Source organism: Bradyrhizobium sp. USDA 4474 (assembly GCF_054057515.1).
Map to the genome: position 1 here is coordinate 1,357,162 of NZ_JBSRZJ010000002.1, position 449,899 is coordinate 1,807,060.

At 63.9% G+C, this 449,899-nt stretch carries 420 protein-coding genes, 1 tRNA gene, 2 other RNA genes, 14 pseudogenes and 1 riboswitch (1 of these 438 cut by a window edge); of the genes and pseudogenes, 197 read left to right on the forward strand and 240 right to left on the reverse strand.

Annotated features, from left to right (window positions below; translation table 11 throughout):
* A protein-coding gene (locus tag ACVW16_RS08180) for a substrate-binding domain-containing protein (protein ID WP_456738202.1) crosses the window boundary here: on the reverse strand, positions 1-318 show its 5' portion. 519 nt of this gene lie to the left of the window's left edge; only the first 318 of its 837 coding nucleotides appear in the window; the start codon lies at positions 316-318; its stop codon lies off the left edge, out of view.
* Positions 319-413: 95 nt separating this feature from the next.
* On the opposite strand from ACVW16_RS08180, the gene ACVW16_RS08185 reads away from it, so the two are divergent.
* Both ACVW16_RS08185 and ACVW16_RS08190 read left to right on the forward strand, forming a co-directional pair.
* Positions 414-734, forward strand: a complete 321-nt coding sequence (locus ACVW16_RS08185) for a hypothetical protein (RefSeq protein ID WP_456738336.1) — start codon at positions 414-416, stop codon at positions 732-734.
* Positions 730-846, forward strand: a pseudogene (locus ACVW16_RS08190) (quinoprotein dehydrogenase-associated SoxYZ-like carrier); the annotation flags it as partial. The gene ACVW16_RS08185 and the pseudogene ACVW16_RS08190, both read left to right, overlap by 5 nt.
* A 65-nt stretch (positions 847-911) precedes the next feature.
* Here the strand turns inward: ACVW16_RS08190 and ACVW16_RS08195 are convergent.
* Complete coding sequence (locus ACVW16_RS08195) at positions 912-1,271, reverse strand: hypothetical protein (protein ID WP_456735861.1); 360 nt, start codon at positions 1,269-1,271, stop codon at positions 912-914.
* A gap of 120 nt (positions 1,272-1,391) precedes the next feature.
* Here ACVW16_RS08195 and ACVW16_RS08200 point away from each other — a divergent pair, with 120 nt between their 5' ends.
* Genes ACVW16_RS08200 through ACVW16_RS08215 form a run of 4 tightly spaced genes read left to right on the forward strand, consistent with a single transcriptional unit; the run spans position 1,392 to position 4,177 of the window.
* Positions 1,392-2,339, forward strand: coding sequence for an ABC transporter substrate-binding protein (locus tag ACVW16_RS08200; RefSeq protein WP_456738203.1), 948 nt, complete (start codon positions 1,392-1,394; stop codon positions 2,337-2,339).
* 1 nt (position 2,340) lies between these two features.
* Entirely contained in the window at positions 2,341-3,078 is a 738-nt protein-coding gene (locus ACVW16_RS08205) for an ABC transporter permease (protein ID WP_456735862.1), read from the forward strand.
* Complete coding sequence (locus tag ACVW16_RS08210) at positions 3,068-3,778, forward strand: ABC transporter ATP-binding protein (RefSeq protein ID WP_456735863.1); 711 nt, start codon at positions 3,068-3,070, stop codon at positions 3,776-3,778. The genes ACVW16_RS08205 and ACVW16_RS08210 overlap by 11 nt, the downstream gene beginning before the upstream one ends.
* Positions 3,779-3,826: 48 nt before the next feature.
* Positions 3,827-4,177 (forward strand): hypothetical protein, encoded by a 351-nt coding sequence (locus ACVW16_RS08215; RefSeq protein ID WP_456735864.1) that lies wholly within the window; start codon positions 3,827-3,829, stop codon positions 4,175-4,177.
* A 10-nt stretch (positions 4,178-4,187) separates the two neighbouring features.
* Here the strand turns inward: ACVW16_RS08215 and ACVW16_RS08220 are convergent, their stop codons facing one another.
* The 4 genes and pseudogenes from ACVW16_RS08220 to ACVW16_RS08235 form a co-directional block, all read right to left on the reverse strand.
* Positions 4,188-4,397 carry a hypothetical protein gene (locus ACVW16_RS08220; RefSeq protein WP_456704816.1) on the reverse strand — a complete coding sequence of 70 codons (210 nt, stop codon included), beginning with the start codon at positions 4,395-4,397 and terminating at the stop codon, positions 4,188-4,190.
* A gap of 102 nt (positions 4,398-4,499) precedes the next feature.
* A complete protein-coding gene (locus ACVW16_RS08225; RefSeq protein ID WP_456735865.1) occupies positions 4,500-5,402 on the reverse strand; it encodes a hypothetical protein in 903 nt (300 codons plus the stop codon).
* A 24-nt stretch (positions 5,403-5,426) separates the two neighbouring features.
* Entirely contained in the window at positions 5,427-5,507 is an 81-nt protein-coding gene (pqqA, locus tag ACVW16_RS08230; protein WP_012029362.1) for a pyrroloquinoline quinone precursor peptide PqqA, read from the reverse strand.
* A gap of 171 nt (positions 5,508-5,678) precedes the next feature.
* Positions 5,679-5,888, reverse strand: a pseudogene (locus tag ACVW16_RS08235) (calcium-binding protein); the annotation flags it as partial.
* 400 nt (positions 5,889-6,288) lie between these two features.
* On the opposite strand from ACVW16_RS08235, the gene ACVW16_RS08240 reads away from it, so the two are divergent.
* The 3 genes from ACVW16_RS08240 to ACVW16_RS08250 are packed head-to-tail and all read left to right on the forward strand — an operon-like array spanning position 6,289 to position 9,242.
* Entirely contained in the window at positions 6,289-7,953 is a 1,665-nt protein-coding gene (locus tag ACVW16_RS08240) for a methanol/ethanol family PQQ-dependent dehydrogenase (protein WP_456802336.1), read from the forward strand.
* A gap of 12 nt (positions 7,954-7,965) precedes the next feature.
* Complete coding sequence (locus ACVW16_RS08245; RefSeq protein WP_092237969.1) at positions 7,966-8,319, forward strand: c-type cytochrome; 354 nt, start codon at positions 7,966-7,968, stop codon at positions 8,317-8,319.
* A complete protein-coding gene (locus ACVW16_RS08250; protein WP_456704819.1) occupies positions 8,316-9,242 on the forward strand; it encodes a substrate-binding periplasmic protein in 927 nt (308 codons plus the stop codon). Before ACVW16_RS08245 ends, ACVW16_RS08250 begins: the two co-directional genes overlap by 4 nt.
* Before the next feature lie 175 nt (positions 9,243-9,417).
* On the opposite strand, the pseudogene ACVW16_RS08255 reads toward ACVW16_RS08250, so the two are convergent.
* A pseudogene (locus tag ACVW16_RS08255) lies at positions 9,418-10,386 on the reverse strand (helix-turn-helix domain-containing protein).
* 506 nt (positions 10,387-10,892) lie between these two features.
* Between ACVW16_RS08255 and xoxF5 the strand changes: the two are divergent.
* The 7 genes from xoxF5 (at position 10,893) to ACVW16_RS08290 (ending at position 18,717) form a co-directional block, all read left to right on the forward strand.
* Positions 10,893-12,698 carry a lanthanide-dependent methanol dehydrogenase XoxF5 gene (xoxF5, locus tag ACVW16_RS08260; RefSeq protein ID WP_456704821.1) on the forward strand — a complete coding sequence of 602 codons (1,806 nt, stop codon included), beginning with the start codon at positions 10,893-10,895 and terminating at the stop codon, positions 12,696-12,698.
* 106 nt (positions 12,699-12,804) lie between these two features.
* A complete protein-coding gene (locus ACVW16_RS08265) occupies positions 12,805-13,293 on the forward strand; it encodes a c-type cytochrome, methanol metabolism-related (protein WP_456705342.1) in 489 nt (162 codons plus the stop codon).
* A 61-nt stretch (positions 13,294-13,354) separates the two neighbouring features.
* Positions 13,355-14,464, forward strand: coding sequence for an S-(hydroxymethyl)glutathione dehydrogenase/class III alcohol dehydrogenase (locus ACVW16_RS08270; RefSeq protein WP_456735867.1), 1,110 nt, complete (start codon positions 13,355-13,357; stop codon positions 14,462-14,464).
* A gap of 32 nt (positions 14,465-14,496) precedes the next feature.
* The gene (gfa, locus tag ACVW16_RS08275) at positions 14,497-15,057 is read left to right on the forward strand and encodes an S-(hydroxymethyl)glutathione synthase (protein WP_456735868.1); all 561 of its coding nucleotides are present in this window, start codon (positions 14,497-14,499) and stop codon (positions 15,055-15,057) included.
* Between the two features lie 573 nt (positions 15,058-15,630).
* Positions 15,631-16,083 (forward strand): (2Fe-2S)-binding protein, encoded by a 453-nt coding sequence (locus ACVW16_RS08280; RefSeq protein WP_456704824.1) that lies wholly within the window; start codon positions 15,631-15,633, stop codon positions 16,081-16,083.
* Position 16,084: 1 nt separating this feature from the next.
* On the forward strand, positions 16,085-18,397 hold the full coding sequence (locus ACVW16_RS08285; RefSeq protein ID WP_456738774.1) for a molybdopterin cofactor-binding domain-containing protein: 2,313 nt from the start codon (positions 16,085-16,087) through the stop codon (positions 18,395-18,397).
* Between the two features lie 56 nt (positions 18,398-18,453).
* Positions 18,454-18,717, forward strand: a complete 264-nt coding sequence (locus tag ACVW16_RS08290) for a hypothetical protein (protein ID WP_456735869.1) — start codon at positions 18,454-18,456, stop codon at positions 18,715-18,717.
* Positions 18,718-18,806: 89 nt separating this feature from the next.
* On the opposite strand, the pseudogene ACVW16_RS08295 reads toward ACVW16_RS08290, so the two are convergent.
* The 3 genes and pseudogenes from ACVW16_RS08295 to ACVW16_RS08305 form a co-directional block, all read right to left on the reverse strand.
* Positions 18,807-19,053, reverse strand: a pseudogene (locus ACVW16_RS08295) (PQQ-dependent dehydrogenase, methanol/ethanol family); the annotation flags it as partial.
* 38 nt (positions 19,054-19,091) lie between these two features.
* Positions 19,092-19,556 carry a group III truncated hemoglobin gene (locus ACVW16_RS08300; RefSeq protein ID WP_456704827.1) on the reverse strand — a complete coding sequence of 155 codons (465 nt, stop codon included), beginning with the start codon at positions 19,554-19,556 and terminating at the stop codon, positions 19,092-19,094.
* Between the two features lie 135 nt (positions 19,557-19,691).
* Entirely contained in the window at positions 19,692-20,543 is an 852-nt protein-coding gene (locus tag ACVW16_RS08305; RefSeq protein WP_456735870.1) for a 3-hydroxybutyryl-CoA dehydrogenase, read from the reverse strand.
* A gap of 809 nt (positions 20,544-21,352) precedes the next feature.
* Here ACVW16_RS08305 and ACVW16_RS08310 point away from each other — a divergent pair.
* The 5 genes from ACVW16_RS08310 to ACVW16_RS08330 all read left to right on the forward strand — a co-directional run bounded on the left by ACVW16_RS08310 (position 21,353) and on the right by ACVW16_RS08330 (position 24,135).
* Positions 21,353-21,697, forward strand: coding sequence for an ArsR/SmtB family transcription factor (locus ACVW16_RS08310; RefSeq protein ID WP_456704829.1), 345 nt, complete (start codon positions 21,353-21,355; stop codon positions 21,695-21,697).
* An 11-nt stretch (positions 21,698-21,708) separates the two neighbouring features.
* Positions 21,709-22,173 (forward strand): ArsI/CadI family heavy metal resistance metalloenzyme, encoded by a 465-nt coding sequence (locus ACVW16_RS08315; protein ID WP_456735871.1) that lies wholly within the window; start codon positions 21,709-21,711, stop codon positions 22,171-22,173.
* Positions 22,174-22,184: 11 nt separating this feature from the next.
* Entirely contained in the window at positions 22,185-22,598 is a 414-nt protein-coding gene (gene arsC / locus ACVW16_RS08320; RefSeq protein ID WP_456704831.1) for an arsenate reductase (glutaredoxin), read from the forward strand.
* Complete coding sequence (locus ACVW16_RS08325; protein ID WP_456735872.1) at positions 22,595-23,299, forward strand: aquaporin; 705 nt, start codon at positions 22,595-22,597, stop codon at positions 23,297-23,299. The genes arsC and ACVW16_RS08325 overlap by 4 nt, the downstream gene beginning before the upstream one ends.
* 137 nt (positions 23,300-23,436) lie before the next feature.
* Entirely contained in the window at positions 23,437-24,135 is a 699-nt protein-coding gene (locus ACVW16_RS08330; RefSeq protein WP_456704833.1) for an ABC transporter permease, read from the forward strand.
* Here the strand turns inward: ACVW16_RS08330 and ACVW16_RS08335 are convergent.
* Positions 24,109-24,918, reverse strand: coding sequence for a substrate-binding domain-containing protein (locus ACVW16_RS08335; protein ID WP_456735873.1), 810 nt, complete (start codon positions 24,916-24,918; stop codon positions 24,109-24,111). The genes ACVW16_RS08330 and ACVW16_RS08335 overlap by 27 nt on opposite strands.
* A gap of 275 nt (positions 24,919-25,193) precedes the next feature.
* On the opposite strand from ACVW16_RS08335, the gene ACVW16_RS08340 reads away from it, so the two are divergent.
* The 4 genes from ACVW16_RS08340 (at position 25,194) to ACVW16_RS08355 (ending at position 30,151) form a co-directional block, all read left to right on the forward strand.
* On the forward strand, positions 25,194-25,457 hold the full coding sequence (locus ACVW16_RS08340; protein ID WP_456735874.1) for a hypothetical protein: 264 nt from the start codon (positions 25,194-25,196) through the stop codon (positions 25,455-25,457).
* Positions 25,458-25,599: 142 nt separating this feature from the next.
* On the forward strand, positions 25,600-26,751 hold the full coding sequence (locus ACVW16_RS08345; RefSeq protein WP_456802337.1) for a hypothetical protein: 1,152 nt from the start codon (positions 25,600-25,602) through the stop codon (positions 26,749-26,751).
* A gap of 206 nt (positions 26,752-26,957) precedes the next feature.
* Positions 26,958-27,848: a BJP family subclass B3 metallo-beta-lactamase gene (gene blaBJP, locus ACVW16_RS08350; protein WP_456704837.1), complete on the forward strand. Its 891-nt coding sequence runs from the start codon at positions 26,958-26,960 to the stop codon at positions 27,846-27,848.
* A 296-nt stretch (positions 27,849-28,144) separates the two neighbouring features.
* Positions 28,145-30,151 (forward strand): putative bifunctional diguanylate cyclase/phosphodiesterase, encoded by a 2,007-nt coding sequence (locus ACVW16_RS08355; RefSeq protein WP_456735877.1) that lies wholly within the window; start codon positions 28,145-28,147, stop codon positions 30,149-30,151.
* 7 nt (positions 30,152-30,158) lie between these two features.
* Here ACVW16_RS08355 and hutU read toward each other — a convergent pair whose 3' ends face one another.
* The 3 genes from hutU to hutI are packed head-to-tail and all read right to left on the reverse strand — an operon-like array spanning position 30,159 to position 34,610.
* Complete coding sequence (gene hutU / locus ACVW16_RS08360) at positions 30,159-31,829, reverse strand: urocanate hydratase (RefSeq protein ID WP_456802338.1); 1,671 nt, start codon at positions 31,827-31,829, stop codon at positions 30,159-30,161.
* A gap of 10 nt (positions 31,830-31,839) precedes the next feature.
* Positions 31,840-33,399 (reverse strand): histidine ammonia-lyase, encoded by a 1,560-nt coding sequence (gene hutH, locus ACVW16_RS08365; protein ID WP_456704840.1) that lies wholly within the window; start codon positions 33,397-33,399, stop codon positions 31,840-31,842.
* Positions 33,396-34,610 carry an imidazolonepropionase gene (hutI, locus tag ACVW16_RS08370; RefSeq protein WP_456735879.1) on the reverse strand — a complete coding sequence of 405 codons (1,215 nt, stop codon included), beginning with the start codon at positions 34,608-34,610 and terminating at the stop codon, positions 33,396-33,398. Before hutI ends, hutH begins: the two co-directional genes overlap by 4 nt.
* 82 nt (positions 34,611-34,692) lie before the next feature.
* On the opposite strand from hutI, the gene ACVW16_RS08375 reads away from it, so the two are divergent.
* The 6 genes from ACVW16_RS08375 to ACVW16_RS08400 all read left to right on the forward strand — a co-directional run bounded on the left by ACVW16_RS08375 (position 34,693) and on the right by ACVW16_RS08400 (position 40,689).
* On the forward strand, positions 34,693-36,051 hold the full coding sequence (locus ACVW16_RS08375) for a formimidoylglutamate deiminase (RefSeq protein ID WP_456735880.1): 1,359 nt from the start codon (positions 34,693-34,695) through the stop codon (positions 36,049-36,051).
* On the forward strand, positions 36,048-36,776 hold the full coding sequence (hutC, locus tag ACVW16_RS08380) for a histidine utilization repressor (RefSeq protein WP_456735881.1): 729 nt from the start codon (positions 36,048-36,050) through the stop codon (positions 36,774-36,776). Before ACVW16_RS08375 ends, hutC begins: the two co-directional genes overlap by 4 nt.
* Before the next feature lie 104 nt (positions 36,777-36,880).
* Positions 36,881-37,825, forward strand: a complete 945-nt coding sequence (locus ACVW16_RS08385; RefSeq protein ID WP_456735882.1) for an ABC transporter substrate-binding protein — start codon at positions 36,881-36,883, stop codon at positions 37,823-37,825.
* Between the two features lie 71 nt (positions 37,826-37,896).
* A complete protein-coding gene (locus ACVW16_RS08390) occupies positions 37,897-38,670 on the forward strand; it encodes an ABC transporter permease (protein WP_092238048.1) in 774 nt (257 codons plus the stop codon).
* Entirely contained in the window at positions 38,667-39,452 is a 786-nt protein-coding gene (locus tag ACVW16_RS08395) for an ABC transporter ATP-binding protein (protein ID WP_456704845.1), read from the forward strand. The genes ACVW16_RS08390 and ACVW16_RS08395 overlap by 4 nt, the downstream gene beginning before the upstream one ends.
* The gene (locus tag ACVW16_RS08400; protein WP_456704846.1) at positions 39,445-40,689 is read left to right on the forward strand and encodes a hydantoinase/carbamoylase family amidase; all 1,245 of its coding nucleotides are present in this window, start codon (positions 39,445-39,447) and stop codon (positions 40,687-40,689) included. The genes ACVW16_RS08395 and ACVW16_RS08400 overlap by 8 nt, the downstream gene beginning before the upstream one ends.
* 9 nt (positions 40,690-40,698) lie before the next feature.
* On the opposite strand, the gene iolE is transcribed toward ACVW16_RS08400, so the two are convergent.
* The gene (gene iolE / locus ACVW16_RS08405; RefSeq protein ID WP_456704847.1) at positions 40,699-41,598 is read right to left on the reverse strand and encodes a myo-inosose-2 dehydratase; all 900 of its coding nucleotides are present in this window, start codon (positions 41,596-41,598) and stop codon (positions 40,699-40,701) included.
* Positions 41,599-41,613: 15 nt separating this feature from the next.
* Positions 41,614-43,455 carry a 3D-(3,5/4)-trihydroxycyclohexane-1,2-dione acylhydrolase (decyclizing) gene (gene iolD / locus ACVW16_RS08410; protein WP_456704848.1) on the reverse strand — a complete coding sequence of 614 codons (1,842 nt, stop codon included), beginning with the start codon at positions 43,453-43,455 and terminating at the stop codon, positions 41,614-41,616.
* Positions 43,456-43,667: 212 nt separating this feature from the next.
* Between iolD and iolG the strand changes: the two genes are divergently transcribed.
* The gene (gene iolG / locus ACVW16_RS08415; RefSeq protein ID WP_456704849.1) at positions 43,668-44,660 is read left to right on the forward strand and encodes an inositol 2-dehydrogenase; all 993 of its coding nucleotides are present in this window, start codon (positions 43,668-43,670) and stop codon (positions 44,658-44,660) included.
* Positions 44,661-44,662: 2 nt separating this feature from the next.
* Positions 44,663-45,445, forward strand: coding sequence for an inositol monophosphatase family protein (locus ACVW16_RS08420; protein WP_456704850.1), 783 nt, complete (start codon positions 44,663-44,665; stop codon positions 45,443-45,445).
* A gap of 49 nt (positions 45,446-45,494) precedes the next feature.
* On the opposite strand, the gene ACVW16_RS08425 is transcribed toward ACVW16_RS08420, so the two are convergent.
* Both ACVW16_RS08425 and ACVW16_RS08430 read right to left on the reverse strand, forming a co-directional pair.
* Complete coding sequence (locus tag ACVW16_RS08425; RefSeq protein ID WP_456735883.1) at positions 45,495-46,385, reverse strand: RNA polymerase sigma factor; 891 nt, start codon at positions 46,383-46,385, stop codon at positions 45,495-45,497.
* 20 nt (positions 46,386-46,405) lie between these two features.
* Positions 46,406-46,714, reverse strand: coding sequence for a hypothetical protein (locus ACVW16_RS08430; RefSeq protein WP_456704852.1), 309 nt, complete (start codon positions 46,712-46,714; stop codon positions 46,406-46,408).
* A gap of 166 nt (positions 46,715-46,880) precedes the next feature.
* Between ACVW16_RS08430 and ACVW16_RS08435 the strand changes: the two genes are divergently transcribed.
* Positions 46,881-47,063, forward strand: coding sequence for a hypothetical protein (locus ACVW16_RS08435; protein WP_456704853.1), 183 nt, complete (start codon positions 46,881-46,883; stop codon positions 47,061-47,063).
* 10 nt (positions 47,064-47,073) lie between these two features.
* Positions 47,074-47,634, forward strand: coding sequence for an MFS transporter (locus ACVW16_RS08440; protein WP_456735884.1), 561 nt, complete (start codon positions 47,074-47,076; stop codon positions 47,632-47,634).
* 20 nt (positions 47,635-47,654) lie between these two features.
* Here ACVW16_RS08440 and rhaI read toward each other — a convergent pair whose 3' ends face one another.
* Both rhaI and ACVW16_RS08450 read right to left on the reverse strand, forming a co-directional pair.
* Positions 47,655-48,953, reverse strand: coding sequence for an L-rhamnose catabolism isomerase (gene rhaI, locus ACVW16_RS08445; RefSeq protein WP_456735885.1), 1,299 nt, complete (start codon positions 48,951-48,953; stop codon positions 47,655-47,657).
* Positions 48,950-51,046, reverse strand: coding sequence for a bifunctional rhamnulose-1-phosphate aldolase/short-chain dehydrogenase (locus tag ACVW16_RS08450; RefSeq protein WP_456735886.1), 2,097 nt, complete (start codon positions 51,044-51,046; stop codon positions 48,950-48,952). The genes rhaI and ACVW16_RS08450 overlap by 4 nt, the downstream gene beginning before the upstream one ends.
* A 182-nt stretch (positions 51,047-51,228) precedes the next feature.
* On the opposite strand from ACVW16_RS08450, the gene ACVW16_RS08455 reads away from it, so the two are divergent.
* The 6 genes from ACVW16_RS08455 to ACVW16_RS08480 all read left to right on the forward strand — a co-directional run bounded on the left by ACVW16_RS08455 (position 51,229) and on the right by ACVW16_RS08480 (position 58,207).
* Entirely contained in the window at positions 51,229-52,041 is an 813-nt protein-coding gene (locus ACVW16_RS08455; protein ID WP_456704857.1) for a DeoR/GlpR family DNA-binding transcription regulator, read from the forward strand.
* A 2-nt stretch (positions 52,042-52,043) separates the two neighbouring features.
* On the forward strand, positions 52,044-53,585 hold the full coding sequence (locus tag ACVW16_RS08460) for a sugar ABC transporter ATP-binding protein (RefSeq protein ID WP_456735887.1): 1,542 nt from the start codon (positions 52,044-52,046) through the stop codon (positions 53,583-53,585).
* Complete coding sequence (locus tag ACVW16_RS08465) at positions 53,582-54,568, forward strand: ABC transporter permease (RefSeq protein WP_456704859.1); 987 nt, start codon at positions 53,582-53,584, stop codon at positions 54,566-54,568. Before ACVW16_RS08460 ends, ACVW16_RS08465 begins: the two co-directional genes overlap by 4 nt.
* On the forward strand, positions 54,565-55,557 hold the full coding sequence (locus ACVW16_RS08470) for an ABC transporter permease (protein ID WP_456704860.1): 993 nt from the start codon (positions 54,565-54,567) through the stop codon (positions 55,555-55,557). Before ACVW16_RS08465 ends, ACVW16_RS08470 begins: the two co-directional genes overlap by 4 nt.
* A gap of 50 nt (positions 55,558-55,607) precedes the next feature.
* The gene (locus ACVW16_RS08475) at positions 55,608-56,723 is read left to right on the forward strand and encodes an autoinducer 2 ABC transporter substrate-binding protein (RefSeq protein WP_456735888.1); all 1,116 of its coding nucleotides are present in this window, start codon (positions 55,608-55,610) and stop codon (positions 56,721-56,723) included.
* Positions 56,724-56,842: 119 nt separating this feature from the next.
* A complete protein-coding gene (locus ACVW16_RS08480) occupies positions 56,843-58,207 on the forward strand; it encodes an FGGY-family carbohydrate kinase (protein ID WP_456735889.1) in 1,365 nt (454 codons plus the stop codon).
* 59 nt (positions 58,208-58,266) lie between these two features.
* Here ACVW16_RS08480 and ACVW16_RS08485 read toward each other — a convergent pair whose 3' ends face one another.
* The 14 genes from ACVW16_RS08485 to ACVW16_RS08550 all read right to left on the reverse strand — a co-directional run bounded on the left by ACVW16_RS08485 (position 58,267) and on the right by ACVW16_RS08550 (position 71,472).
* The gene (locus tag ACVW16_RS08485) at positions 58,267-59,442 is read right to left on the reverse strand and encodes a Gfo/Idh/MocA family protein (protein ID WP_456735890.1); all 1,176 of its coding nucleotides are present in this window, start codon (positions 59,440-59,442) and stop codon (positions 58,267-58,269) included.
* 14 nt (positions 59,443-59,456) lie between these two features.
* Positions 59,457-60,512 (reverse strand): sugar phosphate isomerase/epimerase family protein, encoded by a 1,056-nt coding sequence (locus ACVW16_RS08490; RefSeq protein WP_456735891.1) that lies wholly within the window; start codon positions 60,510-60,512, stop codon positions 59,457-59,459.
* 277 nt (positions 60,513-60,789) lie between these two features.
* Positions 60,790-62,301 (reverse strand): porin, encoded by a 1,512-nt coding sequence (locus ACVW16_RS08495; protein ID WP_456735359.1) that lies wholly within the window; start codon positions 62,299-62,301, stop codon positions 60,790-60,792.
* An 889-nt stretch (positions 62,302-63,190) separates the two neighbouring features.
* On the reverse strand, positions 63,191-63,640 hold the full coding sequence (aroQ, locus tag ACVW16_RS08500) for a type II 3-dehydroquinate dehydratase (RefSeq protein WP_456735892.1): 450 nt from the start codon (positions 63,638-63,640) through the stop codon (positions 63,191-63,193).
* Between the two features lie 13 nt (positions 63,641-63,653).
* Positions 63,654-64,400, reverse strand: a complete 747-nt coding sequence (locus tag ACVW16_RS08505; RefSeq protein ID WP_456735893.1) for an amino acid ABC transporter ATP-binding protein — start codon at positions 64,398-64,400, stop codon at positions 63,654-63,656.
* Positions 64,401-64,462: 62 nt separating this feature from the next.
* Positions 64,463-65,290, reverse strand: a complete 828-nt coding sequence (locus ACVW16_RS08510) for a transporter substrate-binding domain-containing protein (RefSeq protein WP_456704866.1) — start codon at positions 65,288-65,290, stop codon at positions 64,463-64,465.
* Positions 65,291-65,342: 52 nt separating this feature from the next.
* Entirely contained in the window at positions 65,343-65,999 is a 657-nt protein-coding gene (locus ACVW16_RS08515; RefSeq protein WP_456704867.1) for an amino acid ABC transporter permease, read from the reverse strand.
* A 10-nt stretch (positions 66,000-66,009) separates the two neighbouring features.
* Positions 66,010-66,678: an amino acid ABC transporter permease gene (locus ACVW16_RS08520; protein ID WP_456704868.1), complete on the reverse strand. Its 669-nt coding sequence runs from the start codon at positions 66,676-66,678 to the stop codon at positions 66,010-66,012.
* Positions 66,679-66,729: 51 nt separating this feature from the next.
* Positions 66,730-67,584, reverse strand: coding sequence for a shikimate dehydrogenase (locus ACVW16_RS08525; RefSeq protein ID WP_456735894.1), 855 nt, complete (start codon positions 67,582-67,584; stop codon positions 66,730-66,732).
* 15 nt (positions 67,585-67,599) lie between these two features.
* Positions 67,600-68,427, reverse strand: coding sequence for a shikimate dehydrogenase (gene aroE / locus ACVW16_RS08530; protein ID WP_456735895.1), 828 nt, complete (start codon positions 68,425-68,427; stop codon positions 67,600-67,602).
* 3 nt (positions 68,428-68,430) lie between these two features.
* Positions 68,431-69,657, reverse strand: coding sequence for a CaiB/BaiF CoA transferase family protein (locus ACVW16_RS08535; RefSeq protein WP_456704871.1), 1,227 nt, complete (start codon positions 69,655-69,657; stop codon positions 68,431-68,433).
* Positions 69,654-70,124: a MaoC family dehydratase gene (locus ACVW16_RS08540; RefSeq protein ID WP_456704872.1), complete on the reverse strand. Its 471-nt coding sequence runs from the start codon at positions 70,122-70,124 to the stop codon at positions 69,654-69,656. Before ACVW16_RS08540 ends, ACVW16_RS08535 begins: the two co-directional genes overlap by 4 nt.
* 12 nt (positions 70,125-70,136) lie before the next feature.
* The gene (locus ACVW16_RS08545; protein ID WP_456735896.1) at positions 70,137-70,523 is read right to left on the reverse strand and encodes a VOC family protein; all 387 of its coding nucleotides are present in this window, start codon (positions 70,521-70,523) and stop codon (positions 70,137-70,139) included.
* Between the two features lie 4 nt (positions 70,524-70,527).
* Entirely contained in the window at positions 70,528-71,472 is a 945-nt protein-coding gene (locus ACVW16_RS08550; RefSeq protein WP_456738777.1) for a ketopantoate reductase family protein, read from the reverse strand.
* A 102-nt stretch (positions 71,473-71,574) separates the two neighbouring features.
* On the opposite strand from ACVW16_RS08550, the gene ACVW16_RS08555 reads away from it, so the two are divergent.
* The gene (locus tag ACVW16_RS08555) at positions 71,575-72,555 is read left to right on the forward strand and encodes a LysR family transcriptional regulator (protein WP_456704875.1); all 981 of its coding nucleotides are present in this window, start codon (positions 71,575-71,577) and stop codon (positions 72,553-72,555) included.
* A 91-nt stretch (positions 72,556-72,646) separates the two neighbouring features.
* Here the strand turns inward: ACVW16_RS08555 and ACVW16_RS08560 are convergent, their stop codons facing one another.
* The 8 genes and pseudogenes from ACVW16_RS08560 to urtA form a co-directional block, all read right to left on the reverse strand.
* Positions 72,647-73,687, reverse strand: coding sequence for an aliphatic amidase (locus ACVW16_RS08560; RefSeq protein ID WP_456704876.1), 1,041 nt, complete (start codon positions 73,685-73,687; stop codon positions 72,647-72,649).
* 52 nt (positions 73,688-73,739) lie between these two features.
* The gene (locus ACVW16_RS08565) at positions 73,740-74,090 is read right to left on the reverse strand and encodes an FmdB family zinc ribbon protein (RefSeq protein ID WP_456735897.1); all 351 of its coding nucleotides are present in this window, start codon (positions 74,088-74,090) and stop codon (positions 73,740-73,742) included.
* Between the two features lie 67 nt (positions 74,091-74,157).
* Positions 74,158-75,388, reverse strand: a pseudogene (gene fmdA / locus ACVW16_RS08570) (formamidase).
* A 26-nt stretch (positions 75,389-75,414) separates the two neighbouring features.
* Complete coding sequence (gene urtE / locus ACVW16_RS08575; protein WP_456704878.1) at positions 75,415-76,104, reverse strand: urea ABC transporter ATP-binding subunit UrtE; 690 nt, start codon at positions 76,102-76,104, stop codon at positions 75,415-75,417.
* Between the two features lie 12 nt (positions 76,105-76,116).
* Positions 76,117-76,872, reverse strand: coding sequence for an urea ABC transporter ATP-binding protein UrtD (gene urtD, locus ACVW16_RS08580; RefSeq protein WP_456735899.1), 756 nt, complete (start codon positions 76,870-76,872; stop codon positions 76,117-76,119).
* 10 nt (positions 76,873-76,882) lie between these two features.
* A complete protein-coding gene (gene urtC / locus ACVW16_RS08585) occupies positions 76,883-78,022 on the reverse strand; it encodes an urea ABC transporter permease subunit UrtC (RefSeq protein WP_456704880.1) in 1,140 nt (379 codons plus the stop codon).
* 23 nt (positions 78,023-78,045) lie between these two features.
* Positions 78,046-78,972 carry an urea ABC transporter permease subunit UrtB gene (gene urtB / locus ACVW16_RS08590; RefSeq protein ID WP_092239710.1) on the reverse strand — a complete coding sequence of 309 codons (927 nt, stop codon included), beginning with the start codon at positions 78,970-78,972 and terminating at the stop codon, positions 78,046-78,048.
* A 120-nt stretch (positions 78,973-79,092) separates the two neighbouring features.
* The gene (urtA, locus tag ACVW16_RS08595) at positions 79,093-80,352 is read right to left on the reverse strand and encodes an urea ABC transporter substrate-binding protein (RefSeq protein ID WP_456704881.1); all 1,260 of its coding nucleotides are present in this window, start codon (positions 80,350-80,352) and stop codon (positions 79,093-79,095) included.
* 174 nt (positions 80,353-80,526) lie between these two features.
* On the opposite strand from urtA, the gene ACVW16_RS08600 reads away from it, so the two are divergent.
* From ACVW16_RS08600 to ACVW16_RS08610, 3 genes are all read left to right on the forward strand, one after another.
* Positions 80,527-83,895, forward strand: coding sequence for a hybrid sensor histidine kinase/response regulator (locus ACVW16_RS08600; protein ID WP_456802339.1), 3,369 nt, complete (start codon positions 80,527-80,529; stop codon positions 83,893-83,895).
* Positions 83,885-84,823, forward strand: a complete 939-nt coding sequence (locus ACVW16_RS08605; RefSeq protein WP_456735902.1) for a response regulator — start codon at positions 83,885-83,887, stop codon at positions 84,821-84,823. Before ACVW16_RS08600 ends, ACVW16_RS08605 begins: the two co-directional genes overlap by 11 nt.
* A 231-nt stretch (positions 84,824-85,054) precedes the next feature.
* Complete coding sequence (locus ACVW16_RS08610) at positions 85,055-85,408, forward strand: hypothetical protein (protein WP_456738778.1); 354 nt, start codon at positions 85,055-85,057, stop codon at positions 85,406-85,408.
* A gap of 429 nt (positions 85,409-85,837) precedes the next feature.
* Here ACVW16_RS08610 and ACVW16_RS08615 read toward each other — a convergent pair whose 3' ends face one another.
* Positions 85,838-86,110: a hypothetical protein gene (locus tag ACVW16_RS08615; protein WP_456738337.1), complete on the reverse strand. Its 273-nt coding sequence runs from the start codon at positions 86,108-86,110 to the stop codon at positions 85,838-85,840.
* On the opposite strand from ACVW16_RS08615, the gene ACVW16_RS08620 reads away from it, so the two are divergent.
* Positions 86,100-86,969 (forward strand): catalase, encoded by an 870-nt coding sequence (locus ACVW16_RS08620; protein ID WP_456738204.1) that lies wholly within the window; start codon positions 86,100-86,102, stop codon positions 86,967-86,969. The two genes, ACVW16_RS08615 and ACVW16_RS08620, sit on opposite strands and share 11 nt — an antisense overlap.
* Positions 86,970-86,977: 8 nt before the next feature.
* On the opposite strand, the gene ACVW16_RS08625 is transcribed toward ACVW16_RS08620, so the two are convergent.
* Positions 86,978-87,907 (reverse strand): helix-turn-helix domain-containing protein, encoded by a 930-nt coding sequence (locus ACVW16_RS08625; RefSeq protein WP_456735904.1) that lies wholly within the window; start codon positions 87,905-87,907, stop codon positions 86,978-86,980.
* Positions 87,908-88,359: 452 nt separating this feature from the next.
* Between ACVW16_RS08625 and ACVW16_RS08630 the strand changes: the two genes are divergently transcribed.
* The 12 genes from ACVW16_RS08630 to ACVW16_RS08685 all read left to right on the forward strand — a co-directional run bounded on the left by ACVW16_RS08630 (position 88,360) and on the right by ACVW16_RS08685 (position 102,959).
* Positions 88,360-89,313: a helix-turn-helix transcriptional regulator gene (locus ACVW16_RS08630; protein ID WP_456735905.1), complete on the forward strand. Its 954-nt coding sequence runs from the start codon at positions 88,360-88,362 to the stop codon at positions 89,311-89,313.
* Positions 89,314-89,363: 50 nt separating this feature from the next.
* The gene (locus tag ACVW16_RS08635) at positions 89,364-90,314 is read left to right on the forward strand and encodes a helix-turn-helix domain-containing protein (protein ID WP_456704887.1); all 951 of its coding nucleotides are present in this window, start codon (positions 89,364-89,366) and stop codon (positions 90,312-90,314) included.
* A gap of 530 nt (positions 90,315-90,844) precedes the next feature.
* The gene (locus tag ACVW16_RS08640; protein WP_456735906.1) at positions 90,845-92,050 is read left to right on the forward strand and encodes an NAD(P)/FAD-dependent oxidoreductase; all 1,206 of its coding nucleotides are present in this window, start codon (positions 90,845-90,847) and stop codon (positions 92,048-92,050) included.
* A 70-nt stretch (positions 92,051-92,120) separates the two neighbouring features.
* Complete coding sequence (locus ACVW16_RS08645; protein ID WP_456704889.1) at positions 92,121-92,915, forward strand: acetoacetate decarboxylase; 795 nt, start codon at positions 92,121-92,123, stop codon at positions 92,913-92,915.
* A gap of 32 nt (positions 92,916-92,947) precedes the next feature.
* Complete coding sequence (locus tag ACVW16_RS08650; RefSeq protein WP_456704890.1) at positions 92,948-94,123, forward strand: patatin-like phospholipase family protein; 1,176 nt, start codon at positions 92,948-92,950, stop codon at positions 94,121-94,123.
* A gap of 34 nt (positions 94,124-94,157) precedes the next feature.
* Positions 94,158-95,306 (forward strand): HlyD family secretion protein, encoded by a 1,149-nt coding sequence (locus ACVW16_RS08655; RefSeq protein WP_456735907.1) that lies wholly within the window; start codon positions 94,158-94,160, stop codon positions 95,304-95,306.
* A 35-nt stretch (positions 95,307-95,341) separates the two neighbouring features.
* Entirely contained in the window at positions 95,342-96,949 is a 1,608-nt protein-coding gene (locus ACVW16_RS08660; protein ID WP_456735908.1) for an MDR family MFS transporter, read from the forward strand.
* 25 nt (positions 96,950-96,974) lie between these two features.
* On the forward strand, positions 96,975-97,757 hold the full coding sequence (locus ACVW16_RS08665) for a 3-hydroxybutyrate dehydrogenase (protein ID WP_456735909.1): 783 nt from the start codon (positions 96,975-96,977) through the stop codon (positions 97,755-97,757).
* Positions 97,758-97,812: 55 nt separating this feature from the next.
* The gene (locus ACVW16_RS08670; protein WP_456738205.1) at positions 97,813-98,523 is read left to right on the forward strand and encodes an SDR family NAD(P)-dependent oxidoreductase; all 711 of its coding nucleotides are present in this window, start codon (positions 97,813-97,815) and stop codon (positions 98,521-98,523) included.
* Positions 98,524-99,007: 484 nt separating this feature from the next.
* Positions 99,008-100,666 (forward strand): sugar ABC transporter substrate-binding protein, encoded by a 1,659-nt coding sequence (locus ACVW16_RS08675; protein ID WP_456738206.1) that lies wholly within the window; start codon positions 99,008-99,010, stop codon positions 100,664-100,666.
* Positions 100,667-100,906: 240 nt separating this feature from the next.
* The gene (locus ACVW16_RS08680; RefSeq protein ID WP_456735910.1) at positions 100,907-102,025 is read left to right on the forward strand and encodes a carbohydrate ABC transporter permease; all 1,119 of its coding nucleotides are present in this window, start codon (positions 100,907-100,909) and stop codon (positions 102,023-102,025) included.
* Between the two features lie 73 nt (positions 102,026-102,098).
* A complete protein-coding gene (locus ACVW16_RS08685) occupies positions 102,099-102,959 on the forward strand; it encodes a carbohydrate ABC transporter permease (protein WP_456705346.1) in 861 nt (286 codons plus the stop codon).
* 43 nt (positions 102,960-103,002) lie between these two features.
* Here ACVW16_RS08685 and ACVW16_RS08690 read toward each other — a convergent pair.
* From ACVW16_RS08690 to ACVW16_RS08765, 16 genes and pseudogenes are all read right to left on the reverse strand, one after another.
* Positions 103,003-103,128 (reverse strand): annotated as a pseudogene (locus ACVW16_RS08690) (hypothetical protein); the annotation flags it as partial.
* Between the two features lie 65 nt (positions 103,129-103,193).
* Positions 103,194-103,412: pseudogene (locus ACVW16_RS08695) on the reverse strand (inorganic diphosphatase); the annotation flags it as partial.
* Positions 103,413-103,504: 92 nt separating this feature from the next.
* A pseudogene (adh, locus tag ACVW16_RS08700) lies at positions 103,505-105,023 on the reverse strand (aldehyde dehydrogenase).
* A gap of 176 nt (positions 105,024-105,199) precedes the next feature.
* Positions 105,200-106,168 (reverse strand): GAF domain-containing protein, encoded by a 969-nt coding sequence (locus ACVW16_RS08705; protein WP_456704896.1) that lies wholly within the window; start codon positions 106,166-106,168, stop codon positions 105,200-105,202.
* A 240-nt stretch (positions 106,169-106,408) separates the two neighbouring features.
* Positions 106,409-106,861, reverse strand: a complete 453-nt coding sequence (locus tag ACVW16_RS08710) for a DUF6455 family protein (RefSeq protein ID WP_456735912.1) — start codon at positions 106,859-106,861, stop codon at positions 106,409-106,411.
* 112 nt (positions 106,862-106,973) lie between these two features.
* On the reverse strand, positions 106,974-107,762 hold the full coding sequence (locus tag ACVW16_RS08715) for a DUF2189 domain-containing protein (RefSeq protein WP_456704898.1): 789 nt from the start codon (positions 107,760-107,762) through the stop codon (positions 106,974-106,976).
* Between the two features lie 25 nt (positions 107,763-107,787).
* Positions 107,788-108,000, reverse strand: coding sequence for a cbb3-type cytochrome oxidase assembly protein CcoS (ccoS, locus tag ACVW16_RS08720; RefSeq protein ID WP_456704899.1), 213 nt, complete (start codon positions 107,998-108,000; stop codon positions 107,788-107,790).
* Positions 108,000-110,189, reverse strand: coding sequence for a cation-translocating P-type ATPase (locus tag ACVW16_RS08725; protein ID WP_456802340.1), 2,190 nt, complete (start codon positions 110,187-110,189; stop codon positions 108,000-108,002). The genes ccoS and ACVW16_RS08725 overlap by 1 nt, the downstream gene beginning before the upstream one ends.
* 9 nt (positions 110,190-110,198) lie before the next feature.
* A complete protein-coding gene (locus ACVW16_RS08730) occupies positions 110,199-110,684 on the reverse strand; it encodes a FixH family protein (protein ID WP_456704901.1) in 486 nt (161 codons plus the stop codon).
* A gap of 15 nt (positions 110,685-110,699) precedes the next feature.
* On the reverse strand, positions 110,700-112,166 hold the full coding sequence (ccoG, locus tag ACVW16_RS08735) for a cytochrome c oxidase accessory protein CcoG (RefSeq protein ID WP_456735914.1): 1,467 nt from the start codon (positions 112,164-112,166) through the stop codon (positions 110,700-110,702).
* 111 nt (positions 112,167-112,277) lie between these two features.
* A complete protein-coding gene (gene ccoP / locus ACVW16_RS08740) occupies positions 112,278-113,153 on the reverse strand; it encodes a cytochrome-c oxidase, cbb3-type subunit III (RefSeq protein ID WP_456735915.1) in 876 nt (291 codons plus the stop codon).
* Between the two features lie 2 nt (positions 113,154-113,155).
* The gene (locus ACVW16_RS08745; protein ID WP_014497064.1) at positions 113,156-113,320 is read right to left on the reverse strand and encodes a CcoQ/FixQ family Cbb3-type cytochrome c oxidase assembly chaperone; all 165 of its coding nucleotides are present in this window, start codon (positions 113,318-113,320) and stop codon (positions 113,156-113,158) included.
* 13 nt (positions 113,321-113,333) lie between these two features.
* The gene (ccoO, locus tag ACVW16_RS08750) at positions 113,334-114,068 is read right to left on the reverse strand and encodes a cytochrome-c oxidase, cbb3-type subunit II (protein ID WP_456704904.1); all 735 of its coding nucleotides are present in this window, start codon (positions 114,066-114,068) and stop codon (positions 113,334-113,336) included.
* Positions 114,069-114,078: 10 nt separating this feature from the next.
* A complete protein-coding gene (gene ccoN / locus ACVW16_RS08755; protein ID WP_456735916.1) occupies positions 114,079-115,728 on the reverse strand; it encodes a cytochrome-c oxidase, cbb3-type subunit I in 1,650 nt (549 codons plus the stop codon).
* A gap of 210 nt (positions 115,729-115,938) precedes the next feature.
* The gene (locus ACVW16_RS08760) at positions 115,939-116,364 is read right to left on the reverse strand and encodes a CBS domain-containing protein (protein WP_456704906.1); all 426 of its coding nucleotides are present in this window, start codon (positions 116,362-116,364) and stop codon (positions 115,939-115,941) included.
* Positions 116,365-116,400: 36 nt separating this feature from the next.
* Entirely contained in the window at positions 116,401-117,231 is an 831-nt protein-coding gene (locus ACVW16_RS08765; RefSeq protein ID WP_456735917.1) for a universal stress protein, read from the reverse strand.
* Between the two features lie 207 nt (positions 117,232-117,438).
* On the opposite strand from ACVW16_RS08765, the gene fixL reads away from it, so the two are divergent.
* The 5 genes from fixL (at position 117,439) to ACVW16_RS08790 (ending at position 122,206) form a co-directional block, all read left to right on the forward strand.
* Entirely contained in the window at positions 117,439-118,956 is a 1,518-nt protein-coding gene (gene fixL, locus ACVW16_RS08770; RefSeq protein ID WP_456735918.1) for a sensor protein FixL, read from the forward strand.
* Positions 118,957-118,959: 3 nt separating this feature from the next.
* A complete protein-coding gene (fixJ, locus tag ACVW16_RS08775; protein ID WP_456735919.1) occupies positions 118,960-119,577 on the forward strand; it encodes a response regulator FixJ in 618 nt (205 codons plus the stop codon).
* 58 nt (positions 119,578-119,635) lie between these two features.
* Complete coding sequence (locus ACVW16_RS08780) at positions 119,636-120,058, forward strand: response regulator (RefSeq protein WP_456735920.1); 423 nt, start codon at positions 119,636-119,638, stop codon at positions 120,056-120,058.
* 102 nt (positions 120,059-120,160) lie between these two features.
* Complete coding sequence (locus tag ACVW16_RS08785; RefSeq protein WP_456705347.1) at positions 120,161-120,859, forward strand: helix-turn-helix domain-containing protein; 699 nt, start codon at positions 120,161-120,163, stop codon at positions 120,857-120,859.
* A 141-nt stretch (positions 120,860-121,000) separates the two neighbouring features.
* Entirely contained in the window at positions 121,001-122,206 is a 1,206-nt protein-coding gene (locus ACVW16_RS08790) for a cyclic nucleotide-gated ion channel (protein WP_456735921.1), read from the forward strand.
* Positions 122,207-122,333: 127 nt separating this feature from the next.
* Here ACVW16_RS08790 and ACVW16_RS08795 read toward each other — a convergent pair whose 3' ends face one another.
* The gene (locus tag ACVW16_RS08795; protein WP_456704912.1) at positions 122,334-122,606 is read right to left on the reverse strand and encodes a helix-turn-helix domain-containing protein; all 273 of its coding nucleotides are present in this window, start codon (positions 122,604-122,606) and stop codon (positions 122,334-122,336) included.
* 310 nt (positions 122,607-122,916) lie between these two features.
* Between ACVW16_RS08795 and hemN the strand changes: the two genes are divergently transcribed.
* Positions 122,917-124,269, forward strand: a complete 1,353-nt coding sequence (gene hemN, locus ACVW16_RS08800) for an oxygen-independent coproporphyrinogen III oxidase (protein ID WP_456735922.1) — start codon at positions 122,917-122,919, stop codon at positions 124,267-124,269.
* Between the two features lie 192 nt (positions 124,270-124,461).
* Here the strand turns inward: hemN and ACVW16_RS08805 are convergent, their stop codons facing one another.
* Genes ACVW16_RS08805 through ACVW16_RS08815 form a run of 3 tightly spaced genes read right to left on the reverse strand, consistent with a single transcriptional unit; the run spans position 124,462 to position 129,805 of the window.
* The gene (locus ACVW16_RS08805) at positions 124,462-127,611 is read right to left on the reverse strand and encodes an efflux RND transporter permease subunit (RefSeq protein ID WP_456738779.1); all 3,150 of its coding nucleotides are present in this window, start codon (positions 127,609-127,611) and stop codon (positions 124,462-124,464) included.
* Positions 127,608-128,684 (reverse strand): efflux RND transporter periplasmic adaptor subunit, encoded by a 1,077-nt coding sequence (locus ACVW16_RS08810; RefSeq protein ID WP_456735924.1) that lies wholly within the window; start codon positions 128,682-128,684, stop codon positions 127,608-127,610. The genes ACVW16_RS08805 and ACVW16_RS08810 overlap by 4 nt, the downstream gene beginning before the upstream one ends.
* Positions 128,681-129,805 (reverse strand): efflux RND transporter periplasmic adaptor subunit, encoded by a 1,125-nt coding sequence (locus tag ACVW16_RS08815; RefSeq protein ID WP_456735925.1) that lies wholly within the window; start codon positions 129,803-129,805, stop codon positions 128,681-128,683. The genes ACVW16_RS08810 and ACVW16_RS08815 overlap by 4 nt, the downstream gene beginning before the upstream one ends.
* A gap of 988 nt (positions 129,806-130,793) precedes the next feature.
* Between ACVW16_RS08815 and ACVW16_RS08820 the strand changes: the two genes are divergently transcribed.
* Entirely contained in the window at positions 130,794-131,444 is a 651-nt protein-coding gene (locus ACVW16_RS08820) for a TetR/AcrR family transcriptional regulator (RefSeq protein WP_456704919.1), read from the forward strand.
* A 47-nt stretch (positions 131,445-131,491) separates the two neighbouring features.
* Here the strand turns inward: ACVW16_RS08820 and ACVW16_RS08825 are convergent, their stop codons facing one another.
* The 3 genes from ACVW16_RS08825 to ACVW16_RS08835 are packed head-to-tail and all read right to left on the reverse strand — an operon-like array spanning position 131,492 to position 132,478.
* The gene (locus ACVW16_RS08825; protein WP_456735927.1) at positions 131,492-131,704 is read right to left on the reverse strand and encodes a TetR/AcrR family transcriptional regulator; all 213 of its coding nucleotides are present in this window, start codon (positions 131,702-131,704) and stop codon (positions 131,492-131,494) included.
* A gap of 4 nt (positions 131,705-131,708) precedes the next feature.
* Entirely contained in the window at positions 131,709-132,146 is a 438-nt protein-coding gene (locus ACVW16_RS08830) for a hypothetical protein (protein ID WP_456704921.1), read from the reverse strand.
* Positions 132,147-132,193: 47 nt separating this feature from the next.
* Complete coding sequence (locus ACVW16_RS08835; RefSeq protein WP_456735928.1) at positions 132,194-132,478, reverse strand: hypothetical protein; 285 nt, start codon at positions 132,476-132,478, stop codon at positions 132,194-132,196.
* A gap of 148 nt (positions 132,479-132,626) precedes the next feature.
* Between ACVW16_RS08835 and ACVW16_RS08840 the strand changes: the two genes are divergently transcribed.
* The 10 genes and pseudogenes from ACVW16_RS08840 (at position 132,627) to ACVW16_RS08885 (ending at position 137,958) form a co-directional block, all read left to right on the forward strand.
* Positions 132,627-132,827, forward strand: a complete 201-nt coding sequence (locus ACVW16_RS08840) for a hypothetical protein (protein WP_456735929.1) — start codon at positions 132,627-132,629, stop codon at positions 132,825-132,827.
* Positions 132,824-133,129 carry a hypothetical protein gene (locus tag ACVW16_RS08845; protein ID WP_456735930.1) on the forward strand — a complete coding sequence of 102 codons (306 nt, stop codon included), beginning with the start codon at positions 132,824-132,826 and terminating at the stop codon, positions 133,127-133,129. The genes ACVW16_RS08840 and ACVW16_RS08845 overlap by 4 nt, the downstream gene beginning before the upstream one ends.
* A gap of 40 nt (positions 133,130-133,169) precedes the next feature.
* Positions 133,170-133,487, forward strand: a complete 318-nt coding sequence (locus ACVW16_RS08850; RefSeq protein ID WP_456735931.1) for a hypothetical protein — start codon at positions 133,170-133,172, stop codon at positions 133,485-133,487.
* 4 nt (positions 133,488-133,491) lie between these two features.
* The gene (locus ACVW16_RS08855) at positions 133,492-134,091 is read left to right on the forward strand and encodes a PepSY domain-containing protein (RefSeq protein WP_456704926.1); all 600 of its coding nucleotides are present in this window, start codon (positions 133,492-133,494) and stop codon (positions 134,089-134,091) included.
* Positions 134,092-134,133: 42 nt separating this feature from the next.
* Positions 134,134-135,300: a DUF3734 domain-containing protein gene (locus tag ACVW16_RS08860; RefSeq protein WP_456704927.1), complete on the forward strand. Its 1,167-nt coding sequence runs from the start codon at positions 134,134-134,136 to the stop codon at positions 135,298-135,300.
* Positions 135,301-135,328: 28 nt separating this feature from the next.
* Positions 135,329-136,120, forward strand: coding sequence for an acetoacetate decarboxylase (locus ACVW16_RS08865; protein WP_456704928.1), 792 nt, complete (start codon positions 135,329-135,331; stop codon positions 136,118-136,120).
* Positions 136,121-136,250: 130 nt separating this feature from the next.
* Positions 136,251-136,448 (forward strand): annotated as a pseudogene (locus tag ACVW16_RS08870) (SDR family oxidoreductase); the annotation flags it as partial.
* Between the two features lie 28 nt (positions 136,449-136,476).
* Entirely contained in the window at positions 136,477-136,728 is a 252-nt protein-coding gene (locus ACVW16_RS08875; RefSeq protein WP_456704929.1) for a hypothetical protein, read from the forward strand.
* A gap of 100 nt (positions 136,729-136,828) precedes the next feature.
* Positions 136,829-137,437 (forward strand): sll1863 family stress response protein, encoded by a 609-nt coding sequence (locus tag ACVW16_RS08880; RefSeq protein WP_456704930.1) that lies wholly within the window; start codon positions 136,829-136,831, stop codon positions 137,435-137,437.
* A 323-nt stretch (positions 137,438-137,760) separates the two neighbouring features.
* A complete protein-coding gene (locus tag ACVW16_RS08885) occupies positions 137,761-137,958 on the forward strand; it encodes a hypothetical protein (RefSeq protein WP_456704931.1) in 198 nt (65 codons plus the stop codon).
* A gap of 320 nt (positions 137,959-138,278) precedes the next feature.
* Here the strand turns inward: ACVW16_RS08885 and ACVW16_RS08890 are convergent, their stop codons facing one another.
* The 3 genes from ACVW16_RS08890 to ACVW16_RS08900 all read right to left on the reverse strand — a co-directional run bounded on the left by ACVW16_RS08890 (position 138,279) and on the right by ACVW16_RS08900 (position 140,247).
* Positions 138,279-138,440, reverse strand: a complete 162-nt coding sequence (locus tag ACVW16_RS08890) for a hypothetical protein (RefSeq protein WP_456704932.1) — start codon at positions 138,438-138,440, stop codon at positions 138,279-138,281.
* Between the two features lie 429 nt (positions 138,441-138,869).
* Positions 138,870-139,349, reverse strand: coding sequence for a Crp/Fnr family transcriptional regulator (locus ACVW16_RS08895; RefSeq protein ID WP_456705348.1), 480 nt, complete (start codon positions 139,347-139,349; stop codon positions 138,870-138,872).
* A gap of 370 nt (positions 139,350-139,719) precedes the next feature.
* Positions 139,720-140,247 carry a hypothetical protein gene (locus ACVW16_RS08900; protein WP_456704933.1) on the reverse strand — a complete coding sequence of 176 codons (528 nt, stop codon included), beginning with the start codon at positions 140,245-140,247 and terminating at the stop codon, positions 139,720-139,722.
* A 142-nt stretch (positions 140,248-140,389) separates the two neighbouring features.
* Here ACVW16_RS08900 and ACVW16_RS08905 point away from each other — a divergent pair, with 142 nt between their 5' ends.
* From ACVW16_RS08905 to ACVW16_RS08915, 3 genes are read left to right on the forward strand one after another with little or no spacing between them, the layout of a single operon-like run.
* Positions 140,390-141,658, forward strand: a complete 1,269-nt coding sequence (locus ACVW16_RS08905; RefSeq protein ID WP_456735932.1) for an NHLP bacteriocin system secretion protein — start codon at positions 140,390-140,392, stop codon at positions 141,656-141,658.
* Positions 141,651-143,873, forward strand: a complete 2,223-nt coding sequence (locus ACVW16_RS08910) for an NHLP family bacteriocin export ABC transporter peptidase/permease/ATPase subunit (protein ID WP_456704935.1) — start codon at positions 141,651-141,653, stop codon at positions 143,871-143,873. Before ACVW16_RS08905 ends, ACVW16_RS08910 begins: the two co-directional genes overlap by 8 nt.
* A complete protein-coding gene (locus ACVW16_RS08915; protein WP_456735933.1) occupies positions 143,870-146,773 on the forward strand; it encodes an NHLP bacteriocin export ABC transporter permease/ATPase subunit in 2,904 nt (967 codons plus the stop codon). Before ACVW16_RS08910 ends, ACVW16_RS08915 begins: the two co-directional genes overlap by 4 nt.
* A 233-nt stretch (positions 146,774-147,006) precedes the next feature.
* Here ACVW16_RS08915 and ACVW16_RS08920 read toward each other — a convergent pair whose 3' ends face one another.
* From ACVW16_RS08920 to ACVW16_RS08950, 7 genes are all read right to left on the reverse strand, one after another.
* Positions 147,007-147,219 carry a hypothetical protein gene (locus tag ACVW16_RS08920; protein ID WP_456704937.1) on the reverse strand — a complete coding sequence of 71 codons (213 nt, stop codon included), beginning with the start codon at positions 147,217-147,219 and terminating at the stop codon, positions 147,007-147,009.
* A gap of 26 nt (positions 147,220-147,245) precedes the next feature.
* Complete coding sequence (locus ACVW16_RS08925) at positions 147,246-147,458, reverse strand: hypothetical protein (protein WP_456704938.1); 213 nt, start codon at positions 147,456-147,458, stop codon at positions 147,246-147,248.
* Positions 147,459-147,484: 26 nt separating this feature from the next.
* Complete coding sequence (locus tag ACVW16_RS08930; RefSeq protein WP_456704939.1) at positions 147,485-147,697, reverse strand: hypothetical protein; 213 nt, start codon at positions 147,695-147,697, stop codon at positions 147,485-147,487.
* A gap of 1,147 nt (positions 147,698-148,844) precedes the next feature.
* On the reverse strand, positions 148,845-149,060 hold the full coding sequence (locus tag ACVW16_RS08935) for a hypothetical protein (protein ID WP_456704940.1): 216 nt from the start codon (positions 149,058-149,060) through the stop codon (positions 148,845-148,847).
* A gap of 295 nt (positions 149,061-149,355) precedes the next feature.
* Positions 149,356-149,568 (reverse strand): hypothetical protein, encoded by a 213-nt coding sequence (locus ACVW16_RS08940; RefSeq protein WP_456735934.1) that lies wholly within the window; start codon positions 149,566-149,568, stop codon positions 149,356-149,358.
* A 618-nt stretch (positions 149,569-150,186) separates the two neighbouring features.
* Positions 150,187-150,402 carry a hypothetical protein gene (locus tag ACVW16_RS08945; protein ID WP_209296633.1) on the reverse strand — a complete coding sequence of 72 codons (216 nt, stop codon included), beginning with the start codon at positions 150,400-150,402 and terminating at the stop codon, positions 150,187-150,189.
* Positions 150,403-151,344: 942 nt separating this feature from the next.
* Positions 151,345-151,569, reverse strand: a complete 225-nt coding sequence (locus ACVW16_RS08950; RefSeq protein WP_456704942.1) for a hypothetical protein — start codon at positions 151,567-151,569, stop codon at positions 151,345-151,347.
* A gap of 881 nt (positions 151,570-152,450) precedes the next feature.
* Here ACVW16_RS08950 and ACVW16_RS08955 point away from each other — a divergent pair.
* Positions 152,451-152,684: a DUF6894 family protein gene (locus tag ACVW16_RS08955; protein ID WP_212488974.1), complete on the forward strand. Its 234-nt coding sequence runs from the start codon at positions 152,451-152,453 to the stop codon at positions 152,682-152,684.
* 363 nt (positions 152,685-153,047) lie between these two features.
* Here the strand turns inward: ACVW16_RS08955 and ACVW16_RS08960 are convergent, their stop codons facing one another.
* Both ACVW16_RS08960 and ACVW16_RS08965 read right to left on the reverse strand, forming a co-directional pair.
* Positions 153,048-153,461 carry a hypothetical protein gene (locus tag ACVW16_RS08960; RefSeq protein WP_456704943.1) on the reverse strand — a complete coding sequence of 138 codons (414 nt, stop codon included), beginning with the start codon at positions 153,459-153,461 and terminating at the stop codon, positions 153,048-153,050.
* A 20-nt stretch (positions 153,462-153,481) separates the two neighbouring features.
* Positions 153,482-154,354 carry a formylglycine-generating enzyme family protein gene (locus tag ACVW16_RS08965; protein WP_456704944.1) on the reverse strand — a complete coding sequence of 291 codons (873 nt, stop codon included), beginning with the start codon at positions 154,352-154,354 and terminating at the stop codon, positions 153,482-153,484.
* 260 nt (positions 154,355-154,614) lie between these two features.
* On the opposite strand from ACVW16_RS08965, the gene ACVW16_RS08970 reads away from it, so the two are divergent.
* Positions 154,615-155,523, forward strand: coding sequence for a DUF4399 domain-containing protein (locus ACVW16_RS08970; RefSeq protein ID WP_456735935.1), 909 nt, complete (start codon positions 154,615-154,617; stop codon positions 155,521-155,523).
* A gap of 7 nt (positions 155,524-155,530) precedes the next feature.
* Positions 155,531-156,838 carry a caspase family protein gene (locus tag ACVW16_RS08975; RefSeq protein ID WP_456735936.1) on the forward strand — a complete coding sequence of 436 codons (1,308 nt, stop codon included), beginning with the start codon at positions 155,531-155,533 and terminating at the stop codon, positions 156,836-156,838.
* Between the two features lie 1,830 nt (positions 156,839-158,668).
* Here the strand turns inward: ACVW16_RS08975 and ACVW16_RS08980 are convergent.
* From ACVW16_RS08980 to ACVW16_RS09055, 16 genes and pseudogenes are all read right to left on the reverse strand, one after another.
* Positions 158,669-158,965 carry a transposase gene (locus ACVW16_RS08980; protein ID WP_456735937.1) on the reverse strand — a complete coding sequence of 99 codons (297 nt, stop codon included), beginning with the start codon at positions 158,963-158,965 and terminating at the stop codon, positions 158,669-158,671.
* Entirely contained in the window at positions 158,896-159,912 is a 1,017-nt protein-coding gene (locus ACVW16_RS08985) for a patatin-like phospholipase family protein (protein WP_456735938.1), read from the reverse strand. Before ACVW16_RS08985 ends, ACVW16_RS08980 begins: the two co-directional genes overlap by 70 nt.
* Positions 159,912-160,301 carry a hypothetical protein gene (locus tag ACVW16_RS08990; RefSeq protein WP_456735939.1) on the reverse strand — a complete coding sequence of 130 codons (390 nt, stop codon included), beginning with the start codon at positions 160,299-160,301 and terminating at the stop codon, positions 159,912-159,914. Before ACVW16_RS08990 ends, ACVW16_RS08985 begins: the two co-directional genes overlap by 1 nt.
* Before the next feature lie 189 nt (positions 160,302-160,490).
* A complete protein-coding gene (locus ACVW16_RS08995; RefSeq protein ID WP_456735940.1) occupies positions 160,491-161,063 on the reverse strand; it encodes an adenylate kinase in 573 nt (190 codons plus the stop codon).
* Between the two features lie 12 nt (positions 161,064-161,075).
* Positions 161,076-161,614 (reverse strand): annotated as a pseudogene (ppa, locus tag ACVW16_RS09000) (inorganic diphosphatase).
* A 13-nt stretch (positions 161,615-161,627) separates the two neighbouring features.
* The gene (gene acs / locus ACVW16_RS09005; protein ID WP_456738207.1) at positions 161,628-163,574 is read right to left on the reverse strand and encodes an acetate--CoA ligase; all 1,947 of its coding nucleotides are present in this window, start codon (positions 163,572-163,574) and stop codon (positions 161,628-161,630) included.
* Positions 163,575-163,622: 48 nt separating this feature from the next.
* Complete coding sequence (locus ACVW16_RS09010) at positions 163,623-164,540, reverse strand: alpha/beta fold hydrolase (RefSeq protein ID WP_456735941.1); 918 nt, start codon at positions 164,538-164,540, stop codon at positions 163,623-163,625.
* A gap of 290 nt (positions 164,541-164,830) precedes the next feature.
* Entirely contained in the window at positions 164,831-166,783 is a 1,953-nt protein-coding gene (locus ACVW16_RS09015) for an acyl CoA:acetate/3-ketoacid CoA transferase (RefSeq protein WP_456704954.1), read from the reverse strand.
* A gap of 4 nt (positions 166,784-166,787) precedes the next feature.
* Entirely contained in the window at positions 166,788-167,876 is a 1,089-nt protein-coding gene (phaC, locus tag ACVW16_RS09020) for a class III poly(R)-hydroxyalkanoic acid synthase subunit PhaC (RefSeq protein ID WP_456735942.1), read from the reverse strand.
* Positions 167,873-168,523 carry a poly(R)-hydroxyalkanoic acid synthase subunit PhaE gene (locus tag ACVW16_RS09025; RefSeq protein ID WP_456704956.1) on the reverse strand — a complete coding sequence of 217 codons (651 nt, stop codon included), beginning with the start codon at positions 168,521-168,523 and terminating at the stop codon, positions 167,873-167,875. The genes phaC and ACVW16_RS09025 overlap by 4 nt, the downstream gene beginning before the upstream one ends.
* A complete protein-coding gene (locus tag ACVW16_RS09030) occupies positions 168,516-169,706 on the reverse strand; it encodes an iron-containing alcohol dehydrogenase (RefSeq protein ID WP_456738208.1) in 1,191 nt (396 codons plus the stop codon). Before ACVW16_RS09030 ends, ACVW16_RS09025 begins: the two co-directional genes overlap by 8 nt.
* Before the next feature lie 98 nt (positions 169,707-169,804).
* Positions 169,805-171,457 carry an acetolactate synthase large subunit gene (locus tag ACVW16_RS09035; protein ID WP_456802341.1) on the reverse strand — a complete coding sequence of 551 codons (1,653 nt, stop codon included), beginning with the start codon at positions 171,455-171,457 and terminating at the stop codon, positions 169,805-169,807.
* Between the two features lie 26 nt (positions 171,458-171,483).
* Positions 171,484-172,506 carry an isocitrate/isopropylmalate dehydrogenase family protein gene (locus ACVW16_RS09040; RefSeq protein WP_456704958.1) on the reverse strand — a complete coding sequence of 341 codons (1,023 nt, stop codon included), beginning with the start codon at positions 172,504-172,506 and terminating at the stop codon, positions 171,484-171,486.
* Positions 172,507-172,539: 33 nt separating this feature from the next.
* Positions 172,540-175,235: pseudogene (gene acnA, locus ACVW16_RS09045) on the reverse strand (aconitate hydratase AcnA).
* A gap of 265 nt (positions 175,236-175,500) precedes the next feature.
* Positions 175,501-176,895, reverse strand: coding sequence for a sensor histidine kinase (locus ACVW16_RS09050; RefSeq protein WP_456735945.1), 1,395 nt, complete (start codon positions 176,893-176,895; stop codon positions 175,501-175,503).
* Entirely contained in the window at positions 176,895-177,560 is a 666-nt protein-coding gene (locus ACVW16_RS09055; RefSeq protein WP_456704961.1) for a response regulator, read from the reverse strand. Before ACVW16_RS09055 ends, ACVW16_RS09050 begins: the two co-directional genes overlap by 1 nt.
* 351 nt (positions 177,561-177,911) lie before the next feature.
* On the opposite strand from ACVW16_RS09055, the gene tcuC reads away from it, so the two are divergent.
* The 3 genes from tcuC (at position 177,912) to ACVW16_RS09070 (ending at position 181,267) form a co-directional block, all read left to right on the forward strand.
* Positions 177,912-179,216, forward strand: coding sequence for a tricarballylate/proton symporter TcuC (tcuC, locus tag ACVW16_RS09060; RefSeq protein WP_456704962.1), 1,305 nt, complete (start codon positions 177,912-177,914; stop codon positions 179,214-179,216).
* 15 nt (positions 179,217-179,231) lie between these two features.
* Positions 179,232-180,047 carry a substrate-binding domain-containing protein gene (locus ACVW16_RS09065; protein ID WP_456735946.1) on the forward strand — a complete coding sequence of 272 codons (816 nt, stop codon included), beginning with the start codon at positions 179,232-179,234 and terminating at the stop codon, positions 180,045-180,047.
* A gap of 308 nt (positions 180,048-180,355) precedes the next feature.
* Positions 180,356-181,267 (forward strand): ABC transporter substrate-binding protein, encoded by a 912-nt coding sequence (locus tag ACVW16_RS09070; protein ID WP_456704964.1) that lies wholly within the window; start codon positions 180,356-180,358, stop codon positions 181,265-181,267.
* A 171-nt stretch (positions 181,268-181,438) separates the two neighbouring features.
* On the opposite strand, the gene ACVW16_RS09075 is transcribed toward ACVW16_RS09070, so the two are convergent.
* From ACVW16_RS09075 to ACVW16_RS09095, 5 genes are all read right to left on the reverse strand, one after another.
* Positions 181,439-181,514, reverse strand: a tRNA-Lys gene (locus ACVW16_RS09075).
* Positions 181,515-181,682: 168 nt separating this feature from the next.
* Positions 181,683-182,288: a Spy/CpxP family protein refolding chaperone gene (locus tag ACVW16_RS09080; RefSeq protein ID WP_456698909.1), complete on the reverse strand. Its 606-nt coding sequence runs from the start codon at positions 182,286-182,288 to the stop codon at positions 181,683-181,685.
* A gap of 192 nt (positions 182,289-182,480) precedes the next feature.
* Positions 182,481-183,482: a TRAP transporter substrate-binding protein gene (locus tag ACVW16_RS09085; protein WP_456698910.1), complete on the reverse strand. Its 1,002-nt coding sequence runs from the start codon at positions 183,480-183,482 to the stop codon at positions 182,481-182,483.
* A gap of 182 nt (positions 183,483-183,664) precedes the next feature.
* Complete coding sequence (locus ACVW16_RS09090; protein ID WP_456698911.1) at positions 183,665-185,227, reverse strand: 2-isopropylmalate synthase; 1,563 nt, start codon at positions 185,225-185,227, stop codon at positions 183,665-183,667.
* A gap of 1,117 nt (positions 185,228-186,344) precedes the next feature.
* The gene (locus tag ACVW16_RS09095) at positions 186,345-186,593 is read right to left on the reverse strand and encodes a hypothetical protein (RefSeq protein WP_456735947.1); all 249 of its coding nucleotides are present in this window, start codon (positions 186,591-186,593) and stop codon (positions 186,345-186,347) included.
* A gap of 245 nt (positions 186,594-186,838) precedes the next feature.
* On the opposite strand from ACVW16_RS09095, the gene ACVW16_RS09100 reads away from it, so the two are divergent.
* From ACVW16_RS09100 to ACVW16_RS09135, 8 genes are all read left to right on the forward strand, one after another.
* On the forward strand, positions 186,839-187,618 hold the full coding sequence (locus tag ACVW16_RS09100) for an NAD(P)/FAD-dependent oxidoreductase (RefSeq protein WP_456735948.1): 780 nt from the start codon (positions 186,839-186,841) through the stop codon (positions 187,616-187,618).
* Positions 187,530-187,934 carry an NAD(P)/FAD-dependent oxidoreductase gene (locus ACVW16_RS09105; protein ID WP_456735949.1) on the forward strand — a complete coding sequence of 135 codons (405 nt, stop codon included), beginning with the start codon at positions 187,530-187,532 and terminating at the stop codon, positions 187,932-187,934. Before ACVW16_RS09100 ends, ACVW16_RS09105 begins: the two co-directional genes overlap by 89 nt.
* A 226-nt stretch (positions 187,935-188,160) precedes the next feature.
* Positions 188,161-189,405 carry an ABC transporter substrate-binding protein gene (locus ACVW16_RS09110; protein ID WP_456698914.1) on the forward strand — a complete coding sequence of 415 codons (1,245 nt, stop codon included), beginning with the start codon at positions 188,161-188,163 and terminating at the stop codon, positions 189,403-189,405.
* Between the two features lie 104 nt (positions 189,406-189,509).
* A complete protein-coding gene (locus ACVW16_RS09115) occupies positions 189,510-190,385 on the forward strand; it encodes a branched-chain amino acid ABC transporter permease (protein WP_456698915.1) in 876 nt (291 codons plus the stop codon).
* A 1-nt stretch (position 190,386) separates the two neighbouring features.
* Positions 190,387-191,313, forward strand: coding sequence for a branched-chain amino acid ABC transporter permease (locus ACVW16_RS09120; protein ID WP_456698916.1), 927 nt, complete (start codon positions 190,387-190,389; stop codon positions 191,311-191,313).
* Complete coding sequence (locus ACVW16_RS09125) at positions 191,313-192,794, forward strand: ATP-binding cassette domain-containing protein (protein WP_456735950.1); 1,482 nt, start codon at positions 191,313-191,315, stop codon at positions 192,792-192,794. Before ACVW16_RS09120 ends, ACVW16_RS09125 begins: the two co-directional genes overlap by 1 nt.
* 70 nt (positions 192,795-192,864) lie before the next feature.
* Positions 192,865-194,103 carry an ABC transporter substrate-binding protein gene (locus ACVW16_RS09130; RefSeq protein ID WP_456698918.1) on the forward strand — a complete coding sequence of 413 codons (1,239 nt, stop codon included), beginning with the start codon at positions 192,865-192,867 and terminating at the stop codon, positions 194,101-194,103.
* Positions 194,104-194,264: 161 nt separating this feature from the next.
* On the forward strand, positions 194,265-195,164 hold the full coding sequence (locus tag ACVW16_RS09135) for an SMP-30/gluconolactonase/LRE family protein (protein WP_456735951.1): 900 nt from the start codon (positions 194,265-194,267) through the stop codon (positions 195,162-195,164).
* A gap of 21 nt (positions 195,165-195,185) precedes the next feature.
* On the opposite strand, the gene ACVW16_RS09140 is transcribed toward ACVW16_RS09135, so the two are convergent.
* The 4 genes from ACVW16_RS09140 to ACVW16_RS09155 all read right to left on the reverse strand — a co-directional run bounded on the left by ACVW16_RS09140 (position 195,186) and on the right by ACVW16_RS09155 (position 199,989).
* Complete coding sequence (locus ACVW16_RS09140) at positions 195,186-196,145, reverse strand: ABC transporter permease (protein WP_456698920.1); 960 nt, start codon at positions 196,143-196,145, stop codon at positions 195,186-195,188.
* A complete protein-coding gene (locus ACVW16_RS09145) occupies positions 196,142-197,254 on the reverse strand; it encodes an ABC transporter permease (protein WP_456698921.1) in 1,113 nt (370 codons plus the stop codon). Before ACVW16_RS09145 ends, ACVW16_RS09140 begins: the two co-directional genes overlap by 4 nt.
* Positions 197,247-198,794, reverse strand: a complete 1,548-nt coding sequence (locus ACVW16_RS09150) for a sugar ABC transporter ATP-binding protein (protein ID WP_456735952.1) — start codon at positions 198,792-198,794, stop codon at positions 197,247-197,249. The genes ACVW16_RS09145 and ACVW16_RS09150 overlap by 8 nt, the downstream gene beginning before the upstream one ends.
* 64 nt (positions 198,795-198,858) lie before the next feature.
* On the reverse strand, positions 198,859-199,989 hold the full coding sequence (locus ACVW16_RS09155) for a sugar ABC transporter substrate-binding protein (RefSeq protein WP_456698923.1): 1,131 nt from the start codon (positions 199,987-199,989) through the stop codon (positions 198,859-198,861).
* Positions 199,990-200,432: 443 nt separating this feature from the next.
* On the opposite strand from ACVW16_RS09155, the gene ACVW16_RS09160 reads away from it, so the two are divergent.
* Together ACVW16_RS09160 and ACVW16_RS09165 are read left to right on the forward strand one after the other, a co-directional pair.
* Positions 200,433-201,743 (forward strand): ABC transporter substrate-binding protein, encoded by a 1,311-nt coding sequence (locus tag ACVW16_RS09160; protein WP_456698924.1) that lies wholly within the window; start codon positions 200,433-200,435, stop codon positions 201,741-201,743.
* A gap of 522 nt (positions 201,744-202,265) precedes the next feature.
* The gene (locus ACVW16_RS09165; RefSeq protein ID WP_456735953.1) at positions 202,266-202,445 is read left to right on the forward strand and encodes a hypothetical protein; all 180 of its coding nucleotides are present in this window, start codon (positions 202,266-202,268) and stop codon (positions 202,443-202,445) included.
* Between the two features lie 205 nt (positions 202,446-202,650).
* Here the strand turns inward: ACVW16_RS09165 and ACVW16_RS09170 are convergent, their stop codons facing one another.
* The 4 genes from ACVW16_RS09170 to ACVW16_RS09185 form a co-directional block, all read right to left on the reverse strand.
* On the reverse strand, positions 202,651-203,820 hold the full coding sequence (locus tag ACVW16_RS09170; RefSeq protein WP_456735954.1) for a Gfo/Idh/MocA family protein: 1,170 nt from the start codon (positions 203,818-203,820) through the stop codon (positions 202,651-202,653).
* 43 nt (positions 203,821-203,863) lie between these two features.
* Positions 203,864-204,178 (reverse strand): septal ring lytic transglycosylase RlpA family protein, encoded by a 315-nt coding sequence (locus ACVW16_RS09175; RefSeq protein ID WP_456705049.1) that lies wholly within the window; start codon positions 204,176-204,178, stop codon positions 203,864-203,866.
* A gap of 102 nt (positions 204,179-204,280) precedes the next feature.
* The gene (locus ACVW16_RS09180) at positions 204,281-205,126 is read right to left on the reverse strand and encodes a CmcJ/NvfI family oxidoreductase (RefSeq protein ID WP_456735955.1); all 846 of its coding nucleotides are present in this window, start codon (positions 205,124-205,126) and stop codon (positions 204,281-204,283) included.
* Positions 205,127-205,343: 217 nt separating this feature from the next.
* Positions 205,344-205,748 (reverse strand): hypothetical protein, encoded by a 405-nt coding sequence (locus tag ACVW16_RS09185; RefSeq protein ID WP_456735956.1) that lies wholly within the window; start codon positions 205,746-205,748, stop codon positions 205,344-205,346.
* Positions 205,749-206,086: 338 nt separating this feature from the next.
* Between ACVW16_RS09185 and glgC the strand changes: the two genes are divergently transcribed.
* Positions 206,087-207,382 (forward strand): glucose-1-phosphate adenylyltransferase, encoded by a 1,296-nt coding sequence (glgC, locus tag ACVW16_RS09190; RefSeq protein WP_456802342.1) that lies wholly within the window; start codon positions 206,087-206,089, stop codon positions 207,380-207,382.
* Complete coding sequence (glgA, locus tag ACVW16_RS09195) at positions 207,348-208,799, forward strand: glycogen synthase GlgA (protein WP_456698929.1); 1,452 nt, start codon at positions 207,348-207,350, stop codon at positions 208,797-208,799. The genes glgC and glgA overlap by 35 nt, the downstream gene beginning before the upstream one ends.
* Before the next feature lie 95 nt (positions 208,800-208,894).
* Here the strand turns inward: glgA and ACVW16_RS09200 are convergent, their stop codons facing one another.
* Positions 208,895-209,689 carry a DODA-type extradiol aromatic ring-opening family dioxygenase gene (locus ACVW16_RS09200; protein WP_456738781.1) on the reverse strand — a complete coding sequence of 265 codons (795 nt, stop codon included), beginning with the start codon at positions 209,687-209,689 and terminating at the stop codon, positions 208,895-208,897.
* 161 nt (positions 209,690-209,850) lie between these two features.
* Between ACVW16_RS09200 and ACVW16_RS09205 the strand changes: the two genes are divergently transcribed.
* The gene (locus ACVW16_RS09205; RefSeq protein ID WP_456698931.1) at positions 209,851-210,030 is read left to right on the forward strand and encodes a hypothetical protein; all 180 of its coding nucleotides are present in this window, start codon (positions 209,851-209,853) and stop codon (positions 210,028-210,030) included.
* A 7-nt stretch (positions 210,031-210,037) separates the two neighbouring features.
* Here the strand turns inward: ACVW16_RS09205 and ACVW16_RS09210 are convergent, their stop codons facing one another.
* Together ACVW16_RS09210 and ACVW16_RS09215 are read right to left on the reverse strand one after the other, a co-directional pair.
* On the reverse strand, positions 210,038-211,507 hold the full coding sequence (locus ACVW16_RS09210; protein ID WP_456735958.1) for a carboxylesterase/lipase family protein: 1,470 nt from the start codon (positions 211,505-211,507) through the stop codon (positions 210,038-210,040).
* Positions 211,508-211,590: 83 nt separating this feature from the next.
* Positions 211,591-211,800 carry a hypothetical protein gene (locus ACVW16_RS09215; RefSeq protein ID WP_456698933.1) on the reverse strand — a complete coding sequence of 70 codons (210 nt, stop codon included), beginning with the start codon at positions 211,798-211,800 and terminating at the stop codon, positions 211,591-211,593.
* Positions 211,801-212,029: 229 nt separating this feature from the next.
* Between ACVW16_RS09215 and ACVW16_RS09220 the strand changes: the two genes are divergently transcribed.
* From ACVW16_RS09220 to ACVW16_RS09230, 3 genes are all read left to right on the forward strand, one after another.
* The gene (locus tag ACVW16_RS09220; protein ID WP_456735959.1) at positions 212,030-214,720 is read left to right on the forward strand and encodes a flavin-containing monooxygenase; all 2,691 of its coding nucleotides are present in this window, start codon (positions 212,030-212,032) and stop codon (positions 214,718-214,720) included.
* Positions 214,721-214,812: 92 nt separating this feature from the next.
* Positions 214,813-215,121, forward strand: coding sequence for a hypothetical protein (locus tag ACVW16_RS09225; RefSeq protein WP_456698935.1), 309 nt, complete (start codon positions 214,813-214,815; stop codon positions 215,119-215,121).
* Between the two features lie 136 nt (positions 215,122-215,257).
* Positions 215,258-215,563: a hypothetical protein gene (locus ACVW16_RS09230; protein ID WP_456735960.1), complete on the forward strand. Its 306-nt coding sequence runs from the start codon at positions 215,258-215,260 to the stop codon at positions 215,561-215,563.
* Between the two features lie 279 nt (positions 215,564-215,842).
* On the opposite strand, the gene ACVW16_RS09235 is transcribed toward ACVW16_RS09230, so the two are convergent.
* The 4 genes from ACVW16_RS09235 to ACVW16_RS09250 form a co-directional block, all read right to left on the reverse strand.
* On the reverse strand, positions 215,843-215,995 hold the full coding sequence (locus ACVW16_RS09235) for a hypothetical protein (RefSeq protein ID WP_456698937.1): 153 nt from the start codon (positions 215,993-215,995) through the stop codon (positions 215,843-215,845).
* Between the two features lie 90 nt (positions 215,996-216,085).
* Positions 216,086-216,610, reverse strand: a complete 525-nt coding sequence (locus ACVW16_RS09240) for a septal ring lytic transglycosylase RlpA family protein (RefSeq protein ID WP_456698938.1) — start codon at positions 216,608-216,610, stop codon at positions 216,086-216,088.
* A 310-nt stretch (positions 216,611-216,920) separates the two neighbouring features.
* Positions 216,921-218,573 (reverse strand): NAD-dependent malic enzyme, encoded by a 1,653-nt coding sequence (locus tag ACVW16_RS09245; RefSeq protein ID WP_456802343.1) that lies wholly within the window; start codon positions 218,571-218,573, stop codon positions 216,921-216,923.
* A 257-nt stretch (positions 218,574-218,830) separates the two neighbouring features.
* Positions 218,831-221,164, reverse strand: a complete 2,334-nt coding sequence (locus ACVW16_RS09250) for a mechanosensitive ion channel domain-containing protein (protein WP_456735961.1) — start codon at positions 221,162-221,164, stop codon at positions 218,831-218,833.
* A gap of 543 nt (positions 221,165-221,707) precedes the next feature.
* Here ACVW16_RS09250 and ACVW16_RS09255 point away from each other — a divergent pair.
* Positions 221,708-222,592, forward strand: a complete 885-nt coding sequence (locus ACVW16_RS09255; RefSeq protein ID WP_456698941.1) for an MBL fold metallo-hydrolase — start codon at positions 221,708-221,710, stop codon at positions 222,590-222,592.
* A 48-nt stretch (positions 222,593-222,640) separates the two neighbouring features.
* Here ACVW16_RS09255 and ACVW16_RS09260 read toward each other — a convergent pair whose 3' ends face one another.
* The 7 genes from ACVW16_RS09260 to ACVW16_RS09290 form a co-directional block, all read right to left on the reverse strand.
* Positions 222,641-223,600: a polyphosphate kinase 2 family protein gene (locus tag ACVW16_RS09260; RefSeq protein ID WP_456735962.1), complete on the reverse strand. Its 960-nt coding sequence runs from the start codon at positions 223,598-223,600 to the stop codon at positions 222,641-222,643.
* Positions 223,560-224,573 carry a branched-chain amino acid ABC transporter permease gene (locus ACVW16_RS09265; RefSeq protein WP_456698943.1) on the reverse strand — a complete coding sequence of 338 codons (1,014 nt, stop codon included), beginning with the start codon at positions 224,571-224,573 and terminating at the stop codon, positions 223,560-223,562. The genes ACVW16_RS09260 and ACVW16_RS09265 overlap by 41 nt, the downstream gene beginning before the upstream one ends.
* Positions 224,570-225,451, reverse strand: coding sequence for a branched-chain amino acid ABC transporter permease (locus ACVW16_RS09270; RefSeq protein WP_456698944.1), 882 nt, complete (start codon positions 225,449-225,451; stop codon positions 224,570-224,572). The genes ACVW16_RS09265 and ACVW16_RS09270 overlap by 4 nt, the downstream gene beginning before the upstream one ends.
* A 7-nt stretch (positions 225,452-225,458) precedes the next feature.
* Positions 225,459-226,163 (reverse strand): ABC transporter ATP-binding protein, encoded by a 705-nt coding sequence (locus ACVW16_RS09275; protein ID WP_456738209.1) that lies wholly within the window; start codon positions 226,161-226,163, stop codon positions 225,459-225,461.
* Positions 226,163-226,933 (reverse strand): ABC transporter ATP-binding protein, encoded by a 771-nt coding sequence (locus ACVW16_RS09280; RefSeq protein WP_456735963.1) that lies wholly within the window; start codon positions 226,931-226,933, stop codon positions 226,163-226,165. Before ACVW16_RS09280 ends, ACVW16_RS09275 begins: the two co-directional genes overlap by 1 nt.
* A gap of 91 nt (positions 226,934-227,024) precedes the next feature.
* Positions 227,025-227,729 (reverse strand): NUDIX hydrolase, encoded by a 705-nt coding sequence (locus tag ACVW16_RS09285; protein WP_456735964.1) that lies wholly within the window; start codon positions 227,727-227,729, stop codon positions 227,025-227,027.
* A 28-nt stretch (positions 227,730-227,757) separates the two neighbouring features.
* The gene (locus ACVW16_RS09290; protein ID WP_456698948.1) at positions 227,758-228,783 is read right to left on the reverse strand and encodes an ABC transporter substrate-binding protein; all 1,026 of its coding nucleotides are present in this window, start codon (positions 228,781-228,783) and stop codon (positions 227,758-227,760) included.
* Positions 228,784-228,920: 137 nt separating this feature from the next.
* Here ACVW16_RS09290 and ACVW16_RS09295 point away from each other — a divergent pair, with 137 nt between their 5' ends.
* Positions 228,921-229,370: a cupin domain-containing protein gene (locus ACVW16_RS09295; protein WP_456698949.1), complete on the forward strand. Its 450-nt coding sequence runs from the start codon at positions 228,921-228,923 to the stop codon at positions 229,368-229,370.
* Positions 229,371-229,414: 44 nt separating this feature from the next.
* Here the strand turns inward: ACVW16_RS09295 and ACVW16_RS09300 are convergent, their stop codons facing one another.
* Both ACVW16_RS09300 and ACVW16_RS09305 read right to left on the reverse strand, forming a co-directional pair.
* Entirely contained in the window at positions 229,415-230,200 is a 786-nt protein-coding gene (locus tag ACVW16_RS09300) for an ABC transporter permease (protein ID WP_456698950.1), read from the reverse strand.
* On the reverse strand, positions 230,200-231,018 hold the full coding sequence (locus tag ACVW16_RS09305) for an ABC transporter ATP-binding protein (RefSeq protein WP_456735965.1): 819 nt from the start codon (positions 231,016-231,018) through the stop codon (positions 230,200-230,202). The genes ACVW16_RS09300 and ACVW16_RS09305 overlap by 1 nt, the downstream gene beginning before the upstream one ends.
* Positions 231,019-231,149: 131 nt before the next feature.
* Between ACVW16_RS09305 and ACVW16_RS09310 the strand changes: the two genes are divergently transcribed.
* Both ACVW16_RS09310 and ACVW16_RS09315 read left to right on the forward strand, forming a co-directional pair.
* Positions 231,150-231,932, forward strand: a complete 783-nt coding sequence (locus ACVW16_RS09310) for an ATP-binding cassette domain-containing protein (RefSeq protein ID WP_456735966.1) — start codon at positions 231,150-231,152, stop codon at positions 231,930-231,932.
* Positions 231,929-233,488: an ABC transporter permease/substrate-binding protein gene (locus ACVW16_RS09315; RefSeq protein WP_456738784.1), complete on the forward strand. Its 1,560-nt coding sequence runs from the start codon at positions 231,929-231,931 to the stop codon at positions 233,486-233,488. Before ACVW16_RS09310 ends, ACVW16_RS09315 begins: the two co-directional genes overlap by 4 nt.
* A gap of 86 nt (positions 233,489-233,574) precedes the next feature.
* Here the strand turns inward: ACVW16_RS09315 and ACVW16_RS09320 are convergent, their stop codons facing one another.
* From ACVW16_RS09320 to ACVW16_RS09340, 5 genes are all read right to left on the reverse strand, one after another.
* Positions 233,575-234,537: an ABC transporter permease gene (locus ACVW16_RS09320; RefSeq protein WP_456698954.1), complete on the reverse strand. Its 963-nt coding sequence runs from the start codon at positions 234,535-234,537 to the stop codon at positions 233,575-233,577.
* A complete protein-coding gene (locus ACVW16_RS09325) occupies positions 234,527-235,513 on the reverse strand; it encodes an ABC transporter ATP-binding protein (protein WP_456738785.1) in 987 nt (328 codons plus the stop codon). The genes ACVW16_RS09320 and ACVW16_RS09325 overlap by 11 nt, the downstream gene beginning before the upstream one ends.
* Positions 235,510-236,676, reverse strand: a complete 1,167-nt coding sequence (locus tag ACVW16_RS09330) for a COG1470 family protein (RefSeq protein WP_456735969.1) — start codon at positions 236,674-236,676, stop codon at positions 235,510-235,512. The genes ACVW16_RS09325 and ACVW16_RS09330 overlap by 4 nt, the downstream gene beginning before the upstream one ends.
* 255 nt (positions 236,677-236,931) lie before the next feature.
* Entirely contained in the window at positions 236,932-238,644 is a 1,713-nt protein-coding gene (locus ACVW16_RS09335; protein ID WP_456738210.1) for a sulfatase-like hydrolase/transferase, read from the reverse strand.
* Between the two features lie 198 nt (positions 238,645-238,842).
* Positions 238,843-239,496: a TetR/AcrR family transcriptional regulator gene (locus ACVW16_RS09340; protein ID WP_456802344.1), complete on the reverse strand. Its 654-nt coding sequence runs from the start codon at positions 239,494-239,496 to the stop codon at positions 238,843-238,845.
* A gap of 105 nt (positions 239,497-239,601) precedes the next feature.
* Between ACVW16_RS09340 and ACVW16_RS09345 the strand changes: the two genes are divergently transcribed.
* Positions 239,602-240,222 carry a hypothetical protein gene (locus ACVW16_RS09345; protein WP_456735970.1) on the forward strand — a complete coding sequence of 207 codons (621 nt, stop codon included), beginning with the start codon at positions 239,602-239,604 and terminating at the stop codon, positions 240,220-240,222.
* 564 nt (positions 240,223-240,786) lie between these two features.
* Here ACVW16_RS09345 and ilvC read toward each other — a convergent pair.
* The 7 genes from ilvC to miaA all read right to left on the reverse strand — a co-directional run bounded on the left by ilvC (position 240,787) and on the right by miaA (position 247,786).
* A complete protein-coding gene (gene ilvC / locus ACVW16_RS09350) occupies positions 240,787-241,806 on the reverse strand; it encodes a ketol-acid reductoisomerase (protein WP_456698959.1) in 1,020 nt (339 codons plus the stop codon).
* Between the two features lie 133 nt (positions 241,807-241,939).
* Complete coding sequence (locus tag ACVW16_RS09355) at positions 241,940-242,542, reverse strand: LysE family translocator (RefSeq protein WP_456735971.1); 603 nt, start codon at positions 242,540-242,542, stop codon at positions 241,940-241,942.
* Between the two features lie 7 nt (positions 242,543-242,549).
* A complete protein-coding gene (locus ACVW16_RS09360; RefSeq protein ID WP_456735972.1) occupies positions 242,550-243,422 on the reverse strand; it encodes an EamA family transporter in 873 nt (290 codons plus the stop codon).
* Positions 243,423-243,472: 50 nt separating this feature from the next.
* Positions 243,473-244,168 carry a class I SAM-dependent methyltransferase gene (locus tag ACVW16_RS09365; RefSeq protein ID WP_456698962.1) on the reverse strand — a complete coding sequence of 232 codons (696 nt, stop codon included), beginning with the start codon at positions 244,166-244,168 and terminating at the stop codon, positions 243,473-243,475.
* A gap of 3 nt (positions 244,169-244,171) precedes the next feature.
* Complete coding sequence (gene ilvN / locus ACVW16_RS09370; RefSeq protein WP_298885075.1) at positions 244,172-244,714, reverse strand: acetolactate synthase small subunit; 543 nt, start codon at positions 244,712-244,714, stop codon at positions 244,172-244,174.
* A 27-nt stretch (positions 244,715-244,741) separates the two neighbouring features.
* The gene (locus ACVW16_RS09375) at positions 244,742-246,517 is read right to left on the reverse strand and encodes an acetolactate synthase 3 large subunit (protein WP_456698963.1); all 1,776 of its coding nucleotides are present in this window, start codon (positions 246,515-246,517) and stop codon (positions 244,742-244,744) included.
* A 330-nt stretch (positions 246,518-246,847) separates the two neighbouring features.
* Positions 246,848-247,786: a tRNA (adenosine(37)-N6)-dimethylallyltransferase MiaA gene (gene miaA, locus ACVW16_RS09380; protein WP_456735973.1), complete on the reverse strand. Its 939-nt coding sequence runs from the start codon at positions 247,784-247,786 to the stop codon at positions 246,848-246,850.
* 11 nt (positions 247,787-247,797) lie between these two features.
* Between miaA and serB the strand changes: the two genes are divergently transcribed.
* Positions 247,798-248,703, forward strand: coding sequence for a phosphoserine phosphatase SerB (gene serB, locus ACVW16_RS09385; protein WP_456735974.1), 906 nt, complete (start codon positions 247,798-247,800; stop codon positions 248,701-248,703).
* A 121-nt stretch (positions 248,704-248,824) separates the two neighbouring features.
* Here serB and ACVW16_RS09390 read toward each other — a convergent pair.
* From ACVW16_RS09390 to ACVW16_RS09440, 11 genes and pseudogenes are all read right to left on the reverse strand, one after another.
* Positions 248,825-250,334, reverse strand: a pseudogene (locus tag ACVW16_RS09390) (Do family serine endopeptidase).
* A gap of 142 nt (positions 250,335-250,476) precedes the next feature.
* On the reverse strand, positions 250,477-250,683 hold the full coding sequence (locus ACVW16_RS09395) for a DUF2065 domain-containing protein (RefSeq protein WP_456698967.1): 207 nt from the start codon (positions 250,681-250,683) through the stop codon (positions 250,477-250,479).
* A gap of 70 nt (positions 250,684-250,753) precedes the next feature.
* Positions 250,754-251,650 carry a protease modulator HflC gene (hflC, locus tag ACVW16_RS09400; RefSeq protein WP_092228362.1) on the reverse strand — a complete coding sequence of 299 codons (897 nt, stop codon included), beginning with the start codon at positions 251,648-251,650 and terminating at the stop codon, positions 250,754-250,756.
* On the reverse strand, positions 251,647-252,783 hold the full coding sequence (gene hflK, locus ACVW16_RS09405) for an FtsH protease activity modulator HflK (RefSeq protein WP_456698968.1): 1,137 nt from the start codon (positions 252,781-252,783) through the stop codon (positions 251,647-251,649). Before hflK ends, hflC begins: the two co-directional genes overlap by 4 nt.
* 159 nt (positions 252,784-252,942) lie before the next feature.
* A complete protein-coding gene (locus ACVW16_RS09410; protein WP_456735975.1) occupies positions 252,943-253,458 on the reverse strand; it encodes a dihydrofolate reductase in 516 nt (171 codons plus the stop codon).
* On the reverse strand, positions 253,458-253,943 hold the full coding sequence (locus ACVW16_RS09415; RefSeq protein WP_456698970.1) for an N-acetyltransferase family protein: 486 nt from the start codon (positions 253,941-253,943) through the stop codon (positions 253,458-253,460). The genes ACVW16_RS09410 and ACVW16_RS09415 overlap by 1 nt, the downstream gene beginning before the upstream one ends.
* Positions 253,944-253,948: 5 nt before the next feature.
* The gene (locus ACVW16_RS09420) at positions 253,949-254,743 is read right to left on the reverse strand and encodes a thymidylate synthase (protein ID WP_456735976.1); all 795 of its coding nucleotides are present in this window, start codon (positions 254,741-254,743) and stop codon (positions 253,949-253,951) included.
* 193 nt (positions 254,744-254,936) lie between these two features.
* Positions 254,937-256,451 carry a tripartite tricarboxylate transporter permease gene (locus ACVW16_RS09425; RefSeq protein ID WP_456698972.1) on the reverse strand — a complete coding sequence of 505 codons (1,515 nt, stop codon included), beginning with the start codon at positions 256,449-256,451 and terminating at the stop codon, positions 254,937-254,939.
* Between the two features lie 7 nt (positions 256,452-256,458).
* Positions 256,459-257,220: a tripartite tricarboxylate transporter TctB family protein gene (locus tag ACVW16_RS09430; RefSeq protein ID WP_456735977.1), complete on the reverse strand. Its 762-nt coding sequence runs from the start codon at positions 257,218-257,220 to the stop codon at positions 256,459-256,461.
* Between the two features lie 95 nt (positions 257,221-257,315).
* Positions 257,316-257,846, reverse strand: a complete 531-nt coding sequence (locus ACVW16_RS09435) for a chromate transporter (protein WP_456735978.1) — start codon at positions 257,844-257,846, stop codon at positions 257,316-257,318.
* On the reverse strand, positions 257,843-258,448 hold the full coding sequence (locus tag ACVW16_RS09440; RefSeq protein ID WP_456735979.1) for a chromate transporter: 606 nt from the start codon (positions 258,446-258,448) through the stop codon (positions 257,843-257,845). The genes ACVW16_RS09435 and ACVW16_RS09440 overlap by 4 nt, the downstream gene beginning before the upstream one ends.
* A 96-nt stretch (positions 258,449-258,544) precedes the next feature.
* On the opposite strand from ACVW16_RS09440, the gene ssrA reads away from it, so the two are divergent.
* The 7 genes from ssrA to feoB all read left to right on the forward strand — a co-directional run bounded on the left by ssrA (position 258,545) and on the right by feoB (position 264,066).
* Positions 258,545-258,915, forward strand: a transfer-messenger RNA (tmRNA) gene (gene ssrA / locus ACVW16_RS09445).
* 111 nt (positions 258,916-259,026) lie between these two features.
* Positions 259,027-259,545 carry an SspB family protein gene (locus tag ACVW16_RS09450; protein WP_456698976.1) on the forward strand — a complete coding sequence of 173 codons (519 nt, stop codon included), beginning with the start codon at positions 259,027-259,029 and terminating at the stop codon, positions 259,543-259,545.
* A gap of 89 nt (positions 259,546-259,634) precedes the next feature.
* Entirely contained in the window at positions 259,635-261,062 is a 1,428-nt protein-coding gene (gene fumC / locus ACVW16_RS09455; RefSeq protein ID WP_456698977.1) for a class II fumarate hydratase, read from the forward strand.
* 279 nt (positions 261,063-261,341) lie between these two features.
* The gene (locus tag ACVW16_RS09460; protein ID WP_456698978.1) at positions 261,342-261,530 is read left to right on the forward strand and encodes a DUF4169 family protein; all 189 of its coding nucleotides are present in this window, start codon (positions 261,342-261,344) and stop codon (positions 261,528-261,530) included.
* Positions 261,527-261,781, forward strand: a complete 255-nt coding sequence (locus ACVW16_RS09465) for a ribbon-helix-helix domain-containing protein (protein WP_092228351.1) — start codon at positions 261,527-261,529, stop codon at positions 261,779-261,781. Before ACVW16_RS09460 ends, ACVW16_RS09465 begins: the two co-directional genes overlap by 4 nt.
* A 113-nt stretch (positions 261,782-261,894) precedes the next feature.
* Positions 261,895-262,170 carry a FeoA family protein gene (locus tag ACVW16_RS09470; protein ID WP_092228350.1) on the forward strand — a complete coding sequence of 92 codons (276 nt, stop codon included), beginning with the start codon at positions 261,895-261,897 and terminating at the stop codon, positions 262,168-262,170.
* 24 nt (positions 262,171-262,194) lie between these two features.
* Positions 262,195-264,066 (forward strand): ferrous iron transporter B, encoded by a 1,872-nt coding sequence (feoB, locus tag ACVW16_RS09475; RefSeq protein ID WP_456735980.1) that lies wholly within the window; start codon positions 262,195-262,197, stop codon positions 264,064-264,066.
* A 276-nt stretch (positions 264,067-264,342) separates the two neighbouring features.
* Here the strand turns inward: feoB and ACVW16_RS09480 are convergent, their stop codons facing one another.
* Positions 264,343-264,465 (reverse strand): hypothetical protein, encoded by a 123-nt coding sequence (locus ACVW16_RS09480; protein ID WP_456698983.1) that lies wholly within the window; start codon positions 264,463-264,465, stop codon positions 264,343-264,345.
* On the opposite strand from ACVW16_RS09480, the gene ACVW16_RS09485 reads away from it, so the two are divergent.
* Positions 264,464-264,694 carry a hypothetical protein gene (locus ACVW16_RS09485; protein WP_456698984.1) on the forward strand — a complete coding sequence of 77 codons (231 nt, stop codon included), beginning with the start codon at positions 264,464-264,466 and terminating at the stop codon, positions 264,692-264,694. The genes ACVW16_RS09480 and ACVW16_RS09485 overlap by 2 nt on opposite strands.
* A gap of 179 nt (positions 264,695-264,873) precedes the next feature.
* On the forward strand, positions 264,874-265,293 hold the full coding sequence (locus ACVW16_RS09490) for a hypothetical protein (protein WP_456735981.1): 420 nt from the start codon (positions 264,874-264,876) through the stop codon (positions 265,291-265,293).
* A 223-nt stretch (positions 265,294-265,516) separates the two neighbouring features.
* Here the strand turns inward: ACVW16_RS09490 and ACVW16_RS09495 are convergent, their stop codons facing one another.
* Together ACVW16_RS09495 and ACVW16_RS09500 are read right to left on the reverse strand one after the other, a co-directional pair.
* Positions 265,517-266,275 carry an outer membrane protein gene (locus ACVW16_RS09495; protein ID WP_456698986.1) on the reverse strand — a complete coding sequence of 253 codons (759 nt, stop codon included), beginning with the start codon at positions 266,273-266,275 and terminating at the stop codon, positions 265,517-265,519.
* 167 nt (positions 266,276-266,442) lie between these two features.
* Positions 266,443-266,709 carry a hypothetical protein gene (locus ACVW16_RS09500; RefSeq protein WP_456705051.1) on the reverse strand — a complete coding sequence of 89 codons (267 nt, stop codon included), beginning with the start codon at positions 266,707-266,709 and terminating at the stop codon, positions 266,443-266,445.
* Positions 266,710-267,240: 531 nt separating this feature from the next.
* On the opposite strand from ACVW16_RS09500, the gene ACVW16_RS09505 reads away from it, so the two are divergent.
* The 6 genes from ACVW16_RS09505 to ACVW16_RS09530 all read left to right on the forward strand — a co-directional run bounded on the left by ACVW16_RS09505 (position 267,241) and on the right by ACVW16_RS09530 (position 272,214).
* On the forward strand, positions 267,241-267,423 hold the full coding sequence (locus ACVW16_RS09505) for a hypothetical protein (RefSeq protein ID WP_456705052.1): 183 nt from the start codon (positions 267,241-267,243) through the stop codon (positions 267,421-267,423).
* 145 nt (positions 267,424-267,568) lie between these two features.
* A complete protein-coding gene (locus tag ACVW16_RS09510) occupies positions 267,569-269,083 on the forward strand; it encodes an ATPase domain-containing protein (RefSeq protein ID WP_456735982.1) in 1,515 nt (504 codons plus the stop codon).
* Complete coding sequence (locus tag ACVW16_RS09515; protein WP_456735983.1) at positions 269,080-270,786, forward strand: response regulator; 1,707 nt, start codon at positions 269,080-269,082, stop codon at positions 270,784-270,786. Before ACVW16_RS09510 ends, ACVW16_RS09515 begins: the two co-directional genes overlap by 4 nt.
* Before the next feature lie 109 nt (positions 270,787-270,895).
* Positions 270,896-271,243 (forward strand): response regulator, encoded by a 348-nt coding sequence (locus ACVW16_RS09520; RefSeq protein ID WP_456698989.1) that lies wholly within the window; start codon positions 270,896-270,898, stop codon positions 271,241-271,243.
* 240 nt (positions 271,244-271,483) lie between these two features.
* Positions 271,484-271,714, forward strand: a complete 231-nt coding sequence (locus ACVW16_RS09525) for a hypothetical protein (RefSeq protein ID WP_456698990.1) — start codon at positions 271,484-271,486, stop codon at positions 271,712-271,714.
* 143 nt (positions 271,715-271,857) lie between these two features.
* On the forward strand, positions 271,858-272,214 hold the full coding sequence (locus ACVW16_RS09530) for a hypothetical protein (RefSeq protein ID WP_456698991.1): 357 nt from the start codon (positions 271,858-271,860) through the stop codon (positions 272,212-272,214).
* Positions 272,215-272,291: 77 nt separating this feature from the next.
* Here ACVW16_RS09530 and ACVW16_RS09535 read toward each other — a convergent pair whose 3' ends face one another.
* The 4 genes from ACVW16_RS09535 to ACVW16_RS09550 form a co-directional block, all read right to left on the reverse strand.
* The gene (locus ACVW16_RS09535) at positions 272,292-272,534 is read right to left on the reverse strand and encodes a hypothetical protein (protein WP_456698992.1); all 243 of its coding nucleotides are present in this window, start codon (positions 272,532-272,534) and stop codon (positions 272,292-272,294) included.
* Positions 272,535-272,559: 25 nt separating this feature from the next.
* The gene (locus tag ACVW16_RS09540) at positions 272,560-273,687 is read right to left on the reverse strand and encodes a DUF2336 domain-containing protein (protein ID WP_456698993.1); all 1,128 of its coding nucleotides are present in this window, start codon (positions 273,685-273,687) and stop codon (positions 272,560-272,562) included.
* A gap of 220 nt (positions 273,688-273,907) precedes the next feature.
* Positions 273,908-277,540, reverse strand: a complete 3,633-nt coding sequence (locus ACVW16_RS09545; protein WP_456802345.1) for an AsmA family protein — start codon at positions 277,538-277,540, stop codon at positions 273,908-273,910.
* Positions 277,541-277,683: 143 nt separating this feature from the next.
* Positions 277,684-278,916: a cytochrome P450 gene (locus ACVW16_RS09550; protein ID WP_456735985.1), complete on the reverse strand. Its 1,233-nt coding sequence runs from the start codon at positions 278,914-278,916 to the stop codon at positions 277,684-277,686.
* A 148-nt stretch (positions 278,917-279,064) separates the two neighbouring features.
* On the opposite strand from ACVW16_RS09550, the gene ACVW16_RS09555 reads away from it, so the two are divergent.
* From ACVW16_RS09555 to ACVW16_RS09565, 3 genes are all read left to right on the forward strand, one after another.
* A complete protein-coding gene (locus tag ACVW16_RS09555; RefSeq protein ID WP_456698996.1) occupies positions 279,065-279,676 on the forward strand; it encodes a TetR/AcrR family transcriptional regulator in 612 nt (203 codons plus the stop codon).
* A gap of 250 nt (positions 279,677-279,926) precedes the next feature.
* Positions 279,927-280,340, forward strand: coding sequence for a hypothetical protein (locus ACVW16_RS09560; protein ID WP_456802346.1), 414 nt, complete (start codon positions 279,927-279,929; stop codon positions 280,338-280,340).
* 159 nt (positions 280,341-280,499) lie between these two features.
* Entirely contained in the window at positions 280,500-282,257 is a 1,758-nt protein-coding gene (locus ACVW16_RS09565) for a peptidoglycan-binding protein (protein ID WP_456738788.1), read from the forward strand.
* A 51-nt stretch (positions 282,258-282,308) separates the two neighbouring features.
* Here the strand turns inward: ACVW16_RS09565 and ACVW16_RS09570 are convergent, their stop codons facing one another.
* From ACVW16_RS09570 to ACVW16_RS09595, 6 genes are all read right to left on the reverse strand, one after another.
* Entirely contained in the window at positions 282,309-283,523 is a 1,215-nt protein-coding gene (locus ACVW16_RS09570; RefSeq protein ID WP_456698999.1) for an ABC transporter substrate-binding protein, read from the reverse strand.
* A gap of 104 nt (positions 283,524-283,627) precedes the next feature.
* Positions 283,628-286,213 (reverse strand): EAL domain-containing protein, encoded by a 2,586-nt coding sequence (locus ACVW16_RS09575; RefSeq protein WP_456738789.1) that lies wholly within the window; start codon positions 286,211-286,213, stop codon positions 283,628-283,630.
* Between the two features lie 224 nt (positions 286,214-286,437).
* A complete protein-coding gene (locus ACVW16_RS09580; RefSeq protein ID WP_456735989.1) occupies positions 286,438-287,415 on the reverse strand; it encodes an NAD(P)-dependent oxidoreductase in 978 nt (325 codons plus the stop codon).
* A 12-nt stretch (positions 287,416-287,427) separates the two neighbouring features.
* Entirely contained in the window at positions 287,428-289,287 is a 1,860-nt protein-coding gene (locus ACVW16_RS09585; protein ID WP_456735990.1) for a TRAP transporter large permease, read from the reverse strand.
* 1 nt (position 289,288) lies between these two features.
* Positions 289,289-290,320: a TRAP transporter substrate-binding protein DctP gene (dctP, locus tag ACVW16_RS09590; RefSeq protein WP_456699003.1), complete on the reverse strand. Its 1,032-nt coding sequence runs from the start codon at positions 290,318-290,320 to the stop codon at positions 289,289-289,291.
* A gap of 337 nt (positions 290,321-290,657) precedes the next feature.
* Positions 290,658-291,101: a DoxX family protein gene (locus ACVW16_RS09595; protein WP_456699004.1), complete on the reverse strand. Its 444-nt coding sequence runs from the start codon at positions 291,099-291,101 to the stop codon at positions 290,658-290,660.
* Between the two features lie 95 nt (positions 291,102-291,196).
* Between ACVW16_RS09595 and ACVW16_RS09600 the strand changes: the two genes are divergently transcribed.
* The 3 genes from ACVW16_RS09600 to ACVW16_RS09610 all read left to right on the forward strand — a co-directional run bounded on the left by ACVW16_RS09600 (position 291,197) and on the right by ACVW16_RS09610 (position 295,607).
* Complete coding sequence (locus ACVW16_RS09600) at positions 291,197-292,117, forward strand: LysR substrate-binding domain-containing protein (RefSeq protein WP_456699005.1); 921 nt, start codon at positions 291,197-291,199, stop codon at positions 292,115-292,117.
* A 134-nt stretch (positions 292,118-292,251) separates the two neighbouring features.
* On the forward strand, positions 292,252-293,742 hold the full coding sequence (locus ACVW16_RS09605) for a caspase family protein (RefSeq protein ID WP_456738790.1): 1,491 nt from the start codon (positions 292,252-292,254) through the stop codon (positions 293,740-293,742).
* 197 nt (positions 293,743-293,939) lie between these two features.
* Positions 293,940-295,607 (forward strand): SulP family inorganic anion transporter, encoded by a 1,668-nt coding sequence (locus ACVW16_RS09610; RefSeq protein WP_456735991.1) that lies wholly within the window; start codon positions 293,940-293,942, stop codon positions 295,605-295,607.
* Here ACVW16_RS09610 and ACVW16_RS09615 read toward each other — a convergent pair whose 3' ends face one another.
* The 3 genes from ACVW16_RS09615 to ACVW16_RS09625 all read right to left on the reverse strand — a co-directional run bounded on the left by ACVW16_RS09615 (position 295,608) and on the right by ACVW16_RS09625 (position 298,903).
* On the reverse strand, positions 295,608-295,970 hold the full coding sequence (locus ACVW16_RS09615; RefSeq protein WP_456699008.1) for a hypothetical protein: 363 nt from the start codon (positions 295,968-295,970) through the stop codon (positions 295,608-295,610).
* A gap of 87 nt (positions 295,971-296,057) precedes the next feature.
* Positions 296,058-297,380 (reverse strand): Spy/CpxP family protein refolding chaperone, encoded by a 1,323-nt coding sequence (locus tag ACVW16_RS09620; RefSeq protein WP_456735992.1) that lies wholly within the window; start codon positions 297,378-297,380, stop codon positions 296,058-296,060.
* 98 nt (positions 297,381-297,478) lie between these two features.
* Complete coding sequence (locus ACVW16_RS09625) at positions 297,479-298,903, reverse strand: FAD-binding oxidoreductase (RefSeq protein ID WP_456735993.1); 1,425 nt, start codon at positions 298,901-298,903, stop codon at positions 297,479-297,481.
* 86 nt (positions 298,904-298,989) lie between these two features.
* Here ACVW16_RS09625 and ACVW16_RS09630 point away from each other — a divergent pair, with 86 nt between their 5' ends.
* Positions 298,990-299,490: a thioesterase family protein gene (locus ACVW16_RS09630; protein WP_456699011.1), complete on the forward strand. Its 501-nt coding sequence runs from the start codon at positions 298,990-298,992 to the stop codon at positions 299,488-299,490.
* A gap of 53 nt (positions 299,491-299,543) precedes the next feature.
* Here the strand turns inward: ACVW16_RS09630 and ACVW16_RS09635 are convergent, their stop codons facing one another.
* Positions 299,544-299,714: a DUF1328 domain-containing protein gene (locus ACVW16_RS09635; RefSeq protein WP_045006173.1), complete on the reverse strand. Its 171-nt coding sequence runs from the start codon at positions 299,712-299,714 to the stop codon at positions 299,544-299,546.
* 241 nt (positions 299,715-299,955) lie between these two features.
* Between ACVW16_RS09635 and ACVW16_RS09640 the strand changes: the two genes are divergently transcribed.
* Positions 299,956-302,559: an ATP-dependent helicase gene (locus tag ACVW16_RS09640; protein ID WP_456735994.1), complete on the forward strand. Its 2,604-nt coding sequence runs from the start codon at positions 299,956-299,958 to the stop codon at positions 302,557-302,559.
* Positions 302,560-302,586: 27 nt separating this feature from the next.
* Here the strand turns inward: ACVW16_RS09640 and ACVW16_RS09645 are convergent, their stop codons facing one another.
* Entirely contained in the window at positions 302,587-303,414 is an 828-nt protein-coding gene (locus tag ACVW16_RS09645) for a hypothetical protein (RefSeq protein ID WP_456735995.1), read from the reverse strand.
* Between the two features lie 76 nt (positions 303,415-303,490).
* Between ACVW16_RS09645 and ACVW16_RS09650 the strand changes: the two genes are divergently transcribed.
* The 7 genes from ACVW16_RS09650 (at position 303,491) to ACVW16_RS09680 (ending at position 309,000) form a co-directional block, all read left to right on the forward strand.
* The gene (locus ACVW16_RS09650) at positions 303,491-303,778 is read left to right on the forward strand and encodes a type II toxin-antitoxin system HicB family antitoxin (protein ID WP_456699014.1); all 288 of its coding nucleotides are present in this window, start codon (positions 303,491-303,493) and stop codon (positions 303,776-303,778) included.
* Positions 303,779-303,866: 88 nt separating this feature from the next.
* Positions 303,867-304,283 carry a hypothetical protein gene (locus ACVW16_RS09655; RefSeq protein ID WP_456735996.1) on the forward strand — a complete coding sequence of 139 codons (417 nt, stop codon included), beginning with the start codon at positions 303,867-303,869 and terminating at the stop codon, positions 304,281-304,283.
* Positions 304,283-304,951: an OmpA family protein gene (locus tag ACVW16_RS09660; RefSeq protein ID WP_456738211.1), complete on the forward strand. Its 669-nt coding sequence runs from the start codon at positions 304,283-304,285 to the stop codon at positions 304,949-304,951. The genes ACVW16_RS09655 and ACVW16_RS09660 overlap by 1 nt, the downstream gene beginning before the upstream one ends.
* A 167-nt stretch (positions 304,952-305,118) precedes the next feature.
* Complete coding sequence (locus ACVW16_RS09665; RefSeq protein WP_456699015.1) at positions 305,119-305,637, forward strand: Mpo1 family 2-hydroxy fatty acid dioxygenase; 519 nt, start codon at positions 305,119-305,121, stop codon at positions 305,635-305,637.
* A 32-nt stretch (positions 305,638-305,669) separates the two neighbouring features.
* Positions 305,670-306,701, forward strand: a complete 1,032-nt coding sequence (locus ACVW16_RS09670; protein WP_456735997.1) for an NAD-dependent epimerase/dehydratase family protein — start codon at positions 305,670-305,672, stop codon at positions 306,699-306,701.
* Positions 306,702-306,732: 31 nt separating this feature from the next.
* Positions 306,733-307,359, forward strand: a complete 627-nt coding sequence (locus ACVW16_RS09675; RefSeq protein ID WP_456735998.1) for a methyltransferase family protein — start codon at positions 306,733-306,735, stop codon at positions 307,357-307,359.
* 336 nt (positions 307,360-307,695) lie between these two features.
* Positions 307,696-309,000, forward strand: a complete 1,305-nt coding sequence (locus ACVW16_RS09680) for a PQQ-dependent sugar dehydrogenase (RefSeq protein ID WP_456735999.1) — start codon at positions 307,696-307,698, stop codon at positions 308,998-309,000.
* Positions 309,001-309,066: 66 nt separating this feature from the next.
* Here ACVW16_RS09680 and ACVW16_RS09685 read toward each other — a convergent pair whose 3' ends face one another.
* Entirely contained in the window at positions 309,067-309,891 is an 825-nt protein-coding gene (locus tag ACVW16_RS09685; RefSeq protein ID WP_456736000.1) for an aspartate dehydrogenase, read from the reverse strand.
* A 38-nt stretch (positions 309,892-309,929) separates the two neighbouring features.
* Positions 309,930-310,847, reverse strand: coding sequence for a LysR family transcriptional regulator (locus ACVW16_RS09690; RefSeq protein WP_456699019.1), 918 nt, complete (start codon positions 310,845-310,847; stop codon positions 309,930-309,932).
* Between the two features lie 149 nt (positions 310,848-310,996).
* Here ACVW16_RS09690 and ACVW16_RS09695 point away from each other — a divergent pair, with 149 nt between their 5' ends.
* Positions 310,997-312,070: a tartrate dehydrogenase gene (locus ACVW16_RS09695; protein WP_456699020.1), complete on the forward strand. Its 1,074-nt coding sequence runs from the start codon at positions 310,997-310,999 to the stop codon at positions 312,068-312,070.
* 7 nt (positions 312,071-312,077) lie between these two features.
* On the opposite strand, the gene ACVW16_RS09700 is transcribed toward ACVW16_RS09695, so the two are convergent.
* Together ACVW16_RS09700 and ACVW16_RS09705 are read right to left on the reverse strand one after the other, a co-directional pair.
* Entirely contained in the window at positions 312,078-313,031 is a 954-nt protein-coding gene (locus tag ACVW16_RS09700) for a LysM peptidoglycan-binding domain-containing protein (protein WP_456736001.1), read from the reverse strand.
* 175 nt (positions 313,032-313,206) lie between these two features.
* Positions 313,207-313,923 carry a hypothetical protein gene (locus tag ACVW16_RS09705; protein ID WP_456699022.1) on the reverse strand — a complete coding sequence of 239 codons (717 nt, stop codon included), beginning with the start codon at positions 313,921-313,923 and terminating at the stop codon, positions 313,207-313,209.
* A gap of 283 nt (positions 313,924-314,206) precedes the next feature.
* On the opposite strand from ACVW16_RS09705, the gene ACVW16_RS09710 reads away from it, so the two are divergent.
* Both ACVW16_RS09710 and ACVW16_RS09715 read left to right on the forward strand, forming a co-directional pair.
* Positions 314,207-315,130 (forward strand): ABC transporter ATP-binding protein, encoded by a 924-nt coding sequence (locus tag ACVW16_RS09710; protein ID WP_456736002.1) that lies wholly within the window; start codon positions 314,207-314,209, stop codon positions 315,128-315,130.
* A complete protein-coding gene (locus tag ACVW16_RS09715; protein ID WP_456699024.1) occupies positions 315,127-315,888 on the forward strand; it encodes an ABC transporter permease in 762 nt (253 codons plus the stop codon). The genes ACVW16_RS09710 and ACVW16_RS09715 overlap by 4 nt, the downstream gene beginning before the upstream one ends.
* Positions 315,889-315,916: 28 nt before the next feature.
* Here ACVW16_RS09715 and ACVW16_RS09720 read toward each other — a convergent pair whose 3' ends face one another.
* Complete coding sequence (locus ACVW16_RS09720) at positions 315,917-316,240, reverse strand: hypothetical protein (RefSeq protein WP_456699025.1); 324 nt, start codon at positions 316,238-316,240, stop codon at positions 315,917-315,919.
* A gap of 361 nt (positions 316,241-316,601) precedes the next feature.
* Between ACVW16_RS09720 and ACVW16_RS09725 the strand changes: the two genes are divergently transcribed.
* Positions 316,602-317,384 (forward strand): L,D-transpeptidase family protein, encoded by a 783-nt coding sequence (locus ACVW16_RS09725; RefSeq protein ID WP_456699026.1) that lies wholly within the window; start codon positions 316,602-316,604, stop codon positions 317,382-317,384.
* A gap of 295 nt (positions 317,385-317,679) precedes the next feature.
* Positions 317,680-318,618, forward strand: coding sequence for a glycerophosphodiester phosphodiesterase (locus ACVW16_RS09730; RefSeq protein WP_456736003.1), 939 nt, complete (start codon positions 317,680-317,682; stop codon positions 318,616-318,618).
* A gap of 9 nt (positions 318,619-318,627) precedes the next feature.
* Here ACVW16_RS09730 and ACVW16_RS09735 read toward each other — a convergent pair whose 3' ends face one another.
* Positions 318,628-320,910 carry a spermidine synthase gene (locus ACVW16_RS09735; protein WP_456736004.1) on the reverse strand — a complete coding sequence of 761 codons (2,283 nt, stop codon included), beginning with the start codon at positions 320,908-320,910 and terminating at the stop codon, positions 318,628-318,630.
* A 241-nt stretch (positions 320,911-321,151) separates the two neighbouring features.
* Between ACVW16_RS09735 and ACVW16_RS09740 the strand changes: the two genes are divergently transcribed.
* On the forward strand, positions 321,152-322,795 hold the full coding sequence (locus tag ACVW16_RS09740; RefSeq protein ID WP_456736005.1) for a phytoene desaturase family protein: 1,644 nt from the start codon (positions 321,152-321,154) through the stop codon (positions 322,793-322,795).
* 276 nt (positions 322,796-323,071) lie between these two features.
* Here the strand turns inward: ACVW16_RS09740 and ACVW16_RS09745 are convergent, their stop codons facing one another.
* A complete protein-coding gene (locus ACVW16_RS09745) occupies positions 323,072-323,227 on the reverse strand; it encodes a Flp family type IVb pilin (RefSeq protein WP_092228302.1) in 156 nt (51 codons plus the stop codon).
* Positions 323,228-323,389: 162 nt separating this feature from the next.
* On the opposite strand from ACVW16_RS09745, the gene ACVW16_RS09750 reads away from it, so the two are divergent.
* The gene (locus ACVW16_RS09750; protein ID WP_456699030.1) at positions 323,390-324,277 is read left to right on the forward strand and encodes a 50S ribosomal protein L11 methyltransferase; all 888 of its coding nucleotides are present in this window, start codon (positions 323,390-323,392) and stop codon (positions 324,275-324,277) included.
* A gap of 34 nt (positions 324,278-324,311) precedes the next feature.
* Here ACVW16_RS09750 and ACVW16_RS09755 read toward each other — a convergent pair whose 3' ends face one another.
* Entirely contained in the window at positions 324,312-324,491 is a 180-nt protein-coding gene (locus ACVW16_RS09755) for a hypothetical protein (protein WP_456699031.1), read from the reverse strand.
* Positions 324,492-324,675: 184 nt separating this feature from the next.
* Between ACVW16_RS09755 and ACVW16_RS09760 the strand changes: the two genes are divergently transcribed.
* Entirely contained in the window at positions 324,676-326,505 is a 1,830-nt protein-coding gene (locus ACVW16_RS09760; protein ID WP_456736006.1) for an aminopeptidase P family protein, read from the forward strand.
* Positions 326,506-326,614: 109 nt separating this feature from the next.
* A complete protein-coding gene (locus ACVW16_RS09765; RefSeq protein ID WP_456736007.1) occupies positions 326,615-327,892 on the forward strand; it encodes a multidrug effflux MFS transporter in 1,278 nt (425 codons plus the stop codon).
* A 118-nt stretch (positions 327,893-328,010) separates the two neighbouring features.
* Here the strand turns inward: ACVW16_RS09765 and ligA are convergent, their stop codons facing one another.
* The 21 genes and pseudogenes from ligA to rsmH all read right to left on the reverse strand — a co-directional run bounded on the left by ligA (position 328,011) and on the right by rsmH (position 354,414).
* Positions 328,011-330,164, reverse strand: coding sequence for an NAD-dependent DNA ligase LigA (gene ligA, locus ACVW16_RS09770; RefSeq protein WP_456736008.1), 2,154 nt, complete (start codon positions 330,162-330,164; stop codon positions 328,011-328,013).
* 154 nt (positions 330,165-330,318) lie between these two features.
* Positions 330,319-331,992, reverse strand: coding sequence for a DNA repair protein RecN (gene recN / locus ACVW16_RS09775; protein WP_456736009.1), 1,674 nt, complete (start codon positions 331,990-331,992; stop codon positions 330,319-330,321).
* 24 nt (positions 331,993-332,016) lie between these two features.
* On the reverse strand, positions 332,017-332,904 hold the full coding sequence (locus ACVW16_RS09780; RefSeq protein WP_456699036.1) for an outer membrane protein assembly factor BamD: 888 nt from the start codon (positions 332,902-332,904) through the stop codon (positions 332,017-332,019).
* Between the two features lie 240 nt (positions 332,905-333,144).
* The gene (lpxC, locus tag ACVW16_RS09785; RefSeq protein ID WP_456736010.1) at positions 333,145-334,107 is read right to left on the reverse strand and encodes a UDP-3-O-acyl-N-acetylglucosamine deacetylase; all 963 of its coding nucleotides are present in this window, start codon (positions 334,105-334,107) and stop codon (positions 333,145-333,147) included.
* Between the two features lie 363 nt (positions 334,108-334,470).
* Complete coding sequence (gene ftsZ / locus ACVW16_RS09790; protein ID WP_456736011.1) at positions 334,471-336,264, reverse strand: cell division protein FtsZ; 1,794 nt, start codon at positions 336,262-336,264, stop codon at positions 334,471-334,473.
* A gap of 87 nt (positions 336,265-336,351) precedes the next feature.
* Entirely contained in the window at positions 336,352-337,674 is a 1,323-nt protein-coding gene (ftsA, locus tag ACVW16_RS09795; protein WP_092228292.1) for a cell division protein FtsA, read from the reverse strand.
* Complete coding sequence (locus tag ACVW16_RS09800) at positions 337,671-338,711, reverse strand: cell division protein FtsQ/DivIB (protein ID WP_456699040.1); 1,041 nt, start codon at positions 338,709-338,711, stop codon at positions 337,671-337,673. Before ACVW16_RS09800 ends, ftsA begins: the two co-directional genes overlap by 4 nt.
* A pseudogene (locus ACVW16_RS09805) lies at positions 338,675-338,792 on the reverse strand (D-alanine--D-alanine ligase); the annotation flags it as partial. The pseudogene ACVW16_RS09805 and the gene ACVW16_RS09800, both read right to left, overlap by 37 nt.
* Positions 338,793-339,059: 267 nt before the next feature.
* A complete protein-coding gene (locus ACVW16_RS09810) occupies positions 339,060-340,046 on the reverse strand; it encodes a D-alanine--D-alanine ligase family protein (RefSeq protein WP_456738792.1) in 987 nt (328 codons plus the stop codon).
* A 19-nt stretch (positions 340,047-340,065) separates the two neighbouring features.
* Complete coding sequence (murB, locus tag ACVW16_RS09815; protein ID WP_456736012.1) at positions 340,066-340,986, reverse strand: UDP-N-acetylmuramate dehydrogenase; 921 nt, start codon at positions 340,984-340,986, stop codon at positions 340,066-340,068.
* A 186-nt stretch (positions 340,987-341,172) separates the two neighbouring features.
* Positions 341,173-342,576: a UDP-N-acetylmuramate--L-alanine ligase gene (gene murC / locus ACVW16_RS09820; RefSeq protein WP_456699043.1), complete on the reverse strand. Its 1,404-nt coding sequence runs from the start codon at positions 342,574-342,576 to the stop codon at positions 341,173-341,175.
* Positions 342,577-342,742: 166 nt separating this feature from the next.
* Positions 342,743-343,843, reverse strand: coding sequence for an undecaprenyldiphospho-muramoylpentapeptide beta-N-acetylglucosaminyltransferase (gene murG / locus ACVW16_RS09825; protein WP_456699044.1), 1,101 nt, complete (start codon positions 343,841-343,843; stop codon positions 342,743-342,745).
* Positions 343,844-343,949: 106 nt separating this feature from the next.
* Positions 343,950-345,101 (reverse strand): putative lipid II flippase FtsW, encoded by a 1,152-nt coding sequence (gene ftsW / locus ACVW16_RS09830; RefSeq protein WP_456736013.1) that lies wholly within the window; start codon positions 345,099-345,101, stop codon positions 343,950-343,952.
* Positions 345,102-345,264: 163 nt separating this feature from the next.
* The gene (locus ACVW16_RS09835) at positions 345,265-345,660 is read right to left on the reverse strand and encodes a hypothetical protein (RefSeq protein ID WP_456699046.1); all 396 of its coding nucleotides are present in this window, start codon (positions 345,658-345,660) and stop codon (positions 345,265-345,267) included.
* Between the two features lie 2 nt (positions 345,661-345,662).
* A complete protein-coding gene (murD, locus tag ACVW16_RS09840; protein WP_456699047.1) occupies positions 345,663-347,060 on the reverse strand; it encodes a UDP-N-acetylmuramoyl-L-alanine--D-glutamate ligase in 1,398 nt (465 codons plus the stop codon).
* A gap of 10 nt (positions 347,061-347,070) precedes the next feature.
* Entirely contained in the window at positions 347,071-348,174 is a 1,104-nt protein-coding gene (gene mraY / locus ACVW16_RS09845) for a phospho-N-acetylmuramoyl-pentapeptide-transferase (protein WP_456699048.1), read from the reverse strand.
* A gap of 163 nt (positions 348,175-348,337) precedes the next feature.
* Positions 348,338-349,717, reverse strand: coding sequence for a UDP-N-acetylmuramoyl-tripeptide--D-alanyl-D-alanine ligase (locus ACVW16_RS09850; RefSeq protein WP_456736014.1), 1,380 nt, complete (start codon positions 349,715-349,717; stop codon positions 348,338-348,340).
* Positions 349,714-351,186: a UDP-N-acetylmuramoyl-L-alanyl-D-glutamate--2,6-diaminopimelate ligase gene (locus ACVW16_RS09855; RefSeq protein WP_456736015.1), complete on the reverse strand. Its 1,473-nt coding sequence runs from the start codon at positions 351,184-351,186 to the stop codon at positions 349,714-349,716. The genes ACVW16_RS09850 and ACVW16_RS09855 overlap by 4 nt, the downstream gene beginning before the upstream one ends.
* 82 nt (positions 351,187-351,268) lie before the next feature.
* Positions 351,269-353,032 (reverse strand): peptidoglycan D,D-transpeptidase FtsI family protein, encoded by a 1,764-nt coding sequence (locus ACVW16_RS09860; protein ID WP_456736016.1) that lies wholly within the window; start codon positions 353,030-353,032, stop codon positions 351,269-351,271.
* Positions 353,029-353,421, reverse strand: coding sequence for a cell division protein FtsL (gene ftsL / locus ACVW16_RS09865; RefSeq protein WP_456699052.1), 393 nt, complete (start codon positions 353,419-353,421; stop codon positions 353,029-353,031). Before ftsL ends, ACVW16_RS09860 begins: the two co-directional genes overlap by 4 nt.
* A gap of 3 nt (positions 353,422-353,424) precedes the next feature.
* Entirely contained in the window at positions 353,425-354,414 is a 990-nt protein-coding gene (gene rsmH, locus ACVW16_RS09870; RefSeq protein ID WP_456736017.1) for a 16S rRNA (cytosine(1402)-N(4))-methyltransferase RsmH, read from the reverse strand.
* 534 nt (positions 354,415-354,948) lie between these two features.
* Here rsmH and ACVW16_RS09875 point away from each other — a divergent pair.
* A complete protein-coding gene (locus ACVW16_RS09875; protein WP_456699054.1) occupies positions 354,949-355,731 on the forward strand; it encodes an N-acetylmuramoyl-L-alanine amidase in 783 nt (260 codons plus the stop codon).
* 109 nt (positions 355,732-355,840) lie between these two features.
* Here the strand turns inward: ACVW16_RS09875 and ACVW16_RS09880 are convergent, their stop codons facing one another.
* The 3 genes from ACVW16_RS09880 to ACVW16_RS09890 all read right to left on the reverse strand — a co-directional run bounded on the left by ACVW16_RS09880 (position 355,841) and on the right by ACVW16_RS09890 (position 357,862).
* The gene (locus tag ACVW16_RS09880) at positions 355,841-357,073 is read right to left on the reverse strand and encodes an RNA polymerase sigma factor (RefSeq protein WP_456705055.1); all 1,233 of its coding nucleotides are present in this window, start codon (positions 357,071-357,073) and stop codon (positions 355,841-355,843) included.
* On the reverse strand, positions 357,073-357,423 hold the full coding sequence (locus ACVW16_RS09885) for a YciI family protein (protein ID WP_456736018.1): 351 nt from the start codon (positions 357,421-357,423) through the stop codon (positions 357,073-357,075). The genes ACVW16_RS09880 and ACVW16_RS09885 overlap by 1 nt, the downstream gene beginning before the upstream one ends.
* A gap of 88 nt (positions 357,424-357,511) precedes the next feature.
* Positions 357,512-357,862: a YciI family protein gene (locus ACVW16_RS09890; RefSeq protein ID WP_456699056.1), complete on the reverse strand. Its 351-nt coding sequence runs from the start codon at positions 357,860-357,862 to the stop codon at positions 357,512-357,514.
* Between the two features lie 150 nt (positions 357,863-358,012).
* Here ACVW16_RS09890 and rnpB point away from each other — a divergent pair.
* Positions 358,013-358,429: RNase P RNA component class A (gene rnpB, locus ACVW16_RS09895), an RNA gene on the forward strand.
* Between the two features lie 164 nt (positions 358,430-358,593).
* Here rnpB and ACVW16_RS09900 read toward each other — a convergent pair.
* Both ACVW16_RS09900 and ACVW16_RS09905 read right to left on the reverse strand, forming a co-directional pair.
* Positions 358,594-359,307, reverse strand: a complete 714-nt coding sequence (locus tag ACVW16_RS09900; protein ID WP_456736019.1) for an alpha/beta fold hydrolase — start codon at positions 359,305-359,307, stop codon at positions 358,594-358,596.
* Positions 359,308-359,382: 75 nt separating this feature from the next.
* Positions 359,383-359,844, reverse strand: a complete 462-nt coding sequence (locus tag ACVW16_RS09905) for a DUF983 domain-containing protein (RefSeq protein ID WP_456736020.1) — start codon at positions 359,842-359,844, stop codon at positions 359,383-359,385.
* A gap of 49 nt (positions 359,845-359,893) precedes the next feature.
* On the opposite strand from ACVW16_RS09905, the gene ACVW16_RS09910 reads away from it, so the two are divergent.
* The 3 genes from ACVW16_RS09910 (at position 359,894) to ACVW16_RS09920 (ending at position 363,133) form a co-directional block, all read left to right on the forward strand.
* Entirely contained in the window at positions 359,894-361,264 is a 1,371-nt protein-coding gene (locus tag ACVW16_RS09910; RefSeq protein ID WP_456736021.1) for an aminotransferase-like domain-containing protein, read from the forward strand.
* An 86-nt stretch (positions 361,265-361,350) separates the two neighbouring features.
* Positions 361,351-362,094 carry a sulfite exporter TauE/SafE family protein gene (locus tag ACVW16_RS09915; RefSeq protein ID WP_456699060.1) on the forward strand — a complete coding sequence of 248 codons (744 nt, stop codon included), beginning with the start codon at positions 361,351-361,353 and terminating at the stop codon, positions 362,092-362,094.
* A 90-nt stretch (positions 362,095-362,184) separates the two neighbouring features.
* Positions 362,185-363,133, forward strand: a protein-coding gene (locus tag ACVW16_RS09920; protein ID WP_456738136.1) for an IS630 family transposase whose coding sequence is annotated in 2 segments (ribosomal slippage) — positions 362,185-362,520 and positions 362,522-363,133 — 948 coding nt in all. Because the reading frame shifts where the segments join, the coding sequence is not laid out codon by codon here.
* Positions 363,134-363,210: 77 nt separating this feature from the next.
* On the opposite strand, the gene ACVW16_RS09925 is transcribed toward ACVW16_RS09920, so the two are convergent.
* From ACVW16_RS09925 to ACVW16_RS09940, 4 genes are all read right to left on the reverse strand, one after another.
* Entirely contained in the window at positions 363,211-364,608 is a 1,398-nt protein-coding gene (locus tag ACVW16_RS09925) for an MATE family efflux transporter (RefSeq protein ID WP_456736022.1), read from the reverse strand.
* Between the two features lie 55 nt (positions 364,609-364,663).
* Positions 364,664-366,463: an ABC transporter ATP-binding protein gene (locus ACVW16_RS09930; protein ID WP_456736023.1), complete on the reverse strand. Its 1,800-nt coding sequence runs from the start codon at positions 366,461-366,463 to the stop codon at positions 364,664-364,666.
* Positions 366,464-366,824: 361 nt separating this feature from the next.
* Positions 366,825-368,411, reverse strand: a complete 1,587-nt coding sequence (locus ACVW16_RS09935; RefSeq protein ID WP_456736024.1) for a DHA2 family efflux MFS transporter permease subunit — start codon at positions 368,409-368,411, stop codon at positions 366,825-366,827.
* A 28-nt stretch (positions 368,412-368,439) separates the two neighbouring features.
* Positions 368,440-369,744, reverse strand: a complete 1,305-nt coding sequence (locus tag ACVW16_RS09940; protein WP_456736025.1) for an HlyD family efflux transporter periplasmic adaptor subunit — start codon at positions 369,742-369,744, stop codon at positions 368,440-368,442.
* A 190-nt stretch (positions 369,745-369,934) separates the two neighbouring features.
* Between ACVW16_RS09940 and ACVW16_RS09945 the strand changes: the two genes are divergently transcribed.
* Both ACVW16_RS09945 and ACVW16_RS09950 read left to right on the forward strand, forming a co-directional pair.
* Positions 369,935-370,570 carry a TetR/AcrR family transcriptional regulator gene (locus tag ACVW16_RS09945; RefSeq protein WP_456736026.1) on the forward strand — a complete coding sequence of 212 codons (636 nt, stop codon included), beginning with the start codon at positions 369,935-369,937 and terminating at the stop codon, positions 370,568-370,570.
* Positions 370,571-370,621: 51 nt separating this feature from the next.
* Positions 370,622-370,960: a DUF6665 family protein gene (locus ACVW16_RS09950; protein WP_456736027.1), complete on the forward strand. Its 339-nt coding sequence runs from the start codon at positions 370,622-370,624 to the stop codon at positions 370,958-370,960.
* Positions 370,961-370,970: 10 nt separating this feature from the next.
* Here ACVW16_RS09950 and ACVW16_RS09955 read toward each other — a convergent pair whose 3' ends face one another.
* Entirely contained in the window at positions 370,971-372,164 is a 1,194-nt protein-coding gene (locus ACVW16_RS09955) for an extensin family protein (RefSeq protein ID WP_456736028.1), read from the reverse strand.
* Positions 372,165-372,453: 289 nt separating this feature from the next.
* On the opposite strand from ACVW16_RS09955, the gene ACVW16_RS09960 reads away from it, so the two are divergent.
* Positions 372,454-373,242, forward strand: coding sequence for a DUF2147 domain-containing protein (locus tag ACVW16_RS09960; protein ID WP_456736029.1), 789 nt, complete (start codon positions 372,454-372,456; stop codon positions 373,240-373,242).
* 176 nt (positions 373,243-373,418) lie between these two features.
* Positions 373,419-374,840: a FecR domain-containing protein gene (locus tag ACVW16_RS09965; RefSeq protein ID WP_456738212.1), complete on the forward strand. Its 1,422-nt coding sequence runs from the start codon at positions 373,419-373,421 to the stop codon at positions 374,838-374,840.
* A 122-nt stretch (positions 374,841-374,962) separates the two neighbouring features.
* On the opposite strand, the gene ACVW16_RS09970 is transcribed toward ACVW16_RS09965, so the two are convergent.
* Together ACVW16_RS09970 and asd are read right to left on the reverse strand one after the other, a co-directional pair.
* Positions 374,963-375,535 carry an NUDIX hydrolase gene (locus ACVW16_RS09970; protein ID WP_456699069.1) on the reverse strand — a complete coding sequence of 191 codons (573 nt, stop codon included), beginning with the start codon at positions 375,533-375,535 and terminating at the stop codon, positions 374,963-374,965.
* Positions 375,536-375,602: 67 nt separating this feature from the next.
* Positions 375,603-376,466, reverse strand: a complete 864-nt coding sequence (gene asd, locus ACVW16_RS09975; RefSeq protein ID WP_456736030.1) for an archaetidylserine decarboxylase — start codon at positions 376,464-376,466, stop codon at positions 375,603-375,605.
* A 35-nt stretch (positions 376,467-376,501) separates the two neighbouring features.
* Between asd and ACVW16_RS09980 the strand changes: the two genes are divergently transcribed.
* On the forward strand, positions 376,502-378,166 hold the full coding sequence (locus ACVW16_RS09980; RefSeq protein ID WP_456736031.1) for an aminotransferase class III-fold pyridoxal phosphate-dependent enzyme: 1,665 nt from the start codon (positions 376,502-376,504) through the stop codon (positions 378,164-378,166).
* A 179-nt stretch (positions 378,167-378,345) separates the two neighbouring features.
* Here the strand turns inward: ACVW16_RS09980 and ACVW16_RS09985 are convergent, their stop codons facing one another.
* The 3 genes from ACVW16_RS09985 to ACVW16_RS09995 form a co-directional block, all read right to left on the reverse strand.
* Positions 378,346-379,005 carry a hypothetical protein gene (locus ACVW16_RS09985; protein ID WP_456736032.1) on the reverse strand — a complete coding sequence of 220 codons (660 nt, stop codon included), beginning with the start codon at positions 379,003-379,005 and terminating at the stop codon, positions 378,346-378,348.
* 136 nt (positions 379,006-379,141) lie between these two features.
* Complete coding sequence (locus tag ACVW16_RS09990) at positions 379,142-379,831, reverse strand: methyltransferase domain-containing protein (RefSeq protein ID WP_456699073.1); 690 nt, start codon at positions 379,829-379,831, stop codon at positions 379,142-379,144.
* Between the two features lie 34 nt (positions 379,832-379,865).
* Positions 379,866-380,918, reverse strand: a complete 1,053-nt coding sequence (locus ACVW16_RS09995) for a glycosyltransferase family 4 protein (protein ID WP_456736033.1) — start codon at positions 380,916-380,918, stop codon at positions 379,866-379,868.
* 274 nt (positions 380,919-381,192) lie between these two features.
* Between ACVW16_RS09995 and ACVW16_RS10000 the strand changes: the two genes are divergently transcribed.
* Positions 381,193-381,897, forward strand: a complete 705-nt coding sequence (locus tag ACVW16_RS10000) for a L,D-transpeptidase (RefSeq protein ID WP_456736034.1) — start codon at positions 381,193-381,195, stop codon at positions 381,895-381,897.
* A 79-nt stretch (positions 381,898-381,976) separates the two neighbouring features.
* Here ACVW16_RS10000 and ACVW16_RS10005 read toward each other — a convergent pair whose 3' ends face one another.
* Positions 381,977-382,234 carry a hypothetical protein gene (locus ACVW16_RS10005; protein ID WP_456699076.1) on the reverse strand — a complete coding sequence of 86 codons (258 nt, stop codon included), beginning with the start codon at positions 382,232-382,234 and terminating at the stop codon, positions 381,977-381,979.
* Complete coding sequence (locus ACVW16_RS10010) at positions 382,231-383,016, reverse strand: DUF899 domain-containing protein (protein WP_456699077.1); 786 nt, start codon at positions 383,014-383,016, stop codon at positions 382,231-382,233. Before ACVW16_RS10010 ends, ACVW16_RS10005 begins: the two co-directional genes overlap by 4 nt.
* 99 nt (positions 383,017-383,115) lie before the next feature.
* Between ACVW16_RS10010 and ACVW16_RS10015 the strand changes: the two genes are divergently transcribed.
* The 8 genes from ACVW16_RS10015 to ACVW16_RS10050 all read left to right on the forward strand — a co-directional run bounded on the left by ACVW16_RS10015 (position 383,116) and on the right by ACVW16_RS10050 (position 392,773).
* On the forward strand, positions 383,116-384,336 hold the full coding sequence (locus ACVW16_RS10015; RefSeq protein ID WP_456736035.1) for a helix-turn-helix domain-containing protein: 1,221 nt from the start codon (positions 383,116-383,118) through the stop codon (positions 384,334-384,336).
* Between the two features lie 29 nt (positions 384,337-384,365).
* Positions 384,366-385,004 carry a Vgb family protein gene (locus tag ACVW16_RS10020; protein WP_456699079.1) on the forward strand — a complete coding sequence of 213 codons (639 nt, stop codon included), beginning with the start codon at positions 384,366-384,368 and terminating at the stop codon, positions 385,002-385,004.
* Between the two features lie 303 nt (positions 385,005-385,307).
* On the forward strand, positions 385,308-386,876 hold the full coding sequence (locus ACVW16_RS10025; RefSeq protein ID WP_456736036.1) for a DUF4403 family protein: 1,569 nt from the start codon (positions 385,308-385,310) through the stop codon (positions 386,874-386,876).
* Between the two features lie 131 nt (positions 386,877-387,007).
* Positions 387,008-388,117, forward strand: a complete 1,110-nt coding sequence (locus ACVW16_RS10030; RefSeq protein WP_456736037.1) for an ABC transporter ATP-binding protein — start codon at positions 387,008-387,010, stop codon at positions 388,115-388,117.
* Positions 388,118-388,170: 53 nt separating this feature from the next.
* The gene (locus ACVW16_RS10035; RefSeq protein WP_456736038.1) at positions 388,171-389,229 is read left to right on the forward strand and encodes an ABC transporter substrate-binding protein; all 1,059 of its coding nucleotides are present in this window, start codon (positions 388,171-388,173) and stop codon (positions 389,227-389,229) included.
* Between the two features lie 69 nt (positions 389,230-389,298).
* Positions 389,299-390,561 carry an ABC transporter permease gene (locus ACVW16_RS10040; RefSeq protein ID WP_456699083.1) on the forward strand — a complete coding sequence of 421 codons (1,263 nt, stop codon included), beginning with the start codon at positions 389,299-389,301 and terminating at the stop codon, positions 390,559-390,561.
* Entirely contained in the window at positions 390,558-391,388 is an 831-nt protein-coding gene (locus ACVW16_RS10045; RefSeq protein WP_456699084.1) for an ABC transporter permease, read from the forward strand. The genes ACVW16_RS10040 and ACVW16_RS10045 overlap by 4 nt, the downstream gene beginning before the upstream one ends.
* A gap of 176 nt (positions 391,389-391,564) precedes the next feature.
* Positions 391,565-392,773 carry an ABC transporter substrate-binding protein gene (locus ACVW16_RS10050; RefSeq protein ID WP_456699085.1) on the forward strand — a complete coding sequence of 403 codons (1,209 nt, stop codon included), beginning with the start codon at positions 391,565-391,567 and terminating at the stop codon, positions 392,771-392,773.
* A gap of 70 nt (positions 392,774-392,843) precedes the next feature.
* On the opposite strand, the gene ACVW16_RS10055 is transcribed toward ACVW16_RS10050, so the two are convergent.
* Entirely contained in the window at positions 392,844-393,371 is a 528-nt protein-coding gene (locus ACVW16_RS10055) for a PRC-barrel domain-containing protein (RefSeq protein WP_456699086.1), read from the reverse strand.
* 181 nt (positions 393,372-393,552) lie between these two features.
* Between ACVW16_RS10055 and ACVW16_RS10060 the strand changes: the two genes are divergently transcribed.
* Both ACVW16_RS10060 and ACVW16_RS10065 read left to right on the forward strand, forming a co-directional pair.
* Entirely contained in the window at positions 393,553-393,678 is a 126-nt protein-coding gene (locus ACVW16_RS10060) for a hypothetical protein (protein ID WP_456736039.1), read from the forward strand.
* Between the two features lie 17 nt (positions 393,679-393,695).
* Positions 393,696-394,307 (forward strand): annotated as a pseudogene (locus tag ACVW16_RS10065) (sensor histidine kinase); the annotation flags it as partial.
* Between the two features lie 58 nt (positions 394,308-394,365).
* On the opposite strand, the gene ACVW16_RS10070 reads toward ACVW16_RS10065, so the two are convergent.
* Positions 394,366-394,566 carry a hypothetical protein gene (locus ACVW16_RS10070; RefSeq protein ID WP_456699090.1) on the reverse strand — a complete coding sequence of 67 codons (201 nt, stop codon included), beginning with the start codon at positions 394,564-394,566 and terminating at the stop codon, positions 394,366-394,368.
* Between the two features lie 224 nt (positions 394,567-394,790).
* Here ACVW16_RS10070 and ACVW16_RS10075 point away from each other — a divergent pair, with 224 nt between their 5' ends.
* The 6 genes from ACVW16_RS10075 (at position 394,791) to thiC (ending at position 400,409) form a co-directional block, all read left to right on the forward strand.
* Positions 394,791-395,336: a transglycosylase SLT domain-containing protein gene (locus ACVW16_RS10075; RefSeq protein ID WP_456736040.1), complete on the forward strand. Its 546-nt coding sequence runs from the start codon at positions 394,791-394,793 to the stop codon at positions 395,334-395,336.
* A gap of 77 nt (positions 395,337-395,413) precedes the next feature.
* Positions 395,414-395,557, forward strand: a riboswitch (TPP riboswitch).
* A complete protein-coding gene (locus ACVW16_RS10080) occupies positions 395,546-396,571 on the forward strand; it encodes an FAD-dependent oxidoreductase (RefSeq protein WP_456736041.1) in 1,026 nt (341 codons plus the stop codon). Its footprint overlaps the riboswitch before it by 12 nt.
* The gene (thiS, locus tag ACVW16_RS10085; protein ID WP_092228243.1) at positions 396,562-396,759 is read left to right on the forward strand and encodes a sulfur carrier protein ThiS; all 198 of its coding nucleotides are present in this window, start codon (positions 396,562-396,564) and stop codon (positions 396,757-396,759) included. Before ACVW16_RS10080 ends, thiS begins: the two co-directional genes overlap by 10 nt.
* Positions 396,760-396,916: 157 nt before the next feature.
* Positions 396,917-397,699, forward strand: a complete 783-nt coding sequence (locus ACVW16_RS10090; RefSeq protein WP_456736042.1) for a thiazole synthase — start codon at positions 396,917-396,919, stop codon at positions 397,697-397,699.
* The gene (locus ACVW16_RS10095; protein WP_456736043.1) at positions 397,686-398,348 is read left to right on the forward strand and encodes a thiamine phosphate synthase; all 663 of its coding nucleotides are present in this window, start codon (positions 397,686-397,688) and stop codon (positions 398,346-398,348) included. The genes ACVW16_RS10090 and ACVW16_RS10095 overlap by 14 nt, the downstream gene beginning before the upstream one ends.
* A gap of 162 nt (positions 398,349-398,510) precedes the next feature.
* Positions 398,511-400,409 carry a phosphomethylpyrimidine synthase ThiC gene (gene thiC / locus ACVW16_RS10100; protein ID WP_456699095.1) on the forward strand — a complete coding sequence of 633 codons (1,899 nt, stop codon included), beginning with the start codon at positions 398,511-398,513 and terminating at the stop codon, positions 400,407-400,409.
* A gap of 109 nt (positions 400,410-400,518) precedes the next feature.
* On the opposite strand, the gene ACVW16_RS10105 is transcribed toward thiC, so the two are convergent.
* From ACVW16_RS10105 to ACVW16_RS10115, 3 genes are all read right to left on the reverse strand, one after another.
* Positions 400,519-400,719 carry a hypothetical protein gene (locus tag ACVW16_RS10105; protein WP_456736044.1) on the reverse strand — a complete coding sequence of 67 codons (201 nt, stop codon included), beginning with the start codon at positions 400,717-400,719 and terminating at the stop codon, positions 400,519-400,521.
* Positions 400,720-401,107: 388 nt separating this feature from the next.
* Positions 401,108-401,308, reverse strand: coding sequence for a hypothetical protein (locus ACVW16_RS10110; RefSeq protein ID WP_456736045.1), 201 nt, complete (start codon positions 401,306-401,308; stop codon positions 401,108-401,110).
* A 380-nt stretch (positions 401,309-401,688) separates the two neighbouring features.
* Positions 401,689-402,234: an HD domain-containing protein gene (locus tag ACVW16_RS10115; protein WP_456736046.1), complete on the reverse strand. Its 546-nt coding sequence runs from the start codon at positions 402,232-402,234 to the stop codon at positions 401,689-401,691.
* 48 nt (positions 402,235-402,282) lie between these two features.
* On the opposite strand from ACVW16_RS10115, the gene ACVW16_RS10120 reads away from it, so the two are divergent.
* Positions 402,283-402,801, forward strand: coding sequence for a mismatch-specific DNA-glycosylase (locus ACVW16_RS10120; protein WP_456699099.1), 519 nt, complete (start codon positions 402,283-402,285; stop codon positions 402,799-402,801).
* Between the two features lie 156 nt (positions 402,802-402,957).
* On the opposite strand, the gene ACVW16_RS10125 is transcribed toward ACVW16_RS10120, so the two are convergent.
* Positions 402,958-403,686 carry an SDR family oxidoreductase gene (locus ACVW16_RS10125; protein ID WP_456736047.1) on the reverse strand — a complete coding sequence of 243 codons (729 nt, stop codon included), beginning with the start codon at positions 403,684-403,686 and terminating at the stop codon, positions 402,958-402,960.
* Between the two features lie 220 nt (positions 403,687-403,906).
* Here ACVW16_RS10125 and ACVW16_RS10130 point away from each other — a divergent pair, with 220 nt between their 5' ends.
* Positions 403,907-404,299: a hypothetical protein gene (locus ACVW16_RS10130; RefSeq protein ID WP_456699101.1), complete on the forward strand. Its 393-nt coding sequence runs from the start codon at positions 403,907-403,909 to the stop codon at positions 404,297-404,299.
* Positions 404,300-404,415: 116 nt separating this feature from the next.
* Positions 404,416-405,111: a glutathione S-transferase family protein gene (locus tag ACVW16_RS10135; RefSeq protein WP_456736048.1), complete on the forward strand. Its 696-nt coding sequence runs from the start codon at positions 404,416-404,418 to the stop codon at positions 405,109-405,111.
* 97 nt (positions 405,112-405,208) lie between these two features.
* On the opposite strand, the gene ACVW16_RS10140 is transcribed toward ACVW16_RS10135, so the two are convergent.
* Positions 405,209-405,643, reverse strand: coding sequence for a hypothetical protein (locus tag ACVW16_RS10140; RefSeq protein WP_456736049.1), 435 nt, complete (start codon positions 405,641-405,643; stop codon positions 405,209-405,211).
* 334 nt (positions 405,644-405,977) lie between these two features.
* Between ACVW16_RS10140 and ACVW16_RS10145 the strand changes: the two genes are divergently transcribed.
* Together ACVW16_RS10145 and ACVW16_RS10150 are read left to right on the forward strand one after the other, a co-directional pair.
* Positions 405,978-406,238, forward strand: coding sequence for a hypothetical protein (locus tag ACVW16_RS10145; RefSeq protein WP_456699104.1), 261 nt, complete (start codon positions 405,978-405,980; stop codon positions 406,236-406,238).
* 194 nt (positions 406,239-406,432) lie between these two features.
* Complete coding sequence (locus ACVW16_RS10150) at positions 406,433-406,684, forward strand: hypothetical protein (protein WP_456699105.1); 252 nt, start codon at positions 406,433-406,435, stop codon at positions 406,682-406,684.
* Between the two features lie 93 nt (positions 406,685-406,777).
* Here ACVW16_RS10150 and ACVW16_RS10155 read toward each other — a convergent pair whose 3' ends face one another.
* Positions 406,778-407,263, reverse strand: coding sequence for a J domain-containing protein (locus ACVW16_RS10155; RefSeq protein ID WP_456699106.1), 486 nt, complete (start codon positions 407,261-407,263; stop codon positions 406,778-406,780).
* Between the two features lie 111 nt (positions 407,264-407,374).
* Between ACVW16_RS10155 and ACVW16_RS10160 the strand changes: the two genes are divergently transcribed.
* The 3 genes from ACVW16_RS10160 (at position 407,375) to ACVW16_RS10170 (ending at position 409,222) form a co-directional block, all read left to right on the forward strand.
* Positions 407,375-408,142 carry an SDR family NAD(P)-dependent oxidoreductase gene (locus tag ACVW16_RS10160; RefSeq protein WP_456736050.1) on the forward strand — a complete coding sequence of 256 codons (768 nt, stop codon included), beginning with the start codon at positions 407,375-407,377 and terminating at the stop codon, positions 408,140-408,142.
* Positions 408,143-408,340: 198 nt separating this feature from the next.
* A complete protein-coding gene (locus ACVW16_RS10165; RefSeq protein WP_456699108.1) occupies positions 408,341-408,589 on the forward strand; it encodes a helix-turn-helix domain-containing protein in 249 nt (82 codons plus the stop codon).
* Positions 408,590-408,712: 123 nt separating this feature from the next.
* Positions 408,713-409,222, forward strand: coding sequence for a collagen-like protein (locus tag ACVW16_RS10170; protein WP_456738794.1), 510 nt, complete (start codon positions 408,713-408,715; stop codon positions 409,220-409,222).
* Positions 409,223-409,230: 8 nt separating this feature from the next.
* On the opposite strand, the gene ACVW16_RS10175 is transcribed toward ACVW16_RS10170, so the two are convergent.
* Both ACVW16_RS10175 and ACVW16_RS10180 read right to left on the reverse strand, forming a co-directional pair.
* Positions 409,231-409,446, reverse strand: a complete 216-nt coding sequence (locus ACVW16_RS10175) for a hypothetical protein (protein ID WP_456699109.1) — start codon at positions 409,444-409,446, stop codon at positions 409,231-409,233.
* Between the two features lie 83 nt (positions 409,447-409,529).
* On the reverse strand, positions 409,530-409,796 hold the full coding sequence (locus ACVW16_RS10180) for a DUF2277 domain-containing protein (RefSeq protein ID WP_456736053.1): 267 nt from the start codon (positions 409,794-409,796) through the stop codon (positions 409,530-409,532).
* 133 nt (positions 409,797-409,929) lie between these two features.
* On the opposite strand from ACVW16_RS10180, the gene ACVW16_RS10185 reads away from it, so the two are divergent.
* Complete coding sequence (locus tag ACVW16_RS10185) at positions 409,930-410,991, forward strand: alpha/beta fold hydrolase (protein WP_456699111.1); 1,062 nt, start codon at positions 409,930-409,932, stop codon at positions 410,989-410,991.
* A 126-nt stretch (positions 410,992-411,117) separates the two neighbouring features.
* Positions 411,118-411,720, forward strand: coding sequence for a pyridoxamine 5'-phosphate oxidase family protein (locus tag ACVW16_RS10190; protein WP_456699112.1), 603 nt, complete (start codon positions 411,118-411,120; stop codon positions 411,718-411,720).
* Between the two features lie 75 nt (positions 411,721-411,795).
* On the opposite strand, the gene bfr is transcribed toward ACVW16_RS10190, so the two are convergent.
* Entirely contained in the window at positions 411,796-412,284 is a 489-nt protein-coding gene (gene bfr, locus ACVW16_RS10195) for a bacterioferritin (protein ID WP_011089420.1), read from the reverse strand.
* Positions 412,285-412,417: 133 nt separating this feature from the next.
* The gene (locus ACVW16_RS10200) at positions 412,418-412,690 is read right to left on the reverse strand and encodes a (2Fe-2S)-binding protein (protein ID WP_456699113.1); all 273 of its coding nucleotides are present in this window, start codon (positions 412,688-412,690) and stop codon (positions 412,418-412,420) included.
* Positions 412,691-413,227: 537 nt separating this feature from the next.
* Here ACVW16_RS10200 and ACVW16_RS10205 point away from each other — a divergent pair.
* Together ACVW16_RS10205 and ACVW16_RS10210 are read left to right on the forward strand one after the other, a co-directional pair.
* Positions 413,228-413,566 (forward strand): hypothetical protein, encoded by a 339-nt coding sequence (locus tag ACVW16_RS10205; RefSeq protein WP_456699115.1) that lies wholly within the window; start codon positions 413,228-413,230, stop codon positions 413,564-413,566.
* A gap of 238 nt (positions 413,567-413,804) precedes the next feature.
* Positions 413,805-414,089, forward strand: a complete 285-nt coding sequence (locus ACVW16_RS10210; RefSeq protein WP_456699116.1) for a hypothetical protein — start codon at positions 413,805-413,807, stop codon at positions 414,087-414,089.
* A gap of 82 nt (positions 414,090-414,171) precedes the next feature.
* Here ACVW16_RS10210 and ACVW16_RS10215 read toward each other — a convergent pair whose 3' ends face one another.
* Together ACVW16_RS10215 and ettA are read right to left on the reverse strand one after the other, a co-directional pair.
* A complete protein-coding gene (locus ACVW16_RS10215) occupies positions 414,172-415,398 on the reverse strand; it encodes a lytic murein transglycosylase (RefSeq protein ID WP_456699117.1) in 1,227 nt (408 codons plus the stop codon).
* Positions 415,399-415,402: 4 nt separating this feature from the next.
* A complete protein-coding gene (ettA, locus tag ACVW16_RS10220) occupies positions 415,403-417,052 on the reverse strand; it encodes an energy-dependent translational throttle protein EttA (RefSeq protein ID WP_456699118.1) in 1,650 nt (549 codons plus the stop codon).
* 233 nt (positions 417,053-417,285) lie between these two features.
* Here ettA and ACVW16_RS10225 point away from each other — a divergent pair, with 233 nt between their 5' ends.
* Together ACVW16_RS10225 and ACVW16_RS10230 are read left to right on the forward strand one after the other, a co-directional pair.
* Complete coding sequence (locus ACVW16_RS10225; protein ID WP_456699119.1) at positions 417,286-417,501, forward strand: hypothetical protein; 216 nt, start codon at positions 417,286-417,288, stop codon at positions 417,499-417,501.
* 131 nt (positions 417,502-417,632) lie between these two features.
* Complete coding sequence (locus ACVW16_RS10230) at positions 417,633-418,595, forward strand: D-2-hydroxyacid dehydrogenase family protein (protein ID WP_456738213.1); 963 nt, start codon at positions 417,633-417,635, stop codon at positions 418,593-418,595.
* Here ACVW16_RS10230 and ACVW16_RS10235 read toward each other — a convergent pair.
* Together ACVW16_RS10235 and ACVW16_RS10240 are read right to left on the reverse strand one after the other, a co-directional pair.
* Positions 418,558-418,743, reverse strand: a complete 186-nt coding sequence (locus ACVW16_RS10235) for an NAD-dependent epimerase/dehydratase family protein (protein ID WP_456699120.1) — start codon at positions 418,741-418,743, stop codon at positions 418,558-418,560. The two genes, ACVW16_RS10230 and ACVW16_RS10235, sit on opposite strands and share 38 nt — an antisense overlap.
* Before the next feature lie 156 nt (positions 418,744-418,899).
* On the reverse strand, positions 418,900-420,075 hold the full coding sequence (locus ACVW16_RS10240; RefSeq protein WP_456738214.1) for a L,D-transpeptidase family protein: 1,176 nt from the start codon (positions 420,073-420,075) through the stop codon (positions 418,900-418,902).
* Between the two features lie 369 nt (positions 420,076-420,444).
* On the opposite strand from ACVW16_RS10240, the gene ACVW16_RS10245 reads away from it, so the two are divergent.
* Entirely contained in the window at positions 420,445-421,233 is a 789-nt protein-coding gene (locus ACVW16_RS10245) for a hypothetical protein (RefSeq protein ID WP_456736054.1), read from the forward strand.
* A gap of 2 nt (positions 421,234-421,235) precedes the next feature.
* Here ACVW16_RS10245 and sseA read toward each other — a convergent pair whose 3' ends face one another.
* From sseA to ACVW16_RS10260, 3 genes are all read right to left on the reverse strand, one after another.
* A complete protein-coding gene (gene sseA, locus ACVW16_RS10250; protein WP_456736055.1) occupies positions 421,236-422,093 on the reverse strand; it encodes a 3-mercaptopyruvate sulfurtransferase in 858 nt (285 codons plus the stop codon).
* Between the two features lie 134 nt (positions 422,094-422,227).
* Positions 422,228-422,641: a rhodanese-like domain-containing protein gene (locus ACVW16_RS10255; RefSeq protein WP_456736056.1), complete on the reverse strand. Its 414-nt coding sequence runs from the start codon at positions 422,639-422,641 to the stop codon at positions 422,228-422,230.
* Between the two features lie 38 nt (positions 422,642-422,679).
* On the reverse strand, positions 422,680-423,855 hold the full coding sequence (locus tag ACVW16_RS10260) for a vWA domain-containing protein (protein ID WP_456699125.1): 1,176 nt from the start codon (positions 423,853-423,855) through the stop codon (positions 422,680-422,682).
* A gap of 123 nt (positions 423,856-423,978) precedes the next feature.
* Here ACVW16_RS10260 and ACVW16_RS10265 point away from each other — a divergent pair, with 123 nt between their 5' ends.
* Both ACVW16_RS10265 and ACVW16_RS10270 read left to right on the forward strand, forming a co-directional pair.
* Positions 423,979-424,224: a GlsB/YeaQ/YmgE family stress response membrane protein gene (locus ACVW16_RS10265; protein ID WP_092239638.1), complete on the forward strand. Its 246-nt coding sequence runs from the start codon at positions 423,979-423,981 to the stop codon at positions 424,222-424,224.
* 103 nt (positions 424,225-424,327) lie between these two features.
* A complete protein-coding gene (locus tag ACVW16_RS10270; RefSeq protein ID WP_063201884.1) occupies positions 424,328-425,170 on the forward strand; it encodes an AAA family ATPase in 843 nt (280 codons plus the stop codon).
* Positions 425,171-425,529: 359 nt separating this feature from the next.
* Here ACVW16_RS10270 and ACVW16_RS10275 read toward each other — a convergent pair whose 3' ends face one another.
* The 5 genes from ACVW16_RS10275 to ACVW16_RS10295 all read right to left on the reverse strand — a co-directional run bounded on the left by ACVW16_RS10275 (position 425,530) and on the right by ACVW16_RS10295 (position 430,248).
* Positions 425,530-427,176, reverse strand: coding sequence for a GMC family oxidoreductase (locus tag ACVW16_RS10275; protein WP_456699126.1), 1,647 nt, complete (start codon positions 427,174-427,176; stop codon positions 425,530-425,532).
* A 16-nt stretch (positions 427,177-427,192) separates the two neighbouring features.
* Complete coding sequence (locus ACVW16_RS10280) at positions 427,193-427,786, reverse strand: GNAT family N-acetyltransferase (protein WP_456699127.1); 594 nt, start codon at positions 427,784-427,786, stop codon at positions 427,193-427,195.
* 114 nt (positions 427,787-427,900) lie between these two features.
* A complete protein-coding gene (locus ACVW16_RS10285; protein ID WP_456699128.1) occupies positions 427,901-428,827 on the reverse strand; it encodes an SMP-30/gluconolactonase/LRE family protein in 927 nt (308 codons plus the stop codon).
* A gap of 136 nt (positions 428,828-428,963) precedes the next feature.
* On the reverse strand, positions 428,964-429,809 hold the full coding sequence (locus ACVW16_RS10290) for an AraC family transcriptional regulator (RefSeq protein ID WP_456699129.1): 846 nt from the start codon (positions 429,807-429,809) through the stop codon (positions 428,964-428,966).
* A gap of 85 nt (positions 429,810-429,894) precedes the next feature.
* Positions 429,895-430,248 (reverse strand): hypothetical protein, encoded by a 354-nt coding sequence (locus ACVW16_RS10295; protein WP_456699130.1) that lies wholly within the window; start codon positions 430,246-430,248, stop codon positions 429,895-429,897.
* Positions 430,249-430,432: 184 nt separating this feature from the next.
* Between ACVW16_RS10295 and ACVW16_RS10300 the strand changes: the two genes are divergently transcribed.
* Entirely contained in the window at positions 430,433-430,657 is a 225-nt protein-coding gene (locus tag ACVW16_RS10300; protein WP_092239630.1) for a hypothetical protein, read from the forward strand.
* Between the two features lie 281 nt (positions 430,658-430,938).
* Here the strand turns inward: ACVW16_RS10300 and ACVW16_RS10305 are convergent, their stop codons facing one another.
* On the reverse strand, positions 430,939-431,595 hold the full coding sequence (locus ACVW16_RS10305) for a glutathione S-transferase family protein (RefSeq protein ID WP_456699131.1): 657 nt from the start codon (positions 431,593-431,595) through the stop codon (positions 430,939-430,941).
* A 120-nt stretch (positions 431,596-431,715) separates the two neighbouring features.
* Here ACVW16_RS10305 and ACVW16_RS10310 point away from each other — a divergent pair, with 120 nt between their 5' ends.
* A complete protein-coding gene (locus ACVW16_RS10310; RefSeq protein ID WP_456736057.1) occupies positions 431,716-432,939 on the forward strand; it encodes a polyhydroxyalkanoate depolymerase in 1,224 nt (407 codons plus the stop codon).
* A 50-nt stretch (positions 432,940-432,989) separates the two neighbouring features.
* Here the strand turns inward: ACVW16_RS10310 and ACVW16_RS10315 are convergent, their stop codons facing one another.
* On the reverse strand, positions 432,990-434,318 hold the full coding sequence (locus ACVW16_RS10315; protein ID WP_456736058.1) for an NAD(P)/FAD-dependent oxidoreductase: 1,329 nt from the start codon (positions 434,316-434,318) through the stop codon (positions 432,990-432,992).
* Positions 434,319-434,494: 176 nt separating this feature from the next.
* Here ACVW16_RS10315 and ACVW16_RS10320 point away from each other — a divergent pair, with 176 nt between their 5' ends.
* On the forward strand, positions 434,495-436,348 hold the full coding sequence (locus ACVW16_RS10320) for an ATP-binding protein (protein WP_456736059.1): 1,854 nt from the start codon (positions 434,495-434,497) through the stop codon (positions 436,346-436,348).
* On the opposite strand, the gene ACVW16_RS10325 is transcribed toward ACVW16_RS10320, so the two are convergent.
* Positions 436,337-437,377, reverse strand: a complete 1,041-nt coding sequence (locus ACVW16_RS10325) for an AraC family transcriptional regulator (RefSeq protein ID WP_456738215.1) — start codon at positions 437,375-437,377, stop codon at positions 436,337-436,339. The genes ACVW16_RS10320 and ACVW16_RS10325 overlap by 12 nt on opposite strands.
* Before the next feature lie 185 nt (positions 437,378-437,562).
* On the opposite strand from ACVW16_RS10325, the gene ACVW16_RS10330 reads away from it, so the two are divergent.
* The 5 genes from ACVW16_RS10330 (at position 437,563) to ACVW16_RS10350 (ending at position 445,263) form a co-directional block, all read left to right on the forward strand.
* Positions 437,563-438,012 carry a cupin domain-containing protein gene (locus ACVW16_RS10330; protein WP_456699135.1) on the forward strand — a complete coding sequence of 150 codons (450 nt, stop codon included), beginning with the start codon at positions 437,563-437,565 and terminating at the stop codon, positions 438,010-438,012.
* A 102-nt stretch (positions 438,013-438,114) separates the two neighbouring features.
* Positions 438,115-439,608, forward strand: coding sequence for a flavin-containing monooxygenase (locus ACVW16_RS10335; protein WP_456738795.1), 1,494 nt, complete (start codon positions 438,115-438,117; stop codon positions 439,606-439,608).
* Between the two features lie 90 nt (positions 439,609-439,698).
* Positions 439,699-440,772: a hypothetical protein gene (locus ACVW16_RS10340; RefSeq protein ID WP_456736061.1), complete on the forward strand. Its 1,074-nt coding sequence runs from the start codon at positions 439,699-439,701 to the stop codon at positions 440,770-440,772.
* 130 nt (positions 440,773-440,902) lie between these two features.
* Positions 440,903-442,096 (forward strand): efflux RND transporter periplasmic adaptor subunit, encoded by a 1,194-nt coding sequence (locus ACVW16_RS10345; RefSeq protein ID WP_456736062.1) that lies wholly within the window; start codon positions 440,903-440,905, stop codon positions 442,094-442,096.
* An 11-nt stretch (positions 442,097-442,107) separates the two neighbouring features.
* Entirely contained in the window at positions 442,108-445,263 is a 3,156-nt protein-coding gene (locus ACVW16_RS10350; RefSeq protein WP_456736063.1) for an efflux RND transporter permease subunit, read from the forward strand.
* Positions 445,264-445,427: 164 nt separating this feature from the next.
* On the opposite strand, the gene ACVW16_RS10355 is transcribed toward ACVW16_RS10350, so the two are convergent.
* Positions 445,428-447,677, reverse strand: coding sequence for a cation:proton antiporter domain-containing protein (locus ACVW16_RS10355; protein WP_456738216.1), 2,250 nt, complete (start codon positions 447,675-447,677; stop codon positions 445,428-445,430).
* A gap of 149 nt (positions 447,678-447,826) precedes the next feature.
* Entirely contained in the window at positions 447,827-449,521 is a 1,695-nt protein-coding gene (locus ACVW16_RS10360) for a methyl-accepting chemotaxis protein (protein WP_456738797.1), read from the reverse strand.
* Between the last annotated feature and the right edge of the window lie 378 nt (positions 449,522-449,899).

Sequence of the window (449,899 nt, forward strand, 5' to 3'; positions counted from 1 at the left end):
GGGATTGGTGCCCTGCACGACGTCGTCGCCTTGCGGGAAGCCCATGATGACGTCGCAGCGGTGCGCGCCCAGGGTCATGCGGACGAAGCCTGTCGCCTGCGGGAAGAACACGTAGTCCAGCTTCTTGTGCAGCTTGTTCGCGAACAGCTCCGCAAGCTTGTTCTCGATGCCCTCACCCTTCTCGTTGGAGAACGGCATGTTGCGCGGATCGGCACAGACACGCAGCACCTTGGGATCGACCAGCTCGAACGAAAGGTCACCACCGTCAGTCGTCTGCGCGCTGGCGACATCGCCCATCCCACAAGCCGCCACCATCATACACACTGAAATCAACCAGCGACGATGCCGATCGGCTTCCATCGCGCTTCCTCCTCATTCCATTCGAATGCAATCCATGCAACGCGGGATGCGCCATGTCCGCCAAGCCTTGTGTTGGCTTCGTCGTGTTGCAGCGCAGTGCGGCAAGCCCTGAAACTGAGGCGAAAACGTGTCTCGTCTCGCGTCAAGGATCGCAGTCCTGTGCCTGCTGGGAGTTAGCACGCGCCGGGACTGCCGAATTGCCTGTAAGCGAAGTCGCGCCGGGAATCTTCGTGCACTCGGGGACAATCACCCTGATGACGCGCGAAAACGAGGGCGATATTGCCCATGTCGGCTTCATCGTCGGGACGGAAGCGGTGGCCGTCATCGACACCGGCGGCAGCTTGCGCGAGGGCGAGGAATTGCTGGCATCCTAATTTGCGCTTCACCTGTGTCTCCAACGGCGCCAAGCGTTTTCGCGCGGAGGCCAAGGACACGGATGGTCACGTGTTCCGCAATGAATGGGACGTGGACAAGCCGGGGACGTAGGTCTCCCAACCGTCATGGCCGGGCTTGTCCCTGCCATGACGAATGCGGTTGGCACGGCGCCTTGATCAGAAGCACCTCACCTCGGCCTCGGCCTGCGCGCGGCGCAAATCACTCACCGCCGAATTCGCCTGCTCTGACGTCCGGAACTGGGCGCCGAGATTGCCGCGGACCTGGGACATGCTGAGCGCAGTCTCGGCGGTGACGTAACGGTCATAGGGGACGATCGAGGCGACGACATCGACCGAGCAAGAACATTGCTCGATCGCCTGCCGCGTCTCGCCATTGGCCTTCATGCAGCCATAGACATATTCCGCGCGCGCCGAGGTCGGATAATCATTGGCCTCCTCGGCCCGGGAGGCATAGGCGGTCGCCGCAAGCACGACCACGGCGGCGACGATCGGTCGTACCTGTCCCGCAAGACTCATGAGCGTCCTCCCGCTGGTTGCGATGGAAGCTATGCTATGCGTATTGTCCTGAAAAGCACTCTGTCAGAGGAAGCGGCTCACAAGGTGATGAGAGTTTTGGCACGAATATTGGCGCTCGCGATGATGCTGGCACTGACGCCGGGCCTGCGGGCCCAGGCAGCTGATGTCATCCGCCTGGCGGTCCAGAAGACCGGAACGTTCGCCTGGGAACTGGCGACGATCCGCGAGGCCGGGCTGGATAAGGAGGCCGATCTGTCGCTGGAAGTGACCGAGCTTGCGAGCCCGGAGGCCGGCAAGATCGCGCTCCGCGCCGGCAATGCCGATATCATGCTGTCGGACTGGCTGTGGGTTTCGCGCGAGCGCGCGCTCGGCGCCAAGCTCACCTTTTATCCCTATTCGAGCGCGCTCGGCGCGGTGATGGTGCCCGCTTCCTCCCCGATCAAGACGCTTGCCGACCTCAGAGGCCGCAAGCTCGCCGTCGGTGGCGGTCCGATCGACAAGAGCTGGCTGCTGCTGCAAGCACGTATGAAGCAGGACGGCATCGACCTGAAATCGGATGCGACCATCGTCTATGGCGCGCCGCCGCTGATCGCCGCCAAGGCGCTCGAAGGCGAGACGGATGCGACCCTGAATTTCTGGAATTTCTGCGCCCAGCTCGAGGCCAAGGGCTTTCGCCGCCTCGCCGGCATCGAGGAGATTCTGCCGAAGCTGGGCGTCGAGGGCGCTGTCTCTGCCGTCGGCTACGTCTTCGACGAGAGCTGGGCCGCGAGCCATCGCGACGCCGTGGCGCGCTTCGTCGCCATGACGCGCAAGGCCAAGCAGTTGCTCGTCACCTCGGACGCAGCCTGGGACAAGATTGCGCCGCTCACCGGCGCGACCGGTCCGGCTATGCTGAAGACTTACCGCGATCGCTATCGCGACGGCATTCCGCGCCGGACCATCAATGATGAGGAGGCGGATGCGCGCGTGCTGTACCGCGTGCTGGCCGGGATCGGCGGCCGTGACCTTGTCGGGCCGGCGGCCGAGCTCGATCCCGGCACGTTCTATCATGCAGCTCCCGGAGATTGAGGTGCTGCGCCTTCTCTCGTTCGTCCTCTTCGTTGCGATCTGGTGGACCGCCGCATTGTTCGTCGGCGGTGCCAAGCTGCCCTCTCCGCCTGCGGTACTCAACGTCATCATCGCGGACGCCGCGAGCGGCGCGCTGTTCCTGCATCTCGGCGCCACGCTGGCGCGCGTCGCATTGTCTTTCGTGCTCGCGATGTCCGTCGGCAGCGCCATCGGTTATCTGATGGGCCGGGTGAAGCTCGCGGACCGGCTCGGCGATCCCTGGCTGATCCTGCTGCTCAACCTGCCGGCGCTGGTGGTGATCGTGCTGGCCTATATCTGGGCCGGCCTCACCGAGGCCGCGGCGATCGGGGCGATCGCCATCAACAAGCTGCCGACCGCGGTCGTCACGTTGCGCGAGGGGGCGCGCGCGCTCGACCGTTCGCTCGATGAGATGGCGACCGTGTTCGCAATGCCCCGCTGGCGCGCCTTCCGCCACGTCGTGCTACCGCAGCTTGCGCCCTATCTCGCGGCCTCCGCCCGCTCCGGCCTCTCGCTGGTGTGGAAGATCGTTCTGGTCGCCGAGCTGCTCGGACGGCCGAACGGCGTCGGATTCGAGATCGGTGTCGCCTTCCAGCTGTTCGACACGCCGCGGCTGCTCGCCTATTCCCTGACCTTCGCGGCCGTCGTGCTCGTGATCGAGACCGCGCTGGTGCAGCCGTTCGAGGCCCGCGCAACGCGGTGGCGGCCCCGTGCGGCTTGAGGTCGAGATCACCGGCAAGACTTACAGAAGTGCCGCGGGCGGAACGCACGAGGTGCTTTCGCCCCTGAAATTTGGCTTGCAATCCGGCGAAGTCGGCGTGCTGATCGGTCCGTCCGGCTGCGGCAAGAGCACGATGCTGCGCATCATCCTCGGGATCGACCGCGATTTCGGCGGCCGTGTCAGGCGCCCCGCGGAAGCGCGAATCGGCATGGTGTTTCAGGAGCCGCGGCTATTGCCGTGGCGCACCGTCGAGCAGAACGTACGGCTGGCGGCGCCTGATGTTTCCGATGCCAGGCTTGCCGAGCTGTTCAGGATACTGGAGCTCGAGGCGCATCGCAGCCACTTCCCCGGCGAATTGTCGCTCGGCCTCGCCCGGCGTGTTGCGCTGGCGCGCGCTTTTGCAGTCGAGCCCGATCTGCTCGTGCTGGACGAGCCCCTCGCCTCGCTCGACGACGCGCTCGCCGGCCGCCTGCGCGACGAGATCGCGACGCTCGTCGCGAGTCGCTCGGTGATGACGCTGCTGGTGACCCACAGCCTCGAGGATGCGATCCGTCTCGGCGACCGCCTGTTCTTTCTCTCGCTGCGCCCGGCGCGCATCGTGCAGGACGTGCCGATCTCGATTCCGCGCGCCGAACGCAGCGAAGCCGAGCTTGCGAGGATCAAGGCGGAGCTCGCGGCGTTGCCGCTTGAATCGACATGAGAACTCGTGGTCAACTGCATCAATGAGATCGTCCCGAGGAGGTCACCAATGCGCCGTCAGCTGATCGCGATTGGCATTTTGTTGGCTATGCCAGGCACAGCGCTCGCGCAGACCAAGGGCAAAGGCATCCGTCTCTGGAATCTCACGAGCGAGACGATCTCCGGCTTCCAGCTTGCGCCATCAGGCAAGACCGACTGGGGCCCGAACCAGTGCCTGAACGACAAGGACAAGGAGGTCGATCACGACGAGCGGCTGCGCATTACCGGCGTCGAACCCGGCCGCTACGACGCCAAGGTCACCTATCCCAATTCCCGGCAATGCGTCGTCCGCGACATCGAGATCAAGGCCGATGCGGTGTTCTCGATCGCGGACAAAGATCTGAAGGACTGCACGAAGTAGCAGGCGCGCCTCACGCCTTGTCATGTGTGTGCGGATATTCGCAACGCCAGCGCACCGCCCGCCATTTCGGATGCTCGCCGATCCATTGCGCGATATGGGGCGGCGCCGCCATCGAGCATTGCGCCGGTGAGCCGCCGAAGTCGAACACCAGATGCAGCTCCTCGCAGGTCGCAGGCGAGAGCACCACACACACAGTCACCACCAGGTCGATCGGGTTCATGCCGGGATCCTCGCGCGGGAGCGATTGAGACGAGCACAATAGGCTACGCTCCGGGCTGCGGGTAGTTTCATTCGGTGCGAGACGGGCCGGCAAGCCGCGTAGCTAGAAGTTGATCCCGAACACCAGCCGCGCCTGATGGCGCTCGAAATTGACCAGGTCGAGATTGGCCGCTGATCCCGCGGGACGGCCCCAGGCCTGCATGCTCCAGCTCAAGGTGAGCCGCGATTGCTCCGAGAGCTGGAAATAAGCAGTCGGTCCGACGAACAGCGCCTGCCCCGAGAGCGCGCCGAGACCGATGCCGTCATATTGGCGGAAGTAACGCATCTCACCGCCGAGCAGCATGGTTGGGCTCACGCGCACCATGCCGGCGAACGCGGCGCCAACCGTCGAGCTCTTCTCGGACAGCCGCGACACCTCGAAGCGCGCCCATTCCGGCTGGTAGACCAGATTGAGCGCGCCGACGACAAAGTTCGGGATCAGCTCGCGGTCAAAGGCCAGCGTGAAGTCGGTGCCGTACATCCGCCCTTTCGCGCCGCTGACCTCGTCGATGCGATCGCCATGGGTCTCCGAGGCGATCGTGAAGCCGAACGGCGCGGTCACGTGATCCAGCAAGCGATAACGCAGGTCGAGCGAGAAACCCTGGAAGTTGAACTGGCGGCGGTCGTCGACATCAGGGACGCCGGTGATGTCGTGCATCGTCGCCGTGCCGCCGGCCTCGATGCGAAAGTTCGGCAGCGGCACGATCTCGATCTCGACCTCCTCGCCGAGCGCGCGATAGGTGCCGCTGCCCTTGCCGAAGCGTCCTGTCGTCTGAGTCTGGAATTCGCGCTCGCCGGGATTACCGACGTCACTGCCGATCATGAAGCCGAAGATGTGCTCGGTATCGAAGCCCTCTTCGGCGCTCGCACATGCCGGCGCGAGCGCAGCCGTGCAGGCCAGGGTCCAGAGGATGTGGGCTCTCGTGCGCATCCCTGACACTACCACGGCTTCGACGGCATCTGCCATCGAAGCCGCGGCAGGTCGTCAGTCCTACTTGCGCGCAGCGCAGGCGTACATGTTGATTTCCATGCCGACCGGCACTTCCACGATCTTCGGAGCTTTCCAAGCCATTCGGGGTCTCCCCAAGTATTGAGCGCGACATCGCGCCGGCCAAAACCTAGGGCTGGGTCAGGCACGGCGCAAGTCTGGAATTGGACCGCAGACACAGCGAACCATCGCGCAACACACGCAAATTTCGCTCTCGGGCAAATCGCCTTCGCTCCCAGTCAAACGTGGTGGCTCTCAACGCAACAGCCGGAGAAGCGCGCGACCTGCGCGCGAATTCAACTCCTTCGCATCCAGCGTTCCATCCCCGTCGGGATTGGCCGCGTTGAAACGCTGCTCGACCACGGCCAGGTATTCGTCGAGCGTGAGCGTGCCGTCGTGATCGGGGTCGTCGGCAGCGGCGAGCTCTTTCGCCGTTAACCGTCCGCGGGGTTCGCGCAAGCGCAAGCGCAATTGAGCGACGCGCCATCATTTGGACCTCCCTGATCGTGAGCCGATTCGCGCGGGCATGGAATGACATAAGTCCACAAGGATGCCGCGGTTCAAGTCCGGAACCGCTGGCCGTTCAGTGCACGACTGGCGAACCCCTACGGCTCCAGCGCGCGCCCGTCGCAAGCCCTGCATCACGCCACGGAATTTTTTCAGCGCCTGCACACAAGTGGGAGTTGCAAGTGGGGGGCCAAGTGAGAGTTGCAAGTGAGGGTTGATCGTCAGGTTTCCGTCAGGTGACCGGCTTCCGGCGCCAAAATATCGGCAGTGCACTCTCGACTTTCGTATTGACGTGTTTTGCTTTCCAACGGAGTGTTGTTCCTGCAGCGCCAAAAGGCGCGCCTATTGGGAGGAACGGATGAAACGTTTTGCGATGGCCGCGAGCCTCGTCATATCCGCATGCTCGGTTGCGAGCGCACAGACGACCGATCAACTGGTCAAGGGCGCAACCGATACATCGAACGTTCTCAACTACGGGATGGGTTACAATCTCCAGCGGTTCTCGACGCTGAACCAGATCAACAAAGACACCGTCAAGAACCTCGTCCCGGTCTGGAACTACTCCTTCAACGACGATCGCAGCGAGGAATCGCAGCCGCTGGTGTACCAGGGCGTGATCTACGTGACCTCACACAATGCGACCATGGCGGTCGATGCCAAGACCGGCAAGCAGATCTGGAAATCCAAGATCGAATATCCGGCCGAGACTCCACGCATCGTCTGCTGCGGTATCATCAATCGCGGCGGCGCGCTCTACGAAGGCAAGCTGTTTCGCACCACGCTCGACGCCAACGTGATCGCGATCGACACCAAGAACGGCAAGGAGCTGTGGCGGCAGAAGGCGGCCGACATCAAGGAAGGCTATTCGATGACGGTGGCGCCTCTGGTCGCCGACGGCGTCGTCATCACCGGCATCTCGGGCGCCGAGTTCGGCACCCGCGGCTTCATCGACGGCTGGGATCCGGCCACCGGCAAGCATCTCTGGCGCACCCATTCGATCCCCTCGCCGGACGAGCCCGGCGGCGACACCTGGAAGGGCGATACCTGGAAGCTCGGCGGCGGCTCGACCTGGATCACGGGGTCTTATGATCCCGAGCTGAACACGGTGTATTGGGGCATCGGCAATCCCGGCCCGTTCAACGCGGCCGTGCGCCCCGGCGATAACCTCTACACCTGCTCCGTGCTGGCGATGGATCCCAAGACCGGCAAGATCAAGTGGCACTACCAGTTCTCGCCGAACAATCCGTTCGACTATGACGCGGTGGCCGAGATGGTCCTCGCCGACATGAACGTCGAGGGCAAGCCGACCAAGGTGCTGATGGACGCCAACCGCAACGGCTTCTTCTACGTGCTCGACCGCACCAACGGAAAGGTGCTCGCCGCCAATCCTTACGTGAAGGTGAATTGGGCGAGCGGCGTCGACCTGAAGACGGGCAAGCCGATCGAGACCGACGTCGTCAAGGACGCGCGCGACGGCAAGAAGGTCACGGTCTATCCGTCGATCCTCGGCGGCAAGAACTGGGAGCCGATGTCGTTCAATCCTCAAACCGGCCTCGCCTACGCCAACACGCTCGCCTTTGGCGGCAGGTACAAGTCGGAACCGGTCACATTCAAGCAGGGTGAATGGTATCTCGGCATGGACCTGACCGATCCCTGGGAATGGGGTGACGGTGCGCGCGGCCATCTGAAGGCGATCGACCCGATGACCGGCAAGGCGAAGTGGGAAGCGGCAAGCGACATTCCGCGCTTCTCCGGCGTGTTGTCGACCGCCGGCGGCGTCGTGTTCACGGGTTCGCTGACCGGCGAGTTCGAGGCCTTCGACGCCGACAGCGGCAAGAAGCTCTGGCAGTTCCAGACCGGCTCCGGCATCGAGGGCCAGCCGGTGACCTGGCAGCAGGATGGCGTGCAGTACGTGGCCGTCACCTCCGGTTACGGCGGCGTCTACTCGCTGTTCTCCGGCGACGAGCGGTTGGCCAAGGTGCCACCCGGCGGCTCGCTCTGGGTCTTTGCGGTGAAGCAGTAACGGCAAGATACGTTGAGAGACACATCTCACAAGACGGTGGCGATCCTCGCCACCGTCGCGGTGCTGACGGTCGCGCTTGCGGCGACCGCTCGTGCCGCGGATGATTCAAATGGCAATCCGCTGCAGGCGCAGATCGACCATGGCAAATCGACCTATGCCGAAAAGTGCTCGCACTGCCACGGCCCCAACATGATGAATTCCGGCACCATCACGCCGGACCTGCGCGCCTTCCCTGATGACAAGACGCGCTTCGTCACCACCGTAAAGAATGGCAAGAACAACAAGATGCCGCCCTGGGGCGACATTCTGAGCGATGATGATATCGGAAATCTCTGGGCCTTCATTTCAAGTCGGAGGAAGCCATGAGGAGCCGATTGGCGGCGCTTGGTCTCGTTGCGATGCTTGCAGCGCCAGCGACGGCGGCCCGGGCGGCTGATCCCCTCAGCGTCTGCCTCGACGAGGATCGCCCGCCGCTCTCGGCGCATCACAAGGGCAAGCCCGACTCGGGCTTCGACGTGCTGCTGGCGCACGCGATCGCGGACCGCTTGGGGCGACCGCTCAGGATACAATGGTTCGAGAGCAAGCTGGATGAGGATTCCAGCCCCCAGCTCGAGGCCAACGCCCTGTTGTCCGACGGGCGCTGCTCGCTGATCGGCGGCTACGCGCTGACCACGGATTCCCTGGTCAAGCCCGGCATGAAGACGGCTCGCTTGCCGGATTTTTCCGGCGCCACGCGCGACGACCGGCGCCGCCGCGTCGCACTCGGGGTGCTCGCGCCCAGCCAGCCTTATGTCTATTCGCCCATGACGGTCGTGCTTGGGCCGAAGGCGCGCGACCGCAAGATCGGCGATATCGGCGATCTCGCCGGTCTTCGCCTTGCGATCGAAAGCGGATCTTTGGGTGACGCCATCCTGATGACCTTCGACAAGGGACGGCTGATCGACAACATTACTCATCTCGTCCCCGGCCGCGACAATCTCATGGGTGCGCTCGATCGCGGCGACTATGACGCGAGCCTGATCGACCTCGCTCGCTTCGACGCGTATCGCGCCGGGCATGCTGACACGGCCATCACCGCCTCCGGTTACTACTATCCGATCGGCGCCAATCGCGGCTATGTCGGGCTTGGCAGCGATCCGGCATTGATCGAGTCCGTCGACAAGGCACTGACGGATCTTGCCGCCGAGGGCAAGATTGCCGAGTTCGGCCGGCAGGCCGGCCTGACTTATTTGCCGCCGCATGAGCCTGCGATCCTCGGCGACGTCTGGACCAGGATCATTCAGCGATGAGCGGAAACGCTCTTCGGTCCGGGACGAGCCGACGCGCTGGCGCGATCGGCGCATTCGTCGGCGTGCCCCTGGGCTTCCTCGCCGGCCTAGCCCTGACGCAAAACCGCGTCTGTCATGCGCTCGCGGTTCTCCCCGCCACGCTGGAGCGGAATGCCGTGAGCGACTCGAGTGCGGCCTAGGTCTCGTCCGCCGCGACCACGCCATGCTGTCCCTTGTGGATCGATGACGGCACCACGCCAAATTATTTCCGGAACACGCGGCTGAAATGCGATGAGCTGGAGAAGCCCCAGGAGAACGCGACGTCGGTGATGGTTTTGCCGCCGTGAGCCTCGAGCTCCTGGCGGCAGTTCTGCAGGCGCGCCTGCCAGATGTAGTCGCTCACCGTCGTACCGCGCTGGGAGAACAGCATGTGCAGATAGCGCTTGGAGCAGCCGAGCTCGGCGGAGATCTGGTCGATGCACAGATCGGCATCGCGCAGATGCTCGCGGATGAAAAATTGGGCGCGCACATACATCGCTTCTGGCCCGACCCGATCGAACATCGTGTCGGCTTCGCGCAGCGGCAGCAGCAACAGATCGATCAACGAATCGGCAACACCGGCTGCGCTGTTGGCCGACAGCTTCGCCGCCTCGTCGAACGTGGCATGGACGAAATCATGGGCGATTCGTCCCGTCCCCGTCTTCGCCGTCAGCTTGCAAGCCGGCATGCGCTGCGACGGGAAACCTCGATCGCGCAACAACGCCTTCGGCACGATCACCACGTCGTGGCGCGTGAAGGCGGGGCTGACGATCAAGTGCGGGCAGGAGACGTCATAGGCGATGATGTCGCCCGGATTCAGCTCGATCTGGCGGCCCTCCTGCTCGAAATAGGACACGCCGTAGGTCTGGAAGTGGATCTTGATGTAAGGGTGTTCGTTGGCCTTGGCGCGCGCCAATGTGTGCGCGATGCGATGCTGGCTCACTTCGATCTGGCAGAGCTTCAGGCGCGAGACCGTGGTGTAGTCGATACGGCCTTCGAGCGATGAGGCTTCCAGCGGATCGACATCGAAGTGACCACACAGACTCGTCAGTCCGTCGATCCAGCTCTGGACCTGTCGCTTCGGCGTCAACCCGGTCGTCGAGAGCGTGTGAATTGTGTCGGACATCGACCCAGCCACTGGCGTTACCCGGAGATTCGACGCCAATCGCGGCCTGAGCCTGCTGGAGCCCTCAGCCATGACCGCGTGACGTTTACCTCGAATTTGTGTGGTCTTTGAAACGAGCGCCATCGTTCCTTTGCCACCCCTGAATGTTATTCCTCCGCCTTAGTTGCAGCGTCGTCAAGGGAAACCTGATCGTTGAGCGCCGCGCCGCACCGAAGCCGCTGAATTCGCTGCCGCAAAACCAAAAACTTCGCCTTCGTGCGCTGTCGAGCAAAGCGGGTTCACTCTTGGGCAAGTCTCTCGTTGACGAAGTCGTTAGGGATTGCGGCAGGAACAAAAAGAACGGGCCGCTCCTGCACGCGCCCATGGCTCTCATTACGAGGAGGAAACAGCACAGCATCGTTTCCGGTCCCCAACGTGACCGCCCTGCACGAGCAGACGCCGGACGCAATGCCCGGTGACTAAACAATGCTTCGCAAACAATAAACGCGACCAACGGAGGAATGACTATGCGCAAGGTGCTACTGGCGACCTTTCTTGGCTCCGCGGCGGCTCTCGCCGTCGGGAGTGCGTCAGCCAATGACGAGCTGATCAAGATGTCGCAGAACCCGAAAGACTGGGTGATGCCGACGGGCGACTATTCCAACAACCGCTACTCCAAGCTGAACCAGATCAACGCGCAAAATGTCGGCAAGCTCCAGGTCGCCTGGACCTTCTCGACCGGCGTGCTGCGCGGCCACGAAGGCGGCCCGCTGATCATCGGCAACATGATGTACGTCCATACGCCGTTCCCGAACAAGGTCTATGCCATTGACCTTTCGCAGGACAACAAGATCGTCTGGAAGTACGAGCCGAAGCAGGACCCGAACGTGATCCCGGTGATGTGCTGCGACACGGTTAACCGCGGCCTGGCCTACGGCGATGGCAAGATCTTCCTGCATCAGGCCGACACGACCTTGGTCGCACTCGACGCCAACGACGGTCAGGTTGCGTGGACCGCCAAGAACGGCGATGCCAGCAAGGGCGAGACCGGAACCTCGGCGCCGATGGTCATCAAGGACAAGGTGCTGATCGGCATCTCCGGTGGTGAGTTCGGCGTTCAGGCCCATATGAGCGCCTACGACATCAAGACCGGAAAGCTGGCCTGGCGCGGCTATTCGGAAGGCCCGGATGACCAGATCCTGGTCGACGACAAGACCACCGCCCTCGGCAAGCCGATCGGTAAGGACTCCAGCTTGAAGACCTGGCAAGGCGATCAGTGGAAGATCGGCGGCGGCGCCACCTGGGGCTGGATCTCCTACGATCCGGAGCTGAACCTCGTCTATTACGGATCGGGCAATCCCTCGACCTGGAATCCGAAGCAGCGTCCCGGCGACAACAAATGGTCGATGACGATCTGGGCGCGTAACCCGGACACCGGCGTCGCCAAATGGGTCTATCAGATGACGCCCCACGATGAATGGGACTATGACGGCGTCAACGAGATGATTCTCTCGGATCAGTCGATCAACGGCCAGTCCCGCAAGCTGCTGACGCATTTCGATCGTAATGGCCTCGGCTATACGCTCGATCGCGCCACAGGTGAGCTCCTGGTCGCCGAAAAGTACGATCCGAAGGTGAACTGGACCTCCGGCGTCGACATGGACAAGAACTCGGCCACCTATGGTCGTCCGAAGGTGCTCGACGCGGCTTCGACCGACAAGGCGGGTGAAGACCACAACGTGAAGGGCATCTGCCCGGCCGCGCTCGGCACCAAGGACGAGCAGCCGGCAGCCTACTCGCCGGACACGCAGCTATTCTACGTCCCGACCAACCACGTCTGCATGGACTATGAGCCGTTCAAGGTGAGCTACACCGCCGGCCAGCCCTATGTGGGTGCGACGCTCTCGATGTATCCGCCGCAGGGCGATACCAACATGGGCAATTTCATCGCCTGGGACGGCAAGACCGGCAAGATCGTCTGGTCGAACAAGGAACAGTTCTCGGTCTGGTCGGGTGCACTCGCAACCGCCGGCGGCGTGGTGTTCTACGGCACGCTCGAAGGCTACCTGAAAGCTGTCGACGCCAAGACCGGCAAGGAGCTCTACAGGTTCAAGACTCCTTCCGGCATCATCGGCAACGTCACCACCTATGAGAACGCCGGCAAGCAGTACGTGGCCGTTCTCTCCGGCGTTGGGGGCTGGGCCGGCATCGGTCTGGCAGCGGGTCTGACCGATCCGAACGCGGGCCTGGGCGCGGTCGGCGGCTATGCGGCGCTCAGCAACTATACCGCGCTCGGCGGTACACTGACCGTGTTCTCGCTGCCGTCGAACTAGCCTCACGTTCTCATCGCTCCGGCGCGTGGATCAACTCCACGCGCCGGCTCGTCAGATGCCTTTCGAGGAACACCCCTTGCGTAAAATCTGCTCTGTCATTGCCGCCATCATCTGCGTTGCATCCGGGGGAATTGCCGTTGCCGACGGCTCGGGGGATCCGGCTGCCGTAAAGCAGAACGAAACCGGCGAATGGCTCGATAAGGACGGCAATCCGACCTACAAGATCAACGGGGACACCGTGGACTGGTACACATATTCGGGATATCGCCGCTACCATTCGGATTGTCACGTCTGCCATGGCCCGGATGGCATGGGCTCGACCTATGCGCCCGCATTGAAGGATTCGCTCAAGACCATGAGCTACGCCGACTTTTTGGGCACCGTCGCCTCCGGCCGCAAGAACATCTCGACCGCCGCAGAGAATGTGATGCCAGCCTTCGGCGATAATCCGAACGTCGCCTGCTACATGGACGATCTCTACGTCTATCTGCGTGCCCGCTCCAACGACGCCTGGGGCCGCGCACGTCCGGGCAAGCATGAGGACAAGAACGACGCCTATACCAGGGATGAAGACTCGTGCATGGGCAAGAAGTGAACGTTTGCAGCCTGCCAGAGACTTAAGACTTGGCATCCAGAGAGAATCTGAGGAGTTACCGATGAAGACACGTGCCGCCGTCGCTTTCGAAGCCAAGAAGCCGCTCGAGATCGTCGAGGTCGAACTGGACGGGCCGAAGGCCGGCGAAGTTCTGGTCGAGATCAAGGCGACGGGCATCTGCCATACCGATGCCTACACACTCGATGGTCTCGACAGCGAAGGCATCTTCCCGTCGATCCTCGGCCATGAGGGCGCCGGCATCATCCGTGAGATCGGTGCAGGCGTGACCTCTGTGAAGCCGGGTGATCATGTCATTCCGCTCTACACGCCGGAATGCCGTCAGTGCAAAAGCTGCCTGAGCCAGAAGACCAATCTCTGCACCGCGATCCGCGCGACGCAGGGCAAGGGGGTGATGCCTGACGGCACCAGCCGCTTCTCCTACAAGGGCAAGCCTATCTATCACTACATGGGCTGCTCGACCTTCTCGAACTTCACCGTGCTGCCGGAGATCGCGGTGGCGAAAATCCGCGAGGACGCCCCCTTCGACAAGAGCTGCTACATCGGCTGCGGCGTCACCACCGGCGTCGGCGCCGTCGTCAACACTGCGAAAGTGACGCCGGGCTCCAACGTCGTCGTGTTCGGCCTCGGCGGTATTGGCCTGAACGTGATCCAGGGCGCCAAGATGGCCGGCGCCGACAAGATCATCGGCGTCGACATCAACGACTCCAAGGAAGAATGGGGCCGCCGGTTCGGCATGACCGACTTCGTCAACCCGAACAAGATCACCGGCGATATCGTCCCGCATCTGGTGACCCTGACCGACGGCGGCGCCGATTACACGTTCGACTGCACCGGCAATACCAATGTGATGCGCCAGGCGCTGGAAGCCTGCCATCGCGGCTGGGGCACCTCGATCATCATCGGCGTTGCCGAAGCCGGCAAGGAGATCGCCACCCGTCCGTTCCAGCTCGTCACCGGCCGCAATTGGCGCGGCACCGCCTTCGGCGGCGCGCGCGGCCGCACCGACGTACCAAAGATCGTCGATTGGTACATGAACGGAAAAATCCAGATCGATCCGATGATCACCCATACGTTCAAGCTCGAAGACATCAACAAGGGCTTCGACCTGATGCACGAGGGAAAATCGATTCGTTCAGTCGTCGTGTTCTAGCTCGCAAGCGTAACACCAAGGAGGATCGACCTATGGCTTCACTGCATCCCTCGATCGACAATGGCCTCAAACAAGGCACCGGCCACTTTGCCGGCGGCACGCTCGCCTGCAAATGCGGGGACCATCAGGTCAAGGTCGGCATCAAGGGCGACGTGGCGCACAACCACGCCTGCGGCTGCACCAAGTGCTGGAAGCCGCAGGGCGCGACCTTCTCGGTCGTCGCGGTCGTGCCGCGCCAGAACGTCACCGTGCTCGAGAACGGCGACAAGCTCCAGATCGTAGACGCGTCCGCGGTGATCCAGCGGCACGCCTGCAAGGCCTGCGGCACCCACATGTTCGGCCGCATCGAAAACCAGAATCATCCGTTCCATGGCCTCGATTTCGTCCATCCGGAGCTGTTCCAGGAGCAGGGCTCGCAAGCGCCGCAATTCGCCGCCTTCGTCTCCTCGGTGATCGAGTCGGGCGTGAAGCCGGAGCAGATGGCCGGCATCCGGTCGCGGCTGAAGGAGATCGGTCTCGAGCCTTATGACTGCCTGTCGCCGGCGCTGATGGATGCGATCGCGACCCACGTCGCGAGTGCCAAGGCTGCCTGAGCTGGACCTTCTGAACAAGGCCGTCCCAAGATGCCTCGAGCTCGAACGATCTCGGCATATCGACGCCTGTGCACGTTGCGTATGCGATCGCTTTCCGCTCCCTCAGTCCTGGTCTCTGAATGACTGCGCAGTGCCGCCTTCTTCCTCCTTGAAGTCAGCGTGCCCCTGCGATTCTCCCTCCCTCGACTGAGGACAACTGCTTCGTCCGCACAGTCCCTCTGGCGGACGAAGCTTTTTTCGTTGCATCTTCGCTCTTGACGCCACGAGTTGGCGCGCCCTGCTTTTGACAAACCCGGATGCAATCTGTTCACGTTGAGAACACTCGGCTGTGAATGCCGATGCGGCTCGATCTCTGCTACGGTCTCGTCGTCACGATGCCGCGAGTTCAATCAATCAAGAACAAGACGAGAGGTATCGAGCACATCCGGACATTGCGATTCGCTTTCCAGCCCCTGCCGGGACCTGCTTGCGTGGGACGACGGGCTGGAGCGCGGTCACACGACCCTACCGACATTGCGCCGACCGAGATCGGCGATGTTGAAATCAGCAAGCTTATGAAGAGCGAGGACGATCATGATCAAGGTGAAGATCAACGGGCAGGAACAGAGCTGGGACGGTGACCCGGATCTCCCGCTACTCTGGTTCCTGCGCGACGAAGCCGGCCTGACCGGCACGAAATTCGGCTGCGGCCAGGCCCTGTGCGGCGCCTGCACCGTCATCGTCGACAAAGAGGCGGTGCGCTCCTGCATCACCTCGATCAGCGACGTCGCCGGACGCGAGGTCACCACGATCGAGGGGCTGCATCCGGATGGCGATCATCCCGTGCAGAAGGCCTGGCGCCAGGTCAATGTCCCCCAATGCGGCTTCTGCCAGGCCGGCCAGATCATGCAGGCGGCTGCACTGCTGACGGAGAATCCCAAGCCGTCGCACGACCAGATTCGCGAGGCGATGTCAGGCAATATCTGCCGCTGCGGCTGCTACCAGCGCATCGAGAACGCCATCCATCTCGCGTCGATGGAGGTGTGACATGAATTTCATCGACAATCCGGGGAAGCTTCGAGGCTTTGAAAAGAATCTGAAGGTCGAGAAAATCTCACGCCGAAGCATCCTGAAGGGGCTCGGCGTTACCGGCGGTTTCGTGCTCTCCGCCCCCGTCATGTCGCGCCAGGCCTTTGCCTACGAGACCGGCGCCGGCAAGATGCCGCATGGCGTCGTGGTCGATCCGCGCGTCTTTGTCGCGGTCGCACCTGACGGCACCGTCACCATCCTCGCTCATCGCTCCGAGATGGGGACCGGCGTACGCACCAGCCTGCCGCTCATCGTCGCCGAGGAGATGGAGGCCGAATGGTCCAAGGTGAAGGTCGAGCAGGCCCACGGCGACGAGGTCAAGTACGGCAACCAGGACACTGATGGCTCGCGCAGCACGCGGCACTATCTGATCCCAATGCGCCAGATCGGCGCCTCGGCCCGCACCATGCTGGAGCAGGCTGCGGCAAAGCGCTGGAACGTGCCGGCGACTGAAGTGAAGGCCGCCAATCACGAGATCGTCCATAGCGCGAGCGGACGCAAGCTCGGCTTCGGCGAACTCGCGGCCGACGCTGCCAAGGAATCGGTGCCTGCGATCGAAGGCCTCAAGCTGAAGGACCCCAAGGATTTCCGCTATCTCGGCAAGGGCCAGGTCAGCATCGTCGATCTGCACGACATCACCACCGGCAAAGCGCGCTACGGTGCCGACGTGCGCCTGCCCGGGATGAAATACGCCGTGATCGCGCGTCCGCCAGTGACCGGCGGCAAGCTCAGTTCGTTTGAATTCGACGCGGCACTGAAGGTACCCGGCGTCGAGAAGGTGATGAAGGTTCAAGGCTGGCCGTGGCCGTCCAAATTCCAGCCGCTCGGCGGTGTCGCGGTGATCGCACGCAACACCGGCGCTGCAATCAAGGGCCGCGACGCACTGAAGCTCGTCTGGGACGACGGCGCGAACGGCAAATACGACTCGGTCGCCTATCGCAAGGAGCTCGAGGAGGCCGCGCGCAAGCCCGGCCTTGTCGTGCGCCAGGAGGGCGACGCCGACTCAGCGCTGAAGGCCGCCGACAAGGTCGTGATCGGCGAATATTATCTGCCTCACCTCGCCCATGTCAGCATGGAGCCGCCGGTCGCGGTCGCCGACGTCAAGGGCGACAAGGCCGAGATCTGGGCGCCGGTGCAAAGCCCCGGCGGCACTCGCGAGGACGTCGCCAGGACGCTCGGCATCCCCGAGGGCAATGTCACCGTCAATGTCACGCTGCTCGGCGGCGGTTTCGGCCGCAAGTCGAAATGCGACTTCGCGCTCGAGGCCGCGCTGCTGTCGAAGGAGCTCGGCGTGCCCGTGAAGGTGCAGTGGACGCGCGAGGACGATCTCCATCACGACTTCCTGCACACGGTTTCGGTGGAACGGATCGAGGCGGGGCTCGACAAGGACGGCAAGGTGATCGCCTGGCGTCACCGTAGCGTGGCGCCGACGATCGGCTCGACCTTTGCGGCCGGTGCCAATCATGCGGCCCCGTTCGAGCTCGGCATGGGCCTCGTCGACATGCCGTTCGAGATCGCCAACGTCTCCTGCGAGAACCCGGAAGCCGCCGCGTTCACCCGCATCGGCTGGTTCCGCTCGGTCTCGAACATCCCGCGCGCCTTCGCGGTGCAGTCAATGGTCGGCGAGATCGCGAACGCGACCGGCCGCGACCAGAAGGACACGCTGCTGGCGCTGATCGGCACGCCCCGCATCGTCAAGCCCAACGTCAAGGACCTCTGGAACTACGGCGAGCCCTATGACAGCTACCCGATCGACACCGCGCGCCTGCGCAAGGTGGTCGAGCTGGTGGCCGAGAAGGGCGAATGGGGGCGGACGGTGCCGAAGGGCCACGGCCTCGGCATCGCCGTGCACCGCAGCTTCGTCAGCTATATCGCGACCATCGTCGAGGTCGCCGTCGACGAAAAAGGCAAGCTTACGGTGCCACGGGTCGACACCGCAATCGACTGCGGCACCTATGTCAACCCGGAGCGCATCGCCTCGCAGATCGAGGGCGCGGCGATCATGGGCCTGAGCCTCGCCAAATATGGCGAGGTCAGCTTCAAGGACGGCAAGGTGGAGCAGAAGAACTTTGACGACTTCCAGGTGGTCAGAATCGACGAGGCTCCGCTGGTGACGAATGTCCACATCGTACCACCCGCACCAGACACGCCGCCGAGCGGCGTCGGCGAACCCGGAGTGCCGCCGTTCGCACCGGCGCTGATGAACGCCATTTTCTCGGCGACCGGCAAGCGCATCCGGGCGCTGCCGATCGGCAAGCAATTGGAGGCATAGAGGCGGAACATCCGGCGGCCCCGCGCCGTTTGCATCGATCTGACAGGAGCAGATCGATGACCAATATCCCAAGGGCGCTCGCAGTCTCGCTGCTGTCGAGCGCCTTTCTCTTGACCACCGCAGCCGCGTTCGCCCAGAGCAGCAACACCACGGTGCCAACGACAGCGACGCGCCCCACCGCACCGGACCAGAGTTCGCTTCCCAACGCCAGCGCCCCGCCCGCCTCGACCACCCAGACCACGGGCCAGAGCAGCACCGATCCGAACATCCGGGAGATGAATCAGAAGGCGAAGGACAAGGTCGAACGCGAGGGGAAGTAAGCCCCGGTCGCACACGAAGATGCGGCGGACGTTGCCGTCCGCCGCATTTGCCCCCTGTCGCTCCGCGTCTCTCGATCCGCCTGCGGAGCCTATTTCTTCGGCGCGAACACCCAGATCACGCCGCCTTGCGACACGTTGGACTCGATGCCGATATTGTTGGTCGCGAGCGCGTCCCGGGTGCGCTGCGCGTCCACGCCCCGCCCGGACCCGATCGCGATGTATCGGCTGGCGTCGATCTCATAGGACGTCGGCATGCCCATGATGCCGGAGTTGGTCTTCTGCTCCCACAACAGCTCGCCGACCCCTGGCGTTGAAGGCACGGAAGTTGCGGTCGTTGGCGAGGATGAGGATGCAGCGTTGGTTGATGTGCGCCATCAGGGCCTGAGCAGGTGGCGTGGCGCGGCGATGCGGCCGGCAATGCCGGCGGACGCCATTTCAAAGCTGTCGGCGATACGACGCGCCTTGTCGATAAAGAGCGCGGCTGCCGGCGGCGGGCAGACCTCGCGCGCGGTCTGTTCGAACAAATCGAGCCAGCGGTCGAAATGATCTCCGACCAGGCTGAGCGGCATATGCGCTCGCATCGGCGAGCCATGATAACGGCCGCTCATCAGCACGACCGACGACCAGAAGTCTTTGAGCTTGGCGAGATGTTCGTCCCAATTCTGCACGATCGCGAAAACAGGCCCGAGCAGGGCATCCTCGCGGACACGCCCGTAGAAGCGGGTGACGAGTTCCCCGATCATCTCCTCGGTAATCCCGGTGCGCTCGATCGCATCCTGGGTCAGCAGGTTCCGCCGCGTCGCCGCCGCTTCGCGCTCGGCCTTCAGTCGATCTGACATATCCTTGGTTTTCCGTTCGTTGTTCCCGCGAGCCGCCCGTTCGACATTGTCGGGCCAAAGCGCCGCGACAGCTTTGTCGTAGCGCAAATGGCGGGATTGAGCGGCGGGCATTGAAGTCCGCCGCCCGCGCCAGGATCAGGCGCCGTAGCTGTAAAAGCCCTGCCCGGTCTTGCGGCCGAGATGGCCGGCATCGACCATTTCCTTGAGCAAGGGGGCTGGACGATATTTAGGGTCGTTGAAGCCTTTATAAAAGACCTCCATCACCGAGAGCATGGTGTCGAGTCCTACGAGATCGGCGAGCGCCAGCGGCCCGATCGGATGGTTGCAGCCGAGCTTCATGCCGGCGTCGATTTCTTCCGCCGTCGCGATGCCCTCCTGGAGCGCGAAGATCGCCTCGTTGATCATCGGGCACAGGATGCGGTTGACGGCAAAGCCCGGGCTGTTCTTGGCCGTGATTGCCACCTTGCCGACGCGCTGGGCGAAATCGAGCGCCTTGGCGTGGGTATCGTCCGAGGTCTGAAGGCCGCGGATGAGTTCCAGCAATTGCATCACCGGAACCGGATTGAAGAAGTGCATGCCGATGAAGCGGTCGGGACGATCGGTCGCAGCCGCAAGCTTGGTGATCGAGATCGACGATGTGTTGGTCGCAACCAGTGTGCGCGGCGACAGCGTGGCGCAGAGATCCCTGAGGATCTTGACCTTGAGTTCCTCATTCTCCGTCGCGGCCTCGATGACGAGATCGCAATCGGACAGCTTGGTGCGATCAGTCGTGCCGGTGATGCGCTTGAGCGTCGCGTCGCGATCGGCCGGCGACATCTTCTCCTTCTTGACCAGGCGCTCGAGGCTGCCGCCGACGGTCGAAATGCCGCGGTTCACAGCCGCATCGGAGATGTCGACCATCACGACCGACAGCCCGGCGGCAGCGCATATCTGGGCGATGCCATTGCCCATGGTCCCTGCTCCGATGATGCCAACGGTATTGATCATGGAATGACGTCCTTCTCGTTGAGCGGGCCGGCCTTGCGGCAGCGTCCCGGTTTGACCTGAATTTCGAGCCGCGGGCGCCAAGAGTGCTGCACCGCATCCAGGTCCTTCCTTAGCGCATCCGTGGCGAGAATAAAGTCGCCTTTCCGCTGGCAGAGGGCATGATTTCACGCTCTCGCGGCCTGATCGGCCCGAGTTTTGCGGCTCGTTCCGCCCTGGGGAATGCCGAGGGCGCAGGGAAGGCCGGGCGCCGGCTGGCACCCGCGGTTCGCTGTGCGTGTGTAGCGCAATAGGAAGCTGCACAGCGACGTACAGGGCAGCCAGGACATCCCGACCTTCCCTGCGCGAGTGGTTTGACGGCTTATGCCGTGCCCTCCCCGGAGCCGAATTCCTTTGGCCTCCGTTGCCTTGCGAAAAGTTGGCGGTAAGGGCCGGTTGGCCTCAAGCCGCCTCCGCAAGGCGTGACTGTGGCGACGACAGCCAGGACCACACGGTTTTGCCGTACGCCGCTTGCGCGTTCGTCGCACGCGGCCGGGTGCTCACGAGGTTCGGCTCAATCCTCCGCTCGCCCTGCTCCCGAACCTTTGCGTGCCGACGCAAGCCAGCGTCCACCGCGGCTCACCCACGTACCGGACGACTCGCGATCCGTCCCTCGTGCCGGGTGAGGTGACGAGATACATACGCCGTTTCCGAATTTCGGTAAAGGAGAATGTTTTTGCAGGCCGGGCTTGACAGCTCGTCCGGGTGTGTCGCCGGGCGGGCCGGCCAAATTTCTGTTGACGCACCGCCATCATTTCAATAATCGTTGAAATATGGAAAAGACAGATGCCGTCACGGCGCTCGCCGCGCTGGCGCAGGACAATCGTCTCGACGTGTTCCGCCTGCTGGTGCAGGCCGGCCCCGACGGGATGGCCGCGGGCGCGATCGCGGAAGCGCTGGATCTCGCCCCCAACACGCTGACGTTTCACTTCGACCGGCTGCGCATGGCCGGCCTTGCCACGGTCCGGCGCGAAGGGCGCTCGATGATCTATGCGGCGCGGTTCGAGACCATGAATGCGCTGATCGGCTTCCTCACCGAAAACTGCTGCGGCGGGGTGTCCTGCTCGCCCACCCCGCCTTCAAAACCTGCGCGAAAACGCAGCAAAGTCTTGACCTGAAAGGACAGAGCATGAAGCGCCTGCACGTTCACGTGTCCGTCGACGATCTCTCCCGCTCCATCGGGTTCTACTCAGCGCTGTTCGCAAGCGAGCCATCGACAGTGAAATCCGACTACGCCAAATGGATGCTCGAAGACCCCTGCGTGAATTTCGCGATCTCGACGCGCGGGCGCACGCCCGGCCTCGACCATCTCGGCATCCAGGTCGAGACCGGCGATGAGCTGCAAGAGGTCTATGGGCGGATCCGTCAGGCCGGCGGCGACATCATCGAGCAGGGGCAAACGACCTGCTGCTACGCCAAATCGGAGAAATCCTGGATCAATGATCCCGCCGGCATCGCCTGGGAGACGTTCCACACCACCGGCGAGAGCACCGATTACGGCAACGGCACCGGCGAGAACCGTGCTCGTGTTGCCAATGAAAAACAATCCGCCTGTTGCGCGTCGCAGGCGAAGCCGTCCCAGGCCTGCTGCTGAAGGTGCCAGCGATGGACGCGATCATCTACCACAATCCGGCCTGCGGCACCTCGCGCAACACGCTCGCCATGATCCGCAACGCCGGCATCGAGCCGCACGTGATCGAATATCTCAAGACACCGCCGTCGCGCGCCCTGTTGCAGCAACTTGCCGTACGCATGGGACTCTCGGTGCGCGAGCTGCTGCGCGAGAAAGGCACGCCCTATGCCGAGCTCGGGCTCGGCAACCCTGATCTGACCGACCACCAGCTTCTCGACGCCATGATGGCGCATCCGATCCTGATCAACCGTCCGATCGTGGTCACACCGAAAGGCGCAAGACTTTGCCGTCCCTCCGAGCTGGTGCTTGATCTCCTGCCTGCGCAGCAGGGCGAGTTCGTCAAGGAGGACGGCGAGCGTATCAGATTGGACCGTGGCGCCCGATGATGCCGGGCCTTGTGATCCCGAACATCGCGCCGCGAGCCATTGCCGAATGGCTGGGAACGGCCTTCCTGCTCGCCGCAGTGGTCGGCTCCGGGATCATGGCCCAAAAGCTCGCGGGCGGGAACGTCGCGCTGGCGCTGTTGTGCAACGCGATCGCCACCGGTTCGATCCTCGTCGTGCTGATTTTGATGTTTGCTCCCGTCTCGGGGGCGCACTTCAATCCGGCGGTGACGCTGGCCTATGCATTGCGCGGAGAGACGGCCTGGAGTGATGCGGCGGTCTACACCGCTGCGCAGATATCAGGCGCCATCATCGGCGTATGGATCGCGCATCTGATGTTCGGGCTTCCTGTCATCCAGATTTCGCTGACGGAACGTGGCGGCGCCGGACAATGGCTCGCCGAGGCGGTGGCAACCTTCGGCCTGTTGCTGACGATTTTGGGCGTCGCCTCCCGAGCCTCGACTGCCGTTCCTTACGCAGTCGGCCTGTACATCACATCGGCCTATTGGTTCACGGCCTCGACGTCGTTTGCCAATCCCGCCGTCACCCTCGCCCGATCGCTGACCGACACGTTTGCAGGCATCGCCCCGCAGGGCGCGCCTGCCTTCATCGCCGCGCAGCTCATCGGAGCGGTCGCCGCCATTCCGCTTGCAGGCTGGCTGTGGGGCGCAGCGAATGTAAAGCATGCTGCTGCTTACAAATGAATGGAGTTTCCAAACTGCCCGTCCGCTGTATTCTTTGAATTCCCCGACGGATGGCAGGAAACCAGTGTGAAGCAAGTTCGCGGCTTCGGCATCGATAATTCCGGCAGGTTTGCCCCGGCTCTGAGGCATCAGGCCGGATGAGCGACTTCGCACGATCCCTCGTCGCCGCGTTCACGTTGATTGGCGAAGCCGACCCCGAACTGCTCGGCATCGTGGGCTTGTCGGTGCGGGTGAGCCTGACGGCCGGCATCGTCGCGCTGCTGATCGGCGCGCCGTTCGGCGCCCTGCTTGCGATCACGCGCTTTCGCGGGCGGCAGGTCATCATCGTGTTGACCAACGCGCTGCTCGGGCTGCCGCCGGTCGTGGTCGGGCTTGCGCTCTATCTTCTGCTGTCGCGCTCCGGCCCGCTCGGCGCGGCTGGCCTGTTGTTCACGCCGACCGCCATGGTGATCGCACAGACGCTGCTCGCGACCCCGATCGTGGTCGCGCTGGTACATAGGCCGGCGAGCCTGCTGTGGGCCGAATACGGCGACCTCGCGCGGATCGACGGGCTGTCGACGCTGCGCAGCATCGGCCTGCTGTTTGCGCTCGGCCGCACCTCCTTGCTGACGGCCTTTCTCGCAGCCTTCGGGCGAGCCATCGCCGAGGTCGGCGCCATCATCATCGTCGGCGGCAACATCAGCGGCTTCACCCGCACGATGACGACGGCCATTGCGCTCGAGACCAGCAAGGGCGATCTGCCGCTGGCGCTGGGGCTCGGGCTGATCCTGCTCGCGCTCAGCGTCGCCGTCTCGACCGTCGCCTTCCTGCTAGTGGGACGCGTTGGGGAAAAATAGCTGCTCACCGCCGACCTTGTAGCCGGCGATCGCATCCTGCCCCTTCGGTGAGATCAGCCAGTCGATGAACGCCTGCCCATCCTTCGCCTTCACATTGGGATGCTTGTCCGGATTGACCAGCATGACGCCGTACTGGTTGAACAGCCGCTTGTCGCCCTCGGTCAGGATGGCAAGCTCGCCTCGGTTCTTGAACGACAGCCAGGTGCCGCGGTCCGACAGCAGATAGGCTGATGACGCCGAGGCCATGTTCAGCGCCGGGCCCATGCCCTGCCCGATCTCGCGATACCAGCCGGCCCTGCCGTCAGCGGGATCGACGCCCGCCTCTTTCCACAATCTCAGCTCGGCCGCATGCGTGCCGGACTTGTCGCCGCGCGAGATGAACGGCGCCTTTGCCGCTGCGATCTTGCGCAGGGCATCGGCGACGTCCTTGTCGCCGGCGATTTTCGCGGGATCGCTCTTCGGGCCGACGATGATGAAATCATTGTACATGACGTCGAACCGCTTCACGCCCTGCCCTTCGGACATGAACTTGTCTTCGGCGACCCTGTCGTGGACGAACACCACGTCGGCATCGCCGCGCCGTCCGATGTCCAATGCCTGGCCGGTGCCGACCGCTACGATCTTCACCGCGATGCCCTCGGCCTGGGTGAACAGCGGCAGCAGATAGCCGAACAGGCCGGACTGTTCGGTCGACGTCGTCGATGCCACGGTGATGCTGCGGTCCTGAGCCATCACGCAAGTCGACCAGAACAGAATCGCTGCGATGGCGGCAAGCTTCTTCATTGCGAGGTCCTCATCCCCTGGGTGGTGCAAACTAGGCGGGGCGAATGACGCGGGGAAGCCCGACGTTGGACGTGCTCGCCCTGTGGGTGCCATCGCTCTCGCGTATCAGGGCGGCTTCCGCGGCATCCTTCGCCTGAAGAGGCCTCTCACGCCTGCCTCACGTCTGTTGAACCCCGCGTGAGTTGCCGCCTGATCCCGGGAGGCGACGGAATATCGTGAGCGCCGGGCCGATCCCTTGGGGATGGAACGTTTTGGAGCATCCCATGACGAAGACTATGATCATCATCACCGCCCTGCGGCTCATGCTGTCGCCTGCCATCGCCGGGCCGGCGCAGGCCTGGCCCGGACAATGCTCAAGCACCGCCTGCGCGTGGGGCAGTGGGCCCGCCGCAGGCGAAGCGCTCACGTTGGTCCTCGTCCAGAGGCATGCGCTGCCGCATCCGCATGTTCGCAAGACCGAGCATGCTGCGATGCCCCCCGCGCCGACGCGCTTGCCTACACGCGACGAAGATCCGCTCGCATCGTTGCATTGGGAATGAATGCTCGGGACGCGTGAGGCTGTGCAGATGTTCTGCAATTGGTCTCGCCCAGATTGACAGAGATGTGACGGGCGGGGCAGTTTTTCACATTGCTGGCGAATCAGCGATTGCCTACGGCAGCCTACCTCTTGGACAACTCCTGGTGCTTTCGAGACTGATATCGTTGCTGAGCCGCATTCCCGCGGTGAAATGGGCGTTCAACCGGCTTCGGCCCCTGCCGCACGGCAGCAGCATCGACGCGGCGCGCAGCGCCGCAGATGAACAGCCGGCCGTCGCCGCGGAAGCCACTCCAGCACGTGACACAATCAGCGCCGAGCCGCCTTGCGTGGCCGACCTTGAAGCCGGGACGTCTGAGGTCGGGGAGCATTCTGCCGTCGCCGTGATCGCGGTGATCGCGGATGGCCCGTCAGAAGCGCCTGCTGGTGTCAGCGTTGCCGAAGATTCCACCGCCGAGGTGCCGGCAGTCATCGAGGCGGTCGTGGACGAGGCACCGGTCTTGTCTGCCGCAATCGAAGTCGTCGACGCCGATGAGCCCGTCAGCAGTGATCCACCTGCGGAACTGCCGGCCGAGGTTGAGCCAGTCCTCGCGGAGCAGGTTTTGAATACGCCTGTCGAGATGGAGGAGACTCCATTCGAGGCGTCCGATCTCGTCACGGACGATGAGCCGCTATCGACCGTTGCCGTGGAGATCGAGCCGGACGCCTTCGAGGAGACCTCCCTCGTCGCGGACGACATTGACGGTTCCGAGATGGCCGCACCCGTCGTGATCGAAGCCAGCATCGACAGCGAGCCCGCTCCCGGCGTCGCGGCGGAGATCGAGCCGGTGGTCTCAAACGATCTCCCGCTCATCGCAGCCGAGAACGCGGCCGCCGGCGCGCCAGATGTCGTCATGCATGGCGAGCCGGAGCCGGCTCCTGCGTTGCCCACTCCGAAGACTTCCAGCGCGCCAAAGGGGCGCGCAAAGATCGTGGAGCCCGCCGATCGCGCCGCGCTGATCCGCCAGCGCTGGACCGAGACCGGGATCAGGATGTGGAATCCGCGGCTTCACGGCACCGGCGAAGCGACGCTGAACATCCAGGGACGCATCGGGCTGCTGCCGCCCGAGCCCGGCGAGAGCATGCCGCGCTACGACAAGCTCGAATTCAGGATGTTGGGCGGACAGATCGTCTGCGAGGGCGTCATCGTCGAGGCCCCCGTACATGCCGGCCAGCGCAGCTTTACCCGGCTCGCCGAGCCGCGCGGCACGGATCGCACCCGCGAGCCGGTGCGGGAACGCCAGGCCGCTCTCGCCTGATTCTTTCAACGGCGCGATGGTCGAAGCTCGGGCCGGGCGCCAACAGCTGTCATGCTCACATCGGGCAGCGACCGTTATTCCGCGCATGACGCGGAATTTTTCGAACGCGAGGCGGTTGCTGCCGCGCCACGCAACAACTAGCGTGCTGCCGGTCGATCAGCGGAGCTCGGCCGCGGTCGCAACGACATGACATCGGGAGGCAATCCATGAAAAAGCTCGCGGCGGCGCTGTGTGCGCTGGCGCTCCTCGCACCAGCTGCGCAGGCGCAATCGATCAAGGACTTCATGGCGGTCGTCATGAAGAAATGGACCGCGCCGTTCGACCCGTTCCAGCTGATCGACAACATCTATTACGTCGGCACCGACGGCATCGCCGTCTACATCATCAAGACCTCGCAGGGCCTGATCCTGATGGACACCGCGATGCCGCAGTCAACAGGCATGATCAAGGACAACATCGCCAAGCTGGGCTTCAAGGTTGCCGACATCAAATACATCCTGAACAGCCACGCCCATCTCGACCACACCGGCGGCTTCGCCGAGATCAAGCAGGAGAGCGGCGCACAGCTGGTGGCTGGCGAGCGCGACAAGCCGCTGCTCGAAGGCGGCTACTATCCGGGCGACGAGAGGAACGCCGATCTCAGCTTTCCGCCCGTCAAGGTCGATCGCACGGTGAAGGAAGGCGACAAGGTCACGCTCGGCGAGACTACGCTGACGGCACACGCGACACCAGGCCACTCGCCCGGCTGCACGAGCTGGGAGATGACGGTGAAAGACGGCGGCCAGGACCGCGAGGTGCTGTTCTTCTGCAGCGGCACCGTCGCGCTGAACCGGCTGGTGGGACAGCCGACCTATCCCGGCATCGTCGACGACTATCGCGCAACCTTCGCGAAGGCCAAGGCCATGAAGATCGACGTGCTGCTCGGGCCGCACCCGGAGGTCTATGGCATGCAGGACAAGCGCGCGCAGCAGATCAAGAGCGAGACGCCGAATCCGTTCGTCAAGCCGGGTGAGCTTGCGACGTATGCCAGCGGCCTGTCGAAGGATTTCGACAAGCAGCTCGCCAAGCAGACGGCGGCGCTGGAGATTGCGAAGTAGCAGTGCGCAGCTCGGCAAGATGCGAGGGGCGGCGATCGTCGGAGGCGATCGCCGCTACGACCGTCCGGACGCTTATGGTGAGCAAAACGTAACTGGAATGCGGGATCATTCGTGACAATCCCCGCCGCTCCCGTCTTCCATCCTTAACAGGCCCTCACCGATGCGCGCCGATTGAGGAACCCGCCGCAATTTGCAACCAGCGCTGGTGTTCCCCGGTGGAACCAATCTAACGCGGTCTTTACCCCAACCGTGCAAGATCGCCTTCGTTTTTGAAGGGATTTGGGGCGCGTATTGCAATGCCTGCCGTCGATTTGAAAGCCCAGTTCACCGCCGCGAAGCAGCTGTTCCGCGTGTCTGATGACCCGGACCTGATGCGTGCGCAATTCGATGCCTTCTCCAAGCAGATCCCGCTGCTGTACCTGGTCCTGATCAGCAACACGATCGCGGTCGCCTACAGCTACGTCAACGTCGCACCGAACTGGCTGACGATGATCGTGCCGAGCGCGCTGACGCTGCTCGCGGCGCTTCGGACATTCTGGTGGCTGCGCCAGCGCCACCTGGTGCGCAGCGATGCCGACATCCTGCGCAATCTGCGCGCCACGAACTGGATGACGCTGCCGATCGGCGCCGGATTCACCGCCTGGTCATTCGCGCTCTACCCGTACGGAGATCCCTTCGGCAAGAGTCAGATCGCCTTCTACATGGCGGTGACCGTGATCGGCTGCATCTTCTCGCTGATGCATCTGCGTTCGGCGGCCCTGATCGTGACTCTGGTCGTCGACGTTCCCTATGTGCTGTTCTTCTGGGCCACGGGCGAACCGACGTTGAAGGCGATCGCAGTCAACAACCTGCTGGTCTCCGGCGCGATGGTGATGGTGCTGTTCATCTATTATCGCGACTTCGCCGATCTCGTCGCCAGTCGCAAATCGCTGCTGACGCAGCAGGCGGCGACGCAGGCCCTGTCGGACGAGAACTTCCGCCTCGCCAACCTGGATTCCCTCACCGAACTGCCGAACCGCCGCCGCTTCTTCGCCGAGTTGTCGAGCGCGTTTGCTGATGCCGAGCGCAGGCACGTCGGCATCGCCGTCGGCATCATCGACCTCGACGACTTCAAGCCGATCAACGACAATTACGGCCATTCCGTCGGCGACCGCGTGTTGATCGAGGCCGGCCGCCGCATCCGCGAGGTCTGCGAGGGCTTTGGGCCGCAAAGGGTCGAGTTTGCGCGGCTCGGCGGCGACGAGTTCGGTGTCGTCGTATGCGGCGATCCCGAGGACGCCGATCTGGCGCGGCTCGGCGAGCGCATCGGCGAGCAGGTCAAGCTGCCCTACCAGCTCGGCACGGCGCATACCGGCCTGTCCTGCTCGATCGGCTTTGCGCTGTACCCGCGCTCGGCCTCGACGGCGGAGGCTCTGTATGAATGCGCCGATTATTCGCTGTATCATGCCAAGCGCCGTCTGGGCGGCCGCACCGTCACCTTCTCGAGCGAGCTGGAGGCGGAGATCCGCAGCCGCGGCGTGATCGAAAACCTGCTGCGCACCCTGGACTTCGACACCGAGATGGAGCTGGCGTTCCAGCCGATCGTCGACGCCATGAGCGAGCATACTGCAGGCTTCGAAGCGCTGGCTCGCTGGCAGAGCCCCCGCCTCGGCTGGGTTTCGCCAGCCGATTTCATCCCGGCCGCCGAGCGCATCGGCCTGATCCGCCCCCTGACCCAGTCGCTGCTGGTGCGCGCGCTCGGGGCCGCCAAGGCCTGGCCTGAGCACACCTGCCTCTCGTTCAACCTATCGGCCCACGACATCTGCTCGCCTGACGGAATCCTCGCGCTGATCGGCATCATCGAGAAGAGCGGCGTGGCTCCGCGCCGGCTCGATTTCGAGATCACCGAGACCGCCGTCACCTTCGATTTCGTGCGCGCCCAGCAGTCGATCGCCGCGCTCAAGGCGATGGGTTGCGGCATCTCGCTGGACGATTTCGGCACCGGCTATTCGTCGCTGAGCCATGTGCACCGCCTGCCGCTGGACAAGCTCAAGATCGATCGCAGCTTCGTCGCCGACATCAACGACAATCCCGTCAGCCACAAGATCGTCAAATCGCTCACCGGCCTGTGTGACGACATGGAGATCGCCTGCGTCGTCGAGGGCGTCGAGACCCGCGCCCAGCTCGACAGCCTGCGCCGTCTCGGCTGCGATTTCGTGCAGGGCTATTATTTCTCAAAGCCGATGCCCGGCGCGGCGATCGAGCAGTATCTCGCGAAGGAACGCGAGCGGTTCGACGGCGCCGACGCCAAGGTCGTCGCGTGAGGCGGCGCTACTTCGAAAGGCTCGGCAGATCGAGGCCCTTGTCGCGGGCGCAGTCGATCGCGATGTCGTAGCCTGCATCGGCGTGGCGCATGACGCCGGAGGCCGGATCGTTCCAGAGCACGCGCTCGATGCGCCTGGCCGCATCCGGCGTGCCGTCCGCGACGATCACCATGCCGGCGTGCTGGGAATAGCCGATGCCGACGCCGCCGCCATGATGCAGCGAGACCCAGGTCGCGCCGCTGGCGCAATTCAGGAGCGCGTTGAGCAGCGGCCAGTCGGACACGGCGTCCGAGCCGTCCTTCATCGCCTCGGTTTCCCGGTTCGGGCTTGCCACCGAGCCAGAGTCGAGATGATCGCGGCCGATCACGACAGGCGCCTTCAACTCGCCGCGCGCGACCATCTCGTTGAAGGCGAGGCCGAGGCGATGGCGATCGCCGAGACCAACCCAGCAGATCCGCGCCGGCAGGCCCTGGAACTTGATCCGCTCTCTCGCCATGTCGAGCCAGTTGTGCAGATGCTTGTCGTCGGGCATCAGCTCCTTGACCCTGGCGTCTGTCTTGAAGATGTCCTCGGGATCGCCCGAGAGCGCAGCCCAGCGGAACGGACCGATGCCGCGGCAGAACAGCGGACGGATATAGGCGGGCACGAAGCCGGGGAACACGAAGGCGTTTGTCAGGCCCATGTCCTGCGCCATCTGGCGGATGTTGTTGCCGTAGTCGAGCGTCGGGATTCCCTGCGCGTGGAAATCGAGCATGGCCTGGACGTGTTCGACCATCGAGCTCTTCGACGCACGCTCCACCGCTTTCGGATCGGAGGCGCGTTTTGCTTCCCAATCGGCGAGCGTCCAGCCCTTCGGCAAATAGCCGTTGATCGGATCGTGCGCGCTGGTCTGGTCGGTGACGATGTCGGGCCTGACGCCACGGCGCACGAGCTCCGGGAAAATCTCGGCGGCGTTGCCGAGCAGGCCGACCGAGACCGGCTTCTTCGTCTCCGCGGCCTCCGCCAGGATCGCGAGCGCTTCATCGAGCGTTGCGGACTGGCGGTCGAGATAGCCGGTGCGCAACCGCATCTCGATGCGGCTCGGCTGGCATTCGACCGCGAGCATCGAGGCGCCGGCCATCGTCGCCGCCAGCGGCTGCGCGCCGCCCATACCGCCGAGGCCGGCGGTGAGAATCCATCTGCCGGCGAGGCTGCCGCCATAGTGCCGACGGCCGACCTCGACGAAGGTCTCGTAAGTGCCCTGCACGATGCCCTGGCTGCCGATATAGATCCAGGAACCCGCCGTCATCTGCCCGTACATCATCAGGCCCTGGCGATCGAGCTCGTTGAAATGATCGAGCGTCGCCCAATGCGGCACGATGTTGGAGTTGGCGATCAGCACGCGCGGCGCATCGGCATGGGTGCGGAAGATGCCGACCGGCTTGCCTGATTGCACCAGCAGCGTCTGGTCGTTCTCGAGCTTGCGCAACGCCGCGGTGATCCGGTCGAAGCTCTCCCAGTCGCGCGCGGCGCGCCCGATGCCGCCGTAGACGACGAGCTCGCTCGGGCGTTCCGCGACGTCGGGATCGAGATTGTTCATGAGCATGCGCAGCGGCGCTTCCGTCAGCCAGCTCTTGGCGCTGATCTCGCTGCCTCGAGGGGCGCGGATGGTGCGGTCATTGTCCAGTCGGCGGTTCATGCGGACCTCTTCAGCTCAGTCTCGGAAACGGATCGGTTGAAAGCCTGGCGAGCGCCGCCGACGGCAATGCATCGGCTTCGATCAGCGCGGCGGCTTCGGCGAGATCGCCGGCCATGTATCGATCGGCGCCAAGCGCAGGCACCTGCTCGCGGAGCGCGGCGATGACGGCTGCGAGCGGCCCGCTGGTCGCATGCGGCGCGCGCAGCGTGATACCTTGGGCAGCGACCAGCAGCTCGATGCCCAAAATGGCGGCGAGATTGTCGGCCATGTCGGACAGCCGCCGCGCGGCATGCGCCGCCATGGAGACATGGTCTTCCTGGTTGGCGCTGGTCGGCGTCGAGTCGATCGAGCAGGCCGCGGCGCGCTGCTTGTTCTCGGCATAGAGTGCAGCCGCCGTCACCTCGGCGATCATGAAGCCGGAATTGATGCCGGGATCCGGCGTCAGGAACGGCGGCAGGCCAAAGTTCAGCGCCGGATCGACCAGCGTCGCGATACGCCGCTCGCTGATCGCGCCGATCTCCGACAGCGCCAGCGCGATCGTGTCGGCGGCAAAGGCCACCGGCTCCGCATGGAAATTGCCCCCGGAGACGATCTCGCCGGTCTCGACCAGAACCAGCGGATTGTCGGTGACGGCATTGGCCTCGACGATCAGCGTGCGCGCAGCCTGCGTGATCAGATCCAGCGCGGCCCCCGCGACCTGCGGCTGGCAGCGCAGGCAATAGGGATCCTGCACGCGCTCGTCGCCTTCGAGATGCGACAACCTGATGTCGCTGCCATCGAGCAGCGCGGTCAGCGTCGCGGCCGCGGCGATCTGGCCGGGATGACCGCGCAGCGCCTGGATCTCGGGACGGAACGGCGCGGTCGAGGCCATCGCGGCATCGACCGACAGCGCACCGGTGACGAGCGCCGCGCGGGCGAGGCGAAATGCGCGCAGCACGCCTGATATGGCGTAGGCGGTCGAGAACTGCGTGCCGTTGATCAGCGCGAGCCCCTCCTTGGGGCCAAGCGTCAGCGGTGCGAGACCGGCTGCAGCGAGTGCTTCGCGGCCGGACACCGTCTTGCCATCGACGATCGCCTGCCCCTCGCCGATCATCACCGCGGTCATATGCGCGAGCGGGGCGAGATCGCCGGAGGCGCCGACCGAACCCTGCTGAGGTACCAGCGGATACACGCGTTGCGCCAGCATGGCCTGCAGTTGCTCGATCACGTCGCGGCGCACGCCGGAGGCGCCGCGCCCGAGCGAGATGATTTTCAGCGCGATCATCAGCCGGACGATCGGCTCGGGCGTCGCCGGGCCGACGCCGCAGCAATGCGAGACGATGAGATTGCGTTGGAGCAGCGCGGTCTGCTCGGGGGGAATGCGCTTCGAGGCCAGCTTCCCGAAGCCGGTGTTGATGCCATAGACGGGGGCAGCCGCCTGAGCAGCGTTCGCGACGATCGCCGCAGCCGCCTCGACACGCGGCCAGAATGCGACATCGAGCACGACGGGCGCGCCTTCCAGCACGCGCGCGAGATCGTCGAGGCTGACCGTTCCCTTGATGGTGACCATCGCGGCGCCCGGCTCCGTCACTGGCCCCTCCAGACGCGGCGGTGCAGCGGATTGAAGCCGATGCGATAGACCAGCTCGGCGGGACGCTCGATGTCCCAGATTGCGAGATCGCACCATTTGCCGGCCTCGAGCGTGCCGGTCTCGTCGAGCACGCCGAGCGCCCGCGCGCCTTCGCGGGTGACGCCCGTGAGGCATTCGGCGACATTCATCCGGAACAACGTCGCGCCCATGTTCATCGCAAGCAGCAGCGAGGTCAGCGGCGAGCTGCCGGGATTGCAGTCGGTCGCCAGCGCCATGTGCACGCCATGCTTGCGGAAGACCTCGACCGGCGGCTTTTGCGTCTCGCGAATGAAGTAGTAGGCGCCAGGCAGCAGCACGGCGACCGTGCCGGCCTTCGCCATTGCCGCGGCGCCGGCTTCGTCGGTATGCTCGAGATGATCGGCCGAGAGCGCGGAGAATCTTGCAGCGAGTGCCGCGCCGCCGAGATTCGAGAGCTGATCGGCATGAAGCTTCACGGGCAGACCGAGCGACCTTGCCGCCTCGAACACAAGCGCGGTCTGCTCGGCCGAGAATGCGATGCCTTCCATGAAGGCATCGACGGCATCGGCAAGCCCCGCCTGTGCCACCGCAGGCAGCATCGCCTTGCAGACGAGATCGATGTAGCGATCCTTGTCGCCATCGGCTTCCACCGGCAGCGCGTGCGCGCCGAGGAAGGAGGTGCGGATCGCGACCTTCCGTTGACGGCCGAGGCTGCGCGCGGCAGAAAGCTGCCGCATCTCGGTCTCGACGTCGAGGCCGTAGCCGGACTTGATCTCGATCGTCGTGACGCCCTCGCCGATCAGCGCATCAAGCCGCGGCAGCGCGCTTGCGACGAGTTCGGCCTCGCTGGCCTTGCGTGTCGCGGCGACCGTGGAGACGATGCCGCCGCCGGCGCGCGCGATCTCCTCGTAGCTCGCGCCCTTCAGGCGCAACTCGAATTCCTGGGCCCGGTTGCCGCCATAGACGAGATGGGTGTGGCAGTCGACGAGCCCCGGTGTGATCCAGCGCCCCTCGCAATCGATCCGCTGGATGGCGTCGGCATTGTCAGGGAAATCCGCCGCCGCGCCGGCATAGACGATGTAGCCGCCGCGCACGGCAATCACGCCATGCTCGATCTCGCCGAGATCGGGACGATCGGCCCGCATCGTGGCCAGCCGGGCGTTATGCCAGATCCGGTCGAAGCGCTGTGTCATGCGACGGTCCCTTCGTGGGATGCTTGACTTATATGTCTAGACATATAATCGTAAGACGGTTCTGTCCAGCCGGCGTGTCATCATGTCCCGACTGCATTTCGCCTCCGCGCTCCTGCCTTCGGGCTGGGCCACTGACGTGCAGGTGGTGATCACCGCTGGCGCGATTGCGGACGTGACGCCTGATGTGGCGCCTGATAGCGGCGACGAGCGCCACGACATCGCGCTGCCGGGGCTTGCGAGCCTGCACAGCCACGCCTTTCAGCGCGGCATGGCGGGACTTGCCGAGTTGCGCGGCAACTCGACCGACACCTTCTGGACCTGGCGCGAGACGATGTATCGTTTCGCACTGGCGGTGACGCCCGATGACGTGACGGCCGTTGCGACGCTGCTTTACGTCGAGATGCTGGAGCAGGGTTTTACCCGCGTCGGCGAATTCCATTATCTCCACCACGACCGCGACGGCTCGCCCTACACCGATCCCGCCGAGATGGCCGCGCGGATTGCGCAAGCGGCCGAATCCTCCGGCATTGGCCTCACGTTGTTGCCGAGCTTCTATGCGCATGGGTCCTTCGGCGGCACCGCGCCGCATGACGGCCAGCGCCGTTTCATCTGTTCGGTCGATCAGTTCGCCAAGCTCATGGCTGCGTCACGCAAGACCATCGCAAAACTGCCCGGCGCCAATATCGGCGTCGCCCCGCACAGCCTGCGCGCCGTGGCGCCGGACGAACTCTCGGCGATCATTCCGCTCGCCAATGGCGGCCCTGTGCATATTCATGCCGCGGAACAGGTGAAGGAAGTCGAGGATTGCCTGGCCTGGTCGGGGCGGCGTCCGGTGCAATGGCTGCTGGAGCACGCGCCGGTCGATCGGCACTGGTGCGTCATTCACGCGACGCACATGACGGAGCAGGAAGTCAGCGCATTGGCGAAGACCGGCGCGGTGGCGGGCCTCTGCCCCATCACCGAAGCGAGCCTCGGCGACGGCATCTTTCCCGCGCGCGAATTTCTCGACGCCGGCGGATCGTTCGGCATCGGCACCGATTCCAACGTGCTGGTCGGCGCCGCCGATGAACTGCGCCAGCTTGAATACGGCCAGCGGCTCAAGCATCGCGCGCGCAACGTGTTGTCGGGCGGCGCGGGCCGTTCGACCGGTCGCACGCTGTTCGACGCTGCCGTCGCAGGCGGCGCGCAGGCGATGGCGCAGCCAGCAGTCGGTCTCTCCCCTGGTGCACGTGCTGACATCGTCACGCTCGACGGCTCGCACCCGTCGCTGGCAGGACGGGCGCGCGACGCCGTGATTGACGGCTGGATCTTCGCCGCTGGCAGCACCGCGATCGATTGCGTCTGGGCCGGCGGCAACAAGGTCGTCGAGGGCGGCCGGCATAAATGGCGCCAAGCTGCGCGCGAGCGCTTCAAGGCGGCAGTGCGGAGGCTCGTCGCATGAGCCTTTCGACCGAGACGGCCGATAAGCCGACGCTCTACAAGCGCATTCGCGCCGACATCGAGAAGCGCATCCTGACCGGCGAATGGCCGCCGGGCCATCGCATTCCGTTCGAGCATGAGCTCGTTGCCCGCTACGGCTGCTCGCGCATGACCGTGAACAAGGCGCTGTCCGAGCTCGCGCAGGCCGACCTGATCGAGCGGCGGCGCCGGGCCGGCTCCTTCGTGCGAAGGCCGCAGCATCAGTCGGCAGTGCTCAAGATTGCCGACATCCGCGCCGAGATCACCGCGCTCGGCCGCAGCTATGGCTACGAGTTGATCAGCCGCAAGCAGCGCACCGCGACTGCTGCTGACTGCGAACGTCTCGGCGTCAAGAAGGCCGGCAAGGTCGTCGCGATCTCCTGCCGCCACAGTGCCGACCAGGTGCCGTTCGCCGTCGAGGATCGGCTGATCGATCTGTCATCCGTGCCTTCTGCGGCGACCGCGGATTTTTCCCAGGAACCGCCCGGCTCCTGGCTGCTTCATCATGTCCCCTGGACGGAGGCCGAGCACACGATCAGCGCCATCGTCGCGGATGATCGCACGGCGGAGGCGCTCGACATCGCGATCGGCGCGCCATGCCTCGTGATCGACCGCTATACCTGGCGCAGCGCGCGCACCATCACCGCGGTGCGCCTGCTCTATCCCGGCGATTCTCACCGACTTGTCGCGCGATTCAAGGGAGGCTGAGGGAACGATGTCGGCACAAATCGTGCAATGCTTCCGGCAACGGTCCATGGGGACCGACAGAGATCAACAGGACGTCAATCCATCTGGGCAAGAGGACGACAATCATGCGTAGTTCGACAATTTTTGCGACCATCATTGCGCTCGCGGCCACGCCGCCCGCGCTCGCCGACGACGTCAAGGTCGGAATCGGCATCTCCGGCTGGACCGGCTTCGCGCCGCTGACGCTGGCGAAGGAAGCCGGCATCTTCAAGAAGAACGGCCTCGACGTCACCATCAAGAAGATCCCGCAGAAGGACCGCCACCTCGCCATCGCTTCGGGCGACGTCCAGTGCGCGGCGACCACGGTCGAGACCTGGATCTCCTGGAACGCCAACGGCGTCGCGACCAAGCAGATCTTCCAGCTCGACAAGAGTTTTGGTGCCGATGGCATGGCCGTGCGCAACGACATCACGTCGATCAAGGAGCTGAAAGGCAAGACGGTCGCGGCCTCCGCGCCCGGCACCTCGCCCTATTTCGCGCTGGCCTGGATGCTGAAGAAGAATGGCCTCACGGTGAAGGACGTCACCGTCGTGAACCTCGAACCGGCTGCGGCTGCGCAGGCCTTCGTCTCCGGTCAGAACGACGCCGCGATGACTTACGAACCGTATCTGTCGACCGTGCGCGCCGCCCCTGACAAGGGCAAGATCATCGCGACCACGCTCGACTATCCGATCGTGATGGACACGTTCGGCTGCACGCCGAAATTCCTCAGCGAGAACCCGAAGGCGGCGCAGGCACTGGCCAACAGCTATTTCGAAGCGCTCGACATGATCGCCAAGGACCAGGCCAAGTCCTACGAGATCATGGGCGCCGACGTGAAGCAGACCGGCGAGCAGTTCGGCAACTCGGCAAAGTACCTGCGCTGGCAGGACAAGGCCGCGAACCAGAAGTTCTTTGCAGGCGATTTCCTCGCCTTCAACAAGGATGCGACCGAGCTGCTGCTCGAAATGGGCATCATCAAATCGGCGCCGAAGGTCGAAGACCTCTTCGACGCCAGCTTCATCAAGTAGGCCCCGACAAGCCGCTTGGTCCCGCCGTGCGGCGGGACCAGCCTATGTTCGACCACTCGGATAGACCAACGATGCGTCCTCTGGATTCCGTGACATCGAGGCAGCGCGTGGCCTACGGCCTCGCGTTCTTCGTGCTGTTCGTCGCCCTCTGGTCCTGGGCGACCTTCGGCGGTCATGTGTCGAAGACATTCCTCGCCAATCCGCTGACCATGGTGCAGGAGGGCTATGACCTCCTGGCCAAGCAGGGCTTCCTGCTCGACATCGGCATGACGGTCTGGCGCGTCGTCGGCGGCTTTGCGCTGGCCGCGGTCATCGCGGTGCCGCTCGGCGTGCTCATGGGCGCCTACAAGCCGATCGAAGCGTTCCTCGAGCCGTTCGTGTCCTTTGCGCGCTATTTGCCGGCATCGGCTTTCATTCCCCTGTTGATCCTGTGGGCCGGCATCGGCGAGTTGCAGAAGCTGCTGGTCATCTTCATCGGCTCGGTGTTCCAGGTCATTCTGATGGTCGCCGTGACCGTCGGCGCGACGCGACGCGATCTGGTGGAAGCCGCCTATACTTTGGGGGCCAGCGACCGCGGCATCATCCGCAGGGTGCTGCTGCCCTCCTCCGCGCCTGAGATCGCGGAAATCCTGCGGCTGGTGCTGGGCTGGGCCTGGACCTATGTCATTGTCGCCGAGCTGATCGGCTCGTCCTCCGGCATCGGCCATATGATCACCGACAGCCAGGCGTTGCTCAACACCGGGCAGATCATCTTCGGCATCATCGTGATCGGATTGATCGGCCTGCTCTCGGATTTCATGTTCAAGGCGTTCAATGCCTGGCTGTTTCCGTGGAGGCTCGCATGACCACGCTCAAGATCGAGCAGGTCTCGCGCACCTTCCCGGCCCGTCACGGCAATGCGCCGACCAAGGCGCTGGAGCCGACCGATCTGGTCATCGGCAACAACGACTTCGTCACCATCCTCGGTCCGTCCGGCTGCGGCAAGTCCACGCTGCTGCGCATCGTCGCCGGCCTCGACCGTCCGAGCAGCGGCCGCGTCACGCTCGATGGCCGCGAAGTCACCGGCCCCGGCGCCGATCGCGGCATGGTGTTCCAGTCCTACACGCTGTTTCCCTGGCTGACCGTGCGCGAGAACATCGCCTTCGGCCTGCGTGAGCGCGGCTTGCCGGAAGCGGAGCGCAACAAAGTCGCCGACGCGTTCATCCGCCAGGTGGGACTATCAGGCTTCGAGAACCATTGGCCCAAGCAGCTTTCCGGCGGCATGCAGCAGCGCACGGCGATTGCGCGTGCACTCGCCAATGATCCGAAGATCCTCTTGCTGGACGAGCCCTTCGGCGCGCTTGATAACCAGACCCGCGCCCTGATGCAGGAAATGCTGCTGGGCATCTGGGAGCGCGATCAGAAGACCGTGCTGTTCGTGACCCACGACATCGAAGAAGCGATCTTCCTCGGCAGCCGCGTCATCGTGATGAGCGCGCGCCCCGGCCGGATCAAGGCCGAGATCGCCGTCGACCTGCCGCATCCACGCTCCTACAAGATCAAGACCACCCCCGAGTTCGTCCAGCTCAAGGAACGCCTGGTCGAGGAGATCCGCACCGAGGCGCTGAAGGTTGCCGAACATGCCTGACACCAATCCGCACGCCGACGGTCAGCGTGTCCTCGCCGATCTCAATGCGCTCCGCGCCTTCGGCACCTACAAGACCGGCGTGCACAAGCCGACCTTTTCGGAGCCGCACAGGCAGTCGCTCGATTGGCTGGTGCGCAAGCTGCCGGAGGCCGGCCTCACGGGTGCGATCGACGGCATCGGCAACATCGTGGGCACCAGCGCGAAGCCCGGGCGAAAGCTGCTCGCCGGATCGCACCTCGAAAGCCAGAACTACGCCGGCTGGCTGGATGGCCCGCTCGGCGTCGTGTATGCGCTGGAGGCCGCACGGGTGCTCAATGCCGATCCTTCCGTGCAGGGCGCGGTCGAAGTCGCCGCGTGGTGCGACGAGGAGGGGCATTTCGGCAGCTTCCTCGGCTCACGCTCCTATGTCGGGCAGGTAAGCGAGGCCGAGATCGACGCCGCGCGCGATCGCACCAATGGACGCACCATGCGCGACGCGCTTCTCGACATGGGGCTCGCCGGACGTCCGCGTGTCAGCGCCGAGCCGGGACGGCACGTCGGCTATCTCGAGGCGCATATCGAGCAGGGCGACACGCTCGAAAGCGGCAACCTCGCGATCGGTGTCGTGACCTCCATCGTCGGCATCTGGCAGTACCGCATCAGCTTCACCGGCGAGCAGAACCATGCCGGAACCACGCGCATGGCGGTGCGCAAGGATGCCGGCCTGGCCCTGGCCAAGTTCTGCGTCGCGATCGACGAGCGTTTCCCGGCTGCGTGTGGGACGCGCACGGTCTGGACCACGGGCCGCATCACGCTCGATCCGGGCGCACCGAGCATCATTCCCGGCACTGCCGAGATGCTGTTCCAGATCCGCGACGACAATCCGGCCGTGATCGCGCGGCTGGAGCAGTTGCTGCAAACGATGGCGGCTGAGGTCACCGCGAAAGGCCCCTGCTCCGTCGCCGTGGTGAAAATCCGCACCGGCGCGCCTGCCATGATGAACGCGGGCATTCAGGACGCCATCGAAGCTGCGAGCAAGGCGCTTGCCGGCGGACGATCGCTGCGCATGCCGAGCGGCGCCGGCCATGATGCCCAGATGCTCGCGACCATCATGCCCGCAGGCATGCTGTTCGTGCCCTCAATCGGCGGCATCAGCCATCACTGGACCGAGAACACCGCGGATGCCGATATCGTCACCGGCGCGCAGGTGTTTGTCGATGCCTGCCGGCGGATTCTGACCAGCCAGCTTCGTGCCTAACGTCCGGACTCAGGCGAGCCCAGCCTCCTTCAGGCTCTGCTTGAGATGGGCGACGCCCTTCCTGGCGTAGGTCAGCGGGTGCGCCTTCTCGGGGTCCTGCTCCGCCTCGACCACGACCCAACCGGAATAGCCCGGCAGTTCGCGGAAGACCGCCGGATAATCGACCATTCCATCGCCGGGGACGGTGTAGACACCCAGCTCGCTGCCTTGCCCCAGCACCGCATCGAGGAAGCTCCAGTCCTCGCGCCGCGCCTGCTCCATGACGGCCTGACGCACGTCCTTGGCGTGAACATGGCTGATGCGGGCGCGATATTGTCGGGCCAGCGCGGCTGGATCGGCGCCGCCCCACGTGGCGTGGCCGGTGTCGAGCAGGAGATGAGCGGCCTCGCCGGTCGCCGCCATGAAGGCGTCGATGTCGTCAGCGCTCTCCACGATGGTGCCGATGTGATGATGATAGACCAGCCTGACGCCCTCGGCGAGCGTACGCTCGGCGACCCCAGTGATACGGCGGCCGAACTCAGCCCAGTCGCCGGCCTTCATGATTGGCCGCTGCGATAGCGGCTTGCTGCGATCGCCATGGATCGCATTCGAGGTCTCAGCGAACACAAGCACTGATGATCCCATTGCCTTCAGGAGATCGAGATGCGGGCGCAGATGCCGCATCTCCTCATCGGCATCGCGCTTCAGAAGCTCCGCCGAATACCAGCCGGAGATGCAGGCCATGCCGAAGGGCGCGAGCGCGGCCTTCAGCGCCTGCGGCTCGCGCGGAAATTTGTGGCCGAGCTCCATGCCCTCGAAGCCCGCCTCGCGCGCCTCCGCCAGGCAGGTCTCGAGCGGTGTCGCACCGCCGATCTCCTGGAGATCGTCGTTCGACCAGCCGATAGGATTGGCGCCGATACGGATAGGCATGTCGTCCTCGCTTGATTAATATTTGCGGCGCACGAGCGCCTCGACATAGCCGCGCCTCGCGGCCTCGACCTCGGTGCGCTCCGAGACCTCCGGCACCGCCACATCCCACCAATGGCCGCCGGCATCGGTCGAGGGCAGCGGGTCGGTGTCGATCACGATGACGCTGGTTCGATCGTGGCGCCGAGCCTCGTCGAACGCCGCTTCCAGCTCGGCGATGCCAGCGACCTTGCGCGCGATCGCCCCCATCGCGGCGGCGTGGGCTGCGAAGTCGATCTCAGGCAGGGTCTCGTGGCGAGCGTCGCGGAGCAGGTTGTTGAAAGGTGCGCCGCCGGTCGCCTTCTGGAGCCGGTTGATGCAGCCGAAGCCGCGGTTATCGAGCACGACGATGATGAGTTTCGCACCTGACATCACCGACGTGGCGATCTCGGAATTCATCATCAGATAGGAGCCGTCGCCGACCATCACGACGACTTCGCGCGTAGGATCGGCGAGCTTGACGCCCAGCCCGCCGGCGATCTCGTAGCCCATGCAGGAATAGCCGTATTCCATGTGGTAGCCGCCGGGCGCACCCGGCTGCCAGAGCTTGTGCAACTCGCCGGGCAAGCCACCGGCTGCGCAAAGCACGACATCGCTTGGCTGGCTGCGGCGCTGAACCGCGCCGATGACCTGAGCATCGCTCGGCAAGGTTTCGTTGCCGGCAGCGGTGTAGCGCGCAGCCGTTTCCAGCCACGCCGTGCGGCCGGTCCTTGCCTGCTCGGTCCAGCTGGCAGGGGCCGCCCAGCCCTGAAGCGCGGCGCCGAGTTCGGCCAAGCCGACCTTGGCATCGCCGACGAGTGGCTGCGCACGATGCTTGCCGGCATCAAAGGCCTGCGTATTGAGGCCGACGATCCGGCACGCGGGATCGGCAAAGAGCGAGCGTGAGCCGGTGGTGAAATCCTGCAAGCGCGTGCCGATCGCGAGCACGAGATCGGCTCGCCGCGCCGCATCGTTGGCCGCGCCGGTGCCGGTGACGCCGACCGCGCCGAGATTGAGCTTGTGGTCGTGAGGCAGCGCACTCTTGCCGGCTTGCGTTTCCGCAACCGGGATGCCGTGCGCCGTGCAGAAGGCGGCAAGGTCACCTTCCGCCTCGCTATAAAGGACCCCGCCGCCGGCAATGATGAGCGGGCGCTTCGCTGCCTTGAGCAGGGCTGCGGCCTGCGCCAGCTGCTTCTCGTCGGCCCGCGCCCGGCGCGGCTGCCAGACGCGCTCGGCGAAGAACCAGTCGGGATAGTCGAAGGCTTCCGTCTGCACGTCCTGGCAGAGCGCGAGCGTCACGGGTCCGCATTCGGCCGGATCGTCAAGAACCTGCATCGCGCGCTCGAAGGCGGGCATGATCTGCTCGGGCCTGGTGATGCGGTCGAAATAGCGCGAGACAGGCCGGAAGCAATCATTGGCCGAGACGGTGCCGTCGCCGAAATCCTCGATCTGCTGCAGCACCGGATCGGGGCGGCGTCCGGCGAAGACATCGCCCGGCAGCAGCAACACCGGCAGGCGATTGACGTGAGCAACGGCTGCCGCCGTCACCATATTGGTCGCGCCGGGGCCGATCGAGCTCGTCACCGCCATCATGCGCCGGCGCCGCGAGGCCTTGGCGAAAGCGATCGCGGCATGCGCCATCGCCTGCTCATTATGCGCGCGCAAGGTTGGCAGACGATCGCGAACGGCATACAGCGCTTCGCCGAGACCCGCGACATTGCCATGCCCGAAGATCGCCCAAACACCGGCGAAAAGTGGTTGATCCCGCCCGTCGATCACCGTCCTCTGCGCCGCCATCGCGGCGACGAGCGCCTGCGCCATGGTCAGCCTGATCGTCGCCATCACTCGCTCCCACTCAACCGCGCCGTTTCGGCCCGCATCCGCCGGCCGAAATGTTCCATCATCGGCCGACTGCGCCTTGTCGTCGTCCGATCTGGCACGATGCCGTGATGCGGCTGATGGCATCGAGAAGGGCACGCGTCCGACCTTGACTAGGCGGCGCAGAGAATGGAATGCTTATCCGAATAGTCAAGCAAGACGAAGAAAATATGCCAATGCGGTTTGGACTTCTCGGCGCCGGCAGAATCGGGCGTATTCACGGCCTCAATGTCGCGGCGCGCGCCGATGCACGGCTCGTCGCGGTGGCCGACGCCTCGCGCGAGGCTGCGTCCTCGCTGGCGCAGGCTACAGGTGCGAAAGCGGCCGATGCGGATGCGATCCTGAACGATTCCGGCATCGACGCCATCCTGATCTGTACGCCGACCGACACGCATGCCGACCTGATCGAAGCTGCCGTCTCGGGCGGCAAGGCGGTGTTCTGCGAAAAGCCGGTCGATCTCGATTCGGACCGCATTCGCCGTTGCCTGGCGACGGTCGAGACATCCGGCAAGCCTCTGATGATCGGCTTCAACCGCCGCTTCGATCCGAACTTCGCTGCGCTGGAGAAACGGCTGCGCAGCGGCGAGGCCGGCGAAATCGAGATCGTCAGCGTCATCTCGCGCGATCCCGGACCGCCGCCGGTCGACTATGTGAAGCGCTCGGGCGGTCTGTTCCGCGACATGATGATCCATGATTTCGACATGGCGCGCTTCCTGCTCGCCGAGGAGCCGGTCGAGGTTTTCGCGCTCGGCTCGGCGCTGGTGGACAAGGCCATCGGCGAAGCCGGCGACGTCGATACCGCCGCCGTGCTGATGAAGACGGCGAGCGGACGGATCGCGCAGATCTCGAATTCGCGCCGCGCCACTTACGGCTACGACCAGCGCATCGAGGTGCATGGCTCGAAGGGAATGCTGAGAGCCGGCAACATCCACGAGACGACCGTCGAAATCGCAACCGGCCAGGGCTTTCGCGCCGATCCGGTGCAGAACTTCTTCCTCGAACGCTATGCCGCCGCTTATCGCGCCGAGCTCGCGGCCTTCATCGATGCCTGCGCTGGCAAGGCCGCGCCCTCTCCGACTGGTCGCGATGGGCTGCGCGCCCAGATGCTCGCCGACGCGGCGACCGAGTCGGCGCGCACCGGCCGCCCCGTCGCCATCAAGGCCGCCTGACGATGATTCCGGCCGAACTGCTGCTGCGCCGCTACGCGGTCCAGGGCCTCGTCGCCGAGGCGGGGCGCATTGCACTCGACTATTTCAGCCGCAAGGAAAGTCTCGGCGTCACGATGAAGGGGGCGCAGGATTGGCTCACCGTGGCCGACGGCGCGGTGGAGGAGTTCCTGCGTGCGCGGCTGGCTGCACTTTTTCCCGACGATACGGTGATCGGCGAGGAAGGCGGCGGCGATGCCAGCGATGCGGTCTGGATCATCGATCCGATCGACGGCACCGCGAACTTCGCCCGTGGCGATCGCAACTGGTGCATCTCAGTAGGCTTCCTGCTTGACTACAAGCCGACGATCGGAATTGTCGCCGCGCCGGCGCTCGACGAGCTCTATGTCGCACAGCGCGGACATGGCGCGACGCTGAACGGACAGAAGATTGCCGTCTCCGGTGCCGATGACATCCGACGCGCTTCTATCGAGCTGGGCTGGTCGGCCCGTACACCGTCGCAGCGCTATCTCGAGGTGATCGGCCGCGCTAATGCCTCCGGCTGCTCGATCAAGCGTTCGGGCTCGGGCACGCTGGGTCTCTGCAATGTCGCGAACGGGCGCACCGACGCTTATGCCGAGCCGCACATCAATGCCTGGGACGTCGCCGCCGGCATTGTGATCGTTGCCGAGGCCGGCGGCTTTGTGAACGATTTCTTCGCGGGCGACGGTATCAGCAAGGGCAATGCGATCCTGTGCTGCACGCCGTCGCTAGCGTCGCAGCTCAGCGACATCACCGGGATTGCCTAGCAGCCATTCCGCCGAACAACAGTCATTGCGTGACCTTTGCCGGATCCACTCACCCTCTGTCCACTGCGCATTCTGCACCATCGATCACATACGCCGCGTGACGAAAATCCCTGATGGTGGCGAGTTTGTCGGCGGACCAGTTCAGCAGCATGAAATATTTCGGCCGTCCGTTCGGCTCGTTCGGATCGAAGACCAGGATCGCCGGACGTCCCTCCACCTGTCCCGTCACCAGGCGCCAGTCGCTGACCCTGGCGTAATTGCCGAAATAGTTCGACACCTCGGTCTTGCCGTTCATCTTCTTGCGGTTGACCAGATCGAGCCTGACGTCGTCTGCGATCATGGCGCGGATGGCTTCGAAGTTGCGGGCATTGAAATGGCCGACATAGCTGTTGAGCCTGGTGCGATCGGCTTCCGACAGGCCCGACTGCGGCGCATCGTCCGGCTCCTCGGCCAACTCGCGCAGCTGCGTACGCCCGCGATGCAGCGCGGCCTTCACCGCCGGCAGACTGAAATCCATGATGTCGCAGACCTCCGCAAGCGAGCAGCCGAGGACGTCCATCAGGATCACGCTGGAGCGCTGCGCCACCGGCAGCCGCATGAAGGTTCGCAGGCTGGTCGCGGCGGTCTGGCGGCTTTCAACGTCATCGAGCTGATCGGCAACCATCTCCACCTCCTCAGCCGAATGCAGCGCCTCCTGCCGGTTGCGGCGGCGCAGGAAATCCAGTGCGGTGTTGTGTGCGATACGGAATAGCCACCCCTCCGGATTGACGACGGGCGCGACCGATTGCAGCGCTTCCATCGCCTTGATCAGCGCGTCCTGCAACACATCCTCGCCATCGACGACCGAGCCGACCATGCGCGCGCAGTAGCGATGCAGCCGCGGCCGCATCCGTGCCAGCAGGTCCTCGATGTCGATGCCAGCCAGTAGCTCTGGCGCCATTGAACCTCCGCCTCGCCTGTTCAGGACTCGTCCAGCATACGGTAGTTGCCGACGACTTTCACATCACGAACCAGCGGCGGCTCGGCGCAGCGGTCGCGGATGCCGTCCTGGAATGCCTGAAAGGCCCTAAGTTTCGGGATCGGGCTCGAGCCATCCTCGGCGGAGGTCTCGACGAAATGGATGAAGGTGTCGTCCTCCAGCCGCAGCGTCAGATAGCGTGTCCCGTCCGGACTGGCCGCCTTCAATTCCGCAAACACTGCCGCAACCAGTTCGGCGTTCCTGTCCGCCAGCTCAGGCTTGGTCTTGTATCTGATCAAGGTCCTTCTCATCGCGTGCTCCTTGGCTGAATGACCGCGTCAGCCCCTAGGACGTTGGCCGGCCGCCGAAGGATTCGCCCTGGTAGAAATTATTTCCGGGCGCATCCTTTGCGCCTCCGACCTCGTCTAGCCCGCAGAACGCGCTGCGACCGGTGGCGCGACACACGGAGAGAGGGCGATGCAGACCCCGACCATTCGCGCCGAGCAGAACCGGGGGCTTGGCGTCACCGCGCTGGCATCCTTCATGACGGCGCTGGACGCCATGATCATGACGACGGCATTGGCGGCCATCCGCTCCGAATTCGCCAGCCCGGTCGAGACGCTGCAATGGACGCCCTGGCGGGCAATGCGACCGCGCTGATCGTGGCGTCTTGTTCCTGCTGCCGCAGTTCCTGCAGGCGACGCTGGGCTTCGACGCCTTCGGCGCCGGTCTTCGCGTGCTGCCCTGGACCGCGACGCTGTTCGTCACCGCCCCGGTCGCAGGCGCGGTCGTCAACAGATTCGGCGAGCGGCCGCTCGTGGTGACCGGATTGCTGATGCAGGCGGTCGGCCTTGGCTGGATCGCGGAGATCGTGAGCCCCGCGGTGCCCTACTCCGCCCTGGTCGCGCCGCTGGTGTTATCAGGCGTTGGCGTATCGATGGCGATGCCGGCAGCGCAGAACGCCATCCTGAGCTCCGTCGCGGTTGCCGAAATGGGCAAGGCGTCCGGCCTCTTCAACATGGGCCGGTTCCTGGGCGGCATGTTCGGGATCGCCGCGCTGATGGCGAAGTTCTCGGCCAACGGTGCGATCGATTCGGCCACGCATTTCGCGAGCGGATTCGCCGCTGCGATGAGCCTCGCCGCAATGCTCTCGCTGGCCGGCGCGCTCGCAGGTCTTTTCCTGCCGGCACGGCGACGCATGGCCGGCACAGCCGCGCCGCAGGATGCATGAGACAGTGTCCGGGCCCTCGTCTAGACAATGCCCGCCGAAGTCCCTCCAACCACGGGACGCTCCTTGGCCTTTTGCGCCCTGTAACCGGACCGGCGGTAGGCCGCAATCGGCGCGATCGCGCCGCCGGCGCGCATGCGGGCAACGGCGAGCAACGGCGAGACGTCGGTCGTAAAGGCGCGCTTCAACTCGAGATGCGCGCCCAGCGCGTCGTTGGCCTTCTGCGCTGCTTCGAGCGCCGCGCGATCGACGATCAGAGCCTGTGCATAGGCGCGCTGCAACTCGATCGCCGATTGCATCAGGCTTTCGATCGGATCGGTCACGTTATGCGACTGGTCAATCATATAGGCCGGCGCGAAGCCTTCCGCCTTGCGGCGCTCGGCATCGATGAGCTCGTTGAAGACCAGAAACAGCCGGAACGGCTCGACCGAGCCGCTGTCGAGATCGTCGTCGCCATATTTCGAGTCGTTGAAATGGAAGCCCGCGAGCTTCCCGAAGCGAACGAGCCGGGCGACGATCTGCTCGATATTCACGTTCGGCGCATGATGGCCGAGATCGACGAGACAATGCGCCTTGGGGCCGAGTTCCTGCGCGACCGCGAAACTCGTGCCCCAATCCGAGATCACGGTCGAGTAGAACGCCGGCTCGTACAGCTTGTGCTCGAGGAACACCCGCCAGTCGGCGGGCAGCGCCGCGACGATCTCACGCATCGCGCCGATATAGCGGTCGAGCGCCCTGGTCAGATTCGATTGACCGGCAAAGTTCGCGCCGTCGGCGATCCAGACCGTCAACGCCTTCGAGCCGAGCTTGCGGCCGATCTCGATGCATTCGACATTGTGGGCGATGCCCTGCGCGCGAACACGCGCATCGGTGTGCGAAAGCGAACCGAACTTGTACGAGAACTCTTGCCCCGGCTGATCCTGAAATGTGTTGGAGTTGACCGCGTCGAAGGAAAGGCCGTGACTCGCGGCCTGTTCGCGCAAGGCGGCATAGTCGTCGACCTTGTCCCACGGAATATGTGGCGAGATCGTCGGGGTTGCCCGCGCCATCTGCTGGATCACGGCGCAGTCGTCGATCTTCTCGACGACATTGCGCGGCTCCCCCGGTCCTGGAAATCGCGCGAACCGCGTCCCTCCCGTGCCGACACCCCAGGTCGGAATGGCGACGCCGAACGCCATGACCTTCTGCAGCAGCGCGTCGGCGTCGATCCCGCGCCGGCCCAGTGCGCGCTTCAGGGCGTCGTAATCTTCAGTGGTCGCGTCTTGCAGCGGCGCGTTGTGCTCGGCGATGAAATCCGCGCTGATCGAGAATGGCGTGCTCATCGCGTAAAGGCCTGGGCATTGCCGGCGTCGACATTGAGAATGTTGCCGGTCGATTTGGCCGAAAGGTCGGACGCGAAGAAGTAGATGCCCTCGGCAATGTCCTCGGGGAAAACCGACAGTTTCAGCATCGAGCGCTGGCGGTAGACCTCCTCGAGCTGGTCTTCCGCAACCTTGTTGGATGCCGCACGTTGCTGGCGCCACTCGCCTTCCCAGATCTTCGAGCCGCGCAGCACCGCGTCCGGATTGACCGTGTTGACGCGGATGCCATGCACCGCACCTTCCAGCGCAAGGCAGCGGGCGAGATGGATCTCCGACGCCTTGGCGGCGCAATAGGCCGAAGCGCCGGCCGAAGCCGCCAGGCCGTTTTTCGAGGCGACGAAGATGATGGCACCGCCGATATCCTGACGCTGCATCAGCCGGAACGCCTCGCGCGAGACGAGGAAATAGCCTGTGGCGAGAATGTCCATGTTCTTCTGCCAGAGCCCAAGACTCGTGTCCTCGACCGGCGATGCCGAGGCAATCCCGGCATTCGAAACGACGATATCGACGCCGCCAAAGGCGCGCGCAGTCTCTTCGAACGAGGCGATCACCGCCGCCTCGTCGGTCACATCGAGCTTCACGCCAATCGCCGCGTCCCGGCCATGGCGCTTCGTGATCGCCGCGACGCGCTCACTCAATGCCTGCTCGTCGATATCGGCAATGACGAGGCAAGCGCCCTCGCTGAGCAACCGCTGCGCCGTCGCCCCACCGATGCCGCCGGCGCCTCCGGTCACATAGGCGATCCGCCCGGCGAGCGATTTCGGCTTGGGCATGCGCTGGAGCTTGGCCTCTTCCAACAGCCAGTATTCGATATTGAAGGCCTCCTGCTCGGCGAGACCCACATAGGCGCTTACGCCCGAGGCGCCGCGCATGACGTTGATGGCGTTGACGTAGAACTCGGCCGCAACGCGGGCGGTCGCCTTGTCCTTGGCAAAGGTGAACATGCCGATTCCCGGAACGAGATACACGACCGCGTTGGGATCGCGCATGGCCGGCGAGTCAGGATGCTTGCAGCGCTCGTAATAGGCGGCGTAATCGCGGCGGTATGCGGCGAGAACGTCGTCGAGGCCGGCGATCACCTGGTCGAGATTGTCGCGGGCGGGATCGTAAGGCAGCAGCAGCGGACGGATCTTGGTGCGAAGAAAGTGATCCGGACAGGAGGTGCCCAGCGGCGCCAGCTTCGCCAACGCGCTGGAGTTGACGAACTCCAGGACCTCAGGGGCGTCGGTGAAATGGCCGATCTTGCGCTCGTCCGCGGAGATCTTGCCGCGGATCAGCGGCATCAGCCTGGCCGCGACCGCGCGGCGTTTTTCCGGCGAGGCCGCTTCGACCTTGGCGCCGCCGAACGCCGGCTTTCTTTCATGCGCGGCAAGCCAATCGGCGGCCTGCTGAATCACGCGCAAGGTCATCTCGTAGCAGGATTTCGACGTCTCGGCCCAGGTGAAGAGACCGTGCCCGCCAAGCACGACGCCGACATAGTCGGGATGGCGCGCGGCCATCTCGCCGAGCTTCAGGCCGAGATCAAAGCCGGGCCGCTGCCACGGCAGGAACCCGAGCTTGCCGCCGAATACCTCGCGGGTCAGACGCTCGGCGTCTTCAGAGGCGGCAATGGCGATGACCGCGTCGGCATGAACGTGATCGACATGCCGGTGCGGCACGAAGGCGTGCAAGGGCGTATCGATCGACGTCGCGCGCGGATTGAGATCGAAGGTGCAGTGATTGAACATGGCGACCATCTCGTCCTCATGAGCGAGGCCGCGATAGAGGCCTTTCAGGCTCTCGAGCTTGTCGAGATACAGCGTCGAAAAGCCGTCGCGCTTCATCGAGCCGATGTCGCCCCCCGAGCCCTTGACCCAGAGCACGCGCACGTTCTCGCGCGTCAGCGGATCTTTCATCTCGATCTTGGCCGAGGTGTTGCCGCCGCCGAAATTGGTGATGCGCAGATCGGCCCCGAGCAGGTTCGAGCGGTAAAGCAATTGACCTGCCTCATCGAGCCCGGCGGCGAGCGCGTCGTCCCATAGGTTTGGCAGGGGCTTGGCCGCGACCTCGCTCATGAGCATCCTCCCTGTGTTGATCTCTGGCCAGATTAGGCCACGGATTCAATCAAGGTCAATCAAAGACAGTCAACGCTGCGACGCGATATGATTGACGCAGCGCGATATTGAGCGAATTTGACGGTTTGCAGTTGACCGCTGGCAAAGAGCGTGACCTATTTACGGGCAAAAGGGAGGGCGACGTGCACGAGCGGGAACGCTGGCAGGTCATCAAGGCACTCTTGCGGGAGCGGCCATTGGTACGCATCGCGGACGCTTGTCGCGCAACCGGCGTCTCCGAGGCCTCGATACGGCGCGATTTCGCCAGGCTCGCCGAGCAAGGCGTCGCGATCAGGGTGCATGGCGGACTCGAAGCCCTGCCGGAAACCGCCAGCATGCCGGGCGATGTCGTCTCGCTTGCCACCCGCTCCTTCGACGTCAGCCAGACCCTCAATATCGGCGCCAAGCGCGCCATTGCCAAAGCGGCCGTCGCCCTCTGCGCCGACGGCGAGACGATCATCATCAATGGCGGCACGACCACGTACCAGATGGGCGAATATTTGCGCGAGCGGCGCCTGAAGGTGTTGACCAATTCCTATCTGCTCGCCGACGCGCTGATCCACACGTCGAAATGCCGCGTCGCCTTGCCGGGCGGCGAGGTCTATCGTGAGCAGGGCATGATCGTTTCGCCTTTTGAAGAGGACGCGATCCAGCACTATTCGGCGACGCGGATGTTCATGAGTGCGATCTCGATCGGGCCGCTCGGTGTCATCGAAGGCGACCCCCTGCTCGCCCGTGCCGAAACGAAGCTGCTGAAGCGCGCCGACAAGCTGATCGTGCTCGCCGATTCCTCGAAATTCGTTTCGCGTGGCAGCCTCGTCGTCTGCCCGCTCTCGCGTATCGATACGATGATCACGGATACCGATGCACCTGACGACGCACTCGACATGCTGCGCGCGCAAGGTGTCCGGGTCCTGGTCGTCGACGCAGGCACTCAAACCAATGCGGCGGCGTGACCATGACAACGGACCCGCGCAGTGCAACTCCCGGCGCCCCGCTTCTGACGGTGCGCGCGATCGAAAAGTCCTTTCCGGGCGTTCGGGCGCTGTCCGGCGTCTCCTTCGACGCCGCCAGAGGCGAAGTCCACGCCTTGCTCGGCGAGAACGGCGCCGGCAAGTCGACGCTGATCAAGATCGTCTCCGGCGTATTCCCGCCCGATCGCGGCGAGGTTGTCGTCGACGGCAGGCCGGTCGATCTCGCGCGGCCGGACGATGCAAGGCGCGCCGGCATCGCCACGATCTATCAGGAGCTGCTGCTGTTTCCGGAGCTCACGGTTGCCGAGAACATATTCATGGGCCATGCGCCACGCGCCGGCCTCGGCCGGCTCGACTGGCGTGCCATGCGGGAACGGACAAAAGCGTTGCTCGCGTCGCTCGAGATTCATGACCTGGAGGCGGAGCGCATCGTCGGCTCGCTCAGCATCGGCAATCGCCAGCGCGTCGAAATCCTGCGCGCGCTGTCGCAGGATGCGCGCATCCTGATCATGGACGAGCCGACCGCAGCCCTGACCGAGTACGACGTGACACGGCTATTCGACATCGTGCGCAAGCTGAAGGCCCGCGGGGTCGCCGTGATCTATATCAGTCATCGGCTCGACGAGATTTTCGCGATCGCCGATCGTGTCACGGTGCTGCGCGACGGCGCACATGTCGCCACCAAGCACGTCACCGAGACGGACGCGACCGAGCTCGTGCAATTGATGGTTGGCCGCAGGATCGAAAGCCTGTTTCCGAAGATCACGGCGCCGATCGGCAAGCCGGTGCTGGAGGTGAAGGACCTCGAACGACGGCCGCTGACGAAGACCATCTCGCTCACGGTGCGCGCGGGCGAGATCGTCGGCCTTTCCGGCCTTGTCGGCTCCGGCCGCAGCGAGCTGGCGCAAACCATCTTCGGCGTCACACCGGCCGAGAATGGCGAAATCCGGATCGCCGGGCGACAAGTCGACATTCGCTCGCCGGCCCAGGCGCGGTCCCTGGGCGTCGCCTACGTTCCCGAGGACCGCGGCACGCAGGGCCTGGTGCGGCCGATGACGGTCCGCGAGAACTTCAGCCTCGCCGCACTTGGCAAAGTCGCATTCGGCGGCTTCATCGATCGCGGCGCCGAGCGCAAGCTGGCCGGCGACGGCGTCCGGCGCTTTGCGGTCAAGGCCAGCTCGCTCGAGCAGATCGCGGGCAAGCTCTCCGGCGGCAATCAACAGAAGATCGTGCTCGGGAAATGGCTCGCCAACGGGCCGAAGCTGTTGATCCTCGACGAGCCGACGCGCGGCATCGACGTGGGCGCCAAGGCGGAGATCCATCGGCTGATGGGCGAGCTTGCGGCGCAGGGGCTCGCCATCCTGATGATATCGAGCGAGCTGCCGGAGGTGCTCGGCATGAGTGACCGCGTTCTCGTGATGCGCGAGGGTCGTATCGTTGCGGAATTCTCGCGCGAAGAAGCAACCCAGGAGTCGATCGGCGCGGCGATGATGGGCAGTCATGACAACGCGGAGAAAGCGGCATGACGACGGTGACGTTGACCGGTACCGAAGCGGATCCGCGACGATGGCTGAAGGCGTTTGCCTCGCAGGAGGCTTTGCTCGCGATCGCGGTGATCGGGCTCGCCATCGCGGTCGGACTTTACAATCCGCGCTTCCTGGCGGCGCGCAATCTGTCCGACGTGCTGCTCGGCAACGCCTATATCGCCGTCGCCGCGGTCGGCATGTCGATGGTGATCATTTCCGGCAACATCGATATTTCCGTCGGCGCGCTGATCGGCGTCCTGGCGACGATCAGCGGCACCCTGGCCGTCAACGGCGCACCCATCGCGGTCGCCTGGTCGGCAGCGCTTGTCGCGGGCGTTCTCGTGATGGCCTTGCAGGGCGTCATCATCGCCTATCTGCGCATTCCGGCGATCGTGGTCACGCTGGGCATGCTGTCGATCCTCAAAGGCGGCCTGATCAGCGTGACCGGCGGCAAATGGATCACCGACCTGCCCGACGACTTCCATCTCGCCGACGTCGAGATCCTGGGTATGCTGCCGTTTCCGGTTTTTCTCATGATCCTGGCGACGATCCTGGCAGCGTTGTGGATGCGTTATTCGGCCTCGGGACGCGCGATCTACGCGGTCGGCGGCAACGCCGAAGCGGCGCGGCTCTGCGGCATTTCGCAGCCGCGCACGATCGTCATGGTCTTCGCGCTGCACGGCCTGTTCGCAGGGGCGGCCGCCCTGCTCTACGCGACGCAGCTGCGCGTCATCCAGTCGACCGTGCCGCCCAATCTCGAGCTGACGATCATTACCGCCTCTGTGGTCGGAGGCGTCAGCATCCTCGGCGGCGTCGGCACGGTGGTCGGCTCGACCCTTGCCGCCGTACTCATCGCCGAGATCGCCAGCGCGCTGGTCTTCATCGACGTCTCGCCCTACTGGATCCGCGCGGTCCAGGGCGTGCTCATCCTCGTGACCGTGATCGCCGACATTCTGCGGCGCCGGCGCATGGCCGGAGCATGAGCGCGATGAGCGAAATTCCTCTTCCCCAGACCGCAAAGCGCATCATGCCCTGGTGGCTGCTGCGTCACGAGACCATGCTCGCGGTGATCCTGCTCGTTGCGTTGATCGTGCTCGGGAGCTTGAACAGCCGCTTCCTCACGATCGACAATCTGCTCAATCAAGGCAGGCTGACGACGGAGGTCGGGCTGATCGCGCTGCCGATGACCTTCATCATCATTACCGGCGGCATCGATCTCTCGGTCGGCTCGATTGTCGGACTCTGCGCCATCCTGCTGGGCTATTCCTGGAAGAGTTTCGGCTTTCCGCTGCCGCTGGCGATCTGCTTCTCGCTGCTGGTCGGTGCCGCGGCGGGCTTTCTCAACGGCATCGTCATCACCAGGGTGAAAGTCCCGCCGCTGATCATGACAATCGCGACGCTCGCACTTTATCGCGGCCTCGCCGAGGGAATCAGCCAGGCGCGTTCGGTGCGCGGCTATCCGGAATGGTTCTACTTCGTCGGGCAGGAAAACCTCTTCGGCGTGCCGGCGCAACTCTGGCTCTTGCTGATCGCGATCGTGGTGTCGGCAATCGTTCTCGACCGCACGACCTTCGGCCGGACACTCTATGCGATGGGCAACAACGAGACCGCCGCGCGCTTTTCCGGTTTGCCGGTCGATCGCGCAAAGCTGATCATCTACACGCTGTCGGGCCTCATGGCCGGCCTCTCGGCGTGCGTTCTCGTCTCGCGCGTGACCACGACCCGCTCGGACATGGGGATTGGCTATGAGCTCGACGTGATTGCGGCCGTGGTGCTCGGCGGCACCAGCATCTTCGGAGGCGTCGGCACGATATGGGGCACGCTGGTCGGCCTGGCGATGATCCAGCTCTTGAAAAACGGGCTGGCCCTGACCGGCGTCAAGGGCGACGCGACGATCGTGGTGATCGGGGCGGTGCTCATCCTTTCAACTCTTGTGGCGAGTTCGCTCCAGCGGCGCCGCGACGGCGTTTGATGGAGTGTCTGACGGCGAAAAAAGCGGCTTAAACATGGGAGGACAACAAGATGAAGCTCGGATTAGCCTTTGTGTTTCTCGGCGCGACGCTGCTGGCCGGAACGGCCTCTGCGGCGGACAAGAGATGGGACGGCGCGGACGACCTGCCGGTCAATCCGCTCGCCTGTTCGGCCGGTGAGGCCAATACCGCGCCCGCAGCCAAGCCTTACGACGGCGGTCAGGCAACCAACCCCCCCGACAAGGCCGGCAAACCGATCACGCTGGTCGACGTGCCGAAGCTGATCGGCATCGGTTATTTCAACGCGACGTCGAAAGGCATGCAGGAGGCCGCCAAGGAACTCGGCAACGTCACGGTCAAGACCGACGGCCCGACCGAGGCCAAGATCGACGAGCAGATCAAGTTCATCGACAATTACATCACCAGCGGCGTCGACGGCATCCTCTTCGCCGCCAACGATCCGGTGGCGATCGCACCGGTCCTGAAGAAGGCTCTGTCAAAGGGCATCCATGTCGTCGGCTACGACGCCAACTCGACGCCCGATGCCCGCGAATGGTTCGTCAACCAGGCCGAGTTCAACGGCATCGCCAAGTCGATGATCGACTCGATGGCCAAGGAGGCCGGCGAGGACAAGAGCTTTGCGATCGTCACATCGACCTTCACGACGCCGAACCAGGCGCGCTGGATCGCCGAAATGTGGGCCTATGCGCAGAAATGCCATCCCAAGCTGAACTGGCTCGAGACGGTCGAGGCGCAGGAGGACAATAACCTGTCCTTCAACCAGGCAACGACGCTGATCAACAAGTATGGCGACAAGCTCGCCGGCCTGTTCGGCATGACTTCGGTCGCGACCCCCGCCTCGGCGGAAGCCGTGACCAAGGCCAAGCTCTGCGGCAAGGTGGCCGTGGTCGGCCTCGCCACGCCGAATGCGATGAAGCCGTATGTCAACGCGGACTGCGTCAAGTCGGTCGTGCTGTGGAATCCGGTCGATCTCGGCTATGCCGCGACCTATGTGATGCGTGCCGTCGTCGACGGCAAGCTCAAGTCCGGCGCGACGTCGGTGGAGGCCGGCAAGCTCGGCAAGCTGAACGTGGTCAATGGCAGTGAAGTCCTGCTCGGCTCGCCCTTCATCTTCACGAAGCAGAACATCAAGGATTTCGATTTCTGACCCGGACTCGTCGCCCGGCCGCAGAACGCGGCCGGGCGCACAATTTGGCCCTTCATTGTCATCGCCATGGCAAGCCGGCCATGACGCGCATGACGTTGCTTGTTGAGATGTAGCTGACGATGAGCCAGACGGTTGCAGTGCTCGACATCGGCAAGACAAACGTAAAGCTTGCCTTGTTCAGCGATGGCCGGCTTCTCTGGGAAAAGTCGGCGCCCAACCGCGTCCTGGCGGGACCGCCCTATCCGCATGAAGATGTCGAGAGCGCATGGACCTTCTTCCTCGATGCCCTTCGTGAGGCCGCACGCACGCATCAGATCAGTGCGATCGTTCCGACCGCACATGGCGCAGCCGGCGCCTTGATCGGCGAGAGCGAACTCGCCGCGCCGGTCATGGACTACGAATTCGCGGGCGTGGAGGCCATCGAACCGGACTATGCCGGGCTGCGGCCCTCTTTCTCGGAAAGCCTATCGCCGAAGGTACCCGCCGGCCTCAATCTCGGCCGGCAACTCGCCTATCAGAAGTGGCGCTGTCCGGACCTGTTTGCCGACGCGAGGTATTTCGTTGGCTATCCGCAATACTGGACCTGGCGCCTGAGCGGCGTGGCGGTCTCGGAAGTCACCTCGCTCGGCGCCCATACCGACCTCTGGGCTCCGCGACGGGGACAAGTCTCCAGCCTCGTCAAAGCTCTCGGCGTCGATCACTTGCTGCCGCCGCTGCGCCGCGCGTTCGATCCGCTCGGTCCGATTCGGCCTGAAATCGCCGCGCTGACCGGGCTTGCGCCTGAAACGCAGGTCTTTTGCGGGATCCACGATTCCAACGCTTCACTTCTGCCCTACCTCGTCTCGCGTCAAGCGCCGTTCACCGTGCTGTCGACCGGCACCTGGGTGATCCTGATGTGCGTGGGTCTTTCGCTCGATCAGCTCGATCCCCGCGACGACACGCTCGCCAACGTCGACGCGCTGGGCCGCCCGATCGCCTGCGGGCGCTTCATGGGCGGACGCGAATACGCCACCATCGCGGGCAGCGCCGGCAATCCGGACCTTGGCGCGATCGAGCGCGTCATCGCCTCGGGCGCCATGGCCCTCCCCTGCTTCTCCGGGCAGGGCGGCCCCTATGCGAGGACGAATGGCGTCATTCGCGGCGACGTCGCAACGCGCGATCGGGCGGCACTCGCAACGCTCTATTGCGCGCTGGTCGCCGACCTGATGCTGACGCGCATGGGCGCCAGCAGCGGCGATCTCATCGTCGAAGGAACCTTCGCCGGCAATCTTCCCTTCTGTCAGACACTGGGCGCGCTGCGGACGCGGCAGCGCATCTTCGCTGCGCGCGACGCCGCAGGCACGGCGCGCGGTGCCGCGATGCTTGCGCATTGGCCGCCATCCTATTCCATCACGGCTCCGACCCCCGTCCAAACGATCTCGATCGCAGGCCTCGATGCCTATCGTGAGGGCTGGACGGCCGCGCTCCCCTCACGAACGCTATGACAGCCCAAGCGCTCTGCTCCACCTTGCGCACCAATGCCTCGCGACGGACTTCGCGCCAGTTAGGTCATCCGAATCCAGGTGCCGTTGCCTGCCGAGGACTTCACCGCAGCATCGATGAACTTCACACCTGCCAGGCCATCCTCGACGGTTGGGAAAATCACCTCAGGATCCGGCTTCACGTTCGCTCTTGCCGCGTGGATGGCGCGCGCGGCCTCGGCGTAGATTGTTGCGAAACCTTCGAGGTAGCCCTCGGGGTGGCCCGAAGGGACGCGGGTGACACGAGCCGCCTCACCCATGGCGCCGGCGCCGCCGCGGGTCAGAAGCTGCTTGGGCTGGCCGTACGGCGTGAACCAGAGTTGGTTCGGATTCTCCTGCGCCCATTCGAGCCCGGCTTTGCTGCCGTAGACGCGCAGCGTGAGGCCGTTCTCATTGCCGACCGCGACCTGACTAGCCCACAGCATCCCCTTCGCCCCGCCCTTCCACTTCAGGAGGATCTGGACATCGTCATCGAGACGCCGCCCCTCGACAAAGGTCGACAGCTCCGCGAGCAGTTCGTCGAGCTCGAGCCCCGTGACGAAGCAGGCGAGATTATAGGCGTGGGTGCCGATGTCTCCGATGCAGCCGCCGGCGCCGGACCGGGCCGGGTCCGTCCGCCACGTCGCCTGCTTGTGGCTGCTTGCTTCCAGTCGCTCGGTCAGCCAATCCTGGAGATATTCGGCCCGGACCAGCCTGACTTCACCGAGGTCGCCATTCGCGATCATGGCGCGCGCCTGGCGAACCATGGGATAGCCCGTGTAATTGTGCGTCACCACGAAGACCCTGCCCGTCTTCCGGACCAACGCCACCAGCTCCTCGGCCTCGGCGACCGTCGTCGTCAGTGGCTTGTCGCAGATGACGTGGATTCCGGCTTCAAGGAACGCCTTCGCGACCGGACTGTGCATGTGGTTGGGGGTTACGATCGAGACCGCCTCGATGCCGTCCGCCCGCGCAGCTTCAGCCTTCGCCATCTCCTCGAATGAGCCATAGGCACGATCATCAGCGATGCCGAGCTCCTTCGCTGAGGCCTTGGCTCGAACCGGATCGGACGCGAGCGCGCCGGCAACCAGCTCGAACCGGTCGTCGATGCGAGCGGCAATACGGTGGACGGCACCGATGAAGGCGCCCTGACCGCCGCCGACCATGCCAAGCCGGATACGACCGCGATCGCCGGCTTCCTTGCTTGCTTCGATGGTCATTCTCTTCTCCTCGCTCAGGAGATGCCGAGCATCTTGCGGTTCGCCGCGTCGTCGGTGCCGGAGCCTGCGAAATCGTCGAAGGCTTGCTCGGTGACGCGGATGATATGGCTCTTGATGAAGTCGGCGCCCTCGCGCGCCCCCTGTTCGGGATGCTTCAGCGCACACTCCCACTCGAGCACCGCCCAGCTGCCATAGTCGTTCTGCGTGAGCTTCGAGAAGATGGCGCCGAAATCGACTTGGCCATCGCCCAGAGAACGGAAGCGGCCGGCACGGTCGACCCAGCTCTGAAACCCGCCATAGACACCCTGGCGACCGGTTGGGTTGAACTCGGCGTCCTTGACGTGGAAGGCCCTGATGCGCTGGTGGTAGATGTCGATGTAGTCGAGGTAGTCGAGCTGCTGCAGAACGAAGTGTGACGGGTCGTAGAGCAGATTCGCGCGCACATGATTCTCGACCCGCTCCAGGAACATCTCGTAGGAGACGCCGTCGTGAAGGTCCTCGCCGGGGTGGATCTCATAGGCGAGATCGACGCCGTGCTCGTCGGCATAGTCGAGGATCGGCCGCCAACGCCTGGCAAGCTCGTCGAAGGCGGCTTCGACGAGGCCGGCCGGTCGCTGCGGCCACGGATAGACGTAGGGCCAGGCAAGCGCACCGGAGAACGTCGCCTGCGCGGTGAGTCCGAGCCGCCTGGAGGCCAGGATCGCGCGCTTGACCTGATCGATGGCCCACTCCGTGCGGGCCTTGGCGTCGCCACGCACTTCCGGCACGGCAAAGCCGTCGAATGCCGCGTCATAGGCCGGGTGAACGGCGACGAGCTGCCCCTGGAGATGGGTCGAGAGCTCGGTGATCGCCAACCCATGGCGCGCCGCGATCCCCTTCACCTCATCAGCGTAGTCCTGCGACTCCGATGCCCGCGTGAGGTCGAAGAGCCGTCGATCCCAAGTCGGAATCTGAACCCCCTCGTAGCCGAGCGAGGCCGCCCATCCGCAGATCGCGTCGAAGGAGTTGAACGGCGCCACGTCGCCGGCAAACTGAGCGAGGAATATCGCCGGTCCCTTGATCATCTTCATCGAATGCTCCCTTCATGCCCCGCCCCTTACTGGCTTCCGGGAGAGGTCATCGGACATCATCATCACATAGGAAGGCCTCGTCCCGCCTCACAATTCCCTTCGGATAAGCGACATCAGACAAGGCCCGCGCCTCGCGGCGCCCCCTCCTGCTTTGATATCGAATGGAAGCCCGGATGCACCACAGGTGGCATCTTCGCTGAGGCCATGACAGACCATCAACAAAGAAAAACCCCGGCAGTTTCCTGCCGGGGCTCTCCAATCAATCGGATGATTGATCTTAGAAGTTGCGCTGAGCGCGGAGCATCATGGTCAGCGAGTTCTGATCCTTCAGCTCGTAGGTCGCAGCCGGCTTCGCGAAGGCGGCAACTGCAGTGGCCGGGCCAGTGACGGCGCCCGAGTACTTCTGGTCGAGCATCGTGTAGCTCAGGTCAGCCGTGAACGCCAGGTTCTTGACCGGAGTCCAGACGGTGTTGACACCGATCACGCCGATGTTGAAGTCCGGGTTGCAGGTCGAACCAGCCACGGCAATCGTGGCGAAGTTCGCGCAGATCAGGCCCTTGCTCGTGTTGCCGTAGCCCATATGAGCATAGCCACCGTAGATGGCGCTCGCCCAGTTCGGGGTCCAGTTGTGGGTGTAACCACCGCGGAAGCCCCAAGCCTTGGTCGTCTCGATACCGGTGCCAGCGCCGAAGACGCCGTCGGTAATGCCAGCGAAACCAACGCTCTGGTAAGCACCGATGCCGCTGCCGCTGTACATCGAGAAGTTCTGCGGCCACGAGATGTTGCCGAAGACGTAGTGAGCCGCACCGTCGGCGTAGACGGCCTGCATGTTGATCGAGTCACCCGCACCGGTCGGGATGTTCTTGATCGACAAGGCGCCCTGCACAGCCCAGCCCCACTTATCGGCGGGGTGATCGCTGGTCTCAAACGTACCGTAGTACGCACTGTGGATCTCATGTGCGACAGCCGCGATTTGGAACAGGCCCCAAGCCTGGTCAACACGAACCTGACCGACGATGTCGGGAGAACGGTTCGCACCCCAATCGTACGTGCCGTAGTTGCCCTGGATGAGGGCAGTACCAGCCGCTGCGGCCGTTGCAAAGCCGGTCGCATTCCACAGGTTCGATTGACCGCCGCCATTGCCCGTCGTCTGATCCTGGATCGACACTGCGGCGGTGATGCCCTGGCCGAAGTCAGCCGTGTAGGTGGCCTGGTTCACACCGGTGACGAAGTTCGAGCCGCCCGGAATGGTATCGGGACCGCCAGCCGGATAGCCCGTCCACGGTGCATCGAAGATCGAGACGGTGCGACCGAAGGTGAAGCCAGCGAACTGGATGAAGGCGTGGTAGAGGCCGAGACCAGCAGTGCCGCCCGCGGCGGCTGACGGGTTGCTCGCGGAGACCGTTTGGGAGTCAACGCTGAACACCATGTCGGCGAAGGTGCGGACCACGCCGTACTCGGTTGCGGTGCGGGTATCGACCGTGAGGTCCATACGAGCGCGGCTGTAATAGTAGTTCGTCAGACGGTTGTTCGAGCCGCCGTTGAAGGTGCCCGAGCTAAACCGGAAGCCATAGTCGTTAGCGCCGCCGAGGATCATGTCCGCGCGGACGTAACCACCCAGCTTGATGCAGGTGTCGGTGCCGGGGATGTAGTAGAAACCCGCACCGTACAGCGAGCAGATCTTCACGTATTCGACGGCCTTTGCCTTCAACGGAAGGTCGGCTGCCTGGGCTCCGCCAACGGCGAGCAGACCCGCCACTGAGCCGAGCAAAAGGCTCTTAAAGTTCATGTTAAACCTCCAAGTTGCTCTTCAGGGAAGGTCACTGACCCGGACGGCCAATTCCCCAACCCCCTCTAAATCACCGCCCTGGCCACCTTCGCGTCTTCGGACACACCCGCATGAACGCGAGGGACTTAAGCGAAAGACCTAAACGGGACGACCTTGGGATGCCCCCCTCCGTCGCCTGATCACCATGATCGATGGCCATTGCACACGCAACAACCGAACGGGCGCGAACAGCCTCGAATATCCCGAATCTGATCATGTGTTGCACAAAAATCACGCACCGACCGAAGCGCGAAAAATATCGCAACCTATTGATTCACTAGTGGAAAAAATTCATTCACAGCCTCGTTACAGCCTAGGGCGCAAACCGACCGTTCCGATGTGCATGCGGCCTGGATGGGTTGCGCGGGGCCCCTCCACGGCGTGGAAAAGCGAATCGAGCAGACCTGAAGAACCACTGCGATGCATCGCAACGGGCGAGCCAAATATCGAACGAAGAAACAGGATTTCGGGGCGACGATCGCTGCAGAATCGCCAGTCGTGCAGGTTCCGCGCCGGGCAAGATCTCGCAGCCAGTGGCGGAAGGGCAACAATCGGGGCCCCTAAATGCGACGGCGGGGTCGTGTCCGGCGTCGATCACTCCGAAGGCTTTCAGCCCCTCGCGTCCACTCACCGCCGGCCGGCCGGGTTCTCACCCGCGGTGAATTCCGAGATCCAAGCGACTGGATGGCATCGGAAACCTTGCCGGTTCCCCGCGCGTCCAAGGCGAAGTGCAGGACGATCGTCTGATCTCTTCAACTTTTCCGCGCAGGCGCTTGGATCGGCCATGCCATGCACCGCCACAATCTGCCCGAGCCGGCCGCGGCCAGGCGGGCGGTACAATCATACGATGCTATTCCTTCTTCTCATCAAGCAGCTTGGCCACGCGCCGCAAGCCGAGCAGATAACCCTGATTGCCGAAGCCGGCGATAACCCCGTCAGCCCGTTTGGAGATGAACGAGTGGTGGCGGAATTCCTCGCGTTTGTGCACGTTGGAAATGTGCACCTCGATCACGACCCCCTCGAACATGTTGAGAGCATCCAGGATGGCGACCGACGTATGGGTGAAAGCTGCCGGGTTCATCACGATGCCGGCAGCCGTCTCGCGCGCCTCATGAATCCAGTCGATCAGCTCGTATTCCCTGTTGGATTGATGGAAGCGAATCTCAAGGCCGAGCTCCTTGGCTAGCGCCCGGCAATCCCGCTCCACGTCCGCAAGCGTCTCGTGACCGTAGATGTGGGGCTGACGCTTTCCGAGCAAGTTGAGATTCGGCCCGTTCAGGACGTAGACAAGACGGCTCATGGAAGTACTCCGTTCAGTGATGGGCGAGGATTTCGCCAAGGAACTGCCTGGTGCGGGCGTGCTGCGGATTGCGGAAGAAGGCGTCGGGTGCGCCTTCTTCGATGATCTGTCCTTCAGCCATGAAGATGACCCGGTCGGCAACCTGGCGGGCAAAGCCCATCTCGTGGGTGACGCAAATCATGGTCATTCCGTCGTTGGCGAGGCCGATCATCGTATCGAGCACCTCCTTGACCATCTCAGGGTCGAGAGCCGAGGTCGGTTCATCAAACAGCATCACCTTCGGCTGCATGCAGAGCGCACGCGCGATCGCAACGCGCTGTTGCTGCCCGCCCGAAAGTTGCGCCGGATACTTCTCGGCCTGATCACCGATGCGGACGCGCTCCAGGTATCTTCGCGCGGTCGCCTCCGCCTCGGACTTGCTGATGCGGCGCGCGCGGATAGGCGCGAGCATGCAGTTCTGCAAGACCGTCATATGCGGAAAAAGATTGAAGCTCTGAAAGACCATGCCGACGTCCTGGCGAACCACATCAATAGCCTTGATGCTGTCGTCCAAACGATGCCCGTTCACCACGATACGGCCCTGCTGGATCGGCTCGAGGCGGTTGATGCAGCGGATGAGAGTCGATTTGCCCGAGCCGGACGGACCGCAGAGCACGATCTTTTCGCCCTTCCGCACCGTGAGATCGACATCGCGAAGCGCCTGGTACTCGCCATACCACTTCTGCACGCCTTTCATTTCGATCAGGATCTGATCCTGCATGGATTCCGCCTCCACCATCGAACGACGGCCGACGCGCACAGCGCGCCGGCCGCTCGCATTGCCTATTGAACCGTGAACGGAACGCCGGGGACTGAGTCCGGGAAGATCGGAACGGGCGCCTTCATCCATTTGGCGTAGAAGCTGGCCAACTTGCCGTTGGTCTTGATCTGGTCGATGAACTTGTTGACCGTCTCGTTCCACTCCTTGTCACCCAGGCGGGTACAGGCGCCGTTGTACAGAGCCGTGAAGTGAAGCTTCGGCTCGAACCCAAGTTCGGGCTTTGCGGCGTTCAGACGCTGCGGGTAGAAGCTGTTTGCGCCGACGGCCTGGACCTGACCGGACAGCAGCGCCTGGATCGTGGCCGCGTCATCATCGAACCTGCGGATTTCGGTGCCCGCTGGCGCATTGTTGGTGACCTGGGTGTCCTGCGTGGAGGACCTCGGAACGCCGATCACGAACTTGGCCATGTCGGCATTGCTGTTGATCGGGGTCGCCTGGGCCGCGACAAGCGTGATCTCATTGGCAACATACGGCTTGGAATACTGCACCGCCTTTGCGCGTTCGGGCAGCATGGCCATGGTCGCGAACAGAATGTCTACGCGGCCTGTGGTGAGCGACGGAATGCGATTGGCTACCGCCAGGGGGACGAACTCGGCCTTCACGCCGAGATATTCAGCGAAGGCGCGGCCCATGTCGGCATCGATGCCATCCTGCTTTCCCGAACTATCGACATAGCCCCACGGAGGATTGTCGCCCTGAATGCCGATAACGACGACGCCCTTCTTCTTCACGTCTTCCAACGTGCCGGCCTGCGATTTGCCTGCGGCCCCGATGGCCATCAGCATCAGCAGCGCGATGCCGAGCCGGCGACGATTGAGTGAAAGCAACATGAATTTTCTCCTCCTGGTGATGGCTTTATATGATTGGGCAGGTGCGCCGTTCCTACCTTTGACTGGCCAAGGCGAGCCTGGCCTCCATCCGGCTGCCCCACCACGAGAGTGGCCAGCAGAGGACGAAATACATTGCGCCGACCACGCCGAAGACGAGCAACGGCTGGAAAGTCTGGTTCGAAACGATTTGACCGGCGCGGGCGAGCTCGATGAAGCCGACGATGGCGGCGAGCGAGGTACCCTTGATCAATTGCACGAGATAGCCGATGGTTGCCGGCAGCGAGATGCGGATCGCTTGCGGCAGCACGATGTCGCGCATGCGGGACGAATAGTGCAGCCCAAGCGCCATCGCCGCCTCGGTCTGCCCGCGCGGCACCGCCTGGATCGCTCCGCGCCAGATCTCGCCAAGGAAGGCGGAGGCGTTCACGGTGAACCCGATCGCCACCGCGACGAACGCGTCGAGCTTCAGCCCGGTCAACGCCAATCCGTAGTACACGACGAAGAGCTGCAGCAGCAGCGGCGTGCCCTGGAATATCCCGATGTAGACGCGGACGGTCCATTCGACCCACTTATGACCACAAGTGCGCAAAAGCGCGACGGCAAGGCCCGCGGTGCAGCCACCTGCGAAAGCGACGAGCGTCAGCAGCACTGTCCATTGCAGCCCACGCAACAGGAAGCCAAACTCGGGAAGACCAAAATGCGGTGCCATGATCTCCCCGTCAGCGTGTCGGATAGGAGAAGAAGCGGTGGGAGATGGCCGCAAAGCCCAGCATCAGTAGCCACGAGATCGCGAGATAGAGGAAGGTGACGGAAAAATAGACCTCGAAGCTGCGGAACGTGTCGCTTTCGATGCGCTGCGCAACCGACGTCAATTCGTAGGCCGATACCGCCGAACAGATCGATGAGGTCAGCGTCAGCATGATGAATTGCCCTGTGAGCGAGGGGTAGATCGCACGAAGCGCGGGCTTGAGCACGATGAAACGGAACACTTGCCCTTTGTGCAGTCCGAGCGCGTAGCCGGCCTCTATTTGCCCCTTGTGAATGGATTGCACCCCGCCGCGGATGATCTCGATGGCGTACGCGCCGCCATTGACGCCGAGTGCGATAATGGCAGTAGCGGTTGGATTGAGCTTCAACCCGATGAGCGGCAAGGCGAAGAACAGAAAGAATATCTGCACCAGGAAAGGCGTATTGCGCACCATCTCGACGAAGCCGATCACGAGGGCACGTAGCCAGGCCGCTTTCGAATCGCGCGCCGCGACGCCCGCGACACCGATCATCATCGCGAGCGTCATGCCGGCAAGTGCCAGGCCCAACGTACCCGCACAGCCCCACAGCAGCGCGGGCATCGCATGCCAAACCACCGAGAAATCGAGCGTGTAGCCCATCTTGCGTTTCCTCTCGGGCGTTGTTCGTGCCGCTCGCCCATCGGCCTGACGTCATCCTCCCAGTGATGCGAACGTTGCGAAGAAGACGTCTGGATCAGGTGCGATGTCCGTGAACAGGCGGAATGCTTCGGTGCCCTGGTAGATCGCCATGCCGGCGCCATCGAGCGTGCGGCAGCCGAGGGTGCGGGCCGCGCGCAGCAGCGCGGTTTCCAGCGGGAAGTAGACGATCTCAGCGACCCACAGATCGGGACGCAGCAGGGCCGTCGGCAGCGGCGTCCCTGGATATTTGTCCATGCCGATCGGCGTCGCGTTGACGATTCCGTCTGCAGCAGCCACAGCCGCCTCGACATCCTGGCCAACCTTTAAGCGCCCTTCTTCAAATCGGGGGGACAATCCGTCGACCACACTCTGCGCCTTGACCGGGTCGATGTCTATGAGGGTCAGTTCCTGCACGCCGAGCTTCATGAGCGCGAAAGCGACCGCCGAGCCTGCGCCCCCCGCACCGAACTGAACGACGCGACGAAGCGACGCACCTTGCATGTTGCGACGAAAGTTCTCGGCGAAGCCGAACCAGTCGGTGTTGTGGCCAGTCATTCGACCGTTCCTGATGACCACGGTGTTCACGGCACCAAGCGCCTTTGCGTCGGGCGAGAGCTCGTCCAGGAGTGGAAGGATCGCCTGCTTGCACGGATGGGTCACGTTCAACCCGTCAAAGCCCATCCGCTTTGCGGCCCTGAGCAATTCCGGCAAGGTCTTCACGCCGAGCTTCAACTCGGACAGATCGATCTTCTTGTAGAGATAGCGGATGCCGGCGGCGTCAGCGGCGGCTTCGTGCATGGGCGGCGTGCGGGACGCAGCAATGCCGCTGCCGATCAGACCAACGAGAAAGCTGGATTTGGGAGGCATGTTCGGGATCGCTCGTCAGCTCAAAGGGACAGTCAACTCGGCGATGACCTGAGCCGTGCCGGGTCGAACCCCCCGCCACCAGGCAAAAGCTTCCGCCGCCTGCTCCACCAACATTCCGACGCCATCGGCCAGCTTGGCTACGCCTTCGACATGGGCCGCTTGCAGAAAGGAAGTCAATCCCTTGCCATAGGCAAGCTCGTAGGCCAGCTCCGCACCGCGGAAGACATTGCCCGGCAGTGGCGGCATCTCACCGCGCAGGCTGGCCGACGTCGCGTTGACCACGACGTCATACCCCTTGGTAAGATCGGCCAGTTCAGCATAACCGCTGACGATCAGGGGACCATAACCGGCAAACTCTTCGGCCAAAGCCACAGCCTTTGATAAGGTACGATTGACGAGCACCAACTCGGACGGCTCCTGGCGCAGGAACGGCAGCAGCGCGCCACGCGCCGCGCCGCCGGCACCGAGAATCAGGACGCGGCGTCCGGCCATTCTTACGCCGAGATTGACCGTGATGTCACGCACCAGGCCGACACCGTCGAAATTCTCGCCAATGATCCGATCGCCGACGAACTTCAGGCAGTTTACGGCGCCAGCTCGGTCGGCGCTCTCGGATAGCTCGTTTGCGTAGGCGAAGGCATCGAGCTTGAACGGAGCGGTGATGTTCAGCCCCTTGGCCCCCTCTGCCCGGAATTGATCAACCCGCTCGCTGAAGCCGTTGAGGGGCCCCTCGATCGCCTCATAGACAAGGTCCTGTCCCGTCATTCTGGCGAAAGTGCCATGGATGAGAGGTGATTTGCTGAAGCCGATCGGATTGCCGATCACCGCATAACGGTCGCTCATCGCTCACTCCTGCACTGCGACTTCGTTGAAGAGGACGCCGTCGCGCACCATCGCCTCGATGGTTTCGGCCGCCACTCCCAGCGAGGCGGCAATGCGGCGATTGTCCTGGCCGAGCAGCGGCGCTGGGGTCCGCACGGTGGTGTCGCAATCGGAGAAGCGGAAGGGCAGGTTCGGCAGCGTCACCTTGCCGAGCACAGGATGCTCCTGCTCGACCAGCATGCCACGCGCGTGGATCTGCGGATCCTTCACCACCTCTTCGATGGTCTGCACGGGAGCCGACGGCACACCTGCTTCCTCAAGTGCCGCAAGACAGGCGTCCCGGGAGGGCTGCGACAGCGTCCAGTTGCGCACAATCTCCATCGCTTCAGCGTAGTGGGCGTTGCGCGCGGCAGGGGTGGTGAAGCGTTGGTCGGAGGCCAGATTGTCTCCCCCGATCAGGCTCGCCAATCGTCTCCACGCATCATCGACTTGCGCGGCGACGACGAGATTGCCGTCCTTTGCCGGAAAGACGCCATAGACGGTCGAGTCCGGCTGTCCGCTTCCGGTCTGCTTCGGCAGATCCGTCCCGCCAGAGAAGAAGTAACGCTGCACCGCATAATCGTGCATCGAGACCATGCAGTCGTATAGCGCGAGATCGATGTGCTGGCCGCGCCCGGACGACGCGCGGCCGACCAGCGCGGCATTGACGGCGGCCACACCGTGAATGCCGGTGTACATGTCCGCCAACGGCATGCGAAGCAGCGGGGGCGCTTCGCCGGGGGTGCCGAGTTGTGCCAAGGCACCCGACATCGCCTCTGCGATCAGGCCGAAGCCCGGACGATCGGCATAGGGACCGGTGTGGCCATAAGCCGAGACCGAGCAGTAGATCAGTCTGGGATTGCGCGCCGACAACGCCTTGTAACCGAGCCCGAGGCGCTCGAGTGCGCCGGGGCGGTAGTTCTCGATGAAGACGTCGGCCGTGTCGACGAGCTTCATCATCATGTCGAGACCGCGCGAATCGCGCAGATCGATGCACAATCCCTGCTTCCCCATGTTCTGCTGCAGGAAGTAGCCGGATTGTCCGTCCTTGAAATACCCGTGAGCGCGGCCCGCATCGCCTTCCTTCGGACGCTCCACCTTGATGACCTCAGCGCCCATCGCAGCGAGGCAACGGCCCATGAACGGACCTGCCAGGAAATGGCTGTAGTCGATGACGCGAATGCCTTTGAGCGGCAGATCTTGCGCGGTCATGCCTGTGCTCCTGCGGCTTCGGTCTTCGGGCGCATCGGAATCATCAACCTGTGTTCGCCAAGTTGCACCACTTCGCCGCGCTGATTGATCAGCTCCGATGGCAGCACCACGATGCCCCACCCTTCCCGCTTTGTTGCGCGCATCGAGCCGACGCGGAACTTCACGTGCACGGTGTCGCCGAGCTTGATCGGCAGCTTGAAATCCCAGGTCCAACCCAATGACATTCCCGGGAGGAAGCGATAGTCGGCGCGGGTCTTCAAACCATCGGCGAGCGACAGACCAAACAGCCCGTGCGCGACGCGCGTGCCGAATGGCGTGGTCTTGGCGTACTCCTCGTCGACATGAACAGGCGTGAAATCACCCGTCAGTTCGGCATAGGCATTCACCATCGCTTCGGTCACCGTCACTGCGGGGGTGACGCATTCGTCACCGACCTTGGCATCGTCCCAGTAGCGTTCGTCGGTCATATCGCTTCTTCCTCATGCCCGTGGATTGATCGCCAGCGCCGCTTCCACCGCGCCCGCACTGGCTTGCAAGATTTCGACGTTCAGCCCGCCCGGCAGTTCGAGCCAGTTCGGTCCGGCGGGCAGTGCTTTGGCACCCCACGCGGCGGCGCGGGCGAGCACACCTTCGTAATCGTCGACCATGATGCCGAGATGGGCGAGACGCCCCTCCGGTCCGACGAAGTGCGGATCCTCGATCAGTTGCACGCTTCCGAGCACCCAGACCTGACGCGGGCGCGCACCATCAGCCGGTTGCTCATCGCGAATAGCGAGACCAAGGACCTCACGAAAGAAGTCGACGTGACGATCAACGTCAGGCACCCGGATCGCGACGTGTTCGACGTAGGCGCGGGGCAACGACATCGTCTCAGGCCTTTCCCGGATAGTCGCTGCGGGCGTATTCGAGCCCTTTGACCAATGCGACGAGGGTAGAATTGACGGGGGTCGGTACGTTGAGCTTGGCACCCCAACGCACGACCGAGCCGTGAATGTAATCGATCTCGGTCAGGTTGCCGGACTGCAAGCTCTGCAACATCGACGTCTTGAACTCGGGCGGAAGTCCGGCAGACGCCATCGTCCAGGCCTGCCGCGGATCCGCAATCGAGATCTTCACGCCGGCCGCCTGCGCCACCGCGATACCCTCCGAGATTGCGGCCAGTGCGCAATCTTCCAGGATCGGCAACGAATAGAGGCCGCCATAGGTCAGCCCGGTAACGGCGGTGATTCCTCCTCCGGCGACGTTGATGAACAACTTGTCCCACATCGTGCCCAAGATGTTGTCGCTGAGCAGCGTGAGAATGCCGGCACGATTGAACGTTTCGGAGATTCGTCGTGCGCGTTCCGTCAAACGACCATCGAGCTCGCCGATGATGGTTTCCTTGCCGATCACGCCCGAGCGAACATGACCAGGGCCGAGCAACACGCCGCCAACATAGGTCTTGCCTGCCATGACACGGTCGGGACCGACTTCCTCCGACAGAATGTCCTCGTGACCAAGCCCGTTTTGAAGCGACATCACGACAGTCTGCGGCCCAATGATCGGCGCAGCTGCGCGAATGGCATCTCGCGTGTGGTAGGATTTGACGAGTACGATGACGAGGTCCGCCTCGACCCCCACCTGGGTCGCGGAGGTGCACGCAGTAACCTTCACGACGGTCTCGATGCCAGCTTCGAGCAACCTGAGGCCACCGGCATTGATCGCGTCGATATGCGCCTGGAACGGATCGATGAGCCAGACCTCGGCCCCGCCACGTGCCAGCGTGCCGCCGATGGTGGAGCCCAAGGCCCCCGCTCCGATAAAGCAGATCCTCATCTGAACGCTTCTCCCGCGCCTTGCCTGGCGTTGGAAGCGAGGTAGCAGGCTGACCTATATTTGGATATACTATGATCCTTATAATCGTTATTGTGATTTGCAATGAAGCTTCAGGATCACGCCGAGACCAATCTGCTGGACCCGCGCCTGCTCAGGCTGTTCGACGCATTGTTCACCACGGGCAGCGTCACCAAGGCAGCCGAGAAGCTCGGTCAAAGTCAGCCGACCATTTCGATCTGGCTGGCGCGCTTGCGAAAGGAATTGGACGATCCGCTCTTCATCCGGTCGGCGGAGGGGATGCTGCCGACGCCGCGCGCCGAGGCTCTCATCGGCACGGCCAGACAGGCGCTGGAAATGCTGCGTCGCCTGGCGGAGCTTCGCATCGACTTTGATCCGGCGATCGCAAAGCGCCGTTTTACCATCTGCATGACGGATGGAAGCCACGTCACGCTGCTTCCGGCCATCCTCGCTCACGTTCGCAGCGTCGCGCCGGGCATCCGCATCGAGGCGGCACAGATCGGCGCGGACACCCCACGGATGCTACAATCCGGCGAAGCCGATCTGGCGCTCGGCTACATCTCGGATCTCGACGCGGGACACTTCCAGCAGGCACTCTTTCCGCAGGATTGGGTCTGTCTGGCGAATGCGAGACATGCCCGGATCCGGGACCGCATCACCGCAAAGGACTTCAGGCGCGAGGCGCACGTCCTCATACACTCCGGCACTGGACATCAGTTGCTGGCGGACGCACTAAAGGAGCAGCGGATGGTCCTTGACGTTGTGCTCGAGCTCCCCGGTTTTTTGGGGCTTCCCACAATCGTCGGGACGACTGATCTGATCGCCACCCTTCCAAGGCACATCGGTGAAACGTTGGCTCATTATTACGGACTGCGCGTGTTCGACTGCCCACTGCCGATCGCCGGGTTTACGGTGAAGCAATATTGGCACGCCCGCTTCCATCACGACCCGGCAAGCCAATGGCTGCGTGGCGTGTGCGGGGAGCTTTTCCAGCAGCAGGACGTGCGGGGTCTGCATCGTTCAGGTCGGCCGAAGAAACGAAAGCCACGCGATTTGCAGCCGTAGTGGAGCGCTTGATGAGGGCGGAAGCTAAGCAGCCAAATGCTGCTGCTACCGCCGTCGCATCAGATCAACCGGCAACTTGCCGCGCAATGAACTAGTAGTTCGTGGCGTTCTTCTCGTTGGGAATGCCTTCGATCGGGCATTCAGCGGTTCCTACGGTCGGGCGGGTCATTGCCTCGACCATATCCCGGGTGCCTTCGGGGTCGGCGATCCACTTCGAATAGAAGTCATAAGGACAGGCTGCGAGGCCCTTCGCGCTTTCGCCCGAATTGATCGTTCCGGTGTAGCCACGATGCAGCAGCTTGAAGAGATGGTTCTGCGACTGGTTGTTGCGGCGGGCATCGCGGATAAGGCTCTTCGACAGGCCGGCGTACTGGATGCCATACTCCTCCTCGCCGGTCTCACCAAGCGTCCGGCCATCGAAGCCGACGATCGCCGAGTGACCGAAATAGGAGTAGACGCCATCGAAGCCCGCGGCGTTGGCCACCGCGACATAAACATTGTTGGCCCAGGCCATCGCCTTCGAGATCATCACCTGCTGCTCCTTGGCCGGATACATATAGCCTTGGCAACGCACGATCAGCTCTGCGCCCTTCATCGCGCAGTCGCGCCAGATCTCCGGATAATTGCCGTCGTCGCAGATGATCAGACTGATCTTCAGCCCCTTTGGGCCTTCCGAGACATAAGTGCATTTGCCCGGATACCAGCCCTCGATCGGCACCCACGGCATGATCTTGCGATACTTCTGCACGATCTCGCCGTTGTCGTTCATCAGGATCAGCGTGTTGTAGGGCGCCTTGTGCGGATGCTCCTCATGGCGCTCGCCGGTCAAGGAGAACACGCCCCATACCTTCGCCTTGCGGCAAGCTTCGGCAAAGATCGCAGTCTCTTCGCCCGGCACCTGCGAGGCGGTCTCGTACATCTCCTTGGCGTCGTACATGATGCCGTGGGTCGAGTATTCCGGAAAGATCACGAGATCCATGCCGGGCAGACCGAGCTTCATGCCCACGACCATGTCGGCAATCTTGCGGGCGTTGTCGAGCACCTCGGCCTTGGTATGCAGCCGCGGCATTTTGTAGTTGACGACGGCAACGCCGACCACGTCATTGCTGGAAGAAATGTCACCATGAAGCATTTGAAAACGCCCTTCGGTTCTGGTTCGAGCTTCTGATCCGTTGCGGTCCGCGTCAGTGGCTGATCATCCAGGGCCGCGCGGTCGGGAAGCCGACAGCGCCGCTCTTGCTCTTCGTCACGAGCCGTCCCGGTTTCTTCTTGCTGCCGGTCCCGCAGCAGCCGCAGCCCGGACCATGGGCGGCCTTGTACTGGTCGAGCGTCTTCGGCGCGTGCTTGCTGCGCTCATTGGTGGCGTGCGCCTTGCGCTTGTCACCGGGCATGCAGAAGAACGCCGGCGCGGTGAGGATCACGCGCGGCGATTCCATCTCGCAGCGCGGACAATCCTGCGGCGCGTCGCATTCGGCCATCGGACGCATATCGGTGAACGGGCCGCAATCATTGCAGAGATATTCATAGACGGGCATCGTCGCTCTCTTCGCTGTAGCACGTCGGACGCGGGACGCATCGCCCCGCATCCGTTTCGCATGGGGGCTACTTGTCAGGTGAGATCGGCATCTGCACATCGCCCGTGATGTGCTTCACCGGCCCGGCGGAGGACGGCATCACGTCGAAGTCGAATATCTCGGTCGGCAGCCATAGCGTGGCGCAGGCGTTGGGCACGTCGACCACGCCCGAGATGTGACCCTGGCACGGCGCCGTGCCGAGGATCGAATAGGCCTGCGCGCCGGAGTAGCCGAATTTCTTCAGATACTCGATCGCGTTCAGGCAAGCCTGGCGATAAGCGATGTGAACGTCGAGGTAATGCTGCTTGCCAGCCTCGTCGACCGAGATGCCTTCGAAGATCAGATAGTCCTTGTAGTTCGGCGTGATCGGCGACGGCTTGAACACGGGATTCCTGATGCCGTATTTCGCGACGCCGTCCTTGATGATGTCGACCTTGATGTGCAGCCATCCGGCCATCTCGATCGCGCCGCAGAAGGTGATCTCGCCGTCGCCCTGGCTGAAATGCAGATCGCCCATCGAGAGGCCGCCGCCGGGAACGTAGACCGGGAAGTAGATCTTCGAGCCGCGCGACAAATCCTTGATGTCGCAATTGCCGCCATGCTCACGCGGCGGCACGGTACGGGCGCCCTCGAGACCGATCTTGGCCTTGACGTCACCCTTGGCCTGGCCGGCATGCGCGGTCGGCGCGAACGGCGGGTTGGCAAGGCCCCGGCACACGGGTCGGGTTGGTCGCGATCAGTTCGGCTTCTCGCGCGTTCCAGGCCGCGAGCATCTTGGCGTCGGGCAGACAGCCAATCAGGCCAGGATGGATCAGACCGGCGAAATTCACGCCGGGCACATGACGTGACGAGGTGTAGAGACCCTTGATGTCCCAGATCGACTTCTGCGCCAACGGGAAGTGATCGGTCAGGAAGCCCCCACCATTCTGTTTGGAGAAGAAGCCGTTGAAGCCCCACAGGCTCTCCTTCAGCGGACCAACGTCGAGCAGATCGACGACGAGAAGGTCGCCGGGCTCAGCCCCCTTGACGCCGATCGGACCGGACAGGAAGTGCACGATCGACAGGTCGATATCGCGAACGTCGTCGGCCGAGTCGTTGTTCTTGATGAAGCCGCCGGTCCAGTCGACGGTTTCGATGATGAAATCGTCGCCCGGGCTGACCCACTCGACGATCGGAACCTCCGGATGCCAGCGGTTGTGGATCTTGTCGTTTTCATAGGCCGATTTGGTGAGATCGACCTTGATCAGTGTCTCTGGCATCGAGATGTTCCCCTTGGTTCTACTGGTCAGACAGACAGGAATTTCGAGATCTGCGCGGCATCGACGCCGTCGCGCGGATCGTCACGCACAATCTCGCCGTTCTCGATCACGAGCACGCGGTCGGCGATGTCCAATGCGAAGCTCAGGACCTGCTCGGAGACGACGATCGACAGGCCCCGCTCATCGCGGATGCGCTTCAACGTGCGCGCCATCTCCTTGATGATCGACGGCTGGATGCCTTCGGTCGGCTCGTCCAGCAGCAACACTTTCGGCTTGGTGGCGAGCGCGCGGGCGATCGCCAGTTGCTGTTGTTGGCCGCCGGAGAGATTGCCGCCGCGGCGGCCCTTCATCTCCAGGAGCACGGGAAACAGCTCGTAGATATCTTCCGGCACTTCCGAGCCGCCGGAGACGACGAGGCCGGTCTCGATGTTTTCCTTCACCGTCATGGTGGAGAAGATCATGCGGCCCTGCGGCACATAGGCGAGACCCTTGGCGACCCGGTCGTAGCTCGGCAGCGATCCGAGCTCGGCGCCGTCCATGGTCACCGAGCCGCTCTTGGTCGGCACGATCCCCATCAGCGACTTCATCAGAGTGGTCTTGCCCATGCCGTTGCGGCCCATGATCGCGACGATCTCGTTAGGCGCGACCGAGACGTTGAGGCCGTGCAGCACCTCGCTCTGGCCGTAGGCGACGTGAAGATCATTGATTGCCAGCATTGATGTCGCTCCTTAATGGCCGAGGTAAACTTCGATCACTTTCGGATCGTTCTTCACCTTCTCCATGGTGCCCTCGGAGAGAATCTGACCCTGGTGCAGCACCGTAACCTTGTGAGCGATGTCCTCGACGAATTTCATGTCGTGCTCGATGACGAGCACCGAGCGATCCTTGATGAGGCGGTTGAGCAGTTCGGCGGTCTTGGCCCGCTCGGAGACGCTCATGCCGGCGACAGGCTCGTCGAGCATCAGCAGGTCCGGATCCTGGATCAGCAGCATGCCGATCTCGAGCCACTGCTTCTGGCCGTGGCTGAGCAGCGCCGCGCTCATGTTGAGCCGGTCCTTCAGGAAGATCATCTCCGCGACTTCATGGACGCGATCGCGGACGGCGGCATCGCGGGTGAAGGTCAGCGCGCCGAAGACGGTGCGGCCGCGCGGATAGGAGATCTCCAGATTCTCGAACACCGTGAGATCGTCATAGATCGACGGCGTCTGGAACTTGCGGCCCACGCCGGCCTTGACGATCTGGTTCTCCTTCAGCTTGGTCAGGTCCTTGCCGCGAAACTCGATCGAGCCCGACGTTGCTTTGGTCTTGCCGCAGATCAGGTCGAGCACGGTGGTCTTGCCGGCGCCGTTTGGACCGATGATGACCCGGATCTCGTTTTCCTCGACATAGAAGGAGAGATCGTTGACCGCCTTGAAGCCGTCGAAGGAGACGGTCAGGCCGGAGACCGCGAGCAGGAATTCCTTGGGCTGATGACCGACGAGCATAAGATCCTCCTCACTCTGCGGGTGCGCCGTCGGCGACCGAATTCTCGGTCCAGCCGGCCTTCGGCTTGCGCACACCGACCAGTCTGCTGATCCGCGGCTGGACGTAATCTCCCCAGATGCCCGCGAGACCGTTCGGGAATGCGAGCACCACTGCGATGAACAGGCCACCGAGGCCGAACAGCCAGAGCTCGGGGAACGACTCGGAAAGGCTGGTCTTGGCGAAGTTCACCAAGATCGTTCCGTAGACCGCGCCCAGGATCGAGAGGCGGCCGCCGACCGCGGTGTAGATCACCATCTCGATCGAGGGCACGATGCCGACAAAGGACGGCGACATGAACCCGACATTGAGCGCGAACATCGCGCCTCCGATCGCGGCGAAGATCGCGGCGATGCAGAAGGCAAAAATCTTGAAGTTGGCGACGCTGTAGCCCGAGAACCTGACACGGTCTTCCTGATCGCGCATCGCCACCAGGATGCGGCCGAGCTTGGAGTGGCGGACGAACTGCGCGATGAAGATGCAGGCGAACAGCAGGCCAACTTCGAAGAAATAGAGTACGATCTTGGCGTGGTCGGGACGGATGTCCCAGCCTTTCAGCGTGCGCAGATCGGTCATGCCGTTGATGCCGCCGGTGTAGCCCTGCTGCCCTACGATCAGGATGGTCAGGATCGCCGCGACCGCCTGCGTGATGATCGCGAAATAGGTGCCGCCGACGCGGCGCTTGAACATCGCAGCACCGATGACGAGGGCGAAGATGCCCGGCACCAGGATCACGGCGGCGATGGTGAAGGTCAGACTGTGGAAGGGCTTCCAGAAGAACGGCAGCGCGGTGATCTGGTTCCAGTCCATGAAATCGGGAATGCCCGGCGTCGACTGGATCTTGGTGTTCTCGACACTCGACGCCTCGAGCTTGAGAAACATCGCCATGCAGTAGCCACCGAGACCGAAGAATACGCCCTGGCCCAGACTGAGAATGCCGCCATAGCCCCAGCAGATCACGAGCCCGAGCGCGACGAAGGCATAGGTCAGGTATTTGGCGACCAAGTTGAGACGGAAGACGTCGAGGCAGAGCGGCAGGATCACGACAAGAAAGACGCCGAGCACCAGGATGCCGATCAGCTCCGAACGCGAGGTAAAGCGACTGTCGTTCATGGGTTCAGCCCCCTGCACTTTCGTTATTTGCGGACCTTGAGGGCGAACAGACCCTGCGGCCTCAGCATCAGAATTCCGACCACTGCGAGCAGCGTCAGCACCTTCGCCATCGAACCCGACATGAAAAACTCGAGCGTCGACTGGGTCTGCGAGATCGAGAAGGCCGAGGCGATGGTGCCAAGCAGGCTGGCGGCGCCGCCGAACACGACGACGAGGAAGGTGTCGACGATGTAGAGCTGGCCTGACGTCGGGCCGGTCGAGCCGATCATGGTGAAGGCGCTGCCGGCGACGCCGGCGATGCCGCAACCGAGTGCGAAGGTGTAGCGGTCGACCTTGGCGGTGTTGATACCGACGGCCCCGGCCATAATGCGGTTCTGCACGACGGCACGCACCTGGCGCCCCCAGCGCGACATGAACATGACATAGGCGACGCCGATCGTAATAAGCACCGTCAGGCCCATCACGAAAACGCCGTTGATCGGCACCTCGATGGAGTCCGTGACTCGCAGCGAGCCCAGCATCCACTGCGGCAGCTCGACACCGACCTCGCGCGCGCCGAAGATCGAGCGATAGGCCTGCTGCAACATCAGACTGAGGCCCCAGGTCGCGAGCAACGTGTCGAGCGGACGCTTGTAGAGATGCCTGATCAGCACCCATTCGACCAGCATCCCGAGCGCGCCGGAGGCGAAGAAGGCCAATATCATGGCGAGAAAGAAGTAGCCGCTGAACAGGCCGGGCAAATAGGTCTGGAAGAGATTCGACGTCATCCAGGTGACGTAGGCGCCGAGGATCATGAACTCGCCATGGGCCATGTTGATGACGCCCATCTGGCCAAAGATGATCGCAAGCCCCAGCGCCATCAGCACGTAGACGGAAAACAGGATCAGGCCGGCAAAGCCCTGCATGACGAAGATCGAGCCGAGGTCGCCAATCGAGTAGTCGCCGAACATCTGATTTCTCCATCGAGGGACAAGGTCCCGCGTCGCGAGCAAATTCGCGACGCGGGGTCGTGAGACGCGGATTGACGGTCCGCGTCAGGGAGCTGTTGCTCGGGGGAAAAATCGCCGGGCTTATTGGTAGCCCTTCGGGAACGGATCGGGCTCGACCAGATCGGCGGTCTCGTAGATCAGCTCGAACTGACCATCGAGCTTGGCGCGGCCCACGCGGGTCTTGGACCAGAGATGATGATTCTCATGGATGCGTACGTAGCCTTCCGGCGCGCCCTTGAACTCGACGCCGGGCGATGCCGCCGCGATTTTGTCGATGTCGAACGAGCCGGCCTTCTCGACCGTCAACTTCCATAACCACGGGCCGAGATAGGCAGCCTGGGTGACGTCTCCGATCACCGTCTTCTCGCCCCACATCTTCTTGAACGCCGGGACGAACGCCTTGTTGTTGGGATTGTCGAGCGACTGGAAATACTTCATGCAGGCGTAGGCGCCTGCGATGTTCTCGCCGCCGATGCCGTCGATCTCGTCCTCGGTCACCGAGATCGTGAGCAGCGCCTGCTTGGACAAATCGATGCCGGCCGCCTTGAGTTGCTTGTAGAAGGCGACGTTGGAGCCGCCGACCACGTCCGTGAAGATGACGTCGGGTTTGGTCAGCTTGATCTTGTTGATCACCGAATTGAACTGGGTGTTGCCGAGCGGGTAATATTCCTCGCCGACGACCTTGCCCTTCAGCACGTTCTCGACGTGCTTGCGCGCAATCTTGTTCGAGGTGCGCGGCCAGATATAGTCCGAGCCGATGAAGAAGAACGATTTGGCGCCCTTCTCCTTGGCGATCCAGTTCAGGCCGGCGAGAATCTGCTGGGTGGCTTCCTGCCCGGTGTAGATCACGTTCTTCGACTGCTCGAGACCCTCATAGAAGGTCGGGTAATAGAGCATGCCGTTATACTGCTCCATGACCGGCAGCACCGCCTTGCGCGAGGCCGAGGTCCAGCAGCCCATGATCGCTGCGACCTTGTCGTTGACCAGCAGCTTCTTGGCTTTCTCCGCAAACGTGGGCCAGTCGCTGGCGCCATCTTCCTGGATGAACTTGATCTTGCGGCCGAGCACGCCACCGGCAGCGTTGATCTGCTCGATCGCGAGCTTCTCGGCTTCGATCGAGCCGGTCTCCGATATCGCCATCGTGCCGGTGGCCGAGTGCAAGATGCCGACCGTCACCTCGCTATCGGTGACTGCGAGGCCCGTGGTGTTGACCGCGGAAGTTGCAGGCGCCTGCGCATAGGACGATCGCGGAAGCATGGTTATCGCGGGAACCGCCGCCATTCCCATCAGCAGCTTGCGGCGGAATGCCGACTGCAGGCCCTTATTTGTTTCGTCTGACATGAGCACCCCATTGGTTTGACAACGCGCTTATTGGTGAGGCGAGGATTGCTCAAAATTGTGCAACGCACAGATACGTGGGATTGCGTATACTGCACCGCAAAATAGCGACGTAGGTTTTTGGTACGGACTTTGCTGACGATCAACGCCGGCAACCGGGTCAGGAGTTTTGCGCAAGTGGCAGGGCGGCAGCGGATTGACCGCGTCAGGCGACAATACAATCAATGGGTCGCCAACCAGACGCTGGAAGACTATGCGCTGCGCTTTACCGCCAAAAGCGCACGGCGCTGGTCCGCCGCCCGCGTCGCCAACACCGCCCTCGGCGCAATCTCGTTCCTGGCGCTGGAAGCGATCGGCGGCACCATCACGCTGAACTACGGCGCCAGCAACGCGACAGCAGCAATTCTGGTCGTCAGCGTCATCATCTTCCTGTGCGGCCTGCCGATTGCCTATTATGCCGCAAAATGCGGCATCGACATCGATCTGCTGACCCGTGGCGCCGGCTTCGGCTATATCGGCTCGACAATCACCTCGCTGATCTACGCCTCCTTCACCTTCATCTTCTTCGCCTTCGAGGCCGTGATCCTGGCCGCCGCGCTCGAGATGTGCTTCGGCATTCCCCGCCCGCTCGGCTATCTCATCGGCGCCATCGTCATCATCCCGCTGGTGATCTACGGCATCACGCTGATCAGCCGATTCCAGCTGTGGACGCAACCGCTGTGGGTGATCCTGCATCTGCTCCCGTTCGCGGCGATCGCCTGGGCCAATCCGCATTCCTTCGCGGAGTGGCGGGGATTTGCGGGCGACCACGGCGATCCCAACGGCCATGTTGATCTGCTGCTGTTCGGCACTGCCGCCTCGGTGGTGTTCTCGCTGGTCGCGCAGATCGGCGAACAGGTCGACTTCCTGCGCTTCCTGCCGCGCGACCGCCGCACGTCGAAGACGTCATGGTGGATTGCGCTACTCTGCGCCGGTCCAGGCTGGATCATGTTCGGAGCGCTGAAACTCCTGCTCGGCTCGTTCCTCGCCTACTTCGCTCTGAGCCATGGCGTCGGCCTCGAACAGGCGGCCGAGCCGGCCAACATGTATCTCGAAGCGTTTCGCTATGTGCTGTCGCAACCCGAACTCGCACTGGCGCTGACCGGCACGTTCGTGATCCTGTCGCAAGTCAAGATCAACGTCACCAACGCCTATGCCGGCTCGATCGCCTGGTCGAACTTCTTCTCGCGCCTGACCCATAGCCATCCCGGCCGCGTGGTCTGGCTGGTCTTCAACGTCATCGTGGCGCTGCTGCTGATGGAGATCGGTGTTTACAAGGCGCTTGAGCAGACGCTCGCACTGTATTCCAACGTCGCGATCGCCTGGGTCGGTGCGCTGGTCGCCGATCTCGTCATCAACAAGCCACTCGGTTTGCGCCCGGCGCAGATCGAGTTCAAGCGCGCGCATCTCTACGACATCAATCCGGTCGGCGTAGGCGCCATGACGATCGCGACCATCGTCTCGATCTCGGCGTTCTACGGATTGTTTGGTCCGAGCGCGAAGGCTCTGTCGGCCTTCGTGGCGCTCGTCGCCGCCTTCGTTTCAGCGCCCCTGATCGCATGGGCAACCGACGGCAAATACTACATCGCTCGCAAGCCGAAGCGGAGCTGGCAGAACGTCGAGGCGATCCGGTGCTGCATCTGCGAGCATTCGTTCGAGCCGGAGGACATGGCGTCCTGCCCCGCCTACGCCGGGCCGATCTGCTCGCTGTGCTGCTCGCTCGACGCCCGCTGCCATGATCTCTGCAAGCCGCACGCACGGGCCGGTGCGCAGATATCGGGGGCGCTCGGCAAGTTGCTGCCCGAAACGATATATGCGCGGATCAACTCGCAGTTCGGCCAATACATCGGCGTGTTCGCCGTCTCGGCCGGCCTGGTCGGGCTGACGCTGGGGCTGATTTACCTGCAGACCTCGGCCACCCTACACGCCGACGCATTGCTGGCTGATGTGCTGTGGAAGGTGTTCTTCGCACTGATTATCATCATCGGCGTGGTCGTCTGGCTGTTCGTGCTGGCGCAGCAGAGCAGGCGCGCCGCTGAGGAAGAGACACGGCGGCAGACCGCGTTGCTGATCCAGGAGATCGACGCGCACAAGCGTACCGATGCCGAATTGCAGCGTGCCAAGGAGGTCGCAGAATCCGCCAACCTCGCCAAGAGCCGCTATGTGGTCGGCCTCAGCCACGAGCTACGCTCGCCGCTGAATGCGATCTCCGGCTACGCGCAACTCCTCGAGCAGGACAACAGCTTGCAGGCGCGGCCTCGCGACCAGGTCCGCGTGGTCCGTCGCAGCGCCGATCATCTCTCGGGCCTGATCGACGGAATCCTGGACATCTCCAAGATCGAAGCGGGACGGCTCTATCTCTCGCGCGACGAGGTGCGCCTCAACGACTTCCTCGATCAGCTCGTCGGCATGTTCCGCCTTCAGGCCGCCGCCAAGGGCATCGACTTCGTGTTCAAGCGGCCGGCGGTGCTGCCGGTTGTGGTCTATGCGGATGAAAAGAGGCTGCGGCAGATCCTGATTAACCTGCTGTCCAACGCGATCAAATTCACGCAAACAGGCAGCGTGAAGTTCGTCGTGCATTATCGCAGCCCGGTTGCGGAGTTCGAGGTCGTCGATACCGGACCCGGCATCCAGCCGGACGATCTGGAACGCATTTTCGCACCTTTCGAACGCGGCGCGCTCGGCGTGGCGCAGCCGCAAACCGGCACCGGCCTCGGATTGACCATCAGCCGCCTGCTCGCAGGTGTGATGGGCGGCGACATCAAGGTGACGAGCACGGTCGGCGCCGGCGCGACCTTCCGCGTCAAACTCCTGCTTTCCGAAGTGACGAACCCCCGGCGCGACGCCCCGGTGGAGGCCCCGATCCACGGCTATCTCGGCCCGCGCAAGACCATCCTGATCACCGACGACGATCCGACCCATCGCGATCTCCTGCGCGAGGTGCTGGCGCCGCTCGGCTTCATCCTGCTCAGCGCGCCCGATGGGGCCGGCTGCCTCGCGTTGGCGCAACACTGCCGGCCCGATCTGTTCCTGCTCGACATCTCCATGGCCGGCATGGACGGCTGGACCGTGGCGGAAACCCTGCGCGCCAAGGGTCATCACAGCGCGCGCATCCTGATGGTGTCGGCGAGCGCGCTGGAAGCGCACGGTGCGCCGCTGGCGCAGCCGTTCCATGACGGCTATCTGATGAAGCCGATCGACATCCCGCGGCTGCTGGAGACCATCGGCCAATTGCTCAAGCTCGAATGGCAGTACGAGGCCGACCGGGCACCGGTGCCGCTGTGGAAGCCGGAGAGCGGCTCGTGGCCGCCGGAGAAATATGTCGAGGAACTGATCGGACTTGGTCGGCTCGGCTTCGTCAGGGCGATCCAGCTCAAGCTCGACGAGATCGGCACGGAGCTGCCGGAACACGCCGATTTCGTCACCCATATGCGCGCGTTGGTCGATCGCTTCGATCTCGACCAGTACATGGCGACGCTGAAAACCTTGCACGGCTATGATCACTGATCCCAAGATCGCAGATCCCAAGAAGCGCGACGTCGCCCTGGTCGTCGACGATTCGCCCGAGACCTTGCGGCTCCTGACCGATGCGCTCGACAGCGCCGGCATGACGGTCATGGTCGCGCTCGACGGCTCTTCTGCGATGCGGATCGTCGACCAGATCACGCCCGACATCGTGCTGCTCGATGCGGTGATGCCCGGCATGGACGGTTTCGAGACCTGCCAGCGGTTGAAGCGCGGTGCCGGCCTGGACGGCGTGCCGATCATCTTCATGACGGGGCTGGCCGAGACCGAGCATATCGTGCGCGGACTTGAAGCCGGCGGCGTCGACTACGTGACGAAACCGATCGTGATCGAGGAAATGCTGGCGCGGATCCGCGTCCACCTTGCCAACGCGCGGATGACGCAGAGCGCGCGCGCCGCCCTGGACGTTTCCGGGCGCTATCTGCTCGCGGTAAACAGCACGGGCAAGCTGCTGTGGGCGACACCGCAGGCGCAGAAGCTGCTGTCAGACAGGCTCGCCGACACCGGAGGCTTCACCCTGCCCGAACCGATGCCGCAATGGCTCGATCAGGTGCAGAAGGGCAAAGCGGCGGCGAAAACCGCGACCATGGCTGCGTTCCCCGGCAATGAGCAACTGCGGCTGCAATTCATGGGCAAGCTCGGTCCCAACGAATTCCTGCTGCGGCTGGCCAAGGACACCAGCGGCGACATGCCCGCCGAATTCGCCAGCGAGCTCGGCCTCACCACGCGGGAGGGCGAGGTGCTGTCCTGGCTCTCCAAGGGCAAAACCAACCGCGACATCGCGCAGATTTTGGGATTGAGCCCCCGCACCGTCGACAAGCATCTCGAGCAGATCTATTCCAAGCTCGGCGTCGAAAACCGCACCGCGGCGGCCGCGATCGCAACCCGTGCAAACCGGCGCAGTCAGTAAAGCGCATCCTTTAGCGAAGCATCGCTCCCCATCGGCAAGACTGCCGTAGTCCGAAAGCCGCCGATCCAGGGCGAAACGAATCGCCGATTTTGCGCCGCATCATTGGCAGTGTCACGGAACGCTCAATTTTTGAGCGTGCAACCCCGGCAAACCTCGGGCTTAATCGGGCGAACGTCGAATCGTGCTCACGAATGGTGGGTGAGAAAACGAAGACATCTGGCGGAGGATCGGATGCGGCGGCTCGCGGAGGTAGCTCTACTGGCGATCGTCTCCACGTTGACCGGCACGGCGCTGGCTTTCGACAACGGGCAATACGACAACGTTGCGCCTGACATCCGCGCGTGGTTCAAGGCCGTGACGGCACCGAATGGCGTGCCCTGCTGCGACATCGCCGACGGACATCGCACCGATTATGATTTTCGTGCCGGCGCTTATTGGGTTCCAATCGAAGGGCAGTGGATGGCAGTACCCGAGCGGGCCGTGATCCGCGATCGCGGCAATCCGATCGGTCAGGCCGTGGTGTGGTACGTGCATCACCGCGGCAACATCATCATCAGCTGTTTTGTGCCGGCAGATGCGGTGTGAATTCACCGCGCGCCTTGACCCTCTCGGTGACACGACGGGTATGAAAGCTCAAGGGCCGGCCAGCTCACCCCGTTTGCTCGACGCCCTATCAGCGACGTCTTGTTCGGCGAGAAGATTTGCCTCCGTGAAAGCCTAGGCATCGGCAAGAATCGCGAAAGATACCGATCTGGCAAGTCGAGCGGATGCCGGGGGCAGCACCTACCATCTGGCGATCAAGCGCAAACTCTCCGTCCCTCTCATCTGACCGCAATCACTCTGCAATGGGATCAATCCCTCTGGGGCAGCGCCGCGCCCGCTGACTACCATCCATGTGTCGACGCCAATCAACGAGCGGGGAGACAAGTGATGGTTTGGAACATTCTGGTCAGCCAATCTGCGACACTCGCGTCGCGGCCTAGAGTCCTCAGAACAACCTTCATGTGCGCCCTTTCAGCGGCGGTTCGCTTTGCTTCGACAATCGAGGCAGGACAGAAGATCACGGCGCCGCCGGTCAATGCGCACAATCCCACGGTCTCGATCACGACCGGGGACAGCGTTCCGCTCTTTTGCAGGAACTTGCGGCGGAAGCGCTCCCAGCCGACCGTCTTTCTGCACCAGAAAAATTGCCGCGCATGGCCACTTTAGCAAGTCGATCGGATAAATCGCCATGATCCGGTCCCAAGCCGTCAAGCATGCGTCGATCGTCGGCGCGATGAGAGCCATCACCGGGACCTCCTCGGCACGCGCGTGCTTTGCCGCGGGACTCTGCGTCCGGGGAACCTACATCCCCTCGGATCGAGCCGACGAGGTCACCAGATCCCGGAGCTTCACAAGGCCATCACGCGTGCTTGCGCGCTTCTCTGTTGACGGCAAGCTCAACCGATCGGAGGGCGGCAATCTCGTCCTGCGCGGCTTCAGCTTCAGACTCGGAGACGCTGATCATTGCTCGCAAATTCTTACGCAAAGCGCCCCGGTTCATTATGCGAGGACGCTCGACCAGATGCTGGCGTTCCTCGAAGTGCGGACGCCGCGAGGGAGCGGGAGGCCGGATCCGGCGAAAATCAAGGCATTCTCCGCTGCCAATCCCGAAACGCGGCACCAGGCCGACTACATCGCCGCCCATCCGCTGCCCCCGAGCTTCGCCGACACGACCTACTGGGCGGTCCACGCTTTCCCGGCGATCAATGTGCGCGGCGAGAGGCAGATGATCAAATTCAAGGTTGCTCCTGTCGGCGGCGGCACTGCGCGGCCTGAACGTGAGGGCAATCCGATGTCGACGGACGCCCTCGAGGCCGATCTCCAAAAACGGATCGCGACGAGCGATATCCGGTTCAGCCTGATGGCACTGCTCGGGCGGCCCGATGACCCTGCGCTCGACGTCACGATCCGATGGCCCGATGAGGACAGCCGCGAAGCCGTGCGGCTCGGAACGATCGTTGTCACTGCACTTGAAGCGAACGAGACGTGCGACGCGACTGTATTCGACCCGGCAAACCTGGCCGAGGGCATCGGCCATCCGCCGGACGAGATCTTTGCAGCTCGCCGCGCGACCTACGCAATCCCCCTGGCTCGGCGCCGTTGATCAGCCGATCACGCCTCGCCGTCCCGGATCCCAAGCGCTTCCCGGCGCCATGCCGCCGGGCTCACGCCGACCTGCGCCGAGAACACCTTTGTAAAATGGCTCTGGTTGGCGAACCCGGCCGATATCGCAATCTCGGAGAGTGGCAGGTCGCGCACGCTCATCAATTGCTTGGCCGCCTTCACGCGCTGGCGCAGCAGCCATTGGTGCGGCGGTAGCCCGGTGGAGATACGAAATGCCCGCGAGAAATGGCTGACCGACAGACCAAGTTCGGTCGCGACCTGTTGCAGTGAAAACTGTCCGCCGAGATCGGAGTCGAGCCTCTCGCAGGATCGCTTCACCTGCCATGGGGCAAGGCCGCCGCGGGCCGATTCGGTGGTGCGCTGCCATCCGCCATAGGTCTGGGCAATATGCGCAGTGAACGCGAGCATCATATGATCGATAAAGAGCTGATTGGCCTCGGCCGGCCGGCGCAGCGCTTCCATCATCGAGGCGCCGATATGGCGCATGATCTCGTCCTCGTGGCCGACGCCGAACTGACAGGCGAGATCGCCGATGCGGGGCGCCCGGGATTCGCGGGCGAACCCATCAAGTGCCGAACGCGGAAGATAGAAATGCAGGGAGTGGAACGGCTTGTCGATGATAAATCCCGGATCGCTCCTGAGGTCGTACAGATATGTCGTACCGGCTTTGACATCGACCTTCGCGAAACACTTGCCGCGGTCCCAGAGCTCGCAATCCGGGTAGTTGTGAAGCTTCAAGCTGACGAAATAGGCCTCATCGGCCACCGAGCCGGAACGGCCTGGCACGGGGTTATCATTCCGGGTTTCGGTGACCGCGAGTTCGATCCCCCGCCGTGAACGCGTGATCAAGGAAGGCGGCGCATCCCTCAGATGCATCTGCTGCCTGACCCTCTGTCCGAAGGTGCTTGCGTACGCCATTGATCGACCCGTTCGTGGAGTTTCGACCGGCAGCTTGTCCTTGTTTCGCCGCCGGAATTTGACACGCAGTATCCGGTATTCGAGTGCGGTCGTCTAGGTCGACGGCGGCCTGCATCGCGACTGCAAGGACCGGCTGTCTCAACTGTCACAAGGCGATTTTCGGAAGCGATTTCATTGATATTCGCGCTTGGTCGCGGCTCTTGGCCGTTCGTCGATCTGGCAACACGTCTGCCGCAGCTGATCACGAAATCTCGAACATGGGCGCATTGAGCAGAATCGGGAAAGCCAGCGCCGATTTGGGAAAGACCCCGTCGTTGTCCGAGCTTAGAACACGCGCCCACCGGCCACGGCGTCTGGCGCATCAGTACGGCCCACAAGAAGCGATGGCTTCACGCCGTTCCGCGATCACGCCTGGCGGCGCAAGTGTGACGCCCCTGAAGCGAGCACCTCCAATGAGCGAACCGATCTCCCACGATTCTGCGCTTGAAAATCCAGTGACCGTTTCCGAGCGGAGCCGGGACCAACCGGCGACTGCGGGGCGGCGTACCGCCGATGCAGAGATGGCGCGCGTGCTCCACACCACACCGTTTCGCATGGCGTTGGACGCCTCCGGCGCGGGGATCGCCCACTGGAAACATGAGCCACTGCACGACATCGTAGAGCCCATGAGCCACCACGTTATCATGGCTTATAATGGCACGACGCAGCACATGGAGCGGCGGTCAGGAAGGTCGGTTGCGACGGGCACGTTTCGTCGCGGGGTCGTGATCCTCATTCCCGAGGGATCAAGCTCCCGATGGGATATTCCGAAGCCCGTCGACGTCGTTCAACTCTATCTGCCGCACGCGACGCTGAAGCGCGTTGCCGACGAAGCGGTAACCGGCACACTGACCGATCTCCTGGAGCGGACGGCGCACCCGGATCCCATTACTTCCCGATTGCTCCTGAGCACGGTGACCGCCCTGGAGAACAATGGCGCCCTGGATAATCTGTTCAGACATCAGCTCATAGACCTCTTGGCCATGCGCCTCCTGGCTGCGCACACCGGCTCGCCAACGACATTCCAGCCGATCGTCGGCGGGCTTGCGCCGAAGGTCCTGGGCCGCGCCATCGAACGCTTGCGCTCGGACAGCGACACGGACGTCTCGCTCGACGCCCTCGCCTCCGATGCCGGCCTGTCGCGCTCCCATTTTTGTCGCGCGTTCAAGGAGAGCACTGGGCTTTCACCCCACGGTTGGCTGCGCCAACACCGGCTCCAGCAGGCCATGAACATGCTTCGCGACACCGACGCATCGATCGCCATGGTGGCAGCAGAGCTTGGCTATGCTTCGCAAACGGCTTTCGCCGCAGCGTTCAGGCGATTGAGCGGCGAAACGCCCAGCGATTGGCGGCGGAAGATGCGCTAGCAACAATCGCTTTGGACAGCGAAGTGCCTTCCGGCTGCGAGGACAGCTCCATGAACAAACCGGTCACGCACGATCCTTTGGGAGCTCTGCTTGCCGAACCAACCGCGCGCCCGGGCACCTCGCCGGCCGTCGACAGACGGCCTGCGGATGCGGAGATGGCCCGCATCCTCAAGACCACCCCGCTCCAGATTGCCTCGGACCCATCCAATGGCGGCATCGCACATTGGAAGCACGGGGCTCTGCACGACGTTGTCGAGCCCATGACCGACCATGTCATCATGGCTTACCCCACAGGCGTTCAGCGCCTGGAGCGACGCACCGGGAAATCGGTCGCGGTTGGAACGGCGCGCTCCGGAGTTATGACCATCATTCCCGCGGGCTCAAGCGCGAGATGGGATATTCCCGGACCCGTCGATGTCGTCCAACTGTATCTTCCGCATACGACGCTTGAACGCATTGCCCGCGAAGCCGAGGCGCCAGCTCCCGGAGATCTTCTAGAGCGCACCGGGCATCCCGACCTCGTCACATCCGGTTTGCTGATGAGTGCGGCCGATGCCTTGGAGGGCAATGCCGTGCTGGACGCCCTGTTCAGGCAGCGACTGACTGATCTCCTTGCGACGCGCATCCTGGCTGAGCACTCGGGCGTACCAACCGTCTTCGCACCGATCTCGGGCGGACTGGCACCCCATGCTCTGCGACGCGCGATCGAACGATTGCGTTCGGACAGCGACGCTGACGTCTCTCTGGCGGCACTGGCCTCGGATGCCAATCTGTCACGTTTCCATTTTTGTCGCGCCTTCAAGGAAAGCACCGGTCTTTCGCCTCATGCCTGGCTACGCCAGCAGCGGCTCGAGCGTGCCATGAACCTGCTCAAGGAGTCGGATGCGCCTATCGACTCGGTGGCAAAGGAGCTCGGTTACGCGTCCCAAACCGCGTTCACCGCGGCATTCAGGAAGCTGACGGGCGAGACTCCGAGCGATTGGCGCAGGCGCATGCGCTGACAGCAATCTCTCTGCAACCGCATCAATCGCTCTGGCGCAGCAAAAGCAGCAATCCGGTAGACGTACGGCATCGAACACCGATAACGGATGGAGACGAACAATGGCTTGGAAGCACTGTGTCGCCCTCCTTGCGAGCGTCCCGCCACGGAGGGTCATCGCGACAGCGATGGTCTATGGACTGTCACTCAGCGTCCGCTTCACATCGGCAACGGGCGAGGAAGTGGACATTTCGCCAGGTGCTACGGCGTCGGTCGTCAGCAGAGACGAAGCCCTCACCTTCCACGACGGCTGGCCGCTGCGTAGCAATGAGCCGATCGCGCTTCAGCTCGGCCGGCCCATGGCGTCGCGAGACTGTCACGCAGCATGCGAGCGCTCGACGACCCCAACACCGGACTGCGGCGCTCCGTAAGCACCCGGCAAATCTTCGCTTTACATCTACGCGCCGTCGCTGATCGCGGCAAACTCTCCCTTATCCGGGAGCGGCGGTGGTGACGCGCGTGTCCGAGAATCAAACCAGAGGAGTAGATCAAATGCGACTTGTCATCATTGGCGCCGGCTTCGCCGGCATGTATGCCGCGCTTTCCGCAGCCCGCCTACGCGACATCAGGGGCACCACGCCCAAGGAGCTCGAGATCGCGCTGGTTGCGCCCGAGCCGACCCTGGTGGTCCGTCCGCGGCTCTATGAAGCCAAACCCGAAACCCTGACCGCACCTCTTGCGGCGGTTCTCAACGCCATCGACGTCATCTACGTACAAGGCAGCGCCGAGACGATTGACACCAAGTCGCGCGCGGTAGGTATCGTCACTGCGGAGGGCGCTAAGAAGCAGCTCTGCTACGATCGGCTGGTTGTCGCGACTGGCAGCCGGCTGTTCCGCCCGAATGTTCCCGGCCTTTCCGAACACGGCTTCAGCGTCGACCAGCTCGACGATGCAATCGAGCTCGACAAGCATCTGCATAGCCTCGCCGACCGGCCCGCCGCGAATGGACGCGACACGGTCGTCGTCGCCGGCGGCGGCTTCACCGGCATCGAGGCGGCGACCGAAATGCCGGCGCGGCTTCGTGCGATCCTCGGCAAGGATGCAAAGCCACGCGTCGTGATAGTCGATCGCAGCAAGGCGATCGCTCCCGACATGGGCTCAGATTCCCGCCCCGTCATCGAGAACGCACTGAAGAAGCTCGGCATCGAGACCCGGATCGGTGCCGGCGTCGAATCGCTCGACGGATCCGGCGTCTTGCTCTCCACCGGCGAACGCATCGAGACCGAGACGGTGATATGGGCCGCCGGCATGCGCGCCGCTCCGTTGACCGCACAGATCCCCGCCGAGCGCGACAAGCTGGGCCGGCTGCTGGTGGACCGCGACTTGCGCGTGCCAGGCGTCGCGGGGGTATTTGCTACCGGCGATGCCGCTCGCGCCGCGTGCGATGATGCCGGCAACTACGCGCTGATGTCCTGCCAGCACGCGCTGCGCATGGGTGCTTTTGCCGGCAACAACGCCGCCGCCGAGCTTCTGGGCCTGCCGACCAAACCCTATCACCAAGTCGAATACGCCACCTGCCTCGATCTCGGAGAGGCGGGCGCGATCTTCACGCTCGGCTGGGAGCGGAAACTGAAACTGGTCGGAGACGAGGCGAAGAAGACCAAGCAGCAGATCAACACGGTGTGGATCTACCCGCCACGCGCCGAGCGCGCCGCGGCGCTGGCGTCAGCCGATCCGGAGCACGTCGGCGAGCTGTAGGAAACCATCGGGCCGCGCTTCTCTCGAAGGGCGCGGCCCGATCAAAAGCGTTCAACCAGGATCTGATCCGATGAAACAGGACACCGTGCGTACGACGGCATTCGCGATGCCGCTCACCAATCCGGCCTTCCCTCCGGGTCCCTACCGCTTCGTCAATCGCGAATACTTCATCATTCAGTACCGTACCGATCCCGAAGCGCTCCGCCGGATCGTGCCGGAGCCGCTGGAGGTAACCGACTCTGTGGTGAACTACGAATTCATTCGCATGCCGGACTCGACCGGTTTCGGCGACTACACCGAAAGCGGACAGGTCATCCCGGTGTCGTATCGAGGCCAGGCCGGTAGCTTTACCCATCAGATGTTCCTCAATGACCATCCGCCGATCGCGGGAGGTCGCGAGCTGTGGGGCTTTCCCAAGAAGCTCGCCCAACCGAAACTCGCGGTTGAGATCGATACGCTCGTCGGCACTCTGCACTATGGCTCGGTCCGCATCGCGACCGGCACGATGGGCTACAAGCACCGTGCCCTCGACACTGTTGCTGAAGCCAACAAGCTCGCCGCACCCAACTTCCTGCTCAAGATCATCCCACATGTCGACGGCACGCCGCGCATCTGCGAGCTGGTGCGATATCACCTCGAAGACATCGCGGTGAAAGGTGCTTGGACGGGACCAGCCGCACTGGACTTGTATTCGCATGCACTTGCTCCCGTCGCCGAGTTGCCGGTTCTTCAAGTGTTGTCAGCCAAGCACCTCGTCGCCGATCTCACGCTCGGGATGGGTACCGTGGTCCACGACTACCTGTCACCAGGCCGGGGCGCACGGCGGCGCGAATCCGAAATCTTGATCGAAGCAAACGCGGGCTGACCGGATCAGTCGCGATATCGGGAGTTTGCAACATGTTGAATGTGATGCGTGAGCAGACGAGTGCCGCGGCAGAGCCCTCGAGGCCTTTGCCCTACGATGTCGTCGCATTGGTCTTGCAAGGCGGCGGAGCGCTGGGAGCGTATCAGGCTGGAGTCTATGAGGGCCTGCACGAGGCCGGCATCCGGCCGAACTGGATCGCCGGCATTTCGATCGGAGCACTCAATGCTGCCATTATCGCGGGCTCGCCAGAAGCTGAGCGGGTGGAGCGCCTGCGCGAGTTCTGGGAGACCATCTGTGCCTGTCCGACGGGATGGCCGGCCGGCGAAGGGTTGGGCGATGCGTTGCCGTTCGCATTCGACATGCGCTCGCTGAATAACGCCTTTGCCGCGATGCGGGCGCTATTTCACGGACAGCCCGGCTTCTTCAAGCCGCGCTTTCCCTCGCCGTTCTGGTCGCCCTTCTCGGGTGAAGCAGCGACGAGCTTCTACGACACAGCTCCGTTGAGCCGGACGCTGGAACGGCTCGTCGATTTTGATCGCTTGAACGCGGGCGAGGTTCGGGTCAGCGTCGGCGCGGTCAACGTACGGAGCGGTAATCTCACCTATTTTGACACCGCCGAGGGCCGCCTGGGACCGAAGCATTTCATGGCATCCGGTGCCTTGCCGCCGGCATTTCCCGCAGTCGAGATCGAAGGCGAGCACTACTGGGATGGCGGCGTGGCGTGGAACACGCCCCTTTCTCGCGTGCTCTCTAGCGAACCGGCCGAGACGCTGACGTTCCAGGTTGATCTCTGGTCCGCACAGGGTCGTGTGCCGCACGACATGATGGAGGTGTCGAGCCGCCAGAAGGACATTCAATATTCGAGCCGAACGCGCGCCATTACAAATCAGGCCCTGCGGATGCAGGAGATGCGCCGGGCATTGCAACAAGCGATCAAGAAACTGCCGGAGAGCGCGCAGCGGGACCCGGAAATGCGGGGCATCGCCGATTTGGCTCGCCACAGCTCCCACAACATCATTCACCTGATCTACCAGTCCAAGACCTACGAGGGCCACTCGAAGGATTACGAGTTCGGGCTGAACGCGATGCGAGCGCATTGGCAAAGCGGCCTGGAGGACATCCGCCGCACGCTGGCCGAACCGCGTCGCCTGGATCTGCCGCCTCCCGAGCTCGGCATCGTCACGCATGACGTCCATCGCCACGATTGAAGATTTAACCGCCCACGTAGTTTGGGAGAACGCCATGACGACCCTTCCTTACGCTCCCGAAGACAAGGTCAAAATCCGCCTTGCTCCGTCGCGTCAGGCGATCCGGCGCGCGGCGCTCGCGTTCGCCGCGGCGCTGGGTGTCGCCGGAGCTACGGCCTACGGCCACTACTACCTCACGGCCGGACGCTACCTTGAAGCGACGGACGACGCTTATGTCAAAGCCGATACCACGATCATCGCGCCGAAAATTTCCGGCTACGTCGCCGAAGTCCTGGTGACCGACAATGAACCCGTGAAAGCCGGCCAGTTGCTGGCTCGCATTGACGACCGCGACCTGAGGACGGCGCTGAACCAGGCCAAGGCCGACGTTGCAGCCTCTGAAGCTACGGTGAAGAACATCGACGCGCAGATCGAATTGCAGGAACCGCTGATTCAACAGCAGGCGGCCGAGGTGGATGCGACCGAAGCCAGTCTGAAATTCGCGCAGCAGGAGCGCGCCCGTTATGACGAGCTGATGAAATCGGGCTCCGGAACGATACAACGTGCTCAGCAGACCGACGCGGCGCTGCGCTCGCAGACCGCCCAGCTGCAGCAAGGCAAAGCGGGATTGCTCGCAGCCAACAAGAAGATCGGGATACTCGCGACCCAGCGCGCGCAGGCTGTCGCGCAACTCGACCGCGCGCGCGCGGTGGAACACCAGAGCGCTCTGAATCTCTCCTACACGCAAATCACGGCGCCCGTGGACGGCACGGTCGGCGCGCGGACGCTGCGGATCGGCCAGTATGTGCAGGCCGGAACGCAGCTTATGGCCGTGGTCCCGCTCGATGCGGTTTATGTGGTCGCGAACTTCAAGGAGACCCAGCTTACTCACGTGCGCAACGGTCAGCCGGTTGAACTGCGTGTCGACGGCTTCCATTCGACCAGGCTGAAGGGTCATGTGGACAGCCTGTCGCCAGCGAGCGGCCTGGAGTTTGCCCTGCTGCCGCCCGACAACGCCACCGGCAATTTCACGAAGATCGTGCAGCGTGTTCCGGTGAAGATCGTCCTCGATGACCAGAGCCTGAACGGCCTCTTGCGTCCGGGCATGTCGGCGGAGCCGACCGTCAATACCAAGTCGGCGGTCGTCGCGGAACGCGACGCAGAGAAGCGGTTCGCGTCGCGCGGCGGCAAACCCCGCGGCTGACGAAACCAACCTCCTTCACACGTGAGAAGACCGCGATGACGACACTGCGAACCACGATCGATGCCGCGTCCACTGAGGGTCAGTCACCAGCTACCGCTCCCGCCGTCTCCGCAAAAACCTGGCTCGCGGTGACCGGAGCCACGCTGGGCGCGTTCATGGCGGTCCTCAATATCCAGATCGTCAATGCCTCCCTTGCCAATATTCAGGGTGGGATCGGTGCGGGCATCGATGACGGCGGATGGATCTCGACCTCCTATCTGATCGCCGAGATCGTGGTGATCCCCTTGAGCGGCTGGCTTGCCCAGGTGTTCTCGGTTCGCCGCTATCTGCTCAGCAATGCCTTCCTGTTCCTGGTGTTTTCAGCGGCGTGTGCGCTCGCCCAGAACCTGCCGCAGATGATCGCGCTCCGCGCCGTCCAGGGCTTTACCGGCGGCGTGCTGATTCCCATGGCGTTCACCCTCATCATCACGCTGCTGCCAAAGTCGAAGCGGCCGATCGGGCTGGCGATGTTCGCGATTTCAGCGACATTTGCGCCCGCGATCGGTCCGACCATCGGGGGCTACCTCACCGAGAATTTCGGTTGGGAGTACGTTTTCTACGTCAACATCGTCCCTGGCGCGGTCATGATCGCCATGCTCTACACATCGCTGGAAGCGACGCCCATGCGGCTGCGCCTCTTGCGCGACGGCGATTGGGCCGGCATCGCCACGATGGCGCTCGGGCTGGCCGCGCTTCAGACCGTGCTGGAGGAGGGCAACAAGGACGACTGGTTCGGATCGCCCTTCATCATTCGCTTGGCCATCATTGCCGGAGTCGCGCTGACCCTCTTCCTCGCCGTCGAACTCACCGGAAAGAAGCCGCTGCTCAATCTGCGCATTCTGTTCCGTCGCAATTTCGGCTTCGGCGTGCTCGCGAATTTCTTGCTCGGCGTATCACTGTATGGCTCGGTCTATGTCCTGCCGGTCTACCTATCGCGCATCCAGGGCTACAATTCCGAGCAGATCGGCATGGTGTTGGCATGGACCGGTCTGCCGCAACTCCTCCTGATCCCGCTCGTACCCCGCCTCATGCAGCGACTCGATCCGCGCCTCGTGATCGGCATCGGCTTTGTGCTCTTTGGGGGGTCCAACTTCTTCAACATCTACATGACCAGTGACTATGCGGCCGACCAGCTGTTCTGGCCAAACGTCATCCGGGCATTTGGTCAAGCCCTCGTCTTTGCGCCGCTGTCGGCGGTCGCCACTGCCGGAATCGAGCCCGAGAATGCCGGGTCTGCGTCCGCCTTGTTCAACATGATGCGCAACCTGGGAGGTGCGATCGGCATCGCCGCTCTTCAGACGCTGCTGACCAAGCGCGAGCAGTACCACTCCAACATCCTGATGCAATCGGTATCGATGTTCGAGCAGGCGACCCGTACCCGACTTGATCAGCTCACGCAATATTTCATGAGTCACGGCGTGATCGACCGCGTCGATGCAGCTCATCACGCCTATGTCGCGATTGGCAAGATCATCCAGAAGCAGGCCTTCATCCTCGGCTTCAGCGACACCTTCTATCTGCTCGGCGTCTCCCAGATCGTCGCTCTTCTGGCGGCGGTGATGCTCAAGAAGCCCGATCGCCTCGATGCCGGCGGTGCCCACTAGTCTTCCTCAACCGAAAGGGACTCACATGTTGAAGAATAAGGTAGCTGTCGTGACCGGATCAACCAGCGGCATTGGGCTGGGTATCGCCAGGGAATTGGCCAGACTCCGGGCAAACCTCGTATTGAACGGCTTCGGTGAACCGGGCGAGATCGAATCCATCCGCAGCGGGATCGAACGCGAGCACGGCGTGCGCGTCGTTTACGACGGCGCCGATATGTCGAAGGAGCACGCCGTGCGCGGAATGATCGCCAGAACGATCGAGACATTCGGGCGCCTCGACATCCTCGTCAACAACGCCGGTATACAGTTCACCGCGCCCATCGAGGAGTTTCCCGCCGCCAAGTGGAATGCAATTCTCGACATCAACCTGTCCGCCGCATTTCACGGGATTGCCGCGGCGGTGCCCCAGATGAAAAAGCAGCGATGGGGACGGATCGTCAACATCGCGTCGACGCACGGCCTGGTCGCATCGACGCACAAGGCGGCCTATGTCGCAGCCAAGCACGGGTTGGTCGGTCTGACCAAGGTGGTCGGTCTGGAGACGGCGGGCAGCGGCGTCACTTGCAATACAGTCTGTCCAGGGTGGGTACGAACGCCCTTGGTCGAAAAGCAGATCAGCGACATCGCCGCTCAAAAGCACATAAGCCAGAAGGAGGCAGCCGACGAGATCTTGGCTGAAAAGCAGCCATCCCTCGACTTTGTCTCGCCCTCGCAGCTTGGCGGCACCGTCGCCTTCCTCTGTTCGCCTGCGGCAGACCAGATCACGGGCACGGCAATCTCGGTGGACGGCGGTTGGACCGCGCAGTAGCGAAACAAACACGGCGGGCGCCCCCGCCGATTCAATCCAGAACATGGAGGCCATCATGGGTGCAAGTCAGAAAGTCGCAATCATCACCGGCGCGTCGCAGGGTATCGGTGAGGCCCTCGTCAGGGCTTATCGCGATCGCGATTTTTGCGTCATCGCAAATTCGCGCTCGATCAGGCCCTCGACTGATCCCAATATCTCGACGGTTGCCGGCGACATCACCGATTCAGCCACTGCGGACCGCATCATGTCGCAGGCGATCGAGCGCTTCGGCCGCGTGGATACCCTCATCAACAATGCCGGCATCTTCATCGGCAAGCCATTCACCGAATATACGTCCAAAGATTATGCCAGCATGGTGGCGATCAATCTCAATGGCTTTTTCCATATCACTCAACGCGCTGTCGCGGAAATGCTCAAGCGGAAATCCGGGCATATCGTGCAGATCACGAGCAGTCTGGACGAGAACGCTGACAGCCGCGTACCGTCCGTGCTAGCAGCCTTGACGAAGGGCGGCTTGAACGCGGCAACGAAATCGCTCGCAGTCGAATATGCAAGCCGAGGAATCCGCGTCAACGCGGTGGCGCCGGGCGCCACCAAAACGCCCATGCATGCGCCGGAAATGTATGAATTCCTGGCTGGGCTGCATCCGATCGGACGGATGGGCGAAGTGAACGAAATTGTCGACGCGGTGATGTACCTGGAAGGAGCAGGCTTCACCACCGGCGAGATCCTACACGTCGACGGCGGACAGAGCGCTGGAATTTAGGAGCGGATATCGCGCCCCCAAATCATGGGTTGGCGTGGCTGACCTTCCGAACCATCGAAGCCGATCGGGCAATGGCACGCGCTTGACATCATCGCGCTGGCGGCCACCATCGCACCCGGGCGTCGTCAGGTCGCCCGGGTGCCATCGCGACGACGGGCCTGCGGTGGCAGGTCACCGCATGGAGAGATCCTTCGACGAACCGGTTGGGCCCAGCGGCGTCTTGGAAACGCTTGCGCAATGGGCAACACGTTGCCATCGCGGACCTCGCGCCATACGAATTTCCCTACTGCAACGCAGGAACGGCGTCCGCTTTGCGCGGATTCGTTGACATTGATCGGTGCCGTTGCATACTTGACGCGGCTTCCAGCACCATCGCCGCGACATGAACTTCGGCGAGCCTCACATGTCGGTGGTGCGTAGGCGGCCCAATCTGACCTGACCAGCACTTTAACATAAGCAGCGTCAAAAAAGGGAGGATTTCGTGGTGAAGCAGCAAGAGCATGATCAACATCCCGCAACGCACCCGACCCGGCGAACGGTGCTCAAGAGCGCGGCCGGAGCCGCCGCACTTGGCACAACCGGCGCGCTCGGCACGTTCTCCGAGCTTGCATTCGCCCAGGCCAATCTGCGCGCGGAGATCACCAAGATTCCTGGCGTCGGCAAGGGTGCGCCCACCGACGCCGACTGGCAAAAGGTCGGCGAGCTCTGCCTCGGCCCGACCAAGGCAAGCATCAAGGAGGGTGAGTTCAAGGGCGTCGAACTCTCCTTCATGGGACTGAATAATCAGAACTTGCACAATCTGCTGTTCCGCGGCTTCCTGAAGCCATGGGAGGCCTATACGGGCGCGAAAATCTCCTGGATCGATTTGGCGCAGGCCGACTACAACCCACGCCTGCAACAGGCGATCGCAACTGGTACCGTCGATTTCGATATCCTCGAGATGGGTGCGCCCTTCGAGGGCGACGTCTGCGGCAAGGGTCTCGCCTCAGAAATGCCGGACTGGGTCAAGAAGCAAATCGATATCGATGACTACGTCGCTTACCTGAAGCCGCCGGTCGGCACCTGGAACGGCAAGACCTATCGCGTCACGATCGATGGCGATTGCCATAACTTCAACTATCGCACCGACGTATTCTCGGACGCCGCGCTCGCCAAGGCCTGGAAGGATGCCGGCAACACAAGCGAATGGGGAGTGCCGAAAACCTGGCAGCAGGTGCAGGCGGTCACGAAGTTCCTCAAGGGCCAGAAGTTCAAGGGCCAGAGCGTCTATGGCTATCTGGACGCGCCAAAGCCCTGGGGTGGGTTCGGCTTCTATTTTCTCGGCAGCCGCGCGACTGCCTACGCCAAACATCCCGACGACAAGGCATGGCTGTTCGACATCGACACGATGAAGCCGCGCATCAACAATCCGGCCTGGGTGCGCGCCATCCAGGACGTGATCGATGCGTTGCCCTCCGAGCCGGCCGACCAGCTCAATGCCGATCCGAACACCACCGGCTTCCAGCAATTTTTGGCCGGCATCGGCTCGATGATCCCCTGGTGGGGTGACATCGGCCAGGTGGCGAAGGCGAGCGACACGTCCGTCATTGGCGATACCGTCGGTTTCGACATCTTGCCGGGGTCGGACGACGTCTACAATTCCAAGACCGGCCAATGGGACAAGCTTCCGAGCGGGCCGAACAACGCACCGAACTGCGCCTATCTCGGCTGGGGCATCTATGTGATGGCGCGGGTCAATGGCGACGAGAAGAAGCACAAGGCGGCCTGGAGCGCGGCCGCGCATCTCGGCGGCAAGGATCTATCGCTCTGGACGGTGATGTATCCATCGGGCTTCCAGGTCCACCGGACCAGCCACTCTCACATCGATGAATGGGTGGCGGCAGGTTACGACAGGAAGTACATCACGTCCTATCTGAACTCGCAGTTCAACTCGTACAACCATCCCAATCGGGCGGTCGAGCCGCGCATCCCCGGCATCTTCCAGTACTACAGCGTCGCCGAGGACGAGCTGACGAAGATCTTCTCCGGCAAGCTCGACGCGCAGACCGGCGCCAACAACATCGCCGCCGCCTGGGAGAAGCTGACCGACCAACTCGGCCGCGAGCGGCAGATCGGACTCTACAAGGCCTCTTTCGGCGTATAGGGTGGATGATCTCGCTGCAGACCTCGAAGCCAGAGGCGCCCCCCTCCCCCACGTGCGGGGGAGGGGCAGGGAGAGGATGCGTCCGCATTGGGAGTCCCGGAGTGGAGAGTGCCCTCACCCGCGCCTTAGGCAGAGCCGTGGCTTTGCTTTCGGCATTTCGCGAGAGGACGGTCGCCGAAGGCGGCCTATGCTCTCCCGCACGCGGGAAAGCTGAAGCGCGGCCCGGCGAGATCGAATTCGATGCAAAGTTCCGTTGACATAGCCGACGCCGTCGCCCCGAAAGCAGCGATCAAGCGCGCAGTGCGCGGGCGCGCCACGGTCGGCCGCATCTTGATCGGTCTCGCCTCGCTCGTGTTCCTGGTCGTGCTGGTCGTTCAGGTCCTGCATGCAGCCGGCGCGATCGACGCCGGCTTCTCGACCTGGCGCCCGATCCTGATCGTCTACCTGCTCTGGGCGATCGCGTTCGGGACCGCGCAGGTGCTCATTCGCGGCGAGCGCGGCCAGCGCGCGCTGTTCCTGCTGCCGGCCGTGTTCTTCACCGTCGCCGTGGTGATCTTTCCGACCATCTTCGGGCTCTACATCGCCTCGCTCGACTGGAACCTGTCCTCGATCGAGGGCCCGCACTTTAGTGGGCTCGACAACGTAAGGGCCATGCTGAGTGACACCTACTACTGGAATGCGCTCGGCAATATGGTGTTCTACTCCGTCGCAGTGCTCGGCGAGTATGCGATCGCGTTCGCGCTCGCGCTGCTGCTCAGCGCCGAGATCCGCGCGCGGAAATTCTTTCGTGTTGTATTCCTGCTGCCGATGATGCTGAGCCCGGTCGCCGTGAGCTGGATGATCGGCAAGTCGCTCCTGGAATATCGCTTCGGTCCGGCGGCGACGCTGGCGCGCTATCTCGGATGGGACAACCCGGCCTTCTTCGCCTCCCCCTGGATGGCACGTTTCACGATCCAGGCGATGGACGCCTGGGTATCCATTCCCTTCATCATGATCATCCTGCTCGCGGGCCTCCAGGCCATGCCCAAGGAGGTGCAGGAGGCCGCCAAGGTCGACGGCGCGAACGGCTGGCAGTCGTTCTGGCACGTGACGTTTCCGATCATGCTGCCGGTCAGCATCACCGTGCTCATCATCCGCATCATTTTCAAGCTGAAGCTTGCCGACATCGTCATCAACGTCACCGCCGGCGGTCCTGGCGGCGCGACCGACACCGTGTCGAGCTTCATCTACCGCGTCTACCGCGACCGCTCGAACGTCGGATACGGCACCGCTCTCGCGATGGTCTATCTGCTTCTGATCATCGTGCTGCTGACGCTGGTGCTGCGCTTGTCCAAACGCTGGACGCAGCGGGTTACTTGAGGGAGTTGCTCACGTGGCTGTCACGACCGCGATATCCGCCCGCAGGCACCCCGTCGCACCGCGCGCCAAGCGAATGGCGAGCCGCGCGCTGATCTACGCCGCGCTGCTGTTCTGGACATTCATTTGCCTGTTTCCGATCTATTGGACTGTCACGACCTCGTTCAAGTCGGCGGTCGACGTGACGCAGGCGCACCTGATCCCGTGGGTGGACTTCAATCCGGACTGGAAGGGCTGGCGCTCGCTCGGGCTGTCGCCGGATACGCTGTTCGAAACCTCCACCGCCCGCTCCGAGTTCGTCAACCGCTTCATCAACAGCATCATCACCTCCGTCGGCGCGTCGGTCCTGGCACTGATCCTCGGATCGCTGGCGGCGTATGGCTTGAGCCGCTTCCGCTACAAATTCGCCTGGATGCGCAACGACGATATCCTGTTCTTCTTCATGTCGCAGCTCATCCTTCCGCCGGTGGTGCTCGCCCTGCCCTTCCTCGTGCTCTACAAGGCGCTCGCGCTACTCGACACCACCTTCGGCCTGATCCTGCTCTATACGCTGACAGTGCTGCCGATCGTCATCTGGATCATGCGGGACCAGTTCAATGCCATACCGGTCGAGCTCGACGAGGCGGCTTTCGTCGATGGTCTGTCGACCTGGGGCGCGTTTCTGCGCATCATCCTGCCCTTGGCTTTTCCTGGTATGGCGGCGGCTTTTATTCTCTCGCTGGTGCTGTGCTGGAACGAGTATTTCTTCGCCGCGCTGCTGACCAGCACGGATGCCAAGACCCTGCCCGTGATGGTTGCGAGCCAAACCGGCTCGCAAGGCATCAACTGGTGGTCGATGGCGGCACTATCGACGGCCGCAATCGCGCCCCTCGTCCTGATCGGCATCTTCCTGGAGCGCTACATCGTCAGCGGGCTGACGACCGGCGCGGGCAAATAGGCGACTAGCGACTGCTTGCACCGGCACAGGCGCGCCTGCCGCGCTACATGATCTCTTTAACTTCTCGTCTGACTGCTGTTCCCGCAGGGAGGGCCGCGCGCAGCGTATCGGCAGTCGAAAAGCTGCGGAATCGCGAGGATCTGCGAAAGTTCGACGCCTGCGTTCCCTTTCCGGCGCCAGGGTCCCAATAGTCTTCCCTCGGCGCGAGTTTTGGATCGCGGCGCGCGAAATCGCCGTCTCAAGCAATTTGGGGGCTTCGTCCGCGTCTCCCCCCGCAAGTCGCGCCCACTTGCCGGGTTCGTGATCCCCGTAGTGAAGGAAGAAGTGTTCGATCTTCTTCCAGGTGATCGCGTGCAGATCGGTGTACGTCTGCACTTGTTGGTAGCGTTCAGTGAGACGCGCCGACGGCACCGGCAATCGAGGGCCTTGAAGACTCGTCCCGCTCCTCACCATTCATTTCCAGCAGAAATAGACACAAAGCAGCGTTTGAAACAGCCGCCCGTCAGCGTGCGCGCGGACAGTTGGGTCCGCGCGCGATACGGCCTTTAGAAGAAGCCGAGCTTCTTCGGGCTGTAGCTGACCAGCAGATTCTTGGTCTGCTGATAGTGGTCGAGCATCATCTTGTGGGTCTCGCGACCGATACCCGACTGCTTGTAGCCGCCGAAGGCGGCATGGGCGGGATAGGCATGATAGCAGTTGGTCCAGACCCGGCCGGCCTGGATCGCTCGGCCGAAGCGATAGCAGCGATTGGCGTCGCGGCTCCAGACGCCGGCGCCGAGGCCGTATAGCGTGTCGTTGGCGATCGCGAGCGCCTCCTCGTCGGTCTTGAAGGTGGTGACGGAGACCACGGGGCCGAAAATCTCCTCCTGGAAGATCCGCCATCTTGTTGTTGCCGTGGAACACGGTCGGCTGGACGTAGAAGCCGCCAGAGAGATCGCCGCCGAGATCGGCCCGCGCGCCGCCGGTCAGGAGTTGCGCGCCCTCCTTCTTGCCAATGTCGATATAGGACAGGATCTTCTCCAACTGCTCGCCGGAGGCCTGAGCACCGATCATGGTCCCGGCGTTGCGCGGGTCGCCCTGGGTGATGGCCCGGACACGCTTCAAGGCCTTCTCCATGAAACGCTCATAGATCGACTCCTGCACCAGCGCCCGGCTCGGACAGGTGCAGACCTCGCCCTGGTTCAGCGCGAACATGACGAACCCCTCGATCGCCTTGTCGAGGAAGTCATCGTTCTCAGCCGCCACGTCCTTGAAGAAGATGTTCGGCGACTTCCCGCCGAGCTCGAGCGTAACCCGGATCAGGTTCTGGCTGGCATACTGCATGATCAGCCGGCCGGTGGAGGTTTCGCCGGTGAAGGCGATCTTGGAGATGCGCGGACTCGACGCGAGCGGCTTGCCGGCCTCGAGCCCGAAGCCGTTGACAATGTTGAGCACACCGGGCGGCAGCAGGTCGCCGATCAGCTCGATCCAGACCATGATCGAGGCCGGAGTCTGCTCCGCAGGCTTCAGTACGACGCAGTTGCCTGCCGCGAGCGCCGGCGCCATCTTCCAGCACGCCATCAGCAACGGGAAGTTCCAGGGAATGATCTGACCGACGACGCCCAACGGCTCATGGAAATGATAAGCGACGGTGTCGTTGTCGATTTCGGCAAGGCTACCCTCCTGGCCGCGCACGACGCCGGCGAAATAGCGGAAATGGTCGATCGCCAGCGGCAGGTCGGCGGCGCGGGTCTCGCGGATGGGCTTGCCGTTGTCCCAGGTCTCGGCGATCGCCAACAGCTCGAGATTTTCTTCCATCCGGTCCGCGATGCGGTTGAGAATGAGAGCGCGTTCGACCACGCTGGTGCGGCCCCAGGCCTCCTTGGCGGCATGGGCTGCGTCGAGCGCAGCTTCGATGTCCGGCGCTTCCGAGCGCGCGATCTTGCAGACCACCTGCCCCGTCACCGGCGAGGCGTTGTCGAAATACTTGCCCGACCTGGGCGCGACCCATTTGCCGCCGATGAAATTGTCATAACGTTCGGTAAACGGATTTTGCGATGCCGTGAGGAATTCCGGCTTGTTCATGATTCACTCCCGCTGTTGCATTGCTTGATTACCGGCCTCGCGTCAGCGCGATGCCGAGATCGAACATGTCGGGTGAAAGCGAAAATGTCAGCCGGCCGGTGTCGGATCGTACCTGCAACCTGTCTCAAAGGTGCGACATCCGACGCTGCGCGGGTGCTCGAATGCCTGTAAGGAATTCAAGCGAGCGGCTTGAGGTCGAAGCGCTTGAGCTTGCGATGCAAGGTGGCGCGGCTAACCCCAAGCGCCCTCGCCGCTGCCGAGACATTGCCTCCCGCGCGCGTCAGCGCCCGTTGCAAGGTCGCGCGTTGCGCGTCGCCGAGCCGCTCATGGATCCCTTCCTCGCAGCAGAGCAGATCCGCGGCCGGGACCGGCCGCAACTGACGATCGGGCGGGATGCCAAACACCAAGCGAGCGTCGCGCGTGGCCCCGACCACGAGGTCGTCCCGGTCGATCGCCAGCAACCCGCTGCCGCGGATATCAATCGGCGGCGTCAGCACGATCCGAGCATCTGCAAAAGCGTACCGGAACAGCTCGGTCTCGATCCGCCGCGCCGCTTCACCGAGCGCGAGCGTGATCAGATTCGCGATCGTGTCGGTGTGATCGGCGCGGCAGGAGGAAACATCGAGAACGCCTGCCAGCCTTGCGTGGCCGTCGTAGATCGGAACAGCCGTACAACTGAGCAGCGTGTTGCGCGAGAAGAAATGCTGATCGCGGTGGATCGTCAACGCGCGCTGCTCGGCCAGACAGGTGCCGATGCCGTTGGTTCCTTCGTACTCCTCGCTCCAGAGCGAGCCGGTCCACAGGCCCCAACGCTCGAACGTGGGGTCGTCGGCTGGAGCTCCACGTCGATCGACGGGGACGCCCTCGCGACTGGCCAACAGCACACAGCATCCGATAGCGCCCACGGCGTGATACAGTCGGTTCATTGCGAACCGCGCGGCACCGATCAATAACTCATTTCGTTCGATCGCTTGCCGCACCTCGGGTTCCGTCAGCCGTAGCGGCGGTCGGACACCGGACGGATCGAGACAGTGCAATCGGGAAGAACGGCACCAGGACGCGACCACGGCGGATCTCGCCGCTTGGCCCGAGCCGATCGCAGCTTCGACCCGATCGGCGTGATGGTGCTCGCTAATCGCTCCCATGTGATCCTCCGTCTCCGTCCGCGGCCTACCATTTCTTCGTCAGAGATTCTTGGCACGCAAAACGGCATGGGTTTCGGGCATCGTCGCCCAGCCTTCGGCAGTCCTTGAAATGACCGCTCACAACAGCGAGCGAGTTGCGGACAGAGCTCGCGCTTGCCGTCCCGGCATCGCCCGGACTCCGTAGGCCATCGCCTCGCAGGAGGCGGATAAGCCCGCCGAGCGCCTTCTCGGCCAAGACAATCAGCAGCAGCCGGGCCCCCGAAGCAGGTCAATTGTTTCTGGCCTTGAAGGCTTCTTTCTGAGCGCATCGATTGTGTAACTGTTCGCGCAATATTCCGGATAGTGCAGAGCCGCCGTCGCGGCCTGCATCTCACGGTTGCACCGGAACTTCGTCGAGCAAAGTGAGCATACCAACGTAAGGTCGCGCAGCACACCCGGCTCCTTGTCGGCAATCGATCCCTCGTCAATTCCGAGCGCCTCGAGCAGCTGCGGCAATTCTTTGGCACCCTGCCTGCTATGAGCAACGAGAGTTTCGAGCTCGGCGCGCGGGATGCGAAGATCACGCGCAATCGACTCGACTTCCGACGTACCGAGTGCACGGATGTCGGCAGAACGGTGCAACTGGCCGAGCCAGTCCGCGACTCTCCCGATCAAACTGCTGGCGATCGATGCCGACCCGATGGCTGTTGTCATGGCGACCTCCCGAAGATTTTGAACAGATGCAATATTCTGCTGAAGAGCGGCGCCTTGCATTGCGCCAGGTCAAACTCGGCAGCAATTCGCCACGGCCGGCTGCTCGCCGGCGTCAAGCCGCGCCAGTGTCCACCGGCACGACAATGCGACGGTAAAGATGCCAAGTGGTGTGGCCGAGCACCGGGAGTGTCACCATCAGGCCGAGAAAATACGGAATCGCCGAGACTGCTAACAGCACGACAATAACCGCGGCCCATCCCAACATCGGTCCAGGACTGGCCGCAACCGCGCGTACGCTGGTGATCATTGCAGTAACGAAATCGACATCCCGGTCGAGCAGCAACGGGAACGATACGACCGTAAGCGAAAAAAGCATCAGCGATAGGGCTGCACCAACGGCGTTGCCGACGGCGAGGAACAAGAGCCCTTCGTTGGTCGTGAGCACAATCGTCATGAACTCATGCAAGCTGGAAAACGAGGCATTGAGCCCAATCAGCAGCGCCATCAGCAGCCGCACCTGGTACATCCACACAACAAAGATGAAAAGCGTGACGAAAGCCATCCAACCGATCTCGCCCCGGGACTTCACACTGGACCATATCGCCGCAACCGAAATCGTCAGCCCGTTCTCGCGTCGACGGCTCACGTCATAGAGCCCGGTGGCGACGAACGGACCAATCATCGCAAACCCGGCGGCGAGCGGATAGGCAAGGTAGACGAGGCCGAGCCTCAGCAGGCAGAGCATGATGGCGATGCCCCCCGCAGCATAGAGCGCGCCGAAGACCACCCCGTAGAGCGGCACCGCCTGAAAATCGCGCAAGCCCTCACTCAAGGCTTCGACAATATCGGCAACCGCGATACGCCGCACCACGGGATCAGTCTTGCCGGATACCGACTTCATCGACCTTTCCACTCGCCAGGCATATTTATGCAGGCCCCGACTTGCCGCTGCTTTCACCGAGTGGAGAGCCGCGTCCCGGCTGGAGCGATCGGGTCTCATCATCGTCGTCGGCAATCGCCCGCCAGGCGGCGCCGTCGAGATCGTCATACTGGCCGCTGCGAAGCGACCACAGGAAGGCGGCAAGACCGGCGAGGCCGAGCATCAGCGCCAGCGGCACCAGGATGACCAGGATCTCCATCACACGATCTCCCGCGAGGTGCTGCGGGCGCGCAGCGAATTCAGCATCACCAGGATCGAGGATCCGCTCATGGCGGCCGCCGCGATCAGCGGCGTCACGACGCCGCTGATCGCGACCGGCACGGCCAGCACATTGTAGCCGATCGCAAGCCAGAGATTTTGCCGCATCAGATGCAGCGCCTTGCGCGCGGAATCGATGGCCGCGACAACCGGCGCCAGCGGTCGGCCGAGGAAGACGAGATCGGCGGTGGCCTGGCTCAGATGCGCGGCCGAGATGGGCGACATCGAGACGTGCGCTGCCGCGAGCGACGGCGCATCGTTCATGCCGTCGCCGACCATCAGCACCTTTGCACCGCGCCGCTTCAGCTCTTCGATCCGCGCAATCTTGTCGGCCGGCGTCACGCCGGCGCGCCATTCGGCGATGCCGAGCGCATGAGCCGCCGCGATCACGGCGGGCTCGCGGTCGCCGGAGAGAATCTCGATACCGATGTTGCGATCCTTCAGCGCCGCGATCACGGCCTGCGCATCCGGACGCAGACCCTGGCGCACCGAGAGGGCGAATTTCGCGTCGCCCTTGCTGAAGGCGACGACCGAAGCTTCGGGGTCGAGATCGGCGCCGGTCACCAACGCCTCCGCTCCGCAGAAGGAAGCACGGCCAAGGCGGATCTCAACACCGTCCACCGCTGCGCGGACGCCGCGCCCGGCCTCTTCGACGGCACCGACGATCGGCGATCTCGCGCCGGCAGCCTGCGCAACCGCGGCGGCGACGGGATGATGGCTCGACAATGCGAGGCGTCCGGCCAGCTCGAAAATCTCGCCGGGAACGTCTGCGGCGTTGCTCACGTCGAGATCCGGCAGCGTCAGCGTGCCGGTCTTGTCGAAGATGACGTGGTCGGCTTCGGCGAGGCGCTCGATCGCATCGCCGGAATTGAGCAGCACGCCAGCCCTGAACATCGTGCCCGAGGCCACCGTCTGCACGGTCGGGATCGCAAGCCCGAGCGCACAGGGGCAGGTGATGATCAGAACCGCAACCCCGGTGACGACAGCATCATGCCAGCTCGCGCCCGCGATCACCCAGCCCAGAATCGTGATCAGCGCGGTCGCATGCACCACCGGCGCATAAAGCCGCGAGGCACGGTCGGCCAGCCGCATGTAGCGCGAGCGCGCCTGGAGCGCATTGTCGAGCAGCCGGGCGATCTCGGCAAGCAGCGTCGCCTCCGATGCAGCAGAGACCCGCACCCGCAACGTGCCCGAGACGTTCATCGAGCCCGCATAGACGGGCGTACCCTGCTCGGCCGTGACATAGAGCGTCTCGCCAGTGATCAGGCTCTGGTCGATCTCGGAGCGCCCCTCGATCACCGTGCCGTCGACCGCACAGCGCTCGCCGGGCCGCAGCAGCACGATGTCGCCGGGATGGATCGCTGCGACCGGCACCTGCGAGATTTCGTCAGGTCCGACGAACTTCGCTGCGGTCTCCGCCTTCAACGCCGCCAGATTGCCGGCGACCGCGCGGGTCCGCCGCCGCATATTCTGGTCGAGGAAACGGCCGACCAGCAGGAAGGTGAGCAGCATGATCGCCGCATCGAAATATGCGTGCCCGGCGTGGTTGATGGTCTCGACCACGGACATGCCGAGCGCAAGACCCACGCCGATCGAGATCGGCACGTCCATGTTGGTGGTCTTGTTGGACAGCGCGCGCCAGGCCGAGCGGAAGAACGGTTGGCCGGCATAGGCTGCCGCCGGCAGCGCGATCAGCGCAGACAGCCAGTGGAAGAAGTCGCGCTGTTCCGGCAGCATGTCCGAGACGTTGCCCGACCATACCGGGATCGACAGCATCATCACGTTCATGGTCGCAAACGCGGCAACGCCGAGACATCGCAGCAGGAAGCGCGCTTCCGCGACCTCGGTCGCCTCAGCGCTCTCGGTTTCGTAAGGATAGGCCCTGTAGCCGAGTTCCTCGAGCCGATCGATAAATCGCGCCGGATCCAGCGTGCCCTCTTTCCATTCCAGCGCGACACGCCGGTCGGTGAGGTTCACCCGCGCCAGCGTGACGTCGGGAATGGCCAACAGGCCGCGCTCGATCTTGTCCATGCAGCCCGCGCAGTGGACGCCATCCACCGCGAGATCGATATGCTGGAAACCCGCGCCCGCGGCCCGGACGTAGTGAGAGAAATCGCGTGTGACCTGCATGGCGAGACCTCAGTTCAGGACCACGCGGTTGCGTGACAGGAACACGCGCTCGCCCCTGGCGTCGCCCTCGATCACCAGATCCCATTGGCCCGGCGCAACGGCAGATGCGCTGCCGCGATAGATGCCGATGCCGGCCTCCGCGAGCTCGACGGCCAGATCGGCGCGTTTGTCGGTCGGCCGCTCCAGGCGGCCTGCGAACCGCAACCCGGTCAGCGGCTCGTCCGCCGCATCGCGTGCCTCGACCTGAAGCACGGCATTGCCGTCGGCGCGCCGGTCGATATGCGCACTCACCTTCCATTTGCGTGCGGCCTGGTCCTGCGCCGCCGAGATCTCGTGGTCATAGGCGAGGCCCGCGGCATAGGGGCTGTCGACGTCGGTGCCCGGCAACGTCGCGATCGCGAGCTTCATCATCGTGACGTTGACGCCGATCACCAGCCCGAAGAAGGCGACCAGCATCAGGAGCACCTTCGTTCCGGTCAGCGGCTTGGTGGCCATTTCAGTCTCCTGAACTTACGGCGCGACGAAATTGTCGGTGGTGGTGGCGACCTCGCCGAGCCCGATATCGGTGACGTGGAAGCGCACTGGAATCGATTTCTCGGGATTGCTGTCGGCGGGTGCCGTGACGAGCAGGCGCAGCTCGCTGGTGGAGTCGCGCGGGACCACGATCATCGGCCTGTCAGGCGTCACGGAATCGACGCCGACGACATGCGTGGTCAGATTGACCGGCCCGTCCGCGTCGATCGCGATGACGCGGTCATAGCCGCTCTTGTTGAGCAGCCGCACCGTGTAGGCGTTGCGGATCGAGCCGTCGCTGAGCTTGACCGCGACCGGGTTGCGATCATGCAGTACGTTGACATCGAGCAGGCTGCGCGTTGCCAGCACGTAAAGCATGATACCGCCGACGGCCGCGATGATCGCGCTGTAGGCGACGGTGCGGGCGCGAACGATGCGGTAGATCGGCGCCTTGCCGTCCTGGCGGCGCTGGATGTTGATGTCGTTGTCATAGCCGATCAGCCGCTTCGGCCGGCCGATCTTGGTCATGACGTTGTCGCAGGCGTCGATGCAGAGCCCGCACTGGATGCATTCGAGCTGCGGCCCGTTGCGGATGTCGATGCCGGTCGGGCAGACCGCGACGCATTGATAGCAATCGATGCAATCGCCGACATGCTGGCCGACCGCGCGCAGCTCGGCCGCCTTCTTGACCGAGGTACGCTTCTCGCCCCGGTCGTAGCGATAGGTGACGTTGAGCGCCCATTCGTCGGTGAGCGCAGCCTGGATCCGCGGCCACGGGCACATGTAGGTGCAGACCTGCTCGCGCATAAAGCCGGCGAGCACGTAGGTCGTTGCCGTGAGGATGCCGATCCAGATATAGGCGATGACAGGCGCCTGGAATGTCAGGAGCTGCTTCACCAGCGTCGGGGCGTCGTTGAAATAGAGCACCCAGGCGCCGCCGGTCCACCATGCGATCATCAGCCAGATGAAATTCTTCAGCGCGATCTCGGAGACGCGCTTGACCGTCAAAGCGCCGGCGGATTTGTCCTTCATCATCCGCTCGCGGCGGTCACCTTCGACGAAGCGCTCGACGGCGTAGAACAGATCGGTCCACACCGTCTGCGGGCAGAGATAGCCGCACCAGATGCGGCCGCCGACCGAGTTCATCAGGAATAGCGTCACCGCGGCGAGGATCAAAAGGCCGGTGAAATAATAGACTTCCTGCGGCCACAGCTCGATGAAGAAGAAATAGAAGCGGCTGTTGGGAAGATCGATCAGCACAGCCTGGCTGGGGGCGCCAAGGCCGCGGTTCCAGCGCACGAAAGGCAGGAAGTAGTAGACGCCGAGGCAGAACGCCATCAGGCCCCATTTGATCCGGCGGAAGGTGCCCTGGACGCTCTGCGGATAGACCTTCTTGCGGGCTGCGTAGAGCGGCCCGTAGTCTTCATCCGATGTGAGATCGTTCGGGTTCACGGTCTTGTTCATCGCGCGGGTTGTCTCGAGAAGGTGCGATTAAACCTAGATCCCCCGCCGCCGCGTCGATTGATCCAGCTCAAGCGGGGGCGATTTTGTTCGCCGCCGCTTGATAATGCTCAGCTATTTTCCACCACCCAGCGAGTGGACGTAGACCGCCATCGCCTTGATGGTGGCGGGATCGAGCCGCCCTTCCCAGGCTGGCATGACGCCGGCACGGCCATTCGTGATGGTCTCGATCAGGGCGGCCTCGTCGGAGCCGTAGAGCCAGATCTTGTCGGTCAGATTCGGCGCGCCGAGTTCCTGGTTGCCCTTGCCGCCGTCGCCGTGACAGGCGACGCAATTGTCCGCAAAAATCTTCTCGCCCTTGACGGGGTCATAGCCCTTGCGGGTCGAGAGACCCGACAGCGATCGCACATAATTGGCGACCGTGACGATCTCGTCGCCCTTCAGCACGCCATCCCTGCCGAAAGCCAGCATCTGGCCTTCATGGGACTTGGCGTGACCCGAGCGTACGCCGAACTGAATGGTCTGCACGATCTGGTCGAGCGTGCCGCCCCACAGCCAATCGTCATCATTCAGGTTCGGGAAGCCCTTGGCGCCGGCAGCGCCCGAACCGTGGCACGGCGCGCAATTGTCGCCGAACACGGTCTTGCCCTTGGCGCGGGCGAGCGCCAGCAGGGCCGGATCCTTCTCGATGTCGGCGAGCGCGGCTGCACCGAGCGCCGCCATCTTGTCGCCCCTGATCTTCTCGAGCTTGGCAAGCTCGACCGCGACGTTGGCGCGTGTCGAGTACCCCAACAGACCGGTCGTATTGCTCGAAATCAGCGGCCAGGCCGGATAGACGATCCAGTAGCCGATCGACCAGGCGATGGTGAGGTAGAAGCAGATCACCCACCAGCGCGGCAGCGGGGTGTTGAGCTCCTTGATGCCGTCCCATTCATGACCGGTCGTGGCCCTGCCGCTGACGGAATCGATCTCGCTATGATGCTCGCTCATGATCACTCCTCCCGCAGCGGCAGGCGGGCCGCTTCGTCGAACGCGGCCTTGTTGCGGGGCCAGAGCGCGTAGGCGATGATCGCGAGAAAGATCGCGACGAAGACCGGCGTCCAGATCGTAGTCACGAGACCGGAAGCGAGATTGTCGAGTGTCAGGATGGCTTTCATCGGTGATGCCTTCTCAGCGAAGATTGGCTTTCTCGTTGTAGAGCTTGAAGTCGACCAGCGTGCCGAGCATCTGCAAGTACGCGATCAGGGCGTCCATCTCGGTCGGCGTGCCGGTCTTGCCATCGAAATTGCGCACGACGGCTTTGGCATAGCGCTTCGTGAAGGCGTCGCTGCCGGCATTGTCAGGATCGGCCTGGGCCTTCATGTCGGCGGCGGCGTTGGCGATCTGGTCGTCGGTGTAGGGAACGCCGACGGCCCGCAGCGTACGCATATGGTCGGCGATCGTCGCCGGATCGACCTCGGTTGAGCTGAGGAACGGATAACCCGGCATCACCGACTGCGGCACGATCGCGCGCGGATTGGTCAGATGCGTGACGTGCCAGTCGTCGGAATATTTGGCGCCGACGCGGGCAAGGTCAGGACCTGTGCGCTTCGAACCCCATTGGAACGGATGATCGAACATGCTCTCGGCGGCGAGCGAGAAGTGGCCGTAGCGTTCGACTTCGTCGCGCAACGGACGGATCATCTGCGAATGGCAGAGATAGCAGCCTTCGCGGACGTAGATGTTGCGGCCGGCGAGCTCCAGCGGCGTGTAGGGCCTGACGCCGTCGACCACCTCGATCGTGCTCTTGAGGTAGAACAGCGGCGTGATCTCGACGAGGCCGCCGATCGCGATCACCAGCAAGATGCCGACGACCAGGATGATCGAGTTCTTTTCGAAGATTTGGTGGCGCGTCCAGAACGACATGGGAAGCTCCTCATTCCGCCGGCTGAAGAGCGGCGGGCATCTGGACTTCCTGCTCGCCGACGCGAACGGTCATCCAGAGATTGTAGGCCATGATCAGCGCGCCGATCAGGAACAGCGCGCCGCCGGCGGCGCGGATGACGTAGAAGGGATGCATCGCCTCGACGGTCTCGATGAAGGAATATTCGAGGAAGCCGAGCGAGGTGTAAGCACGCCACATCAGGCCCTGCAGGATGCCCGACACCCACATCGCGGAGATGTAGAGAACGATGCCGAGCGTCGCGATCCAGAAATGCCAGTTGACCAGCTTGAGACTGTAGAGCCCCTTGCGATTCCACACCCAAGGCACCATGCAGTACAGCGCGCCGAAGGAGACGAATCCGACCCAGCCGAGCGCACCGGAATGCACGTGGCCGATGGTCCAGTCAGTGTAGTGGCTGAGCGAGTTGACGACCTTGATCGACATCATCGGTCCCTCGAAGGTCGACATGCCGTAGAAGGCGACGGAGACCACGAGCATGCGCAGCACGGGATCGGTGCGTAGCTTGTCCCAGGCGCCCGACAGCGTCATCAGGCCATTGATCATGCCGCCCCATGAGGGCATCCACAGCATGATGGAGAAGGTCATGCCGAGCGTCTGCGTCCAATCGGGGAGCGCGGTGTAGTGCAGATGGTGCGGGCCGGCCCAGATGTAGAGGAAGATCAGCGCCCAGAAGTGAATGATCGAGAGCCGGTAGGAATAGATCGGCCGCTCCGCGCGCTTCGGAATGAAATAGTACATGATGGCGAGGAAACCGGCGGTCAGGAAAAAGCCGACGGCGTTGTGGCCGTACCACCACTGGAACATGGCATCCTGGATGCCGCCCCAGGCGATGTAGGACTTGGAGCCGAAGAACGACACCGGCAAAGCGGGATTGTTGCCCAGATGCAGAACCGCAATCGTCACGATGAAGGCGAGATAGAACCAGTTCGCGACGAAGATGTGCGGTTCCCTGCGCTTGAGGATCGTGCCGAGGAAGACGAGGAGATAAGTCACCCAGACGATGGTCAGCCAGAGGTCGGCGTACCATTCCGGCTCGGCATATTCCTTGGACTGCGTAACGCCGAGCAGATAGCCGGTGCCTGCGATCAGGATGAAGTAGTTGTACCCGAGCACGACGAACCAAGGCGCGAGATCGCCGGCAAGCCGCGCGCGGCAGGACTTCTGCACCACGTAGAAGGATGTCGCGATCAGCACGTTGCCGCCGAAAGCGAAGATCACCGCGGAAGTGTGCAGCGGCCGCAACCGGCCGAATTGAATCCATTGTAGATCGAAATTCAGCGCGGGCCAGGCCAGCTGCGAGGCGATGATCAGCCCGACCAGGAAGCCCGCAATGCCCCAAACCATCGCCATGACGGCGGTGAACTTGATCGGGCCCATATTGTAGTTGGGGCGACCATTGATCTCGGCAGGCGGCAGCGCCGCCGGGCGGTCGTAGTAGCGGTTGACGATGAAGAACATCGCGGCCAGGCTCGCCGCCGCGCTCAGGCCGGCGTGAAAGGCGAAGGGCGCGTCGACCGCCTTGGCCGAGGCAATCAGGCACAGGAAGGCGGTAACCGCGAAGGTGAACGCCAGGCCGCCTTCGCCAAACGTCATGGTTTTCGAGATGGAGGGCTGGGGCATCGCGGATTCTCTCTGAAAGAACACGCCGCCAGAAACCACATTCACGCTCGCGGGGAATTGATTGAAATCAAGATAGATGGATTTCTGCTAAGACGAGGCCGTTGCTGGTCTTCGAGCGATATCAAGCGCTTGTGCATTGCGCCGAGCTCATGGCGGACCGCCCTCTGCGGAAATTCACGGGGCCGAAAAACGCCGTGTTTCTGTCGATCGTCAGTCGCTCGCCGTCGCCTTGAGCGCCGCGATCACGTCCTCGCGCGCGATGATTCCGACCAGCTTCTGAGCGCCGTCGAGCACGATGATGCTGCGGATGCGGTGCTCGACCATGAGCTGGAGCACGCGCGTCAGCCGCGTTTCCGGGCCGACATAGATGAACTCCGGCGTCATGACCTCGCCGACCTTGCGGTTCATCAGGTCGTGATAGCGCGGCAGCATCTGGCTCGGCGTGAACGCAAAGCACTTCAGGATGTCGAACTTGGTGACGATGCCGACGACCTGACCGTCATCCTCGACCGGATAGGAGTTGAAATCATCCTGTTCGAACATCTCACTGAGGGCGAGCAGATCGTGGTCACGCCGCACCGTGCTGACGTTGCGCGTCATGTAGTTTTCGACCGTCTGCTCAAGGAATTTGTACACAGCGCGTCCTCATCGATTGTCTGTGCCGCCTCGCCGTCAGTGCGACAGCAGCACGCAGCGGGCGGTTTGCGTGACCAGATATTCCGTGACGCCGCCGAGAATCAGTTCGCGGAAGCGGGAATGGCCGTAGGCGCCGGCGACGATCAGGCCGGCACCGACATCGTCGGCAATGCTGTCCAACTGCACGGCAGCGGTTTCGTTCGTCGCCGCTGGGACGCGCGCCGTCGCAGTGACGCCGTGGCGGGCGAACCAGGCGGCGACGTCGCTGACATGTGCCATCACCACCGAGCGGTCGTCGTTCGTTTCCGGAACCTCGACGACGATGACGTCCTTGGACTTGCGCAGCATCGGCAGCGCATCGGCCACCGCGCGCCGCGCCTCCGGCGTGTCCTTCCAGGCCACCAGCACGCAGCGCAGATCGAGCCAGTTGATTTGATCAGGCACGACCAATAGTGGCCGGCCGATCTGCATCACCAGATCCCTGGGGCTTGCCGTCGAAAAGGCATCGGAGAAGGTGGGGCCCTGCCCGCCGCTGACGATGATGTCGGCGCAGCGCGCCTGCGCCAGCACGTATCGTGCGGGAAAATCCGCGGCGCTGCGCCATTCCGCGCGCCCGCCGCGCGTCCTGGTCGCGGCGCGGAATTGCGCCTCCAGATCGGCAAGGCGCCGCTTGACGGAGCCCTCCTCCTGATCGACCAGCCGCTGGGCCTGGGCACCATCGGCGAAATAGAGCGGCGGGGCGAATCGCGCTGCGGCGATCCCGACGATGTCAGCCTCGAACCGTTCGGCCAGCTCGCCCGCGACCTGAAGGCGCGCAGTGTTGAGCTGATCCAGCGCCAGGCTGACCATCACGGTCGCGTATGTCATCGGGAGCCTCCCGTGGGGTGAGCTTTGACCAAACATTGTAAGCCCGCTGCAGCCGGGCAGGATGAGATAGATCAAATTGCCCCGCGCGGTGCCGGGAAATCCACCGATGCGGTCAGACATCGGAACTTGCCTCCGGCGCGGCCATGGGCGAGATTGTCGGCACGCTAGCAGCACCTCGCCCGCGGCTTGCAGAATGGGAGCCACGACTTGTCGCCGACCCGTGTGACGCATCCGCCGGACGATCATCGCGGCGAGCATTTCCGGGTCCGGATCGAGGGATTCGGCGTCGGTACCTGGGATCTCGACCTCACGACGCGCGAGCTGGAATGGTCGGAGACCGCGCGGATGCTGCTGGGTGTCGAGCGGGGTCAGCCGGCGAGCTATGACCTTCTGATGTCGCGCCTCGAAGCCAAGGATCGCGCGCGCGTCGAGGCTGCGATCAGCCAGGTCATTGAGCGCGGCGGCGGCTTCGACGTCTCGTTCAGGATTTCCGCCAACTCCGACCGGGGCCAGTGGATCAGGGCTCGCGCCGGCCTCATCAGGGATGACGCCGGCATCGCGCGGCATCTCAGCGGAATCCTCCTCGACATCGACCCGGAGAAACAGGTCGAGGAAGCGCTGCGCACGCGCGAGAACCACCTCCGCTCCATCCTGCATACCATTCCCGACGCCATGATCGTCATCGACGGTCGCGGCATCATGCAGCTGTTCTCGACGGCCGCCGAGCGCCTGTTCGGCTGGTCCGAGCAGGAGGCAATCGGCCAGAACGTCAGCATCCTGATGCCGGAGCCGGACCGCACCCGACACGACGGCTACATCGCGCGCTATCGCTCGACCAATGATCCGCACATTATCGGCATCGGCCGCATCGTCACCGGCAAGCGCCGCGACGGCACGACGTTCCCGATGCATCTGTCGATCGGCGAGATGCAGTCCGGCGGCGAGCCCTATTTCACCGGCTTCGTCCGCGACCTCACCGAGCATCAGCAGACCCAGGCAAGGCTGCACGAATTGCAGTCCGAACTCGTCCATGTCTCGCGTCTGACGGCGATGGGCGAGATGGCATCCGCGCTCGCCCACGAGATCAACCAGCCCCTGGCGGCGATCAGCAACTACATGAAGGGATCGCGGCGGTTGCTCGCGGGCAGCTCTGATCCCAACGTTGCGAAGATCGAGGGCGCGCTGGATCGTGCGTCGGAGCAGGCACTGCGCGCCGGCCAGATCATCCGTCGGCTGCGCGATTTCGTTTCCCGTGGCGAATCCGAGAAACGGGTCGAGAGCCTGTCGAAGTTGATCGAGGAAGCCGGCGCGCTGGGGCTCGCCGGCGCGCGCGAGCAGAACGTGCAGCTCCGCTTTACTCTCGATCCAGGCGCCGACCTTGTGCTCGCCGACCGCGTGCAGATCCAGCAGGTTCTGGTCAATCTGTTCCGAAATGCGCTGGAGGCGATGGCGCAGTCGCCGCAGCGCGAGCTCGTCGTCACCAACGCCCGCGTCCGTGAAGACATGATCGAGGTGGAAGTATCCGACACCGGCTCCGGCTTCCAGGATGATGTCATGCCAAATCTGTTTCAGACCTTCTTCACTACCAAAGAGACCGGCATGGGCGTGGGACTGTCGATCAGCCGCTCGATCATCGAGGCTCACGGCGGCCGCATGGCCGCCGAGAACAACGCATCGGGCGGCGCGACATTCCGCTTCACCCTGCCGGCAGCCGATGAGGCCTGAGCAATGACGACCAAGGGACATGTTTACGTCATCGACGACGACGAGGCGATGCGGGACTCGCTCAACTTCCTGCTGGAGTCCGCAGGCTTCGGCGTCACCCTGTTCGACAACGCGCAAAGCTTCCTCGACTCCCTGCCCGCCCTCGCCTTCGGCTGCGTCGTCTCCGATATCAGGATGCCTGGCCTCGACGGGATCGAGCTGTTGAAGCGAATGAAGGCGCAGAGCTCGCCCTTTCCGATCCTGATCATGACCGGCCATGGCGACGTGCCTCTCGCGGTCGAGGCCATGAAATTCGGCGCCGTCGACTTCCTGGAAAAGCCGTTCGAGGACGACCGCCTCACCGCCATGATCGAGAGCGCGATCCGTCAGGCCGAGCCTGCCGCCAGGAACGAGGCTGTATTACAGGACATCGCCGCCCGCGTAGCCTCCTTGAGTCCCAGGGAGCGCCAGGTCATGGAAGGGCTGGTCGCAGGCCTTTCCAACAAGTTGATTGCCCGCGACTATGACATCAGCCCGCGCACCATCGAGGTCTACCGCGCCAACGTCATGACCAAGATGCAGGCGGGCAGCCTGTCGGAGCTGGTGCGGCTGGCGATGCGCGCCGGCATGCTGAAGGATTGAGGCAAACCGGCTTGCGGTAGGTCAAGACGGGCTCCGTCGGCTGTGCTACTCGACCAGAATGATCGAAATCGGCTCGCACCATCAGCGGCTGCCCATGGCATCACTCGCACGTCCCGTCGTCTACGTGGTTGATGACGATGACGCCGTGCTGGTATCGCTGCGCTTCCTGCTGGAAACCGACGGCTTTGCGGTGCGGACCTTCCGGAATGCCACGGCGCTGCTTCATGCGGCGAGCATGCCCGGCGCGGACTGCTACGTGATCGACTACAAGATGCCCGAAATCAACGGCATTGAGCTTGCCGGACGGCTGCGCCAGTCCGACGCGGACACGCCGGTGATCCTGATCACCGGCTATCCGGATGGAAATATCTCCGCCCGTGCTGCCGCGGCTGGCGTGAAAGACGTAATTTTGAAGCCGCTTCTCGACGAAAACCTGGTCAAACGCATCCGCCAGGCCATCCAGAACCGGCACGGCAATTGACCTACGGGATTCTACGTAAGGGCCACCCCTTAAGATATCTCGCGAAATTTTCGAAGCACCCGACACAGCGTAGGAAGCGTCATCACAACGGAGATGACGCAGATGCTGGCCCAGACGCTCAACACCCAGGCGATTGACACGCAAGTTCGCGGCACCATTGCCCCGGCCCATCCCGTCTCGGACCAGTTCGGCGCCATCACGGGCCATGTCGGCCTGGTGGCCACCGAGTTCTCCTACCGCAAGGACGAGGAGATCTATGGTGAGGACGAGCCGGCCGAATATGTCTACCAGGTCGTCTCGGGCGCGGTCCGCACCTACAAGCTTCTCACCGACGGCCGCCGCCAGATCGGCACCTTCCACCTCCCCGGCGACGTATTCGGCCTCGAATCCGGCGCCACCCACCGCCTGGCAGCCGAAGCCATCATCGACACCACCGTGCGCCTGGTAAAGCGTCGCAGCCTCGACCAAGTCGCAGCCACCGACGTTCACGTCGCTCACAAGCTCTGGTCCATGACCGCAGCCGATCTCAGGCACGCAGAAGAGCACATGCTGCTTCTCGGGCGCAAGAACGCTATGGAGCGCGTCGCAACGTTCCTCCTCGAGATGGATCGGCGACTTGCGGTCACCGGCATGATGGCGCTTCCTATGTGTCGTCGCGATATCGGCGACTATCTCGGCCTCACGCTGGAAACGGTTTCACGAGCCCTCTCGCAATTGAACGACGAGGGTGTACTCGACTTTGCCAGCGCGCGCCAGATCGTGCTCCGCAAGCGGCAGCACCTGCGCGATTTGGACATCTGATGGTATGACTTGCAGGTGATCGTCTCAGACCCCTTGGGAAGGACTTGCGGAAAGTCTCATGGCGATCCGTGTCGGGAAGAACCGTCGCATTCAGTCCGAGCGTTCTCCGCGCAATAACAAGTAGCGTTCGTGGATCGTTTTATGACGCTACGTCGCAAGATCTACCTCATTTTGGAGCAGGGCTCCGTTCGTGGCTCTGCGAGCTTGTCCGTGAATACCGGCCTGATATGCGCGATCGTCGTCAGCCTTCTGGCTACGATAAGCGAGTCCGTTCCCGAGCTCGCACATCGACATGCGTCCGGCTTTCAATCCATCGAAGTTTCAGTGGCCGTGATCTTTTGTGCGGAGTATCTGGCGCGTGTCTGGACCGCGGCGGAGCACGCACCTTGGCGGCGCTTTGGAGCCCTCGGGTCGCGGCTTCGCTTCATGGGAAGCCTGGCCGGGATTATCGACCTTGCTGCCATATTGCCGCTTTTGCTGACTCATTTTGCCGCTCCCGAACTCAAGACGTTGCTCGTGTTGCGCTTGGTGCGCTTCCTGAAATTGACGCGCTATTCACCTGCCATTAATTCGCTGTTGGAGGCGCTCTATGTTGAAAGGCGCGCACTCACGGGATGCTTTGTGATCCTTCTTGGCGCCGCGCTGATCGCAGCGGGGCTGATGCATCTTGCCGAGAGCACGGTTCAGCCCGACAAATTCGGAACGATACCGGACGCACTCTGGTGGGCAATCGTGACGCTTGGCACGGTTGGGTATGGCGACGTTGTTCCTATCACGGCGATCGGACGGCTCATTGCGGGCTGCACGATCTTCGCTGGCTTGCTCATGGTCGCATTGCCTGTAGGCATCGTTGCCACGGCCTTTGCCAACGAGGTGCATCGACGCGATTTCATCATCACCTGGAGTCTGGTTGCCAAAATTCCGTTGTTCAGTGAATTGAGCGCAGTGCAGATCGGGGAAATCATGAAGATGCTCAGAGCTCAGAAGCTAGATGCAGGGTCCGTCGTAACGCGGCGGGGTGAGCCGGCACATTCCATGTACTTGATCGCCGACGGCGAGGTTGAGATCAAGCTGCGGCACAACCCGGTGCGCCTGGGTGCCGGCCACTTCTTCGGCGAAATCGCCGTACTGCGCCGTGCTCACCGTTCAGCAACGGTCATTGCTACCCAAACCACCCGCCTACTCGTCCTGGATGCGGCTGATTTGCACGGTCTTATGGACCGAGAGCCCGGGTTCGCCGCCCGGATCGAAGAGGCTGCTCGCGAGAAGCTCGGGCGCGAACTGGAAGCGCCCGCCGGCGACCTCGTACGCGAGGAGGTTGCAAGTGGCCTGCCAGCGGGTCGCTAAATATCCAGCGTAGGCCTCCTTAGTAGGTACAGAGGTTTCGAACCGCGCTCGCTCGGCAAAAGAGGTTCGCCTTCGTTGCCCGGAGATTGCAGCCTCTCGGCACCGGTTTCCGGACATGAAGCAGAGGTCAGGCCGCCTCTCGCTGGCTGCGGTGAATCGCCGACGCAAGTCTGAGCAAGAGGATGATCGAGACGTTGCCCTTGCCGCCCTCGATCTGGGCAATGTAGCGCTCCGAAATGCCGGACCTGCGGGCAAGCTCCCGGCGCGACATGCAGCAACGCATTCGCGAGCTGCGCACGCGCTCACCGAGCTCGACCAGGAATTGGGCCTCGGAGTATGGCGGCAAGGCATTCCCACCAGGCAAGGCCGCACCTGCGAACTCGAAAACTTCTTCCAGCATTGATCTGTCCTTGTCTTCTCCGAACCAAGATCATGGCTAGTTTTCAGGTCTCTTCATTGACGCGGATCAAATAGGCCGCTTTTCATTCGATCAGGATCGGGCTGAGATGAGGTCAAGCTTCTTCACGTCGATGCCAAGCGACCAGGACCCGCGGTCCCAGCGGATGAACTCCATGCAGTGAAGACGGCGATGATGGCCGGCGCGCTCGTCGCGCCAGCCTTGGCGACTGTTTTCGACTGGATTGCGCCAGAGCAATGTCGTCCCTTCGCGGCGCCGGTATACGAGGCGCAAGACGAGGGAGAGACTTGAGATGAGATCGGACTTGGCGCAATCGTACGGACAGGACAGGCTACCCCGATACACCAGCTACCCGACCGCCCCGCACTTTTCCGCGGCGATCGGTGAAGCCGACTATCGAAAATGGCTCAAGTCGCTGCCCGCCCGACAGTCCGCGTCGATCTACATGCATGTCCCCTTCTGTCGGTCCATGTGCTGGTACTGCGGCTGCCACACCTGCCTCACCAAGAAAGACGATCCGATCGCGGTCTACACCTCTGGCCTGCGCACCGAAGCGCACATGGTGGCCGAGACGATCGGCCACCGACTCCCGATCTCGCACATCCACTTCGGCGGAGGCACCCCCACGATCATGACGCCGGACACCTTCGCCGATCTCCTCGACAGCCTGCGCTATTCGTACTTCGTGCTGCCGGACGCCGAGATTGCCGTAGAGATCGATCCGCGCACCCTGACCGAGCCGATGACGGACGCCTTGGGGTTCAGCGGCGTCAACCGCGCGAGCCTGGGCGTGCAGAGCTTCGATCCTAAGGTCCAGCGAGGCATCAATCGCCTACAGAGCTTCGAGCAGACTGCCCAGTGCGTCGGGCGACTCCGGCGATCTGGGGTCGGCAAGCTCAATTTCGACTTGCTATACGGCCTGCCCCTGCAAACAGTCGACTCCTGCCTGGACACCGTGGCTAAGTGCATCGAACTGCGTCCGGACCGCTTCTCCGTGTTCGGCTATGCCCATGTCCCGTCCTTCAAGAAGCATCAGCGCAAGATCGACGAAAGCGCTCTTCCCGACAGCATCGAGCGCCATCTGCAGTCGGTGACGATCGCCGAGGCGCTCGTCGATGCCGGCTACGTTCGCATTGGCTTCGATCACTTCGCTTTGCCTGACGACAAGCTCGCCGTGGCGAAGCGGGAGGGCAGGCTGCGCAGGAACTTCCAGGGCTACACGGACGACGCCGCCGAAACCCTCATCGGCCTGGGGGCAAGTTCGATCGGCCGCATGCCGCAGGGGTTCGTGCAGAACGTCGTCGCCATCAGAGACTATCTCGCGCATATTGCCGAACACCGTTTCGCAACCACGAAGGGCTACGCCTTCACGGAGGATGACCGCTTCCGCGCCGACATCATCGAGCGCGTCATGTGCGACATGTCCGTGGATCTGCCCAAGGTGTCCCATCGTCACGGTCGGGATCCACGGTCGGCCATCGTTGATCGATCCAGGATCGACAGTCTCCTCGCCGATGGGGTGGTGACGATGATCGGCGACAGGATATCCGTCAGCGAGGGCGCAGAGTTCCTGGTTCGGAGTGTCGCGTCTGCTTTCGACGCGTACCTTGCACGCTCGCAGGCCACTCACAGCCGGGCGGTCTGAAGCCTATCGGACTGCGAGAGCCTGTCTGTGGAGGACCCGCGAGGGCTCGGGGACCTGCTGGAGCCACCGGGGGTGGGCCGGCGAGCGGTGGCGATGGCGGAAACTGCAGTAGTCGGGGTGAGCGAACTCGCTGCGACCGTCACAGCGAAAGCAAGGGTTGATAGCGTCTTGGAGAGCATCGTCAGTTCCATTCTAGATCTGGGGCTCGAGTTCAGGCTCTGGAGCGTGGTGAGTCGACCTGTCTTCGGCCGGCGCCTCGTTCGCAACGGATTCGGGCTCATCTGAAGGTGATTGACCCGCATGCTCGGGATGAATTCTGAACCAGGCGACATACAGCGCCGGCAGAAATAGCAGCGTCAGAAGCGTCCCGACGATGATGCCGCCCATCATGGCATAGGCCATCGGGCCCCAGAAAATCTCGCGGGCGATCGGAATCAGCGCGAGACTTGCGGCGGCGGCCGTCAGCAGGATCGGGCGCATGCGGTGCTCGGTTGCTTCCACCACGGCATCCCAGGCCGGCCTGCCCTCTTTCTTCAGATCCTCGATCTGGACGATCAGGATGACGGAGTTGCGGACCAGGATGCCGATCAGGGCAAGCACGCCGAGAATGGCGACGAAGCCAAGCGGTGCACCGCTCGGCAGCATGGCCATGACGACGCCGATCAGCGCGAGCGGGGCGACCGCGAACACCAGGAACAGACGGGAGAAGCTCTGTAGCTGCACCATCAGAACCGTGGCCATGACGAACAGCATCAGCGGCACCACTGCGATAATCGGGCCCTGGCTCTTGGCACTCTCCTCCACTGAGCCGCCAATCCTGATCGAGTAACCCGCGGGCAGCTGCTTCTCAAACTCCGCCACCTTCGGTGCAAGCTGGTCGACGATCGTCTTCGGCTGAACATTGCTGACGACGGCGGCTTTCAGAGTAATCGTTGGAATCCTGGCGCGGCGCCAGATCGTGGGCTGCTCCAGCTCGTATCGCAGACTGGCGACGGCCCCGAGCGGCACCGATTGGCCGCCGAGCCCGGTCATCTGCAGGTCGCGCAGCGTGTCGATTGAGGCTCGTTCCGGCGCGGTCGCCCGTCCCGTGACGTTGACGAGATAGATGCTGTCGCGCACCTGCGTGACCGGCGTGCCCTGGAGCACCGAGTTCAAGGTGGTGGCGATGTCTTCCGAGGTCACGCCGAGCAGGCGCGCCTTGTCCTGGAGCACATCGACCTTGACGACACGCGCCGGCTCCATCCAGTCGAACACCACATTGCCGAGATCAGGATTGCTGCGAATGACGCCGGCGAGCTTCTGCGAGAGGTTACGGACCTCAGCGATATCGGGGCCGCTCAGGCGGTACTGTACCGGACGTCCCACGGGAGGACCGACCTCGAGCAGCTTGACGTAGGTGTCGGTGCCCGGGAACGTCTTCCTCAAATAGTCCTCGAACTGCGACTTGAGCTTGTCGCGCGCAGCGATGCCGCCTTTTGTCACGATCACCTGCTGGCCGAACCAGGTGTTGGCGGTCTGCAGGTCGAACGACAGCACGAAGCGGGGCGAGCCGGTCCCGACATAGGTCGACCAATGTTCGACAGAATTATTGCCCTGCAACTGGTCGCGCTCGAAGCGCGCCATCTGGGTGTTGGTCTCGGTGATCGAAGCGTTCTGCGGCAGGTTCCAGTCGATTACGAGCTCGGCACGGTCGGACGAGGGAAAGAACTGCTGCTGCACGAACTGCAAGCCGAACAGGGCGAGCAGGAAGGCGCCGGCCGTCACGGCGACGGTGCTCCAGCGGTGATGCATGCAGAACAGGAGCAGGCGCGCGAACATCTGCGCGACGCGGCCCTTTTGTTCGTGATGCCCTTTCATTTTGGCCGGCAAAATGCTGACGCCGAGCAGCGGGGTGAACAAGACGGCCACGATCCACGAGACGATCAACGACACCGCGATCACCACGAACAGGGTGAAAGTGAACTCGCCCGCGCTGCTGCTGTTGAGTCCGATCGGGATGAAGCCGGCCACGGTGACCAGCGTTCCCGTCAGCATCGGGAACGCGGTCGAGGTATAGACATGGGTCGCCGCCTTTTCGAGGGGATCGCCGATCTCGAGCCGCGCCACCATCATTTCGACCGCGATCATGGCGTCGTCGACCAACAGGCCAAGCGCGATGATCAGGGCGCCCAGCGAAATGCGTTGCAGCGAGATGCCGCAATAGGCCATCACGACGAAGGTGATCGCAAGCACCAGCGGAATGGCGATGGCCACGACGAGCCCCGCCCGCATGCCCAGGCTCAGGAAGCTGATGCCGAGCACGATGATCACGGCCTCGAACAGCGCTTCGGTGAAGCCCGAAACAGCATGCTCGACCACGACGGGTTGGTCGGCAACGAGGTGCACGCCGACGCCGATCGGAAGGTCGGCGATGATTGCAGTCATCTCCTTTTTCAGCGCCTCGCCGAACTGGAGCAAATTGGCACCGGATTTCATGCCGATCGCGAGCGCGATGGCGGGCTGGCCGTTGTATCGGAACAGCGTTGACGGCGGATCGGCATAACCCCGCGTGATGGTCGCGACATCGGTCAGCGGGAAGAAGCGGTCGTTGATGCGCAGATTAACCGCCTTGAGGCTCGCCTCCGAGGTGAACTGACCGTTGACGCGGACGCTGATCCGCTCCGGCCCTTCCTGGAACACGCCGGAGGGCGCTACCGCGTTCTGGCCCTGAAGCGAATTCATGATGCCGTGGACATCGAGGCCGAGGGCCGCGATCTTGCGGGTAGAAAATTCGAGATAGATGACCTCGTCCTGCGCGCCGAGAATGTCGACCTTGCCGACATCGGGCACCGTCAGCACCTTGGCCCTTATATCCTCGACCTGATCGCGGAGCTGTCGCTGGCTGAGGCCGTCACTGGTGAAGGCATAGACGTTCCCGAAGACGTCACCGAAGCGGTCGTTGAAGCCGGGTCCGATCACGCCTTGCGGGAAATCGCCCCTGATGTCCGCGATCATGTTGCGGACGCGCACCCAGGTCGGCTTGACGTCGGCCGCCTTGGTCGCATCGCGCAAGTAGACGAAGACGGTGGTCTGACCTGCCACTGTGACGCTCTTGGTGTAGTCGAGCGATTCCAGCTCCTCCAGCTTCTTCTCGATCCGGTCCGTGACCTGCCGCGTCATCTCCTCGGGCGAGGCGCCGGGCCACTGCGCCTGGATCACCATCGTCTTGATGGTGAAGTCAGGGTCCTCCTGGCGACCCAGCTCCAGATAGGCAAACAGGCCGGCAGCCATGAAGGCGATCATGAAATACCAGACGAGCGAACGATGTCCGAGCGCCCAGTCGGAAAGGTTGAACGACTTCATGGCTCTCGATCCTGTTCGATGCGGACGTGCTGCCCGGGCTTGAGGCTGTGAATTCCGGCGGCGACGACGCGGGTGCCGGCGGCAAGCCCGCCCGTGACGCGAATGCCTGCCGGTTCGGTGATGCCATCGATCTTCTGCAGCGCAACCGTGCTGGTGGCTTGATCGACCACCCAGACGAAAGCGGCGCCATCCTTGGCGAGCACCGCTGATGGGGGCAGGCGCATGACTTTGCCTTGATCCTTGGCCAGCTGTGCTGTGACGGTCGCGCCGAGACGAAAGCCTTCGGGGGGATTGTCGAGCGCAATCCGGACCCGTCGCAGCCGTGTCACCGCATCGGCTTGCGGCGCGATTTCGCGGATCCTGCCCTCGACCTGAACGGTCGGAAGAAGCTGCAGGCTGACGGTGAACGGCAGACCTACCTCGAGCGGCACGGGGAGGTCTTCCCCAATATCCACGACGGCCTCCCTGACGTCCGGCCGCGCAACCGTCACCACAGTTTGGCCGGGAGAGACCACCTGCCCGACTTCCGCGCCGACAGCGGTGACGACGCCACCGAAGTCGGCCTTGATCCGGGCATAGCCGAGCTGCTCGAGCGCCTTCGTCAGGCTCGCCTGCTCCTGCGCAATGCTTGCTTCAGCGCCGGCGCGGGCCTGCTCGGCATTATCAAGCGTCTGCCTGGGGATCGCATCACTGCTGATGAGCGTGCGTTGCCGCTCTTCCGTGGCCCTGGCCGTCGCAAGCTGAGCCTCGGCCTTCGCAAGCTGGGCTTTAGCCGCGCGAACGGCGAGATCGAGTGCGGTGGGATCGATCGTGCCGATGATTTGTCCTTCGCGGACCATGTCGCCGACGTCAATCGGACGCGATGTCAGACGTCCGAGTACGCGAAAGCCGATGTTGGTTTTGTAGCGCGGCTCGACGACGCCAACGGCAGCCGCGCTGTTGCCGCTGTTCGGCTCGGCCAGCATCGAGAGCACGGGCCGCACGGGCTCCGGCGCGTTCGTCTCCTGCTGACATCCTGTGAGCAACGAGGCCGCCGCGAGCGTGCCAGCGATCATCATGACCTGTCGCTTCATGACCGGCCTCCTTCTTCAGCGACCGACTGGCCAACGCTCAAAAGCTTTCCGCCATCGACGACGACGCGCTCGCCGGGCTCGAGGCCCGCCTTGATCAGCACCTGACCGGCCTCGTAAGCGCCGACCGTGACCGGCTTCAGCGACGCCGTCTGCGTTTTCGGATCGACGGTCCAGACCGCGGGCTTCCTGCCCGCGGCCATCAGCGCGGTCCAGGGCAGGACGATCTCGTTCTGGGGCTTCACGTCGACCGTTCCGGCGACGGCGCTGCCCAGCGTCATCGCGGCCGGCGGATTCTTGATGGACACCTTGACGCGTATCGTGGAGCTCTTCGAGTCGATCGCAGGTGAAATCTCTCTCACCTCACCCGTTGCAGTCACGTCGGGATCCGAGATGAGCGCCAGCGTGACGCGGCGGCTGTCGGTCTGGCCGAGGAAAACGGATTCATAGACCTCGAAGACGGCATCGCGCTCTCCATCCTGCGCGAGGGAGAAGACGGGTTGCGCGGCCGGCACGACCTGACCGACCTCGAGATTTCGCGCGGTCACGACGCCGTCGGCTTCGGCCCGAAGGACGGTATAGCCAAGCGCATCCTGCGAAGTGCCGAGCTGCGCCCGGGTTGCTTCGAGCACGCCGTCCGCCGTTCGCAAGCCCTCCTGGGCCTGATCATAGAGGGTGCGGGTGGTGAAGCCGCTTGCGATCAGCGCTCTCTGTCGCTCGAACGTTGCCTTCGCCACGCGCAGCTGGGCTTCGGCAGAGGCCACTGCCGCGGTCGCAGCATCCACGTCGGCCGCCTGCTCGGCGGGATCGAGCCGGGCGAGGACCTCGCCCTTGTTGACGTGAGCACCGACGTCCACGGCGCGGGCAACCACACGTCCGCTAACGCGGAACGATAGATCGGCACGGAAGCGAGCCTGAACCTCGCCCGTCAATGTGATGGTGGCCTGCCGCTCGCGCGGCTGTACGATCGCGGTCCGGACCAATGCGGCGCGGTTGGGCGTCTGCGCCGCGTGATCGTTGCAACCGGTCAGCGCAATGCTGACAAGCACGGCCGCTGCGACGAGAGTCTTCGCCGCTCGCGGCGTTCGAATCGCTTGGATTGGATTGGAGAACTGGTTTGTCATGGCGCGTCCGCCGAATGGGAGAGCGTCAACAGCCCCGCCAAGCGCATCGGCGGGTCGACGGGCGCCGAGCGCGGCCTCATTTGAAGACGCGACTCTCCTGCGGCGCGGGACCCTGATCTGGCGCGTTGCGATGGTCCAGTTTGCGTCCCGCTCGCGCTGGGTCAGCGGAAATGACAAGACGATCGAGGTGAATTCGGCGCCAAAACCCTGTTCGATCCGGCCGCTGAGCCCCCGCGCGATATCCTTGGCAATTCGCAATTCGCGATCGGAGACGTCCCGCGCGGGACGCGTGCCGTTGTCCAGGATCACGCAGTTCGCCAGCGCGCCGTTGCGTGTCAACTTGACCTTGATCTGCCCGGCCCGCCCGTCGAAACAAGCGTGCCTTGCCGCGTGCATCACGAGTTCATGGACGACCAGCCCCAGGTGCCAGCAGCGCTCCGGCTGAAGCGCAAGCGACTGGGTCGCGAAGGCCAATTGAATGTCCATCCGGTCCAGGACCGCCCGCCGCATGCCACACCCCAGCTTGCGAATGGAAGTGGCGGCGTGGATGAGCGTGTCTCCCGCCGGCATGGACAATGCGCGATGCACGTCGGCGTAACCATGCAGCAGTTCGACGACATTGCTGAGCGCGCCCTTGGCTTCCGTCCCCTCGACCCGGATGGCTGCGGCAGAGACCAGCTCGATGGCGAAGGCGACACCATTGGTGACCCTGTGATGCAGCTCGCGCAGCAGCACGCCTGGGCGCACGCCGGACGGGTCTGGGTACGAAACAGTCACGACATTCTCCTCATTCGGCTCGGACCATCGGGGCTCGAACGCCCCCAGCTTTGCGACCCGATCGTTCGGGACCACCCGGCTGGCCCGCAAGAGCGCCGAGATCGGCACGATAATACACTATACCGTATATTTTCTTTTTCTTGCCTTTCTTCATGGACCGTGTCAAGCGGGAAAGCGAAACGCACAGACTCGTGATTTCGGAGGTTTAAGAATGAAGAAAACGAAGCGAGGCAGACCGCCCAAGGATCTGGCCGGAGACGCGCCGGCACGCATTCTCGATGCGGCCCAGCAGCTGTTTTTGGAAAAGGGCTACCGCAGCGCCAGCATTGACGACATTTCGGAGCTCGCCCCCGCAAGCAAGCCGACGATTTATGCCCATTTCCCCGGCAAGGAGGCGCTGTTCGCGGCAGTGGTGGCGCGCACCATCGACGGCTTGACGGATTTCGAGGGGTTCTCGCCCGAAGGCCGCACCATCGAGGACAAGTTGATGAGCCTCGGGACAGCCATCGTTGACCGCGTTGTCGAGGAGTCACTGGGCATGGTGCGCGCCACCATCGCGGAATCGCAGCGGTTTCCCGAACTGAGCCGGAACGTCCACGACGCTGCGCGCGATCGCTCCCTGAATGCGGTGTCGCAGCTGCTGGACGAAGCCACGCAAAAGCTCGCCCGCACCGCAAGGGGGCCTTTCAGCGCCAAACGAAGCCGCGCCACCGCACAGATTTTCCTCGACCTGATCCTGCTGCCGATGCTGTTCCGCTCGCTCGTCGGCGAGACGCCGAGGGACTTGAAAAAGGAGCTTCCCGGCTTCGTGCGCGAACGTGTCGGCTTTTTCCTGGCGGCGTGCGAGACGGACTGGTCATAGGAGCATGGCCACCTGCCCGCTTTGGACTGACCCCGGAGGCATCAGCGTCAGCAGCGGCCTTCAAATGCAGCTGCGATGATCGCGCGCTTTGATGCGAAGAAGCGATGGATGTTGGCCGGAGATATCGACAGTCGCCGCGCAATCTCCGCGATAGCCGTCTTGTTGTGACCGATCTCGCAAGAGAGGTCGGTCGCCGCCTGGACGATTCTGTTCCGAGCATCGGGGTGCTTGCCGAGATGATGAGCATGTTCTCGCTTCATGTTCTCACCGCGACGGAAGGTTCAGCAACTCGATGCGACAGGCTTCGCCGAAAGCGCGCAAAGGATCGATTTCCTCGATGAAGTCGGGCAGGTCGACGATTGACCGGTTTGGCGACAAATAGGTTTCGATGATCAGGCGACCGGTGCGCTCGGCTGCGTGAACGACCTCGTCGGTGGACAGGATTCGCATGCGACCGATAAGCGTGTAGAGACCGACGAGCTGCGGAATTTCCGCCCTGTCGCTGACGAGCGCGTCGGCATACAGGCGGGAAGCCTCCTCGATGAAGTTCTTGTACAACCGTTCGCGCTTTTCGAACGAGCGAGCGTGATGTCGCTCTCGAAGCCTTCGGCGCCGGTTGAACCATCCACTCATGATGGTCGAGACCGCTCCGAAGGCGGAGCCACCGAAGGCGGCGAGCGCCGGAATATACATCGTGGTCATCGGTCTTTCCTCTCGCCGGTCGCGGTGCAGACGCCTCTGCGGAGTGCTCAAGGGGCGCCCGCCGCGACGTTGCGTCTTATCGGCTCCGCACCGATCCCAATGCTTGCCTGCTCAAACACCGCCTTGCACGCCTGGCTCAGGTCCGATTTACGCTGACGCAAACAGGCTTCGACCCCCGACGGATCTGGAATGTAGCTGCTGCACAGGCGAAACGCGTCGGGTGTACACGCCGCCCTCTGCTCTGCCGTGCCCTGGTTTTCCTGCCCGGAGGCAGCTGCGCTGCCAAGCGCGACCACGGCCGCTGCGAACAGCGCCGGCATCAATCTCGTCATGTCAGTTCCTTTCTTGCGTAAGACTCTGGTTTGCTGGCGGGCCGTGAACCCCGGTCTGCACACGCCCTTGTGAAGCCATCGTCTTGACTTCGGGCGCGGCGCCTGATTTATATGAACTATACGGTATAGTTTATTAATGAGGCGCAGAATGTCAAGCCTGCTGTTCGCGTTGATGCGCGAAAACCCGATCCCCGCGCTCGCCGTCGCATCGCTGAATATCGTCGTCGCCCTGTTACTCGTGGTGTTGAGCCTGCTGTTGGGCATCACGATCGCGATGATCGCCTGGGGTCATTCGCTCGGCGAACGCCGGCCGAGCCCTATCCGGCTGGAGCGGAGGATGGTCGCATGACGCAGGCGCTCGCACACAGAGGCGTTGCGCCTGACGAAATTGACCGACTCACGCACACGGCGCAAGGGACGCCTGGAGCGGAAATGCTGAACTTCATCGAAGTCTTCGACGTGATGGAAGTGGACCCCGATAGCGGCAAAGCCGTGTGGATGGGCCGCACTGGTACGCGGACGGCGCTGAGGCGTGACGGATTCACCATTGACCCGAACATCGCGGCCTATTGTCCGACCGATTGGCTCGACGAGCGCGGCTATCTCGACGCCGAGCTTGCGCGCAAGCATCCGCGGCCGTGGCGAATCTGATGATGCGACACAGCGATATGACCATCGGGAGCCGCGTGTCGTGAGCCGACAATCCATCATCGCCATGCGCGCGGGCCAAGGGACTGAAATCGCCCTGCCCTTGCGCGGCTACTTTCTGTCGGTCGGCGGCGCGCTGCTCTGCTTGCTTTGGGCGGCGGGCTCCATGCTGCCGGCGCCATCGCCTGGCCGCTTTACCGAGCCAAGACCCGCGGCACCTCCGATCCTCATCCATTCTGCGATGAAGGGACCGGAGCTCGTGGTGATCGACACCAACCAGTCACTGCCCGCGCCCTCCGCCAAGGAGATCGTCGTCGCCCACGCAGCCGCGAGCGCCATCGAACGACCTGACCGAGATTGATCCGATGCCGAAGCAACATCTGTTAGCCCTGATCGTCTGGACCGCCATGCTGACAGCGAGCGGCGCCGTCGCGGACGTCCAGAGTCCTGCGGATACCGATCCCAGAAGCACGACCGCGCCAGGCGACGCCGAGGACGGCACGATCCGCCGCGTACTCACGGAGTTCCGCACGGTCCGCGTCCCGCTCGGCCGCGCCATGGCGATCGCCGAGCGTCTGCATGAGGGCTCGAAGACAGCCGACATCAGCTTCGAGTCTGCCGGCGCCCCCCTCTACCGCGTCCGCACGATCCGGAATGAACAGGTATGGGAGAACACCGTCGACGCAAACTCCGGCGGCATCGCGGGAAAGGAAGTGACGTCTTCGCTGCGGGAGCTCGGCCACGAAGACCTCGCCAACATGATCGCACTCAAATGGATCAAGCAGGAATTGTCTGACGCCGTGCAGGTCGCAGAGCGAGCCGCGGCCGGCAGCGCGCTTGCCGGTGGGCTGGTCAGACAGGACGGCAGGCTCAACTTCGTCGTGGTCGTCGCCGCCGGCGATGATTTGAAGGAGGTCATGCTCGAGCCGCCCAAGGTCGCAAAGCAAGGCCCGATCCATCGCTAGCCCGGCGAACTACGCCCGCAAGAATGAAGGAAATCACTCACGATGAACTTCCAGCCTCGATCACAGATCTCGTCCGCCTCACGGCGCGTGCCCTTCGATTGCATCGCCCTGCTGTTACAGGGCGGGGGTGCGCTCGGTGCCTATCAAGCCGGTGTCTATGAAGCCCTGGCCGAAGCCGGCATTCACCCCGATTGGGTCGCCGGCATTTCGATCGGCGCGATCAATGCCGCCATCATCGCCGGCAATCCGCCGGAGTGCCGCGTGGACCGTTTGCGCGATTTCTGGACCCAGGTCACCTCGACGGCGGCGTGGGAGTGGTCCGCTTTCAGCGATTGGTCGAAGACCGACAGCACGCGCAACCTCATCAATCAGATGAGCGCCGGTCTGGCGGCCACGTGTGGCGCAACCGGTTTTTTCTCCGCCCGTCCCGTCCTGCCCTGGCTGCAGCCCGGCGGAGCCAGCGATGCGACCAGCATCTATGACACGCGCGCGCTCAGGATCACGCTGGAGCGCTTGGTCGACTTCGATCGTCTCAACGCCGGGCTGACGCGCTTCAGTGCCGGCGCGGTCAACGTCAGAACCGGAAATTTCGTCTATTTCGACAATACCACCCATACGATCCGGCCGGAGCACGTGATGGCGAGCGGCGCGCTGCCACCCGGCTTTCCGGCCGTCGAGATCGAGGGCGAACATTATTGGGATGGTGGCCTCGTCTCCAATACGCCGCTGCAATGGGTGATCGAATCAGATGCCCCGCAGGACATGCTGGCGTTCCAGGTCGATCTCTGGAGCGCGCGCGGCCAAATTCCCCGCAACATAGCCGAGGTGATCACGCGGCACAAGGAAATCCAGTATTCGAGCCGCACGCGCGCCAGCACCGATCAGTTCAAGCGCGTGCAGCGTCTGCGGCGCGCACTCACCGATCTGCTTGGCCGGCTGCCCGACGATCTCAGCCAGGATGAGGACGTGAGACTGCTCAGCACAGCGGTCTCACGGAACGTCTACAACATCGTCCACCTGATCTACCGCGCGCGCAATCACGAGGGGCACTCCAAGGACTACGAGTTCTCGCGTCTTTCGATGCAGGAGCACTGGCAGGCCGGCTACCACGACGCATTGCGCACCCTGCGCCATCCGGAGGTGCTCGCCCGCCCTTCTGGCCCCGACGGGGTCTTCACCTTTGATCTCGAACATGACGGCCGCGAGTAGCGGTGCCCTGATGACACGGAGATTTCTTATGCGTGAGACTGACGTGAGACGGCGAGCCTTCGCGATGCCGCTGACAAATCCGGCCTACCCTCCCGGGCCCTACCGGTTCATCGATCGCGAATACCTGATCATCACCTACCGTACCGATCCGGCCAAGCTGCGGGCCGTGGTGCCGGAGCCGCTGGAGGTGGACGAGCGAGAGGCTCTCGTCAAATACGAGTTCATCCGCATGCCCGATTCCAATGGCTTTGGCGACTATACGGAAAGCGGGCAAGTGATCCCCGTCTCCTTCCGCGGCCGCAAGGGCGGCTACACCCATTGCATGTTCCTCAATGACGAAGGCCCCATTGCGGGCGGACGCGAGCTGTGGGGCTTTCCGAAAAAGCTGGCACAGCCGACCCTGAGGACCGAGATCGACACGCTGATCGGCACGCTGGACTACGGGCCGCTGCGGGTCGCGACGGGGACGATGGGCTACAAGCACCGCGAGGCCGATCTGGCGAAGGTCAAGGCTGCCCTTGGCGAGCCGAACTTCCTGCTCAAAATCATCCCGCACGTCGACGGCAGCCCGCGGATCTGCGAGCTCGTTCAATTCGGGCTTGAGGACATCGTGCTGAAGGGTGCGTGGACCGGGCCTGCGGCCCTCGCGTTGACGCCACATGCGCTGGCACCCGTGGCCGAACTGCCGGTCCTGGAGATCATCTCCGCCGTTCACATCCGCGCCGACCTCACGCTCGGGCTCGGAACGGTGGTGCACGATTTTCTGCAGCAACCGGCGCGCGGCTCGATTCGCACCAGTGAGAAGGCTCTTGTCTTTTGACTTCAACTGCGCGTCCCGATCCGAGGTGCGGCGCCGATCCGGTTTTGATGTTACGAGGAAGTGTAAGAAATGGCAATTCTGAACCGTAAGACGGCGGTCGTCACCGGCTCCACCAGCGGCATCGGCCTCGCAAATTCCCAACACGATGGAGGCCCGTCGCATGCGGAGGGATGAGGTCATCAACGTTGTCCTGCTCGCCGCCCAGCCGACCAAGGAGTTCGTCACAGTCGAGCAGGTCGCCTCGCTCGCGCTCTTCCTGTGCAGCGACGAGGCCGCGCAGATCACCGGCGCCAACCTCGCGATGCACGGGGGCTGGACGGCCGCATAGCGCCTTTCAATGCAGGGAGCATTCGATCATGTCTTCTTTCCAAGCTGCCGACCTCGTCATTGAGAGCAAGCACTTCCTCCAGCTCGATCTTGCGGCCGATGGCGGTCTTGCCGGCGCCCTGGGCCTGGCCGAGGCGGCCTTCAGTGAGGATGTGCTGCCGTGCGATGCCGAGTTGATGGCTCCAGCCGACTTCTATGCAGCACTTGCCTCCGGGCCGCGGCGCACTCGGACAACGGCCACGGCCGAAAGGTCAACGCTTTTTCCATGTCTCGCGGCCTGAGGAGCGAGGCGGCCACGCAGAGTGCGGTTGACCCAAGTCAACACGCGCAAAGCCGAACTCGGAGAAGATCATCCAGCCAGAACGGTCAACGGAGACGATCATGTCAGAGCACAGCAGCATGCATTTCTACCTGAATTGGGCCAAGGAGCGCATCGACGAAATGGATGCCGCTCTGGCCTCGTTCGAGATCAAGGCTGGCGATGTCAAGGCCGAGTCGAAGGTCAGGGCCGAGCAGATCATCGCCGATCTGAAGAAGCGTCGTGACGAATTCCAGGTGCAGCTTAAGACCCAAGCCGATGTCGGCGAAGCGGCCTGGGCACGTAGCAAGGCGGAGCTCGAGAAGCAGTGGAACGGCTTCGAGGCGCAGATGAAGATCTACGTTGAAAGCGCCGGCAAGCAAGTCGAGCAGCAGCAAGCGACCTTCAAGGACATCGCGGCCGCACAGGTAAAGGCCTGGCGCGAGGCCGCCGACAAATTCCGTGAGGCAGCCGGCAAGGTCGCCGCATCGCATACGGGCGACGTCGACGCCGCTCTAAAGCAGATGAAGGCCGACGCCTCCGAGGCAGAAGCTCGTCTGCAGAAGCTGAAGCAGGCCGGCGGCGATTCCTGGTCAGTGCTGAGCGCAGCGCTCGCGGAATCCCGCAAAGCGTTCGATCAGGCCAACCAAGCTGCTTGGAATGCGCTGAGGCACGCCGGACCGAAGAGCTGAAGGTTGCTGTGTTCAACAGCCGCCGGTTCAGGGGAGATATGCCAGCATTCGGCCCTGAGCTCTTGAAGGTTGTCGACGAAGAGGAGGCGCTTGCGATCAAGCGGGGGGCTGATCGTTCAGCCACTTCTGGCGTCGTTTTAGGACGTTCGGTCGGTCTCGCTCGCGGGGCTTGCGCCGTCTTTGCCCGGCTCCCAGCACGGCAATGGTGCGCTGTTCATCGCTGGTGTGTGACCTTCGTCACGGCGCAGATTAATTATCCAGTCTAAACCTGCGACATGAGATTGAACGGGGAGCAATCCCCTCGTGAAGCAGGGAGAATGAACATGACCCAGATTGCGCGAACCGAAACTCTCGAACTGTCGATCGCCCAGCTCGACCAGATCAGCGGCGGAATGTCCGTACCCACGAATGAAGCGCAGATCATTGCGGGGATTAAGGCTAAAAACTTTGCGCCTGGCAGCGTCTTTACTGGAAACAGTTCCTTTGGGGACACAATAGACAACAACAATAACCTGCCGTGAGAAACCAAGAGGCCGCCAAGGTGGGCGGCCTCTTCCATTCGCCGGGGCGATGTGTCGTGAGCCGCTGACGGCGTGCCCATCGCATGCCGGACCACCCGTAAATTTCCCCAGTGCCGACTGCTTGGCTCGCTGGTTATCTGGCCGCCGCCTGAGCGCCGCACCATGAAAACACCGAAGCCAAAGCAATGGGCCGATTCGATGCGCCAACTCCCTGCCGCGCCAGCCGCCTTAATCGCAATTGGCCCGAACCGGTTATTCCAGTACATACAAGGCTGGGAGGGCACTGCGCCTCGCAGTGCCCTCCCGCGCAGGCCGTCACTTCACCTTAGCTGAGAAACCGTATTCCACGCGGTACCGTAATCCTTAACGGTGTAGACGACGGGCTCACCGTAGAAGTCTCCCGTCCTCGTGAAGCCGCCGCTCACCGTCTCCAACTCTTTGTCGCCCAAGGGACGCGTTTCCAACTCTTTATCTTTAGGCATGGTCATTATCTCCTGTTGCTGATGACGGCCATACGTTGCCGGTCGCGCATAAGTCGGGCAAAGAAGCGTCACGGTCTGTGATCGCCGTCACCTTTCGATTAGCCTGGCCCCGCCGCGCCACTACGCTCAAGCCCAACGGTGTCGTCAACCCAACGGAACATCGGCACGCAGAGCAATTCAATCGCCAGTGGCCCCTTTTGATTTGAGAATGCAAAGATGAGGCGGGCAACATGCCGAACGGGCATTGGATCGGGCGCATCGATGTGATCAAACCCGAATACACCAAAGCCTACGGCCCCGCCCTCACGGCGGTGCCCCGCAAATGACGCTGCAAAGCGGCCGATTACCAGTACCTCGAGCGTGCCAGGTAAACCTCTTGTGCCCGGTCAATCACGGTCTGGGCACTGAAACCGGGCATCGGTCACTTCGTCACCGACACGCGTGAAGCATCTGCAACTCCGCAAAGCGATTGTCGGCGCGACGAAGCCGCCGACAAAGCTCGCGGTTGACATTCTGCATCACCATCACATACGCGTGGATATCGGCCTTGTAGTACGCGTAAAGTTGTCGAGCCGTGAGCTCGTACAGCAGAGTTTGGCTCTGCGCGACGATGGTCGCTGACCGGTTCTGCATTTCGATGAGCGTCATTTCGCCGAAAAAGTCTCCCGGCCCCAGACTCGCCATTCGAATTGCGCGCCCCGATCCCGCAAGCTTGCTCACCACGAGCTCGCCGGAGTGAACAACAAACATCGAGCGGCCTGGTTCTCCTTCCGCGACGACAGTGTCACCGACGCCGAAGCAGCGCTCGACCAGCATTGAGACCAACAGATCGCAACTCGCGTCTGAGAGACCACCGAAGAACGGTGTGGCAAGCAAAAATGCTTTCAGATCGGGCGAGCTGACAGCCATTGACAAAATATACTCCCGCGACCAGCGGTGGCAAGCCGCCGAGACGTCGACGCTGCTGGAGCAGGCCGCAGGACGAGCGCGGTGATCCTGCTTCGGGAACTTGTCATGATCCGGGATTTGCATCGCGAAGGTCTGTCGGGTCCCCCCCTCGCCCAGCAACTTCGGGCTGATCGAAAGACAGTCAGGGCCTCCATCGCCGGAAGCTTGCCGCCCAGCTTACAAAAAGTGGCACCAAGGTGTTCTCGATGGTGCTCGGCTACTCACTGGTCGACCTGGGCGCGCTTTTCTCCGTTGGGATCTGCAAGTTGTCCTTCGCTCTCATCTCCGCACGTCGAGATCGCCGACCGCGCGGGCGCTTCCTTTCGCCCGGTCAAAGGCGCGCTCGAATGGAAGCCAATATGCCTGTCGTCGTGTCGATGACGGTTACGGCCTGCTCAATCTTGCCTTGCCCCAACGGATATTTGGTACACCGCTCGGAGATCTGAACTAATCGTTTTCTTTCGCCGGTCAGGATCGTGCTGCTCTTGTCGACGGCAAACTTGACAATGTCCCGCATCGGATTCTTGTCGCCGAAGTCGGTCAGATCTTTCTCCATGGTGATCAGATACTCGTAGCTTGCGAGTTCGTCGGAGATTTGCAGAAGTTCCCGGACAGTCGAGTTGACACACTCGGCGTCGCCGCTGGAAACGTCGGGGCGCTTTGCGGTTGCAACAAGGTCGTTCATGAGGTTGGCAAAGAGTGGCTTAAGGCTCTCCGCCTGCCGGAAATCGCTCTCGGACAGGACGCCCGCACCGCACACACCGGGTAAGACCAAGGCAAGCCCCAAGGCGGCGGCCAGCATCTTTCGGTGCGCTCGCGCTGGGAACGAAAACAACATGGTGCCCATCAGCCCGTGCATTTCAGCCGCTCTCCATGCTCGCCCCTTATTGTTGGACGGTCGATCTTGTGCAAAGATCAGCGATCGTCGACTTCAGTTCACACTTGCTTTGCGTGCAGACATGTCGGCGTCTGAACCGCTCCCAAAGCCGGAGCATAAGAGCATGACCGACCGGCCGCAACGGGCGTTTCGCGCCGCGGCCCTTGACCGGGCTGCGTCTCCCGAGCAGCTCGATCATCTCGTTGTCATCACCAGGCCCGCTGACTGGATTCTGACCCTCGTGCTCTGCATTGCGCTCGTGGCGGCCGTGCTGTGGGGCATCTTCGGGCGCGTGCCCACTCGCGTCTCAGGCGAGGGTATCCTGATTGGCAGTGGCGGTAAGGTCGTCGACGCCGTATCCGCCGCAGCCGGACGGCTGCAGTCGGTCGCAGTTACGGTCGGCGATCACGTCAAGAAGGACCAACCCATCGCTCAGATCGTTCAGACCGAGATCCAGCAAAAGCACAACGCAGCTACCGAGGTCTTTCATGAACGCGAGCGGGAGCACGCCGACCGGGTATCGAAAGCTGCAAGCGAGCTCGCCGCCAAGAGCCAGAACTTTGCAAAGCTTGAAATCGCCCTGCAACAGGTGATCAAGGCAACGAGCCAACGTATCGAGTATCTCACCGTCGACGTCAAAAACCTGGAGGATCTGCTGGCTAAGGGATACACGACGCGCCGCAATCTGGAAGAGCGACGTCAGGAGCTGACCGATGCGCAACAGCGCCGTACTGATGCCCAGAACGAGATCTTAAAGCTGCGGTCGCAGAAGACGGATCTGGAAACGGAGCGCGGGCGCGAAATTCAGCAGTCCGAGTTTTCACTCAACGAGGCCCGGCGGCAAATGAATGCCGCCGCCGAACAGCTGAGCCAGAACACCCAAGTGATCAGCCCGATGGACGGGCGGGTTTTGGAAGTGAAGATTTCGTCCGGTTCGGTGCTAGCCGTCGGTACACCGGTTATTGCGATCGAAAGCGAAGGCACCAGGCTCCAAGCCGTCGTCTATGTTTCTGCCGAACGGGGCAAACAGATCAAGCCCGGCATGCAGGTGCAACTGGAGCCGAGCACGGTGAAGCGCGAGGAATTTGGCATGATGCTAGGCCAGGTGGTCAGCATCTCTGATTTCCCGATGACGCCGCAAGGCATGGGTGCGCTGCTGCATAACGAAAGCCTGGTTTCACGCTTCTCGCGCGACGGTGCGCCTTACGCCGCGATGGTTGCACTCGATGAAGATACCTCCACTGCAACCGGATATAGATGGGCCGTTGGCGAGGGGCCGAACATCCATCTCACCAGCGGAACGTTGGCGCGGGCCGAGATCACAACACGCCGGCGGCGCCCGATCGATCTGGTGATACCCCTGCTCAAGCACCTCACGGGAATCGATGGATAAGTCCTCTCCAAACCAGCCAACCAGCGAGCGTGGCCGGCCAAAATCCTACGTCAGCCGCATGGCGAGCTGGTTGCCGCAGCAACGCATCCGGCGGACACCCATCCTACTGCAGATGGAAGCCGTCGAATGCGGAGCGGCAGCGCTTGGCATTATCCTCGGCTATTACGGTGCGTGGATCCCGTTGGAGCAGCTTCGTATCGCATGCGGCGTATCGCGCGACGGCAGCAAGGCGAGCAACATCATCAGGGCGGCGCGGCGATACGGGCTGGCGGCGAAGGGCTACAGCGTCGAACCTCCGGCGCTCGCCGCGATTCCAACCCCGTGCATCATTCACTGGAATTTCAACCATTTCGTGGTCCTGGAAGGAATTGACAAGAAGCACGCCTATATAAACGACCCCGCGAGCGGACGTCGGCGGATCGATCTGGTCGAGCTTGACCTCGCCTTCACCGGCGTCGTTCTGGTGTTTGAACGGGACGAAAGGTTCGAGAAAGTTGGCAGCAAACCGAAGGGAATAAGCCTGCTCATACGGGAGCTGCGCCACTCGAAGCAGGCGGTGGCCCTGCTGGTTGTGGTCAGCATCGCCGCGGTCCTGCCCAATATTGTTGCCGCGGGATTCTCAAAAATCTTTGTCGATGAAATTTTGATTCAGCACACGCGCAACTGGCTTGTGCCGCTCCTGATCGGCATGGCGCTGACGGCGACCCTCCGGGCCGTCCTGACGATCATACGTCAATCGCTGCTATTGCGGCTGCAGACCAAGCTCGCCGTCGTGATGACCAGCCGTTTTCTGTGGCGCCTCATGATGCTGCCGCTGGAATTCTTCACCCAACGCCACGCAGGCGACATTGCGGGTCGTATCGCAGCCAACGAACAGATCGCCCGTCTGCTTTCAAGCGGCATTGCAGCCAATGCGCTCAGCCTGATGTCGGTGGTCTTGTTCGCCGCAGCCATGGCCGTCTACGACGTCAGCCTGACCACTCTTTGCGTCGCAATCTCTTTGATAAATGTTCTGCTCCTGCGGCTTGTCGCTTCACGCCGCCAGGAACTGAGCTATCGGCTGGCGCTCGATCAGGGAAAGCTGCTCGGGGCAACCGTGAGCATGGTGCGGACTATCGAAACCATCAAAGCAAGTGGGTTGGAAGACGACGCCTTCGGCCGGTGGGCCGGTCTTCAAGCTAAGAACCTCAACGCCGAACAGAGGATCGGCGCCTCCGCCATCATATTGGACATGGTCCCGACCTTGCTCACGGGTCTCATGATCGCAGCGATTCTTGGTGTCGGAGGCTTGCGGGTCATTGAGGGCTCCCTGACACTGGGAAGCCTCGTCGCCTTCCAATCCCTAGCATTGAGTTTCTCCGAGCCTTTCGTCAATCTCGTGAACTATTTCGGTGGACTGCAAACCATCAAGGGAGCACTCGAACGGCTCGAGGATGTCTACCGATACCCTCTAGCCCCGCAACCACCGACACATGCGAGTGCCTTGCCGCCGAAGCTTACCGGCCGGCTCGAACTTCACAACATCAGCTTCGGCTATTCGGTGCTCGAACCGCCGCTTTTGGCCGATCTTTCGCTGGTGATCCCTGCCGGTTCACGCGTGGCACTCGTTGGCATGTCGGGCAGCGGAAAATCAACCCTCGGCAAACTGATCTGCGGACTGTACAAACCCTGGTCCGGCGAGATTCATTTTGATGGATGTAGGCTGACGGATATCCCTCCGGACATTTTTGCGAACTCCGTCGCCTATGTCGACCAGGACGTCTTTCTGTTCGAGGGAACGGCGCGAGACAATCTGACGCTCTGGGATTCAACAACCGATGAGCGTCACCTCCTGACGGCGGCCAAGGACGCGCTGATTCATCAAGACCTTGCGACGAGACCGGGCAATTATGACTGCCACGTAAACGAGGGCGGCACGAACTTCAGCGGCGGTCAGCGTCAGCGCATCGAAATCGCCCGAGCTCTGGTTTGTAATCCCTCGATCGTTGTCTTGGATGAAGCGACGGCTGCACTTGATCCGATTACGGAAAAATCCATCGACGACAACCTGCGGCGCCGCGGCTGCAGCTGCATCATCATCGCCCACCGCTTGAGCACGATACGCGATTGCGACGAAATCGTCGTGCTTGAACGCGGTCGCATCGTTGAGCGCGGCACGCATGAGGAGCTTCTTGCGCTTCAGGCCTCCTATGCCAAACTGGTGGAGCGCGAATGACCGATCGATTTGTCAGCGAGAGTTTCGTTGGGCAACAACCCGAGGCGCCGAGCGGTCTTCCGCACCGGACTTCGCTCGATGCGCGTCGCCCAATGCTTCTCAGCGACCACGAACACGTTCTTCAAGTGGCCGCCGGTCACGTCGATTTGTTTGCAGTTCGGCCGACAGGCACGCGCCAGCATTTGTTTCGCGTCGAAAACGGCGGATGCATTCTGGACCTCCACAATGCCTGCGAAACCTCGGGCAGCCGACTGCAGATCATCGCTGTCGGCCCGCCTGGGAATGCGATTTCGGAGGTGCCGCGCAGCGCAGCGTCATTTGGCTCTGTGTCTAGCTGGATCGCCCAATTGGCGGTGTTCATGGTCCGCTCGGCGGCAAACGAAGCCATCTCCGAGTTGGTGAGCGGCGAGGCGATTGAACTGCACCCAGGCGAACGACGTCGTGGTCCGATGCGGGACCTCGTGTGGGCCCACCTCGACACCGGGACTGCAAACGTCATGGACCTCGGCTCGAGCTTCGCTCCCGGGCAGCCTCCCTTCCCTTTGACCGCCGGGATGTGGGTGGAAGCTGGCCAGCATGGGTGCAAATTGCGTCTCGACCCGAACCCGCCAGATACCCCGGTTCTCTGGCCCGCCATTGACCGATTCCAGGTTGCATTCATATCCCATCTCGAGCGCAGCCTGGCAGCGGGCCTCAGTCGAGAGCGGGAACGCCTGGTCCGCCGCGACGAACTCACTGTGTCGCAAACGCTCGACTCGTTTGAGCGGCTCGCCGACGTCGTAGTCAAGAAAGCCGATCGCGCGCAATCCGAATGGGATCCGGCAGACCCGCTGCTTTGCAGTTGCCGGGTTGTCGGAGACGAACTGGGAATACCCGTTGCACTTTCGCAGCGCGCTCAACCCACAAGACAGGCCTTCAGCGACATTCTGGAGATCGCTCGCACAGCCCAGTTGCGGATCCGCCGTGTGCATCTGCGCGATGTCTGGTGGACGACCGATGCTGGACCGCTCCTCGGTTGGCACGGAGCCGAACGCAATCCGGTGGCTCTGGTGCGCAAGCGTGCGAACACTTACACGATGTTCGACCCAAAGAGTGGAAGTCGCCGCTTCGTCGATCGCTCCGTTGCCGGTGAGCTCAAGCCGGAGGCCATCACCTTCTATCCGGCGTTGCCGCCCCGCCCGCTCCAATATCGCGATTTGCTTGCCTTTGCGATGCGGGGCGTTTCCGACAGCATCGCGCGCATCGCGCTGGCCGTTATGGTAATCGGCCTACTGTCGCTGATGCCGCCACTGATCACCAACGTCTTGGTGAATTCGGTTATCCCGCGAACCGAGATCGACCAACTCGTTGTTTGCGCGCTTGCGCTGACGGTCACCGCTGTGGCGATGGCCAGCCTACAGGTGATGCAAGGACGGGTCACGTTAAGGCTCGAAGGTCTGCTCGACTACAAGCTTCAGGCCGCGCTGATCGACCGACTGCTCCGCCTACCGACCTCCCTGTTTCGCGAATATACCAGCGGCGATTTGGTCGATCGCGCCATGGGCATCGACGCCACGCGCCGGATCTTCACCGGACGTGTGCTGGGCGGTTTTACGGCCTCGTTCTTTTGTTTCTTCAGCATTGGGCTGATGCTCTACTATGACCTCCGACTGGGCAGCATTGCACTGCTGCTCACTATGGTTAGAGCGGCAGCAATTCTAGCCGCGAGCGCCGTGCGACTCTACTACGAAACCAAGCATTTCAACCTGCAAGGCAAGGCCAGCGGCTTTGTCCTGCAATTGATTGCGGGCGTAGGCAAGCTTCGCGTGGCCGGCGCAACGGCGCGCGCGTTAGCGCGCTGGTCGCAACAATTTGCCGTACAGAGGCGGTATTTCATCGCCTCGCAGCAAGCGGCCAACGCGCTGAGCACCTTTGACACCGCTTTTCCGATGCTGGCGACGTTGACCATCTTTGCGCTTGCTTCCTACACGAAGAGTCACATCCTACTCGACCTCGGCGCATTTCTCGGCTTTCTGGCAGCCTTCGGACAGACAACGGCCGCGATCGGCAGTTGGGCCTCGAGCGTCAGCGAGTCCCTGGCGGCCATTCCTCACCTCAGCCGCCTCAAGCCCGTGATTTCCACTCCTGCCGAGATCTCCGAAGAACGCCGATCGCCCGGAGAACTCACCGGAGAGATTGAACTTTCCGGCATAGTCTTCCGCTATATGAAGGGCGGGCCGAAGGTTCTGGACGACGTCAGCCTAAGCATTGCGACGGGTGACTACGTCGCGATCGTCGGTCCCTCAGGCAGCGGGAAATCGTCGCTCTTTCGTTTGCTGCTCGGTTTTGAGCGGGCGGAAGCCGGCACGGTGTTTTACGATGGCAAGGCCCTCAACACGCTCGACATCAGCGCCGTGCGCCGGCAGCTTGGCGTAGTGCTGCAAGATACCAAGCTCGCAACCGGAAGCCTTTACGACAACATTTGCGGCGGCGTTGATCTACCGCTGGAGAAGGCCTGGGAGGCCGCCCGACTGGCGGCGCTGGATGCCGACATCGCGCAGATGCCGATGGGCATGCATACGCTGGTTGCTGAAGGCGTGACTACGCTATCAGGCGGTCAGCGGCAGCGACTATTGATCGCCCGCGCTCTTGCGCGCTCACCACGGATTCTTCTGTTTGATGAGGCAACCAGCGCACTCGACAACCAAACCCAAAGCATCGTCGCCACCTCGCTGGAACGCTTGAGCATTACGAGGATTGTGATTGCGCATCGCCTCAGCACCGTGCGCAATGCGGACCGTATTGTCATGCTGTCGCGCGGCAAGGTGGTGCAAGCGGGAAGCTACGCGGAGCTCATGAACGAGCCCGGGCCGTTTGCGGATTTCGCCAAGCGGCAGTTGCTCGAATCGGCTCAACGCTAGTCTAACGGCGAAGGAGACGATAATCCGGACGCATCGCTAGGCCGGGTCATTCCCCGTGGATGAGGATCTCTCGGCAGGTGGACACGAGTACGCTCGTTGGGCATCGACACCGTGTCGCGGCCTATTCCCGCAGTTCATTGCGCGAGGATGCTCGTGTCCATGAGAGTTCTCGATTGAGATGAGTACCCGCACACCCCCGGGAGCAACCAAGGAGTGTGCGGGGTATTGCTGACTTAGCCGATCGAGCTGGTATTCCCCTGCGCGAGCAGCTGGGTGGCGGCAGCGGCACCACCGGCACCGAACACGCTGGAGCCGCCCTGGGCGACACCAACCTGCGTGGCAGAGTTCGCCTGCGCGACGATGTTGTTGGACAGATTGCTCAGGTCGAAGAACCCTCCAGACACAGCGTCGAGTTCCATGTCGATCAGTTCACACACTTCAATCATGACTTCCCTCCTCTGGTATCTGTGGCTTAGCCGATCGAACTGGTGTTCGACTGCGCGAGCAGCTGGGTGGCGGCAGCAGCACCACCGGCACCGAACACGCTGGAGCCGCCCTGAGCCACTCCGACCTGCGTGGCAGAGTTCGCCTGCGCGACGATGTTGTTGGACAGATTGCTCAGGTCGAAGAACCCTCCAGACACGGCGTCGAGTTCCATATCGATCAGTTCAAACGCTTCAATCATGACTTCCCTCCTCTGTTATTTGTGACTTAGCCGATCGAACTGGTGTTCGACTGCGCGAGCAGCTGCGTGACGGCAGCGGCACCACCGGCACCGAAGACGCTGGAGCCGCCCTGAGCCACACCGACCTGCGTGGCCGTGTTCGCCTGCGCGACGATGTTGTTGGACAGATTGCTCAGGTCGAAGAACCCTCCAGACACGGAGTCGAGTTCCATATCGATCAGTTCACACGCTTCAATCATGACTTCCCTCTTGTTGCTGTGATCGACATCTGGCTCAAAGCAAACCAGCGCCTCACTGCCCGTGTTCTTACCGGAGGGTTGTTTTTATATCTGTGAGAAGAATCACGCACGACCCACAGTTCGCAGTCAGCCTTGGCTTGAGATGCTTGTTGTTGTCCGAGCATGGAGCTGCGGAAATCGACTACTCGGTCATCCTGCTCTGACCAGCCGCTGGAGTTAGCTTGTTAGTCCGCAACTGTTTCGGTTCGCGATTGGCTTCGCAACCCGGCATCACGCGTCCCGGAAATGCGCCAATCATGCGATGGACGAGTCGCGTGACGTTTGATTGCTGAAGCTGCACTCCTCCGACACATCTATGAGCGGTAGCCGGCTATCACGCAGCTTTGAATGGGACGTTGGGCTGCTCCACGAACGACCTGGTGCAGCGTCGCGCCCAGCGAGCACCGGAAGCCGCTGCGAGACATAACACCACTGATAGGCCGTCCCCCCGCATCAGCTCTTTGGACGACACAGCACCGAAGATGGCGAGACGAATTTGCTTCGACCGTCGCAGTGCCATGGCGCGACCAACCGAACCACCTCGACACTGGCCGCATGCCTTCATAGGTCTGAGCGATTCACCCCGATCGTGCGCCTGACGCACTCGAGAAGTAACGCGTCGGCTAAATCGGGATCGCTAAAAGGCGGACAGCACCTAATCCTGACTGCGTTGACGCCTGCTCACCCTCGAGGTTCAGGGCGGCGCATCGTCGATCGCGTCCAGCGATGCACGCGGCACAAAGAGTCTTCTTTCAGCGCACGAAGAGAATTCTCACATGGGCGGACGCCGGCCATCATCTGGCCATTCGCGACGCGGAAGACTAAAGCGATGAGTAAAGCAGCTTCCTGCTGAATCGAGCCACTCATGTCCTACCAGCAGCGATCAATTAGATAAGCACAGCGTATTCATATTCTTCCCGCCGCTGTTGCCAGCGCGAATACGCGGGCTTCCATGCCGCGCCTCCCGGCCGAGCGCAGTCAGGCTTGGATTCCCGAGCACCCTACCAGCCACGTACTCACCCGAGTGGCCTTGGGTCGTGAAAACTGTCGCGACTTGACGCCTCGGCCGCAACTTTCTTCCGCATAGGCTATGAATCTGCCCGTTTGGTCACGTGCGCCACTCGCGTTCAGCACTGGAGGCCGATCGCGTGATTGCTTTGGCCGCACCAGCATGCGAAGCTTTCTCGGCTCGTCGCTCGTAGTCGTCGGCGAGAGCCTTGAGCTGGGCGGCAATCGTTCGGTCGGTCATGGTTTTGACAGCGCGGAGCAAGCTCTGTGCTATTTGTCGGTATTCCCTGCCTTGTTGTGAAATCTGGGAAGCCATCAAGCCCTCGCTTCGATCTCTGGCGCCTGGTCTAAAGTGAGAAGCCGGCATAGCCAGTTTCCATCACTCGCCTGGCGAATTCTGTAGCGATTGACGCACTTCTTGGAGCATAAAGGGGTGCGCCACGAATAGTGCCGGACGAGTCCAAACTTGCGATCACAAACCGCGCATCGTGTGGCTCTGCCAGATCCACCGCTCTCGTTATCAGGGCTGCTTGTGTCCATGAGAGTTCTCGATTGAAATGAGTACCCGCACACCCCCGGAAGCAACCAAGACGTGTGCGGGTATTGGTGACTTAGCCGATCGAGCTGGTATTCCCCTGCGCGAGCAGCTGGGTGACGGCAGCGGCACCACCGGCACCGAACACGCTGGAGCCGCCCTGGGCGACACCAACCTGCGTCGCAGTGTTCGCCTGCGCGACGATGTTGTTGGACAAATTGCTAAAATCGAAGAACCCACCAGACACGGTGTCGAGTTCCAGATCGATCAGCTCACATGCTTTCATCATGACTTCCCTCCTCAGGGGTTGCTGTGAACGGCATCTGGCTCAAAGCAAACCAGCGCCTCACTGCTCGTGTTCTTACCGGAGGGTTGTTTTTCTATCTGTGAGAAGAATCACGCGCGACCCAGTACGCAGTCTGCCTTGGCTGCGATATCACCCGCCGAATTTGCGAGGCCGTCGACCGCTAGGTCGTCGAAGCGCATGCGACCCGACGACACACTAGATCTTGTGGAAGACGCTTCAACGACATTGCTGGCTCGGTAGACGAATGGGCGACTTTCGCCGGGATGACGGCTAGGCGCAATTCCTGATGTCGAGTTCTCCGATGGAATCGGCGTCGTGGCTAGCGCCGCAGTACTTGCTCGGTTGCGACTGCCGGCGCGGGACTTCTCAGACTGACGTGGACAATTTCTGCGAACCTATCGGACGGGACGTTAAAGCCATTTCCCGGATCAGCAGGTCAAAAGACCTGGCGGGGGTGTGTCGAATTAAGTTGGGGGATTTGACTGACCCTGGTGGCTACGTTCAGCCGATGGCGGAACGCCTTGCAGCGGGCACCGTACAGTAATTAAGTTGTAACCGCACACTCCCGGGAGCAGCCGGGAGTGTGCGGGCATTAAAGACCTAGCCGATCGAGCTGACGTTCGCCTGAGCGAGCAGCTGTGTGAGGTTTGCGTTGCCGCCATTGCCGAAGACGCTGAAGCCGCCGACGGCAACACCAACCTGCGTAGCAATCTGCGGCTGTACGACGATATTGCCGGACAAGTTGCTCACGTCGAATAGCCCTCCACCAGATACGGATTCGAGTTCCATATCGACCAGTTCACGCACTTCATTCATGAATCCCTCCTCAGGGTTGCGGGGTGAACAACATCCAGCTCAAAGCAAGCCGGTGCCTCACTATGCGTGTTGATACTGAAGGATGGTTTTTCGATCTGTGACAGAAATCACGGGCGCGCCCCGCGGCAGTCAGCTTCGGCTACGATATGGCACGTCGGATCCACGCTGTTTGCTCCCACGGCGTTTCCGATTCATGTGGCCTGGGCTCTCGCATGTCTCAAACGAATGTGGCTGTCTCAGGCAGGACGCGTAAGGATCGAGCGCGGAGCTAACGCCCATTTTGCGCAACAAGCTGATCGAGCGCGAGTGAGACGGCCACGAGCTCGCCATAGGGCGAAGCGCTCCACGACATTTCGAGTTCGGTAGAGGGATGGAAAAAGACAGCCTGGCCTCGCGATTCATGTTCGGCCGGACGTTGGCCTAGCCGCCACACCTGATTGCGAGGTCTTTGATCTAAATCGGCGTTGCGGCCGCGGTCGACAACAAATTTTGACCCAGCCCTGAGGTGGAGACAGGAGCTTCCCGACAAGCCGATGCTCGGCAACTACCGCATAAAACTGTGCGTTAATCCACCCAATGGAGCGTCCCATTGATTGAACTCTATTCCAGGTGATGCACGCTCAATGCTGATCTACGCCGACAATCGAGGTTTCGATCATCTGGACGGCGGCACTACTGGCCGCGGCAAGCGCGTCCGTGACACCAGCTCCGCACGCAGGGCCCCGCGAACGAAGCGGTTGCAGAAACGGTCGCAAACGCGATCGGAATAGACACGAACTGGCGCCTTGCAGAATGAGAAACAGGTACGCTCGCTGGGCATCGACACCGTGTCGATACTCTTCGAGCGCCTCGAGTCACGGCGACCGTATCCATGAGAATTCTCGATTGAATTCGTAACCGAACACGCTCGGGAGCGGGCAAGCAGTGTTCGGGATCCGCCAGTTAGTGGATGGCGCTGAAGTTCAGCTGACCGAGCAGCTGTGTGACACTGGCGTTATTGCCGATAGCCACGCCAATCTGCACGGCAATGTTTTGCTCTATGACGATATTGCCGAATTGGCCGATATTGCCGATGTTACCTAAGCTGAACAGCCCGTGATGTCCATGATGATGCCCGTGATGCCCACCACTCACGGTGTCGAGTTCCGTATCGATCAGTTCACGCATTCCACTCATGTTCCCTCCTCAGGGTTTGCAATGAACAACATGTGGCTCGAACCATATTGGAGGTTGACTTTTCGATCTGTGACAGAAATCACGCGGCGGCCACGGCAACGCGCCCATGCCATCGCGAAGGTAGCCAAGCAGCAATGGCCGCTGCGTGACTCGGCGGAGGCCGAGGAGGCAATTCTCTCGATGTGAGCGGCGTCACGGAAGAAGCGGGTCGATCTCTTCATCCTCCGGTTCACGGCTGTATGATTGGGCCCCAAACGAGAGGCAGCGAGGAACACAGATGAACCTGAACCACTTTTTTAGTCTTATCATCTTCGCGATCGGAGCGCTGTGCTTTGTGGCGTTTATGACCACCCTGAAGCCACCGCTTTATCACTCAGAGTTGGCGGTGGGCTCTATCTATGGCCGGGGGGTAACGACCTAGACTGGCCGATCAATATAGAGATGCTCGTACGGCCCTCTGTGGGCCAAGGGCGGGGCAATTCGGTCCCGCCACCATTCTAGACAGACCTCCCAGCCTTTTCCCTGCATCGCGTTTGCAAGCACTGCAAGATGATGCCGCGCTCTGTTGCAATCTCTGCCGGCATGCGCCCCGCTTCCAGCGGCGCCGGCCGAGCCAAACCCGACATACGATCGACGAGCTGCCGCGGAGGTTTCGGCTGACAGAGCAGCCACGGCTGATACCAGCCATCGGCCTAACGCAGACGTTGGATCCATACCTTGCCGGGGGATATGTGGCGTGCCTGACCACGGCCCCGCGGGGGCCACCAAGGCGCGCAATGTGCGGGTGATCACGGACAATCTGCTCTGCGGCCTAGTAGGACTCCGACATGCAGGGTCGGGCTTGCTGACCCGAATATTGCAAGGAGGCGTACATGACTCAGGTCTATTTCCATTGCTCGAACACCAAGGGGGTCCTGATGGATCGTCGCGGTACGTTCGTATCCGACCTAATCGAAGCGTGTGAGGAGGCCACCCGCAGGGTGCGCTCTCTGGTCGCAGCTGCCAACCTGGAAGATTGGCGTCAGTGGGCTCTGCATGTCAGCGATGAGGCCGGCGACGAGATTTTCGTTCTGCCGTTCGCATTCGTGCTCGGCCATCCGCACTGAGAGAGTGCTATGCTGCCGGAGCTACAATCATTGATACTTCTCCGTCAGGGGGTGAATGCGGTCACGACAGCAATCATCCGGTGCGCCTTCGCCGGAGCGATATTCGCCCAAAGGCGCTTCCGTCGCAGCCCGGACACGATCTCTAGAACAGCCTGCGGCTCCAACGGCACATTTGGGAACGACCACGCAAAGCTCTTGCCTCGCGGAATCGTGCACTCCTCTCCAATGGAGTTTGCGGATGAGGCGGAGCGGCCAACTCAGTCGCGGGCGCAGCAGCGTGTGTTGTCGCGGTCGCCGGTATCATAGTCGTCGCAGACGCTCGCGCAGCGAGCAAGCAGCACTTAGGACAGCAATCCTTGCGCTCTAAAGTCGCGCGCGATCAGCTGCCTCGATCTCGACCGCTTTGCCGATCAGAAGATTGATCGGAACGTCCTGTCCGCTGCCGCAGGTCAGCTGCCCCGAACCTGATGATCCGGATGCGACGATGCGGCATCGATCCCCGTCCATGATCAATACGCCTTCCAGCCGCCTGGAGGACACTTTCAGCTGCAAACGAGCCTGCTTTTGCTCTACGCCATTGACGCTGCAAAGGCCGACGTGGCGCAGCGTGATCGTCCCTGAATATTCAGTACCTGGACTCGTCACCGTTTTCGCGAGATTACCCGTTATTTCCCATTCGTGCAGATAGCCGATTTGCCCGCTGGCAGAGTAGGACTGCGCCCGGGCGGCAGGGGCTGCAGCAAACAACACGAGTATTGCTCCGACGATCGCGCGCATCGTTTCCGTCCGCGGCATGATTACGGCAACTCCCGCACGACACGAAATCCGTTGGCATAGTAGCGCACGTCAACGTCGTAGCGAAATCGCGCCGAAGATCGGACGTCGCTGGCCTTGCTGAGGAAGTTGCCCCCGCGCAGCACCCGCAGGCGGCAGTCGCCCGACGTCCACGGCAACGCGTCCTTGGGCGCATTGCGATAGGAATCATTCCAGCAATCCTCGACCCATTCCGCAGCATTGCCAGAAGTGTCGTAGAGACCAAATCCATTTGGCCGAAACGAGCCTGTTGGCACGACCTGCTGCTTGATTGGACTTCCGCACCCGTCGCACTGCGCATGACCCGCGCCGGCCTCTTTGCCCCACCAGAATGGCGTTCTGGTCCCCGCGCGCGCGGCATACTCCCACTCCGCTTCGCTGGGCAGACGGTATTTCTGTCCGGTCTTCTGCGAGAGCCAGGCGACGTACAGCTTCGTATCTTCCCAGCTGACGTTGATGACTGGACGGTCACCGCGACCCCAGCCGTGATCCTCGGGACGCACTTTGCAGGCGCCAGCATCGGCACACGAGTCCCACTCCGCGAACGTCACCTCGCGGCGCCCGATCGCGAAGGGCTTGCGAATGCTGATCAGGTGCTCGGGCTTCTCATAGGGCGTGTCATTGGATCCCATCACAAAGTCTGCCGGAGGCACAACCACGAGCTCGGGGCAATTATCGCAATCGCGAAACAACTCTCCAGGGTCCAGACTGGCGCCCTGTTGCTGAGCCACTCTGGAGTCCGATGGCGCGGATGAAGGGTCGCCAGATGGGCCGCTGCTTAGCCCTCGCTGGGCAATTGCCGCAGTACTTGCAAATAGTGCTGTGAGAAAAATCACAGACAAGACGGCGGATTTCATCTTGTGATCTCCGGTCGGCTCGAACGATCAGGAGTATGCATACGTCACATTCAATGCCGCATAGAATGCTTCATTCGGCTGCGACCGGCAAGGAGACAGTCGCCCCGCTCGATTGTGGTTTACATTGGCGAGCAAAGGGATATCGTTTCAGCCCCGTTCTGGATGGCGATAGGACGGGCCCATTATCGAAAGTTGCAGCTATTTCAGATTCCCGCGGCTCTTGCGGTCCAGATTGTGGTCTATCCATTAGGAAGATTGCGATGATGCAACGTTTGCTCCTAGCGGTTCTGGTTCCATTTTTCGGCGGCTTGATGCACTGGCACGCTGCTCAGGCTCAAGCCCAGACGGGCGGCCCAACGCCCTCGCCGCCCGGGGCGGCCGTCTATTTCATCGGCTTGAAGGATGGCGACACGCTGCCAACCAAGACCACTCTACACTTTGGCCTGCACGGCATGGGCGTTGCCCCGGCAGGTTCGGACCGCGCCAACAGTGGTCACCATCATTTGATCGTCGACTCGCCAACGCCTGCGCTGGATGCTGAAATTCCTAACGATTTCCAGCACCTCCATTTCGGGGCTGGACAGACCGAGGCAGAGATTTCGCTGACCCCCGGTGAGCACACTTTGCAGCTGGTGTTCGCCGACAAGAATCATGTCCCGCATTCGCCGCCGGTGATCTCCGAGCGGATCAAGGTCAAGGTAGCTGACCAAACCGGCCCCGCGGTGGCGCAAGCAACGCCTGCGGCGGGTGGCCGTCATTCCGCGCCGAAGGACGCGAAGGTCTATTTCATCTATCCAAAGAACGGCTCCTATATCTCTCCGAACCCGGTTATCCGCTTCGGTTTGTTGAACATGGGCGTGGCGCCGGCGGGCTTCGACAAGCCCAACACCGGCCATCATCATTTGCTCGTGGATGCCGAGTTGCCTCCACTCGACCAACCAATCCCAAGCGACTTCAACCACCTGCACTTCGGCGCTGGCCAGACCGAAGCGAAGATCACGCTCCCGATCGGCCAGCACAAGTTGCGCCTTCTGTTCGCCGATTATGCCCACGTGCCGCACGATCCAGCGGTGTTCTCCGATGTCATCAACGTCACCGTGACGGAGAACGGCCAGCCGCCGAAAAAGCGCAAGCACCGCCATCGCCCTTGGCGGAGTTACGGATATTGATGCAACGATGAAACCGCGCCGGCTCCTGATCTACGTCCTCTGCCTCATCATCAGCGCGATGTTCGCGGATGCGGCCGTAGCGGAGCGTCGGGTCGCGCTGGTGGTCGGAATCTCCTCCTATACGAACGCACCGCCGCTGCCCAATACCGGCAACGACTCCAAAGCGATTGCAGCGCTGTTCAAATCGATAGGTTTCGACGTCGTCATTGCACGTAACGATCTCGGCGTCGTCGACTTCAAGCGCACTGTGCGCGAGTTCCTGATTACTGCAGAGAATGCCGATGTGGCAGTGGTCTATTACGCCGGCCACGGCATCGAGATCGGCGGCGTGAATTATCTGATACCGATGGATGCCAAGCTGAGCCACGACTACGACGTCGACGACGAGGCTATCGCGCTCGATCGCATCATCTGGGCGCTGCAACCGGTACGCCGCCTGCGTTTGATACTGCTCGACGCATGCCGCGACAACCCGTTTGCGGCCAAGTTGCGGTCCGCAAGCCGCTCGCCGACAAGAGGCGGTCTGGCGAAGCTTGATGAAATCAGCGCCGACACGCTGGTGGCCTTCGCGGCGAAGGCAGGCTCGATTTCCTATGACGGCGACGGCGTGAACAGCCCTTATGCAACCGCGCTGCTCCGGCACCTTGCCGAGCCCGGTGTCGACATTCGGATCGCGCTAGGCCGCGTGCGCGATGAGGTCATCACCATGACCGGTGGACGGCAGGAGCCGTTCATCTATGGTTCTCTCGGCGGCGCCACTATCGCCCTGGTGCCGCAGTTTGTTACAACAAATGTATCGCCGGTACCGCCGCCCGCTCCGCCGGTTTCGGTGCCGGCGTTACCTAAGCCGGTCGTCGTCAATCCAGCGCCGCCAAGCGCGCCGCCGGCGGTGAAGGCGGAACTTCCCAGGCAGCCGCTTCCCGCGCAGCCGCCCTCCGAAACCACGGACCCCTGTGTCCGCGACGAAGCGAGGCTGGCACGTCTGCGCGCCACCCCTGTGCCGAACGAGATCATCAACTTCCAACGCGAGGTCGCTTGTACGCGGCTGCGTCCACAAATACAGCGCCTATTTGAGAGTATCGCCAGCACTGGCGCTCTGCCTTCTGATGGAAATGCGGCGCCCCAAGCGGTTGCGAAGCAACAGGTCCGGAATGAGGATGTCCGGTCCGAAGATACCTGCACCCGCGACATGGCGCGGTTGCAGAGCCTGCGCGCTGAACCCACACTTCAGGCGATCACCAATTTCGAGCGGGAATTGAGTTGCGAACGGCTCCGGTCGCAGCTCCGCCGATTACGCGAGAGCGTCGCTCCTTGATCTCGCCTGGACACTTCACTGTGTGTCGGGACATTTCACGATTGAAGCTCGACACAACAATACCCATCCAAGGGTGACCGGATCCGAACGCTCGCCAGACGCGCTCCAACGAGTGAGCCGAGTGGTTCCACGCGAAGGCACCTGCCAATCCTCAAGTATCAGGCAGCATCCGGTCGAGTGCGTCGCTTTGAGATCAGCTGCGTTCGAAGACTTTGGCACCAGGGTAAATTCGCCGGGCGTACGTGACCACCCGCTCCCGGTCCTGCGTCTCAAGGAAAGGAGTTCGGAGCTGGCATGACCCGACGACGACGTGCCACAGTCCATTAAGTCTTTGAATCACGACGCTCATAGTGTGTTCCCTCGAACAGCAGCAAACAACCGATAGACGCGACAATCCTATAAGTCGTGCGTCATGGCCGTGATCAGGGTCACATGCCGCAACACGCCGCGTGCTTATTCGCGAAAGCCGCTCAGCCGTTGATCGCTGGCGAGCGTCCGAATCCGCTAAACATGCACGCGTCGATTTGTGCAGCATAAGCGCCGAGAGTGCCGGCCAAGAGCACCGACCTCCCGCCGTCCCAGTGCTAAGTCATGAGCCAATTCACTCCTCGAAGTTCCAGTGACGCGCATCACGGTCATTGACCTTGGCATCGGCTATCCCGGGCGTGAGTTGGAAAGCACGCTGCTGAGCCAACCGTCACCATCCATTGAACCTCGGAGGTTAAATGACTCGGATTAGGATTTCCCATAGCTGGCGGACCATTCGCGGTGCGCGTATCCGTATCGTCCACCGGCGCAAGGTTGCGGTTGAGTCGGTTGCGAGCGTTCTCCGATCTGCATATCAGGGGATGGCTACGTTCGGCGACGAAAGGCCGACCACAGAGGTGAAGGTGTCGCCGGCATCGTGACGCCATCCTGCTAGCGGGGGCGACGGCAGTTAGGCCGCTTCGGTAGGGCGGCCTCTTTTGTTTCCGTTTGCCGCAGCATTAGGCGGTGCGACGGGACTTCGTTTGCGAGGACGATTGCTCGCCCATATCTGTCGCCAGTGCTGACCCACCCAGCCGCTTTCGTTGTTGCCTTCGTCGCGACGATCCCCGTCCGACACGAGAGAAGACCAAGTTGAACTTCGTCGATTCTATTTCAATAGATCAGAGACCGCTCGCGATCGTCAGGTAAACTTGCCACAAGACGCCAACGGCCTCGAGCCTGCGGCTCCGATGTCCAGTGTTCTCCACCGGGTCAGCCGGCTATGACCAGTAATAGACCCCACGCGGGCGGCTGCGCGTCTTTGCCTATTGGCACCCTCCGCATCGGTCGCCTCCGCCACAGGCCTTCCACGGCGTCATAGGCTTTGCGTGTGCAGTAATCTTGAGAACAGAATGTTCAAACACAGGAGGCAGGAATGAGTTTTCCTTTGGTGGGCTGGGATATTATCGGGTGGGATAGCCTCACGCCACAGGGCATTCGGCTAGGCATCGCGACCATCCTTGCGCTCCTAGCGGTGGGCCGCCCCGGACCGTCGGTCCTTGAGCTTTTTGCTGGCCTAATCTGCATCCTGGGTGCCGGCCTCATGGTGGCACAGGCGGTCTCGCTTGGTTGACTCGCAGGTCTGCTGAGACACCCACCGGGATCACGTTACGAACCTTGTCAGCGAGCGTTGGTGGTTGCGCCTCCACGATCACGAACATGGGAGCGTCGGTTCCGTACTACAGCATCGCGGAAGTCCGAGCTCACAAAATCTTCGTTGACGCAGAGACAGGCGCGGACAACATCGCCGCCGCTTTGAGAGACACTGACTGGCCGGATCGGCCGCGAACGGCAGATCGGGCTCTACCTCTCTCGGCGTAGCGCAAGACCAACCCAAGCCAAGGAGTCTCGTCCCGATCGAGAGGCCTTGGGATCAGCAATGCTGGCGACCAGGGCTGTTGCCAGCGCCGGCCCGACGCCGGGATCGCGTCCAGCCGTTTGCTCGCCGCGCTTGATCGATGCCACTGTGGAGCACCAAATTCCTGGTGACAATTTGGGATTCCTTGCATTGCCGCACGAATCTAAGCGCGCTACAAGTATCTGCCGTGAATGTCGATGGTCGAACGCACACCGATATGGCGATAATTTGCGGCTAACCACTCCTCAGCGCAGGTACGGCCCACGTCGCGCAGATAGGTGAGAAACTCCCAGTCTGCATTAAACTTGGAGGCGACGCCCAGATCTTTCATGAACGATTCCGCCTCTATGGCATGAATCAGCATCGTCTTTATCTCGTCGCGCAGCGCGCCTCTGCTGACGAGCTTGTTGGCGAAGGCAATTGCTCGCATCTCGCGCATCAGCGACGAATTGAAGCTAATTTCGTTCAATCGATTTAGTATATCGCTCGCCGTGCGAGGAATTTCCCCACGCACAATTGGATTGATGTGAATAACAATGACGTCTGTGGATTGGCAGCCATAGATCAACGGGAAGATTGCTGGGTTACCCATGTAACCGCCATCCCAATAGGCTTCGCCATCGATTTCAATAGACTGAAAGAGCTGCGGAAGGCACCCGGAAGCGAGAACGGCCGAGACGGTGAGTTCATGGTTCTCAAAGATCTTCACCTTTCCAGTGCGGACGTTTGTCGCACAAAGGAACAGCTTGACGACATTCTCCCTGCGCAGCCGGTCGAAATCGATGGTCTTCTCGAGCACGTCCCGCAACGGGTTGTAGTTCAACGGGTTAAACTGATAAGGTGACAACAGTCGTGTCATCATGTCGAAGAACATGAAGGCCGGCGATCTCTCGATCGAACGATTTTGCGACAGACGATCGAAAATGGACGGCTGCAGCGGTCCCCAGGCCGCAGCTTCGCTGATGCGGCGCCAATACTCGGCGAGAGCGAGTTTTGCGCCTTCGCGGCCGCCTATCGTCAGGCCGTACGCCATGACCGTGCCGTTCATGGCGCCAGCGCTGGTAGCGCAGATCCCCTCAAACGATATCCGCTCATCTTCGAGCAGGCGATCCAAAACGCCCCAGGTGAAGGCGCCATGCGCACCGCCCCCCTGTAAAGCAAGGTTGACCGTCTTGCTTGCTATACCCATCAGCGCTCACCGACCACGCTGTGCGCCACCGCTGCGGCGCCTAGCAGCGGAATGAACCCGCGGCGTTTCACTGTGCAGTCCCTCCACTTCTTGCGAGTGAGGATATCACACGGCGATACGGCAGGAGACGGCCCGGTGCGAGATTTCGGGTCGGGGGTATGACCGCTGTGGGTCATCAGCGTCGACTGCGCCGCCTTGCCGGCATTTTCCGCGACGACGGGGACCAGCTCATGGACGTCGTCGAAACGTAAATTGTTGCCAAGACGGTCTTGAAGTGATCCGCGCGGTGCGACGTCAATATTTCGGGCGGGGATCAACGCGCGAGGAATGTAAGTCGTCGGGAAGATCCATGCGAACCTCGCGACGATCACGGCCGCGAAAATCGCCACGGCTGACACGAGATCATGCTGAACCACCCCATAACCATGCCGCAGGAGAACGTGGACAGCACTCCGGCCGATCTTCTCCGCTTCGAAAAACCAACGAGCGGAGATCTGCGGCCGCGCTGCCGGTTGCGTCTCGGCGGTCCGAGAGCATAGGGCGTTAGAGTTGAATCAGGGGAGGCCCCACCACCTTGTTCAATTAAGGGCTTCGAGGAGCGCCGCTGTGACACGGTCGACTGGTAACGAGGCATCTACCGTTCTCAACAATCCCTTGGCACCATAGTAGTCGGTCAGAGGCTTGGTTTGATTGGCATAGGCCAGCAGTCGAGCGCCGAGCGCCTCCTCATTGTCGTCTGCTCGCACTGCTTCTCCGTTGGCACGGGCCTGCCTCGCCCGTCCAAGTATTCGGTCCAGCAGTTGGCGCTCGTCGACCTTGAGTTCCAGCACGCAGTTCAACATGTGGCCATTGAGCATTTCGTCGAGGCTCTCCGCTTGGACCACGGTGCGCGGAAAGCCGTCCAGGATGAAACCCCTCTCCGCATCCGGCTGCGCAACGCGTTCGGCGATCACCTCGAGCACCAGTGCATCAGGCACGAGATCGCCCCGCTCCATGATCTGTGCCGCCTCTCGCCCGATCGCGCTTCCTTCAGCTACTGCCACACGCAGCATATCGCCGGTCGAAAGCTGGGGAATCGCGAGGATCTGCGAAAGCTTGAGCGCCTGCGTCCCCTTTCCGGCGCCGGGAGGTCCCAATAGGACAAGCCTCATTCCAGTACTCCCTCAGCGCGATTTTCGGATCGCGGCGCGCGAAATCGCCGTCTCGATCAATTTGCGAGCTTCGTCCGCATCTCCCCACCCTGCAAGTCGCACCCACTTGCCGGGTTCAAGGTCCTTGTAATGAAGGAAGAAGTGCTCGATCTCTTCCAGGTGATTTCGGGCAGATCGGTGTACGTCTGCACGTTTTGGTAGCGTTGGGTGAGCCGGGCCGACGGCACCGCGATGATCTTCTCATCGCCCCCGCCGTCATCTTCCATTCTCAATACTCCGACAGGGCGCACGTTGATCACGGCTCCCGGAACGATCGGGCGGGTATTGGCGACGAGCACATCGATCGGGTCACCGTCTTCGGAAAGCGTACGCGGTACGAAGCCATAATTGCCGGGGTAACGGGTCGGCGTGTAGAGGAATCGGTCGACCACAAGCGCGCCAGAACGCTGGTCGAGTTCGTACTTGATCGGCTCTCCCCCGAGAGGCACCTCAACGACAACGTTGATATCATCAGGTGGGTTGTGACCGATGGCAATCGCATCGATGTTCATCTACCGCCCTCTCCTAATCCGACTTCTTGTTCTGCCGGTTCTTCACGAGATCATCGACCACGGCGGGATCGGCGAGCGTCGAGGTGTCCCCTAAGCTGCCCGGTTCGTCCTCGGCGATCTTGCGCAGGATGCGGCGCATGATCTTGCCGGAACGGGTCTTGGGCAGGCCTGGCGCGAACTGGATCTGGTCGGGCGAGGCGATCGGGCCGATCTCCTTGCGGACCCAGGTCACGAGCTCCTTGCGCAGCTCCTCGGTCGGTTCGATGCCGGCCATCAGGGTGACATAGGCGTAGATGCCCTGGCCCTTGATGTCGTGCGGGAAGCCGACCACGGCGGCCTCCGACACCTTCTCATGCGCCACCAGCGCGCTCTCGACCTCCGCCGTGCCCATGCGGTGACCGGAGACGTTGATGACGTCGTCGACGCGGCCGGTGATCCAGTAATAGCCGTCGGCGTCGCGCCGGCAGCCGTCGCCGGTGAAGTACTTGCCCTTGTAGGTCGAGAAATAGGTCTGCTCGAAGCGGGCATGGTCGCCGTAGACGGTGCGCATCTGGCCCGGCCATGAGCGGGTCAGGCAGAGATTGCCCGTGGTCTCACCCTCCAGCACCTTGCCGTCGGCATCGACGATTTCAGGCACCACGCCGAAGAACGGCTGCGTCGCCGAACCCGGCTTGAGCCTGGTCGCGCCCGGCAGCGGCGTGATGAGAATGCCGCCGGTCTCGGTCTGCCACCAGGTATCGACGATCGGGCACCTGTTGTCACCGACGACGCGGTGATACCACTCCCAGGCCTCGGGGTTGATGGGCTCGCCGACCGAGCCGAGCAGGCGGAGCGAGGCACGCGAGGTCTTCTTCACGGGCTCGTCGCCGCCCTGCATCAGCGCGCGGATCGCAGTCGGAGCGGTGTAGAAGATATTGACCTTGTGCTTGTCGACGACGTTCCAGAACCTGGAATTGTCGGGGTAATTCGGCACGCCCTCGAACATCAGCGTGGTCGCGCCGTTGGCCAGCGGTCCATAGAGAATGTAGCTGTGGCCGGTGACCCAGCCGACGTCGGCGGTGCACCAGTAGATGTCGCCATCGTGATAGTCGAACACGTATTGGTGCGTCATCGCGGCGAACACGAGATAGCCGGCCGAGGTGTGCAGCACCCCCTTGGGTTGGCCGGTCGAGCCCGAGGTATAGAGGATGAACAGCGGATCCTCGGCATGCATGTGCTCGACCGGGCATTCCGTCGTCACCATCGCCGCGGCCTCGTGATACCAGAGGTCGCGGGTCGGGTTCATGTCGATCTTGCCGCCGGTGCGCTTGACGACGACGACCCAGTCGACGCCCTCGGATTTTGCGAGGGCCGCGTCGACATTGGCCTTCAGCGGCACCTTCTTGCCGCCGCGCAGGCCTTCGTCAGCGGTGATGACGACCTTGGACTGGCAGTCGTTGATGCGCTGGGCGAGCGAATCCGGCGAGAAGCCCGCGAACACCACCGAGTGGATGGCGCCGATCCGCGCGCAGGCCAGCATCGCGTAGGCCGCTTCCGGGATCATCGGCAGATAGATGGTGACGCGGTCGCCCTTCTTCACATTGCGGGTGCGCAGGATGTTGGCCATCCGGCAGACCTCGTCGTGCAGTTCCTTGTAGGTGATGTGCCTGGACTGCGAGGGATCGTCGCCTTCCCAGATGATCGCGGTCTGGTTGGCGCGCTTGTGCAGATGCCGGTCGATGCAATTGTGAGCGACATTGAGGATGCCATCTTCGAACCACTTGATCGAGATGTTGCCCGGCGCGAAGGAGACGTTCTCGATCTTGGTCGGCGCGTGCATCCAGTCGATGCGCCTGGCCTGCTCGGCCCAGAACGCGTTGGGGTCCGCGACCGAGCGGGCATACATGTCCTTGTATTTGGCCTGATCGACCCAGGCGCGCTTGGCCCATTCCGCGGGGACGTCGTAGATTTTCTCGGACATATCTCCGACCGGGCTATCCATCGTGTCCTCCTCTACACAGTCGTTCCATCACGCCTGAAGAAACTGAGCGACCACATCAATCTGTTCGCGAACCATCAGCGGCGGCACGTGGCCACAATCATCGAACTGAAAAACACTGGCTAATCGGTTGCGCTTTCGCATCTCGACCGCGAGGTCGAATGACAGCAAATCGGAGTGAGCGCCGCGTAACACGAGCACGGGCACCCTGATTGCCTCCCAATAGGTCCAGAGATTGAGCGGCTGAAACCAGGGCAACCGAAAGCCCTTCGCAATCTTGGGATCGCATAACAGCGCGTATCCCTGTCGGACGTCGTCCCAACGGACGCTGTGCATCGTGAGATGGCGCCAATGCTCGTCGAGCAGTTCGCCATAAGGTGCCAGCACGGTTCGAAAGTACGCCTCAGCATCTTCAATCGTCGCGAACAGGGCCGGCATCTTGCCGATGTATTGGCCGATTCGCTGAAGCCCCGTCGACGAAACGAACGGGCCGATATCGTTGATGACGAGCTTGCGAACGATGCTGCCGGAGAACCCGGCCATGATCATGCCGATCAACCCGCCGAGCGAAGTTCCGACCCACTCAATCTCGGTGACGCCAAGACGCGCAATCAGCGCGTTCATGTCGGCGCAATATTGCGGAAGCGCATAATGATCGGGATCGCCGATCCAGCCGCTGCGCCCGCGTCCCGGCAGATCCGGGCAGATCACCCGCCTTCCGGCAGCCACCAACTGTTCTGCCAGATGGTCGAAATCCCGCCCCTGCCGTGTGAGTCCATGCACGCAAAGGACCGGCCTGTCGTCCTCGAGAGGCCCCCAATCGGTATAGGCCAGTTGGTGAAAGCCGGAGGGCGAGAGGCCGAGTACAACGCCTTCGCGATCCGGCTGCCCGGATTTCGGCGATCCACCCGCCATATCCCCTATCAGGCCCCCAGCGGCTTCAAACATGTCGTCCTCACGCCCTTGATCGGTAGCTCCATGCCCTGCAACCCGACACGGCCATGGCGTTCTCGCCTACTTCTTGCCGTCGCCCTGCAGGAACGCGCGCACCCTTTCGAAGTCCTCCGTCACCCGCTGCCTCACGACGTTGAAGACCTCGGTGTTCGACTTGAGCGTCATTTCAGCAAGCTCGCGTGCGTTCGCAATGGCCGTTTGGGGTTCTCAGCGAAATTCGCAAACTGCTCCTTCATGGCTCTCGCCGCGGCTTCGATATCCTGGCTCATGATCAGCTCCTTCGGTTAGATGCTGGCTTCTTCCTTGCGTAATCCGCGCGCGAAGGCTTGTGCCTCTGCGCGGGTTTCGAAGATGTGCGGGGCGACGTGTCGCTCGGCTAGGCCCTCTCCGAGCTTAAGACGCATGAATGCGCTGGTGGTGTAGCGCGACGCCGAACTGTAGTAGCGCTGCTCCAGATAAGCGATCATCGAGAAATAGGTATCGCTGACAGATGGCTCCAGATGAAAGCCGTCATAGTTGGCGACGAGCGCTACCGGCTTGCCGACGGCACGACAGGCGCGCTCGACCTCGCGGCGAACCAAGTCGACGTCCTCGACCGTCCGGACGTCGAAGCCTTCAAAGTTGACGAACAGAGTATTGCGCTCGGCATCGTAGCCAATCCGGTCAGCCAGACTTCGGCCGAGCAGCATGTGATCCAGCCCCATCGGCCCATCGCGGAAGATGCGTGCATCCATAGGCTTGACGTTGCGGATCAGCGGCTCGAACTCCATGTGCGCGAGGATGTCGCGGCCGACATCGATGCCGGGCGCCACCTCGATCAGTTCCACACCCGCAGGGGTCCGCTGCAGCACGCAACGCTCAGTGACATAGAACACCGGCTGGCCGGTGGCGACCGCATGATCGCCGCTGAACGTGATCTGCTCGACCGCGGAAACGAACTTCTTAGTCGTACCTTCGCGCAGTATGTGCAGTGCGCCGTCCTCAACCGCGACCTTCAATCCGCCGCTGGTGAACGTGCCCGCAAAGACCAGCTTCTTCGAGCTCTGGGAGATATTGATGAAGCCGCCGGCACCCGCCAGCCGTGGACCGAAGCGGCTCACATTGACGTTTCCAGCGCTATCCGCCTGCGCCATGCCGAGGCAGGCGAGATCGAGCCCGCCGCCGTCGTAAAAGTCGAACTGCTGGTTCTGGTGGATCACCGCATCCGGATTGAGCGCGGTGCCGAAATTGAGCCCGCCCTGCGGCATGCCGCCGATGATACCGGGCTCGGCCGTCAGCGTCAGGAACTTCAGCATGTGCTCTTCGGCGGCGACGGCCGCGACGCCCTCGGGCATGCCGATGCCGAGATTGACGACGCCGCCCGGCGGCAACTCAAACGCACAGCGCCGCGCGATGATCTTGCGTTCGTCGAGCTCGAGCGGCTTGACGCGGTCCATCGGTACGCGCTGGCGGCCGGAGAAGGCGTGGCTATAGACCGCGCCATAGGTCTGGACGTGATTGGTGGGATCGGCGACGACGACGCAATCGACCAGGATGCCGGGAATCTGCACTTCCCGCGGATTGAGCGAATTGCTGGCCGCGATGCGTTCGACCTGCACGATGACGAAGCCACGCGAATTCTTCGCCGCCATCGCCATCGCCAGATTGTCCAGCGTCAGCGCCTCGCGCTCCATGGTGATGTTGCCGGCGGGATCGGCGGTCGTGCCGCGCAACAGCGCGACGTTGATCGGAAACGATTTGTAACGCAGCCACTCCTCGTCGTTAATCCGCATCAACTCGACAAGATCTTCCGTCGTGCTCTCGTTGAGCTTGCCACCCTGCAAACGGGGATCGACGAAGGTCTTGAGGCCGACCTTGGAGATCACGCCGGGGCCGCGCGCGGCGATATTGCGATAGAGGTGCGCGATGCAGCCGAGCGGCAGATTATAGGCCTCGATGCGGTTGGCGAGCGCGAGCTCGCCGAGCTTGGGCACCAGTGCCCAGTGGCCGCCGACCACGCGCTTCAACAGGCCGTCATGGGCGAGCCGGTTGAGGCCGCGGTCTCCGGCATCGCCGGGCGCGGCCGCGAACATCAGCGTCAGGTCTGCGGGATGTCGGGTTTCGCGATAGCGCTTCTCCAGCGCGATCAGGAGTTCGTCGGGCGTGCCGATGCCGACGAAACCGGATGTACAGACCGTATCGCGATCCCTGATGATGGCGACCGCCTCGTCGGCTGAAACGATCTTGTCCTTGTTCATCGCGCTAGTCCCTCGCGGAAAGCCACTCCGAGATCCCCTTGCTCAGCGAGCCCTGCGACTTGCTCGATACGAACAGGCCGACATGGCCGCCGGGCAGCTCGATCTCCGAGTAATCCTTGGTCCCGAGATGCGCGCCGAGCGCTCGCGAGCAGGTCGGCGGAATGATGTGGTCATTGACGGCGAAGACGTTGAGCACCGGCGCGATGAGCTTGGAGAGATCGACGCGCCGTCCCGACAGCTCGAACTCGCCCTTCACGAGCATGTTGTCCTGATAGAGATCCTTCAGCCACTGCTTGGCAGCTTCGCCCGGATGAGCGGGCCGGTCGGCAAGCCATTTCTCCATGCGCAGGAAATTCATCAGCTTGGCTTCGTCGTCGATGACGTCGATCAGGTCGATGTTGTACTTGGTGAGCGAGCGCATCGGCGTCATCAGGGAGAACACCGAGCTCATGAACTCGCCGGGTAGGCCGCCATAGACGTCGACCAAGCGGTCGATGTCGGCGCGATCGAGACTGCGCGTCCAGACATTCAGGAAGCCGTGATGGGTGTCGGGATCGTCACGATCGGCATGGAAGTCGATCGGCGTGATCGTCAGCACGAGGCCCTTGACCCTGTCCGGATACAGCGCGGCGTAGCAGGTGGTGAAGACGCCGCCCTCGCAGATGCCGAGCAGCGTGATCTTGTCGTGACCGGTCTCGCGGCAGACGCGCTCGACGGCGGCATGGATGTAGTCGTCGACATAATCGTCGATCGTCAGCCAGCGCTCGCTGCGGTTCGGCTGCCCCCAATCGACCAGCCAGAGATCGAGCCCCTGCCGCAACAGACTGCGGACGAGGGAGCGGTCCTCCTGAAGGTCCGCCATGGTGTAGCGGCCGATCAAACCGTAGGCGAGCAGAACCGGCGTCCTCACCTTCTGCTCGGTCAAGGGCGTGTAGCGAAACAGCTCGACCTTATCGCGGCGCATCACCAGCGTCTTCGGCGTCGCGCCGACATCGACGTCTTCGTCCTTGATGGCGGACAGCAGCTTGCCGGCCTTGAGCAGCTTGTCGCTCATCTCGGCGAATCCGTCGCTTTTCGGTGCCTGCGGGCTCATGCTTTGCCTCCGGCGATCCGTCGCTCCAGCGCGCGGACCTCGCGCCTTAGCTCGGTGATCTGGCGGGTCAGATCGTCGAAATCGCGCTGCGTCGGCATGCCCAGCACGGCGGCGACTGTGTCCGATATCTCCGTTTGCCGGGCCTTGAACTCGGTTGCGGCCTGCAACAATTGCTTCTGCGCGACCAGAAACTCTTCCGAGCGCTGGTTGGCGATCAGCTCCTCATTGGCGAGATCGTTCCAGGCACCGAGCTGCTCGCGCCAATTGGGGCTGTCGCCCGACTGCGGCATCTTCATCTTGTATTGCTGCGCCGTGCGCATCCAGGGCTTTGAGGCGACGAGCTGATACGCGGCAAGCTTGCTTTGCAGTTCGCCCCAGGCCGCCGTCAAGTTCGCCAGCTTCCGATCGAAATCGAGGACATCGGCGAGGCGCGGTCCCTTGGCCATGCGTTCGATCGCCTCGGCAAGGTCGTTGCCGGGGCCGACGCCGAACCCGCTCTCGGCTGCGCGCTTCATGATGAAAGGCAGCATCGAGCCCGACCAGTTCTCGCTGACACCGGCGGCTGCGCTTGCCATGGCGCGCCAGGAGTCCATCCACTGCGCGGCGAGCCGGCCGAACGGATTTGCGGCGGGCCCCTCCTCAACCATGGGAAGCCTGCACATAACGATTGCTGCCGTCACCGAACGCCGCGCTGTAGATCGCGTAGGCATCGTCCAGCGTCAGTTCGCGCGGGTTGTTGACGAGGAGGCGCGTCTGTTTCATCGCGTCCTCGGCAAGCTTCTTCAGATCGTCCCGGCCGATCCCGACCGCAGCGAGCGAGGCCGGCACCCGACAATCGCGGCCGATCGCCGTCATTTCGTCGATGAAAGCCCGCGCCTTCTCAGGCACGCTGCCGCGCAGGCCCGGCTTCACAATTTCGGCAAGCTCGGCGTAAAGCGCCTCTGCCGCGGTCAGGTTGAACTCGAGCACGTGACGCAACACGAGGGCATTCGACAGGCCGTGCGGTACGTGGAAGATCGCTCCGATCGGGTAGGCCAGCGCGTGAACGGCGGCGACCGGCGCATTGGCAAAGGCCATGCCGGCGAGCATCGAGCCGAGCAGCATGTCCGAACGGGCTTCGAGATCCTTCCCATTCTCGCAAACACGCCGCACATTGGCCGACAGCAATGCCAACGCCTGGCGGGCGAGCTGGTCGGACATCGGGTTCTTCTTGACCTTGCTGGTGTAGGCCTCGATCGCGTGCACCATGGCATCGATACCGGTCGCCGCAGTCACTGGCGCCGGCAGACCGAGCGTCAGCTCGGGATCGAGGATTGCCCAATCCGGGATCAGGACCGGCGAGACGACCCCTTTCTTCTCCGTGGTTGGCGTCGTGACGATCGCGATCGGGGTCACCTCGGAGCCGGTCCCGGCCGTCGTCGGCACCAGCAGCAGCGGCAGGCGTTTTCCTTTCGCGAGACCCACGCCGTAGATGTCGTCCAGACGGTCCGGCGTTTTGGCGAGATAGGCGACGAGCTTTGCGGTGTCGAGTGCACTGCCGCCGCCGATCGAGAGCACGAGCTCGATCCGGCCGGCCCGACACGCGTCCGCAGCCGCTTCCACGATATGGGATGGCGGGTCGGCGACCACCTCATCGAATATGCTGAGCTCGATGCCGGCTGCTCCCAACGAGGCCTCCGCATCCCCGGTCAACCCCGCGCCCCGCACGCCCTTGTCGGTCACCAGCATCACGCGCCGGGCGCCGTAGCTCGCCACGAGTTCATTGATCTTCCGCGAAGCGCCGGGCTCGAACATGATGCTCGACGGCGCCTGGAAGGTGAATTTCCCGATCATGTTCGTGCTCCTTCTTGTCTCGCGCGCGTACGGGGTATTCGTTCGAAGCGGCTACGCGGAGCGCAACGCCCTCCACGCATCAGCGCGCGGCCGCATCAGCTCGGTTCGCTACCAAGCTTGCGATTGCGCAGCTCGTCGACGAGGACCCTCGTGTTCTCCGAATAGTCGATCGCGACATCGACGAGATGCACGCCGCCGCCCTTGAACGCGGCCTCAAGCGTCGGCAACAACGCATCGACGGAGGTGACGCGCGAGCCCTTCGCGCCATAGGACTCCGCGTAGCGTACGAAGTCCGGGTTACCGAAGGTGAGACCGAAGTCGGGGAAAGCATCCACGGCCTGCTTCCAGCGGATCATGCCGTAAGCGCCATCATTGAGGATCAGCACCACGAGATTCAGCTTGAGCCGGACGGCCGTCTCCAGCTCCTGGCTGTTCATCATGAAGCCGCCGTCGCCGCAGATCGCCATGACGCGGCGGTCCGGATAGAGCATCGCCGCCATCATCGCCGATGGCAGGCCGGCGCCCATCGTGGCGAGGGCGTTGTCAAGCAGCAATGTGTTGGCGACATAGGTCCGGTAATTGCGAGCGAACCAGATCTTGTACATGCCGTTGTCGAGCGCAACGATGCCGTTCTCCGGAATCACTTTTCGGACATCATGCACCAGTCGCTGCGGCGTCACCGGCCAGCGGCTTTCGGTGTCGCGATCGGCGATGCGGCCGAGAATGCCGTCGCGCAGCGGCAGCAGCGCCTTGGCGTTGTGGAGCTTGCCCTCGAGTCGATCCGCCAGCAGCTCGAGGCTGCGGCCGACGTCGCCGACCACCTCGGCATGCGGGAAGTAAACCTGCTCGACGGTCGCAGGCGTGTAGCTGACGTGGATGACTTGCGGCCCCTTGGGACCCATGATGAAGGGCGGCTTCTCGACCGTGTCGTGGCCGATGGCGATGATCAGATCGGCCTGGTCGATCGCCTCGTGCACATAGTCGCGCTCCGACAGTGCCGCGGTGCCCATATAGAGGTTGGTGCCGCCGGGAACGGTGCCCTTGCCCATTTGTGTCGTGAAGAACGGAATGCCCGTGCGCCGCACGAAGCCGGCAATGCCGAAGGTCGAGCGCGGACGGCTCGCGGCCGCCGCGAGCATGATCAGTGGACGCTTCGCCGCCAGGATCATCTCAGCGGCCCGGTCGAGCGCCGCACGATGTGCGACGGGGATCTCGATCGGATGAATCGGCACCATCGGCACCGGCTCGACCTCGTCGCCGGCGATGTCTTCGGGCAGCTCCAGCAGGACCGGACCCGGCCGCTCCTCCATCGCGACGCGGAAGGCGTCACGCACCAGCGTTGGGATGCTGGACGCGCTGACGATCTGCCGCGAGAGCTTGGTGAGCGGTTTCATTGACGCAATGACGTCCACGATCTGGAAGCGCGCCTGGCGGCTGCTCATGATCGCCTTCTGTCCCGTGAGCAGCACCATCGGCATCGCGCCGAGATGGGCGTAGGCCGCCCCGGTCGAGAAGTTTAGCGCGCCCGGCCCAAGCGTGGAGATGCAGACGCCGGGCCGGCCCGTGAGCCGTCCATGCGTCGCCGCCATGAACGCGGCGGCCTGCTCGTGGCGCGTCAGCACCAGCTCGATCTTCGAGTTGCGCAGCGACTCGACGACGTCGAGATTTTCCTCGCCGGGAACACCGAAGACCCGGTCGACGCCCTCATGCTCCAATGCCGCGACCAACAGGTCAGAGCCCTTCACCATGTCTTTCTCCTTTATGTCTGTCGGCGTCAGGCCAGCCGCTTGATCACGGCGCCGGCGAAGTCCGAAGTCGACACTTTGCCGCCAAGATCCGCCGTCCGCACATTGTCGACCTGCAAGGTCTGCTCGATTGCGCTTCGCAGCTTGGTCGCGAGATCGTCCCGGTCGACATGCTTGAGCATGAGGCCGGCGGCGAGCAACAGCGCGAGCGGATTGGCGATGCCCTTGCCGGCGATATCAGGTGCCGACCCGTGCACCGCCTCGAAGATCGCGGCCTTCTCCCCGATGTTGGCGCCAGGCGCCATGCCGAGACCACCGACCAGGCCGGACATCTGGTCGGACAGGATGTCGCCGAACAGATTGGTGGTGACGATGACGTCGAACTGCCACGGGTTCATTACCAGCTGCATGGCACAGGCATCGACGATGCGATCGTCCATCGCGATCCGCCCTTCGTATTCCTTGGCGATTTCGCGGCCGGCCTGGAGAAACAAGCCGGTCAGGGCCTTCAGCACATTGGCCTTGTGAACGACCGTCACCTTTTTGCGCCCGTGTGCGACGGCATATTCAAACGCGAAGCGGACGATACGGCGTGCTTCCGCATGGGTGTTGACGCCCGAAGAGATCGCGACCGCGTGCGGATCGTCGCCCACCTGGATGAAGTGCTCGAATGCGACGTAGAGACCCTCGATGTTTTCGCGGATCAGGACGAGGTCGATGTCCTCGTAGCGCCCGCCGGGCACCATGGTCTTGACCGGGCGCAAATTGGCATAGAGGCCGAACTCTTCGCGCAGGCGCACGTTGACCGAGCGGAAACCACCACCGACCGGCGTCGTCAGCGGACCTTTCAGCGCGAGCTTGGTGCGGCGGATGCTGTCGATCAGCGCGCCGGGCAAGGGGTCGCCCGCGCTCTGGATTCCGGCCATGCCGCCCTGCTGAAGGTCCCACTCGAAAGGCGCGCCGAGCGTATCCAGAATGCGGGTCACCGCAGCCGTGATCTCGGGACCGATGCCGTCGCCAGGTATCAAGGTCGCCGGAATTTTTCCTGACATGTTCGTTTCCCCGTGTTGATCGTGTCCTTGGGATCACGCCGCAAGCTGGCGCAGCACGTAAGGCAGGATGCCACCGTGTTTGTAGTAGTTGAGCTCGTCGAGCGTATCGATGCGGCAGGTCAGCGGGACCTGCTTCACGGTTCCGTCTGCCATCGTGATGTCGATGGTGACGCGCTGACCTGGCGTGATGTCGGCAATGCCCTTGATCCAAACCTGCTCGGCGCCGGTAAGGCCGAGGCTCTTCCAGGAGGTACCCTCGTCAAAGACGAAAGGCAGGATTCCCATGCCGACCAGATTGGAGCGGTGAATGCGCTCGAAGCTCTGCGCGACGACGGCGCGGACGCCAAGCAGCTTGGTGCCCTTGGCGGCCCAGTCGCGCGAAGAGCCGTTGCCGTATTCGACGCCGGCGAACACGACCAAAGGCACATTGTCGTGCTGGTAGCGCATCGCGGCGTCGAAGATCGACATCCGGTCGCCGGAGGGCTGATGTACCGCCCAGCCGCCTTCCGGGGTGACGCCACCCTCGCCCTTCACGGCGAAATTCTTGATGCGGATGTTGGCGAAGGTACCGCGGACCATCACGTCATGATTGCCACGCCGCGTGCCGTACTGGTTGAAATCCTCTTGCCGGACCTGCATGCCGCGCAGAAATTCTCCGGCCGGCGACGACGCCTTGATCGAGCCCGCAGGCGAGATGTGATCGGTCGTGATCTTGTCGCCGAACAGCCCGAGAATGCGTGCGCCAGCAATATCTCGGGTCGGCGGCGGCTTCATCGTAATGCCCTCGAAATAGGGCGGGTTCTGAACGTAGGTGGAGGACATGTTCCAGCGATAGGTCAGCGCTGTCGTGACCTCGACCGCCTTCCAGTTCGCATCGCCCTCGAAGACCTCTGCATATTTGCTCTCGAACAGACGGCGCGTAATGTTGTCCCGGATGAACTGCTGAATCTCGCCATTCGAAGGCCAGATGTCCTTCAGGAAAACGGGAGCGCCATCCGACTCGATACCCAGCGGCTCGTTGACCAGGTCGACCTGAAGCGAACCGGCCAGAGCATAGGCAACAACGAGGGGCGGCGAGGCCAGATAGTTGGCCTGCACGTCGGGCGAGACGCGGCCTTCGAAATTGCGGTTGCCGGACAAGACGGCCGCGCCGATTACGCCATTGTCGTTGATCGACTTCGAGATGTCCTTCGGCAGCGGACCGGAGTTGCCGATGCAGGTCGTACATCCGAAGCCCACCAGATAAAACCCGAGTGCGTCGAGGTCCTTCTGCAGACCCGATTTTTCGAGATACTCCGCCACGACCTGCGAGCCGGGGGCGAGCGAGGTTTTGACCCAGGGCTTGACCGTGAGCCCCTTGCGTACCGCATTGCGCGCCAACAGGCCTGCGCCGATCAGCACCGAGGGGTTCGAGGTGTTGGTGCAGGAGGTGATCGCGGCAATCACGACATGGCCGTGGCCGAGCTTGAACTCCTTACCCTCGACCGCGAATTGCTTTGCGGCTTGGTCTTGCTTGCCATATTCGCTTTCGAGCGCGGTGAGGAAGTTGCTCTTGGCAACAGAAAGGCCGAGACGCCCCTCGGGCCGCTTCGGTCCGGCGAGCGACGGAACGACCTCATCGAGATTGAGCTCCAGCGTATCGGTGAAGACCGGGTCCGCCATATCAGGTGTCCGGAACAGGCCCTGCGCCTTCGTATAGGCCTCAACCAGCGCAATGCGATCGCTGGCGCGACCCGAGAGATTGAGATAGTTCAGCGTCTCCTGGTCGACCGGGAAGAAGCCGCAGGTCGCGCCGTATTCTGGCGCCATGTTGGAAATGGTCGCGCGGTCCGCAAGCGTCAGGTGGTCAAGACCCGAGCGTAGAACTCGACGAACTTGCCGATGGCGCCCTTCTTGCGCAGCATCTGGGTGACGGTGAGCACGAGGTCGGTCGCCAGCACGCCCTCGCGCAGCTTGCCGGTGAGCTTGAAACCGATCACTTCCGGCACCAGCATGGACAGAGGCTGCCCGAGCATTGCTGCCTCCGCCTCGATCCCACCGACGCCCCAGCCAAGCACCGCAAGACCATTCGCCATGGTGGTATGGCTGTCGGTGCCGACCAGCGTATCGGGATACGCAAAGGTTTTGCCGTTGCGCTCGCTCGTCCAGACCGTTTGCGCCAGATATTCGAGGTTGACCTGATGGCAAATGCCGGTGCCAGGCGGCACTACGCGGAAATTGGCGAACGCGCCTTGACCCCATTTCAGGAAGTTGTAGCGCTCGCCATTCTGCTCGTATTCTCTGGCAACATTGTCGTGCAGGGCCTGCGGGTTGCCGAAATGATCGACCACGACGGAATGATCGATCACCAGATCGACCGGAACCAGCGGATTGATTTTTGCCGGATCGCCGCCGAGCTTCTGCATGCCGTCCCGCATGGCCGCGAAATCGACCAGGGCCGGCACACCGGTGAAGTCCTGCATCAGAACACGGGCCGGACGAAAGCCGATCTCCGCTGCCGCTGATCCGCGGTCGTCGGTCCACTTCGCCAGAGCTTCGATGTTGGCGCTCGTCACGGACTGGCCATCCTCGGAACGCAGCAGGTTCTCCAACAGGATCTTCAGAGAAAAAGGCAGCCGCGAAATGCCCGCGAGACCGTTTTTCTCGGCTTCGGGCAACGAAAAATAGGCATACCTCCGTCCGTGGACGTCGAGGGTACGCTGACATCTAAAGCTGTCCAATGCCGTCATGATCACCTCCCATCATCCGCACGCCGCCCGGCCCAAGAAGCCGGAGGCTCTACCTACGGAGGAAGGGGTATCTGCGAATGCGCTTACCGTTCTGAGCCGGTAAAGCCATGACTTCCTCCCACTTTTTTAAAGCGTGATGGCTGCGCTGTCCGCTGAGGGGCCAGCATCAACCCTGCACTGTTAGGGAGCAGGATAGAGGCGGTTACCTGTCAACAACCTGTCGCGGCTGCCAAGGCAAAGACATTGGGTCTGGCCATTCGCAACGTCACGTGAGGCGGAATCTCATCGTGACACGGAGGCCACTACGGTGCTTACCCTTGCCAAGCTCGATCGAGCCGCCCATCCGATCGAGCAACACGCGAACGATCGCGAGTCCCAAACCACTTCCGTCGGGCGCATCCGGACGGGCAATTCTGTAGAACCGCTCGAATACCTTCTGCCGCTCGGCCGGCGGGATTCCGGGGCCGTCGTCTTCGATGTCAACTATGCCGGCGTCGCCGTCCTTGGACAGTCTCGCGATCACCACCGCGCCGGCTGGCCCGTACCGGATCGCATTATCGATCACGTTGCCAAATATCTCGTCGACCAGAAGCTCGTTGGCTTCGACGAACATTTCGTCCTGCTCCACCTCCAGTTGGAGCTCGATGTTGCGAGCCGCCGCAGCTTGCGCTCGCAGAGCGAGGGCTTGCTTCGCCTTCGTCACGAGCGAAATTCTCTCCGCAGGTGATCTGACCAATGCGTCCTCGTCGGCTCGAGCAAGCGTCAGCAATTGCGAAATCATCCGATCCAGGCGGACGACCTGGGCGTCCACCTCCATGACCATCTCGGTCATTTCGCTCGAGCCGGCCAGACGACGCTTGAGGAGATCCAGATGCGTTCTCAGCGCCGCGAGAGGTGTTCGCATCTGGTGTGACGCATCGGCGGTAAACTGGCGCAAGATCTGGGTCGCGAAGCTGACGCGGTCGAGCAATTCGTTGATCGCCTGCGCGGGCGCAAGCGCCTCCTTCGGCACCGTGTGCAGATCGAGCGGCTGGAAATCTTTTGATCCGCCGATTCCACGGCGATCGATCTGCCGCTTCAATTGGGCAAGCGGCCCGAGCCCGCGTTCGACCGCGATCCATGTGAGCAAGGCGATGACGGCGAGGAGCACCATCTCGGCCAAGGCAAGTTCGCGGATCATTTCGCGCCAGAGCTGGTCTCGTGCGTGTTTAGTCTCGGCCACGGCAACCAAGACAGGTTTAGCGATCCCATATACATGTCGTGATCCGGCCGCTATGCGGACGGCATTGCCGCGATAGCGGTCATCCCAGAACATCGGCTGTTCCGGCTCAAGTGCCGCACTCTTGGGCATAGGCAGATCGTTGTATCCGGTGACCGTCTGGTCATCTACGCTCACCTTGTAAAAAATGCTGTCGTCAGACTGCGTCTCGAGCATGCCCAGCGCCACTCGCGGCAGATCGACAGTAACCTCTCCGTCCTCCACGGCCAGACGTTCGGCGATCGCCAGCAGCGAGCCTTTCAGCAATCGGTCGTGCGTGACCTCCACCACATGGGAGATGACCAGGCTGCCGCCTACCGCCACAGCAATTGCAAGGCATGAAACAGGAACCAGAAGGCCGAGGAGAAACCGGGTTTTGAGGGACGGCTGACGTCTTGCCATCAGCGCCCTTCCAGGAGATATCCGAGCCCACGCATGGTGCGTATCGTAGGTCCATCAGGACCGAGTTTCTGGCGAAGACGGGCGATATAAAGCTCCAAGACGTTCGGGCCAACCGGCTCGTCAAAGCCGAACACCTCCGCGATAAGACGATCTTTCGGCACCAGCTTGCCGTGGTGAAGTATCAATATCTTGAGAACCGCCATCTCCCGCCGGCGCAAGTCGAGCGGCTTGCCATCGAGCGTTGCACGTCCCATCGCTGGATCGATCACGAGGGATCCGCAGGTCAAAAGTGGATCCGTGCGACCTTGACCGCGCCTGACCAGCGCGCGAACACGCGCTTCGAACTCCGACAGATCGAACGGCTTACGAACGTAATCGTCCGCCCCAAGATCCAGTCCCTTGACCTTGTCTGCGGTGGCATCGCGTGCCGTCAAGATCATGATCGGAACCTTCGAGCCGCTGGCGCGGACCTGACGTAGAACCTCAAAACCCGAGCTATTGGGCAAGCCGAGATCGAGGACCACAAGACTGTAAGGTTCGGAAATGGCGATTGAAGCCGCTTCGGCGCCATTCGGTTCGTGATCGACCGCAAAGCCCATCGACTTGAGCGAGGCCGAAAGCCCCCGGACAAGTGCCATATCGTCTTCAACGATCAGGATTCTCACGGCGCCTCCCCCGCCATCGAATTCCAGGCTCCGGCGCTTTTTATTTGCACCTTGCCAGACCTCTATCACAGAGCAGTCGCGATGGCATCTCCATCTTTGCAAACATTCTTCCTCGTTCGGTAAACCCGCATAAGCGCTGCCTGCGCGGTCCTGACGCGCCGCGGCGCCTGGCCGCGACAGGTTGACGACAGCTCATCTGTCTACGCTGTCTCATCGCTTTCGCTGCAGCAGCTCCGGACCAACTGCGCTTTTCGACTGCGCCGGATCAGACGATCCCAACGCAAAGCGCGATCGATGCGCAACACAAGAACCCGTAATCGGGTCAAACAACGCGAACCACGGGAGGATAACATGACGACATCCGAGCACTCGAAGATCGGAATGGTGCTGCGCGTCACCAGTGGCAACTTCCTGGAGATGTTCGACTTCTTTCTTTCTGGGGTATTCGCCTCCTACATCGCCAAGGCGTTCTTTCCGCTGGAAAGTCAGTACGCATCCCTCCTCTTGACGTTTGTCGCTTTCGGAGCCGGCTTCTTGATGCGTCCGCTCGGGGCCATCTTCTTAGGGGCATACGTCGACCGGATCGGACGTCGAAAGGGCTTGATCGTGACGCTCTCGATCATGGCTTGCGGAACCGTGCTGATCGCATTCGTCCCAAGCTACGCGACCATTGGCATCGCGGCTCCCCTTCTCGTGCTGATCGGAAGGCTGCTCCAGGGCTTCTCGGCGGGAGTCGAACTGGGCGGTGTTTCCGTCTATCTCTCCGAAATGGCGACGCCTGGCCACAAAGGGTTCTATGCCAGTTGGCAATCGGCGAGCCAGCAGGTCGCAATCATCGTGTCTGCCGCATTCGGCTTCGCGCTCAATGCCTGGCTTTCTCCGCAGCAGGTCGACGACTGGGGATGGCGCGTTCCGTTTTTTGTCGGCTGCATGATCGTGCCCTTTGTGTTCTTCATCCGGCGTTCGCTGCAGGAGACGGAGGAGTTTCTCGCGCGCAAGCATCATCCGACTGTCGGTCAGATCTACCGCTCGATCCTCGCAAACTGGGCGATCGTTCTGTGCGGCATGATGATGGTGATTATGACGACCGTTTCGTTCTACCTCATCACCGTCTACACACCCACGTTCGGAAAGTCTGTCCTAAAGCTCTCTGCCACCGACAGTCTGCTCGTGACGATCTGCGTCGGCATTTCGAACTTCTTCTGGCTTCCGGTGATGGGTGCCTGGTCCGACAAGATCGGCCGCAAGCCGATCCTCGTGGCCTTCTCGTTGCTTGGCCTCGTCTCGGCCTATCCCGTTCTCTCTTGGCTTGCCGCTGAGCCGACTTTCGGCAAGATGCTGGCCGTCGAACTTTGGTTGTCGTTCATTTATGCAAGCTACAATGGCGCGATGATCGTCGCGCTGACGGAAGTTATGCCGGTCGGCGTGCGCACGTCGGGCTTCTCGCTTGCCTACAGCCTTGCGACGACATTTGGAGGCTTTACGGCGGCCATCTGCACCTGGCTGATTGCGGTGACCGGCGACAACGCTGCCCCCGGCTGGTGGATGAGCGCCGCGGCGGCATGTGGCCTTGTTGGGACCCTGTTGGTCTATAGAACGCAGGCGGTTGCGACGGCCTCGGAAGTGTCCGCCGGCTTGAACACCGTCGGGACCTGAGGAAGGGGACCCGCCATGAATGAACAGCCACAACGTAGCCTGGTACGTCCCATTCGCCCGGTTGGGCTTGCTGCAGTAGCAGTACTGGTTGCCGCTCTCTGCGCGCCAGAGGTCGAGGCGGCGGAAGTCCGTGTCATGATTTCAGGCGGCCTCAGCGCCGCCTACAAGGAACTCGTCCCGCAATTCGAAAGGGCGACTGGCAATACCGTCCTCACATCTTACGGGCCTTCGATGGGAAACACCGAGAATGCGATCCCCATTCGCCTGGCGCGCGGCGAACCTGCCGACGTTCTGATCATGGTGGGTGATGCGCTCGGTGTCATGATCTCCAAGAGATTTGCCGATGCTGACAGCCGTGTCGACCTGGTGCGCTCCCCGATCGGCATGGTCGTTCGCGCGGGCGCTGCGAAGCCCGACATCTCGACCCCGGAGGCCCTCAAGGCAACCCTCCTCGGTGCCAAGTCGGTGGCCTATTCCGACAGTGCGAGCGGTGTCTACGTGGGGACAGAGCTGTTCAAGAAGCTTGGCATCGCCTCGGAGATGGAAGGCAAGGCCAGAATGATCCCGGCAGAGCCCGTTGCCGCCGTGGTGGCCCGCGGTGACGCCGAACTCGGCTTTCAGCAAATCAGCGAGCTGCTGCCGATCCCAGGCGCCGACTTGGTTGGACCGCTGCCACCAGAACTCCAAAAGATCACGATCTTCTCGGCTGCCCTCACCCAGGACGGCAAGGCACGCGAGCAGGGTAAGGCACTCATCGACTTCCTTGCTTCACCGGCTGCGGCGCCCGCACTCATAAAATCCGGCATGGAGCCAATCGCACCCACCCGATAGAAATCTCCGGGATCCCGAATTGGCCCGAGCTTTTCTTCCCGCGCGGGCCTCCTCTATACTGTCTGCTTTAGACGTCGGCCGGCGGACCTAGTTAAGAAACCCGCCTCATCCGGCAGATCGAGGCAGTTCCGATGCTGGGGAGCAGGTTACATTTTTTAGCTATAAGCGTCCTGTGCGCCCTCGCGGCCACACCGACGAGCAGCCAAGAGGACCAGGTTCGCACCGATCCACTTGACCGAGACCGACTGTCGGCGGGCTCCGGGACGGAGGGTGCGATACGCATCATCTCGACATCGGATACCATCGAAGTGAAAGGCCTGCTCGGCGAGTGGCATCGCTTGCATCCCAATATTCGCGTCGATTACATCCATCAGAGCTCTCTGGAGATTTACGAGGAGGTCGTCAAATGCCGCGAGCGCGGTCAATGCGCCGACATCGCGTGGAGTTCGGCGATGGACCTGCAAGTCAAGCTCGTGAACGACGGCTATGCGCAACTCTTCTCGCCGACCGACTCCGATCGAATTCCCGATTGGGCAATTTGGAGGAAGCAGGCCTTCGGAATTACCGCTGAGCCGATCGCTCTCGTATACAACAAGCAGCTAGTCCCGCCGGAGGATGTTCCGCGCACACGAGCCGATCTGCTGAAGCTGTTGAGCGCGAAGCGCAGTATCTATCAGGGCAAAGTAGCCACCTACGATGCTGAGCTGAGCGGTACGGGATTTCTCTTCTTCAGTAACGACGTCCAAATCACGCCGAACACATGGAACCTGATCCGCAGCCTCGGACAGGCCGGCGTTCGGCTTTACACGTTCAGTCACACGATCCTCGATCGGGTCGCGAGCGGAGAGCATCTGCTGGCCTACAACATGATCGCTTCATACGCGCTCGAAAGGGCGAAGGAGGATCCATCGATCGGTGTGACTCTATTCACCGATTATACCGCGTTGATTACGCGGATCGCGATTTTACCGAAAAACGCGCCAAATCCGGCACAGGCTGCACTCTTCATGGACTTCCTGCTCTCCCGGAACGGTCAGGAGCAGTTAGCGGCGCGCTCCTTCGGGACGGTACGCTCCGATCTCCCAACCGGCCTTAGGGCAACCGTGAGCGAGGACACGCTACGTCCTATCCGCGTGGGACCAGACCTTCTGGCGAATCTCGACCAATCCAAACGGAAAGCCTTCTTCCGCGAATGGCGCCGCGCCCTGGATGGACGGTAACCTCCCAAAGCTTCCGCTGGTCTAAGAGTCGACCCTCCGATCGAAGCCGTCGCTCAAGCGCCTCAGATCAGGAGGCGAGGCGTAAGCAGCGCTCGTCCTGGTCGGACGTCGAAAACGTCAAACCAAACGTCCCGTTCTGATGCCCATTCGCTGCAAGCACCTGAATTTGCTTGGTGGGCGCACCAGGGCTCGAACCTGGGACCCGCTGATTAAGAGTCAGCTGCTCTACCAACTGAGCTATGCGCCCGAAAGGCGGTCAATGCCTTGCGAGGCCGGTCGTTTAGCAAAGCGATCCGGATATGGCAAGCGATGCGACGCATGTTTTCCAAGCTTCTTCCACAGCCCCGGAAACGCGAAAAGCCGCTGGATTTCCAGCGGCTTCTCCAGGGTTAATTCCCGCGGAATCCCGTTACGCTCAAAGACGCCCCTCCCGATCCGGGCCGTTATCGCGGTCGAAATGATCGCCGCCACGGAAGTGGTCCATGCCACGTTCCATCATGCGGCCCATGCCGCGCTCCATGAAGTGGTGCCGCGGGCCGTCCTCACCGTCGCCGAAGGGGCCGCGGTGGCGGGTCAGCAGGGCAAGACGCCGCTTCTGGCCGTCGTCGAGGGTCTTGTAGAGCGGATCGGCGGCGTCGGCGATCTTCTTCAGGGCTGCGGAGGTCGCGCCCATGTCGTCGGCGCGCTGGCGCAAGCGGGCGACCGGGTCATCCGGCTTGTCGCCATCCCGGTCCGCGTCCCCTGGACCGGCGTTCATCCGCGCATTGGCGCGGTCGAGCCGCAGCTTGGCGAAGTCGCGCACGGCGGCCTCGACCGGCGGCCACAGCTTCTCCTGGTCGGCATTGAGCTTGAGCCCGGCATGGACGGCGGCGATCCGCGCGTCGACCATGGCAGCGCGGTCTTCCGGGTTCATGCGGATGTGGCGGAAGTGCTCCATCCACGGGCGATGAAACTGGGCATAGACCGCTCCCGAGCCGGCGATGCTGAGCACGGCGATGGCGGCGATGGTGAACTTCCTCATACGAACCTCCTTTGGAAGGGTGCCCTGAAGATGAGGTGCCCGGGGCCAAGGCGCAACTTACAACTTGGACAGAGAGGGCGTTCTAACGAAGATGTAACGGCCGTGAATTTTGGTTCAGCCAGAACCGGAAATCATTCGCAACAAGCGGCTTCCGTGCAAACCGCACGGAAGCCTCATCGTCGTAGGTCGAGACTAGTTCGTCGTGCTCTTGGCTTCCTTCTGGAATTCGTCGATCAACGGCTGGCCGACGCGGCTTGCCGCGTCCTTGTAGACGGGCTCCATCGCCTTTCGCATCGCCTCGTCCTGCTCCGGCGTGAGCTTGATGATCTCGCTCTTGCCGCTCTTCTTGATCTCGGCGAGCGCGTCGTCGTTCTCCTTCTGCGACTGCGCGTTGTTGAAGTCGGTCGCTTCCTTCATTGCTTTCGACAGCTGGTCGCGGACGTCGGCCGGAAGATCATCCCAGAACTTCTTGTTCACGATCACGACGTAGCCGATGTAGCCGTGGTTGGTCTCGGTGATGTACTTCTGCACCTCGTGCATCTTCTGGGTATAGATGTTCGACCAGGTGTTCTCCTGACCGTCGACCACGCCGGTCTGCAGCGCCTGATAGACCTCCGAGAACGCCATCACCTGCGGCAGCGAGCCGAGCGCCTTGAACTGCGCCTGCAGCACGCGCGAGGACTGGATGCGGAATTTGACGCCCTGATAATCGCTCGGCGCCACCAGCTTCTTGTTGGCGCTCATCTCCTTGAAGCCGTTGTCCCAATAGGCAAGACCGGTGATGCCCTTCGGCTCGAGCAGTTTGAGCAGCTTTGCCCCTAACGGGCCTTCCGTCACCTTGCGCAGCGTCTTCAGGTCAGGGAGGATATAGGGCAGATCGAACACCTCGAACTCGCGGATGCCGAGCGGTCCGAACTTGGAATTGGACGGCGCCAGCATCTGCACGCTGCCGAGTTGCAGCGCCTCGAGCTCTTCCTTGTCCTTGTAGAGCGACGAGTTCGGATAGACCTCAATCTTCACCTTGCCGCCAGTGTATTTCTCGGCGAGTTCCTTGAATTTCTCGGCTGCCTTGCCCTTCGGCGTATCGGTCGCGACGACGTGGCTGAACTTGATGATGATCGGGTCGGCGCTGGCGGGGCCGGCAAGACTCAAAGTCAATGCCGCAATGGACGCCGCGATCGCGAAGGTGCGCATGATCTCTCCCTGTTATTCTCTTGTTGTTCTCTCGGGCCGCCCAACGCGGGCGTCTATCCCCAAGCCGGGAGCATCAATAGCGACTCGCGCATTGAGCCGCTATCGGTCGTTCGCAGGGCTGCCATTCATGATGAACGACAAAGCCGCCTCTCCCCCAAACGGGAGAGGCGAAGCAAGCCGCGTCAGCTCGCCGCAGCCGTCGTCACGGTGTCGCGCTGGCGCTTCATGACGATCTTGTTGAGCGCGCCGAGATAGGCTTTCGCCGAGGCCACCAGCGTATCCGGATCCGCGGCGCGCGCCGTCATCGAACGTCCGTCGTGCGACAGCCGCACCGAGACTTCCGCCTGCGCGTCGGTGCCTTCGGTGACCGCGTGGACCTGATACAGCTCGAGCTTGGCCTCGTGCGGAACGAGACGCTTGATGCAGTTGAACACCGCGTCGACAGGACCGTTGCCTTCGGCCTCCTCGATCTTGATCTGGCCCTCGACGTCGAGCTTCATGGTCGCACGCTGCGGGCCATGGGTCCCGGCGATCACGGTCAGCGAGGTCAGCTTGATGCGGTCGTGCGAGGCCGCCATCTCCTCGTCGACCAGCGCCTCGATGTCCTCGTCATAGATGTCCTTCTTGCGGTCGGCGAGCGCCTTCATCCGCGTGAACGCATCTTCCAGCTGGTTGGGGCCGAGCTTGTAGCCCATCTCTTCCAGCTTGTGCACGAAGGCATGGCGGCCGGAGTGCTTGCCGAGCACCAGCGAGGACTGCTTCAGGCCGACCATCTCGGGCCGCATGATCTCGTAGGTGGAGGCATCCTTCAGCACGCCGTCCTGGTGAATGCCGCTCTCGTGCGCGAACGCGTTCCGGCCGACGATCGCCTTGTTGTACTGGACGGGAAACGAGGTCGCCGCCGACACCAGCTTCGAGGCGCGGGTGAGCTGCGTGGTGTCGATCTTGTTCCAGTACGGGAATTTGTCGTTGCGCACGTTGATCGCCATCACGATCTCTTCGAGCGCGGCGTTGCCGGCGCGCTCGCCGATCCCGTTGACGGTGCACTCGACCTGACGCGCGCCGCCGACGACGCCGGCCAGCGAGTTCGCAACCGCCATGCCGAGATCGTTATGGCAGTGCACGGAGAACACGGCCTTGTCGGAGTTCGGCACGCGCTCGATCAGCGTCTTCATGAAGTGGGTGTATTCCTCCGGCACCGTGTAACCGACGGTATCGGGGATGTTCACCGTGGTCGCACCGGCCTTGATGACGGCCTCGACGATGCGGCACAGATAGTCCATTTCGCTGCGGGTGCCGTCCTCGGCCGACCATTCGACGTCGTCGATCTGGTTGCGGGCGCGCGCGACCATCGCAACCGAGGTCTCGATCACCTCCTCCGGGGTCTTGTTCAGCTTCACCCGCATGTGCAGCGGCGAGGTCGCGATCACGGTGTGGACGCGGCCGCGCTTGGCGAATTTCACCGCCTCGGCGCAGCGGTCGATGTCGGCCGGATGGGCGCGCGACAGTCCGGCGATGATCGAATTCTTGGAGCGGCGGGCGATCTCGCTGACCGCCTGGAAGTCGCCTTCGGAGGTGATGGGGAAGCCGGCTTCGATGACATCGACGCCCATATCATCCAGCAGCTCGGCGACCTCGAGCTTCTCCTCGAAGGTCATGGTAGCGCCGGGGCACTGCTCGCCGTCGCGCAACGTGGTGTCGAAAATGATGACGCGGTCCTTATCGGACTTGTTCGCGGGGGCCATTGCAAAATTCCTTTTGAGCTTTCGCGCCAGTCTGCCGGGCGCCTGAGGTATCCGGTGATCTCGACCAACCCCTGAGCGCCCAGGCGCGTTGCGCCCAGCCGGCCCTCAGGGGCAAGTAAGAAGAAGCCCGCCAAGAAGGAGGGTGGGCAGCAGCACGGCCGGGATCGTGGCGGCGGCCAGTGCCGCCTCCCCCGAAATCCCATCAATTTGGCCGCGAATCAGCATTGCCAGACCCTTTGAGCCCCGAATCCTCGATCAAAACCGTTGACGGCTGGTTGCCGGGAGGCCCAGTGAAGTCGTTCTAGACGAGAAATGGCAGCAACTGCAACGCCAAAAGATGGTCAGGGGAACTGACCTGGTTGCCTCGGTGTCCAGGACGCAGTGCAACGCGGAAGCGCTGCGTTGCGACCCCGGGGCACGAGAATGCTCCCCTGCGATGAACTCTGAAACATCAGACACACCTACGCCTTCCCGCGGCGCGTTGCGCCCGAGTTTTGCTCGTCTCGTCACGCCCTCGACAGAAGGGCGCAGGGAAGGCCGGGTGCCGACCTCGCACCCACGGTCTGCTGCGCGAAAGCGTAGCGCAAGGAGACCGCACAGCAGCATACAGGTGTGGCCGAACACACGGCCTTCCCTGCGCAGTGGTCGGACGGCTTATGCCGTGCTCTCCCGGGAGCCGAATTCCTTCTGGCCTCCCTCGCCTTACGGAAGTTACCGGCAGCGCGCCGGTTGGCGCCGATGCCGCATCCGCAAGACTTGACCGTAGCGACGACGGCCAGGACCACACGGTTTTGCCGTACGCAGGCAGATCCCGCTTCGCCCAAAGGGCTTGGCCGGACACGGCGCCGTTCGTCCGACGCGGCTTGCGAGGTGCTCACGAGGCTCGGCTCAATCCACTGCCCCGCCCTGCCACTCACATCCGCGACGGCGCCGCCCACGTCCACCGCAGCCCGATCCGCGGCTCGTGACGACGTACGACCGCCCCTTTTCGCCGGATCAGGATCGGCGACACATACGCCAAATCCGAATTTCGGTAAAGCGGAATATTTTGACGCGAGGTGGTTGACCAAGGCTTGGCTGTTTGCCAGTCGGCCCGTGCAATTCCTGGTAGGTCGGGTTATCCCACGCGGCGGGTGCGGGCCCTGGTCTCCCAGCGATCCAGCATCTGGCCGAGTTCACCGAGGGCGGGGAGCGGAGTGTCGTTGGTGTTCGCGGGCACGGTCGGGCTCAGCCAGTCCGGCTGCGTGTAGCCGCCCGAGCGGCGAGCCGCGGCACGCCGTTTGCGGGACTTGAAATCGCGCGTGACATAGCCGGCCGCATACGCGGTCCCGAGCAACACGATCAATGTGATGACACCTTGCACCATTGGCTGCGACCTTTCGTGCAAAAACTTCTGCGCAGCAATAGGGGCGAGGTCAAGGCTTGACGGGGCCCAAACTGGGGCCCGGTCGAGCACGACACGAATGGGTCGCCTCCTGCACGAGCGGAACAGCCATGCGCAAATGATGCGGCATCGTCCGTGACAACAGTCAGCGGCGCCGCCGGACCTCGCCGGCGCCGTATTGTCCGGATAGCATCGTCGTTGAGAGAAGAATCATCGATGTCGAATCCATGCGCGTTGTGATTTGCGGCGGCGGCGTGATCGGGGCTTGCACGGCCTACTTCCTGCGTCGTCGCGGGGTCGACGTCATCGTGGTTGAGCGAACCGACATCGCAGCCGCGGCATCTGGCAAGGCTGGCGGCTTCCTCGCGCGGGACTGGTGCGCCGGCACGCCGCTCGATGCGCTGGCACGTCGCAGCTTCGCGCTTCACGCGCAATTGCCGGAAGAGATTGCAGGCGATTGGGGCCATCGGCCGATGAGCACGTATAGCGGCTATGTTGCGCCCGATCGCGACCCGCGCCGGAATGCGCCGTCCGTGCTCGACTGGCTGAGCGAGGGCATCGTCATCGCACGGCGCATCGGAACGACCGAGACGACCGCGATCGTTCATCCCAGGAAATTCACCTTGGCGATGATGAATGCGGCGATCGCAGATGGCGCCGAGCTTCGCCATGACCGCGTCACCGGCATCGTCCGCGATGCGGATGGGAGGCGCGCGAAGGGTGTCGAGATCGACGGCGGCATCATCGAAGCCGATGCCGTTGTGATCGCGATGGGACCGTGGTCGCTGCTCGCGGCGCAATGGATGAGCCTGCTATGGACAGCGCAGCCCGAGCATCGTGTACGACCTCGGCCCCAACGCACCCGCCGATGCGTTGTTCCTGGAAACCGAGATCGATGGCGACGCGGCGTCGATCGAGGTGTTTCCACGCGCCGATGGAAGCGCGCATATCACCGCGCTCTCCGACATCGCGCCGCTGCCCCTCGATCCGGCGACCGTGACGCCTGACAGCGAGGCGATCGTGCGCCTGCAAGCCATGTCCGAACGGCTGTCGCCGCTGTTTCGCCCGGAGATGATCATGGCGCAGCAGGCCTGCTTCCGCCCCGTGACCGAAGACGGCCTGCCGCTGATCGGCCGGATACCGGAAAGCGAAGGGCTCTATGTCGCGACCGGGCATAATGTGTGGGGCATCCTGAATGCGCCCGCCACCGGCGAAGCCTTGGCGCAGCTGATCATGGATGGCGTGACACGAGACGTGAGCCTCGCGCCATTCGACCCGGGCCGGCTTCAACCGCTCGACCCATCGTTGCTGCAAGCGCGCTGAGCCTGCGCGACGGCTGCCTTGCACACCCGCGATACACTCGCATGCCCGCCGACGAAATCTGCATGCCTGGGTGCGGAATACCGGGTCTGCCGTGCCCGATATTTGCGCAGCTAGACTTTAGTCCCCATCGTACAATCCTGAATACAGTTTTACTTGCCGAGGATGCTCTCGCCGTTATAGTCCGCCCCAATTGCTCAAAGAAGCTTGAGTGAAGGGAGATAACAACATGAATAAAGCACTCTCTGGTGCATTGCGAAGTGCGTTTGGTGCGGCCGCGGCGGGCGCATTGTTGGCGGCCTCAGGTGCGGCCTTTGCGGCCGATCCGATCAAGATCGGCGTGATCGCGGAAGCGCAGGCGATTGCCGGCGCATCGATCCCGCAGGCGGCGCAGCTCGCCGCCGAAGAGATCAACGCCGCGGGCGGCGTGGACGGCCGCAAGATCGAGATCATCGGCTACGACAATCACTCCTCCTCGGCAGATTCCGTTCGCGCGTTTCAGCGCGCGGTGAACGAGGACAAGGTCAATGCCGTCATCGCCAGCTACATCAGCGAAGTGGTGCTGGCGCTGGAACCGTGGGCGGCGCGGCTGAAGACGCCGTTCGTCACGCCGGGTGCGGCCTCCAACGAGATCAGCAAGAGCGTCCACGCCGATTACGAGAAGAACAAGTACACCTTCCACGGCTATCTGACCTCGGCGGCGCTGGCACTCTCGGTCTGCGACGGCGCCAAGGATCTGCTCGTCGACAAGCTGCACATGAAGACCGCCGTCATCATGAGCGAGGACGCCGCCTGGACCAAGCCGCTCGATATCGGCTACGAGGAGTGCCTGCCCAAGATCGGGCTGAAGGTGCTCGACCACATCCGCTTCTCGCCTGACACCACCGACTTCACCCCGATCTTCAACAAGATCGAAGGCTCGAAGCCGGATGTGATCATCACCGGCATCTCCCATGTCGGCGTGCAGCCGACGGTGCAGTGGAAGAACCAGCAGGTGCCGATCCCGATGTTCGGCATCTCGTCGCAGGCGACCAACGAGACCTTCGCCAAGGACACCAACCAGGCGGCCGAAGGCGTGCTCTACCAGGGCGTCTCCGGGCCCGGCGTGGCCGTGACGCCGAAGTCGGTGCCGTTCGCGGAAAACTTCAAGAAGAAGTTCGGCAACTATCCCTCCTATGCCGGCTACACCGCCTACGACGAGGTCTATTACCTCGCCGATGCCGTGAAGCGCGCCGGCTCGACCGACGCCGACAAGCTGGTCGATGCGCTGGAGAAGACCGACTGGGAAGGCACGATCGGCCGCGTCCAATTCTACGGCAAGGACGATCCGTTCACTCACTCGATCAAATACGGCAAGGGCCTGATCACCGGGTTGATGCTGCAATGGCAGGACGGCAAGCAGATCGCGGTCTGGCCCAAGGACGTCGCCAAGACCGAGATCAAGTTCCCGAGCTTCATCAAGCTCAGCAACTGATCGGAGACGCTCCCGGGACGACCTCCCGGGAGCTTCCACTTGCGGCCCCTCCCGCAGCACCTTTCCTCAAAGCGGCAGCCAGGCTGCCACCCGGCCAATCATAGATGCGAGCTTTCCAGATCCTGATCGATGGCTTTGCCATCAGCGCTCTCTACGCTCTCGGTGCCACCGGCTTCACGCTGATCTTCGGCGTCTCAGGCGTGCTCAACCTCTCCCACGGCGCGATCATGGTGGCGGCAGCGGTGGCGGCCTGGGCCGCCGCCAGCATCCTCGGCGTCGGCACCTATGCCGGCGCGCTGATCGGGGTCGGTGTCGCGCTCCTCACGGCGTTCGCCACTTACTTCGCGGTGGTGAAGCCCATTCAGGACTCCCGGCGCATTCCGAATGAGGAAAAGGAGATCTTCGTCCTCACGGGCACCCTGCTCTGGGGCATCATGATCCAGGAGCTGATCGCCTATTTCTTCACCAACAACGCCAAGACGGTGCTGCCGATCGTCGAAGGCGTCGTCGACATCCTCGGCGTCCGCACGCCGACAAACGAGATCTTCACCGCGATCGTGTGCTGCCTCGTGATCGGACTGCTGTGGCTGCTGGTGAACCGCACCCGCACCGGCAAGGCCGTGCTGGCGGCCTCCATGAATCCCCGCGGCGTGACGCTGCTGGGCCTCGAGCTCACCAACATCTACATCGTGGTCTGGACGATCTACGGCATCCTCGCCGGCATTGCCGGCGTGCTGCTCGGCATGTTCTTGGGGGTCAGCTCCTACAGCGTGGGGCCATTGACCGCGAGCGCGTTCTCGATCGTCGTGCTCGGCGGCCTCGGCAGCGTCTCCGGCTCGCTGATCGCAGCCTTCGTTGTCGGCTATCTCGAAACGTTGACCGCTTATCTGGTCTCGCCCGCCTACCGCACCATTCCGGCGCTGCTGCTGCTCGTGTTCGTGATGTACATCCGGCCCCAGGGCCTTCTGGGGAGGCGCTGAGATGGCTGGCTTCTTTACCTCGCGCCTGTTCTTCGTCTCGCTGGCGCTCGTCATCGTCGCGGCGACGCTGCCGCTTTATGTCTCCGGCTATGTGCTCGGCCTCCTCACCGTCGCGTTCTATTTCGGCGTGTTCGCGATGGCCTGGGACCTGCTGTTCGGCTTCGCGGGCGAAGTCAATTTCGGCCCGACGTTCCTGATCGGCGTCGGCGCGTACACCGCCGGCATCCTGAATGCCCAGTTCGGCTGGTCGGTGTACGCCTGCATCGTGCTCGGCGCGCTCGCTTCCGTCATCGCCGGTCTCGTGCTGGCGCTGCCGGCCTTGCGCGTGCGCGGGCCGTATTTCGGCCTGACCACGCTGGTCGCGGTCCTGATGCTGCAGAACTTCGTCGTCGTGTTCGCCGATCTCACCGGCGGCGAGATCGGGCTCACAATCCCCGACGTCATCACCATCAATGCCGGCGCCAACTACTGGATCGCGCTCGGCTTCATGACGATCTCGGCGGCGATCCTGTACGGGCTGTCGCAATCGCCTGTCGGCCTCGTGCTGCAAGCCAGCGGCCAGGATCCGGTGCAAGCAGGCGCGCTCGGCTTCAACATCGTCAAGCACAAGCTCGCCGCCTTCGTCGTCAGCGCGTTCTTCTCTGGATTGTCGGGCGCGCTGCTGGTGTTCTATTTCGGCACCGCCTCGGTCGGCACCGTGGTTGACGTCGCGGTCGGCGTCAACGTGATCGTCTCCGCCGTGCTCGGCGGCCGACGCACCGTGCTGGGCGCTGCGCTCGGCGCGATCTTCCTGATCGTGGCCGGCGAATTTCTGCGGCCGACCGGCGAGCTCGCGACCTTCATCGTCTCGGCGGTCGCCTTGCTCGTCGTCCTGTTCTTCCCCGGCGGCTTTCTCGGAGCGGCCCTCTCGCGCGAGGCTCGCTCGTAATGGATCAGAGGCTTTCCAACCGGCCCGTGCTCGAAGTCCGCGGCCTGACCAAACGCTTCGGTGGATTGACCGCGGTGAAGAATCTCGGCTTCGACGTCAATGCGGGCGAGATCTTTGGCCTGATCGGGCCGAACGGCTCGGGCAAGTCCACCGCGATGAAGAGCGTGATGGGCATCGAGCGCCCGACATCAGGTGACGTGATCTTCGAAGGGGAGAATGTCGCCGGCCTGCCCGCGCACAAGATCGCGCGCAAAGGCTTCGGCATGGTGTTCCAGCACTCGCGGCCGCTGAACCGGCAGACGGTGCTGGAGAACATCATGGTGGCGCTGCTGCCGGACAGCCTGTTCATGCTGTTCCCGGACAAGGCGCTGGTCGAGCGCGCCAAATGGATCGCCGACCGCGTTGGCCTGGGAGCCGTGATGAATCGCCGCCCGCCGACGCTGCCCTTTGCCGATTTGCGAAGACTCGAGCTCGCGAAAGCCATCGCGCGCGATCCGAAGGTGGTATTGGTCGACGAGCCCTTCGCCGGCCTGACCCGTGCCGAGGTCGACGTGTTCTCCGACCTGATCCGCAGTTTTCGCGACGAGGGCCGTGCGGTGATGCTGGTCGATCACAACGTCAAGAGCGTCGCGGCACTCGTTGATCGCGTGCTGGCGATGTATCTCGGCGAGGAGATCGTCACCGGCAGGGCCGACGAGGTCATGAAGAACGAGACGGTGCGGCGGGTCTATCTCGGCGGCGCCATCGAGACCCATGCCCGGCCGGAGACCAGCTTCAAGGACAGGGTGCCGCTGCTGCAGGTCGAGAATGTCAGCGTCCATTACGGCAAGGCGCAGGCGCTGGAGAATGTCTCGATCCATATTCACGAGGGCGAGTTCGTCTCCATCGTCGGCCTCAACGGCGCCGGCAAGACCACGCTGTTCAACACCATCTCCGGGTTCCTGCCCTACACCGGTGAAATCGTGCGCGGCGGCGAGAAGCTGCGCGGCACGAGCCCCGCCAGGATCGCGCGCAGCGGCCTCGTGCAGTGCCCCGAATCGCGAGAGCTGTTCGGCGAGATGAGCGTGCGCGAAAATCTCGATCTCGGCGGCCAGCATCTCGATGACGACGCAAGGGCGAAGCAGCTCGCCTGGTTGTTCGAGCTGTTCCCGATCCTCAGAGAACGCCAGGGCCAGATGGCGCAGACACTGTCCGGCGGCGAGCAGCAGATGCTTGCAATCGGCCGCGCCTTGATGATGCAGCCCCAGATCCTGATCCTGGACGAGCCGACGCTGGGCCTCGCGCCCGTCATCCTCGAGCTGCTCTCCAAGGCGCTCACGAGGCTGCGGCAGACCACGTCGATCACCGTGCTGCTCGGCGAGCAAAACGTCACCTTCGCGCTGCCGCACGCCGACCGCGTCTATGTGCTGGAACACGCACGGATCGTCTGGGAGGGCGATCCCGGCCGCTTCGCCGCGGAGGCCGGCGCCGATTTTCTCTAATCACGTATCAACAACCGAAAAACTATCAACAACGGAAAAACGCAGGAAAACAAAAGAAAGGGAAACGACCATGGGATCATCGACGGCTCTGGGTTCTGCCCTCCTCACCTCGGCGCTGGCGCTGTGCCTCGCCGCCCCCGCCTACGCGCAGGCGAACGATCCGATCAAGATCGGCGTCATCGCCGAGGTGCAGTCGATCGCGGGGGCTGCGACGCCGGGCGGCGCACAGATCGCCGCCGACGAGATCAACGCCAAGGGCGGCATCCTCGGCCGCAAGGTCGAGATCGTCACCTATGACAACAAGAGCTCCTCGGCCGACTCGGTCCGCGCGTTCCAGCGCGCGGTGAGCGAGGACAAGGTCTCGGCGGTGATCGCGAGCTACATTTCCGAAGTCGTGCTGGCCCTGGAGCCCTGGGCGGCGCGGCTGAAGATGCCGCTGATCACGCCGGGCGCCGCCTCGAACGAGATCACCAAGGCTGTTCACAGCGACTACGAGAAGAACAAGTACACCTTCCACGGCTATCTGACCTCGGCCGCGCAAGCGCAGCTCGTTTGCGACGCGGCGAAGGACCTGCTCGTCGACAAGATGCACATGAAGACGGTCGCGATCATGAGCGAGGACGCCGCCTGGACCAAGCCGCTCGATATCGGCTACGAGGCCTGCCTGCCCAAGGCGGGCTTGAAGGTTGTCGAGCACGTGCGCTTCTCGCCCGACACCACCGACTTCACGCCGATCTTCAACAACATGGAGGCCAAGAAGCCCGACGTGATCGTGACAGGCATCTCGCATGTCGGCGTGCAGCCGACGGTGCAGTGGAAGAACCAGCAGGTGCCGATCCCGATGTTCGGCATCAGCGCGCAGGCGCTGAGCCCGACCTTCTGGAAGGACACCAATGGCGCGGCCGACGGCGTGCCGTCGCTCGCAGTCGCGACGCCCGATGTTGCCGTCACCTCCAAGACAAAACCGTTCGCCGCCGCCTTCAAGGCCAAGTTCGGCACGCCGCCGGCCTATACCGGCTACACCGCCTATGACGACGTCTACATCATCACCGACGCCATCAAGCGCGCCGGCTCGACCGATCCGGACAAGATGGTCGCGGAGATGGAGAAGACCAATTTCGAGGGCACGATCGGCCAGATCCAGTTCTACGGCAAGGACGACGAGTTCACCCATGGCATCAAGTCCGGTCCGGGCGCGGTGACCGGCCTGGTCTTCCAATGGCAGGACGAGAAGCAGGTCGTGGTCTGGCCCGAGAAGATCGCGGATGGCAAGCTGAAGTTTCCGAACTTCGTGAAGCTGTCGCAGTAAGCGGAAGGGCGGCTCCGCAAGCGCGCGATGCCCGGGCCGAGCCCGGGCATTTCGTTTTTGCCCTTGCTGCCAGGCACTCTTGCAAATTCGGCAAGGTCGATCAAAGTAAGGACCGGCACGCAGGCAGCTTTGAAGAATCTGCGGCTCACCAAGGAGGACGCATGCTCCCCTATGTCGCCCACGATCCTCGCTTCGAGCGGCTGGTCATCGGCCATGTCAATCTCGAAAAGCTTTTCACCGGTTGCCGCTGGGCCGAGGGCCCCGCCTACTTTCCGGCCGGGCGCTACCTGATCTGGTCCGACATTCCGAACAACCGGATGATGCGCTTCGACGAAACCGACGGCTCCGTGTCGGTGTTCCGCGCGCCGAGCTTCAACTCCAACGGCAACACCACCGATCGACAAGGACGGCTGGTCAGTTGCGAGCACTTCATGCGGCGCGTCAGCCGGACCGAGCACGACGGCTCGATCACCGTGCTGGCCGACGCCTTCGAGGGCCGCCGGCTGAATTCGCCCAATGATGCCGTTGTCAAATCGGACAATTCGATCTGGTTCTCCGATCCGACCTACGGCATCGACAGCGACTATGAAGGGCAGCAAAGCCCGTCCGAGATCGGCGCCTCCAACGTCTACCGGATCGATGCCAACTCCGGCGCCATCACGCGCGTCGTGTCCGACCGAGTGCAGCCCAATGGACTCGCTTTCTCGCCCGATGAAACCAGGCTCTACGTCGCCGACACCGGCGCCACGCATGTGCGCGGGCTGCCGCCGACGATCTGGTCTTATGAGGTGAAAGGACAGACCGTCGGGGAAGCCTCGCTGTTCGCCACCTGCCCGGACGGGCTCTATGACGGCTTTCGCGTCGACATCCACGGCAATATCTGGACCTCCGCGGGCCGCAGCGTGTTCTGCTATGCGCCCGACGGCACCCATCTCGGCACGGTCCCGATCGGCGAGATCGTCGCCAACGTCTGCTTCGGCGGCCCGCGCCGCAACCGCCTCTACATCTGCGGACAGACCTCGCTGTATTCGATCTATCTCAACACGCGCGCGGCGGTTTAAGGACGTGCTCGCGGCGTCGCGTCAACTCGTGACGCGTTCGCCGCGGCCGTAGACCAGCAGCATGAAGATGATCACGAGGCCGTAAATGACCTGGCGGCCGGCCTCGGGCATGTCCATGATCGACAGCACGCTGTTGAGCAGCACGATCAGCACGACGCCGATCAGCGTGCCCAGATAGCGGCCGCGGCCGCCGAGGATGTTCGTGCCGCCGATCACGACCGCCGCGATCGATGGCAGCAGATAGGCATCTCCCATGCCCTGATAGGCCTTGGTGGAGTAGCCGGCGAGTAGCACGCCGGCGAGCGCGGCGGCGAGGCCGCAGAGCACGAAGCAGATCACGGTGATGCGCCGGGTATCGACGCCAGCGAGATACGCGGCTGCCTCCTTGTTGCCGATGGCGTACACGTACCGTCCGAGCGCTGTGCGCTGGAGGATGACGGCAACGATGACAGACACTCCGGCCCAGACGAACAAGGCATTGGGGATACCGAACGTGCGGTCGCCGGCGAGCATCCGCATCAGATCGGTGGCGGCGGTCTGCGGCGCATAACCGCCCGTATGGGCCACCATCAGGCCGCGCATCACCGCGTTGACGCCGAGGGTGAAGATCATCGAGGGCACGCGCAGATACGCAACACCGATGCCGTTGATGAGGCCGACCAAAAGCCCGATGCCGAGTCCGACCGGAATGGCGAGCGGTCCGCCGATCGACGTCGCCATCATGGCGGCGGCGGCGAGCGTCCAGGGCACCGACAGATCGATCTGGGCGATCAGGATCACCATCATCATCCCGGCGGCGACGATGCCGAGGAAGGCGCCGATCTGAAGCTGTTGCAGCAAATAGGTCGGCGACAACAACGGTGCGCTGCCGAAGCGGGCAAAGGTATAGACCGTGCCGGCCACCAGGATGACGAGGATGAACAGGGCCGCGATCAGGATCGGGCGGTCGTCGCGCGAGAGACTGAGAGAGGCCGAACTCATCGAAACAGCTCCAGCGTATTCTTGACGCGCAGGACCCCCAGCGCGCCGATGCTGACCGCCGCCAGCAGGATCAGGCCCTCGAACAGCGGCTGCAGCAGCGGCGCGATGTCGAAGATCCGGAAGAAGAACGAAATGACGCGCAGCACCATGGCGCCGAAGATCGAGCCGATCGCGCTGCCGGTCCCGCCCAGCAGCGACGTGCCGCCGATCACGACGGAGGCGATCGAGTTGAGCGTGTAGGCGCCGGCCTGCGGGATGTCGGCATTGCCCGAGGAGGTCTGGATGGCGAGGAACAGGCCGCCGCAGCCGGCGAAGAAGCCGGCGAGCGTGAAGGCCGCGATCTTGGCGCGGTCGATCGGCAGGCCCGACATGTAGGCGGCGCCTTCAGCCGAGCCGACCGCATAGACGGCGCGGCCAAGCACGGAGCGGCGGAACGGCACCCAGACCAGCAGCGCGATCAGGATCAGCAGCACGAAGGGCACCGGAATCCAGGCGACCGGCGCAAACCAGCTTGCCGCGCCGTCATCGAAGATGTGAACCGTCGCCGCGAAATCTCCGAGCGAATTGGTCAGCGCCCAGTTGAGATCCTCGTCGATCTTGCCGCCCGGCGTCGGCCGCAGGAACAGCGCGATGCCGATATAAACAGCGCCGGTCGCGAGCGTCGCGATGATCGGCTGGATGCGTCCATAGACGACGATGCAGCCATTGATGAAACCGGCCAGCGCGCCGGTCGCAAGACACACAACGATGCCGAGCAGGATACCGCTGACGCCACCGGGAAACGTCCCAAGACCGAGATGCAGGCCGAAGATCTCGAGATGCAGCGGGGTGCCGTCCGCCACGCCCGTGAGCAGATAGCTCGCGAAACAGCCCACCATGGTCATGACGGCGCCCACGGAAAGGTCCAGCCCCGATGCCAGCACCGGCACGGTCTGGGCCATCGCCAGCATGGCAAGCGCAAAGATCTCGTCGCCGTTCTGCACCAGAACCGCCGAGGAGAAGCCCTTGGGGTGAGCGAAATTGTAGAGCAGATAGAGGACCGCGAACAACAGGACGGCGGTGACGATGCCGATGTTCTGGCGAATCCGGATGGCGACATCGTCAAGCATGGGCGGCTCCGGAACTCTCCGGCGTCGCGCCGTCGATGTTCAGCGCGCTCGCGATGATATTAGTCTCGGTGAGGTCGTCGCCTTCGAGCTCGCGCACGATGCGGCCGTCATACATGATCGCCACCCGGTTGCAGCAGCCAATGAGTTCATCGTAGTCGGTCGAGTAGAACAGGATGGCGGCGCCCTGGTCGGCGAGCTCGCGCATCAGCCGGTAAAGCTCCTGCTTGGTGCCGACGTCGATGCCGCGGGTGGGGTCGTTGAGCAGGATGATCTTGGGGTCGGTCATCAGCCATTTGGCGAGAACGACCTTCTGCTGGTTGCCGCCTGACAGCGTGGATACCGCATCGCCCGGCGCGCCGATCTTGATTTGCAGCCGTGCGATGGCGCGCTTGATCGCCTCGTTCTCGCGGGCGCGGTCGACCAGAGGTCCCTTCGAGATCGCGTCGAGCGAGGCGATCACCAGATTGTCGGCGATCGACATCGGCAGCATCAGGCCTTCGGTCTTGCGATCCTCCGGCACCAGCGCGATGCCGACCGATTTCGCCGCGGCCGGGGACGCTGGACGCACCTCGCGGCCTTCGACGGTGATCTGCCCGGAGACGCCGCGCAGCACGCCGAACAGCGCCAGCAGCAGCGATTTCTGTCCCTGGCCATCGAGCCCGCCGAGGCCGACGATCTCGCCGGCGCCGACGCGAAGCGAGATATGGTCGAGGTGCCGGTCCCAGCTCAGATTCTCGATATCAAGCACCGGCTTCGGCGCTTCCCGCGCAGGCTTGGGCGGATATTGGGCCGCGATGTCGCGCCCGATCATGAGCTGAACGATGTCGGCGGTCGAGCGCTTGCCCTTGTCGAAGGTCTCGATATGGCGTCCGTTGCGGAACACGGAGGCGCGGTCGGCAAGCGCCTCGACCTCGTGCATCCGGTGCGAGATGTAGAGGATGGCAACGCCCTCGGCCTTGAGCCGCGCCAGCATGGCGTACACCTTCTCGACATCCGCGCTGGTGAGGGCCGAGGTGGCTTCGTCGAGGATCAAAAGCTGCGGCTTCTTGCCGAGGGCCTTGGCGATCTCCACCACCTGGCGCCGCGACAGCGGCAGGTCGCGCACGCGCATCAGCGGGTTGACGTCCTCGCAACCGATCTCGGCCAGCAGCTGCTCGGCGCGTCGGCGCTGCGCCCGTGCGTCGATGAGACCGAAGCGGCGCGGCGGCGACGCGATCGAGATGTTGTCCGCGACCGAGAGGTCGGGCATCAGCGACAATTCCTGAAAAATGCAGACGACGCCGGCTGCATTGGCCGCCGACGGCGTCGCGAAGCTGACATCACGACCATCCAGCCGCATGGTGCCGCTATCGGGCTGGACCACGCCGGCGATGATCTTGATCAGCGTCGACTTGCCGGCGCCATTCTCGCCCAGCACCGCGTGGATCTTGCCGCGCTCGCAGGCGAAGTCGACGCCTTCGAGCGCGCGCACGCCGGCGTAACGCTTGGAAATTCCGGACAAGGTGAGGAAGGCAGATTGACTCAGGATGGCGTCTGGCATGACGGGGCTCACGCAGCGGCGGCCCGGCAAAGGCCGGGCCGCGACCGTGACATCAGAAGTCGGCTCACTGGGTGTTCTTTTCGCTCTGCGACATGATCTCCGGCGCCGTGAAGTTGACGCCACAGGGCGTGAACTGGTTCGGCGCGAAAAAGTTGGCGTTGAGGTCCGGCCAGTAATTGACCCCGGGCTTCAGGTCCTTGTAGGTCGCGACCGGGATCGGGATCGAGATCAGCTGCGGCATGACATTGCCTTGCAATGCGGAGATCGCCGCCTTGGTGGCGATGGCGACCAGCGCCGGGGACTGTCCGTAGGACATGCCTTTGAGCCCGTCCTTGGCGTGATCGGCGATCTGCTTGCGGTACTCGTTCTCGCCCTCACCCGACATCGGAACGAAGGGGTGCTTGGCCGCCATCATCGCCTGGACCGTGCCATCGGAGCCGCCTTGCGTGAACACGCCGTCGAAATGGCCATGAACCGCGAGCGCGTCCGCCGTCACTTTCTGGGACGTGCCGGTGTCCCAATTGCCGACCACTTCCGTGATCTTGAAGCTGTTGCCCGGCGCTTCCATGACTTCGCGGAAGCCGAGATGGCGGTCACGGTCGACCGAGTTGCCCGGCAGGCCGCGGACCTCGAGGATGTCGCCGCTCTTCTTGCCGCTCTCATCCATCAGCCACTTCGCCGACATGCGGCCCATCTCCTTCTGGTCCTCGTTGACCATCATCACCTTGTCGGTGTCGAGGACGTTGTCGAAGGGCACCACGACGACATTGTTCTTGTCGGCGAGGCGGATGATGCGGTCGAAGCCGTCAGGCGCGACCGCGATGGTGACGATGGCGTCAAAGCCCTGATTGATGAAGTCCTCCATCGCGCCGAGTTGCGCTGCAACATCGGTGCCGGTCGAGACGACCTTGAACTCCTTGATGTTCTCCTTGATGCCCGGCTGCTCGGCAAAGGCCTTTGCGGTCTTCACCATCTGGATGCGCCAGGTGTTGCCGACGAAGCCGTTGACGAGCGCGATCTTGTAGGGACCGGGCTTCTTGTCCCACTGGAAGAACTTGGTTTGGGACGACCAGGGCTTGAAGCACGCGGGATCGGCACCCGGACCGGAAACGACCTTGGGCCCTGCGAGGGCGCTGACCGAGGACAGCAACAGGCCAACGCAAGCGAGCCCCGTCAAACGAAGCGTCCATACCATATCACTTCTCCTGAGCTTTTGTTTTCCACCCTTAACGTGGCACGATGGCCAAGCCGGGAATTGGGCTTCCCGTGCGATTTACCGCACTAGGATGGCACGCCACGTCGGATGCGCACAAGCCGGATGCGGGCCACGGGTCCTGTCCCGCCGCGAATGCGTGAAGCAGGATCATCACAATTGCGGGAGACGATATGTCGCCGCGGCGAGGCCGAAATATACGCGCGACAAGCAGATGCTCGCGTCCGGCTCGATGCAGCGCAATCGAATGATTGCGAACCAAAGGCTGGCGCAGTGCAAAAAGAATGATACTCAGGGAAAAATGCCGACGCGATCGTGGTCGGCCGCGCGTCCGAATTGCCTGGTGCGGCGCATGTTGACTTTCATGCACGCCCTTCAAATACTCACAAAAACAGTCGCAAACGACTGACCGAGGGAGGGATGGGATGCCGACTTCACGCAGGCAGCTGCTGAAGGGTACGGCGGCTGCCGCCGCCACACTCAGCATCGATTGGACCCGGGCCCAGGCGCAGGCCGAGAATTTGCGCATCGGACTGATCTACGACCTCACCGGACCCTTCGCCGCGGGCGGCTCGGTCGCCTCCTCGGTCGGCGCGCAGATCGCCATCGATCTCGTCAACGAGAAGGGCGGCATTGGCGGCAAGACCAAGATCGTGCCCGTTCCCGCCGACTCCCAGAGCAAGGCCGACGTCGCCATCAACGAGGCCGAGCGCCTGATCAGCCAGGAGAAGATCGACATCATCAACGGCGTCTATTCCAGCGCGCATGCCGTGCCGATGGCGGCGAAGGTCGAGCAGCAGAAGAAGATCCTCTGGATCACCACCGCCGTGTCGACCGCCGTGTTCAAGGACAAGAACCTGCAATATGTCTTTCGCGCGCAGATCCACTCCGACCAGTACGGCCAGGCGTTTGCAGGCTTTCTTGCCGAGCACGCCAAGGGCAAGCTCGGCATGGAGCCGAAGGACGTCAAGGTCGCACTGATCCATGAGGACGGCCCCTATGGAGTCGGTGTCGCCGCCGCCGACGAGGCCTATGCCAAGGAGGCCGGCATACAGGTTGTGCTGCGCGAAGGCTATTCGGCCTCAGCGCCCGATCTTTCGGTGCTCGTGACCAAGCTCAAGCGCGCCAAGGTCGACGTGATCTCGCACGCCGGCTACAACCCGGACATCACGCTCTTCCTGCGCCAGGCGCGCGAAAGCGGGCTTCGGTTCAAGATGCTGTTCGGCGCCGGCGCCGGCTACAGCCAGCTCGACAAGCTGCGCGCGACCTTTGGTCCCGACATCGATAATTTCTGCAATATCGATCCGGTACCGGCACAGCTGCTGGATCCCTCGAAGCTTGCGCCGGGCATGGGCGAGCTGATCAAGACCATGGTGACGCGCTACCAGGCCAAGACCGGCGCGACCGACGTCCCGCCGCACTGTTCGATGGGTTTCAACCAGACCTGGGTGCTGCTGAACAACGTGCTGCCTGTCGCCAAGGAGAAGTATGGCAGCTTCGAGCCGGAAGCCATTCGCAAGGCAGCGCTTGACGTCGACATCCCGCCCGGCGGAACCATCCAGGGCTACGGTGTGAAATTCTTTCCGCCGGGGACGCCGCTCTCTGGCCAGAACGAACGCTCGACGCCGGTGGTGATGCAGAATGCCGGCGAGCACATCTCCGTGGTGTGGCCGACCAACATCCGCACGCAAGACCCGGTGTTTCCGCTGCCGAAGGGATCGACCTACGGGGCGTAGAGCACGCGGCGCGGCACTTCCCGCTCTTTCCGCCGTGGCGAAGGATGGCTTCGCGAAGCGACGCCCGGTGCGGGGTCGCTCTCCGCGCGTGGATCTCTCGTGATTCGAATTCGCGGCAACGTACCGCTCATCCGGCGCTTCGCGCCACCTTCTCCCGCAAGGGGAACGGAAAGCAGCGCCTGTCTCGCCGGCAACATGGCGCCCCCAATCACTATCCGCCGCCCCTCCGCTATTCGCCATTGCAGACCGCGACACTTGCATCCAGGGGTCATTCTTTTCGCGCTGGAGCGGGATCTTCGACCATCTGGCAACTCACGCTCGGTGCGACAAAAAGTCTTTTTCAAACAAATGCTTCCCAGAGTGTGAACTGGATAACTAGCACCCGCTTCGTTTCGTACGTACAAGCCTATCAGCCAATCGCGCCTGGTTTTGGCACAAACGGCACACCGGCTCCGCATTTCGAAGCCGTCCAGCGCGGATCAGACATCTTCAGAAACGCGAATTCCACAGCTGGGGGTGACGATGCCCGCCATATTCGAATTACTCTACAAGGAATTTTGCCGCGCCCGCCTTTCCGAAATGCGCAAGCAGCTTTTGCTCACGGGCAAACATCCCAAACTTTTTCTGCCGGACGACGAGTCCGCCGACTCGGATGGGGTCGATCCGCAACACGAAGCCGAATTGAAGCGCACGCGGGAATAGTCACGTCGAGGCACTCCATTTTTGGGAGGCAACGTTGAATACGCCAGAGTCTATGCTGCGTCGATTGCCTGTCTGTCTTGCTTGACCATAGCGGTGATGATGGCTGTCGGAGTCTGGTAGTGCTCGCACTTTCCTCGCCCCCTTGACCGAGAGGGTGGCTCACGCCGCAAGGGTTCGCGGTGAGCTCGGAGCAATTTGGCTTCTTCTACAACACAACGCGCCGCCCCTCTTCTGCGGCCCAATAGCCGGCATAGTTGACCTTGATGGTGTCATAGGCAAGCGCGAGATCCGACAGCGGCTGGCGTCCGGTCACGGCGCATTCCATGAAATCCTGGATCTCCTGGAGATAGCCGCGCGTCCATTCCTCCTCGAGGCAGACATATTGCCATCCGGTCTTGCGGTCGACTTTTTCGGTGATGTAGACGGAGGCGAGCTTCTCCTCCGACGTCTGGTAGCTCATCAGATGATTGTTCGGGGTGATGTTGGCGAACAACGAGCCGCCGGACGTATAGGTCTCGATCAGGTTGCGTACCCCGCCCATGATCATATCGCCGGAGAACACGGTGGCCTTGGTGCCGTCGGAGAATGTCGCCGTCAACGTGCCCCAATCCTCGACATCAACAGGATTGGCCTTGATGTAGGTGCGCTCCTCCGGCTTGAGGATGGCCGTGACGTTGCCGACATCGCCGGTGACGCTGGCGACATGAATTTTCTCCCCTCGCGCGCGCGCCTCGACCTGCTTGAGATAGAGCACGGCAGAGAGCGGATGGCAGCCCATGCGGATCAGCGAGCCGCCGCCGGTCATCGCCCATTGCGCGGCATGCGCGGCGTGCGAGCCGGAATGGCTCTCCTCACCCTTCATGAACAGGACTTTGTCCTTCGTCGCCTTGATGATTTCAGCTGTCTTGGTGACCGCCGGGGCATAGATCCAGTCCTCGGCATACATGAACAGTTTTCCGGTACGCTCGATCGCGGCGCGCGTTGCGTTCATCTCCTCCATCAGGCGTTCATACATCAGCGCCTTCGGCACGTGCTTGCCGATCGGCTGCTTGTCGCCGTCCCGGCCGAAATAGCCGGCGAAAGGCTTTTCACAGATGACATGCTTGCCGGCCTGCATGGCCGCGACGATCATCTCGGCATGCAGATTTGGCGGCGTGCAGATGTCAACGACATCGAGTGCGCGGTCCGCAATCAGTTCCGCAAAGCTGCGGTAGACGCGCGCGATGCCGTGACGGGCGGCAAATGCAATGACGTGGTCGCCGCGCGCGGCGACCGCAGCAACCTCGACGTCCACGCCATAGACGCGCCGCAACGCATACATGTGCAGCTCCGACACGAAGCCGCAGCCGACGAGTCCGACCCTGATCCTGGCCATGGTGCCCCCTTGCTTTGGGCGGCACTATAGCGCCAAGGCAGAGCTATTGCACCGAGACGCGCACCACGCCTGCGCTCATCATGCCGAGCGCGCGGGCGGCGGGCACCGAGAGATCGACGATGCGGCCGCGGATGAAGGGACCGCGATCATTGACGCGGCATTGAATCGTCCGCCCGCTGTAGGAAACCCTGAGAATGCTGCCGAATGGGCGCGTCCTATGCGCACAGGTCAACTCGCCGTTTTTCGCGGCTTTGCCGTATCCATAATATGAGGCAAGTCCGCTTTCAGCGTGGGCGACGGAAAATGCAGAAAGCGAGAAACTGGTCAGACAAAACAATAAGCTCGGATGCGCTCGCACGGCACCGCTCCCGGTTGGCCTTGCCCGGCGCAGCAACGTCCTCCGGTTCCAGATGGTTCCGGAATCCCGCCGGGCATTGCCCGGCGGGTCCATCACACATTGTTACTGCTTGTGAAAAACCAGCGTCCGCACCTCGATGCTCTCGCGCGGCGCAGCATCCCGGGGCGTGGTCGGATCGACGAAGGCCGTGTGCGGCCCAAAGCGCGTGCGGCCGTCCGTTGCGGAATCATAGCATTTCAGCAGCAGCGCTTCGTCGGCCGTCATCTCGGGGAAATAGAACCAGCGGTGGTTGGGATTGTATTTCACCGAATAAGTCTCGCCGCGGCGATTGGGATAGATCAAGTCGGAGGCGACGAGATCCTCGGGCGCAACAGTCGTGCCGTCGGCTATCGCGAGCGGTGAGTCCCGCAATGGGCCGCAGATCGGCCGCCACAAATTGATCACCTGGACGCGGCCCTTGAGCAACTCATCGGCCTCCTCAGGCAGATGCTCGCGCACGCGATTGGCGCCGGACACGATGGTCTGATCGACATGGACCCGGGTTGCCGGCTGACGCGGGCCGCCATCGCGAATATCAGGAGCGCCCTCGACGCGCTTGCGCACGGTATGATCGAAGATGACAACGCGATCGGCCTTCAGGGTCGCGCGCAGGAATGCCTCGACGGCGGGATAGTAGACCGCGCGGATTTCCTCGTCGTTGTAAAAGTCCTTGACGTGGGTCGGATGGCGCACCAGCGCAAAACCTTCGCGATCGAGCGAGAAGCTCCCGGCGATCAAGCGCGCATCGAAGATCGGCACCAGATGCGGCTCCGGAAGAGATGTGCTCTTGGGCTCGCCCGGCGGCGGATCGAAAGCGTAGGTGCGCGGCTTTCCCGAGACTGGCGCGAGGTAGTTGAGTTCAGCGGTGACGAAGGGAAGCGATTCGATTTTTGTTTCTTGCAGGCCCATGGCCGGTCTCCCGATGTGGTCGTCTGAAGGATTTTTGACGGGATGGAGCAGGCCGCAAGGGAGGCGGTGCAAATAGCAATGCGGGTGTCGTGGCGAGCCGGAAATGCAGAAGGAACGTTTCGCGGGAGGCAGGTGCGCGTTGATCACCTTCTCCCCTTGCGGGAAAAGGCGGGGAAACGCGCACTCAGCCCTGATCGTGTGGCTGTCGCTCTAGCGCTCACCAATAATGGCGGTAGTACGGTCGGTAATAGGGCCGGTAGTAGCCATAGCGATAACCGTAATACGGACGGTAAGGCCGATAATATCCGGGATAGGCCGGCCCGTAACCGTAACCGTAATAGGCCGGCGCATAACCATAGCCATAGCCGGGGTAGCCGTAACCGCCATAGTAGCCGTAAGGCGCGCCGGCGATGGCGCTGCCGATGAGCGCGCCGGCCGCGAAGCCGCCAAAGCCCCATCCGAAGCCACGACCACGCCAATAGACCTGCGTGACGTCATCGCCGACCGTGGCCTTCATGGTCGCGACATTGGTCGGCAGCGGCGCCGCCGCCGCCTGCCCGATTTGGCCTGCCAAGACCGCGGCGGTCAGCGAGCAGGCAATTGCCGTCTTCCAGTTACTCATCGTCTCACTCCCTGTCTGACGTTTCGTTCGGAAGGGATCGCAAGCCATGATCTGGCATCTTTGCGCCAGATCAAAGCGCGAAATCAAAGTCTCGAATTCGCGTGCAGCGCACAAGGCGCTGGCGTGCCCCGGAAATGAGCGGCGGACGACGGGGCCGGAAGGGGTACGCACCCCGGCAAAGCGTTAAGCTTCCCATGCGTTCGCAACCAACAAGCACCTTCCCGATTACCTATTCGTACCGTTACTATCGGTTCCGATGGCGCGCGGCCGGAAGGCACTTCGCGAAGGCCTTGGTTTGCGCCAGAATTTGGCTTGCGCCTGACGAGTGGGAGGATGACATGAGTGCCGCCGGAAATGAGCCGCTTGCCCGCCAGGCCTTGGCGTTTGTCCTTGCGGGCGGACGTGGCAGTCGGCTGCTGGAATTGACCGACCGGCGCGCCAAGCCCGCGGTCTATTTCGGCGGCAAGTCCCGCATCATCGATTTCGCGCTGTCGAACGCCGTGAACTCGGGCATCCGCCGCATCGCGGTCGCCACCCAGTACAAGGCGCACAGCCTGATCCGGCATCTCCAGATGGGCTGGAACTTCTTCCGCCCCGAGCGCAACGAGAGCTTCGACATCCTGCCGGCAAGCCAGCGCGTCTCGGAGAGCATGTGGTATGTCGGCACGGCGGATGCGATCTACCAGAACATCGACATCATCGAATCGCACAATGCCCGCTTCATCGTCGTGCTCGCCGGCGACCACATCTACAAGATGGACTACGAGGTGATGTTGCGGCAGCACGTCGACAGTGGCGCCGACGTCACGGTGGGCTGTCTCGAAATGCCGCGTGAGGAATCCTCCGGCTTCGGCATCATGCATATCGATGAGAACGGCTGGATCCAGCAGTTCCTCGAGAAGCCCAAGGATCCGCCGCCGATGCCGGGCAAGCCGGACGTCTCGCTCGCGAGCATGGGCATCTACGTCTTCAACACCAAATTCCTGTTCGACGAGCTCAAGCGCGACGCCGAGGACCCGAACTCGAACCACGATTTCGGCAAGGACATCATCCCGTACATCGTCAAGAACGGCCGCGCCATCGCGCATCAGTTCTCGACCTCGTGCGTGCGTTCGGGCAGCGATCCCCGCGCCTACTGGCGCGATGCCGGCACGGTGGATGCCTATTGGGCCGCCAATATCGACCTCACCGACGTGGTGCCGGAGCTCGATCTGTTCGACCGGGCCTGGCCGATCTGGTCCTATGCGGAGATCACGCCGCCGGCCAAGTTCGTCCACGACGAGGAGAGCCGGCGCGGCCAGGCCGTGAGCTCGCTGGTCTCGGGCGGCTGCATCATTTCCGGCGCGTCGCTGCGCCGTTCGCTGCTGTTTACCGGGGTGCGCATCAATTCCTATGCCAATGTCGAGAACGCCGTGATCATGCCCTACGTCAATGTCGGCCGCGGCGCGCGGCTGAAGAACGTCGTGATCGACCGCGGCGTGGAGATTCCGGAGGGGCTCGTCATCGGCGAGGACCCGGAATTCGACGCCAAACGTTTCCGCACCACCGAACAGGGCATCTCGCTCGTCACCCAGCCGATGATCGACAGGCTCTCAATACATGATGCCTGTTCGCGTCCTCTCGGTCGCTTCTGAAGTCTATCCCATCATCAAGACCGGCGGCCTCGCTGACGTCGCCGGCGCGCTGCCGATTGCGCTGAAGGCGCACGGCGTCGAGATGCGGACCTTGATGCCGGGCTATCCTGACGTGATGCGGCTGCTGTCGGGCGCGGATGAGATCCGCAGCTGGCCGGATTATTTCGGCGGCCCGGGCCGGCTGCTCGCAGGCTCGCGTGACGGGCTCGATCTGTTCGTGCTCGACGTGCCGCATCTCTATGCACGGCCCGGCAATCCCTACGTCACTTCCGAGGGCGTGGACTGGCCTGACAACGGCGTGCGTTTCGCGGCGCTGTCGCGCGTCGCGGCCGATATCGGCCACGGGCTCGTCGCCAGCTTCCTCCCTGATGTCGTTCACGCCCATGACTGGCAGGCCGGACTTGCGCCGGCCTATCTGCACTACGACGGTGGGCGGCGGCCCGGCACGGTCATGACCATCCACAACATGGCCTATCAGGGCAAGTTCGACCGCGCTCTGGCCAATGCGGTCGGCCTGCCCTGGAACGCCTCGTTCGACGTCCACGGCCTCGAATATTTCGGCGGCATCAGTTTTTTGAAGGCCGGCTTGCAACTCGCCGACCGCATCACCACGGTGTCGCCGACCTACGCGCGTGAAATCCAGAGCGATGAAGGCGGCATGGGGCTCGGCGGCCTGCTGCGTGAACGCGCAAGCGTGCTCAGCGGCATCCTCAACGGCATCGACATCGAGGTCTGGAATCCGCAGACCGATCCACATATCGCCTATCGCTTCGGCGCGCAGGACCTCACGTTCCGCGCCGCGAACAAGGCGGTGCTTCAGCAACAATTCAATCTCGATTCCTCCGACGAAGCGCCGCTGCTCGGGGTCATCAGCCGGCTATCCTGGCAAAAAGGGCTCGACCTCATGCTCGAGGCGATCCCGACAATCCTCGAGCAGGGCATGCAACTTGCGCTGCTCGGCAGCGGCGACCGCGATCTTCAGGACCGCTTTCAGGCCGCAGCACGCGCCAATCCCGGGCGCATCGGGGTCCTGATCGGCTATGACGAGATTCTCGCCCATCTGATCCAGGCCGGCTCCGACGCGCTGCTCGTGCCCTCGCGGTTCGAGCCATGTGGGCTCACCCAGCTCTGCGCGCTGCGCTACGCTGCCGTGCCCATCGTCTCGCACGTGGGAGGCCTCGCGGATACGATCGTCGATATCGGCGAAGCGGGGCGTGGCGCCACCGGTTTCAAATTCGGCCCCGTCACGGCCGATGCCCTCGCCGGCACGCTGCGCAAGGCAAAGGCTGCCTTCCACGACAAGGCGACCTGGCGACGGCTGCAATTGAACGGCCTTGCGACTGACGTCTCCTGGCGCAATCGCGCCGGCGAGTACGCCGCGCTCTATCGCAGCCTTGCGGCGTCCCGCGGCGCGTGAGGCCTTCTTCGCCTCCCCCGCATGCGGCAGAGGCAATCGCGTATGGTTTCTTTGTCTGCGGGTTTGCTCTCCCTCTCCCGCAAGCGGGAGAGATCTCATCCAAACTTGTACGACGCCATCGCGACGTTCGCGACCTCGTCGACGAAGACGCGCTTGCCGACGTCGTCGCCGGCGGCACCTGCCGCAACCATCAGCGGCAACAGGTGATCCTCGCGCGGATGGGCAAGACGCGCACTCGGCGCCTTCTCCCAGTCGACCAGCATGGCATTGCGACGCGCCGCATCCGGATTGCCGATCGCCTCGTTCAGATAGGCCTCGAAATCGTAGGAAACCGGCTTTGACTCGGCGCGGCCAAAACCGCGCATGTTGTGATAGGTGAGCCCGCTACCGACGATCAGGATGCCCTCGTCCCGGAGCGAGGCGATCGCCTGCCCGACCTTGATGTGCTCGGCCGCGTCATAGCTCGACTTCAGCGACAGCAGCACGATCGGCATGTCGGCGCTCGGGTACATCAGGCCGAGCGGCACGAAGGTGCCGTGATCAAAGCCCTGATCGGGATCTTCCCGGCAATCGAGGCCCGCATGCTTGAGCAGCGCCCTCACCTCTGCAGCGAGTTCGGGCTGGCCCGGCGCGGGATATTTGATGTGGTAGGTATGCTCGGGGAAACCGTAATAGTCGTACACCATCGGCGGATGCGCCGAGGTCGACACCGTAAAGGCCTCGGCCTCCCAATGACCGGTGATGACGAGCACCGCCTTCGGCCTTGCGGGCAGAAGCTGCGGCAGCCGGCCGAACTCCGCGGCGGTCTTGGCATATTGCACCCGCCTGTCCTCCATGAACGGCCAGGGGCCACCGCCGTGGGACAGGAAGAGGGTCGGAAATCGCGTCATTTGTGGCGGCTCGTCTCAACGACATCATGCGCGTGTATCTGCCCGCGCGCTCGGCGGCGAGCATAGGCAAACCGGTATGGTTAGCAAGTCGTTAACGATTTGCCGCCCACAATCCAGCCGTGGCCGAAGGAACGGGCCAGAAGACAAGCGAGACGGTTGAGATGAGGAAGTTTGCGCTGGGGGATGTCGTCAACAGTGACAAGGGCCGCCGCGGCGTCGTCCGCGCCGCCTACCGATCAAAGGAAGGCCAGCAGTTCTACGCCGTCGAGAAGGACGGCGCGATGGACTATCTGGAAGAAGACCGGCTAACGCCGGCGCCGCGCGTCGAGCTCGCGGCCTAAGCCCAACTCATTTCTCGCTCTCACGCGCAAGCCGGTCCAGACGCTCCGCAGACGGGTCGTCGCCGCTGGCGATACGGTCATTCGCAATCAGCAGCAGATGGTCACCGTCCGCAGCGGCATCCCAGTGCGGCAGCTCCGCGCCGTTGGGATCGCCGCTCCGGGCGAAATTGATCCAGTAGGCCCGGATGCGGCTTGCGACCTCGCGATCACGCCGCGAGAAAATGCCGGCGCCCGGGACCCCCTCCGCGCCGAAGATGAATTGCAGCTCGCGCCCGTGGCCTTCGTCTGGATTGCTGCGCCGGGCTTCCGGCACATAGGCAAAGCGATAGCGGAAGGTCGGCGCGCCCGTCGCGGCATGCAGCCGGGCGAGCCGTCGCGCCGGTTCGGCAAAAACCTTGTCGGTGTAGAAGCTCGCCGCCACCTCTGACGGTTTCGCAGCGTTCGGATAGAGCTCGCGCAGCGCGTCCGGGCTCTCGCCCGACGATGACAACGCCTCCTTGACCTCGAGCTCGCTGTCGAAGCGGGTCTCGTCGTCATTCGAGCCGACGATCAGGGGAATGCGGCTCTCATGTCCTGCCGCAAATCCGGCGGCGATGTCTTCCGTCACCAGGTTTCCATCCATTGCCGGCGCAAAACTGCGCGGCGTTTTCTCCAGCAGGCGCTGTTCGGCAGCAAGCAGGCGCGCCGGCGCGGCTGCACGCAAATCCGCGGCTGGCCCGAGCGCGGCGACAAGCTGCCGGCCCACGGCCTCGGCCTGCTGCGACGACGGCAGGAGCGCGCGGCCGGGCACCGATTGCAGAATGGCTTTCTGGAACAGATCGCGTGATTGGGTGCACAGCATCAGCAGCGCGATCGATGTCGCGCCGGCGCCGTTGCCGAACAGCGTGACGTTGTTCGCATCGCCGCCGAAGGCCGCGATGTTGTCGTGCACCCAACGCAACGCCGCGATCTGGTCCATCAGGCCAAAATTGCCGGAGCCGCCGTCCGACAGCGCGGGATGGGTGAGCCAGCCGAACGCGCCCAGACGATAGTTCACGGTCACCACGATGAGGCCGGCCTGTGCAATCCTCGAGCCGTCGAACAACGGATCGTTGGCGGTGCCCGTAACGAAGCCGCCGCCGTGGATGAACACCATCACCGGCAGCGGCCCGTCGATGCCGAAGGGGCGAAACACGTTCAGCGTGAGGCAATCCTCACGCGCCGCGGGCATCGACGGCTGCAGACATGGCGCGCCATAATCGTAGGCCGTGCTCATCTCCGAACTCTCCGGCAAACTCTGCGGCGGACGCCAGCGCAGGTGACCGACCGGCGGGGCTGCATAGGCGAGGCCCTTGAAGGAGGCCACCTCGCCGGCGACGGCCCCGAGCATCTGGCCTTCGCGCGTCAACGCAAATGGAAATTGTCCAACCGGTTGGGCCCTGGCCGCGCCGGTGCAGAGCAATGCAAGGACCGCAATGAGCGCAAGCAGGAATCGCATCTTCCGGGAATCTCGATGCGCGAAAATGTTCCCCTGCAGGTTACGTCCGCGGCCCGGAGCGAGGCAAGCGCTGCGACCCGCCTCTAGTGGCCCTTGGCAATGATCTCCGCGAGCGCACGTCGCGCGATGATGCCGAGCTCGCCCAGCGTTGAATGGCCGGACCGAGCCGCCTCGATCAGGCGTTCGGCGATGAACCTGCGGCTGTCGTGATCGCCGCCATGCGGCAATTGACGGCACGTCTCCTCCAGGACGACGTCCATGTTGGCTTTGGTTCGTTCACTCAACTCTGTCATGACGATCTGGGGTATGCGTGGCTTGTAGCCGCAAGCATACACAGACGGATCGTCCATGATTAGCCCGGGCAATCACGGCCATTGTGCGTCGCGATGCGTGCATCGAACCAACCGTTCGCGCCGCCACGATGACGCCGCAAACGGCTACCGGGGATTGCATCTGTTCTGATGACAAGCCGAACCTGCAGGGTTAGCCTGCCGGCAAAACAAGATAGACGGGAGGAACACCATGCCTGACGCAATGGTCGCCGCGCCTGACTCCAACACGGCTGACGGAACCGTCCAACAGGTCGACGTTGCGGTGGTCGGAGCCGGATTTGCCGGGCTCTATCTTCTCCATCGCCTTCGCAAGGCGGGCTTTTCGGTCGTCGGTCTCGACGAAGCCGGCGATGTGGGGGGCACCTGGTACTGGAACCGCTATCCCGGCGCGCGCTGCGACATCCAGACCATCGATTACGGCTACACGTTCGATCCGGAACTCGACAGTCTCTGGACCTGGTCGGAGAAATACGCGACGCAGCCGGAAATCCTGCGCTATCTCGGCTTCGTTGCCGACCGCTACGATCTGCGCCGCGACATCCGCTTCAAGACCAAGGTCACCGAAGCCAGATGGGACGAGCAAGCCGAGCGCTGGCAGCTGACCACCAACAACGGCGCGCCGGTCTCCTGCCGCCATTACATCATGGCCACCGGCTGCCTCTCCGCGCCAAAGCCGCCGGAAATCGACGGCGTCAAGGATTTCAAGGGCGAAATCTATTTCACCGGACGCTGGCCGCATGACGGCGTCGATCTCGCGGGAAAGCGCGTCGCCGTGATCGGCACGGGCTCATCAGGCATCCAGTCGATTCCGCTGATTGCCGAGCAGGCGGCGCATCTCACCGTGTTCCAGCGCACGCCGAATTTCGCGCTACCCGCGCATAACGGCCCCTCGCCGGCCGATCGCAGGGATCTGTTCCAGAGCGACCGCGCGGCCTATCGCGAGCAGGCGCGGCAGTCGATGGCCGGTGTGCCCTATCCGCAGCAAACCGTCGTGAGCTGGCAGCTCAGCGATGCCGAGCGTCGCGAGCGCTTCGAACGCGCCTGGGCGGCCGGCGACCTCGTCCACATCCTGAGCCAGCTCTGGGCCGATCAGGCCGTCGATGTCGACGGCAACAAGATCGTCCAGGACCTGATCCGCGAAAAGATCTCGGCGGCCGTGAACGACCCGGAGACGGCGGCGGCGCTGATGCCGCACGATCATCCGTTCGGCGCCAAGCGGCCCTGCCTCGAGACCAATTATTACGCGACCTTCAACCGGCCTGATGTCACGCTGGTCAATCTGCGCCAGGAGCCGATCAAGGCGATCACGGCAAGCGGCATCTCGACGAGCGGCCGCAGCTTCGATGTCGACATCATCGTGTTCGCGACCGGATTCGACGCCATGACCGGCGCGATCCGGGCCGTGCATCCGATCACGGGGCGCGGCGGCAAGTCGCTGACGGATGTCTGGGCACAGGGGCCGCAGAGCTATCTCGGGCTCACCGTCGAAGGCTTTCCGAACTTCTTCATGATCACCGGGCCCGGCAGCCCGTCGGTGCTGTCGAACATGGCAGTCTCGATCGAGCAGCATGTCGACTGGGTCGTCGATCGCCTCGCCGCGCTTCGCGATGCGGGTTTCACCACGATCGAGCCGACCGAGACGGCGCAGGCCGGCTGGAACAGGCACATGGCGGACTGCGCGATGCTGACGCTGCACCGGCTCGCCAACACCTGGTACACGGGCGCCAACGTGCCCGGCAAGGTGCAGGGCCTGATGCCCTATACCGGCGGCGTCGGGCCCTATCGCAGCATCTGCGACGAAGTCACGAGGCGCGGCATGCTCGGCTTCAGGCTGTCGGGCCCCAACGTCGCCGCGCAATGCAATGACGGCGAGGTGGTGCGGCTTCAGCCTGACGTCCGCCTGGTGCTGAACCTGCTGACCTCGCTGAACCTGCCGCCGATCGAGTCGATGGGCGCGATCGGCGCCCGCGCCTTCGTCAATGAGTTCAACAAGGGCCGGCCGGCGGGACGGCCGATCGGCGACATCGTCGACGGCACTTTACCCGGCGCCGACGGCCCGCTGCCTTATCGCCTCTACAAGCCGGCGACGCCGGGCCCGCATCAAATCGTGGTCTATTTCCACGGCGGCGGCTGGGTGCTCGGCGACGAGCAGTCGGACGAGCCGTTCTGCCGCGACATGGTGCGGCGGACGGGCATGGCCTTCGTCAGCGTCGGCTATCGCCATGCACCGGAGCATCGCTTCCCCGCAGCGGCCGAGGACGGCTATGCGGCGACGCGCTGGATATCGGAGCATCTGGCCGAGCTCGGCGGCATCTCGGGCCCGGTACTGGTTGCGGGATGGAGCGCCGGCGGCAACATCGCCGCCGTCACCTGCCAGCTCGCGCGCGACCGCGGCGGGCCCAACATAGCAGGCCAGCTGCTGGTATGCCCGGTCACCGACTGCAGCTTCGACCGGCCCTCCTATAACGAGAATGCGACGGGCTACTTCCTGACGCGGTCGCTGATGTACTGGTTCTGGGACCTCTACTGCTCGCCTGCCGACCGCACCGATCCGCGCGTCTCGCCGCTGCGCGGCAACGTCGCCGGCCTGCCGCCGGCTTTCGTCGTCACCTGCGAATTCGATCCGTTGCGCGACGAGGGCATCGCCTATGCCGAGGCGATGGCGGCCGCCGGCGTACCGGTCGAGCAGCTCAAAGCGCACGGCCATTTCCACTCGTCCTTTCCAATGGTCGACGTGGTGATCACTGGCGTCCAGGGCCGGGTGCAGATGGCTGGAGCCTTGCGGCGCTTCGCCGGGCTTCCGCCGGAGGCCAAAAGCGGCGACGAGACCAGCCAAAGCCAAGTGGACCCGGCACGCAGGATCGCAGCGGCTGCGAGTTAGGCGGCCGACGGGAACCTTTGCCCTGACGTCGCGTTGTTGCGGCCTGGCATCGAGATGCAGCAATGGTGTGGGCCCCGGCATGCAGGCGTTGCATGCTGGGGTTGTTTTTGCGTGAGGCGGGGACGATGGGGGATGCATCTGATACGAATTCAAAGGTCGATTTCGGCGCGCGGGCAGTGCTGCAGAAATGGCCCTCACTCGGCAATCAGCGCCGGCCGGACCGCACGCCCTATCAGGTGAGCGAAGGCACGCTCGACGCCTGCATCTCGGCTTTCATGCAGAAGCCTGCGCCATCCAGGCATCTCTATGAGATCCGCACGGCGGCGCAGCCACCGCTGGTCACGGACATTCTCTCGCCCGAGCACGTCATCGAGCTGTCGCGGCTGCGGGACTATCTCTGACCGTAGGCGAACACCGCCGCACACCACCGACAAGGGTCTCATGCGCCTGCCGTCATCCGGCCAGGAACCTTCTTCCGGTTTTTCCCGTTAACCGCATCGGAAGCCAAGAAACCAGGCCAAGACGTGAGTATCTCCGATGCTTGAAGCTGGCGTGCCATCCGCGGTCGTGCCCTACGGCGCAGACCAGACCATGTTCGTGGTGATCGATCGCCTCGACAAGACCACTGAAATCGGCGTCGAACGAAACGATCTCGATGCAGCGATCAGCGAGCTCGTCGCCGGCTGCTTCAACGATCCCGTCAAGGTGATCTCGTTCAACACGCTCGAGCACTGGATGAAGGACATCTCGACCGACGTCGCCGACGAGATCCAGGCGCGGTGCGATATCGATGGCGTGACGCTGCCGGATTATCTCAGTGATTTCGTCGAGAGCCACAGCTGAGCTCTTCGCGATACCCGCCTCAAATCGCAGGCAACAAAAAAGCGCCGCTTCCGCGGCGCTTTTCGTGTGTCGATATCACAATCCTAGTGGTGCCAGAATATTGCCAGCAGCAGGATGATCGGCAGCGGTACGCCAAGCAACCAGAGCAAAGCACCTCGTCCAAAGCCCATGATTTCCTCCTCCATGGTCATGCAGACATGACGTCGGAGACGGGAGGAAGTTCCGCGGCCCGCGGTGAGGACGAATGCGTGCAGAGCATGGATCGCGGGAGTTATAGCGTCAGCCGCGCCGCCGGCCGGCGATGACCTCGATCTCGCGGCGGCGGTCGCCGGCGAAGGTCAGGAGCTTTTCGATCGTCAGCGCATCCGTGATCCGTTTGGCAAGTCGCTCGGCGCGCGCAGCCTGATCTTCGAGATACTGGATCGTGTTCAAGCGCCGTCTCCCCCCAAAGCCCCGAATTGCCGGACATCCATCGTGCGGGAGAGCGACTAACAGCCGGTTAAGCAAGGTCCGGATCATGCTCTATTGCACCACGTCGAGCCGGACATTGGCGAGGCCCTTGTCGACCATGCCGAGCGCCTCGGCCGCGGACGGCGAGATGTCGACCACGCGTCCACGGACAAACGGCCCGCGATCGTTGACCCTGACGGTGACGAAGCGGCCCGAGGAGACATCGGTGACGCGCAGCCTGGTGCCGAACGGCAGCGTCGGATGAGCCGCGGTCATCTCGTTCTTGTCGAACCTCTCGCCGCTTGCGGTCTCGGTATCCGAATAGAAACTGGCGAGACCGTGCGAAGCGGTGGACTTGGCGTCCGCGGTCTCATCGTGGACACGCAGCCGGCTGACCGGGTGCGGATGCAGCGCTGCGAGACGGTGCGGATGCTCGATCGCCGCCTGTCTGCTGGTCGTGGCAAGGTCGGCCTTCTGGCGACCAACCGGTGATTGCGCGCATGCGGCGAGCGATGCGGCACCCACGATGCCGAGCAGCAAGCGGGGCGACATTGCCAGCGAAGTCAGGGTCGTTTCGGCACGTGCAAAGCGAGACATATTGCGCCCTCCGAACACGCCCAAGTTTCGGCGGGCAATGAGGGCAGAACCTTGTCTGAAGAAAAGCAGGCCTGAGGCCAGGGGCCGTTTCGCGCCAGCTGTGACGAATTCACCACAGTCACATGTCCCGTTTAGACACAGAAGCGCGCAAGATCAGCCCGCATTGCATCTCCCGATGCATTCCGACCTCTTCCCGCTGAAGCTTGGGGAGAGGTTAAGGAGGTACTCTCGCTCGCTCCCTCTCCCCGTTCTCACGGGGAGAGGGAGGGATGAGGGGCCACCTCCGCAGGCTCGACTTGAATTGTGAGCCTCAGTATTTCGGCTCGTACATCTGCGACTGGACCAGGCCCTTCACGTCGTTGGGCGGGGGTCCGTCGGCAAGCCCGCGCTGAAAGGCGACGTCCGCGACGGCAACCGCAATGCGGGCCGAGACCTCGCGGATGCGCGGCAGCGCCGGATAGAGGCTGCCTTGATCCAGATCCTCCTTGCCGACGCAATTCGCAAGCGTATGGGCGGCCGCCATGAACATCTCGTCGGTCACGAGCCGCGAGCGGCTGGCGATAACGCCGAGGCCGACGCCGGGGAAGATGTAGGAGTTGTTGCCCTGGCGCGGCACGAAGGTGCGGCCATTGAGCTTGACCGGATCATAGGGACTGCCGCAGGCAAACAGCGCACGCCCCTCCGTGTAGCGGTAGGCATCCTCCGCCGAGCACTCCGCCTTCGAGGTCGGATTCGACAGTGCGAACACGATCGGCTGCGCGTTGAGCTCGGCCATCGCCTTCAGCACATCAGGGGTGAACGCGCCGCCGACCGCGGCGACGCCGATGATCGCCGTCGGCTTGAGCGTCTTGATCGCGGTGAGGAAGTCGGCGATCGGCGCCTGGTCGGTATGGGCATAGCGGAGCTTGTGGCCGGAGAGGCCGGCGCGGCCGCTGACGACGAGGCCGCGGGAATCCACCAGCCAGTTGCGCGGCAGCGCCTCCGCTTCGGTTGCGCCCTCCGCCATCATGGCGGAGACGACCAGATCGGCAATGCCGGTCGCCGCCTCGCCCGCCCCGAGGAACAGGATACGCTGATCCCCGAGCTTGCCGCCGCTCACCTTCAGCGCCGAGAACAGGCCGGCGAGCGCGACTGCCGCGGTGCCCTGGATGTCGTCATTGAAGACGCAGGCTTCGTCCCGGTATTTGTGCAGCAGCTTGAACGCGGAATGATTGGCGAAATCCTCGAACTGGATCAGCACGCCCGGAAAGGTTTTTTGCGCGGCTGTCATGAACTCGTCGACGAAGCTGTCATAGGCTTCGCCGGTGAGCCGCCGCTCGCGCAGGCCGAGATAATAGGGATCGTTGAGAAGCTCTTCGTTGTTGGTGCCGACGTCGAGCACGACAGGCAGGCATTGCTCGGGATGCACGCCTGCACAGGCCGAATAGAGCGACAGCTTTCCGACCGGAATGCCCATGCCGTTGGCGCCGAGATCGCCGAGGCCGAGGATGCGCTCGCCGTCGGTGACGACGATCAGCTTGGCTGGATAGGGCCAGTTCTTCAGAATCTCGGCAATCTGGCCGCGATCGCGCGAGGAGATGAACATCCCGCGCGGCCGCTGGAAGATCAGGCCGTATTTCTGGCAGGCAAGCCCGACCGTCGGCGTGTAGATGATCGGCTGGATCTCGTCGATGTTGTCGACGACCACGCGGAAGAACAGCGATTCGTTGCGGTCATGCAGCGCATTCAGCGCGACGTATTTTTCCAGATCGGTCGGCAGCGTGCGCAGATTGGTCAGCACCCGCTCCGCCTGCGTCTCCATCGTCAGCACGCACGGCGGCAGCAGGCCGCGCAGACCGAGCGCGGTGCGCTCCGCCTCGGTGAAGGCCGTGCCCTTGTTGAGCAAGGGATCGCGCAGCAGCGCCATGCCTTGCATGGCTTCGGATGATGTCGGTTGGGCGCTGACCCGATCAGGTCTATTCACGAAATCCCCCAGGGAGTTTCTTATTGAAGGGGGATCATTGTCGGCCAGTGCTCAAGCGAGATCAAGGACCGTCCGAGCCTTGCATCGATTGTGATCTCGCACCGCAGCGAGATTTTCGCTGATAATCCCAGTTGCGCACGACGCAAAGGTTACCGCGAGCGAGTTCGAAGCCTGGTCGAACGTGATGTCGATCTGGTCTGCCACGAGATCGATCATGGCGGGGCCGCCGCCGCGAAAGCGCGAAGGCAAGCCGGAAACTATCCCGCGGCCCGCCGCGGCGTCAGGTTCGTGGCCATTTCGGCCGGCGACCCGACGTGCATCAGAATGGTCTGGGTGGCCGAAGCCACCTCGATGCCGTTCTGCTGGAAACGCTGCTTCATGCGGCGGTTGAACTCGCGCTGGACGGGCCAGCGCCCGGCCTCGGTGCAGCGGATCTGTCCGACGATCGACACCATCGCGCCGTCGACCTTGTCGATGCCCCAGAGCTCGAGATCGCCGCGGATCAGCGGGCGGAAGTCCGGCTCGCGGCGCATCTCCTCGACGATGTCCTTGAGGATCTGGCCGGCGCGATCGGTGTCCTCCTTGTAGGCGACATTGACGCTGACCGAGGCATTGCCGGCGCCACGGCTGGCGTTGGTGATGGTCGTCACCGCGCTGAACGGCACGATGTGCACGGCGCCATCGCCGGCGCGCAAGCGAATGGTACGGATCGAAACGTTCTCGACCACCCCCGATAGCCCCGACACGCTGACGGTGTCGCCGACCTGGACCGTGTTCTCCAGCAGCAGGAACAGGCCGGTGATGAGATCCTGCACCAGCTTCTGCGAGCCGAAACCGATGGCAATGCCGACGATGCCGGCGCCTGCGAGCAGCGGCGCGACATTGACGCCGATTTCGCTCAGCGCCGTCAGGCCGACGACGGTGGCGATCAGGCACAACAGCGCCGTGCGCAACATCGGCTGGAAGGTGCGCAGCCGCGCCGCACGAGCATAATGTCCATCGCGCGACAGCGTATTGATCTGCCGGTCCAGCAGCGCATTGCTGGCCTCCCAGATCGCCGCCGCGATGGCGACGGCGATGCCGATCGTCGCCACCGCCGAAACCAGCCGGCTACCGATCTGGCCGCCATAGAACCAGACGATGGCATCGACGCCCCAGACTTCGAGCACGGCAACCAAGCCGATGAAGGCGATCACGCCGGAGACGATCTTGCGCAACAGCGGCAGATAGCGGTTGGCGCGGATCTCCAGCCCCGGAAACCGCTGGAGTATCTCAGGCTGGATGCGAAAGCCGCGGTCGATCAGGCTCAGCGTCACCACGGTGGCGACTCGCGTGATCAGCACCACCGCGACGGTGCCGACGAAATATTGCAGCAGCAGCGAATAGCCATTGCGGATGTTCAGCGCCCAGACCGCCCACAGCGCCAGGTCGAGCGCAATGGCGAGATAATGCCAGCCGCCGGCGATGCGATTGCGCAGCCGCGCCGCGATCCCCTGCCGGTCCGCCGGCGCACGGATGGCGTCGGCGACCTGGCGGCGGCATTGCAGGATGATGACCACGATGAACAGATGAACGACCAGCATCACCATGCGGATGAGCGCGGCGTAGCCGGCGCGATGCAGGCCGAGCAGCAGCGCCACATTGGCAAAGGCGATGCCCGATACCGCGACGCCGACGATGCGGCGCGCCCAGATCTCGATATAGGCCGCGGTTTCGGCGCGCGCCGGAAACAGACCGAACGGCCCAGCCAGCGCGCGGACGAGACAGATGAGCCCGCGCGAAAACGCGTAGGCGTTGACGACGGCGAGGATCACAAGGCGCACGGTGGCGGGCTCGCCGATCTCCGTTCCGAGCAGTGCGGTCGCAAGGCTCACGAAAACGACCACCGGGAGCAATTCGAGCACCAATCGTCCCACCACGAAGGGCAGCCGCAGCAACACCTGCCAGACACGCGCGAGACTGTGCCGGCGCCTGTGCAGATCGGGCGCCGGAGTGACATCTGCGACCGACGACGGCCGATCGGCAATGGGCAGCGCCTGCGCCGGCAGGCGCGCGGTCTGCGGCACGCGCGCTTCGAGGAAGGCGACCGGACGCCGGATCAGGCGGACACCGACCCATTCGGCCGCAAGCGCGCCACTGAACACCAGCGCCAGCTTCCAGGCGATTTCGATCAGGAGATTATAGGCATCAGGATCATTGGCAGTCCGCACAATCCAGTAATAGAAAGCCCAGAAATGCGTGAGCGTCCGCGCCATATCGGCGACATCGCGCGAGATCTCGCCGATCTCTTCGGACACCGTGAGCAGAAGCTGCGCGCCGAGACCGTCGGCCGACAGCGGGATCGGTGATTTCGACTCCGGCGCCGCTGCCTGCTGCTGGCCCGATGCATTGGCGATCGCGCGCAGCGTATCGATCATTTGCGCGCGCTTCTTGTCGTCCTGGAGCGTATCCAGCGCCCGCCTGGCCTCGTCGGGCGACAGCGCAGGCGCGCCGCTGGCGACCGGAGCAGGCGGCTCTGCGCGGCTTGGAGACAGCGATGTGATGGAGAGAAAGAAGGCGACGAAAAGCGCCGAGGCAAGCTTCTGCGACACGCGGATTCCCCAAAGTGAATGAAACGCGCCGGCGGAATCGTGACCGCGCGAAGCACTGCGTCATGTCGGAACGGCGCTATTCGCCTCCGTCGTGTGTCGGAAGTAGGTCAAGGAGACGACAATGTCTTGGCATTTGCTGCATTGCAGGGAGCTTGAAACGCACAGCGCCGGGCAGGTAGGGGCTTTGCCTTACTGATGCAGCCCACTAAACCTGTACCCGGCGTGCCGTTCGCGGTTTACGCCGCTATGCGATAGTCCGAACGAGCTCCATCGCACTTAACGCGGCTGGATTTGCGGAGGTGGCGTCATAGACCTCCCCTTGCTCATGGTGTGGACTTTACGCGTCGCTTGTTTGCGACCGCCGATATGCTCCTCCCGTGACATAAAACTGTCAAGCGGGATTGGGGGCGGTCAGGATCACATTTGCGGGCCTGTTCCGCGATCGGAGCGATCGAGCGAAGGGAGCGGAATAAATCCCTCTTCGCAGCGTTTGTGTGAGAGACATATCCGCCGCATTGCCCATCCCTTTTCGGAAAGCCGCAGATGAAATCATTATCTTGCATCGCCGTGCTCGCAGCCCTCGTCAGCGGCTACGCGTTCGCGCAGACCGCGCCGCAGACTTCCACAACGAAAGTCGAGGGCACCGACAACGTCTACATCTTCCGCTACGGCGGTCATCAGTCGATGTTCGTGGTGACACCAAAGGGCGTGATCGCAACCGATCCGATCTCCTATTTGCGTCCGGCAAAGCCCTATATCGATGCAATCAAGGCCGTCACCGACAAGCCGATCAAATACGTCATCTACAGCCACCACCATTACGATCACATTGCCGGCGGCCAGCCCTTCAAGGACCTTGGCGCAACCTTCATCGCGCATCGCCGCACCAGAGAGCGGCTGCTCGAGCTCAAGAAGCAGAACGCGCTGCTGGCAGACATCGTGATGCCTGACCAGGTGGTCGACGATAAGAAGACCCTCACGCTCGGCGGCACCACGCTGGAGCTCGACTATGTCGGCCGCAACCATTCCGACAATTCGCTGGTGATGCGGCTGCCGAAGGAGAAACTCGTCTTCGTGGTCGACTTCGCGCCGATCGAATCCGTCCAGTTCCGCAACATTCCCGACAATGCCTCGCCGCTGGAATACATCGCCTCGCTGAAGAAATTGGCGTCGCTCGACTGGGAGCGCATGATCCCCGGCCATCCCAATGCCGGCGGCCGGCTCGGCACCAAGAAGGATGTCGAGGACGACATCGCCTACATGGAGGATCTCTCAGCCGAGGTGAAGAAAGCGGCCGATGCCGGCAAATGCATCGACACCGCGATGAAGGAGGTGAAGCTGCCGAAATACGAGAAGTGGGCGAACTACGAGGCGAGCCTGCCCGCCAATGTCGAGCGCTTCTGCTATTGGTGGGGCCGGGGGTATTGATCGCGTCGAACTCGCGGCGTGGGCAAAGGCGCGCGTTAGCGCCGTGCCCTACTGTGCATGAGGTTGTTTTCGCAGTTTTCGTTTCGTCCGCTTCTTGGCCCCCTTCTCCTCCTGCTCCAGCGCCTTGCGCACGTTGTCGAACTCCGCCCGCGAAGCCTTGTCGGCGCGGGGAAAGCGCAGGTCGAGCTTTTCCAGTTCCGCCACGATGACCGAGCCGATCACGACGCGGGCGAACCATTTGTGGTCGGCGGGGACGACATACCAGGGCGCATGGGGCGTCGCCGTGTGGCGCACGATATCCTGATAGACGGCCTGGTAGCGCGGCCATAGGGCGCGCTCCTTGATGTCGTCCATCGAGAATTTCCATTGCTTGGCCGGCTCCTCCAGCCGGTCGAGGAAGCGCTCGCGCTGTTCGTCCTTGGAGAGATTGAGGAAGAATTTCAGCACCAGGGTGCCATTGCGCGCCAGGTAGCGCTCCCAGGCGGAGATGTCCTCGAACCGCTCCTTCCAGATGTTCTTGGTCACGAGCTTCGAGGGCAGCTTCTCATTGGCGAGGATCTCCGGGTGAACGCGCGTCACCAGGCATTCCTCGTAGTGCGAGCGGTTGAAGATGCCGATATGACCGCGCTCGGGCAGCGCCACGACGTGACGCCAGAGGAAATCGTGGTCGAGCTCATTCTTGCTCGGCTGCTTGAAAGCGGTAACCTCGCAACCCTGTGGATTGATGCCCTCGAAGATCGCCTTGATGGCGGAATCCTTGCCGCCTGCGTCCATGGCCTGGAGCACGATCAGCACCGACCAGCGGTCCTGGGCATAGAGCTTCTCCTGAAACGCGATCAGCCGCTTCTTGTTGGCATCCAGAATCTCCTGCCCCTGCTCCTTGTCCAGATCGCCCTTCTCGTCGGTCTTGTAGTCCTTGAGGTGGAACTTGCCAGACCCGTCATGCCGGAATGGCGTGATGTAGCGATCAAGTTCCTGGGCGAGCGATTTGGACGGCTTTTTGCTCATGAGCGCGGGGCACCTTGCGTTGCGGCTTCAATCGGTCAAGCACGCTACCAAGGATGCCCTTCGGAAGGAATATGATGAAAAGCACCAGCACCACGCCATAGACGAGGTTGTCCCAGCCCACCGCCTTGGTGCCGAAGCCGATGCGCAAGGTTTCCGCGAGCAGGATGGTGATGACCGCTCCGACCGTCGGACCGAGCGAGACGAACAAGCCGCCGACGATCGCCGCGAACACCATCTGGAGCGACACCGCGATGCCGGAGACGGTGTCGGGCGTGATGAACATCTGGTACTGGCAATAGACGGCCCCCGCCAGCGCCGTCATGACAGCGCTGATCAGCGTGATCTTGAGTTTCTCCGCGCTGACATTGACACCGGCGGCCGCCGCGGCATCCTCGTCCTCCGAGATCGCCTCGAGCGCATAGCGGCTCATGCTGCGGTCGATCACATGCCAGACGATGATGCCGCTGAACCACACCGCAAGCGCGACCAGATACCAGCTGGTCTTGTCGTCGAATTGCAGCGCCAGGAGCTTGTTGCCGGAGGCGCGGTTCGGCGTGTAGCCGAGCGAGCCGCCGGTATAGTCGCGCGTCGCCGTGATGACCTGGAGCACGATGCCTGACAGCGCGAGCGTCACCAGCACGAAATAGTGCCCCGTGATGCGGAAGCGGAAACAGGGATAGCCGATGATGAGCGCCAGCACGCCGGCCGCGATCATGCTGAGGGGAATTCCGATCCAGGGCGACCAGCCCAGATGATTCCACGACAGCGCGGTGACATAGGCGCCGATTCCCATGAAGCCGCCATGGCCAAGCGAGACCAGACCGAACCGTCCCATCATCGACCACGACGTATAGGCGAACGACCAGATCAGGATCAGCACCAGAATGTGCAGGTGGTAGGGATCGCGGTAGACGAAAGGCAGCGCGACCAGAGCGATCAGTCCTGTCCCCCACGCGACAAGCCGGCCCGTCATCGTCGCCTCGCGAGCAGGCCCGCGGGCCGGATGAACATCATCACGATGAAGAAGGCGAAGGCGAGCACGTAGCCCCATTCCAGATCCGAAAACAGGCCGCCGAGCGAGATGATCTCGGCGAATACGAAGGCGGCGATGAAGCCGCCGATGAAATTGCCCAAGCCTCCGAGCACGCAGATCAGGAAGGTGATCGGCCCAAATGACAGGCCGACGAAGGGGTGCACGTCATATTGCAGCACCAGCAGACAGGCCGCGAGCCCGGCCAGCCCGCCGCCGATCGCGGAGGTGATGAGATAGATGCGCCTGGTGTCGACGCCCATCAGCGCCATGATCTGCCGGTCCTGCGAAATGGCGCGGATCGCGGTGCCGGTGAAGGTGCGCGTCATGAACAGATAGACCGCGACCATGCCGACCAGCGCCGCCAGGAACGACAGAAGGCGTGCGTAGCTGAAATTCATGTCGCCGAAAGCAAGCACCGGCAGGCGGATGCCGAGATTGCGGAAGTCGATACCGAAGGCAATGGTGGCAAAGCTTTGCAGCACGAACAGCACACCGCCGGTTGCGAGCAGCTGGTTGATCGGCGGCGCGGTGAGCAGCGGCGCGATCACGAGGTAGTGCAGCAATGCGCCGAGGATCGCGACCAGCAGGATGGTCAGCGGCGCGGCGATGAAATAGCTGATGCCGTAGTACTGGACCAGGAAATACATTGCGTACATGCCGATCATCACGAGTTCGGCGTAGCAGATCCAGGTCACGTCGATGACGCCGAAAATCAGGTTCAGCCCGAGTGCGAGCAGCGCCAGTACGCCCCCGAGCAGGATGCCGTTGATGACCGCCTCGAGCAGGTAGATGTCGAAAATGTCCAGGAACGCCTGCATAACTCCCTCATACCCCGAGATACGCTTCCTTGACCGTGCTGCTCGCCAGCATCTCGGCCGAGGTGCCAGAGCCGCGGATCGTGCCGGCCTCGATCAGATAGGCCCGGTCGACCACGCGCAGCACCTGCTGCACGTTCTGCTCGACGATCAGCACCGTCAGCCCGCTGGCCCGGATTCGCTTCACGAGCTCGAACACCTGCTGCACCACGACCGGTGCCAGCCCCGCCGAGGGCTCGTCGAGCAGCAGGAGCCTTGGGTTCGACATCAGCGCACGGCCGATCGCGCACATCTGCTGCTCGCCGCCAGACATGGTGCCGGCCATCTGCTGGCGGCGCTCCTTCAGGCGTGGAAACAGGTCGAACACGACCTCGAGCCGCTCGGCATAATGGGCGCGAGCCTGCTTCATGAAGGCGCCCATCTTCAGATTGTCATCGACCGAGAGCTGCGGAAACAGGCGCCGGTTCTCGGGCACATGCGCGATGCCGAGACTGACGATCTTGTGCGGCGGCGTCGCCAGAACATCGACATCCTCCATGGCGATCAATCCGCGCGAGGGCCGGATCAAGCCGGAGACAACGCGCATCAAGGTGGTCTTGCCGGCGCCGTTCGGGCCGATGACGCCCACGGCCTCGCCGGCCTTCACGTCGAGATCGACGTCGAACAACGCCTGGAAGCTGCCATAGCCGGCGCTGACGCCGCGAAGCTCCAGCATCATTGGCCTCCCGCGCGACGGCGCGCTTCGGCGGCTGCGGCCTGCGTCGTCTCGGCATCGGCGCCGAGATAGACCTCGATGACGCGCGGATCGCCCGCGACCGCGCTCGGCAGGCCTTCCGAGATCTTCTCGCCGTGGTCGAGCACCATGACGCGGTCGACGACCCGCATCAGCACGCCCATGATGTGCTCGACCCAGATGATGGTGATGCCGAGTTCGTCGCGGATGTTACGCAGCATGTCGGCCGCTTGCCCCATCTCGGCCTCGTCGAGACCGCCGAGGCTCTCGTCCGCAAGCAACAGTTTGGGGCCGGTCGCGAGCGCTTTCGCAAGTTCGAGCTTCTTCAATCCGGCTGCGCCCAGGCCGTCCACGCTGGCATGACGATCGGTCGGCAATCCCACCAGCGCGAGCGCGCGCTCGGCCCCTTCCTCGGCCTTGACGCGGCTATGCCGGCCCTGGCCGTAAAATCCGGCGAGCGCGACGTTCTCGAACATGGAGAGGCGGCGAAACGGCCGCGGAATCTGGAAGGTGCGGCCGATGCCGCGGTTGATGATCCGGTGCGGTGCCAGCCCCGCGATCTCCGAGCTGTCGAACCGGATCGATCCCGAGCTTGGCGCCAGCGTGCCCGAAAGCATGTTGAAGATCGTGCTCTTGCCCGAGCCGTTGGGGCCGATCAGGCCCAGGATCTCACCCCGATCGACCTTGAACGACACGTTGTTGACGGCGATGAAGCCGCCAAACCGCTTCACCAGCCCGCTGACCTCCAGCACCGCCGCGCTCCGCTAGCTCGCTCCCTGCAGTTTTTTGTTTTGCTTTTCGCCCATCACATGGGCTGGACCGCGCGATGTCAAGCCTCGCGCTTCAGCGCGGGGCGAACTGCTGCGCGATGAAAGCCGTGACAAATCGGGGCATGGTCGGCATCAGGTCATCCATCCCGCGCACGAGATGGATGGCCGAGAGCTCCGGCTCGTCCTGCCGGGCCAGATTGGCCTCGATCCGCGCGCGAACCGCCTCAGCCGGCATATCCAGGTTGAGGATCCGTATCATTGCAAGTGCTCTGCCGGTGACGACGCAGTGCCAGTCCGGCTCCGCCGAATAATCGGCGGGGCCGAGGCCGGTCTCCTCCTCGATCTCGCGGACGACGCTGCCGGGAATGTCGAGCCTGCCGTCCCTGACGTCGTCGAGATCGGGCGTCCCCGACGCGAAGTAAATGCGCCCGGGATTGGCGGTATGGCGAGCCATCTCGCCCATCACGAAGGCGCCGTCGGACGTGCGCAGCGCCCCCATGCCGAACCCGTTGAAGACAGCCGTATCGGGGAAGCCCCAATCGCGCCAGGCAAGGAAGCTCGCGAAGTCAGTCTCGAAATAGGTCGCGGCGAGATGACCGTCGGCGAAGACGGGATCGCGGCCGAGCAGGACTCGGCCATTCCAGAGTTTCGGCCGCTCGCGCTGCTGCTCGGCGAAATGCGCTTCGATCTCGGCGCGCCGCTGCTCGGCAAACGGCCAGACGACAGGACGTACGGCAAGATCAAGCGTCGTGACACGATGAATGGTCGATGAGGTCATGACGCTGCTTACCGCGAGATCGCGTCAGCTATTTGGCACTGCCCGTGGTCTTCTTGGCCTGGTCGACGAACTTGTTGGTAAAGGTCTTGCTCACGTCGATCTTGGCATTGGCCACCTCGGGCGAACCAACGCTGAACACCGCGAGCACGGCGTCGGCGCCCTTCGGATCCATCTTGCCGGTCTCGGAGAACATCGGGATCGTGTTCTTCAGCGCCGCGAGATAGAGGTCCTTGTTCTTGCCGACCATCTCCTCCGGCATCTTGGCCATGATCTCTTCGGCCGAATGTGCGTGGATCCAGGCAATCGTGGCCAGCATCGCATTGGTCAGCGCCTGCGTTTCCTTGTCATGCCCCGCAATCCACGCCGCGGTCGAGTACAGCGCACCGCCGGGATATTCGCCGCCGAACGTCTCGAGCGTGTCCTTTTGCGTACGGGTATCGCTGAGAATGCGCAGATCCTTGTGGCTGCCCTGGAGCACCGTGACGGAGGGATCGAGCATCACCGCAGCATCGATCTGCCCCTGCTCCATCGCAGCCACCGCGGTGGCGCCGAGGCCAACGCCGATCACGGCAGTGCCCGCGGGATCAAGCCCGTTCTTCTTCAGGAGATATTTCAGGAAGAAGTCGGTGGAGGAGCCGGGTGCGCTGACGCCGACTTTCTTGCCGGCGAGGTCCTTGACCGACTTGATGTCGCCCGTGTGCGAGGGCGCGACCACCAGCACGAGCCCGGGATAGCGGTCATAGACCACGAAGGCCTGCAACTCCTGCTTCTTCGCGGCGAGGTTCACGCAATGGTCGAAATAGCCGGAAACCACATCGGCGCTGCCGCCGAGCACGGCCTTGAGCGCGTCCGAGCCGCCCTTGAGATCGACCAGATCGACATTGAGACCGGCCTTCTCGTATTCGCCGAGTTGCTTGGCCAGCACCGTCGGCAGATAGCAGAGGCAGGCGCCGCCACCGACCGCGATGGTCACCTTGCTTTGCGCTGCGGCAAAAGAGGTGGTGAGCGTCAGCGCGAGCAGCGCGCCGGCGAGCCTGGCAATCGTGTTCTTCATTGGTTTCCTCCGTTCGGCTGGCGGCACCATAGAGCAGCGGGACTGGCTTGAGAAGGACCGCTAAGTGCACTGGCCATCAGCCTTTTGGCGCAATAGCATGCGCCCGCAACAACAATCTCTGACGGGGAGAATAGTCCATGAATCGCTTGACTGCCGGGCTGTCGATCACTGCCGCCTTCGTCGCCGGATGCGGCGCAACGCATTTGCTGCGGCCGGCGCTCGCCGCGGAAAGCATCACCGCGCAGATCATCCATACCGGCGAGATGGAAGGCGATGCGCTCGGTCCCGCCAACCAGGTCGGCTATCGCTCCAAGACCTTCATGACCGCCGACGGCGCCACCGTCTCGATCCAGGTCGGCAACGTGCCGAAGCACCTGCATCCCAACACCAACGAGATCCAGTACATCCTCGACGGCACCGGGACGATCTGGCTCGGCGACAAGGAAGTGACGGTGAAGCCGGGCGACCTCGTCATCATTCCGAAGGGCACTGCGCATGGCGGCACCAAGCCGATCAGCGGCCAGGTCAAGGCGATAGCGATCAAGACGCCGCCCCAGGCGCCCGACGACGTCAAGCTGCTGGATTGAGGGGTCGCGACGTGGCTCGCGCCAATGCGGGCCTTTTTCTGCGGCTAGCCCCGCCCATCCACGGTCGGCCGCCACACCAGCAGCCTCCGCTCCACCAACGTCACTCCAATATCGATCAGGATGACGAAAGCCGACAGCACGAACATGCCGGCGAATACGCCGGCAACGTCGAACACGCCCTCGGCCTGCTGGATGAGATAGCCGAGGCCTGCGGCTGATCCCAGATACTCGCCGACGACGGCGCCGACCACGGCGAAGCCCACCGAGGTATGCAGCGAGGAGAACATCCATGACAGCGCCGACGGCCAATAGACATGCCGCATCAGCTGCCCCTCGCTCATGCCGAGCATGCGGCCATTGTCGAGCACCGTGCGGCTGACCTCCTTGACGCCCTGATAGACGTTGAAGAATACGATGAAGAACACCAGCGTCACGCCGAGCGCGACCTTAGACCAGATGCCGAGCCCGAGCCACAGCGCAAAGATCGGTGCCAGCACGACGCGCGGAAGCGCGTTGGCCATCTTCACGTAGGGATCGAACACGGCGGCAACGAGCGGCTGTCGCGCAAACCAGAAGCCGATCAGCACGCCGCCAACCGAGCCGATCACGAAGGCGAGGATGGATTCCCACAGCGTGATTGCCAGATGCTTCCAGATCACTCCGGTCGCGAACCACTTCGCGATCTGGCTGAACACATCGACCGGATTGGAGAAGAAGAACGGCGGCAGCAGGACCTTTCCAAACACCGGGACGCTCGAAAAGAACTGCCACAGCGCGATGCAGACGACCGCGACCAGGACTTGCAGTGCAAGCAGCGTGACGCGCGACATCAGATCGCCTCCGTCGCTTGGGCAGATTGCGCGTAGCCCTTCATTACCTCGTCCTTGAGCACGCTCCAGATCTCGCGATGCAGCGCATGGAATTCCTTGTCCATCCGCACCTCGAAGATGTCGCGCGGGCGCGGCAGCATGACGCGCCAGTCGCCGATGATGCGCGAGGACGGGCCGGCCGACATGATCACGACCCGATCGGCGAGCGCGATAGCCTCTTCGAGATCATGGGTCACGAACAGCACCGCCTTGCGGTCGGCATTCCAGAGGTCGAGCAGCAGATTGCCCATCACCTGGCGCGTCTGCGCATCGAGCGGCCCGAACGGCTCGTCCATCAGCAGGATCTTGGGGTCGCGGATCAGGACCTGTGCCAGGGCCACGCGCTTGCGCTGACCGCCGGAGAGCATATGCGGATAGCGGCCCGCAAAGGCGCCCAGGCCCACGGACGTCAGCCATTTCTGTGCCTGGGGCAGCGCCTCTGCGCGCGGCATTCCCCTGATCTCGAGCCCGATCGCGACATTGTCGAGCGCGGTCTTCCAGGGGAACAGCGCGTCGGCCTGGAACAGATAGCCGGCGTCCCGGTTCAGCCCTGCGAGCGGCCGGTCGAAGATCGTGGCACTGCCCGCAGCCGGCTTGAGCAGGCCGGCTGCGACGTTGAGCAGCGTGGATTTTCCGCAGCCGGTCGGACCGACGATGGCGACGAACTCGCCCTGCGCGACCGTCAGATGGGCCTTCTCCACCGCGGTGTAGACCCGCCCGTCCCCCAGCCGGAACGCGACCTTGGCATCTTCCAGCGCCACCGCCATGGGCGTTGTCATGTGTTTCCTCCAAACTTGGCTCGATGCCTTAGCCGCTCGCGCGGCCAAGTTCAATCAAGGCGCCAAGCGTGCTACGCATGGGTCTCGACCACCACCCTCCCCGGAGGGCAAGCGAGCTGAGTGCACGTCGGATGCCGTCCAGACCGATGATTGGCTACACGCGCGTCACCAAGAGCTTCGGGCCCCTCAGGGCCGTCGACGCTTTGTCGCTCGACATCGCCGAGGGCGAGTTTCTGGCCATCGTCGGGCGGTCGGGCTCGGGCAAGACGACGCTGCTGCGTCTCGCCAACCGGCTGATCGAGGCCGATGGCGGCTCCATCACCGTCGAGGGCGAGGACGTCCGGAACATCGATCCGGTCGCGCTGCGGCGCCGGATCGGCTACGTCTTTCAGAGCGGCGGGCTGTTTCCGCATTTGAGCGTCGCGGACAATATCGGGATCACCCCAAAGCTGCTCGGCGCGCCCGCAGCCGAGATCGCGGCCCGGGTCGACGAACTGATCGAGCTCGTGCAACTCGAGCGCGCCGCCCATCGTGACCGGCTTCCGGAAGCGCTTTCCGGCGGGCAGCGCCAGCGCGTCGGCGTGGCGCGGGCGCTGGCAGCCAGGCCGCGCATCGTGCTGATGGACGAACCGTTCGGCGCGCTCGATCCCCTGACGCGCGATGCACTTGGCGAGGATTTTCGTGAACTGCATCGCAGGCTCGGCCTGACCACAGTGATGATCACGCACGACATGACGGAAGCGATCCTGCTCGCGGATCGCATTGCGGTGATGCGCGGCGGCAAGCTGCTGGCGCAGGGCACGCCCGCTGAACTGTCCGACAGCAGCGATGCCTATGTGCTGGAGCTGCTGCGCACGCCGCGGCGCCAGGTGGAACGGCTGAATGCACTGCTGCCGCAAGGCGGTGCGGCATGAGCCTTTTCACCGATCCGCGCTGGGGCGAGGCGCTGTCGCATTTGCCCGACTATCTCGGCAATCATGTGCGGGTGAGTCTCGCCGCACTTGCGCTCGGCCTGATCGTCAGCCTGCCGCTCGCAATCGTCACACGCAACCGCCCGGCGCCGCGCTCCATTCTGCTCGCGCTCGCCAGCATCGTGCAGACCGTGCCGGGACTGGCGCTGCTCGCGCTGTTCTATCCGCTGCTGCTGGCGGCCGCCTCGGTGACGCTTGCCTGGCTTGGTGTCTCGTTCTCCGCGTTCGGCTTCCTGCCGGCGATGCTGGCTCTGGCGCTCTATTCGATGCTGCCGGTGCTGCGCAACGGCATCACCGGGCTCAACGGCATCGACCCCGCGCTGATCGAGGCCGCCAAGGGTGTCGGCATGACGGCGCGGCAGTCGCTCGTGATGGTCGAGCTGCCGCTGGCGCTGCCGGTCATGATGGCCGGAATCCGCACCGCTGCCGTGTGGGTGATCGGCACCGCGACGTTGTCGACGCCGATCGGACAGACCAGCCTCGGCAATTACATTTTTGCAGGGCTTCAGACTCAGAACTGGGTATTCGTGCTGTTCGGCTGTTTGGCCTCGGCTCTGCTCGCGCTCGCCGTCGATCAGCTGCTCGGCCTGATCGAGAGTGGTCTGCGCCAGCGGCGTCGTCTGCGCACGACATTTGGCGCTGCAGGGATCGCAGCGCTGGTTGCGGCGACGCTGGTGCCGACGATGGGACGTTCATCGTCCGGCTATGTCGTCGGCGCAAAAACCTTTGCCGAGCAATATGTGCTCTCGGCCCTGCTCAGGGACCGCCTCCAGGCGGCGGGTCTTTCCGCCACCGCGCGATCGGGGCTCGGCTCCAGCGTGATCTTCGGGGCACTGAAGGCCGGCGATATCGATCTCTATGTCGACTATTCCGGCACGCTCTGGGCCAACCAGCTGCACCGCACCGACATCAAGCCGCGCGCGGAGCTGGTCGCAGATCTGAAGACGGCGCTCGCGAAAGACAACATCACGCTGCTCGGCGAGCTCGGTTTCGAGAATGCCTACGCGTTGGTGATGCCGAAAAAGCGCGCCGACGCGCTCGGCATCCATACCATTGCCGACCTCGCCGCGCACACCTCGACCATGTCGATCGCCGGCGACTACGAGTTCTTCTCGCGGCCCGAATGGGCGGCGCTACAGAAGGCCTACGGTCTTCAGTTCAGCGCACAGCGCCAGATGCAGCCGGACTTCATGTATGCGGCGGCCGCCAGCGGCGAGGTCGACGTGATCGCCGGCTACACCAGCGACGGCCTGATCGCGAAATACGATCTGGTGGCGCTCGATGATCCCAAGCAGGCGATCCCGCCCTATGACGCCATCCTGCTGCTGGCACCGAAGCGCGCCGGGGACGAGCGGCTCAAGGCGGCGCTGAGCCCGCTGCTCGGCAAGATCGACATCACCACCATGCGCGAGGCCAATTTGCGCGCCAGCGGCAACGACGCGAACTCGTCCCCCGATGCGGTGGCGAAGTGGCTGTGGGAGAAGGTCGGCCGACCGTAGATCGGATTGAGGGGGTGGCCGCAGGGGACTCCAGCCACCCCCTCCTGCCCATCTCTGGAGGATGAGACGGGCAAAGCATGATCAATTCACGCCCTCACCTCCTGCCGCTGGAACAGCACATAGCTGAACGCGAACAAAATGATGGTGCCGGCTATGAGGCCTACGGTCTGCGGCCATGCAATCATGATGCTCTCGCCGAAGGGCAGCGGCGCGCCCATCACGGCCCCACGGAGCTGATCGAGGAATACCGGCCCCAGCGTGCGGGTCGTCGGCGACAGCACAGCCAGCATCGCTTCCCCGAACAGGTCGTTCGGCGACAGCCGGAGCAGCTCCTGCATCCAGACCGCGGTGGCCGGATCGTTCAGGCCGAGCAGCGCGTAGCGCGGATCGACCGGCGCGATCGCTTGCGCCAGGGCTGGGGCCAACATCGGCCAGAGCACCGTCAGGAACAGCCAGATGCCCAGCGCGACCAGCGCCGCAGTGGCAGCCGACCGGAACACGGTGGACAGCAGCATCGCCAGCGACAACCATACGCCGGCGTAGAAGATCGCCACGATCAGGAACACCGCAGACCGCGCGATCTCCTCGCCTCCCGGCGGCACGCCGAGGAAGATCAGTCCGAGCCCGATCACCAGCAGCCACAAGGCGGCCAGACTGATCCCGATCGTGGCGAGTGCGGCCAGGAATTTACCCGTCAGCAGCGCGTCGCGATAGATCGGCTGGGCCAAAATACGCGACATCGTTCGCCTGTTGTGCTCGCTATTGACGGCGTCAAAACCGAGCCCGATCGCCATCAATGGAATGAGAAAGCCGAGGATCGCGACAAAGGACGGCAAGGGCGCCTGGTCGATCGTGAACAATCGCAGCAGGAGGAACGGATCTTCGGCCGTGTTCTGCCGGAGGCTGCTGATCGCTTCGTAGAGCGCGGCGAGCGCCGTGGAGAGGATCAGCAGTTCCAGCACCAGCATTCGGCTGCTGGCGACGTGATCGGAGAGCTCCTTGATGAAGACCGTCGACAATCCCCGGAACGGTGATCCTTCACGCCGCATGACGAACGTCTCCCGCGGACTGGTCCTGGAAATAGCGTGCGTAGATCGTTTCGAGGCTCGGTTCGTCGACCGACAGTCGTCGCAACGCCCCGTCGCCCGCAACCACGGCGCGGGCCGCATCCGGACGCACGTCACGCTCGGCCGTCATGCGGTAACGGTCGGCAGCAAGGGTCTCTACCTGGGTCACGCCCGGGATCATCGCCAGCCGCCGGGCGATGCCCGGTCCCTCGGCCTCGACTTCCACGACGAAACCGGCTCCGAGCACCTTGACGGCGAGTTCCGGCACCGTCCCCATCAGCACGATGCGGCCGTTCCGGAATAGCGCAACGCGGTCACAGACGCGCTGGACCTGGTCGAGCATGTGAGATGACAGCAGCACGGTGACGCCCTCGGCTTTCAGCTCGCCGATCAATCCGAGGAATTCCTGCGTCGCTTGCGGATCAAGCCCGGACGTCGGCTCGTCGAGGATTGCGATCTCGGCGCGCTTCATGATGATCTCGGCCAGCCCCAGCCGCTGCCGCATGCCGCGCGAGTACGTTGCCACGCGTTTCTCGGCGACCTCGGCCAGACCAACGCGGGCAAGCGCGGCCTCAATCCGCGCTGCCCGCTCGGCGCGGGCAAGGCCCATGAGCTTTGCCGTGTAGGCCAGGTTTTCGATAGCGGTAAGCTGATCGTAGAAGCCGACGGCATCGGGCAGATAGCCGACCCGCTGCTTGACCTTCAGCGGCTCGCGCGCCGGATTGAAGCCGAGCACGCTGACCTCGCCCGACGATATCTCGGTGAGGCCCAGCATCATCAGGATGGTGGTGGTCTTGCCGGCGCCGTTCGGGCCGAGCAGGCCGAACACCTCACCGCGGGCGATGCCGAAGTCGATGGAATCGACGGCGACCGATTTTCCATAACGCCTGGTGAGGCCACGTGCCCTGATGACGGGGTCGTGGGGCCGGCTGTCGGGTTCGGTTTGTAGCTCGCTCATCGCCGTCCGAACCTCGCAACTGCACCAAGCATCAACAACAGCGCGACGCCGATGACGCCGGCGCCGGCCACGCCCCACACCGTCGAGGTAGCTACGGTGATGCGGAACTGGCTCGAGGCGCTTTCGCCACGCGTGGTGGCGCGGACGGTGGTCTGGTAGTCACCCGCCAGCGACTTGTCGCTGGGCGTAACGAGCGCCTGCACCTCACTGTCTTTTCCGGGCACGAGACGCTCGATCGTGGCCGGCTCGAACGTCACCTTCCATCCGTTCGGCGCAGTGCCCGCCAGCGCGATGTTCTCGGCCGGTGCCGTACCGGTGTTGGTCACGACGACCGGGATCGAGCTTTGCTTGCCCGCAACGGCGCGTGCGCTCAAGAGGCCGTCGCGGCCGGATATCTGCAGCTGCGGCTCGCCGACGACGTCGAGCGCGAGCTCGGTCGAGGCGGAAGCATCCTCCGCCTTGACGGTGACCTTCACCGGAAAATGGCCGGCATCCAGCGTGGTTGGCGGACGCACCTTCAGCTTGACGTCCTTGGACTGGCCGGCGTCGATCGGGATCGAGGACAGCTCCTGCGTGCCATAGGCTTCCGTGAACGAGGTCTCGAAATTGGCCGGCGCTTCGGCGGCGAAGCTGGCGACGAGATTTCGGCCCGAGTCGTTCTTGATCGAGAGCGTGTAGTCGAAATTGGATTTGGGGCTGCCACGCAGCGACGGCAGGTTCGCCTTCACGGTGAGCTTCGCCGGCAGTTCCTTGGCGAGCGACACGGCGATGGGAAGCTCTGCGCTGCTGCCCTGTCCCTCGGCCTTCACCGTGAGCGTATGCGTGCTAAGATCGCTGCCGGCAGGAACATCGAGCCTGAGCTGGAGCGCGACGCTGCCGTCCGGCGCCGGCATCGCTGCGCCGACGGGCTGGCCACCGCCAAGCAGCGTTGCAGTCCAGCCGCTTGGCACGTTCGCGACCGAAAGCTGGTAGCGCTGCGGCGACAGATCGTAGTTTTGCAGACGCAGGGAGATGTTGCTGGTGGTGCCGGGACGCACGGTGACCGCCGGATAGTCGGTCATGAGATAGAGGCCCTTGATGTCATGCGCCGGTTCGGCCGCATGGGCGACCGGGCTGAACAGCATGAGGGCAAATGCAAGACGCGCGACGTCAAGCGCTCGCATGGACGATACTCCTGCAAGGAAAGGGTGACCCAGAGATTGCAACACGCCGACTGAAAAGATCGTGGCGGCGGCGTTTCGGATGATGGGCGCAATCGTGACAAAGTTTGGGACGCGAGGCATCGCACCAATTACAAGTCGGTGATCTCAAGCCTTTTCAGCTCAGACTTTAGTTTTAAAACACGATCCCGCGTCAGAAGATTAATACATCGTAATGCGATATGTTGTCGTCGCTCCTGGACGACGCGAAGGCGGATGCTAGAGCCCGTGGATCATCCCGGCATCGATCAGCAGCCGGTTCAGCCGGCGCGCCTCGGCCCCGTCCTTGCAGCCGTAGAAGATGCCTTTGCAGCGGAGCATGATCCGTTTCTGCTCGGCGAAGGACGGGTCGAGCGGGATGCCAGCGGCTTCCTGGATGACCAGCGGCAGATAAGGACCGTCGATCGTCTCCATCACGGTGTCGCTTTTCACCGGCTCGAAATTGACGGCGTCGATCGCGTAATAGGTCGCGTAGAGGCGTGGATCGTAAGCGTCGAGCATCTTGCCGATCGCGCCTTCGTCGAGCCCGGGCTCGAGGATGCCGGGCGCGAACTCGGGCTGGTGATCGCCATAGCGAACGATCAGGAAGGGCTCGCCGGGAAACGTTTTCTTCAGGCCCGCGAGGAAGGCCTTGTATTGCTCGGCGCTCATGGCCTGACGGCGCAGATATTCGTCGATGGACGGCTCGTTGCCCGGTGCCCGCCAACCCGGCAGCAGATCGGGGCGGAAGCGCGTCTCCCATGGAAAATGATTGGCGCCAAGATAGACGAAGGCGAACAGCGGCTTGTTCGGCGTCCGCTCGCCCATCAGCCGCAGCGCCTTGTCGTAGAAGAAGCTGTCGGGCTCGACATCCTTGGCACCGAGATCCTTTGCGTCGAAGACACGCTCGACGCCGGTTGTCATCTGAAAGCTGCGCGCGCCCATGAAGCCACCATAGGCAGGATAGAGCGACATGGTCTCGTAGCCGCAGCGGCGTAGGCTGAGCGGCAGGCCGCGCTCGACGCGGCCGGACGCAATGCGGGTGACGAAATAGGCGAAGCGGCCGAACGAACGCGAGGAGAGGCCGGCGAGCACGTTGTATTCGGTGAACCAGCTCGGGCCGCCATTGCTCTCGGCCAGGAAGGTGCGCGCCTTGCCGTCCCAGGATTTGAAATGGCTGCCGTAACCCGGCGGCGCCTTGATGCCATCAGCGGCGCGGATGTCGAAACTCGATTCATCATGGATCATGATGATGTTGGGCCGGCGACCGGCCGGATGGCAGGCGTCGACCAGAGGAATGTTGAGCCGCTCGTCGGTCGACGCAGCCGACTCCATAAAGCCGTACTGAACGAAATCGGAAACCGCGGTGACGCCCGAGCGGAAGAACTTCGAGAGATAGCCGTCGTCGTAATAGCCGCGCCAGGCTTCATCGGGATGATAGACGGAATAGAATACCAGTCCGGCGAGGCAGGCGAGCATGGATGCGAGCGCCGGCAGGCGGCGTATACGGAACGGATCGAGCCACCACAGCGCATACATCAGCGGCAGCGTGACGAAGCCGGCACCGATCACCGACCAACGCAGGTTCGGGAAAATCGTGAACAGGAACGCAACCGTGTCGCGGTCGATCATCATCAGATCGATGAAGTTCACCGTCATCTGGACGACGTCGTGCTTGAGCCGCGACAGCAGCACCAGCACCACGACCATGGTCAGGGACAGCGCGCCCGACGGCGCCGGCCGGCGCAACAGCGTGATCCAGGAGAAGTTGAGGATGCCCCAGGCAAGCAGGAAGGAGAGACGCGAGCCGAAATCGGTCTCGGTCTCGTACATCAGCGCGAGCGCAGCGAAATGCGGCGCAGCCACCGCAAGCAGCCGCCAGAGGCCGAGCGCGGCAACGCTCGCCAGGACGGCAGTGGTGGCGGAAGGACCTGGATTGGGCGCGGACGCCATCGACGGCACGCTGAACTTTAAGTCCGGCGCGGTGATGCAGAGCCGCCTGGCCGGTCTCAATGCGGCCCGGACGTCCGGCGCAGCCGGCTGCACCGTGTCATAAAACTGTAATGGAACGGGCACGGGCAGGCAACGCGATCCAGCATCCGACCTTCGCTTAGTGTTAGCGGGCGGCGAAGAGCCGCGCCCGGCTGCCCTCTAGGACTTCGCGATCCCGGCAATGAACAGGTCGATCACCCCTTCCGCCATCCGCTCGATCTCGCCCTCCCCCACGCCCCAGCGCGGAAAATGGCCGTCGAGATTCATGCGGGCGAACCCATAGATCAGGGCGCGACCGGCGATCAGGATGCGCTTGAGGTCGGTCGATCGCAGCAGGCCCTGCGCGGCCGCCTCAGCCAGCATCCGCTCGGTCAGCACGACGAGCTCGGCATTGTCCCGGGTCAGCTCGGCCGAGCTGCCATGGGCAAAATATCGGCCGGTGGAGATGATCTCGAAATGCGCCGGGTTGCGCATGGCCCATCGCACATAGGCGAGGCCAAAGGCGCGGAAACGCGCCAGCGGGCCGGCGGGGCGAGCATCAGCCAGCGTGGCCTCGATCTCGGCGCGAAAGCGCCGCTGCGCCTCCTCGGCCACCGCAGCCATCAAGGCATCGCGATTGGGAAAGTGCCGGAACGGTGCACCGGGCGACACCGCGGCCCGACGCGCGGCCTCGCGCACCGACACCTCGGCGCCTTCGGCCGCCAGTTGCAACGCAGCATCGATCAGCACACGGCGGAGGTCGCCGTGATGATAGGGCCGGGCTTCGGACGCCCGGTGGCGGGCGCGGGGTTTTGGGGTCTGACGGGCGGGCATAACGCCTTCTAGCATCACCCGAACGTGAGTGTAAGCAGCGATTACATCATTGACGGTGGCTCGTCCGGGAATGTAATCATCGATTACATGCTGAAGGAGACGACCATGTCCCGACGTCAAAGCTGGTTCGAAGGCTGGCGGGTGCTCACCGCGCTCGCGCTGACCTTGATCGCCTTGAGCGTCTGGATTGCCTCGATGCGTCGGTTCGAGGTCGACGGCGTTCGCATGGTGATCCGCTTCACGGCCCGGAGCTCGCTGCTGCTCTTTTGCCTCGCCTTCAGTGCCTCGGCGCTGGCGAGGCTCTGGCCCAACGCCTGGACGCGCTGGCAGCGCCGCAACCGCCGCTATCTCGGCTTGAGCTTTGCGGCCTCCCACGCCATTCATGCCGTCGCCATCGTCGTATTCGCGAAGATGGATCCGGCGGGTTTTGTGGCGGCGACCTCACCGGCTTCCTACGTCTTTGGCGGAATCGGCTATGCCGCGATCCTCGCGATGAGCATGACTTCGTTCGACCGCACCGCCGCGATGATCGAACCGCGCACCTGGCGCACGCTGCACCTCGTGGGCGGCTACTATCTCTGGTTCCAGTTCATGGTGTCGTTCGGCAAGCGCGTGCCGGCGATGCCCGCTTACGCGGCGTTCCTCATTCCGCTCCTCGCGATGATGACGTTGCGGATGATCGCAATGGCCGCCCATCCACGCGGACGGACGGCCGAAGCGGGTTGAACGTCGATCAGCCCTGCGGCAACAGGCCGAGCCGCTTGGCGAAAATGCGGTCGACCGTTCGGCCACGGGTCCGCGCGGAGCGGCGGCCCGAAGAATGTAGGGGGAGGCCGCGCCAAGGCACGCGTTTCTCAAGCCGCGCGCAACGATAGGCGCTGCAAGAAGGCGCATCCGGTGTCCGTTCTTAAGATGAAGGGGTGCGCGAACGTCGCGACAGGCGATTGACTGCGCGATGAGAGCGCGGATGAAGAGCCGAGTCCTAGACTCTGAGGACACGGTACTTTTGGCGATCGCCAATTTTGAAAAAAGCCTGTGAAACGACGCGAACCCAAGAATGTGGTTTAAGCGTCAGTTCTTGGCGCTCAATGAGCACTTCAACTTCACGAAGAATTTGAATGAAGCAGCAATGCTTCGCGCAAGATGAAAAGAGCGAGACCGCGATCAGCGATCTCGCCCAGGATATAATCGCGAAGATTTAAGATTTGGTTCGGCGAGCGAAGCTTTGTGTTTTTCGCTCCCGCGTCCCGAACGTAGCGCGTCGCTGACGCTACGCCCAGAGATTGCCACTTAGTTCTTCGACTTGTCGACCAGCGCGCCCTTCTTGATCCAGGGCATCATGTCGCGAAGTTTCGCGCCGACTTCCTCGATCGGGTGTGCGGCGAGCTTGGCGCGGGTCGCCTTGAACGAAGTCTGGTTGACCTTGTTCTCGAGCATCCAGTCGCGGGCGAACTTGCCGCCCTGGATGTCGGCGAGAACGCGCTTCATCTCGGCCTTGGTCTCCGCGGTGACGATGCGCGGGCCGGTGACGTACTCGCCATACTCGGCGGTGTTGGAGATCGAGTAGTTCATGTTGGCGATGCCGCCTTCATAGATCAGGTCGACGATCAGCTTCACTTCGTGCAGGCACTCGAAATACGCCATTTCCGGCGCGTAGCCGGCTTCGACCAGGGTCTCGTAGCCGGCCTTGATCAGTTCGACCAGGCCGCCGCAGAGAACGACCTGCTCGCCGAACAGATCGGTCTCGCACTCTTCCTTGAAGGTGGTCTCGATGATGCCGGCGCGGCCACCGCCGACCGCGGAGGCGTAGGACAGGCCGAGGTCATGGGCATTGCCCGAGACGTCCTTGGCGATCGCGATCAGGCAGGGCACGCCGCCGCCGCGCTGATATTCTGAACGCACGGTGTGGCCGGGGCCTTTCGGCGCGATCATCAGCACGTCGAGGTCGGGGCGCGGATCGAGCAGGTTGAAGTGGACGTTGAGGCCGTGCGCGAACACCAGCGCAGCGCCCTTCTTCATGTTGTCGTGCAGGTGGTCGCGGTAGATGTCGCCCTGGAGCTCGTCCGGGGTGAGCATCATGACGAGGTCGGCCCATTTGGCGGCTTCGGCGACTTCCATCACCTTGAAGCCTGCGGCTTCCGCCTTCTTCACCGAACTCGAGTCCTTGCGCAGCGCGATCGCCACTTCCTTGACGCCGGAGTCCTTCAGGTTGAGCGCATGGGCGTGGCCCTGGCTGCCATAGCCGACGATGGCGACCTTCTTCCCCTTGATCAGGTTCAGGTCCGCGTCGCGATCGTAATAAACACGCATAGTCGTTTCCTCGTTGAGGGCCGGAAATCGGCCGATGGTCAGTGTCCGAAGGGTGAAATTTGCGGATTTCGGGGGCTGTCTAGAGCATTTCGGCCCCTGAGGGAAACCCGTTTCTGCATGGAAATCCGCGACATCATGCATCCATGAAAACGGGGTAGAGGGAGGCGAGCAGCAGGAGCGCCATCAGGATATTGAAGGCGCGGACCAGCCGCTCCGAGGTCAGCACCGGCCGTAGCGCGGTGCCGAAGCACGCCCAGACCACGGTCGAGACCGTGCCGACCAGGAGACTGATCAGGGTCTGGATCGCGATGTTGACTGGAAACCGGGCAATGGCCGCATAGGCGGTGATGGTGCCGATCACGATCACCCAGCCCTTGGCATTGATCCACTGGAACATGGCCGCGCCCCAGAAGGTCATCGGGCCGCGGCCGTCAACCTCGCCAGGCTTGGTCGGGCCGGAGAAGGCGATCACGGCAGCGAGGTAAATCAGGTAAGCGGCGCCGGCATATTTCAGGATGGTCTGCAGGACCGGGTAGGCCAGAAACACGGTGCCGAGCCCGAGCCCCACCGCGGCGATCATGAAGGCAAAGCCGAGGACGATGCCGACGATATGCGGAACGGTGCGCCGGAAGCCATAGGTCAGCCCGGAGGACAACAGCATGATGTTGTTCGGCCCGGGGGTGAAATACATCACCACCATGAAGGCGAGGAACGCATAGAAGAGCGAGTTGGCCATATTCACCTCACGCCGTCTTCAGGATTTGCGGACGCTTCGCCAGCACCATCAGCGCAAGGCCGCCGATGACGGTCAGCATGCCGGCGAGACGCAACGGCCCGAACCGCTCGCCAAACACGATGCTGGACGCCGCAGAACCGACGAACGGCACGAGCAGTGCAAACGGCACGACCTGCGCAGCAGGATAGTCACGCAATAGCCGCCCCCACAGCCAATAGGCGATGCTGGTCGAGACCGCGCCGATCGCCAGCAGGCAGATGAGGCCGGTCAGCGACATGTGGATCAGCGACTGAAAAGTCGGCGCTGGTCCGTCGACCACGAGCGCGAGCACTGACAGCGGCATGGCGGTCGCCAGGCAAAGCCAGGCGAAAAGGTCGAACATCGGCACACCGCGGGCACCGCGCAGCAGGATGTTGCCGATCGCAAAACTGACCGGTGAGATCATCAGCACGGCGAAGGCGCTGACGCTGAAGTCATAACCAACGGTGCCGCAAATCATCAGAAGGCCGGCCGCGGCAATGGCGATGCCCAGCGTCTGCACCGGCGTCGGCCGCTCGCCGAACGCAATCGCGGCAAGACCGATCGTGAACAAGGCCTGGCTCTGCACGACGACCGAGGTCAAGCCGACCGGTACGCCGTGGGCGATGCCATAGGCTTGGCTCAGGAACTGGCCGAGGAACAGCGTAGAGCTGATCGCGATCAGGCGCGGCCAGGCGATCTTCGGCTTGGGAACGAACAGGCACGGCAGTGCGGCAATCGAGAAGCGCATCGCCGTCATCAGCTCCGGCGAAAACTCGTAGAGCGCGATCCGGCTCGCCACGAAGGCAAGCCCCCAGATGATCGCCACCAAGAGGGCGATGAGGATGTCAGCCGGCTTCATTGTTGTTTTCCGGTTCTGCCCTGTCGTGCAGCCCTGCTTGTTCTTCTCGTCTAGCCTTGCTCGCCGGCTTTCGGTTTGCGCAAGAGATATGTGCCGTGCATCGGTGCGTGATAATCGGCCGAGACCAGCGTGAAGCCGACATCGGTCAGCATTCGCTCCATCACCCAGCCGAAAGTGGAATATTCGTCGCGCATATGCGTCACCACGCTGGCGCGCGAGAAATCGTGGTTCTTGATCTGGTAGTCGGCCCATTGCTCGACGTCACGCTCGATCGCGTCGGGCATCGAGGCATAAACGATGTCGCGCAGGTAGAAGCTCGCACCCGGCTTCAGCGCACGCAAGATCCGCGACATCGCCACGACCTTCCAGAAGTCGGGCAGATGATGCAGCGTGAACTCGCTGACGATCAAATCGTAGGATTCCGGGCGGTAGGCAAAGCTGAGCAGGCCGGCGGACTGCGTGCGCACGGGCGCCTTGCGGTCGCGGGCATAGATCTCGGCAAGCGCGAGCATCGCCGGTGAAATATCGATCGCGTCGACCTCGGCCCCCATCAGCGCGGCTTCAGCGGCGAGCACGCCATTGCCGCAGCCGATATCGGCGACACGCCAGCCGCGCTGGACTCCCAACATTTTCAGTGCGGCGCGCGCCCGCAGATCGGCATCGTCGTGGGCGTCGTAGATCGACGCCACCGCGGGCTCGATGCCCATCCGGTTCCGCTCGTTATAGTACCAGTCGCGCGCCAGCATGATTCACATCCCTTCAGGCCCGCGACCGATCGCGGCGACGCCGGTGCGCGACACCTCGACAAGGCCGAGCGGGCGCATCAGGTCGATAAACTGGTTGATCTTGTCCGTATTGCCTGTGATTTCGAACACAAAGCTCTCAGTGGTGGCATCGATCACCCGCGCACGGAAGGCGTCCGCCAGCCGCAGCGCCTCGACGCGATGCTCGCCCTGTCCGCGCACCTTCACCATCGCTAGTTCGCGCTCGATCGAGCGGCGGGTCTGCGTCATGTCGACGACCTGGTAGACCGGGATCATGCGGTCGAGTTGATGCTTGATCTGCGCGATCACCATCGGCGTTCCGGTGGTGACGATGGTGATGCGCGACAGATGCTTCTGCGCCTCGGTCTCGGAGACCGTGAGGCTCTCGATGTTGTAGCCGCGCCCCGAAAACAGGCCGATGACGCGCGCGAGCACGCCCGGCTCGTTCTGCACGAGCACCGCAAGGGTGTGCGTCTCGTTCGGATCGTGGCGCTCTTCGATGAAATAGGCGGATGCCGGCTGGTTCATGATCGTCCCCTCAAAATCCTATCGTACTCACACCAGCGCCTTGCCGCCGGCGAACGCCTTTGCGGTCGCCTCGTCGTTGGCCTGCTCGGGCAGCAGCATCTCGTTGTGCGCCTTGCCGGAGGGGATCATGGGGAAGCAGTTTTCCAGGGCAGCGACACGGCAGTCGAACAGCACCGGACGCTTGACCGAGATCATCTCCTTGATCGCGCCATCGAGATCAGAGGGCCTGGAGACCTGGAGACCGACGCCGCCATAGGCTTCCGCGAGCTTGACGAAATCAGGCAGGGCCTCGGAGTAAGAATGCGACAGCCGGTTGCCGTGGAGCAATTGCTGCCACTGCCGCACCATGCCCATGTACTGGTTGTTCAGGATGAAGATCTTGATCGGCAGCTCGTACTGAACCGCCGTCGACATCTCCTGCATCGTCATCTGCACCGAGGCATCGCCCGCGATGTCGATGACGAGACTATCCGGATGCGCGACCTGCACGCCGATCGCAGCGGGCAGGCCGTAGCCCATGGTGCCGAGTCCGCCCGAGGTCATCCAGCGGTGCGGCTCCTCGAAGCCGTAGAACTGCGCCGCCCACATCTGGTGCTGCCCGACCTCGGTCGTGATGTAGGTGTCCTTGCCACGCGTGGCCTCGAACAGGCTCTGGATCGCGTGCTGCGGCAGGATGACGTCGTTGCTCTTCTTGTAATAGAGCGAGTTGCGGGCGCGCCACTGCGCGATCTGCTGCCACCAGCTCTTGATGTCGGGCTTCTTCGCCTCGGCCTTGAACACCTGGAGGATGTCGCCAAGGATGTTGCCGCAATCACCGATGATCGGCACATCGACACGGATGTTCTTGTTGATCGAGGACGGGTCGATGTCGATGTGGATCTTCTTCGAGTTCGGCGAGAACGCATCGACCCGGCCGGTGATGCGATCGTCGAAGCGCGCGCCGACGCACAGCATGACGTCGCAATCATGCATGGTCATGTTGGCTTCGTAGGTGCCGTGCATGCCGAGCATGCCGAGCCAGTTCTTGCCCGACGCAGGGTAGGCACCCAGGCCCATCAGGGTTGACGTGATCGGGAAACCGGTGACCTCGACCAGCTCGCGCAGCAGCTTGGTGGCTTCGGGACCGGAATTGATGACGCCGCCGCCGCTGTAGATCACCGGGCGCTTGGCGCCGGCCAGCAGCGCCACGGCCTTGCGTATCTGCGTCGCATCGCCCTTCACGCGCGGCGCGTAGGAGCGGTGCACATCGGACTTGCGCGGCGGATGGTAGGTGCCGGTGGCGAACTGCACGTCCTTGGGAACGTCGACCAGCACCGGGCCCGGACGGCCCGTGGTCGCCACATAGAACGCCTCGTGCAGCACCTTCGCGAGGTCGTTGACGTCGCGGACCAGCCAATTGTGCTTGGTGCAGGGACGTGTGATGCCGACGGTGTCGCATTCCTGGAAGGCGTCATTGCCGATCAGATGCGTCGGCACCTGGCCGGAGATGCAGACCAGAGGGATCGAATCCATCAGCGCATCGGTCAGCGGCGTCACCATGTTGGTGGCGCCGGGGCCCGAGGTCACCAGCGCAACACCGGGCTTGCCGGTCGAGCGGGCATAGCCTTCCGCAGCATGCCCGGCGCCCTGCTCGTGACGGACCAGGATGTGCTGGACTTCGCTCTGCTGGAAGATCTCGTCATAGATCGGAAGCACCGCGCCGCCGGGATAGCCGAAAATGTCGGTCACGCCGTGATCGATGAGCGCGCGGACGATCATCGCGGCGCCCGTCATCTGGTTCGGATCGTGGCTCTTGTCGCTCATTGGCTTGCTCCGGATGCGCTGACGTCAGCGGCTTCGTTCGTGTCGGTTTCGGGAAATAAAAAAGGCCCCGAAGAGGGACCCTGCACACCGCCTGTCGTGTGGATGGCAGCTAGCCACCCCCGGCGGTGTGCCTGGGTACGACGGCAATAAGGAGTTTGGTAATAATGTTACGCATGGCGGCCGCTCAGCTTCGCAAAGGTTGCGCGAAACATAACGACCAAAGCCTCGATGTCAAGGCAAACCGGCCGCTTCCGCGCGATTTTGGCAGTGTAGCGGCGTTCCCAGGGTTCGGCGAGAGGTAAAATCGGGAACCCAAGGCACAAAAGCGTGTCACGGGCCGCCGGCCCCGCCGGCGGCGGCCGCCAGCCAGCCCCCCGCCTCCACCGGCTTCACCCACTCGAATTCCGGCAGCTGATGCCTGAACCAGGTGAATTGGCGCTTGGCGTAGTGGCGGGTGTCGGCCCGGCCCATCGCAGCGGCTTCCTCGAGGCCAAGCTCACCGCGCAGATATCGGATCAGGGCCGGCACGCCGTGGGCCTTCATCGCCGGCAGCAGCGGGTCGAGCCCGCGGGCGCCGAGCTGCTCGACCTCTTCAAGAGCACCGGCGCCCAGCATGGCGCCGAAGCGGGCGTCGATGCGGGCATAGAGCTCGTCGCGTTCGGGCGCGAGGAATACGGCGCGGAAGCTGTCCTTCGGCAACAGCGGCGGCTGGCCCTCGTGGTGCCAGTCGAGCAAGGAGCGGCCGGTTGCCTCGACCACTTCGAGCGCGCGCGCGATCCTGGCGCGATCGCGCAGATTCAATCGCTCGGCTGCGGGCGGATCGCGGCGCGCAAGTTCCGCGTGCAAGGCCTCGACGCCGTTCCGCTCCAGCCGCGCGCGCACGTTCTCGCGCACCTCGCCAGGGATCGGCGGAACAACCGAGAGCCCTGCGGTCAGTGCCTTGAAATAGAGCCCGGTGCCGCCAACGAAGATCGGCAGGCGGCCCTCCGCCCTTGCCCGTTCCAGAACAGTCGCGGCATCAGCCACCCAGGCGCCGGCCGAGAAATTCACGGCTGCATCGACATGGCCGTAAAGGCAATGCGGAACGCGCGCCTGCTCGTCCTCAGTGGGGCGCGCAGTGATGATGCGGAGGTCGCGATAGACCTGCATGGAATCGGCATTGATCACGACCCCGCCCACGTTCAGCGCAAGCTCCAGCGCCAGCGCCGACTTGCCGCTGGCGGTCGGGCCTGCGATAAGCACGGCCTTGCTCGAATGCCTCTCGCTCACGAAAACCTCAAATGTCGCTCGTCGCCACGCTGATCTGCAACCCCGCCAATCCCGCCCTCGACTCCACCATCGTCGACGGTGTCCGCGCCGTGCTGCCCAACGCCGTGCCGGCCCATTGGCTGTTCGACGGCGTTGCGGTCGACATTCCCTTCGGCGCCGACAGTAACCTCGAAGGCGATCGCCATGCCATCGAAGAGCGGCTGCGCGAGCTTCGCGGCGATCTGCCCATCGACATCGTGGTGCAGCCTGTCGGCTTCCGGCGCAAGAAGCTTTTTCTCGCCGACATGGATTCCACCATGATCGGGCAGGAATGCATCGACGAGCTCGCCGATCTCGTCGGTATGAAGGCCCATGTCGCCGCCATCACCGAACGCGCAATGAAGGGAGAGATCGAGTTCGAGCCGGCGCTGCGCGAGCGCGTCGCGCTGCTGAAGGGTCTCCCCGCCGATGTCGTCGACCAGGTTCTGGCCAAGCGTATCACGCTGACCCCCGGCGGCCGCGAGCTGGTCGCCACCATGCGCGCCAACGGCGCCTATACCTGCCTCGTCTCCGGCGGCTTCACCTTGTTCACGAGCGCAGTCGCCGCCAAGATCGGCTTCCAGGAGAACCGCGCCAACGAGCTCGTCGTGCGCGACGGCAAGTTCACCGGCGAAGTGAAGGAGCCGATCCTGGGTCGCGCGGCCAAGCTCGCGACGCTGGTTGATCTGATGGAATCGTTCGATCTCGACGACATCGACTCGGTCGTGGTCGGCGATGGCGCCAATGATCTGGCGATGATCCAGGCAGCGGGACTGGGCGTGGCGTATCATGCGAAGCCAGCCGTTGCAGCGGCAGCCGCGGCACGGATCGATCACGGCGATCTCACCGCGCTGCTCTATGCGCAGGGGTATCGGCGGGACGAGTTCGTGGAAAGCTGATGCCGAACCACCGGCATGCCCGGGCTTGTCCCGGGCATCCACGATTGGGGCTATCCACGCGACAAAGACGTGGATGGCCGGGACAAGGCCGGCCATGACGCGACGTTAAGACGAGAGTCCCTTACTGCACGCTCAGCGCCACGAAGCGCAGCTCGCCATCGCCGTTCGACACCAGCAGCAGCACGGACTTCTTGCCGTCCTTCTTGAGCTGGTCGACCCGCTTCTGGATGTCGTCGCCGCTCGCGACCGCTTCCTGTGCGACTTCGACGATGACGTCGCCGGCGGAGAGCCGCTTCTCGGCAGCGTCGGAATTGGCGTCGACATTGGTCACCACCACGCCCTTGACGCTGTCCTTGATCTTATAACGGGTCCGCAGGTCCTTGTTCAGCACGGCGAGATCGAGGCCGAGCGCCTTCTGCGTCACGGGCTTCTCGGGCGGCGGCTCGTCGGTCTTCACCGAGGCCTGCACCTTCTCCGGATCCTGCAGACGGCCGAGCGTAACCTTCTTAGTCTGCTCCTCGCCCTTGCGGATGACGACGACGTCGACCTCCTTGCCGACTGCGGTGTCGGCGACGACACGGGACAGATCCTTCGGATCCTTGACGTCCTTACCGTCGAACTTGACGACGACGTCACCCGGCTCGATGCCGGCAGGCTTGGCCGGGCCCTTGTCGTCCACACCGGCGACCAGCGCGCCGCGCGCCGGCTTGATGTTGAGACTCTCGGCGATCTCGTCGGTGACGGTCTGGATACGCACACCGAGCCAGCCGCGCCGCAGTTCGCCGAACTGCCGGAGCTGGTCGACGACACCAGCGACCGTCTTCGACGGCACGGCGAAGCCGATGCCGATCGAGCCGCCGGAGGGCGAGATGATCAGCGTGTTGACGCCGATGACGTCGCCTTCGAGGTTGAACAGCGGGCCACCCGAATTGCCGCGATTGATCGCGGCGTCGGTCTGAATGTAGCTGTCATAGGGCCCCGAGGAGATGTCGCGGTTCTTGGCCGAGACGATGCCGGCCGTCACCGTGCCGCCGAGGCTGAAGGGGTTGCCGATCGCGACCACCCAGTCGCCCAAACGCAATTTGTCGGAGTCGCCAAACTTCACCGAGACGAGCGGCTTCGGCGGCTTGAAACTTCAACACGGCAAGATCGGTCTTCTTGTCGACACCGACGAGCTCGGCCTTGATCTTGGTGCCGTCGTTGAGAATGACGTTGATCTCGTCGGCATCGGCGATGACGTGGTTGTTCGTCACGACCACACCCGACGTGTCGATGATGAAGCCTGACCCGAGCGAGTTGGTCTTGTGCGGCAGGCCGCCGCCGTTGTCGCCGCCCTTGCCGCCACCGCCGGGGCCTTTGCGATTCTTGAAGAAGTCGTCGAAGAATTCCTCGAACGGCGAGCCGGGCGGGAGTTGCGGCATGGTGTTGCTGCCGCCCTTGGCCTCGACCGTCTGCGAGGTCGAGATATTCACGACCGCGTCGATCACCTTCTCGGCGACGTCGGCGATGCCCTCCGGCCCGCGCGCCTGCGCCGGCGAGCCGAACAGGCTGAAAGCACTGAACGCGAGCGCGGCCAGCCCAAATCGCGCATGTTGGCGCAAGCGGGTCGGGACAATGGTGGCAGCGGTCATGGTGGTCTCCAGAGAAAGGAATTCGACGTCAAGACTGCGCTCGAACGGGGGCACGGCGCAAGCACGAGCTTAGCGGGCCTCAAGAGCCGGATAATACGGCGAAAACCCGCCGTTCGCCTTCACTTTGACGTTGGCTCGGTGGCTACATCGGACGTCGCATCACCCAGATCAGGATGAGGCCGGCTACGGCCGAACCGATCCCGACCGCCCGCAGGATATTGTCCGGCGTTGCGATGGCGCTTTTCATGGCCTTGCGCATCCAGTTCGGACTTGCCGCGAACATCAAGCCTTCGAGCACAAACAGGATGCCTAAGCCGATGAGGAAGTCGGCGAACGCAATGGACCTCATCGGATTGGAACCTCCCGTTGTGACGTTATTGTCCGAGGAAGGGCGGCCAAACCTGCCGCCCTCGTCTAGCTTACGGTTTTGCCGGCGTTTCGGCCGCTGTCTTGCCGGACGGGTTACCAAAATACCGGAAGAAATCCGAGTCCGGCCGCAGCAAATAGCGGGTATCGCTGGACTTCAGCCCGCTTTCATAGGCTGTCATCGACCGGTAGAAGGCAAAGAAGTCAGCATCCTTGCCATAGGCTTCGGCAAAGAGACGGTTGCGCTCTGCGTCACCCACGCCGCGCGTCTGTTCGGCCTGGGAGTTCGCGTCGGCAATGATCACCGTCACATCGCGGTCGGCCTTGGAGCGGATTTCCTGCGCTTTCTGGCCGCCCTGCGCGCGGAATTCTGCGGCTTCGCGCTGGCGCTCCGACTTCATCCGGTCGTACACCGCCTGGCTGTTCTGCTCCGGCAGATCGGCGCGGCGAATACGGACGTCGACGACCTCGATGCCGTAACCGCCCGCCTCGCGGTCGAGCTGCTCGCGGATGCGTCCCATCAGCTTCTCGCGTTCATCACGCACCACGGTGATGAAACTGACTTCGCCCAGCACACGGCGCAGCGCCGCATTCAAGAGCGAGGTGAGCTGGAGGTTTGCGGCCTGGATCGAGCCGACACTCTGATAGAAACGCAACGCATCCTTGATGCGATAGCGCGCAAAGGCGTCGACCACGAGCCGCTTCTGATCGGAGGCAATGACCTCCTGCGAGGGGTTCTCCAGGTCGAGGATCCGCTTGTCGATGTTGATCACGGAGTTCCAGGGCGCCTTGAAGTGCAGCCCGGGGTCGGTGACGACGTCCACCGGCGCGCCGAATTGCAGCACGATGGTCTGCTCGGTCTGCTGCACGGTAAACAACGACATGTAGCCGACGATCACGACCAGGAGCGCCGCAAGCAGCGCGACGATGCCTGTAACGGGAGACCTCATCTTGCGCCTCCGCTCGGCAGCTGGCCTGCCGTCGTGGGCTTCTTGGTCGACAATTCGCTGAGCGGCAGATAAGGCACGACGCCCTGGCCCGAGGAGCCGCCGTCGTAGATCAGCTTGTCCGAGCCGCCGAGCACGCGCTCCATCGTCTCCAGATAGATCCGTTCACGCGTCACGTCCGGCGCCTTCTTGTATTCCTCGTACACTTTCAGGAAGCGCGCGCTCTGGCCCTTGGCCTCGGCGACCGCCTGCTCCTTGTAGCCCTCGGCCGCCTGCAGGATGCGCGCCGCGTTGCCGCGCGCTTCAGGCACGACCTTGTTGGCATAGGTCTGCGCTTCGTTTTGCAACTGCTCGAGATTGGCACGAGCCGCCTGCACGTCACGGAACGCATCGATCACCTGCGCCGGCGGATCGACCTTCTGCATCTGCACCTGGGTGATCTGGATGCCGGCGCCATAGCCGTCGAGCGTCTTCTGCATCAAATCCTGCACGGTGGTCTCGGTCTGCGTCCGCGCGCCGGTCAGGATCGGCTGGATGTCGGAGCGGCCGATCACCTCGCGCATCGCGCTCTCGGCGACCGCCTTCACGGTGCCCTCGGGGTTCTGGATGTTGAACAGGAAATTACCGACGCCGTTGGGCTTGATGCGCCAGAGCACGGTGAAGTCGACGTCGACGATGTTCTCGTCGCCGGTCAGCATCAGACTCTCTTCCGGCACGTCACGGATCGAGCGGCCGCGGCGGGCGGGATCGTCGATCAGCGTCATGCCGATGGAAATGGTGGATACGCGCAGCGCCTTCGGCAGCAACACGGTCTCGATCGGATAGGGCAAATGATAATTAAGGCCCGGATCGACGGTGCGGACGTGCTTGCCGAAACGCAGCACGACACCCTGCTCCTCCGACTGCACGCGGAAGAAGCCCGACAGCAGCCAGAGTGCGACGATGATGAGCAGGATCAGCGTGATGCCGATGCCCGAGAAATAGCCACCTGGCATGATCTGCTGGAGCCGGTCCTGGCCGCGCCGCAGAAGGTCCTCCAGATCCGGCGGCCTCGGCCCGACCGGTTGCGGGCCTGAGCCCCACGGTCCTTTCGGACCCGAGCCCCATGGGCCACCGCCCTGATTCTTCCACGGCATTCGACGCTCTCCTCGGCAGACCGGGACTAGAACTTGCCCGGCCGGCATTGTCCGGACCGGCTTTATAGGGGACCGAAAGGACCCTTACAACGCAAGCCTGACCGTCCCACGAGCTATGCTCGGGGGCGGAAAAGTCAATGTAAACATTGGCGAATGGAGTTAATGAGACGGCCGCCGACGATATGTCACATAGGAGAAGGCGGCACTATCCTGGGGACCGGCCGGGTGGCGGACGCGCTCTGTTTCCTCCCACTGCGCCTTGTCGACGTCGAAATGCGTGTCGCCGTCCGGCCTCGCATGCACCTCTGTGATCTCGAGGCGGTCGGCACGATCGAGCCATTGCCGGAAGATTTCGGCACCGCCAATCACGGCGATTTCAGCGGCTGAACGCCGCAGGGCGTCGCCAAGCGCAACTGAAGCAGCGGCCGCAGCCGACGTCACGACGATGGCGCCGGCGGCGCGATAGTCCGCATCGCGCGTGATCACGATGTTGGTGCGGTTCGCAAGCGGCCGACGCCCGGGCAAGGATTCGAAGGTCTTGCGGCCCATGATCACGGGTTTGCCGATGGTGAGCGCCTTGAAGCGCGCCATATCGGATTTCAACCGCCACGGCAGCGCGTTGCCGGCGCCGATGATGCCGTTCTCCGCAATCGCGACGACGAAGACGATCTCCATCAGAGGGCGCTCCCCGCAAGACGCGTGAGCGCTGAACCAGAGACGCGGCACAGCGTCCAGTCATCCAGCATCACGGCGCCAAGCGACCTGTAGAATGCGATCGACGGCCCATTCCAGTCGAGCACCGCCCATTGCAGGCGCGACCAGCCGTTGTCGATGCATTCCTTCGCGAGATAGATCAGCAGCGCCTTGCCGAGGCCCTTGGCGCGATGCGACGGCCGCACATACAAGTCTTCGAGATAGATGCCGTGGCGGCCGCTGAAGGTGGAGAAATTCAGGAACCACACCGCAAAGCCGACCGGCTCGCCGTTCCAGCAGGCAATCGCACAAAACAGCCTGGGATCGCTGCCGAACAAGGCGGCCGCAATGTCAGCCTCGGTCGCCTCGAGTTCATGCGAGAGCTTTTCGTATTCGGCAAGCTCACGGACGAAATCAAGAACGAGCCCGGCTTCGCCAGGGCGCGCGCGGCGGATGCTGAGCGACATCGGCGCTAGACCGCGACTTCCGCCTTGATGTGCGGATGCGGGTCGTAGCCGACGAGTTCGAAATCCTCGTAACGGAAGGAGAAGATGTCCTTCACATCAGGATTGATCCGCATCACCGGCAGCGCGCGCGGCGCGCGGGTGAGCTGGAGCCGCGCCTGCTCCAGATGATTGGAGTAGAGATGGGTGTCGCCGAACGAATGCACGAAGTCGCCGGGCTTCAGGCCCGTGACCTGCGCAACCATCATGGTGAGCAGCGCATAGGAGGCGATGTTGAAGGGCACGCCGAGGAACACGTCGGCCGAACGCTGATAGAGCTGGCACGAGAGCTTGCCGTTGGCGACGTAGAACTGGAACAGGCAGTGACACGGCGGCAGCGCCATCTTGTCGACTTCGGCCGGATTCCAGGCCGAGACGATCAGGCGGCGCGAGTCCGGTTTGCGCTTGATCATGTCGACGACATTGGAGATCTGGTCGATGCTGCGTCCGTCCGGCGCGGGCCAGGAGCGCCATTGATGGCCGTAGACCGGGCCGAGATCGCCATTGGCGTCCGCCCACTCGTCCCAGATGGTGACGCCGTTGTCCTTGAGATACTTGATGTTGGTGTCGCCCTTCAGGAACCACAACAGCTCATGCACGATCGCCTTCAGCGGCAGCCGCTTGGTGGTGAGCATGGGGAAGCCGGCGGACAGATTGAAGCGCATCTGATGGCCGAACACCGACAACGTGCCGGTGCCGGTCCGGTCGGTCTTCTCGGCGCCGTCTGAAAGAATCCGCTCGAGCAGGTCCTGATACTGGTGCATGTGCCAATGAGCCTTTGGGGAGGCGGCGAACTTAACGGCCACCCCCGCGCTGTGACAGCGGCGATTCGCTGGTCGCGCCGATTATACCCCGAAAAGTGAGAGCTCCCGGCGCCAATGACAAGGGGCGGAACTCACCTCTCGCCCCTCGCCTATCGGCTTGATCTAGCTGGTTAAGTCGCTTGTTGCGACGCGCTCAATTCTCGGATTCGGTAAACACCTCGTCGCGCTTGGCACGCAGCATGGGCAGCAACGTCAGCACGAGCAGGAATGTCGCGATCGCGAGCAGCGCGGCGGAGAGCGGTCGGGTCAGGAACACGCTCCAGTCACCACGCGAGATCAGCAGCGCGCGGCGCAGGTTCTCTTCCATCAACGGTCCGAGCACCATGCCGAGCAGCAGCGGCGCCGGTTCGAAATCGTGCTTGATCAGCCAGTAGCCGACGAGACCGAAGACGCCTGCGAGGATGACGTCGACCGGCGCGTTGTTCACCGAGTAGATGCCGATCGCGCAGAAGATCACGATCGAGGGAAACATCAGCCGGTAGGGCACACGCAGCAGGCGGACCCAGATGCCGACCAGCGGCAGGTTGATGATGATCAGCATCAGGTTGCCGATCCACATCGAGGCGATCATGCCCCAGACCAGATCAGGCTGCTTCTGCATCACCTGCGGGCCCGGCACGATGCCATGAATTGTCATCGCGCCCACCATCAGCGCCATCACCGCGTTGGGCGGGATGCCGAGCGTCAGCAGCGGGATGAAGGAGGTCTGTGCGGCCGCGTTGTTGGCGCTTTCCGGCGCAGCCACGCCCTCGATCGCACCGCGGCCGAACCGCGATGGGTTCTTGGCAAGCTTCTTCTCGAGCGTGTAGGCCGCGAACGAGGCGATGACGGCGCCGCCGCCCGGAAGAATGCCGAGAATCGAGCCGAGCACGGTGCCGCGCAGGACCGCAGGCGTCGAGTCGATCAGGTCCTTCCTGGTCGGCATCAGGCCGGTGATCTTCTGCTGCACGAGATCGCGGTTCATCTCCGCGCCGGCGTCGAGGTTGCGGATGATCTCGGCAAAGCCGAACACGCCCATTGCCACCGTTGCGAAGCCAAGACCATCGGCGAGTTCTGGAATGTTGAAGGCCATGCGCGAGGCGCCGGTCTCGATGTCCGAGCCGACCATCGACAGCAGAAGGCCGAACACGATCATCGCGATCGCCTTCAGCACCGAGCCCTTGGCGAGCACGACGGCGAAGATCAGGCCAAGCACCATCAGCGAGAAATATTCAGCGGGACCGAACGCGAGCGCGAGCTTGGTCAGCGGCGCACCAAGCACGGCGATGAGCACGGTTGCGACGCAGCCGGCGAAGAACGAGCCGATCGCGGCGATCGCCAGCGCCGGACCGGCGCGGCCCTGCTTGGCCATCTGGTGCCCGTCGATCGCGGTGACCACCGATGTCGCCTCACCCGGGATGTTGACCAGGATCGAGGTGGTCGAGCCGCCATACTGGGCGCCGTAATAGATGCCGGCGAGCATGATCAGTGCACCGACCGGCGGTAGTCCGAAGGTGATCGGCAGCAGCATCGCGACGGTCGCAATGGTGCCGATGCCCGGCAGCACACCGACCAGCGTGCCCACGAGCGCGCCGATCAGGCACATCAGGAGATTGATCGGAGAGAATGCGACGACAAACCCGTGAGCGAGGTTGGCGAAGAGATCCATCACACCCTCACTGGGCCAGGAAACGCGGGAACATCGGCATCGGCAGGCCGAGCACGTAGGGGAAGAGAAGCGCGCAGCCGAGTGTCAGGCAGGCGCCGACGATGATGGTCTCGATCCAGCGCGTCTCATGCGTGCCCATCGCCGCAATCAGGAAGCTCACGAACGCCGCCACCACGACGCCAAGCGGACGGATCGCGAGGGCGAAGAAGACGATCGAGGCCATCACGAACAGCGGCCCACGCCAGGAATAATGCGCCATCGCAGGTCCATCGGACAACAGCCCCGTCAACGCGATGCCGGCACCAAGCGCGACGAGAAGCCCACCGAACATCCGGGGCGCCGTGCCGGCGCCAAAGGAGAAGCCGCGCATCCCCTGCAAATCGCTGGAGGCCCACAACGCGAACAGCGCGAGCGCCATCAGGACGATCCCGCCCACATAATCCTGTGCCGACCGGATCGTCATGAACAGCGTGAGGATCGCCACCGCGAACAGCGGATAGGAGTAGATCAGAGCCAACAGCACATCCGATGACGCCTTTTTGACGTCGCCGCCGGCCGCGCCGAGCAACGCAGCCGGGGCGCCAGCGACCAGCGCCCCCGCATGTGCAGCCACGACTTGTAGCGGACCGCGGCCGGCACCCCAGCCGAAGATCGTCCCGAACGACCAGATCAGTTCAAAAATCTGCGGCGCTATGGCCAGCACACAGAATCCGATGGCCACAGATGTGCTTCTTGTGGCTGTTGCCGAGTGGCCCATTGCATCGGCCATGCATGTCTCCTCCGCGACCCGCAAGTCACGAGCACTGTTGTTCTAATCGGCTGGAAATGGATCCCGGCCCCCGGTTCATTGCCTAGCGATTTTCATCACACAATACCAGCAAAACCCAACATGCCTCCCGCGAGCAGAAGCCATAGCGGATTGACGCGCGAGACGGAGGCGATCAATGCAACCGTCGCGGTCAGAAGCGCTGCGGCAATGGTGCGATCAGTCGACTGCGTGAGGATCAGGGCACTCGCTGCCATCAATCCGATCGACAGCGGAACCAGAGCAGCCTGGATCAGCGCGGGCCAGTGCGACTGGCTCGGCCGGTTGAGGAGCCGGCTGACATGGTAGGCAAGCAGCGCCGTCGGCAGGCACATCGCCAGCGTCGCCGCCAGCGCGCCGGGAATGCCGGCAACGGCATAGCCGATCAACGTGACGATAAGGACGTTCGGACCTGGCGAGAGTTGCGCGATCGCATAGGCATCGGCGAACTGCTTGTCGGTCATCCAGTGATGCACCTCGACTGCGATGCGGTGCATCTCGGGCACCGCCGCCGCAGCACCGCCGACCGCGAACAGCGACATGAGTCCAAAGGTGGAGATCAGCGCCCAGATCGGGTTCTCGCTGCTCATGCTGCTACCTTCCGTCGCATCAAATAGGTGGCGCCGATGCTGAGCGGGACCGCGACCAGCAGCACCCCCTGCAGCGGCCAGTGAAGAACGCCGATGGCCGTGAACACGCCGAGCATCAGGACGAGCACGACCACGTCCATCCGCTTGAGCAGCGGCGTCATCATCCGGAAGACCAGGGCGATCAAGAGGCCAACCGCCGCACAGGAAATGCCTGCGAGAATACGACGCAGCACCTCCACATCGCCGAACCGGGCATAGATGATCGCGAGCACGGTCATGATCAGCGTCGGCGGCAGCAACAGCCCCGTGAAGGCTGCAACGCCGCCGGCGATGCCGCGCAGCCGCGACCCGAACACCATCGATAGATTGACGACGTTGGGCCCGGGCAGGAAATGGCAGAGCGCAAACGTCTCGTTGAACTCCTCCGCGGTCATCCAGCGGTGCTGGTCGACGATGGCATGCCGGGCAAACACCAGGACGCCGCCGAAACCGGCTAGCGACATCCGGGCAAAGGCCAGGAACAGTGCCGCCAGGCCCGGCTGCGCGGCCTGGGTGGTGAGACGGTCCGGCTCTTGGGCGGCCGGCGCTGAATCCGTGGACATGTCAGGAGCTTAGAACGCCTCCCGCAGGGCGGCCAAGAGCAGTCCTGGGATCATCCCGGACCTATCCAAAGGGAACCGCGTCCTCTTCGCTCGAAACCCCTGTTTTTTGAAACCTTTGCCCCCTATATTGGGGGAGCCGGTTCGCCGGCTATGGAAATAAACGGTCGTCGCAATAAACCATTCGGACCCGGGGGCGGTACCCGGCGCCTCCACCAAAGCTCATTGGGCTCCGGCCCGTCCAGTGTGAGCTTCGGCGGGGGCGAAATAGGATCGACGAGGGCGTAAAGGGCGTGCTTTTTCCCGGTATTGTTCCGCCGTTATCGGGCTACTGCAATAGTTGCCAACGACAACTTTGCTCCGGTTGCTCAGGCTGCGTAACGCAGTTTGTGAAAGACCATCTTAAAGTCCTAACGGGTTAAGCTCCGTTAGGCGGGGTCCGGAGGCACCTGGCAACAGAAGCCTCCACTTACCTCTGATTTCCTTCGCGGCGGGGACTCCTGCCGGCCCGTCAGGCGCGGTACTATTGCCTGGCGAGTCGGGCCTGCAGAGCCTGCCTCCAGGAATGCAACAGGACCACCATGGCGACCGATCATATACGATACGATGTGCTGACACGCGACGCGCTGCGCGGCGTGCTGCGCAAGGTGCTGACTGATGCCGCGGCCCATGGACTGCCGGGCGAGCATCATTTCTTCATCACCTTCGTGTCGAAGGCCGACGGCGTGAAGATCTCGCCGCGGCTGCTGGCGCAATATCCCGAAGAGATGACGATCATCCTCCAGCACCAGTTCTGGGACCTGACCGTGCTCGAGGACCGCTTCGAGGTCGGTCTGTCCTTTGGCGGAATCCCGGAGCGGCTCGTGGTGCCGTTCAGCGCCATCAAGAGCTTCCTTGACCCGTCGGTGAAGTTTGGCGCCGAGTTCGATGTTTCCGATGTCGGCGCGATCGCGGACGAGACTTTGCCGACCGCTCCTGCCCCGTCCGCCGTCACGGTGCCTGCGCCTGCCGCTGAGCCGACGGCGACCTCCGAAGAGCCGTCGCCGCCGAACCAGGGCGGCGCCGAAGTCGTGCGGCTCGATCGTTTCCGCAAGAAATGATCTAGGTTGGCCGCGAGGCCATCGCGCCCGGCCAAACTCCCTATATAGATGAGCATATCAAGAGGCCGCGCGGCGTTTCGGGCGGCAGAATGGATGTGCTCATGGCCAAAGCTGCGAAGACTGCCCGCCCTGTGACCCGCATCGAGACCGACAGTTTCGGTCCGATCGAGGTCCCCGCCGATCGCTATTGGGGGGCGCAGACCGAACGCTCGCGCCAGAATTTCCGCATCGGCATCGATCGCATGCCGATCGCGCTCGTGCATGCGCTCGGCATCGTCAAGCTGGCGGCGGCACAGTCCAATCTCGAGCTCGGCCTGCTCGACAGGCGCCGCGCCAACGCCATCATCCGCGCCGCGCACGAGGTGATCGACGGCAAGCTCGACGATCACTTCCCGCTGGTCGTGTGGCAGACCGGATCGGGCACCCAGAGCAACATGAACCTCAACGAGGTCATCGCCAACCGGGCCAACCAACTGCTCGGGGGCGAGCTCGGCACCAAGAAGCCGGTGCATCCCAACGACCACGTCAACATGAGCCAGTCGTCGAACGACTCCTTCCCGACCGCGATGCACATCGCGGCCGCAAGCCGCATCAATGCCGATCTCGTCCCCGCGCTCGGCGAGTTGCACCGCGCGCTGCGCAAGAAGGAGAAGGAGTTCGCGAAGATCGTGAAGATCGGCCGCACCCACACCCAGGATGCGACGCCGCTGACGCTGGGCCAGGAATTTTCAGGCTATGCCGCGCAAGTCGAAAGCGGCATCGCGCGGCTGAAGGTCGCGGTGAAGGATCTCTATCCTCTGGCGCAGGGCGGCACCGCCGTCGGCACCGGCCTCAACTCCAAGCCGCGCTTCGCAAAGCTGTTCGCCAAGCACGTTGCAAAGATAACCAGACTGCCCTTTACCAGTGCCGCCAACAAATTCGAGGCGCTGGCCTCGAACGATGCCTATGTGCTGGCGCACGGCGCCATCAATTCCGTCGCCACGGGCCTGTTCAAGATCGCCAATGACATCCGCCTGCTCGGATCGGGCCCGCGCTCGGGCCTCGGCGAATTGATCCTGCCGGAGAACGAGCCGGGCTCGTCGATCATGCCGGGCAAGGTCAATCCGACGCAATGCGAGGCGATGACCATGGTGTGCTGCCAGGTGTTCGGCAATCACACCGCGATCACGGTCGCCGGCAGCCAGGGCCATTTCGAGCTCAACGTCTACAAGCCCGTGCTCGCCTACAACATGCTGCACTCGATCCGCCTGATGGCCGACGCTGCGCGCTCCTTCACCGAACATTGCGTCAGCGGCATCCGCGCCGATGAAAACCACATCAAGGAGCTGATGGAGCGTTCGTTGATGCTGGTGACCGCACTGGCGCCGAAGATCGGCTACGACAACGCCGCCAAGGTGGCAAAGACTGCGCATGCCAACGGCACCACGCTGAAGGAGGAGGCGCTGCGGCTTGGCTTCGTCTCGGCGGACGAATTCGACCGTCTGGTGCAGCCGGAGAAGATGACGCGTCCGGGATGAATTCCGAATTCCGATAGTCATCCGTAATGATACGGAGCCTCAAGGCTCATAATTATGAGGCTTAAGGCACAGGATTTGATTACCGTCAATGCGGCGACGGAGGCCCGTGCTACGCAAAGCGCCCTGTGCCCTTGACGGGGCGAAATTCATCGTTTGATGGCCGCGAGGCCGATTGACGAGGACCAGCGAATGACGATCAAGTCCTGTGGGGCGCAACGCGGCGCCCTGTTTCTGGAAGTTTCATCCTGCCCGAGGAGGATCGGATGATGGAGACGCGGCATGGGGAACGTCATCAACCTGAATCGTTTCAGGAAGCGCGCCGAGCGGGAAGCGTCGGCGAAGCAGGCGGACGCCAACCGAACGAAGTTCGGCCGCACGAAGGCCGAGCGTTCGTCGGAGGCGAAGCAGGCGGACCAGGCGAAGGCGCATCTGGACCGGCATCGGATCGATCGCGAGGAGCAGCCATGAAGTCGCCCGTCGTGAAACGTTCGATCGTGGTCGCCGGCCACAAGACCAGCGTCAGCCTGGAAGAGGCGTTCTGGAACGGCATGAAGGAGATCTCGGGTCTGCGCAACATGACGCTGTCCGAGCTCGTCGGTGAAATCGACGGCGCCCGCCAGCAGGGCAATCTGTCCTCGGCGATCCGCCTGTTCGTGCTCGACTATTTCAAGAGCCGCGCCATGGCCGCGATCCAGCAGGAAAAGGTCCCGGCCCAGTAGCCCTGGGGCGCTTTGCCCACGCCTCCGTGATCTGCACTTTAAAATCGCTCTAAGGTGCAGTTTCCACGGGCGCGCGCGCTTGACCTCGATGCCCTGCGTTGAAAATACAGGGCATGACCGACATCCACGATACGCGCCGCGAGATGCCGCTGGGCCTGGCCCAGCGCGGCTATACCGGCGTCATTCAGCACCTGTCCGCCAAGGATGCGGGTTCGGCGCTCACGGACATCGAGCTCGAGAGCCGGCTGATCGAACTCGGTTTCGTCGAGGGCGCCCGGGTCGAGGTCCTGCATGAGGGGCTGGTCGGGCGCGACCCGATCGCCGTGCGGGTCGACAACATCACCATCGCGGTGCGCCGCCGCGAAGCCATGGCCATCATCGTCGCCTGAGATCGCGGCCGGATATTTGTTTCCATGGAATTACCCCTTCTGCATCTCGCCCTGGTGGGCACGCCAAACAGCGGCAAGACCTCGCTGTTCAATGCCCTGACCGGCAGCCGGCAGAAGGTCGCCAACTATCCCGGCGTCACCGTCGAGCGCAAGGAAGGCTTCTTCGTCACCCCGCAGGGACGCCAGGTCTCCGTCGTCGACCTGCCCGGCACCTATTCGCTGCGCGGCCGCAGCCCGGACGAGGAGATCACCCGCGACTTCGTGCTCGGCAAGGCCTCTGGCGAGACCCTGCCCGACCTCGTGCTGTGCGTGGCCGACAGCACCAATCTGCGCCTGACCATCCGCCTGCTGCTCGAGCTCAAGCGCACCGGACGGCCGATGATCCTCGTGCTGAACATGTTCGACATCGCAAGCCGCCGCGGCATCTCGGTCGACGTCGACAGGCTCGCCAAGGAGCTCGGCGTGCCCGTCGTCACCTCGATCGCGGTGCGCAAGGGCGGCACCGCCGACCTGCTGGCGCTGACCGACGAGATCTCGGCCAAGCTCGCCGCCGAGCCGGCCGAAAACACCTGGCGGGCGCTCAGCGTCGCCGAATTGCGCGCCACCCAGCGCGAGGCCGATCGGATCATCTCCGATTGCGTCAGCCTGCCTGCTCGCCCCGACACCTGGACCGCGCGGATCGATGCAATCGTGCTGCATCCGGTCGGCGGGCTCATCGTGCTTGCGGCGATCCTGTTCGTGATGTTCCAGGCGGTGTTCGCCTGGGCGCAGCCGCTGATGGAGTTGCTGCAGTCCGGCTTCGATACGCTCGGCGAGTTGGTGCATGCCAGCCTGCCCGCGGGCCTGTTGCAGAGCTTCCTCCAGAACGGCGTGATCTCGGGCGTCGGCAGCGTCATCGTGTTCCTGCCGCAGATCATCATCATCTTCCTGTTCATCCTGCTGCTGGAAGATTTCGGCTACATGGCGCGCGCCGCGTTCCTGATGGACCGCATCATGGGCGGCGCAGGGCTGCACGGCCGCGCGTTCATTCCGCTGCTGTCGAGCTTTGCCTGCGCCATTCCCGGCATCATGGCCACGCGCGTGATCGACGACAAGCGCGACCGGCTGACCACGATCCTGATCGCGCCCCTGATGACCTGCTCGGCGCGCATCCCCGTCTACACGCTGATCATCTCCGCCTTCATTCCGGCCAAGGACGTCTGGGGCTTCGTCAACCTGCAGGGCCTCGTGATGTTCGGCCTCTATGCCACCGGCATCATCAGCGCGTTGGCGGTCTCGTTCCTGATCAAATTCTTCATGCTGCGCGACTACGCGCCGGCGCCGTTCATGCTTGAGCTGCCGGACTACAAGATGCCGCGGCCGAAATCGATCGCGATCGGCGTCTACACGCGCGCCAAGATGTTCCTGCACCGCGCCGGCACCACGATCTTCTCGATGATGGTGCTGATCTGGTTCCTGGCCTCGTTCCCGCAGCCGCCGGCGGGTGCGACGGAACCCGCGATCGACTTCAGCCTGGCCGCCATGATCGGCAAGGCGATCGAGCCGCTGCTTCACCCGGTCGGATTCAACTGGCAGATCGCGGTCGCGCTGATCCCGGGCATGGCGGCGCGCGAGGTCGCGGTCGCGGCGCTCGGCACCGTCTATGCGATCGAAGGCGGCAAGGAAGCGGCCGAGCAGATCGGCCAGGTGCTGGCGACGAAATGGTCGCTCGCGACCGCGCTGTCGATGCTCGCCTGGTACATCTTTGCCCCGCAATGCGCCTCGACACTTGCCGTGATCCGGCGCGAGACCGGAAGCTGGACCTGGATGGCGGCGACCTTCGCCTACATGCTGGTGCTGGCCTATGCGGCGAGCCTTCTGACCTACAACGTCGCGGTCGCGTTAGGGGCGGGCTGACACCTCTCCAGAGCAAAACTGCGAAAACAACCCCATGCACAGTAGAATGCCCCGCCCGGATGATGACCGGTGAGGGCGACAAAGCCGATGATGCGTCTGCGGGCGCGAGATTCGGAAAATCGGTTGACCCGTCGGGCAAAACACGGGCATGATGGCATGATCGATCTCCGGCCCTCTGCACGTCGGTGCGGTCGCCGCAAGCCGCGGCGGTGGCCTTGATCGCGATCGCATGCAACGCATCAGTCAGCGCCGCGACGGGCTTGGCCGGCGCTTGATCTACATCAACATCACCGCCCCCTGCGAGAACAGGTTGTAGCCAGCGCGGATGAAGTCGCGCTCGTCGCCTTCGTTCGCGGATGTAGAGGGAAGAATCATCATGCGTATTTCGATCAAGTCCATGACCGTTTCCGGAATCGCCGCCAGCGGACTGCTGGGACTTGCAGGCGTCACGTTCAACCCGGCGCCAGCTGCCGCAATCGTGTATTGCACGTATGTTGGCTATCCCGCCGGTTGCGTTGCGAGAGCCGGCGTCGTGCTGCGGCCCCGACCGGTCGCGCGTGCCGCGGTCCGTCACAATGTTGGCGGCAACGCCAATGGCGGCGTCAATCGCATCGGGGCGCGACGCTGAGGACTGGTTTGCGGGTTCGCCGCTTTTTGTCGGCAACGGGCAAGGCTGGGGTCTCTCCGTCGTGCTGGACCGGAGCTGCACGCAGCTTCTGACAAGAATGGCGCAACGTCGTCGCAGTCTGGGCCCATCATGGGGGGCGCGGAGCGACCAAGATGCCGCTACTGGCGTATTTCTGGAAGGTGGGCGCGGCGCTGCTCGCGCTCCTGTTCGTTGCGGACTTTTGTCTGGACGAGGCGCCCGTCTGGAAGACGAGTGTGGACGGGCCGGCCATACGCATTCACTCGGATCGCAAATGGCCGGAGCGCGTTGTCCTCGATACCAGCGCGCCGGCAACCGTCGCTGCGACGCCTGAAATCATGCACATGGAGAAATCGCCTCTGGCCGACCGGATGGAGCCACCGGTCGTCAGGACGGAGCCTCCGGCCGTTCTCAATGCACTTGCCATGGCGCGAACGGATCAACAGCCAGGCGAAACCGTCGATCGGAAACGAGCGCGCAAGACGCGACACGTCGCAACGCGATCAAGGCGGCAGCCACCGCAAACGGCTTTGGCAACGCGGCAGGCGCAATACGCGTGGTTCGGCTACAGATACTGGTGACCGGCGCAACGGCATGAGCGCCACGCCAGATCGCTGTCCCATTCACGCGAGCTCGGGGGTTTCGCTTCATCGACAACAACCAGCGGTCACATTGTCCTTCTGAACAGGCAAGAGCTGGCCGAGTTTGACCGTCCGAACTGAGTTGCCGAGGCGCACGTTCGTATCGCCCATGAAAAAGGCCCCGGCCGATGCCGGGGCCTGAGTTCACGGGGAGGACGCAAGCTCAATAGCGAGCCGTGACGGGCGCACCGTAACCGCCGAAGCGATAGTTCACACGCAGCGTGATCATGTCGACATCCTGGCTGACACCGCTGCCGAGCAGCGTGACGCCGCCGGGTGTGACCACGCCGGCGAAGCTGGTATTGTCACGCCCCATCCAGAGATGGTCATATTCGACACCGAAGGACCAGTTCGGCGCAAAGCCATATTCCCAGCCGACACCCGCGGTGCCGCCCCAGCGCGTGTGACCTGCCGAGGCGAGGCCGACGCCCGTGACGTTGTTGAAGATGTCGAAGCGATTGCGTGTCACCGCGGCGCCGCCCTTCACGTAGAACAACGATGCGTTCCAGGCCCAGCCGAGCTGTGCGGTGAAAAGGCCGATGCCATCCGTCTTGCCCGTGGTCGAGACCAGCGGGTCGATCAGGCTGACGCGTGTGTTCTTGATATCGGCCCAATCGCCCTGCGCTTCCAGGCCGAGCACGAACTGATTGGTCTGCCAGCGGTACCCAATCTGTCCGCCGACAAGTCCACCCGAGCGATCGGCGCAACCGCTGGCAAGAGTCCCCGCAGGAGTCAGGAAATCGACGCATCCACGGCTCTGCCCCCAGCCCCCGTTGGCGCCGATGTAGAACCCGCTCCAGTTATAAATCGCCACCATGGGTGCCGGCGGCGGCGCCGCCTTGACAGCCATGTCGGCCGCCATGACCGGAGTGGCCATGCTCAGCGCCGCAAAACCGATTGCGGCCATCGAGAACCTTTTCATCATGATATCCCCTTTGCTCAGATCTCTTTCGGTCGAAAAAGCGCGCCGCTATGTCGGCTGAGGGCGCGTAAGTCCTGCGAACATCTTGAAAGTCTATGCGCGGGGGCCGTTTCGGCCCGTATCAAAATGGCAACACCCAAACGCGATCGCTGTGCACGTCAACGTGCTTATCCGGTATCATGCTGGTGAGGCGCGGAAGCGCCCTCCTGATCTTCGGCGAGCCACGCATGAATGCCGGCGGCTGGAATGAGCCGCCTCGGAACGTGGGGATTGATCGTACCCGCAAAGACCGCAAGCCCTTCGTCGAGCTTGGCGCGCGCGAACAGCTTCGCTTCATTCTCCGTTGCAAACGTCTTGGTCTCGCGCGGACTCCGCAGCCTGGATAGAAGACCGCGCTTTCGCACTTCCGAAGTGACGTACCAACTCGCAACCATCGCATCCACCAGCAAACGCCCCATTGCGCTTCTGCGGCAGCGGGTGATCGCGTCGGTTGATCCAGATCAAGTTGCGTTGACAACCTGACGCGCTGCGACCGTCATCGGGCCGCGATCATTCCGCCCTGATCGATAGCCCGGATGGGAGCGCAGCGAGAATCGACGATTTTTTCCCGCGCGGACCCATCTGCCCGGATCGCGCTATCGTCACATTCTGCTACTTCGGAAAATACGATATAGCGTCGGACAAAACAGGGGCAGGATGGGGTCACCGCAGTCTCGCCGGTCGGCACGTGGCTGGTCTCGCGCGGCGGCGAGGACGATTCCTGGATCTACGCGTACGCGCGCAATATCGGCACTCAGCTACCTTACAGGAGATGGGGCCGTGGGGATTTCCGCCGGGCCGCCAAGGCCAATTACGCCACGGTCACCGGCCAGCTCTGGACGCCGGCTGCTCCGGCCAGGGAGCGGCGTCCCGTCACGCGCGCAGGGGTCGCCCTGCACAACACGAAAGACGACTGCTGGGCCATCATCGCAGGAAAGGTCTACGACATCTCCGCCTGGGTTCCCCGTCACCCGGGTGGGCCGGTATCGCCCGGACGTACGCCGGCAAGGAGGCCACCGCCGAGTTCGGCGACTACCACAGCGCCGAAGCTGTCGCGCACATGGCCCATTTCTGCATCGGCGAGCTCGTCGGGGCTCCCGGCCGCCTAGCCGCGAACGGACGCGCTGACAAGCAGATCGGAGCACCGCCCGGGAACTCGGTCGCTGCTGAAGAGTTCCTGTTGCAGGCCTACTTGTCCCAGCCATGCCCCGGAGATTCGGGCAGCCGGGCTTCCAGAGACGCGCAGGGGGTTCAATGACTGGTTCATCCGAGGGCGCTTCAGGCAGCGAGCCCAGCGATCAGCCAAGAATTTCGACCGGCAGCGACGGATTGGATGACATCCTGGGAGGGGGCTTCGATGCCAACCGCATGTATCTCTATGAGGGCAGGCCAGGCACCGGCAAGACCACGATCGCGCTGCAATTCCTGCTGAAGGGCGCGCGTCGCGGAGAACGGGTGCTTTATATCACGCTGTCGGAAACCAGGCGCGAGCTGGACCTCGTCGCGCGCCGCCATGGCTGGTCGCTGGACGGCGTCGATATCTTCGAGCTGGTCCCGCCGGAAACGACGCTCGACCCCGAGCGCGAGCTCACCGTGTTCCATCCCGCCGAGATGGAGCTGAGCGAAACGACGGGCCTGATTTTCAGGGAGGTCGAACGGATCAATCCGACGCGCGTGGTGCTCGACAGCCTGTCCGAGTTGCGTCTGCTTGCCCAGAACCCGCTCCGTTACCGGCGGCAGGTGCTGGCCCTCAAACATTTCTTCACCAACCGAAATTGCACCGTCATCCTGCTGGACGATCTCTCGTCGTCCCAGGACGATCTGCAACTGCATTCAATCGCTCACGGCGTCGTCATGCTCGAACAGCTCGCCATCGATTACGGCGCGGAACGGCGGCGGCTTCGCGTGATCAAGATGCGCGGCATCCGATTTCGCGGCGGCTTCCACGATTTCACCATTGAAAAGGGAGGCCTGCAGATATTCCCCCGTCTCGTCGCGGCCGAGCACCACAAGCCGTTCTTCGGTGACTTCACGCCGAGCGGCAGCGCCGAGCTGGATCAGCTGCTGGGAGGCGGCCTCGAGCGCGGCACCAACGCGCTGCTCATCGGGGCTGCCGGCGTGGGCAAGTCCTCCGTCGCACTGACCTACGCGATCGCAGCGGCCGAACGTGGCGAGCGCGCCGCATTCTTCGCCTTCGACGAGGGGCGCGGGACCGTCGAAGCGCGTGCCCGCACACTCGGGCTGCCGCTGGAAAAGCACGTCGAGTCCGGTCTGATCCGGTTTCAACAGATCGACCCGGCCGAGCTGTCACCGGGTGAGTTCGCCGCGCTCGTGCGGGAGAGCGTCGAACTCGACAATGCCCGCGTCATCGTCATCGACAGCCTGAACGGTTACCTGAATGCGATGCCGGACGAGCGATTTCTCATCCTGCAAATGCACGAGCTCCTGACCTATCTGGCGCAGCAGGGCGTGCTGACCATCCTGGTTCTTGCCCAACACGGGCTGGTGGGCCCCATCGATTCGCCGCTCGACCTCAGCTATTTGAGTGACGCAGTGATCATGCTGCGCTACTTCGAGGTGGGTGGAACCGTGCGTCGCGCTCTGTCCGTGGTGAAGAAGCGCAGCGGCAATCACGAGCACACCATCCGCGAATTTCGTCTCGGCCCCACCGGCATCAAGGTCGGTCCGCCGCTCAGGGACTTCAGCGGTATCTTCTCCGGCAATCCACAATATACGGGGACAGCAATGCCCGAGGAATCGGCCGAATGAGCGCCGACCGGGATCAACAGGTTCTCATCTACGCTCCGATCGGTCGCGACGGACCAGCTTCCGCCGAACTTCTTCGTAGCGCGAACCTTGCGGCCATCAACTGCCGGAGCCTGTCCGAGCTCGTCAACGAGATGACAGCCGGTGTGGGCGCCGTCTTCCTCGCCGAGGAAGGTTTGTTCGGGCAAGACACGACGGCGCTGGCGCAATGGATTGCGAACCAGCCGCCGTGGTCCGACCTTCCCTTCGTCATCCTCACCAGTCATCGCGAACAACCTGCCGTCGTCGCATGGCGCCGCGATATCGTCGCGCTGCTCCGCAACGTCTCGCTGCTTGAACGACCGGTGCAGCCGATGACGCTGACCAGCGCCATTCAGTCGGCGATGCGCGCCCGCGAGCGCCAATACGAAATCCGGACACTCCTCGAGGCGCGCGAGCAGACGGCACAGCAGCTCGAGAGGCTCGTCGTCGAACGCACACGTGCCTTGGCTGATGCCAACGAGCAACTGCGTTTGGAAATGAACGAGCGCGCCCGCGTCGAGGAGACGCTTCGCCAGGCCCAGAAGATCGAAGCCATCGGCCGGCTGACCGGTGGCGTGGCGCATGACTTCAACAATCTGCTGATGGTCATATCCGGTGGCCTCGACATGCTCGACCGTCAGGTGGATCCTGCCCGCCGTCGTCGCCTGATGGACGGGATGGTCCAGGCCGCACAGCGCGGGGCCAGCCTGACCCGGCAGTTGCTCGCGTTCTCTCGCCGGCAGACGCTGCGGCCCGAGCCCGTCGACGTCGCCTCGCAAATGGGCGGCATGCGCGAACTGCTCGATCGAAGCCTGAGAGGCGACGTCCACGTCGAGTTCGACTTTCCCGAGACCCTCTGGCCGGTGGAGGTCGACCCCGGCGAGCTTGAACTGGTGATCCTCAATCTCGCCGTCAACGCTCGCGATGCCATGCCGAACGGCGGCACGATTGTCGTCCGCGGCGAGAACCTGCCCGATCTGAGGGACGAGCAGATCGCCGGAGACTACGTGCGCCTCTCCGTCGTCGATACCGGCGTCGGCATGGGGCCCGAGATCCTGTCTCGCGTCTTCGAACCGTTCTTCACGACCAAGGAGGTCGGAAAGGGTTCGGGACTCGGGCTCGCGCAAGTCCACGGCTTTGCGACGCAGTCACGAGGGACGGTCCGCATTCGATCGGAAGTTGGCAAGGGCACCCACATCGAGCTCTATCTGCCGCGCTCCCACAACGTTCCCTCCAGGGAGCGGCACCTCATCGATTTCAACATGGTGCGGCCGACGCGAAGCACCCAGGGCCAAGTCCTTCTGGTCGAGGACGACGACGAGGTCGCCGCTCTGGTGAGCGAGATGCTCGGGCAACTCGGCTACGAGGTGACGCGGGCCGCGAGCGGCGCGGCCGCGCTCGGCGCCCTGGCCGATGGCCGCGCAGTCGATCTCGTCTTCTCCGATATCATGATGCCCGGCGGCATGAACGGGATCGAGCTGGCGCGCGAGATCAGGAAACGCCGTGGCGACATGCCCGTGCTGCTGACCAGCGGATACTCGGAAGCCGCTGCTCGCGATGCCGAACTTGACGGTATTCAAATTTTGCCGAAACCGTACCACATCGACGAACTCGCGGCGGCGCTCAGCGCGGTGAGATCGGAACCGGAGCGCGAGACGGAGCCGAAGCGATCGAACGGCGGCTGACGTCTCGCGATCTCCTGTCACGAAACAGGGTCGCCGACCGCCTTGCACCGTTCTTCCTTCGCAGCACGCTCATTTTCAATCCGCAAGAAAAGCAGCAAGGGATCGCGACATGATGACCAAGGCCTTTCTTCTCGTCGAAGACGAGGCGCTGATCCGGATGATGCTCGCCGACATGATCGAGGAGCTCGGCCATCGCGTGGCGGCCGAAGCGGGAACGATCGACGAGGCGATGTCGCTGGCAAGCTGCTCCACATTCGATGCCGCCATCCTCGACATCAATGTCGACGGATCACACATCACGCCCGTCGCGGACATGCTGGCGACGCGACGAATTCCCTTCCTGTTCGCAAGCGGCTACGGCTCCGGCGGCGTCCCTGACACGTTCGCCGACAGGCCGGTGCTGCGCAAGCCCTTCCAGATCGAGGAGCTGGAGCGCATCGTCAAATCGCTGTGCTGAGCGGCGCCGACGACACCCAAAGGTTGGGCCGAATTGTCATCGCGCCTTAGCTTCTTGTTTGAGCATGATCTCCGCGCAAACCATGTTCCGGTTCGCGCAGGGTGCAAAACGCGTTCCGGCTTTCTGACGGTCGAGCGCGTGGAACCTGAACAGCCATTCAAGAAAGTTTCTTGCCAGTTCCTGCAACAGCCGGCGGCGGCAGAAGTTGACCCGTCGACGAAGCAGAAGGAGGAGGAACAGATGAAGAAGCTGACTTACGCTCTCGCGGCGGTCGCGACACTTGCAATCGGTGCCCCCACCATCGCCAACGCGGCTGGCTTCGGCGTCTATGTCGGCGGCGACCGCGATGATTACGGCCCGCGCGCACGCATCTACGAGCATGACCGCGGCTGGCATCATGGCTGGTACCACCACGATCGCGATTACGACCGCGGCGTCGTGATCCGCCGCCACCACTGGGACGACGATTAACCCGTGCCACCGCTGTGAACAAGGAGGCCTCGCTTCGGCGAGGCCTTTTTGTGTCCGAACGGAGCATTGTCCGAGCGGACCAGCAGAACTTGGCCGCTCGGATTTGAATGGCTTTCGCGGCATCGGCTGTTTATGGTCCCGTCATGTCCCGCTTCGCGTGCCTCTTCGTTGCTGTCATTCTGTCGCTGCTGCCGGCCACCGCACCGGCCGCGCAAATCCACAAAAAGCAAGCCTGGCATGGCTATGGCTTCCTGCCGGGCTATCGCCAGCCGCTGAGCAACAGCCAGCCGATCTACATGCAGAAGAACGGCTTCAGACGTTACGCGCGCGAAAACCAGCGTCCCTGGTATATCGATCGCGTGCCGGCCTACTACCGCTACATGGACGGCGAATGGCACTATTTCGGCCGGCCCGGCTTCGGTGGCTCCCGCTACAATGGCGGCAGCTTCGGTCCGTGCTGGACGCGGACGCCGATCGGCGCGATCTGGAATTGCGGCTGATCGTCCTTCACCTCTCCCGACCGGGAGAGATGAAACGGACACCTTGATCAAAAAACAGCACGGGAGTGTGCTCCCTATTAGCGGAAATAACCCAGTACGAGATCGATGTCCGAGCTGCCCGGCACCGTGCCGTTCAGCTCGGCATCGATGACGCGGCGGCAGGCTTCGATCGCGGCGTGGTCGCCGAGATCATTGGCGGCCTCCAGCACGAGCCATGCGGCGTCGACCGTGGCCTTCTCCGGAGCCGAGCCGCCGGCGCCAACGAGGCTCTTGTTAAGGCTCTTGTTCTTGCGAACTGCGGTACCGAATTGAGGCAACATTACAAATACTCCCTCGATGTCCCGTTCAGTGAACCTGCTGGAGCTCGGGCTGACGACCCGTCGCGGGATCGGCACCGGCGCTGTTCTTGCGCGACTGGTAGAACTTCAGAATGCTGCGCGAGGTCTCGATCTTGAGCCGGCCGAAATCGCGCTCGTTGTCGTGGAGCTCGCGCGCCGTGATCAGGTGATCCTTGGCGCCGAGGAACAGAAGAGACATCGTCGTGTCCCAGGAAAAGTCGAGCGCCTTGCACAGCACCAGGATCATCTCGCGGTTGCGATCCATCAGCGCCCGCTCGATCACGTCGACCGGCAGCGACGACAGCAGCGACAGGCCGATCTGCACCTCGTCGAAACGATGCTGACGCGCATAGTTCGAGATCGAGACCTGATTGAGGTTGCCCTGCCGGTACTGCGTCGTCACCACGCGCTTGGCGACGAAGTAGCTGCGCGAGGACGGACCGAACTTGGACTGCAGATCGCCGGTGACCTCGGTCACCGAGGTCTGGATCTGCGACATCATCTCGGGACGCTCGGTCTCGAGCCGGCGGCGGACGTCTTCCGACGCCTTGGAGATGAGCTGCTGGAAGATGTGGCGCGGCACGTCCTTGCGCAGACCGAGCTGCTCGGCGAGGATCGAGTCGCCTTCGGCGCGGCGGACCATGTGCAGCAGGCCCGAACCCGAGAAGCGCGCGCCCTCGTTCCTGGCCACGGCGGTGACAACCTCCTGGTTACCACGCTTGACGAGCACATCGGTCACGGCCTCGCCGATCGCCTCGCGCTGGGAGATCGCGAGCAGATGCGCCTGGCCCTTTGTCATGGCGCTCTCGACCAGCACCTTCTCGTCGATGCGGTTGGAGCCGCGCAGCACCGGCCCTGCGACCTCGATCTCGTCATCGAGGGCAAGCTTCTCGATGACGTTGAGAGGGGCGTGATCGCAACCCGCCATCAATTCGGAGAGCTGCGCCCGCGCGGCGACCTCGATCTCGTCGGCGAGCCGGCCGATGACTTCGCCGAACATGCTGATGTCGTCATCGACATAGCGGCCTGTGATCAAAAGGTCGGTCGCATGCCACAGCGCTTTGGCCCTGCTTTCGTCGGTACCACGCGCGATCGCGTCGTCCAGATCTTGTAGAAGCGTCGTCGCCCCGTTCATGTCGATAACCCCAGTTCCTCGCGCGCCATCCTGCGTCTGCGGGCAGGACTCCGGATTGCTCTGGAACCAACCTAGAGATCAAACGCGAGAATCCAGTAAAATCGTCGCAGCAGTTTGCCGACGAAAATTCGTTCAAATGCGGGGAAATTGGGTTTACCGGCGCGTCAGGTGCCACCTGTCCCACGCCGGAGGTGGGCACCGAACGGCTCGCACCTTCGTCCTACGGATTCGACGGCGTCAGGACCAGCGGCGGCTTCGGCCTGGGTCTTGCGGGCGGCAGGCCCGGGGCGGGCCGCACGTCGATCGGCGGCGGCAGCGGCGCCACCTGCTGGCTTGCCAGCGGCGGGCTCGGCGCCGCGGGCGCGGCAAGCGGCGCCCTTGGCGTCGGTGCGGCCTTGGGCTCAACCCTCAGCTTCGGCGCCGGGCGGCGCGGATCGCGTCCCGGCAACGGCACCTCGGTCAGCGCCGGAGGCGGCTCCGGTTCGGGCGAGACCAGTGTCGGCAGCGCGGCGGTCGCAGGCGGCGGCTCGCCGCGCTCGATCGCATCCAGCCGCCGCGTCTCGCGATCGATCGTACGCACCGCAAGCCATGACGACAGCGGCGTGAGATCGACGGTGCGGCTGAGCTTGTCGGGCGGACCTGCCGCGAACAGCTGGATCTCCGGTGGCGCGCCGGAAAGGCCGGTCATGATCGGCGTCAGGCTGGCGCGGATATCGACCTGATCGGCCGGAATGTCGTAACCGCCGGAGACGATGGCGCGGGCGTTCTTGGCTTCGAGCGGGGTCGCACCGACGCGCAGGCGGCCGTCGCGGATCGTGAACGGAATCTGTGCGGAGGCGACCGCTATGGGCGCCGCCGACAATGCGGGCTCGACCAGCTGACGCAACCTGGCGTCGTCGCTCACCTGCCCACCATCGCTGGCGCGGATGGCGATCTCGAAGGCGCGCGGATTGAGGCCGCTGATTTCGGCCGAGTCCAGTGTCACCGTGCCGTTGCCGGCGAGCGCGCCTGTCAGCGCCGAGACGCTGCGGCCCTGGCTCGTCAGGGTCATCTGCACCGAGGCGCGTCCCTTGGGCAGCGCGAGATCGCGGTAGCGCAGCGAGGTCGCATCGACATTGGTGAGATCGAGATGCGCGTTCAGCGCCAGACCGTTGGCGCCGTTGCGCGCATCGAGGCTTGCCGTCATCTCGCCGCCACCGAGGCCGCCCTTGAGCGCATCGAGCGCGAGCGACTGGCCGTCGCCCCTGATCGTGCCGCTGAACGGGCGCAGCTCGATGCCGCCGGGCAGGCTGCCACGCAAGGCTTGAAACGCGATACGGCCGCGCCAGCCAGTGACGAGACCGGCGCTGAGCGCCTCGCCGCTGTCACGTCCGGCCGCGCCGATCGCCAGTGCGAGCGCCGGCGCCAGATCGAGCGTGTCGAGCCCGACCTCGCCGTCGACGGTCTTCTCCTGATCGAGCGTCATGACGAGATGGCCGCGCAGATGCGAACCCGCAGCGGTGCTGTCGAGATCGTCAAAGGTCAGCCGATTGCCTGACAGCGCGAGGCGGGAGGACAGGTTTACGGACCGCGCCGATTTGTCGGCCGGACTGGTCCCGAACAGCGGCGCCAGATTGGCGTTGCGCACGTGCAGATTGACATTGGCCTTCGGCTCCGACGCCGACAATTCGAGATTCCCTTGCACATCCGCGTCCAGCCCGCCGCCACTGAGCTTTGCGTTCAGTTGCATCGGCCCGCGCCATGCGCCGCTCAGCTTGCCCGCGAGCTGCGAAGCGCCCTCGCCCGCAGCGGCGATGCGATCGAGACCGAGCAGTTCCGTCAGCGCGGCGGCCTGGGGTGCCGAGACTTTCGTCTCCAGCGTAAAGTCGCCGTTGCGCAACTTCTCGATGTCGATGCCGTTCACCGCCGCCACAGGCGCTTGCGCGGTGAGCGTGGCAATGGCCTTGAGCTGCGGCGCATCCAGGTCGAAGACGGCGTGCGCGTCGCTGCGATCAGCATGTTCGGCGCTCTTGTCGAGGCTGAGGTCGAGCTTCAACCGCGTCGCGCCAGGCAACGCCGGGATGGCATCGAAGCGGGCGCGCATGGCGGGCACGATCGGCTCGAGCAGCGCCGTGAGGTCGCGCAGCGAGTTGGCCGACGATGTCAGTGCGAGCCTGCCGGTGGCCTTGGTCCGATCAAAGCTGCCGCTCGCCTCCGTGGTGACGCCGCTCGCCTGGCCGAACCGCAATTGCTCCAGCGACAACGACGTCGGACCGTAGCCGAGCCTGGCTGCGAACGGCCGCAACTCCTGCCCCGCCGAGATCGCACGGCCGATGTCGAGCGAGAGTTTTGCTTCCTCCGGCCATTCGCCTTGAGGGCCGGCGAGCGCGCGCACGAAGCTCGCGGCGGCATCGAGGTCGAGACGGTCGGCCTTGAGATCGGCATCGATCCGCGAGCCCTTGCTGGCGCCCGTTTGGACGAACGCAATGCGGCCCTCGACCGCACCGCCTTCGATGTCGGCCTTCAACTTGTCGATGGCGAGATGGTTGGCGGCGATTGTCACGTCGCCGGCGAGGCGTAACGGCCGCGTGCTGCGCCGGAGAATGTCGTTGCGGCCCTGGAGCCAGGCCACGAGCGTATCGGGATCGGAGGACTCGACGCTGAGGCGGCCGCTAAAGCTGTCGGCGCCGGGCGTCGCGCCATTGAGCGACAGCTGCGTCATGCCGGGCGCGCGCAGCTCGAGCCGCTGGAAGGTCCAGGATCGGCCATCGGTCTGCAGCTCGGTCGTGATGTTCTGGAGCGGGCGGCCGCCCAGCATGATCTGGTCGGCGTTGAACTCGATCTGCGCCGGGATCGGCGCCTGCGGGATCGCCGCAAGCCCTGCGCGCAGCGCCGGCAAAATGCGCAGCGGATCGGCGTCGTCTCTGCCCGCGAGCTTGTCGGCATCGACCTGCCGCGCGGACAGGACCGCCCGCAGGAGCGGGGACGCGCCAAACCTGAGATCGCCGACGCCGCCGATCTTCAGCGCGCTATCCTCGGGGCCAAAGCTCGCGTCGATCTGGTCGAATTTGGCGCCTGCCGGATCGGCTTTGAGTTTTGCGGTGAGCTTCCACGGCACCGGTCCCGCCCCGCCTGCCTTCTTCGTCGGCGGCACGGCCAGCGTCAATGCGCCGTCGAATTTCGGCTGGCGGTTGTCGAAGGCAAGCACGCCTTCGAGATCGGCCGAAACGGCGCGCTCGCCGGGATCGATATTGAGGTGCAGACGCGTGGCGCTGCCATCGGGGCTCGGGCCGGAGGACACGCGGAACGGATAGCGTACCCCTCTGGCGGTGAAATTACCGTCGCCCCGCACCGAGCCCGCGAGCGAGCGCACGTCGCCGGAGAAGACGATGTCGTTGAGCTCCAGGGTCGAGCGGCTGGCCGCGTCGTGAAGCGCGATGCGGCCGGTGAGGTTCAGCCGCTCGATGGCGAGCGAAGCCAGATTGAAGGTGCCGCTCGCCGTGGACGGCAAATCGACCTTGCCTCGGGCATCGAGGCCGAGGTCCAACGCCATGCCGCCAATCGAAAGCTCGGTGGCGCGCCATTCGCCGCGCATCAGGGAGCTCAGGCTGAACTCGACGTCGAGCTTGTCGGCACGCAGACGGCCGAGATCGTTGTTGCCGCCGAAGGTGACCGAGCGCAGCCGCAGCGTCGGCGCCGGCAAGAGCCGCGCATCCAGCTCGCCCCCGACGCGCACCGGCACCCCGATGATACGGGTCGCCTCTGCCTCGAACTGGGGCCTGAACTGGTTCCAGTCGATGAAATAGGGTCCGATCAGCGCAGCCAGAAGCGCTAAAATAAAGGCAATCGCCAATCCGAGCAGCGTCGTCTGCACGGGTCTCCCCTCGGCCAAGCCGGCACCCGGGTCAAACCCAAGCCTTCAATCAAGCTTCAGGCGCGCCGGAACTGCCCCTATATAAAGAGAAGTGTGGCGAAGTCACAGCGGCTGTCGCGCGCGGAGGTTAATGCACCCGGCCATCACCAGCTGGCCGGCAGACGCTTCAGGCCCCGCAGCACGAAGGTCGGCCGCCATTCCGGGTTCTCGACGTCGTCGATGCGCAAATCCGGCAACCGTCGCAACAGGGTCGCGATGGCGATCTCGGCCTCGATGCGCGCCAATTGGGCCCCCAGGCAGAAATGGATGCCGCCGCCGAACGACAGCGGCCGGACGTTTGGCCTGGTGATGTCGAGGCGATCGGGGCGATCGGGATAAACAGCCGGGTCGCGGTTGGCCGAGCCGAGCAGGCAGAGCACGGTCTCGCCCTTGGGGATCCTCTTGCCACCGAGATCGTCGATATCCTCCAGCGTGACGCGGCCGGTCATCTGCACCGAGGAATCATAGCGCAGGAACTCCTCGATCGCGTTGGTCATGAGCTCGGGCCTCGCCTTCAGCAGTGCGAGCTGGTCCGGATTGCGATGGAGCGCCAGCAGACCGTTGCCGATCAGGTTGACAGTGGTCTCGTGGCCGGCACCGAACAGCAGGATGATGTTGGCCGTCAGCTCTTCGTTGGTGAGCTTGTTGCCGTCTTCCTCGGCCTGCACGAGCTGGGTCGTGAGATCGTCCCCCGGATTGCGGCGGCGCAGCTCGAACAGCTGCTGAAAATACATCTGCGCCATCATGTTGCCGGCGTTGCCCTTCGCGATCTCCTCCGGCGTGAGCGGAACCGGATCGAGCAACCGCCCGCCATCGCGCGAGCTCTTGTAGAAGGCCTCGCGGTGATCCTCGGGAATGCCGAGCATCTCGCAGATGATCGTGACGGGCAGGCGGAACGCAAAATCCTCGATCAGGTCCATATGGCCGCGCTCGATCACCGCATCGATGGCCTGATCGACGATCTCCTGGATGCGCGGACGCATGTCCTCGACCCGGCGCGCGGTGAAGGCCTTCACCACGAGGCCGCGCAGGCGGGTGTGATCGGGCGGATCGGACTGCAGCATCCAGTGGCTCATGCTGCGGAAGACCGGCTCTTCCATGATCTCGGGGCTATAGCGGCGCTTGGAGCGCTCGACGAAATCCTTGCCGAAGCGCTTGTCGCGCATCACGAGGCTCACGTCGGCATGACGGCTGGCCACGAATTGGCCGAACGGCGTCGCATGGACCGGATCGATCGTGCGCAGCCGGTCGTAATGCGGATAGGGATCGCGGATGAAGTCCGGCGACAAAGGATTGAACAGCGGATCGCCGCCTGCGGGTTGCACTTGCTCGTTCATGGTGACCTCACATCGGTTGCCGCATGACACGATACGCAGCCCGAGCCCGGAGCCCGGAGCCCGGCGTAACCATCCCCAAGATGACTTGATCAGATCATCAACTCGATACATTGTTGTATCGAGTTGCATTCTGCCCTAAACTGGCCCGATGTCAAGGGTGAGAACCAGGCCGACCAGGGACGACACGCGCGACAAGTTGTTCGAGGCGGCCGCGCACGTGTTCGAGCAAGACGGCATCGGCGGCGCCAGCATCGAAGCGATCGCGGCCGCTGCGGGTTTTACCCGCGGCGCATTCTATTCGAATTTCAAGAGCAAGGACGAGCTGATCATTGCGATGCTCGAAGACCATGTCGAGCAGTCGATCCGCCGCAACATGGACATCCTCGCCCAGCACGACAATCTCGACGACTTCATCGCCGCGCTGAAGTCGATGGACCGCAGCAAGCAGGACCCGCTCGGCCGCTCGCCCCTCCTCCACATGGAGATGATCCTGTTCGTTGCGCGCGCCGAGAAGCGCCGGCCGGAACTGGCAAAACGCCTGCGCGCCCGGCGCAAGCTGATCGCCGACATCGTCGAGGCGACCGTGAAGGACAACGGCATGGGCGACACGCTGAACCCGCCCTGGATGGCCTCGGTGGTGCTGGCGCTGGAAGACGGCTTCCGCCTGCACCGGCTGATCGATCCGGACACGACCCCGGCCGACAGCTTTCTGCGCGCGATCACGGATCTGCGGCGCAGGACGGGATTGGCGTCGGACTAAGCCTTTCGCATGCGCTAAACGGTCGCAGTCCGGGGAACGCGCACGCGGTCAGCAAACGCGAAGCAGTGGAACGCGCCGATCTCTTCAGCCGTCGCGATCAGCTACAAGGCTGTGGACGGCAGTCGCCCAGGACGCAAGATAAACGCTCGTTTATCTTCATGACTCTTTGTCTCTCCCGAAGGCGCGCTTGCAACTTTTGCCCGTCGTTGATGTTGGCCCGACATCACAACACCAACGAGGAGGAACGCACATGAAGAAGACCGCGCTGGTTCTCGCAACCGTCGGGATACTCGGCGTGAGCGCCGTAGCGGCACCAAGGCCCGCGGAGGCCCGCTGGCATGGTGACTTCGGCCCAGCGCTGGCCGGTGGATTGATCGCCGGCGCCATATTCGGCGGCCTGGCATCGTCCGCTTACGCGTATGGTCCGGGCTACGGCTACTATGGCCCGGGTTACGGGTACTACGGCGGCTACGCGCCTGCGTATTACGGCGGCTACGACCCTTATCCGTGGGGCGGCTACACAACGACCTACTACAGCACCGGGTATGCGCCGGCCTATTACGGCTACCACTATCGCCGCATCGTGCGTCCGGCTTACGCTTACTACGGCGGCCCGTTCCCACGGCGGCACTTCTTTCACCATCGTTGGTACCATCACTGGTGATGTGAAGCGCCACGACAGGCTCGGCACGGAACGCTGAGCCCCCGACGTCAAATATCGGGTCGATGCCAAAGGCCGACTCCTTGGGCTTCGACCGGGAGAGATGCGCGCGGCCGCGACGGGGCCGGCGCAACTGCAAGCGACAAACTCAGGGAGATCGAGATGAACATTGGAAAGAACAAGTTCCTGCTGAGCACAGCAGTGCTGCTCGCCGGCGTCAGCCTGGCGTCGGTGCAGGGCTCGGCGCAGGGTATGCGCGAAGGTGCCGGCGGCGGAATGAGTGCTGGCGGCGGAACCTCCAGCGGTGGTGGCGCGGAACATTCCAGCGGTGCGATGTCGCATGGCGCGGGCGGTGCTTCCCACAGCGAAGGCATGGCGCAGGGCCGCGCCGGCGGCCGGGCCGAGGGCTCCTCCGCCATGCAGGATAGCAGGCGCGCCGCTGACAAGGGCGACAAGAGCGACAAGCAGACCGTGGGCCAGGCCCCCGATCGCGACAATATGCGCCAGTCTCAATCAGAGCATGAAAAGCAAGGCAAGGACCAGACCGTCGGCCAGTCGCATGGCGATCGCGACCACGCGCGTCAGTCCAAATCCGAGAACGACAAGAGCGAACAGAAGAACGAGACCGTCGGGCAGAGCCGCGGCGACCGTATGCATCAGTCGCAAGGCGCAGAGCAGAACAAGAGCGCGACAACGGGCGCCAACACCAAGGACAACCTCCGGGACAAGAGTGCGCAGGACAAGGCTGCGCAAGACAAGAGCGCTCAGGACAAGACCGCACAAGAGAAGAATGCCACCGGCAGGAATGCGCAGGCTCCGAACTCCACCACGACCGGCGCGAACACCAGGAGCGAGGCGCAGAACAAGAACGCGCAGGATCAGAGCAAGACGACCACCGGCGCGAACACGGGCAACAACAACGCCCAGGGCCAGAGCGCGCAGGGCACGACGACCGGCGCCAACACGCAAGGACAGGCAAACGCCCAGGCGCAGACTCAGAACGGGACGACCCAGAGCATGTCCGGCCGCGTGCAGCTGAACGCGCAGCAGGAGACACGGCTGCAACAGTCGGTCCTGAATTCCCGCAATGTGGAGCGCGTGCGGGTCAACGACAACGCGATCAACTTCCGCGTCGATGCCGGCGCGGTCGTGCCGCGGGACATCTCGGTCATCTCTGTTGCGGATTATCCCGCGCTGATCGACGTCTATCCTGACTACCGCGACGACAGCTTCTTCGTCGTCGATGACGAGATCGTCGTCACCGACCGGAGCCGCCGGATCGTCGACGTCATCCCCGCCGGTCCGCGGACGCATTATGCCCGCCGCGGCAGCTCGAGCGGCAACAGCAGCGTCGCTGCGCTCGATCTCAGCCCCGACGAGATCCGAATCGTCCAGCGCGTCCTGATCCAGCGCGGCATGCTGTCCGGCGAAGCGGACGGCGTCCTCGGGCCGGAAACGCGCCGCGCGCTGATCTCCTTCCAGCGGCAGGAGGGCTTCCAGGCCTCCGGCTCGATCGACAGCCGCACCGTCGCTGCGCTTGGCGTATCCAATCAGATCAGCGCCACGCAGGGTCAGTCGACGACGGTCGGCCAGGGCGGGAATAGCCAGTCGACGCCGCCGCAGAACACGACCGGACAAGGCACCGGTCAGAGCAACGCGCCGGCGCAGCAGAACCAGACCACGGGTCAGGCTCCGCAGAACCAGCCGTCCACATCTGACCAGGCGCAGCAGAACCAGCCCGCGAATTCGGGCCAGGCCAGCACAAAACCGCCATCAGGCCAGACCACCGGCCAGGCCCCAGCGCCGAGCAACAACCAGTCGACCGGTCAGCCCAGCACCAACCAGAGCACGCAGACTGGACAGACCAACCAGAACAATGCCCCGCCGCCATCGACGTCTGGGCAGCCGGCCAAGAAGTAATCCGGCCGGTCACGTCTCAAGCCCCGCCTCCGGCGGGGCTTTTGGCTGCCCTCAGCGCGATGCCGTGCTCAGGTTCTCGCCGAAGAACTTCCAGGTCTTGCCGTCGAACTTCGCCAGCTTGAAGGTGTCGAACGTGGAATAGTCCGTTGGCGTCACCGAGACCGTGATGCCGGGCAGGAGAAGCGGCAGCGAGGCCTTGCTGATGTTGGTGGCCTGCTTCAAGACGTTTTCGCGTGTCAGCACGTCGCCGCAATTCTTCAGGATGAGCGCCGTGAACTGCGCGGAGGTGTAACCGACCTGGTTGCTGCCATCGATCGGATTTCCGTCCGGATACCACTGCTTCATGAACGCCAGATAGTCCTGCACGCCCTGATCAGAGTCCCATGCGGGGTCGCCCACGACCTTGAATGCCAGCGCCGTGATCAGGCCGGTGGACGCTTCCAACCCGGCTGGCTCGAGCACGCCGCCGATCGAGCTTGCAACCGACACGATGAAATGCGTCGGCTTCCAGGCGAGATCGGTCACCTTGCGGATCGCCTGCGCACCGAATTTCGGCGTGGCGATCGTCATCAGGACGTCGGCACCGGCGCTCTTCAGAGTGACGACCTGGGAATCGATCGTGGGATCGGTCACCTCATAACTGAGCTCCTTGATGATGAGACCAGCCTTGTCGCCGAGGCCCTCCTTGAAACCCTTCAGGTAATCCTTGCCGAAATCGTCATTCTGATAGATCACGCCGATCTTCGCGTCGGGAAGCTCCTTGAGGATGTACTTGGCGTAGATCTTGGCTTCCTGCGCGTAAGGCGGATAGAACGGCGTCGTCCAGGGAAAGCTCTTCGCATCGTTCCACTTCGAGGCGCCGGTCGAGATCAGCAGGTGCGGAATGCGCTTGCCGTTCAGATATTTCTGGATGGCGGAATTTGTCGGCGTGCCCAGCGAACCGATGTCGGCCAGGATCTCGTCCTGCTCGACGAGCTTGCGCGTCTGCTCCACTGTCTTCGGCGGGCTGTAGCCGTCGTCCATGCTGAGGAAGTTGATCTTGCGGCCGTTGATGCCGCCCTGGCTGTTGATCATCTTCCAGTAGGCGGCCTCCGCCCTGCCCTGCGTGCCATAGGCCGACGCCGGCCCGCTATAAGGCATCGTCTGCCCGATCTTGATCTCGGTATCGCTGGCACCGGGATCGTACTGCTTGTCGGCGGCGAAGGAGGCCGAGCTCGATAGAATGACGAAGGTGGCGACTGCCGCCACCGCAATGCAACAACGCATGAAACTTCTCCCTGTCGCGTCGCTGTTTGCCGCGACGTCTGCGGGGATAATGATCTCGGCCTTGTGGAATGTCGACCCGTTAAGTCGCTCTGCTCAGGAGCCGCTTAGGCCGACCGTTTCACCGCATCGCGACCAGCCGCCGCGACGTCGAGCCGGCCGAGCATCGCCCTCGCCTGTTCCGCGCAATACTCGATCAGCCAGCGCTCGAGGGCGACAGGCGCGAGCGCGGGGGCATAGAGGAAGCCCTGGACGACGTCGCAGCCAAGCTCGGCCAGGATCTTGCGCTGGCCTTCGGTCTCGACGCCTTCGGCAACGACGGTCAGGCCGAGGCCCTGGCCGACGCGCACGACGGCAGTCGCGATGGCGAGTGCGCCAGCATCTTTGTCGACGTCGCGCATGAAACTGCGGTCGATCTTCAGCTCGCGAATCGGCAGATGGGCGAGCCGGCTCAGGCTCGAATAGCCGGTGCCGAAATCGTCCACCGACAGGCCGATGCCGAGCGCGCGGATCGCATGCATCGTCTCCAGCGCGGCAGCGCCGTCCTGCATGAAAGTTCCTTCCGTGATCTCGAGCATCAGCGCGTCCGGCGGCAGCGCGTGTTCGGCGAGGATGTCCGTGAGCCGCGCGGCCAGCGTGACGTTGCGGAAGTTGAGCGGCGACAGGTTGACGGAGACGCAGGGGATGTTGAGCCCGGCCTGGCGCCAGTGCGCCATTTGCCGGCAGGCCTCGCGCACCGACCACAGGCCGATCTGCTCGATCAGGCCGCATTCTTCCGCGAGCGGAATGAATCTTGCGGGCGAGACCTCGCCCAGCGCTGCATCGTGCCAGCGCGCCAGCGCCTCGACGCCGTGGACGGTGCCGTCGCTGCTGCGGATCTGCGGCTGATAGCTGAGCGTCAGCGCCCCCTCCGCGACGGCCCGGCGGAGCGCGGCGATCATCGCCAGTCGCTGCTCGGCGAGCCCCTTCATCTCGGCAGAGAACATGCGATGGGTCGACCGGCCCGCCAGCTTGGCCATGTACATGGCCGCGTCGGCCTGCTGCATCAGCGTGTCGATGTCGGAGGCATGATCGGGGTAGAGGCTGATGCCGATACTGGCCGACATCGCCATCGGCTTCGATCCGAGCCGAAACGGCGCGGCGAGGGCCTCGGCGATACGCGACGCGACGCGCTCGGCGCCCTCGGCATTGCGATGCGGCAGCAGGATGACGAATTCGTCGCCGCCGAGGCGGCCCAGCATGTCCTGAGGCCCGATCTGCTCGCGCAGGCGTTGCGCCAGCTGGATCAGGAGTTCGTCACCGGCGGCATGGCCGAGCGTGTCGTTGACGTCCTTGAAACGGTCGACGTCGAGGAAGGCGAGCGCGACATGGCTGCCGGTCGGACAGGCATCGATCGCGGTGGTGATCAGGTGCCGCAGCTGCGCGCGGTTCGGCAGGCCGGTGAGGATGTCGTGATAGGCGAGCCGCGCGATCTCGGCGCGCGCCTCCTTGCGCTCGATCGCGAAGGCGCCGAGGTTGACGCAGGCATCGACGATGCGCCGGTGCCAGTTGCTGGGCGCGCGCGGCTCGCGATAGTAAAAGGCGAAGGTCGCGATGACACGGCCGTCCTTGGACTTGACCGGGGTCGACCAGCAGGCACGCAACCCGATCGCCAGCGGCATGGCCTTGTAAGGCTGCCAGCGCGGATCGGTGTCGAGATCTTCAGCCAGAACCGGCTCGCCATAGAAGGCGGCGGTGCCGCAGGAGCCGACATCGGGGCCGACGGCGAGGCCATCCAGTGCGCGGGAATAGTCCTCGGGCAGGCTCGGGCCGCCAAGCGGGTGGATCAGGCCTGCGGCATCGACGTGCAGCAGCGAGCAGACGACGTCGGGCGCGATCTGCTCGACGCGGCGGCACAGCCGGTCGGCAATCTCCGTGATCGGCACCTCGTCGGCGAGCGCGCCCATGATGAGCTGCTGCAGCGAGCGCAGCTGCCTGCTCTCGGTGATGTCCTCGAGCAGCGCGAAGATGTGCTTGACGCGGCCCTTGTTGTCGCGGAAGACGTCGATCCGGGCGCACACCCAAATCTCCTGACCGTCCCTGGTGTAGACCAGCGTCTCGACTTCGCCGCGCGGTCCGCCATCGACGAGCCGCTTGACGAGCCTGGCGATCGCCGTGCGGTTGGTGTGGCGACCGGCGATGAGTTCGGCCGCGCGCCGGCCCTCCGCCTCCGCGCTGGTGTAACCGAACAGCGTCGTGAAGGAGGAATTGACGTAGCGGATGTTCTGCTCGACGTCGGTGATGAGCACCGCGCGATTGGTCTGGTCCGAGACCGCGTTGAGGAGCCCGATTCTGACGCGACGCTCGGCGTCCGCGGTCACGTCGCGCGCGAATACGATGTGATGGGTGGCGCCGCCGATGGTCGCCGAGGAAAGTGCGATCATCGCCTTGATCCGGCTGCCGTCGCGCCGCACCAGACTGATCTCGTCGCGGAAATCCACGACCGGATCGGCCTGAAGGCATCTGAGAGTGAGAATTGCGGCATCGCCGCCCAGGGCGTCAGCGCGCGCCAGCTTCCAGATCCGCTCTGCGCCGGCATTGAAATGCGTGATACGACGCGCGCCATCGACGATGACGATGCCGTCGTCGGCGCATTCGAGTGCCGCACGCAGCGCGTCAGGCATCTCGGGCACAGGGGCGTCGCAGCCAGGCATCGTCGGATCCGGATACATCGCAAAGATGCGAAACTCGGCCCGAGGCTAACGCTTCGATGGTGTCCAAGACGTTTTTGCAACCCCTCGGCGTTCGGCGAAGGCACGACATGCTTAACATTCCGCGAACGCCGAGAAGTAATGCGGCGCAGAGGGGGCCCGTTCGGCGCGAGACGCCTGTGCGGCCGGTCGATCAGGGGGCTCAGGCGGCGCCTATTCAGAGACGGTCACGGCCGCCGCGTCCAGCGGTCGGCGTTGACGCTGCCCTGCGGGGCCTCGCCCTTGATGATGGCATCAACCTGCCGCACCGTTTCCAGCGACTGGTACTCGATGGCCTGCGGCGTCAGGCCGCCGACATGCGGCGTCGCGACAACGTTGTGAAGCTTTGCCAGCTCCGGCGTCGGCATCTGGTCGGGGGCGCGGCCGACATCCATCGCGGCACCAGCGATGCGGTTCTCCAGCAGCGCCTTCGCGAGCGCGGCGTCGTCGACGAGATTGCCGCGCGAGAGGTTGATGAAGACGGCATGCTTCTGCATGCGCGCCAGCGCCGCCTCTCCGATCAGTTTTTCGGTCTGCTCGTTGGCGACGGCGAGGCAGACGACGAAGTCTGAAGCCCCGAGCAACTCGTCGAGGCCGACCTGCCTGATCGCGCTGTCGCTGACATCGGCGAAGGGATCGGAGACCAGCACCTCCATGCGCATCACCTTGGCGATTTCGGCGAGATAGCGCCCGATGCTGCCATAGCCGATGATGCCGATCCGGCTGCCGGCGAGCTGCCGCCCCATCCGCGCCTCCGGCTTGCGGCCCGCCTGATAATCAGCCGTGGCCCGCGACACGCCGCGCGAGAGATCGACCATGAAGCCGATCGCCAGCTCGGCAACCGCCTGCACGAAGCCCGGGCCGGCGCGGGTCACCAGCACGCCGGCTTGCGAGGCGGCTTCGACATCGACGTTGCGGATGTCGACGGCGCAGCGGACGAAGGCGCGCAGGCGCGGCAGCTGCGCAAATATCTCGCCGCGGCCTTCAGTCATACGATCGGCGACGATGATGTCGGCGTCCTCAGCCGCCTTGACGAGGCTAGCCGAGTCGAGCGCCTGGTCGCCCTCATGCAGCATCACATCGGCAATGGCGCGCAGGCCGTTCAGGCTGCGATCGCCGTAATAGTTGCGGCGCATCTCCGGCGTGTGGGCCAGCAGGACTTTCACGGCAGCACTCCTTCAGTAGCCGAATGCGCGCGGCAACGCGGTGGAGAGCCATGGCACGAAGGCGATGACGAGCAGGCAGAGCAACAGGAGGCCGAGATAGCCCAGGATCGGCCTGACCGTCTGCTCGATCGGCACATTGCCGATCAAACATGCGCCGTAAAGGCCGAGCCCGAGCGGCGGCGCGAACAGGCCGACGCCCATCGCGATGACAAGCACCACGCCGAAATGCAGGGGATCGATGCCGAGCTGCACCGCGACCGGAAGCAGCAGCGGCCCGAAGATGATGAGCGCGGCCGCGCCTTCCAGAACCGAGCCCATCACGATCAGCACAGCGATCGCGAGCAGCATGAACAGCCAGATGCCCGAGGTCCTGGACAGTCCCAGCATGAACTCGCCGACCGCATGCGGCACCTGCTGCAAGGTCAGCGTGAATGCCAGCGACTGCGCGGCGGCGACGATGAACAGCACCAGGCCTGCACGCGTGGCCGCCTGCACGAAACCACGCGCGGCCGATCTGAAACTGAGCTCGCGGAACACCACGCTGCCGACGACAAGTGCGTAGGCGACGGCAAAGGCGGAGATTTCCGTAGCCGTGGCAAAGCCGCTCTTGAAGCCGAAGAAGATCATGAAGATCAGCCCGAAGGAGGCGAGCGCGCCGCTCCACAGGCCCGAAACCGGCACCTGCCGCTCGACCTCTTCGGCGTCACCAGGCGGCTTGCCGAAGGCGATGGAGAACGCGATCAGCACCGCCGCCATCAGCGCCGCCGGCAGCAGCCCTGCCATGAACAGGCCGCCGATCGAAAGGTTCGCGACGAAGCCCAGAATGATCAGGTTGATGCAGGGTGGGATGGTCTCCGCCATCACCGCGGACGCGGCAAGCAGCGCCACCGCGCTGCCCGGGTTCTGCCGCGAGCGGCGCGCCGCCGGGATCAGCACGGAGCCGACGGCCGCAACATCGGCCATCTTCGAGCCCGAGATGCCGGAGAACAGCACCATCGAGGCCACCATCACGACGTTGAGGCCGCCGCGCATGCGACCGACCGCGCGCTGCAACAGCTCGATCAGGCGCACCGACATTCCGTTGGCTTCCATGAGGTAGCCGACGAGGATGAAGAACGGGATCGCCAGCAACACGAAATTGTCGATGCCGCGCGCCATCTGCTGGGCGAAGATGACGCCGGGCAGCGCGCCCTCGACCCAGATGAAGATCAGGGCGGCCAGCGCCAGCGCGAAACCGATCGGCAAGCCGCCGAACAGCGTGGCAAAGAAGCCGATCAGCATCAGCATGCCCGCCGATGGCACCGATGATGGGGACAGGTAGTCCCAGATGAGGTAGAGGCTGGTCACCACGGCGATGGCGATGAGGCCTCCGACGATGTCCGGAAGCGGCCGCGCGCAGAGATGATCGATGGCGAACACCGTCATGAACAGCGCGCCGATGCCCATCGGGTAGAACGTGAGCTCCAGCGGCAGGCCTGAACCGGTGGTCTGCCCTGATGTCAGCGAGCCCAGCTTGATCGCATTGTAGGCGACATAGGCGGAGATCAGCACGACGAGCACGGCGCTGGCGGCATCGACCAGCGTCCGCAGCCGCAACGACAGCAGATCGCGGAAGAAGGACACGCCGACATTCTCGCCGCGCGCGAGCGCGCTTGCCGCGCCGAAGAAGGCGGAGCCGACCATCAATCCGCGCGCGACGTCGTCCGACCATTCGACGGGCGCGTTGAAGAAGAAGCGCAGCAGCACGGAGGCGCAAACGACGGCGAGATCGGCGGCCAGCAGAACGGCCGCGATCGCGTCGCTGCAACGCAGCAGCAACGCGATGCCGCCGTTGCGGCGGTTCGGGAGCGGTACGGCTTCTGCCACCACCATCTCAGGCTTGTGTCGAACGAATGATGTCGATGACCGCCTTGGACTCCGGCCGCGCCTTGATGAAATTGTCGGTCTGCGGCGCCACCCGCTTCTTGAACGCCTCGCGATCGCATTCGGCCACCGTCACGCCCTTCTCGGTCAAGGCCGCCAGTGCCTCCTTCTCGACCGCGAGCCCATGGGCGCGCGTGTCGGCCGCCGCCTTCTTCGCGGCGTCGAGGAAGCCCTCGCGCAGCTTCGGATCCATGCGGTTGAAGGTCATGTCGCTGAAGTAGATCGCGAGCGGCGAGAAATTGTGCTGCGTCAGCGCGTAGAATTTTGCCGTCTCATAGAACTTGCTGGCGAGGATCGTCGGCGGATCGTGCTCGAGACCGTCGAGCACGCCGGCCTGCAACGCCGTGTAGATTTCGCCGAACGCCAGCGGTGTCGCGGCGGCACCCATCAGCCGCAGGCATTCCGTGATGACGGGATTTGGCAGCGTTCGGATCTTGAGACCCGCGAGATCCTCCGGCGTCTTCACCGGCTTCCTGGCAAGCACGCTGCGCGAGCCGAAATTATAGGCCCAGGCGATGATGCGGATGTTGCTGCCCTTGAGCAGCGCGTCCTCGATCGGCCTGGCCGCGCCGGCGTCGAAGGCCTTGGTCTGCTGCGGAAAGCTCGAGAACAGAAAGCCGAGATCATAGGTGCCGACCAGCGGCACCAGATTGGCCGAGATCGACGAGCCCGACACCATGAGATCGATGACGCCGAGCTTCACCGAATTGATGACGTCGATTTCCTGGCCGAGCTGGTTGTCCGGGAAGAACGCGACCTCGACTTGGTCGCCGAGCCCGTTGCCCTTCAAATTCTTGACGAGGTTGTCGTAGTAGACGCGGCCGTTGGCGAATTTGGGATCGTTCGGCAGCGAGGAGGAGCATTTCAGCTTCAGCGTCGCCGCTTCCGCGCGGCCGATGATGGCGGGAGACAGCACGAGGCCGGCGGTCACGGCCGTCGACGACTTGAGGAACGTGCGACGGCTGAATGGCACGATGGTCATGGTCTCTCTCCCGAATATTGTTGTTTTGCAGCCGCGGTCGTTGCCATGGCCTGTTGCGCGGAGAGTATGGCCAAAGCGACGGGGCAGGCAAGGCTCGCGGCTGGGGGCGGCGCGAGCGCGCAAGTGGCGAGCGCGCGGCAAGGATGGCCGGGGAATGCCTATGATTGCCGATGTTTTCAATCATGCCGCAACGCGACCGAACAACGGGCTGCAAGATTGACGTAGATCGATCCAATTCAGGTATGGATCGATACCGAACGCGGATCGATGGGCAGGCAGCAAAAAAGCTGCGGGACCGAGATCCCGCAGCTCTCGCAGTTCAATGATACGACTGACGTCAGCGTGACGACGCGATGCTCAGCTGTCCGTTCGCCGCCTCGACATCGCGCGAAGGCCGCAGCGCGAAGGCGCCGTCGCCGAGCAGCGCCTGCGCGGCCAGTGCAATCGCCCAGAACGCCGGGTATTCCCAGCCGCCCTTCGGGTTGGTGAAGAAGAAGCCGGCGGCACCATGCACGGTGAAGATCGCGCCGAGCAGGATCGGGATGCCGGCAAGCGCCGCATAGCGGGTCCAGATTCCGAGGATCAGGGCAATGCCGCTGAGAACTTCCACGGTCATGACGAGGTAGGCGAGCTCGGGCGGGAAGCCGAGGCTGCCAAAGAACTTTGCAGTGCCTGCGGGGGTGAAAATGAACAGCTTCAGGCCAGCGTGGGCCAGAAACAACGCCCCCAAGGTCACGCGCAGCACCAGCGCGGCGTAGGGAGCGGTACGGGAATCGATCATAGCGGTCTCCATTGTTGGCCGCTGTATGATATATTCTCAGAAGAATGATAATCCGCTATTTTGGAAATATACTTCACACCATTGGAGCGAAATAGATGCTCGACCGCCTGACCAGCCTGGAGGTCTTCGCCAAGGTGGCGGCCAACGGCAGCCTGTCCGGCGCGGCCCGGGCGATGGGCCTGTCGCAGACCATGGTGACCAAGCATGTCGCCTCGCTGGAGGCGCGGCTCGGCATCAAGCTGTTCCACCGCACCACGCGGCGGCTGTCGATCACCGAGGCCGGCCGCCTCTATCTGGAGTCCTCGGAGCGGATCCTTGCCGACATGGAGACGGCCGATGCCGCGGTCGCGCGCGAGCGCGTCGAGCCGCGCGGATCATTGCGGGTCAACGTGCCCGTCGTGTTCGGCACAAGGCAGATCGCGCCGCTCATCGCGGACTTCTCGGAGCGCCATCCCGAGGTGACGCTCGAGCTCGGCCTCAATGATCGCCTCGTCGACCTCGCCGAGGAAGGCTGGGATCTCGCGATCCGCATCGGCAAGCTGCGCGACTCCTCCATGGTGGCGCGAAAGCTCGCGCCTAACCGGCTGGTGGTCTGCGCGGCGCCGTCCTATCTGGCGAAACACGGCACCCCGCGCAGCGTGGCCGACCTCGCCGCGCATAATTGCCTCGGCTACACGCTCTCACAGCAGGCCAGCGCGGCGGAATGGCTGTTCGGCGCGGAGGGTGAGATCCGCGTCCAGGTCTCCGGAAACCTGCGTGCCAACAACGGCGATGCGCTGCGTGCGGCCACGCTCGCGGGCCTTGGCCTCGCGCGGCAGCCGACCTTCATCGTGGCCGACGATCTGCGCGCCGGCACGCTGGTCGCGCTGCCGCTCGACCAGCCGGAGATGCAGTCCTCCGCGGTGCATGCGGTCTACCTGCCGGATCGTCGTCCGCCGGCGAAGGTGCGCGCCTTCATCGATTTCCTCGCCGCGCGCTTCGGGCCAGAGCCTCCTTGGGATCGTGGACTGTTTTGACATCGCAATGACGCGTCGGCTCGGGCAGATGCCCTGCCCCATCTGCTCGAGCGTGAGCTGGCGCACAGACAGAGCAATGGCGGTCGACTAGAGAAGGTGACATCCTCGCGCCATTGCCCGATGGAGGTGACACCATGCGCCGTCCAGTCCTTCGTCTTTTAGTTCTTGCCGCCGGTCTCCTTGCGCTCACCCGTTTGATGACACCGTCCCAGGCTGCAGCCGAAGCCCGGCTCGCGCTGGTGATCGGCCAATCCGCCTATCGCACGGTGCCGGAGCTGCCCAACGCCGCCAATGACGCCAAGGGCATGGCCGAACTGCTCGGCAATGCCGGCTTCACGGTCACCGCAGCGCCGAACCTCGCGCAGAACGAGATGCGCCAGGCGATCTCGGACTTCGCCGGCAAAGTCAGCGCCAGCGGCGCCGACACCATCGCGCTGGTGTTCTATGCCGGCCACGGCCTGCAGATCGACGGCGAGAACTATCTCGTGCCTGTCGATCTCGATCCCAAGCGCGAGGCGGACATTCCGCTGCAGGGCGTGCGGCTCAACGATCTGCTCAATACACTCGGCGCGCTGCCGACGCGGGCCCGCATCTTCATGCTCGATGCCTGCCGCAACAATCCGTTCCCGGCGCTGTCGGGCGCCGGCCATGGCCTCGCCATCGTCGACACCAAGGCCGGTGCACCGGGCTCCTTCATTTCATATTCGACCTCGCCGGGGGCGGAAGCCGAGGACGGCGCGGGCGCCGACAGTCCCTACACCACGGCCGCATTGACGGTCGCCAAGCAACCGAACATCCCGATCGAGGAGGTGTTCAAGCGCATCCGCATCGCGGTGGCGCAATCGACCGACGGGCGGCAGATCCCCTGGGAAAGCTCGTCGCTGACGACAGACTTCAGGTTCTTCGGCGAGAGCAGCAACCAGCCGCCTCCTGCTTCCGGCGCCAATGCGATGGCGCTCGCCGGCGCCACCCGCAGCGTCGAGGACTGGCGCAAGGATCTGCAGGGCAAGGACGCCAAGGTCGCCTATGATCTCGTGATCGCCGACGACACGGTGCCTGCGTATCAGGCCTATATCGAGCTGTACGCGCAGGACATCCGCACCCCGCGGCTGCGCACGGTGCTGGAGCGGCGGCGCCAGATGCTGGCATGGGACCGCGCGTTGGCGATCAACACCCGCGCCTCATACGAGGCTTATCTTGCGAATTGGGACAACAGCGATCTCGCCGCCACCGCGCGCCGGCTGCTGCTCCGCGTGCAGAACCGCAATTATGCCTTGCCGGTTGCGGCCGCCGCGCTCCCGGTTGCCGTCGCCATGGCGCCGACCTGCCCCTGCTCGGCCCCGACGCCGCCGGCCACGCCGATCAATCCGACGGTTGCGCCTGTCATCAAGAAGCGCGTCGACGACACGCCCCCGCCGACAAGGCGCAAGGTCGTCGACACGCCGCCGAAGCGCCGGCCGCCGCCCGACGAGGTCGTCGTCGAGCGCGCGCCGCCGCAAGGCCCGCCGCCCGGCGCCGTGATGCAAGGCATCGGCATCGGGATTGGCATCGGCATGGGTATGGGTGGCGGCGGCCGCGGCGGCGAGATGGGGCACGGCGATTACAGCCGCGGTAACAGATACTGAGGTCACCGATCGCGAAGCGGAGGGCAAACTTGCCCTCCGTCACGGCGAGCGGAGCGAAGCAATCCAGAGTCTTTTCCGCGGAGCGATTCTGGTATTGCTTCGCTCCGCTCGCACGACAAAGAGGCCGCACCCTGCCTCTCTTCCGGAAATGCTGTAGTCTGATCGACAGACTCAGGATGTTCGGAGATTTTTCGTCGATGCCGCAAGAGGTTCACGCCAAGCACGCATGGCCGGTCTTCCGCTCGCTCGCATCCTATGCCCTGCCCGGCGACCTCATGGCGGGGCTGACGCTCGCGGCCATCGCGATCCCCGAGCAGATGGCGACCGCGAGGCTCGGCGGCTTCGCGCCGCAGATCGGCTTCTTCGCCTTCATGGCGGGCTCGCTCGGTTTTGCGCTGCTCGGCGGCAATCGCTTCCTCTCCTGCGGCGCCGATTCCACGATCACGCCGATCTTTGCCGGCGGCCTTGCCGCGCTCGCAGCGGCCGGCTCGCCTGAATATCAGGGCCTTGCGATCGCGCTGGCCTTGATGGTCGGCGCCATGATGCTCGCCGGCGGCGCGTTCCGGCTCGGCGGCATCGCGAACCTGCTATCGATGCCGGTGATGATCGGCTTTCTCGCCGGCATCTCCGTCCATATCATCGTGTCGCAATTGCCTGGCGTGCTGGGACTGGACTCGCCGAGCGGACCGACGCTCGACCGCATCGGAGTGCTTGCAACCGAGATCGGCCGCACCAATCCTGTCACGTTCTGCATTGGCTTCGGCGTGCTGGCGGTGGTCTTCGTCTCCGAGAATATCAGCCCGAAAATCCCGGGCGCGCTGATCGGGCTCGTTGCCGCCACGCTGGCCACCATCGCGCTCGGCCTCGAGAGCAAGGGCGTCAACGTCGTCGGCGTGGTGCCCGGCACGCTGCCGCGGCCGACCTTTCCTGATCTCGCGCCGGAGCTATGGGTCCGAATCGTCCCCCTCGCCTTCGTGATCACCGTCGTCGTGATGGTGCAGACCGCGGCCACCACGCGGTCCTTCCCGTCCGATCCCGACCAGCCCGCCGATGTCGATCGCGACTTTGTCGGCGCCGGCGCCGGCAGCGTATTATCGGGTCTGTTCGGCGCCTTCCCGGTCAATGCCAGCCCGCCGCGCACGGGCATCGTCGCCGAGACCGGCGGACAATCGCAGCTCGCAGGACTTGCGGCTGCCGTGATCGTGCTGTTGTTGCTCGCCTTCGGCACGGGATTGTTGCGCCACGTGCCTGATGCGGCCCTCGGCGGCATTCTGTTGTTCGTGGCGCTGCGGATCATCCGCGTGAGGCAGATCGTCACGATCTACCGCCAGTCGTTCAGCGAATTCCTGCTGATCGTCGCCACCGCCGCACTCATCATCGTGCTGCCGATCCAGCAGGGCGCGTTCCTCGGCATCGTGCTGTCGCTGCTACACGGTATCTGGAGCACCACGCGCGCCAAGCTGGTTGAGTTCGAGCGCGTGCCGGGCACCACGATCTGGTGGCCGGCACATCCGCATATCACCGGCGAGCGCGTCAATGGCGTCGCGGTGATCGGACTTCAGGCGCCGCTGTCCTTCCTCAACGCGCCGGGTTTCCGCAGCGACGTGAGCAAGGTCATCACGGCAGCCACGCCGCAACTGCTGGTGCTGGAGGCGAGCGGCATGGTCGAGATCGACTTCACCGCCGCGCAGATCCTGCTCGACGTCTTCAAGGCGTGCAGCGCGCAAGGCGTCACGGTGGCGCTGGCCCGGCTGGAATCGGTGCGCGCACAGGACGCGTTCGAGCGTTTCAAATTGTTCGACGTCCTGCCGAGGGAGCACGTCTTCCACAGCGTGGACGAGGCCGTGCACAGACTGGCGAAATAATCACGACAGCAGCGTGGGATGGTCCCGCTGCGCCGTTTCGCGGATCCAGCTGGCGTGGATCGCGCGGAACAGGATCTGCGCCGTCTTGAGGTCGTTCGCGGTCATGCAGAGATCGACGATGCGATGCACCGCGTCGTCGCGCATCAGGCCGTCGGAGATCTTCATCGCAATTTCCATCGCGACCTTTGCGGCGCGCTCATAGCGCGCACTCTCGCCGTCCTCGTTTCGCGCAGAGCCGGCGGCGCTCTGGGCCGCAGCATCACAAATGGCGCGGATGCGCGCGACGGCTTCGATGTCGCCGAGCGGCCATTCGACCGCTTCGTCCCAGATCTCTTTCCGCGCCTTGCGCGCGAACCACTTCATCGCCATTCCACGCAGTCTTCCGCTTCAGGCCCACTCAGCATAGATCGGCGAGACGATTTTTGCACCACGCCCCTTCGCCGAGCGCATTCAGGATGTTCGACGCGGTCCGATGGACTCGAACTGCGCCTTCTGCTCGTCGTTCAGCGTCGCGTAAAAATCCTCCAGCGCCGCGCGTACCGACTTGACGCCGTCGAGCATGATTTCGAGCCGCTTGCGGACCGCGGCCATGCGCGCCGGCGGCGTCATCACGTCGCCAGGCTGACATGCCGCCTTCAGAGATGAGCTGACGTTGGCGCTGGTATCCTGAAGCACCTGCAGCGCGGCGCGCTGGGTCTCGTTGGGATGCAGCCTCGCCTCGATGTCGGCGCCAGGCCAATCGAGCGCAGCGGACGCTCCGCAATTCTGGACCAGCGATCCCCCGCTATTGCCGGACGCCGTGGCATGACGCTGATCCTCGGCCAGCGCATTGAAGCGCGCCTTCTGTTCGTCAGTGAGTGAGCCGTAGAATTTATCGAGGGCCGGTTGAACGAGATCGACGGCCTTCTCCATCGCCTCGATGCGCAGCTGCATCGCTGCCAGCCGGCCGGGCGCGGTCGCGGCGACTTGCGTCGGGCAGGAGGCACGGATCATCCCGGCCGCATCGATCGAGGCATTGCCGAGTTCGTCAAGGCTTGCGCGTTGCGCTTCGGTCGGTTGCACCGCTGCGGCAATCTGGTCGATCGGCAGACCGACGATTTCGCGTCGGTCGCTGCCGCAAAGCTGATCAACCGCAACGCCTCGCGCATGTCGCCGCCCCTGCGGTCGCTGCGGCAGATAGGTCGCGAGACCGTCATAGCCATAGGGGCCGAAGATGCCGGCATAAATGTCCGGATAGCCGTAGCCCCAGAAGCCGAGACCGTCGCCCCAGATCGCGTAGTCGTAGAAGTCGTTATAGGCGAACGGCCAGAACAACGGTCCGACCCAGCCATAACCGCCGCCCGGATGCTGCCACCATCCGCTGCCGGCGCCTTGCCAGCCCGCCAGCGCGGCGGCCGCTGCGATCTGGGCTCGCGCCGCCGGATTGCCGATCAGCCGGCCATTGCGGAAGGTACCGGCGTGGAAGTTGAAGGCTTTACGAAAATTCCCTGGGCGGACGGCTGCATTGCGGATCTGACCGAAGCTCGGGCCACCATGTCGAGCTCCTGTTGCGAGATGGACTCCGCCATGATGCCCTCCCCCGCCATGCGCGTGCCCGAAGCCATGACCGCCAAAATGGCCGCCACCAAAATGGTGGCCGCCGGCGTGACCGCCTCCGTGCCCACCGCCATGACCGCCGCCGCCATGACCACCACCACCGCCCTTGCCCAGAGCCGTGCCGGCCAGCATGCAGGCAAGCGCCATCGCGGCAATTCCAGTGACGGGTCGCAACATCGCATCCTCCCGAGAGTGCCATGGAGGCATCGGAGCGTGTCGGGAATTGGAACCGGCCCGCTTGCCGAAAGTTCCCGCGGCTGCGGTGCGGCAGGCCGCTACGCTTCCGGCACGATCTTGCCGGGATTGAAGATGTTTTGCGGATCGAGCGCTTTCTTCAGCGCGCGCATCGCATCGAGCGCCTCGGGGCCGAGCTCGGCCTCGAGATATTTCTGCTTGCCCTGGCCGATGCCGTGCTCGCCGGTGCAGGTTCCGTCCATCGCCTGCGCGCGCTCGACGAGGCGATGCATGAACTCCTCGCCGCGCGCCATCTCGGCCGCATCGTTGATGTCACACAGCAGCGAGCAGTGGAAATTGCCGTCCCCGACATGGCCCACGATGGGCGACAACAGATTGAGGCGCTTGAGATCTTCCTCGGTCTCGCTGACGCAATCGGCAAGGCGCGAGATCGGCACGCAGACGTCGGTTGCGACCACGCCGATGCTGTCGCCCGGACGCAGCGCCTTGACCGACCAATAGGCGTCATGCCGCGCCTGCCACAATTTTGTGCGATCCTCCGGCTTGGTGGTCCAGGAGAAATCGCCGCCGCCGCACTCCCTGGCGATCTCGCCGAAGGCCTTGGACTGCTCGGCAACCTCGATCTCGCTGCCGTGGAATTCCATCAGCAGCAGCGGCGTCTCGGGCAGCGTCAGCTTCGAATAGGCGTTGCAGGCCTTCACCTGCGCAGCATTGAGCAGCTCGATGCGCGCCACGGGAATGCCGGTCTGGATCGCCAGGATCACGGCCTGACACGCGCCGTGCACTGACACGAACGATACCGCGCCGGCCGCGATCGTCTCGGGGATGCCGCGCAGGCGGATGGTCAATTCGGAGATGATGCCGAGCGTGCCCTCGGCACCCACGAACAGATGCGTCAGGTCGTAGCCCGCAGATGATTTCTTGGCACGCGTGCCCGTCGTGATGATCTCGCCGTCGCCACGCACGACCTTCAGCGCCAGCACGCTGTCGCGCATGGTGCCGTAGCGCACCGCATTGGTCCCGGAGGCGCGGGTCGAGGCCATGCCGCCGAGCGACGCATCCGCGCCGGGATCAATCGGGAAGAACAGGCCCTGGTCGCGCAAATGCTCGTTGAGCGCCTTGCGGGTGACGCCGGGCTGGATCACGCAATCGAGATCCTCGGCATGAACAGCGAGCACCTTGTTCATGTCGCGCAAATCGATCGAGATGCCGCCGGCGGGCGCGTTGACCTGGCCTTCGAGCGAGGTGCCGGTGCCGAAGGGAATGACGGGCACGCCGTTTTTCGCGCAGATCCGCACCACGTCCTGAATGTCGGCGGTCTCCTGCGCCATCACCACGCCGTCGGGCGGCTGGTTGACGATCCATGTCGTGGTATGGCCGTGCTGCTCGCGGACGGCCTGCGAGGTGATCAGGCGGTTGCCGAAGCGTGCGGCAAGCTGCTCCAGCGCGCTTGCGAGGGCTTTCGGCTCCGGCCGCGGCGGATTATTGGTGATAGCAGTACCCACGGATCGTCCTCCCGACAGAGAAACCGTGGCAAAGGACATCTCGCCGGTCAAGTCAAGCGACCGGACGCATAGGCAGGGAATGAGACATGCCGGACAGTGCCGCCGCCAAGCCCGAGCCGTTCCGCTCATCGATCATGCAGATCGAGCCGCAATGGATCGACTATAACGGCCATCTCAACATGGCCTATTACAACGTGATGTTCGACCGGGCGATCGACCAGATGTGGCTGCAACTCGGGATCGGGCCCGGCTACATGAAAGAGCGCAACGGTTCGACCTTCACGGCCGAATGCCACGTGCGGTATCTGCGCGAGATCCATCTCGGCGATCCCGTGCAGGTCTCGGTCTGGCTGCTGGAAGCCGACGACAAGCGACTGCACACCTTCCAGGAGCTGCGTCACGCCACCGAAGGCTGGCTGTCGGCCACATCGGAAAACATGTCGCTGCACATCGACATGAGCTCGCGCAAGGTGGCGGCGTTTCCGCCTGATATCAGCGAGCGCATCGCGGCCGTCGTCATGGCTCATCGCGCCGTGGCGCGGCCGGAAGGCATCGGCCGAAACGTGGCGATGCCTTCGAAGAGATAGCCAAGAGCTGCTGCCATCCACCTCTCCCCGACGGGGAGAGGCAGAGATGACCGCTAGATCCTCCTGCCGCGGGCGAGGCCGACCACGGCCGAGACCAGGAACAGGACGACCGCGACGAAGAAGATGATCTTGGCGATTTCGATCGACGCGCCGGCGAGGCCGCCAAAGCCCAGGATGCCGGCGATCAGGGCGATAACCAGAAACGTCACAACCCAGCTCAGCATGGTCAAAACCTCTGTTTCGTTGTCTGTGTGCGATCGGCGCGGCTGAGGCGCCTCACTTGCAGAAACAATCGCCATCTCGGAACAATGGTTCCGGCCCGCTCGGCCGGGAAATTCGCTGCCCCTCCAGGAACAAAATCACCCCACCGCGCACGTGGAAAACCGGCACTGCCGCCCCCATATTGGCGCCAATCCCTGTTATGAAGGCTCCCTTCCGCAACCCCGCGGTGCCATCGTGGGGCCAATGATTCGCATGACCGAGCCGAGCAAAATCACAGGCGTACCCGACCATCAGCCCGCAGCCGGCGGCATCGCCGCGCGTGCGCGCGCCTCCGTCGGCCCGAAATATCTGGCCGGGCTCAATCCCGAGCAGCGCGAGGCGGTCGAGACGCTGGATGGCCCGGTTCTGGTGCTGGCCGGCGCCGGCACCGGCAAGACCCGCGTACTGACCACGCGCATCGCCCACATCCTGAGCCAGGGGCGCGCCCGCCCCGCCGAGATCCTGTCGGTGACCTTCACCAACAAGGCTGCCCGCGAGATGAAGCACCGGCTCGGCCAGATGCTCGGCCACGCCGTGGAAGGCATGCCCTGGCTCGGCACCTTCCACTCCATCGGCGGCCGCATCCTGCGCTTTCACGCCGAGCTGGCGCAGCTCAAGTCGAATTTCACCGTGCTCGATGTCGACGACCAGGTGCGGCTGTTGAAGCAGTTGCTGCAAGCCGACAACATCGACGACAAGCGTTGGCCCGCGCGCATGCTGGCCGGCCTGATCGACGGGTGGAAGAACCGCGGCCTGACGCCGTCGCAGGTGCCCTCGGGCGAAGCCGCCGTCTTCGCCAACGGCAAGGGCGGCAAGCTCTATGCGAGCTACCAGGAGCGGCTGAAGATCCTGAACGCCGCCGATTTCGGCGATCTGCTGCTGGAGAACATCCGCATCTTCCGCGAGCATCCTGACATCCTGCGGCAGTATCAGCAGCGGTTCAAGTTCATCCTGGTGGACGAGTATCAGGACACGAACGTTGCGCAGTATCTGTGGCTGCGGCTGCTGTCGCAGGCGCCGTCGTCTTCGTCCTTGGCCTCTCCCCGCCTGCAGAGCGCGGCGGGTGAGGGGGACTCTCCCAGCACCGGGCTTGTGGAGAGAGCCCCTCGCCCCGTCCCTCTCAGCGCGAGCGAAGCTCGTCGCGCCCCCGTGAAGGAGGAAGACAGAGAGACGCCCCACGTCAAAAACATCTGCTGCGTCGGCGACGACGACCAGTCGATCTATGGCTGGCGCGGCGCCGAGGTCGACAACATCCTGCGCTTCGAGCACGACTTTCCCGGCGCCAAGGTGATCCGGCTCGAGCGCAATTACCGCTCGACCGGCCACATCCTGGCTGCCGCCTCGCATCTGATCGCGCACAACGAAGGCCGGCTCGGCAAGACGCTGCGCACCGAAGACCACGACGGCGAGAAGGTCACGGTGACGGGCTCGTGGGATTCGGAAGAGGAAGCGCGCGGCATCGGCGAGGAGATCGAGCAGATCCAGCGCAAGGGCGAGAAGCTCAACGAGATCGCCATTCTGGTGCGCGCCTCCTACCAGATGCGCGAGTTCGAAGACCGTTTCGTCACGCTCGGCCTGCCCTATCGCGTCATCGGCGGTCCGCGCTTCTACGAGCGCGCCGAGATCCGCGATGCGCTGGCTTATCTGCGCGTCATCAATTCGCCGGCCGACGATCTCGCCTTCGAGCGCATCGTCAACGTGCCCAAGCGCGGCCTTGGCGATGCCACCATACAGTTGCTGCACGACCACGCCCGCAAGCGCCGCATTCCGCTGTTCGAGGCGGCGCGCGCGGTGGTCGAAACCGACGAATTGAAGCCGAAGGCGCGCGGAAGTCTGCGCGATGTCGTCGCCCAGTTCGACCGATGGCGCGCCCAGCGCGAGGTCACCGCGCATACGGATCTCGCCCAGATCGTGCTCGACGAGAGCGGCTACACCGAGATGTGGCAGAAGGACCGTTCGGCTGACGCCGCGGGCCGGCTGGAGAACCTGAAAGAGCTCGTGCGCTCGATGGAGGAGTTCGAGAACCTGCAAGGGTTTTTGGAGCACATCTCGTTGGTGATGGACCGCGAGGGCGGCGCCGAGGACGACGCGGTGTCGCTGATGACGCTGCACTCGGCCAAGGGCCTCGAATTCGACAACGTATTCCTGCCCGGCTGGGAGGAGGGCCTGTTCCCGAGCCAGCGCACGCTGGACGAACAGGGCCGCGCGGGCCTGGAGGAAGAGCGCCGGCTTGGCCATGTCGGCCTCACCCGTGCACGGCGCCGCGCCATGATCTATTTCGCGACCAACCGCCGGATCCATGGCACCTGGTCGACCACGATCCCGTCGCGCTTCCTCGACGAATTGCCGGCCGCCAATGTCGAGATCACGGAATCCAAGGGCGGCTCGGCCTGGGGCGGCACCGGCGGCTACGGCGCCTCGCGCTTCGACGACATGGAAGCGTTTGGCTCGACCTATTCGACGCCCGGCTGGCAGCGCGCTCAGGCCAACCGCAACAAAGGCGGCGGGCGCAATGGCGGCGGCGGGCGGGGCGGCTTCGAGGAAGAGGGCGCGACGTTCTCGTCCTCCTCCTCGTCAGGCCCCGATTTCGGCAGCTTCTCCTCGCGCCGCCGCGGGCCGATGACGATCGAGGGCGAGCTGGTCGCCAAATCCACCGGCACGACCTCGGAATTCTCGCTCGCCGACCGCGTCTTCCACCAGAAATTCGGCTACGGCCGCGTCACCAAGATCGACGGCAACAAGCTCACGATCGCCTTCGACAAGGCCGGCGAGAAGAAGGTCGTCGACAGCTTCGTGCAGCGGGCGTGAGCAGGCCCTGCACGCGAGGCCATCCACTCAGCCGTTCAAGATGTTGGCGCCCTGGTCGTAGATGAGCTGGTGGACGTGCCCGGCGCCGGGCGCGATTTCGAGTCGCCAGCCCAGCTCCACACCAAGGCTTTTGGCCAGCGTCGTGCAGTGCTCGAAATGCCAGAGACCGCGCGCAAGACGGTGAGGACCTTGGGCCATCGCCTCGTCCCAGCGGGGCAAATCGGCGGCATCCGGGTCGTTGTCGGCGTCGCCCAGCAGGATGATCAGGCGGCGCCCCAGATATCGCCGCAGATGGCTTTCGTCGAGACCAATCCCTCCCATGCCGTCCGGATAGTCCTTGGCGAGATCAGGCAGCATGTAGCAGCCGCAATTGGCGGCAACGGCCCGATCGACGAACCCAGCCTCGTTGAGCGCGAGATAGCGCAACACAAATTGCGCGCCCGCGGAATTGCCGAACAGGCCGAAACTGTCGCGGCTCGATCCGGTCGCATGTCGAACGTGCTGAAACAGCCGGTCGATGACGCCGAAACTCCAATGATCGCGCGGCAGAACCGCGTTGTCCGGCGGCGGCCGCCGCACGCCGCCAAAATTATATGCGTAGACACCCGGGAACTGATCCGGATCGAACTCCGGCACCAGCACGATTTGCCCGTTGCGTTCGGCTTGGGGCGCGAGCAGATCGCGAAACTCCGCAGCGGCGCGGTCAACACCATGCATCGCCACGATGATGCGCGTGCGCGGGCTGCGCGAGCGGGGGCAATAGGAGAAGACCCGCATCGTTCGCGGCGAAGGGACGGCGCCTTCATCACGAAACACGAACGAGCCGGCGCCGTCGGCCAAGGTCAAATTGCTCAATTGCTTACCTCCGCAAATCAGGTACTCATAATTGAAATCAACCCATCGTTACAATTTTCGGGGTCGTCAGCCTGCCATGGCTCGCTACGTCGCCATCATCGAGGACGCAGGCCCGGACGACGTCAGCCTATGGTTTCCGGACCTGCCCGGCTGCATTTCCGGCGGCGACGACGTCCACGAGGCCCTGGAGAATGCGCCCGAGGCGCTGGCGTTCTACGCGGAGGAGCTGACAGCGGACGGCCGCGAGCTTCCGCGCCCAAGGACATTGGACGAGCTCGAGGCCGATCCGGAATTTGCCGTCGCGATGGGGAAACACACGGCCGTCCTGATCGAATTTCCTCCGCGCGACGATTTCGAGGAGTGAGGACTGTTCGCCGCACCGGCCGAACTCTCGACAGGTCTGGGGCGATCAGCCCTTGACCATGGCGAACTTCCCCGTATCAGATGCACCCATGGTCCGGGGCTTCATCACACTGGTTGGACTTGCTTTGGGGATGCCGTCGCTTGCGACGGCGGAGACCATGAGCTTTGGCGATTCGATCGGGCTCTTGGCCAAGAGCTGCGGTGCGGAAATCGTCGCCAATTGCCGCGGCGTCAATCCTGATTCCACCCGCCTGAAGGAATGCCTGTCGCGCAACCGGGACGTGCTCTCCCCGCAGTGCCAGAGCGACTATCTCACGGTGTTCGACGCGATCCAGAAGCGCATTGCCGCCCGTGCCACGGTCGCGAACGCCTGCCAGCGCGAGATCGTCAAGGTTTGCGGCGGCTCGACCAAGGAAACCAGCAAGTCGATCCCCTGCCTGGTCTCGACGCCCAAGGGCATCAGCAACAATTGCCTGAAGGCCGTCGACGACGCGGGGTATCGATGATGCGCGCAACCGGGCACGTCACCGCCGGATTCGCCATCGCATTGGGCCTCGCGCTGCTGACAGGCGCGGCCCGCGCCCAGACGGCTCCGACCCGTGACGACATCGTCGGCAAGCTCGATCATTTCGAGGAGGGCGTCGAGGTCGATCTCCCGGCCCTGAAGCAGCAGGTCATGGAGCGGGCCAAGGCGCGGATCAAGAACGATCCGGGTCCGGTGAACCGGCCGCTGATCGCGCCTGACCTCGCCAAGCTGCCCGCCTTCAACGCCCAGATCCAGTTCGACGCCGATACCCCGATCATCCAGCCGGAATCCTACCAGACCGTCGGCCGGATCGCAGACGCGCTGGTTCACGCCTCGCTGCTGCCCTATACGTTCCTGATCGTCGGCCACGTCGAATCCAGTTCGAAGACGCGCGAAGCCAATGCGATCCTGAGCCAGCGCCGGGCTGATGCGATCCGCGACGTGCTGGTGAACACGTTCAAGATCTCGACCAAGCGGCTGCAGCCGATCGGCCTCGGCGAGGAGCAGTTCCTCGACCGCGCCAAGCCGACGTCGGCGGTCAACGGCCAGATGCAGATCCTGACCTTTGCCAAGGTGCCCGACGCTGCACCTGCGCATCCCCCTGCAGCGCCGGCGCCTGCGGCAAAAAAGCCCGCAAAGAGGCATTGAGCGCACGGGATTTTCGGCGGAACCCGCTGAAGTCTTGACGATATTGTGACCTGTCTCACAGCGCGACAGCACCGCTTTGCGCGACACTCGCACCGGTTTGTGCGCTGCCCTCTCAGGTGCTATACGCTGTCGTTCATCCTTCCCGCCCCCGTGCCGACGAGACTGAAATGGCTGGCTATTTTCAACGCCAACTGGCCGATTATGTCGAATATCATCGCGATCCCTGGAATTGCGCGATGCACGTGGTCGGCATTCTCCTGCTTTTCACCGGCGCGACGCTGCCGCTGACGCGGGTCGCCTTTCCGATGTTCGGGGTCGAGGTGAGCCTGGCGGTGATTTTGGCGCTGCCGGTGCTGGCATACTGGCTGATGCTGGATACCGGCGTCGGGCTCGGCATCCTCGCGTCGATGATCGTGCTGCTTTCGGTCGCAACCGCAATCGGCAATCAGGTCTCGACCGCCATGATGTGGTCGATTTTTGCGGTGCTCATCGGTCTCGGCGTTGCGTCCCAGATCGTTGGCCACCGGGTATTTGAGGAACGGCAACCGTCGATGGTCGATCATCCCTCGCATTTCCTGCTTGGACCGATGTTCGTCATGGCGAAATTATTCATTGCACTGGGTTTTCGTCGCGACCTTGCCGCGATTCTCGCGCCTCTTCCGGCCAACTCCCTTTCAACCCGATAGCTTTCTCGAAGCGGAACAGCAAAACCTACTTCATGACTTCCGTACTGGTTACCGGTGGCAGCGGTTTCATCGGACAACATCTCGTCGAAGCGCTCCGCGCCCGTGGGCAGCGGGTACGCGTGCTCGACGTCAGGCCGCCGGCTGCCGCGAACGCGGACGTCGAGTATGTGCACGGCTCGGTGCTTGATGACGCCGTGGTCGATGCTGCAGTTTCAGGCGTCGAGCAAGTCTATCATCTGGCCGGCCTGCCCGGCATGTGGGTCGCCAACAAGCAGGACTTCCACGACGTCAATTTCCGCGGCACCGAGGTCGTGCTTGCGGCGGCGATGAAGCGCAACGTCTCACGCTTCCTGCACTGCTCGACGGAATCGATCCTGTTCCCCTACGCCGATCTCAACGGCGCTGCCGCCGAGGAGGCGCTGCAGCCGGCCGATGCGATGCCCGGCGCCTATACGCGCTCGAAGTCGCTCGCCGAACATCATGCCGCGAAGGCGGCGGCGAGCGGCTTCCCGCTCGTGATCGGCACGCCGACCATGCCGATCGGCGCCGCCGACCACAATTTGACGCCGCCCACCGCGATGCTGTGGTACTTCCTCCAGAAGAAGGTGCAGCCGCATCTCGACTTCCTGGTCAATCTCGTCGACGTCCGCGACGTCGCCATGGGCCTCGTGCTGACGATGGAGCGCGGCCGCATTGGCCAGCGCTACATCCTCGGCGGCGATTGCGTCAGGCTCGGCCAGATCCTGCGGATGATGTCGGCGATGAGCGGACGGCGGCAATATCCGGTCGTCGTTCCCGGCAAGATCGCCGAGCTCTCGGCGATCATGCTCGAGAAGATCTCCGATCGCATCACGCGCCGGCCGCCCAACGGCACTGGCGAGGGTGTGCGCATCGCGCTGGCCGCGAGCGACCTCTCGATCGCCAAGGCCCGCACCGAGCTCGGCTATGCGCCGCGGCCGATCGAGCCGGTGCTGCGCGAAACCATCACCCATCTGCTCGCCCGCAACGGCCAGCAGCCCTCCGGCGCCATCAAGCATCACGCGCTCTCCTCGCGCGCGAGCTGAGGCCGCCGCCCGAACCAAAGAACCTTTCCGCATGTCTTTCGATTTCAGCAAGCTTCTCTCCGTCGCCTGGGGCGGCTGGACCACGACCTGGCCGACCGAACTCCTGGCTCTGATCTGGCTCGCCTTTCTCGCCAGCTGGGTGGGCGCCTCATTCTGGCAGGGGCGGACCAAGAAGCAGGTCATGACGCTGGACTCGCAGCGCTATCGCCTGCCGATCCTGGTCGGCGGCATCCTGTACACGCCGTGGATTGCGGCGGCGCTGGGCTGGAAGCCGCTCTGGGTGCTCGGCAACACCGGCATCACCCTCGCCGCGGTCCTCTCGATCGCCGGCATCGCCTTCGCCTGGTGGGGCCGGCTGCATCTCGGGAAATTCTGGTCGAACACCATCACACACAAGGAAGACCACCGCGTCATCGACACCGGCCCCTACGGCATCGTGCGTCACCCGATCTACACGGGATTGATTTTCGGCATGCTCGTCACCGGCTTCGCGATCGGCGGCGTCACGACGATCCTCGGCGCCATCCTGATCTCGCTCGGCATGTGGCAGAAGGGCCGGATGGAAGAAGTTTTCCTGTCGAAGGAGCTCGGCGAAGACGCCTACGGCGCCTATTGCCGCCGCGTGCCGATGATCGTCCCGTTCACGTCGCCGCGGTGAGCGCGGCGTTCTCTAGCCTTTCTCCGGTACTTGATCCCGTCATCCTGCGAGGTGCGAAGCCGCCGATGCGAATGCATCGCGCCACTCCGCACCTCATCGGGATGACGGGCGGGAACTCCCTATGCAAATTCGATCAGCTGCCATTCCCACGGAATTGCCACCCTGTGAGTTCCGTCCCGGTTGACGTTTTGACCGCCAGCCAGTTGGATGCGCGCGCAAACTGGCACGACGACGTTCCATCGTCGATCTGGAGAGATCGACGATGGGCCTGAGCCCGCGCGGGGCTTGGTGCGGTCGGGCGTTGCACTGTGCCGCATGTTCGACAAGGGCTTTCCCATGAGTTTTTCCAGCATCTTTGCGCAGTTCGTCGCGTTCGTTGGCGGAGTCGCGCTGCAATGGCGCAAGCTCTCGGGCACCGCGCCCGCACCCGCCTGGGGTCAGGCGCCCGCCATTCCCGAAGCCAAGCCGCAGGGGGCGCTGCCCACCTTGAAGATGCCGACCGCGAGGGGCTGGAGCCAGGGCCAAAAGCCGACGGTCGCGCCGGGGCTCAAGGTCAACGCGTTTGCGACCGATCTCGACCATCCGCGCTGGATCGAGGTACTGCCCAATGGCGACGTGCTGATCGCCGAGGCGACGCAGATCGCAGGTGCGCCGCGCAGTGTGTTCCACTACGCGATGCAGGCGACGATGCGCCGCGCCGCGGCGCTCGGCGTGTCCGCCAACCGCATCACGCTGCTGCGCGACAAGGACGGGGACGGCGTCGCGGAAGTCCGCGGCGCCTTCATGGAGAACCTCAACCAGCCCTTCGGCATGGCGCTGGTCGGCGACACTTTCTATGTCGGCAACACCGACGGTGTGATGGCCTTCCCCTATGTGGCCAATGCCGACGGCATTACCGCGCCGGGCAAGCGGCTCACCACTTTCAAGCCAAGCGGCCACTGGACGCGCAGCCTGCTCGCAAGCCCCGACGGCAAGAAGCTTTACGCCGGCGTCGGCTCGCTCAGCAACATCGCCGAGATGGGCATGGAGGTCGAACAAGGCCGCGCCGCGATCTACGAGCTCGACCTCGCCGCCGGCACGCATCGCATTTTTGCTGCGGGCCTGCGCAACCCCGTGGGACTTGCCTGGGAGCCGACGACCGGCGTGCTCTGGACCGTGGTCAACGAGCGTGACGGGCTCGGCGACGAGACGCCGCCGGACTACCTGACCTCGGTGCGCGATGGCGGCTTCTACGGCTGGCCCTATTGCTACTGGGGCAAGACAGTGGACGACCGCGTGCCGCAGGACCCGGCGATGGTCGCCAAGGCGCTGACGCCGGATTACGCGCTCGGCGGTCACACCGCCTCGCTCGGCCTGTGCTGGATGCCCGCAGGGACCCTGCCGGGATTCGGAGACGGCATGGTGATCGGCCAGCACGGCTCCTGGAATCGCAGCACGCTGTCCGGCTACAAGCTGGTGTTCATCCCGTTCGAGAACGGAAAACCCTCAGGCCCGGCTCGCGACATCCTGTCGGGCTTCCTGTCCCCGGACGAGAAGGAATCCTACGGCCGCCCGGTTGGCGTCGTGATCGGTCCCGACAAGAAGTCGCTGCTGATGGCCGACGACGTCGGCAACGTGATCTGGCGCGTCACGGGCGCGTAAGATCTGAAGCAGTAGCACTCCACCGGCGCCCCGAGAGAGGTGCGTTCCCTCCCCCTCGTGGGGAACTCAAGTCCCCACGCACAACGTGGCGCGCTGCTTGCGGAGCAGCGCGATCACCGACAGCGCAGTGATCATCCCGGTCTTGGGATTCTCGGACGGGATGTTCTCGATGCCCATCGAGAACCGCGCCGAATCCGCCTCGACCTCGATGCGATGAACATTGCGCGTCACGGTGGGGTCGGCCCAGACCTGCATCTGGGTGCGATCGGGCCCGATGCCCGCCAGCGACAGCGCAACGGCGACATTGACGTTTGCAGGAAAGCCCTTCGCCGCGTCGCGCGCGCTGCCCTCGAACAGCTTGAGCGGCTCGCGCAGATTGTCGATGTCGATGGTGTTCTGAACGATGAACGGCGCGCCCCTCAAGCCGTCGATCGGCTTGCGCGTGACCATCTTCACCGAATGAATCGTGCCGACCGCGGCGGCGTTGACCGCATCGAGCCCGATCAGCGCGCCCGTCGGCACGAGAATGCGGCCGCCATTGGCGCGCGCGAGATCGACGAGGTCGAAATTGTCGAGCAGCCCGCCGACGCTGACCACCACCGCGGATTTGCCGCGCTTCACCGCCGGCTCGACGATCGCACGCAACTGGCTGGTCGGCGCGCATTCGACCACGAGATCCGCCGCGTCGCCGAGCTGCTCGATCGGCAGGATCTGTGGCGGATGGCGCAAACCGCTGAGGAACGCCCGATGCTTGGCGGGATCGCGGACGGCCACGGCGGAGAGCGTCAACCCCTCGATACCCTGATCGAGCGCAGTCGCAATCTTGCTGCCGATCGAGCCCAGGCCTGCGATGGCCACCCGCAATTGGTTCGGCGCTCTTTGATCCGTCATTGCATCCCACCTTTGATCCAGAGCCGTGTCATAGCCTCTCACGCCTCGCGCGCATAGCTGCGCAGGCGCCTCTCCAGCACCGCCAAAATCGCATCGCGGGCCGGATCGCGCGAGCCGCGCAACCAGGCCGCAGCCAGCGGCAGCCGGCCGACCGGGCCGCTCTGCTTCGGCCGGAGCGGCACGAAGCGCACGCCTGATACCGCCATTCGCGCGGTCCAGCGCGGCACGATCGCAACGCCGAGCTTGGTTGCGACCAGATTGATGATGGTCTGCTTCTCGTCGGCAACCTGCACGATGCGCGGCGTCAATCCGGCCTGCTCGAACAGTTTTGTCGTGAGGTCGTGGCTGTCCGGCCGCGAGCGGCGGTCCGGTACCAGCAACGGCTCATCGGCGATATCGGCCAGCATGACCGACTTGCGCGCGGCGAGCGCATGGCGCTGCGGAAAGGCGACGATCGCGGTCTCCTGGAGCAGCGGTCGGAATTCCAGCCGCTTGTCCGCCCGGTCGGGCGGACGGACGAACGCGAGATCGAGCGCGCCGGTCAGAATCTTCGGCAATAGCCTGATGGTCTTGTCCTCGACAAGCTGCACCGAAACGTCGGAATGCCCGCTGCGGAAGTCGCGCAGCAACGGCGGCAGCAGGCCGGCTGCGGCGCTGTCGATGGCGCCGATCCGCAGCCGCCGTGCAACGCCTTCGCGCGAGCGGTTGCGCAAATTGCTCTCGACGGCCTCGACCCGGGCGAGAATGGCGCGGGCGTCGCGCAGCAGTGTCGTGCCGTCCTCGGTGAGCGAGACGGCGCGGGTCGTGCGCGCGAACAGCCGCGTGCCCAGATCCTCTTCCAGCAGCCTGATCTGGCGCCCAAGCGCGGACGGCAGCATCTGGAGATTCTGCGCGGCGCGGCCGAAATGCAGCTGCTCGGCCGCCGCGACGAAGCATCGGAGCTGATGCAATTCCATTCAAAGTCCTCACTCTCGCCCGATCGACCGAACCGGACGTGCCGGCGATTATATCATTTTTTTGTATAAACCAGTGCGAATTGAGCGCGACGGCGACCCTGCCTAGGCTCATTGCAGGCATTCCACTGACATCCCAAACGGAGCATCCCATGCGCACCCATTCGATCGCAGCCATTCCCGCCGACGGCATCGGCCCCGAGGTGATCTCGGCGGGTGTCCGCGTCCTGGAAGCGCTGGCCAAGCGCAGCGGCGACATCGCTTTCAAGGTCAGGACATTCGACTGGGGCTCGGACTATTACAAGAAGCACGGCGTGATGATGCCGGCGGACGGCCTCACTGAACTGAAGAAGTTCGACGCAATCTATTTCGGCGCGGTCGGCGCCCCCGACGTGCCCGATCACATCACGCTGTGGGGCCTGCGCCTGCCGATCTGCCAGGGCTTTGACCAATACGCCAATGTGCGGCCCACCAAGATTTTGCCCGGCGTCGCCTCGCCGCTGCGCAATGTCGGCGTCGGCGATCTCGACTGGGTGATCGTGCGCGAAAACTCGGAAGGCGAATATGCCGGCATGGGCGGCCGGGCGCACAAGGGCCTGCCGGAGGAGGTCGGCACCGAGGTCGCGGTCTTCACCCGCGTCGGCGTGACGCGCATCATGCGCTACGCCTTCCAGCTCGCGCAGTCCCGGCCGCGCAAGTTTCTGACCGTGGTGACCAAGTCGAACGCCCAGCGCCACGGCATGGTGATGTGGGACGAGATCGCCGCCGAAGTCGCGACCGAATTCCCCGACGTGACCTGGGACAAGATGCTGGTCGACGCCATGACCGTGCGGATGACGCTGCATCCGAAGAGCCTCGACACCATCGTCGCGACCAACCTCCACGCCGACATTCTCTCCGACCTCGCCGGTGCGCTGGCGGGCAGCCTCGGCGTGGCACCGACCGGCAACATCGATCCGCAGCGCCGCTTTCCCTCGATGTTCGAGCCGATCCACGGCTCGGCCTTCGACATCACGGGCAAGGGTATTGCCAACCCGGTCGCAACGTTCTGGACCGGTGCGCAGATGCTGGAACATCTCGGCGAGAGGGATGCGGCGGCACGGTTGATGAAGGCGGTCGAGCAGGTCTGCGCAGCCGGCGTGCTGACGCCTGATGTTGGCGGCAAGGCGACGACGAAGGAAGTGACCGATGCCGTGATCGACGCGATCCACGGCTCGAACGTCTGAGAGAATCCTACTTCCGCCCTGAGGGTGCCGCTGTCGGCGGCACCGCCATCGCCGCCGTCGGGTCCGGCGGCGTCAAATGGCGCGGGACGATGATCGACTGCCCCGGGGTGAGGGCTGCGTTCTCCGCAAGCGAATTGCTCTGCGCGAGCGACCACAGCGGCACGCGATTGGCTGCGGCAATGCTCTCCATGGTATCGCCGCGGCGAACCGGCATGCGCACGCCGCTGTCCCACAATTCGACCAGCGTATCAGCGGGGACGAGATAGCGCAGCGGCACCGCATCGGCCTCGGTCTGCGCCGCCTGGATGCGCGGCAGTTGCGTCACCATCTCGACGATCTGTCGATGGATGTCGTCCGACTTCTCGATGTTGATGTGCGTGACGCGGCTGTTCTCCTTGAGGTCGTAGCTTGCATAATGGCCGCGATAGCCGGGCACCGCCACGACGTTGCCGCCGCCGAGCACGCTGTCGGAGAGGAAGATGTTGATGAAGCGCTCGACATTGAGCGGCACGTCATCGGTCGCGTGCGCGGGATCGATGGTGATGACGAGGCTGATCGGGATGTTCTCCTTGGCCGCCATCTCGGAGATGAGAACCGAGCATAGCCCGCCCATGGAATGGCCGATCAGCACGATCGGCGCCGGGCTCTCCTTGTAACTGGCGATGGCGCGGTTGCCGATCAGCCGGCACAAGGTGAATTCGTAGACGTCGGCCGAGAAGCCGGCCTTGGTCAGCCTCTCGCTCAGCCGGTCGATGCCGGTCGAGAAGATCGGCCCCATGGCGCCTCGGAACAGGTAAATCTTCGGCGGCGGCTGCGGCTCGGCTGGTGGCGGATCAGGAGGCGGCGCAGGCGTCGTGACGGCCGCACGCTTCGGTTTGGCGGGCGAGGCCGCGACCAGACCGGAGTTCAAGGCGAGCAGCGCAACCGCCGCCAACACCAGAAGTCGCCTTGGATCAATCATCGAGCCCTGCAGTCCCGCCACCGGAGGCAAGCGCCTCCCTTGCGGCGCTTAGTGACCACCGATTGGGCGGAATTTGCGGCACGGATCATTTGGGCCGCGGGCCGTTTCCTTGACCGGGGTTGGCCCAGGCGAGCGCAGTGAGCCGGCGGCGGCCAATAGCCGCCGCATGCCTGTTTCAGTTCCGTGCCGGCGCCATTGCTGCCGCTGAACGCGCCCCCCGCGGAGCACGGGGCTCGGCGACCGGTCCCGCCGGAGCCCGCGAGCGGGCGATCGCGGCGTCGATCTCGGCGATGACCCGGCGCTGGATCGCCTCGTTCTTGTCGATGGTGATGTGGCCGACGCCGCTGCCGCGCACGTCGACATTGTCGAGCTTGCCATGGAAACCATCGGCGGCGCGGACGGGCTCGCCCGGACCGTCGCCGATATAGATGTTGATGTAGCGCTCGGCGCCGGTCGACAGCTTGGTCTTGAACACGGAGTCGAGGCCGATCGCGAGCTTCACGGGAACGCCGAGATGGTTGAGCTTGGCGATCATGTCAGGCAGCGCGGTCGCGCCCGAGGAGTGGCCCACCAGAATGATGGTCTTGAGCCGGCCCGCCTTGTATTCCGTCGCGGCTTCATCGGCGAGCGAGGACCAGGACACGAAGTTTGCGACGGTCACCGGGATACCCTGCGCCTGCAGCCGGGCGCCGATCGTGTCGAGCCCGAGCGAGAAGATGTTGAGCACGCCACGGAGCAGATAGACATGCGTCGTCGCCGCGGCCTGGCTCGGTGCTGCCCGGGCGGAGGTCGGGGTCATGGCAACAGCTGACAGCAGAAGCAGGCAGATCGCCCACATGCGGAGAGTGGGCAACTGGCTGGCGCCGGCTGTGTGACGGCCGTTCGGTCTCATCGATGGTTTCCCTGGGGACATACAATACGCTTCGCGATTGACCGGAATCGTAGCCACGGCCTGCTCGCAGACGCAACAAAGAGCCGCGTGAACAATGATCTTAGCCGCAACCCGTGACCATCGCGCAACACTCGTTCTAAACCTGCCGCTTAACGCCCGGTTTTGAGACCATTTTTCTCTCGCCAATTGCGACGGGGCAAGGCCATTCCTATTTCAGGGTTCCGCTGCTCTCCGCCCGCCAGGGGGCGGGTTTCGGCGCCTCCCCCCCACCCACACGGCCCCCATGTCCTCCATGATTTCCGTCGCCAACTTGTCCAAGACCTATGGGTCCGGCTTCAAGGCGCTCAAGAACATCAATCTCGACATCAAGCGCGGCGAGATCTTCGCGCTGCTCGGCCCCAACGGCGCGGGCAAGACCACGCTGATCTCGATCGTCTGCGGCATCGCCAATCCGAGCGAAGGCAAAGTCCTTGTCGGCGGCGAGGATATCCAGACCTCCTACCGCAAGGCGCGTTCGCTGATCGGCCTCGTGCCGCAGGAATTGCACACAGACGCCTTCGAGAGCGTCTGGGCGACGGTCAGCTTCTCCCGCGGCCTGTTCGGCAAGCCGAAGAATCCCGATCATATCGAGAAGGTGCTGAAGGACCTCTCGCTCTGGGACAAGAAGGACAACAAGATCATCACACTGTCCGGCGGCATGAAGCGCCGTGTGATGATCGCCAAGGCGCTGTCGCACGAGCCTCAGATCCTGTTCCTGGACGAGCCGACGGCCGGCGTCGACGTCGAACTCCGCAAGGGCATGTGGGAGGTGGTCCGCACGCTTCGCCAATCCGGCGTCACCATCATCCTCACCACGCATTACATCGAGGAAGCCGAGGAGATGGCCGACCGCATCGGCGTCATCAACAAGGGCGAGATCGTGCTGGTCGAGGACAAGGCGACCTTGATGCAGAAGCTCGGCAAGAAGCGCCTGACGCTGCATTTGCAGGGCAAGGTGACCTCGCTGCCGGAGAGTCTCAGCCAATACGCGCTCGACCTCTGCGACGGTGGCGAGACGCTGGTCTACGACTACGACACCAAGGGCGAGCGCACCGGCATCACCAGCCTGCTCGGCGATCTCCGGACCGCCGGAATCCGCTTCAACGATCTCGACACGACCCAATCGTCGCTCGAGGACATCTTCGTCGATCTCGTGAGGACGTCATGAATCACCGCGCCATCCGCGCCATCTATCTGTTCGAAATGGCGCGCACCTGGCGCACGCTGCTGCAGAGCATCGTGTCGCCTGTGGTCTCGACCTCGCTCTATTTCGTGGTGTTCGGGGCGGCGATCGGCTCGCGCATCAGCCAGGTCGAGGGCGTCAGCTACGGCACCTTCATCGTGCCGGGCCTGATCATGCTCTCGGTGCTGACACAGAGCATCGCCAACGCGTCGTTCGGCATCTATTTCCCGAAATTCACCGGCACGATCTACGAGATCCTGTCGGCGCCGATCTCATATTTCGAGATCGTGCTCGGCTATGTCGGAGCCGCCGCGACCAAGTCGATCATTTTGGGCCTCATCATCCTGGCGACAGCCGGGCTGTTCGTCCCGCTGCATATCCACCATCCGGTCTGGATGCTGGCCTTCCTGGTGCTGACGGCGGTGACGTTCAGCCTGTTCGGCTTCATCATCGGCATCTGGGCCGACGGCTTCGAAAAGCTGCAGATGATTCCGATGCTCGTGGTGACGCCGCTGACCTTTCTCGGCGGCAGCTTCTATTCGATCGGCATGCTGCCGCCGACCTGGCGCACGGTGGCGCTGCTCAACCCGGTCGTCTACCTGATCTCCGGCTTTCGCTGGAGCTTCTACGAGATTGCGGACGTCAGCGTATCCGTCAGCATCGGCATGACGGTGGCATTCCTGGCGGTCTGTCTCGCCGTGATCTGGTGGATCTTCCGGACCGGATACAGGTTGAAAAACTGATCCTTCCCGTCATTCCGCGCTCGCCCAACTACCGGTAACAGCGGAAGTGGTGATAGCCATCATAGTATCCACGGCAGTGGCGGCGACCGTGATAGGGAATGCCCAGAATGCCGTCGACTGCGCCCACAGCGCCGCCGACCCCGGCACCGACGACACCTCCGACTGCACCGCCCACCGGACCAGCGATCCGGTTGCCTTCATAGGAGCCCTCCTGGGCGCCGCGCACGATGCCCTGGGCATGGCCGGGATGCGGCAGCGACATCAGCGCAAGAAGGACGACGGCGGCCCCGAACAGCAGGCGGACGCGGAAGCCGGCCGGCAGCACAGCGGCGGTGGTACGAGCTTTATTCATCTTTGGTCCTAAAGGGATGACTGACGGCGAAAGTCGCCTGTCCGGCAGGACACGATCAACGCCTGAAGCGGCCAAATGGTTGCGCCTTTGTGACGAATTGTCGGCGATGTGAACGCATCTCCCGCTCGCGAAAATGTCAGCGCCGCCGGGACATGCGCGGCACAAAGCGGCCTTGCTTACGCCCGGCATCACGTTAACGATGGGTCGGCAGGCCGCTGGAACCAAAGCCGGATTGCAGGCATAGTGCATGCCGGGGGACGGTGAGCCGCGGCGTTATTGGTTGAGCATGATCTTTCCGGAAAACCGCTACACACTTTTCCGGATCATGCTCGGCGTGAACAGGCCGGAGGCCAGACGTCAGATGCGTTCCTTATTCTTTGTGTTCACTTCCTTGATGCTTTTGAGCGCGGGCACCGCGCAGGCCAAGGTCGACATTACCGTCGACAAGGACAATCAGCAGATGACCGTCGTCGTCGACGGGGTCACGCGGTATCACTGGCCGGTGTCAACAGGCATCCCCTCGCGCGAGACGCCAAGCGGGTCCTTCCGCGCCTTCCGAATGGAGGAGGATCATTTCTCCAAGGAATTCGACGACGCGCCGATGCCGCACTCGATCTTCTTCACCAAGGTCGGACACGCCATCCACGGCACCGACTCGGTCGGACGATTGGGCACGCCCGCCTCGCACGGCTGCGTGCGGCTGTCGCGCCAGAACGCCTCGACGCTCTACGCGCTGGTGCAGGAGCAGGGCGTGCTCAACACCACCGTGACGTTGACCGGCTCGGCGCAGGTCGCGCTCGCGCGCAGTCGCGGTCGCACCAACAGCGCAGTCGCCCGCGCGCAGCAGCCGGCCGAGGAGCAGCAATACGCCACCTCAGGCGATCCCGTGAACCTGACGCCGCCGCTGCAGCCCGCGCGGCGCTACGTCCAGCAGGACGACAACTACATCTATCCCGCCGACGGCAGCGACACCGGGGCGCGCTATCCGGCGCCGCGCCCGATCACCCGCCCCTACGGTACGCAGGTCTACCAGCAACTGCCGCAAACGCAGCCGACCTACGACCCGGCCTATAGCCAGCAGGGCTACTACTATCAGCCGCAGCGGCGGCAGTATTATCAGCCGCGCAACTACTACCAGAACTGATGTTTTCGTTTGAACGCGGCGTCGCCGCGTTCGACGATCTTCCCACGGCATCGACGAACGCGCGCGACCGGCTCGAGGATGCCGGCGGGCTTCTTCGCAGCGGCATCGGATATCGCGCACGACGGCTGGGTCGGGACGAGCGCCGCGATCAAACGGCAGATTGACCATAAGAATCTTGCCGGCGACATCGCTCTCGCGTCATATGCTCTTCCCTTCACTCGGGTTGCGAACCGTGATGCCGTCACCCATTGCGACAATTCTGACCGTGCTATCGGTTCTCACGACAGGACACGCCATGACTGGACAAGCGATGGCTTTCGATCTCGAGGCGCATCGCGGCGGACGGGCGCTGCTGCCGGAAAACACCCTGCCGGCCTTTGCCAACGCGCTCTCGATGGGGGTGGATACGCTCGAGCTCGACGTCGGCGTGACCGCCGACGGCGAGGTCGTCGTGTCGCACGAGCGCGGGCTTAATCCCGATCTCGCACGGGATGCCAATGGCGCCTATGTCGCCGCGCCGGGAACGCCGTTCGTGAAGCTGCGCTTCGCCGATGTCAGGAGCTACGACGTTGGCCAGATCCGGCCGGACAGCGCCTATGCCAAGCAGTTTCCCGACCAGCGCGCGCTGCCGGGGACCCGCATTCCCACGCTGAAGGAGTTGTTCGCGCTGGTGCGCAAATCCGGCAACGAACGCGTGCGCTTCAACATCGAGACCAAGATCGATCCGGATCACCCCGAAGAATCGCTGGAGCCGCAAGCCTTCGTTGCCAAGCTGCTCGGGGTCGTCGAAGACGAGAAATTCTCCGACCGCGTCATGATCCAGTCGTTCGACTGGCGGACGCTGCTGCTGGTGCAGCGCCAGGCCCCGACCATTCCGACCGTGTACCTGACGATCCAGCGCGGCTCGGCACCATCGGTCACCCTCGACAAGGCCACCAGCTGGACGGCGGGCTTCAACCCGGCCGATCACGGCGGTTCGCTGCCGCGCACGATCAAGGCCGCGGGCGGCGCGGTGTGGTCGCCCTATTTTGGCGACGTTACCGCAGCACTTGTCGCCGAAGCCCATACGCAGGGATTGCGCGTCGTGGTCTGGACCGTCAACAAGCCTGACGACATGGCGCGGATGATCGCGTTCGGCGTCGACGGCATCATCTCTGATCGGCCAGACCTGCTGCGACAGGTCGCCGGCGAAAAAGGAATAAAGCTGCCAGCGGGGACGCCGGTTCAGCCGTAGGCGTCGGATCTACGGCTCCCCGTATCGCAGGCGCCGGTACAGCGCGCCGAGGATGTTGGAATAGTCGTCGGTCCAGACCCGCACCTTCTCGTCCGCGTCGGTCTCCTCCCACTGTTTTGAAGAGGCGAGCTTGCCGACGTCTTCAGCCTCCCGCGCGGAGATGACGACGTCGGTGGAGAAGATGTAGTCGGCGTCGCGGCCCGAATCCTCGTCAAAGACCCAGCTTTTGAGGTCGTTGGCATCGGCAATGCCGACCACGACGGGCTCGAGATCGAGATGGCGGTTGGAGACGTGCATCACCACGGCGCCGTGCGGAGCGAGCTTGTCCTTGTAGATCTTCATCGCCTCTTCGGTCGCCAGATGAATCGGGATTGCATCCGACGAATAGGCATCGACGATAATGAGGTCGTAGACACCGTCGGGCTCCCGCGCGAAGGTGAGACGCGCATCGCCGATCACCGGCTTCAGGTCCGGCTGGCAGCTCGAGATATAGCGGAAATTCTTCGGGTCGCGCGCGGCATCGACCATGGACTGATCGATCTCGAAGAATTTCCAGTCCTCGCCGGGCTCGGCGGCACAGGCGAGCGTGCCGGATCCGACGCCGATCGCCGCGACCTTCAACGGCGCGCCCTTGCGCTCGCGCACCGCGGTGACGGCCTGACCGATCCCGCCGTCCTTGTGATAGTAGGTGATCGGCTCGGGCCGGCCGGTGACCGGCGTGCCGTCATTGTTGCGGAAGCGCTCGGCGCCGTGAATCGTGGTGCCGTGCATCAGCACATGGAAATAGCCGCCGGGCGTCACGACGATCTTGTGCACACCGAAGAAGCTGCGCACGGTGGTGACCCGTCCTTCGTCCGAAGGATAGATCCGCGTCAAGGCCAGCGCCAGCGCGACGGTGGCAAAGATCTTCCAGCGCCCCGCATTGAACGCCAGCGCCAGGAGCGCGGCGAGCATGCCGACCGCGCAGGCGACCCAGACGCGCTGATCCTCGAACCAGGTCGAGAGATCGCCCGTCATGGTGGACGGCACAACGAGCGCGACCGCGAGCATGGCCAGCGCCAGCCAGTACCATCTCACGATGCCCGCAACACGCTCGTTCGCCGACGGCCGGCACAGCGCCGCGAGCGCGACCAGGATCGGATATTCGGCGATCCAGGAGAAGGTGAAGGGCGCGACAAGGCCGGCAAAGAGACCGCCGACCATGCCGCCGAACGACAGCGCGACATAGAAGCCGGTGAGATATCTGGCTGCGGGACGGGTCCGCGCCAGTTCGCCGTGGCAGGCCATCGCGATGATGAAGAAGCACAATTGGTGGCCACCGAGCGTCAGCAGCAAATTCTGCTCGCCGCCGAAGGCGAGCAGGAAGATGACGCCCGCGATCGCGACCGGCTGCAGCATCAGCATCCATTTGTGCGGCAGCAAGGGACGCTTCTGGAACACCACCACCCAGGTCAGCAGGTACAGCGACAGCGGCAACACCCAGAGCAGCGGCGCGGCCGCGACGTCGGTCGAGATGTGCGCAGTGACTGCGATCAGGAGTCCCGACGGAACCGCCGCAAGGAAGATCCAGCGCAGCCGCGTCGCCACTGTGGGCGCCGGCGCATGTGCCTCTTCGGTTTGCGCAGCGACGACAGCCGGCTTCGGCGAGCGCAGCAGCAGCACGCCGCAGGCTGCGATCAGCAGGATCAGGAGACCATAGCCGCCGGTCCAGAGCCGGTTCTGCGCATGAAGCGTGAACATCGGCTCCAGCAGGAACGGATAGGACAACAGCGCCAGGAAGCTGCCGATGTTGGAGGAGGCGTAGAGGAAGTACGGATCATGGCCGTCAGGATGGCCGGTGCGAACGAACCAGGCCTGCAGCAGCGGATTGTTGGCGGCGAGCGCGAAGAACGGCAGGCCGATCGACATCACGAACAGGCCGAGCAGCCAGACCGCATAACCGGACGCCGGCGGTTCGCCATAGGCGCTGGCGATGCCGAGCGGCAGCGTGATGAAGGCCGCAATCAGCAGCACCAGATGCACCACGACCGGAACCGCGCGATTCCTGATCTGCATGAGCAGATGCGCATAGGCGTAGCCCGCCAGCAGCAGCGACTGGAAAAACACCATCGCCACCGACCACACCGCCGGCGAGCCGCCGAGCCGCGGCAGCACCATTTTCGTGAACAGCGGCTGCACCGAAAACAGCAGCAGCGCACTGACGAAGATCGCGGCGGTGTAGACCGCCAGCAGCAGCCGGTTGCGCGACAAGGACGGCTGCTCCGTGGCGGCGGGTTGCACGATCGAATCCATGGGAGCTCCGGCCAAAGCGTTTTCCAGCGAAGTGGGCACCGGTTCGCCCGAGAAAACGTGTCGAACAAAGGCCCGGCGGGCGCCGGGCGGGCGCAATGGAGCACACCGCGCCTGAACGGGCAATAAATGCTCTCGTGATGTTGCAGGGAGCAATGCTTGATATAGAGATGTCATTCCGGGGCGCGAAGCGCGAACCCGGAATTTCGAGATTCTGCGATGCGGGAGCCCGCACCGTAATTCGATGCTCCGCATCGCGACGGCAACCAGGGAAGTCATGACCGAAACCGACGTCGTCATCATCGGCGCGGGCCATAACGGCCTCACCTGCGCGGCCTATCTCGCGACGGCGGGGTTGCGCGTGCATGTCGTCGAGCGCCGCAAGGTGGTTGGCGGGGCCGCGGTCACGGAGGAATTTCATCCGGGCTTTCGCAACTCGGTCGCGGCCTACACGGTGAGCCTGCTCAACCCGCAGGTCATCCGCGACTTGGGTCTTGCGGAACAAGGCCTGCGCGTGGTCGAGCGGCGCGCACAGAATTTCCTGCCCGCCCCCGACGGCAACTATCTCCTCACCGGCGAGGGCCGGACCAAGGCGTCCGTCGCGCGGCTCAGCGCGCGCGATGCCGATGCGCTCGACGGCTTCTCGCGCGAGCTCGGGGACATCGCCGACGTGCTGCGACAGTTCGTGCTGCGCGCCCCGCCAAACCTGCTCGGCAGTTTCGGCATTGGCGCCATCCGCGAGGCCGCAAACGCATTGACGACAGCCAACATCCTGCGCGGCCTCACGCTGGAGCAAAGCCGCAGCCTGCTCGACCTCTTCACCCGCTCCGCCGGCGAGATGCTGGATGAGCGGTTCGAGCACGATCTGGTCAAGGCGCTGTTCGGCTTCGATGCCATCGTCGGCAATTACGCGAGCCCCTACGCCGCCGGTTCAGCCTACGTGATGCTGCACCACGCCTTCGGCGAAGTGAACGGCAAGAAGGGTGCCTGGGGCCACGCGATCGGCGGCATGGGCGCGATCACGCAGGCGATGGCCCGAGCCGCCCGTGCGCGCGGCGTCACGATCGAGCTTGATGCCGGCGTGCGCGAGGTGATCGTCGCGCGCGACCGCGCCGTCGGCGTGGTGCTGGAAAACGGCACGGCCATCCGCGCAAAGTACGTCGCGGCCAACGTCAATCCCAAACTGCTCTACACACGTCTGATCGCGGCCGATGCCCTACCCCGGGATTTTCTCGCCCGCATTCGCCACTGGAGGAACGGCTCCGGCACCTTCCGCATGAACGTGGCGCTGGATCGCCTGCCCTCCTTCACGGCGCTGCCTGGTCACGGCGATCACCTCACCTCCGGCATCATCCTGGCCCCTGATCTCGGCTATATGGACCGCGCGTATCTCGATGCGCGGGCGCAGGGCTGGAGTCGGCAGCCGATCGTCGAGATGCTGGTCCCCTCGACGCTCGACGATACGCTCGCGCCTGCGGGCCAACACGTTGCAAGCCTGTTCTGCCAGCATGTTGCACCCGAACTGCCCGACGGCAAATCCTGGGACGACCATCGCGACGAGGTCGCCGATCTCATGATCGCGACGGTGGATAGCTACGCGCCGGGCTTTGCGTCCAGCGTGCTCGGCCGCCAGATGCTCTCCCCGCTCGATCTCGAGCGGCAATTCGGCCTGTTAGGGGGTGACATCTTCCATGGCGCGCTGTCGCTCAACCAGCTGTTCTCGGCCCGGCCGATGTTGGGCCATGCCGACTACCGTGGGCCGCTGAAGGGCCTGTATCACTGTGGCTCCGGCGCGCACCCCGGCGGCGGCGTCACCGGCGCCCCCGGCCACAATGCCGCGCAGGCGATCTTGCGGGATCACCGCAGCCTGTTCGCAAGCCGTGGATAGATTTGTGGACGGACTGTGGAAAGGCCTGTTGGCAAAGCTGTGGTGAAGCCGTGGAGGCACGGCTCGATCGCATCGTCTAAGCGCCGAGCGGGCTGTGGAGAAGCGAGTTGATAAACCGGGTATAGGCCGGTGAATCATCATCGAACGATTTGGCGGGTATAGGCGACGATAATCGCCCAAACGACGTCGCCCGCCAACGGACAATCTCCGCAGCGGGCGCTCATCGAAAAGCCGTCTATGAAGAAAGTGGCCCCGCTGGGAATTGGGAGGCAGAAATTACTTCAAGGAGCTGCTAACCGAACCAAACTTGTCGTTCAATGAGGTGCCGAGGCTGTTCACCACGGTGATGATCGCCAGCGCGATACCGGCTGCGATCAGGCCGTATTCGATCGCGGTCGCGCCAGACTCATCAGACCAAAACTTCGAAACCATGCGCTTCAAGACTCGCCTCCGTTTCACTTCCAGGGTGTATCGTTGGATCCAACATCCGGAAATCTACGGAGCGCAACCTTCGGTCAAGTTAACCGGGAAACCACAAGTTATACGGAAATCAGGAACAAAAGTTCCGCAAATTGAAACCAACGGGCCCCTGGAATGAAGCCGTCCCCGACCCATCGCGCTACTTTCTCGATCGGCAACGAGGCCGCCGCCAGGCGCGTCGTCGACGTACTCACCGAGGTATTTCTCGAGGGCGATGCGGCAGTGGCCGCGTTCGAGCGGCCGGACGGACAATGGGACGTCACGTTGCATTTCGCCGAGGCGCCGGATCAGGCATTGCTCCGCGAAATCATTGCAACTTCAGCAGGAAATGACATTGCCGCCAACCTTGCCTTCGACACGGTCGAAGCCAAGGACTGGGTCAAGGCGAGCCTGGAGGATCTGGTCCCGGTGCCGGCCGGACGCTTCGTTGTCCATGGCAGCCATGACCGCGATCGCGTGGCACCGAACAAGCTCGCGATCGAGATCGAGGCCGCCCTCGCCTTCGGAACCGGCCACCATGGCACCACGCGCGGCTGTTTACTCCTGCTTGACCATGTCCTGAAACAGGCGCGGCCAAAGCGCGTGCTCGACCTCGGCACCGGAACCGGCGTGCTTGGGATCGCGGCCGCAAAATCGCTGCACCGTGCGGTGCTGGCCTCCGACATCGATCCGCCGTCGGTGCGGGTCGCGGCCGAGAACGCGGCGCTGAACCAAGCCGGTCAACATGTCCGGGTGATCCGCGCCACCGGCTTCGCCGCGCCGGATTTTGCCAGAAGCGGCCCGTTCGACCTGGTGCTGGCCAACATCCTGGCCAATCCGCTCCGGCAATTGGCCGGCCCGATGGCGCGGCATCTTGCACCCGGCGCGCGTGTCATTCTCTCCGGTCTGCTCAGCCATCAGGCCCCCGCCGTGATCGCCGCCTACCGCGCGCGTGGCCTGATGCCGCTCCGGCATCTGCGGATCGAGGGCTGGAGCAGTTTGTTGCTGCGGAAGATGGGGTGAGGCGCATTCACGGGTGACGCGCCCCTTCGCCGTCCTACTCCGCCGGCTTGTCATCCCGGCGCATCGGCGGCTCGGCCGGCACCGCCCGCCGGGCGCGACGCTCGGAGACGCGGTCGATCATCTGGCTGATGAGGCCGCGCGGCTTCTTCGGTGTCGGCGCTGCCGGCGCGCGACGCACCGGCGGCGAAATCTTCTCAAACGTGAACGATGGCATCGTGTGTCCCCTCGCCATTGAGATGAACCACCTGCTCGAATGTCCCCGATGTCCGGACGAAGCGCAACTGCCGCATCCAATACTCCACTCAGTTTGGATGGAACATTTTCAAGCACAGTCCGTGCCAAATTCCATGCAATTGCGTCCGCATTGCGGACTGATCCTGATGACCCTAAACTGAGCCATGTTCGAAGCGCACTTCCAGACATTCGAGGAGCCGGAAGCTGGCGTCGCATTGACGGCGCGGCTTGCCGCACTCCGTGAAGAGCTCGCCCGCCGCAAGCTGACCGGCTTCGTCATTCCGCGCGCCGATCAGCAGCAGAATGAATATGTTGCGCCCTCCGAAGAGCGGCTCGCGTGGCTGACCGGCTTTACCGGATCGGCGGGACTCGCGGTGGTGCTGACCCAGAAGGCGGCGGTTTTCGTCGACGGCCGCTACACGATCCAGGCGGCCAAGCAGGTCGACGCCAAGGCGTGGACGGTGGAATCGCTGGTCGATCCGCCGCCGGAGAGCTGGATCTCAGCGCATCTTAAATCTGGCGACCGCCTAGGATTTGATCCGTGGCTGCACACTTTCGCGGCAGCCGAGCGCCTCGCCGCCGCCTGCGCCAAGGCCGGCGCCGAGCTGGTGGCAGTCGACAGCAATCCCATTGACGCGGTCTGGCAGGACCGGCCGCAGCCGCCGATCGCACCGGTCGCGATCCACGGCCTGCAATATGCCGGTGTCGCCGAGGCCGAGAAGGTGGCGCAGATCAAGAGCGAGATCGACAGACTGGGCGCCGACGCGCTGGTGCTGTCGGACAGCCATGCGGTGGCCTGGACCTTCAACATCCGCGGCGCCGATGTCGCACATACGCCGCTGCCGCTGTCCTACGCGCTGGTGCCCAAGGTCGGCCGTCCCACCGTGTTCATCGATCACCGCAAGCTCTCCAACCTGACGCGTGATCATCTCGAGCAATCGGCCGACGTGCGCGAGCCCGATGCGCTGACGCCGACCCTGATGGCGCTCGCCAAGAGCGGCGCGGCGATCGCGCTCGACGCCGCCACGGCGGCCGACGCACTGAGCCGGCTGATCGCGGGCGGGGGCGGCAAGCCCGTACGCGGCAGCGATCCGATCGCGCTGCTGAAGGCCGTGAAGAACGCGACCGAGATCAAGGGCGCGCAGACGGCGCACCGGCGCGATGCGATCGCACTGGCGCGCTTCCTCGCCTTCATCGATCGCGAGGCACCAAGCGGCAAGCTCACCGAGATCGACGCGGTCGAAGCGCTGGAGACCTTTCGCCGCGACACCGGCGCCTTGAGGGACGTGTCGTTCCCAACCATATCAGGCACCGGCCCGAACGGCGCCATCGTGCATTACCGCGTCACCCGCAAGAGCAACCGGCGGATCGTGCCCGGCGATCTGCTGCTGATCGATTCCGGCGCGCAATATGAAGACGGCACCACCGACGTCACCCGCACCATGGCGATCGGCGAGCCCACCGAGGAGATGCGCGACCGCTTCACCCGCGTGCTGCGCGGCCATATCGCGATCGCGCGCGCCGTCTTCCCCGACGGCACCACCGGGGCGCAGCTCGACACGCTTGCGCGGCAATATCTCTGGGCCGCCGGCGTCGATTTCGAGCATGGCACCGGCCATGGCGTCGGCAGCTACCTCAGTGTCCACGAAGGCCCGGCGCGGATCTCGAAGCTCGGCACCACGCCGCTGAAGCGCGGCATGATCCTCTCCAACGAGCCTGGCTATTACAAGACCGACGGTTTTGGCATCCGCATCGAGAACCTCGAGTTGGTCGTCGCCGCCGACATCGAGGGCGCCGAGAAATCGATGAGCGCCTTCGAGACGCTGACGCTGGCGCCGATCGACCGCCGGCTGATCGACACCGCGATGCTGAACCGCGACGAGCTCGCCTGGCTCAATGCCTACCACGCGCGCGTCCGCGCTGAAGCCGGACCGGGGCTGGATGAGCCAACGAAGTCCTGGCTCGATCAGGCCACCGCGGAGCTGAAGGCCTAGACGGCGCCCGCATAGCACTACGCGATCGGCGCAAGGCTCCAGCATCACGCATAGCCGCATACCGAAACGGCCATGTTCGCGGCCGCGGCGATCCGGCTAGTGTCGATCCATGCACGGTATGATCAGCCGACCGCCGGGAGCAGCGACCAACATCGCGACCTCGCGCTTGATGTTGCTGCTGCTGGTCGCGATGACCGGGATCGCGCCGATCTCGCTTTACATCCTGGTGCCGGCGCTGCCCGCGCTGGGGGCGACGTTCGGCCGCGACATCTCGATTGCGCAGATGACGGTGTCGCTCTACATGGTCGGCATCGCGCTGTCACAGCTCATCATGGGGCCGCTCTCGGACAAGTTCGGCCGGCGCCCGGTCCTGCTTGGCGGCCTTGCGCTGATGGTCGCGGCGAGCGTTGCGTGTATCTTCGCCGAAACCCTGCCGCAGCTGATCGCCGCGCGCTTCTTCCAGGCACTCGGCGGCGCTTCCGGCATGGTGGTGAGCCGCGCCATCATCCGCGACATCTATGAGCGCGACCGCGTCGCCTCGATGATCAGCCTCGTGGTCGCCGCGCTGATGATCGGCCAGATGGTCTCGCCACTCACCGGCGGCCTGATCGAGACCGCGTTCGGTTGGCGCGCCATTTTCTACGCCGTCACGATCGGCGCGATCACGGTCGCCATCGGCATCGCGATCGCACTCCCAGAGACCCGCCGCGACCCCGCGGCCGGCAGCGGCGGCTTTCGCGCCGACGTTGGCGTGCTGATCAAGAGCCGCGCCTTCATCGGCTATGTGATGTGCCAGGTGTTGGCATCGCAGATCATCTTCACCTTCGCCGGCGGCGGCCCCTACATCGTCGTGACGCAGATGGGCCGGTCCAGCGCCGAATACGGCGCCTGGTTCGCAACGACCGGCTTCGCCTATCTGGTCGGCAATTTGCTCTGCGTGCGCTTCGCGCCACGGCATTCGCTGGAAAAGCTGATCTGGTTCGGGCTGGCCCTGCAACTCTGCGGCAGCCTCCTGAACCTGCTCTGGAGCCTGACTGGCTGGAACGAGGCGCCCGCCTGGCTGTTCGGCACGCAGATGATCGTGATGGTCGGCAATGCCTTCGTGATGGCGAATTCCGCAGCCGGCGCCATCAGCATCCGGCCCGAAGCCGCCGGCACCGCATCAGGCGCGATGGGCTTCCTGCAGCAAGGCATCGGTGCGCTGATGTCGCAATTCGGCGCCTATCTCGGCGGCCACGCCGCGACCACGTTGCCGCTGACCTCGGCGGTTCTCGCGATCTCGCTGCTTTGCGCCTGCACGATGACATTCGTGGTCCCCCGACGCGACGTCCTGGTGAGCGAGGAATTGATCGAGCAGGCGGAAGAGGAAGAAACGGGGATGATGTGAAGGGGCCGCTCGCCCCCTGCCCGTCATTGCGAGGAGCCCATGCGACGAAGCAATCCAGACTGCCACTGCGGAGAGCCCCTGGATTGCTTCGCTGCGCTCGCAATGACGAAGAAAATCCTCATTCCCCGATCAGCTTCAGCCACTCGTCTTCTGTCAGCACCTGGACGCCGTGCTTGTTGGCCTCCGCCAGCTTCGAGCCCGCGCCGGGGCCTGCGACGACGAGATCGGTCTTCTTCGATACCGAGCCCGATACCTTGGCACCGAGCCGCTCGGCTGTCGCCTTGGCCTCGTCCCGCGTCATCTTCTCCAGCGAGCCTGTGAAGACGACCGTCTTGCCGGCGACCGCCGAGTTGCTCTTCGGCTTCTCGGCGTCGATGATCTCGACCTCCTTGGTCAGCCGTTCGACGATGCCGCGATTGTGGCTCTCGCCGAAATAGTCGGCGATGCTCTTGATCACGGTATCGCCGATCTGGTCGAGCGCGTCCATCTCCGCCATCGCCTCCTCGTCGCCCTTGGCGACCTTGAGGCAGGCGTCGTGGAAGGCGTCCCAGGAGCCGTAGCCGCGCGCCAACGCCAGGGCCGTGGTCTCGCCGACATGGCGCATGCCGAGCGCATAGACGAAGCGCTCCAGCGCGATTTTGCGCCGGCTCTCGATCGCGCCGAACAAATTGCGCACCGAGGTCGCGCCATAGCCCTCGATCTCCTCGAGCTTGAGCTTGGCGTTGCGGCTCTCCAGCGTGAAGATATCGGCGGGCTCCTTGACCCAGCCCTGATCGAAGAAATACTGCAGCTGCTTCTCGCCAAGACCATCGATATCGAAGGCGCGCCGCGACACGAACAGTTTTAGGTGCTCGATCTTCTGATAGGGGCAGGCGAACTCGCCGGTGCAGCGGGCGCGAGATTCTTCCTCGCCGGCGGCCGTCGCGCCGCGCACGACATCGGTATGCAGCGGGCACGGGCATTTCTTCGGAAACCGGTATTCCCCGGCGCTCTTCGGCCGCTTGTCGAGGACGACGTCGACGATCTGCGGGATCACGTCGCCGGCGCGCTGGATCACGACGGTGTCGCCGATCCTGATATCGCGGCCCTCGCGCAATACCTCGCCCTTGTTGCCGATACCCTTGATGTAGTCCTCGTTGTGCAGCGTGACGTTCTGCACGATCACGCCGCCGACGCCGACCGGCTCGAGCTTGCCGACAGGCGTGAACGAGCCGGTGCGTCCGACCTGGATCTCGATGGCACGCAGCACCGTCATGGCCCGCTCGGCCGGGAATTTGTGCGCGATGCCCCAGCGCGGCGTGCGCGAGACGAAGCCGAGACGCTCCTGCCAATCGATGCGATCGACCTTGTAGACGACACCGTCGATGTCGTAGTCGAGCTCGGCGCGTTCTTCCTCGATGCTCTGGTGGAACGCGATCAATTCCTCAACGGAGTGGCACAGCTTCGTCAGCGGGTTGGTCTTGAAGCCGCAACGCTCGAACCAGTGGATCATGCCGCTTTGCGTTTCCTCCGGCATCGCGCTCATCTCGCCCCAGGCATAGGCGAAGAAGCCCAGCGGACGCGAGGCGGTGATGGTCGGGTCCTTCTGACGGAGCGAGCCGGCGGCGGAATTGCGCGGGTTGGCGAAGATGGTATCGCCGGCGGCCTTCTGCCGCTCGTTGAGCGCGAGGAAGGCCTTCTTCGTCATGTAGACTTCGCCGCGCACCTCGCAGACGTCAGGGACGTTGCGCCCCTTCAGCTTCTGCGGCACGTCTTCGAGCGTGCGGATGTTGGCGGTGACGTCCTCGCCGACCGCACCGTCCCCGCGCGTCGCCGCAGTGACGAGCTCGCCGCCCTCATAGCGCAGGGACATCGACAGGCCGTCGATCTTCGGCTCCGCCGAGAAATTGATCTTGTCGTCGTCGAGCTTGAGGAACCGCACGATGCGGCCGACGAAATCGCGCACGTCCTCTTCGGCAAAGGCGTTGTCGAGCGACAGCATCGGAGCGGAGTGCTGGACCTTCCTGAAGCGCCCGGACGGCGCCGCGCCGATCTTCTGTGACGGCGAGTCCGCGCTGACGAGTTCAGGAAAGCGCTTCTCGATCGCGTTGAGGCGCTGGCGCAGCGCATCATATTCGGCGTCCGTCACCGTCGGCGCGTCATCTTGATAATAGCGCTTGTCGTGCTCTTCGAGTTCGAGCGTGAGCCGCATGTGCTCGACCTTGGCTTGCGCCTTGGTGAGGTCCGTGACGTCGCGAAGCGGCTTTGCTTTGGATTTTTCTGCTCTGGCCATGGTGTTTGGATACGACGGAGCGGGCGGGACGGTAAAGGCGGTTAAAGTCTTGTGCCCCGGACGCACGCGGCGCTTCTTCAGCGGTGCGATGCAGAGCCGGGGCCCAGCGCAACATTCCGGGTCCCGGCTCGCGCTACGCGCGTCCGGGACAAAGCTAAGCCGTCGCCGCCTTGAGCAGCCGGTCCGCAGCCGCCCTCGCCTCGGCGGTGATCTCGGCGCCGGCGAGCATGCGGGCGATCTCCTCGCGGCGGTGGTCGGCGGCCAGCGCATTGACGCGAGTGGCGACGCGCTTGCCCTTGTCCAGCGCATCCTTGGAAATCAAGAGATGCTGGTCGGCACGGGCAGCAACCTGCGGGGCGTGGGTCACGGCCATCACCTGAACCTTGCCCGCCAACCGCGCCAGGCGACCGCCGATGGCATCCGCAACCGCGCCGCCGACGCCGGTGTCGATTTCGTCGAACACGAGGGTCGGCGCCGAGCCGCGATCGGACAGCACGACCTTGAGCGCCAGCAGGAAGCGGGAGAGCTCGCCGCCGGAAGCGACCTTCATCATCGGGCCCGGCTTGGTGCCGGGATTGGTCTGCACCCAGAACTCGACGCGGTCGAAGCCTTGCGGTCCGGGCGCGGCCTCGTCTGTCGTAACCTGGGTGATGAATTTTGCGCGGTCGAGCTTGAGCGGCGCGAGCTCGGCGTCGACCGCCTTGTTGAGCTTCTCGGCCGATTTCTGCCGCGCCGCTGAGAGCTTTTTCGCCGCAGCCGCATAGCGGCCATCTGCCTCGATCGCGGCCTGCTCCAGCTTCTTCAGGCGCGAAGCGCCGGCATCGATCAGCACGACGTCGGCGGCGTATCTGGCGGCGAGCGCGGCGAGGCCGTCAACAGGCGTCGAATATTTGCGGGACGCGGCGCGCAACGCGAACAACCGCTCCTCGATGCGTTCGAGCTCGGCCGGATCGAAATCGGTCGCGGCCAGCGCGGCCTGGAGATGCTGGTCGGCTTCCTCCAGCGCATTGATGGCGACGTCGATCGCCTTGACCGCAGGCTCGACCAGTGCCGGCGAATTCACACCACGACGTTCCAGCCGGCGCACGGCGGCCGACAGCGCCGTGACCGGCGAATTGTGGCCACCGACGACCTCCTGCGCCTCGCGCAAATCGGAGGCGATCTTCTCGCCCTGCATCATGGTGGTGCGGCGATGGGCGAGCGCGGTCTCCTCGCCGTCCCTCGGTGCGAGCTGCTTCAGCTCGGCCGAGGCATGACGCAGATAATCGGCTTCGCGCGCGGCGCGTTCCATGCTGGCACGATGCTCTTCGAGCTCGGTGTTGGCTGTGCGGCGCGCGTCCCAGAGCTCTTCTACCGCGGCGACATCCTTTTCGAGACCGGCAAAGGCATCGAGCAGGCGGCGATGGGTGGCCGCATCGACCAGCGCGCGCTCGTCATGCTGGCCGTGGATCTCGACCAGCGCGGCGCCGACCGCCTTCAGCGTCTGCACGCTGATGGACTGGTCGTTGATGAAAGCGCGAGTGCGACCGTCGGCGAGTTGGACCCGGCGCAGGATCATCTCACCGGTATCCTCAAGCCCGTTCTCGGCCAGGATCTTCGTTGCGGGGTGATTCTTCGGGACATCGAAGACGGCGGTGACCTGCCCCTGCTCCGCGCCATGCCGCACGAGGCCGGCGTCGCCGCGGCCGCCGAGCGCCAGTGCAAAGGCATCGAGCAGGATGGATTTGCCCGCACCGGTCTCGCCGGTCAAAACCGCAAGCCCGGTGGCGAATTCGATATCGAGCCGTTCGATCAGGACGATGTCACGGATCGACAGACGCGCCAGCATGGAACCAAATTTCCTAGCCGAGACCTAGAGGCCTATCTTCTTGAAGGTCTGGCTGATCCAGGACCCCTGATTCTCGCTCGGCTCGAGACCGCCGGATTTTACAAGATTATAGGCGTCCTTGTACCAGCGGCTGTCAGGAAAATTGTGGCCGAGCACGGCGGCGGCGGTCTGGGCCTCGCCGACGATTCCGATCGACATATAGGCCTCGGTGAGACGGTAGAGCGCCTCCTCGACGTGCCGGGTGGTCTGGTACTGCGTCACCACGGCCTTGTAGCGGTTGATCGCGGCCGTGTAGTCCTTCTTCTGCATGTAGTAGCGGCCGACGGCCATTTCCTTGCCGGCGAGCTGGTCGCGTGCGCCCTCGATCTTGGCCTTGGCGGAGGTCGCATATTCCGACGTCGGATATTTGCGCACCACCTCTTCCAGCGCCGCAATCGCCTTCTCGGTGCGGCCCTGGTCACGGTTGATGTCCGGGATCTGGTCGTAATGCGAGGCGGCGATCAGGTACTGCGCATAGGCGGCGTCCGGACTGCCGGGATGCAGGGTGACGTAGCGGGTCGCAGCCCCGATGCAGCCGTCATAGTCGCCACCCTGGTAGGATGCGTAGGCCGACATCAGCAGCGATTTGCGTGCCCAGTCGGAATAAGGATGCTGGCGGTCGACCTCTTCGAACTTCTTGTTCGCCGCCTTCATATCCTTCTTTTCGTTCATGAGGTACAAGCCCTCATTATAGATCTTGTCGGCAGGCTCCTCGACGAAGGTGTCGTCCTTGGCGGTGAACTTGTCCCATAGGGCGCCGGTGCCGCAGCCGGCCAACGGCAGCGCGAACAGGACAAGCGTGGCGACCTGAAGCAGTCCACGGGCCCGAGGCGAAACTAATAAAGATCCGCGCGTCATACGCTGTGCCGACATGAATTTTAGACCTGACGCCCTGTGATGCGTGCCCGCAAGCCCATGATCCCCGTCACGGGCGCGACATCTGACCGTGGTGCCTGCCATACGGCACGGCGGTGCAACCGAAAAACATTCGAGCCGACCGGATAGGCAGGCATTCCGCCCGGATTAAGGCGAAATCGCCGCAATCCTGGTCGATCATGGTTACCAGGAGTTTCCCGGGGAAAGTCTTGCCTGGCGGCCTGCCGCAACCGGCTTTCAGGACACGTCTGGCCCGTAGGCCGCAGCGATCCGGCCACCGACGATGCCGCTACCGACCTCGGCCACCGCACGCGTGGAGCGCCGGGCCACCTCGCCCTCGACCACCCGCCAGGCCGTACGGTCGGCGAGCAGCGCAGTCAGGACCGCGTGGTTGAGCTTGTGGCCACCACGCACCGAGCGATAGGCGCCCAGCAGCGGCAGGCCCGCCAGCGCAAGGTCGCCGATCACGTCCAGCACCTTGTGGCGGGCGCATTCATCGGCGTAGCGCAGGCCCTCGGTGTTGAGCAGCCGCTCGTCGTCGAACACCACGGTATTTTCAAACGAGGCGCCAAGCGCATAGCCCGCGCTCCAGAGCCGGGCGACATCGCCCATCAGACCGAAGGTCCGGGCGCGGCCGACGTCACGGCGGAAGCGCTCCGGGCTGAGGTCGAAGGCATAGCTCTGCCGACCGATGACGGGATTGGTGAAGTCGATCTCGACTTCGGCGCGGAAGCCGTTGGCGTAGGGCCTGATCTCACCGAAGGAGTCACCGACCTTGACCGAGATCGGCTTCAAAACCTGGATGAACCGGCGCTGTGCCGGCTGGCTGACGATCCCGGCCTGATCGATGGCCGCGACGAAGGCCGCAGCACTGCCGTCCATGATCGGCACTTCCGGACCGTCGATCTCAATGGTGGCGTTGTCGACGCCCATGCCGCGCAATGCCGCCAGCACATGCTCCGCGGTCGAAACCAGCGGGCCGCTGCGGTCGCCAAGAACGGTCGCGAAATCGGTGGCAATCACCTGCTCGGCGGTCGCCTGGACTTCGCGGTCACTTCCCTCAAGGCCGGTGCGGACGAAAATAAAACCTGCATCAACTGGTGCAGGTCCGAGCGTGAGGGTGACGGGAAGACCGGAATGAACGCCCACGCCGGCCACTGTGGCTTGCGCACGAAGCGTTGTTTGCCGGCTAAATTTCATCAGGAACCCGCCCCGCTACGACCCACTGCGACTTATACTGGACCAGACTGATCGATTGAGATCGACCGTCCGAATCTCCGTATCCCCAAGTCACGTCGAACCATAGTCACTGCCTCAAACAGCGCCAACTCACGCTTTTTTACCGATTGTTACCCCAAACCCGCCGTATTCGCGCCAAGGCTTAACCAAATTGCGCCGGGATTTGGCTCCGTTATCGGCGGCTTTACTGAAGCACCGAACAAGTAATTAATGATTTAAAATCAGTTGCTTGAGCGCGCAATCCGGAGATGCACGGGACAAAAGGAAAGGTCCCGGCAAGCTCGTTGCCGGGACCTTTTTGCGTCTGCCTTATTGTAACAATCCTCAGGTCGCCTGCCGCCGCAGGAAGGCCGGGATATCAAGATGGTCGTCTCCCTGTGGCGCCGGAGCAACAGGTGCGGGACGGCCATGGGCGTCCAGACCCTGCGGCGCGGGCCGGCGGGCATATTCCGAGACCGGTTCGCTGGCAGCGATCTGCTGCTGCACCGTCCGCTGCGGCTTGCGCTCGGGCAGCGCCGGCATGGCGGGGCCGGAGGTACGAGCGGCGATCGGAGCCTCGGTCTCCTCGTCACGACGGCCGAGGCCGACATTGGCGAGGCGCTGCAGCAGCGACAGGCGGGTCTTCTGCGGGGTCTCCTCCTCGACCTCGCCACGGGCCTGACGAAGCTCGGCCTGGGCCGGCATCGGCAACTCCTCGAGGCGCGGCATCCGCGGCGCGCGAACCGGCGCGCGCTCGGCCTGCGGCGGGATGAACGTATCCGGGGTCATCGGCTCGTGCATGGCGACCGGCGCCTGCTCGGGCTCCGGAAATAGCGTGGGCTTCTGCGCGATCGGGCGCACGGTGACGTCGCCATAGGTCTGCGGGGCGGGCGCCGGAGGGGCTTCGGAAACGGCAGCTGCGATGGCGGCAAGCGCCGCACGCTCCACATTGGGACGCGGCGCGACGGGCGCGGCGGCGGCCGGCGCCGCAGCCGGGATCTGCGATTCCATCTTCTGGGCACGCTCGGCCAGACGCTGGTTGTCGGCGCGCAGACGCGCGGTCAGGTCGGCGAGACGGCTCTCGGCAGCAACGGCCGGAGCCGCGGGAGCCTGCTGCTGCGGCGCGGCGTCGGCCACCGGAGCGGAGGATGCCTGGCTGTTGCGGGCGATCGCCGCCTGCTCGATGCCGGTGGCGACGACCGAGACGCGGATCAGCCCGTCGAGGGCTTCGTCGAAGGTCGCGCCGACGATGATGTTGGCGTCCTGGTCGACTTCCTCGCGGATGCGGGTCGCGGCTTCGTCGACCTCGAACAGGGTCAGGTCCTTGCCGCCGGTGATCGAGATCAGCAGACCCTTGGCACCCTTCATCGAAGAATCGTCGATCAGCGGGTTGGCGATCGCGGCTTCGGCGGCGGTCAGCGCGCGCTTGTCGCCGGAGGCTTCGCCGGTGCCCATCATCGCCTTGCCCATTTCGCGCATGACGGCGCGGACGTCGGCGAAGTCGAGGTTGATCAGGCCTTCCTTGACCATCAGATCGGTGATGCAGGCGACGCCCGAGTAGAGCACCTGGTCCGCCATCGCGAAGGCGTCGGCGAAGGTGGTCTTCTCGTTGGCGACCCGGAACAGGTTCTGGTTCGGGATGATCAGAAGCGTATCGACCACCTTGTGCAGCTCGTTGATGCCGGCTTCGGCGGTGCGCATGCGGCGGCCGCCCTCGAAGTGGAACGGCTTGGTCACCACGCCGACGGTGAGGATGCCCATGTCGCGCGCAGTCTTGGCGATGACGGGGGCAGCACCGGTGCCGGTGCCGCCGCCCATGCCGGCGGTGACGAACACCATGTTGGCGCCGGAGAGATGGTCGCGCAGCTCGTCGATCACTTCTTCAGCAGCGGCGGCGCCGACGTTCGGCTGCGAGCCTGCGCCCAATCCTTGCGTGACCGCGGTGCCCATCTGCACGATGCGCTGCGCCTTGGACATCGTCAGCGCCTGCGCGTCGGTGTTGGCGACCACGAAATCGACGCCCTGGAGGCCCGCCGTGATCATGTTGTTGACGGCATTGCCGCCGGCGCCCCCCACGCCGAACACGGTGATGCGGGGCTTCAACTCGTGAATATCAGGAACGTTGATGCTGATGGTCATGTTTGCCTCTCGATCACGCGCGCGTGGGTTCGCCCCGGCCTGCGGCCGCGGGAGTTGGTGAAATCAGACATTTGCGGAGATGAGTCATCAGAAGCCCTCGCGTAGCCATCGTCCGACCTTTCCGAAATAACCGCCGGTTCCTGTTCTGACCTGCTGCCGCGTATGCCGCGGTTCGACATGTTCGTGGTGAACGTATTGCGGGTAGACGAGAAGTCCGGCCGGCACCGCGAACGCGGCGTTCTTCGCCTCGTTGGGCAGCCGGCCGAAACCGAGCGGACGTCCGACCCGCACGGGCCGGCCGAGAATCTGGGTGCCGAGTTCGACGAGACCGGTCAGCTGCGAGGCGCCGCCCGAGAGCACGACGCGGCCCTTGGGCTCTGCCGCGAAGGGCGAATCCTTCAGCTTGTCCCGAACCATTTCGAAGACTTCCTCGGCACGATGCTTGACGATGTTGGCGATGGTGGCGCGCGAAACGATCTGCGGCAGGTCCTGGTCGTCACCGGCTGTCGGTACAGACATCAGCTCACGCGAGTCCGATCCACCGGTGATGACGGTGCCGTATAACGTCTTGATTCGCTCGGCATCGGCAATGGTCGCGGAGAGTCCGCGCGCGAGATCCATCGTGATGTGTTGCCCGCCGACCGCGAATCCGGCCGCGTGCACGAAGCGGCCGCCGGAATAGACCGCGATCGTGGTGGTGCCCGCGCCCATTTCGACCACGGCGGCGCCGAGATCGGCCTCGTCGTCGGTCAATACCGACAGGCCCGCCACGTAGGGGCTGGCGGCCATGGCTTCGACATTGAGATGGCAGCGTTCCACCGCCAGCATCAGGTTCCGTGCCACGGTGGCGTCGCAGGTGACGACGTTCATGTCGACGCCGAATTGATGCGCCACCATGCCGCGCGGATCGCGAATGCCCTTGACGCCATCGAGCGTATAGCCGACCGGCAGCGCGTGCAGCACCGTGCGGCCCTCGCCGGTGGCGTGGCGCATGCCGGTGGAGGTGACGCGGCTGACGTCAGCCGGCGTCACCGCCCCGCCACGGATATCGGCCGCGGCTTCGACCAGCTGGCCCGCGAGCCGGCCGCCGGAGACCGACAACAAAACGGACTCGACCCGAACCTTGGCCATTTTCTCGGCGAGCCCGACGGCCTGGCGCACCGCCTGCTCGCATTCGCCGAGATCGACCACCGCGCCGGCCTTCATGCCGCGCGACTGGATCTGGCTGTAACCGATCAGTTCCACCGCGTGGGTTCGGCCGCGCAGCGCTTCGCTCGGCGCCGACGGCTTCAGCCGCGCGATCATGCAGGCGATCTTGCTGGTGCCGATGTCGAGGCAGGCGACCAGGCCGCCGCGCTTGTGCGGCATCGGCCGCGTCTTCGGAGTCTGGGTGCGATCAAGACCGGTCATGCGGCGTCCCCGGCCTTCTTTTTCTTCTTGTCCTTGAACAGATCATCGCGCGCCTTGGCGGCGTCATCGGACAGCTGCACCACCAGCCGGTCGGGCAGCCGCATGTCGATCGCGACGATGTCCTTCGAGAACAGTCTGTCATCCTTGTCGAGCTTGGAGAGCGCGGCGAGCGCGTTGCCGACGTCCTGCTCGGGCAGGCGAATGTCGAGACCGTCCTTCAATCTCAGATTCCAGCGCCGCTCGCCGACATAGATGGCGGCCTTCGTCACCGAATTGACCTGCGGATAGCGGGCCAGCAACGTGAGGAAATCACGCGCCTGGGTATCGGCGCCCTTGCCGACCACGAGCGGCAGCGTCAGGAACCGGCGCGAGACATAGGGCTCGAGCAGCGCACCATCGTCGGCGATGACCGAGAGCCGGCCGGCCTCCTGCCACAGCGCGAACGCCTTCCGCTCGGTAATCTCGATCATGAGCTGGCCCGGATAGAGCTTCAGCACGGTCGCATCCGCGATCCACGGATTGGCCTTGAGCTTGTCGCGGACGTCGTCGGCATCGAGGAACAACAGCGAAGAGCGGCCGCTGACGCCGCCGATCGCGAGGACCTCGTCCTGGCTCAGCTGCTTGCGGCCGTTGATCACGACGGAGGTGATGCGGAAGCCGGCCGAATTGGCCACGGCGTTGCGCGCGTCGCTGACGGCGGTGATGAAATCCTGGAGGTGGCCGCCCTTGACGATGCCGAGGCCGCAGCTGCCGATCAACAGCAGCACGGTCAGGCTGATCCCGACCCGGCGCGGCAGATAGCGCTCGACCAGCGCGACCACGCGCGGCGGCGGCTCACGCTCGACGACGGCCTTGATCTTGGATTTGGCCTTGATCTTCCGCTCGGCGGCGGCGTGCTTTTGCGCGCGCCTGTGGTCGAGCCTGTCCTGCACCCACTCGCGCAGAAGCACGACCGCTCCGATCGCGGCCGCCTTCAGATCAGCTTGGGGCCTCAGCGATCTCACAGGCGATCGGGTGAGGCTTCCTGCACCATCCATTGCACGAGCTCGTCAACAGTTTGCCCCGCGACGCCGCGCGGGTCCTGGCGAACATGACGTCTCGGTCGTGCCGGGCCGGGTAATGGTCTTCGGCAGAAGAAACCGCTCCCCTACAAAGCGTTCGCCGGTCGGAAACATCCGAAACGGTTCACGCGCCGGCAGCCAAAACGCCATATGCGCCGCCAGCGTTAACCTTCGGATGTCCTGGTAAACAAAAGGTAAAGTTCGTTAACGCGGGATGCTTTTTGCCCAGTTGACTGAGGCACTTCCGCCACGAAGTCCGGCATTTTACCGGTTTTGGGCACCAAACCGGGCATTTTCGCCTGCCCGGCCGTTAACCAATCCTAACTATTTCCGCACCCGCCGCTCGGCGAGCTCGATCAGGTCGCGAAGGAAGTCGACGAAGGCGATGCCTTCGGCTTTCAGCGCCTTGGGGTACAGCGAGGACTTGGTCAGCCCGGGTAGCGTGTTGGTTTCGAGATAGACCAGCCCCTTCTCCGCAACGATGAAGTCGGAACGGGAATAGCCGGCACAGGACATTGCGCGATGCGCCAGCATGGCCTGGGCCTTGAGCGCGGCGGTGACCTCGGGCGAAAAGCGGCCGGGGCAGATCTCCTGGGTCGACTTCAAGAGATATTTTGCGGCGTAGTCGAAATTGCCCTCGCCCGGAATGATCTCGATCGGCGGCAGCGCGATGAGCGAGCCGTCGGTGCGCTCCAGAACGCCGCAGGTCGCCTCGACGCCGGCGATGTAGGGTTCGATCACGTACTCTTCACGCCTGGCCGCATTGCGGACGGCCACGAGGTCCTGCTTGGCGTTGACGAAGATCAGGCCGTAGCTCGAGCCGTCGCGCGCCGGCTTTGCGATCAGCCTGCCGTATTCGGCGAAGGCTTCGTCGATGTTCTCGAGCGCGATGCCCGCAGGCGGCGTGACGCCGCCGAGCGCGGCAAAGCGCTTGGCCGCGATCTTGTCGAAGGCGAGATGCGAGGAAGCCGAGCCGGACCCGGTGAACGGCAGGCCGCGTGCCTCGCACATCACCTGCAGCTCGCCGTTCTCGGCAGCCCCACCATGCAGGCTGAGCACGAGCACACGATCTTCTGCCTTGGCCTTGTCGAGCGCCTGTGCCAGCGGAATGCCTGAGGTGCCGGGCTTGAACTCGTCCTCGAATGGGCGAGCATGTTCGAGCAGCTGCTCCGACTGTACCACATGCACCTTGTCCTCGACGTCCCACCACCAGAGATCGGCCTCGGGCAGCGCCTGATGCAGCGCCTGGGCTGAGGCGACGGAAACCAGACGTTCGCGGTTGGAGCCGCCGAAGAGGATGGTGATGCGCATGTTCTCTCGTCTGTCCAAATTAGCCGGGAATTCCAATCCGCTTGATTTCCCAGTGCAGCTCGATTCCGGAATTCGCTTTCACGCGTTCGCGCACCGTCTCGCCCAGCGTCTCGATATCGTGCGCGGTGGCATCGCCGGTGTTGATCAGGAAGTTGCAATGCATGTCGGAGACCTGCGCGCCGCCGAGGCGCAAGCCGCGGCAGCCGGCGGCGTCCACGAGTTTCCAGGCGGAATGGCCCGGCGGATTCTTGAAGGTCGAGCCACCGGTCTTCTCGCGGATCGGCTGCGCCGTCTCGCGATGGTTTTGCACCTCCGCCATCCGCGCGCGGATCGCATCAGCATCCCTGATCTCGCCACGAAAGCGCGCGGACGTGAAGATGATGGAAGGATCGACGCCGCTGTTGCGGTAGACGAATTTCATGTCGGCGTTGGAGAAGACGTAGCTGGTGCCGTCGCGGCCGACGCCGCGCGCCTCGATCAGCACGTCCTTGGTCTCGCCGCCATTGGCGCCCGCGTTCATGCGCAGCGCGCCGCCGATCGTGCCGGGAATGCCGAAATAGAATTCAAGTCCGCCGATATTGGCAGAGGCCGCCACTTCCGCCACGCGCTTGTCGAGCGCCGCGGTGCCCGCGGTAACGACATCGCCGCTCGCAATGACCTCGCCGAAAGCACGCGGCGCGAGCCGGATCACCACGCCGGCAATCCCGCCATCGCGCACGATCAGGTTGGAGCCGACCCCGACGACATAGACCGGAATGTCGCCTGCGAGATGCGCGAGGAAATAAGCCAGATCGTCCTCGTCCGCCGGGGTGAACAGCACCTGCGCGGGGCCGCCGACGCGAAACCAGGTCAGCTCGGCCAGCGACTGGTTGGCCAGCAGCCGGCCGCGCAGGTTTGGCATTGCGGCTTTGAGCTCTGGCGTGATGTCGGGGAAGCTCATGCGGCGACCTCAAGTAAGGGACGCACATTCTCTCCGTTCCCTCCCCCCTTGTGGGGGAGGGGCAGGGAGGGGGGTAGCCCCAAGCGAGATCGGAGTGTGTGGCTACCCCTCTCCCCCACCCTCCCCCACACGGGGGGAGGGAGCGCAGTGTGCCGAGTGGCGATCGATACGATCAAAGCCAACACCTCACCCCAGCGCCTTCAATTGGTCAGGCAAGGCGTACGCCCATTGCGTGATGTTGCCGGCCCCGAGGCACACGACGAGATCGCCCGACTTCGCGAGCCCCTTGACGATCCCCGGAAGCTCCGGAGCCCCCGGCAACGGCACCACCTCGCGATGCCCATGCGCGCGCAGGCCCGCCACGAAATGATCGCGGTCGATACCGTCGATCGGCGTCTCGCCCGCGGCATAGACGTCAGCGACAACAACGGCATCGGCATCATTGAAGCAGGTGCAGAATTCCTCGAACAGCGATTGCAGGCGGGTGTAGCGATGCGGCTGCACCACGGCGATGATCCTGCCGTTGGTGGATTCCCGCGCCGCCTTCAGCACCGCCGCGATCTCGACGGGGTGATGGCCGTAATCGTCGATCACGGTGACGCCGTTCCATTCGCCCGTCTTGGTGAAGCGGCGCTTGACGCCGCCGAAGCCGGCGATCGCCTTGCGGATCGCCTCGTCGGAAACGCCGAGCTCGCGCGCCACCGCGATCGCCGCCGTCGCGTTAGAGGCATTGTGACGGCCCGGCATCGGCAGCATGAGATCGGCGATCTCGTGTACGGCACCCGTCTTGCGATCGCGGAATGCGACCTTGAACTTCGAGCCGCCGCCCATCGGGCTCAGGTCAACAAGCCGCACGTCGGCCTGCGGGTTCTGGCCATACGTGATGATGCGACGATCCTCGATCTTGCCGACGAGGTTTTGCACGACGGGATGATCGATGCACATCACCGCAAAGCCGTAGAACGGCAAATTCTCGACGAAATGCCGGAAGGCGTCCTGCACGGCTTCGAACGTCTTGAAATGGTCGAGATGCTCGGGGTCGACATTGGTGACGATCGCCACGTCCGTCGGCAGCTTCAAGAACGTGCCGTCGCTCTCGTCGGCTTCCACCACCATCCAGTCGCCGGCGCCCAGCCGCGCGTTGGAACCATAGGCGTTGATGATGCCGCCGTTGATGACGGTCGGATCGAGCCCGCCGGCATCGAGCAGCGTCGCCACCATCGTGGTCGTCGTGGTCTTGCCATGCGTGCCGGCAATCGCGACGCAGCTTTTGAGCCGCATCAGCTCGGCCAGCATTTCGGCGCGGCGCACCACGGGAATACGCCGCTCGCGCGCCGCCATCAATTCGGGATTGTCGCGCTTGATCGCGGTCGACACCACGACGACCTCGGCGCCATCGACATTCTCGGCCTTGTGGCCGACCGAAACCTTCGCGCCCTTCTTGCGCAGGCGATCGAGATTGTAATTGTCCGAGGCGTCCGAGCCTTGCACGGTATAGCCGAGATTGATCAGCACCTCGGCGATGCCGCTCATGCCGATCCCGCCGATCCCGACGAAGTGGATGGGTCCGATCTCGCGCGGCAGTCTCATGCTTTATCCTATGGTTCCGTCGTTATGCCCGGGCATAAGCGCCAAGCGCGTCTTTACGCAAGGCGTCCCGGGCATCCACGAATCCCGATCTACTTCATGCAAGACGTGGATGGCCGGGACAAGCCCGGCCATGACGGCAAAAATACGAAAATCGGCCCGTTTGGGCTCAGATTCCCGCGACTTTGACCACCAGATCGGCCAGCCGCTCGGCGGCATCGAGCCGCCCTGCCCCTTTTGCGGCGGCTGCCATGGCGGCGAGGCGCGCCGGCTCGGCGGCGAAGGCGGAGATCTCGGCGGCGAGACGATCGGGGGTAAACTCGGTCTGCGGGATGCGGACGGCGCCGTCGACCTTGGCCAGCACGCCGGCATTGGCGAACTGGTCCTGGTCGATCGAGCCCGGCAGCGGCACCAGGATCGAGGGCCGGCCGATCGCGGCGAGCTCGGCCACGGTGCCGGCGCCGGAGCGCGACACCACCAGGTGGTTGGACGCGAGCCGAGCCGGCAGATCCGTGAAGAACGGCGCGAGCTCGGTATTGATCTTGAGCTTGTCGTAGACCGCGCGCACGCGGGTCATGTCCTCGTCGCGGACCTGCTGGGTGAGGATCAGCCGACCCCAGAGCGCCGGCTCGAGCCGTTCGATCGCGCCCGGCACGATGTCGGCCATGATGCGCGCCCCCTGGCTGCCGCCGACGACGAGCAGACGCAGCGGCCCATTCGCTTCGGGTGCGGCGTAAGGCACCGCCGCCGCGGCAAGGACTGCGGGGCGCATCGGCGTACCGACCGTCGTGGTTTTGCCTGCGAGCGCCGGATCGCGGTCCAGCACACCCGGCAGCGATGTCGCGATCGCGCGGACGCGGCTCGACAGGAAACGGTTGGCGCGGCCGAGTACCGCATTGGCGTCATGGATGATGCCGGGCACGCCGGCGAATTTTGCCGCAACCAGTGGCGGCAATGTCGGATAGCCGCCAAAGCCGACGACGGCCACAGGCTTCAATCGCTTGATCAGGCTGTAAGCGGACAACGTGCCGGTGGCGAGCGTGAGGCCGGCATAGGCGAGCTGGAACGGATTGCGGCCGCGCGCGGTCTCGCTGGCGACGACGTCGATCATGTCCTTGCTGAACAGCCCGCTGTAGCGCAGCGCGCGCTCATCGGTCACGAGGCGCACGCGAAAGCCGCGCCGGATCAGCTCGACGCCGAGCGCCTCGGCCGGAAACAGATGGCCGCCGGTGCCGCCCGCGGCGAGAAGAATCAAGGGGGAAGTGTCCATCACTGCCCTTTTACAAGGCCTTCGCCGTCATGGCGAGCGCAGCGAAGCAATCCAGACTGCCCCGGCGGAGGGATTCTGGCCGGTGCTAACTCGCAATGACGAAGAACTACGCGTAACTCCGCATCGCGTCAGCATGGCCGCTGGCCTCGACCTCGGTGCGCGGACGCAGCCGCGTCAGGGCCAGCATCATGCCGACGCCATAGGCGAGCGACACGATCGAGGAGCCGCCGTAGGAGATGAACGGCAGCGTCATGCCCTTGGCGGGGATGAGCTGGAGGTTGACGGACATGTTGATGGCCGCCTGCACGCCGAACAGGATCGCAAGACCCGAGGCCGCAAAGCGCGAGAACATGTCTTCGTTGGCATAGGCGCGCGACAGCGTGCGGATCACGACGAAGGCGAACAGCGCCAGCATGGCGAGACACAGGATGATGCCGAACTCCTCGGCCGCGACTGCGAACACGAAGTCGGTATGGCTATCGGGCAGGCTGCGCTTGGCGATGCCCTCACCGGGTCCGAGGCCGAACCAGCCGCCGTTGTAAAAGGCCTCCATCGCGGTATCGACCTGGAAGGTGTCGCCGGAGGCCGGATTCATGAAGCGCTTGATGCGGCCCGCGACGTGCGGAACGAAGAGATAGGCGCTGAACAGGCCGGCCGCACCGAGGCCGGCAAGGCCGAACACCCAGATCATGCGCATGCCCGCGATGAAGAACAGCGAGCCCCACACCATCAGGATCAGCATGGTCTGGCCGAAGTCCGGCTCCATCACCAGCAGCGACACCAGCATCAGGAGCAGCACCAGCGCCATCGAGGTCGCCGGCATCTCGGGCCGCTTGGTCGATTCCGCAAACAACCAGGCCGCAATGACGACGAATGAGGGCTTTGCGATCTCGGAGGCCTGGATGTTGACGCCGACGAGCGTGATCCAGCGCCGTGAGCCCTTCACCTCGGGACCGATGGCGAGCGTCACCACGATCAGGATGATGCTGATCGCGAAGATGATCAGCGCACTTCGCCGGATCGAGCGCGGCGACATGAAGGACACCCCGATCAGCACCAGAAACGACGGCACCAGGAACATCACGTGCCGATTGAAGAAGTGGAACGGATCGAGCCCGATGCGGGTCGCGACCGGCGGACTTGCCGCGAGCGACAGGATGACGCCGGTCAGCATCAACACCAGGATCGCGCCGAGCAGCGGCTTGTCGACGGTCCACCACCACTCGGTAAAGGGGGTGCGTTCTTCACGGGAGAGCATGGGCGGCCGCTTTCGGACAGAGGTCCGTTCATTGGTCGCCGAGGTTGGTTACCGGGAGGTTAAGGAAGCGGATGAAGTTGTGAACAGTCTCGTGCCCCGGACGCAGCCCACTTGCCCCCGGCGATGCGAAGCATCGTCCGGTGCGCGTTCGGGACACGGAGGCCTATTCGTAGGTAATCGCGACATCCCCCGCGCGCGGGTCGCGCTTGTCGATCTGGTCTGCTCCGGGAATGAAACCGATCCTGACCGCCCGCTCGCTGCTCCACACGACGACGGCATCGAGATGCCCGCGCACGCTGACAAAGGTCGGCGTGCTCTCGGGCGAGAACGTCCGGCCGCGCGCCACGATGCTGGCCTGCGTACTGTCGGGCACACTCGCTCCGCACGACTTCCAGACCACGACAACCAATTTGCTGCCGCTCGGGGAGGCGAACGCACTTTGGCGAACGACGCGACACGCGCCGAATTGGTGCATGACGCCGTCGATGAGGACGACGCAGAGGAAGCCGACGGGAATAGCCAGAGCAGCGATAAGTCCGGTCCAGCGTCGCGGCGACATTCTCAGACCACCGGCTTCACGCCCGGCAGCGCCTGCACCAGTTCGCGGAACTTGGTGCCGCGGATCTCGAAGTTGCGGTACTGGTCGAAGGAGGCGCAGGCGGGCGACAGCAGCACGACCGGATCGGCGAGACCTGACGCTTCCGCATCGCGCGCCGCGTGCTCGACGGCCAGATCGAGCGTCTGGCTGATCTCGTGTGCGACCGAGCCAAGGGTGCCGGAAAATTCCTGCGCGGCCTCGCCGATCAGATAGGCCTTTCGGATGCGCGGGAAGAATCCGGTGAGGCTGGTAATGCCGCCCGCCTTCGGCTTGCCGCCGGCGATCCAGAAAATGTCGGCGAAGGACGACAGCGCATGCGCGGTCGCGTCCGCATTGGTGCCCTTGGAATCGTTGACGAACAGCACGTTGCCGCGGCGGCCGACCTGCTCCATGCGATGCGCGAGACCGGGAAAGCTGCGCAGGCCATTCTGCAGTACGTCAAGGCTGATGCCCATCGCGAGCGCAGCCGCGGCGGCACACGCCGCGTTCTGGGCATTGTGCAGCCCGCGCAGCGAACCGATGCCGCCAAGCGTGGCCACCTCGCTACGAGCGCCGCCGGACGTACGAACGATGGTGCCATGCTCGACATGGAGGCCGGAGGCCAGCGGATTCCTGACGGAGACGCGCACCACAGTCTTGCCGGCGCGGTCGAGCCGGTCTGCGATGTCGCGGCAATAGCCATCGTCGACGCCGACGATCGAGGTGCCACCCGCCTGCACGCCTGCAACGAGGCGCTCCTTCACCGCAGCGTAGTGTTCGATCGTACCGTGGCGATCGATGTGGTCTTCGCTGACATTGAGCAGGATGCCGACGGAAGGATCGAGCGAGGGCGTGAGGTCGATCTGGTAGGACGACATCTCGATCACGTGGACGCGGCCCATGCGCGGCGGCTCCAGCGACAGGATCGCGGTGCCGATGTTGCCGCCCATCTGGGTGTCATAACCGGCAACCCTCGTGAGATGCGCGATCAAGGCTGTCGTGGTCGACTTGCCGTTGGTGCCGGTGATGGCGACGAAAGGCGCGTTGGGGGCATGCCGCCGGCGCTCGCGGCAGAACAGCTCGATGTCGCCGATCACCTCGACACCCGCCTCACGCGCCTTCAGCACGCTCCAGTGCGGCACCGGATGGGTCAGCGGCACGCCGGGCGCGAGCACGAGCGCAGCGAATTTCGACCAGGAGACATTGCGCAGATCGGCGGTGATGAAACCGGCCTGAGCCGTCTTGGCGACGTTCTCGGCATTGTCGTCGGCGGCGATCACTTCGGCGCCGCCAGCCTTCAGCGCGTGGCACGAGGCGAGCCCGGAGCCGCCGAGGCCTAAGACCGCGACCGTCTTGCCGGCAAAGGATGTGACCGGGATCATCGTGGACCCGTCAGCGCAGCTTCAGCGTGGAGAGGCCGGCCAGCGCCAGCATCACCGAGATGATCCAGAAGCGGATCACGATCTGCGGCTCGGTCCAGCCGAGTTGCTCGAAATGGTGATGGATCGGTGCCATCCGGAAGATCCGCTTTCCGGTCAGCTTGAACGACACCACCTGCACGATGACCGAGACCGCCTCCAGCACGAACAGGCCACCGATCACCGCGAGCACGATCTCGTGCTTCACCGCGACCGCGATCGAGCCCAGCATGCCGCCGAGTGCGAGCGAGCCGGTGTCGCCCATGAAGATCGAGGCCGGAGGCGCGTTGAACCAGAGGAAGCCGAGGCCGGCACCCAGTAGCGCGCCGCAGAGTACCGCAAGCTCGCCGGTGCCCGCGACATATTTGATCTGGAGGTAATCGGCAAACACGGCGTTGCCGGCGAGATAGGCGATCATCGCAAAGCTCGCGGTCGCGATCATCACGGGCACGATGGCCAAGCCGTCGAGACCGTCGGTGAGGTTCACCGCATTGCCGGCGCCGACGATGACGAAGGCGCCGAACACGACGAAGAACCAGCCGAAATGCAACACCGTGTCCTTGAGGAAGGGAATCGTCAGCGCGGTCGACGCGGGGTCGCGGTTCAACCGCACCAGCGCGTAGCAGGCGACCAGCGCGATGAGCCCTTCGATCAGCAGCCGCAGCTTGCCGCCGAAGCCGGTCGTGGTCTGCTTGGTGACCTTGAGATAATCGTCATAGAAGCCGACAAACCCAAAGCCGAGCGTCACCGCCAGCACGATCCAGACATAGGGATTGAGCGGATTGCACCACAGCACGGTGCCGACCGTCAGGCCGGACAGGATCATCAGCCCGCCCATGGTGGGCGTGCCCTTCTTGGACAGATGCGATTGCGGACCATCTGTGCGGATGGGCTGGCCCTTGCCCTGGCGGATGCGCAGATGATCGATGATCCAGGGCCCGAACAGGAACACGAACAGCGCGCCAGTGACGATTGCGCCGCCGGTGCGGAAGGTGATGTAGCGGAAGACGTTCAGGACGGTGCGCACCGCACCGAAACCGGGAAATGTGTTGGAGATCTCGATCAGCCAGTAAAACATTCAGACGGTCCTATGGCGCCTTTCGCACGCAGGCTTGTTCGAGACGCAGATTTCGCCTCAAGCGCATTCGCTGGTCTTCATCATCGGTCGGGCGACCTCTAGGAAACCGGCCGGCTTAGCGCCGCAAAACGGCGGGATTCGGGAACAGCGCCTTCCAAGCAGTTTACGCCTTTGCCTGCAAGGCGGCCACTAGGGCCGGCACAAACTTGTTGACCCAGAACATCTTCTTGCTGCCCTTGACAACCACGACATCGCCTGCCTTCAGCAAACCCGCGACCTCACCAGGCTTCAGCGTGGCGGGATCGTCGTGCCAGCCCAGCCCCTTGCCCGCGGGAAGCGCGTCATAAAGGTGCCGCATCAGCGGGCCAACGCAATAGATACCGTCGATGCCGCCGAGATGGGCGGTGAGGCCGGTGTGGTAGCTTGGCGCGTCGTCGCCCAGTTCCAGCATATCGCCGAGCACCGCGATACGACGCCCGCCCGTCACGTTGCGCGCCTGCAGACTTTGCAGCGCGGCAGCGACGCTCGCGGGATTGCCGTTGAAGCTGTCGTCGATCACGGTGACGCCGCCGACTGCCTGCTCCACGCCACGGCCGGACATGATGCCGACGCGGTCGAGCTTGATCGCGAGCGTCGCCACGTCGAGATGCGCAGCATGGATTGAAGCGAGCGCGGCGAGCGCATTCTGCACGCGGTGCGGCGCGCCGGGCGTGAGGCTGAAGGCGATCTGCTTCTTGCCGATCCCGGCCACGACCTGCCAGCTGTCGCCGTGAGGGGCGTGCGCAACCTCGTACACCTCGGCCTTCTCGCCGAAGCGCACCACCTTGCCTTTCCAGTCCGGCGCCTTGATGCCTACAGGCAGCACCAGCACGCCATCCTCGGGTAGCCCGAGCGCGATCGATACCTTCTCGCGCCTGATGGCGTCGAGCGAGCCGAGCTTTTCGAGATGCACCGGCTGGACGTTGACGACGAGCGCGACGGTCGGCCGCGTCAATTCGCTCAGGCGCGCGATCTCGCCAGCCTGGTTCATGCCCATCTCGACGACCCAGAGGCTGGCGTCAGGCCGGGCATTGCACAATGTCAGCGGCACGCCCCAGAAATTGTTGAAGCTCGAAGGGCTCGCATAGGCATTGGGATAGGCCGCCAGATATTCCTTGGTGCTGGTCTTGCCGGCGCTGCCGGTGAGCCCGATCACCGGCCCGTTGAAACGCGCGCGCGCGGCGCGGGCGAGGCCCCAGAGACCGTCGATCAGCGTGTCCTTCACGACGATCTGGGGAATGCGGATGCCCGCGATCTCGTGCGGCACGATCATCGCGACTGCGCCTGAGGCTTCCGCCCTGTCCGCGAACTCCCAGCCGTCGCGCGCGCTGGCGAAGGCCGAGATGAAGCCGCCGCTCGGCGTACCTGACAGCGCGACGAACAGGCTGCCCGGTTTCACCAGACGGCTGTCCTGGGTGACGAAGTCAATTCCGGTGTCCGGGAATGATCCGGCCGCGCCCAGCGCGCGCGCCACCCCGGCAACCGTCCATAATGGCCCGCTCATGCGACCCTCGATGCTAATGCGGCGGCGACCGCCTCGTGATCACTGAACGGCAGGACCTCGTGGCCTACGATCTGCCCGGTCTCGTGGCCCTTGCCCGCGACGAGCAGCGCATCGCCATCTTCCAGCTCCTCGATCGCGGCGCGGATCGCGGCCGCCCGATCGCCGATCTCGCGCGCGCCCTTGGCGGTGGCGAGGATCGCGGCACGGATGGCTTCCGGCTTCTCGCTGCGCGGATTGTCGTCGGTGATGATGACGCGATCGGCATTCTCCGCCGCGATCTCACCCATGATCGGCCGCTTGCCGGCATCGCGATCGCCGCCGGCGCCGAACACGACGACCAGCCTGCGCTTCGCGTAAGGACGCAGCGCCTGCAACGCCTTCGCCAGCGCATCAGGCTTGTGCGCGTAGTCGACGAAAATCGGCGCGCCGTTGCGCTCACCGACGCGCTCGAGCCGGCCCTTGGCACCTTCGAGATGTTCGAGGCTCGCAAACACATCGGCCGCATCGCTGCCGGTGCCGATCGCAAGACCGGCCGAGACCAGCGCGTTCTCGATCTGGAATTCGCCGACCAGCGGCAGCCGCACCGCGTATGTCTTGCCGCGATGTTCGAGGCCAAGCTTTTGCGAAAAGCCTTCGACCACGGCCTCGGTGAGGCGGATGCCCTCGCCTGCCCCGTCGCCGTGGCGGCCGACCGCCATCACGCGCAAGGCACGCGATTTCGCCGCGTCGCGCACTTGCGCCGAGCAATCATGATCGGCCGATATCACCGCCGCTCCGCCTGATGGCACGAGCTCGCGGAACAGCCGGAGCTTTGCGGACAGGTAGTGCGCGACGGTTGGATGATAGTCCATGTGGTCGCGCGAGAGATTGGTGAAGCCGCCGGCCACGACACGGACACCATCAAGGCGGTATTGGTCGAGCCCGTGCGACGAGGCTTCAAATGCAAGATGCGTCACGCCTTCGCGCGCGATCTCATCGAGCTGCCGATGCAGCGCGACCGGATCCGGCGTCGTCAGCGAACCGTAAACGGTGCGCTTCGGCGAGACGAGCCCGATTGTTCCGATGCTGGCCGAGGCGTGGCCCAGCCGCTCCCAGATCTGCCGGGTGAACGCGGCAACCGATGTCTTGCCGCTGGTTCCGGTCACCGCGACGATGGTCGCAGGTTGTGCGGGGAAGACTCTTGCCGCAGCCAGCGCCAGCGCGCGGCGCGGATTGGACACGGTGACGACGGGCACCTTGCGGCCTTCAGGCGCGTGATCGCCGACCACCGCCACCGCACCGGCCGCAATGGCCGCATCGATGAAGCGCGCACCGTCGGTCTTGCTGCCTGATAGCGCGAAGAACACATCGCCGGGCTTGACCACGCGGCTATCGAGCGCAACGCCTGTGACCTCGATCGCCGCGACAGCGGGCTCGATCGTGGCATCATTGCCCAAAACATCCTGACCCAAGAGGTCGCGCAGCTTCATGATCTTCCAGTTGCCCTGCCGGAAAGCCGAATTCTGAGGGAAATCCCCGACTCAGCAGCGGCTACGGCCCTACCCCCTGTGATTACTGGGTTGTCCTGGATGCTGCAAGAATAAGGCGGTCCGCGGGCGGCAGGTCGTAGCGGGGCTCGATGCCGAGCAGCGGTCCAATACGGCTGATCACGTTGCCTGCGGTCGGAACGGCGTTCCAGCCCGACGTGATGAAGCCGTAGGTCTCCTTCAGCGGCTGCGGCTCGTCCAGCATGATCAGGAGCTGGTACTTCGGCTTGTCTGCCGGAATGATCGCCGTAAACGCAGTCAGCACCTTCTTCTTGGCATAACGGCCGTTGACCACCTTTTCTGCTGTGCCGGTCTTGCCGCCGATGTAGTAGCCGGGAACATTCGCCTTCTTGGCGGTGCCGATCTCTGCGTTCAGCCGCATCAGGAACCGCATCTTGTCCGACGTCTCGGGCTTGATCACGCGCTTTGCGATCGCCCGTGCCTCCTCCTCGGAGCGCTTGAGGAAGGTCGGGGGAATCAGCAGACCGCCATTGGCGAGCGCGCTGACGCCCATCACGGCCTGCAACGGCGCCACCGCGATGCCGTGGCCGAACGCGATGGTAATGGTGTTGAGATCGCCCCAATGCCGCGGCACGATCGGCGACGCGCTCTCGGGCAATTCCGTACGCAGCCGATCCAGCTGCCCCATCTTGCGCAGGAACGCCTTGTGCGCTTCCACGCCCTGCGACAGCGCAATCCGCGCCGCACCGACGTTGGAGGAGAAGGTGAACACTTCCTTCATGTTCAGGAAGCGGCCCTTCGGCTCGTCGTCATGGATCGCGAACTTGCCGTAGTGCAGCGGCCCGCGCGCGTCCCACAGCGAATCGAGGCCGTACTTGCCGGTGTCGAGTGCCATCGCGAGCGTGAACGCCTTGAAGGTCGAGCCCATCTCGTAGACGCCTGTTGTCAGGCGGTTGATGCGGTCGGGATCGTGGGCTTCTTTCGGATTGTTCGGGTCGAAATCCGGAACCGATACCATGGCCACGATCTCGCCGGTGTTGACGTTGGTGACGAGGCCCGAGGCCGCCTTGGTGTGGAATTTTTCCTTGGCCTTGAGCAGTTCGTCGCGCAGCGCGTGCTCGACGCGCAGATCGACCGACAGCTCGATCGGCTTCTGCAACCGGTCGATGGCAAAGCCCGCGCGGTGGAGATCGGCGAGGCCCTGGTTGTCGAGCCACTTCTCCATGCCGGCGATGCCCTGGTTGTCGATGTTGACGAGGCCGATGAGGTGGGCGACCTCGTTGCCGGTCGGATAGACGCGCTTGTTCTCGCGCAGGAAGCCGATGCCGGGCAGGCCCAGCTTGTGGATGTCGAGCTGTTGCTTGGCCGTGATCTCGCGCTTCAGCCAGACGAAACCCTTGCGCGATGACAGGCGGTCGCGCACCTCGGCTTCGTCGAGATCGGGCACGGTCGCGGTCAGAAGCTCGATCGCCTCGTCCTTGTCGATGATGCGGCGGGGCTCGCCGAACATGCTGGCGGCCTTGACGTCGGTCGCCAGGATCGCACCGTTGCGGTCGACGATGTCGGGCCGCGCGGTCGCAACCACCTCCTGAGAGGCGGCGCGCCGCGCACTGTGGGCGTCGGCGCCGATCGCGAACATCACGAGGCGTCCGCCGATCATGGCGTAGACGGCGGCAAAGGCCAGCATGGCGAGGCCCACGCGCGCGCGCGCCTTCGCGGCGCGATCGACGTTACGCCCGTAAAGCAGGCTGCGGACCAGCCGCTGCCGCCAGGGTTCGGTTGGACGCCCTGCGGGTCGTCCTGCGGGTTTGGCCGGAACAGCGCTCATTGCTTGTCCTCGGGCTGCGGCACCGAGCCCGTCACGCTGTCAGGATCGCTCGCGGCTTCGATGGTGTTGATCATGGACCCGATCGGATCGGGCTCGCCCGGCCGGAACATCCGCGGCGGACGGTCCGGCAGGTTCTTCAGAGAATCATATTGCGTGCCGTTGACGGGCTTGAGCGGCAGATGTCGCTCAACGAGGCCCTGCAGGCGCAAGGGCGCATCGAGCTTGGCCCATTCGGAGCGCAACTGGGCGATCGCGTCGCGCTGCTCGCGGATCTCCGCGTGCAGCCGCAGCACCTTCTCGGTGCGCGCGGTGGAGTCCATCTTGATACGGTAGACATAGGCGGCCGCGAAGATCAGCGCGCCGATGACGAGAAGGTGGATGATGCGCATCTGCTAGCCGCCCCTCATCACTTCGGAGAGTTTTGGCCAGGACGACCGCTCGTCGTCGGCATGCGCCGGCGCCGCGGTGCGCTCGGCGGCGCGCAGCTTTGCGGATCGGGCGCGAGGATTATGCGCAACCTCTTCGTCGCCGGCAATCACGGGCCGCCGCGTCAGAAGCTGGAAGCTCGGCACGCCTTGCGCCACCTCCGGCAGGTGCCGCGAACCGCCGCCGGTCTTGGAGCGCTGGCCAAGGAAATTCTTGACGATGCGGTCTTCCAGCGAATGGAACGAGACCACCACCAGGCGGCCGCCGGGTTTCAGCACGCGCTCGGCGGAAGCGAGCGCAGTTTGAAGCTCCTCGAGCTCTTCGTTGACGAAGATGCGCAAGGCCTGGAAGGTCCGTGTCGCCGGGTGAATGTCGCCGGGCTTCGAGCGCACCACCCGCCCGACCAGATCGGCGAGCGCACGCGTGGTGGTGAACGGCGCCTCCTGCCGGTCAGCCACGATGGCGCGGGCGACGCGGCGCGAATGCCGCTCTTCGCCGAAGAGATGGATGATGTCGGCGAGATCGCTTTCGGAGGCGCGCGCAACGATGTCGGCCGCGGTCGGTCCCGTCTGCCCCATGCGCATGTCGAGCGGACCGTCGAGGCGGAACGAGAAGCCGCGACCGGCCTGGTCCAGCTGCATCGAGGACACGCCGACGTCCATCACGACGCCGTCGACCGCATCGATGCCCTGCGCGGCGCAAACTTGGGCGAGATTCGAAAAACGGTCTTCGACCAGTGTCAGCCGGCCGGCCGCGCGCGCGACCAGCTCGGCGCCACCGGCAATCGCGGTGCGGTCGCGATCGATCGCGATCAGGCGGGTCCCTGATGTCTCGAGAATGGCGCGGCTGTAGCCGCCGGCCCCGAAGGTCGCATCGAGATAGATGCCGCCCGCACGCGGCGCGAGATGCGCGATCGCTTCGCGGTGAAGCACGGGAATGTGCGGTGCGTCGTTCATGCGTCGCGCCTGCCGGCTGTGCAAGAAAACGGGCAGCTCAATCTGGGGGCCAGAAAGCCCATCACGCCTCGAATAATTCCGCGTCGCGGCGGTTCCACGACCCAACCCCAATCCACCATGTACGCCGAGCCCGAGCTTCCCGGGCGGCAAACCCGCTGTTCCCAGTGGAATATGTCGGGCAACCATGGGATTCGAGCCAAAAACGCTTTGGCCGGCTCCGGACGCGGGTCGGCTCTTCATCTCTCAGTAACGGCCCTTAGCGTTAAGAAAGCGTTGATCGGTTCGTTACATCTCGAAAAGGTGCTTTCGCGGTTCCTTGGGCAGTGATGCGTCATCCACACACCGAGCCCAAAATGCACCCGGCAGCCGCATCGCGCGATTGCGCGAAGCAGACGGTAAAGGAATAGTAAAGAGAAGGGCTTGGCCCATTCTCCTGTCCGACTTGAGTCGTTTATGTCGTCCGGTTCGTCCACGCCGCCTGGAGCTGATTCGAAGCGTCAGCGCGTTCTCCCGGTTCCCAAGACCGCGGCGAGCATGCGGACATTCGAGCCGGATTCGTCGATCGTCTCCGACATCATCCCCTCGCCCAATCATGGCGAGCGCAACAAGGGCCGCCAGCCCGACATGATCGTGCTGCACTACACCGGCATGCCCGACGTCGAGGGCGCGTTGGCGCGGCTGTGCACGGCCGGCACCGAAGTGTCGGCGCATTATGTCGTGCTGGAGGACGGCCGCATCGTGCAATGCGTGCCGGAGGCGCGGCGCGCCTGGCACGCGGGCGTCTCGTCCTGGGCCGGCGAGGACGACATCAACTCCTGCTCGATCGGGATCGAGATCATCAATCGCGGTCACGATTGGGGTTATCCCGAATATCCGCTGCGCCAGATCGCCGCCGTGATCGCGCTGTGCCGCGGCATCATGCTCCGCCGCAAGATCGTGCCGCAACGGGTGCTCGGTCATTCCGACGTGGCGCCCGCGCGCAAGAAGGATCCCGGCGAGAAATTTCCCTGGCACTCCCTCGCCAATTCCGGTGTGGGTCACTGGGTGACGCCGGCGCCGGTCGTGCGCGGCGAAACCCTGATGCTCGGCACCATCAGCGACGAGGTGCTGAGCCTTCAGCAGGCGCTCGCCCGCTATGGCTATGGCGTGCCGCTGTCGGGCAAATACGACGCCTCGACCATGGAAGTCGTCACCGCCTTCCAGCGCCACTTCCGTCCCGCGCGGCTGGATGGTATTGCCGATCACTCGACGCTGTCGACCTTGCAGGCTCTGCTGGCGAGCCTGCCGGCGGACGGGACGGCTGTCGCGTCGAAGTGACGGCGGCGCCGTCATTGCGGGCGTAGCAAAGCAATCCAGACTGTCACCGCGGAGATAGTCTGGATTGCTTCGTCGCAAGAGCTCCTCGCAATGACGGAGGATGTGTCGGCTACTCCATCTCCCGCAGCCGCCGCGCATACAGCCTTCGCAACGGCTCGAGTTGGGTCGCCTCGGTCGCCGCAGCATAGGCTTCGCGCGCCTCCTGCTTCCGCTCCAGCCGTCGCAACAAATCCGCTCGCACCGCCGGCAACATTTCGTAGCCGTCGAGACCACCGCGCGCGGAGATCGCGTCGACGAGATCGAGCGCGCGCGCCGGGCCGTCGACCATCGAGATCGCGGCGGCATGGTTGAGCTCGATGACCGGCGAGGGATTGATGCGCAGCAGGACTTCGTAGAGCCCGGCGATCTGCGGCCAGTCGGTCTGCGCGTAGCTCGGCGCGCGGGCATGCAGCGCGGCAATCGCGGCCTGCACCACATAGGGCTGCGGCCGACCCGGCACGCGCAGCGCATCGTCGACGAGAGCCAGGCCTTCCTCGATCTGCGCGCGATCCCACAGCGAGCGATCCTGTTCTTCCAGCAGCACGATGTCGCCGGCCGCGGTCGCGCGCCCGGCGCGGCGCGCATCGTGCAGCAGCATCAAGGCGAGCAGGCCCTTGATGGCGGCGCGATCGGGCATCAGCCGGTCGAGCAGACGGCCGAGCCTGATCGCTTCGGCCGCGAAATCGGGCCGCATCAGATCGGTGCCCGAGGTCGCGACATAGCCTTCGGTGAAGACGAGGTAGATCACGGCGAGCACACCGTCGAGCCGCGGCGCCAGGGCGTCGCGCTCGGGCACTTGATAGGGAATGCCGGCGAGCCTGATCTTCTGCTTGGCGCGGACGAGGCGCTGCGCCATCGCGTCCTCACCGACCAGAAAGGCGCGCGCGACCTGCGCGGTGGAGAGGCCGCAGACGGTGCGCAGCGTCAGCGCGACCTGGACCTCGGCCGCAAACGACGGATGGCAGCAGGTGAAGATCAGCCGCAGCATGTCGTCGTCGAGCATCGCCGGCGGCTCGTCGGCACCTTGCTCGTTCAGCGCGAGCTCGTGCAGCAGCGCCTGCTGCTTGCCGCGAAAGGCGGCCTGGCGCCTGATACGGTCGATCGCCTTGTTGCGACCGACATTGACCAGCCACGCGCGCGGATTGTCTGGCCGCTCACCTGACGACCAGCGCTCCAGCGCGACAGCAAATGCATCCTGAAGCGCATCCTCGGCCAAGTCGAAATCCCCGACGAGGCGGATCAGGGTGGCCAGCGCCCGCCCCGCCTCGTCGCGGAAGACCTTGTCGATGTCGGTGGCGGCGATCACTTGTAGATCATGACCGGCCGCACCTCGATCGATCCTCGCTTGGCCTCGGGAACGCGGGCCGCGATCGCAATGGCCTCGTCGATGTCCTTGGCTTCGATCAGATAGTAGCCGCCGAGCTGCTCGCGCGTTTCCGCGAACGGGCCGTCGGTCGTCATGGTCTTGCCGTCGCGCACGCGCACCGTGGTCGCGGTCGTCGTCGGCTGCAGCCCGTCGCCCGCTTTGAAATGGCCGCTCTGGATGATCGACTGCGTGTAGGCGCCGTATTCGCCCGCCAGCTTCTGACGGTCGGCGGCCGTCATGTCGGTGAGATAGCTTTCGTTCCGGTAGATCAGCAGCAGGTACTGCATCGCTTAACTCCTGTTGTTCGGCTGGATCGCCGACATCTGTCGAATGGGGCCGACGCCAAACGACATCATCGCGAAACTATTTTTCCGATCATTGGTAGATCATGACCGGCCGCACTTCGATCGAGCCGTGCCTGGCGCCGGGAATCCGCGCGGCGAGTTCAATCGCGGCATCGAGATCCCTGGCTTCGACGAGATAGTAGCCACCGAGCTGTTCGCGGGTCTCCGCGAACGGACCATCGGTGGTCATGGTCTTGCCGTCGCGAACGCGGACGGTGGTGGCGGTGGAGGTCGGCTGCAGCCCGTCGCCGGCCTTGAAATGTCCGCTCTGGACGATCGACTGGGTGTAGGTGGAATACTCCGCCAGCAGCTTCTCGTAATCCGCGGGCGCCATCTGGCTCTGTTGTGCTTCGTTCCGATAAATCAGCAGCAGATACTGCATCGCTTCTCTCCTGTTGTTCGGCTGGATTGCCGGCATCCAGTCGAACGGGGTCCGCGCCCAACGACATCTTCAGGATAAATTATTTACGCGGCGGCGTGCGCGACGATCTCTGCTTGACGAAAACGTCACAAATGCCCATTGCGTTGTCAGTCAGTCGGCCGGACGGCCGCTCCGGCAAGTGCCGAAAGGCCGCCGGGGAGGAAAGTCCGGGCTCCCTTGACATGCGGTGCCGGATAACATCCGGCGGGGGCGACCCCAGGGAAAGTGCCACAGAGAACGAACCGCTCCCTCCTCGGAGGAAGTAAGGGTGAAAAGGTGCGGTAAGAGCGCACCGCGGATCCGGCAACGGAGCCGGCATGGTAAACCCCACCGGGAGCAAAACCGAATAGGGACGGCGTAGCGGGCAGTTCGCGAAAGCGATAACGCCGCGGGGCGATGTCAGGCCCGCCGTCCGGGTAGGTTGCTCGAGGCCATGTGCAAACATGGTCCCAGAGGAATGGCCGTCACGTATCGTCTGCGCAAGCGGGCGGTGCCCTACAGAACCCGGCTTACAGGCCGGCTGATATCTTACAGGGAGGGGTTCGATGCCGACGCATCGGACCCCTCACCAATTTCACCACTGTCATTCCGGCGGGTACGAAGCACGAGCCCGGAATCCCTCGTGGGACAGAGACGGTGGATGAATGGATTCCGGGCTCTCGCCTCGCGAGCCCCGGAATGACGGCTGTGAGTTAGGCCGCGACCTCGTTCAGGACACTCATCAGTGCCTCCGGCGCCGTCACATTCGGTGCATGGCTGGCGTCGAGCTCGAAATAGCGCCAGCCATCTTCGCTCCTCGCGCGCCTTGCGAATTGCCCGAACACATCGCCCGGCGGAATGCGCCTGCAATAGATATAGCTGCGCGGCATTGCGGGTTCGCCGGACCCGAGCTTCAGCTTGGTTTCGAAGCATTTGAGCGGCATGTTGATGCGGCGCGCGTTGAGCCAGTCGAGATCGGCCTGCGGTGTATCCGGCGGCGGCGGATTGGGCGGGATGCGGTAGCCGTCGCCGGCGGCAGCCGCCTTGCGCATCGGCTCGCGACCGCCTTCGTTGAGATCGAACAGCGACTGGCCATCGCGCGGCACGAAGGCGTCGAGATAGATCAATTGCGTGATGCGCTCGCGCGCACGATCGGCAACGCCGGTTGCGACCATGCCGCCATAGCTGTGACCAAGCAGCACGATGTCGCTGAGGTCCTCAAATTTGATGACGTTGAGGATGTCCTGGATATGCGTCTCGAGATCGACAGCGGCGCTGGCGAGATGTGACCGCTCGCCGAGCCCTGTATAGGTCGGCGCGATCAGGCGGTGGCCGGCGTGCGCCATCAGCGGATGCATTTTCCGCCACGACCAGCCGCCGGACCACGCGCCATGACAGAGCAGGAAGGTTCTCGCGCGTGCGGCCATGAGCGTTTCCATCTTTCTTGTTTGATGCGATGGAGTGTAGCGGGCAGCTCCGCGATGTAAACGACGCGACGCGCCTCAGGCCGCGCGCGACGCCTTCACCAGCACGGGCGCAAGCTGACCGGCTTCCCGGCGCAATTTGCTCGCCTCGAAGCCGTGCATGCCGACCTGCCATTGCAGGCCGACGATCGCACCCTTGGTCGGTTGCAGCAGCGCCAGCGAAGCAAACAGCGTCACCGGCAGCCATACCGCGAGTTGCAGCCACACCGGCGGCGCATAAGCGGTCTCGACCGCGAGGATCGCCGGCACCACGAGGTGGCCGACCACGACCATGACGAGATAGGCCGGGAAATCATCGGCGCGCTGGTGGAACAGCTCCTCGCCGCAATGATCGCAGGCGTCGGCCACCTTCAGGAAACGGCCGAACAGATGTCCTTGGCCGCAGTTCGGGCACTTGCCCCGAAAGCCGTGCCACATCGCCTTTGCCAGAGAAATTGAACCAGTCGCCATGATGGCACCCCTTCCGTTGTGCTGATCCATACAATAGTATATTGCATCCATACATTCAAAGGATATGGGGCTTAATTGCATGGATTGGACCCCTACAATCTCGGAGCTGTCTGGCCCGCGCTATCAGCGCATCGTGGCGGCCATGGAGGCGGACATCGCCGCGGGCCGGCTGATGCGGGGACAGCAATTGCCGACCCAGCGCGCGCTCGCCAAGGCGCTCGGCGTCGACCTGACCACGGTGACCCGCGCCTACACCGAAGCGCGGCGCCGCGGCATCATGGAGGCCCGCGTCGGCCAGGGCTCCTTCGTGTCGGAGACCAGCGCGCGCCGGGCAATCGACCTGCCGCATCCGGTCGCGATCGACCTCTCCATGAACGTGCCGCCGCACCCGCTCGAAGCGCGGCTCGACGAGCGCATCATCACTGGCTTCGAGGCCATTCGCGCGCAATCGGGCCTGACTGCATTCCTGAATTACCAGCCGCCCGGCGGCAGCGCGCATGAGCGCGAGGTCGCGGTGCGCTGGATGCGTACCCGCGTTCCGCACGCCCACGCCGACAAGCTCGTGATCTTTCCCGGCGCGCAGACGATCCTTTTCAACCTGCTTGCCTGTCTCGCGCGTCCCGGCGATGTCGTGCTGACGGAGGCCCTCACCTTCCCCGGCATCAAGGCGGCCGCGGCGCAGCTTGGCGTCAAGCTCGTCAGTGTCGCCATGGATGACGGCGGCATCCTGCCCGACGCGCTGGCGAAGGCTTGCCGCACCCACAAGCCGAAGGCCGTCTATCTCATCCCGACGCTGCATAATCCGACCACGGCGACGCTTGCCCCGGATCGCCGCAACGCAATCGCAAGAATCATCCGCGATGCCGATGTCGTTCTGATCGAGGACGATGCCTACGGGCTGCTCGACCGATCGGCCTCACCGATCGCCAACCTCATCCCGGAGCGGACATATCTCGCCACCACGCTGTCAAAATGCATCGCGCCGGCACTGCGCGTCGCCTATCTGCTGACGCCCGACAGCGGCGCGCAGCTGCTGATGCGCGGCTATCTGCAAGCCACCGTGCAGATGCCGGCACCGCTGATGGTCGCGCTGGTGACGCACTGGCTCGAGAGCGGCGTCGCCGACCACATCATCACCGCCATCCGCAACGAGGCCGTCGGCCGCCAACAATTGGCTCAGCGCGCATTGAAGGAGTTTCGGTTCCGGGCGAATCCCGCCGCGCATCATTTATGGCTGCACTTGCCGGAAGGGCGGCACGACGTCCCCGCGCATCTCTTGCGCAACGGGCTCGCGATCGTTGGCGGCGACGCCTTCACCGTCGAGGGAACATCGCCGCATGCGGCGCGCGTCTCACTCGGCGCGGCGCGCAACAGATCGGAATTGAGCGAGGCCCTGCGCATCCTCGTCGGCGCCTTGCACAAGCCCGCTGACACCAGGCAGATCGTGTAGCAAATGTTGATTGATGCTGACGGCCGTGCCTTTGTGCTATGCGCCATGAGGCCGCTCGCGGCCCAGCGCAACGCAGGGACTCATTGGTGGAAACGCTCACTTACGCACTGATCCTGTTCGGCGCACTGGCCGGCGGCTTCGTCTCGGGGCTGGCGGGATTCGGCACGGCGCTGATGGCGCTCGGCATCTGGCTCTACGTGTTGCCACCCTCGCTCGCGGTGCCGCTGGTGCTGATCTGCTCGGTGATTGCGCAGACCTCGACATTGCCCGCGATGTGGAAGAGCTTCGACCTGTCGCTGGTGTGGCCGTTCCTGATTGGCGGGTTGATCGGCGTGCCGCTCGGGACCAAGCTGGTCGCCTCCGCCGATCCAAAGGTGTTCAAGCTCAGCGTCGGCGTGCTGCTGCTGATCTTTTCGAGTGCGCTGTACCTCAACAAGAGGCAGTTTTCCGTCACCTTCGGCGGTCGCATCGCCGACGGTGCGATCGGCTTTGCCGGCGGCATTTTGGGCGGGCTGGCCGGACTGTCCGGGCCGCTGCCGATCCTGTGGGCCAACATCCGCGGCTGGAACAAGCACGAGCGGCGCGGCATCTTCCAGCTGTTCAATTTCACGGTGCTTGCGACCGCGCTGGTGCTGCAGACGGCATCAGGCCTGGTCGCATTCAAGGTGGTCTGGCTCGCGATGGTCGCATTCCCGGGCACGCTGATCGGCGCATGGGTCGGCGCGCGCGTCTATCACGCGCTGAGCGACAAGCATTTCGGCGACGTCGTGCTCGGCCTGCTGTTCCTGTCGGGCGCCACCCTGGTCTGGAACAGCATCAGCGCGCTCTAGAGCGGTTCACGAATTTATTGAATCGGAAGGGATTCCGGATCGGAGACGAATATGATTCAAGATGCTGGCTGGGATGGAGGCCAGCATCCGATGGTCCGACCAATTTCCAATGATCTGCGTAAGCGTGCGGTTGCGGCAGTTGTAAAGGGCGAGAGCTGCCGCTCGGTAGCAACACGGTTTGGGGTTGCGGTTTCGTCGGTTGTGAAGTGGTCGCAGCGTTATCGGACGACCGGCTCGGTAGCGCCCGGAAAGATGGGCGGCCATCGCAAGCCCGTGCTTGAGCCACATCGCGCCTTCATCAAGGAGCGGATCAGTCAGACGCCGCATTTGACGCTTCACGCCCTCAAGGACGAGCTTTTCGCGCGCGGGGTCAAGGTCTCCCACAATGCGGTTTGGCTGTTTCTACGGCGCGAGGGACTGCGGTTCAAAAAAAACGCTGCTCGCCCTCGAGCGAGCTCGCTCCGACATCGCGCGTAGACGCCAGCGCTGGCGCTCATGGCAGGCCAAACTCGATCCCCGGCGCCTGGTCTTTATCGACGAGACCTGGATCAAAACCAATATGGCCCCACTGCGCGGATGGGGACCAAAAGGCGAGCGGGTGCGCAGCTTCACGCCACATGGTCACTGGCGGACGCTGACATTCCTTGGCGCATTGCGCTGTGACCGTCTCACCGCACCCTGCCTGTTCGATGGCCCGATCAACGGCGAATGCTTCCGCGCCTATGTCCAGCAGGTTCTCGTCCCGCAGCTTCAGCCGGGTGACATCGTCATCTTGGACAATCTCGGCAGCCATAAATCGGCTGCCCTGCGCAGCCTGATCAAAGCCGCCGGCGCCAGGCTCTGGTACCTACCGCCATACTCCCCCGACCTCAATCCGATCGAACAAACCTTCGCCAAGATCAAGCACTGGATGCGCTCCGCCCAGAAGCGCACGATCGACGACATTTGTCGCCATATCGGCGGCCTCATCACAACCATCCAGCCCAACGAATGCAGCAACTACTTCGAAAACGCCGGATACGCTTCCATCAAAACGTGAAACGCTCTAGTCTTCCTTTTCCACTGCGCGGCAGACCAGCCGGAGCCGTGGATGGGGGACCAGGCAAGTGAGCCTCGCTACGCCGGCTCGCGCAGCGGCGGCGCAACGGGTTCAGGATCCGGCCCCTTCTGCCGTGTTGGCAATGCAAGACGCTTCCTGAATTCGCGCAGCAACAGCGACACGCTCAGGGTGGCCTGCAGCGCGTTGGTCGCGATCGACAAGTACCAGACGTGCTCCATCCGGAAGCCCGGCAAAGTCGAGAGCCAGACCGATGGCAGGGAATAGGTGAGGACCCGCATTGCCGAGGTCCACAACACCGGCTTGGTGTTCCCAAGCCCCTGGAACATGCTGGAGCAGACAAAGATCAGCCCCTGCGCCATCATGTTGAACGAGACGATGCGCAGAAAAAGCGACGCAACCGCCGTCGTCTCCGGATCGCTGGAGAACCCTGCAAGCAGCAGACGGGGCGCGAGCTGCGCGAGGATCAGAAAAGCCAGCATCACGGTGGTCGCCATGAACGACGCCTTGACAAAGGTTTCGCGCACGCGCGCGCCATTGCCGGCGCCGAAATTCTGGCCGGCGATGGGGCCTGCAGCGAGCGCGATGGCGAGCGCCGGCATCTGAATCAGGCCGAGCAGCCGCGTCCCGATGCCAAACCCTGCCTGCGCCGCCGAGCCAAACACGCTCAGCACGTAATAGCCCACCGCCATGACGATAAAGACCATCGCGAACTCGCCGCCGGCGGGCAGGCCAACATTGAGGATCCGCCTCCATTGCCGAAGCTGCGGCCGCCACTGCACGGGATGAAACGCGACATAGCGCTCCGATCTCATGAAATACGCGAGCAACATCAGAACGCCGAGCGCCACAGCAATCGAGCTCGCCAGCCCTGCTCCGGCGACCCCGAGCGCGTAGCCGGTGCCCCAGCCCGAGATGAGCACCGGCGCCAGCGCGATGTTGATGACGACCGCAAGGACCCGCACCAACATGGCGGGACGTACGATGCCTGTCGCACGCAGCGCCGACGCAATCACCTGCATGACGAATTCCAGTGCCAGATCCGGCATGAACCACAACAGATACGTGGTCCCCGCGTCGATGGTGGCTTGATCGGCCGCAACCGAGCGCATGTAGAGGGGTGAAAGGCCAGCTCCCGCGGCCAGGGTCAACAGCCCGAAGATCACCGACAGCGCGACCGCCTGGTTGAACACCAGATTGGCGTCGTCGCGATCCTTGCGTCCTACGGCATGCGCGATCAGTGCCACCGCGCCGACACCGAGCACTTGCAGCAGCGCGTTGACGAGAAATCCGGCATTGCCCGCCGCGGCGACACCCGCAACGGCAGCATCGCCCAGGCCCGAGACGAAATACAGGTCGACCAACTGGCAGATCATGATCGAGATCATGCCCGCTACGATCGGTGGCGCCATGCTCAGGATGTGGCTCACGATCGAGCCGCGCGTCAGGTCTTTCATCTCATTCCACCTTTGGCGACGTGACGGCAGGACTTCCGCCCTGCCGCCCCGCACCTCATTCCGCTGCTGCGATATGCCCGAGCTCCACCACCTGGCGCTCGAACAGGCTGCGATAGATGCCGCCGGGCTTGCCCGCGAGCACGGCGTGCGTGCCCTGCTCGACGATCTCGCCATGATCGAACACCAGGATGCGATCGAGGCTCTTCACCGTCGACAGCCGGTGCGCGATCACGATCGACGTGCGGCCCTTCATCAGCCGCTCCATCGCCTGCTGGATCAGCGCTTCCGATTCCGAATCGAGGCTCGACGTCGCCTCGTCCAGGATCAGCACCGGCGCATCCGCCAGGAAGGCACGCGCCAGCGCCACGCGCTGCCGTTCGCCGCCCGACAGTTTCACCCCGCGCTCGCCGACCAGCGTGCCGTAGCCCTTCGGCAGGCGCAGGATGAAATCGTGCGCATTGGCAAGCCGCGCCGCCTGCTCGATCGCCTCCAGGCTGGCGCCGGGCCGGCCATAGGCGATGTTCTCGGCAAGCGAGCGGTGAAACAGGATCGGCTCCTGCTGCACGATGGCGATCTGGCTGCGCAGCGATTGCTGCGTCGCCCGCGCGATATCCTGCCCGTCGATCAGCACGCGACCACCGCTGACGTCGTGGAGCCGCTGCACCAGCTTGACGAAAGTCGTCTTGCCGGAGCCGGAGCGGCCGACGAGACCGACACGTTCGCCGGCGCGGATCCTGACCGACAACCCGTCATACAGCGGCGCGCGATGGCCGCCATAATGGAACGTGACCTCGTCGAACCTGATCTCGCCGCCCTCGATCGCGATCGGTCGTGCATCAGCGGCATCGGCAATCCCGATCGGCTCATCATGGATCGCCACCAATTCCTCCATGTCGTTGACCGAACGCTGGAGGTTGTTGATGTGCATGCCGACGTCCCGCAGGTAAGCGTGGATCACGTAATAGCTCGTCAGCACATAGGTGACGTCGCCGGGCGAGGCACGCCCGGACATCCACAACAGCACCGATCCGCCGATCACGGATCCGCGCAGGCAGAGCAGCAGCGAGAGCTGCGCGATGGCGGTGTAGTTGTAGCGAAACCAGGTCCGCCTCACCCGCACGCGCCAGCGCTTGATGACGCGGGCAAGCCGCGCGTCTTCGCGCGCTTCGGCGCCGAACGATTTCACCACCGCGTTGCAGGTCAGCGCATCCGCCAGCGTGCCGCCGACCTTGGTGTCCCAGGCATTGGAGACACGCGCGGAAGGCGCGATGTAGCGCGTCGAGAACAGCACCGTCATCGTGACATAGATCGCCGCGCCGAGCGCGATCACCGCGCCGAGCGAGACCCAGTGCACGCCGAGCAGGATCATCGAGCCGATCAGCACGACCAGCGACGGCATCAGCGCCAGCAGGATGGTATCGTTCAGGAGGTCGAGCGCCCACATGCCGCGCGTGATCTTGCGCACGGTCGAGCCCGCGAAGGAGTTGGCGTGCCAGTCGGTCGAGAAGCGCTGCACGCGCAGGAAGGCGTCGTGCGCGACATCGGACATGATCTTCAGCGTGAACGGCACGATCAGCTGCAGGCCGCTCAGACGCAACACCATCGAGGCCGTCCCCAGCACCACGATGCCGCCCAACGCCACCAGCGCGGCGTGGCGCGCGGCGGCATCCGACGGGCCGCGCGTCAGCGCATCGATCAGGTGCCCCGAAAACACCGGCATGAACAGATCGGCTGCGGTCGCACCCAACAGGCCGACGGCGATGGCCAGCGCGCGCCCCGGCTGCTTGAGCCAGTGCCGGAACACGAAGGGCAGCACCACGCGGATCGCCGCGGGCTTTTTTGACGATGCGGTCATGGCGTCATCCGGCCGCTTTGGCGCGGACCGGCTCCATCGATGGACGCAGGCCGGCCGCGAAGGCCGTGACGGCGTCACTCAAAACTGACTTTGACTAGGGAAGCGAGGCGATCGGGGCCTCTGGGCTAAACCCCGGCCCGATCGAAGCTGGCGGAAGTGGCCTCTAGGCCGAAAAATTACCGAGCCAGACCATCATCGAGCGCGGAAACGCGATCTGCGAATGCGACGAAATCATGCAAATCTCTCCCCGGTTCGATTGAATGAGGCGCGCTTTATAGATGTGGCATTCGCGATTTGCAACGGGTGCCGTGCGAGATCACGCACGAGTGTTGCTTTTTGGTGCGCGGCCGATCGCTTCGCGTCAGTGCGCGCCGCCGCCACCGCCGGCCATCGGAGCCGGCTTGTTCAGCAGGGTGACCAGCAGGCTGAGGCCGAGATAGAACACCGTCAGCACGAAGAAGGCGTCGCCGAAGCTCATCACCACGGCCTGGCGATGCACGATCTGGCTGAGCTCCTTCATCGCCATCAGCGTGGAATCGCCAAGCCCCTGGAACTTCTGCATCAGCATCGTCAGGGTTTCGGTCGCCGTCGCATTGCCCCACGTCACGCGCTCTTGCAGGCGCGTGATGTGCAGATCGGTGCGATCGTTGAGCACGGTGTTGATGACGGCAAGGCCGACGGCGCCGCCGAGGTTGCGCATCAGGTTGAACAGGCCGCTCGCATTCTTCACCTTGTCGGGCGCCAGCGTGCCCAGCGCGACGTTGTTGGTCGGCACCATCGCGAACATCATGCCGATGCCGCGCAGGATCTGCGGCACCAGCAGCTCATAGAAATCGTAGTCGCGGGTGATCCAGGTCATCTGGTAGGAGCCGATCGCGAACACGATCAGGCCGAACGCGATCATGTAGCGCATGTCGAGCCTCACCATGAGGCGGCCGACCAGGGGCGCGACCAGGAACATCGTGATGCCGGAGACGAACATGGTCTCGCCGATCATCAGCGCGCTGTAGCCGCGCACCTCCGCGAGATAGCGCGGATAGATGTAGGTCAGGCCGTAGAGGCCGATGCCGATACAGAACTGCAGGACGCAACCGACGGCGAAATTGCGGTTGGAGAAGGTGCGCAGGTTGACGATCGGCTCGGCCGCCGTGAACACGCGCCAGAAGAAGGCGATCGCCGAGATGATGCAGATCCAGGCGCAGATCGCCACCGAGGTGTCCTGCATCCATTCATATTGCGGGCCTTCCTCCAGCACATATTCCAGCGTGCCGAGAAAGCCGGCCATGAAGATCAGCCCCCACCAGTCGAAGCGGTCGAGCAGTTCGAAATGCGGCTCGTCGAAATCGACCAGCGCCCAAACGCCCAAGGTGATGCCGATGCCGGGAACGACGTTGATGAAGAACAGCCAGTTCCACGTCATCAAATCGGTGATGTAGCCGCCGACGGTCGGTCCGATCGTGGGAGCCAGGGTCGCAACAAGCCCGATGATGGGGCCGACGATGTGGAATTTCGAGCGCGGAAACACGGTGTAGGCCGAGGCGAACACCGTCGGGATCATGCCGGCGCCGAGGAAGCCCTGCAGCGCGCGCCAGAGGATCATCTCCTCGATGGTCGTGGCGAAGCCGCAGAGCAGGCTCGACATCGTGAAACCCGCCGCCGAGATCGCGAACAGCAGCCGCGTGCCGAAGGCGCGCGACAGGAACCCGGAGAGCGGGATCGCGATCACTTCGGCGATCAGATAGGCGGTCTGGACCCAGGAGACCTCGCTCGAACTCGCCGACAGGCCGGCCTGGATTTCGCTCAAGGAGGCGGAGACGATCTGAATGTCCAGGATCGACATGAACATCCCGAACACCATGATGATGAAGGCGAGCAGCCGCTTCGGCGCAATGCGCTCCGAAGCGTCTGACGCCATCATGGCAGGGGAAGCGGTCGCGGCATTCGCCATGGTCTGACCTCGCAGCGCCCGATGGCGCCTACTGCGGATGGATCATGGTGGGATCGTCGAGATCGATCTCGCTGTCGGCGTCGGCGGCACCCTTGTTGGTGTCGACGGTGGCGTAGACCGACATGCCCGCACGGAGCAGGTTCTGCTTCGCAACCGCCTTCGGCACGCGGATGCGGACCGGCACGCGCTGCACGATCTTGGTGAAGTTGCCGGTGGCGTTGTCGGGCGGCAGCAGCGTGAACACCGAGCCCGCGCCGGCGGCGATGCTGTCGACGACGCCCGAGAATTTGCGCATGCCATAGGCATCGACCTTGATCGTCACCGGCTGGCCGGGACGGATGCGCTTGAGCTGGGTTTCCTTGAAATTGGCGTCGATGTAGACGTCGTCGAGCGGCACGACATTGCCGAGCCGCTGGCCGACGGCGATGAAGTCGCCGGCGCTGACGAGACGGTTGGAGAAGATGCCGTCGACCGGCGCGCGCACCGCCGTGAAGCCGAGGTCGCGCTCGGCCTTGGCGAGCGTGGTCTTGAGCTCGGCGAGCTGCGCCTGCGCTTCGGCCTGCTGGGCCTTGGCGACGTCGACATTGCTCACCGCCACGTCGTACGCCGCCTGCGCGGCCTTGACCGCGGCAGCGCCCTGGTCGCGTCCGGCTTCCGAGCTCTCGAACGTCGCACGCGAGGCAAAGCCCTTGCTGCTCAGCGCCTGCTGGCGGTCATAATCGAGATCGGCGCGCTTGAGGCCAGCTTCCGCGGAGACGAGCTGCGCCTTCGCTTGCGCGACCTGGCTGTCGAGCGCCGCGATCTGGCGACCGATGCGATCGATCGTGGCCTGCTGGGTCGCGATCCGGGTCGCAGCCGCATCGACCGCGATCTTGTAGTCGCCGTCGTCGATGCGCAGGATGGTGTCGCCGGCATGCACCAGCGTGTTGTCGCCGGCGAGAATCGAGGAGACGTGGCCCGACACGCGCGCGCCCAGCATGGTGTTGTTGGCGCGGACATAGGCGTCGTCGGTGGAGACGAAGAAGCGGCCGACCAGCGTGTAGTAGCCGGCATAGCTCGCCGCCGCGAGCGCCAGCACGAGGCCGATGCCCGTCATGATGAACTTGCGCTTGCGGGATTTCGGCGCCGCGGGCGCGGAGGCCGTCGGGGCCGGCTGGTCGATCACGGGCTTCTCCGGGGCCTCGCTGGTACGGCGCTTGGTCTCTTCGGCCACGTGAGAGCGCAACTGCTCGGCAAGCGCTGCGGACTTCTCAGGCGCAGCGTCACCATTCGCAGTCGTCTCCACCGCTTCCTGGCGAAGCACGCGCGCAGCCTGGTCTCTCGATGTGGCCATAAAGGCCTCCCCAAAAAAAGCGCCAGGGCGGCCGTCCTGCGGCCTGGTCCCTGCCACCCATCCAAATATCATTGACCGAACGGTTCGGTCAATATACATATTAGTCCGAGCCGGACCCTACTGGCCCGAATCCTTTATTTGGGTTTCATGGTCCATGCTCCGAGCCAAAACCGTTCGAGACCCTGAACCAATGGTTGCAGCCGACCGCGAACATCTGCACGTCGTCTCCGAAGAGGACAGCTCCAAGCGCCGCCAGATCCTGGCCGGCGCCCACAAAGTGTTCATGGACCTGGGTTTTGACGGCGCCAGCATGGGCGAGATTGCGCGTGCGGCCGGCGTCTCAAAGGGCACGCTCTACGTTTATTTCGCCGACAAATCCGCGCTGTTCGAAGCCATCCTCGAGGAGGAGGCGCTATTTCACGGCCAGGTCGCGTTCAACTTCGACCCCGGGCGGGACGCCGAGACGACCTTGAAGGATTTCGGCCAGGCCTATCTGCATCTGCTCTGCCGGCCCGGCGGCGGATCGGCGATCCGCACCGTGATGGCGATCGCCGAGCGCATGCCCGACGTCGGCCGCCGCTATTATCTGCGCGTGCTGGACAAGACCATCAACCGCCTGTCCGACTATCTCAAAGCCCATGTCGTCTCCGGCAATCTGGCGATCGACGATTGCGACCTGGCGGCGTCGCAGTTCATGGAACTGTGCAAGGCCTCGCTGTTCCTGCCCTTCGTCTTCCAGGCCGCTCCGCCGCCGTCGGAGCAGCGCATGACGGAAGTGATCGAGAGCGCGACGCGGATGTTCCTGGGGGCCTACAAGGCGAAGTGACGGCAGCCGCCGCGCGTTGCGCATGTGCCTTGCGCCGCTATATTGGGGATCATGTCCCGTGATCTTCGCCCGCCGGTCGATATCCTCCATTATGAGATCGTCCAGGAACAAGCCTCGGCGCTTGGACGGATGGGCCGCACGCTCGAGCAGGCGCTGGCGCGATTGCGCGAATTCGACGCGACCCACGCGGTTTCAGAGACGCCGGCATCGAGGCAGCCGGCGAGGCGCAAGCTGGTGATGGAAGCCGGACAGGCGCTCTGGATGTTCGTCGTGCAACGCGAGGCGACGGGGCTGCGCGACAGCAGGCATATCATGCGGACGTACGATGTCCCCGCCGAAGTGCAGCGCTGCATGGGGCTCGCGGCGCCGTCGAAGCCGACCTCGAGGTAAGCACGCGCGTTTAATCGTCCGAGGACTCGTCTTCCTCGCTGCCCCTGTCGTGCCTGCCTTTGTGCGTGCCGAGCGAGCCGGTCACGGCGGGATCGCGATTGCTCGCATACGGACTGCGCCGCTGCGCACGCGCGGCCACCTCTTCGCCGGACACCGCGGCCGGCTGGCAGATCAGGCGGCGGCTGGCGCGGCGCATCAAGTCCACGTGGATGTGATCGTAGTGATAGACGTTCGAGCCCGGCGCGAGCACGGTGGTGAAATGCGCGCACGCGCCCGCCTGGACGTCGCGCAGGAAGCCCTGCTCTTCCGGCATGCCGTGCCAGCCGTCCTTCACGGTGATGCGGCGGCCGTCGGCGAGCGTGAATGCGGCGACGTCGAGTGCGTTGCCGAAGGCGTGCTCGGAGATATGAGCGTGCGGGTTACCGTTCATGCCGCGGCAGGAATAGGCGGAGATCTGCTTGATCTCGACCACGCGGGCGCCGAACCAGCGCATCGCCGACGGCTGCACGCTGTCGGCAAACCAGCGGTCGAGCTCGGATACAATCGGACAGGCCAGCGTCGCCGTCGGCTTCACCATGACCGGACCGACGGCGGCGACAGCATTGCCCTGCGCGGGACCGAGACGCGGCAGCGGCTGCTGCGCGGGCGCCTGGGAGTAAGGCGCGGGCGGCCGTGCCGGATAGCTCGGCGCATTCATGTAGCGCGCCGCGCCTTCGGCATCGGTGCCCTCGGGCGGCAGATCGATCTCGTCCTCCTGCGGCGCGACGCCGGGCGCGCTGAGCGACACCGGAGCCGACGACGCGCCATAGCCGGCGGGCTGGCGCACCGCGCTCTCGGGATAGTTCGACCGCTGCGGATAGCCGGATGCGGGATAATTCGATTGCGGCTGCGTCACCGGCCAGCGCGGCTGGTTGCCGACATTGCCGGGCGGGCGCAGTTCCTCGTCGGCAAAACCGTAGCTGCCGGTGGCTTCGCCGATCGCGGCGACCTTCAGCGGAAATTCAGCGCCGCACATGCCGGGTCCGGAGATCGGATCGATCCGGACGATGTCGGGGCTCTCTTTGACGGCGCCTGATTTCAGGCACGCCGCTTCGGCCTCGGCCCGCCACGGTTCACGTTCGGCCTGGAACAAGCCGCGTCCGCAACCCGCGAGCGATGCGAGGACGATGGAGCCGACGAGATACAAACGAACTCCGCGCGTCATGTACGCACGTTCGGTGAATTTACTTAAAGACTCTTCAACACGTTGATTTCAGCTTTCCTTAACCATACCGGCCGCGCGCGCGCAGGGCGGCCGTCGTGATGGTGGGCAAGGCGCCGCGATGCGGGCGAGACGTTCATGCGCAATCTCCCTCGCATGCGCCGTCAGCCACCCGGGCAGGCGTTGTGAGGTCCATCACAGAAGGCCTGGTGTGTCAGGCATAGGGTCGAACCACATCCGGTCTACGGCCGACTTCAGTCCATCTCGGGACCACGCTCTTTCGGAGATTGTCATGAACAAGCTCACCATCGCCGCCACCGCACTGTTCCTCGCCTCGACTGCCGTCGCGCATGCCGGGAATTCGATCTCGTTCCAGATCCAAGGCCAGCACATCCGCATCGAGACGCCGCGCAACTGTGCCTCGCTCGATTGCGTCGCCATCGTGGCACCGGGCCTGTCGAACAAGCCGATCAGGCTCAACGACATCAACCTCAACAGCCTCGGCGGCTCCAAGGACGATGACGCCACCACGCCATCGACGACGACTGCGCAGCCTGCGCCGGCTCCGCCGCAGCCGCCCGTGCAACAGGCGCCGATGCAGGCCACAGCGCCGGCCGCGCCCACCGTTGCTCCCGCTGCGCCAGCCACTGATGTCACCGCGGCGCCGTCCGTCGACACGCTCTCGCAGCCTGCGCCGGTTGCAGCCCCCGCTCCCGTGGTCGCGCCCGCGCCGATTGCCGCGGCTCCCGCTTATGCGCCGCCGCCTGCTCCCGCTGCGGCAGCACCGGTACAGGCCGCCACCACGCCGATCGGCGTATGGGCGACCGAAGAGAACAAGGGCAATGTCCGGGTCGAACAATGCGGTCCCAATCTCTGCGGCTATGCCGAGAAGACCAATGAGCGGATCCTGATCAACATGAAGCCCGACGGCGCCAAGTGGAGCGGCCGCATCCACGATCCCGACTCCGGTCGCAATTACGACTCGACGATCGCCATGAAGGGCCCGAACGCGATGCGCGTGCAGGGCTGCGCGTTCGGCGGAATGTTCTGCGGCGGCCAGACCTGGAAGCGGGTGAGCTGAGACTTCGATCGGCAAGCCTTCTTGTTCTTATGGACGCCACGTCCCTGTTTCAGGGACGTGGCGTTTGAACGTTCACCGTTTCCATGCAACAGATGTTCATCCGCCATTCAGCAATCTCCGGCTGATATCGGCCAGATTTGCCTCGCCTTCTCATGGGGACCTCATTCGTGGCTATGCTGGTGGCTTGGCGCCGCGTCGTGTTTGCTTTGCCGCTGCTGGCGCTGCCGCTGGCCGGCGCGGATCATGCGCGCGCGTCCGACGCGATCGAGCTCGCGCAAACACAGCCGCAGGCCCAACCGACGCCTGCCACCTCCCCAACACCTTCAGCAGCGCCGACGCCGTCAACTGATGCGCAATCCGCCGCCGCGGAGCCGATCGGCAACGTCGCGACCGTGACGGGCATTGCGACCGTGGTCCGCGACAAGAACTCTTATCCGCTGAAAGTACGCGACGACATCTATCTCAATGACATCGTGCAGACGTCCTCGAATTCGTCGCTCGGCATCACCTTCAACGACGCCACCACGTTCAACCTCTCCGCGAGCGCCAAGATCACCATCGACACCTACGTCTACGAGGATGGCGGCAAGCAGAATTCGGCGATCTTCGACATCGGCAAGGGCACGGTCGCCTTCGTCGCCGCTGCAGTGGCCAAGACCGGCGACATGAAGATCGCGACGCCGACCGCGACGCTTGGCATCCGCGGCACCACCGGTGTCGTCGACGTTCCCGAGAACGCGGCCGCAACCAGCGCCAGCAACGTCAACATCAAGCTCTACCCCGACGCTGACGGCCGGGTCGGCCACATCGACGTCAACGATCGCGCCAGTGGCACGCGGCTCGGCTCGCTGACGCAAGGGTCGAGCGGCTTTGCGATCCGGCCCGGTGCGGCCGGCCCGGGCGGCATGCGCTTTGCGGCGGTGCCGATCACCATCCCGCCGCAGCAGATCGAGCGCGATCGCGGCATCGTCAGCCAGGTCCACGCGGCGCAGACCACGGGCCGCCAGATCGTCACCGAGCAGCGCGATTTCCGCCGCGCCAACCCGAGCGCGGTCAGCCGGATTCCTCGGCCGGCGCAGTCGCCGCAGCAACAGCAATTGCGTCCGAACCCGGCGCCGAACCAGCAACAGCCGCAGCGGCCGAACGGCCAGCCTGGTCAAAACAACCGTCCGGGCCAGCAGCCGCCGACTCAGCAACAGCCGCAACGGCAAGGTGGCGCCGCACAGCCCGGCACGCCGCGCACGGGCCAAGGCACGCAACAAGGCACGCAACGAGGTCAGCAGCAACCGGGCCAGAAGCCAGCCACTGCGCAACCGCCCGCCCAGCCGCGCACCACGCAACCGGGCGGGGCGACGCAGCCAAAGCGCAGCGGACAATCTCCGCAGCAGCCTGGCGCGGTTACGCCGGCGCAGCCGAATGGCACCACGCCGCAACCGCCGCGCACCGGATTGCAGCCCGGCACACAGCCAGCCGTCCAGCCGCAACAGGGCGCCGCGCCGCGCCAGCCCGGCTTCCAGCAGCGCCTCCCCGGCGCGCGCCCCGCCGTGCCGCGCAAGCCCGCGCCGGCTCCAGCGCCGAAGGAGAGGAAAAAACGGTAGAGAAGGCGCACCAGCCCCTCCGCGTCATTGCGAGCGCAGCGAAGCAATCCAGACTGTCTCCACGGAAGCAGTCTGGATTGCTTCGTCGCAAGAGCTCCTCGCAATGATGATGTGGAGAGACCTCAGGCCTCGCCGCGCAACCAGGCCTTCACCCTCTGCAACAGGCCGGGCCGCGGCTCATCGACCGAATCAGCCTCAGCCGGCGTCAGGGTCTGCACGACCGCATCCATGTTGTCGGCCGCCAACGTCGTCGTCGGCTCCGCCGGGGGTGACGGTGCGAGCCGGGCCGCCGCGATCGCGATCGGGCCGACCTCGGTGAGAAAGGCGCGCTCATATTCGCGCGACAGACGCGCGAGCGCGTCGTCCAGCGTCACCCAGTCGACCGCCTTGATGTCGTTCATGAGCTTGCGGACTTGGCCGCCCACGGCCTCCATCCGCCAGAAGTGCACGATCTTGGATCGGCCACCCGACTGGTAGCCGAGCGTGCCCAGAAATTCGTGGATGGCAACGTCGTGGCCGGTCTCCTCCAGCACCTCGCGGTGCGCCGCCTGTTTCGGCGTCTCGCCGTCGTCGAGCTTGCCCTTGGGCAGAACCCACTCATTGCGCTTGCGCTGGCGCACGATGGCGATCAGCGGCGTGTCGCCACGCCGCAGCAGCACAATACCACCCGCCGCCATCACCGGCGCTCGTGCCATCACCAAGTCCGTAGCATCGAAATCGTCCCCGGCGACGATATAGGCGGCGGGGACGGCGGATTGAAGGCTAGCTTCTTCTCAGCAGCGCTTGACCGGCACGGATGCGCGTCCCTTCGGCAATGCCGTCGCAGAATGAAAAGTCGCCCGGCGCGAGGATGATGATGGTCGAGCCGTGCTCGAACCAGCCGAGCTCCTCGCCCTTGGTCACGTTGACGTCGCAGGGGAAATTGACCGGGCCCTTGGTCTGCGCGTTCAGCACCATGTCGAGGAAGTGCAACCGGATGCTGGCGACCAGGATCGCCGCGACCGGCACCAGCGTGACCGCCTCGCCGCTCGACAAGTGCGTGCGGATCACGGCGCGCTCGTTCTTGCAGAACAGCCGCTCCACCCGCTTCAGCGCGATCGGATTGACGTTCCAGACGTCGCCGTGGATCAGCGTGACCCGCTCGACACGCGCATCGTAAGGCGCGTGGAAGCGGTGATACATGCTCGAGGTCAGCCGCAGCGTCACGAAGCTGCCGTTGCGGTGCTGCTCGGCCAGCGCGGGATCGCCGAGCAAATCGAGCAGCGAATAGGGCGCGCCCTTGACCTGGAACAGCTCGGTATCGGCGATCCGGCCATGAGCGCCGACGATGCCGTCGGAGGGGCTCGCGATGACTGAGGCATCCGGATCGAACGGACGGAGGCCAGGCTTCAGCTCACGCGTAAAGCAGTCGTGCAAGCTCGTGAAATGGGTCTTGCGCGCCTCCGACAGATCGAGGTCGGAGAACAGCTTCCACAGCGCGATGGAGCCGTCCCGCACCAGCGGATTCCTGATCTTGGAGAACCAGCCCATGAAGCGGGTCAGCGCCGCGCGAGGGATGCGGTTGGTCAACAGGAAGTTGAGATCTTCCTGCTGGGTGAAAGAGGCGATGAGGGCCTTGACTGTCATGAATCTGTCAGCTCGCAGTATTAGCGCTTGTTGTCATGGAAACGACACTCCCGATTCTCTCGATGTCCGTGGCCGCCGCAGCCTCCGCTGCCGCCGTCCTCCCGAAGATCAAGGCGCGGGTCGAATTGTCCCGCGCCAAGCATCGCTCGCTCGCCGGGCACTCCAAGATGTCGCGCCGGGTGGCAAAGCTGCTGCCGTTCTACGAGTTCGAGGGCGATCGCTATTTCGGCTGCGACGGCGCGCCTGACGACGTGGTGAAGCAGCGCAAGGACGCCTTCTTCCGTCTCGCAAGCCTCTACGCCGAGCGCTACCCCAGGGGCCGCGCGATGACGAAGGAAGCGGCCGAAACGATCTCCGACCTCAACTTCACCGAAAGCTACCGCGTGCCGTTCCAGTTCTCGCGTCTCGTCCGCGAGCACCTGGGCACTTCGACCTTCATGGAATCCTCGAGCGGCGTCACCGTCACTGACGTCGACGGCAACACGTCCTACGATCTCACGGGGTCCTACGGCGTCAACATCTTCGGCAATGACTTCTACAAGGAGTGCATCGAGGGCTCCGAGAAGCGGGCGCATGCGCTCGGTCCGGTGCTCGGCCCCTACCACCCCGTCATCCTCGAGAACGTGCAGCGGCTGTGCCAGATCTCCGGCCTCGACGAAGTCTCGTTCCACATGTCCGGCACCGAGGCCGTGATGCAGGCGGTACGGCTCGCACGCTACCACACCAAGCGCACGCATCTGGTTCGTTTCGCCGGCGCCTATCACGGCTGGTGGGGGGACGTGCAACCCGGCGTCGGCAATCCGCTTCCCGCGCACGAGACCTACACCCTCTCCGAGATGTCGGAGAAGACGCTGCACGTGCTGCGCACACGCAAGGACATCGCCTGCGTGCTGGTCAATCCGCTGCAGGGGCTGCACCCGAACGGCAACGCGCCGGGCGATTCCTCGCTGGTCGATTCCTCCCGCGGCGGCAGTTTCGACCGCGCGGCGTATACCGAGTGGCTGAAGAAGCTGCGCGAGGTCTGCACCGAGCGCGGCATCGTCTTGATCTTCGACGAGGTCTTCGTCGGCTTCCGTCTCGCCGCCGGCGGCGCCCAGGAATATTTTGGTATCAAGGCCGACATGGTGACCTACGGCAAGAGCCTCGCCGGCGGCCTGCCGGTCGGCGCGGTCTGCGGCAGGAAGGATCTGATGCGCCGCTTCCGCGACGATCGTCCTGCCGACATCTGCTTCGCCCGCGGCACCTTCAACTCGCATCCCTATGTCATGACGGCGATGGACGAGTTCCTGAGCCGGCTCGCCTCGCCGAACTTCCGCGCCATCTATGACGGCCTGGACGCGACCTGGAACGGCCGCGTCGAGCGGCTCAACAAGATGATGCGTGATGCCAAGCTGCCGGTGCAGTTCGCCAACCTCTCGTCGATCTGGACGGTCAAATACACCACACCGTCCCGCTACAACTGGTTGCTGCAATATTACCTGCGTGCCGAAGGCCTGGCGCTGAGCTGGGTCGGCACCGGCCGGCTGATCTTCAGCCTCAACTACACCGACGCGGACTTCGGCGAGGTCGCCGACCGCTTCGTCCGCGCCGCTGAAAAGATGAAGGCCGACGGCTTCTGGTGGCACGACGGCGCGCTCACCAACAAGACCATCAAGCGGCAGATTTTGAAAGAGATGCTGGCCAAGCGCTTCGGAGGCTGAGACGAGCTTCTCCGACGCCGTCATGGCCCGGCATGGCCGTCCAAAGGACGGCGTCGCTTCCGCTCGCCCATGCTCGGCCATCCGCGCGTTTCCACGCGACGGCAAGAAGACGTGGATGCCCGGGACAAGCCCGGGCATGACGCAGATCATGGACATTTGCGTTCTGGGCAGATGCCGTATCAGGCGTGCTGCTCTTCGAGGTCGGGCTCGCCGATCAGACCCAGCGTGTGCTCGGGGTTGAGATGCAAGCCGGGGTCCATCAGTTCGCCGCGCATCAAAGCGAGCGGCGCGCTACGATAGAGCATCAAATCGTGGAAGGGGTCGGTCAGGATCTTGGTCATCCAGACCAGGCCGGTCTCGACATCGCGGATGAAGAACAGTTGCACGGTCCGGAACAGAAGACCGCCGCCGCCGATCACGAGCCAGATCTTCGCCACCTGGCGCATGAAGTCGGCAGCGCTCGCCCACGGCGTGAACAGGCCGAGCAGCGTGGGATCGACGAACAGCACCAGCGGGGACGCCGCCCAGATCGCCATCAGCACCACCTTGCGCTGAAGGTTGTAGCCGACCTTGATGTCTTCCTTGTACTCGTGCGTCGCCTGGTTGATGTGGTCGTAGTCATGCGGCTCGAAGAAGAAGTGACCGGCCTGGCGCGAGGTCATCGAGACCAGCCAGCCGACCAGCGCAGAGATCATGGGATCGACGAACAGCCAGAGATAGGCAAAGAGGAAGCTCAGCGCGCTGACGAAGTGCAGGCTCTGATTGATGCGGCTGTGATGATAATAGCGATGGTCGTCCCAGCGCTGGATCCGCAGCTGTTCGAGGTAATTCTTGATCATGCTCTCCCCCAAAATGCTTTCGGGTTCCGGATTTACAGGGATTCGATGTAGGTCGTGTGACATCATCATTTTGTCATGTGACGATGTGCAGCGACGCGGTGACGGACGCGAACGCGTGAGCGGCGGCAGCCTCGACTCACGCCGCCTTGGCGATGTCGACCTTGCGGAAGCGCACCAGCGAGAAATGACCGAGCGGCGGAATCAGGCGGCGTTCCGCGAGCTCGATTCCCTCAGCGCCGGCCAGCCATTTGGCATAGCGCGACCAGGCGAACTCGGCGGTGCGGAAGCCGAGCGGACGCACCACCGGCTGCAGCTTCTGCTCGATGAAACGGCGCATGCCGGTGTCGGCGCTGACGCGGGTGAGGATGATCAACTCGCCGCCCGGACGCAGCACGCGGGCGAATTCGTCGAGCGCCTTCTCCGGGTTCGGCACGGCGGTGACGACGTACTGCGCCATCACGACATCGAAGGAATTATCGGGGAATTCGAGCTTCTCGGCGTCCATCACCGCAAGGCCCTCGACGTTCTTGAGGCTGCCTTCGCGAACGCGGCGGCGGGCCTTGTCAAGCATCGCGTCCGAAATGTCGGTGCCGAAGATGCGCAGATGCGGAGCGTACAGTGGCAGCGAAATGCCGGTGCCGACGCCGACTTCGAGCACGCGGCCGCCGATCTTGTTGGTGGCTGCGATCGCGGCCCGGCGGCCCTTGGCGAACACGCCGCCGAACACGAGATCGTAGACGGGCGCCCAGCGGTCGTAGGCCTGCTCGACCGAGCCACGGGTAAGGTCGAGCTGCTGGGTGCCGTCAAGGTTCATGATCTTAGCCATCGATGAGGTTCTCGCTGTGGGTCAAAAATATGGATCAGCCGCGCACCGGCCGCCGCGCCACGCGAGGCGAAGCGCGCAAGGCACGGCTGGGCTGGAGTGAGGTGAGATTGCCGACGAACTGGCGCGCGCTGTTCTCCCAGGAGCGCTCCAGCGCGAAATTGCGGCAGGTCTCCCGCGACATGGTGAGCGCGCGCAAGCACGCGGCGCGCAGATCATTGTCGATCGCACCGATCGGATGATCGGCGATGACGTCTTTCGGACCCGTCACCGGAAACGCGGCGACGGGCGTACCGCAGGCGAGCGCCTCGAGCTGCACCACGCCGAACGTATCGGTGAGGCTCGGGAACACGAAGACATCGGCGGCGGCGAGATGCGCGGTCAGATCGGCGCCGTTCTTCTCGCCGAGGAAAACGGCTTCAGGATATTTCTTCTCCAGCGCCGGCTTCTGCGGGCCATCGCCGACGACGACCTTGGTGCCGGGCAGGTCGAGCGAAAGAAACGCTTCGAGATTCTTCTCGACCGCCACGCGGCCCATGGTCATGAAGATCGGGCCCGGCAGGTCGAGCCTGGCCGGAGCGTCAGGGTGGAACAGCTCGGTGTTGACGCCGCGCCCCCAGAAGCCGAGCCGCCTGAAGCCGCGACCTGCGAGCTCCTGCCGCAGCGACGGCGTCGCCACCATGGTCAAGGCTGCGGCATCGTGGAAGTGACGCAGCACGGCATAGCCGACGCTCGCCGGGATGCCGGTCCGCACCGAAACATATTCCGGAAAGCGCGTCGTATAGGACGTCGTGAACGCGAGGTGGTTGCGGCGACAATAGGCACGCGCGGCCCAGCCGATCGGGCCTTCGGTCGCGATGTGCAGGGCTTCCGGCGCGGACCTCTCGATGCGCCGCGCGATCTCCTTGCCGCTCGGCAGCGCGATGCGCAGGCCCGGATAGGTCGGCAGCGGCCAGGACCTGAAGCCGTCAGGCGTCAGGAAGTCGATCTCGACATCGAGGGCCTTGGCGGCCGCAGCGAGCGAGGTCAGCGTCCGGACCACTCCGTTGACCTGCGGATGCCAGGCGTCGGTCGCGATTAATACCCGCATGGGGAAATCCCGAGAGTTTGATGATTCTCGGCTTAGGACCATCAACCACGGATATTTCAGGCGTGTGACGTCACAGAAGTGTCGGCCCGCTGTTTTGTTCGTTAACAGCCCGGCCGGGCCACGAAACCGTCATGAAACAATCCTTGCCGCGACGAAACCGTTTTCGGTTTTCGGCGCAAAGCTCCCGAAACTTCTTTCCATTAGTGATTTAGCCAACGGAGCACCGAAACGGTGCCGCGGTGATCTCTCGACACCGAGCAAACAGGGGCGACCAATGTTCAATCTGGATACGTTCAAGAGCTATTCGCGCGCCGTTGCCGTCAACGCAGTGGCTGTGACCGCAATCGCGTTTGCCGGCCCGGCCAAAGCCGCGCCCGTGCAGCTGTTTCCGTTCTTCCAGCCGCTGCCGGCGATGACCGCCCCGCAGCCGCTTCAGCCTTATCAGCCCTATCAGGCACCGACCTACCAGACCGCACCGTCCGAAGATCAGGATGCCGTGGAGATGCCGGCGCGCTTCCGCCGCCAGACCGTTTCCTATGCGACGCGCGAGGCGCCGGGCACCATCATCATCGATACGCCCAATACCTATCTTTATTACGTGCTGGGCAACGGCCAGGCCATCCGCTACGGCATCGGCGTCGGCCGCGACGGCTTCACCTGGTCGGGCACCCAGTCGGTGACGAAGAAGGCGGAGTGGCCGGATTGGACCCCGCCGCCGGAAATGATTCAGCGCCAGCCCTATCTGCCGCGCCACATGGCCGGCGGCCCCGGCAACCCGCTCGGCGCCCGCGCCATGTATCTCGGCGGCACCGTCTACCGCATCCACGGCACCAACGCCCCCGACACGATCGGCAAGCACGTCTCCTCCGGCTGCATCCGCCTCACCAACGACGACGTCTCCGATCTCTACTCCCGCGTCAGCGTCGGCACCAAGGTGGTCGTGCTGCCGATGACCGAGCGCCGCGCGGAGCTTCGGTAACGCGCCGCGAACGAGCTTGAGGACCAACGGCCCCGGCAAGACCGGGGCCGTTCCGTTTGGTGTCGTGGCTGTCCAGCCTTCACTTCCGGCCCGAGAGCAGCCGCAGCCATGCCGCGGAATGAAACGCGCTCATCAGGAGATACATCGGCACCATCCCGCCCAGCGACAGGCCGTGCCCGGCGGAGCAGAGCATGTCCGCCGGGCCGCCGCTGAAGGCGGCGGTCAGCACGGCCATGATCGCGAACGTTGGGGTGGCCGCAAGGCCCAGCCATCGGACGAGGTGGGCTGTGGCCTCGCGGCGATCGCGGCCGGCGCCGGCGGAATGGACGGTGCTCACTGCGCGCCCTTGGCGCGAAGCGCGATCTCGCCGGCGTCCGAAACCTCGACCCATTTCTTGTCCGGCGCGCTATCGGCTTCGTAATTGTCGTTCCAGTTCCACCATTTGTACGTCGGCGTCTGCGGATAGCCTGCCGGCGAGTCCTCCCAGACCTCCTGGCGGCCGAGCGGCGTGATGTCGAGATAGTTCCAGGTGCCGCCCATCTGCTCGTCGCCGCGGCTCTTGATCAGATAGGTGCGGAAGATGCGGGTCCCGTCGCGGAAGAACACGTTGGTGCCGTGCCACTCGCCGACGCCGAAATCGGCATCGAAGCTGTCGGTGATGGTGACCCATGGAATGTTCCAGCCCATCCGCGCCTTCAGCCTGATGATGTCGGCTTGCGGTGCGCGCGAGGCAAACACCAGCGTGGTGTCGCGGGCATTCAAATGCGAGACATGGGCGACCTGGTCGGCCACCATGGAGCAGCCGCGGCAGGCATGGTCGGGCCAGCCGAACACGCCCGGCTCGAAGAAGGCCCGGTACAGGATCAGCTGGCGCCGGCCCTGAAACAGATCGAGCAGACTGGCCTTGCCCTGGGGCACCTCGAATGCGTAGGTTTTGGTCACTTCCATCCACGGCATGCGCCGGCGTTCGGCGGCGAGTGCGTCGCGGGCACGGGTATGCGCCTTTTCCTTCACGAGCAGCAGCTGGCGGGCAGCCTCCCACTCCTCCGGCGACACCACGGGCGGTGTTAGCATGGCGGGCTGTCCGTTCGTCGCTGCCTTGTCTGCTGATGTCATCATGGCTCTCCAAATCTCTCGCTCGCCGCACATCGTCGGCCCTGGGAGAGTTCTCGCACCTGATGGCGGCACGGTGGGAGTAACAAGTGTGGCGGGATTTTCATGGACTCGCTGATCACGGCCGCCGCGCGGGCGTTGGAGGCCGGCGATCCGCTCGGCGCCCTGAACCGCGTGGCGTTGCGCAACGATGCGCCGTCGCTGGCGCTGCGCGGCATCGCGATGGCCCAGCTCGGCGATCTCGCGAAAGCCAAAACGCTGCTGCGCAGCGCCGCGCGCGCCTTCGGTCCGCGTGAGGCGGTCGCGCGCGCGCGGTGCGTGGTGGCCGAAGCCGAGATCGCGCTGGTCTCGCGCGACCTGAATTGGCCGGCGAAGACGCTCACGGCGGCGCGGGCGACGCTCGCGAGCCATGGCGATCTCGCCAATGCCGCTCACGCCGGTCATATCGAGGCTCGCCGTCTCGTCCTGCTCGGGAGGATCGACGAGGCCGAACGCATCATGGGCGAACTCGGCGGCGCCGCGCTCCCGCCCGCATCCCGGGTCGTTCGCGAGCTCGTGGTCGCCGGCATCGCCATCAGGCGGTTGAAATCGAAAGACGCGCGCGCGGCGCTCGACCTGGCGGCTCGCGCCGCGAGGCAGGCTGACATCCCGGCGCTGGTGGCCGAGGTCGACGGCGCGAGGCTCGTCCTCGACACGCCGGCCGCACGCCTGATCGCGCGCGGCAGCGAACACCCGTTGTTGCTCGGCGAGGTCGAGAGGCTGGCAACCTCGACCGCGCTCGTCGTCGACACCTTCCATCATGTCGTGCGCAGGCAAGGCACGGCCGTGTCACTGGGAACGCGGCCGGTGCTGTTCGCGCTCGCCCGGCTCCTGGCGCAAGCCTGGCCCGCGGACGTCTCGCGCGAGGCGCTGATATCAGGCGCTTTCCAGGCCAGGCACGTCGATGAATCGCACCGTGCCCGCTTGCGCGTCGAGATCGGACGGCTCCGGACTGAGCTCAAGCCGCTGGCCGACATCAGCGCGACCAAGCAAGGGTTCGAACTGGCGCCGCGCAGGACCCGCGACGTGATCGTGCTGGCGCGCCCCGTCGAGGAGAAGCACGCCGCAGTGCTCGCCTTTCTCGCCGACGGCGAGCCATGGGCAAGCTCGGCGCTGGCGCTCGCGCTTGGCATGAGCGCACGCACGGTGCAGCGGGCGCTCGAGGAGCTCGCCCGATCGAACAAGGTGCAGTCGTTCGGACACGGCCGGGCGCGGCGCTGGATGACGCCGCCAGTTCCGGGTTTCCCGACAGGCTTGTTACTCCCCGGACCGCTGCTCAAGACTTAAGATGTGAACCGCCGCACAAGGACCATGCCATGAAGCGATCAGCCGCCGAGATCATCCGCGAGTACGGGCCTTTCGACGGCGTCGAGGCCGTGCATGGCGTCAGCTATGACGGCAGCCAGGTCTGGTTCGCGTCCGGCGACAGGCTGAGTGCGGTCGATCCTGACAGCGGCAGGATCACCCGCTCGCTCGATGTCGCCGCGCATGCGGGAACGGCGTTCGACGGCCGTCATCTGTTCCAGATCGCCGAGGACCGCATCCAGAAGATCGACGCGGCGAGCGGCGCGATCCTCAGCACGATCCCGGCGCCCGGCGGCGGCGGCGATTCAGGATTGGCCTGGGCCGAGGGCTCGCTCTGGGTCGGGCAATATCGCGAGCGCAAGATCCACCAGATCGACCCTGACAGCGGCAGGATTCTGCGCACCATTGAAAGCAAGCGGTTCGTGACCGGGGTGACCTGGGTCGACGGCGAGCTCTGGCATGGCACATGGGAGGGCGAGGACAGCGACATCAGGCGGATCGATCCTGATACCGGCAAGGTGCTCGAGCAGCTCGACCTGCCGGAGGGGACGATGGTTTCAGGGCTGGAATCGGACGGCGGCGATCGGCTCTTCTGCGGCGGCGGCGCCAGCGGCAAGGTACGCGCGGTCCGCCGCCCCGGGCGCAGCTAGCTTTGATGAGCTGTCGACGATGTCGTTCCTCGCCAAATGACCGAAACCGGGCTGACCACGTCGCTCGATGGCGGCAAATATTAGGAAGCCCCGCGCTGGCATGACGGGCGGCTCTGGTTCGTCGACTGCCTGGCGCGGACGCTGCTGAGGGACCTAGGCGAATGCCGCACGCATGCGACGGGCTACCTCTGAGAGACAGGCCGCCGCCATTAACTCATCCGCCGCAATTCCACCCCATCCGTGCGCTCTAGCGCCCTGCTCGCCTACCCTGTAAAATCCTCACCGCGGCGGCTTGGGGGATTGATGCGTCCGACACTGAACTTGAAGACTGTGCTGATCGCCATTGGCGTGCTCGCGGCGTCGTTCTTGATCAGCCTGAAGGCGATGGACCTGTTATCGCCGCGCGCGACCAATTCCGCGCCGCCGGTCGCAGAGCTGCCGCCGTTGCCGCCGGCGTCGAAAAGCTCGATCGTGGTGGCGCCGGTCACGATCGCGCTGTCGGCGATCCGCGAGCAGGCCGAGAAGGCCTCGCCGCGCAATTTCGCCGGCAAGGCCGAGAACCCGGCCTCGCAGATCCTGCAAGACGCCGATATCGGCTGGACCGCCGCGCGCGGGCCGATGTCGGTGACAGGCGACAAGGACGTGCTGACGCTGTCGACCCCGATCACCGGCAAGCTGAACGTGACAGGATCGCTGTCGGGGAAGGCCACCGGCGCGCTCGGCGACGCGCTCGGCAGCGTGCTCGGCGGCGACGCGGCGAAACGGATCGGCGCGATCAACATCAAGAATTTGAACGCCAGCGCCGAGATCAAGGGCAACGTCGTCGTCACCTCGCGCCCGAAGCTCGCGGCCGCCTGGCATCTCGAGCCCAATATCGGCGCGCAGGTCAATCTCGGCGACACCAATCTCTCGGTCGCCGGCGCCAAGGTCAACGTGCCGGCCCAGGTGAAGCCGCTGATCGACAAGACGGTCAACGATCAGCTCAACGTCGTTGCCGAACGCATCCGCAACGACCCCAGCCTGCGCGAGAACGCGAGGGTGCAATGGGCCAAGGCCTGCCGCTCGATCCCGCTGCAAGGCAGCGGCTCCTCGGCGGCGCTGCCGCCGCTCTGGCTCGAGATGAAGCCCACCCGCGCGATCGCGGCGCAGCCCCGCGTCGACGCGCAGAATGTGACGCTGCTGCTGGGCCTCGAGGCCGAGACGCGCGTGACCTCGACCCAGACCAAGCCGGACTGCCCGTTCCCCGACAAGATCTCGATCGTGCCGCCGACCGGCACCGGCGTGAACATCGGCGTTCCCATCGACGTCCCCTTCACCGAGATCAACAAGCTGATCGCGGCGCAAATGGTCGGCCACACCTATCCCGAGGACGGCTCCGGTCCGGTCGAGGTCACCGTGAAGAGCGTCAACGTCGTACCGTCAGGCGATCGGCTCTTGATCTCGCTGCTGGTGCGCGCCAAGGAGAAGAAGAGCTGGCTCGGGCTCGGCGCCGAGGCGACCGTGCACATCTGGGGCCGGCCGATGCTCGACCAGGAGCAGCAGACGCTGCGGCTCGCCGACATCCAGCTCGCGGTGGAATCCGAAGCGGCGTTCGGCCTGTTAGGGGCCGCCGCCCGCGCGGTGGTGCCGCAGATGCAGCAGGCGCTGGTGCAGAAGGCGACGCTCGATCTGAAGCCGATCGCCGCCAACGCGCGCGAGAAGATCGCGGCCGTCATCGCCGACTTCCAGAAGAGCGAGGACGGCGTCAGGGTCGAAGCCGTCATCAGCAGTCTCACGCTGGCCGACATCGCCTTCGATTCCAAGACGCTGCGCGTGGTCGCGGAAGCCGGCGGCACGCTGAATGTGGCCGTGACGAAGCTGTCGGGGATGTAGTGCAGTTCGATGCACGGAATCCGCGCGGCCCGTTATCGCTTGCGCCGCTGGCATTCTCGTTGGAGGATGCTAAGCTGATCGTCGTAACCTCGAACGAGGTGCTCACAGCTTTTTAGGGGACACTGCGGGACATGGAAGCCGGCATCGTCACATCTGCGCCGGCATTGGTGCGCTTTTCCGGCATTCAGAAAACCTACGATGGCGAGCACCTCGTGGTGAAGAACCTCGATCTCGACATCAGGAAGGGCGAGTTCATCACCCTGCTCGGCCCGTCGGGCTCGGGCAAGACGACCACGCTGATGATGCTGGCGGGCTTCGAGGTCCCCACCCGGGGCGAGATCTATCTCGCGGACCGGCCGATCAAGAACGTGCCGCCCCACAAGCGCGACATCGGCATGGTATTCCAGAACTATGCCCTGTTTCCGCATCTGACGATCGCGGAGAATATCGCTTTCCCGCTCTCCGTGCGCAACACGAGCAAGGCCGAAACGCAGGACCGCGTCAGCGCGGCGTTGCGCATGATCAAGATGGAAACCCTGGCGCAGCGGCGGCCCGGGCAGCTCTCCGGCGGCCAGCAGCAGCGCGTGGCACTCGCCCGCGCGCTGGTTTTCAATCCGCAGCTGGTGCTGATGGACGAGCCGCTCGGCGCGCTGGACAAGCGCCTGCGCGAGCAGATGCAGCTCGAGATCAAGCAGCTGCACGAGACGATGGGCATCACAATCGTCTACGTCACCCACGACCAGAGCGAAGCGCTCACCATGTCGGACCGCATCGCCGTGTTCAACGACGGCATCGTCCAGCAGATCGACAGGCCAGACGCGCTCTATGAGCATCCGGTGAACAGCTTCGTCGCCCACTTCATCGGCGAGAACAACGTGCTGACAGGCACCGTCGAGACCGTCGACAAGCAATATTGCCGCGTCGCGCTTGATGGTGGCGGGGCCGTGACTGCGCGGGCCGTCAATGTCCCGGGCGCGGGCGCATCGACCTCGCTGTCAGTGCGGCCGGAGCGGATCAACATTGTCCCTGATGGCAGCTCCAGCGACGGAGCGAACCGGCTGCCGGCCAGGGTGCAGAACACCATCTATCTCGGCGACCACGCGCTCGCCGTGCTCGACGTCGCGGGGAATGCCGAGTTCATGGTCAAGGTTCAGCCGGGCGCGCATGACCGCCTGAGACCCGGCGAGACCATATTCATCACTTTCCGCCCCGAGGACTGCCTGGCCCTCGATCCCGTCTGATCCATCCATCAACCTCAACGCAACGCAACGCATATGAAGAAGGAACAAACACGATGCTGAAGCGCAAGATTGGCAAGATTGCTCTGGGTTTCGCCGCGGCGTTCAGCGCCAGCGCTGCGCTGGCTCCGGTCGCGCAGGCGCGCGACCTCACCGTCGTCTCGTGGGGCGGCGCGTATCAGGACGCCCAGAAGAAGGTCTATTTCGAGCCGTTCAAGAAGGCATCGGGCATTCCGATGAACGACGAGTCCTGGGATGGCGGCGTCGGCGTGCTGCGCGCCAAGGTGCAGGGCGGCGCCGCCACCTGGGATCTCGTCCAGGTCGAGAGCGACGAGCTTGCGGTCGGCTGCGAGGAAGGCCTGTACGAGAAGCTGGATTATTCCAAGATCGGCGGCGAGGCCGCCTATATTCCGCCGGCGGTCAATCCCTGCGGTGTCGGCGCCATCCTCTATGATTTTGTGCTCGGCTACGACAAGGACAAGCTGAAGGACGCACCGAAGGGCTGGGCGGACTTCTTCGACACCAAGAAAGTCCCGGGCAAGCGCGGCCTGCGTCAGGGCCCGAAGACGACACTCGAGATCGCCCTGATGGCCGACGGCGTCGCACCGAAGGACGTCTACAAGGTGCTGGCGACCGACGAGGGCGTCGACCGCGCGTTCAAGAAGCTCGACACCATCAAGGGCGACATCGTCTGGTGGAAGGCCGGCGCCCAGCCGCCGCAACTGCTCGCCTCCGGCGAGGTGGCGATGACCTCGGTCTACAATGGCCGCATCGACACCGCGAACAAGAACGAGAAGAAGAATTTCGGCATGGTGTGGGACGGCGCCCTCTTCACCATCGACAGCTGGGTGATCCTGAAGGGCAGCCCGAACAAGGACGCGGCTTACAAGTTCCTGGACTTCGCAGGCAAGGCGGAGAACCAGTCGAAATTGTCGGAGAACATCGCCTATGGCACGTCGAACAAGGACGCAGCCGGCCTGTTGCCGGCCGCCGTTCTGAAGGACCTGCCGACCGCGCCTGACAACATCAAGAACGCAGTCGAGATCAACGTGGCCTTCTGGCTCGAGAACATCGACAAGCTGACCGAGCGCTTCAACAAATGGGCCGCGAAGTAGCGCGGCCGCGTGGCCCAGGCGAAGAAGCGCGCTCCTTCGCCTGGGCCTCTTGCCTGAAATGATCACCGCATGACAGTAGCGTCCCTGACCGCCACCGATGCCGGGACTAGCGTGCCGCTCAAGCGCCGCCTGAAGCGGGCGGAGCGCGCGCGCCAGTTCAAGGCCCTCGCACTGGTCGTGCCCCTGCTGCTGTTTCTGCTGTTCACCTTCGCCGGACCCATCGCCGGCATGCTGTGGCACGCGGTCGATGACCGCGAGGTGCGGCAGGTTCTGCCGCAAACGGTCGCGGCTCTCGCCAGCTGGGACGGCAAGGATCTGCCGGACGAAAAGACCTATGCGGCCCTGGCAAGCGACATCCAGGCCGCCCGCGCCGCCGGCACCGTTGCGATCGCGGCCAAGCGGCTCAACTACGCCCAAAACGGTTTTCGCACCATCCTCACCAGCACGGCGCGCAATCTGAAGACAATGCCGGAGCCGGGCACGGCCAAGGAGACGCTGGGCAAGATCAACGCAGCCTGGCGCGACCGCGCCACCTGGACGACGATCAAGGGGGCCAGTGGCCCGGTGACCGGCTTCTATCTGCTGGCGGCGCTCGACCTTGTCAGGAACGTCGACGGCGCGATCGTCGCGGCCCCGCCGGATCAGGCGATCTACCGCGAGGTTTTCGCCCGCACCTTCCTCATCAGCCTCGGTGTCACGGCGCTGTGCCTGATCCTCGGCTTTCCGGTCGCCTATTTGCTGGCGACGCTGCCGCCGGGGCGGTCAAACCTGTTGATGATCTTCGTACTGCTGCCGTTCTGGACCTCGCTTCTGGTCCGGACCTGCGCCTGGATCGTGCTGTTGCAAAGCAAGGGCGTCGTCAACGACAGCCTGCACTGGCTTGGCATCATCGATGAGCCGTTGCGCCTGATCTACAACCGCTTCGGCGTCTGCGTGGCCATGACCCACGTTCTCCTGCCATTCATGATCCTGCCGCTCTACAGCAGCATGAAGGCGATCTCGCCGGCCTATATGCGCGCCGCAGCCTCGCTCGGTGCGCCACCCCTCACCGCCTTCCTGCGGATCTACCTGCCGCAGACGCTGCCCGGCATCGGCGCGGGGAGCCTGCTCGTCTTCATCCTGGCGCTCGGCTACTACATCACGCCGGCCCTCGTCGGCGGCGCAGCCGACCAGATGATCAGCTACTTCATCGCGCTCTACACCACCGAAACAGCCAATTGGGGCCTTGCTTCGGCGTTGGGCGCGGTGCTGCTGCTCGCCACAGTTCTGCTCGCGCTCGTCTACGGCAAGCTGGTGCAGGGCCAGCAGGTCACGGGAGGAATGAAGAATTGAGCGACACCGCTTCCCTCCGCACGCCCAGCCAGCGCATCGCCTGGACCGCGACGATCTTGATCTCCACGCTGGTGTTCATTTTCCTGATCACGCCGATCCTTGCGATCATGCCGCTGTCCTTCAGCTCCGGTTCGTACCTCACCTATCCGCTGCCGGGCCTCTCCTTGCGCTGGTACGACGACTTCATCAGCTCGCCGCGCTGGATGAATTCGTTGAAGAACAGCATGATCATCGGCGTCGCCTCGACCGCGCTGTCGATGGTGCTCGGCACGCTCGCAGCCCTTGGGCTCGCGCAATGGAAGAGCCGGTTCAAACCGCTGGTGCTGGCTTTCGTGCTGTCGCCGGTCGTCGTGCCCGGTGTCATCACCGCGGTCGGTCTCTATTTCTTCTTCGCGCCGATCGGACTGACCGGCAGCTATCTCGGCCTGATCCTGGCTCACACCGCGCTCGCCACGCCCTTCGTGGTGATCACGGTCGGCGCCACGTTGCAAAGCTTCGACACCAACCTGGCGCGTGCCGCCGCCTCGCTCGGCGCCTCGCCCCTCGAAGCGTTCCGCCGCGTAATTTTGCCGCTGATCCTGCCGGGCCTCGCCTCAGGCGCACTGTTCGCCTTCGCGACCAGCTTCGACGAGGTGGTGATCGTGCTGTTCATGGCGGGACCGGAGCAGCGCACCTTGCCACGCGAAATGTTCAGCGGCATCCGCGAAAACATCAGCCCGACCATCACGGCCGCGGCGGTGATTTTGACGACGGTCTCGGTCATCCTGCTTGCCACATTGGAAGGCCTGCGCCGGCGCAACGAGAGGCTCAGGAGTGGCGAAGGCTGAACGGGAGGCGCCGCTACTCGCTCTCCCGCTTGCAGCGAGAGGCGAAGGGAACACCGTGGCTCTCTCCTTATTTCCTAGCCCTCCGCATGCCTCCCTGCCTTTGCCCGCGCGACCGTTTCTCGCTACAACGGTCCCCGCAAACAAGCCCCGAACAACAACGCTGAGGGAGAAACGACATGCAAAAACTCATCGCCGCGGTCACGGCCGGCTTCGCCATCGCCGCCACCTGCGGCACGGCGCAGGCGCAGATTTCCGATAACGTCGTCAAGCTCGGCGTGCTCACCGACATGTCGAGCCTTTATGCCGACGCGACCGGCAAGGGCTCGCTCGCCGCTGTCGAGATGGCGGTGGCGGATTACGGCGGCAAGGTCGCAGGCGTGCCGATCGAGATCGTGTCCGCCGATCACCAGAACAAGCCCGACGTCGGCGTCAACATCGCCCGCAACTGGTACGACAACGACAAGGTGGACGCGGTCATGGACGTGCCGACGTCCTCGGTGGCGCTGCCGATCTCGGCGCTGACGCGCGAGAAGAACAAGATCAACATCAATTCCGGCGGCGGCTCCTCCGACATCACCGGCGTGGCCTGCTCACCCAACACGGTGCACTGGACCTACGACACCTATGCGTTGTCGAACGTCGCCGGCAAGGCGATGGTGAAGCGCGGCGAGGATACCTGGTTCTTCATCACCGCCGACTACGCCTTCGGCATGGCGCTCGAGCGCGACGCGGCCAACGTCGTCAAGGAGAGCGGTGGCAAGGTGCTCGGCGACGTCCGGCATCCGCTCAATTCCTCGGACTTCTCCTCCTTCCTGCTCCAGGCCCAGGCCTCCAAGGCCAAGGTGGTCGCGCTGGCGGATGCCGGCGGCGACACCACCAATGCGCTGAAGCAGGCGGCCGAGTTCGGTCTCACGCAAGGCGGACAGAAGATGATCGCGCTGCTGCTGGAAATCACCGACGTCCACTCCCTCGGCATCAAGGCAACCCAGGGCCTGATCGTCACGGACGCGTTCTACTGGGACAGGGATGACGAGACGCGCGCCTTCTCGAAGCGCTTCAACGACAAGGTCGGCCACATGCCGACCATGATCCAGGCCGGCCTCTATTCAGCGACCATGCACTATCTGAAGGCGATCGAAGCCATCAAGACCGATGAAGCGCCGAAGGTGATGGAGCAGATGCGCAAGACGCCGGTCAACGACTTCTTCGCCAAGAACGGCAAGATCCGCATCGACGGCCGCATGGTCCACGACATGTATCTGTTCGAGGTGAAGAAGCCGGAAGAGTCCAAGGGCGACTGGGATCTCTACAAGCTGATCGCCACCGTCCCCGGCGACGAAGCCTTCCGCCCGCTCGACAAAGGCGGCTGCCCGCTGGTGAAGTGAGAAAAAGACACGACAGCGCGCCCGGTGACGAACCGGGCGCGCTTCGCTTTAGGCACTCACGTGATCCTATTTACTCCGAGTACTTGAACTCGGGCATGTTCTTCAGCTGGTCCTTGGTCGCGTTGAACACGGCGTGATCAGGATACCACTTGGACGATGAGCTGCTCGTGGTGGTCGCCGTCTTTTCGGTGCCGGTCGCAGCACCGGTGGTCGTGGTCGCAGCCGGCTTGGCGTTCGGGTTCGTCGTGGTGCTGGTTGAGGCCACGGCCTCATTGACGAATTTCAGCTTCTCATAGGGCACGGCGACGAGATGCTCGCCCATGCCGAGGAAGCCACCGACGCCGATCACGGCGATCTTGACGTTGCCGCTCTTGTCCATCAGCAGATCGTTGATCGAGCCGATGTTCTCGTTGGCATCGTTATAGACCTTGATGCCGTCCATCTTCGATGTACGCCATTCACCGGACGTACTCGTCGCCGGGGTGGTCGCGGTCGAAGCGGTGGGCGCCTTGTCGGTGGTGGAGGGATTTTGCGCAAACGCAACGGTCGCAAGCAAAGCGGTGCCGGCAAGGCCGGCGGCGATTGATTTGATCAACATTGTTGTCCTCTCCTTCAGCAGAAAACTTGTGCGGAGAGAACAGCCACGGCCACGCCCAGTTCCTCGCGTGCGGCAATTTCGTTGCCCCATCGCTTGCACCTCGCGGCGGTGCGGCGCGAAGAAAGTTCCTGCTCAGGAACGTGGGGACGACGGTTCCCCGCCGACGATCATGCGCCCCGGGATGAAGCATGTTCGCGGCGAGGAACGCGCCGACCTGGGTCGCGCAGGTCAGCTCCTGTCGTCGATCAGCAGCGCCGAAAAATCCGAACTGTTCGACGAGCCCGTCGCGCTGCCATTGGCGCCGTAGGACGAGCGCGATGATTGCGACTGCTGCAGCGCCTGGAGAAACTGCTCGAGGATCTTGGCCGTGCTGCCGTCGGTGGAGTTGCTGCTCGTCGGATCCGTCGACGACGAATCCGAAGAGCCGTGCTGGAAAGCGTGCTGTCGCTCTTGCGCAACGACCGCAAGATCGAAGCGATCACGCTGGTCGATATCGCCAGCACGCTGCAGCTCATTGCCGACCAGTTCGGCGACATGGGCCACGTCGTGCACTATGACGGCCCTTCATCGGCGACGGCCGCCGCGCGCCCCGACGATCTGCATCGCGGCGTCACCAATCTGGTCGAGAACGCCGTGCGCTTCGGCGCCGAGGTGACGATCCGCCTCGACGTATCAGACACCAGGCTCGTCATCGACGTCGAGGACGACGGCCCCGGCATTTCGGACGCGCGCAAGCACGAGATGCTGGAGCCGTTCGTGCGCGGCGACGACGCGCGCACGATGGACGATTCCACCGGCTTCGGCCTCGGCCTGTCGATCGCGCGCGCGATCGCGCTCGCCCATGGCGGCGAGCTGTCGCTGCACGACGGCCAGCCGCACGGGCTGATCGTGCGGATGCAATTGCCTGTTCGGCAGCAGCCGCGGCTGGCTGCGTAGGCATGATCGGGAAAGCGTGAAGCGGCTTTCCGGAACGATCATGCCCTCTTAAGGCAACTCAGGCTGCGAGCGGCGGATATTCGACGGCGGGCTCGTCGTAGATCGCGATGGCCTCGAACCGATAGTTGCAGGCGTGGCATGTCCAGAGATAGGACACTCGCCCTTCGCCCTGCTCGATCCAGTCGGGTTGCGCGATCGGCGCGCCGCATTGTGCGCACGGGTTCTGCGTGGGGATGTCGCCGATTTCTGCTCGGGTCATGGACGTCCTCCCGAATGCTGCTTAGGGATTTTTGGGCGAATGCAGGAATGGACAGACCTGCTGTCGCGTCCTGCACTCCGCCGGCGCTGAACCTAACCCAGGTTTGAGTCGTAAAAACGACGGCTCGGCGAAAATCACCGCTGGCGGCGTTTCGCCACATCATCGCCGTGTTCCCACGGCCTAAAGCGCATGGGTGCAGGTCCGTTCGGCTGAGGAACATTTAAATGAAAATCTTACGCGTCGCCGCCTTCATTGCGGCCGGACTGGTGTCGCCGCAAGCCGCATTCGCAGGCCAGGCCGAATACGCCGAGATGGTCGCGATGCATGCGCACGCCAACGGCGTGCCGGAGGCGCTGGTGCATCGCGTCATCATGCGCGAGAGCCGCTATCAGCCGGGCCTGGTCGGCCATGGCGGCACCATCGGGCTGATGCAGATCAAGCTCGCGACCGCCCGCGGCCTCGGCTACACCGGCGATGCCGCCGGCCTGCGCGACCCCAACACCAATCTCACCTATGCGGTGAAATATCTCGCGGGCGCCTACCACGCCGCCAATGGCGACCACGACCGCGCCGTGCGCTATTTCGCGGGCGGCTATTACTACGCTGCAAAGCGTCAGCGGCAGGAGATGGTGCAACAGGCGAGCTTCGAGACGAGCAACCAGGCCTGGCTCGAGCCCAATGGCAATCCGCAGCCGATGTTCGGCACCGTGCCGCACCGGAAGCTCGCCGATCACCTCCGCAACGCGCGGGCGCAGGCGCCCAACCGCTAGCCACCGTCATGGCCGGGACGAGCCCGGGCATGACGACCGATAACGCGTTGACACAGGCCCCCACAAGCCTACATTAGAGCCGTTCCGAGGGGTGCTCCGAGGAGGAGCTGAGATACCGCTAAACGGGCAAGCCTGCACTTCAGCAAGCCTGCCCAGGACCGCGGTGACCCTTTGAACCTGATCCGGGTCATGCCGGCGAAGGGACAGGGATGTTACAGACGACCAAGCGAGCGGATTCACCGGTATCCATCATCGGCGCAGGCATTGCGGGCGCGTGGCAGGCGCTGTTGTTCGCGCAGGCCGGCCATGCCGTGACGCTCCACGAGCGCGGTGACGCCGCCATGGCCGGTTCCACCAGCCATTGGGCGGGCGGCATGCTCGCGCCCTATTGCGAGGCGGAGGTCGCCGAACCCGTCATTTCCAGGCTCGGCCTGCGCTCGCTCGACATATGGCGGCGCGAGCTGCCGGATACGCCCTTCAACGGCTCGCTGGTCGTCGCCCATCCGCGCGAGCGCAGCGACTTCGAGCGCTTTGCCCGGATGACCGAGGGGCACCGCCGGCTTGATGCCGCAGGCCTTGCCGCGCTCGAGCCGTCGCTGGAGGGCCGCTTCCGCGATGCGTTGTTCTTCCCGGCCGAGGGTCATGTCGAGCCGCGCCGCGTGCTGCCGAAACTGCACGCGCGCATCGTCGCCGCCGGCGGCACCATCAGGTTCGGCAGCGATGTCAGCGCCAACGATCTCGCCAACCTTGATCCCGAAGGCCTGGTGATCGACTGCCGCGGCCTGTCCGCGCGCGACGAGCAAAGCGAGCTGCGCGGCGTCAAGGGCGAGATGATCCTGATCGAGACCAGCGAGGTGCAGCTGGCGCGCCCGGTCCGCCTGATCCATCCGCGCTGGCCGCTCTACGTGATCCCGCGCGAGGACAATCTGTTCATGCTGGGCGCGACCTCGATCGAGACCGAGGATACCGGCGTCAGCGTCCGCTCCGCGCTGGAGCTCTTGGGCGCGGCTTATGCCGTGCATCCGGCGTTCGGCGAGGCGCGCATCGTCGAATTCGGCTCGGGCCTGCGCCCGGCATATCCGGACAATTTGCCGCGCATCGGCGTGCGCGGCGGCAAGATCAGCGTCAACGGGCTCTACCGCCACGGCTTCCTGCTTGCCCCCGCGCTTGCCGAGCTGACGCTCGCCTATGTCGAGCGCGGCCAGATCGACAATGAGGTGATGCAATGCGCGTGATCGTGAATGGTGAGCAGCGGGAGATAAACTCGGCCAGCGTCGACGCGTTGCTCTCGGAGCTCGACTACGAGGGCACCCATTTCGCCATCGCGCTGAATTACGACGTCGTGCCGAAAAGCCGCTGGGCCGAGACCCACCTCAAGGCCGGCGACGAGATCGAGATCATCACGCCGCGGCAGGGAGGGTGAGGAAGATGCAGCTCGCGCCCCACACTCAGCTGTCATCGCCCGGCTTGACCGGGCGATCCAGTACGCCGCGGCTTCGCGATTCCAGCCGCGCCGCCGCGGAGTACTGGATCCCCGCTTTCGCGGGGATGACACTGTCATTCAAGGAGACACCTCGGACATGGTGACCTTCTACGGCAAAACCTTCGCCTCCCGCCTGCTGATCGGCAGCGCGCTCTATCCCTCGCCCGCGATCATGCAGGACGCGATCCGCGCCTCCGGCTCGAACATCGTCACGGTGTCGTTGCGGCGTGAATCCGCCGGCGGCAAAACGGGCGACGCGTTCTGGAAGCTGATCCGCGAGCTCGACGTATCAGTGCTGCCGAACACCGCCGGCTGCCGCAGCGTGCGCGAGGCCGTGACCACCGCCAAGCTCGCACGTGAATTGTTCGGCACGACCTGGATCAAGCTCGAAGTCATCGCCGACAACGACACGCTGCAGCCTGACGTCATCGGCCTCGTCGAAGCCGCCACCATCCTGATCAAGGACGGCTTTGAAGTGTTCCCCTATTGCACCGAAGACCTCTCGGTCGCGAACCGGCTGGTCGATGCCGGCTGCAAAGTCGTCATGCCCTGGGCAGCTCCCATCGGCAGCGCCAAGGGCATCATCAACCGCGATGCGCTGAAGCTGCTGCGCGAGCGGCTGCCCGACATCACGCTCGTGGTCGACGCCGGCATTGGCGCGCCGAGCCACGCCGCCGAAGCGCTCGAGCTCGGCTACGACGCCGTGCTGCTCAACACCGCGATCGCCAAGGCCGCCGATCCCGTCGCGATGGCGAAAGCCTTCCGCCTCGGCTGTGAGGCCGGCCGCACCGCCTTTGAGGCTGGGCTGATGAACGCCCGCGACTTCGCCTCCCCCTCCACCCCTGTCGTTGGGACCCCGTTCTGGCATGCCGTATCCTGATCGCAACGCGTATCCTGATCGCAACGCGTATCCTGATCGCTACGCGTATCCTGATCGCTTCTATCCCGTCGTCGACAGCCTCGCCTGGGTCGAGCGCCTGACCAAGCTCGGCGTCGGCACCATCCAGCTGCGCGCGAAAAATCTCGACGACGCGCAGGCCTTGCAGATCGTCACCGACGCGCTGGCGATCACGCAAGGCACGCAGGCCAAGCTGGTGGTGAACGACTATTGGCGCGCCGCGATCGTCGCCGGCGCAAAATATCTGCATCTCGGCCAGGAGGATCTCGCCGACGCAGACCTCGAGGCCATCCGCGAGGCCGGCCTGTCGCTCGGCATCTCCACCCATGACGACGAGGAGCTCGCGACCGCGCTGAAGGCAAAACCGGACTACGTCGCGCTCGGTCCGATCTTCTTCACCACGCTGAAATCGATGCGTTTCGAACCGCAGGGCATTCCGAAGATCACGGAATGGAAGAAGCGCATCGGCGACATCCCGCTGGTCGCGATCGGCGGCATCAAGTTCGAGCACGCCGCGGAGATCTTTGCCGCGGGCGCGGATTCCATCGCGGTGGTCAGCGACGTCACCCAGAACGCCGACCCCGATGCCCGCGTACGGCAGTGGCTCGGCCAGGCTACGGAGGCAGCATGATGCATGTCCGTCCCCATTTGATCCGTCACCCTGAGGTGGCCCGCTTCTTCAGCGGCCCTCGAAAGGCGACGGCCCGGCTCTTTCATCCTTCGAGGCACGCAAGTGCGCGCACCTCAGGATGACGACAGCGACAGCATTCATACCAATTAGAAGGAGGATCCCATGAACATCCGCTCCAATCCCGACAAGACCGTCCCCGCCGTCACCACCGGCCCGCTTCCCTCCTCGCGAAAAATCTTCGCCTCGCCCGACGCCGCGCCCGATCTGCGCGTGCCGCTGCGCGAGATCATCCTGTCGGAAGGTGCCGGCGAGCCGAACCTGCCGGTTTACGACACCTCGGGCCCCTACACCGATCCATCCGTGACCATCGACGTGAACGCCGGCCTTCCCCGCAACCGCAAGCAGTGGGTACTGGAGCGCGGCGGTGTCGAGGAATATGAGGGCCGGCAGATCAAGCCGGAGGACAATGGCAGCGTCTCCACCGACAACGCCGCGCGCGCGTTCAGCGCCTATCACAAGCCCTTGCGCGGCCTCGACGGCCACAAGATCACGCAGCTCGAATTCGCCCGCGCCGGCATCATCACCAAGGAGATGATCTACGTCGCCGCACGCGAGAACCTCGGCCGCAAGCAGCAGCTCGAGCGCGCCGAAGCCGCGCTGGCCGATGGCGAGAGCTTCGGCGCCGCGGTGCCCGCCTTCATCACGCCGGAGTTCGTGCGCTCAGAGATCGCGCGCGGCCGCGCCATCATCCCCTCCAACATCAACCACTCCGAGCTCGAGCCGATGATCATCGGCCGCAACTTCCTGACCAAGATCAACGCCAATATCGGCAACTCGGCGGTGACCTCGTCGGTCGAGGAAGAGGTCGAGAAGATGGTGTGGGCGATCCGCTGGGGCGCCGACACCGTGATGGACCTCTCGACGGGGCGCAACATCCACACCACCCGCGAATGGATTTTGCGCAACGCGCCCGTGCCGATCGGCACGGTGCCGATCTACCAGGCCCTGGAGAAGTGCAACGGCGATCCCGTGAAGCTGACCTGGGAGCTCTACAAGGACACGCTGATCGAGCAGTGCGAGCAGGGCGTCGATTATTTCACCATCCACGCCGGTGTCCGCCTGCAATACATCCACCTCACCGCCAGCCGCGTCACCGGCATCGTCAGCCGCGGCGGTTCGATCATGGCGAAGTGGTGCCTGGCGCATCACAAGGAAAGCTTCCTCTACACGCATTTCGACGAGATCTGCGACCTCATGCGCAAGTATGACGTCTCGTTCTCGCTCGGCGACGGCCTGCGTCCCGGCTCGATCGCGGACGCGAATGACCGCGCGCAATTTGCCGAACTCGAAACGCTCGGCGAATTGACCAAGATCGCATGGGACAAGGGCTGCCAGGTCATGATCGAAGGCCCCGGCCACGTGCCGATGCACAAGATCAAGATCAACATGGACAAGCAGCTGAAGGAGTGCGGCGAAGCGCCGTTCTACACGTTGGGACCGCTGACCACCGACATCGCGCCGGGCTATGACCACATCACCTCGGGCATCGGTGCGGCGATGATCGGCTGGTTCGGCTGCGCCATGCTGTGCTACGTGACGCCGAAGGAGCATCTCGGCCTGCCCGATCGCAACGACGTCAAGACCGGCGTCATCACCTACAAGATCGCGGCCCACGCCAGCGATCTCGCCAAGGGCCACCCCGCCGCGCAACTGCGCGACGACGCCCTCTCCCGCGCGAGATTCGAATTCCGCTGGACCGACCAGTTCAACCTCGGCCTCGACCCCGATACCGCAAAAAGCTTCCACGACGAAACCCTGCCGAAGGAAGCCCACAAGGTCGCGCATTTCTGCTCGATGTGCGGCCCGAAATTCTGCTCGATGAAGATCACGCAGGACGTGCGCGACTACGCGGCGACGCTCAACGATCCGAACAGCGTGGGCATGTCGATGGCCGGCACCGCCGAAGACGGCATGGCCAAGATGAGCGCGAAGTTCAAGGAGATGGGCGAGAGCTTGTATCTCGATGCCGAGAAGGTGAAAGAGAGCAATCGGGTGTTGTGAGGGGAACTCTGCACTTACTCAAACCGAGGTCGGGCTGACAGCCCGACCTCTTTTACGAGTACTATTGCTTACACCAACGTAAATCATGTTTTGATCCACGCTACGCCGCTCAGCTCAGCGCCGCCAATTCACGCGCGAGATTGGCGCGGGCGCGGCGGTCGTATGTGGCGGCGAAGCTGGAGTCGGGATAGATGACCGGGCGGGCGGCGAACCGGCGCAACACCGCGGCGCCGGCATAGGCGTCGCAGCGCGCCGGCTCGGCGCCCAGCTCGTAGGGTGGGTTAGCGTAGCGTAACCCACCACTTTGCATCCAAGGCCAGTCTAGACATGGTGGGTTACCTTGCGCCCTCGCGCGTTGAAAGTCCATGCGTGTGAGCGGCTAACCCACCCTACGCAGCTACGCGGCTCAGCTCAGCGCCGCCAATTCACGCGCGAGATTGGCGCGGGCGCGTCGGTCGTATGTGGCGGCGAAGCTGGAGTCGGGATAGATGACCGGGCGGGCGGCGAACCGGCGCAACACCGCTGGCGCCGGCATAGGCGTCGCAGCGCGCCGGCTCGGCGCCCAGCTCGTAGGGTGGGTTAGCGTAGCGTAACCCACCATCTTGCATTCAAAGCCTCTCTAGACATGGTGGGTTACGCCTTGCGCCGTCGCATGTTGAACGACCAAATTTGTGGGCGGCTAACCCACCCTACGCAGCTCAGATCAACGCTGCCAACTCACGCGCGAGATTGGCGCGGGCGCGGCGGTCGTATGTGGCGGCGAAGCTGGAGTCGGGATAGATGACCGGGCGGGCGGCGAACCGGCGCAACACCGCGGCGCCGGCATAGGCGTCGCAGCGCGCCGGCTCGGCGCCCAGCTCGTAGGGTGGGTTAGCGTAGCGTAACCCACCACTTTGCATCCAAGGCCAGTCTAGACATGGTGGGTTACCTTGCGCCGTCGCGCGTTGAAAGTCCATGCGTGTGGGCGGCTAACCCACCCTACGCAGCTCAGATCAACGCTGCCAATTCAGGCGCGAGATTGGCGCGGGCGCGGCGGTCGTATGTGGCGGCGAAGTTGGAGTCGGGATAGATGACCGGGCGGGCGGCGAACCGGCGCAACACCGCTGGCGCCGGCATAGGCGTCGCAGCGCGCCGGCTCGGCGCCCAGCTCGTAGGGTGGGTTAGCGTAGCGTAACCCACCATCTTGCATTCAAAGCCTCTCTAGACATGGTGGGTTACGCCTTGCGCCGTCGCATGTTGAACGACCAAATTTGTGGGCGGCTAACCCACCCTACGCAGCTCAGATCAACGCCGCCAATTCACGCGCGAGATTGGCGCGGGCGCGGCGGTCGTATGTGGCGGCGAAGCTGGAGTCGGGATAGATGACCGGGCGGGCGGCGAACCGGCGCAACACCGCGGCGCGGCCGGCGCGATAGTCGGCGTCGCTGACATGGATGAACTCCTGCCGGATGGCGGCGGCATAGGCGTCGTAACGCGCCGGCTCCGCGCCCAGGATGCCGAGGTCGATCGAGATCAGGATGGCCCCAAGGCGATCGTCGGCCTTGACCTCGTGCATCCGCGTCAGGCGGATCAGGCGGCCGACCTCGCTGCTGATGTCGGCGCGCACGTGCCGTTCGGCCAGTTGTGCGCTGAGCTCCTCGTTGTCGAAGCGGGTCGGATCGTAGACGACATCGTGCCACCAGATCGCCTCGGACAAAATCTCGCGCTCGCTCGCCGAGAGGCCCTCGATTTGCGCGAGCACGGCGAGGCAGTCCTCGATATGTGCGAGGTTGTGGTAATGGCGGCCGGGTGCCGCATAGGCGGCGGCCAGTGCTTGGCGGTCCATCGCCGAGGTATAGGATGAATGCTGCGGAGATGGTAGCCATGGCTCAAGATGTCCGATAGCGATCTGCACCGCCTCCCCGACCAGCTCCGCGAAAATCTGCGCCTCGTCTTCGTCGGCACCGCCGCCTCGACGCGTTCGGCCGAGCTCGGGCACTACTACGCCCATCCCGGCAACCGCTTCTGGCGCGCGATCCACGAGGCCGGCATCACGCCGCGGCGCTATCAGCCAAGCGAGTTCGCCGCGCTGATCGAGCTCGGGATCGGCTTCACCGATCTCTCCAAATCGGGCGCGGGGATGGATCATCAGATCGCACCTGACACGATCGACGTATCCGGCTTCAGGGCAAAGATGAAGACGTACCAGCCGCGGACGATTGCGTTCACGAGCAAGAAGGCAGCGAGCTTGTTTTACGGCCGGGCGTCAGCTGCGATTTCGCTGGGGCGGCAGGTGCGCGATGCGAGCTTGCCGGAGATCTTCGTGCTGCCGTCGCCATCGGGGGCGGCGTCGGGACATTGGACGCTGGAGCCGTGGCGGGAGCTTGCGAGGTGGATTGGTTCTGATTCGTAGGGTGGGTTAGCTGCGCGGAAGCGCGAAGCGCGGGCCGCGCGGCGTAACCCACCGCTTCTGTCGCCGCGGAAACATACGTGGTGGGTTACGCCTTGCATTTTTCGCCTGATTCACGATCGCGCTTGCGGGCGGCTAACCCACCCTACGAGCCCGCGCCTACAAATCGAAGTTCGTCGGCATCATCACGACGTCGCGGATGGTCATGCCGCGCGGGCGCGTCAGCATGAACATCACGACTTCAGCCACTTCGCTGGCCTCCAGCAGGCTGCCCGAGTCCCTCGCGTCCTGCAGCTTCTCGGCCGGCCAGTGCGCGAGCAGCGCGGTGACGACCGGGCCGGGCGAGATCGAGCCGACGCGGATGCCGTGCTTGAAGACCTGGCGCCGCACGGTCTGGACGAAGCAGTTGATCGCCCATTTCGACGACGCGTAGACCGGCTCCCATGGCGTCGGAAAATGCGCCGCCAGCGAGCTCGTGACGATGATGTCGCCGGTCCGGCGCGCGATCATGTGCGGCAGCACGTCGTGCACGTTCTTCATCACGACGTTGACATTCAGGTTCAGCATCCGGTCGATCGCCGTCACGTCGGCATCGACCAGATCGCCGCCGACATAGCTGCCTGCATTCGCATGCAGGATATCGAGCTGCCCTGCCCTTTCCAGGACGCGCGGGAGCAGCGTTGCGCAATCCCCGGGATCCAGGAGGTCGATAACCAGCGGCATCACGGCCTCGCCGTGCTTGTCGCAGAGCGCGTTGAGCGCCGCCTCATCGCGGTCGACCATCACCACGCGCGCGCCGGCGGCCAACATCGCCTCGGTGCTCGCGAGCCCGATGCCCGACGCGGCCCCGGTCACGGCGGCAATTTTGCCTTCCAATTGTCTTGCCATGAGATCACCATCCTGCTGAGGTCAGACAGTATAGCGATCTCAAACGAATTGGCGACGCGGATCACCGGCTTCGTAAGGCCGGTCAGGCCTTCTCCGATCGATCGACGTCGCACGCAGAGACTTGCAAGCGCCTCACGGCAGCGATACGACTTCGAGAGGAAGCACAGAGTGGTCCGGCCGGGCCTCACCCGGCGCGCATATGTCGAGGAAGCCGCCGCAAATGAGCGACGATCTCTCCGGTGTCTGGGACGGCACGTACATCCAGCCCGGCACGGGAATGGTCACGTTCACGGCGACGCTGGTCGAGGCCGGCGGTGCGCTGAGCGGCAGCGTGACCGAGCCCTGCTCGAACCCGCGCTGCCCGCTGCGTACCCACAGCGCCTCGATTACTGGCCATCGCTCAGGCCACGCCGTGTCGTTCGTCAAGCGCTACGAGCCGCCGGGTTACGGCTTCGACATCGTCCAGTACGACGGCATCATGAATGGAGAGGCGACCGAGATCGACGGTCGCTGGCGGCTGCCCGGCACCTCAGGCTCGTTCCTGATGATCCGCTCCAGCAAGCGCGCGCAGGCTGCCACCACCGATGACAAGGCCAAGCTGTCAGCGCGCTGAGAGCGAGATGAGATTGATTGAACCGATGTGAGCCGTGGACTTGGATCACCTCCTCCCGGAGGGAGAGGTGTTCAAGAGGCGGCCGGCTTGATTGATATGCGCAAAGAGGTGCCATCATGCTGACCCTCTATTCCTACCCGCCATTGTTCGGCGTCGCCGACAACAACGGCTACGGGCTCAAGGTCTACGCCTTCCTGAAACTGTCGGGCGTTCCGTTCGCGCATGAGCATGTGTTCGATGCCTCCGCGGCTCCGCGCGGGCAGCTTCCCTATGTCGTCGACGACGGCGAGACCATCGGCGACAGCGAGACGATCATTGCGCATGCGATCGCCAGATATCACCTCACCATCGACGCCGCGCTGTCGCCGGCGCAGCGCCGCACCCATCATCTCGTCACGCGCATGCTGGATGATCTCTATTGGGTGATGTCCTATTCGCGCTGGAAGGACGAGCGCTATTATCCGGCATTTCGCGACGGCTTCATTGCGCAGCATCCGCAGATCGACGTAGATGGATTCGAGAAGGCGAAGGCCTACAACGCGCAGCGTTATCATTATCAGGGCATCGGCCGCTACACGCCGGAGCAGGCCTATGCGCGCGGGCTTGCCGATTTACAGGTACTCGCCGAGATCCTTCCGGCGACCGGTTTCGTCGATGGCGAGCGGCCGACCAGCTGCGATGCCGGCATCTACGGCTTCATCGCGAACATCCATTATTTTCCGATCCCGACGCCACTGAAGGCGTTCGTCGAAGCGCAGAAGAACCTCGTCACGCATTGCGAGCGGGTTCATGCAATGGTGGGGGGAAAGTAGTTCGATCCGTCATTGCGAGCGTAGCGAAGCAATCCAGACTGTTGCCGCGGAGGAACTCTGGATTGCTTCGCTCGCAACGACGGCGTTGATGCACCGTTTAACGCATCGTGATCGCAAGCCCGCTCAGATCCGCATTCGCCATCAGGCCGGTCTGATAGCCCGACAACTCCAGCACCGCGCCCTTCTGGTTGGTCAGCACGATGGCGCGGGCGCCGCGGCCGACCGCGAGGCCGGCACCGGCCGCGCCGTAAACGCCGGCGACATCGGAAGGCCTGATGATGTTGGAGACACGGCCGCGCAACACGGTCTTGGAGCCGCCGAAGACGAGGCCGTAGTCGAGGCCGCCGGTCGAGAGTGCATAGGAGCGGCCGCGGAAGTTCAGCACGCCCGAGCCGCCCGAACCGCCGATGATCCAGCCCGCCTTGTAGATCGTCAGCACCACGGTGCCGCCATCGGCCATCGCCGAGGTCGTGAGGCCGGCCAGCGCGGCCAAAGCGACGAGCGCGGCACGCAAGGTGGAAGCAAACTTCATGGGGCGTCTCCGGAGGCTATTTTTCTGCAGGGGGATAAGCGAATCAGAAACCGCAATTTACCTGATCGATCGCGGCGGCAACATGAAGGGGCACCCGCATCACCCCACGATGCCATCCTGCCGATGTTTTGCCCGACGGGTCAAGACGAATTTTTGTTTTACCGAATTCGGCCGGCCATTGATTTCTACTGTGCATGGGGTTGTTTTCGCGCTTTCGTATCGGAGCACGCGGCCCCGCTTCTGACATATCCGTGAACGGCCCTGCCGCGGCTTGCCAGAGGCGCCGTTTTGCCGCACCAGTTTCCTCGTCACGTTCCCATAGGAGATTTTTTTCATGCGTCGCGTTTTCGCCCTTTGTGCCGTCGCCGGCATCGCCAGCTCCGTCTTCGCCGTGCCCGCGTCCGCAAAGACCGGCTATTACGTGATCCGCTGGGACAACACCGGCATCTGCCAGGTCTGGAACGAGGACCTCCGTTACAAGCCGCTGCAGTGGGGCGTCTCGACCTACAAGGTCGTCAGCAAGCCGCTCCCCACTTTCACTGAGGCGTCCGACCTCCAGATCAAGATGCGCGCCGAGCGTCGCTGCACGCTCTGATCGGGTCCGGCCAGTCCGATTCGGGGGCGGGTTGCGTGAGCAGCCCGCCCTTTGCTTTTGCGCGTGCGCTTTGAACCCGATCAGCACACCGAACTACTCACATCTTGTCCGGGGCGCAGCTGAGGCGCCCCGCGATCCCCCTCCCCGTCATTGTCGGGAGGCGCATCACATCTTTCATTTTGAGGAGCTGATCCATGCGTCGTATTTCCATGCTTTGCGCTGCCGCCGGTCTCGCCGCTGCCGCCTTCGTGGCCGCGAGCCCTGCCGAAGCCGGCTATCATTTGGTCCGCTGGCACGACAGCGGCGTGTGCCAGATCTGGGACGAGAGCATCCCGACCACGCCGTGGCCGGCCGGGTATCATCGCGCCAGCGCCTCGGTGCCGACCTTCCTGGACGCACTCGCGCTGAAGGATCACGCGTTGAAGGCCGGCCACTGCAGCTGGTAGGAATTCGATCGGCGGACGACAAGAACCGGGCCAGGATGCGATGCCAGCATCCTTGCCCGTGCGTTTTTTACCTCGCAGACGAGCTGAGCGTCGTCACGCGTCCTTGTGCGCGCCGGGATGGATCAGAACATCGCGCGCGGCGGAGAGGTCGATGAAGGCCTGTGCGCTGCCGCCCCGGTCGGGATGCATGCCCTTGGCGGCACGGCGATAGGCCTGGTTGATGTCGTCGCAGGTGAGCTGCACCGCGAGCGGCAGGCCGAGCATCTTGCGCGCACGATCCTCGCTCGACAGTTTCTTCGGTGCTGCGTTGCGCCGGCCGAAGCGTGGCGCGGTCAGATCGTGGATGACGTCGAGAATCACCCCGACACGGCGCCGGGCCGCCAACGCGACGCCGTGGTCGTCGGTGTCCGCGGCCTGACGCAGCACGGGCAGCGCCTGCTCGGCGGCCTGCCGCAACATCACATCGGTGCTCATCCTGATGATCTCGGCCACCAGCCGGGCGGCCTCGGCCCAATCGGCGCCGTCCGTCGACCGCAGCCGCTCGAGAGCGAGTTTCCAGGATTCAAGCCGTTCCATCATGCGCGCAACGTTTAGCAACGGAAATCAGTATGCCAAGGCCGCCGTTTCCGACCGCTTAATTTCGAGTTAGCCTTTCATGAAACTTAGAAACGAATCCGGAAGGAAATCGCCATGGCATTGCTCGCAAACCACATCGCCGTTGTCACGGGCGCTGGCTCCGGCATCGGCCTGGCGATCGCCGCCGGCTACGCCCGCGAGGGCGCGCAAGTCGTGCTGCTCGACGTCAACGCCGACACGGTCGCCGAGGCTGCCGAGGAGATCCGCAAGGCCGGCGGCAAGGCCGAGAGCTTTGTGCTCGACGTGACCCGGCGCGACGATTGTTTCGCGCTGGCGAAGCAGGTCGCCAAGAAGGTCGGGCAGGTCTCGATCCTCGTCAACAATGCCGGCATCACGCGCCGCAACGCCTTTACCGCCGAGACCGAAGCGGTGGCGAAAGACTGGAACGACATAATTTCGCTCAACCTCAACGGCGTCTTCAACATGACGCAGGCCTTGCTCGCTCCCCTGCGCGCCAGCAAGGGCCGCATCGTCAATATCGGCTCGATCCAGTCATTCATGCATCTGCGGACACCAAGCTCGGCGGCGTACACGACCTCGAAGCACGGTGTGCTGGGCTTCACCAAGGCACTCGCAGTCGAGCTCGGCAGGGAAGGCGTGCGCGTCAACGCGATCGGCCCGGGCTTCATCGAGACCAACCTGAACGCCAATGTGCGCGCCACCAATCCGGCGCTGGTACAGGCCTTCATCGACCACACCCCGCTCGCACGCGCCGGGAAGCCCGAGGACATCGTCGGCCCCGCGCTCTTCCTTGCGTCGGACTTGTCGGCCTATGTCACGGGAACGATCGTGATGGTGGACGGCGGATATCGGACAGTGTGAGCGAGATCGCGCCACCTTGCTATGCATTTTGCGCCAATCGCGGCGGCGCGGCGGCATTCTCAAGGTCAATTCGTGCGATGTCTCGCGATTTAACCTTTCGTTAACCAAAACCATCGACCGTAGATCTACGGCTTGGGGATCGCTTGTTCTCGATCCGCTTCCAACGGTGGAAGCGGGCGTTGATCGGGGAGTTCGTTGATGACCACTGTTCATGTCGCCGCGCCCGAGCAGGGCGGATACTTGCTGCCCCCCAACAAGATCGTTCCGCTGCTGATCGGTGCGACCGTCGGCGAGATCGAGCGCGAGCTCGTGCTCCAGACGCTGGCACGCTGCGACGGCAATCGCACGCGGGCCTCGCGCGTGCTCGGCCTGTCGGTGCGCACGCTGCGCAACAAGATCAGGACCTACGCGGCGTCCGGCATCAAGGTGCCGGCCTATCACGATTGACGCGTGAGGGCCGCGCGCCGTCCCGCCGATCGATGTTGATCCAGCCCGGCATGATGCGTGGGCGGAATTGCTGCTGTCGTCAAACGCCGCTAAGTAGCTTGCGTGCGCAGAAGGAGCGGCGGCGTGGCAGACGATCAGGGACGGCAGGGACCTCCGGGTCCGCGCGGGCGGCAGGGCGAGCCGGGACGGCCGGGACCGCAGGGTCATCCAGGCAAGCGTGGCCCTGACGGCGCACGCGGCAAGCCCGGCCCGCAGGGCAAGCCGGGACCAGTCGGAAAGGCCGGTCCACAAGGCAAGGCCGGTCTGCCGGGCAAGCCAGGCGACCCCGGTCCGCGCGGAGCCGCCGGACCGCAAGGCCCCGCCGGTCCTCAGGGCCCGCGCGGCGAGGCCGGTCCGGCCGGACAATTGCCATCCATCGAGCAGATTCTGCCGTGGCTGGAGCAGCTGTTCGACGCCTGGGACGAACGCCGCCGCCAGCGCGAGCAGGAGGCCGCCGAGCGCGCCGCCCTCGAAGCCGCGGTCCACGAGGGTGAAGACGCCACGGTCAGCGACGACGACACCGCGGGCGACGAAGCCGAAGGCGACGAGCACAAGAAAAAGAAGAAAAAGAAGAAGCACGCTCACAAGGGCTGATGGCGCTGCTACTTCGCCTGGTCCTCACGCCGCGGCACCATGCCCATGCGCTCGAACTGCCAGCGCATGGCACGGTACCAGAGATAGCCGACCGCAGCGCCGCAGACAGCGAAGATCACCACGTACTCGCTCGAGAACGAGCCGCTCCACCACATCATCCACGAGGTCCACAACATCGTGAAAACGATGGCACCTGCTTTCAGCGGAAGAAACGGTCGGCTCATCATCGTGCTCCGGTTGTCAAAACCCCGGCCCACATCATTGCGCGTGAGGGTCGCCGCCTCCGTGAGCCAGATCACGGTAGCACCTAGCCGAAGCGCAGCCGCGAACGCTCCTTCGCTTTCTCCGCCTCGACCTCGCGGTCGCGGGCCGGTGCATGGGTGTGCAGCGAGGTCAGAAGCTTCCGCGCAGCTTCCGAGACCTCCGCAACAGCGCGATCGAAGGCCGCTTCATTCGCCTGCGAAGGCTTGTTGAAGCCTGACAGCTTGCGCACGAACTGGATCGCGCTGGCATGGATCTCATCCTCCGTCGCCGGCGGCTCGAAATTGAACAGGGTCTTGATGTTACGGCACATGCAGTCTCTCCAGTCTCTCCGGCGGCTTCCTCTTAAGACGATCGGCGGAGCCGAAATCCTACATCCTTCCGGCTCGTTCTGCTAAGGTCCATGTCAACGCGGCCGCCTGGTGTGAGCCGCAAGGGAGAGGAACATGAAAGCTTCTTGCGCGGCGCTGGCGGCCGTTCTGCTGTCGATCTCAACGTCGGCACTCGCATCCGACTATCCGGCACCCAAGCAGGGCGACTGGATCGCCAAGGATTTCAAGTTCCACACCGGCGAGGTCATGCCGGAGCTAAAGCTGCATTACACCACCGTTGGCGAACCAACCGGACAGCCCGTGCTGGTGCTGCACGGCACCGGCGGCTCCGGCGCGAGCATGCTGACGCCTGCCTTCGCCGGCGAGTTGTTCGGCTCCGGACAGCCGCTCGATGCATCCAAATATTACATCATCATTCCAGACGCGATCGGTCACGGCCGCTCGTCAAAGCCGTCCGACGGCATGAAAGCGAGCTTTCCGAAATACGATTACGACGACATGGTCGAGGCGCAGCATCGCCTCGTGACCGAAGGCCTCGGCGTCAAGCACCTGCGGCTCGTGATCGGCAATTCGATGGGCGGCATGCAGACTTGGATGTGGGGCGAGAAATATCCGAAGGACATGGACGCGCTGGTGCCGATGGCTTCGCAGCCGACCGAGATGGCGTCGCGGAACTGGATGCTGAGGCGGATCATGCTCGACACCATCAGGAACGACCCGGATTACGAGGGCGGCAACTACACCAGCCAGCCCCGCATGATGAAATACGCCATCACCGCCTACGGCATCGCCAGCAGCGGCGGCACGCTGGCCTATCAGCAACAGGCGCCGACCGCGGCCAAGGCCGATGAGATCGTCGGGGAGCGCCTTGCGACGCCGATCACGACGGATGCCAACGACTACGTCTACCAGTGGGACTCCTCGCACGACTACAATGCCGCCGAGAAGCTGGAGACAATCGAGGCTTCGCTGCTGCTGATCAATTCTGCCGATGACGAACGCAACCCTCCCGAGACCGGCATCACGGACGCCGCGATGAAACGGGTCAAGAACGGCAAGCTGTATCTCATCCCCGCAAGCACCGAGACGCGCGGCCACGGCACCACCGCCAACGCAAAATTCTACAGCGAGCAAGTCCGGCAATTGCTGCAAACCGCGCCGCAGCGCACGATGTAGGGGTCGTCGGAACTCGCCGCAGCGGCATCATCAGCATCGCTCGTACCCGCGGACGCGGCTCTGATTTCGTTGGCTGGGGACAGCCGATCGGGTAGTTTGGCTCCGAACCCATGCGGAGGCACGCCGTTGACCGATCTTTGCGCTGAAGACCTCGCCACCATCTATGCGAAACCGACGCCGCGCGTGATCGCGAAAGCGCGTCCTGCGATCGACGTGCATGCGAGGAAATTTATCGAGATGTCGCCGTTCTGCGTGCTCGCGACATCAGGCCTCGATGGCAGCGTCGATGCGTCACCGCGTGGTGGCTGCGTTGGCTTTGTCCATGTCGCTGGCCCGAATCGATTGCTGATGCCAGACCGCGCCGGCAACAACCGCATCGACAGTTTTCGCAACGTCGTCGAGGGCTCGGGCTTCGTCCATTTGTTGTTCTTCGTACCCGGCATCGATGAGACGCTGCGCGTCGGCGGGCGCGGTACGCTAGCGGCCGATCCGGATCTGCTCGCCTCGATGGTTGAGTTCGGAAAGCCCCCACGCGCGGTGTTGAACGTCGCCGTCAGCGAAGTCTATTTTCATTGCGGCAAGGCGCTGATGCGCTCAAAGCTGTGGTCACCGGAGAAGGTGCAGCGCTCGGTAATGCCGAGCATCAGCCAGATCATCCACGACCAGACCAGTCTCGGCGAGCCGGAAAGCCAGGAGATCGTGGAAGAGCGTTACAAGACGCAATTGTAACGAGCGCCCAAACTAAAATGTCGCCCCGGAAGGCGGGACGACATTGAAGGGTGCTGCTGACATGGATGCCGGAGGTTAGTGTCCCTCGCCCTCGAGCCCGCCAACGTGCTTCTGTGTGTAGAGTTCGAGGCCGATGCGGCCGATCAAATCAAGCTGGGTTTCGAGGAAGTCGATGTGGTGCTCCTCGTCGCTCATCAGCTTCTCGAACAGGTCGCGCGTGACGTAGTCCTTGACACCGTGGCAGTAGGTCGCCGCTTCCTGGTAGAGCGCGCGCGCGCTCATTTCAGCAGCGAGATCGCATTCGATGATTTCCTTCACATTCTGGCCAATGCGGAGGGGATCGAGCACCTGCATGTTCGGGAAGCCGTCGAAGAACAGGATGCGGGCAGTGAGCTTGTCGGCGTGCTCCATCTCCTCGATGGACTCCTTGCGCCAGACCTTGGCCATGTCGAGGAGGCCCCAATTGTCGAGGAACCGGTAGTGCAGCCAGTACTGATTGATCGCAGTCAGTTCGTGACGCAGCGCCTTGTTGAGATAGTCGATGACTTTTGCGTCGCCCTGCATGGTTCACTCCAGCTCTTGCAGTCCAAAATCGGACCCGCCCGACTTTAGAAAGCTTCTAAATGACATTAAACATCAGAGCAATCAGCGACAGGACGCAGCCGTGGAAAAGCTGAGCCGAAGTTGCGGAAGCTCTTCAGCAGGCCGCGAGAGCGAACTGGACGGGACCGGCCGTCTCGTCGTTGGCGGCCACGGTGTGGCTGTGCGGGCAACCGGAACAGCACGAAGCGGCGCAGGGGCCGAGCGCTTCGTCGATGATCGCCTTGATGGTGCGGGCGCACCGGCCGCACTCGGCGCTGCAGCCGAGACATCCATAGACCTGCTTGGCATGACGCACAGCATCATCGGACTCGGCGACGGCGGCGCGGATGTCGTCATCGCTCAGCACGTTACAGGAACAAACGATCATGGAAGCGGTAGGCCCTTCAGTGATGCGTCGTCATCGATATTTAAGGGGCCGCCCGGATGCAAAAGGAAAAACCGGTATTTCAAGCTATTCCAAACTGGCCCGCAGGCAGTCTAGAACGGCTCTAAAGCAGGGAGCTGCGCCGGATCAAGATAATCCCGACGGGCTTAATCGCCGCTCCCGCCACCGCCTCCGCAATCTCCGCCGCTGCTACCGCTATCGCCGGCGGAGCAACTGCCGCTGTCGGTCGAACTTCCGGAACTGTCGCTGGAGAACCAGCTTCCCGGTGAGAAGATGTCACTCGACGTACCCGAATAGCTGTCGCCGCTTCCGCTGCCGTCGCCACTCATTCGGGCGCGCGGACCACGCCGACGGCGCCGAGCGCGATCAGGGCATTGGTCAGGGCGCTCATCTCGTCTCCTGGGCTTGGATCTCGTCCAATTGGTCGCACATGGCCCACAGACCGTTCATTGATCGTTCAAGCGAAATATGGAACTTTAGCCCCGAGAGTTCCGCATTCGCTGTGAAAGGGCTGAGCCAATGAAGACGACGTTTATGGCAGTCGCTGCCGCCGCCACCCTGGTCCTGACCGCGGGAACGCCGGCCCATGCTCAGCGCGGCGTCGCTGCTGGGGTTGCTGCCGGGATTATCGGTGGGGCCATTGTCGGCGGCGCTCTGGCTTCTCCGTATTATTACGGACCCGGACCCGGCTATGCTTATGGTCCGGGATACGATCCTGGCTACTATCCGCCCCGCTACTACGCGCCGGGTCCCGGCTACGTCGCCGATGACTATTATGGCGGCGGTTGTGTCTGGCAGAAGCAGCGCTTCTGGGACGGCTACGCCTGGCGCGTCCGCCGCGTCCGAGTCTGTGGCTGAGGCGCACCCGACCGCTCGCCCTGCCCCATTCAGCCGGGCCGGTTCAGTACGGATGCGCCGTTCATTTCCGGGCCCGAAAAAGACCGCTTTTTCTCGTCACAGCTCCGTGCGCGTTTACCGTGGATTGACCATTTGCGCGCTTCCTAGCTGCAAGACCAATTCCATCAGCGTGTACGTAGACCTTTGAACCCCGGACGTTCCGAACAAGGGACGTCCTTCTCCCAGGAGAGCCAAGAGCATGAAGAAGACTATTGTTGCCGCCCTCACGGTTGCGACGGTCGCCGGTTCGCTGGTGACCGCCACGCCGTCCGCCCAGGCCCATGACGGCGTCGGCGCCGGCATCGCAGCCGGCCTGCTCGGCGGCGCGATCATTGGCGGCGCTATCGCCTCGAGCCGTCCGGCCTACGGTGGCCCGGTTTACGTCGCCGAGCCCGCTCCGCCCCCGCCACCCTGCTACTGGCAGCGCCAGCGGTACTGGGACGGCTACGGCTGGGTCGTTCGCCCGGTTCGCGTTTGCTACTGATCTGATCGTGAGACGCTCCTGAGCGCCGCGATCGATGCCCGGCCGAGACCATCGGCCGGGCTTTTTCTTTTGGGAAGCTGGTTCAGCGCGCTGCCTGGATCGATCGCAGCACGGCTTCGCTGGGCCAGCAATCGACCTTGAGCCCCGCCGACTTCTGATAGGCGCCCAGCGCGGCACGCGTCTGCATCCCCGCCTTGCCGTCGATCTTGTCCTTGTAGAGGCCGGCGCGCGTTAACCCACGCTGCATCGCCTCGACATCCGTGGTGCGCAGCTGCTTCGACGCCGACCATGGCGTCGCAAACGGCAGCGGGCTCGTCATGCGGTCGCTGAGATGGCCGACGAACAGCACGTAGAGGTCGGAGAAATTGTATTCCTTGATGACAAAGTAGTTCTTCGTCGTCAGGAACGCCGGACCGTAGATGCCCTCCGGCTGGAGCAGCGAAGCGGGCTGTGCCTGCTCGGCGGCACTGAGCTTCTCGCCACGCACCGGCACAAAGCCTTCACGCAGCCACTGGCCGATCGGTTTCGTCACCTCGGGCACGCCGACCGTGCAATCGACTTTCGCCGGCGCCTGCACCTCATAGGCCCAGCGCACGCCGCTCTGCCAGCCCTTGTTGACGAGTTGCTGCGCGGCCGAGGCCAGCGCATCCGGCACCGAGTGCCAGATGTCGATGCGGCCATCGCCGTCGAAATCGACGCCATGCTTGTAATATTCGGATGGCAGGAACTGGGTGAGCCCGGTGGCGCCCGCCCACGAGGAGCGCATGTCCTTGCGCGTCACCACGCCCTCGCCCAGGATCTTCAACGCGAGGATGAACTCGTTGCGATAGGTGTCCTTGCGGCGGCCGACATAGGCCTGTGTCGCCAGCACGCGAACGAGATCGTAGGGCAGCGTGTAGCGGCCGTAGTCGGTCTCGCGTCCCCAAATCGCCAGCATGACGGTTGCAGGCACGCCGGAGCTTTTCTCGATCTTCGTCAGCGCGGCGTTGTATTTTTGCAGCAGCCGCTGCCCCTCGCTTGCGAGATTGGCGATGGAGGCTTCTCTGACATAGTCCGCCGGCACCTGCACGAATTCGGCCTGCGACGGCGCGCCGGTCTCGGGCCGCCCCGGCAGGATCAGATCGGGCAGCTTGTAGTCCGGCTCGAGCCCGCGGGTCTCTCGCTCGAACGTCGCACGCGAAACGCCCGCGGCCTGCGCTTCCGGCCAGAGCGAGGCGATGAACTGCGTGAAGGCAGCATCGGCGGCGCGGGCGGACGACCATCCGCAGGTGAGAACGATCACCACCGCGATGAGCGCCCGCCGCATCATGCCATCACCGCGTCAGCTTCTTGTACTTCACGCGGTGCGGGATGATGCTGTCCTGGCCGAGTCGGCGCATCTTGTCCTTCTCGTAATCCTGGAAGTTGCCTTCGAACCATTCGACATGGCTGTCGCCTTCGAAGGCCAGGATGTGGGTCGCGATGCGGTCGAGGAACCAGCGATCGTGGCTGATGATGACGGCGCAGCCGGCGAAATCCTCCAGCGCCTCTTCGAGCGCGCGCAGCGTGTCCACATCGAGGTCGTTGGTCGGCTCGTCGAGCAGCAGCACGTTGGCGCCTGATTTCAGCATCTTGGCGAGATGCACGCGGTTGCGTTCACCACCCGAGAGCGCGCCGACCTTCTTCTGCTGGTCGGCACCCTTGAAGTTGAAGGACGAGCAATAGCCGCGTGAGTTCACTTCCTTTTTGCCGAGCAGAATCAGTTCGTTGCCGCCGGAGATTTCCTCCCACACGGTCTTCTTGCCGTCGAGCGCGTCACGCGACTGGTCGACGTAACCGAGATGCACGGTCTCGCCGACTGTGATGGTGCCCTTATCCGGCGTCTCCTGCTTGGTGATCATCTTGAACAGCGTGGTCTTGCCGGCGCCGTTCGCGCCGATCACGCCGACAATGCCGCCGGGCGGCAGCTTGAAGGTGAGATCATCGATCAGGAGGCGATCGCCATAGCCTTTGCTGAGCCCTTCGAAATCAACCACGTTAGCACCGAGGCGTTCGGCGACGGGAATGATGATCTGCGCGGTCTGCGTCTGCTTCTCGTTTGCCTGCTTGAGCAGCTCTTCATAACGCTGGTAGCGCGCCTTCGACTTGGCCTGGCGGGCCTTCGGCGAGGAGGCGACCCACTCCTGCTCGCGCGCAATCGTCTTCTGATGCGCGGCGTCTTCGCGGCCTTCCTGCTCGAGCCGCTTCTGCTTCTGGATCAACCAGGACGAGTAATTGCCCTCATAGGGGATGCCGCGGCCGCGATCGAGCTCGAGGATCCAGCCGGTGACGTTGTCGAGGAAGTAGCGATCATGGGTGACGATCAGGATCGCGCCGGGATAGTTGCGCAAATGGCCTTCCAGCCAGGACACCGACTCCGCGTCGAGATGGTTGGTCGGTTCGTCCAGCAGAAGAAGTTCGGGCTGGTCGAGCAAAAGACGGCACAGCGCCACGCGGCGGCGCTCACCGCCGGAGAGCTTGGTCACGTCGGCATCATCAGGCGGGCAACGCAGCGCGTCCATGGCCTGATCGACCTTGCTGTCGAGATCCCAGAGGCCTTGGGCCTCGATCTCGTCCTGGAGCTTGGTCATCTCGTCGGCAGTCTCGTCCGAATAGTTGACGGCGAGCTCGTTATAGCGGTCGAGGATCGCCTTCTGCTTGGCGACGCCCTGCATGACGTTCTCACGTACGGAAAGCGCAGGGTCCAGCTGCGGCTCCTGCTCGAGATAGCCGACACGGGCCCCCTCGGCGACCCAGGCCTCGCCGGTATATTCCTTGTCGAGACCCGCCATGATCTTGAGAAGGGTCGACTTACCGGAGCCGTTGACGCCGAGAACGCCGATTTTGGCGTCCGGATAAAAACTCAGGCGAATGTTGTCGAGGACCTTGCGGGTCGGGTAGCTCTTGGTCAGGCCTTCCATGAAGTAGACGAACTGGCGCGCCATCGGTCCCGTGAAACCTTCAATTTGAGGAGATTTGCTTAGCCAGCGATGTAACGATCCTGCCTCCAAAGGGCAATGTTTTCCCTCCGTTCACCACGGATGAATACTGGGCGGACACCATCCGGACCAGATCCGGACAATTGAAACTATCTTTTAATAAATCAGGCCAAAGCTCGGTTTCGCGCGGCAACAGCGCCACCCGCTCAGAACGAACGGGGAGCACAGCGAGGCCCACCATGGCTCTGATCGAGACCCATCGTCTTCCCGTTCCGGCAGGAACCGGTCGCGCTTCGGCGCTCGTGTCCGAGGTCAAGGGCTTCTGGAAGCGTTTTTTCGCAACGGCCTTCAACCCGTACCGGCCCGAGTTGCACTACATGCGCGGCCCCGGCCCCGCCTGGCGCGCCAAGCACGGCATGGATGCGCCGATCCGGCTGAAGCCACGCGATCGCTAAGCCGCGCTCCGCTATCGGACTTTTGAAGACCCCAGACTGCTTGCGCGCGACGCTGATTACGCGCAACCATGGCCCGGTTCCGACGCGTCGCCCCGGTCGGCGCCGTCACCTCTCGCCATGGATGGACGCTGATGATGCGGCTGCGCTGTGCAATTCTCGACGACTATTTCAAGCTCGCCCTGGACGTCGCCGACTGGTCGAAACTGTCCGACCGTATCGACACCACGGTGTTCGGCCATCCCTTTAACTCCGAGCAGGCCGCGGCCAGCGCGCTCGCCGATTTCGACATCATCTGCGCGATGCGCGAGCGTACGGCGTTCCCCAGGAGCCTGTTCGACAAGCTGCCCAAGCTGAAGCTGCTGCTGACGTCAGGCATGCGCAACGCCGCGATCGACATGGAGGCCGCCAAGGGGCGCGGCGTAGCCGTCGCCGGCACGCAATATTCGCGCGACCCGACCGCACCGCTGGCCATGGGCCTGATCCTGGAGCTGACCCGCGGCATCGGCCGCGAGAATGCGCGCATGCATGCGGGCGAGCCTTGGCAGACTTTCGCCGGCGTGGAGATCGAGGGCCTCACCCTCGGCGTCCTCGGGCTCGGCAAGCTCGGTACCAAGATGGCGGGGATCGCCAAGGCGTTCGGCATGAACGTGATCGCCTGGAGCCCGAACCTGACGTCGGAGAGGTGCGCCGCGGCGGGCGTCGGCTACGCCACCAAGGAGGAGCTGTTCGCCAAGGCCGATATCATCACCATTCATGTCGTGCTGAGCGATCGCTCACGCGGCCTTGTCAGCCGCGCAGATCTTGCGCGGATGAAGCCGACCGCCTTCCTCGTCAACACCGCACGCGGGCCGATCGTGGACGAGCAGGCGCTGCTCGAGGCCTTGCAGCAGCGCAAGATCGCGGGAGCGGGCATTGACGTGTTCTCGGTCGAGCCGCTGCCGGTCGATCATCCCTTCCGCAAGCTCGACAATCTGGTGCTGACACCGCATCTCGGCTACGCGACCGAGGACGGCTTGCGCATCCATTACGGCCAGATGGTCGAGGCGATCGACGCCTTCACCAGGGGCAGCGAGCCGCCGCGCAAGCTGGCCTGAGCGCGATGACGTCGGGATGATCAGTCATCGCGCTAGCTGTTTTTGCCGCGCTTCGCGTCGAAGCGACGACCGAGTGACCGGCGGCTCGAAGGAGGGGGACGAGCTGGCGGCCCAAGGCACCCGTGGCGCCCGCGACAAAGATTCGCATCCTGTGCGCTTCACATCCGTTGCAATCAGCCGGGACGTCGTGGAGCCGGACATGGATTCAGGCGAGCGAAGCCGGGAACGCGCATGCGTCAAATGATTGCGGCGCGTGGCCGAAGCATACGCGCCGCAATTGATCGAGCTTTTCGAGCCGGTCTAGCTAGCGTACCGTGACCGGCGCGGGCAGCGGCGGCACGACGGTCGGCTGCGTGCCGGGGACGGGGCCCGCCTGGGCGGCCATCGGAGCCGGTGCACCGGGCACAGGCGCGGCCGATGCGGTTGCCTGCGGCGGATTGCCCGGCATTACCACCACGCGGGTGCCGACCTTGACGCGATCGAACAGGTCCGAGACGTCCTCATTCAGCATGCCGATACAGCCCGAGGAGACGAATTTGCCGATCGTCGAAGGCTGGTTGGTGCCGTGGATCCGGTACACGGTCGAGCCGAGATACATTGCACGGGCGCCCAGCGGGTTGCCTTCACCGCCGGCCATGAAGCGCGGCAGATAGGGCTGACGCTCGATCATTTCCGCCGGAGGATGCCAATCCGGCCACTCGGCCTTGCGGGTGATCTTCTGCACGCCGGTCCAGGTGAAGCCGTCGCGGCCGACGCGGACGCCGTAGCGGATCGCCCGGCCGTTGCCGAGGACGTAATAGAGGTAGGTGTTCGGCGTATCGACGACGATGGTGCCTGCCGGCTCCTTGGTCTGGAACGCAACTTCCTGGCGGCGCAGGTTCGGCGCCAGCTGCGCCGGGGCCGCGTCCGGCTGCTCCTCAGGCGGCAGGGAGGCGACCGACATGGGCCGGCCATCGGCGCCGGATTGCTGCGGGACCGCTCCGGTCGCGGTCGGGCCACCAACGGCTTCCGGCGGACGCATGCCGTCGCTGGCGGGCGCCTGGCCCGGGCGGTCGGCATAGATCACCGCGGGCGGAGCGGCGGGGCGGCCGTAGCGGGGATCGTCGGGCGACATCACCGGCCCCTGCGGCGGGGCGGCGGAATAGACCGGCGGAGCGCCAGCCGGACGGCCGTAACGCGGATCATCCGGCGACATCACCGGGCCCTGCGGCGGGGCGCTGGAGTAGACGGGGGGAGCGCCAGCCGGGCCGGTATAGCGCGGATCCTCAGCCGGACCGGGCGGCGGCAACGAAGCCCGCGGCGCCGCATCCTCGTCGTCGTCCAGCGAGTCGAAATTCGGGGTGCGGTCGCCAGGCCGATATTCGGCCGGGGCGCCGTAGCCGGGCGCCTGCTGAACCGGATAGCTCTGGGCGTGTGCAAGCGAGGTTCCCGCCGCAGCGACTGTTGCGGCAGCGCATATCGTCAGAAAATGTTTGATCATCATCGCTCTTGTATAGACCCCGGGCCCCGTCCGGACCACTGACGCGCCAGATGACCGAAGATAGCGGCACATTCAAGACATAACAGGCCGATTTGTGCCTGATGTAGCGATTTGTGATGTGATCGCACACAGTTGCCCCGTTGCATCACGGGGTGGAAATCGCATCACGCCGTTGATTGCCGGAGTTATCCGCCCCGTTTTTTACGAAACGGCACTGAGGTGTTGCGATATGGTCGAATCAGCCTGATTCGCCACTGCCTCGAGTTCGAATTCCCGCCTGGCGAACGCGGCACCCAGTACCGTCACCGCGTTCGGATGGCTCATGGGCCCTGGCCACACACCGCCGGGGCGGAAATTCGTAGCCTGTCCATGCTTCCCGGCTTTCGCTTCCTGCTTGCCGCGATCCTGCTGTCTACCTCCATCCTGGTCTTCGGCTTAGGGGCCACCTCGCTGCTGCGCGCGACCCATGAGCAATATGTCAGCAATCCGTCCTGGCGGAACGGCCCGCAGGAGCAGGTGTTCGCGCAAGGTCCCGAGCCGGCCGAGCCGGTGCTCGCGACCCTGCGCGTCGAGCCCGCCGCAGCGGTCGCCATTGAGGCGACGTCCGTGGTGCCGGATCAGGTCCCGACCATCGCCCTGCCCGCGGTGGAGACCGGCCCCGAGCAGATGGCCGCTGTGACGCTGACAACCCAGCCTGAGCCTCAGGTCGCCGCTGTCGCTCCTGACATCGAGGCGGCTCCCGCCCCCACCGAAGCGCCAGCCCCCGAGCCGACGAAGAGCGAGGCAGCAGCACCCTCGCCCACCGACACACTCACTCCGGCCGACACGACGGCTGCCATCGCCGCCATCCCACCGGCCCCGACGCTGTCTGCCACCGACCTGCCGCGAACCGCGACACCGGCGCTGGCCTCGCGCGTGAGCGACATCGCGGCGGCCCGCCTGGCCGCGCTGAACGAGCTTGCGCCCAGGGCCGCCAAGAAGTCGCCGGCGAAGTCCAAGGCCGACAGCGCGGCGCAACAGAGCAAGCCGCGAGCGCACAAGCCGAAGAAGCGTCATCGGATCGTGCGGCGCCCGCCGCCTCAGCAACTCCAGCAGGCGCTCGATCCGTTCGGCCAGCAACAGCAGACGCTGGCCGCCACGGCCGCCCGAACGCGCTGACGTTACGCAGGCCCGGTCGCGATCGGCGGGCCTTTTTCCTGACCCCATTCCGACCATGAGCCGTCATAGAGCGCGGTGTCGGTGATTCCCAACCGATAGAGCGCGAGCGTCAGCACGCCGGCCGAAACCCCGGAGCCGCAGCTTGTCACGATCGGCTTGTCCAGCTTGACGCCAGCGCCGGTGAAGGCGGCGCGGAGATCGTCGAGCGGCTTCATCGTGCCAGTCGCCGCGTCGAACAGTTGGCCATAGGGAACGTTGCGCGCGCCGGGAATGTGGCCAGAGCGGATGCCGGCACGCGGCTCGGGCGCACGGCCTTCGAAGCGATCGGCGGCGCGTGCGTCGATCACCTGCTCCTTGCTGCTCTCGACGTTGGCGATCAACTGCTCCATGCTGCGCACGCGCTTCGGATCGTAGCTCGCCTCGAACGACGCCGGCTTCGGCTTGACCTCGCCGCTCTCCACGGCGCGCCCCTCGGCGCGCCATTTCTTCAGGCCGCCGTCGAGGATGCGCACATTGCCGTGGCCGAAGGCCAGGAACATCCACCACGCGCGCGGCGCGGCAACCCAGCCGCCGGCATCGTAGATGACGACGGTGTCGGCATTGGAGATGCCGAGATTGCCGACATCGCGACCGAACTGCTCGGCGCTGGGATACATGTGCGGCAGCGGGTTGGAATGATCCGACACCGCATCGACGTCGAAGAACACAGCGCCCGGCAGATGCGCGGCCAGATAGTCATCCTTCGGCAGCGGCAGCACGCCCGGCAGCTTGAAGCTGGCATCGAGCACCCTGACGTTGGAATCATTGATGTGGGCGGCGAGCCATTCGGTGGAGACGAGGGGGTCGATGGCGGCGGTCATTGGCGTGCTCCGGCAGTTTTCTCAGTCGTCCCGGCCGGGCTTGTCCCGGCCATCCACGTTCTTCTTGCGGCAAAGACGTGGATGCCCGGGACAAGCCCGGGCAGGACGTCGTGCCTCGTTGTGTGCGTCCAAGTCTAGGCTTTCTTCTTCGGCTCCCACGCTTCCGTCGGCCCACCGGCATCTCGCCAGGCGGCGTAGCCGCCGGCGATGTGAGCGACGGGCTTGAGGCCCATGTCCTTTGCGGTCTTGGCGGCGAGCGCGGAGCGCAGGCCACCGGCGCAGTGGAAGACGAATTTCTTGTCTTCCTGGAAGATCGGCTTCGCATACGGGCTCTGCGGATCGATCCAGAATTCCAGCATGCCGCGCGTGCAGGAGAATGCACCGGGGATGCGGCCGTCGCGCTCGATCTCGCGCGGATCTCTGATATCGACGATGACGACGTCACCGTTCTTGGAGATCTCGATGGCGTCCTTGGCTGACAGCGTCTCGATCTCGGCATTGGCCTCGTCGCAAAGCTGCTTGATGCCGCGGGTGATGTTTTGGGGCATGTGGTTCTCCCTCTTGTCGTCGTTCCCAGGCGCGCGTGCTAGTGCGTCAGTTCCTTCATCGCACCTTCGAGACCCTCGATCGTGATCGGGTACATGCGGTTGGCAAAGATGCGTTTGATGATGGTGGTCGATTCCGAATAGTCCCAGTGCTTCTGCGCGACCGGATTGAGCCACACCGTGTGCGGATAGGTACGGATGATGCGGTCGAGCCAAACCGAGCCGGGCTCCTCGTTGACGTGCTCGACCGAGCCGCCGGGCACCATGATCTCGTAAGGCGACATCGAGGCATCGCCGACGAACACGACCTTGTAGTCGTGCGGATATTTATGCAGCACGTCCCAGGTCGGCGTGCGATCGGTGAAGCGGCGCTTGTTCTGCTTCCACACGCCTTCATAGAGGCAGTTGTGGAAGTAGAAATACTCCATGTGCTTGAACTCGCTCTTCGCCGCCGAGAACAGCTCCTCGACCTGCTCGATATGCGAGTCCATGGAGCCACCGATGTCGAAGAACACCAGGAGCTTCACCGCATTGCGCCGCTCGGGGCGCATGTGAACGTCGAGATAGCCGTGATTGGCAGTCTCGCGGATGGTGGTGTCGAGATCGAGCTCGTCAGGCGCGCCGGTGCGCGCGAATTTGCGCAGGCGGCGCAGCGCCACCTTGATGTTGCGGATGCCGAGCTCGACATTGCCGTCGAGATCCCGAAACTCGCGCTTGTCCCACACCTTCACGGCGCGGTTGTTGCGGTTCTTCTCCTGGCCGATGCGGACGCCCTCGGGATTGTAACCGTGCGCGCCGAACGGCGAGGTGCCGGCGGTGCCGATCCATTTCGAACCGCCCTGGTGCCGGCCCTTCTGCTCCTCGAGCCGCTTCTTCAGGGTCTCCATGAGCTTGTCCCAGCCCATGGCCTCGATCTGCTTCTTCTCTTCCTCGCTGAGGTATTTCTCGGCGAGCTTCTTCAGCCACTCCTCGGGGATCTCCGCCTTCTCCATGGCGTCGAGCAGGCTCTCCAGCCCCTTGAACACGGTGCCGAAGACGCGATCGAACTTGTCGAGATTGCGCTCGTCCTTCACCAGTGAAGTGCGCGACAGGTAATAGAAATTCTCGACGGAATAGTCCGACAGGTCAGCGTCGAGCGCCTCCATCAGCGTGAGGTATTCGCGCAGCGTGACGGGGACCTGCGCATCGCGCAGAGACGTGAAGAATTGCAGGAACATGGGTGACAGATTGCCCGTCGGATGGCGAACGTCAAGGGGCGGAGACCGGCGCGGAGCGCTGGACCGGGAGGCTTTTTGCTCTAGAATTGCGGCTCTGAAGGGGTTGTTCGGGGAGCGTTTGCAATGGGAATCATCGCAGCACTGATCATCGGCGCGATCGCCGGCTGGCTCGCGGGCAAGATTGTCCACGGGGCGGGATTCGGGCTGATCGGCAACATCGTGGTCGGCATCATCGGCGCGCTGGTCGCCGGCTGGGTGCTGCCGCAGCTGCATATCGAGGTCGCGACCGGTACGATCGGCGCCATCGTCGATGCCACGATCGGCGCGGTGATTGTGCTCGTCATCCTTTCGCTGATAAGACGGGTCTGAAAGCATGACCGAACCAGGAACGGCCGCCATCTGCGGCCGTTCCCATGTCGGGGCCGGGCCATGAATTGGCAATGTCCGGCACGACGACCAACAGGGACGCGCAATGAAATTTACCGGCACCAAGGACTATGTTGCGACCGACGATCTCAAGGTGGCCGTCAATGCCTCGATCGTGCTGGAGCGCCCGCTCCTCATCAAGGGCGAGCCCGGCACCGGCAAGACGGTGCTGGCGGAGGAAGTGGCGAAGGCGCTGAACGCGCCGCTTTTGACCTGGCACATCAAGTCCACCACCAAGGCGCAGCAGGGCCTCTACGAATACGATGCAGTGTCGCGCCTGCGCGACAGCCAGCTCGGTGATAGCAGGGTCTCCGACATCAAGAACTACATCAAGCGCGGCAAGCTGTGGGAAGCCTTCACCGCCGAGCAGCGCCCGGTGCTGCTGATCGACGAGATCGACAAGGCCGATATCGAATTCCCGAACGACCTGCTGCTCGAGCTCGACCGCATGGAATTCCATGTCTACGAGACCGGCGAGACGATCAAGGCCAAGCAGCGCCCGATCATGATGATCACCTCCAACAACGAGAAGGAGCTGCCGGACGCCTTCCTGCGCCGCTGCTTCTTCCACTACATCAAGTTCCCCGACGCCGACACGATGGGGCGCATCGTCGACGTCCACTTCCCCGGCATCAAGAAGCGCCTGGTCGAGGAAGCGCTGCGCATCTTCTTCGAGGTGCGCGAGGTGCCCGGCCTGAAGAAGAAGCCGTCCACGTCCGAACTGCTGGACTGGCTCAAGCTGCTGCTCAACGAGGACATGAGCGTGGAGCAACTTAGGGAACGTGACCCGCGCAAGCTGATCCCGCCGCTGCACGGCGCGCTGCTCAAGAACGAGCAGGACGTGCACCTGTTCGAGCGGCTGGCGTTCTTGAGCCGACGGGAAGTGTAGATCCCGTCATCCTGAGGTGCGAGCCGCGCGGCGCGAAGCGTCGCGAGGCGAGCCTCGAAGGATGAACGGCCGAGATGCAGCTGGGCCGTCGCCCTTCGAGGGCCGCTGAAGAAGCGGCGCCCTCAGGGTGACGGTGATAGATAGAGGCGCCCGCTCTCTCCTCCACGTCATTGCGAGCGCAGCGAAGCAATCCAGAGTCTTTCCGCGGTGGGATTCTGGATGGCTTCGCTGCGCTCGCAACGAGCGAGTGTGAGGCGGCTGCTCCCTCCTCCAACCCGCATCTCAGTCCCAGACACACCTTCGCATCCTCGAACGACCGCGCTTCGCGCAGTCGCTCGCCAACCCATGCTCCGAAGATGTCACGCCACCGCGGCGTCCGGAATCCGTGCCGCTTCCATCGGCGCCTTGCCGCGGATCAGATCCGAGGCGCGGTCGGCGATCATCATGGTGGAGGCGTTGAGGTTTGCCGAGATCATGCGCGGCATCACGGAGGCGTCGATCACGCGAAGGCCTTCGAGGCCGTGGACCCGGAGCTGGTCGTCGACGACCGCCCAGGTCGAATCCGCCGGACCCATGCGGCAGGTGCAACCGGGGTGGAAAGTGGTGGTGCCACGTTCGGTGGCGGCGGCGAGAAACTCGTCGTCGGTGTTGATGTTCGGACCGGGGAAATCCTCGTACGCGTAGTACGGCGACAGCGGCGCCGACTTCAGAAGCCGCCGCGCGAGCTTCATGCCGCCGACGATGACGCGGCGGTCGAGCTCGGCATCGAGATAATTGGTCTGGATGATCGGCGGCGCGAACGGATCGTTGGAGCGGATGCGGACGTAGCCGCGGCTCTCCGGGCGCTGCTGCCAGGAAGCGACCGTCATGCCGGGCTCGTCCTCGAGCTGGCCCTGCACGCCTTCCTTGTAGCTCGCCGGCGTGAAGGTGAGTTGCAAGTCGGAGCTGTCGGCGCTCTCGCCGGAGTGCCAGAAGCAATAGACCATGGTCGGCGACAGCGAGAGCAGACCGCGGCGCGCGGTCGCCCATTTCATCGCCTCGACCCAGAGACGCCAGCCGCGGCGGAGCTCGTTGATGGTTTTGATGTCCTTGACGCGCGCCACCGTGCGCGGCGCGTAGTGGTCCTGAAGTCCTTCGCCGACCGGCAGCGCGTGACGCACCTGGATGCCATGGGCGCCGAGCAGCTCCGGCGAGCCGATGCCGGAGAGCTGCAGCAGTTGCGGCGAATTATAGGTGCCGCCGGACAGGATGACTTCCTTGTTGGCGCGCACTTCCACCGGCGTGCCGCCGCGGCCGCCCTTGCTGTAGCGCACGCCGACGGCGCGCTTGCCTTCAAAAATGATCTCGGTCGCGTGTGCATGGGTGTGCACATGCACGTTGGGCCGCTTCATCGCGGGCTTGAGGAAGGCGGTCGAGCCCGAGACGCGCAGGCCGTTGTCGATGGTCCGCTGGCAGTAGGAGACGCCTTCCTGCTTGGCGCCGTTGTAGTCGGGATTGCGCGGGATGCCGAGCGAGACCGCGCCTTCCATGAAGGCCTCGCAAAGTGGATCGCGCCACTCCATCGTGGTGACCGTGAGCTTGCCGTCGCGGCCGCGGAAGGTGTTGTCGCCCTCGCCGACCCGCTTCTCCAGGCGCTTGAAGTAAGGCAGCACGTCGGCATAGCCCCAGCCGCGATTGCCCATCTGCGCCCAGGTGTCGAAATCCATGCGCTGGCCGCGGTTGTAGATGTGTCCGTTGATCGAAGACGAGCCGCCGAGCGTCTTGCCACGCGGCGCGTAGATGCTGCGGCCGCCGGTGTAAGGCCCGACCTCCTGCTGGTAGGCCCAGTTGATGCTCTTCATGTGGAAGGTCTTGATGAAACCCGCAGGCAGATGGATGTAGGGGTGCCAGTCGGACGGACCTGCCTCCAGCACGCAGACGCTGGTGTTGGGATCTTCGCTCAGCCTGGAGGTGAGAATGCAACCGGCGGAGCCCGCGCCGATGATCACATAGTCGAATCTATCCATGGTGCCTCGGCCGCCTTCAGCGCGGCTTGTCGTTGAGTTGATATTCGAGATGCGCCTTCACCGTCGGCCATTCGGCGGCGATGATGCTGTAGACGACGGTGTCGCGCAGCGAACCGTTCGGGGCGACCTGGTGACTACGCAGAATACCGTCCTGCTTGGCCCCGAGGCGCTCGATGGCGCGGCGGCTCTGGTGATTGAAGAAGTGCGTACGGAATTCGACCGCGATGCAGTCCAACGTCTCGAAGGCGTGCCGCAGCAGCAAGAGCTTGCACTGCGTGTTGAGCGGGCCGCGCTGCGCGCTCTTGCCGTACCAGGTCGAGCCGATCTCGACGCGGCGGTTGGTGGCATCGATGTTCATGTAGGTCGTCATCCCGACGATGGTGCCGCCGGCGTCGAACACCGTGAACGGCAGCATCGAGCCCTTGGCCTGGAGGTCGAGGCGACGATCGATCTCCTTGCCCATGTTCTCCGGCAGCGGGATCGCCGTGTACCAGAGCTTGGAGAGCTCGCCGTCCTTGACGGCCTCCGTCAGCCCCTGGAGATGCTCTTTCGAGAGCGGCTCGAGGCGGGCATGCTGTCCGCGGAGCGTGATGGGATCAGGCCAGGGCATTGAAGTCTCTCCTTACGTCTCGTGATTGCGAGCGGAGCGAAGCAATCCAGGCTGGCACGCCGAGGCATTCCTGGATTGCTTCGCTCCGCTCGCAATGACCGTAACTAGCACCCTTTATTTGTTTAGGAAATTGAGAGGCAAACCGCCGCGGGGCCAGTTCATGCTGACGAGCTCGCCCTTGCCTGACAGCGTGATGTAGGCGGTCTTCAGCTCGGGGCCACCGAAGGCGATGTTGGTGGTGACGCGATCGCCGGTCGGGATCTGCTCGACCAGGGTGCCATCGGGCGCGATCACCGAGATGCAGCCGGAGACGAGCGTGGCGACGCAGACATTGCCGTTGGCCTCGACCGCGAGCGAGTCGAACATCTGGTAGCCGCCGAGGCCGCAGATCGGCTTGCCCCGCTCGCCGCGATAGACGGCGTCGCGCGGCTTCAGCGTGCCGGGCGCGGAGAGCTCATAGGCCCAGAGCCGGCCCGTCGGCGTCTCCGCGATGTAGACGGTGTTTTCATCGGGCGAGAGCCCGATGCCGTTGGCCGGCAGCACGCCGTGCACGACTTCCACGATCTCTGTCATCCCGGGCTTGAGATAATACATGCCGCCGACGTCCATCTCGCGCGGGCGGCGCTTGCCGAGATCGGAGAACCAGAGGCCGCCGTGCTTGTCGAACACGAGATCGTTCGGCCCGCGCAGATCGTGCTCGCCGCATTTGCTGACGACGGTTTCGATCTTGCCGGTTTGCAGGTCGATGCGCTGGATCGAGCCGCCGAGGTAATCATCAGGCTGCGGCCCCGGCATGATCATCTTGCCGGTCGGGATCCAGGAGAAGCCGCCATTGTTGCAGATGTAGATTTTTCCGTCGGGGCCCAGCGCTGCGCCGTTGGGGCCACCTGGCACTTTCGCAACGATCTCCTTGCGGCCATCAGGGTAAACGCGGGTCAGACGCTGGCCGCGGATTTCCACCAGCACCACTGATCCGTCAGGCATCACGACCGGACCTTCGGGAAATTCGAGATCGGTGGCGAGAACACGGACGTCAGGCATTTGGGGACCCTCCCGGCTGCTTGTTATCGCTTGCTCGGGATGTCCGGCACGGGCCCCGCTGGCAAGTTTTGCCAGCGGTTATGACAAAGTCGATCTCCCTTGCCAAGCAAGCGGCACGGTATGCCAGCGTTGCGCGTTATTCTCGCACCGGTATCCAAATCTCGAAGCCGCCATTGCCGGTCACCGGATCGAACGTCCCGTCGTAGCGCTCGAAGTTCGGCGCGTCGGCGGCCTTCAGGCCGGAGGCCGGCAGCCATTGATTCCAGATCGCGTTGACGGTGCGCCTGACCGAGGCGACGTGGTCGGTATGGGTGAACACCGCGTAGCGCTGCTCGGGAATGCGGATACGCGTGAGACCGCGCGGCAGGTCGGAGAAATCAGCGACCTCGACGCCGGCAATGTAATCGAAATTGCCGGAATCATCGCCGTTGCAGCAGACGCCGTAGGCGACCTGATCCTTCCCTCGGCCGATGCGTTCGGGAATGTCGGCGACCTCCTGGTGGAAGCGGGCCCACATTCCGGGAATGATGGCGCCGTTGTCGCAGGAGATGCGCTCGCCAAGGCCGGCGACGAGGAAGGCTTTCGCGGTTTCGAAACGCGGGGCTTTGAGATTGTCTGACATGGTGGAATCCATGAGAATCGGCTCCTGAAGCTCGAGCTGGTCGGTGCACGTCGCCGCCCTCACCGCTTCGGGCGTGGTTCCGAAATGGTCGCGGAACGCGCGGGTGAATGCTTCGTGCGAGCCGTAATCCGCCTCCAGCGCCAGTGACAGAATGTCCGGCGCGCCCTTGGCAAGACTGCGCGCCGCCTCACTCAGCCGCCGTGCACGCACGTAGCGCATCACCGGCAAGCCGGTGGCGGCGGCAAACGCACGCACCAGGTGGAACCGCGACACGCCTGAGATCGCAGCGATCTCGTCGAGCGTCATCGGCTCGGCCAGATGGCTTTCGATATACCAGAGCGCGCGCTGGGCCGGGTTCATGGATCACGTTTCTCCTTCGAAGCGATGCGATGCTGCGCTTGCGCTCTCCGCTGCGCTTGATCGGGATTGCTCTCGCGCCTCGGGCTTACTTGTCCTTCGCCTCTTTCGGCGGTGGTGCGTCCTGCTTCTTCTTCAGATCCTCGGCCTGCTTCGTCTGCGCGGCCTGGAGATCGCCGATGGTCTTCTGGAGGCCTGCGAGCGTCACCTTCAGCGCGTCAATCTGGCGGTTCGCGGCGTCCAGCTTCTGCTGGTGATCGAGATTGAGCCGGGCGATGGTCTTCTGGAGGAAGTCGACGTTGCTCTGGAGACAGCTGGTGCGCCGCTCCATGGTCTTCTCGACCGTGCAGATCTCGATGCCCGGGACGTCCTGCGCCCGCACCGGCATGTGCGCGACGAACGGTAACATGGCGACGCAAACGACGATGGTCCGGCGCAGCATTCAGGTTCCTCATCAAGATGATCACGGCAATGTGCGCCGATTGCGCGCCGCCGCGCGAGGCTACCACACTCGCACCGCATTCTCGCGTTGAGCTTGGCGTGTTCCCCTTGGAGGGGGAGCAGTAAACCGCGCGCGGAAGAAGTGGGCGCTCTCTCCGCGGCTTTGATTAGGGGAGATTTTTGGAATGGCAACGCGCGATAGACGACTGGCGGAGTTCGATGGCGCCGGAGAACCGCCTCCCGGCCTGCCGGTCGAAGTGCTGTGCGAGGATCACAGCGGAACGTATCAGCTTCCGTTTGCCTGCCGCTATGTCGAGGGACGCTGGCAGAACCATGCGGCCGGCGTCCCGGTCGAGGCAACCGTCATCGGATGGCGAGTGCCCCGCATGAAGCATTCCGGCGTGGCCTGACGGCCAGCTTCTGTCTCAAAATGCAACGGGGCCGCGCTCTGCCTTAACCAAGGGAACGCGGCCCGAACGAATCGCGTCCGAATCAGCCTGATCGTCTCGTACGCGCCTGTTCACGGCTAGATCTCGACAAGGCCCTGCCGCCACGCACAAGATCTGCGCAGGGCAATTGCGGCCCGACGCCGCCGACCGGCGCCAAAGGTTAACGATGGCAAGGGCATGGAGGTCGGCGAGGACCCTGGCTGTCCCCGCCCCGGAAACGGGCAGAGCCGGCCGCGGCCTGCCTAATATTCGACCTCGAGCTCCTCGATCTCGGCCGGCTCTTCCCTCGCCGCCGCCACCCATTCCTTCATCTCCGGCATTGCCATGATGGTGTCGGCGTAGGCCTTGAGAACTGGCTCGAGCCTGACGTCATAGGTGGCGAAGCGCGTCACCACGGGGGCGTACATCGCGTCCGCCATGGTGCGCGTCTCGCCGAACAGGAACGGACCACCTGACCTGGCCAGACAATCACGCCAGATCGACCAGACCCGGTCGATGTCCGCCTGCGCGCGCGACCAGATCTTGAAGCCGGGGAAGTGCCCCTTCAGATTGACCGGCAGCGAGGCGCGCAGCGTGCTGAAGCCGGAATGGATTTCGCCTGAGATCGAGCGGCAATGCGCGCGCTGGACACGATCGGCCGGCAACAGGCCGGCATCAGGCATCACCTCGTTGAGATATTCGGCAATCGCCAGCGTATCCCAGACCGTGGCGCCGTCATGGCGCAGGCAGGGCACCAGGATCGAGGACGACAGCAACAGGATTTCAGCACGCGCCGAGGCGTCATCCGGCGCGGTGACGATCTCCTCGAAATCGATCCCGGAAAATTTCGTCAGCAGCCAGCCCCGCAGCGACCAGGACGAGTAATTCTTGCTGCTGATGGTCAGTGTCGCCTTCGCCATGGGGCGCTTCCCTCACGTATCCAGCCAAACGCGCAGCAAGTGACGTGCCAATTCCGGGCAAGCCTCTTCTGCTTGGCTCCGATATTGCATGGATGCAGGGGATAGGGTGGGCGCTTCAGTATGATGTCGATGTATTATCAGGCGTTTCAGAACCAGATGGACCTGACGGCCCCGTGGCGGGCGGGAGCCTCGTCGGCGCTGAAATTCCTCAATCTGGTACCGCAGGGGATGTCGGACCACGTCGTCGGCCGGCTCTCGGCGGCAATGGAGCTGATCTCGCGCTCGACCCTCACCTACGACCGACCGGCCTACGGCATCGACAGCGTGATGGTCGGCAATCGCCAAATCGGCGTCACCGAGGAGGTCGCTTACGCGACCCCGTTCGGCTCGCTGCTGCACTTCAGAAAGGACGGCGTGAGCGAGCAGCCGCGCATGCTGCTCGTGGCGCCGATGTCCGGCCATTTCGCGACGCTGCTGCGCGGCACCGTGAAGACGCTGCTGCAGGACCACGACGTCTACATCACCGACTGGCACAATCCGCGCGACATTCCGCGCAGCGAGGGCCGTTTCGGGCTCGACGACTATACCGAGCACCTGATCGACTTTCTCGGGCACTTGGGGCCGCGCCCGCATATGGTTGCGATCTGCCAGCCTTCGGTTTCGGCGCTCGCGGCTGCCGCCATCATGTGCGAGGGCAATCATCCGTCGCGGCCGGCAACGCTGACGCTGATGGCGGGGCCGATCGACACCCGGATCCAGCCGACCAAGGTCAACGAGTTCGCCAAGAGCAAGTCGATTGAATGGTTCGAACGAAACCTGATCAACTACGTGCCCGTGCAGTGCCGCGGCGCGCTCCGCAAAGTCTATCCCGGCTTCGTACAGCTCACCGCCTTCGTCTCGATGAATCTCGAGCGCCACATCAAGCAGCACATGGATCTCGCCAATCACATCGCCAAGGGCGAGAAGGAGAAGGCGGCCAGCATCAAGACCTTCTATGACGAATATTTCGCGGTCATGGACCTGCCGGCCGAGTTCTACATCGAGACCGTGCGCGACGTGTTCCAGGAACATCTGCTGCCGCAGGGCAGGCTGATGCATCGCGGCCGTCCCGTGGACACCAGGGCCATCAGCCGCATGGGGCTGATGACGGTCGAGGGCGAGAAGGACGACATCTGCTCGATCGGCCAGACGCTCGCGGCGCAAGACCTCTGCACCGGCGTGCGCGCCTATCGCCGAGTGCATCACATGCAGGCCGGCGTCGGCCACTATGGCGTGTTCTCCGGCAAGCGCTGGAACAACGAGATCTATCCGCTGCTTCGGGATTTCGTGCACGTGAATTCGTGAGACACCCTCCGCGCATCATGTCGGCCTTGTCGAAAGCCGTGATCCGGCCTTCAGAACGGGCTGACCGGCGCGAGCCGCCTTCCGTCGATCATGCGCTTGTGGCTGTAGGCCGCGGGATCCACCAGCGGCGTCGCGCCGGTGACGATGTCGGCGGCGAGCTTGCCGGCTGCAGGGCCGATGCCGAAGCCGTGGCCGGAGAAGCCGGTGGCAAGGAAGAAGCCAGGCAGCGCATCGACCGGCGAGATCACGGGGATGGTATCCGGCGTGCAGTCGATGGTGCCGCCCCAGGCTTCCGCGATCTCGATGTCCTTCAGCTCCGGGTTCGCGTTGATCAGCGCGGCCAGCGCCGCATTGACCAGCGACATATCAGGCTCGGGATCGCGCACGCGTTCGGCCTCGAACGGTGACGGCTTGTCGAAGCTCCAGCTGGTGCCGCGGGCCAGTTGATTGAAGAACGACTTGCCGAACGACATCTTCAGGCCGTTGCGGCGGTGCAGATAGGTCGGCCAGAAGGTGCGCGCGTAGCGGAACAGGTCCGGCGAGAGTTCGACCGTGCCGCGATTGCGCAGCGCCAGCGTAAAGCCGCCGTCGAGGCGGCGACGGATGCAGTAGAGGTCAGTTCCGACTGCGCCGGTCGTGATCTCCGGCGCCGGCGTGGTCCGGCACGCTGTGGCGTTGACGAGGCCGATCGGCAGCTCGATGCCATGACGGCGGCAGAACAGCGATGACCACGCTCCGCCCGACAGCAGCACCGCCTGCGTGCGGATGGTGCCCTTCTCGGTGACCACGGCGCTGACCTTTCCGCCTGTCGTTTCCAGTCCGCGCGCGGCGCAGCCCTGATGAATGGTGACGCCGTGCTTGCGCGCAGCCATCGCGAGCGCAGGCACGGCCATCGACGGCTCGGCGCGCCCGTCGCTCGGTGTGTGCAGGCCGCCGACCCATTTGTCGATATTCCCCGGCATCCGCTCGGCAATTTCGGCGGGCGTCAGCACGGTCGAGTGCACCTGCATCTCGCGTGCGACCGCCGCCCAGCGCTCCCAGCTGGCGAGTTCGTCCTTGCTTTTGGTCAGGAACAGCACGCCGGTGCGGCGGAAGCCGGCATCGACGCCGGCGTCGTTCTGCATGTCCTCCCACAGCCGCAACGCTTCGCGCGCGAGCGGAATTTCCTCACGCGCACGGCCCTGCTGACGGCACCAGCCCCAATTGCGGCCCGACTGCTCGCCACCGACATGTCCCTTCTCGATCAGCGCGACGGAGAGGCCTTTCCTGGCCAGATGATAGGCCGCGGAGACGCCGATGACGCCGCCGCCGATGACGACGACGTCCACCTGCGCCCGCAGGCGTTCATCGCTGTCGATATGGTTGAGCGGCGGAGACATCAAGGGGTCGCTTTCGTGTTTCTAAATTTTCTGCCAAAATGCATCACGGCTGACAAAGCTGTCAATCAGTGCCGGGATGCGCGGCGCGCAGGGAGTCTGGAGCTGACATGGAGCCGGACTCACTTGACCAGGCGGACCTCGGGATCCGCCGCGCCTGACGTCGTTGGTGTGAGAACATGAAACTCAGGGGGCTTCTGACAGTCGCGATGACCGCTCAGGTCATCATGACCGCCGTCGCTCTCCTCGTCTCCAATTTTGTGGCCGGACCCGGGTTCGGCGTTGCCCAGATCGTCGCCGTGCTCGCAAGTGGCGCCGGCGCGATGCTGCTCGCGCGGCTCTGCACGCGCACGATCGAGACGGTGCAGGACAAGCGCGCTGCAGCGCAACTGGCCGAGCAGGCGCTGTCGAGTGCGCAAATGACCCAGGCCGTCATCAAGACCGCGCTGGATGCTTTCGTTCAGACCGACGCCAACGGGATCATCGTGGAGTGGAGCGTTCAGGCCGAGGCGCTGACCGGATGGACGCGCAGGGAGGCGCTCGGCACTGATGTCGTCGACCTTCTCATCGCCGAGCCGCTCCGCGACGTTTTCAGGCAGCGCATGATGCGCCTCCTGCCGGAACTCTCGAATACGCCGATCGGCATCCGGTTCGAGGCGACGCTGCTGCACCGGGAAGGGGACGAGATCCTGATCGAGGCGTCGAGCACCGCGCTCCGCCTCGGCAGTCAAACCATGATCAACGTCTTCATCAAGGACGTGACGCAAAAGCGCGCCGCCGAGGAGCAACTGATCCAGGCGCAGAAGATGGAAGCGGTCGGCCAGCTCACCGGCGGCATCGCGCATGAATTCAACAACATGCTCACGGTGATCACGGGCACGATCGAGACCCTCGCCGATGCCGTGAGGGACAATCCACCGCTCGCGACCATCACCAAGCTGATCAGCGAGGCCGCCGATCGCGGCGCCGCGCTGACGTCCAGCCTGCTGTCCTTTGCGCGCAAGCAGGCGCTCCAGCCGGCCGAGATCGACGTCAACGACCTGCTCGAAGAGCTTTCAAAACTGCTGCTGGCGACCTTCGACAAGAAGATTGCGATCAAGACCAGGCTCGACGGCAGCGCCTGGCTCGCCTTCGCCGACCGCGGCCAGCTCTCATCGGCCTTGCTCAACCTCGCGATCAACGCCCGCGACGCGATGCCCGAGGGCGGCCGGTTGACGCTGTCGACGCGCAACGTCGTCTTCGGCGTCCGCGAAGCCGTCGCGGTCGGCGCCGGCTACGCCGGCGACTATGTCGAGATCGAGATCGCCGACACCGGCACGGGCATTCCGCAGGCGATCGCCGAACGCATCTTCGATCCGTTCTTCTCGACCAAGGACGTCGGCAAGGGCACGGGGCTCGGCCTCAGCATGGTGTTCGGCTTCGTCAAGCAGTCGGGCGGCGGCATCAAGGTCGATTCAGCCGAGGGCTGCGGCACGACGTTCACGATCTATCTCCCGAAAGCCGAGACCAGTGTGCTCCGCCCGGCCGGCTACGACGAACGCAAGATCGTGGGCGGGACGGAAACCGTCCTCTGTGTCGAGGACGACCGCGATGTCCGTCACTACGTCACGCTCCAGCTCGAAAGCCTCGGCTACAAGGTCATCCCGGCCGCCAACGCCAGCGACGCGCTGGCCATCGCGGCGAAGGGGACGCAGTTTGATCTGCTGTTCACCGACATCGTGATGGCCGGCGCCCTGAATGGACGGGAGCTCGCCGACGAGATGGTCGCCGCGCGGCCCTCGTTGCGAGTGCTGTTCACGTCGGGCTATGCCCACGACGCCCCGCATGCACCGATACGCGCCACCATGGGTGCGCCGCTTCTGACAAAGCCCTACCGCAAGGCCGAGCTGGCACGCATGCTGCGCCGCTCGCTCGACACCGCCGTCGATGCCGCCGGCGATCCGATCCCGACGCCCTACTCGGTGCAGGCCGAGCTCGAAGGCTTCTTGCGGAGGCAGGAGAGCGACGAGCGGGCGACGCGATCAGGACAATAAACGCGAGCTCATCCGCCGTCGCAGCGTTGCCGACGGCGTTTCGCCGAATTTTTGGCGGTAGGCTCCCGACATGCGGCCAAGATGGGTGAAGCCGAGATCGAAAGCGATGTCGGTGATGGACACGCCTGGCGATGCCAGCACGAGCCGGGCATGGAGGCCGGCAAGCCTGATATCGAGCAACATCTCCGAGATCGACACGCCGAAGTGACGGCGGAAGCCGAGCTGGAGCGCGCGGATGCCTATCCCCGACGCAGCGGCCAGCTGTGCGAGGTCAAGCGCCTCGCCGGCATTGTCGGCGAGATGGTCCCGCGCCGCGCGAAGTGCCCGCGGCAGGCGTTCGGCTCGGCCCGAGAAGGTCCTTATGGCATCCGACAGGCCATGCCGCTGGCGGTTGAGAAGATGTTCGAGCAGCGTCTCGCGCCAGCCGGCCATCGCTGCCGGCGAGGGCCGTGCGGACGGTCCGAGACGCTCGGCGAGCATCATCAGCTCGGCCAGACTGGTCTGCAGCTGGCGGCCGGAGGGCGCGTTCAGGTCTATCGCGGGATCGAATTCGACCGCACCGGCCACCCCGCCGGACAGCGCTGCGGCGCGCTGCTCGACCATACGACGGTCAAACAGCAAAATCGCTTGCGCACAGTCATGCCACATCATCCGGGTCGGGAGGGTCGGCGACAGAAGCGACGCCGTGCTGCCGGGCCCGACATCGAAACCGGTGGCGACCACAGAAATATGGGCGGTGCCCGTGAGCGGGATCTGCACAAGAAAGAACCGGTCGAGGCAGCCGGGATCGATGCTGACGGTCCCGCCATAGGCGACGTAGTTGATGGAAAACCCGTCGAACCCTGCGCAATTGTGTCGGGCCGAAAATCCGGAAGCACGCGCCTGCGCCGGCTTGAGATGGTGCGGGCAGAAGATGCGTCCAATCTGCTCGGCCGCTTCGTCGACGTCATTCGTGGTGACGCGGGCGAACGCCGCAAGCCTTTCAGCTGGCGACGAGCGTGTGCTCATTTGCTGCACGGCTGCGGACATCATCGACCCACGCTTCGTGTCGCTGAATTGTTTTAAGCCTATAATAGTTCCGCGGAGACGAAAAGGGGCACGCCAGCAAAATCGTCGTGCTGCACAGCAACAACACGACGGGATTCGTTTAGCGGATAGACAGGCGACCGGTCCCCGGCGGAAGCTTCCTCGCCGGAGTTCACATGGAGGCGAGCATGACTGCACTCGAAAAGGGCATTACCGCAAACGGCACAGGCTATGGCGGCAAGACCTGGAATATCCTGGGTCAGGTCTATTTCCCAAAGGCCGTCACCGAGTCCACCTTCGCGTTCGAGACCAACAGCGATCCCGGCCAGTTCGTGCCGGTGCACATCCACCCGACCCAGGACGAGTTCATCCTGGTGCAGGAAGGCACACTCGACCTCAAGCTCGACGGCGCCTGGGTCAAGGCGCATGCCGGTGATCTCGTGCGCATGCCTCGCGGCATCCCGCATGGCTATTTCAACAAGTCCGACAAGCCATGCCGCGCACTGTTCTGGGTCTCGCCGATGCAGAAGCTGGAGGCGCTGTTCAACCAGCTCCACAATCTGACAGACCCCGCCGAAGTCGTGCGCATCTCGGCGCTGCATGAGGTCGAGTTCCTGCCACCCGAGGCCAACGACTAGCAACGTCCTCGTCTCGTCCCACCTGCTTGCGGTTCCGGCGGCCGCGCCTCGCGGCCGAACGAGGCCGCTTGCGCGCGAAACACATCGATTGCGAGCCATCCCATGGTCAGCTCCAAGCATGTCTGCGTGATCGGCGCCGGCGTCTCCGGCCTCGCCACCGCAAAGGCGTTCTCCGCCCGCGGCCACCGCGTCACCATCGTCGAGCGCAGCGCCGATCTCGGCGGCGTCTGGGAGCCGGCGCGCTCCTATCCTGACGTGCAGACGCAAAGTCCCAAGGATCTCTACCGCTACACCGATCGCGCCATGCCGCAGGCCTATCCGGAATGGCCAACCGGGCCGCAGGTTCATGCCTATCTCGCCGGCTACGCGGAAAGTTTCGGCCTCGACCGCATGCTGCGCCTCAACACGAACGTTGCCGGCATGGCGCGACGCGCCGACGGCAAACCGGGCTGGACGCTCGCGCTGACGAACGAGGACGGCGCGACCACGAACGAGGACTTCGATTTCGTCGCGGTGTGCACCGGGCAGTTCAACGAGCCGCGCGCGCTGCATTGCCCGGGCGAAGACGGCTTTGTTGCGCAGGGCGGGCAGACCCTGCACTCGTCGAAATACAACGATCCCACGCTGGCGAAAGGACGCCGCGTCGTCGTGCTCGGCGGTTCGAAGTCGGCGACCGACATCGCCGTGAACGCGGTGAAGTCAGGCGCGCGCGAGGTCACAATCGTGATGCGCGAGCCGGTCTGGCGCCTGCCCTATTTCATCGGCGGGCTCGTGAACTTCAAGCGCATCCTCTACATCCGCGCGCAGGAGGAGATGTTTCCGGGCTGGGGCATCGGCGCAATGTCGAGGCTCGCATACCGTCTCGCTGGACCGCTGATCTGGGCGAACTGGCGCGGGCTGGAGAGCCTGCTGAAGGCCCAGCTCAAGCTCAACAAGTGCAACATGGTGCCGAAGGAGCGGATCGAGGACGGAGTCAACTGCTCGGTGCCGCTTGCAACGCCGGGCTTCTACCCCATGGTCGCCGACGGCCGAATCAAGGCGGTGTTCGGCACGTTCGATCATTATGAAGGCGACACCATCGTGATGAGCGGCGGCGAGCGCGTCGGCGCCGACGTCGCGGTGCTCGCGATCGGCTACAAGCTCGGCGTGCCATTCCTGCCCGATACCTATCAGTCAAAGCTGGTCGATCCGGACGGGCAGTACCGGCTTTACCGCCTGATCGCCAACCCTGATCTGCCCGACCTCGGCTTCGTCGGCTTCAACTCGTCGTTCTGCACCGTGCTCTGCGCCGATCTCGCCGCGAACTGGTTGGTGCGCTATGCCGACGGGCAACTCAAGAACCAGCCGACGGCGCAGCAGATGCGCGACAACATCGAGATGATGCTGCACTTCAAGCGCGTCGAGCGGCCCGCCGCCGGTGTCTATGGCGGCCTGTGTGTCGCGCCATATCATTACCGTCATTTCGACGAGTTGATGGCCGATATTGGCGCAAAGACGCAGAAGCGCGGCGGGCTTGCCGGACATTTCCAGCCACCCGACGCTGATGCCTATGCAAAATTCCTGGCATCGGCGCCGGAATACAGGACCGCGGGATGAGATCAGACAGGCCGATTTGCGGCTCGCCAGATCGCGGGTTTGATGTTTACGATCCCATGACCAACGAATCTCCGGGACATGGGAACCGCCATGCGACCACCACCTCACATCGCTGCGGCCATGGCGGTGCTCGGGCTGTTCCTCGCGGCGCCCTCCCCGAGCCAGGCGCAAGCGCTGACCCCGACGCAATCGGAGGCGCAAGCCGCCTACGATCGCGCGCTCGGTGACTTCAAATCGGTTCTCGCCGAACGGCGCAGCCAGATCGAGGCGAAGCAGAAGCTGCCGAACCTGCCCGGCCAGGCGCTTTATCTCGCGCGCGTCGCTGTCATCAGCACTTACAAGGATCTTACGGACGCCGTGCCGTCGCGCATCGGTAAGCCGAACAAGTTCGGGATTCCGCCTGCTTATTTCGACGCCGCGATCGAGCCGCTGGTCGACGAATATGCAGATATTTTCGAAATCATGGAGGCGCCGCCCGCAAGCGCGCAGGCCTCAGTGACACCGTTCAAGGACGTCGTCGATCTCGGCACCGCGATTGCGCGCGCCAAGGGACTTGCACCGGCTGAAGCCGACGCTGCGGGCCGCATCAGCCTGGGGCTGTTCTATGCCGAGACGAATGGCAAGCAGAACGTCCGCAATGCGCGCTCGAACACCTATATGGGGAGCCTGCAGACCGGCCCGTCCGAAGACCGCAACGGCCAGCGCAAATGGGATGCGATCAAGGGTGCGATTGCGGCCGCCAATCCCGCATTGAACGCGCGCGACGACAAGGAAGAGGCGCGATCCCGCGGCACCGATCGTCGCTTCAATCACTGGACCAATGTGCGCGACGGTCTCATGAACGCGCATGCGGAGCTGTTCGCTGAAATCCCCGCGATCGTGAAGACGCTGCCCGATCCGATCGAGCAGATGAAGCTGTTCGAACTGATCCAGATCATCCCGAGCCCGACGCGGTCGGCGCTGAAATCCGGCGACCTCCTGAACTACAGAGTGTCCGATCCCACCATCATGAAGCACTTGCGCAACAACAGCATCTTCGCTTTCGGCAAGGCCGACCGGGCGCGAAGCTCGGCCAGCTTCCGCGAGATCCTGGGCGCGATGTGGCTGTTCAAGCGGAAGTTCGACAAGGCGATGACGAAATACGCGGAGATCAAGCCGCGCTAGTTCTCCACCTTGTATCCGTTCCGTCGGCGTTTCAGCCAAGGCGGGCTGGTGACTGCCAGGGCTATGCTGTTCCACGGCCGGCGATTTGTTGCTAGCTTGGCGCGCCGACAGGCAATCATGGGGGCGACCGATGACCTCAGTGTATCCCGCCTATCCCGCGCAACGCCGTCACGCGTGGAGACCTATCGGGCAGGCTTTGGCGGCAACTATGGCCATGGTCGCGCTGGCCGGCTGCGAGGAGAAAAACACCTTCGTGGCACCGCCGCCACCCAAGGTCGATGTCGCAACGCCGGTGCAGCGCCCCGTGACACGCTATGTCGAAGCTACCGGCAACACCGCGCCGATCAAGAGCGTCGATCTCGTCGCACGCGTGCAGGGGTTTCTGCAGACGATCGAGTACACGGACGGCACGTTCGTCAAGCAGGGCACGCAGCTGTTCACGATCGAGCCGGAGACCTACAAGCTGAAGCTGGATCAGGCGCGGGCGGCCGAGGCTGGCGCCGAGGCCTCGGTCCGGCAAGCTGAAGCCGATTTCAACCGACAGGCCGAACTGGTGCAGCGGCAGGCCGTCTCGCAGGCGACACTCGACACCTCGACATCGACCCGCGACAATGCCCAGGCCAATCTCCAGCAGGCCCATGCCAACACTGGGATCGCGGAGCTCAACTACAGCTATACCAAAGTGAGCGCGCCGTTCGACGGCATCGTCAGCGCGCACATGGTCTCGGTCGGCGAACTCGTCGGCGTCGCCTCCCCGACGCAGCTTGCGACCATCGTTGCGATGGACCCGATCTGGGTGAACTTCACTGTCAACGAGCAAGACGTGCTGCGGATCCGCGCCGAGGCGCAGCGGCGCGGATTGACCGCCGCCGACCTCAAGCAATTTCCGATCGAGATCGGCCTGCAGACCGAGACGGGCTATCCGCATGAGGGCAAGCTCGACTACGTCGCGCCCACCCTCAATTCGTCGACCGGCACGCTCGCGGTGCGCGGCCTCGTGCCCAACGACAAGCGCGTGCTTCTTCCCGGTTATTTCGTCCGCGTCCGCGTGCCGTTCGACCAGGACAAGAACGCCCTCCTCGTCCCCGACAGCGCGCTCGGCAGCGACCAGGGCGGGCGCTATCTGCTGGTGGCCAACAATGACAATGTCGTCGAGCAGCGCAAGGTGCAGATTGGCCCGACCGACAACGGCCTGCGCGTGATCGAAAGCGGCCTGAAGCCTGATGACCGGGTGGTCATTTCGGGGCTGCTGCGTGTGATCCCGGGCCAGAAGATCGACCCGCAACAAACCAAGATCGAGCAGCCGCAGGCGTCAGCCAATTAGGAGCGCCGGCCATGATCTCAAAATTCTTCATCGAGCGGCCGGTCCTCTCGAACGTCATCGCGCTGCTGATGATCCTGATCGGCGGCGTCGCGCTGTTCAATCTCGCGATCACCCAATATCCCGATGTGGTGCCGCCGACGGTGCAGGTGACGACGCGCTATCCCGGCGCCAGCGCCAAGACCGTGATCGACACCGTGGCCTTGCCGATCGAGCAGCAGGTCAACGGCGTCGAGGACATGCTCTACATGCAGTCCTACAGCGGCTCCGACGGCACCTACACCCTGACGGTGACCTTCAAGATCGGCACCGATCTCAATTTCGCGCAGGTGCTGGTGCAGAACCGTGTTTCCAGCGCGCTGTCGCAACTGCCGCAGTCGGTACAGAACCAGGGCGTCACCGTGCAGAAGAGGTCGACCTCGATCCTGCTGTTCGTCACGCTGACCTCTCCGGACAAGACCTTCGACAGCCTCTATCTGAGCAACTACGCCACCATCAACATCCGCGACGAGCTCTCCCGCCTGCCCGGCGTCGGCAACGTCACGGTGTTCGGCGCCGGCCAGTATTCGATGCGGATCTGGCTCGATCCGAACAAGCTGCAGGCGCGCGGATTGGTGCCGCAGGATGTCATCCAGGCAATCCAGCAGCAGAGCCAGCAGGTCTCGGCCGGACAGGTCGGCGCGCCACCGACGCCGCCGGGACAGGCGTTCCAGTACACGCTCAACGTCAACGGGCGGCTCGACGACGCCACGCAGTTCGAGAACATCATCGTCAAGACGGGCAGCAGCGGCGACGTCACGCGCGTGCGCGACGTCGGCTCGGTCGAGCTCGGCGCGCAGACCTACAGCCAAATCTTCTCTCTGAACAAGCAGCCCGCCACCGGCATCGGCGTTTTCCAATCGCCGGGCGCCAACGCGCTTCAAGTCGAACAGGCGGTCGAGAGGAAGATGGTGGAGCTCGCCAAGCGCTTTCCGGAAGGAATCAAATACGACACGCCGTTCGACACGACGAAATTCGTGAACGCCTCGGTCCACGAGGTCTACATGACCCTGATCGAGGCCGGCCTGCTGGTGCTGGTCGTGATCCTGGTGTTCCTGCAGGACTGGCGCGCGATGCTGGTACCGGCGACCACGGTGCCGGTGACCATCATCGGCGCGTTCGCCGCGATGGCGGCGCTCGGATTCACCATCAACATGTCGACGCTGTTTGCGATCGTGCTGGCGATCGGCATCGTCGTCGACGACGCCATCGTCGTGGTGGAAGGCGCCGCCCACAATATCGAGCAGGGCATGAACGGCCACGACGCCGCGATCAAGGCGATGGACCAGCTGTTCGCGCCGATCGTCGGCATCACACTGGTGCTGATCTCGGTGTTCCTGCCGGCCTCGTTCCTCGCCGGCCTCACGGGCCGCATCTACTCGCAATTCGCGCTGGTGATCGCGGCGACCGCGCTGCTGTCGGCCATTAACGCGGCGACCCTGAAACCGACGCAATGCGCGCTGTGGCTGCGTCCGGCCGTGCCCCCGGAGCGGCGCAATTTCTTCTATCGCGGCTTCAATGCGGTGTATGACCGCGTCGAGCGCGGCTACGCGCGGCTGATCACTTTCCTGGTCAAGCATGCAACCGTCTCGGTCGTATTCGCACTGATCCTGATCGGGATCGGCGGCTACGGCCTGTCTCGGGTGCCGACCGGCTTCCTGCCGATCGAGGATCAAGGCTACCTGATCGCCGCCGTGCAACTGCCCGACGGCGCCTCGCTCGAGCGGACCCAGAAGGTGCTCGACAGGGCCGCCGACATCATCAAGGCCACGCCCGGCGTCCAACAGGTCATCACCATCGCCGGCATCTCCGCGCTCGACAACAGCGCGAGCCTCGCCAATGCCGGCGTCGCCTACATCATCCTGAAGGATTGGGATGCGCGCGGCAAAGGCGAGGACCTGCGCTCGCTGGTGTACGGGCTCAACGACAAGGTCGCCGATATCATGGAGGCACGCACCCTGGTGCTGCCGCCGCCGCCCATCCAGGGCATCGGCAATGCCGCCGGTTTCTCGATGCAGGTCGAGCTGCGCGACGGCAATAGCGATTTCGGCAAGCTGCAGGCCATCACCGCCGCGATGGTCTCCAACGCCCAGAGCCAGAGCGCACTCCAGCGCGTCTCGTCCTCGTTCCGCTCGGCGGTGCCGCAATTCAACGTCGAGATCGACCGCGTCAAGACGCAGACGCTGCACCTGACGACGGACGCCGTGTTCTCGGCCCTGTCGACCTATCTCGGCTCGTCCTACGTCAACCAGTTCAACAAATTCGGCCGCGTCTTCCAGGTCTATACCCAGGCCGATCCCGGCTTCCGCGTCACCGAGCGCGACATCGCCAACATGCAGGTGCGCAACTCGAACGGCGACATGATCCCGATCGGCACGGTGGCCACGATCACGCCGGTCACCGGGCCGTCGCTGATCAGCCTCTACAACCTCTACCCCTCCTCGACCATCGTCGGCCTGCCGGCGCAGGGCTATTCGTCCGGCCAATCGCTCGAGCTGATGGAGGAGATCGCGGACAAGACGCTGCCGCCGGGCACCGGCTATGAGTGGACGGCGATGTCGTACCAGGAGAAGGCGGTCTCGAACCAGATCTACTGGGTGTTCGGGCTCGCCATGCTGCTGGTCTATCTCGTGCTCGCCGGCCAGTATGAAAGCTGGTACGCGCCGATCTCGGTGATCCTGGCGGTGCCGCTCTCGCTGCTCGGGCCGATGCTGATCCTCTCGGGGCTGAAGATCGAGAACAACCTCTACTGCCAGATCGGCCTGATCCTGCTGATCGCGCTGTCCGCCAAGAACGCGATCCTGATCGTGGAGGTCGGGCTCGAGCTGCACGGCCGCGACGGCAGGCCGGTGCTGGAAAGCGCGGTCGATGCGGCGCGCGCGCGCTTCCGCCCGATCCTGATGACCTCGTTCGCCTTCATCCTCGGCGTGGTGCCGCTGGTGATCGCGACCGGCGCCGGCGCCAGCGCCCGCAAGTCGATCGGCATCACGGTGTTCTCGGGCATGCTGGCCTCGACCTGCCTCGCGGTGCTGTTCGTGCCGGCCTTCTTCGTGGTGGTGCAGCGATTCGAGAACTGGCTGGAGCAACGCAAGACACCGAAGGCGCAGCCGGCCGCGGCGGTGAAATCTTGAAACAACCCCATGCACAGTAGGGATGGGGTTGAAAAGGCCCAAGGACTTCGTTTTTGCAGAATTTAGCTTGCACCGTCGGGCAAAACACCGGCATGATGGCATCATCGGCGGCATGCGTGAGGTGCCTGCTCCGTCATTGCGGGCGCAGAAGAGCGCACCGTCGTTCAACCCTTCTCGCTCGCCACCTGCCGCGCCTCGCCGCTCGAGACCAGCAGCACCGAGACCTTCGACTGCCTGAGCACCGCGTCCGCGACGCCGCCGAAGGAGAGATGCTCGCCCTGGATGCGGTCGACGCCCATGACGACGAGATCGACGTCGGTGGTGTCGATCTCGCGCAGGATCGCCGCCTCCGGCGCCCGGTTCACGCGCAGGGTCGTGGTGAGGTCGACGTCGTAGCGGGCGGCGAGATCGCTGGCGTCCTTGAGGATGCCTGCTTCCTGGGTCAGCCCGCGCGAGGCGCCGCGCTGCGCGCCCTTGTCGCGCGTCGTCGCGACATAGATCACGCGCAGCGAGCCCGATCCCGCCTGCGTCAGCGCCACCGCAACCTCGGCGCCGCGCTTGGAAATGCTGCTGCCCGAGATGGGAACGAGGATGTTGAGCCCATCGGGAACCGGCTGCTTCAGATGCTTGCCCTTGGCCGCCACGATCGCGAGCGGCCCCTCGAACTTTGCAGCGATGTCCTCGATCTTGCGGTCGAAGCGGTCCTTGGTCGCGGTGACCTTGTCGACGCCGACGACGAGGAGATCGAAACCCTTGCGCGCCTCCTCAGTGATGGTTTCGCCGAGCTCCGCGCGCCGCGCGCGGGTGACGACGTCGACATTGCCGGCGTCACCGCTGGGGGCGACGGTTTCGGCGGCCTTCTTCACGACGGTCTCGTGGCTCTCCGCCTCGGCCTGCTGCTTGGCGCGCATGCCGATATGCAGCACGGTGACGGGAAAGCCGCGCATGCCGGCGATCAGGCCCGCGACGTGGGCGGCGAAGGTGGCATTGACGCTCTCATCGACCGCGAGCAACGGACGCTCGAGATTGGCGACGAAGCCGCGCTTCTCGAACTCCTCGCGCTCCAGCCGCTCCTTCTCGTCCTTGTTCATCGGCAGCTTTGCCAGCGCCGCGCGCAGCATCGGCGGCATCGCCATCGTGGTCACGATCGCCATGGTCACGATCATCGTGAACAGATTCTGGCTGAGCACGCCGATGGAGAGGCCGATGGTGGCGATGATGACCTCGGTCGAGCCGCGCGCATTCATCCCGCTCGCCAGCGCCAGCGATTCCCGCGTGCTCAGGCCGCCGACAGTGCCGCCGACGAAGGCGCCACCGAACTTGCCGAGACTTGCGATCACGACGAGCAGGCCGGTGAGCATCAACAGACCGGGATCGCGCAGCACCGAGAGATCGGCGCTGAGGCCCGCAAGCCCGAAAAACACCGGCATGAAGAAGCTCGAGATCAGCCCGCGCAACCGCTCGTCGATCTGCCGAGTCAGGATCGGCGACTCCCCGACCAGGATGCCGGCGACGAAGGCGCCGAGCACGGTATGGACCCCGATCGCATGCGTGATCAGCGCCATCACGCCCATCAACAGCAGGATCACGGTGATGACCGCCGCCACGCTGACGAGGTTGTCGTTGGCCCAACGAATGAGCTGAAACACCAGCCTTCGACCGATGGTGAAGCTGACGGCGAGGAAGGCGAGCGTGCCGAGCACGGCTTTCGCCACCGAGGCGATGTCAGGCGTGCCCTGCGAGGCCAGGCTGAAGATGACGGCAATGATGATCCAGCCGATCGTGTCGTCGATCACGGCGGTCGCGACGATGATCTGGCCGACATTGCGGCGCATGAAATTCATCTCGCGCACGACCACGGCGACGATCTTGACCGAGGAGATCGACAGCGCCGTGCCCATGAACAGCGAGGCGACGAGACGCTGCTCCGGCTTCGGCAGCAGCGCATCAGGGAGGAATTCGCCGAGCGCGAAGCCGCAGGCGAACGGCACGAGGATGCCGGCGATCGAGATCGCGATCGCGGCCTTGCCGACCTTCCTGACCAGCTTGAGATCGGTCTCCATGCCCGTCAGCAACAACAGCAGCAGGATGCCGACTTGCGCGATGCCGTCGAGCATCGCCTTCTGCTCGGGGGTTTTGGGAAAGATCGCGGCCTGCGCCTCCGGCCAGATCCAGCCGAACAGCGACGGACCGAGGATGATGCCGGCGAGCAGCTCGCCGATCACCGAAGGCTGGCCGATGCGCTGCATGATCTCGCCAAGGCCGCGGCCGACCGCGATCAGCAGCACGATCTGGGCCACCAGCAGGAATTCGGAAGGCGCCGCCGATTTGCCGCCCTCGGCGCCGGCCGCCATGGTGGTGAGGACAAGCGCCGCGGGGACAAGGCCGACCGGCCGGAGCAGGCTCCACTGCATGCAGGCGTCTTTCCCCCGTTTGCTGTCCCGGCAAAGTGCCGGGGCCACGGCGATAGAACCCGCGGGAGGCGGAGCGGGTTCCCTGCGTGTCGCGGCGGGGTTCGGGTCCCGCAAGCGGGAAAGGGAGCGCAGGCACGGCAGGCGGAGCTCTAGGCTGCCGACTGGAGAGCCTGGAGTCTCCGCACGAATCCCAACGCCGCCTCGTTCAGATCGCCAAACCTGCTGCGCAGCGCCTCGGCGCGTGAGCCCGCGCCCTGCGCAATCGACTGGCCCATGACGGCCTTCGAACATACATCCTCCACTGACTTCTGGAGATGCTCGGCGCCCTCCGCGGCGCTGCGGGCGGCGCGATTGATGTCGCTTGTGGCGCCGCTCTGTTCCTGGACCGCTCTCGCAATCGTCGCGCTCTGCTCTCTGATGTCCCTGATGACGTCGACGATCGCGGCGATTTCGCTTGCCGCCGCCTGCGTCGCCGACTGGATGCCGAGCACCTGGGACGAGATGTCCTCCGTCGCGCGTGCGGTTTGCGTCGCGAGCGTCTTGACCTCCGCCGCCACGACGGCAAAGCCACGGCCCGCTTCGCCCGCGCGCGCCGCTTCGATGGTCGCATTGAGCGCCAGCAAATTGGTCTGACCGGCGATATCGCTGATCAATTCCACGACGCTCCCGATCTTTGTCGCGGCTTGCACCATGCTCTCCACCATTAACCCGGCCTGGGTTGCGCGGCCGCTGGCGATGTCAGCCACCTGGCTTGCTTCCTGGGCCCGTCCATTGATGTTGCGCGTGGAGGCATCGAGTTGCTCGACTCCGGCAGCCATGGTCTGCACGCTGCCGGCGATGCCCTCTGCGGACGCCGACGCCGTGCGGCTGCACGACAGATTGTCGGCGTTGAACCGCTCGAGTTCCTGGATCGCATCGGCAATGTGTCCGGCCGCCGCAACGACCTCGTCCACCGAGCCGACGACTGACCCCTCAAAGGACGAGGTCGCACGCGCAAGAACATCTCTCAGCTCGCTTTCCGCCTGCATCTTGAGCTGCGCTTGCGACGTCTGAAGCGACAACCGATCGGCCGAATGGTCACGCAGGACGGCGACCGCCGCGGCCATCGCGCCAATCTCGTCACGCCGGTCCAAGCCTGGAATGCTCCCTTCGATCTCACCCGACACGATCTTGCGCAGACGCTCCTCGAGCCGCCGCAGCGGCCGGGAGATGGTTCCTGCGATCAGAACCGCAAACGCCACACTCATGAGCACGACAAGCAGCGCGAGACCTCCGAGCCGCAGCGCCGCGGCCTTGAACGACGCGTCGAGATCGTCGACATACATGCCACTGATGACCATCAGCTTCAGGTCCGGAACCGCCCTGACGAAGGCCTGTTTGCGCAGCGGCTCCGGCTGGCCGTTGCGGGGGAAATGATAGGTGACGGTCCCGGCGCCGGCGCTATGGGCGAGATCGACGATCTCGCGGCGGAACAGGCGCCCGTTGACGTCGCCCTTGTCGATCAGGTTCTTCCCGACGTTCTCGGGCGTACCCCCGTCGGCCAGATTGAGCCCGTCCCAATCGTAAACGAAGAAGTAGTTGTTGCCGTCATACCGCGATGGCGCGACGATCTCCCTGATCCTCGCAACCAATTCGTCGCGCCTCATGCGGCCCGACAGCACCTCTGGCTGATAGGCTGCGATCTGCGATGCCACCACATCCACCGCGCCGCGCAGCGCCCTCGTCCGCTCGGCCTCCATCTGATCGCGCAACTGGATGAGGGACACGCCGACGAGAACCATCATCGCCAGAACACTGCCAAGCGTGAGCATGCCCAGCCGCCACGCGATCTTGATCTTCTTCATGCGAAATCCCTTGTCGCTGCAATGAATGCCGAAGCTTGCAGCCGAAAGCTTGACGAGGACTTTCACTCAGGGAGCGGAAGGCGGCGTCTTCTGCAGAATGTTATGCGTAATTTGCATCGGCCAGTCGGATCTCGCATCGAAAGGCGATGGGGATGCCGGCCGCGACGGAAGCCGCGGCCACGCTTCGTCGGGCAAAAAGGTACCGGCGCCCGAGACGAATCTGCAATCTTACCGGAGGTGTGCGCTTGGCCGGTGTGAGCCGAGCAGGTGCGGTGTCACGAGGTTCGTTCACAATGGCAGACCGGAAGAGAACGGCAGACGGCCAAAGTGACGTAATTGACCCGGAGCGGCCTTCAGATCGAAAGAAATTCTCGCTAC

What these genes read in the sequence shown, in the direction of transcription:
- ACVW16_RS08185 (WP_456738336.1), top strand. Translation starts at nt 414, where the DNA reads ATGTCCGCCAAGCCTTGTGTTGGCTTCGTCGTGTTGCAGCGCAGTGCG.
- ACVW16_RS08195 (WP_456735861.1), bottom strand. Translation starts at nt 1,271, where the DNA reads ATGAGTCTTGCGGGACAGGTACGACCGATCGTCGCCGCCGTGGTCGTG.
- ACVW16_RS08200 (WP_456738203.1), top strand. Translation starts at nt 1,392, where the DNA reads ATGATGCTGGCACTGACGCCGGGCCTGCGGGCCCAGGCAGCTGATGTC.
- ACVW16_RS08215 (WP_456735864.1), top strand. Translation starts at nt 3,827, where the DNA reads ATGCGCCGTCAGCTGATCGCGATTGGCATTTTGTTGGCTATGCCAGGC.
- ACVW16_RS08220 (WP_456704816.1), bottom strand. Translation starts at nt 4,397, where the DNA reads ATGAACCCGATCGACCTGGTGGTGACTGTGTGTGTGGTGCTCTCGCCT.
- ACVW16_RS08225 (WP_456735865.1), bottom strand. Translation starts at nt 5,402, where the DNA reads ATGGCAGATGCCGTCGAAGCCGTGGTAGTGTCAGGGATGCGCACGAGA.
- pqqA (WP_012029362.1), bottom strand. Translation starts at nt 5,507, where the DNA reads ATGGCTTGGAAAGCTCCGAAGATCGTGGAAGTGCCGGTCGGCATGGAA.
- ACVW16_RS08240 (WP_456802336.1), top strand. Translation starts at nt 6,289, where the DNA reads ATGAAACGTTTTGCGATGGCCGCGAGCCTCGTCATATCCGCATGCTCG.
- ACVW16_RS08250 (WP_456704819.1), top strand. Translation starts at nt 8,316, where the DNA reads ATGAGGAGCCGATTGGCGGCGCTTGGTCTCGTTGCGATGCTTGCAGCG.
- xoxF5 (WP_456704821.1), top strand. Translation starts at nt 10,893, where the DNA reads ATGCGCAAGGTGCTACTGGCGACCTTTCTTGGCTCCGCGGCGGCTCTC.
- ACVW16_RS08270 (WP_456735867.1), top strand. Translation starts at nt 13,355, where the DNA reads ATGAAGACACGTGCCGCCGTCGCTTTCGAAGCCAAGAAGCCGCTCGAG.
- gfa (WP_456735868.1), top strand. Translation starts at nt 14,497, where the DNA reads ATGGCTTCACTGCATCCCTCGATCGACAATGGCCTCAAACAAGGCACC.
- ACVW16_RS08280 (WP_456704824.1), top strand. Translation starts at nt 15,631, where the DNA reads ATGATCAAGGTGAAGATCAACGGGCAGGAACAGAGCTGGGACGGTGAC.
- ACVW16_RS08285 (WP_456738774.1), top strand. Translation starts at nt 16,085, where the DNA reads ATGAATTTCATCGACAATCCGGGGAAGCTTCGAGGCTTTGAAAAGAAT.
- ACVW16_RS08290 (WP_456735869.1), top strand. Translation starts at nt 18,454, where the DNA reads ATGACCAATATCCCAAGGGCGCTCGCAGTCTCGCTGCTGTCGAGCGCC.
- ACVW16_RS08300 (WP_456704827.1), bottom strand. Translation starts at nt 19,556, where the DNA reads ATGTCAGATCGACTGAAGGCCGAGCGCGAAGCGGCGGCGACGCGGCGG.
- ACVW16_RS08305 (WP_456735870.1), bottom strand. Translation starts at nt 20,543, where the DNA reads ATGATCAATACCGTTGGCATCATCGGAGCAGGGACCATGGGCAATGGC.
- ACVW16_RS08310 (WP_456704829.1), top strand. Translation starts at nt 21,353, where the DNA reads ATGGAAAAGACAGATGCCGTCACGGCGCTCGCCGCGCTGGCGCAGGAC.
- ACVW16_RS08315 (WP_456735871.1), top strand. Translation starts at nt 21,709, where the DNA reads ATGAAGCGCCTGCACGTTCACGTGTCCGTCGACGATCTCTCCCGCTCC.
- arsC (WP_456704831.1), top strand. Translation starts at nt 22,185, where the DNA reads ATGGACGCGATCATCTACCACAATCCGGCCTGCGGCACCTCGCGCAAC.
- ACVW16_RS08325 (WP_456735872.1), top strand. Translation starts at nt 22,595, where the DNA reads ATGATGCCGGGCCTTGTGATCCCGAACATCGCGCCGCGAGCCATTGCC.
- ACVW16_RS08330 (WP_456704833.1), top strand. Translation starts at nt 23,437, where the DNA reads ATGAGCGACTTCGCACGATCCCTCGTCGCCGCGTTCACGTTGATTGGC.
- ACVW16_RS08335 (WP_456735873.1), bottom strand. Translation starts at nt 24,918, where the DNA reads ATGAAGAAGCTTGCCGCCATCGCAGCGATTCTGTTCTGGTCGACTTGC.
- ACVW16_RS08340 (WP_456735874.1), top strand. Translation starts at nt 25,194, where the DNA reads ATGATCATCATCACCGCCCTGCGGCTCATGCTGTCGCCTGCCATCGCC.
- blaBJP (WP_456704837.1), top strand. Translation starts at nt 26,958, where the DNA reads ATGAAAAAGCTCGCGGCGGCGCTGTGTGCGCTGGCGCTCCTCGCACCA.
- ACVW16_RS08355 (WP_456735877.1), top strand. Translation starts at nt 28,145, where the DNA reads ATGCCTGCCGTCGATTTGAAAGCCCAGTTCACCGCCGCGAAGCAGCTG.
- hutU (WP_456802338.1), bottom strand. Translation starts at nt 31,829, where the DNA reads ATGAACCGCCGACTGGACAATGACCGCACCATCCGCGCCCCTCGAGGC.
- hutI (WP_456735879.1), bottom strand. Translation starts at nt 34,610, where the DNA reads ATGACACAGCGCTTCGACCGGATCTGGCATAACGCCCGGCTGGCCACG.
- ACVW16_RS08375 (WP_456735880.1), top strand. Translation starts at nt 34,693, where the DNA reads ATGTCCCGACTGCATTTCGCCTCCGCGCTCCTGCCTTCGGGCTGGGCC.
- hutC (WP_456735881.1), top strand. Translation starts at nt 36,048, where the DNA reads ATGAGCCTTTCGACCGAGACGGCCGATAAGCCGACGCTCTACAAGCGC.
- ACVW16_RS08385 (WP_456735882.1), top strand. Translation starts at nt 36,881, where the DNA reads ATGCGTAGTTCGACAATTTTTGCGACCATCATTGCGCTCGCGGCCACG.
- ACVW16_RS08390 (WP_092238048.1), top strand. Translation starts at nt 37,897, where the DNA reads ATGCGTCCTCTGGATTCCGTGACATCGAGGCAGCGCGTGGCCTACGGC.
- ACVW16_RS08395 (WP_456704845.1), top strand. Translation starts at nt 38,667, where the DNA reads ATGACCACGCTCAAGATCGAGCAGGTCTCGCGCACCTTCCCGGCCCGT.
- ACVW16_RS08400 (WP_456704846.1), top strand. Translation starts at nt 39,445, where the DNA reads ATGCCTGACACCAATCCGCACGCCGACGGTCAGCGTGTCCTCGCCGAT.
- iolE (WP_456704847.1), bottom strand. Translation starts at nt 41,598, where the DNA reads ATGCCTATCCGTATCGGCGCCAATCCTATCGGCTGGTCGAACGACGAT.
- iolD (WP_456704848.1), bottom strand. Translation starts at nt 43,455, where the DNA reads ATGGCGACGATCAGGCTGACCATGGCGCAGGCGCTCGTCGCCGCGATG.
- iolG (WP_456704849.1), top strand. Translation starts at nt 43,668, where the DNA reads ATGCGGTTTGGACTTCTCGGCGCCGGCAGAATCGGGCGTATTCACGGC.
- ACVW16_RS08420 (WP_456704850.1), top strand. Translation starts at nt 44,663, where the DNA reads ATGATTCCGGCCGAACTGCTGCTGCGCCGCTACGCGGTCCAGGGCCTC.
- ACVW16_RS08425 (WP_456735883.1), bottom strand. Translation starts at nt 46,385, where the DNA reads ATGGCGCCAGAGCTACTGGCTGGCATCGACATCGAGGACCTGCTGGCA.
- ACVW16_RS08430 (WP_456704852.1), bottom strand. Translation starts at nt 46,714, where the DNA reads ATGAGAAGGACCTTGATCAGATACAAGACCAAGCCTGAGCTGGCGGAC.
- ACVW16_RS08435 (WP_456704853.1), top strand. Translation starts at nt 46,881, where the DNA reads ATGCAGACCCCGACCATTCGCGCCGAGCAGAACCGGGGGCTTGGCGTC.
- rhaI (WP_456735885.1), bottom strand. Translation starts at nt 48,953, where the DNA reads ATGAGCACGCCATTCTCGATCAGCGCGGATTTCATCGCCGAGCACAAC.
- ACVW16_RS08450 (WP_456735886.1), bottom strand. Translation starts at nt 51,046, where the DNA reads ATGAGCGAGGTCGCGGCCAAGCCCCTGCCAAACCTATGGGACGACGCG.
- ACVW16_RS08460 (WP_456735887.1), top strand. Translation starts at nt 52,044, where the DNA reads ATGACAACGGACCCGCGCAGTGCAACTCCCGGCGCCCCGCTTCTGACG.
- ACVW16_RS08465 (WP_456704859.1), top strand. Translation starts at nt 53,582, where the DNA reads ATGACGACGGTGACGTTGACCGGTACCGAAGCGGATCCGCGACGATGG.
- ACVW16_RS08470 (WP_456704860.1), top strand. Translation starts at nt 54,565, where the DNA reads ATGAGCGCGATGAGCGAAATTCCTCTTCCCCAGACCGCAAAGCGCATC.
- ACVW16_RS08475 (WP_456735888.1), top strand. Translation starts at nt 55,608, where the DNA reads ATGAAGCTCGGATTAGCCTTTGTGTTTCTCGGCGCGACGCTGCTGGCC.
- ACVW16_RS08480 (WP_456735889.1), top strand. Translation starts at nt 56,843, where the DNA reads ATGAGCCAGACGGTTGCAGTGCTCGACATCGGCAAGACAAACGTAAAG.
- ACVW16_RS08485 (WP_456735890.1), bottom strand. Translation starts at nt 59,442, where the DNA reads ATGACCATCGAAGCAAGCAAGGAAGCCGGCGATCGCGGTCGTATCCGG.
- ACVW16_RS08490 (WP_456735891.1), bottom strand. Translation starts at nt 60,512, where the DNA reads ATGAAGATGATCAAGGGACCGGCGATATTCCTCGCTCAGTTTGCCGGC.
- ACVW16_RS08495 (WP_456735359.1), bottom strand. Translation starts at nt 62,301, where the DNA reads ATGAACTTTAAGAGCCTTTTGCTCGGCTCAGTGGCGGGTCTGCTCGCC.
- aroQ (WP_456735892.1), bottom strand. Translation starts at nt 63,640, where the DNA reads ATGAGCCGTCTTGTCTACGTCCTGAACGGGCCGAATCTCAACTTGCTC.
- ACVW16_RS08505 (WP_456735893.1), bottom strand. Translation starts at nt 64,400, where the DNA reads ATGCAGGATCAGATCCTGATCGAAATGAAAGGCGTGCAGAAGTGGTAT.
- ACVW16_RS08510 (WP_456704866.1), bottom strand. Translation starts at nt 65,290, where the DNA reads ATGTTGCTTTCACTCAATCGTCGCCGGCTCGGCATCGCGCTGCTGATG.
- ACVW16_RS08515 (WP_456704867.1), bottom strand. Translation starts at nt 65,999, where the DNA reads ATGGCACCGCATTTTGGTCTTCCCGAGTTTGGCTTCCTGTTGCGTGGG.
- ACVW16_RS08520 (WP_456704868.1), bottom strand. Translation starts at nt 66,678, where the DNA reads ATGGGCTACACGCTCGATTTCTCGGTGGTTTGGCATGCGATGCCCGCG.
- ACVW16_RS08525 (WP_456735894.1), bottom strand. Translation starts at nt 67,584, where the DNA reads ATGCCTCCCAAATCCAGCTTTCTCGTTGGTCTGATCGGCAGCGGCATT.
- aroE (WP_456735895.1), bottom strand. Translation starts at nt 68,427, where the DNA reads ATGAGCGACCGTTATGCGGTGATCGGCAATCCGATCGGCTTCAGCAAA.
- ACVW16_RS08535 (WP_456704871.1), bottom strand. Translation starts at nt 69,657, where the DNA reads ATGACCGCGCAAGATCTGCCGCTCAAAGGCATTCGCGTCATCGACTAC.
- ACVW16_RS08540 (WP_456704872.1), bottom strand. Translation starts at nt 70,124, where the DNA reads ATGACCGACGAACGCTACTGGGACGATGCCAAGGTCGGTGACGAATGC.
- ACVW16_RS08545 (WP_456735896.1), bottom strand. Translation starts at nt 70,523, where the DNA reads ATGTCGTTGCCCCGCGCCTACGTCGAACACGTCGCGATCCGGGTGCCT.
- ACVW16_RS08550 (WP_456738777.1), bottom strand. Translation starts at nt 71,472, where the DNA reads ATGAGGATCTGCTTTATCGGAGCGGGGGCCTTGGGCTCCACCATCGGC.
- ACVW16_RS08555 (WP_456704875.1), top strand. Translation starts at nt 71,575, where the DNA reads ATGAAGCTTCAGGATCACGCCGAGACCAATCTGCTGGACCCGCGCCTG.
- ACVW16_RS08560 (WP_456704876.1), bottom strand. Translation starts at nt 73,687, where the DNA reads ATGCTTCATGGTGACATTTCTTCCAGCAATGACGTGGTCGGCGTTGCC.
- ACVW16_RS08565 (WP_456735897.1), bottom strand. Translation starts at nt 74,090, where the DNA reads ATGCCCGTCTATGAATATCTCTGCAATGATTGCGGCCCGTTCACCGAT.
- urtE (WP_456704878.1), bottom strand. Translation starts at nt 76,104, where the DNA reads ATGCTGGCAATCAATGATCTTCACGTCGCCTACGGCCAGAGCGAGGTG.
- urtD (WP_456735899.1), bottom strand. Translation starts at nt 76,872, where the DNA reads ATGCTCGTCGGTCATCAGCCCAAGGAATTCCTGCTCGCGGTCTCCGGC.
- urtC (WP_456704880.1), bottom strand. Translation starts at nt 78,022, where the DNA reads ATGAACGACAGTCGCTTTACCTCGCGTTCGGAGCTGATCGGCATCCTG.
- urtB (WP_092239710.1), bottom strand. Translation starts at nt 78,972, where the DNA reads ATGTTCGGCGACTACTCGATTGGCGACCTCGGCTCGATCTTCGTCATG.
- urtA (WP_456704881.1), bottom strand. Translation starts at nt 80,352, where the DNA reads ATGTCAGACGAAACAAATAAGGGCCTGCAGTCGGCATTCCGCCGCAAG.
- ACVW16_RS08605 (WP_456735902.1), top strand. Translation starts at nt 83,885, where the DNA reads ATGATCACTGATCCCAAGATCGCAGATCCCAAGAAGCGCGACGTCGCC.
- ACVW16_RS08610 (WP_456738778.1), top strand. Translation starts at nt 85,055, where the DNA reads ATGCGGCGGCTCGCGGAGGTAGCTCTACTGGCGATCGTCTCCACGTTG.
- ACVW16_RS08620 (WP_456738204.1), top strand. Translation starts at nt 86,100, where the DNA reads ATGAGAGCCATCACCGGGACCTCCTCGGCACGCGCGTGCTTTGCCGCG.
- ACVW16_RS08615 (WP_456738337.1), bottom strand. Translation starts at nt 86,110, where the DNA reads ATGGCTCTCATCGCGCCGACGATCGACGCATGCTTGACGGCTTGGGAC.
- ACVW16_RS08625 (WP_456735904.1), bottom strand. Translation starts at nt 87,907, where the DNA reads ATGGCGTACGCAAGCACCTTCGGACAGAGGGTCAGGCAGCAGATGCAT.
- ACVW16_RS08630 (WP_456735905.1), top strand. Translation starts at nt 88,360, where the DNA reads ATGAGCGAACCGATCTCCCACGATTCTGCGCTTGAAAATCCAGTGACC.
- ACVW16_RS08635 (WP_456704887.1), top strand. Translation starts at nt 89,364, where the DNA reads ATGAACAAACCGGTCACGCACGATCCTTTGGGAGCTCTGCTTGCCGAA.
- ACVW16_RS08640 (WP_456735906.1), top strand. Translation starts at nt 90,845, where the DNA reads ATGCGACTTGTCATCATTGGCGCCGGCTTCGCCGGCATGTATGCCGCG.
- ACVW16_RS08645 (WP_456704889.1), top strand. Translation starts at nt 92,121, where the DNA reads ATGAAACAGGACACCGTGCGTACGACGGCATTCGCGATGCCGCTCACC.
- ACVW16_RS08650 (WP_456704890.1), top strand. Translation starts at nt 92,948, where the DNA reads ATGTTGAATGTGATGCGTGAGCAGACGAGTGCCGCGGCAGAGCCCTCG.
- ACVW16_RS08655 (WP_456735907.1), top strand. Translation starts at nt 94,158, where the DNA reads ATGACGACCCTTCCTTACGCTCCCGAAGACAAGGTCAAAATCCGCCTT.
- ACVW16_RS08660 (WP_456735908.1), top strand. Translation starts at nt 95,342, where the DNA reads ATGACGACACTGCGAACCACGATCGATGCCGCGTCCACTGAGGGTCAG.
- ACVW16_RS08665 (WP_456735909.1), top strand. Translation starts at nt 96,975, where the DNA reads ATGTTGAAGAATAAGGTAGCTGTCGTGACCGGATCAACCAGCGGCATT.
- ACVW16_RS08670 (WP_456738205.1), top strand. Translation starts at nt 97,813, where the DNA reads ATGGGTGCAAGTCAGAAAGTCGCAATCATCACCGGCGCGTCGCAGGGT.
- ACVW16_RS08680 (WP_456735910.1), top strand. Translation starts at nt 100,907, where the DNA reads ATGCAAAGTTCCGTTGACATAGCCGACGCCGTCGCCCCGAAAGCAGCG.
- ACVW16_RS08685 (WP_456705346.1), top strand. Translation starts at nt 102,099, where the DNA reads ATGGCGAGCCGCGCGCTGATCTACGCCGCGCTGCTGTTCTGGACATTC.
- ACVW16_RS08705 (WP_456704896.1), bottom strand. Translation starts at nt 106,168, where the DNA reads ATGGGAGCGATTAGCGAGCACCATCACGCCGATCGGGTCGAAGCTGCG.
- ACVW16_RS08710 (WP_456735912.1), bottom strand. Translation starts at nt 106,861, where the DNA reads ATGACAACAGCCATCGGGTCGGCATCGATCGCCAGCAGTTTGATCGGG.
- ACVW16_RS08715 (WP_456704898.1), bottom strand. Translation starts at nt 107,762, where the DNA reads ATGAAGTCGGTATCCGGCAAGACTGATCCCGTGGTGCGGCGTATCGCG.
- ccoS (WP_456704899.1), bottom strand. Translation starts at nt 108,000, where the DNA reads ATGGAGATCCTGGTCATCCTGGTGCCGCTGGCGCTGATGCTCGGCCTC.
- ACVW16_RS08725 (WP_456802340.1), bottom strand. Translation starts at nt 110,189, where the DNA reads ATGCAGGTCACACGCGATTTCTCTCACTACGTCCGGGCCGCGGGCGCG.
- ACVW16_RS08730 (WP_456704901.1), bottom strand. Translation starts at nt 110,684, where the DNA reads ATGGCCACCAAGCCGCTGACCGGAACGAAGGTGCTCCTGATGCTGGTC.
- ccoG (WP_456735914.1), bottom strand. Translation starts at nt 112,166, where the DNA reads ATGAACAAGACCGTGAACCCGAACGATCTCACATCGGATGAAGACTAC.
- ccoP (WP_456735915.1), bottom strand. Translation starts at nt 113,153, where the DNA reads ATGAGCGAGCATCATAGCGAGATCGATTCCGTCAGCGGCAGGGCCACG.
- ACVW16_RS08745 (WP_014497064.1), bottom strand. Translation starts at nt 113,320, where the DNA reads ATGAAAGCCATCCTGACACTCGACAATCTCGCTTCCGGTCTCGTGACT.
- ccoO (WP_456704904.1), bottom strand. Translation starts at nt 114,068, where the DNA reads ATGTCGTTCTGGACGCGCCACCAAATCTTCGAAAAGAACTCGATCATC.
- ccoN (WP_456735916.1), bottom strand. Translation starts at nt 115,728, where the DNA reads ATGCCCCAGCCCTCCATCTCGAAAACCATGACGTTTGGCGAAGGCGGC.
- ACVW16_RS08765 (WP_456735917.1), bottom strand. Translation starts at nt 117,231, where the DNA reads ATGACATACGCGACCGTGATGGTCAGCCTGGCGCTGGATCAGCTCAAC.
- fixJ (WP_456735919.1), top strand. Translation starts at nt 118,960, where the DNA reads ATGACGACCAAGGGACATGTTTACGTCATCGACGACGACGAGGCGATG.
- ACVW16_RS08780 (WP_456735920.1), top strand. Translation starts at nt 119,636, where the DNA reads ATGATCGAAATCGGCTCGCACCATCAGCGGCTGCCCATGGCATCACTC.
- ACVW16_RS08785 (WP_456705347.1), top strand. Translation starts at nt 120,161, where the DNA reads ATGCTGGCCCAGACGCTCAACACCCAGGCGATTGACACGCAAGTTCGC.
- ACVW16_RS08790 (WP_456735921.1), top strand. Translation starts at nt 121,001, where the DNA reads ATGACGCTACGTCGCAAGATCTACCTCATTTTGGAGCAGGGCTCCGTT.
- ACVW16_RS08795 (WP_456704912.1), bottom strand. Translation starts at nt 122,606, where the DNA reads ATGCTGGAAGAAGTTTTCGAGTTCGCAGGTGCGGCCTTGCCTGGTGGG.
- hemN (WP_456735922.1), top strand. Translation starts at nt 122,917, where the DNA reads ATGAGATCGGACTTGGCGCAATCGTACGGACAGGACAGGCTACCCCGA.
- ACVW16_RS08805 (WP_456738779.1), bottom strand. Translation starts at nt 127,611, where the DNA reads ATGAAGTCGTTCAACCTTTCCGACTGGGCGCTCGGACATCGTTCGCTC.
- ACVW16_RS08810 (WP_456735924.1), bottom strand. Translation starts at nt 128,684, where the DNA reads ATGAAGCGACAGGTCATGATGATCGCTGGCACGCTCGCGGCGGCCTCG.
- ACVW16_RS08815 (WP_456735925.1), bottom strand. Translation starts at nt 129,805, where the DNA reads ATGACAAACCAGTTCTCCAATCCAATCCAAGCGATTCGAACGCCGCGA.
- ACVW16_RS08820 (WP_456704919.1), top strand. Translation starts at nt 130,794, where the DNA reads ATGAAGAAAACGAAGCGAGGCAGACCGCCCAAGGATCTGGCCGGAGAC.
- ACVW16_RS08825 (WP_456735927.1), bottom strand. Translation starts at nt 131,704, where the DNA reads ATGAAGCGAGAACATGCTCATCATCTCGGCAAGCACCCCGATGCTCGG.
- ACVW16_RS08830 (WP_456704921.1), bottom strand. Translation starts at nt 132,146, where the DNA reads ATGACCACGATGTATATTCCGGCGCTCGCCGCCTTCGGTGGCTCCGCC.
- ACVW16_RS08835 (WP_456735928.1), bottom strand. Translation starts at nt 132,478, where the DNA reads ATGACGAGATTGATGCCGGCGCTGTTCGCAGCGGCCGTGGTCGCGCTT.
- ACVW16_RS08840 (WP_456735929.1), top strand. Translation starts at nt 132,627, where the DNA reads ATGTCAAGCCTGCTGTTCGCGTTGATGCGCGAAAACCCGATCCCCGCG.
- ACVW16_RS08845 (WP_456735930.1), top strand. Translation starts at nt 132,824, where the DNA reads ATGACGCAGGCGCTCGCACACAGAGGCGTTGCGCCTGACGAAATTGAC.
- ACVW16_RS08855 (WP_456704926.1), top strand. Translation starts at nt 133,492, where the DNA reads ATGCCGAAGCAACATCTGTTAGCCCTGATCGTCTGGACCGCCATGCTG.
- ACVW16_RS08860 (WP_456704927.1), top strand. Translation starts at nt 134,134, where the DNA reads ATGAACTTCCAGCCTCGATCACAGATCTCGTCCGCCTCACGGCGCGTG.
- ACVW16_RS08865 (WP_456704928.1), top strand. Translation starts at nt 135,329, where the DNA reads ATGCGTGAGACTGACGTGAGACGGCGAGCCTTCGCGATGCCGCTGACA.
- ACVW16_RS08875 (WP_456704929.1), top strand. Translation starts at nt 136,477, where the DNA reads ATGTCTTCTTTCCAAGCTGCCGACCTCGTCATTGAGAGCAAGCACTTC.
- ACVW16_RS08880 (WP_456704930.1), top strand. Translation starts at nt 136,829, where the DNA reads ATGTCAGAGCACAGCAGCATGCATTTCTACCTGAATTGGGCCAAGGAG.
- ACVW16_RS08885 (WP_456704931.1), top strand. Translation starts at nt 137,761, where the DNA reads ATGACCCAGATTGCGCGAACCGAAACTCTCGAACTGTCGATCGCCCAG.
- ACVW16_RS08890 (WP_456704932.1), bottom strand. Translation starts at nt 138,440, where the DNA reads ATGCCTAAAGATAAAGAGTTGGAAACGCGTCCCTTGGGCGACAAAGAG.
- ACVW16_RS08895 (WP_456705348.1), bottom strand. Translation starts at nt 139,349, where the DNA reads ATGGCTGTCAGCTCGCCCGATCTGAAAGCATTTTTGCTTGCCACACCG.
- ACVW16_RS08900 (WP_456704933.1), bottom strand. Translation starts at nt 140,247, where the DNA reads ATGCACGGGCTGATGGGCACCATGTTGTTTTCGTTCCCAGCGCGAGCG.
- ACVW16_RS08905 (WP_456735932.1), top strand. Translation starts at nt 140,390, where the DNA reads ATGACCGACCGGCCGCAACGGGCGTTTCGCGCCGCGGCCCTTGACCGG.
- ACVW16_RS08910 (WP_456704935.1), top strand. Translation starts at nt 141,651, where the DNA reads ATGGATAAGTCCTCTCCAAACCAGCCAACCAGCGAGCGTGGCCGGCCA.
- ACVW16_RS08915 (WP_456735933.1), top strand. Translation starts at nt 143,870, where the DNA reads ATGACCGATCGATTTGTCAGCGAGAGTTTCGTTGGGCAACAACCCGAG.
- ACVW16_RS08920 (WP_456704937.1), bottom strand. Translation starts at nt 147,219, where the DNA reads ATGATTGAAGTGTGTGAACTGATCGACATGGAACTCGACGCTGTGTCT.
- ACVW16_RS08925 (WP_456704938.1), bottom strand. Translation starts at nt 147,458, where the DNA reads ATGATTGAAGCGTTTGAACTGATCGATATGGAACTCGACGCCGTGTCT.
- ACVW16_RS08930 (WP_456704939.1), bottom strand. Translation starts at nt 147,697, where the DNA reads ATGATTGAAGCGTGTGAACTGATCGATATGGAACTCGACTCCGTGTCT.
- ACVW16_RS08935 (WP_456704940.1), bottom strand. Translation starts at nt 149,060, where the DNA reads ATGGCTTCCCAGATTTCACAACAAGGCAGGGAATACCGACAAATAGCA.
- ACVW16_RS08940 (WP_456735934.1), bottom strand. Translation starts at nt 149,568, where the DNA reads ATGATGAAAGCATGTGAGCTGATCGATCTGGAACTCGACACCGTGTCT.
- ACVW16_RS08945 (WP_209296633.1), bottom strand. Translation starts at nt 150,402, where the DNA reads ATGAATGAAGTGCGTGAACTGGTCGATATGGAACTCGAATCCGTATCT.
- ACVW16_RS08950 (WP_456704942.1), bottom strand. Translation starts at nt 151,569, where the DNA reads ATGCGTGAACTGATCGATACGGAACTCGACACCGTGAGTGGTGGGCAT.
- ACVW16_RS08955 (WP_212488974.1), top strand. Translation starts at nt 152,451, where the DNA reads ATGACTCAGGTCTATTTCCATTGCTCGAACACCAAGGGGGTCCTGATG.
- ACVW16_RS08960 (WP_456704943.1), bottom strand. Translation starts at nt 153,461, where the DNA reads ATGCGCGCGATCGTCGGAGCAATACTCGTGTTGTTTGCTGCAGCCCCT.
- ACVW16_RS08965 (WP_456704944.1), bottom strand. Translation starts at nt 154,354, where the DNA reads ATGAAATCCGCCGTCTTGTCTGTGATTTTTCTCACAGCACTATTTGCA.
- ACVW16_RS08970 (WP_456735935.1), top strand. Translation starts at nt 154,615, where the DNA reads ATGATGCAACGTTTGCTCCTAGCGGTTCTGGTTCCATTTTTCGGCGGC.
- ACVW16_RS08975 (WP_456735936.1), top strand. Translation starts at nt 155,531, where the DNA reads ATGAAACCGCGCCGGCTCCTGATCTACGTCCTCTGCCTCATCATCAGC.
- ACVW16_RS08985 (WP_456735938.1), bottom strand. Translation starts at nt 159,912, where the DNA reads ATGGGTATAGCAAGCAAGACGGTCAACCTTGCTTTACAGGGGGGCGGT.
- ACVW16_RS08995 (WP_456735940.1), bottom strand. Translation starts at nt 161,063, where the DNA reads ATGAGGCTTGTCCTATTGGGACCTCCCGGCGCCGGAAAGGGGACGCAG.
- acs (WP_456738207.1), bottom strand. Translation starts at nt 163,574, where the DNA reads ATGTCCGAGAAAATCTACGACGTCCCCGCGGAATGGGCCAAGCGCGCC.
- ACVW16_RS09010 (WP_456735941.1), bottom strand. Translation starts at nt 164,540, where the DNA reads ATGTTTGAAGCCGCTGGGGGCCTGATAGGGGATATGGCGGGTGGATCG.
- ACVW16_RS09015 (WP_456704954.1), bottom strand. Translation starts at nt 166,783, where the DNA reads ATGAACAAGGACAAGATCGTTTCAGCCGACGAGGCGGTCGCCATCATC.
- phaC (WP_456735942.1), bottom strand. Translation starts at nt 167,876, where the DNA reads ATGAGCCCGCAGGCACCGAAAAGCGACGGATTCGCCGAGATGAGCGAC.
- ACVW16_RS09025 (WP_456704956.1), bottom strand. Translation starts at nt 168,523, where the DNA reads ATGGTTGAGGAGGGGCCCGCCGCAAATCCGTTCGGCCGGCTCGCCGCG.
- ACVW16_RS09035 (WP_456802341.1), bottom strand. Translation starts at nt 171,457, where the DNA reads ATGGTGAAGGGCTCTGACCTGTTGGTCGCGGCATTGGAGCATGAGGGC.
- ACVW16_RS09040 (WP_456704958.1), bottom strand. Translation starts at nt 172,506, where the DNA reads ATGTCAGGAAAAATTCCGGCGACCTTGATACCTGGCGACGGCATCGGT.
- ACVW16_RS09050 (WP_456735945.1), bottom strand. Translation starts at nt 176,895, where the DNA reads ATGGCAAGACGTCAGCCGTCCCTCAAAACCCGGTTTCTCCTCGGCCTT.
- tcuC (WP_456704962.1), top strand. Translation starts at nt 177,912, where the DNA reads ATGACGACATCCGAGCACTCGAAGATCGGAATGGTGCTGCGCGTCACC.
- ACVW16_RS09065 (WP_456735946.1), top strand. Translation starts at nt 179,232, where the DNA reads ATGAATGAACAGCCACAACGTAGCCTGGTACGTCCCATTCGCCCGGTT.
- ACVW16_RS09080 (WP_456698909.1), bottom strand. Translation starts at nt 182,288, where the DNA reads ATGAGGAAGTTCACCATCGCCGCCATCGCCGTGCTCAGCATCGCCGGC.
- ACVW16_RS09085 (WP_456698910.1), bottom strand. Translation starts at nt 183,482, where the DNA reads ATGCGCACCTTCGCGATCGCGGCGTCCATTGCGGCATTGACTTTGAGT.
- ACVW16_RS09090 (WP_456698911.1), bottom strand. Translation starts at nt 185,227, where the DNA reads ATGGCCCCCGCGAACAAGTCCGATAAGGACCGCGTCATCATTTTCGAC.
- ACVW16_RS09095 (WP_456735947.1), bottom strand. Translation starts at nt 186,593, where the DNA reads ATGGTGCAAGGTGTCATCACATTGATCGTGTTGCTCGGGACCGCGTAT.
- ACVW16_RS09100 (WP_456735948.1), top strand. Translation starts at nt 186,839, where the DNA reads ATGCGCGTTGTGATTTGCGGCGGCGGCGTGATCGGGGCTTGCACGGCC.
- ACVW16_RS09110 (WP_456698914.1), top strand. Translation starts at nt 188,161, where the DNA reads ATGAATAAAGCACTCTCTGGTGCATTGCGAAGTGCGTTTGGTGCGGCC.
- ACVW16_RS09115 (WP_456698915.1), top strand. Translation starts at nt 189,510, where the DNA reads ATGCGAGCTTTCCAGATCCTGATCGATGGCTTTGCCATCAGCGCTCTC.
- ACVW16_RS09120 (WP_456698916.1), top strand. Translation starts at nt 190,387, where the DNA reads ATGGCTGGCTTCTTTACCTCGCGCCTGTTCTTCGTCTCGCTGGCGCTC.
- ACVW16_RS09125 (WP_456735950.1), top strand. Translation starts at nt 191,313, where the DNA reads ATGGATCAGAGGCTTTCCAACCGGCCCGTGCTCGAAGTCCGCGGCCTG.
- ACVW16_RS09130 (WP_456698918.1), top strand. Translation starts at nt 192,865, where the DNA reads ATGGGATCATCGACGGCTCTGGGTTCTGCCCTCCTCACCTCGGCGCTG.
- ACVW16_RS09135 (WP_456735951.1), top strand. Translation starts at nt 194,265, where the DNA reads ATGCTCCCCTATGTCGCCCACGATCCTCGCTTCGAGCGGCTGGTCATC.
- ACVW16_RS09140 (WP_456698920.1), bottom strand. Translation starts at nt 196,145, where the DNA reads ATGAGTTCGGCCTCTCTCAGTCTCTCGCGCGACGACCGCCCGATCCTG.
- ACVW16_RS09145 (WP_456698921.1), bottom strand. Translation starts at nt 197,254, where the DNA reads ATGCTTGACGATGTCGCCATCCGGATTCGCCAGAACATCGGCATCGTC.
- ACVW16_RS09150 (WP_456735952.1), bottom strand. Translation starts at nt 198,794, where the DNA reads ATGCCAGACGCCATCCTGAGTCAATCTGCCTTCCTCACCTTGTCCGGA.
- ACVW16_RS09155 (WP_456698923.1), bottom strand. Translation starts at nt 199,989, where the DNA reads ATGGTATGGACGCTTCGTTTGACGGGGCTCGCTTGCGTTGGCCTGTTG.
- ACVW16_RS09160 (WP_456698924.1), top strand. Translation starts at nt 200,433, where the DNA reads ATGCCGACTTCACGCAGGCAGCTGCTGAAGGGTACGGCGGCTGCCGCC.
- ACVW16_RS09165 (WP_456735953.1), top strand. Translation starts at nt 202,266, where the DNA reads ATGCCCGCCATATTCGAATTACTCTACAAGGAATTTTGCCGCGCCCGC.
- ACVW16_RS09170 (WP_456735954.1), bottom strand. Translation starts at nt 203,820, where the DNA reads ATGGCCAGGATCAGGGTCGGACTCGTCGGCTGCGGCTTCGTGTCGGAG.
- ACVW16_RS09180 (WP_456735955.1), bottom strand. Translation starts at nt 205,126, where the DNA reads ATGGGCCTGCAAGAAACAAAAATCGAATCGCTTCCCTTCGTCACCGCT.
- ACVW16_RS09185 (WP_456735956.1), bottom strand. Translation starts at nt 205,748, where the DNA reads ATGAGTAACTGGAAGACGGCAATTGCCTGCTCGCTGACCGCCGCGGTC.
- glgC (WP_456802342.1), top strand. Translation starts at nt 206,087, where the DNA reads ATGAGTGCCGCCGGAAATGAGCCGCTTGCCCGCCAGGCCTTGGCGTTT.
- glgA (WP_456698929.1), top strand. Translation starts at nt 207,348, where the DNA reads ATGATGCCTGTTCGCGTCCTCTCGGTCGCTTCTGAAGTCTATCCCATC.
- ACVW16_RS09200 (WP_456738781.1), bottom strand. Translation starts at nt 209,689, where the DNA reads ATGACGCGATTTCCGACCCTCTTCCTGTCCCACGGCGGTGGCCCCTGG.
- ACVW16_RS09205 (WP_456698931.1), top strand. Translation starts at nt 209,851, where the DNA reads ATGAGGAAGTTTGCGCTGGGGGATGTCGTCAACAGTGACAAGGGCCGC.
- ACVW16_RS09210 (WP_456735958.1), bottom strand. Translation starts at nt 211,507, where the DNA reads ATGCGATTCCTGCTTGCGCTCATTGCGGTCCTTGCATTGCTCTGCACC.
- ACVW16_RS09215 (WP_456698933.1), bottom strand. Translation starts at nt 211,800, where the DNA reads ATGACAGAGTTGAGTGAACGAACCAAAGCCAACATGGACGTCGTCCTG.
- ACVW16_RS09220 (WP_456735959.1), top strand. Translation starts at nt 212,030, where the DNA reads ATGCCTGACGCAATGGTCGCCGCGCCTGACTCCAACACGGCTGACGGA.
- ACVW16_RS09225 (WP_456698935.1), top strand. Translation starts at nt 214,813, where the DNA reads ATGCTGGGGTTGTTTTTGCGTGAGGCGGGGACGATGGGGGATGCATCT.
- ACVW16_RS09230 (WP_456735960.1), top strand. Translation starts at nt 215,258, where the DNA reads ATGCTTGAAGCTGGCGTGCCATCCGCGGTCGTGCCCTACGGCGCAGAC.
- ACVW16_RS09240 (WP_456698938.1), bottom strand. Translation starts at nt 216,610, where the DNA reads ATGTCTCGCTTTGCACGTGCCGAAACGACCCTGACTTCGCTGGCAATG.
- ACVW16_RS09255 (WP_456698941.1), top strand. Translation starts at nt 221,708, where the DNA reads ATGAAATCATTATCTTGCATCGCCGTGCTCGCAGCCCTCGTCAGCGGC.
- ACVW16_RS09260 (WP_456735962.1), bottom strand. Translation starts at nt 223,600, where the DNA reads ATGAGCAAAAAGCCGTCCAAATCGCTCGCCCAGGAACTTGATCGCTAC.
- ACVW16_RS09265 (WP_456698943.1), bottom strand. Translation starts at nt 224,573, where the DNA reads ATGACGGGCCGGCTTGTCGCGTGGGGGACAGGACTGATCGCTCTGGTC.
- ACVW16_RS09270 (WP_456698944.1), bottom strand. Translation starts at nt 225,451, where the DNA reads ATGCAGGCGTTCCTGGACATTTTCGACATCTACCTGCTCGAGGCGGTC.
- ACVW16_RS09275 (WP_456738209.1), bottom strand. Translation starts at nt 226,163, where the DNA reads ATGCTGGAGCTTCGCGGCGTCAGCGCCGGCTATGGCAGCTTCCAGGCG.
- ACVW16_RS09285 (WP_456735964.1), bottom strand. Translation starts at nt 227,729, where the DNA reads ATGACCTCATCGACCATTCATCGTGTCACGACGCTTGATCTTGCCGTA.
- ACVW16_RS09290 (WP_456698948.1), bottom strand. Translation starts at nt 228,783, where the DNA reads ATGAAGAACACGATTGCCAGGCTCGCCGGCGCGCTGCTCGCGCTGACG.
- ACVW16_RS09295 (WP_456698949.1), top strand. Translation starts at nt 228,921, where the DNA reads ATGAATCGCTTGACTGCCGGGCTGTCGATCACTGCCGCCTTCGTCGCC.
- ACVW16_RS09300 (WP_456698950.1), bottom strand. Translation starts at nt 230,200, where the DNA reads ATGTCGCGCGTCACGCTGCTTGCACTGCAAGTCCTGGTCGCGGTCGTC.
- ACVW16_RS09305 (WP_456735965.1), bottom strand. Translation starts at nt 231,018, where the DNA reads ATGACAACGCCCATGGCGGTGGCGCTGGAAGATGCCAAGGTCGCGTTC.
- ACVW16_RS09310 (WP_456735966.1), top strand. Translation starts at nt 231,150, where the DNA reads ATGCCGTCCAGACCGATGATTGGCTACACGCGCGTCACCAAGAGCTTC.
- ACVW16_RS09315 (WP_456738784.1), top strand. Translation starts at nt 231,929, where the DNA reads ATGAGCCTTTTCACCGATCCGCGCTGGGGCGAGGCGCTGTCGCATTTG.
- ACVW16_RS09320 (WP_456698954.1), bottom strand. Translation starts at nt 234,537, where the DNA reads ATGCGGCGTGAAGGATCACCGTTCCGGGGATTGTCGACGGTCTTCATC.
- ACVW16_RS09325 (WP_456738785.1), bottom strand. Translation starts at nt 235,513, where the DNA reads ATGAGCGAGCTACAAACCGAACCCGACAGCCGGCCCCACGACCCCGTC.
- ACVW16_RS09330 (WP_456735969.1), bottom strand. Translation starts at nt 236,676, where the DNA reads ATGCGAGCGCTTGACGTCGCGCGTCTTGCATTTGCCCTCATGCTGTTC.
- ACVW16_RS09335 (WP_456738210.1), bottom strand. Translation starts at nt 238,644, where the DNA reads ATGGCGTCCGCGCCCAATCCAGGTCCTTCCGCCACCACTGCCGTCCTG.
- ACVW16_RS09340 (WP_456802344.1), bottom strand. Translation starts at nt 239,496, where the DNA reads ATGCCCGCCCGTCAGACCCCAAAACCCCGCGCCCGCCACCGGGCGTCC.
- ACVW16_RS09345 (WP_456735970.1), top strand. Translation starts at nt 239,602, where the DNA reads ATGTCCCGACGTCAAAGCTGGTTCGAAGGCTGGCGGGTGCTCACCGCG.
- ilvC (WP_456698959.1), bottom strand. Translation starts at nt 241,806, where the DNA reads ATGCGTGTTTATTACGATCGCGACGCGGACCTGAACCTGATCAAGGGG.
- ACVW16_RS09355 (WP_456735971.1), bottom strand. Translation starts at nt 242,542, where the DNA reads ATGGCCAACTCGCTCTTCTATGCGTTCCTCGCCTTCATGGTGGTGATG.
- ACVW16_RS09360 (WP_456735972.1), bottom strand. Translation starts at nt 243,422, where the DNA reads ATGAAGCCGGCTGACATCCTCATCGCCCTCTTGGTGGCGATCATCTGG.
- ACVW16_RS09365 (WP_456698962.1), bottom strand. Translation starts at nt 244,168, where the DNA reads ATGCTGGCGCGCGACTGGTACTATAACGAGCGGAACCGGATGGGCATC.
- ilvN (WP_298885075.1), bottom strand. Translation starts at nt 244,714, where the DNA reads ATGAACCAGCCGGCATCCGCCTATTTCATCGAAGAGCGCCACGATCCG.
- ACVW16_RS09375 (WP_456698963.1), bottom strand. Translation starts at nt 246,517, where the DNA reads ATGAGCGACAAGAGCCACGATCCGAACCAGATGACGGGCGCCGCGATG.
- serB (WP_456735974.1), top strand. Translation starts at nt 247,798, where the DNA reads ATGTCGCTCGTCGCCACGCTGATCTGCAACCCCGCCAATCCCGCCCTC.
- ACVW16_RS09395 (WP_456698967.1), bottom strand. Translation starts at nt 250,683, where the DNA reads ATGAGGTCCATTGCGTTCGCCGACTTCCTCATCGGCTTAGGCATCCTG.
- hflC (WP_092228362.1), bottom strand. Translation starts at nt 251,650, where the DNA reads ATGAGGTCTCCCGTTACAGGCATCGTCGCGCTGCTTGCGGCGCTCCTG.
- hflK (WP_456698968.1), bottom strand. Translation starts at nt 252,783, where the DNA reads ATGCCGTGGAAGAATCAGGGCGGTGGCCCATGGGGCTCGGGTCCGAAA.
- ACVW16_RS09410 (WP_456735975.1), bottom strand. Translation starts at nt 253,458, where the DNA reads ATGGAGATCGTCTTCGTCGTCGCGATTGCGGAGAACGGCATCATCGGC.
- ACVW16_RS09415 (WP_456698970.1), bottom strand. Translation starts at nt 253,943, where the DNA reads ATGTCGCTCAGCATCCGCCGCGCGCGCCCTGGCGAAGCCGGGCTCGTT.
- ACVW16_RS09420 (WP_456735976.1), bottom strand. Translation starts at nt 254,743, where the DNA reads ATGCACCAGTATCAGGACCTGCTCGAGCGGATTCTTTCAGACGGCGCC.
- ACVW16_RS09425 (WP_456698972.1), bottom strand. Translation starts at nt 256,451, where the DNA reads ATGGATCTCTTCGCCAACCTCGCTCACGGGTTTGTCGTCGCATTCTCT.
- ACVW16_RS09430 (WP_456735977.1), bottom strand. Translation starts at nt 257,220, where the DNA reads ATGGCCGATGCAATGGGCCACTCGGCAACAGCCACAAGAAGCACATCT.
- ACVW16_RS09435 (WP_456735978.1), bottom strand. Translation starts at nt 257,846, where the DNA reads ATGAGCAGCGAGAACCCGATCTGGGCGCTGATCTCCACCTTTGGACTC.
- ACVW16_RS09440 (WP_456735979.1), bottom strand. Translation starts at nt 258,448, where the DNA reads ATGTCCACGGATTCAGCGCCGGCCGCCCAAGAGCCGGACCGTCTCACC.
- ACVW16_RS09450 (WP_456698976.1), top strand. Translation starts at nt 259,027, where the DNA reads ATGGCGACCGATCATATACGATACGATGTGCTGACACGCGACGCGCTG.
- fumC (WP_456698977.1), top strand. Translation starts at nt 259,635, where the DNA reads ATGGATGTGCTCATGGCCAAAGCTGCGAAGACTGCCCGCCCTGTGACC.
- ACVW16_RS09460 (WP_456698978.1), top strand. Translation starts at nt 261,342, where the DNA reads ATGGGGAACGTCATCAACCTGAATCGTTTCAGGAAGCGCGCCGAGCGG.
- ACVW16_RS09465 (WP_092228351.1), top strand. Translation starts at nt 261,527, where the DNA reads ATGAAGTCGCCCGTCGTGAAACGTTCGATCGTGGTCGCCGGCCACAAG.
- ACVW16_RS09470 (WP_092228350.1), top strand. Translation starts at nt 261,895, where the DNA reads ATGACCGACATCCACGATACGCGCCGCGAGATGCCGCTGGGCCTGGCC.
- feoB (WP_456735980.1), top strand. Translation starts at nt 262,195, where the DNA reads ATGGAATTACCCCTTCTGCATCTCGCCCTGGTGGGCACGCCAAACAGC.
- ACVW16_RS09485 (WP_456698984.1), top strand. Translation starts at nt 264,464, where the DNA reads ATGACCGTTTCCGGAATCGCCGCCAGCGGACTGCTGGGACTTGCAGGC.
- ACVW16_RS09480 (WP_456698983.1), bottom strand. Translation starts at nt 264,465, where the DNA reads ATGGACTTGATCGAAATACGCATGATGATTCTTCCCTCTACATCCGCG.
- ACVW16_RS09495 (WP_456698986.1), bottom strand. Translation starts at nt 266,275, where the DNA reads ATGAAAAGGTTCTCGATGGCCGCAATCGGTTTTGCGGCGCTGAGCATG.
- ACVW16_RS09500 (WP_456705051.1), bottom strand. Translation starts at nt 266,709, where the DNA reads ATGGTTGCGAGTTGGTACGTCACTTCGGAAGTGCGAAAGCGCGGTCTT.
- ACVW16_RS09510 (WP_456735982.1), top strand. Translation starts at nt 267,569, where the DNA reads ATGACTGGTTCATCCGAGGGCGCTTCAGGCAGCGAGCCCAGCGATCAG.
- ACVW16_RS09515 (WP_456735983.1), top strand. Translation starts at nt 269,080, where the DNA reads ATGAGCGCCGACCGGGATCAACAGGTTCTCATCTACGCTCCGATCGGT.
- ACVW16_RS09520 (WP_456698989.1), top strand. Translation starts at nt 270,896, where the DNA reads ATGATGACCAAGGCCTTTCTTCTCGTCGAAGACGAGGCGCTGATCCGG.
- ACVW16_RS09525 (WP_456698990.1), top strand. Translation starts at nt 271,484, where the DNA reads ATGAAGAAGCTGACTTACGCTCTCGCGGCGGTCGCGACACTTGCAATC.
- ACVW16_RS09530 (WP_456698991.1), top strand. Translation starts at nt 271,858, where the DNA reads ATGTCCCGCTTCGCGTGCCTCTTCGTTGCTGTCATTCTGTCGCTGCTG.
- ACVW16_RS09535 (WP_456698992.1), bottom strand. Translation starts at nt 272,534, where the DNA reads ATGTTGCCTCAATTCGGTACCGCAGTTCGCAAGAACAAGAGCCTTAAC.
- ACVW16_RS09540 (WP_456698993.1), bottom strand. Translation starts at nt 273,687, where the DNA reads ATGAACGGGGCGACGACGCTTCTACAAGATCTGGACGACGCGATCGCG.
- ACVW16_RS09550 (WP_456735985.1), bottom strand. Translation starts at nt 278,916, where the DNA reads ATGAACGAGCAAGTGCAACCCGCAGGCGGCGATCCGCTGTTCAATCCT.
- ACVW16_RS09555 (WP_456698996.1), top strand. Translation starts at nt 279,065, where the DNA reads ATGTCAAGGGTGAGAACCAGGCCGACCAGGGACGACACGCGCGACAAG.
- ACVW16_RS09560 (WP_456802346.1), top strand. Translation starts at nt 279,927, where the DNA reads ATGAAGAAGACCGCGCTGGTTCTCGCAACCGTCGGGATACTCGGCGTG.
- ACVW16_RS09565 (WP_456738788.1), top strand. Translation starts at nt 280,500, where the DNA reads ATGAACATTGGAAAGAACAAGTTCCTGCTGAGCACAGCAGTGCTGCTC.
- ACVW16_RS09570 (WP_456698999.1), bottom strand. Translation starts at nt 283,523, where the DNA reads ATGCGTTGTTGCATTGCGGTGGCGGCAGTCGCCACCTTCGTCATTCTA.
- ACVW16_RS09575 (WP_456738789.1), bottom strand. Translation starts at nt 286,213, where the DNA reads ATGCCTGGCTGCGACGCCCCTGTGCCCGAGATGCCTGACGCGCTGCGT.
- ACVW16_RS09585 (WP_456735990.1), bottom strand. Translation starts at nt 289,287, where the DNA reads ATGGTGGTGGCAGAAGCCGTACCGCTCCCGAACCGCCGCAACGGCGGC.
- dctP (WP_456699003.1), bottom strand. Translation starts at nt 290,320, where the DNA reads ATGACCATCGTGCCATTCAGCCGTCGCACGTTCCTCAAGTCGTCGACG.
- ACVW16_RS09595 (WP_456699004.1), bottom strand. Translation starts at nt 291,101, where the DNA reads ATGATCGATTCCCGTACCGCTCCCTACGCCGCGCTGGTGCTGCGCGTG.
- ACVW16_RS09600 (WP_456699005.1), top strand. Translation starts at nt 291,197, where the DNA reads ATGCTCGACCGCCTGACCAGCCTGGAGGTCTTCGCCAAGGTGGCGGCC.
- ACVW16_RS09605 (WP_456738790.1), top strand. Translation starts at nt 292,252, where the DNA reads ATGCGCCGTCCAGTCCTTCGTCTTTTAGTTCTTGCCGCCGGTCTCCTT.
- ACVW16_RS09610 (WP_456735991.1), top strand. Translation starts at nt 293,940, where the DNA reads ATGCCGCAAGAGGTTCACGCCAAGCACGCATGGCCGGTCTTCCGCTCG.
- ACVW16_RS09615 (WP_456699008.1), bottom strand. Translation starts at nt 295,970, where the DNA reads ATGAAGTGGTTCGCGCGCAAGGCGCGGAAAGAGATCTGGGACGAAGCG.
- ACVW16_RS09620 (WP_456735992.1), bottom strand. Translation starts at nt 297,380, where the DNA reads ATGTTGCGACCCGTCACTGGAATTGCCGCGATGGCGCTTGCCTGCATG.
- ACVW16_RS09630 (WP_456699011.1), top strand. Translation starts at nt 298,990, where the DNA reads ATGCCGGACAGTGCCGCCGCCAAGCCCGAGCCGTTCCGCTCATCGATC.
- ACVW16_RS09635 (WP_045006173.1), bottom strand. Translation starts at nt 299,714, where the DNA reads ATGCTGAGCTGGGTTGTGACGTTTCTGGTTATCGCCCTGATCGCCGGC.
- ACVW16_RS09640 (WP_456735994.1), top strand. Translation starts at nt 299,956, where the DNA reads ATGATTCGCATGACCGAGCCGAGCAAAATCACAGGCGTACCCGACCAT.
- ACVW16_RS09650 (WP_456699014.1), top strand. Translation starts at nt 303,491, where the DNA reads ATGGCTCGCTACGTCGCCATCATCGAGGACGCAGGCCCGGACGACGTC.
- ACVW16_RS09655 (WP_456735996.1), top strand. Translation starts at nt 303,867, where the DNA reads ATGGTCCGGGGCTTCATCACACTGGTTGGACTTGCTTTGGGGATGCCG.
- ACVW16_RS09660 (WP_456738211.1), top strand. Translation starts at nt 304,283, where the DNA reads ATGCGCGCAACCGGGCACGTCACCGCCGGATTCGCCATCGCATTGGGC.
- ACVW16_RS09665 (WP_456699015.1), top strand. Translation starts at nt 305,119, where the DNA reads ATGGCTGGCTATTTTCAACGCCAACTGGCCGATTATGTCGAATATCAT.
- ACVW16_RS09670 (WP_456735997.1), top strand. Translation starts at nt 305,670, where the DNA reads ATGACTTCCGTACTGGTTACCGGTGGCAGCGGTTTCATCGGACAACAT.
- ACVW16_RS09675 (WP_456735998.1), top strand. Translation starts at nt 306,733, where the DNA reads ATGTCTTTCGATTTCAGCAAGCTTCTCTCCGTCGCCTGGGGCGGCTGG.
- ACVW16_RS09680 (WP_456735999.1), top strand. Translation starts at nt 307,696, where the DNA reads ATGAGTTTTTCCAGCATCTTTGCGCAGTTCGTCGCGTTCGTTGGCGGA.
- ACVW16_RS09685 (WP_456736000.1), bottom strand. Translation starts at nt 309,891, where the DNA reads ATGACGGATCAAAGAGCGCCGAACCAATTGCGGGTGGCCATCGCAGGC.
- ACVW16_RS09690 (WP_456699019.1), bottom strand. Translation starts at nt 310,847, where the DNA reads ATGGAATTGCATCAGCTCCGATGCTTCGTCGCGGCGGCCGAGCAGCTG.
- ACVW16_RS09695 (WP_456699020.1), top strand. Translation starts at nt 310,997, where the DNA reads ATGCGCACCCATTCGATCGCAGCCATTCCCGCCGACGGCATCGGCCCC.
- ACVW16_RS09700 (WP_456736001.1), bottom strand. Translation starts at nt 313,031, where the DNA reads ATGATTGATCCAAGGCGACTTCTGGTGTTGGCGGCGGTTGCGCTGCTC.
- ACVW16_RS09705 (WP_456699022.1), bottom strand. Translation starts at nt 313,923, where the DNA reads ATGAGACCGAACGGCCGTCACACAGCCGGCGCCAGCCAGTTGCCCACT.
- ACVW16_RS09710 (WP_456736002.1), top strand. Translation starts at nt 314,207, where the DNA reads ATGTCCTCCATGATTTCCGTCGCCAACTTGTCCAAGACCTATGGGTCC.
- ACVW16_RS09715 (WP_456699024.1), top strand. Translation starts at nt 315,127, where the DNA reads ATGAATCACCGCGCCATCCGCGCCATCTATCTGTTCGAAATGGCGCGC.
- ACVW16_RS09720 (WP_456699025.1), bottom strand. Translation starts at nt 316,240, where the DNA reads ATGAATAAAGCTCGTACCACCGCCGCTGTGCTGCCGGCCGGCTTCCGC.
- ACVW16_RS09725 (WP_456699026.1), top strand. Translation starts at nt 316,602, where the DNA reads ATGCGTTCCTTATTCTTTGTGTTCACTTCCTTGATGCTTTTGAGCGCG.
- ACVW16_RS09730 (WP_456736003.1), top strand. Translation starts at nt 317,680, where the DNA reads ATGACTGGACAAGCGATGGCTTTCGATCTCGAGGCGCATCGCGGCGGA.
- ACVW16_RS09735 (WP_456736004.1), bottom strand. Translation starts at nt 320,910, where the DNA reads ATGGATTCGATCGTGCAACCCGCCGCCACGGAGCAGCCGTCCTTGTCG.
- ACVW16_RS09740 (WP_456736005.1), top strand. Translation starts at nt 321,152, where the DNA reads ATGCTCCGCATCGCGACGGCAACCAGGGAAGTCATGACCGAAACCGAC.
- ACVW16_RS09745 (WP_092228302.1), bottom strand. Translation starts at nt 323,227, where the DNA reads ATGGTTTCGAAGTTTTGGTCTGATGAGTCTGGCGCGACCGCGATCGAA.
- ACVW16_RS09750 (WP_456699030.1), top strand. Translation starts at nt 323,390, where the DNA reads ATGAAGCCGTCCCCGACCCATCGCGCTACTTTCTCGATCGGCAACGAG.
- ACVW16_RS09755 (WP_456699031.1), bottom strand. Translation starts at nt 324,491, where the DNA reads ATGCCATCGTTCACGTTTGAGAAGATTTCGCCGCCGGTGCGTCGCGCG.
- ACVW16_RS09760 (WP_456736006.1), top strand. Translation starts at nt 324,676, where the DNA reads ATGTTCGAAGCGCACTTCCAGACATTCGAGGAGCCGGAAGCTGGCGTC.
- ACVW16_RS09765 (WP_456736007.1), top strand. Translation starts at nt 326,615, where the DNA reads ATGCACGGTATGATCAGCCGACCGCCGGGAGCAGCGACCAACATCGCG.
- ligA (WP_456736008.1), bottom strand. Translation starts at nt 330,164, where the DNA reads ATGGCCAGAGCAGAAAAATCCAAAGCAAAGCCGCTTCGCGACGTCACG.
- recN (WP_456736009.1), bottom strand. Translation starts at nt 331,992, where the DNA reads ATGCTGGCGCGTCTGTCGATCCGTGACATCGTCCTGATCGAACGGCTC.
- ACVW16_RS09780 (WP_456699036.1), bottom strand. Translation starts at nt 332,904, where the DNA reads ATGTCGGCACAGCGTATGACGCGCGGATCTTTATTAGTTTCGCCTCGG.
- lpxC (WP_456736010.1), bottom strand. Translation starts at nt 334,107, where the DNA reads ATGAAATTTAGCCGGCAAACAACGCTTCGTGCGCAAGCCACAGTGGCC.
- ftsZ (WP_456736011.1), bottom strand. Translation starts at nt 336,264, where the DNA reads ATGACCATCAGCATCAACGTTCCTGATATTCACGAGTTGAAGCCCCGC.
- ftsA (WP_092228292.1), bottom strand. Translation starts at nt 337,674, where the DNA reads ATGACCGGTCTTGATCGCACCCAGACTCCGAAGACGCGGCCGATGCCG.
- ACVW16_RS09800 (WP_456699040.1), bottom strand. Translation starts at nt 338,711, where the DNA reads ATGGATGGTGCAGGAAGCCTCACCCGATCGCCTGTGAGATCGCTGAGG.
- ACVW16_RS09810 (WP_456738792.1), bottom strand. Translation starts at nt 340,046, where the DNA reads ATGCGCATCACCATCCTCTTCGGCGGCTCCAACCGCGAACGTCTGGTT.
- murB (WP_456736012.1), bottom strand. Translation starts at nt 340,986, where the DNA reads ATGAGCTTCCCCGACATCACGCCAGAGCTCAAAGCCGCAATGCCAAAC.
- murC (WP_456699043.1), bottom strand. Translation starts at nt 342,576, where the DNA reads ATGAGACTGCCGCGCGAGATCGGACCCATCCACTTCGTCGGGATCGGC.
- murG (WP_456699044.1), bottom strand. Translation starts at nt 343,843, where the DNA reads ATGGACACTTCCCCCTTGATTCTTCTCGCCGCGGGCGGCACCGGCGGC.
- ftsW (WP_456736013.1), bottom strand. Translation starts at nt 345,101, where the DNA reads ATGCTCTCCCGTGAAGAACGCACCCCCTTTACCGAGTGGTGGTGGACC.
- ACVW16_RS09835 (WP_456699046.1), bottom strand. Translation starts at nt 345,660, where the DNA reads ATGTCGCCGCGACGCTGGACCGGACTTATCGCTGCTCTGGCTATTCCC.
- murD (WP_456699047.1), bottom strand. Translation starts at nt 347,060, where the DNA reads ATGATCCCGGTCACATCCTTTGCCGGCAAGACGGTCGCGGTCTTAGGC.
- mraY (WP_456699048.1), bottom strand. Translation starts at nt 348,174, where the DNA reads ATGTTTTACTGGCTGATCGAGATCTCCAACACATTTCCCGGTTTCGGT.
- ACVW16_RS09850 (WP_456736014.1), bottom strand. Translation starts at nt 349,717, where the DNA reads ATGAGCGGGCCATTATGGACGGTTGCCGGGGTGGCGCGCGCGCTGGGC.
- ACVW16_RS09855 (WP_456736015.1), bottom strand. Translation starts at nt 351,186, where the DNA reads ATGAAGCTGCGCGACCTCTTGGGTCAGGATGTTTTGGGCAATGATGCC.
- ACVW16_RS09860 (WP_456736016.1), bottom strand. Translation starts at nt 353,032, where the DNA reads ATGAGCGCTGTTCCGGCCAAACCCGCAGGACGACCCGCAGGGCGTCCA.
- ftsL (WP_456699052.1), bottom strand. Translation starts at nt 353,421, where the DNA reads ATGCGCATCATCCACCTTCTCGTCATCGGCGCGCTGATCTTCGCGGCC.
- rsmH (WP_456736017.1), bottom strand. Translation starts at nt 354,414, where the DNA reads ATGAACGACGCACCGCACATTCCCGTGCTTCACCGCGAAGCGATCGCG.
- ACVW16_RS09875 (WP_456699054.1), top strand. Translation starts at nt 354,949, where the DNA reads ATGCGGACATTCGAGCCGGATTCGTCGATCGTCTCCGACATCATCCCC.
- ACVW16_RS09885 (WP_456736018.1), bottom strand. Translation starts at nt 357,423, where the DNA reads ATGCAGTACCTGCTGCTGATCTACCGGAACGAAAGCTATCTCACCGAC.
- ACVW16_RS09890 (WP_456699056.1), bottom strand. Translation starts at nt 357,862, where the DNA reads ATGCAGTATCTGCTGCTGATTTATCGGAACGAAGCACAACAGAGCCAG.
- ACVW16_RS09900 (WP_456736019.1), bottom strand. Translation starts at nt 359,307, where the DNA reads ATGGCCGCACGCGCGAGAACCTTCCTGCTCTGTCATGGCGCGTGGTCC.
- ACVW16_RS09905 (WP_456736020.1), bottom strand. Translation starts at nt 359,844, where the DNA reads ATGGATCAGCACAACGGAAGGGGTGCCATCATGGCGACTGGTTCAATT.
- ACVW16_RS09910 (WP_456736021.1), top strand. Translation starts at nt 359,894, where the DNA reads ATGGATTGGACCCCTACAATCTCGGAGCTGTCTGGCCCGCGCTATCAG.
- ACVW16_RS09925 (WP_456736022.1), bottom strand. Translation starts at nt 364,608, where the DNA reads ATGAAAGACCTGACGCGCGGCTCGATCGTGAGCCACATCCTGAGCATG.
- ACVW16_RS09930 (WP_456736023.1), bottom strand. Translation starts at nt 366,463, where the DNA reads ATGACCGCATCGTCAAAAAAGCCCGCGGCGATCCGCGTGGTGCTGCCC.
- ACVW16_RS09935 (WP_456736024.1), bottom strand. Translation starts at nt 368,411, where the DNA reads ATGGCGAATGCCGCGACCGCTTCCCCTGCCATGATGGCGTCAGACGCT.
- ACVW16_RS09940 (WP_456736025.1), bottom strand. Translation starts at nt 369,744, where the DNA reads ATGGCCACATCGAGAGACCAGGCTGCGCGCGTGCTTCGCCAGGAAGCG.
- ACVW16_RS09945 (WP_456736026.1), top strand. Translation starts at nt 369,935, where the DNA reads ATGGTTGCAGCCGACCGCGAACATCTGCACGTCGTCTCCGAAGAGGAC.
- ACVW16_RS09950 (WP_456736027.1), top strand. Translation starts at nt 370,622, where the DNA reads ATGTCCCGTGATCTTCGCCCGCCGGTCGATATCCTCCATTATGAGATC.
- ACVW16_RS09955 (WP_456736028.1), bottom strand. Translation starts at nt 372,164, where the DNA reads ATGACGCGCGGAGTTCGTTTGTATCTCGTCGGCTCCATCGTCCTCGCA.
- ACVW16_RS09960 (WP_456736029.1), top strand. Translation starts at nt 372,454, where the DNA reads ATGAACAAGCTCACCATCGCCGCCACCGCACTGTTCCTCGCCTCGACT.
- ACVW16_RS09970 (WP_456699069.1), bottom strand. Translation starts at nt 375,535, where the DNA reads ATGGCACGAGCGCCGGTGATGGCGGCGGGTGGTATTGTGCTGCTGCGG.
- asd (WP_456736030.1), bottom strand. Translation starts at nt 376,466, where the DNA reads ATGACAGTCAAGGCCCTCATCGCCTCTTTCACCCAGCAGGAAGATCTC.
- ACVW16_RS09980 (WP_456736031.1), top strand. Translation starts at nt 376,502, where the DNA reads ATGGAAACGACACTCCCGATTCTCTCGATGTCCGTGGCCGCCGCAGCC.
- ACVW16_RS09985 (WP_456736032.1), bottom strand. Translation starts at nt 379,005, where the DNA reads ATGATCAAGAATTACCTCGAACAGCTGCGGATCCAGCGCTGGGACGAC.
- ACVW16_RS09990 (WP_456699073.1), bottom strand. Translation starts at nt 379,831, where the DNA reads ATGGCTAAGATCATGAACCTTGACGGCACCCAGCAGCTCGACCTTACC.
- ACVW16_RS09995 (WP_456736033.1), bottom strand. Translation starts at nt 380,918, where the DNA reads ATGCGGGTATTAATCGCGACCGACGCCTGGCATCCGCAGGTCAACGGA.
- ACVW16_RS10000 (WP_456736034.1), top strand. Translation starts at nt 381,193, where the DNA reads ATGTTCAATCTGGATACGTTCAAGAGCTATTCGCGCGCCGTTGCCGTC.
- ACVW16_RS10010 (WP_456699077.1), bottom strand. Translation starts at nt 383,016, where the DNA reads ATGATGACATCAGCAGACAAGGCAGCGACGAACGGACAGCCCGCCATG.
- ACVW16_RS10015 (WP_456736035.1), top strand. Translation starts at nt 383,116, where the DNA reads ATGGACTCGCTGATCACGGCCGCCGCGCGGGCGTTGGAGGCCGGCGAT.
- ACVW16_RS10020 (WP_456699079.1), top strand. Translation starts at nt 384,366, where the DNA reads ATGAAGCGATCAGCCGCCGAGATCATCCGCGAGTACGGGCCTTTCGAC.
- ACVW16_RS10025 (WP_456736036.1), top strand. Translation starts at nt 385,308, where the DNA reads ATGCGTCCGACACTGAACTTGAAGACTGTGCTGATCGCCATTGGCGTG.
- ACVW16_RS10030 (WP_456736037.1), top strand. Translation starts at nt 387,008, where the DNA reads ATGGAAGCCGGCATCGTCACATCTGCGCCGGCATTGGTGCGCTTTTCC.
- ACVW16_RS10035 (WP_456736038.1), top strand. Translation starts at nt 388,171, where the DNA reads ATGCTGAAGCGCAAGATTGGCAAGATTGCTCTGGGTTTCGCCGCGGCG.
- ACVW16_RS10040 (WP_456699083.1), top strand. Translation starts at nt 389,299, where the DNA reads ATGACAGTAGCGTCCCTGACCGCCACCGATGCCGGGACTAGCGTGCCG.
- ACVW16_RS10050 (WP_456699085.1), top strand. Translation starts at nt 391,565, where the DNA reads ATGCAAAAACTCATCGCCGCGGTCACGGCCGGCTTCGCCATCGCCGCC.
- ACVW16_RS10055 (WP_456699086.1), bottom strand. Translation starts at nt 393,371, where the DNA reads ATGTTGATCAAATCAATCGCCGCCGGCCTTGCCGGCACCGCTTTGCTT.
- ACVW16_RS10060 (WP_456736039.1), top strand. Translation starts at nt 393,553, where the DNA reads ATGAAGCATGTTCGCGGCGAGGAACGCGCCGACCTGGGTCGCGCAGGT.
- ACVW16_RS10070 (WP_456699090.1), bottom strand. Translation starts at nt 394,566, where the DNA reads ATGACCCGAGCAGAAATCGGCGACATCCCCACGCAGAACCCGTGCGCA.
- ACVW16_RS10075 (WP_456736040.1), top strand. Translation starts at nt 394,791, where the DNA reads ATGAAAATCTTACGCGTCGCCGCCTTCATTGCGGCCGGACTGGTGTCG.
- ACVW16_RS10080 (WP_456736041.1), top strand. Translation starts at nt 395,546, where the DNA reads ATGTTACAGACGACCAAGCGAGCGGATTCACCGGTATCCATCATCGGC.
- thiS (WP_092228243.1), top strand. Translation starts at nt 396,562, where the DNA reads ATGCGCGTGATCGTGAATGGTGAGCAGCGGGAGATAAACTCGGCCAGC.
- ACVW16_RS10090 (WP_456736042.1), top strand. Translation starts at nt 396,917, where the DNA reads ATGGTGACCTTCTACGGCAAAACCTTCGCCTCCCGCCTGCTGATCGGC.
- ACVW16_RS10095 (WP_456736043.1), top strand. Translation starts at nt 397,686, where the DNA reads ATGCCGTATCCTGATCGCAACGCGTATCCTGATCGCAACGCGTATCCT.
- thiC (WP_456699095.1), top strand. Translation starts at nt 398,511, where the DNA reads ATGAACATCCGCTCCAATCCCGACAAGACCGTCCCCGCCGTCACCACC.
- ACVW16_RS10105 (WP_456736044.1), bottom strand. Translation starts at nt 400,719, where the DNA reads ATGCAAAGTGGTGGGTTACGCTACGCTAACCCACCCTACGAGCTGGGC.
- ACVW16_RS10110 (WP_456736045.1), bottom strand. Translation starts at nt 401,308, where the DNA reads ATGCAAAGTGGTGGGTTACGCTACGCTAACCCACCCTACGAGCTGGGC.
- ACVW16_RS10115 (WP_456736046.1), bottom strand. Translation starts at nt 402,234, where the DNA reads ATGGACCGCCAAGCACTGGCCGCCGCCTATGCGGCACCCGGCCGCCAT.
- ACVW16_RS10120 (WP_456699099.1), top strand. Translation starts at nt 402,283, where the DNA reads ATGTCCGATAGCGATCTGCACCGCCTCCCCGACCAGCTCCGCGAAAAT.
- ACVW16_RS10125 (WP_456736047.1), bottom strand. Translation starts at nt 403,686, where the DNA reads ATGGCAAGACAATTGGAAGGCAAAATTGCCGCCGTGACCGGGGCCGCG.
- ACVW16_RS10130 (WP_456699101.1), top strand. Translation starts at nt 403,907, where the DNA reads ATGAGCGACGATCTCTCCGGTGTCTGGGACGGCACGTACATCCAGCCC.
- ACVW16_RS10135 (WP_456736048.1), top strand. Translation starts at nt 404,416, where the DNA reads ATGCTGACCCTCTATTCCTACCCGCCATTGTTCGGCGTCGCCGACAAC.
- ACVW16_RS10140 (WP_456736049.1), bottom strand. Translation starts at nt 405,643, where the DNA reads ATGAAGTTTGCTTCCACCTTGCGTGCCGCGCTCGTCGCTTTGGCCGCG.
- ACVW16_RS10145 (WP_456699104.1), top strand. Translation starts at nt 405,978, where the DNA reads ATGCGTCGCGTTTTCGCCCTTTGTGCCGTCGCCGGCATCGCCAGCTCC.
- ACVW16_RS10150 (WP_456699105.1), top strand. Translation starts at nt 406,433, where the DNA reads ATGCGTCGTATTTCCATGCTTTGCGCTGCCGCCGGTCTCGCCGCTGCC.
- ACVW16_RS10155 (WP_456699106.1), bottom strand. Translation starts at nt 407,263, where the DNA reads ATGATGGAACGGCTTGAATCCTGGAAACTCGCTCTCGAGCGGCTGCGG.
- ACVW16_RS10160 (WP_456736050.1), top strand. Translation starts at nt 407,375, where the DNA reads ATGGCATTGCTCGCAAACCACATCGCCGTTGTCACGGGCGCTGGCTCC.
- ACVW16_RS10165 (WP_456699108.1), top strand. Translation starts at nt 408,341, where the DNA reads ATGACCACTGTTCATGTCGCCGCGCCCGAGCAGGGCGGATACTTGCTG.
- ACVW16_RS10175 (WP_456699109.1), bottom strand. Translation starts at nt 409,446, where the DNA reads ATGAGCCGACCGTTTCTTCCGCTGAAAGCAGGTGCCATCGTTTTCACG.
- ACVW16_RS10180 (WP_456736053.1), bottom strand. Translation starts at nt 409,796, where the DNA reads ATGTGCCGTAACATCAAGACCCTGTTCAATTTCGAGCCGCCGGCGACG.
- ACVW16_RS10185 (WP_456699111.1), top strand. Translation starts at nt 409,930, where the DNA reads ATGAAAGCTTCTTGCGCGGCGCTGGCGGCCGTTCTGCTGTCGATCTCA.
- bfr (WP_011089420.1), bottom strand. Translation starts at nt 412,284, where the DNA reads ATGCAGGGCGACGCAAAAGTCATCGACTATCTCAACAAGGCGCTGCGT.
- ACVW16_RS10200 (WP_456699113.1), bottom strand. Translation starts at nt 412,690, where the DNA reads ATGATCGTTTGTTCCTGTAACGTGCTGAGCGATGACGACATCCGCGCC.
- ACVW16_RS10205 (WP_456699115.1), top strand. Translation starts at nt 413,228, where the DNA reads ATGAAGACGACGTTTATGGCAGTCGCTGCCGCCGCCACCCTGGTCCTG.
- ACVW16_RS10210 (WP_456699116.1), top strand. Translation starts at nt 413,805, where the DNA reads ATGAAGAAGACTATTGTTGCCGCCCTCACGGTTGCGACGGTCGCCGGT.
- ACVW16_RS10215 (WP_456699117.1), bottom strand. Translation starts at nt 415,398, where the DNA reads ATGATGCGGCGGGCGCTCATCGCGGTGGTGATCGTTCTCACCTGCGGA.
- ettA (WP_456699118.1), bottom strand. Translation starts at nt 417,052, where the DNA reads ATGGCGCGCCAGTTCGTCTACTTCATGGAAGGCCTGACCAAGAGCTAC.
- ACVW16_RS10225 (WP_456699119.1), top strand. Translation starts at nt 417,286, where the DNA reads ATGGCTCTGATCGAGACCCATCGTCTTCCCGTTCCGGCAGGAACCGGT.
- ACVW16_RS10230 (WP_456738213.1), top strand. Translation starts at nt 417,633, where the DNA reads ATGATGCGGCTGCGCTGTGCAATTCTCGACGACTATTTCAAGCTCGCC.
- ACVW16_RS10235 (WP_456699120.1), bottom strand. Translation starts at nt 418,743, where the DNA reads ATGCGAATCTTTGTCGCGGGCGCCACGGGTGCCTTGGGCCGCCAGCTC.
- ACVW16_RS10240 (WP_456738214.1), bottom strand. Translation starts at nt 420,075, where the DNA reads ATGATCAAACATTTTCTGACGATATGCGCTGCCGCAACAGTCGCTGCG.
- ACVW16_RS10245 (WP_456736054.1), top strand. Translation starts at nt 420,445, where the DNA reads ATGCTTCCCGGCTTTCGCTTCCTGCTTGCCGCGATCCTGCTGTCTACC.
- sseA (WP_456736055.1), bottom strand. Translation starts at nt 422,093, where the DNA reads ATGACCGCCGCCATCGACCCCCTCGTCTCCACCGAATGGCTCGCCGCC.
- ACVW16_RS10255 (WP_456736056.1), bottom strand. Translation starts at nt 422,641, where the DNA reads ATGCCCCAAAACATCACCCGCGGCATCAAGCAGCTTTGCGACGAGGCC.
- ACVW16_RS10260 (WP_456699125.1), bottom strand. Translation starts at nt 423,855, where the DNA reads ATGTTCCTGCAATTCTTCACGTCTCTGCGCGATGCGCAGGTCCCCGTC.
- ACVW16_RS10265 (WP_092239638.1), top strand. Translation starts at nt 423,979, where the DNA reads ATGGGAATCATCGCAGCACTGATCATCGGCGCGATCGCCGGCTGGCTC.
- ACVW16_RS10270 (WP_063201884.1), top strand. Translation starts at nt 424,328, where the DNA reads ATGAAATTTACCGGCACCAAGGACTATGTTGCGACCGACGATCTCAAG.
- ACVW16_RS10275 (WP_456699126.1), bottom strand. Translation starts at nt 427,176, where the DNA reads ATGGATAGATTCGACTATGTGATCATCGGCGCGGGCTCCGCCGGTTGC.
- ACVW16_RS10280 (WP_456699127.1), bottom strand. Translation starts at nt 427,786, where the DNA reads ATGCCCTGGCCTGATCCCATCACGCTCCGCGGACAGCATGCCCGCCTC.
- ACVW16_RS10285 (WP_456699128.1), bottom strand. Translation starts at nt 428,827, where the DNA reads ATGCCTGACGTCCGTGTTCTCGCCACCGATCTCGAATTTCCCGAAGGT.
- ACVW16_RS10290 (WP_456699129.1), bottom strand. Translation starts at nt 429,809, where the DNA reads ATGAACCCGGCCCAGCGCGCGCTCTGGTATATCGAAAGCCATCTGGCC.
- ACVW16_RS10295 (WP_456699130.1), bottom strand. Translation starts at nt 430,248, where the DNA reads ATGCTGCGCCGGACCATCGTCGTTTGCGTCGCCATGTTACCGTTCGTC.
- ACVW16_RS10300 (WP_092239630.1), top strand. Translation starts at nt 430,433, where the DNA reads ATGGCAACGCGCGATAGACGACTGGCGGAGTTCGATGGCGCCGGAGAA.
- ACVW16_RS10305 (WP_456699131.1), bottom strand. Translation starts at nt 431,595, where the DNA reads ATGGCGAAGGCGACACTGACCATCAGCAGCAAGAATTACTCGTCCTGG.
- ACVW16_RS10310 (WP_456736057.1), top strand. Translation starts at nt 431,716, where the DNA reads ATGATGTCGATGTATTATCAGGCGTTTCAGAACCAGATGGACCTGACG.
- ACVW16_RS10315 (WP_456736058.1), bottom strand. Translation starts at nt 434,318, where the DNA reads ATGTCTCCGCCGCTCAACCATATCGACAGCGATGAACGCCTGCGGGCG.
- ACVW16_RS10320 (WP_456736059.1), top strand. Translation starts at nt 434,495, where the DNA reads ATGAAACTCAGGGGGCTTCTGACAGTCGCGATGACCGCTCAGGTCATC.
- ACVW16_RS10325 (WP_456738215.1), bottom strand. Translation starts at nt 437,377, where the DNA reads ATGTCCGCAGCCGTGCAGCAAATGAGCACACGCTCGTCGCCAGCTGAA.
- ACVW16_RS10330 (WP_456699135.1), top strand. Translation starts at nt 437,563, where the DNA reads ATGACTGCACTCGAAAAGGGCATTACCGCAAACGGCACAGGCTATGGC.
- ACVW16_RS10335 (WP_456738795.1), top strand. Translation starts at nt 438,115, where the DNA reads ATGGTCAGCTCCAAGCATGTCTGCGTGATCGGCGCCGGCGTCTCCGGC.
- ACVW16_RS10340 (WP_456736061.1), top strand. Translation starts at nt 439,699, where the DNA reads ATGCGACCACCACCTCACATCGCTGCGGCCATGGCGGTGCTCGGGCTG.
- ACVW16_RS10345 (WP_456736062.1), top strand. Translation starts at nt 440,903, where the DNA reads ATGACCTCAGTGTATCCCGCCTATCCCGCGCAACGCCGTCACGCGTGG.
- ACVW16_RS10350 (WP_456736063.1), top strand. Translation starts at nt 442,108, where the DNA reads ATGATCTCAAAATTCTTCATCGAGCGGCCGGTCCTCTCGAACGTCATC.
- ACVW16_RS10355 (WP_456738216.1), bottom strand. Translation starts at nt 447,677, where the DNA reads ATGCAGTGGAGCCTGCTCCGGCCGGTCGGCCTTGTCCCCGCGGCGCTT.
- ACVW16_RS10360 (WP_456738797.1), bottom strand. Translation starts at nt 449,521, where the DNA reads ATGAAGAAGATCAAGATCGCGTGGCGGCTGGGCATGCTCACGCTTGGC.